The 343,121-nt window shown below is 64.5% G+C and carries 322 protein-coding genes, 3 tRNA genes, 2 pseudogenes and 1 riboswitch (1 of these 328 only partly in view); of the genes and pseudogenes, 171 read left to right on the top strand and 156 right to left on the bottom strand.

Going from position 1 to position 343,121, the window contains the following annotated elements:
* The 23 genes and pseudogenes from JQ621_RS16520 to JQ621_RS16410 form a co-directional block, all read right to left on the bottom strand.
* Positions 1-1,094, bottom strand: a 1,094-nt coding sequence (locus tag JQ621_RS16520) for a replication initiator protein A (protein ID WP_249125320.1), incomplete at its 3' end; no start/stop codon positions are given.
* 18 nt (positions 1,095-1,112) lie between these two features.
* Complete coding sequence (locus JQ621_RS16515) at positions 1,113-1,394, bottom strand: helix-turn-helix transcriptional regulator (protein WP_006022608.1); 282 nt, start codon at positions 1,392-1,394, stop codon at positions 1,113-1,115.
* Positions 1,395-1,533: 139 nt separating this feature from the next.
* Positions 1,534-2,076 carry a DUF2285 domain-containing protein gene (locus JQ621_RS16510; protein ID WP_223806899.1) on the bottom strand — a complete coding sequence of 181 codons (543 nt, stop codon included), beginning with the start codon at positions 2,074-2,076 and terminating at the stop codon, positions 1,534-1,536.
* Positions 2,000-2,308 carry a transcriptional regulator domain-containing protein gene (locus JQ621_RS16505; RefSeq protein WP_006022609.1) on the bottom strand — a complete coding sequence of 103 codons (309 nt, stop codon included), beginning with the start codon at positions 2,306-2,308 and terminating at the stop codon, positions 2,000-2,002. Before JQ621_RS16505 ends, JQ621_RS16510 begins: the two co-directional genes overlap by 77 nt.
* A gap of 111 nt (positions 2,309-2,419) precedes the next feature.
* On the bottom strand, positions 2,420-2,686 hold the full coding sequence (locus JQ621_RS16500) for a DNA -binding domain-containing protein (protein ID WP_024343455.1): 267 nt from the start codon (positions 2,684-2,686) through the stop codon (positions 2,420-2,422).
* A gap of 101 nt (positions 2,687-2,787) precedes the next feature.
* Entirely contained in the window at positions 2,788-3,042 is a 255-nt protein-coding gene (locus JQ621_RS16495; protein ID WP_006022611.1) for a helix-turn-helix domain-containing protein, read from the bottom strand.
* 184 nt (positions 3,043-3,226) lie between these two features.
* Entirely contained in the window at positions 3,227-3,550 is a 324-nt protein-coding gene (locus tag JQ621_RS16490; protein ID WP_006022612.1) for a DUF736 domain-containing protein, read from the bottom strand.
* Between the two features lie 581 nt (positions 3,551-4,131).
* The gene (locus tag JQ621_RS16485; protein WP_006022613.1) at positions 4,132-4,572 is read right to left on the bottom strand and encodes a hypothetical protein; all 441 of its coding nucleotides are present in this window, start codon (positions 4,570-4,572) and stop codon (positions 4,132-4,134) included.
* A 142-nt stretch (positions 4,573-4,714) separates the two neighbouring features.
* Positions 4,715-4,882: a hypothetical protein gene (locus JQ621_RS16480; RefSeq protein ID WP_006022614.1), complete on the bottom strand. Its 168-nt coding sequence runs from the start codon at positions 4,880-4,882 to the stop codon at positions 4,715-4,717.
* A 178-nt stretch (positions 4,883-5,060) separates the two neighbouring features.
* Positions 5,061-5,465: a hypothetical protein gene (locus JQ621_RS16475; RefSeq protein ID WP_137903083.1), complete on the bottom strand. Its 405-nt coding sequence runs from the start codon at positions 5,463-5,465 to the stop codon at positions 5,061-5,063.
* 133 nt (positions 5,466-5,598) lie between these two features.
* Positions 5,599-6,522, bottom strand: a complete 924-nt coding sequence (locus JQ621_RS16470) for a DUF2493 domain-containing protein (RefSeq protein WP_006022616.1) — start codon at positions 6,520-6,522, stop codon at positions 5,599-5,601.
* 308 nt (positions 6,523-6,830) lie between these two features.
* Positions 6,831-7,868, bottom strand: coding sequence for a DUF7146 domain-containing protein (locus JQ621_RS16465; RefSeq protein ID WP_006022617.1), 1,038 nt, complete (start codon positions 7,866-7,868; stop codon positions 6,831-6,833).
* Positions 7,868-12,181: a strawberry notch family protein gene (locus JQ621_RS16460; protein WP_006022618.1), complete on the bottom strand. Its 4,314-nt coding sequence runs from the start codon at positions 12,179-12,181 to the stop codon at positions 7,868-7,870. Before JQ621_RS16460 ends, JQ621_RS16465 begins: the two co-directional genes overlap by 1 nt.
* A gap of 149 nt (positions 12,182-12,330) precedes the next feature.
* Positions 12,331-12,744, bottom strand: a complete 414-nt coding sequence (locus tag JQ621_RS16455; protein ID WP_006022619.1) for a hypothetical protein — start codon at positions 12,742-12,744, stop codon at positions 12,331-12,333.
* Between the two features lie 166 nt (positions 12,745-12,910).
* Complete coding sequence (locus JQ621_RS16450) at positions 12,911-14,683, bottom strand: ParB/RepB/Spo0J family partition protein (RefSeq protein ID WP_249125319.1); 1,773 nt, start codon at positions 14,681-14,683, stop codon at positions 12,911-12,913.
* Positions 14,684-14,798: 115 nt separating this feature from the next.
* A complete protein-coding gene (locus JQ621_RS16445; protein WP_041751295.1) occupies positions 14,799-15,449 on the bottom strand; it encodes a plasmid pRiA4b ORF-3 family protein in 651 nt (216 codons plus the stop codon).
* An 87-nt stretch (positions 15,450-15,536) separates the two neighbouring features.
* Positions 15,537-16,019: a hypothetical protein gene (locus JQ621_RS16440; protein ID WP_011931090.1), complete on the bottom strand. Its 483-nt coding sequence runs from the start codon at positions 16,017-16,019 to the stop codon at positions 15,537-15,539.
* The gene (locus JQ621_RS16435; protein ID WP_011931089.1) at positions 16,009-17,883 is read right to left on the bottom strand and encodes a site-specific integrase; all 1,875 of its coding nucleotides are present in this window, start codon (positions 17,881-17,883) and stop codon (positions 16,009-16,011) included. Before JQ621_RS16435 ends, JQ621_RS16440 begins: the two co-directional genes overlap by 11 nt.
* A 3-nt stretch (positions 17,884-17,886) precedes the next feature.
* Complete coding sequence (locus tag JQ621_RS16430) at positions 17,887-19,698, bottom strand: hypothetical protein (protein ID WP_011931088.1); 1,812 nt, start codon at positions 19,696-19,698, stop codon at positions 17,887-17,889.
* Entirely contained in the window at positions 19,688-20,845 is a 1,158-nt protein-coding gene (locus JQ621_RS16425; RefSeq protein ID WP_011931087.1) for a tyrosine-type recombinase/integrase, read from the bottom strand. Before JQ621_RS16425 ends, JQ621_RS16430 begins: the two co-directional genes overlap by 11 nt.
* 375 nt (positions 20,846-21,220) lie before the next feature.
* Positions 21,221-21,589: pseudogene (locus JQ621_RS16420) on the bottom strand (ParB/Srx family N-terminal domain-containing protein); the annotation flags it as partial.
* Between the two features lie 187 nt (positions 21,590-21,776).
* Positions 21,777-22,895 carry a DUF3800 domain-containing protein gene (locus JQ621_RS16415; RefSeq protein ID WP_006022621.1) on the bottom strand — a complete coding sequence of 373 codons (1,119 nt, stop codon included), beginning with the start codon at positions 22,893-22,895 and terminating at the stop codon, positions 21,777-21,779.
* A gap of 151 nt (positions 22,896-23,046) precedes the next feature.
* Positions 23,047-24,240: a hypothetical protein gene (locus JQ621_RS16410; protein ID WP_024338475.1), complete on the bottom strand. Its 1,194-nt coding sequence runs from the start codon at positions 24,238-24,240 to the stop codon at positions 23,047-23,049.
* 256 nt (positions 24,241-24,496) lie between these two features.
* On the opposite strand from JQ621_RS16410, the gene JQ621_RS16405 reads away from it, so the two are divergent.
* From JQ621_RS16405 to JQ621_RS16355, 11 genes are all read left to right on the top strand, one after another.
* A complete protein-coding gene (locus tag JQ621_RS16405) occupies positions 24,497-25,126 on the top strand; it encodes a DUF6088 family protein (protein ID WP_006023614.1) in 630 nt (209 codons plus the stop codon).
* A 75-nt stretch (positions 25,127-25,201) separates the two neighbouring features.
* Positions 25,202-26,032, top strand: a complete 831-nt coding sequence (locus JQ621_RS16400; RefSeq protein ID WP_006023613.1) for a DUF6088 family protein — start codon at positions 25,202-25,204, stop codon at positions 26,030-26,032.
* Positions 26,029-27,108, top strand: coding sequence for a nucleotidyl transferase AbiEii/AbiGii toxin family protein (locus tag JQ621_RS16395; RefSeq protein ID WP_006023612.1), 1,080 nt, complete (start codon positions 26,029-26,031; stop codon positions 27,106-27,108). Before JQ621_RS16400 ends, JQ621_RS16395 begins: the two co-directional genes overlap by 4 nt.
* A complete protein-coding gene (locus tag JQ621_RS16390) occupies positions 27,105-27,962 on the top strand; it encodes a response regulator transcription factor (protein ID WP_006023611.1) in 858 nt (285 codons plus the stop codon). Before JQ621_RS16395 ends, JQ621_RS16390 begins: the two co-directional genes overlap by 4 nt.
* The gene (locus JQ621_RS16385) at positions 27,959-28,537 is read left to right on the top strand and encodes a hypothetical protein (protein WP_006023610.1); all 579 of its coding nucleotides are present in this window, start codon (positions 27,959-27,961) and stop codon (positions 28,535-28,537) included. The genes JQ621_RS16390 and JQ621_RS16385 overlap by 4 nt, the downstream gene beginning before the upstream one ends.
* A 1-nt stretch (position 28,538) precedes the next feature.
* On the top strand, positions 28,539-31,940 hold the full coding sequence (locus JQ621_RS16380; protein WP_006023609.1) for a UvrD-helicase domain-containing protein: 3,402 nt from the start codon (positions 28,539-28,541) through the stop codon (positions 31,938-31,940).
* 81 nt (positions 31,941-32,021) lie between these two features.
* Positions 32,022-32,768, top strand: a complete 747-nt coding sequence (locus JQ621_RS16375) for a multiubiquitin domain-containing protein (RefSeq protein WP_006023608.1) — start codon at positions 32,022-32,024, stop codon at positions 32,766-32,768.
* A complete protein-coding gene (locus JQ621_RS16370) occupies positions 32,743-33,915 on the top strand; it encodes a ThiF family adenylyltransferase (RefSeq protein WP_006023607.1) in 1,173 nt (390 codons plus the stop codon). The genes JQ621_RS16375 and JQ621_RS16370 overlap by 26 nt, the downstream gene beginning before the upstream one ends.
* Positions 33,912-34,352, top strand: coding sequence for a ubiquitination-like system serine protease family protein (locus JQ621_RS16365; RefSeq protein ID WP_006023606.1), 441 nt, complete (start codon positions 33,912-33,914; stop codon positions 34,350-34,352). The genes JQ621_RS16370 and JQ621_RS16365 overlap by 4 nt, the downstream gene beginning before the upstream one ends.
* 277 nt (positions 34,353-34,629) lie before the next feature.
* On the top strand, positions 34,630-34,866 hold the full coding sequence (locus JQ621_RS16360) for a DUF2158 domain-containing protein (protein WP_006023605.1): 237 nt from the start codon (positions 34,630-34,632) through the stop codon (positions 34,864-34,866).
* Between the two features lie 11 nt (positions 34,867-34,877).
* Entirely contained in the window at positions 34,878-37,982 is a 3,105-nt protein-coding gene (locus JQ621_RS16355) for a DEAD/DEAH box helicase (protein WP_006023604.1), read from the top strand.
* 306 nt (positions 37,983-38,288) lie between these two features.
* On the opposite strand, the gene JQ621_RS16350 is transcribed toward JQ621_RS16355, so the two are convergent.
* Positions 38,289-39,650 carry a tyrosine-type recombinase/integrase gene (locus JQ621_RS16350; RefSeq protein ID WP_006023603.1) on the bottom strand — a complete coding sequence of 454 codons (1,362 nt, stop codon included), beginning with the start codon at positions 39,648-39,650 and terminating at the stop codon, positions 38,289-38,291.
* A gap of 298 nt (positions 39,651-39,948) precedes the next feature.
* Positions 39,949-40,878: a GlxA family transcriptional regulator gene (locus tag JQ621_RS16345; RefSeq protein WP_212235735.1), complete on the bottom strand. Its 930-nt coding sequence runs from the start codon at positions 40,876-40,878 to the stop codon at positions 39,949-39,951.
* Here JQ621_RS16345 and JQ621_RS16340 point away from each other — a divergent pair.
* Positions 40,823-41,890: a dienelactone hydrolase family protein gene (locus tag JQ621_RS16340; protein ID WP_249125318.1), complete on the top strand. Its 1,068-nt coding sequence runs from the start codon at positions 40,823-40,825 to the stop codon at positions 41,888-41,890. The genes JQ621_RS16345 and JQ621_RS16340 overlap by 56 nt on opposite strands.
* A 9-nt stretch (positions 41,891-41,899) precedes the next feature.
* A complete protein-coding gene (locus JQ621_RS16335) occupies positions 41,900-42,424 on the top strand; it encodes a tautomerase family protein (protein WP_212235734.1) in 525 nt (174 codons plus the stop codon).
* 14 nt (positions 42,425-42,438) lie between these two features.
* Here JQ621_RS16335 and JQ621_RS16330 read toward each other — a convergent pair whose 3' ends face one another.
* Positions 42,439-43,128: a DNA-3-methyladenine glycosylase I gene (locus JQ621_RS16330; RefSeq protein WP_212235733.1), complete on the bottom strand. Its 690-nt coding sequence runs from the start codon at positions 43,126-43,128 to the stop codon at positions 42,439-42,441.
* A 202-nt stretch (positions 43,129-43,330) separates the two neighbouring features.
* On the opposite strand from JQ621_RS16330, the gene JQ621_RS16325 reads away from it, so the two are divergent.
* Positions 43,331-44,158, top strand: a complete 828-nt coding sequence (locus tag JQ621_RS16325) for a metallophosphoesterase family protein (RefSeq protein WP_212235732.1) — start codon at positions 43,331-43,333, stop codon at positions 44,156-44,158.
* Here the strand turns inward: JQ621_RS16325 and JQ621_RS16320 are convergent.
* The 4 genes from JQ621_RS16320 to JQ621_RS16305 form a co-directional block, all read right to left on the bottom strand.
* Entirely contained in the window at positions 44,097-44,582 is a 486-nt protein-coding gene (locus tag JQ621_RS16320; protein ID WP_212235731.1) for a Crp/Fnr family transcriptional regulator, read from the bottom strand. The two genes, JQ621_RS16325 and JQ621_RS16320, sit on opposite strands and share 62 nt — an antisense overlap.
* 87 nt (positions 44,583-44,669) lie before the next feature.
* On the bottom strand, positions 44,670-45,410 hold the full coding sequence (locus JQ621_RS16315; RefSeq protein WP_212235730.1) for a di-trans,poly-cis-decaprenylcistransferase: 741 nt from the start codon (positions 45,408-45,410) through the stop codon (positions 44,670-44,672).
* Positions 45,411-45,440: 30 nt separating this feature from the next.
* Complete coding sequence (locus tag JQ621_RS16310) at positions 45,441-45,815, bottom strand: transcriptional regulator (RefSeq protein ID WP_212235729.1); 375 nt, start codon at positions 45,813-45,815, stop codon at positions 45,441-45,443.
* Positions 45,802-46,419: a hypothetical protein gene (locus JQ621_RS16305; protein WP_212235728.1), complete on the bottom strand. Its 618-nt coding sequence runs from the start codon at positions 46,417-46,419 to the stop codon at positions 45,802-45,804. The genes JQ621_RS16310 and JQ621_RS16305 overlap by 14 nt, the downstream gene beginning before the upstream one ends.
* 198 nt (positions 46,420-46,617) lie before the next feature.
* Between JQ621_RS16305 and JQ621_RS16300 the strand changes: the two genes are divergently transcribed.
* On the top strand, positions 46,618-47,874 hold the full coding sequence (locus JQ621_RS16300) for a S1C family serine protease (protein ID WP_212235727.1): 1,257 nt from the start codon (positions 46,618-46,620) through the stop codon (positions 47,872-47,874).
* A 224-nt stretch (positions 47,875-48,098) separates the two neighbouring features.
* On the opposite strand, the gene JQ621_RS16295 is transcribed toward JQ621_RS16300, so the two are convergent.
* The 4 genes from JQ621_RS16295 to JQ621_RS16280 all read right to left on the bottom strand — a co-directional run bounded on the left by JQ621_RS16295 (position 48,099) and on the right by JQ621_RS16280 (position 50,725).
* Entirely contained in the window at positions 48,099-48,830 is a 732-nt protein-coding gene (locus JQ621_RS16295; protein WP_212235726.1) for a DUF899 domain-containing protein, read from the bottom strand.
* Positions 48,831-48,851: 21 nt separating this feature from the next.
* Positions 48,852-49,196 (bottom strand): SRPBCC family protein, encoded by a 345-nt coding sequence (locus JQ621_RS16290; protein WP_312015421.1) that lies wholly within the window; start codon positions 49,194-49,196, stop codon positions 48,852-48,854.
* On the bottom strand, positions 49,196-49,648 hold the full coding sequence (locus JQ621_RS16285; protein WP_212235725.1) for an ArsR/SmtB family transcription factor: 453 nt from the start codon (positions 49,646-49,648) through the stop codon (positions 49,196-49,198). Before JQ621_RS16285 ends, JQ621_RS16290 begins: the two co-directional genes overlap by 1 nt.
* Positions 49,649-49,750: 102 nt before the next feature.
* Entirely contained in the window at positions 49,751-50,725 is a 975-nt protein-coding gene (locus JQ621_RS16280) for a Bug family tripartite tricarboxylate transporter substrate binding protein (protein ID WP_212235724.1), read from the bottom strand.
* A 133-nt stretch (positions 50,726-50,858) separates the two neighbouring features.
* On the opposite strand from JQ621_RS16280, the gene JQ621_RS16275 reads away from it, so the two are divergent.
* Positions 50,859-51,278 carry a VOC family protein gene (locus JQ621_RS16275; RefSeq protein WP_212235723.1) on the top strand — a complete coding sequence of 140 codons (420 nt, stop codon included), beginning with the start codon at positions 50,859-50,861 and terminating at the stop codon, positions 51,276-51,278.
* 209 nt (positions 51,279-51,487) lie between these two features.
* Positions 51,488-53,068 carry an AMP-binding protein gene (locus JQ621_RS16270; RefSeq protein WP_212235722.1) on the top strand — a complete coding sequence of 527 codons (1,581 nt, stop codon included), beginning with the start codon at positions 51,488-51,490 and terminating at the stop codon, positions 53,066-53,068.
* Positions 53,069-53,218: 150 nt separating this feature from the next.
* Here the strand turns inward: JQ621_RS16270 and JQ621_RS16265 are convergent, their stop codons facing one another.
* The 3 genes from JQ621_RS16265 to JQ621_RS16255 form a co-directional block, all read right to left on the bottom strand.
* Positions 53,219-54,313 (bottom strand): HD-GYP domain-containing protein, encoded by a 1,095-nt coding sequence (locus JQ621_RS16265; RefSeq protein ID WP_212235721.1) that lies wholly within the window; start codon positions 54,311-54,313, stop codon positions 53,219-53,221.
* Between the two features lie 388 nt (positions 54,314-54,701).
* A complete protein-coding gene (locus tag JQ621_RS16260) occupies positions 54,702-56,996 on the bottom strand; it encodes a xanthine dehydrogenase family protein molybdopterin-binding subunit (protein WP_212235720.1) in 2,295 nt (764 codons plus the stop codon).
* On the bottom strand, positions 56,993-57,484 hold the full coding sequence (locus JQ621_RS16255) for a (2Fe-2S)-binding protein (RefSeq protein WP_212235719.1): 492 nt from the start codon (positions 57,482-57,484) through the stop codon (positions 56,993-56,995). The genes JQ621_RS16260 and JQ621_RS16255 overlap by 4 nt, the downstream gene beginning before the upstream one ends.
* Before the next feature lie 513 nt (positions 57,485-57,997).
* Here JQ621_RS16255 and JQ621_RS16250 point away from each other — a divergent pair.
* From JQ621_RS16250 to JQ621_RS16240, 3 genes are all read left to right on the top strand, one after another.
* On the top strand, positions 57,998-58,762 hold the full coding sequence (locus tag JQ621_RS16250) for an alpha/beta fold hydrolase (RefSeq protein WP_212235718.1): 765 nt from the start codon (positions 57,998-58,000) through the stop codon (positions 58,760-58,762).
* A 24-nt stretch (positions 58,763-58,786) separates the two neighbouring features.
* A complete protein-coding gene (locus JQ621_RS16245; RefSeq protein ID WP_212235717.1) occupies positions 58,787-59,122 on the top strand; it encodes a hypothetical protein in 336 nt (111 codons plus the stop codon).
* Positions 59,123-59,230: 108 nt separating this feature from the next.
* Complete coding sequence (locus JQ621_RS16240; RefSeq protein WP_212235716.1) at positions 59,231-59,905, top strand: dienelactone hydrolase family protein; 675 nt, start codon at positions 59,231-59,233, stop codon at positions 59,903-59,905.
* Between the two features lie 131 nt (positions 59,906-60,036).
* Here the strand turns inward: JQ621_RS16240 and JQ621_RS16235 are convergent, their stop codons facing one another.
* The 3 genes from JQ621_RS16235 to JQ621_RS16225 form a co-directional block, all read right to left on the bottom strand.
* Positions 60,037-60,789, bottom strand: a complete 753-nt coding sequence (locus tag JQ621_RS16235) for a polysaccharide biosynthesis/export family protein (protein WP_212235715.1) — start codon at positions 60,787-60,789, stop codon at positions 60,037-60,039.
* A gap of 121 nt (positions 60,790-60,910) precedes the next feature.
* Positions 60,911-61,567 (bottom strand): peptide-methionine (S)-S-oxide reductase MsrA, encoded by a 657-nt coding sequence (msrA, locus tag JQ621_RS16230; protein ID WP_212235714.1) that lies wholly within the window; start codon positions 61,565-61,567, stop codon positions 60,911-60,913.
* Between the two features lie 162 nt (positions 61,568-61,729).
* Positions 61,730-62,047, bottom strand: coding sequence for a hypothetical protein (locus tag JQ621_RS16225; protein WP_212235713.1), 318 nt, complete (start codon positions 62,045-62,047; stop codon positions 61,730-61,732).
* A 387-nt stretch (positions 62,048-62,434) separates the two neighbouring features.
* Here JQ621_RS16225 and rpsT point away from each other — a divergent pair, with 387 nt between their 5' ends.
* The 15 genes from rpsT to JQ621_RS16150 all read left to right on the top strand — a co-directional run bounded on the left by rpsT (position 62,435) and on the right by JQ621_RS16150 (position 82,033).
* Entirely contained in the window at positions 62,435-62,701 is a 267-nt protein-coding gene (gene rpsT, locus JQ621_RS16220) for a 30S ribosomal protein S20 (RefSeq protein ID WP_188099530.1), read from the top strand.
* 1,317 nt (positions 62,702-64,018) lie between these two features.
* The gene (gene dnaA, locus JQ621_RS16215; RefSeq protein ID WP_249125336.1) at positions 64,019-65,431 is read left to right on the top strand and encodes a chromosomal replication initiator protein DnaA; all 1,413 of its coding nucleotides are present in this window, start codon (positions 64,019-64,021) and stop codon (positions 65,429-65,431) included.
* A gap of 415 nt (positions 65,432-65,846) precedes the next feature.
* The gene (gene dnaN, locus JQ621_RS16210; protein WP_212235711.1) at positions 65,847-66,965 is read left to right on the top strand and encodes a DNA polymerase III subunit beta; all 1,119 of its coding nucleotides are present in this window, start codon (positions 65,847-65,849) and stop codon (positions 66,963-66,965) included.
* A gap of 200 nt (positions 66,966-67,165) precedes the next feature.
* Positions 67,166-68,302 carry a DNA replication/repair protein RecF gene (gene recF / locus JQ621_RS16205; RefSeq protein ID WP_212235710.1) on the top strand — a complete coding sequence of 379 codons (1,137 nt, stop codon included), beginning with the start codon at positions 67,166-67,168 and terminating at the stop codon, positions 68,300-68,302.
* 119 nt (positions 68,303-68,421) lie between these two features.
* On the top strand, positions 68,422-69,180 hold the full coding sequence (locus JQ621_RS16200; RefSeq protein WP_212235709.1) for a hypothetical protein: 759 nt from the start codon (positions 68,422-68,424) through the stop codon (positions 69,178-69,180).
* 112 nt (positions 69,181-69,292) lie between these two features.
* Positions 69,293-71,470: a hypothetical protein gene (locus JQ621_RS16195; protein WP_212235708.1), complete on the top strand. Its 2,178-nt coding sequence runs from the start codon at positions 69,293-69,295 to the stop codon at positions 71,468-71,470.
* Between the two features lie 137 nt (positions 71,471-71,607).
* A complete protein-coding gene (locus tag JQ621_RS16190) occupies positions 71,608-72,300 on the top strand; it encodes a hypothetical protein (protein ID WP_212235707.1) in 693 nt (230 codons plus the stop codon).
* 280 nt (positions 72,301-72,580) lie between these two features.
* Positions 72,581-75,016: a DNA topoisomerase (ATP-hydrolyzing) subunit B gene (gene gyrB / locus JQ621_RS16185; RefSeq protein ID WP_212235706.1), complete on the top strand. Its 2,436-nt coding sequence runs from the start codon at positions 72,581-72,583 to the stop codon at positions 75,014-75,016.
* A gap of 126 nt (positions 75,017-75,142) precedes the next feature.
* Positions 75,143-75,781, top strand: coding sequence for a phospholipid scramblase-related protein (locus JQ621_RS16180; RefSeq protein ID WP_283813197.1), 639 nt, complete (start codon positions 75,143-75,145; stop codon positions 75,779-75,781).
* Positions 75,782-75,882: 101 nt separating this feature from the next.
* Entirely contained in the window at positions 75,883-76,278 is a 396-nt protein-coding gene (locus JQ621_RS16175; protein WP_249125335.1) for a hypothetical protein, read from the top strand.
* 120 nt (positions 76,279-76,398) lie between these two features.
* Positions 76,399-77,694, top strand: a complete 1,296-nt coding sequence (gene murA, locus JQ621_RS16170) for a UDP-N-acetylglucosamine 1-carboxyvinyltransferase (protein ID WP_212235703.1) — start codon at positions 76,399-76,401, stop codon at positions 77,692-77,694.
* A 350-nt stretch (positions 77,695-78,044) separates the two neighbouring features.
* Positions 78,045-79,436 (top strand): MATE family efflux transporter, encoded by a 1,392-nt coding sequence (locus JQ621_RS16165; protein ID WP_212235702.1) that lies wholly within the window; start codon positions 78,045-78,047, stop codon positions 79,434-79,436.
* Positions 79,433-79,921: a DUF2867 domain-containing protein gene (locus tag JQ621_RS16160; RefSeq protein WP_212235701.1), complete on the top strand. Its 489-nt coding sequence runs from the start codon at positions 79,433-79,435 to the stop codon at positions 79,919-79,921. Before JQ621_RS16165 ends, JQ621_RS16160 begins: the two co-directional genes overlap by 4 nt.
* Positions 79,918-80,568 carry a 2-hydroxychromene-2-carboxylate isomerase gene (locus JQ621_RS16155; protein WP_212235700.1) on the top strand — a complete coding sequence of 217 codons (651 nt, stop codon included), beginning with the start codon at positions 79,918-79,920 and terminating at the stop codon, positions 80,566-80,568. Before JQ621_RS16160 ends, JQ621_RS16155 begins: the two co-directional genes overlap by 4 nt.
* Before the next feature lie 148 nt (positions 80,569-80,716).
* Positions 80,717-82,033, top strand: coding sequence for an SMI1/KNR4 family protein (locus tag JQ621_RS16150; RefSeq protein WP_212235699.1), 1,317 nt, complete (start codon positions 80,717-80,719; stop codon positions 82,031-82,033).
* 3 nt (positions 82,034-82,036) lie between these two features.
* On the opposite strand, the gene JQ621_RS16145 is transcribed toward JQ621_RS16150, so the two are convergent.
* A complete protein-coding gene (locus JQ621_RS16145) occupies positions 82,037-83,152 on the bottom strand; it encodes an FUSC family protein (protein WP_212235698.1) in 1,116 nt (371 codons plus the stop codon).
* A 121-nt stretch (positions 83,153-83,273) separates the two neighbouring features.
* Between JQ621_RS16145 and JQ621_RS16140 the strand changes: the two genes are divergently transcribed.
* Positions 83,274-84,644 carry an MmgE/PrpD family protein gene (locus tag JQ621_RS16140; protein WP_212235697.1) on the top strand — a complete coding sequence of 457 codons (1,371 nt, stop codon included), beginning with the start codon at positions 83,274-83,276 and terminating at the stop codon, positions 84,642-84,644.
* Positions 84,645-84,737: 93 nt separating this feature from the next.
* Here JQ621_RS16140 and JQ621_RS16135 read toward each other — a convergent pair whose 3' ends face one another.
* Both JQ621_RS16135 and JQ621_RS16130 read right to left on the bottom strand, forming a co-directional pair.
* The gene (locus tag JQ621_RS16135) at positions 84,738-86,207 is read right to left on the bottom strand and encodes a serine hydrolase domain-containing protein (RefSeq protein WP_212235696.1); all 1,470 of its coding nucleotides are present in this window, start codon (positions 86,205-86,207) and stop codon (positions 84,738-84,740) included.
* 145 nt (positions 86,208-86,352) lie between these two features.
* A complete protein-coding gene (locus JQ621_RS16130; protein WP_212235695.1) occupies positions 86,353-87,414 on the bottom strand; it encodes an AraC family transcriptional regulator in 1,062 nt (353 codons plus the stop codon).
* 275 nt (positions 87,415-87,689) lie between these two features.
* On the opposite strand from JQ621_RS16130, the gene JQ621_RS16125 reads away from it, so the two are divergent.
* From JQ621_RS16125 to JQ621_RS16115, 3 genes are all read left to right on the top strand, one after another.
* Positions 87,690-88,607, top strand: a complete 918-nt coding sequence (locus JQ621_RS16125; RefSeq protein ID WP_212235694.1) for a pirin family protein — start codon at positions 87,690-87,692, stop codon at positions 88,605-88,607.
* 198 nt (positions 88,608-88,805) lie between these two features.
* Positions 88,806-89,720: a phosphoribosylaminoimidazolesuccinocarboxamide synthase gene (locus JQ621_RS16120; protein ID WP_212235693.1), complete on the top strand. Its 915-nt coding sequence runs from the start codon at positions 88,806-88,808 to the stop codon at positions 89,718-89,720.
* A gap of 299 nt (positions 89,721-90,019) precedes the next feature.
* Entirely contained in the window at positions 90,020-92,236 is a 2,217-nt protein-coding gene (locus tag JQ621_RS16115) for a SulP family inorganic anion transporter (protein ID WP_212235749.1), read from the top strand.
* A gap of 168 nt (positions 92,237-92,404) precedes the next feature.
* On the opposite strand, the gene JQ621_RS16110 is transcribed toward JQ621_RS16115, so the two are convergent.
* On the bottom strand, positions 92,405-93,898 hold the full coding sequence (locus JQ621_RS16110) for an NAD-dependent succinate-semialdehyde dehydrogenase (protein ID WP_212235692.1): 1,494 nt from the start codon (positions 93,896-93,898) through the stop codon (positions 92,405-92,407).
* Positions 93,899-94,020: 122 nt separating this feature from the next.
* Positions 94,021-94,341, bottom strand: a complete 321-nt coding sequence (locus tag JQ621_RS16105; RefSeq protein WP_212235691.1) for a hypothetical protein — start codon at positions 94,339-94,341, stop codon at positions 94,021-94,023.
* A 337-nt stretch (positions 94,342-94,678) separates the two neighbouring features.
* Here JQ621_RS16105 and JQ621_RS16100 point away from each other — a divergent pair, with 337 nt between their 5' ends.
* Positions 94,679-95,872: a serine hydrolase domain-containing protein gene (locus tag JQ621_RS16100; RefSeq protein ID WP_212235690.1), complete on the top strand. Its 1,194-nt coding sequence runs from the start codon at positions 94,679-94,681 to the stop codon at positions 95,870-95,872.
* Positions 95,873-95,997: 125 nt separating this feature from the next.
* Here the strand turns inward: JQ621_RS16100 and JQ621_RS16095 are convergent, their stop codons facing one another.
* On the bottom strand, positions 95,998-96,999 hold the full coding sequence (locus tag JQ621_RS16095) for an adenosine kinase (protein ID WP_212235689.1): 1,002 nt from the start codon (positions 96,997-96,999) through the stop codon (positions 95,998-96,000).
* Between the two features lie 126 nt (positions 97,000-97,125).
* Here JQ621_RS16095 and murJ point away from each other — a divergent pair, with 126 nt between their 5' ends.
* The 15 genes from murJ (at position 97,126) to trmB (ending at position 112,002) form a co-directional block, all read left to right on the top strand.
* On the top strand, positions 97,126-98,661 hold the full coding sequence (gene murJ / locus JQ621_RS16090) for a murein biosynthesis integral membrane protein MurJ (protein ID WP_212235688.1): 1,536 nt from the start codon (positions 97,126-97,128) through the stop codon (positions 98,659-98,661).
* 220 nt (positions 98,662-98,881) lie between these two features.
* The gene (gene trpS, locus JQ621_RS16085; protein ID WP_212235687.1) at positions 98,882-99,934 is read left to right on the top strand and encodes a tryptophan--tRNA ligase; all 1,053 of its coding nucleotides are present in this window, start codon (positions 98,882-98,884) and stop codon (positions 99,932-99,934) included.
* A gap of 256 nt (positions 99,935-100,190) precedes the next feature.
* Positions 100,191-100,760 (top strand): NifU family protein, encoded by a 570-nt coding sequence (locus tag JQ621_RS16080; protein WP_212235686.1) that lies wholly within the window; start codon positions 100,191-100,193, stop codon positions 100,758-100,760.
* Between the two features lie 153 nt (positions 100,761-100,913).
* Positions 100,914-101,609, top strand: a complete 696-nt coding sequence (gene tsaB, locus JQ621_RS16075) for a tRNA (adenosine(37)-N6)-threonylcarbamoyltransferase complex dimerization subunit type 1 TsaB (RefSeq protein WP_212235685.1) — start codon at positions 100,914-100,916, stop codon at positions 101,607-101,609.
* Entirely contained in the window at positions 101,606-102,091 is a 486-nt protein-coding gene (gene rimI, locus JQ621_RS16070; protein ID WP_212235684.1) for a ribosomal protein S18-alanine N-acetyltransferase, read from the top strand. The genes tsaB and rimI overlap by 4 nt, the downstream gene beginning before the upstream one ends.
* 38 nt (positions 102,092-102,129) lie before the next feature.
* Positions 102,130-102,585: a Fur family transcriptional regulator gene (locus JQ621_RS16065; RefSeq protein WP_212235683.1), complete on the top strand. Its 456-nt coding sequence runs from the start codon at positions 102,130-102,132 to the stop codon at positions 102,583-102,585.
* 173 nt (positions 102,586-102,758) lie between these two features.
* Positions 102,759-103,439, top strand: a complete 681-nt coding sequence (locus JQ621_RS16060; RefSeq protein WP_212235682.1) for an HAD family hydrolase — start codon at positions 102,759-102,761, stop codon at positions 103,437-103,439.
* 208 nt (positions 103,440-103,647) lie between these two features.
* Positions 103,648-105,045 carry a tRNA (N6-isopentenyl adenosine(37)-C2)-methylthiotransferase MiaB gene (gene miaB / locus JQ621_RS16055; RefSeq protein ID WP_212235681.1) on the top strand — a complete coding sequence of 466 codons (1,398 nt, stop codon included), beginning with the start codon at positions 103,648-103,650 and terminating at the stop codon, positions 105,043-105,045.
* A gap of 64 nt (positions 105,046-105,109) precedes the next feature.
* A complete protein-coding gene (locus JQ621_RS16050) occupies positions 105,110-106,108 on the top strand; it encodes a PhoH family protein (RefSeq protein ID WP_212235680.1) in 999 nt (332 codons plus the stop codon).
* Positions 106,109-106,168: 60 nt separating this feature from the next.
* On the top strand, positions 106,169-106,678 hold the full coding sequence (gene ybeY / locus JQ621_RS16045; protein ID WP_212235679.1) for an rRNA maturation RNase YbeY: 510 nt from the start codon (positions 106,169-106,171) through the stop codon (positions 106,676-106,678).
* 1 nt (position 106,679) lies between these two features.
* The gene (locus tag JQ621_RS16040; RefSeq protein WP_249125316.1) at positions 106,680-107,798 is read left to right on the top strand and encodes a hemolysin family protein; all 1,119 of its coding nucleotides are present in this window, start codon (positions 106,680-106,682) and stop codon (positions 107,796-107,798) included.
* Complete coding sequence (lnt, locus tag JQ621_RS16035; protein ID WP_212235677.1) at positions 107,795-109,408, top strand: apolipoprotein N-acyltransferase; 1,614 nt, start codon at positions 107,795-107,797, stop codon at positions 109,406-109,408. The genes JQ621_RS16040 and lnt overlap by 4 nt, the downstream gene beginning before the upstream one ends.
* A gap of 231 nt (positions 109,409-109,639) precedes the next feature.
* Positions 109,640-110,053, top strand: coding sequence for a helix-turn-helix domain-containing protein (locus JQ621_RS16030; RefSeq protein ID WP_148750925.1), 414 nt, complete (start codon positions 109,640-109,642; stop codon positions 110,051-110,053).
* Positions 110,054-110,137: 84 nt separating this feature from the next.
* Positions 110,138-111,295, top strand: coding sequence for a M20 family metallopeptidase (locus JQ621_RS16025; RefSeq protein WP_212235676.1), 1,158 nt, complete (start codon positions 110,138-110,140; stop codon positions 111,293-111,295).
* On the top strand, positions 111,292-112,002 hold the full coding sequence (trmB, locus tag JQ621_RS16020) for a tRNA (guanosine(46)-N7)-methyltransferase TrmB (RefSeq protein ID WP_212235675.1): 711 nt from the start codon (positions 111,292-111,294) through the stop codon (positions 112,000-112,002). Before JQ621_RS16025 ends, trmB begins: the two co-directional genes overlap by 4 nt.
* Here trmB and JQ621_RS16015 read toward each other — a convergent pair.
* A complete protein-coding gene (locus JQ621_RS16015) occupies positions 111,999-113,081 on the bottom strand; it encodes a DUF2336 domain-containing protein (protein ID WP_212235674.1) in 1,083 nt (360 codons plus the stop codon). The genes trmB and JQ621_RS16015 overlap by 4 nt on opposite strands.
* A gap of 392 nt (positions 113,082-113,473) precedes the next feature.
* On the opposite strand from JQ621_RS16015, the gene rimP reads away from it, so the two are divergent.
* From rimP to pnp, 8 genes are all read left to right on the top strand, one after another.
* Complete coding sequence (rimP, locus tag JQ621_RS16010; RefSeq protein ID WP_212235673.1) at positions 113,474-114,229, top strand: ribosome maturation factor RimP; 756 nt, start codon at positions 113,474-113,476, stop codon at positions 114,227-114,229.
* A 2-nt stretch (positions 114,230-114,231) separates the two neighbouring features.
* Positions 114,232-115,842 (top strand): transcription termination factor NusA, encoded by a 1,611-nt coding sequence (gene nusA, locus JQ621_RS16005; protein WP_212235672.1) that lies wholly within the window; start codon positions 114,232-114,234, stop codon positions 115,840-115,842.
* 23 nt (positions 115,843-115,865) lie between these two features.
* Entirely contained in the window at positions 115,866-116,549 is a 684-nt protein-coding gene (locus tag JQ621_RS16000; RefSeq protein ID WP_212235671.1) for an RNA-binding protein, read from the top strand.
* A 70-nt stretch (positions 116,550-116,619) separates the two neighbouring features.
* Entirely contained in the window at positions 116,620-119,304 is a 2,685-nt protein-coding gene (gene infB, locus JQ621_RS15995; RefSeq protein WP_212235670.1) for a translation initiation factor IF-2, read from the top strand.
* Positions 119,305-119,461: 157 nt separating this feature from the next.
* A complete protein-coding gene (gene rbfA, locus JQ621_RS15990; protein WP_212235748.1) occupies positions 119,462-119,905 on the top strand; it encodes a 30S ribosome-binding factor RbfA in 444 nt (147 codons plus the stop codon).
* Positions 119,902-121,020 carry a tRNA pseudouridine(55) synthase TruB gene (gene truB, locus JQ621_RS15985; RefSeq protein WP_212235669.1) on the top strand — a complete coding sequence of 373 codons (1,119 nt, stop codon included), beginning with the start codon at positions 119,902-119,904 and terminating at the stop codon, positions 121,018-121,020. Before rbfA ends, truB begins: the two co-directional genes overlap by 4 nt.
* Positions 121,021-121,022: 2 nt before the next feature.
* Positions 121,023-121,292 (top strand): 30S ribosomal protein S15, encoded by a 270-nt coding sequence (rpsO, locus tag JQ621_RS15980; protein WP_018644188.1) that lies wholly within the window; start codon positions 121,023-121,025, stop codon positions 121,290-121,292.
* 379 nt (positions 121,293-121,671) lie between these two features.
* A complete protein-coding gene (gene pnp / locus JQ621_RS15975; protein WP_212235668.1) occupies positions 121,672-123,828 on the top strand; it encodes a polyribonucleotide nucleotidyltransferase in 2,157 nt (718 codons plus the stop codon).
* 113 nt (positions 123,829-123,941) lie between these two features.
* On the opposite strand, the gene katG is transcribed toward pnp, so the two are convergent.
* A complete protein-coding gene (gene katG, locus JQ621_RS15970; protein WP_212235667.1) occupies positions 123,942-126,107 on the bottom strand; it encodes a catalase/peroxidase HPI in 2,166 nt (721 codons plus the stop codon).
* Between the two features lie 117 nt (positions 126,108-126,224).
* Here katG and JQ621_RS15965 point away from each other — a divergent pair, with 117 nt between their 5' ends.
* The 4 genes from JQ621_RS15965 to JQ621_RS15950 all read left to right on the top strand — a co-directional run bounded on the left by JQ621_RS15965 (position 126,225) and on the right by JQ621_RS15950 (position 129,339).
* Positions 126,225-127,151 carry a hydrogen peroxide-inducible genes activator gene (locus tag JQ621_RS15965; protein WP_212235666.1) on the top strand — a complete coding sequence of 309 codons (927 nt, stop codon included), beginning with the start codon at positions 126,225-126,227 and terminating at the stop codon, positions 127,149-127,151.
* Positions 127,152-127,158: 7 nt separating this feature from the next.
* Positions 127,159-127,617 carry a GNAT family N-acetyltransferase gene (locus JQ621_RS15960; RefSeq protein ID WP_212235665.1) on the top strand — a complete coding sequence of 153 codons (459 nt, stop codon included), beginning with the start codon at positions 127,159-127,161 and terminating at the stop codon, positions 127,615-127,617.
* An 83-nt stretch (positions 127,618-127,700) separates the two neighbouring features.
* On the top strand, positions 127,701-128,516 hold the full coding sequence (locus tag JQ621_RS15955; protein WP_212235664.1) for a hypothetical protein: 816 nt from the start codon (positions 127,701-127,703) through the stop codon (positions 128,514-128,516).
* Positions 128,517-128,595: 79 nt separating this feature from the next.
* Entirely contained in the window at positions 128,596-129,339 is a 744-nt protein-coding gene (locus JQ621_RS15950) for a hypothetical protein (protein ID WP_212235663.1), read from the top strand.
* Between the two features lie 2 nt (positions 129,340-129,341).
* On the opposite strand, the gene fabI is transcribed toward JQ621_RS15950, so the two are convergent.
* From fabI to fabA, 3 genes are all read right to left on the bottom strand, one after another.
* Positions 129,342-130,142 (bottom strand): enoyl-ACP reductase FabI, encoded by an 801-nt coding sequence (gene fabI / locus JQ621_RS15945; protein WP_212235662.1) that lies wholly within the window; start codon positions 130,140-130,142, stop codon positions 129,342-129,344.
* Between the two features lie 142 nt (positions 130,143-130,284).
* On the bottom strand, positions 130,285-131,508 hold the full coding sequence (gene fabB, locus JQ621_RS15940; protein WP_212235661.1) for a beta-ketoacyl-ACP synthase I: 1,224 nt from the start codon (positions 131,506-131,508) through the stop codon (positions 130,285-130,287).
* Positions 131,509-131,547: 39 nt separating this feature from the next.
* Positions 131,548-132,069, bottom strand: coding sequence for a bifunctional 3-hydroxydecanoyl-ACP dehydratase/trans-2-decenoyl-ACP isomerase (gene fabA / locus JQ621_RS15935; protein ID WP_212235747.1), 522 nt, complete (start codon positions 132,067-132,069; stop codon positions 131,548-131,550).
* A gap of 351 nt (positions 132,070-132,420) precedes the next feature.
* On the opposite strand from fabA, the gene irrA reads away from it, so the two are divergent.
* Entirely contained in the window at positions 132,421-132,909 is a 489-nt protein-coding gene (gene irrA / locus JQ621_RS15930) for an iron response transcriptional regulator IrrA (protein WP_212235660.1), read from the top strand.
* 144 nt (positions 132,910-133,053) lie between these two features.
* On the opposite strand, the gene JQ621_RS15925 is transcribed toward irrA, so the two are convergent.
* Positions 133,054-133,584 (bottom strand): SH3 domain-containing protein, encoded by a 531-nt coding sequence (locus JQ621_RS15925; protein WP_212235659.1) that lies wholly within the window; start codon positions 133,582-133,584, stop codon positions 133,054-133,056.
* 315 nt (positions 133,585-133,899) lie between these two features.
* Between JQ621_RS15925 and JQ621_RS15920 the strand changes: the two genes are divergently transcribed.
* Positions 133,900-134,901, top strand: coding sequence for a 2-hydroxyacid dehydrogenase (locus tag JQ621_RS15920; RefSeq protein WP_212235658.1), 1,002 nt, complete (start codon positions 133,900-133,902; stop codon positions 134,899-134,901).
* 202 nt (positions 134,902-135,103) lie between these two features.
* The gene (locus JQ621_RS15915; protein ID WP_212235657.1) at positions 135,104-135,457 is read left to right on the top strand and encodes a DUF805 domain-containing protein; all 354 of its coding nucleotides are present in this window, start codon (positions 135,104-135,106) and stop codon (positions 135,455-135,457) included.
* A 108-nt stretch (positions 135,458-135,565) separates the two neighbouring features.
* On the opposite strand, the gene JQ621_RS15910 is transcribed toward JQ621_RS15915, so the two are convergent.
* A complete protein-coding gene (locus tag JQ621_RS15910) occupies positions 135,566-136,369 on the bottom strand; it encodes a HesA/MoeB/ThiF family protein (protein WP_212235746.1) in 804 nt (267 codons plus the stop codon).
* Positions 136,370-136,460: 91 nt separating this feature from the next.
* Here JQ621_RS15910 and JQ621_RS15905 point away from each other — a divergent pair, with 91 nt between their 5' ends.
* Positions 136,461-137,822, top strand: a complete 1,362-nt coding sequence (locus tag JQ621_RS15905; RefSeq protein ID WP_212235656.1) for a serine protease — start codon at positions 136,461-136,463, stop codon at positions 137,820-137,822.
* Between the two features lie 104 nt (positions 137,823-137,926).
* Here JQ621_RS15905 and ggt (JQ621_RS15900) read toward each other — a convergent pair whose 3' ends face one another.
* A complete protein-coding gene (gene ggt / locus JQ621_RS15900; RefSeq protein WP_212235655.1) occupies positions 137,927-139,606 on the bottom strand; it encodes a gamma-glutamyltransferase in 1,680 nt (559 codons plus the stop codon).
* A 243-nt stretch (positions 139,607-139,849) separates the two neighbouring features.
* Between ggt (JQ621_RS15900) and JQ621_RS15895 the strand changes: the two genes are divergently transcribed.
* Positions 139,850-140,590 (top strand): ParA family protein, encoded by a 741-nt coding sequence (locus JQ621_RS15895; protein ID WP_212235654.1) that lies wholly within the window; start codon positions 139,850-139,852, stop codon positions 140,588-140,590.
* 208 nt (positions 140,591-140,798) lie between these two features.
* Positions 140,799-141,509: a ParA family protein gene (locus tag JQ621_RS15890; RefSeq protein WP_212235653.1), complete on the top strand. Its 711-nt coding sequence runs from the start codon at positions 140,799-140,801 to the stop codon at positions 141,507-141,509.
* Here the strand turns inward: JQ621_RS15890 and JQ621_RS15885 are convergent.
* Both JQ621_RS15885 and mutM read right to left on the bottom strand, forming a co-directional pair.
* Positions 141,498-142,067 (bottom strand): GNAT family N-acetyltransferase, encoded by a 570-nt coding sequence (locus tag JQ621_RS15885; RefSeq protein ID WP_212235652.1) that lies wholly within the window; start codon positions 142,065-142,067, stop codon positions 141,498-141,500. The two genes, JQ621_RS15890 and JQ621_RS15885, sit on opposite strands and share 12 nt — an antisense overlap.
* A 6-nt stretch (positions 142,068-142,073) precedes the next feature.
* Positions 142,074-142,955 carry a bifunctional DNA-formamidopyrimidine glycosylase/DNA-(apurinic or apyrimidinic site) lyase gene (gene mutM, locus JQ621_RS15880; RefSeq protein WP_212235651.1) on the bottom strand — a complete coding sequence of 294 codons (882 nt, stop codon included), beginning with the start codon at positions 142,953-142,955 and terminating at the stop codon, positions 142,074-142,076.
* A gap of 81 nt (positions 142,956-143,036) precedes the next feature.
* Between mutM and ubiE the strand changes: the two genes are divergently transcribed.
* The 11 genes from ubiE (at position 143,037) to trxA (JQ621_RS15825) (ending at position 160,259) form a co-directional block, all read left to right on the top strand.
* Positions 143,037-143,798, top strand: coding sequence for a bifunctional demethylmenaquinone methyltransferase/2-methoxy-6-polyprenyl-1,4-benzoquinol methylase UbiE (gene ubiE / locus JQ621_RS15875; RefSeq protein WP_212235650.1), 762 nt, complete (start codon positions 143,037-143,039; stop codon positions 143,796-143,798).
* Positions 143,795-145,369, top strand: a complete 1,575-nt coding sequence (ubiB, locus tag JQ621_RS15870) for a 2-polyprenylphenol 6-hydroxylase (protein WP_212235649.1) — start codon at positions 143,795-143,797, stop codon at positions 145,367-145,369. Before ubiE ends, ubiB begins: the two co-directional genes overlap by 4 nt.
* A 71-nt stretch (positions 145,370-145,440) precedes the next feature.
* Positions 145,441-146,910 carry a bifunctional phosphopantothenoylcysteine decarboxylase/phosphopantothenate--cysteine ligase CoaBC gene (coaBC, locus tag JQ621_RS15865; RefSeq protein ID WP_212235648.1) on the top strand — a complete coding sequence of 490 codons (1,470 nt, stop codon included), beginning with the start codon at positions 145,441-145,443 and terminating at the stop codon, positions 146,908-146,910.
* A complete protein-coding gene (gene dut, locus JQ621_RS15860) occupies positions 146,907-147,365 on the top strand; it encodes a dUTP diphosphatase (RefSeq protein WP_212235647.1) in 459 nt (152 codons plus the stop codon). The genes coaBC and dut overlap by 4 nt, the downstream gene beginning before the upstream one ends.
* A 448-nt stretch (positions 147,366-147,813) precedes the next feature.
* Positions 147,814-150,318 (top strand): PAS domain-containing sensor histidine kinase, encoded by a 2,505-nt coding sequence (locus JQ621_RS15855; protein WP_212235646.1) that lies wholly within the window; start codon positions 147,814-147,816, stop codon positions 150,316-150,318.
* Positions 150,315-151,835 (top strand): tRNA (adenosine(37)-N6)-threonylcarbamoyltransferase complex ATPase subunit type 1 TsaE, encoded by a 1,521-nt coding sequence (tsaE, locus tag JQ621_RS15850; RefSeq protein WP_212235645.1) that lies wholly within the window; start codon positions 150,315-150,317, stop codon positions 151,833-151,835. The genes JQ621_RS15855 and tsaE overlap by 4 nt, the downstream gene beginning before the upstream one ends.
* 88 nt (positions 151,836-151,923) lie before the next feature.
* Positions 151,924-152,241: a PilZ domain-containing protein gene (locus JQ621_RS15845; protein ID WP_212235644.1), complete on the top strand. Its 318-nt coding sequence runs from the start codon at positions 151,924-151,926 to the stop codon at positions 152,239-152,241.
* Positions 152,242-152,366: 125 nt separating this feature from the next.
* Positions 152,367-153,089 (top strand): nucleotidyltransferase family protein, encoded by a 723-nt coding sequence (locus tag JQ621_RS15840; RefSeq protein WP_212235643.1) that lies wholly within the window; start codon positions 152,367-152,369, stop codon positions 153,087-153,089.
* A 130-nt stretch (positions 153,090-153,219) separates the two neighbouring features.
* Positions 153,220-156,366: a double-strand break repair protein AddB gene (gene addB / locus JQ621_RS15835; protein WP_212235642.1), complete on the top strand. Its 3,147-nt coding sequence runs from the start codon at positions 153,220-153,222 to the stop codon at positions 156,364-156,366.
* The gene (gene addA, locus JQ621_RS15830; protein WP_212235641.1) at positions 156,360-159,869 is read left to right on the top strand and encodes a double-strand break repair helicase AddA; all 3,510 of its coding nucleotides are present in this window, start codon (positions 156,360-156,362) and stop codon (positions 159,867-159,869) included. Before addB ends, addA begins: the two co-directional genes overlap by 7 nt.
* A 69-nt stretch (positions 159,870-159,938) precedes the next feature.
* On the top strand, positions 159,939-160,259 hold the full coding sequence (trxA, locus tag JQ621_RS15825; protein ID WP_212235640.1) for a thioredoxin: 321 nt from the start codon (positions 159,939-159,941) through the stop codon (positions 160,257-160,259).
* 54 nt (positions 160,260-160,313) lie between these two features.
* Here the strand turns inward: trxA (JQ621_RS15825) and JQ621_RS15820 are convergent, their stop codons facing one another.
* From JQ621_RS15820 to trpA, 6 genes are all read right to left on the bottom strand, one after another.
* Entirely contained in the window at positions 160,314-160,790 is a 477-nt protein-coding gene (locus tag JQ621_RS15820; protein ID WP_212235639.1) for a MarR family winged helix-turn-helix transcriptional regulator, read from the bottom strand.
* Positions 160,787-161,212, bottom strand: a complete 426-nt coding sequence (locus tag JQ621_RS15815) for an SRPBCC family protein (RefSeq protein WP_212235638.1) — start codon at positions 161,210-161,212, stop codon at positions 160,787-160,789. Before JQ621_RS15815 ends, JQ621_RS15820 begins: the two co-directional genes overlap by 4 nt.
* Before the next feature lie 127 nt (positions 161,213-161,339).
* A complete protein-coding gene (locus JQ621_RS15810) occupies positions 161,340-162,080 on the bottom strand; it encodes a metallophosphoesterase family protein (protein WP_212235637.1) in 741 nt (246 codons plus the stop codon).
* A 102-nt stretch (positions 162,081-162,182) separates the two neighbouring features.
* Entirely contained in the window at positions 162,183-163,526 is a 1,344-nt protein-coding gene (locus tag JQ621_RS15805) for a bifunctional folylpolyglutamate synthase/dihydrofolate synthase (protein WP_212235636.1), read from the bottom strand.
* The gene (gene accD / locus JQ621_RS15800) at positions 163,523-164,464 is read right to left on the bottom strand and encodes an acetyl-CoA carboxylase, carboxyltransferase subunit beta (protein WP_212235635.1); all 942 of its coding nucleotides are present in this window, start codon (positions 164,462-164,464) and stop codon (positions 163,523-163,525) included. Before accD ends, JQ621_RS15805 begins: the two co-directional genes overlap by 4 nt.
* A gap of 175 nt (positions 164,465-164,639) precedes the next feature.
* Positions 164,640-165,476, bottom strand: a complete 837-nt coding sequence (trpA, locus tag JQ621_RS15795) for a tryptophan synthase subunit alpha (protein ID WP_212235634.1) — start codon at positions 165,474-165,476, stop codon at positions 164,640-164,642.
* Positions 165,477-165,548: 72 nt separating this feature from the next.
* Between trpA and JQ621_RS15790 the strand changes: the two genes are divergently transcribed.
* Positions 165,549-165,893, top strand: coding sequence for an endonuclease domain-containing protein (locus JQ621_RS15790; protein WP_212235633.1), 345 nt, complete (start codon positions 165,549-165,551; stop codon positions 165,891-165,893).
* 79 nt (positions 165,894-165,972) lie between these two features.
* Here the strand turns inward: JQ621_RS15790 and trpB are convergent, their stop codons facing one another.
* From trpB to aroA, 8 genes are all read right to left on the bottom strand, one after another.
* Positions 165,973-167,190 (bottom strand): tryptophan synthase subunit beta, encoded by a 1,218-nt coding sequence (trpB, locus tag JQ621_RS15785; protein WP_212235632.1) that lies wholly within the window; start codon positions 167,188-167,190, stop codon positions 165,973-165,975.
* Positions 167,187-167,846: a phosphoribosylanthranilate isomerase gene (locus JQ621_RS15780; RefSeq protein ID WP_212235631.1), complete on the bottom strand. Its 660-nt coding sequence runs from the start codon at positions 167,844-167,846 to the stop codon at positions 167,187-167,189. The genes trpB and JQ621_RS15780 overlap by 4 nt, the downstream gene beginning before the upstream one ends.
* Before the next feature lie 63 nt (positions 167,847-167,909).
* A complete protein-coding gene (locus tag JQ621_RS15775) occupies positions 167,910-168,302 on the bottom strand; it encodes a lipopolysaccharide assembly protein LapA domain-containing protein (protein ID WP_212235630.1) in 393 nt (130 codons plus the stop codon).
* Between the two features lie 71 nt (positions 168,303-168,373).
* Positions 168,374-168,679, bottom strand: a complete 306-nt coding sequence (locus JQ621_RS15770; RefSeq protein ID WP_007598410.1) for an integration host factor subunit beta — start codon at positions 168,677-168,679, stop codon at positions 168,374-168,376.
* A 182-nt stretch (positions 168,680-168,861) separates the two neighbouring features.
* A complete protein-coding gene (gene sppA / locus JQ621_RS15765; RefSeq protein ID WP_212235629.1) occupies positions 168,862-169,842 on the bottom strand; it encodes a signal peptide peptidase SppA in 981 nt (326 codons plus the stop codon).
* Positions 169,843-170,141: 299 nt separating this feature from the next.
* On the bottom strand, positions 170,142-171,848 hold the full coding sequence (rpsA, locus tag JQ621_RS15760) for a 30S ribosomal protein S1 (protein ID WP_212235628.1): 1,707 nt from the start codon (positions 171,846-171,848) through the stop codon (positions 170,142-170,144).
* Between the two features lie 265 nt (positions 171,849-172,113).
* Positions 172,114-172,752, bottom strand: coding sequence for a (d)CMP kinase (gene cmk, locus JQ621_RS15755; RefSeq protein WP_212235627.1), 639 nt, complete (start codon positions 172,750-172,752; stop codon positions 172,114-172,116).
* The gene (aroA, locus tag JQ621_RS15750; protein WP_212235626.1) at positions 172,749-174,086 is read right to left on the bottom strand and encodes a 3-phosphoshikimate 1-carboxyvinyltransferase; all 1,338 of its coding nucleotides are present in this window, start codon (positions 174,084-174,086) and stop codon (positions 172,749-172,751) included. The genes cmk and aroA overlap by 4 nt, the downstream gene beginning before the upstream one ends.
* A gap of 159 nt (positions 174,087-174,245) precedes the next feature.
* On the opposite strand from aroA, the gene JQ621_RS15745 reads away from it, so the two are divergent.
* The 3 genes from JQ621_RS15745 (at position 174,246) to JQ621_RS35875 (ending at position 175,215) form a co-directional block, all read left to right on the top strand.
* The gene (locus tag JQ621_RS15745) at positions 174,246-174,653 is read left to right on the top strand and encodes a TIGR02300 family protein (RefSeq protein ID WP_212235625.1); all 408 of its coding nucleotides are present in this window, start codon (positions 174,246-174,248) and stop codon (positions 174,651-174,653) included.
* A 91-nt stretch (positions 174,654-174,744) separates the two neighbouring features.
* Positions 174,745-174,820 (top strand) — tRNA-Ala (locus JQ621_RS15740).
* Positions 174,821-174,978: 158 nt separating this feature from the next.
* A complete protein-coding gene (locus JQ621_RS35875) occupies positions 174,979-175,215 on the top strand; it encodes a GIY-YIG nuclease family protein (protein WP_212235624.1) in 237 nt (78 codons plus the stop codon).
* Between the two features lie 2 nt (positions 175,216-175,217).
* On the opposite strand, the gene JQ621_RS15730 is transcribed toward JQ621_RS35875, so the two are convergent.
* The gene (locus tag JQ621_RS15730) at positions 175,218-175,676 is read right to left on the bottom strand and encodes a MarR family winged helix-turn-helix transcriptional regulator (RefSeq protein WP_212235623.1); all 459 of its coding nucleotides are present in this window, start codon (positions 175,674-175,676) and stop codon (positions 175,218-175,220) included.
* A 157-nt stretch (positions 175,677-175,833) separates the two neighbouring features.
* On the opposite strand from JQ621_RS15730, the gene JQ621_RS15725 reads away from it, so the two are divergent.
* The 13 genes from JQ621_RS15725 (at position 175,834) to JQ621_RS15665 (ending at position 188,527) form a co-directional block, all read left to right on the top strand.
* Complete coding sequence (locus JQ621_RS15725; RefSeq protein ID WP_212235622.1) at positions 175,834-176,259, top strand: organic hydroperoxide resistance protein; 426 nt, start codon at positions 175,834-175,836, stop codon at positions 176,257-176,259.
* 174 nt (positions 176,260-176,433) lie between these two features.
* Positions 176,434-177,636, top strand: coding sequence for a CaiB/BaiF CoA transferase family protein (locus JQ621_RS15720; RefSeq protein WP_212235621.1), 1,203 nt, complete (start codon positions 176,434-176,436; stop codon positions 177,634-177,636).
* Between the two features lie 183 nt (positions 177,637-177,819).
* Positions 177,820-179,136: a sn-glycerol-3-phosphate ABC transporter substrate-binding protein UgpB gene (gene ugpB, locus JQ621_RS15715; protein WP_212235620.1), complete on the top strand. Its 1,317-nt coding sequence runs from the start codon at positions 177,820-177,822 to the stop codon at positions 179,134-179,136.
* 53 nt (positions 179,137-179,189) lie between these two features.
* Complete coding sequence (gene ugpA, locus JQ621_RS15710; RefSeq protein ID WP_212235619.1) at positions 179,190-180,071, top strand: sn-glycerol-3-phosphate ABC transporter permease UgpA; 882 nt, start codon at positions 179,190-179,192, stop codon at positions 180,069-180,071.
* Positions 180,071-180,919 carry a sn-glycerol-3-phosphate ABC transporter permease UgpE gene (ugpE, locus tag JQ621_RS15705; protein WP_212235618.1) on the top strand — a complete coding sequence of 283 codons (849 nt, stop codon included), beginning with the start codon at positions 180,071-180,073 and terminating at the stop codon, positions 180,917-180,919. The genes ugpA and ugpE overlap by 1 nt, the downstream gene beginning before the upstream one ends.
* Before the next feature lie 6 nt (positions 180,920-180,925).
* On the top strand, positions 180,926-182,011 hold the full coding sequence (locus JQ621_RS15700) for a sn-glycerol-3-phosphate import ATP-binding protein UgpC (RefSeq protein WP_212235617.1): 1,086 nt from the start codon (positions 180,926-180,928) through the stop codon (positions 182,009-182,011).
* Between the two features lie 229 nt (positions 182,012-182,240).
* Positions 182,241-182,666, top strand: coding sequence for an Hsp20 family protein (locus tag JQ621_RS15695; protein ID WP_212235616.1), 426 nt, complete (start codon positions 182,241-182,243; stop codon positions 182,664-182,666).
* Positions 182,667-182,717: 51 nt separating this feature from the next.
* Positions 182,718-182,981 (top strand): BQ00720 family protein, encoded by a 264-nt coding sequence (locus JQ621_RS15690; RefSeq protein ID WP_212235615.1) that lies wholly within the window; start codon positions 182,718-182,720, stop codon positions 182,979-182,981.
* 123 nt (positions 182,982-183,104) lie between these two features.
* A complete protein-coding gene (locus JQ621_RS15685; RefSeq protein ID WP_212235614.1) occupies positions 183,105-183,398 on the top strand; it encodes a type II toxin-antitoxin system Phd/YefM family antitoxin in 294 nt (97 codons plus the stop codon).
* Entirely contained in the window at positions 183,395-183,889 is a 495-nt protein-coding gene (locus JQ621_RS15680; RefSeq protein WP_212235613.1) for a type II toxin-antitoxin system VapC family toxin, read from the top strand. Before JQ621_RS15685 ends, JQ621_RS15680 begins: the two co-directional genes overlap by 4 nt.
* A gap of 383 nt (positions 183,890-184,272) precedes the next feature.
* Complete coding sequence (locus tag JQ621_RS15675) at positions 184,273-184,914, top strand: TetR/AcrR family transcriptional regulator (protein WP_212235612.1); 642 nt, start codon at positions 184,273-184,275, stop codon at positions 184,912-184,914.
* Positions 184,911-187,598: a molybdopterin-dependent oxidoreductase gene (locus JQ621_RS15670; RefSeq protein ID WP_212235611.1), complete on the top strand. Its 2,688-nt coding sequence runs from the start codon at positions 184,911-184,913 to the stop codon at positions 187,596-187,598. Before JQ621_RS15675 ends, JQ621_RS15670 begins: the two co-directional genes overlap by 4 nt.
* Positions 187,595-188,527, top strand: coding sequence for an FAD binding domain-containing protein (locus tag JQ621_RS15665; RefSeq protein WP_212235610.1), 933 nt, complete (start codon positions 187,595-187,597; stop codon positions 188,525-188,527). Before JQ621_RS15670 ends, JQ621_RS15665 begins: the two co-directional genes overlap by 4 nt.
* A 51-nt stretch (positions 188,528-188,578) precedes the next feature.
* Here the strand turns inward: JQ621_RS15665 and ptsN are convergent, their stop codons facing one another.
* The 9 genes from ptsN to JQ621_RS15620 all read right to left on the bottom strand — a co-directional run bounded on the left by ptsN (position 188,579) and on the right by JQ621_RS15620 (position 197,440).
* The gene (gene ptsN, locus JQ621_RS15660; protein WP_212235609.1) at positions 188,579-189,040 is read right to left on the bottom strand and encodes a PTS IIA-like nitrogen regulatory protein PtsN; all 462 of its coding nucleotides are present in this window, start codon (positions 189,038-189,040) and stop codon (positions 188,579-188,581) included.
* Positions 189,041-189,265: 225 nt separating this feature from the next.
* Positions 189,266-189,865: a ribosome hibernation-promoting factor, HPF/YfiA family gene (hpf, locus tag JQ621_RS15655; RefSeq protein ID WP_212235608.1), complete on the bottom strand. Its 600-nt coding sequence runs from the start codon at positions 189,863-189,865 to the stop codon at positions 189,266-189,268.
* Between the two features lie 84 nt (positions 189,866-189,949).
* Entirely contained in the window at positions 189,950-191,587 is a 1,638-nt protein-coding gene (gene rpoN / locus JQ621_RS15650) for an RNA polymerase factor sigma-54 (RefSeq protein ID WP_212235607.1), read from the bottom strand.
* 90 nt (positions 191,588-191,677) lie between these two features.
* The gene (gene lptB, locus JQ621_RS15645) at positions 191,678-192,679 is read right to left on the bottom strand and encodes an LPS export ABC transporter ATP-binding protein (RefSeq protein WP_212235606.1); all 1,002 of its coding nucleotides are present in this window, start codon (positions 192,677-192,679) and stop codon (positions 191,678-191,680) included.
* A 210-nt stretch (positions 192,680-192,889) separates the two neighbouring features.
* Positions 192,890-193,600 carry an LptA/OstA family protein gene (locus JQ621_RS15640; protein WP_212235605.1) on the bottom strand — a complete coding sequence of 237 codons (711 nt, stop codon included), beginning with the start codon at positions 193,598-193,600 and terminating at the stop codon, positions 192,890-192,892.
* 174 nt (positions 193,601-193,774) lie between these two features.
* Positions 193,775-194,518, bottom strand: coding sequence for an LptA/OstA family protein (locus JQ621_RS15635; protein ID WP_212235604.1), 744 nt, complete (start codon positions 194,516-194,518; stop codon positions 193,775-193,777).
* A 5-nt stretch (positions 194,519-194,523) separates the two neighbouring features.
* A complete protein-coding gene (gene lptC / locus JQ621_RS15630) occupies positions 194,524-195,240 on the bottom strand; it encodes an LPS export ABC transporter periplasmic protein LptC (RefSeq protein ID WP_212235603.1) in 717 nt (238 codons plus the stop codon).
* A 152-nt stretch (positions 195,241-195,392) separates the two neighbouring features.
* Positions 195,393-196,007, bottom strand: a complete 615-nt coding sequence (locus JQ621_RS15625) for a ribonuclease D (RefSeq protein ID WP_212235602.1) — start codon at positions 196,005-196,007, stop codon at positions 195,393-195,395.
* Positions 196,008-196,114: 107 nt separating this feature from the next.
* Entirely contained in the window at positions 196,115-197,440 is a 1,326-nt protein-coding gene (locus JQ621_RS15620; protein ID WP_212235601.1) for a UbiA family prenyltransferase, read from the bottom strand.
* Between the two features lie 264 nt (positions 197,441-197,704).
* Between JQ621_RS15620 and JQ621_RS15615 the strand changes: the two genes are divergently transcribed.
* The 3 genes and pseudogenes from JQ621_RS15615 to JQ621_RS15605 all read left to right on the top strand — a co-directional run bounded on the left by JQ621_RS15615 (position 197,705) and on the right by JQ621_RS15605 (position 199,615).
* Positions 197,705-198,976 carry an MFS transporter gene (locus tag JQ621_RS15615; RefSeq protein WP_212235600.1) on the top strand — a complete coding sequence of 424 codons (1,272 nt, stop codon included), beginning with the start codon at positions 197,705-197,707 and terminating at the stop codon, positions 198,974-198,976.
* A gap of 93 nt (positions 198,977-199,069) precedes the next feature.
* Positions 199,070-199,327, top strand: coding sequence for a type II toxin-antitoxin system ParD family antitoxin (locus JQ621_RS15610; RefSeq protein ID WP_212235599.1), 258 nt, complete (start codon positions 199,070-199,072; stop codon positions 199,325-199,327).
* Positions 199,324-199,615, top strand: a pseudogene (locus tag JQ621_RS15605) (type II toxin-antitoxin system RelE/ParE family toxin). Before JQ621_RS15610 ends, JQ621_RS15605 begins: the two are co-directional and overlap by 4 nt.
* Before the next feature lie 50 nt (positions 199,616-199,665).
* Here JQ621_RS15605 and JQ621_RS15600 read toward each other — a convergent pair.
* Positions 199,666-199,752, bottom strand: a tRNA-Leu gene (locus JQ621_RS15600).
* A gap of 150 nt (positions 199,753-199,902) precedes the next feature.
* On the opposite strand from JQ621_RS15600, the gene JQ621_RS15595 reads away from it, so the two are divergent.
* Positions 199,903-200,868 (top strand): complex I NDUFA9 subunit family protein, encoded by a 966-nt coding sequence (locus JQ621_RS15595; RefSeq protein ID WP_212235598.1) that lies wholly within the window; start codon positions 199,903-199,905, stop codon positions 200,866-200,868.
* A 152-nt stretch (positions 200,869-201,020) separates the two neighbouring features.
* Here JQ621_RS15595 and JQ621_RS15590 read toward each other — a convergent pair whose 3' ends face one another.
* The 3 genes from JQ621_RS15590 to JQ621_RS15580 all read right to left on the bottom strand — a co-directional run bounded on the left by JQ621_RS15590 (position 201,021) and on the right by JQ621_RS15580 (position 204,064).
* Complete coding sequence (locus JQ621_RS15590; RefSeq protein WP_212235597.1) at positions 201,021-201,761, bottom strand: SDR family oxidoreductase; 741 nt, start codon at positions 201,759-201,761, stop codon at positions 201,021-201,023.
* 3 nt (positions 201,762-201,764) lie between these two features.
* On the bottom strand, positions 201,765-203,090 hold the full coding sequence (locus JQ621_RS15585) for an FAD-binding oxidoreductase (protein WP_212235596.1): 1,326 nt from the start codon (positions 203,088-203,090) through the stop codon (positions 201,765-201,767).
* Positions 203,091-203,257: 167 nt separating this feature from the next.
* On the bottom strand, positions 203,258-204,064 hold the full coding sequence (locus JQ621_RS15580) for an undecaprenyl-diphosphate phosphatase (RefSeq protein WP_212235595.1): 807 nt from the start codon (positions 204,062-204,064) through the stop codon (positions 203,258-203,260).
* 169 nt (positions 204,065-204,233) lie between these two features.
* Between JQ621_RS15580 and JQ621_RS15575 the strand changes: the two genes are divergently transcribed.
* The 3 genes from JQ621_RS15575 (at position 204,234) to JQ621_RS15565 (ending at position 207,210) form a co-directional block, all read left to right on the top strand.
* Positions 204,234-204,926 (top strand): glutathione S-transferase family protein, encoded by a 693-nt coding sequence (locus JQ621_RS15575; RefSeq protein ID WP_212235594.1) that lies wholly within the window; start codon positions 204,234-204,236, stop codon positions 204,924-204,926.
* A gap of 96 nt (positions 204,927-205,022) precedes the next feature.
* Positions 205,023-206,180, top strand: coding sequence for a tRNA epoxyqueuosine(34) reductase QueG (gene queG / locus JQ621_RS15570; RefSeq protein ID WP_249125313.1), 1,158 nt, complete (start codon positions 205,023-205,025; stop codon positions 206,178-206,180).
* Positions 206,181-206,409: 229 nt separating this feature from the next.
* Positions 206,410-207,210 (top strand): acyl-CoA thioesterase domain-containing protein, encoded by an 801-nt coding sequence (locus JQ621_RS15565; RefSeq protein ID WP_212235592.1) that lies wholly within the window; start codon positions 206,410-206,412, stop codon positions 207,208-207,210.
* A gap of 123 nt (positions 207,211-207,333) precedes the next feature.
* Here JQ621_RS15565 and JQ621_RS15560 read toward each other — a convergent pair whose 3' ends face one another.
* Both JQ621_RS15560 and JQ621_RS15555 read right to left on the bottom strand, forming a co-directional pair.
* On the bottom strand, positions 207,334-207,801 hold the full coding sequence (locus tag JQ621_RS15560; RefSeq protein ID WP_212235591.1) for a nuclear transport factor 2 family protein: 468 nt from the start codon (positions 207,799-207,801) through the stop codon (positions 207,334-207,336).
* 147 nt (positions 207,802-207,948) lie between these two features.
* Complete coding sequence (locus JQ621_RS15555) at positions 207,949-208,749, bottom strand: alpha/beta hydrolase (protein WP_212235590.1); 801 nt, start codon at positions 208,747-208,749, stop codon at positions 207,949-207,951.
* A gap of 251 nt (positions 208,750-209,000) precedes the next feature.
* On the opposite strand from JQ621_RS15555, the gene infC reads away from it, so the two are divergent.
* Positions 209,001-209,540: a translation initiation factor IF-3 gene (gene infC / locus JQ621_RS15550; RefSeq protein ID WP_212235745.1), complete on the top strand. Its 540-nt coding sequence runs from the start codon at positions 209,001-209,003 to the stop codon at positions 209,538-209,540.
* 98 nt (positions 209,541-209,638) lie between these two features.
* Here infC and JQ621_RS15545 read toward each other — a convergent pair whose 3' ends face one another.
* Positions 209,639-210,034 carry a hypothetical protein gene (locus JQ621_RS15545; protein WP_212235589.1) on the bottom strand — a complete coding sequence of 132 codons (396 nt, stop codon included), beginning with the start codon at positions 210,032-210,034 and terminating at the stop codon, positions 209,639-209,641.
* A gap of 273 nt (positions 210,035-210,307) precedes the next feature.
* Between JQ621_RS15545 and rpmI the strand changes: the two genes are divergently transcribed.
* Both rpmI and rplT read left to right on the top strand, forming a co-directional pair.
* Positions 210,308-210,508, top strand: coding sequence for a 50S ribosomal protein L35 (gene rpmI / locus JQ621_RS15540; RefSeq protein WP_007598540.1), 201 nt, complete (start codon positions 210,308-210,310; stop codon positions 210,506-210,508).
* Between the two features lie 81 nt (positions 210,509-210,589).
* Complete coding sequence (gene rplT, locus JQ621_RS15535) at positions 210,590-210,949, top strand: 50S ribosomal protein L20 (protein ID WP_027561620.1); 360 nt, start codon at positions 210,590-210,592, stop codon at positions 210,947-210,949.
* An 8-nt stretch (positions 210,950-210,957) separates the two neighbouring features.
* Here rplT and JQ621_RS15530 read toward each other — a convergent pair whose 3' ends face one another.
* The gene (locus JQ621_RS15530) at positions 210,958-211,383 is read right to left on the bottom strand and encodes a hypothetical protein (protein WP_212235588.1); all 426 of its coding nucleotides are present in this window, start codon (positions 211,381-211,383) and stop codon (positions 210,958-210,960) included.
* A 152-nt stretch (positions 211,384-211,535) separates the two neighbouring features.
* On the opposite strand from JQ621_RS15530, the gene pheS reads away from it, so the two are divergent.
* From pheS to JQ621_RS15510, 4 genes are all read left to right on the top strand, one after another.
* On the top strand, positions 211,536-212,618 hold the full coding sequence (gene pheS / locus JQ621_RS15525) for a phenylalanine--tRNA ligase subunit alpha (protein ID WP_212235587.1): 1,083 nt from the start codon (positions 211,536-211,538) through the stop codon (positions 212,616-212,618).
* Between the two features lie 215 nt (positions 212,619-212,833).
* Positions 212,834-213,280: an endonuclease domain-containing protein gene (locus JQ621_RS15520; protein ID WP_212235586.1), complete on the top strand. Its 447-nt coding sequence runs from the start codon at positions 212,834-212,836 to the stop codon at positions 213,278-213,280.
* Positions 213,277-215,685, top strand: coding sequence for a phenylalanine--tRNA ligase subunit beta (gene pheT / locus JQ621_RS15515; protein WP_212235585.1), 2,409 nt, complete (start codon positions 213,277-213,279; stop codon positions 215,683-215,685). The genes JQ621_RS15520 and pheT overlap by 4 nt, the downstream gene beginning before the upstream one ends.
* 55 nt (positions 215,686-215,740) lie before the next feature.
* Complete coding sequence (locus JQ621_RS15510; RefSeq protein ID WP_212235584.1) at positions 215,741-216,511, top strand: sulfite exporter TauE/SafE family protein; 771 nt, start codon at positions 215,741-215,743, stop codon at positions 216,509-216,511.
* A 160-nt stretch (positions 216,512-216,671) separates the two neighbouring features.
* Here JQ621_RS15510 and JQ621_RS15505 read toward each other — a convergent pair whose 3' ends face one another.
* Positions 216,672-218,060, bottom strand: coding sequence for a flavin monoamine oxidase family protein (locus JQ621_RS15505; RefSeq protein ID WP_212235583.1), 1,389 nt, complete (start codon positions 218,058-218,060; stop codon positions 216,672-216,674).
* 186 nt (positions 218,061-218,246) lie between these two features.
* On the opposite strand from JQ621_RS15505, the gene JQ621_RS15500 reads away from it, so the two are divergent.
* Positions 218,247-219,224, top strand: a complete 978-nt coding sequence (locus JQ621_RS15500) for a YiiX/YebB-like N1pC/P60 family cysteine hydrolase (RefSeq protein WP_212235582.1) — start codon at positions 218,247-218,249, stop codon at positions 219,222-219,224.
* A gap of 171 nt (positions 219,225-219,395) precedes the next feature.
* Here the strand turns inward: JQ621_RS15500 and JQ621_RS15495 are convergent, their stop codons facing one another.
* Positions 219,396-219,671, bottom strand: coding sequence for a metal-sensitive transcriptional regulator (locus JQ621_RS15495; RefSeq protein WP_212235581.1), 276 nt, complete (start codon positions 219,669-219,671; stop codon positions 219,396-219,398).
* A 50-nt stretch (positions 219,672-219,721) separates the two neighbouring features.
* Here JQ621_RS15495 and JQ621_RS15490 point away from each other — a divergent pair, with 50 nt between their 5' ends.
* Both JQ621_RS15490 and nikR read left to right on the top strand, forming a co-directional pair.
* Positions 219,722-222,184 carry a heavy metal translocating P-type ATPase gene (locus JQ621_RS15490; RefSeq protein ID WP_212235580.1) on the top strand — a complete coding sequence of 821 codons (2,463 nt, stop codon included), beginning with the start codon at positions 219,722-219,724 and terminating at the stop codon, positions 222,182-222,184.
* 52 nt (positions 222,185-222,236) lie between these two features.
* The gene (gene nikR, locus JQ621_RS15485; RefSeq protein WP_212235579.1) at positions 222,237-222,683 is read left to right on the top strand and encodes a nickel-responsive transcriptional regulator NikR; all 447 of its coding nucleotides are present in this window, start codon (positions 222,237-222,239) and stop codon (positions 222,681-222,683) included.
* A 177-nt stretch (positions 222,684-222,860) separates the two neighbouring features.
* On the opposite strand, the gene JQ621_RS15480 is transcribed toward nikR, so the two are convergent.
* Together JQ621_RS15480 and JQ621_RS15475 are read right to left on the bottom strand one after the other, a co-directional pair.
* Positions 222,861-223,808, bottom strand: coding sequence for a hydroxymethylglutaryl-CoA lyase (locus JQ621_RS15480; protein WP_212235578.1), 948 nt, complete (start codon positions 223,806-223,808; stop codon positions 222,861-222,863).
* Complete coding sequence (locus tag JQ621_RS15475; RefSeq protein WP_212235577.1) at positions 223,805-224,983, bottom strand: CoA transferase; 1,179 nt, start codon at positions 224,981-224,983, stop codon at positions 223,805-223,807. Before JQ621_RS15475 ends, JQ621_RS15480 begins: the two co-directional genes overlap by 4 nt.
* Positions 224,984-225,089: 106 nt before the next feature.
* Here JQ621_RS15475 and JQ621_RS15470 point away from each other — a divergent pair, with 106 nt between their 5' ends.
* The 3 genes from JQ621_RS15470 to JQ621_RS15460 all read left to right on the top strand — a co-directional run bounded on the left by JQ621_RS15470 (position 225,090) and on the right by JQ621_RS15460 (position 228,508).
* Positions 225,090-226,022 carry a LysR family transcriptional regulator gene (locus JQ621_RS15470; RefSeq protein WP_212235576.1) on the top strand — a complete coding sequence of 311 codons (933 nt, stop codon included), beginning with the start codon at positions 225,090-225,092 and terminating at the stop codon, positions 226,020-226,022.
* A gap of 236 nt (positions 226,023-226,258) precedes the next feature.
* Complete coding sequence (locus tag JQ621_RS15465) at positions 226,259-227,677, top strand: MFS transporter (RefSeq protein WP_212235575.1); 1,419 nt, start codon at positions 226,259-226,261, stop codon at positions 227,675-227,677.
* A gap of 90 nt (positions 227,678-227,767) precedes the next feature.
* Positions 227,768-228,508 carry a sulfate transporter family protein gene (locus JQ621_RS15460; protein WP_212235574.1) on the top strand — a complete coding sequence of 247 codons (741 nt, stop codon included), beginning with the start codon at positions 227,768-227,770 and terminating at the stop codon, positions 228,506-228,508.
* A gap of 76 nt (positions 228,509-228,584) precedes the next feature.
* Here the strand turns inward: JQ621_RS15460 and JQ621_RS15455 are convergent, their stop codons facing one another.
* From JQ621_RS15455 to nth, 3 genes are read right to left on the bottom strand one after another with little or no spacing between them, the layout of a single operon-like run.
* On the bottom strand, positions 228,585-230,213 hold the full coding sequence (locus tag JQ621_RS15455) for an MFS transporter (protein ID WP_212235573.1): 1,629 nt from the start codon (positions 230,211-230,213) through the stop codon (positions 228,585-228,587).
* Complete coding sequence (locus JQ621_RS15450; protein ID WP_212235572.1) at positions 230,200-231,324, bottom strand: HlyD family secretion protein; 1,125 nt, start codon at positions 231,322-231,324, stop codon at positions 230,200-230,202. The genes JQ621_RS15455 and JQ621_RS15450 overlap by 14 nt, the downstream gene beginning before the upstream one ends.
* A 54-nt stretch (positions 231,325-231,378) precedes the next feature.
* Entirely contained in the window at positions 231,379-232,146 is a 768-nt protein-coding gene (gene nth / locus JQ621_RS15445; RefSeq protein ID WP_212235571.1) for an endonuclease III, read from the bottom strand.
* Positions 232,147-232,168: 22 nt separating this feature from the next.
* Between nth and JQ621_RS15440 the strand changes: the two genes are divergently transcribed.
* Together JQ621_RS15440 and JQ621_RS15435 are read left to right on the top strand one after the other, a co-directional pair.
* Complete coding sequence (locus JQ621_RS15440) at positions 232,169-232,687, top strand: DUF2244 domain-containing protein (RefSeq protein ID WP_212235570.1); 519 nt, start codon at positions 232,169-232,171, stop codon at positions 232,685-232,687.
* Between the two features lie 55 nt (positions 232,688-232,742).
* Positions 232,743-233,636 carry a methylated-DNA--[protein]-cysteine S-methyltransferase gene (locus JQ621_RS15435; RefSeq protein ID WP_212235569.1) on the top strand — a complete coding sequence of 298 codons (894 nt, stop codon included), beginning with the start codon at positions 232,743-232,745 and terminating at the stop codon, positions 233,634-233,636.
* 9 nt (positions 233,637-233,645) lie between these two features.
* Here JQ621_RS15435 and JQ621_RS15430 read toward each other — a convergent pair whose 3' ends face one another.
* The 9 genes from JQ621_RS15430 to dnaK form a co-directional block, all read right to left on the bottom strand.
* Entirely contained in the window at positions 233,646-235,604 is a 1,959-nt protein-coding gene (locus JQ621_RS15430; RefSeq protein WP_249125310.1) for a CocE/NonD family hydrolase, read from the bottom strand.
* 46 nt (positions 235,605-235,650) lie between these two features.
* The gene (locus JQ621_RS15425; RefSeq protein WP_212235568.1) at positions 235,651-236,274 is read right to left on the bottom strand and encodes a 2,3-bisphosphoglycerate-dependent phosphoglycerate mutase; all 624 of its coding nucleotides are present in this window, start codon (positions 236,272-236,274) and stop codon (positions 235,651-235,653) included.
* A gap of 17 nt (positions 236,275-236,291) precedes the next feature.
* Positions 236,292-237,110, bottom strand: a complete 819-nt coding sequence (gene dapB / locus JQ621_RS15420) for a 4-hydroxy-tetrahydrodipicolinate reductase (protein WP_212235567.1) — start codon at positions 237,108-237,110, stop codon at positions 236,292-236,294.
* A gap of 199 nt (positions 237,111-237,309) precedes the next feature.
* On the bottom strand, positions 237,310-237,621 hold the full coding sequence (locus JQ621_RS15415; protein ID WP_212235566.1) for a DUF1330 domain-containing protein: 312 nt from the start codon (positions 237,619-237,621) through the stop codon (positions 237,310-237,312).
* A gap of 22 nt (positions 237,622-237,643) precedes the next feature.
* Entirely contained in the window at positions 237,644-238,354 is a 711-nt protein-coding gene (gene pyrF / locus JQ621_RS15410) for an orotidine-5'-phosphate decarboxylase (protein ID WP_212235565.1), read from the bottom strand.
* Between the two features lie 6 nt (positions 238,355-238,360).
* Positions 238,361-238,939 (bottom strand): NADPH-dependent FMN reductase, encoded by a 579-nt coding sequence (locus JQ621_RS15405; RefSeq protein ID WP_212235564.1) that lies wholly within the window; start codon positions 238,937-238,939, stop codon positions 238,361-238,363.
* A 57-nt stretch (positions 238,940-238,996) separates the two neighbouring features.
* Positions 238,997-239,596 (bottom strand): class I SAM-dependent methyltransferase, encoded by a 600-nt coding sequence (locus tag JQ621_RS15400; protein WP_212235563.1) that lies wholly within the window; start codon positions 239,594-239,596, stop codon positions 238,997-238,999.
* 93 nt (positions 239,597-239,689) lie between these two features.
* Positions 239,690-240,826: a molecular chaperone DnaJ gene (gene dnaJ, locus JQ621_RS15395; protein WP_212235562.1), complete on the bottom strand. Its 1,137-nt coding sequence runs from the start codon at positions 240,824-240,826 to the stop codon at positions 239,690-239,692.
* A gap of 250 nt (positions 240,827-241,076) precedes the next feature.
* Complete coding sequence (dnaK, locus tag JQ621_RS15390) at positions 241,077-242,978, bottom strand: molecular chaperone DnaK (protein ID WP_212235561.1); 1,902 nt, start codon at positions 242,976-242,978, stop codon at positions 241,077-241,079.
* A 397-nt stretch (positions 242,979-243,375) separates the two neighbouring features.
* Here dnaK and JQ621_RS15385 point away from each other — a divergent pair, with 397 nt between their 5' ends.
* Both JQ621_RS15385 and pncA read left to right on the top strand, forming a co-directional pair.
* Entirely contained in the window at positions 243,376-244,314 is a 939-nt protein-coding gene (locus JQ621_RS15385; protein WP_212235560.1) for a hypothetical protein, read from the top strand.
* Between the two features lie 100 nt (positions 244,315-244,414).
* A complete protein-coding gene (pncA, locus tag JQ621_RS15380) occupies positions 244,415-245,134 on the top strand; it encodes a bifunctional nicotinamidase/pyrazinamidase (RefSeq protein ID WP_212235559.1) in 720 nt (239 codons plus the stop codon).
* 63 nt (positions 245,135-245,197) lie between these two features.
* On the opposite strand, the gene grpE is transcribed toward pncA, so the two are convergent.
* Both grpE and hrcA read right to left on the bottom strand, forming a co-directional pair.
* Positions 245,198-245,803: a nucleotide exchange factor GrpE gene (gene grpE / locus JQ621_RS15375; protein ID WP_212235558.1), complete on the bottom strand. Its 606-nt coding sequence runs from the start codon at positions 245,801-245,803 to the stop codon at positions 245,198-245,200.
* Positions 245,804-245,916: 113 nt separating this feature from the next.
* Positions 245,917-247,005: a heat-inducible transcriptional repressor HrcA gene (gene hrcA / locus JQ621_RS15370; RefSeq protein WP_212235557.1), complete on the bottom strand. Its 1,089-nt coding sequence runs from the start codon at positions 247,003-247,005 to the stop codon at positions 245,917-245,919.
* A gap of 170 nt (positions 247,006-247,175) precedes the next feature.
* Here hrcA and rph point away from each other — a divergent pair, with 170 nt between their 5' ends.
* Genes rph through hemW form a run of 3 tightly spaced genes read left to right on the top strand, consistent with a single transcriptional unit; the run spans position 247,176 to position 249,680 of the window.
* Entirely contained in the window at positions 247,176-247,889 is a 714-nt protein-coding gene (gene rph, locus JQ621_RS15365) for a ribonuclease PH (RefSeq protein ID WP_212235556.1), read from the top strand.
* A gap of 11 nt (positions 247,890-247,900) precedes the next feature.
* The gene (gene rdgB, locus JQ621_RS15360; RefSeq protein WP_212235555.1) at positions 247,901-248,536 is read left to right on the top strand and encodes an RdgB/HAM1 family non-canonical purine NTP pyrophosphatase; all 636 of its coding nucleotides are present in this window, start codon (positions 247,901-247,903) and stop codon (positions 248,534-248,536) included.
* Positions 248,523-249,680 (top strand): radical SAM family heme chaperone HemW, encoded by a 1,158-nt coding sequence (hemW, locus tag JQ621_RS15355; protein ID WP_212235554.1) that lies wholly within the window; start codon positions 248,523-248,525, stop codon positions 249,678-249,680. The genes rdgB and hemW overlap by 14 nt, the downstream gene beginning before the upstream one ends.
* Positions 249,681-249,831: 151 nt before the next feature.
* On the opposite strand, the gene JQ621_RS15350 is transcribed toward hemW, so the two are convergent.
* Positions 249,832-251,067, bottom strand: coding sequence for a penicillin-binding protein activator (locus JQ621_RS15350; protein ID WP_212235553.1), 1,236 nt, complete (start codon positions 251,065-251,067; stop codon positions 249,832-249,834).
* A gap of 341 nt (positions 251,068-251,408) precedes the next feature.
* Here JQ621_RS15350 and rsmI point away from each other — a divergent pair, with 341 nt between their 5' ends.
* From rsmI to JQ621_RS15315, 7 genes are all read left to right on the top strand, one after another.
* Positions 251,409-252,371 carry a 16S rRNA (cytidine(1402)-2'-O)-methyltransferase gene (rsmI, locus tag JQ621_RS15345; protein WP_212235552.1) on the top strand — a complete coding sequence of 321 codons (963 nt, stop codon included), beginning with the start codon at positions 251,409-251,411 and terminating at the stop codon, positions 252,369-252,371.
* The gene (locus tag JQ621_RS15340; RefSeq protein WP_212235551.1) at positions 252,358-252,759 is read left to right on the top strand and encodes a YraN family protein; all 402 of its coding nucleotides are present in this window, start codon (positions 252,358-252,360) and stop codon (positions 252,757-252,759) included. The genes rsmI and JQ621_RS15340 overlap by 14 nt, the downstream gene beginning before the upstream one ends.
* A 10-nt stretch (positions 252,760-252,769) precedes the next feature.
* Complete coding sequence (gshB, locus tag JQ621_RS15335; RefSeq protein ID WP_212235550.1) at positions 252,770-253,714, top strand: glutathione synthase; 945 nt, start codon at positions 252,770-252,772, stop codon at positions 253,712-253,714.
* A 443-nt stretch (positions 253,715-254,157) separates the two neighbouring features.
* Positions 254,158-254,973: a Flp pilus assembly protein CpaB gene (gene cpaB / locus JQ621_RS15330; protein ID WP_212235549.1), complete on the top strand. Its 816-nt coding sequence runs from the start codon at positions 254,158-254,160 to the stop codon at positions 254,971-254,973.
* A gap of 10 nt (positions 254,974-254,983) precedes the next feature.
* Positions 254,984-256,501, top strand: a complete 1,518-nt coding sequence (locus JQ621_RS15325) for a type II and III secretion system protein family protein (RefSeq protein WP_212235548.1) — start codon at positions 254,984-254,986, stop codon at positions 256,499-256,501.
* 52 nt (positions 256,502-256,553) lie between these two features.
* Positions 256,554-257,288 carry a CpaD family pilus assembly protein gene (locus JQ621_RS15320; RefSeq protein WP_212235547.1) on the top strand — a complete coding sequence of 245 codons (735 nt, stop codon included), beginning with the start codon at positions 256,554-256,556 and terminating at the stop codon, positions 257,286-257,288.
* Positions 257,285-258,574 (top strand): AAA family ATPase, encoded by a 1,290-nt coding sequence (locus JQ621_RS15315; protein ID WP_212235546.1) that lies wholly within the window; start codon positions 257,285-257,287, stop codon positions 258,572-258,574. The genes JQ621_RS15320 and JQ621_RS15315 overlap by 4 nt, the downstream gene beginning before the upstream one ends.
* Positions 258,575-258,687: 113 nt before the next feature.
* On the opposite strand, the gene JQ621_RS15310 is transcribed toward JQ621_RS15315, so the two are convergent.
* Both JQ621_RS15310 and JQ621_RS15305 read right to left on the bottom strand, forming a co-directional pair.
* Positions 258,688-259,464 (bottom strand): tetratricopeptide repeat protein, encoded by a 777-nt coding sequence (locus tag JQ621_RS15310; protein ID WP_212235545.1) that lies wholly within the window; start codon positions 259,462-259,464, stop codon positions 258,688-258,690.
* 162 nt (positions 259,465-259,626) lie between these two features.
* The gene (locus JQ621_RS15305) at positions 259,627-259,872 is read right to left on the bottom strand and encodes a PilZ domain-containing protein (protein ID WP_011083489.1); all 246 of its coding nucleotides are present in this window, start codon (positions 259,870-259,872) and stop codon (positions 259,627-259,629) included.
* Between the two features lie 227 nt (positions 259,873-260,099).
* Between JQ621_RS15305 and JQ621_RS15300 the strand changes: the two genes are divergently transcribed.
* The 3 genes from JQ621_RS15300 to JQ621_RS15290 all read left to right on the top strand — a co-directional run bounded on the left by JQ621_RS15300 (position 260,100) and on the right by JQ621_RS15290 (position 264,563).
* Positions 260,100-261,638: a YifB family Mg chelatase-like AAA ATPase gene (locus JQ621_RS15300; RefSeq protein WP_212235544.1), complete on the top strand. Its 1,539-nt coding sequence runs from the start codon at positions 260,100-260,102 to the stop codon at positions 261,636-261,638.
* Positions 261,639-261,747: 109 nt separating this feature from the next.
* The gene (locus tag JQ621_RS15295) at positions 261,748-262,218 is read left to right on the top strand and encodes a hypothetical protein (protein ID WP_212235543.1); all 471 of its coding nucleotides are present in this window, start codon (positions 261,748-261,750) and stop codon (positions 262,216-262,218) included.
* 119 nt (positions 262,219-262,337) lie between these two features.
* Positions 262,338-264,563 (top strand): PAS domain-containing hybrid sensor histidine kinase/response regulator, encoded by a 2,226-nt coding sequence (locus JQ621_RS15290; RefSeq protein WP_212235542.1) that lies wholly within the window; start codon positions 262,338-262,340, stop codon positions 264,561-264,563.
* Positions 264,564-264,686: 123 nt separating this feature from the next.
* Here JQ621_RS15290 and coaA read toward each other — a convergent pair whose 3' ends face one another.
* The 7 genes from coaA to hisB all read right to left on the bottom strand — a co-directional run bounded on the left by coaA (position 264,687) and on the right by hisB (position 269,478).
* Positions 264,687-265,643, bottom strand: coding sequence for a type I pantothenate kinase (gene coaA, locus JQ621_RS15285; RefSeq protein WP_212235541.1), 957 nt, complete (start codon positions 265,641-265,643; stop codon positions 264,687-264,689).
* A gap of 23 nt (positions 265,644-265,666) precedes the next feature.
* A complete protein-coding gene (locus tag JQ621_RS15280) occupies positions 265,667-265,987 on the bottom strand; it encodes a phosphoribosyl-ATP diphosphatase (protein ID WP_212235540.1) in 321 nt (106 codons plus the stop codon).
* Positions 265,988-266,063: 76 nt separating this feature from the next.
* Positions 266,064-266,840, bottom strand: coding sequence for an imidazole glycerol phosphate synthase subunit HisF (hisF, locus tag JQ621_RS15275; RefSeq protein WP_212235539.1), 777 nt, complete (start codon positions 266,838-266,840; stop codon positions 266,064-266,066).
* Between the two features lie 67 nt (positions 266,841-266,907).
* Positions 266,908-267,651, bottom strand: a complete 744-nt coding sequence (gene hisA / locus JQ621_RS15270) for a 1-(5-phosphoribosyl)-5-[(5-phosphoribosylamino)methylideneamino]imidazole-4-carboxamide isomerase (RefSeq protein WP_212235538.1) — start codon at positions 267,649-267,651, stop codon at positions 266,908-266,910.
* Positions 267,639-268,289 (bottom strand): imidazole glycerol phosphate synthase subunit HisH, encoded by a 651-nt coding sequence (gene hisH / locus JQ621_RS15265; protein WP_212235537.1) that lies wholly within the window; start codon positions 268,287-268,289, stop codon positions 267,639-267,641. The genes hisA and hisH overlap by 13 nt, the downstream gene beginning before the upstream one ends.
* Positions 268,286-268,816, bottom strand: a complete 531-nt coding sequence (locus JQ621_RS15260; protein WP_212235536.1) for a DUF2628 domain-containing protein — start codon at positions 268,814-268,816, stop codon at positions 268,286-268,288. Before JQ621_RS15260 ends, hisH begins: the two co-directional genes overlap by 4 nt.
* 68 nt (positions 268,817-268,884) lie before the next feature.
* A complete protein-coding gene (hisB, locus tag JQ621_RS15255) occupies positions 268,885-269,478 on the bottom strand; it encodes an imidazoleglycerol-phosphate dehydratase HisB (RefSeq protein WP_212235535.1) in 594 nt (197 codons plus the stop codon).
* A 184-nt stretch (positions 269,479-269,662) separates the two neighbouring features.
* On the opposite strand from hisB, the gene hslV reads away from it, so the two are divergent.
* From hslV to JQ621_RS15235, 4 genes are all read left to right on the top strand, one after another.
* Complete coding sequence (hslV, locus tag JQ621_RS15250; RefSeq protein WP_212235534.1) at positions 269,663-270,223, top strand: ATP-dependent protease subunit HslV; 561 nt, start codon at positions 269,663-269,665, stop codon at positions 270,221-270,223.
* On the top strand, positions 270,223-270,831 hold the full coding sequence (locus JQ621_RS15245) for a DUF2585 domain-containing protein (RefSeq protein ID WP_212235533.1): 609 nt from the start codon (positions 270,223-270,225) through the stop codon (positions 270,829-270,831). The genes hslV and JQ621_RS15245 overlap by 1 nt, the downstream gene beginning before the upstream one ends.
* A gap of 52 nt (positions 270,832-270,883) precedes the next feature.
* Positions 270,884-272,188, top strand: a complete 1,305-nt coding sequence (hslU, locus tag JQ621_RS15240; RefSeq protein ID WP_212235532.1) for an ATP-dependent protease ATPase subunit HslU — start codon at positions 270,884-270,886, stop codon at positions 272,186-272,188.
* Positions 272,189-272,368: 180 nt separating this feature from the next.
* The gene (locus tag JQ621_RS15235; protein ID WP_212235531.1) at positions 272,369-273,493 is read left to right on the top strand and encodes a hypothetical protein; all 1,125 of its coding nucleotides are present in this window, start codon (positions 272,369-272,371) and stop codon (positions 273,491-273,493) included.
* A gap of 112 nt (positions 273,494-273,605) precedes the next feature.
* On the opposite strand, the gene JQ621_RS15230 is transcribed toward JQ621_RS15235, so the two are convergent.
* From JQ621_RS15230 to JQ621_RS15220, 3 genes are read right to left on the bottom strand one after another with little or no spacing between them, the layout of a single operon-like run.
* On the bottom strand, positions 273,606-274,196 hold the full coding sequence (locus JQ621_RS15230; protein ID WP_212235530.1) for a Smr/MutS family protein: 591 nt from the start codon (positions 274,194-274,196) through the stop codon (positions 273,606-273,608).
* Positions 274,193-275,731 carry an MltA domain-containing protein gene (gene mltA / locus JQ621_RS15225; RefSeq protein ID WP_212235529.1) on the bottom strand — a complete coding sequence of 513 codons (1,539 nt, stop codon included), beginning with the start codon at positions 275,729-275,731 and terminating at the stop codon, positions 274,193-274,195. Before mltA ends, JQ621_RS15230 begins: the two co-directional genes overlap by 4 nt.
* The gene (locus JQ621_RS15220; protein WP_212235528.1) at positions 275,709-276,413 is read right to left on the bottom strand and encodes a Tim44/TimA family putative adaptor protein; all 705 of its coding nucleotides are present in this window, start codon (positions 276,411-276,413) and stop codon (positions 275,709-275,711) included. Before JQ621_RS15220 ends, mltA begins: the two co-directional genes overlap by 23 nt.
* A 410-nt stretch (positions 276,414-276,823) precedes the next feature.
* Here JQ621_RS15220 and secB point away from each other — a divergent pair, with 410 nt between their 5' ends.
* The gene (secB, locus tag JQ621_RS15215; protein ID WP_212235527.1) at positions 276,824-277,309 is read left to right on the top strand and encodes a protein-export chaperone SecB; all 486 of its coding nucleotides are present in this window, start codon (positions 276,824-276,826) and stop codon (positions 277,307-277,309) included.
* Here secB and dnaQ read toward each other — a convergent pair.
* Genes dnaQ through JQ621_RS15195 form a run of 4 tightly spaced genes read right to left on the bottom strand, consistent with a single transcriptional unit; the run spans position 277,300 to position 280,143 of the window.
* Positions 277,300-278,022: a DNA polymerase III subunit epsilon gene (gene dnaQ / locus JQ621_RS15210; RefSeq protein ID WP_212235526.1), complete on the bottom strand. Its 723-nt coding sequence runs from the start codon at positions 278,020-278,022 to the stop codon at positions 277,300-277,302. The genes secB and dnaQ overlap by 10 nt on opposite strands.
* A 41-nt stretch (positions 278,023-278,063) precedes the next feature.
* Complete coding sequence (coaE, locus tag JQ621_RS15205) at positions 278,064-278,663, bottom strand: dephospho-CoA kinase (protein ID WP_212235525.1); 600 nt, start codon at positions 278,661-278,663, stop codon at positions 278,064-278,066.
* 23 nt (positions 278,664-278,686) lie between these two features.
* Positions 278,687-279,295: a Maf family nucleotide pyrophosphatase gene (locus tag JQ621_RS15200; RefSeq protein ID WP_212235524.1), complete on the bottom strand. Its 609-nt coding sequence runs from the start codon at positions 279,293-279,295 to the stop codon at positions 278,687-278,689.
* On the bottom strand, positions 279,295-280,143 hold the full coding sequence (locus JQ621_RS15195) for a pyruvate, water dikinase regulatory protein (RefSeq protein ID WP_212235523.1): 849 nt from the start codon (positions 280,141-280,143) through the stop codon (positions 279,295-279,297). Before JQ621_RS15195 ends, JQ621_RS15200 begins: the two co-directional genes overlap by 1 nt.
* A gap of 460 nt (positions 280,144-280,603) precedes the next feature.
* Here JQ621_RS15195 and hemJ point away from each other — a divergent pair, with 460 nt between their 5' ends.
* The 7 genes from hemJ (at position 280,604) to JQ621_RS15160 (ending at position 289,146) form a co-directional block, all read left to right on the top strand.
* A complete protein-coding gene (gene hemJ, locus JQ621_RS15190) occupies positions 280,604-281,038 on the top strand; it encodes a protoporphyrinogen oxidase HemJ (protein WP_212235522.1) in 435 nt (144 codons plus the stop codon).
* A gap of 261 nt (positions 281,039-281,299) precedes the next feature.
* A complete protein-coding gene (rho, locus tag JQ621_RS15185; RefSeq protein WP_008133567.1) occupies positions 281,300-282,565 on the top strand; it encodes a transcription termination factor Rho in 1,266 nt (421 codons plus the stop codon).
* 314 nt (positions 282,566-282,879) lie between these two features.
* Positions 282,880-284,217 (top strand): tRNA uridine-5-carboxymethylaminomethyl(34) synthesis GTPase MnmE, encoded by a 1,338-nt coding sequence (gene mnmE, locus JQ621_RS15180; RefSeq protein ID WP_212235521.1) that lies wholly within the window; start codon positions 282,880-282,882, stop codon positions 284,215-284,217.
* A gap of 332 nt (positions 284,218-284,549) precedes the next feature.
* Complete coding sequence (mnmG, locus tag JQ621_RS15175; protein WP_212235520.1) at positions 284,550-286,430, top strand: tRNA uridine-5-carboxymethylaminomethyl(34) synthesis enzyme MnmG; 1,881 nt, start codon at positions 284,550-284,552, stop codon at positions 286,428-286,430.
* Positions 286,431-286,439: 9 nt separating this feature from the next.
* On the top strand, positions 286,440-287,213 hold the full coding sequence (gene rsmG / locus JQ621_RS15170) for a 16S rRNA (guanine(527)-N(7))-methyltransferase RsmG (protein WP_409334230.1): 774 nt from the start codon (positions 286,440-286,442) through the stop codon (positions 287,211-287,213).
* Between the two features lie 29 nt (positions 287,214-287,242).
* Positions 287,243-288,109, top strand: coding sequence for a ParA family protein (locus JQ621_RS15165; RefSeq protein WP_212235519.1), 867 nt, complete (start codon positions 287,243-287,245; stop codon positions 288,107-288,109).
* A gap of 149 nt (positions 288,110-288,258) precedes the next feature.
* Positions 288,259-289,146 (top strand): ParB/RepB/Spo0J family partition protein, encoded by an 888-nt coding sequence (locus tag JQ621_RS15160; protein WP_212235518.1) that lies wholly within the window; start codon positions 288,259-288,261, stop codon positions 289,144-289,146.
* A 151-nt stretch (positions 289,147-289,297) separates the two neighbouring features.
* Here JQ621_RS15160 and holA read toward each other — a convergent pair whose 3' ends face one another.
* The 3 genes from holA to leuS form a co-directional block, all read right to left on the bottom strand.
* Positions 289,298-290,326 (bottom strand): DNA polymerase III subunit delta, encoded by a 1,029-nt coding sequence (gene holA / locus JQ621_RS15155; RefSeq protein WP_212235517.1) that lies wholly within the window; start codon positions 290,324-290,326, stop codon positions 289,298-289,300.
* Positions 290,327-290,435: 109 nt separating this feature from the next.
* Positions 290,436-290,987 (bottom strand): LPS assembly lipoprotein LptE, encoded by a 552-nt coding sequence (lptE, locus tag JQ621_RS15150; protein WP_212235516.1) that lies wholly within the window; start codon positions 290,985-290,987, stop codon positions 290,436-290,438.
* On the bottom strand, positions 290,974-293,625 hold the full coding sequence (leuS, locus tag JQ621_RS15145; protein WP_212235515.1) for a leucine--tRNA ligase: 2,652 nt from the start codon (positions 293,623-293,625) through the stop codon (positions 290,974-290,976). Before leuS ends, lptE begins: the two co-directional genes overlap by 14 nt.
* A gap of 194 nt (positions 293,626-293,819) precedes the next feature.
* Between leuS and JQ621_RS15140 the strand changes: the two genes are divergently transcribed.
* Entirely contained in the window at positions 293,820-294,866 is a 1,047-nt protein-coding gene (locus tag JQ621_RS15140) for a GGDEF domain-containing protein (RefSeq protein WP_212235514.1), read from the top strand.
* Positions 294,867-294,883: 17 nt separating this feature from the next.
* Here the strand turns inward: JQ621_RS15140 and JQ621_RS15135 are convergent, their stop codons facing one another.
* Positions 294,884-296,581 carry a diguanylate cyclase domain-containing protein gene (locus JQ621_RS15135; RefSeq protein WP_212235513.1) on the bottom strand — a complete coding sequence of 566 codons (1,698 nt, stop codon included), beginning with the start codon at positions 296,579-296,581 and terminating at the stop codon, positions 294,884-294,886.
* A gap of 110 nt (positions 296,582-296,691) precedes the next feature.
* Here JQ621_RS15135 and JQ621_RS15130 point away from each other — a divergent pair, with 110 nt between their 5' ends.
* On the top strand, positions 296,692-297,381 hold the full coding sequence (locus tag JQ621_RS15130) for a YggS family pyridoxal phosphate-dependent enzyme (protein WP_212235742.1): 690 nt from the start codon (positions 296,692-296,694) through the stop codon (positions 297,379-297,381).
* A 162-nt stretch (positions 297,382-297,543) separates the two neighbouring features.
* On the opposite strand, the gene JQ621_RS15125 is transcribed toward JQ621_RS15130, so the two are convergent.
* Together JQ621_RS15125 and JQ621_RS15120 are read right to left on the bottom strand one after the other, a co-directional pair.
* Entirely contained in the window at positions 297,544-298,329 is a 786-nt protein-coding gene (locus JQ621_RS15125) for a 2-keto-4-pentenoate hydratase (RefSeq protein WP_212235512.1), read from the bottom strand.
* 5 nt (positions 298,330-298,334) lie between these two features.
* Positions 298,335-298,904, bottom strand: coding sequence for a L,D-transpeptidase family protein (locus JQ621_RS15120; protein ID WP_212235511.1), 570 nt, complete (start codon positions 298,902-298,904; stop codon positions 298,335-298,337).
* A 204-nt stretch (positions 298,905-299,108) separates the two neighbouring features.
* Here JQ621_RS15120 and JQ621_RS15115 point away from each other — a divergent pair, with 204 nt between their 5' ends.
* Together JQ621_RS15115 and JQ621_RS15110 are read left to right on the top strand one after the other, a co-directional pair.
* Positions 299,109-299,795: a response regulator transcription factor gene (locus JQ621_RS15115; RefSeq protein WP_007598630.1), complete on the top strand. Its 687-nt coding sequence runs from the start codon at positions 299,109-299,111 to the stop codon at positions 299,793-299,795.
* A gap of 60 nt (positions 299,796-299,855) precedes the next feature.
* A complete protein-coding gene (locus JQ621_RS15110) occupies positions 299,856-300,299 on the top strand; it encodes a cyclic nucleotide-binding domain-containing protein (RefSeq protein ID WP_212235510.1) in 444 nt (147 codons plus the stop codon).
* 135 nt (positions 300,300-300,434) lie between these two features.
* Here JQ621_RS15110 and xth read toward each other — a convergent pair whose 3' ends face one another.
* The 11 genes from xth to JQ621_RS15055 all read right to left on the bottom strand — a co-directional run bounded on the left by xth (position 300,435) and on the right by JQ621_RS15055 (position 311,609).
* On the bottom strand, positions 300,435-301,250 hold the full coding sequence (gene xth, locus JQ621_RS15105; RefSeq protein WP_212235509.1) for an exodeoxyribonuclease III: 816 nt from the start codon (positions 301,248-301,250) through the stop codon (positions 300,435-300,437).
* A gap of 128 nt (positions 301,251-301,378) precedes the next feature.
* On the bottom strand, positions 301,379-302,137 hold the full coding sequence (locus JQ621_RS15100) for an outer membrane lipoprotein carrier protein LolA (RefSeq protein WP_212235741.1): 759 nt from the start codon (positions 302,135-302,137) through the stop codon (positions 301,379-301,381).
* Between the two features lie 164 nt (positions 302,138-302,301).
* Positions 302,302-304,773, bottom strand: a complete 2,472-nt coding sequence (locus JQ621_RS15095) for a DNA translocase FtsK (RefSeq protein ID WP_212235508.1) — start codon at positions 304,771-304,773, stop codon at positions 302,302-302,304.
* Positions 304,774-304,782: 9 nt separating this feature from the next.
* The gene (locus JQ621_RS15090) at positions 304,783-305,997 is read right to left on the bottom strand and encodes an aminotransferase class I/II-fold pyridoxal phosphate-dependent enzyme (protein ID WP_212235507.1); all 1,215 of its coding nucleotides are present in this window, start codon (positions 305,995-305,997) and stop codon (positions 304,783-304,785) included.
* Positions 305,998-306,318: 321 nt separating this feature from the next.
* Positions 306,319-307,767, bottom strand: a complete 1,449-nt coding sequence (locus JQ621_RS15085; protein ID WP_212235506.1) for an ammonium transporter — start codon at positions 307,765-307,767, stop codon at positions 306,319-306,321.
* A 38-nt stretch (positions 307,768-307,805) separates the two neighbouring features.
* Complete coding sequence (locus JQ621_RS15080; RefSeq protein ID WP_027535364.1) at positions 307,806-308,144, bottom strand: P-II family nitrogen regulator; 339 nt, start codon at positions 308,142-308,144, stop codon at positions 307,806-307,808.
* A gap of 391 nt (positions 308,145-308,535) precedes the next feature.
* A complete protein-coding gene (locus JQ621_RS15075) occupies positions 308,536-309,138 on the bottom strand; it encodes an ATP-dependent Clp protease proteolytic subunit (RefSeq protein WP_212235505.1) in 603 nt (200 codons plus the stop codon).
* 41 nt (positions 309,139-309,179) lie between these two features.
* Positions 309,180-309,545 (bottom strand): SRPBCC family protein, encoded by a 366-nt coding sequence (locus tag JQ621_RS15070; protein WP_212235504.1) that lies wholly within the window; start codon positions 309,543-309,545, stop codon positions 309,180-309,182.
* Positions 309,542-309,856, bottom strand: a complete 315-nt coding sequence (locus tag JQ621_RS15065; protein ID WP_212235503.1) for an ArsR/SmtB family transcription factor — start codon at positions 309,854-309,856, stop codon at positions 309,542-309,544. The genes JQ621_RS15070 and JQ621_RS15065 overlap by 4 nt, the downstream gene beginning before the upstream one ends.
* A gap of 39 nt (positions 309,857-309,895) precedes the next feature.
* Positions 309,896-311,197, bottom strand: coding sequence for an ammonium transporter (locus tag JQ621_RS15060; RefSeq protein ID WP_212235502.1), 1,302 nt, complete (start codon positions 311,195-311,197; stop codon positions 309,896-309,898).
* A gap of 73 nt (positions 311,198-311,270) precedes the next feature.
* Positions 311,271-311,609, bottom strand: coding sequence for a P-II family nitrogen regulator (locus JQ621_RS15055; protein ID WP_212235501.1), 339 nt, complete (start codon positions 311,607-311,609; stop codon positions 311,271-311,273).
* A gap of 269 nt (positions 311,610-311,878) precedes the next feature.
* On the opposite strand from JQ621_RS15055, the gene JQ621_RS15050 reads away from it, so the two are divergent.
* The gene (locus JQ621_RS15050; RefSeq protein WP_212235500.1) at positions 311,879-312,769 is read left to right on the top strand and encodes a DUF4339 domain-containing protein; all 891 of its coding nucleotides are present in this window, start codon (positions 311,879-311,881) and stop codon (positions 312,767-312,769) included.
* A gap of 44 nt (positions 312,770-312,813) precedes the next feature.
* On the opposite strand, the gene tesB is transcribed toward JQ621_RS15050, so the two are convergent.
* Complete coding sequence (tesB, locus tag JQ621_RS15045; protein WP_212235499.1) at positions 312,814-313,677, bottom strand: acyl-CoA thioesterase II; 864 nt, start codon at positions 313,675-313,677, stop codon at positions 312,814-312,816.
* A 205-nt stretch (positions 313,678-313,882) separates the two neighbouring features.
* Between tesB and JQ621_RS15040 the strand changes: the two genes are divergently transcribed.
* Positions 313,883-315,103, top strand: a complete 1,221-nt coding sequence (locus tag JQ621_RS15040) for a ubiquinone biosynthesis hydroxylase (RefSeq protein WP_212235498.1) — start codon at positions 313,883-313,885, stop codon at positions 315,101-315,103.
* A 69-nt stretch (positions 315,104-315,172) separates the two neighbouring features.
* Here the strand turns inward: JQ621_RS15040 and JQ621_RS15035 are convergent, their stop codons facing one another.
* Both JQ621_RS15035 and JQ621_RS15030 read right to left on the bottom strand, forming a co-directional pair.
* Complete coding sequence (locus JQ621_RS15035; RefSeq protein WP_212235497.1) at positions 315,173-315,370, bottom strand: Trm112 family protein; 198 nt, start codon at positions 315,368-315,370, stop codon at positions 315,173-315,175.
* Between the two features lie 160 nt (positions 315,371-315,530).
* Positions 315,531-316,061: a TetR/AcrR family transcriptional regulator gene (locus JQ621_RS15030; protein ID WP_212235496.1), complete on the bottom strand. Its 531-nt coding sequence runs from the start codon at positions 316,059-316,061 to the stop codon at positions 315,531-315,533.
* A 105-nt stretch (positions 316,062-316,166) separates the two neighbouring features.
* Here JQ621_RS15030 and JQ621_RS15025 point away from each other — a divergent pair, with 105 nt between their 5' ends.
* The 7 genes from JQ621_RS15025 (at position 316,167) to JQ621_RS14995 (ending at position 321,350) form a co-directional block, all read left to right on the top strand.
* The gene (locus tag JQ621_RS15025) at positions 316,167-316,517 is read left to right on the top strand and encodes a hypothetical protein (protein WP_212235495.1); all 351 of its coding nucleotides are present in this window, start codon (positions 316,167-316,169) and stop codon (positions 316,515-316,517) included.
* Between the two features lie 214 nt (positions 316,518-316,731).
* On the top strand, positions 316,732-317,010 hold the full coding sequence (locus JQ621_RS15020) for a PepSY domain-containing protein (protein WP_212235494.1): 279 nt from the start codon (positions 316,732-316,734) through the stop codon (positions 317,008-317,010).
* A 38-nt stretch (positions 317,011-317,048) separates the two neighbouring features.
* Complete coding sequence (locus JQ621_RS15015; RefSeq protein WP_212235493.1) at positions 317,049-317,627, top strand: cytochrome b/b6 domain-containing protein; 579 nt, start codon at positions 317,049-317,051, stop codon at positions 317,625-317,627.
* 351 nt (positions 317,628-317,978) lie between these two features.
* Positions 317,979-319,478, top strand: a complete 1,500-nt coding sequence (locus tag JQ621_RS15010) for a hypothetical protein (RefSeq protein WP_249125307.1) — start codon at positions 317,979-317,981, stop codon at positions 319,476-319,478.
* 64 nt (positions 319,479-319,542) lie between these two features.
* Complete coding sequence (locus JQ621_RS15005) at positions 319,543-320,013, top strand: FMN-binding protein (RefSeq protein ID WP_212235492.1); 471 nt, start codon at positions 319,543-319,545, stop codon at positions 320,011-320,013.
* Between the two features lies 1 nt (position 320,014).
* Positions 320,015-320,905, top strand: coding sequence for an FAD:protein FMN transferase (locus JQ621_RS15000; RefSeq protein WP_249125306.1), 891 nt, complete (start codon positions 320,015-320,017; stop codon positions 320,903-320,905).
* A complete protein-coding gene (locus JQ621_RS14995) occupies positions 320,895-321,350 on the top strand; it encodes a hypothetical protein (RefSeq protein WP_212235490.1) in 456 nt (151 codons plus the stop codon). Before JQ621_RS15000 ends, JQ621_RS14995 begins: the two co-directional genes overlap by 11 nt.
* Positions 321,351-321,426: 76 nt before the next feature.
* Here the strand turns inward: JQ621_RS14995 and JQ621_RS14990 are convergent, their stop codons facing one another.
* Together JQ621_RS14990 and trxA (JQ621_RS14985) are read right to left on the bottom strand one after the other, a co-directional pair.
* Positions 321,427-322,104: an LON peptidase substrate-binding domain-containing protein gene (locus tag JQ621_RS14990; RefSeq protein WP_212235489.1), complete on the bottom strand. Its 678-nt coding sequence runs from the start codon at positions 322,102-322,104 to the stop codon at positions 321,427-321,429.
* Between the two features lie 100 nt (positions 322,105-322,204).
* A complete protein-coding gene (gene trxA, locus JQ621_RS14985; protein WP_212235488.1) occupies positions 322,205-323,125 on the bottom strand; it encodes a thioredoxin in 921 nt (306 codons plus the stop codon).
* A gap of 274 nt (positions 323,126-323,399) precedes the next feature.
* Here trxA (JQ621_RS14985) and JQ621_RS14980 point away from each other — a divergent pair.
* Positions 323,400-323,474: transfer RNA gene (locus JQ621_RS14980), tRNA-Gly, on the top strand.
* A 170-nt stretch (positions 323,475-323,644) separates the two neighbouring features.
* On the opposite strand, the gene JQ621_RS14975 is transcribed toward JQ621_RS14980, so the two are convergent.
* From JQ621_RS14975 to JQ621_RS14965, 3 genes are all read right to left on the bottom strand, one after another.
* Positions 323,645-324,484 carry a dCTP deaminase domain-containing protein gene (locus JQ621_RS14975; RefSeq protein WP_212235487.1) on the bottom strand — a complete coding sequence of 280 codons (840 nt, stop codon included), beginning with the start codon at positions 324,482-324,484 and terminating at the stop codon, positions 323,645-323,647.
* Between the two features lie 9 nt (positions 324,485-324,493).
* Positions 324,494-324,994: a hypothetical protein gene (locus tag JQ621_RS14970; RefSeq protein ID WP_212235486.1), complete on the bottom strand. Its 501-nt coding sequence runs from the start codon at positions 324,992-324,994 to the stop codon at positions 324,494-324,496.
* A gap of 94 nt (positions 324,995-325,088) precedes the next feature.
* On the bottom strand, positions 325,089-325,607 hold the full coding sequence (locus tag JQ621_RS14965; RefSeq protein ID WP_283813198.1) for a DUF1643 domain-containing protein: 519 nt from the start codon (positions 325,605-325,607) through the stop codon (positions 325,089-325,091).
* Positions 325,608-325,818: 211 nt separating this feature from the next.
* Between JQ621_RS14965 and JQ621_RS14960 the strand changes: the two genes are divergently transcribed.
* The 3 genes from JQ621_RS14960 to JQ621_RS14950 all read left to right on the top strand — a co-directional run bounded on the left by JQ621_RS14960 (position 325,819) and on the right by JQ621_RS14950 (position 329,238).
* The gene (locus JQ621_RS14960) at positions 325,819-326,805 is read left to right on the top strand and encodes an NAD-dependent epimerase/dehydratase family protein (RefSeq protein ID WP_212235484.1); all 987 of its coding nucleotides are present in this window, start codon (positions 325,819-325,821) and stop codon (positions 326,803-326,805) included.
* A gap of 379 nt (positions 326,806-327,184) precedes the next feature.
* Positions 327,185-328,459, top strand: a complete 1,275-nt coding sequence (locus JQ621_RS14955) for a PQQ-dependent sugar dehydrogenase (RefSeq protein ID WP_212235483.1) — start codon at positions 327,185-327,187, stop codon at positions 328,457-328,459.
* Between the two features lie 185 nt (positions 328,460-328,644).
* On the top strand, positions 328,645-329,238 hold the full coding sequence (locus JQ621_RS14950) for a c-type cytochrome (protein ID WP_212235482.1): 594 nt from the start codon (positions 328,645-328,647) through the stop codon (positions 329,236-329,238).
* Between the two features lie 202 nt (positions 329,239-329,440).
* Here the strand turns inward: JQ621_RS14950 and panE are convergent, their stop codons facing one another.
* The 4 genes from panE to JQ621_RS14930 form a co-directional block, all read right to left on the bottom strand.
* Entirely contained in the window at positions 329,441-330,364 is a 924-nt protein-coding gene (panE, locus tag JQ621_RS14945; protein ID WP_212235481.1) for a 2-dehydropantoate 2-reductase, read from the bottom strand.
* A 185-nt stretch (positions 330,365-330,549) separates the two neighbouring features.
* Positions 330,550-331,158 (bottom strand): 2-hydroxychromene-2-carboxylate isomerase, encoded by a 609-nt coding sequence (locus JQ621_RS14940; protein WP_212235480.1) that lies wholly within the window; start codon positions 331,156-331,158, stop codon positions 330,550-330,552.
* 91 nt (positions 331,159-331,249) lie between these two features.
* Positions 331,250-332,584 (bottom strand): MATE family efflux transporter, encoded by a 1,335-nt coding sequence (locus JQ621_RS14935; RefSeq protein ID WP_212235479.1) that lies wholly within the window; start codon positions 332,582-332,584, stop codon positions 331,250-331,252.
* An 87-nt stretch (positions 332,585-332,671) separates the two neighbouring features.
* A complete protein-coding gene (locus JQ621_RS14930; protein WP_212235478.1) occupies positions 332,672-333,268 on the bottom strand; it encodes a DUF2239 family protein in 597 nt (198 codons plus the stop codon).
* 144 nt (positions 333,269-333,412) lie between these two features.
* On the opposite strand from JQ621_RS14930, the gene JQ621_RS14925 reads away from it, so the two are divergent.
* Positions 333,413-334,078, top strand: coding sequence for a glutathione S-transferase family protein (locus JQ621_RS14925; RefSeq protein ID WP_212235477.1), 666 nt, complete (start codon positions 333,413-333,415; stop codon positions 334,076-334,078).
* A 37-nt stretch (positions 334,079-334,115) separates the two neighbouring features.
* Here the strand turns inward: JQ621_RS14925 and ggt (JQ621_RS14920) are convergent, their stop codons facing one another.
* On the bottom strand, positions 334,116-335,858 hold the full coding sequence (gene ggt / locus JQ621_RS14920; protein WP_409334229.1) for a gamma-glutamyltransferase: 1,743 nt from the start codon (positions 335,856-335,858) through the stop codon (positions 334,116-334,118).
* A gap of 103 nt (positions 335,859-335,961) precedes the next feature.
* On the opposite strand from ggt (JQ621_RS14920), the gene JQ621_RS14915 reads away from it, so the two are divergent.
* Positions 335,962-337,347 (top strand): MFS transporter, encoded by a 1,386-nt coding sequence (locus JQ621_RS14915; RefSeq protein WP_212235475.1) that lies wholly within the window; start codon positions 335,962-335,964, stop codon positions 337,345-337,347.
* 100 nt (positions 337,348-337,447) lie between these two features.
* Here the strand turns inward: JQ621_RS14915 and purH are convergent, their stop codons facing one another.
* From purH to JQ621_RS14900, 3 genes are all read right to left on the bottom strand, one after another.
* Entirely contained in the window at positions 337,448-339,040 is a 1,593-nt protein-coding gene (gene purH / locus JQ621_RS14910; RefSeq protein WP_212235474.1) for a bifunctional phosphoribosylaminoimidazolecarboxamide formyltransferase/IMP cyclohydrolase, read from the bottom strand.
* Between the two features lie 25 nt (positions 339,041-339,065).
* Positions 339,066-339,147: riboswitch (ZMP/ZTP riboswitch) on the bottom strand.
* Between the two features lie 59 nt (positions 339,148-339,206).
* Complete coding sequence (locus JQ621_RS14905; protein ID WP_212235739.1) at positions 339,207-340,925, bottom strand: heparinase II/III family protein; 1,719 nt, start codon at positions 340,923-340,925, stop codon at positions 339,207-339,209.
* 157 nt (positions 340,926-341,082) lie between these two features.
* Positions 341,083-342,429 carry an RsmB/NOP family class I SAM-dependent RNA methyltransferase gene (locus JQ621_RS14900; RefSeq protein ID WP_212235473.1) on the bottom strand — a complete coding sequence of 449 codons (1,347 nt, stop codon included), beginning with the start codon at positions 342,427-342,429 and terminating at the stop codon, positions 341,083-341,085.
* 187 nt (positions 342,430-342,616) lie between these two features.
* Between JQ621_RS14900 and JQ621_RS14895 the strand changes: the two genes are divergently transcribed.
* Entirely contained in the window at positions 342,617-342,823 is a 207-nt protein-coding gene (locus tag JQ621_RS14895; protein ID WP_212235472.1) for a DUF1674 domain-containing protein, read from the top strand.
* Positions 342,824-342,866: 43 nt separating this feature from the next.
* Positions 342,867-343,121, top strand: the 5' portion of a protein-coding gene (locus JQ621_RS14890; protein ID WP_212235471.1) for a thermonuclease family protein. The gene runs 336 nt beyond the window's last position; 255 of the gene's 591 nt are visible here — the first part of the coding sequence; the start codon lies at positions 342,867-342,869; its stop codon lies off the right edge, out of view.

Below are 343,121 nucleotides of genomic sequence, written 5' to 3'. Positions count from 1 at the left end.
GTTCGTGAACTGAGTTCGCTCTCTTGGCACACAGTTCGCTGACTCGGCACCGGTTCGCTGAACACGGCACATCGACAGAGGTTTTCCACCTCTCGCGCGCGCTCTTCAAAGTTAGATTCTCTGTTAGATTCTAAGTTAGCGAGGCGATTTTCGGTTCTGCTGTCGTGGGTTAGGCCGTGTTTCGGTTCCCGTTGGCACGAGGGGCCGGTTCCTGATGGCACGCGCTTTCGGGTTCCCGATGGCACGAAGCCTTTCACAGCTTTTCCACAGGGCGGCGTCCGCTCGAAAGCGAGCAACGTTCGGCCGCCGGCCTCGATCTCGAGGAACAGCGTGTAGCCGGGAAGCGGCTGGCGACGGATGATGTCGCGCAGCTCGAAGGCGAAGCGTTTGTACGGTGACAACGCGCCGGATTTCTGGTGGAGGTGGCGAAAGTCGAATCGCCAGCCATTGCGCTGGCGCCCGCCGTGCTTGCGCACCAGGCGATAGAGCCAGCGATCGAGCCCGCCTGTGAGATCGAAATAGGCCCGGTCGATCGTCAGCACGAGCGCATCGTCGAGAACGGCCTGATAAAACCAGTCCGGGACGATCATCTCGATCCCGTCCGGCTTGCCGTTGCGGTTGGTGCGCTCCTTCCACTCGTTGATCCACGAGAAGCGATGACGCCGGCCCTCGGCGGATTGGCGGATCGAGGTGCAGACCGTCGTGGATTGCAGACGATCGAGCGCGGCCTTCAAGCGCTGATAGTCGCGTAAGGACGTGCCGCGGCCGATGAATTTGAGAATTTCATAGGGCGTGGCGACCATCAGGCGCGACGTGCGCAGGCCGGCGTCACGCGCCTCGACGATCTGGCTCGCCGCCCAGATCAGGATGTCGGCGTCCCAAATGGTCGCCATGCCGTGATCGGGCACGGCCTCGACGCGGATCGACACATTGCCGGCGGCGAAGTCGATCGGCGCGACGCGGTGCGATTTGGAGAGGGAGAAAAACGGATAGGCCATGAGATCCTGTGCGTCTCGTGCTGCGAACTCGCCGGGGAGCGCACGGAACAGATCGAGCTGCCCGCGCTCCGAGAGGGACTGGTGTCGCGCCGCCATTCGGGAATCCGGGGGCGATCAGCGCGCGTATCGTCCGGCATGTGCCGGCGGCGCAGGCGTATGGCGCTTGGCCGGAAGCACGCTGCCGCGCGGATCGGAGGTGGAGGTGACGGCGCCGCGCTCGGCCCAGGCCTCAAGATCGTCGACCGCATAAACGACGCGACCGCCGAGCTTGCGATAGGCCGGACCCGTTCCGTAAGTCCGATGCTTTTCGAGGGTGCGGGCCGATAGGCTGAGGAATTCGGCGGCTTCCTTGGTGCGCAGGTAGCGCGGCGGGAGAACGGCGAGATCAGGTCGCATGGGAGGGCCTCCGTGGGTTCGTTGGGGCCGCCGGGAAGCGGCGGGTAACGAAGGCCACGTTGGCGAAGCAGGGCCGGCGAGATGCAGGGCGAATTCAGGGGGGCCTAAATTCGCCCACCAAGAGTCGGATGGAGATCGGCTAAAGTTGCCGCCGATGACGAAGCAACGTGCGATACCCACCCACCATCATCGCGCGGGCATCTCGAAGCAGGGCTTTGGTGGCGTGGCGGGCGGAAGATGCCTGCCAGTCGTCGCGACCGAGAGCGCCGATCCGAAATATGACCTGCGCAATTTCTTGCTGGGTCGCGCCCGCGCGATGACCGTCGAAGGCCTGCAGCATCCGGCACAGCCGAGCACGTTGCTGCCGTGTCAGTCGGGTGTCGGGCGGTATGGCGCGGCCATGGAGGGCGGAGAGCAAGCGGGCGACCGATTGGAGCCGGTCGAAGCCTTCCAGGCCGAGCGGGATGAAGGCGCCAAGAGATTTGGCGGGTCGTGTCTCGGACGGATGAACAAGCGCTACGCGCTGACCGTTTCCGAGATCGAGAACCAGATGGGTCTCGCTGCCGACATCGACGCTTACGGCGGCGTCGATCGTCGGTTGGGGATCAGCGCTTGCGGACGGAATATCCGGAGGTGGGCCAAGAACGATGGCGCTTGTGTCTTCCTGGGGAAGCCAGATCACCTGCGCTTCGGGAGGTGCCTGCATCGGGTCTACGGGGAAATCGCAACCCCCACCGCTGCCCGATCCCGTCGGTCAGCGTGCGCAGATCACTTTCGCTGTCGCCGAGCGCTTGAAAATCCCTGTCGTAGGTTTCGTTGCGGCGCAGCCATTCCCACGCGACGTCGGACGCGGTCATGTCGGCGACGTGCGCATAGCGTTCCGATGAACGCCAGCCGGAAGCATCTGGTGTCATCGCGATCCTCCCTAGTCTTTGAATTTGTGGGAGAGTCAGGATTCCCGGCTGGGTTGTTCAGTGGAAGTCAGAGGGCCGGCAAAGGGTGGTGCCGAAACGGCATCGCGGCGATCACTGTGCGGAGCGGACCAAGTCTCGATAGCCGTGCTCGGTCATCCACTGCGCGCGGGCGAGATGCGTGTCATGGACCTGGCGGCACCGCTGCGGCTCACGTGCCGTATCGAGGCCAAAGAGAATCTGGACGGCTTCGCGCCAATCAGCTCCGTCGCGCGAGGAATCGAGCAGGCGCAGATAGAGAACCATATGCTCGCGGTCATAGGCCGTGAGGGTCTGGCTGATCGGAGGCGCATCGAGAAACGGCGGCATCGCGGATTCCATCAGGCGACTATATTCGCGCGGAAAGCATTCGTTAACACTCGTGCCCGGCATTACTGTGACAACGTGCGATGGATGGTGTGCGCCACGCGATCACGGCGCTGCTAACGCCTCGTCGGCCGGTCGTCCCGCTCATGGAGCAGCAGCACTCCTTCGCCCTTGTCGGTGGAAAGCAGGACGATACCGGCTGTTTCAAGCGCCCTTCGCACCTGATCGCGCGTCGACTCGTACACCTCTAATCCACTTTCGGACTCAAGGCGCTTGAGCGCGGTTAGCGATGTCCGGGCCTTGTCAGCGAGCGTCTCCTGTGTCCACCCCAGCAACGCGCGTGCGGCCCGCGATTGTCGGGCGGTGATCATGCATGATCACCTCCCACCGACGGACACACGCTTGCCAGAACTACGACTATAATAGTCGTTCTTTGCGCCCATTGCGAGGGTAATCGGCGTCTCAGGGCTGGCGGTGCCCTCGCCGGGCGGCCGAAGTGATTCGCGCTAGCAGTGGAAAGGCCCCGGCCTGTTCGGCCGGGGCCTTGCTCGGGGCTCAGTCGCCGCGGCGGGTCGGGCGGGACCAGATCAGCGAGTGGGTGTCGCCGTCCTCGTCGTCGAAGAGGTTGGCGTAGATGGGGGCGTTGAAGCTCGGATCGTCGAGCTTGAGGCCCAGATAGTCGCGGCCCTCGTTGGAGCGCTTGGACCAGGCGGCGCCGATTTCCGCGCGGCCGACCAGAACCCGGTGGCTGGGGGCGTTCTCGCCGGTGGCGCGGGTGTCGGGGACGATGCGCACGCCCTTGGCTTGGACGCTGAGGGTTACGATTTCGCCGGTGAACTCGTTCGAGCCGGTCTTCTTGAAGGTGCCGATGGTCGCCATTGTAAGTCTCCGTTTCGTTTTCGGGACCGCTCCATTGCGGCCTCGATGGCGATCGACAGGCCGGAGGCGACCGACGCCGCATCGCTTGCGACCGGAGCAACGCGGAGGATGGCAGGAACGACTTTGTTGTTTCGCGAGGAATGACGGCCTTGGCCGGCAGGGGAAGAAAGTCGGGACGCGCCGTTGCGGCATAGGCGGTCGAGGCGCAGCCGTCCTTCGGTCAGATCAGGCCATTGGAGAGGCCGTTCGGAGCGGTCTGGAGACAATCAGGAACGGAAGATCATGGCGACCCGGTCGCAACCAGCAGACGGCGCAAGCTGAAGATCATCTGCGACCCGTCCTCCCCTTGTACAGGCGAGGGTCGAGCTTTCGTTTCGAAGTCGGCCAGTGGAGATGACGCCCTCGACTTCGTGTTGCACCGTTCCCGCGCACAGAGGCGCCGAGCAGAAATCCGGGCGCTGTTGAGGCGGCCGCACGATGGGCTTCAGTCAGGTTCCGGTGACGCGGCTCCCTCTCCAACTGCACAACGCTGAGGGCTGAAACCCCCGACTGGTCGTCCCGGCGACGGTTCCGTCGTGGTGTCAGGCTGGTGCAATGCCCTGGCTGGACGGGCCGGTGCTTGCCATCCCAGCGACGCGCGCGAACGCGGTGACGCCGACCGCGACCGCACCGATGACGGAGAACACGAGCTGCCAGGTCTCCGACGGCATGGTGTGTTTCACGATGCCATGCGTGGCGTGGAAGCCGGCGATCGCCGCGGGTGCGACAAATGCCAGCGCGATCAGCAGGCGTGCCCAGAGCGGGCGGACAATTCCAAGCAAGAGCTGCCCCACGCCCAACGTCAGGCCGGCGCCGAGCATGCCGATAAGGATGGCGCCGAGCCAGCCCGCGCCAGTGTCATAGGCCCAGGTGCCGGCGGTCACGCCCGCGAAGAATGGCAGTGCGAACACCGCGAGCGTGAACAGCAACCAGCACAAGATGCCGATGGCTGCGAAGGATAGGACAATGCCGAGGATAATCATGGTGGTGTCTCCGAAAGAGCAAATTCTGACGGTCGCGCCTTCCACCACCACCACGGCGCATTCGGGAGCATAGCAAAAGCTGTGCTCCGTCGGGAGCGGAAACCGCAGGGGTCTCCGCGTCGCCTGGAAGGGTGGCGCGCCGTCATGGCGCGAAGGGATCGACCTCGTGGACGATCTCCGAGACGTCGCCGTCGTATTCGTTTGCGGGTGTCACCGAGAGAGTGCCGTCGCCCGCGCGGAAGATGACGATGACGGCCATCAGCGTGGTGGCGAGGCTGAAGGCGAAGGCGTGTGCGTCGGGGAAGGACATCGATCCGGCTCCTGTTTCGAGCGGAGGACCATCCCCCCGCTGACAGGCGCCCGATGTGTTCGGCCGATGGCCGCAATCACCGCGCAGGCAACGCCGGCGCGGCGGCACGCTATGCGTAGTCCGACCCTTTACGGGTTGATGGCGTCAGGCCATCGGCTGGACCAAGGACCAGCGCCATTCAGCGGGGAGTGGTCTTCTCCGGGCTGGAAGCCGAGTCGATGTGGCCGTGACGTTGGTGAAGCCGTACTGTCTGCGCGAGCTGCCGTGCGACCTCACCTGCGTCATCCGCAAAGCCTGGTGGCCATTTCCTCGACGGCTCGCGCTGAAACCCGCCACGCTGAAAATGCGGATGGAGGTGGCTGATAATCCACTCGATGCGTGAAGGAGGCACCAAGCCGGCTTGAGCCGAATAATGGAGTGCCTTGGCGAGATCGTGCCCGATGTTCGCGCGGTTCCAAACATCATCGGTCGCGACGTTAAGCAGATAGGATTTGAGGAGGAGTTCGATGGCAATTGCAATCGCATGAAGGGCTTGATTGTCGAATCCTTGATCCGCCGCCCATTCGGCGGCTGCAGCCTTCACGGTGGCATTCTCCAGGAAAACCGCAGCGAGAACGGCGTCCGAACGTGCCGGTTTCGGGAGTGGCTTCAGTCGCTGCATTCGTTGCGTTATGCCATAGGCTTGGCCGTTTAGCAGGTGCCCGATGCGGCGGCGCTTACGCGCCGCCGAATTTCCACACCGGGATGCCGAGCTTCTTGGCTTTGTCGGCGAGGTTGTCATTGATGCCGGTGCCGGGGAAGTGCAGCACGCCCTTCGGCAGGATTTGCAGCATCTCGTCATTGCGTTTGAAGGGTGCTGCCCGGCCGTGCTTCGTCCAGTCGGGTGCAAAGCCGATCTGTGGGACATTGCGATTCCTGGCCCAGAGAGAAGCGATCTTCTCGGCACCCTTCGGCGACTTGCCGTGGATCAGCACCATGTCGGGGTGCTTCTCGTGAACCTGGTCGAGCTTGGCCCAGATGAGGTGATGGTTGTCGAAATCGAGCCCGCCGGTGACGGCGATCTTCGGTCCAGGCGGCAGGAGCACTTCCTGCTCGGCACGCTTCTTCGCCATGATGAAGTCGCGGCTGTCGATCATCGCCGAGGTGAGGTTGCGATGATTGACCTTCGATCCTGACCGCGGGAGCCAGGCTTTGCCGACCTGGCGTTCGTAGTGCTCGGCGGCCTGGTCGCGCATCAGTTCGAAGGCGGTCTGGCGTTCGACCTGTGTCTTGCCCTCGGCGATCAGGCGCTCGAGATCGACCGACTTCACCTCGCTGCCGTCCTGTTCGCGTTGGGAGCGCTTTTGGGCCTGCTCGTTGTCGTCGAGCTCGCGGTTGATCCGTTCGGCGGCGCGATGAAAGACGTTCACGGTCGACCAGAGGAGATCGTCGAGGTCGGGTTCGAGGCGCGTGTCCTCCAGGGTCACGATCAGGGCGTCGAAGATGTCGGCGACCGCGCCCGCGACCGCGTTGCCGTCCGGCAGAAGCCGCTGATCGGGTTCGTCGGCGAAAGGCCGGTAGCCGTGGAGCTGCAATTCGTTGAGGACGTGGTCAGTCGGTGAGGATTCGTGGTGCGGTTCGTAGTCGTCGAGATCGCGCATCGGATGCTCCGTCGGATGGACCGCGACCGTCGCGGCCTTCATGGCGACGAAGCACACCGGCGGGGCGGCCCTGCACCCGGAGCGCGAGCGAGGGCCGGAGCGTCAGCGGAGGATGGCGGAGGCCGGCTATTTTGTTTCGCGATGGAAAGCGGCCCCTTGGGGCCGCGCCGGAAAATAGTCGGCCGCAGCCATTGCCGGGCCGGCCTGCCTGTGGGCCGATCGCCCTCTCGAAGGCCGAGGCGCGGTCCTCTCCGATCCGCTGCGTCTGAGCGAGTACGGCGGCGGGGCCGCTGCCGCTTCCTTACCGGCTATGCCGCCAGCGCCATGAAGCGTGCGACGTCCTGCGGCCCGAGCTGTACCCGAGTCTGACTGCGCAATGTCGCGATGCCGAGGGTGCGGAGATCCTCGTTGAAGTCCCCGAGCTGTGGAGAGATCACGATCGCCTCGATCCCGGCCGCGTTCGCCCGTTCGATCAGGCTGTCACGCGCACCATCGCCTGCCGGATCGTCATCGCGCAGGATGTAGAGCCGCCGCAGCGTGTCCGGGAACAGGATGGCGGCGAGATGTGCCGCGGAGAGCGCCGCCACCATCGGCATGTTGGGCACGACCTGGCGGATTGAAAGGACCGTCTCGATGCCTTCGCCGGCTGCCATCACTTCGCCACCAGCGCCAAAGCGGACCGCGTTGCCGAGGAGATCGCCCATCGCCCGGCGCGGGGTTTCGAATGGCGCCTTGTCGTGGCGTCGTGAGTCGAGCCAGGTGCGATGCGCCCCGGTGATCATGCCGTCGAGGTCAGTGACAGCGGCGATCATGGCCGGCCAAGTCTCGGTCGGCGCATGCTCGTCCGGGCGATAATAGCAGTGCGGGTGGAAATACAGATTTCCGGCTCCACGGAGATCCGTAATGCCGCGTTGCCGGAGATACGCCGCGACGATTGTGCCCGCAATCGGCTGCGACATGCGGATGAGGCGCCGTGCGGCTTCGGGCGATCCATGTGGTGCGGGCGCCAGCGGCTGGAAGGCGGAGGGTTCCGGCGCTGGTGGTGGCATGCTGAGGAAGAGCCGAGCCTCGTCGGCGACATCCTTGAAGTCGATGAGGCCGCAGCTCTCGCGGATGACGTCGAGGAGGTCTCCATGCTCGCCGGTAGCGGCGTCAGTCCATTTCCCGGCGGGGCCTTTGGGCGAGTCCTTGAGCCGGACGTACATCGAGCGGCCCTTAGTGTTACGGGCGTCGCCCACCTGCCAGTAGTTGCCCTGACGGTGGCCATTGCTGAGATAATGGCGGCACACCGCCTCGGCCTGTCGGCCGAGACGTTGCGCGAGATCGGATGCGTCGAGACGGGCCATCACGCTGCCTCCCGCTCGCCGACGCGCTGGATCGGGTAGGTGCCGATCAGCTTGCCGATGATGGTCGCGCCGTCCGCGCCGACGGGCACGAAGAAGCGGAGCTTCCACGAGATGATCTCGCTGAAGAGGCCAAAGGCGCGCAGGCGCTCGCGCATCGCGTCGGTGAAGCCGGAGAGTTCGATGCGATCGGCGCCCATGACGCGCACGCGACGGAGTTGGAGGCCTTCGGCGAGATCGAGGATTGTCTTGCCCTCGATGAGCGCGGCATAGGCATGGTCGGCGGACAGGTTCGTCGTTCCGACTGTCGTGGCGTTGGCGACCCATGCGGGCGACACGCGGCGGCCGATGATCCGTTCCCCGTCATCGGTCTGGAGCCGATAGACACGGCTCGACTCGTTGGGCAGCCGCTTCCAGATCGGCAGCAGCAGGCCAGCGACGATGTGGATCGTGGAATCGGAATAGGCTGGCACCTCCGCGATCTCGGCGTTCCAGGCGGCGGTGAACTCGGCGCGACTGGCGGCGATCCAATGGCTTTCGTCCATCATGCGGATGGAGGCGTGATGCTGCTCCATCGGCCGGATCAGCCGCACGCGGCGTTCGATCTCCCCGTCGTCGAGCATCAGCGAAGGCGCTGGAAGCTGAACCGCGGCGCGGTGGGAGCGCTCGTTGACCAGCAACTTGGCGACCGGATCGTCGAGCCAAGCCATCGCCTCCTCGGCGGTCATCGGCCGGTTGCGCTCGCGCTGTTGGATGGTCAGCAGGCTGGTTTCCGCGCCGGTGCCGGGATGGGTGTAGATGGTCTGGCGATCGGTGACGACGAAGCTCTCCGCGCGCAGCGTCTCCAGTCCGATGTCGTAGATGCCGGCGGCGATCGCGCCCTCGACCTTGGCGGTCAGAAGCTGCTCGAAGGCGGCGAACAGGACGTCCTGCAGGTCGATGGTGAGCGCGAGCAGGCGGTTGAGAAAGGTTGTGATCGGCGGGAGCTCGTCCTTGATGCCGTTGTCGTCCATCAGCTTCAGGCCGGTCGTGTCCTCGAACCGCTGGAGCGAGCACCCTTCGATCTTGCCGCGGACGATCAGGATGTAGAGCTGGCGAAGCGCATCGCGCGCATAGTGGCTCTCCAGATTGTCCTCGGGTCGGAACAGGCCCTGGCCGCCGGTCTGGCGCTGTCCGCGCGTGATCGCGCCCAGCGTGTCGAGCCGGCGCGCGATGGTCGATAGGAAGCGCTTCTCCGCCTTCACATTGGTCGCGATCGGACGGAAGAGCGGCGGCTGCGCCTGGTTGGTGCGGTGGGTGCGGCCGAGGCCTTGGATCGCGGCGTCGGCTTTCCAGCCCGGCTCAAGCAGATAGTGGACGCGAAGCCGCGTGTTCCGTGCCGACAGCTCCGCATGGTAGCTGCGGCCCGTACCGCCGGCATCGCTGAACACGAGCACGCGCTTCATGTCGTCCATGAAGGCCTGGGTCTCGGCGAGATTGGCGGACGCCGCGCGGGTCTCGACCACAAGGCGCTGTCCCTTGCGCACGATACGACGCGAGCGGCCGGTGACTTCGGCCACCACGTCCGCGCCGAAATGCTGGACGATCTGGTCGAGCGCGCCCGGCACCGGCGGAAGGCTCGCGAGTTTCTCGATCAGCTCGGTGCGGCGGGCGACCGCCTCGCGGCTCTCGACCGGCTGGCCGTCGCGAAAGACCGGACGCGAGGACATATTGCCCTCGCCGTCGCTGAAGGGCTCGTAGAGCTGCACCGGGAAGGAATGGGCGAGATAATCGAGGACATATTCGCGGGGCGTGATGTCGACGCGAATGTCATTCCACTCCTCGGTCGGAACTTCGGCCAAGCGCCGTTCCATCAGCGCCTCGCCGGTCGAGACGATCTGGATGACCGCGGAATGCCCGGCCTCCAGGTCCGCCGCGATCGAGCGGATCAACGTCGGCGTCTTCATCGATGTTAGCAGATGACCGAAGAAACGCTGCTTGGCGCTTTCGAAGGCGGAGCGCGCGGCGGATTTGGCCTGGCGGTTCAACGTCCCGGTCGAGCCGGTGATGTTGGCCGCCTGCATGGCCGCATCGAGATGGTTGTGGATGATGGCGAAGGCGCCGGCATAAGCATCGTAGATGCGCCGCTGCTCGGCGGTCAGCTCGTGCTCGACCAGCTCATATTCGACGCCGTCGAACGACAGCGATCGGGCGGTGTAGAGGCCGAGCGCGCGAAGGTCGCGGGCAAGCACCTCCATCGCCGCGACGCCGCCGGCCTCGATCGCCTCGACAAACTCGGCGCGGGTCGAGAAGGGAAAATCGTCGCCACCCCACAGACCGAGGCGCTGCGCGTAGGCAAGGTTCTGGACCGTGGTGGCGCCGGTGGCGGAGACATAGACGACGCGGGCATTGGGCAAGGCGTGCTGCAGGCGAAGCCCCGCGCGCCCTTGCTGCGAGGGCGTGACATCGCCCCGTTCTCCCTTGCCGCCGCCAGCGTTCTGCATCGCGTGCGCCTCGTCGAAAATGATCACTCCGTCGAAATCGGAGCCCAACCATTCGACGATCTGCTTGACCCGCGAAACCTTCTCGCCGCGGTCGTCGGAACGCAGCGTGGCATAGGTTGTAAATAGGACGCCTTCCGGCAGAGCGATCGGCTTGCCCCGCGGGAAGCGCGAGAGCGGCGTGACCAGCAGGCGCTCCATGCCGAGTGCGGACCAGTCGCGCTGCGCATCCTCAATCAGCTTGTCGGATTTGGAGATCCAGACCGCCTTGCGCCGGCCCTGCATCCAGTTGTCGAGCACGATGCTGGCCGACTCGCGCCCCTTTCCGACGCCGGTGCCGTCGCCGATGAAGAAGCCGCGGCGGAAGCGGACGACGCCGTTTGCATCATCGGCGGCGGCCGCCACGACATCGAAAGTGTCGTCGATGGTCCAGGAACCTGCGAGAAAATCGGAATGGGCTTCGCCCGCGAAGATCAGGGTTTCGAGCTGGGAGTCTGAGAGCGAGTCCATGATGGTCGCTGGCAGCGTCGGCCGATAGCTCGGCTTGGGCGGGGCGACCGAGGCCATGGCGGCGGATTGCACGAGCTTGGTGGGATGGGCCTGAGAGCCGGGAATACGGATCGTCTGCAATCCGTATTGCTCGTAGATCGCGTCGCTGAGGCGGGCGCCCTCGGCCGGGGTCCAGTCGACGGTCTCATAGGCGAGCGGCACGCCCTCGGGATCGGCGAGGCCCACGCGGGTCGCCGATGTCGCCGCGGTGCGCGCGAGATAGCCGCGAACGGTGCGCGGCGTGGCGCCGGTCGGCATGACCTGAACAGCAGGCGCGACAGCCAGGCGCGGCGGCACATGCTCGGCGATCCACGTCATCAGCGTGGCGATGTCGGGAGCGGTGCCGGGGGACGCCGGAAATGCGGATGGCTCGTCGGCCGGGATCTTGTCGATCACGGTCAGCCGGGTTTCGACGGTCGTGCCGTGCTTGGCATAGACTGAGCCATGGACGGCGGCGGTGAACACGACGCGGCCCCTCTCCTGCAGGCGGACGAAGGCGTCGCGCCAGGCCGGTATGTCGGGGCCGAAATTCGCGCCGGTGATCGCGACCAGGCGCCCGCCATCGGCGAGCCGCGCGAGCGCGGATGCGAGATGGCGATAGGCTGCGTCGGCGACACGCCCCTCGACATTGGCGAGGACCGAGAATGGCGGGTTCATCACCACGATTGTTGGGACGGTCGCCGGGTCGAGATGATCGTCGATCTGGGCTGCGTCGAAGCGGGTCACGGGAATGGCCGGAAAGAGGGAGGAGATGAGTGCGGCCCGGGTTTCGGCGAGTTCGTTGAGGACAAGCGTGCCGCCGGCGATCTCGGCGAGGATGGCGAGCAGGCCGGTGCCGGCCGATGGTTCGAGCACGCGATCGGCGGGTGTGATGGCGGCCGCAGTGATCGCGGCCAGGCCGAGCGGGATCGGCGTCGAGAATTGCTGGAAGGCCTGCGCCTCCTCGGAGCGGCGCGTGTGGGTGGGCAGAAGTCCCGCGATCTTGCCGAACAGAGGAACCGCCGCAGCCGGAGACCCGGCTTTGCGCAAAAGCGCCTTTCCGTATTTGCGGAGCATGAGGACGGTTGCGGCTTCGCAGGCGTCATAGGCGTCCTTCCAGTCCCAGGCGCCGGCAGTATCGGACGCGCCGAAGGCGGTCTCCATGGCGGTGCGCAAGACCGCGGCGTCGATGCGCTCGCCGCGCTCGATGTGAGGAAGGAGGAGAAGTGCCGCGGCATGGATGGCGGCAGCGTCGGTCGGCTGATCGGCGGCGGTCGGCAGCGCCGCCGCAAGGGTGTGAGCATTCATGGGAGACGTCCTCGGGAGAGCGGAGCGGGAAAGCCCGCCGGCGCTCTCTCTCGGACCGGACGGGCTCAAACCCGTCCCGGCCTTCCTCTCGCTCTCAAGGGGCGCGGCCCGGCCGCGCCATCAAGCGACAGACAATGGTCTCGATGATGTCAGGCACCATCGCCGCCATCGATCACCTCGGCGAGCCAACCGTTGGTATAGATCCACGCCACAGTTTCGCCGGTCGCGAGATCGAGGACATGCGCGCCGCCACCGAAGCCATCGAGACGCGGCCGGGAGCAGGTGTTGGCGTACTGAAAGCCCCATCGGCCGGTGAGGTGGAATTCGGCGGCGCAGCGTATGACGAACTGGATCAGCCGTTCGGGATCGCCGGTGACATCGTCGCGCATCCAGAGTTTGGAGCCGCCATGCTCGGGCTGGATGGACAGGAGGAAGCCATCGGACGGCGGTTCCTCGGATGCTCCGTCCTCGGACAGTTGGTTGTAGAGATCGAGCGCGCGGGCTGCGGTCTCGGGCGTGCCGACATCGAGCAGGCATGAGAAATGGGTGAAATAGTCGGCCATGAGGCCACTCCCGGAGAGCAGGGAACGGGAGAGCCGGCAGGCGCTCTCTCCTCCATGTCCGGCTCGCCACGTCCGGGCCAAACTCTCCCTCTCGATCGGCGCGCATGAAAAAAGCCCGACGCCCCCGAAGGGACGCCGGGCTCGTCAAGTCAGATGAGGACCGCCGTCACTCCGCGGCGGCGAGGTGCCGTTCCTCCTCATCATCGGTGTTGGTCTCCTCGTCATCGCCGTCGAGGAAGTCCGGCAACGCCTCGTCGCCCTCGCCAGAGTCCGCCTCGGTGCTTTCGGCATCGGCGCCGGAATTGCGCAGCGGTTCGGGCAGCCAGCCCGTCTCGGCGAGGAGACGTTCGGCTTCGGTCGCCATGTCGCCCTTCTTCAGATGTGCGATGAGTTGGGCGGCGCGCTCGCCGGCGCCTTCACGCACCGCTTCGAGGATGCGGGGCTTGGTGACGCGGCCGAGATAGTTGGCGACGGTCGGCCGCCACCCGGCTTCGGCCATGTCGAGCCCGACCGCCAGCGACAGGCGATCGGCTTCGGCGATGCGCTGTTCGACACTATGCGCCGAGACACGGCCACCGTAGCGATCGGCCCGCTCATAAAGCGCATTGACGCCGAACGAAGCGCAATGGGCGAAGAGTTCGGCCTGTTCGGGGCCAGTCAGTGCGGCCAGCCCATCCCAGAGATCAGCGACTTTGGCCGGGAGCCGTTTGCGCCAGCTATCGTGCCGGGCCTCGATCGCCTTGGCATAGACGCTGTCACGAAGCCCTTCGGGCTGCGAATGGAAGGTCGTGCCCCGCACGCTGACCTCCATCGCGAAGCCGTACTGGCTGCCGCCGTAGAACACGTCCTGGCAGAACTTGTGCAGGACGGCGACGAAGGCGACCGAGGGATCGGTGGCGAGCTTGTCGCGGAGCGCGAGGGTGCGATCGGCGGTCAGCTCCGTGATCAGTCGATCGGGGAGCGGCTTGATCGTGTCGTCCTCGTCCTCCTCCTCGGGCTCGGCAGGTTTGCCGCAGATGGTGATGACCGCGCGCTGGACCGAAGGCGACGCCGGATAGTCAGCGTCATCGTCGCCGCCATCCTGCTCTTCACCCTCGCCATCGCCCGCCTGGTTGGCGATCTCGTCCTCGGGTCGGACATAGCCGCGGTCGATCGACAGCGTGCCGTCGGCGTCCAGGCTGACGAAGACCCCGGCGATCGCGATGTCGGCGGGTTCGTAGTGGACCGGCCGCTCGTCGAAGCTGGCGAGCGCGGTTTCGATTTCGCCAAGGCGCTGATCGATCTCGTCCGGCAACTCGTCGGCGTTCTCATATTCGGCCTCCAGCTTGGCGCACTCGGCGTTGAGCGCCTCGATGGTCGCCTGTTCGTCAGCCGTCAGGTCGAGCGGCGTGCCCACGATCTCGCGCAGGCCGTGGGTGGCGCCATAGGGGAAGCTCATCGCCACCTCGATCCATTTCCAGCCTTCGCCGGCGATCGCTTCGGCGGAGGCTTTCAGCTTGTCGGCGACCAGGCGATCGAGCAGCGCAGGATCCTGCAGCCAGCCGCCGTCGTCATCCTGGAAGAGATCGCGCAGCACGCAGCCGCCGTTGGTTTCATAGGCATCGATGCCGACGAATACGGCCCGCTTGTCGGATGCGCGGACGGCGGTCTCGGTCAGCATGCGCCGGATCTGGTAGGGTTCCCTCTGCCAGCTATTGCGAACCGACTCCCAGACCTGCTCCTGACGCGCATGATCGTTGGTGACGGTGAAGGCCATGAGCTGTTCGAGCGTGATGCCGTCCTCGGCATAGATATCGAGCAATGACGGCGAGACGGCCGCGAGGCGAAGCCGCTGCTTCACGACCTGGACGGACGCGAAGAATGCAGCCGCAATCGCCTCCTCGGTCATGCCCTTCTCGCGCATCGCCTGGAACGCGCGGAACTGGTCGAGAGGATGCATGCTTTAGGTTATGCGTCAAGTGTCCTGTTAGCTGGATGACGTTGATTCTTTAGTCTTCTTGGCTGCGCCTTGCGTTTTGGGTGTCTCTTTGGCACTGAAGCGCAGCCGGTTGGTGTCAATCACGATGGCTTTCTCGACGGAAGCGATAGTCGTCCTTTGATGCGTGTAGTGCTTTGGCGATAGCCTTGTTGATGTCGTCGAGATTGCAGGACTCCGGGTGGAACTTGCGGCCAGCCCATCGTTGCATCGCTTTATGTTCTTCATGGTCGGGGTCGAGCCAGGCCTCGAGGAAGTCGGCATAGCCTGAAGGCCCACCAGCGTCTTCGGGGGGTCCTGAGCGTGCGGCGGCGATACAGCGAGGATATTGGGCACTCTCCTCGCGCGCGACGCGCTCCAAGCGCAGCAGATGACGCCAATTGTCGCCGAAGTCGTATTCGTAGAGGATCGCGAGAGGGTTTTCGCTGGGATCGTCGGGAAAGTGAAGGTCGATCATCCTGACCTCGGTCGCCTCGAAGATCCTGCTGTCGGACAGACCGTCGTCATCGAACTCTGGAGCTCCGTAGATGAGACCGCCAATATTGAACTGATGCAGATGGCTGTCGGTCCAGCCAAAGGCGGCCTGCAGCACCTCGTGGAGTTGGGCTAGGTTGAGAGTGATTGGCAGTTCGAGGATGCGGCTGATCTTGGGCTCGATGCCGAGGATATGAACCTCGGCGCGCACAATGAAGCTGTCTGGATCGAAGGGGTCAAGCATGCCGCAGATCATGCCGCGCATGATTGTCGCAGGCAATAGATGGGGCGACGATTGTCCTTCGGCGACCGCACCGACACAAACCGGCAGTCGTAGACGACGTCAGGATTTTGGCCCGCGAGTGAGCGGCACTGGTTTCACGGCGCGATCGCGTTCGGCGATCAGGCGGGCATTATGACGCTTCTGCCGCTCAACCTCCGTTTCGGCGTCGAGGATGCGCTTCAGCAGGACGGCATTTTCCGTCACCATACGCCGCTCCTCGATCTGCAAGACCTGGATCAGAGCGCGCTGCTGGGCGAGTTTGTCTTCCCAGGCTGCGAGCTTCTCGGGAACGACCTTGCGATCACTGGCGCGGCGTAATTCGTCGATGATCGATCGATGATTGGCGTAGATCGCATTGCGGCCGACGCGCGCTTCGCGTGCGAGCGTCGCGACGGTCAGGCGGTAGGATCGCTTTTGCAGGTCCGGGTGTGTGGGCAGCCCCTTCACCAGCCGCTCCAGAGCATCCCGCAGCTTGCAGTGGGTGTTGCGCAGGCGCTTTTCGGCAGGCGTGAGGGCCGGCATTTTGCTGGTCTTACGCGCCATGGCGAACATCCTTTGCATGGTCGAGTTCACCAAGGATGCGATCGCATTCGGCAATCCGGGTTTCGGCGAGTTGCCGGCTGACCGGGTCCAGGCCGGGATGGCCGAGAAGATCCGTATTGCGATCGCGGCGGGCCTGCCAGACAGGCCTGTGCCTGGCGGTGACGGCGAAGTTGGCGCAGGCGAGACACGTACTTTCGGTCCTCAGAACGGGGTTGGGGCCTTTCTCATCGCCGAAGCAGGCAGCCGTTTCGACGCGGTAGACGCAATAGCCCCAATCGCAGACGCCGAGCCGCAGATCAGTCTCCTCCATCAGGAAGGAGACATAGGCCTGGACATCGCCGTCGCGCGTGCGCCCGCGGAACTGGGAGCGGGCGGCGATCATCCGTCCGCCCTTGCCCGCGAGGGCGGTTGCCGTCAGCACTTCTTCGAGAGCGGCGCGGGTTTCTTCCCGGGCATGCCGGTCGATCAGGTCGTCGAGCGCGAAGTCGGTCCCGACGTAGCCGCGATCAGTCATGGCCCGGGTCACATGACCGAAGTGGGCCTGAAGCGCATACAGGCCGGTCCGGTCGCGTTTGCCGACGAAGCGGGCAAACGTCTTGCGGCCCTGATGCGTGTTCAGATGCCAGGGCTCGCCCTCGTGGTCCGGCAGGCCGATGAACAGCGCAAACAGATCATTCAGCCGCCTTATGATCGTGGAGCCGACGGGGAGGTTGATGCGGGCCGCAGGACCAATAAGGCCGTTGCTAGCCATCGCCAGAAAGAGATCGTCTCGTCCGCTTTGGGCCCGAAGACGGGCGGTCAGCCGCTCCATGACTACGACAGCCCGCTCGACGGGTGCCGGCGCAACCCAGCGATGGGCTTCGCCATCGATGCCACGCGCCGTCTTGTAAATCCGCCCGACGAGATAGGCGAAGCTCTCGCTGCCGTCGTCGGCAGGATGCTGCTCGATGCAGCCGACCTGAAGGCCGAGGATCTCCGAGATCCGGGCGCCGACCAGATAGCTGACCACCACAAAGCAGGCGTCGTAAATGCGATCGGCGAGATTGCGCACCTGCTTGGTGCTGGTGACGGGCGCTTCATGCCAGGCAGTTTCCTCACCAGGCAGTGTCGCGAAGGTGAACGGCGCGATCGCGTCAGTCACGATGAAGCCGGCCTTGGTCTGGCTGATCCCGTTAGCGAGCGCATGGTCATAGACGGACTGCGCCTGGGCCTGCAGAGCGATGACGTCGTCGGCCGGCGTCCCGATCAGCCGCAGCGCCGCCGAGACCAGGGGCACGGCGATCGCGTCCGGCGTATAAGGCAGCCACCCCCGGTCGCGGCGAACGAACGGCGGCGCGATCCCCGGGAATGGATCGGCGATTGCGATCTCCGGGAACTTTGCTCCCTGCAGATAAAGGCGCGTCAGCAGATTGGCATGGTTTCCCAGTGTCGTGCTCTTCAGCGTACTGCCAGGCTTGTGGCCCGGACGCTGCGCCATCACCGTCATGAACCGGTCGCAGGCGTCGCGGTCGAGATCGGCAAAGCACCGATATCCCTGCGCCGCCATCCAGCGGATCAGCATCCGCAACCTATTGAAGACGGAGACGATCGTCGATTCATGAGCGTTGCGGTACCCAGGAGGCGGATCGAGCTTCAGACTCCATAGGAACAGCTTCGCCGCCTCTCGCCAGTCAGCCCATCGCGGATCACTGAACCGGCTGTCGTCAGCAAGAACAAAACCCCAGTCGAGCGAGAAGTCGCTGCGGTTGCTGCCAGGACGATGACCGTCGAGATGCCAGACCTGATCGGACCATACGGACCGCGCCGATATCCGAAGCGCCGGCCTGACGGCGGCGACAAGATTGCGCGCCGTGGAAGCCGTCATCGCTCACTCCAGCGCCGGAAGCCGTGCGAGAGCCAGCATTCGTTGTTCGGCATCACCTCGCAGTGTTTGCGGGAAGTCCGGCAGGATGTCGTCGACCAAGATGCGCAGGCTCGGCGCATACAGGAGCTCGAAGCGGCGCGGATCAATGCGTTCACGCGCGCGCTCCAGTTCGCCGATCGCCTGAAGGATGCGCGCCATGTGCTCCGCATCGATCGGGATGACCAGTCCCGGGCAGCGCAGGCATCCGCCGAAGTGCCGGCAGACCCGACCTGCTATCGAGTCTGGTGCTGTGCCCGCGAGCGGGTTGAGGCAATCATGACTGAACGGAACCGTCGCATTGCTCGCCAGCGCAATCCGGTCGCGCTGCGCCCGATTCTCGCAGTTCGCCTTCGCGCCGACGATCCAGCCGAGCATCAGCTCCTGCAATCGGGCGATTGTCTCGCGCTGGATGCGGCGCGTCTGCGGCCCCTTGATGTAAAGCTCGGTCGTGTCGGCGCGGGCATGGTTGAGCACATCCTGTGTCGCGACGATGTCGCCGCCAGACGCCTTGTAATATTCGGTGGCGACGCTGCCGCGCAGCAGAACGGCGGCAAAGTCCGGCAAGAGCTGACGTGCCCGCTCCGGTGCAGCCTTGTTCCAGATGGCGATCCGGGCATTGGAGCGTTTGATGAACGGCTTCAGGGCGTGCGACAAGGTCGCCTCCGCAATGAGCGTGACCGCGTCCTTCTTCTCGCTCTTGACCAGGAACAGGCGATTGCGGTCCTGCCGGCTGGCCCGGGAGACGAGCGGCGCCGTCATCGCCAGCAACCGGTCGATCAGGTTCGGCGCAGCATGTCGCCGACGGCGATCGAAGGACCGCCGCTGCGCTCGCTTCACCTTGGCACCGGCCCGGGGCTTGGCCCATTCGACGATGATGCGATGCTCGTCGAGCGGATGCGCCACTTGGCAATCGCGCGTTATCAGCCGCAGCGCATCCGGATTGCCCGCCGTTTGGATCGCAATGGCGATGAAGAACGCGACGACCGTTTCGCCGGTCAAGTGAAGATAACCGCCAAGATGACGAAGCCCGCCATGGCGGCTGACCGCCGATATGTTGACCTGGCTGCGGATCGCAAGCGTCCGCGATGGAAGCACCCCGTCATTCACCCGAGCAAGCGCCCGGACCATGTCGCAAAGCTCGGGATCGACGCCATCAGCCGGGCCGCTCGTCGCGAGGATGGTCCGCCCCGTGTCGAAGCGATCCCACGCCTCGTCGAGTTCTTCATAGCACGCGCGTAGGATCGCCTTGAGATCCTCCCCGCCAAGACGCGGTCGGGTGTCGGCAGTCCGGTTCGGCCAGACCCGCCAGGGGAAGTCGATCCGGGACGGCAGCCGCGACGGATGCCGGCGCTTCGTCCAGTCGATCATCTGGCGAAGCTGCATCAGCACATTCGCCCGCGCCCCCTTTGACCAGGGCTTGTTCGTCTGTCCCGCGATCTGTCGATCCAGCCAGGCGATATAGCGCCCGACCATTGCGGTGGTCAGATCCCCGGCAGAAAGAACATGCCCGTCCTCGACCGCAAAACGGGCGAAGACACGCAGTGCCATCCAGCAATGACGGTGCGTTTCGGAGCTCGATGCGGCATGATGATTGCGGAAGGCGTCCGCCAGAAGCATCGTAACGTCTGTCGGCAACCCAAGCTTGCCGAGATCGTAGCGCTTTGCGACCTCGCCCCAACCGTCGCGGAAGACGGCAATGGCATCGGCCGGCTGCTCCAGCACCTTCGCTGACGCAGCCGATAGACGCCGGTCGATACGCTCACGCTTACCGGCCATCGGGGATCAACTCGCCATAGAGATAGTCGATGCTGTCGGCGAGTTCCCGGGCATTGAGCTCGACGCAGCGCAGGTAGATCGCCGTGCTCTGGATCGAACTGTGCCCCAGCAAGACCTGGACGATCTTCAGCGGATTGAGGTCAGGCGTGATCGATGCCTGTCGCTGTAATCGCACCAGCATCGTCATCGCAAAGGTATGGCGCAACCAATGCAATGAACCCGCCACACCGGCAGCCCGGAAGGCTTCCGCAAACACCGCAGTCAATCGCGTCTTGCTGACGGCATTCCCCTGAAGATTGAGGAAGAGCGCCGATGGCGACCGATAATTTGACCGTTGGCGACGCAACGCCCGTACCTGCGGCGTGCGCACTTCGTCGATATAGCGCTGCGTGCGGTCAACCAAGCGGATCGGCGGGTAGATCGTGCGAGGCTTGTCGCCCTTGGTGATCGTCAAGGGCACGCCGACTAGCGGATGATCCTCGTCATCAAGATGTGCTGTCTCCGGGACCTGGAAGACAGCCAAGCCGCAAAGCTCCTTGCGCCGCAATCCCGTCGCCAGCGCCCATTCCGCCATCAGGCGGTAGGGCATCTCCAACAGGGCGAAGACCCGACGCAACTGATCGACCCGCAACGGTCGCGGCAAGCGCTCATGCTCGGCAACAGTCAGGATGTTTGCCGCCACGACACCGGGACGCGCATCGACATGCGCAAGGAACGCTTGTCGCCGACCAGAGCCCACCCGCACGTCGACAAAGTGGAACGGCAAGGCCTCGATCCAGCCGCGTCCCTGCGCCCAGGCATAAAACCGGCAGACCGTGCGAACCCGATCATTCACCGTCGACCGCGCGTATGGCCGCTTCGTATGCGGGCTCGGCTGTGAGAGCATGCGGTTGCGCCAGGCCGCAATCTCCGCCTCGCCGACCCCGCGCCAATTGAGCCCGGATTGCTCCAGGCTGTCGAACCAGTCATGCAGGTGCTCGCCGTAGGTCCGAATCGTTTCAGCCGCATGGCTGCGGCCCGGTATGGTCGCCAACTCCATCAGCCAGGCAAACGCCGGCTCGATGATCGCCATCCGCTCCGACACCAGAATCGGAAAGCCTGCCGGGATTGCGGCATAGCCCATCGCCGCCTTGATGATCCGCGCCATACTGTCCTCTTTGGTCCTCGCCGTCCGAAACGGCAAAAGACGCCGAGCTCGGCGCAACTCCCTGTACAGCAACAAAGAAGACAGCTTCCCGAACCAGCTGTTATTAAGCGGAGCGCCTGCGGCGCACTCTTTTGTTTAGAATGCGAGGGGTTCCCCTCGCGCTCTCCCGTTCGCCACGTGGCAGGGTTGCAGGACTTCGCCTGCAACCATTTGACTAGTTTGTGGTGTCGCCGCCGCGTCAAGCATTGTCCTCGCTACGCTGCGGGAACGCTTGACTCGGACGTCTACGTGCCCTCCTCAAAATGCCCCACGCATATGAACCATAACGATGACAGCCACACGACTCTAACAGGACAGTTCGAGCACAGAACCTAACAGCGGGGCGCGTTCGATATTCTCGGCCAGCGACACCTCGTCGACGAGGATGTCGGCATTGGCGTCCGACACCACGCACGGCACCTTGGAGGTCTTGGTGAGGCGCTTCTGCTTGACGAGGAGCTGCAGCGCGCGGAAGCGACGCCCGCCCGCCGGCACTTCGTACATGCCGGTTTCCTGGCCGTCGGCATCGAGCACCGGCCGGACGTGGAGGGACTGGATGAGACCGCGCCGGGTGATCGACTCGGCCAGCTCGTCGATCGAGACGCCAGCCTTGACGCGGCGGACGTTCGACTGGCTCAGCACCAGCTTGTTGAAGGGGATGTCCTGCGCCGACGACAGGGTGATCTTCTGAATGGCAGTTGCCATGAGACTTACTCCGCGACGGGCGCCGAAAGCCTCTCTCTCGACCCTAAACCCGTCACGAAGCGAAGCACCGCCCTCTCACTCTAGGAGGGCAGCGACACCATCAAACGCCATCGGTAAGGTCACTGCCAGAACCGGCGATGATCCCGCGCCAGTCCTTCGTATTCGCCCATGACGGCTTGATGCCGCCCTAGAAATTCGAGCGCGGTTCGATGCCGAGGAAGCGGATCATGTTGTCGGGCGCGACGAAGTTGACACCCGAACCCAAGCTGCGGTCGCCTGTTGCGACGAGGCGGCGGAAAATCGCTACCTTGTCAGGATGCATGGGGGCGCCGCCCCACACAGCGTCCTGTACATATCGCGCGATGAAACCGGCGAGGACGTCGGCGACCTGAATGCCGATAGAATCGTGCGATCGCTGGAATTGCAGGTCGGCCGCCTGCGAGAATTCGAAGTCGGCCGTCTGCAGGGGCAATTTCACGCCAAGCTGCGCCAGGTCCTCTGCGAGCTTCTTGTTGTGCAGAAGAATGTCTCCGAACTGCAATTGCTCGTCGTGGAACAGCGTCACGCCGGAAACCTGCTTTCGCGCGAAGCGATTGATCCGGGCGTAGATGTTGGTGAACGATGTCAGGTTCGGCAGAACCCAGAGCAGCTTCCCGGCGGGATTCTTGTCGGGAATCGGTAATGCCCGCTCGACGGCCTTGGCTTTCGGCAGCTTGCGGAAGTCCTTCAAGCTGTCGCGCGCAAAACGGATGATCCCCGCCGCCACGTCAGTAGGCGGAACTCCGCTTCCCTGCGCCCACCGAATTATTTGCTTGTAAAGTTCGCGTATTTCCGCGTGGTCTCTGCTTTGGCAACATGCGGCAAAGGCGTGAGCCAGCTCGGGAGGTGCATATAGCGCCATGTAGTTCGCCATAACGCCCTTCATCCAAAGGGCGCCAGGTTGAGTGTCGCATTCCCCCACATAGGGCACCACCATTCGCTCGATGATGTTCACGACAACGAAGAAGTGCTTGTCGACAAGCTCGATAAAGATTGGGGCGCGGCGCGTCTCAAGGAGGTCCAGAAGATCAAAGATGAAGCGCGGCTTGTCATAAGCCTGTTTTGATTTGAGCTCCGACGACTGGATGCGGTGCGCCTTTTTTAGTGCGCCCAATTTATCGGTGAAGTCCTGGTCGAGCGTGCAGCCGAATGCAGCCAAGGCGAACATGCGCTGTTCGACGAAGTAGGAGTCGATTTTGACCGTGCTCAGGTCGCCGGTATTGCCGCTTTCATCGATGTAATATTCCGCAGGCGCCTGCTCTAGCATTCTGTATCCAGTCGCTCGTTTGGCGATTGTGCTCCATGCCGCACCACTGAATAGGTGACCTGGATCTGGGCCACAAGACAGCCCGGAAACAGTATGGCTAGGGGACGCAAAGCCGGAGACACGGACAACCGCATCTCCGGCATTGCGGGGATCAGGCGGCGCGATCGAGCAGCTTCTTGGCCTTGCCTTCGAGCTCGAGCCGCGCGTCCTGGTGGGGCTTGTCGCGCGCGACGGCGGTGATGCCCTGGACGAAATCGAAGATGCTTTCCGGCGGGCGGCCTTCCTCGGCCAGCACCGCGTCGATGATTTTGCCCGTCTCGGCTTTCGAGAAGCCGCGGCGGCGCAGGAATTCGGTGCGCTCTTCGTCCTTGTGCGCGACGATGCGTTCGCGCGCCGCCTTGATGCCGGTGATGAACGGCTGCGGTGAGGAGTCCGCGAAGCTGAGCAAGGCCGGCGCCGCCTCATGGGCGAAGCGCGAAGCGGCGTATTTGGAATGGCGGATGGAGATCTCCTCGAAATCTTCGACGCCCCACAAATTGCGATTCTGGCACACGGCCCTGAGATAGAAGGACGCGATACCAAGGGTCTTGGCGCCCACTTCGCTGTTCCAGGCATAGAAGCCCCTGAAATAGAGATCGGGCGATCCATCCGCGAGCTTGCCGGCTTCGATCGGATTCAGATCGTCGACGAGGAAAAGGAAGACGTCGCGATCGGAAGCGTAGAGCGTCGTGGTGTCCTTGGTGATGTCGACGCGCGGATTATAGACGCCGGTCGACCAGTCGAGGACACCGGGCACTTTCCAACGGGTGTCGCCGGTGCCGTTGCCGGCGATGCGCTGCACGGCTTCGACCAGCTCGTGGTCGTAGATCCGGCCGTAGTCGGGGCCGGTCACGGCGCGCAGCTCGACGCGGCCGTCGTCGGTCTCGAGGGTCTTGATCTGCTCGGCGCGGTGGGCGGTCAGCCCATATTGCAGGTTGATGCCGGCGAGCGCGGCGGGGAGCTGCCGCAGATAGGCGGCCGGCGCGCCGACCTGGCTCGCGAGCTGACCGAAACTCCAGTGCGTCGGAGCGATGGGCTTGTCGGCGCCTGGTAGGATCAGGGCAAGCCGTTCGGGATCGGTGCGGCTGGCTTCGACATGGATAAGCGCGGATTCGACAACGCGCGTTCGGCTGCGCTCGGTGCGCTCGCGGACGGTCCGGCCGAGTTCGGCGAGCGAGAGATAGCGCTCGTCGTCGGGTCGCGAGAACCACTCCGAGGAAACCCGACCGATGCGCTCGCCGCGGTTGATGTCCACCTTCCAGCCGCCACTCACGTCGCGCCGGGCATCGAGAACCTGCATGTTCATGGGATCAAACTCCATGACGGGCGCCGGAAGACTCTCTCCCGACCCTCAACCCGTCACGGAAATCCGGTCCACACTCTCACTCTAATGAGGGCGTTGCGGGGTCTCCCCGCAGAAGGGGTCGGCCGAGACCCTGGGCTCGGCCGCAGGGGAAGGCTTTCCCCTCCAGGCCCCCTCTCAATCGCTGGCCCTTCCAGTCGGTTTGGGGGAGATTGAAAACTGTCAGAAAACCGCATATATTTCTGACAGGAGAAGTGCCGTGCAACGACTGACCGAACAGATTCTGGCGCACACCGAGGGCTTGCCCGAGGGCGCTCCGATCGCGGCGAAGAGCCTGCTCCATCTCGGCAATCGCGCCGCGGTGGATCAAGCCTTGTCGCGACTGGCTGAACGTGGCCGGCTGATGCGTGCCGGGCGCGGCGTCTATCTGCGCCCGGTTTCGAGTCGGTTCGGCGTCCGCGCGCCCTCCGTCGAGAAGGCCGTCGAAGCCCTCGCGCTCCAGCGCGGCGAAACCATCGTGTCGAACGGTGCCGCGGCCGCTAACGCGCTCGGCCTCACGACACAGGTGCCGGTCCGGTCGGTCTATCTGACATCGGGCCGTAGCCGGACGATGAATCTGGGCCAGCAGGTCGTCGAGCTGCGGCATGCGCCGCGCTGGCAGTTGGCGCTGGCCGATCGGCCCGCCGGACAGGCGGTGCGAGCGCTCGCCTGGCTGGGGCCGGAAAAGGCAGAAGCCGCCTTGATGACGTTGAAGCGCAAGTTGCCGTCTTCCACGTTCGGCGAACTCGTCGCGGTCGCGCCCCAGCTACCGAGCTGGCTCGCCAGGACGGTCGGCAAAGTTGCATACGGCCGAAGGAGCCATTCTCAGGTGGGCGGCCTACCTATTTAGATTGTCCGAAATTTGTATATTTATTTCGGACAATCCACTTGGTTCGCGTCCGAAAAAGGACTACAATTTTCGGACATGAACACCGACTCGCCCGATCTGAAGAAAGCCATGCTCGAGCGCATCCGTGCGGATGCGCCACGCAAGGTCTGGACGCCCAGTGACTTCGTCGATCTCGCCTCGCGGGACGCGGTCGATAAGGCGTTGCAGCGGCTGACGAAGGTCGAAATCCTTAGGCGGATTGATCGTGGGCTCTACGATCAGCCTGGCTTCAACAAACTCACCCAGAAACCCAATCCGCCTGATCCGCGCTCAGTCATCGACGCCGTCGGGCGACGTGACCAAACCCGGATGCTTGTCGACGGCATGACCGCGGCGAACGATCTGGGCCTAACTGACGCCGTCCCCGCCAAAATCGTGGTGCACACCGACGCTCGGCGCCGCGCGATCAAGCTCGGCAACGTAACGATCACCTTCCGTCCAACCGCGGCCAGCAAGCTATTCTGGGCCGGACGACCAGCGATGCGCGTCGTCCAAGCGCTTCACTGGCTGCGCGATCTCCTGGTTCGTGAAGGAGAAAGTGATCAGGTTAGGCGCAAGCTCGCCAATCTTTTCGAAGATCCCACGGTGGGACCGCCCCTCAAAGCGGATCTCACTGCCGGTATGACAGCTCTTCCGACATGGATGTGGGTGTTTCTCAAGCCGCTCGTTGAAAGCGACGCCGGCGTTCGTCGTCGGCACGTCGATGATGATCGTGATGATGCTGATCATGATCGTCATCAACAAAGAACGGCGGACGATGCCGATGATCAGCGTCATGCTGCCGTCGCCCGGCCCAAGCGAAAGCCGCTCTCCCCGCAGAAGGCACAAACTGCCAAGCGCGGTGCAGCCCGGGCGGTGAAGACATGAATCCGGCTTTCGACGAGGTTCTCGCGGCCGGGTCGGACGCGATGTTGAGCGCCTTCGATACGACGGCGCTACGCCTCGGCACGGCGTCTCAGAATATCGAGAAGGACTTCTGGGTCTGCTGGACGCTGGATGCCTTGTTCAATGGCTTGAAAGAGGGCGGACCCCGCCTCCTCTTCAAAGGTGGAACCTCCCTGTCCAAAGGGTTTGGTTTGATCAATCGCTTCTCCGAAGACATTGATGTCACGGTGTTTCGGGACGACATCGGCGAGCCGGCGACCATCGAGGAGCTCGAAGCGCTGAGTAGCAAAAAGCGCCGGGCGCGCCTCGATGCGATCAAGGACGCCTGCCAAGCCTACATCAACGGCCCGCTGCGGGCTGAGTTGACGCAGATCCTGCAGGACCGGCTTCAGGCTGCCGGCCTCGATGCCGGCGCGGCCCGAGTGGAAGCCGATGACGCTGATCCCGACGGGCAGACGCTTCTGATCTGGTATCCCGCGGCGACGCCGCGATCGGATTATGTGCGGGCAGCGATCAAGATCGAGTCGGGCGCGAAATCCGCGCTCGATCCGAACAGCGAAGTGCCGATCAAACCCTATGTCGATGATGATCTGCCGGCGCTCGACCTGACCGTGCCGGCCGTCCGCACGGTCGATCCGGAACGTACCTTCTGGGACAAGGTTGTCATCCTCCATGGGCTGCGGCGCTGGTTCGACAAGCGCGGCGAGCTGCGCGGGGGCGGCCAACGCGTTTCCCGTCACTATTATGACCTGCACCAGCTCGCCGCGGCCCGCGTCGGCGCCGCCGCCATCGCTGATCCGGCGCTCGGTGCGGATTGCGTCGCGCACGCCCGGATGTTCTTCAATCGACCGGACTTCGATCTCGCGAGCGCTGCGCCTGGCTCGTTTGCACTCGCCCCGCATGACGCGATGATCGAGCAACTGCGCGTCGACTACAGGGCCATGCAGGGCATGATCTTTGGCGATCCACCGGATTTCGAGGCGGTGCTCGACAGCATCGGCTCGCTCGAGACGCGTCTCAACAAGAAGGGCGATACGGGAGGCGGGGCCGCGCGATGAACCAGTTGGAGGGAGCTTTCGACACCGGGCAAAAGGCAGACGCGCGTGGCGCGGGCGAAGCGATCGTAACCCCGCTGCGCAAACGCCGCCTCAGCGGCGAACTCTACGAGCGCGACCCGAAGATAGAAGCCCTCATCGCCGAATTGGCAGTCCTGCCGCGTGATGGCTTGATCGCCAGGGCGGAAATCACCAAGCGCTCGGACCCGGGCTACGTCCCGAGCGAATGTCTCGTTTACTTCATTCGCGCGAGCCGTCGCGACAACAACGAGGTGTGGTTCGAGCGCCTCTATCGGATCTTGACCGAACGGGTGCTGCGCAGTTTGCCCAGGGCGGAAAGCTCCGATGGAAAGACGGAATCGCTGACGCGCGGGGTCGTGCGCGACAAGGTGTTCGGCCGGTTCGTCGAGCTCTTTTCGGCGGACCGCGCCGCCTACGACGAAAAGGTCGACTACTTCGAGGTGCGCTTCGATGGCGCGCTAGCGAGCCTGCGGCGCGATGCGCAGGAAAAGGCCTGGCGCGACGAAAACCGTTCCCAGCCCCTCGAATATGACGAGGAGAGCGGAGAACTGTCACCGGAGGTCGAGGCGGCCGCAGGGACCCACGATCCCTTCGCCGTGTCGGATTTCGACGACCCGTCTTACCGGTCGCGCCTGGATGCAGCGATTGAAGCTCTACCGACAGAACAAAGCAGGATCATTCACATGTTGAGACAGGGCTTCCCCATCGACTCCAAGGAGCCGGACGTCATGACCATCGCCAAGGCTTTGGGCCGCTCCGAAAAGACCGTCCGAACCTACCGCGACAAGGCCTTCGCCGCCCTGCGAGCTGCCATGGCCGACGGAGACGAGCGGTGAGCCCCGGCGGCGGACGTCCATCCCGCGAGGCCGTGCTCGACGCGTTCGCGGTCGAGAGCGAGCCTGGCCGGTCGACCTTGGAACGCTATCTGCGGCTATACCCGGAATATGCCGGGGAGCTCATCGACCTCTCGCGCGAACTCAGCCGCGAGGCTTATGAAGATGCCGCACCCCTCTCTGCTACCGATCGGGCGCTGATCGACGCTGCCTGGTCGCAACACGCGAAGGTTATGCCGGCGGCAGCAGCCGACCCTTTCGCGGCGCTGACGGTCGATGACTGGCGCGCCGTCGCGCAGCGTCTGGACGTGCCCCGGCAGGTCGTGACCGCACTGCGCGAACGGCGGGTCTCTCTCGTCAGTATCCCGCGACGCTTCCTGGCGATATTGGCGGATGCGATGCGCAGCTCTGTCGCACAGTTGGAGTCGTCCTGGGGGCCAGCGCACCTGATTGTCGCGCGCAGCTATAAGGCCGACAGCAAACCGGTGGCCGGCGAGCAGGTCACCTTCGAGCAAGTGCTGATCGATGCCGGCGTCCCGGCCGAGAAGCGCGCCCGGCTGTTGGCGGAGGCGGACTGACATGGACAGTGTGGAGCTCGCCAGGCAAGTCGCCGCCGAGCTTCACGCTCGCCTCGTTGCATCCGGCGCCGATCCCTGGTCGCCCTATGACTTTGCTGTCGCCGAGGCCAAGCGGCGGGGGATTGATGTCGAACGGACTGCCGCCGGCGCAGCCGTCCTCAATGGCGGCCGCGCGACTTTCGTCGCCGCCGACGATCTGATTCTTCACGAGAATATGGGCTCTCCGTTCGAGCAAGCTTTCCTCGTGGCGCATGAGATCGGCCATGTCGAGCTGGGCGACGATCCTGGTGGCGAAGCGGCGCCGATGATTGATCCGGCACGCCCGGCCGAGCCCTCACCAGTCGGAATGGATCGGGTTGTCGATTATGGACGCCGGCAACGCCGCGAAGTCCAGATGGACCTGTTCGCGCGCGAACTGCTGCTTCCGCGCACCGTCGCGCGGGCGCTCCATGTCGACCAAGGGCTCGCCGCGTCCGCCATCGCCGCGAAGCTCGGCGCGCCGTTCGAGGTCGTCGCGCAGCAGTTGTTCGATGCTTTGCTGCTGCCGCCCGTGCCTCCCGCCGCGACTGCGGCGCATGTCGAACGGCCGCTCAATCCGCTGCAAGCGGCCGCTGCGGCGCATCGCGGCGAAGCCTATCTGCTTGAGGCGGGGCCTGGCACCGGCAAGACGCAGACGCTGATCGCGCGCGTCGAGGGCCTTCTAGGCGAGGGCGTCGATCCACGGCGCATACTGCTGTTGACCTTTTCGAACAAGGCAGCGGGCGAGATGGCCGAGCGGATCGCGCGCAAGCGGCCCGAGGCTGCGGCCGCGATGTGGATCGGCACGTTCCATGCCTTCGGCCTCGATATCATCCGTCGTTTCCATGCGGAGCTCGGCCTGCCGAAGGACCCGCGGATGATGGACCGGACCGAAGCGGTCGAACTCCTCGAGGGGGAGTTCCCGCGGCTTAGGCTCGCGTACTACCGCAATCTTTACGATCCGACCCAGATCATTGCCGACATGTTGGCCGCCGTATCGCGGGCGAAGGATGAGGTGGTCGACGCCGAAACCTACGCCGCGCTCGCCGACGCCATGCAGGCGAAAGCCCAGGACTCGGATGCGCGCGAGGCGGCGGAACGCGCCGGCGAGGTTGCCCGCGTCTACGCGGCCTACGAACAGCTCAAGCGCAACGCGCATTGCATCGACTTCGGCGATCTTGTCGCCTTGCCGGTGCAACTGCTCGAAAAGGAGGCGGCCATCTGCGCGGCGCTGCAGGCGCAATATGATCATGTCCTGGTGGATGAGTATCAGGACGTGAACCGCAGCAGCGTGCGGCTGCTGAGCGCACTGCGGCCCGACGGCCGCAATCTCTGGATGGTCGGCGACGCCAAGCAGTCGATCTACCGGTTTCGCGGTGCCTCATCCTTCAACATAACCCGGTTCGGCAAGGAGGACTTCGCCGGTGGCAATCGCGGTCGATTGAAGCGTAATTATCGTTCGGTGCCGGAGATTGTCGCCAGCTTCTCCAGTTTCGCGATCACGATGCGCGCCGGCGATGCGGATAGTGGCCTCGACGCGGACCGCGACGCCAATGGACATAGGCCCGAGTTGCGCACGGTCCAGCGCGCCGAGCAGCAGCAGGTCGCCCTGGCCGACGCTATCGAGGAGCTGCGGCGTGACGGCTACGCCTATCGTGACCAGGCGGTCCTGTGCACCGGCAACGAAAAGCTGTCGACGATCGGGCAGGACCTGGAACGGCTCGGCGTGCCGGTCCTCTTCCTGGGAAGTCTGTTCGAGCGGGGTGAGGTCAAGGATCTCCTGGCTCTCCTCTCGATCCTGGTCGATCGGCGCGCCATGGGCCTGGTGCGCATTGCCTGCTGGCGAGACTTCGCCACCTCCTTTGCCGATGTGGTCGCGGTCTTCGACCATCTGCGGGCGGCCGAGCACGCGCCGGCGGGCTGGCTGCGGCATGGCGAGGCGATCCCCGGTTTGAGCGACAGGGGGCGGCAGACCGTTGCCAAGCTCGCGACTGCGCTCGATGGTTTCGATCAGACGGCCTCGCCCTGGACCGTGCTCGCGACGCTGTTGCTCGATCGCACACGCATCGCCGCGCGCCTGGGCGCGTCGGAGGATCTCGCCGACCGCACACGGGGCATCGCGATCTGGCAATTCCTCAACTTTGTGCGGGTACAACCGGCCGGACGCGGGCTGCCCATCACGCGCCTGCTCGATCGTGTGCGCAGGCTCGTGCGGCTCGGCGACGACCGCGACCTGCGCCAATTGCCGGCGGCCGCCCAGCATCTCGACGCCGTGCGGCTGATGACCATCCATGGCGCCAAGGGCCTAGAGTTCGGTGGCGTCCATATTCCTGGGCTTAACAGCGACACGATCCCACGCACGCCGCCGGCGCCGCCCTGTCCGGCGCCCGACGGGATGATCGCGGGGGCGGAGGGCAGTGCGCTGGAGGCGTTCCGCGCAGGTCAGGCCGAGGAGCAGGAGTGCCTATTTTACGTGGCGCAGTCGCGCGCCCGCGATCGCCTGATCCTTTATGCGCCGACCGAGAAGAGTAACGGCCACAACCGACCGCTTTCGCCATTCCTCGACCGTCTCGGGGCGACCTTAACACGCCGTTCGCTCGTGCCGGCACGGCCGCTTCCCGTGGCCGCGGAAGCTCGGGATATCGATTTGGTGGTCGACGGACGGCTGCGGTTAGGCGCCCCGCAGATCGCTCTTTATGAATCCTGCCCGCGTCGCTTCTTCTACACGCATGTCCTGCAGGTCGGCGGCCGGCGAACCGCGACCGCCTTCATGCATCTGCATGAGGCGGTTCGCGTGGTGGTCGAGGCGGTGATCGCGTCGGATGGACCCGTGTCCGAGCAGGCGCTGCAAGATCGCATCGATGCGGCGCTCGCCGGCGAGGGGCTCGGCGAGCACGGCTATCGCGCGGAATTCCGCGATCTGGCGCTGGCAATGCTGCGCTTCTTCCTGGCGAACCGCGCCGAAGCAGTCCCCGAAGCGCCGGTCGCGCTCAGCCTCAGTTTCGGCGGCGAGGAGATCATCGTTCGGCCGGACGAGGTGCTGGTGCGGCCGGACGGCATCCGCGCCGTGCGCCGCATTCGCACGGGTCACATGCGGTCGGCCGAGGGCAAGGATGTCGGCGCGGCGGCGCTGATGCTGGCGGTCAGGCAGTCCTTTCCCGGCGCGGTCGCAGAGCTCGTCCATCTTTCCGACGGCGAGGCACATGCGCTTGCCTTGTCCGATCGGGAGCTGAAGGGGCGCAAGGACAAGCTCGCAAAGTTTCTCGGCGACATCCGCGCCGGACGGTTTCCGGCCGAGGTTTCGTCGCGCACCTGCCCGAACTGCCCGGCCTTCTTCATCTGCGGGCAGACCCCCGACGGCCCCTTGCAAAAAAAGTTCGTCTGACCTTACCGGTCGGCCTCCCTCGCTCCGATTGGACCCTTAGAGCCGCGGCGCTGCCTCGGCCGAACCTAAGGACCCAATCTTATGAACACCGAAGAACTTCTTGATTACGACGATCTCGGCAACGCCCTGCGCGAAGGCCGGGCGTTGCGTCCGGCGCGGGGGTATCGCTTTCTCCTCGCGCAGGGCGATCTCAACTTCCAGTCCCGTGTGGTGAGCGATCCCGTGCCGCTCGGCCGCCAGTTGCTGGAAGCCGCGGCACTCGACCCGCGGGACGGTTACAGCCTCATCGCGATCCTGCCCTCGGGCGATTTCGAGGATGTGAGGCTCAACGAGCCGTTCGACCTGCGTGAGCGCGGCGCCGAGCGGTTCATCGCCTTCCAGACCGACCGCGACTTCAAGCTGACCCTCAACGACCACGAGCTGCTCTGGGGCAAGCCGGTCATCAGCGGCACGGTGCTCTACGGCCTCGCCAAGCCCGGCGAGGGGGAGGCCGTCTTCCTCGAGGTTCCCGGCGGTGAAGATCGCCTGATCGAGCATGGCGAGCTGATCGATCTGGTCCAGCCCGGCATCGAGCGGTTCATCACCGCGCGGCTGACGTTCGAGATCATCGTCAATTCGCGGCCGCGCACGGTGAACGCCCGCACGGTGACGTTCGAACAGATCGTCCAGCTCGCCTTCCCGGGCCAGCACGAACCCAACGTCGTCTTCTCGATGACCTATCGGCACGCGGCGTCGACGCCGCCCGCCGGTGAGCTCGGGGTTGGCGGCTCCGTCGACGTCAAGAAGAAGGGCACGGTGTTCAATGTCACGCGCACTGTTCAGTCGTAATCCGGACCTCAAGCGGCTGCGGGACGAAGGCTACTTCGTCCAGCAGCAGGGCGGGTATCTCGTTATGCGCGAGGTGCCGTATGTCGATGCGCGCCGGGAGGTGCGCATCGGCACCCTCATCTCCAGCCTCACGCTGGCCGGAGATCAGACGCGCCCGCCCGACACCCATGTCATCCACTGGGACGGCGATTTCCCGTGCCACGCCGACGGCAGGCCCATCCAGGGCATCTCGCATGCGGCCGGCGCCTTCGATCTCGGCCACGGCCTGAAGGCGACGCACAGCTTCTCCAGCAAGCCAGACGGCGGCTACTCGGACTACCACCACAAGATGACGAGCTACGCGAATATCCTCGCGGGCCCGGCCGCAGTGCTGAAGTCCGGCGCGACGCCTCGCACCTTCCGCGAACCGGAAGAGGAGGAGGACAGCGTCTTCAACTATGTCGAGACCGCCTCCGACCGTGTCGGGATCGGCGTCCTGACCGAGCGACTCGTCAACGAGCGGGTCGCCATCATCGGCGTCGGGGGGACCGGCGGCTACATCCTGGATTTCGTCGCCAAGACGCCTGTCCGGGAAATCCGGCTGTTCGACAGCGACGAGTTCCTGACCCATAACGCGTTTCGCGCGCCGGGCGCTCCGAGCCTGGAGGAATTGCGGGAAGCGCCCAAGAAGGTCGAATACCTGAAGCGCATCTACAGCCGGATGCACCGGAACATCGTGGCGCACGATGTCGCGCTCGGCGTCGACAACATTCACCTTCTCGACGGCGTCACCTTCGCGTTCCTGTCCCTCGATGCGGGTGACGCTAAGCGGCTGATCGTAGAGAAGCTCGAGGCGATCGGCGCCGCGTTCGTCGATGTTGGCATGGGGCTCGAGCTCGACGAGGGGTCGCTGGGCGGCATCCTGCGCGTCACCGCCAGTACGCCGGAGAAGCGCGATCACGCGCGGCAGCGCATTTCCTTCGTCGGCGGCGGCGCCAAGGACATCTACGCCTCCAACATCCAGGTCGCGGATCTCAACGCCCTGAATGCTGTCCTCGCGGTCGTCAAGTGGAAGAAGATTCGCGGCTTCTACCGCGACCTCGAGCGCGAGCATCACTGCACCTACACCACCGACGGCAACATGCTGATCAACGGGGATCTCGCGTGATACGGCACAAGCGACTCGAACATCGTTTCGTCGAACACATCCCTGAGCGCCTTGAGGCAGGCATTCTCTATGTTTCGATGGAATATGCCACATCAGCCCACAGCTGCTGCTGCGGTTGCGGCGAGGAGGTCGTCGCCCCCTTCACGCCGACGGACTGGAAGATGACGTTCGATGGCGAGACCGTCTCCCTTCGGCCGTCGATCGGCAATTGGACGCTGAAATGCCGGTCACACTATGTGATCGACCGCAGCAAGGTGATCGAGGCCGGCCCCTGGAGTGACGAGCAGGTCGAAGCCGAGCGTCGTCGTGACCGCGCTGCCAAAGCGCGCTTCTACGGGCAGACGCCAGCGATCGAACTTGCCGTTCAGCCCGCTCCCGTCAAGGCGGCTCCCGGCTTCTGGCGCCGCGCCTGGCGTTGGCTATCTGGCAGATCGTGACGATAGGCCCGACGGCAGGTTGCCGTCGGGCTATCCCGCTTCGGAACGCAGCGCAGCCCTAAGAGACAAATCAAGAACATCTATCAGGAGCTTACACGGTCTTCGCCGAAATCCTTGTGCAAGGAATGACCGACACACCATATATTGATGTTAGGCATGGGGCGATCTCCTAGCACGTGCGCGTCTCCACTCATGGTGGTGGGGACGTGGGCGAGCTTCTTGCGACCTCCTCCGGTGCCTGGCGAGGACAGATAGGCATCGAGAAGGAGCGTGGAGAATGGATGCTACCGAATTCAAGCCCGGCGATCTTGTGCGGGTGAAGTCAGGCGGGCCGATCATGACGGTCGAGCAGGTCGGGAAGACGGCCATGCTGGAGGAGGATGCCGTCTGGTGTGTCTGGTTCGAGAAGGTGGGCAACAAGCAGGTCGCGCGGAAAGACACGTTCGCGCCGGTCGTGCTGGAGAAGGCTGAGAAGCCACGAGCCGCGTTCTCCGTCGGCGTCGTTCGGGCGTAGCGTGGTGCCTCATGCCGTTTCGCGGCCTGTTCATCGGCATCGACCGTTATAGCTCGACCGGCATTGATGAGCTGACCTGCGCGCGTCGCGACGCGACGGCGCTGGAGGCACTGTTCTTCGACACGCTGGGCGGCAGCACAGTCTTGCTGGCAGATGCGGAGGCCACGCGGCAGCGGATTGAGGACGCATTTGCCGACCTGGCCGGCTGCGGCCCCGAGGATACGGTGGTGATCGCGTTCTCCGGCCATGGGTCGGAGACACATGAGCTCGTCACCCACGACGCGAATCCAGATGATCTCGCCGGCTCCGCGATCCCGCTCGAGCTGTTGCAGGAATGGTTCTCGCGGATACCGGCAAAGCGCCTGATCCTGTTCCTCGACTGTTGTTTTTCCGGCGGCATTGGGGCGAAGGTTCTGCACGTCGATGCGAAGCCGCGCAGCCTTTTGTCCGCCGAAGCGCGCCTGGCTCAGCTTGGCGGCGCTGGTCGGATCATCTTCACCGCCTCCGCGGCGACCGAGCCCGCCTATGAGCACCGCCGGTTCGGGCACGGCTTTCTGACCCACTTTCTGCTTGAGGCGCTATGTGGCGCCGAGGAAGTCGTGAGCGGCGGCAAGCTCTCGCTCTACCGCCTCCTCGAGCATGTCACGAGCCGCGTCCGGGCGGCCGCGCTGCAGGGCGGCAAAGAGCAGAACCCGACCATGCGCGGGAGCATCGACGGCGATGTCGCGTGGCCCGTGTTCGTGCCGGGCGCTAAGTATCGGGCGGCCTTCCCGGCGCGTCTGCCTGCCAAGGTGACGTCCGATCTTGCCAGCCTCTCGTCGGCCGGTTTCCCCGACGCGCTTGTCACCGCCTGGGCTGGAGCGATCCCGTCCTTGAATGCGCTTCAGATCTCCGCCATCACCGACTTCGGCGTGCTGGACGGCGAGAACCTGGTGGTGTCGGCCCCGACATCCTCGGGCAAGACGATGGTGGGCGAGCTCGCGGCGCTCCGGAACGTGCTGGATCGCAAACGGGCTTTGTTTCTGCTGCCGCTTAAGGCCCTTGTGGCAGACAAGCGGCGGCACTTCGAGAGCGTCTATGGCGGTTTCGGGGTCCGCACGGTGGAAGCGACGGGCGAGACGGACGACATCGCGCCTCTGCTGCGGGGCCAATACGATGTCGGTCTCCTGACCTATGAGAAGTTCGCCGCGATCGCGCTGACATTCCCTCATGTGCTGGCGCAGGTCGGCGCGATCGTGATCGACGAAGCGCAGATGATCGCCGACCGTGGCCGCGGCGCGAATCTGGAGTTCATTTTGACGCTCATCCGGATGCGCCGGCGTGAGGGGATCGAGCCCCAACTGATCGCGCTTTCGGCTGTGATCGGGGACACGAACGGCCTTGAGCAATGGCTCGGCGCGCGGCTCTTGCGGCGCACGGAGCGGCCCGTTCCGCTTGAGGAGGGCTTGTTGCTCGGCACCGGGCATTTCCGCTTTCTTGACCCGGAGAATGGCAATGAGCAGGTTGAGGGGCCGCTCGTTCGGCGTCTTGTCGGCGGCAAAGGATCCAGCCAGGATTGGATCATCCCGCTGGTGCGCAAGCTTGTCGCCGAAGGCCAGCAGGTGATCGTGTTTCGCGAAACCAAGGGCGAAGCCCGCGGCTGCGCCAACTATCTCGCAGAGTCGCTCGGATTGCCTCCGGCTGCCGAGGCGCTGACGCAGATGCCCGGCGGCGATCCCTCGCAGGCCAGCGCCGACTTGCGGAGCGCGCTGGGGCGCGGCGTCGCTTTCCACAACTCGGATCTCGACCGCGAAGAGCGGCGCGTCATCGAGGAAGAATTTCGCCGTAGCGGCTCGGGCCTGCGCGTCATCGCAGCCACGACGACGCTGGCGATGGGCGTGAACACGCCCGCGTCATCGGTCATCATCGCCGGCTTGAATCATCCCGGCGACGAGCCCTATTCGGTAGCCGAATACAAGAACCTAGTCGGTCGCGCGGGAAGGCTTGGCTTCGCCGAGAAGGGAGCTTCGTATCTGCTGGCGCTCGATCCGCGCGCCGAGCATGATCTGTGGTCGCGATACGTGACCGCGGAGCCGGAAGACTTGGTGTCCCGCTTCCTCGACGGTACAACCGACCCACGCTCCCTGATTATCCGCGTCCTAGTCGCGGCACAACGAGCGGCCGGCGAAGGCGTGCCGAGCGAGGAGATTGTCGAATTTCTGGAATCGAGCTTCGGCGCGTTCCAAGCCCGGCGCGCCCATAGCGCGTGGCAGTGGAGCCGGCCGGATCTGCTTTCGGCCCTAGCGGATTTGGAACGCCACGGCCTGGTGCAGAAGAACGCTACAGGCGCGTATGAATTGACCAAGCTGGGCCGTCTCGCTGGCGAAAGCGCGGCAGAGGTCGGGTCCATCGTCGCGCTCGTAGATTGCCTCGGCTCGCTTCAGCCCCAAGAAATCAGCGATCCCGTCCTGATTGCCGCAGCTCAAACGACGGTCGAGGTCGATCAACTCCTTTTTCCGATCAACCGAAAAAGCACGCAGAAAGAGCCTCAGCTATGGCCCAACGAGCTGCAGAGGCAGAATGTGCCGTGGCACGTCCTGAACGCGCTTCAGCGCGGGACAACAGAAGATCATCAGGCGACCCTGCGTGCGAAGAAGGCGGTCGCTTGTCTTTTGTTCGTGTCCGGTCGTGCCATGAGCGAGATCGAGCGCGTGCTGACGCAGTTCGGTGGTGCGTTTGGCGGCGCCGCCGGCCCCATACGCGCGGTCGCAGCGCGGACTTGCGATCTGATGCCGGTCGCGGCTCGCGTCGCCGAGATCCTGCACCCCACGCTCGATCTCGGTGACCGTGTGAGACGTCTGGCGATCCGGTTGACATATGGCGTGCCCAGCGCCGCCGTCGACCTCGCCCAATTCGCTGGAGCCGATTTGCTGCGGGGCGACTATTGCCGCTTGGCCGCCGCGCAGCTCTGTGAGCCCGAACAGATCGACGCCGCAACTGATGACCAAATTCTGGCATGCGTGGACAAGGACAGGCGCAAGCTTGCACTTGTCCGCGATGCGGCGAAGCGCGTTGCCAAGCGTCGGGCCGAAGCGGTGGCGCCTTCCGCCCCGATCCTTGAAGTATATGTGCCCTAAATTGCGCGCAACGGGGGCGTGAGGCGATTGCGTCAGATGCCCCCTCTGCGAGACGTTCCTGCCTCAGAAAGTCTCCAATGCTGGCGGAGCCAATGCGGCAGCGGGCGATCAAGCGGTCGAACGAGACAACGCGCCGCTACGGCTGCGCTCGGTGTGCAGGAGTGTCAGGATGGTCTGCCGGTTCGGAGCAAATGACCTGGTCGCCGATGGCGCCAAACCGAAGATCGTCGATTTCTTCAAAAAGCTTTTTCGACTGCATCGTGGGCGGCGATGAATTGCTCGCCGACCAGTGGCTGATCGCAAGCCTCAAGCTGCCAAGCGACGCTCCTCGTCCTCGGCTTCGTTCCCCGGCTCTCCAACCGCTTTGGTCAGGAAGAGGTCAAGCGCAGCTCGACGAGAATCACGATCCAATGCGTAGGCCGTCTGTTTGAATTCGATCCCCTCGAGTAGCCCTTGGATGTAACCGGAGATCGTGTCGGCGGCCATGATGAGCGCAGTGTCGAGCGTGTGAATGTATTTGCTCGTCACCGAGCCCTTGGAGTGGCCGACGAGCGCCGCGATGGTCACCTCGGTGAAACCGAGATCGTTGGCGATGCTGGCAAAGCTGTGACGCAGGACATGCGGGGTGACGCCGGCGAGCGGACTGTCGCTGAAAATCTGTTCCCAATGGTTCGGGAAGCTGCCGAACGCATGGTCCTCGCCCTGACCTGGGAAGACATAGGTGCCCGCTGCGGTCTTGCGCCGTTCCTCCAGATACTCGACGACGGGCAATCCGATTGGACGAATGGACTCACCTTCCTTGCTGTCCACCAGGCGCATGCAGCTCGCGTCGGTGTCAGCTTCGATCCACATTAGCGAGATCATTTCCGAGCGGCGGCAGCCGGTGAGCGCGATCTGCCGGATGATGTCCACGGTCATGGCGTATTTTTCGTTCGCCGCGGCATCGCGAAGCATTTGCCCGAGGGTGCGATACTCCGCCTCGGTCAGCCTACGATTCCGAACATTGTCCTTGGGCTTCTTGATGCCGTGCGCCGGATTGACCTCTATAATCCCAGCATCGACAGCGTAGGTGAGGATTCCGCCCAATAGGCCGACGGTGCGCGTGGCGGTGCCCGCGCCACCACGAACAATGGCCTTTCCTCGCAGCTTTTTCGTCTTGACGGCGACGCGCGTCTTGCCGGCCATGATGTCCTTCAAGACCTTGTTGATGTCGGCCTTGGTGAGATCCTTGACCCGGCGCGCGCCGATCAGCGGGATGATGTGCCGCTCGATACGGCCAGTGTCGGTGACGATGGTGGTGGGCTTTTTCGGTCGCCCGCCCTTACCCAGAATGAGGCCCGCGTTCAGATCAGCGGTATAGAGGGCGCAAAGCTCCTTGACCGTGATGGCCTTGTGATCGAGCTGACGTTCTTCGGAAGGGTTGTCGCCGCGCGCGACGCGCCCGAGTTGGACCTTCGCTTCTTGCCGGGCTGTCTCCGGCGTCCACACGCCATGCAGGCCGATGGTGTAGCGTCGCGTGCGTCCAACAGCGCGATATTGGATGAGGTAGCTGCGCTTGCCGGAGGCGAACACGCGGAGGCCGAAACCGGGCAGTTCGTCGTCCCAGATAAAATAGTCCTTCTCGCGAACATCGGCAGCGTCCACGATCCGCTTGGTCAGCTTTGCCATGAGGTGTTCCCCTCGCTAGTGAGGGGCTGCTTCCGCGGAAGCACCACGGAAGCAACCGGATGGATATCGGAGCGAAATTCTGGATAGACAGTTCGGCGCGGAAATACGAATTGTCTAGTATCTTCAGTTACATATCGCATTGTAGCGTGCCCTGTCGTGCATTTAGGATAGGCAGGCTAAATTGCTCCGAAGGCAAAGGTCACACGTTCGAATCGTGTCGGGTGCGCCATTTCTTCCGATATCCCTGCCCGCCGCGATTGAGCACGGCAGACGTCTGAAGGCTTCATTCATTTTGGCATCACGCGACCGGGCGAAAGTGTCCCGGCGGACGCTTGGTGTCGCGACGGATCAGGCGGCGCAGCGTGGAAGGCTCCGCATATCCCACCCGAAGGGCGATCTGTTCCACCGGAAGCCGCGTGGTCTCGAGCAGAAATCGCGCGGTCTCCAGTCTGATCCGCTGGACGAACTGGATCGGTGAAAGGCCGCAGGTCGCCGCCATTCGCCGCGCGAATGTTCGGGGCGCCAGCGCGACCGATGCGGCAAGTTCATCGATCGCAAAATCGCGCGCGATGTTGGCGCGCACCCATTTCTCGGCCTTCGCGATCTTCGGGTCCTGCCCTGCCAGAAACGTGACTGCCATGAAAGGAGCTTGCGAACGCCGCGCGTCCAGCAACAGATAACGTGCACACGCCTTTGCGAGACTTGGACCTGCGAACCTTTCGACGACCGCCAGCATCAGGTCCATCTGCGCCATCGCAGCCCCTCCAGTCGCAACTGGCCAGTCGGCAACCACGATCTGCTCGGCTTCGAGCGCAACCTTGGGATAGCGCTGGCGGAACATCGGCGCATACCACCAGGTCGTCGTCGCACGTCTTCCGTCGAGCGCGCCGGTCTCGGCAAGCAGGAAGGTACTCGCGCAGGACGCGCCAAGCATTGCGCCGCCTGCGAAGGCAGCGGCAACCATATCCTCGGCACGCCTGCATGCGGGACTGAGCAATCTGCGCTCCAACTCGACCGCCGTCGTCGTCCCGAGCCCGGGAACGATGACGAGATCGGCGCCGCGAATGTCGCCGTTGCTGCGTCGCGCGCCGCAGCGAATTGTCGCGACCTCGAACGGCACGACACGCTTTGCACCGCTGATCCGGTTGGCGGTTGCCATCACGTCGTGGGTGATGGCGGCGCTCGAGGCAAGGCATCCTTCGATCTCGATGACAGCGACTTTGATCATGTCAAAAAATGCCCGCTTAATGTCATTTTTGACACTAGCCCGACATTGCCGGAAGCGCAACGATCTCCGCGAAGATGGTCCCGCCGCAGGACAAGGCCAATCGCCGCGCCCATGCCCGTCCTCCATCTTCAACGAGGAGATTGACACGATGCCGAACCGCTCCATGAAACAGGACGACCCACTGGACGATTTCACGCGCCGTGAGATTACGCTCGATGGCATCGCCAAGGCCGTTTTCGTGACCGGTGCGGGGCCCGCGGTGATCGTCATGGCGGAGATGCCGGGAATCAGTCCGCATGTCGCGCGCTTTGCCCGCTGGGTGCGCGACGCCGGTTTCGCCGTCTACATGCCCTCGTTGTTCGGGCGCGACGGCGCGGTTCCGGGCGCCGAGGAAGGCGCCGCCGTTTTCCAGCGTGCGTGCGTCAGCGCCGAGTTTCGAGCCATGACGTCGAACGAATCCAGCCCGGTGACCAAGTGGCTGCGCGCGCTCGCGCGGCTTGCGCACGCGGAGTGCGGCGGCCCCGGTGTTGGCGCGATCGGGATGTGCTTCACCGGCAATTTCGCGCTCACCATGATGCTCGAGCCCGCCATGCTGGCGCCGGTGTTGTCGCAGCCGTCGTTGCCGCTGAACAATCCAGCCGGCCTCGAGATCGCGTCCGACGAGATCAAGGCCGTGCGCGAGCGGCTGGATCGCGAAAACCTCACCGTGATGGGCTATCGTTTTGCCGGCGACAAATTCTGCATGGCCCAGCGCTTTGCCGCCTATTCGCAAGCACTCGGCGATCGCTTCGTCGGTCGCGTTCTGCCGGACAGTGCCGCCAACGCCGATCTCGCGCCGTTTTTCGCTCGACATGTCCCGACACCGCACAGTGTCGTGACAGCGCACCTGATCGACGAAGCCGGCCAGCCGACGATCGTCGCCCGCGACGAAATTCTCGCTTTCTTTCGCTGGCGGCTGGCAGGCGGCCGCAAAATCGGCGGACCCGACGTGGCGGCCGGCGCCACGCGGTGAAGCCGGCGCGTGGTCGGTTCGGATTACTCTCACACACCAGGCTCTCACGGAGGCATTATCCCGAACATTATCGTCAAGGTACCGGAAGGCGCATTCGATGACGGCGCTCGCGCGGCGCTGGGCAAAGGGATCCACACAGCGGTCAAGGCCGTCGAAGGTTGGGGTGACGATCCGCGGCAAGAGGTCCTCACCTGGGTGCTTGTCGAGGAAGTGAAACAAGGGTGCTTCTTCGCAGGCGGCACGGACCAGACCTCGCGCATCATCCCGGTCATCGTCTTTCTTTATCCGCCCGCCGGCGTGATCGACGAGGCGGGACGCGCCGAGGCCGTGCGACGTATCCATCAGGTGGTTGCAGGCGCGAAGCCGCCAAATGATCCGCGGCGGGTCGCGACCTCCATCATGGTTTGGGACGTCACCGACGGCACCTGGGGTGCCAATGGAGAACTGTGGCGGCTGACTGATTTCGCGCGCGCCGCCGGATATAAACACCTCCAGCATCTCTGCGAGCCGGGTGCCACGCGCATTGCGCCGTAGCCGATTGTCGTGAGCTAATGTTCGCTGGTGTTTTCACCGACCGACAGCGCGCAGATGCGTGACAGATAGGCGTAGGGCAGACCCGTCTCTTCGGCCCAGGCGTTGAACTGCGCCTGCACCTTGGCGAGATCGCCCTTCGACTTGACCTCTTCGGCGATGTCGAGACCGGCATCGCGCAGGCACGCGACGACGTCCTTCGAGGTGACGAAGCCGTCCCAGCCGACGAAGCGCAGCAGCATCTGGCCGGTGTTGCCGCCCAGCCGGGAGCCGCGCCTGGTGAGGAGATCGAGCAGGCCGATCTCGTTGGACGGCGGCCATTTCGCCAGAAACCTGCCGAAGCTGCCGTGCTCCCTGGCGATCTCCTGCACGAAGGCCGCGTTCGCGCGCACCGACATGATCTTGGCGCCATTGCGCACGATCCGCGCATCGCGCAGCAGGCCCTCCCAATAATCCTCGGGCTGGAAGGACAGCTTCGCCGGCTGGAAGCGCAGAAAGGCGTCTTCGAACCCGTCCCACTTCGCATCGATGACGCTCCAGGCAAAGCCGGCGCAAAATACGCGCCTGGTCATCTCGGCGAGGATGCGATCGTCGCCGAGCTTGGCCAGACGCTTCAGGTCCGGTTTGTCAGGCATCAGCTTTTCGAGCGCCTTGGGGCCGCCCTTGCGCTTCTCGGCGCGGGCACGGATGGTCTTGAAGGACGTCATGCGATCACCGGCGTTGAAGGCATACCACGACACCAGAATTCGGCGATCCGGTCCAGCCCTGCGACGCCGCTGCACTTGCGCGGACCCGCGCGCCGCAGCATGCTCGCGCCGGCCGATCATTCTGCCGCAATGCTGGTCTGCTTTTTGCTTGGCAAGTTTTGGAATTCCCTGACATTTTTATTCCCCCTTCGACGGATTCTCGATGCGCTGCCTGGTCGTGGCCGATCTGCACTACTCGCTGCCGCAGCTCGACTGGCTGGTCAGCGCGGCGCCCCAATTCGACCTCGTGATCTTCGCCGGCGATGCGCTGGACATCGGCTCGATGGTGGATTTCCGGGCGCAGATCGTGGTGGTGAAGAAATATCTTGCGCTGATCGCAGCAAAGACCAGGGTCATTCTCTGCTCCGGCAATCACGATCTCGACGAGCGCAATGCGGAGGGCGAGAAAATATCGCGCTGGATTTCCGAGGTGCGCGAGCTTGGCATCGCCTGCGACGGCGACGATCTCACCATTGGCGACACGCTGTTCACGGTATGCCCATGGTGGGACGGACCGCTCGTCAAGCAGCGCCTCGCCAACCAGCTGCGCGATGCTTCGCTCAACCGTCCGCAGCGCTGGATCTGGGCACACCATGCGCCGCCGGCCAACTCACCGACCAGCTGGGGCGGCAAGCGCTTCTTCGGCGACGTCGAGCTGGTGCAGTGGATCATGCAGTTTCAGCCGTCGATGGTGATCTCGGGCCATGTGCATCAATCGCCCTTCATCAAGGACGGCTCATGGCACGACCGGATAGGCCAGACCTGGGTGTTCAACGCCGGCCTGCAACCCGGACGGCCGCCGACGCACATCGTGCTGGACCTCGACGAGAACAAGGCATTCTGGCTGGCGGCCGGCGAAGCGCAGTGGATCGATCTCGACGCGCCGCTGAAGCGGCCCGCATCCCATATCGAGGAGCCGCCGGACTGGCTCACATCCTTGGGTCGGATTGCCGATCCGAGCCTGGCGAGACCTCGAGCGGCGGCAGGTTGATCATGCTCTGCAGCACCTCGCCGACCATGGCGAGATGGGTGCCGTGGCCGGCATATTGCCGCTTGAGATCGGCGAGATAGGTGTTGGCGGCATTGAGCCGCTGCGCCAGCATGCGCGCGAGCAGCAGCGTAACGTCGGGCTCGCGCTTGAGCAGCGCGGCGGCATCCTGGAATTCGTAGACCACGGCATCGGAACACGCCCGCACGGTTGCGGTGTACGGTTGGCCCAACAGAACGGACATTTCGCCTAGCACCGCACCGGGCTCGGTGACGGTGGCGACCACCATCTCGCCCTTGAGCACTTCGAGCTTGCCCTGCTTCAGCACATAGAGTGGCCCGGAGGCGCCGCCCTCTGTCAAAAGTTGCGTGCCGGCCGCAAGCTGCCGCTCCGTTCCGCCGGTGCAATAGTCCAGTACCGCGCGCATCGCCGCATACTCCCGTCACGGGAGGCAGTAGAGCACGATCCGGAGCGGCTTGCAGCGGTTTTTGCACCCACCGCTCCGTGCCGGATGTCACGCGCGCGACAGCGCGGGCACCTCTTCGGGCATGATCGCCTGGAGGCCGCCGAAGCGCCGTTCGCGGCCATGGAAGGAGGCGAGCGCGGCGGCGAGATCGCCGGCGTCGAATTCGGGCCACATCCGCTCGGTGAAATGCAGCTCGGCATAAGCGCCTTCCCAGAGCAGGAAGTCCGACAGCCGCTTTTCGCCCGAGGTGCGGATGATGAGATCGACGTCGCGCAAGCCGGCCTCGCCGGTGACGAGCTGCGAGAAGGCTTCGCGGGTGAGGCTGGTCAGCGCAGCGGCCTTGCCCGCGGCGTTCAGAATCGCGTCGCGCGCGGAATAGTCGACCGCAATGCGCAGGTGCAGCGTGCCGCCGTGGGCGGTGGCCTCCTCGGCACGGGCGATGGCATTGGCGATGCCGTCCGGCAGGCGGTCGCGGCGGCCGATCACGTTGAGCCGGACGCCGTTCTTCACGAGGCTCTGCACTTCATTGGCGAGATAAAAGCGGAGCAGCGTCATCAGTGCGGCGACCTCAGCCTTGGGCCGGCGCCAATTGTCGGTCGAAAACGCGTAGAGCGTCAGCGTGCCGATGCCCTGCTTGGGTGCGGCCTCGACGATGCGGCGGATGGTCTCGACGCCGGCCTCGTGGCCGCGGACGCGCGACAGGCCGCGCCGTGTCGCCCATCGTCCGTTGCCGTCCATGATGATTCCGACATGAAGCTTCTCGTTGTGGGACGTGACGTCACTTTGCATCGCAAAGTCTCCAGGCAAAAAGGGGGACGATCAGGTCGAGAGAATGCCGAGACGGCCGAGCGCCGGCGCCTCGCGGCCGGCGGCTTTGGCGGCGTCGCGCACCAGCCGTTCGAGCACGGCGAGATAATCGAGAAAGCGGCGGCGACCCGTCCTGGTCAGGCGGCAAGTCGTGTGCGGGCGATTGCCCTCATAACCCTTGGTCACCTCGACGAGGCCCGCTTCCTGAAGGACGGCGAGGTGCCGGCTGAGATTCCCGTCGGTGAGGCCGCAGAGCTGCTTGAGATCGGCGAACGCAAGCCCCTTCGGGTGCGCCATCAGCGACGTCAGCAACCCGAGCCTCGCCTTCTCGTGGATCACTCGGTCGAGCCCTTCATAGGAGAAAGGCGCGCTGTCAGTCTTCGACATCATTGTCTCCGGACGCGAGATACAGAATGGCCGCCATCACCGACTGGCCGATGACGAAGGGCAGTCCCATGGTCCATGGCGAGAGCATGTGGGAGCGGCTCGCCAGCACCACCACGGCAAAGCCCGAGATGAAGTACCAGGCCCCGGCGAACGCGACGCTGCGCGGCAGCGAGCGGGCCGACGCGAAGATGCCGAGCGACACCAGGATCTGCCACAGCCCCGGCAACAGCCACAGCGTCTCGGACGCGAACTTCCACATCACCACCGCGAGCAGAACGCCGGCGACGCCCGCGGGCAGGAACTGCTCGACCGCCTGATGGATCATGGCGTCGGCTAGACCCGAATGATGGCGGCGCGAACGCGCACGCATCTCGATCCAGATCATCAGGCCGGACACCGTCGCCGCCGCGAACCAGCCCAGAAAAAAGCCGAGCGGCTCGCTCGTGGGATCGCCCAGCAGCCAGAATTGCAGGATCGCAGTCATCAGCGCGACCGCGCCGGTCGCAGCCATCGTCGCCGGACCGTAGCCGCGGAACGCCGTGCCGGCCGCAATCTGACTGCGGATCGCCACGATGTCGGCCAGTGCCTTGTCGAGATCGCGCATCGGCAACGCCAAAGCTCCGCTCCACCCACGCTCACGGACCGGCTTTACCAGTCACTTTGTATCGCAAAGTATACCGCGTTACAAAGCAAAGGCAAGCCGGGAAATCGCCCATCGGGACGAGACGGCCGCAGACAACTGCCGGTTGCGTGGCGGCCGCCAGCCCCGCTAAGATGCGGCCAAAATGCTCTGGGGGACGTCATGTGGTTAAAGTCGTTCGTCGCCGCAGCCCTGCTGCAGGTATGTCTCGTCGGATCGGCGCACGCGAAAGGACCGTTCGGCAGCGTCAATGTCGGCGGCTGGACCGGCGGCGCCTTCAGCGACGACGAGACGGGCGCCTTCTCCCATTGCGCGGTGACGGCGGCTTACGCGAACGGCGTCATCCTCGTCGTGAGCCAGAATGCCTCCGGCATATGGTCGCTCGCCTTTGCGAGTCCCAACTACCACTTCAACAAGGGCGAGAACGCCGCGATCGACGTGACCTTCGACGGGCAGGAGCAAGCCAGGCTGTTCGCCACGGCGTACCGGCCCGACATGCTCACGGCCGTGATGCCGCTCAACGTCGTGCGCACGTTCCAGAAGGCGAGCCTGATGGTGGCGACGGCCGGCCACGCTGTCCTGAACTTCGACCTGAGGTCGACCGGGCCAGTGATCGCCGCACTGGCCAATTGCGTGACCAAGGTGAAGGCCGACGGGCTCGACAAGGCCGGCGATTTCACCAAGGGCACCGCGAAGCCGGCAGCCACGGCAGACAAGCAAGGCGCGCCGCCAGCCGGCAAACCCGGCAAAGGGGCCAGGAGCGCTTCCGGTTTCGGCACCGGCTTCGTGGTCAGCGCTGCCGGACACATCGTCACCAACAACCACGTGATCGACGGTTGCACCGAGCTCAAGGGCAATCTCACCGGCGAAGCCGCGATGGTGCTGCGCGTGGTGTCTGCCGATGCGAGCAACGATCTGGCTTTGCTGCAACCTTCGTCGACGGCGACATTCAAGGACTTTGCCCGGATCCGCGATCGCTCGTTCCACTCCGGCGATTCCGTCGTCGCGATCGGCTTTCCCTACCACGGCTTGCTCACGTCTGACTTCACCGTGACGACCGGGATCGTCAGTTCGCTCAGCGGCATGCGCAACGACACGCGCTTCCTGCAGATCAGTGCCCCGGTGCAGCCGGGCAATAGCGGCGGCCCGCTGTTCGACACCAGCGGTCAGATCGTCGGCGTGGTCACGGCAAAGCTCCCTGGATTGCGCATTGCCGCGCTGACCGGCGACATCCCCGAAAACATCAATTTCGCCATCAAGACTGGCGCGCTGCGCGACTTCCTCGACAATTCCGTGGTGCCGTACCAGACGGCCGAGCCGAAGGGCGAGCTCAAGACCACCGAGATCGCCGGCAACGCCCGCGCCTATACGATGCTGATCTCGTGCAAAGGCACGGAAGAGGCCGACGCGAAGAAGTAGCTAAGCCGGATTGAGGCACGCTATCGCCCCTGTTATTCCCCGCGACCCGGCTACGCCAAGGCTTCGCCGGGGTTGAGGTCCAGGCGCGCCGAAGCTTTGGCGAAGGCGGCAAGCGGGAATCCAGTACGCCGCAGCTTCTCGATTCAGACACTTCCCTCTCGGAGTACTGGATCGCCCGGTCAAGCCGGGCGATGACACCTTTGATGTAGGCCGAAAGCGCCCCATCACCCGTGGCAGCACGCGCCTTTCGCCTGCGGCTCGTACTGGTCGCGCAGGCGCACCCAGTCCATCGGATAGGGCAAACCGTCCTCGTGACGGCCGAGCGGGGTGAGGTCGAGATATTGGTAGGCCGCGTTCATCATGTCGAGGCCGCGCGCGAAACATGAATAGGTGTGGAAGATCTCGCCGGCATCATTGCGATAGAACACGCTGATGCCGGGAAGCTCCGGGCCGTAGAATCCCGTGGTGCCGAAATTGTACTTTGGCACCCCGCTCTCGATCTCTTCACGCGTGAACGAGACCCCGGTGTCGCGGTTGAAGTCGTTGTCGCCCGACGACACCCAGTCGAAGGTCCAGCCCATGCGCTTCTTGAAGGCCTCGAGCTTTTCGCTAGGGGCCAGCGAGATCGCGACCATGGTGGTGTCGCGCGCCGCCAGATGCGGCACCATGCGCTCGAAGCCGTCGGCCCAGAACGAGCAGCTCTTGCAGGCCGCATCCCAGTCCGGCGCGAACATCACGTGCTGGATCACGAGCTGCGGACGGCCCCTGAAGAGTTCGCCGAGCGTCACCTTGCCGGCCGGCCCCTCGAACACGTAGTTCCTGTCGACTTTCACCCAGGGCAATGCCCGGCGTTCCTCGGCCAGGCGCTCGCGGGCCTGCGTGAACGCCTTCTCATGCGCCAGATGGGCTTTGCGGGCGGCGAGCCATTGCTCGCGCGAGACGATCTGATGTTGCATGATATCCTCCTCTGGCTGGGATCAGGCGACGAAGCCCTCGAGTTTGTCGAAGAACGAGCTCCAGCCGCGCTGATGGTTGTCGCGCGCGGTTTCGTCGAAGAACTGGGCATGATGAAAGATCATCAGCGTTCCGGAATCCTCGGGCTTCAACGTGATCGTCACCAGCGATTCGCGCTCCGGCGTCGAATGCCACGCCCAGGTGAACACCAGCCGCTCGTTCGGCACGACCTCGCGATAGATGCCGCCGGCTTCGAAATATTCGCCGTCGTCGCGGGTAAAGGAGATGCGGTAGCGGCCGCCGCTGCGGACATCGAGCTCCGCATTCAACGTCGCCGGCTTCATGCTCGGCGGCCCGAACCATTGCACTAGCTGCTCGGCCTGCGTCCAGGCGGCGAAGACTTTTTCCGGCCGCGCCCGGAGCCGGCGCGTGAGCGTGAGGCTCGGACCTTCGATTGTCCGTTCGGCGGCGTCGGCGACTGCGCTGACCATGGTTTGTCCTCCACAAAGGCGGCAAGGCGGTCGAAACTCTCGGACCAGAATTGCGCGTAGCGATTGAGCCAGTTCATCGCCTGCTCCATCGGCTGCGCGGTGAGCCGGCAGGCCACGGTGCGCCCGGTCTTCTCGCGCACGATCAGGCCCGCATCCGAGAGCACGTCGAGATGCTTCATGATGGCCGGGAGCGAGATCGCGAACGGCGCTGCCAGCTCGCTGACCGACAAATGATCGTTCTCGACGAGCCGCGCGAGCAGCGCACGCCGCGTCGGATCGGACAGCGCCGCAAAGGTACGATCGAGCGTCTCGTCTAGATACTTAACCATAAGGTTTAGTATATACGCGAACGAAAAACCGTCAAGCAGGAACCCTCCCACAAAAAACCCCGCCTTTCGGCGGGGCTCCATTTCCGGTCGATCACGAGATCGCTACTCGACCTTGAGGCCGGCGAACTCGACGACCTTCTTCCACTTGGCGGTCTCGGCCTCGATCTCCTGACCGAACGCTTCCGGCGTCTCGACCAGCGGATCGCCGCCGAGCTCGACCAGGCGCTTGGTCATCTCGGGCTCCTTCATGAGCGTGTTGACCTCGTTGCTGAGCTTGGCGATCAGGTCCTTGGGCATGTTCTTCGGCGCGCCCATGCCGAACAGCGCGCTCGCCTCGTAGTCTTTCACGGTCTCGCCGATCGCAGGCACGTCAGGCAGCTGCGGCGAGCGCTGCGCCGTGGTGACGCCGAGCGCGCGAAGCGAGCCGGAGCGGATGTGCTGGATGATCGAGGGCATGTTGTCGAAGATCACCTGCACCTGGCCGCCGAGCATGTCGGTGATCGCAGGCGCCGCACCGCGATAGGGCACGTGCTGCATCTTGCAGCCCGTCATCGCCATGAACATTTCGCCGGACAGATGGACCGAAGTGCCGTTGCCGGAGGAGGCCATGTTCACCTTGCCGGGATTGGCCTTCACGTAGTCGATGAACTCGGCGACGGTCTTGGCCGGCACGTCCTTGTTGACGGTCATCACGTTCGGCGTGCGCTGGAAGGCGGCGATCGGCGCGATGTCGCGAACGAAGTTGAACTTGAGGTTGGCGTAGAGCGTCGTGTTGATGTAGTTGGCCGGATTGACCAGCAGCACGGTGTAGCCGTCGGGCTCGGCATTGACGACGGATTCGGTGCCGATGTTGTTGCCGGCGCCCGGCTTGTTCTCGATCACGAATTGCTGGCCGAGCCGCTCGGACAGGCGCTGGCCGATCAGGCGCGCCAGAATGTCGGTGGCGCCGCCCGGCGGGTAACCCACCACGAACTTCACCGGCCGGGACGGATAATCCGCGGCAAGAGCCTTCGACAGCGGGCTGGCCGCAAGAGGCGTGGCCGCCAGCAAGCCCAGCGCGGTACGGCGAGTGATCATGTCAAGGGTTCTCCCGATGTTGTTCTTGAAAGCGTGAAAGCCGGTCGTCTTGAAAACGGCGGCGGCGGCGTTGTAACAAGGCCCGCCGCGCCCGAACAGTGCGCTGGCTTCATGGCGACGAAAGGATTACGGCATGCCGGTCAAGGTTCAGGCCCTCGATCACCTCGTCATCAACGTCACCGACGTCGCTGTCACCACCGAGTGGTATCGCAAGATCCTCGGCATGGAAGTCAAGGTGTTCGAGCCCGGCGGCGGCAAAGCGCCGCGGACCTCGCTGCAATTTGGTCAACAGAAGATCAATGTCCGCCCGCGCGACGCCGACAAGGTGGACTGGTTCACCGCGGACCATCAGACCGCCGGCAGCGAGGATCTGTGCTTCCTGACGTCCTCGACGCCCGAGGAGGTGGTGGCGCATTTGCAGGCCCATGGCGTCGCGATCGAAGAAGGCCCGGTTCGCAAGCAAGGCGCCCGCGGTACGCTGCGCTCGGTCTATTGCCGGGATCCGGATGGCAGCCTGATCGAGATTTCGTCGTACGAGGATGGTGATCGATAGGATAGTCTCGATCGTCATGCCCGGGCTCGTCCCGCCTGCGCGGACGAAGCCGCTTCGGCGCGGCGAAGGCCCGGGCATCCACGTTCTTAGTCGCGCGTGGCAAGGCGTGGATGGCCGGGTCAAGCCCAGCCATGACGAGTGGAGATGGCAGGAAGACGCAATCATCAAAAGGCAGCCGCCATCAAGATGCAGGCTGCACGGGAGGACGCATGGCCATTCAACAAACCGCCGCGGGGATCGTTGGCCCGTTTGACGGGCTCGATGTGCCCTGGCTGCTGAAGATGCGCGCCGAAGTGCGCCGCGATCATCCGTTCCTGATCTGGGCACCTTTCGACGCGCCAGCGCGACACTGGAGCTATGGCGAGTTTCACGAGCGGGTCGGTGCGCTCGCGGCGGGGCTCGCCAGACGCGGCGTGAAGCCGGGCGAGTATGTGCTCATTCACCTGGACAATTGCATCGAGGCATTGCTGGCCTGGTTCGCCTGCGTCGAGCTGGGGGCCATCGCCGTGACCACCAACACCCGCTCGGCGCCGGCCGAGATGGAGTATTTTGCCGACCATTGCGGCGCGGTCGCCGCGATCACGCAGCCGGCCTATGCGGAAATCGTCGCACAGAACTGCCGCAACGTCAGCTGGATGGCGGTGACGTCACACGATGCAGGCGCTGCGCCCGCGCAAGCGGTCGCGCGCGGCGACAGCTTCGAATCCCTGTTCGCCGACAGCGCCGATCGTCCCAGGCGCACCACCGATCCGCTCGCACCATGCAGCGTGCAATACACGTCCGGCACGACATCGCGCCCGAAGGCGGTGCTCTGGACCCATGCCAACGCGCTGTGGGGTGCCAAGATCAATGCCGCGCATGAGGATTTGCATGCGAGCGACGTGCACCAGACCTATCTGCCGCTGTTTCACACCAATGCGCTGGCCTATTCGATGCTCGCAACGCTCTGGGTCGGCGGATCTTGCGTGATCCAGCCGCGCTTTTCCGCGAGCCGGTTCTGGGGCGTGGCGCGCGAGCACGGCTCGACCTGGACCTCGACGATCCCGTTCTGCATGAAGGCGCTGCTCGAGCAGGAGATCCCTAAGGATCACAAATTCCGTCTATGGGGCACCGCGGTGAACGAGCCGCCGCCCTTCGCCGCGTTCGGCGTCAAGATCATCGGCTGGTGGGGCATGACCGAGACCATCACCCACGGCATCATCGGCGAGGTCGATCAGCCCAACATCCCGATGTCGATCGGCCGCGCCGCGGGCGAATATCAGATCCGCATCACCGACGATGACGGGCGGCCGACCGCGGTCGGCGACACCGGCAATCTCGCGATCAAGGGCATCCCCGGGCTCTCGCTGTTCGCCGAATATCTCCACAACGAGAAGGCGACGCGCGAGAGTTTTGACGAGCACGGTTTCTTCCTCACCGGCGACCGCGTCGAGCGGCTGACGAACGGTTTCATCAAGTTCGGTGACCGCGCCAAGGACATGCTGAAGGTGGGCGGCGAGAACGTCGCGGCCTCCGAGATCGAGCAGGTGATCGCCGTCGTTGCCGGCGTCCGCGAAGCGGCCGTGGTGGCGAAGAAGCATCCGATGCTGGACGAGGTGCCTGTCGTCTTCATCATCCCGCATGGCGGTGTCGCGGGCGCGCCACCTGATTTGCAGGACCGCGTGATGGCCGCCTGCCGCAAGGGCCTTGCCGACTTCAAGGTGCCGCGCGAGATCAGGCTTGTCGACGACATGCCGCGCTCGACCTTGGAGAAGGTGGCGAAGGCCGAGTTGCGGAAGATGGTGGGGTAGTGATGTCGTAGGGTGGGCAAAGCCATCGGGGCGCGCGAACGCGCGCCCCGATGGTGTGCCCACCGCGTCTGTTGCAGTCGTTGAAAGATGGTGGGCACGGCGCGCGAAGAGCGCGCCCTTGCCCACCCTACAGCAGCGGAGTTTGCTGCGTCAGAAAGATCCCAGCGCCACCGGCCGGAACGCCTGCAGCAGCTGCTGGTCCAGCTTGCCGCCCATGCCTTCCATCATCGTGAAGGCGCGCTCGTGCGTGAAGGGCATGCGATAGGCGCGCTTCTCGACCAAGGCGGCATAGATATCGACGATCGTCGTCAGGCGCACGATGTCGCTGATCTGGTTCGACGACAGGCTGTTCGGATAGCCGCTGCCATCGAGGAATTCGTGGTGATGCAGCACGACGTCGAGCATCTCCGGCGGGAAACCGCCTTGGGCGGCGAGCGCGTCATAGCCGCGGCGCGGATGCTGGCGGACTTCGGCCATTTCCTCGTCGGTGAGCTTGCCGGCCTTGTCGAGCAGGCTCGAGGAAACGAAGGCCTTGCCGACATCGTGCAGCAGGGCGGCGCGGGTCAGGCGGCGCTGATCGTCCTCGCGCATGCCCAGATGCTGGGCGAACGCAACGGCGAAACCGGTGACGAACAGGCAATGCCGATAGCTGCCGACATGGTGGCAGCCGACGGTGGTGAGCCATTCGCGCAGCGAAGAGTGCTTGATGGCCTTCAGGATCTTGTTCTCGGCAGCGACGACATCGTCGAACGTCAAGGGCACGCCGAGCGGCAGCTTCTCGAACATCTTGCTCAGGACCGCATGCGCCGCCTCGACGCCGCGGTTGAGCGTCTTGCCGCGATCGGTCGCGTCATAGGTCGCGGTGTCTGGAAACGCAGCGCGAATGCGCTGCAGGATCGCCTCGGGCTGCAGCGGGCGCGAGATGGTGTCGGTGGCGCCAAGCGCCCAGGCCTGCATGGTGCCATGATGCAGCGCATCGGCCAGCACGAACAGCCGCGGCATCGCGCGATAGCCTTCGCCGCGCAGCTTGTTGCGCACCCGCTGCACGCTTTCGGGCGAGCGCAGGTTGATGTCGACGACGAGGCCGGAGAGATCGCGCGACGGCTGCTCCGGGATCTCCTGCGTCGTCACGGTCGAGACTTCGCCGACCACCTTCAGGATGCTGGCGAGCTCCGTGCTCGCATCGCTCCGGTCGGAGGCGAGCAGAAGCCGACGTTTGGCGGCGGATTTGGCTGGCGCGTTCATGGCTTCCCCAAAAGCACGGGAGTGTCTTTGGCGTCAGCCTAGGCCGGATCAGGTTCTCCGGCCCTTAAGAGGCGTGCTCAACGGAACCTGCCGGAATTGCACGCAATTTTACGGATCGGGATTCCCAGCAGGGGCGAAAACAACCCCATGCACAGTAGGAGGGCCGTTGATGGAAAACGGGAATTTTTGGCCCCACTGTCGTCGCCCGGCTTGACCGGGCGACCCAGTACGCCGAGGCGGCGCGGCCGGAACCGAGAAGCCGCGGCGTACTGGATGCCCCGCTTTCGCGGAGCATGACAGCGAGTGCTGGTGTGCAGGATCACACCAAAACAAATCCGCCGGAGGCTGCCCTCCGGCGGATCGTCTCGCATCACATCTGCGGCCCGGCTTAAGCCTTCATGGCACCCTTCACGGCTTCCGCCGTGATCGGCAGCGCGCGGACGCGGGCGCCGGAGGCGTTGAAGATGGCGTTGCCGATGGCGGGGGCGACGACCGTCACGGCAGGCTCGCCGACGCCGGTGGCCTTCTCGCCATTGGCGATCACGGCGACCGCGACCTCCGGCATCTGGCTCATGCGGAGCGGCGTGTAGCCATCGAAGTTGGTCTGTTCGATGCCACCGTCCTTCAGCGTCGCCTTCTCGTACATCGCAAGCGACAGGCCCCACAGCGCCGCACCCTCGACCTGGGCGCGGATGTTGTCGGGATGCACCTGCGTGCCGACGTCGGTTGCGACCGTGAGCTTCTTCACGGTCACCTCGCCCGAGGGCGCGACGGCCACATGCGCGACGCAAGCGGTCCAGCTTGCGGTCGCACGTTCCTGCGACGACACGCAGGCGACGCCCATGCCCTCGCCCTTCGGCAGCTTCTTGGTGCCGTAGCCGGCAAGGCCCATCGCGGCGAGCAGCGTGTTGCGCAGCCGCTGCGCGCCGCCGTCGTTCTTGCCGGCGCCGTCGAGCAGCGAGATGCGGAATTGCGCCGGATCCTTGCCGGTCGCAGCCGCGATCTCGTCGATCATGCTTTCGACCGCCCAGAAGGTCCAACCCGGCGCCACCGAGCGGAGCTGGCCCGACGGGGTGGCGTTGTGCGCCATCTCGTTCTTGATCGCGCGCACATTGTGGTTCGGCACGGTGTAGAAGAAGTCCGAACCGTTCACCGTGAACGCGTCGAGCGGGCCCTTCTTGTCGACCGAGGGCGACAGGAAGTCGGGGATGCCCCAGCGCTGGGTCGGCCAGGCCGAGACCACGTCGTGGCTGAGCGCGACGAGCTTGCCGTCGCCGTCCACGCCGGCCTTCACTTTTTGATAGGTGAGCGGACGCGAGAAATCCATCGTCATGTCGTTCTCGCGCGTGTAGATCACCTTCACCGGCTTGCCCACGGCCTTCGCCGCCTGCACCGCCGGCACCATCATGTCGGCGTCCAGCCTGCGGCCGAAGCCGCCACCGAGCCACATCTGGTGCATCACCACGAACTTCGGATCGATCCCGGCAGCGCCCGCCGCAATCGCGCCGGAGCGCGTCGCGAACTGGTTGCCGGAATAGATGTGCAGGATGTCGCCCTTGAACTCCGCAGTGGCGTTCATCGGCTCCATCGGCGCGTGGATGTTGATGCTGGTGGTGTATTCCGCCTCCAGCACCTTCGCCGCCGAACCGAGCGCGGCTCCGACATCGCCGTCCTTGACGAAGAACTGGCCGGAATCGTCGAGCTTCTGAAGCCGCTTGGCCTCATCGAGCAACGACTGACTGGACAGTTTTGCATTCGGCCCGCCGTCATAGCTGACCTTCAGCGCCGCTGCCGCCTTCTTGGCGTTGGCATAGGTGCTCGCGACCGCGACCACCCAACCGGTCGTCGTCTGGGTCTTGTCGTCGAGGATGACGGCCTTGATGAAGCCCGGCACGGACTTCGCGGCCGAGTCGTCGACTGATTTCACCGTGGCGCCGTAGCGGACCGGCGGTGTGACGATCGCGCCATAGACCATGCCCGGCAACATCACGTCGATGCCGTATTTGGCCGTGCCGTTGGTCTTGGAGGGGATGTCGATCTGCGGCACCGACACACCGATCATGGTGTATTGATCCGGGCTCTTCAGCTTGATCGCCTTCAGCTCGTCGGGCGTGAAGGTCTTGGTCGCCTTGCCGCTCTTGACGATGTCGGCGAACGACATCTGCTTCTTCGACTTCGGATGCAAAACCATGGAGTCGCGCACCACGAGTTCGTCCTTGAAGTAGGGGGGCAGGCCCATGGCCGCGGCGGCGGCCTCCGTCAAGGCGATGCGTCCGGCGGCACCCGCCCGGCTCATCGCCTCGAAGTTCATCATGGTCGACCAGCTGCCGCCGGTGATCTGCGCACCGAGCACCGGATCGTTGAACTTCGGATCATTGGAGGCGAGGTTGACCCGCATGTCGCTCCACTTCGCGCCCAGCTCCTCGCAGACGATCTGCGCCATGGTGGAGGCGATGTGCTGGCCCATGTCGGCCTTGCCGCAGGTCACGGTGACCAAGCCATCCGGCGAGATCGCGTACCAGACGCTCGGCTCGAAATTGGCGGGAGCCGCAGCGAGCGCGTCACCGATGCCGGGGACACCGGCATAGCCGAGCACGAGGCCGGTGGCGGCGGTGCCGACCAGGAAGGAGCGGCGGCTGAGATCCGTCGTCTCGGGTGCGATGGTCTTCACGTGCTTGTTCATGTGGGCCTCCGGTCGTTGCCGGCGGCGGATGCGGTGCGCATCTCGGTGGCGGCGCGCATGATTGCCTTCTGGATCCGCGAATAGGTCATGCAACGGCAGAGATTGCCGTCCATATGCGCCACGACCTCTTCCTTGGTCGGATTGGAATTTTTCGCGAGCAGCGACGCTGCCTGCATGATCTGCCCCGACTGGCAGTAACCGCATTGCGGCACCTGCTCGGCAATCCACGCCTTCTGCAAGGGGTGGTCACCCTTGGCGGAGAGGCCTTCGATGGTGGTGATCTTCTTGCCGGCGACATCGCCGACCATGGTCTGGCACGACCGTACGGCTTCGCCGTTGACGTGCACGGTGCAGGCACCGCACAGGCCGGCACCGCAGCCGAATTTCGTGCCGGTCATCTGCAATTGTTCGCGGATGGCCCAAAGGAGCGGCGTGTCGTTTGCCGCATCCACGGACATACTCCGCCCGTTGATCGTGAGCGTTGGCATAGGCGTCTTCCCCTGCCGGTGCATGAAGCCGCTTACGGCGGCGACTTGATTGACGGACGCCCACCGGGCTGGCCTCCGCCTTGCGCGCAAGAATGATCGCGTTCGCGCGCAGAGGCAATTGCAATTTGGAATCGGTCGAAACAATCGCGGCGTCTGCTTGTTGTGCGTTGCGACAACAGCGCTGACGTTAGCGACTGGACACAACTAGCGGCGCGCGAAGCACGCGCGCCATCGCGCGCAGGCAGTTTCTTCGAAGTAACTTGGCGGGCTAAGGTGCAAGCGCGCCGACGTGGTGTCTTACCCTCCCCTGGAGGGGTCCGGGACGAGCGGAGCTCGCCCGTGGGTCGATCGCGCGAAGCGCGACCGGGGTGGGGTGATCTCTCAACACGGGCAGCGCTTGCTGGGAGAGACTGTCACCCCACCTCGGTTCGCATTTCATGCGAACCGATCCTCCCCCTCCAGGGGAGGATGGGCACCGCTGCCGGTAGAACGAAAAAGAGAGGGCCGGAAACAATGCCAGGGATCAATCGAGACGGCGTCAACATCTATTACGAGGTTCATGGCGACGGGCCGCCGCTGCTGCTGACGCACGGCTATTCCTCGACCTCGGCAATGTGGCACGGGCAAGTTGACGCGCTCGCGAAGGACCACAAGCTCGTGCTGTGGGACATGCGCGGCCACGGTCAGTCCGACTACCCTGACGATCCCGACGCCTATAGTGAGGCGCTGACCGTCGGCGACATGGCGGCGATCCTCGATGCGGTTGGCGCGCAGCGCGCCATCATCGGGGGGTTGTCGCTCGGCGGCTACATGTCGCTGGCGTTCTACCGCGCCCATCCAACGCGCGCACGGGCGCTGCTGATCATCGACACCGGTCCGGGCTTCAAGAAGGACGATGCCCGCGAGGCCTGGAACGCGCGGGCGCTCGCCACCGCCGAAAAGCTCGATCGAGAAGGTCTCGCTGTGCTGACATCGGCGACCCGCGAGCGCGCCACCGCCAGCCATCGCAATGCCAAGGGATTGGCGCACGCGGCGCGGGGGATGCTGACCCAGCGCGATGCCGCGGTGATGGAACTGCTGCCCAATATCAAGGTGCCGTCCCTGATCGTGGTCGGCGCTGACGACACACCGTTTCTGGCAGCGTCCGACTACATGGCCGCAAAAATCCCCGGCGCACAAAAGGTCGTGATCCCCGCGGCCGGACATGCCGTCAACATCGATCAACCCAAGGCTTTTGTTGACGCCGTGGTGCCTTTCCTGAAGAACTTGCCGGCATAGACGGTCGAACAGGAATCCACGGCAATGAAGCGGGCAATCTTGGCTGCGGGCGCAGCGCTTCTCATGATGACGGCGTCCGCGCAGGCCGAGCCGTTCGGCACGGCGCGCCGTCCCTTCGTCGAGACCTCCTCGAACAACACGCCTTTGGCATTCGGGATGAATCCGGACCAGACCGCGCAGGCGCTCGGACAGCCGCTGCAATATGTCAAGGGACGGCCCGGCAACGAGATCTATCTCGCCCTTCGCGACCTCGGCGGCAGCGGCCTCGTGCCGTCCCGCCATCGCCTGTTCCTGCAATTCCGGCATGGACGGCTGGCAGGATGGAAAGAGGATTACGGCAACAACTGGATGTGGGAGTGAGGGCGTTGTGCGCCGACATTTCCGGATCGTCATGGCCGGGCTCGGGCATGACGAATTTGTGGAACGAGCGAATTCTCGATCGATGACCAACCAAGAAGGACAACCCGCGTGGGACAAGACATCAAACTGACGGCGTCGGACAATTTCCAGCTGGGCGCCTATCGCGCCGATCCCGCTGGCGCGCCGAAGGGCGCGGCCGTGGTGATCCAGGAGATCTTTGGCGTCAATCACCACATCCGTTCGGTCTGCGATCGCCTCACCGGCGAAGGCTACGTCGCGATCGCCCCGTCGATCTTCGACCGGACCACGCCGAACTTCCAGTCGGGCTACACGCCCGATGAGATCGCGCAAGCGCGCAAATTCGTTGCCAATCCCGATTGGGAGGCGATGCTGCGCGACACGCAGGCGGCGATCGACGCGGTCCAAAGCGTCGGGCCGGTCGGCGTTATCGGCTTCTGTCTCGGCGGCAGCATCGCCTATCTCGCGGCAACGCGGCTGAGCGGCCTCAAGGCGGCGATCGGCTATTACGGCGGCGCAGTCGTGCGCTTTGCCGACGAGACGCCGAAGGTGCCGACGCAACTGCATTTCGGTGAGAAGGATGCCGGCATTCCCCTCACCGATGTCGAGACCGTCAAGGCGAAGCGGCCTGACGTCGAGGTCTTCGTCTATCCCGGCGCGCAGCACGGCTTCCATTGCGACGAGCGGCCCAGCTACGACAAGGCCAGCGCCGAGATCGCCTGGCCGCGCAGCATGGCGTTTTTCGCCAAGCATCTGACGAAGTAGCAGGCGACTCTCGCCTCCGTCATTCCGGGATGCGCCGCGGAGCGGTGCAGACCCGGAATCCATCGGGCGTCAGCGTTGGTGGAGAAATGGATTCCGGGCTCGCGCTGCGCGCGCCCCGGAATGACGAGAAACTAGAACCAGCGCTCGCCGACGAACACGGTGTCGCCGGGGCTGACGGGCGTGCCCAGCGGCACGACGGCGCGCATGGAGCCGCCACCGTCGGTGTGGGTCACGGTGACCATGTCGCGCTTGGCACGCGGCGAGAAACCGCCGGCGATGGCGACCGCGCTCTCGACCGTCATGTTCGGCACGTAGGGATATTGGCCGGGCGCGGCGACTTCGCCGAGAATGAAGAACGGGCGGTAGGATTCGATTTCCACGGCGACCGAAGGCTCGCGGATATAGCCGTTGCGCAGTCGCGCGGCGATTTCGCCGGCAAGACCTGCCGTGGTGCGGCCACGCGCCGGCACCGCGCCGATCAGCGGCATCGTGATGGAACCACCGGCATCGATGGCGTAGCTGTTGGTCAGACCTTCCTGGCCATAGACCACGACGCGCAGCTTGTCGCCGGCATCGAGGTGATAGGAGGCATCGTAGCGGACGGGCGCGGCCATCACCGGTCCGCCATAGGCGACCGGCAAGGGAGCGGGACCGGATGCAAAGGAATTGCTGAGCGCGTCAATGGCACCGCCGCCGCTGCTGGCAACGACGACCGGGCGCGGCGTGCCATAGGGCTGGCCATAGGCCATGGCGTCGAGATCGGGGCGCGGCTGCACATAGGCAACGGGGCCGGTCGTCTGCATGCAGCCGCCCAGGGTCAGCGCGGCGGACGCTGCCAAGGAGACTGTCAGGATCGACCATCGAAACGCGCGTGCAACCGGCACCTGAGTCACCCTCAGAACGAGACAGGTCCAGTGATGCACCGGTTATGGTTAACAAAGGGTTGAGGGGGGCTCAACCCTCCCCTGGAGGGGATCCCTGGAGGGGAGGGTAAGAAAGAACAGCTCAGACGCTCACACCGACGCCGATCGGACACGACACGCCGGTGCCCCCCAAGCCGCAATAGCCGGCGGGGTTCTTGGCCAGATATTGCTGATGATAGTCTTCGGCGAAGTAGAACGGGCCGGCAGGTGCGATCTCGGTGGTGATCGCCCCCAAGCGCTTTGCGCTGAGCGCCTTCTGATAGAGCGCCTTCGACTCGAAGGCGGCCTTCTTCTGCGCATCGGAATAGGTATAGATCGCACTCCGATATTGCGTGCCGACATCGTTGCCCTGGCGCATGCCCTGCGTCGGGTCGTGGTTCTCCCAGAACGTCTTCAGCAGCTTCTCGTAAGAGATCTTCTTCGGATCGAACACGACCAGCACCACTTCGGTGTGGCCGGTGCGTCCCGAGCAGGTCTCTTCATAGGTCGGGTTCGGCGTATGGCCGCCGGCATAGCCGACAGCGGTGGAATAGATGCCGTCGCCGAGCTCCCAGAATTTGCGCTCGGCGCCCCAGAAGCAGCCGAGCCCGAACACGGCCTGCTCGAGGCCATCAGGATAAGGCGGCTGCAACTTCGCGCCGTTGACGAAATGGATGCGCGCGGTGGGAATGGCTTGCGCACGCCCGGGCAGCGCGGCGGCTGCACCAGGCAATGCGGTGGACTTGCGCATGAACAGCATGATCGGACCTCCGCAAATCGAGCTGTCGCCCGCCTGAGCCAGGTGCTCAGGTGGCATGCTCGCGATCAGGTGGGAATATAGGTCTCTACGCGGCAGGCGGCCGTCTTGTTACGCCGCCGCTCCCGCGCGGCTCAGTCGCGGGAGCGGCGGGAATTGACAGGGTCAATCCCGGGCATAACCGATCAGCGGCTTGCGCGGCCGGAACACGATCATCAGCAAAATGCCGAGGATGCCGAGCACGGCGAAAACCGGCTGGTCGAGCACCAGGCGGATCACCGAGGTCCAAAGCCAGGGCGCTTTGGCCTCGACCCAGGTCCGGAAAGCCGACTGGCTGGCCTGGTTGATGTCGTTCCAGAACTGGCCAAACCGGGTGAAGCGCAGGGTCTGGTCGGCCACCCAGCGGGCGCCGTCATAGACCATGAAGAAGAACCCGCCGGCCAGGAGCAACAAGCCAATCAGTCGGAAAAAGCCGCGGATCATAACCCACCCAATCTGGTCACCCGATCGGACGACCCCGATAACGCAGTCAGCCAATAACCAAGAGATGGCAGAAATTCAACCTCATCAGGGCGTTACGGCCCCTCCTGGCGCGCCATCGGCCGGCTTTTCCAGCCCCTAGAGCGTTGACGGTGCCAAAGACCCCCTCTATAAGGGCGCCAACTGGCGGCAGGCGCAATCCTGCCGCCGCTGTTCTTTGAGCAGTTGCAGGCTCTTTTGGGGCCTCAGAGATAGCCGAAAGGCTCATCGCTCATGCTCCGGGAACGGCCCAGCAACCGAACACCCTAAATCCGAGCGTCGATTCCGCGGTCAAGCTGCCGGCGCTATCAGACCAAGACGCGACCGGTACCCGCAAAGGACATTGAGACCATGGCCAACACCACCTCCGCCAAGAAAGCGACGCGCAAGATCGCCCGCCGCACCGCCGTCAACAAGTCGCGCCGCACCCAGATGCGTGGTGCCGTGCGCACCGTCGAAGAAGCCATCAAGAGCGGCGACCGCGCCGCCGCCGTCAAGGCGCTGGCCAGTGCCGAGCCCGCGCTGATGCGCGCCGCCCAGCGCAACATCATTCACAAGAACAACGCCAGCCGCAAAGTCTCGCGCCTCACCGCGCAGATCGCCAAGCTCGCCAAGTAAGCGCGCCAAGTAAGCGCTCAAGTCAGCGCCAAGCAGGATCGCGACCAAAGTCGCGTCGCGCCGATCGCTTCATAGGATCGGTTGAGGCGAACATCGCAAGTCTCGATCAGCCCGGCTTTCACGCCGGGCTTTTTGTTGCCTGTCACAATTCACCCTTGCGGTCTCTTCACGCTTGCAGCCTTTGGCCCACCGCCGCTGGAAGCGTCTTGCCGTCTTCGCGACGCTGCATCCGTAATTTTACCGGCCGTTGTTCTTGCAACAGCGGAAACCTTCATCTGCGCTGCGCTGCGAAAAACCCCTGCGGCATGGGCTCAAGTTGAATTCGCAAGCACTTGAGTTCTGCACACCGTAGTTTCCACGGAACATGTTGCGCAGTGGAGTTACCCTGCGAAACGCGACTCGAAAAACGATGACTCGCTAATCACTTATCGACATAGCGGCGCAAAGCATTTGGAAAAATCGCCTGTGCAGCGCGCGCGTGACGCTTTTGTAAAAATTTTTTGGCGGTAGCGGACTCGTTGTCACATGACATGCCGCATCTTCGAATCTGTGCACGAATCCAAAAACTTGGTCTCAAGCCTGTGAACAACCCGCGCGCGGCGTTAACGCTGGTCAAGTTTTTTGATGCCTCAAGTGTGAATCAATTTCGTTGCGAGTCTTTCCGCTTAGTGTATTCCTTAAGTCGTTCGCGGCGCCCACGATCTTGAGACCAGCGCGGTTTAGGAAACGGGGCGAGCGTGCAAATCGGCGGCGGTGTGCACGTAGGCGACGCTTCAACAAGTGATTGTCGGATCAAACCCACAGCAATGTGGGAACGGTAGCTCTTTGTCTTGATGTCTCCAAGCGAGATCTTCGCGATCTCGCCGGCACCAGGCGCATGAGGGACACCGACGCGACCCCGACACACGATGGCGAAGCCGAGCGAACGACACGAGCAGACGGGCAGAACATCCGCAACTGAACTAACGGCGCGGACGTTCTTTTACGCAGGACCTTGCCGTGAGCAATCACGGCAGGACGGGGAGGTATCATGTCCTACGGATTAAACGCGGTATTGACTGAAGTTTCATTGTCCAACGATGCCGTTTCCAATCCGTCCTGCGACCAGCCTCCCACGTGTGACGGCGCGTCGAGTACGCGCTGACCTCGCGAACCCTCCATCTCCGACATCGCTGATCTGACCGCGGCGTTCGCGCCGAGCGGTCGAGCTGTGCCCGAAGATGGACTCGCTCGAGGTCGCGCCATCCGGAAGTTCTGGCAGGAACTTGGCATGGCGCCCACCACGCAACCTTATCTCTCAAGAAAAGTTTTCAAATGATGACGACATCGGAACAGGATCGCTGGTCACGCGTGAAGAATCGCCTGCGCTCGAACGTTGGCGAGGACGTCTATACGAGCTGGTTTGCGAGGATGGATCTCGAAGGCGTGCAGGACGAGAGCGTGCGGCTCTCGGTCCCGACGCGCTTCCTGAAGAGCTGGATCCAGGCCCATTATGCCGAGCGCGTGCTGTCGTGCTGGCAGGCCGAAATGCCGGAAGTGCATCGCATCGATCTCACCGTTCGCTCCGCCGTGCGCCCCGCGGTGCAGCCGAAGGAAGCCCCCGCGCCGGTCGAGACGCGCCGCGCCCCTGCGCCCGAGCTGCGCTCCACCGCGACCGCGCCGGTCTCCGCCAATCACGATGCGCTCGGCGGCTCGCCGCTCGATCCGCGCCTGACCTTTGCAAGCTTCGTCGTCGGCCGCTCCAACACGCTGGCCCATGCCGCCGCGCGCCAGGTTGCCGAAGGTCGCCGCGGCGATGCCGTGATGTTCAACCCGCTCTACATCCATGCCGGCGTTGGCCTCGGCAAGACGCATCTGCTGCAGGCGGTGACCTGGGCCGGCAATTCCGGCAACGAGCGCAAGGTGCTGTATCTCACCGCGGAAAAATTCATGTACGGCTTCGTCGCCGCGCTGAAGACGCAGACGGCGCTCGCGTTCAAGGAAGCGCTGCGCGGCATCGACGTGCTCGTGATCGACGACCTGCAGTTCCTGCAGGGCAAGTCGACGCAGGCCGAATTCTGCCACACGCTGAACGCGCTGATCGACGCCGGCCGCCAGGTCGTGATCGCCGCCGACCGCCCGCCGTCGGATCTCGAAAGCCTCGACGACCGCGTCCGCTCGCGCCTCGCCGGCGGTCTCGTGGTCGAGATGGGCTCGCTCGGCGAGGAGCTGCGCCACGGCATTCTCAAGTCGCGCGTCGCGGCCGCCCGCACCCATCACGCGACCTTCGACGTGCCCGAGGACGTCCTGACCTATCTGGCGCGCGCCATCACCCATAACGGCAGGGATCTCGAAGGCGCGATCAACCGCCTGCTGGCGCACTCCAAGCTCAACAACCGGCCGGTGACGCTGGAAATGGCGGAGCACGAGGTGCGCGATCTGATCCGCCCCTCGGAGCCGAAGCGGATCAAGATCGAGGACATCCAGCGCGTGGTGGCGCGGCAGTATAATGTCAGCCGCTCCGACCTGTTGTCCTCGCGCCGGACCGCCAATGTGGTGCGTCCGCGCCAGGTGGCGATGTACCTCGCCAAGACGCTGACCCTGCGCTCGCTGCCCGAGATCGGCCGCCGCTTCGGCGGACGCGACCACACCACGGTGCTGCACGCGGTGCGCAAGATCGAGGCACTGGTCTCCAAGGACAATGCGCTGTCGGAAGAAGTCGAGTCGCTCAAGCGCCAGCTGCAGGAATAAACGCCTATTTCTTCTTTTCACCTCTCCCCGCTTGCGGGGAGAGGTCGGAATGCGCGCGGTACGCGCGGATTCCAGGTGAGGGGGACTCTCCGTAAGTCCAACTCACACCTCCCCTGCGGCGACTCCCCCTCACCCCAACCCTCTCAGCGCGAGCGAAGCTCGTCGCGGCCCCGCAAGAGGGGCGAGGGGGCCACTTGCGCCCGGGGCGCGCTTTATTTCTGCCGGTAAATCGTGGGGAACCACCCCGCAATCCCTTGAAACGGATGGCTTTACGCGCCACCTTGCGCGACCCTGACGGCTTTGGTCATATCGGCTGGATGATCCGGCTTTCAGGGGTCTTCGGTGCCGTGGTGCGCGTCCCGCCGCCCGGCCTCTCCAACGCTTTAGTTTTCTCGGGGATCGGGCGAGTAGTGCAATGAAGGTTACGGTCGAACGCGCGCAACTCCTGAAGTCGCTGGGCCATGTCCACCGCGTGGTCGAGCGCCGCAACACGATTCCGATCCTGGGCAACGTGCTGGTCCGCGCCGAGAACGCGAAATTGTCGCTGAAGGCGACCGACCTCGATCTCGAGGTGACCGAGACGCTGCCGGCGGAAACCGCAACGGCCGGCTCGACCACGGTGCCGGCCCACATGTTCTACGACATCGTGCGCAAGCTGCCAGACGGTTCGCAGATCGTGCTGGAAGCCGACGGCGACCGCGCGGTGCTGGCGATCCGCGCCGGCCGCTCGCGCTTCACGCTGCAGACGCTGCCGGAGAACGATTTCCCGGACCTTGCCGCCGGCGACCTCTCGCACTCGTTCAATCTCGCGGCCAAGGACGTCAAGCGGCTGATCGACCGCACCCAGTTCGCGATCTCGACGGAAGAGACGCGCTATTATCTCAACGGCATCTATCTGCACGCCGCCGGCACCGCGAAGGCGGCCACCTTGCGCGGCGTCGCCACCGACGGCCACCGCCTTGCCCAGCTCGACCTGGTCCAGCCCAAGGGCGCCGAGGGCATGCCTGGCGTGATCGTGCCGCGCAAGACCGTCGGCGAGGTGCAGCGCCTGATCGAGGACACCGACGCCGAGATGACGATCGAGCTGTCGCAGGCCAAGATCCGCTTCACCATCGGCAACGTCGTGCTGACCTCGAAGCTGATCGACGGCACCTTCCCCGACTACGGCCGCGTGATTCCGCAAGGCAATGACAAGGAGCTCGTGGTCGACAAGAAGGATTTCGAGAACGCTGTCGATCGCGTCTCGACGATTTCGAGCGAGAGAGGTCGCGCGGTCAAACTGTCGCTGTCGCCGGGCAAGCTGGTGCTGTCGGTGACCAATCCGGATTCGGGCAGCGCGACCGAAGAGCTCGAGGTCGAATACGCCTCCGACGCCCTCGATATCGGTTTCAACTCCCGCTACCTGCTCGACATCGCCGCCCAGATCGAAGGCGACGTCGCCACCCTCCGGCTCGCCGATCCCGGCTCGCCCACCCTGGTGCAGGACAAGGACGACAAGAGCGCGCTGTACGTGCTGATGCCGATGCGGGTGTGAGGGCGCTCTCTCGGCCATCCATCGAAGCCGTAGGGTGGGCAAAGATTGCGCCGTCGCTCGAAGAGCGAAGGCGAAAGCGTGCCCACCATGCAGCGGCGCTTACCAGAGGCGAGACGTGGGCACGGCGCGCGCAGCGCGCCTTTGCCCACCCTACGGCACGCTCCCGCGAAGGGAGAGCATACGCCCATGACGAATAGAACATGACCCCCTCCCGCATTCATCGCCTGACGCTGACGCATTTTCGGAACTATCGGGCGTCGGGGCTCGAGACGGCGGCTGACATGGTGGCGCTGATCGGGCCGAACGGGGCGGGCAAGACCAATTGCATCGAGGCGATCTCGTTTCTCTCGCCGGGACGCGGCCTGCGGCGTGCCACGCTGGAGGATGTCGCCGACAACCAGGGCGACGGGTCCTGGGCGGTCTCGGCGCAGGTCGAGGGCGCGCTGGGACTCGCCACGCTCGGCTCCGGGATCGAGCCGCCGCGCGCGGACGCGGCCGTCGTCAGGCGCTGCCGCATCGACCGCGAGCCGGTGAATTCCGCGGCCGCCTTCGGCGACCATATCCGCATGGTGTGGCTGACGCCGGCGATGGACGGGCTGTTCATGGGCGCTGCGTCCGAACGGCGGCGCTTTTTCGACCGCCTGGTGCTCGCGATCGATAGCGAGCATTCCGGCCGCATCAACGCGCTGGAGCGATCGCTGCGTTCGCGCAACCGCCTGCTCGAGACGCGCAATTACGACGACCATTGGTGCGACGCGATCGAGCGCGAGACGGCCGAGCTTGCAGTCGCCGTGGCTGCGACGCGCGGCCAGACCGCCGCGCGGCTGACCGGAATGCTGAATGCACGCGCGCAGGCTTCCGCGTTTCCGTCGGCACAGATCGCACTCGATGGCTGGATGGAGAACGCGCTGCTGACCGAAACCGCAACGTCGGTCGAGGATCGCTACCGCCAAATCCTGCGCGACAATCGCCCGCGCGATGCCATTGCAGGCCGCACCACCGATGGTCCGCATCTCACCGATCTCCAGGTGATCTACGCGCCGAAAAGCATGCCCGCGCGCGACGCCTCCACCGGCGAGCAGAAGGCGCTGCTGATCGGCCTCGTGCTGGCGCACGCGACGCTGGTTGCCGAAATGACCGGCATCGTGCCGCTGTTGCTGCTCGACGAGGTCGTCGCGCATCTCGATCCGAACCGCCGCGCTGCGCTGTTCGACGAGCTGCGCAAGCTCGGCGCGCAGGTGTGGCTGACCGGCGCGGATCCGGCGGCATTCGCGGATCTCGGCGCGGGCGGCGAAGTATTTGACGTCGAGAGCGGACGCGTTTCCGCGCGGCGATAGAAGCTATCGTTGAACCCGGCTTATTCGGGCCGCGACTAGGGCTGTGAGGCCGCAGCTTGCGGTGTCGCAGCCGTTGCAATCGCGCGATCGAACCCGCGCGATACCCCTGGAGAGAGACGATGATGACGGTAAGGCGAGGGGCGAAAGTCCCGGCACGATGGCGGCTGTTCGTGTGCGGCCTCGCTCTGCTCGCAAGTGGCATCGCCGCGGCGGGCGCCACCGGCTGGGCGCCGCATCTGCCACTTCTGCTTTCGTCCGCGCTCACGCCGGATCCTGACGTCGCCCTGCCCGCGCCGACCCGGACCAGCTACCGCGAGATCGGCACCACCAGGATGCTCGGCGTCGACGCCCCGCTGCGGACCAGGCTCACGGCCCGCATCCCCGCGGAGCTCGGCGACGTTCTCGTGTTCTACCGTACCGAGCTCGGCAAGCTCGGCTGGCAGGAACAGCGCGATGGTGCTGACATCGCCAGCGATCACGTAAGGCTTGCCTACACGACCCCGCTGGGACCGGCGGCGCTGGAGCTCGAGCGCAAGGACAAGAGCACCTCGGTCAATCTGGTGCAGCGAAACCGTGAGGCCGCGACCACGGCGCATGTCATGCCGAGGCCAGGCCGGGCAGCGCTGATGCTCACCAATCTCAGCGACAAGGAAGCCGTGCTGACGCTCGACAACCACACCGTCACGCTCCCGGGGCGCGCCGGCAAGGAACGCCCGGAGTCGCCGCTGTTCAACATTCCGCCCGGCAAATACTCATACGCGTTGAAGGTCGACGGCGGCCCGGACCGCACCACAACGATCGACCTCGTGGCAGGCGATGCCTGGGACGTTACGATCGGCCCCGAAGGTGATCTGTGGTCGCCGCTGCAGCTGTATTGAGCCGGGCGCCGCCGGATACCGCCGTTGAACCTGCCTGGCGCCATCGGCGACTAGCTCTCTGGGCCGCGCCGATTCCCGCGAAATCCAGGATCGAATGTCAGGAGATGTGCCGATGTCGATGATCAAGCGCGGGATGCAGGTCCCGGCACGTGGGCTGCTGATTGCATGCGGCCTTCTGCTGATGGCAGACACCGCGCATGCGGCGCAATTCGACGCCGGCTATGTCGACCCTCATACAGTGCCGATGCTGCCGGGCGCGATCGAGGACACCTCGCGGCCCGATCCGTCCCGGGTGCAATATATCACCCCGACCGTCGTCGCCGTGACGACGGCGGCCGTGAAGAAGATGCTCGGCGCCGACGGCTGGATCCCCTATGTACGCCCGCTCGACGAAACCAACCCCAATCTCGCCTTCAAGAAGGGTCGGCAGGGATTGTCCGTTTCCTTCACGCAAGCGCTCGGCCACCCCGACCAATCCGCCGTCACCTATTCCCCCAACCGCATCTATGCGAATGTGCCCTTCCCCGAGGGCGCCGTCGATCTCGTGTTCGACGAGACGCGGCCCTATCTCGGCTGCATCGCGCCGGCCACGTTCGAGGCGACGCAAGACTACTTTGCCAGGGAAATGGCCGCGATCGGCTGGCGCAAGCTGACGGCGGAGACGGCCGCAAGCTGGCCGAACGTGGACCTCTCCGTGTCAGTCCCGAACGGCGTGCGCGTCTTCTACGATCATCCCGACAGCGATTCGACCGGGTTCTACAAGCAGAAGCCGGTGATGCTGACGCTGACCCGCCGTGACGACGGCCGGACCAATGTCGACATCAGGATCGCACCATTCGCGCTGCCCACCGATCTCGAGGCCGGCGATGCCGCCGGCCTGCCCGAGCCGAAGCCGTACAAATCATCCTCGGGCAGGGGCAACGCCCAAACCGCCACGCGCGAGCTGATCGTCGCAGCTCTTGCCGATCTGCCGGCGGTGCTTGCTTTCTACCACCGCGAATTTGCCGCGCGCGGCTGGACCGAACAGGGAAGCGCACCTCTTGCCGCCGGCGATGAGGTCGCGCTGAAATTCTCCTCGCCCGAGGAAAACGGCGTGCTGCATCTCGGTCGCAAATACGATTTCACGATGGTCCGCTTGACCGCACAGGTGAAGGAGAGCGTGCTGGCCGCCCGCGCCAAGGCCAAGAAAGATGCCGACGACCAGTTCATGAAGGATGCGGAGGCGATGACGAAACAGGTCCTCGCCGACGATGCCATCAGGCGCAAGACGCAGGCCGCCGCGCTCTCCGATGCGCCATTGCAGGCGCAGGCCGGCAGCGCCACGCCGGTGCCGCTGCCGGAGACCGCGCAGGAGGTGGATTTCGACGGCGACGGCGGCCGGCTCGAATTCAACACCACATCCAGCGTCAAGGCTCTCGCCACCTTCTACCGTGCCTCACTGAAGCAGGTGGGCTGGAAGGAGCAGCCGTCGGTGATCAACCAGCCGAACATGGCCGTGCTGGAGTTCGCCAAGGGCGGCAAGTCGATCTCGTTCACGATGATGCAGATGGGACCGAAGGTGAATGTCAGCGCCGATGGTTCGGGCCTCAAGATGGCCGCAGCCAATCCTGCACCCAGGGGGAAACCGGCGAGCAGCGATACGGATAGCGCGCAGGCCAAAGCCTCCGGCCCGCTGGAGGCCGACGCCGACTCGGCGCTGCCCGTGCCGAAGCAGCACAGTTCGACGTCACTCGGCACGGCAAGACTGCCCGGCATCGAAGTGCCGTTCCGCCGCCAACTCGACGCCAGCGTGCCCGCCGACATCGGCGACGTGCTCGCGTTCTATCGCAGCGAGCTGACGAAGCTCGGCTGGCAGGAGAAGGCGGATGGCGCAGTCACGACCGCCGATCGGGTGCAGCTCGCCTTCGCATCACCGCAGGGACCGGCCGTATTGAAGCTTGGCCGCGCCAATGGCGAGACATCGGTCAATCTGGTGCAGAAGAACCCTGAAGCCGCGACCAAGGCGGACATCATGCCAAAGCCAGGTCAGGCCAGGCTGCTGCTTGGCAATATGGGCAACCAGGAAGCCGTCCTCACCATCAACAAGCAGACCATCAAGGTGGCAGCCGGCGCCGGCGGCCCTCAATCGCCGAAGGGCCCGATGCTCGACCTGCCGCCCGGCAAGTATCCGTATTCGCTGAAGATGGCAGGCCGCCCCGCCCGCAACGACACGATCGAGATCGCCGCAGGCGATGCCTGGGGCCTCATGGTGGGGCCGACCGGCGAGGTGCTGCCACTCCAGATGTATTGATCCCGCCTGCGCCTGCAGCGGCCGGGTTGAACCCATCAGGTTCGCGGGGCGACTAGTCGTCGAGAGGCGGCGGCGACTGAGTCGCAGCCGCTGTCCCGCGTGAAGATCACGACGCGCGACATCGCCGGAGAGTGGGCATGACGACGATAGGGCGCGGGACCAAGGTCCCGGCACGGTGGCGGCTGCTGGTGTGCGGTCTCACGCTGCTTGCGGGCTGTTCGCAGGCGCCGCTGACCGCAGCAGATCCCCACGCCGACCTGCCCGTGCCGACGCGAGCCAGCCAATCAAGCCACATCAGCTCGCGCGCGTCCGGAATCGAAACCCCGTTCCGGGTCGAGCTCAAAGCCCAGGTGCCCGCCGAGCTCGGCGACGTCATGGCGTTCTACCGCACAGAGCTCGGCAAGCGCGGCTGGCGGGAGAACCCCGATGGCGCGATGGTCGCCGCCGATCACGCGCTGCTCGTCTTCGCCTCGCCGAAGGGGCCGGGCACGCTGACACTCGACCGTGTCAAGGGCGAAACCACAGTCGATCTGGTGCAGCGAAATACGGAGGTCGCGGCCAAGGCCAATTTCCTGCCGATGTCGGGACAAGCGCGGCTGATATTCGGCTATCTGAGGCCAGACGTGGCTTCGCTGGTGATCAACGATCAAACCATCAAGATCCCTGGCGGCGAAAATCATCCCCAAGTGCTGGATCTGCCGCCCGGCACATATCCCTACGCGCTGCTTGTGTCGGGCCTTCGGCGACGCACCGATACCATCACCGTGGCCGCGGGCGAGGCTTGGTCCCTCAACCTCGACGACGACAAGAAGCCGGATCAGATCTACTGAACTCGGGCCTCTCCGGGGGCGCCCAGCGCCTCGAAACAGGGCTTTGCGCCCCCGCAAAATCCACGCCTCCGAGGACCAAAAACGGGCTGTCGAATCGGGCTTTTCGCGAGCCCCGGAATCGACCTTCGGACGCCTTGAAAACCGGCAAAAAATCCCTATTTCATCAATGGGTTGCCGGAGGATACTTTGCGCTAGGCGCTAGGCGTCTTTCATGGCACAAATAGCCTGCAAATCAGCGCCTTTTGCGCGGCTGATTCGGGCGACATCTCGAAGGCCTCTCATGACAGAACCTGCTCGGCAGACGCCTGCCGAAAACGAGCCCTCAAATCCAAGCGATTACGGGGCGGAATCGATCCGCGTGCTCAAGGGTCTCGATGCCGTCCGCAAGCGTCCCGGCATGTATATCGGCGACACCGATGACGGCTCGGGCCTGCACCACATGGTCTACGAAGTCGTCGACAACGCGATCGACGAAGCGCTGGCGGGCCACGCCACGCGCGTCGACGTCATCCTCAATGCCGACAATTCGGTCACCGTGCGCGACGACGGCCGCGGCATTCCGGTCGACATCCACAAGGGCGAAGGCATCTCGGCAGCCGAGGTCATCATGACCCAGCTGCACGCCGGCGGAAAGTTCGACCAGAACTCCTACAAGGTTTCCGGCGGCCTGCACGGCGTCGGCGTCTCCGTCGTCAACGCGCTGTCGAGCAAGCTCGGCTTGCGCATCTGGCGCGACGACAAGGAACACTACATCGAGTTCGCCCATGGCGATGCGGTCGCACCGCTCAAGGTCGTCGGCGATGCGCCCGGCCGGCGCGGCACCGAGGTGACGTTCCTGGCCTCGGGCGAGACCTTCAAGAACATCGAATACGATTTCGCCACGCTCGAGCATCGCCTGCGCGAGCTCGCCTTCCTCAATTCCGGCGTCAACATCGCACTGTCAGACATGCGTCACGCGGTCGAGAAGCGCGAGGAAATGTATTATTCCGGCGGCGTCGAGGAATTCGTCAAATATCTCGACCGCAACAAGAAGGCCCTGGTGCCCGCACCGATCATGGTGCGCGCGGAAGCCAACGGCATCGGCGTCGAGGCCGCCTTGTGGTGGAACGACAGCTACCACGAGAACGTGCTGTGCTTCACCAACAACATCCCGCAGCGTGACGGCGGCACCCATTTGGCCGGTTTCCGCGGCGCGCTGACGCGCCAGGTCAACGGCTATGCCGAGGCCAATGCGAAGAAGGAAAAGATCGCACTCACGGGCGATGATTGCCGCGAAGGCCTCACCGCCGTGCTCTCGGTGAAAGTGCCGGACCCGAAATTTTCGTCGCAGACCAAGGACAAGCTGGTGTCCTCGGAAGTGCGCCCCGTGGTCGAGAACGTCCTCAACGAGGCGCTCCAGGCCTGGTTCGAGGAGCACCCGTCCGAGGCCAAGATGATCGTCGGCAAGGTGATCCAGGCCGCCGCCGCCCGCGAAGCCGCGCGAAAGGCGCGGGAACTGACGCGCAAGAGTCCGCTCTCGGTCTCCTCGCTGCCCGGCAAGCTTGCCGACTGCCAGGAAAAGGATCCGGCCAAGTCCGAGCTCTTCATCGTCGAGGGCGATTCGGCAGGCGGCAGCGCCAAGCAGGGCCGCAACCGCGAATTCCAGGCCGTGCTGCCGCTGCGCGGCAAGATCCTCAACGTGGAGCGCGTGCGCCCCGACAAGATGCTGCATAGCGAGCAGATCGGCACGCTGATCACCGCACTCGGCACCGGCATCAGCGACGAGTTCTCGATCGAGAAGCTGCGCTATCACAAGATCATCGTGATGACGGACGCCGACGTCGACGGCGCCCACATCCGAACGCTGCTGCTGACGTTCTTTTACCGCCAGATGCGCGAGATCATCGACGGCGGCTATCTCTATATCGCCCAGCCGCCGCTTTATAAGGTCAACCGCGGCAAGTCGGAGCAGTACCTGAAGGACGAGCGGGCGCTGGAAGATTATCTGATCGACACCGGGCTCGACGACTGCGTCTATATTCCCGGCACCGGCGGCGATCGCACCGGGCGCGACCTGCGTTCGCTGATCGACGACGCCCGAATCGTCCGCGGCATCCTGCGCAGCCTGCATACCCGCTACAATCGCAAGGTGATCGAGCAGGCCGCTATCACCGGCGTGCTCAACAAGGCGATCTACGGCGACCCGGAGAAAGCCGCCGCGGCCGCGCAATACATCGCCGCCCGCCTCGACACGCTCGCCGACGAGGTCGAACGTGGCTGGGTCGGACAATATGTCGAAGGCCAGGGCTTCCAGTTCGAGCGCACGGTGCGCGGCGTCAAGGAAACCTCCCTGATCGACGACGCCTTCCTAGGCTCGGTCGAAGCCCGCAAGCTCGACGAGTACACGGTGAAGCTCCAGGACGTTTACGCCCGCCCCGGCAAGCTGCGCCGCAAGGACGTCGAGCACATGGTCTACGGCCCGGTCGACCTGTTCGAAGCGGTCACCGACGCCGGCCGCAAGGGCGTCACGCTGCAGCGCTACAAAGGTCTCGGCGAGATGAACCCGGAACAGCTCTGGGAAACGACGCTGGACGTCAACGCGCGCTCGCTGCTGCAGGTGAAGGTCAAGGAGGTCGACGAGGCCGACGACATCTTCACCAAGCTGATGGGCGACGTGGTCGAGCCGCGCCGCGACTTCATCCAGGAGCATTCGCTCAGCGCGACAATCGATATTTGAGGCTGCCTTGCCTCTCCCGCTTGCAGGCGGGAGAGGGGGTGCACCGCCTTCGTGGTGCCCCCCTGAACCTCACCCCCGGCCATCGCGACGAAATGGCGTAGGCCGCCCTGGGAGAGGTTCGAACGAATGTTGCCGACGTTAGCTGGACAGAGCCGAATGTACGTGCAGCAGGTCTTCGAAATGGCCGAACTCTTCGGCTTCGAAACCCGCAACAAGTACCGTATTCGTGATGAAAATGGCCGCGATCTGCTCTATGCGGCTGAACAGCAAAAGGGACTTCTCGGCTTCCTGGGGCGTCAGGCCTTCGGGCATTGGCGCTCCTTCGAGGTTCATTTTTTCGACAATGCCCGACAGCCGGTCATGGTGGGGAGACATCCCTTCCGCTGGTTCTTTCAGTGTCTGGAGCTGCGTTCGCGCGACGGCCGCCTCGTTGGAACCATCGAGCGTCAGTTCTCGATTCTCACCAAGAGCTTCCATGTGCACGATGCGCAGGGACGAGTGGTGCTCGAAGTCAGTTCGCCATGGTGGCGCGTCTGGACCTTTCCATTCATGCGCGGAGGGCAAGAGCGGGCGCGCGTTGCAAAAAAATGGTCCGGCCTCGGCTCCGAACTGTTCACCGACCGCGACAATTTTCTGGTGGAGTATCTGGAGCGCGGTCTGACAGAAGATGAGCGAGCGCTGGTTCTCGCAGCCGCGATCTACATCGATCTCATGTATTTTGAAGAAAAAGGCGAAGGCGGCGTGATCAATCTACTACGCAGCTGAATCGGCCCGTTCCCGCCCGAAAACGTGATTTCATGAGTGCTCCCGCATTGAAGCCAGTTGTCCCGTCGCGCCGGCTTGGCGTGATCGGGAGCCTCGTTGGCATGCTGGCGCTGATCGCGGCCGTTCTGCCGCATTGGATCTTGCCGGTGATCTATCCTCCGCCGCCCGCGGATCAGGTCATCGTCGACACCGGTCACCGCCTCAAGGATCGCCTGATCGCGCGGATGAAAGGCGTCGAGTATCAGGCGCCGCCGCGCGAGACATCGACGCGGAGCCAACTGGGCGACGCATCCTCGATCGCTGCGATCTCCTTCGGCCTGCTCGCGATCCTGCTCTCGGTGCTCGCGCTGGTGTTTCGCGAGGAGAGGCTGCTTGCCGGCGTGGCAGCGGCGCTCGGGACGGGCGCCATCGCCATCGAGATATCCTTCCTCTTCATGGGCGTGCTGATCCTGATCGCGGTCCTCTATGTGGTGGGAAATATCATCGGGATGTTCTAGGGGACGCCTGGCTGGCAGACCGCCTCGAACCACGGCCTGCACAATTGCTACCGCGCTCAATTCCCTATAGTTTCCGCCTCCGAAGCCGCCCGCCCCACCAACAGGACAACGAGAACTCATTTGGCGCCCATTCAGTACATCGTCGAGGGCGGTCACCGGCTCTCGGGCTCGATCGAGCCGGCCGGCAACAAGAATTCGGCGCTGCCGATCATCGCCGCCGCACTGCTCACCGAGCATCCGGTCATCCTGGAGAACGTGCCGCGGATCCGCGACACCGAGACGCTGGTCGAGCTGATTCGCTCGGTCGGTGCATCGGCGGAATGGACCGCCCGCAACACGCTTCACATTCACGCCAAGAGCATCCGTGCTGCCGATCTGGATCCCGAGCTCTGCGTCCGCATCCGCGCCTCGATCCTGCTCGCAGGTCCCCTGCTGGCGCGCTGCGGCGAGGTGATGTTGCCGCCGCCGGGCGGCGACGTCATCGGCCGGCGCCGGCTCGACACCCATGTGCTCGCGCTCGAACAACTTGGCGCCAAGGTTACCGCGACCGACCGGCTGGAATTCCGCTGTCCCAAGCTCACCGGCGCCGACGTGTTCCTGGACGAGCCGAGCGTCACCGCGACCGAGAACGCGCTGGTCGCCGCGGTCGCGGCCGACGGCGTCACTTATCTGCGCAATGCAGCCTCCGAGCCGCATGTGCAGGACCTCGCCAATTTCCTGGTCGCACTCGGCGCGAGGATCGAGGGTGTCGGCACCAACACCATGGTCATCCATGGTCCGGCAACGCTGGGCGAGGCGACCTATCGGATCCAGCCCGACCATATCGAGGTCGGCTCGCTGATCGGGCTTGCGGCCGTGACGCGCTCGCCGCTGCGTATCGTCCGCGCCGGCGTCGAGCATCTGCGCTCGATCCGCATGGGCTTCGAGCGGCTCGGCATCGTCTGCCGCGTCGAGGGCGACGATCTCATCGTGCCGTCGAACCAGACGCTGAAGATCCAGGACGATTTCGGCGGCCATGTGCCGAAGCTGGAAGACCAGCCCTGGCCGGCCTTCCCGGCCGATCTGATGTCGATCGCGATCGTCACCGCCACGCAGTGCGAAGGCGTGATCCTGATGTTCGAGAAGATGTTCGAGTCGCGGATGTTCTTCGTCGACAAGCTGATCGGGATGGGCGCGCGCATCGTGCTGTGCGATCCGCATCGCGCGATCATCGCCGGCCCCAGCCGGCTGCACGGCGCGACGCTGAGCTCGCCCGATATTCGCGCCGGCATGGCGATGCTGCTCGCCGCCGTCTGCGCCGAGGGCACCTCCACCATCAACAATGCCGACCAGATCGAGCGCGGCTATGAGCGCATCGACGAACGCCTGAACGCCTTGGGCGCGAAGATCCGCCGCGTGCCGGAACGGAAGGGCTGAGGGGCTTTCTTCTTCGCCTCGCCCCGCTTGCGGGGAGAGGCAACTGCATATGGCTTTTACGGGGATCGTCGCGGGCTTGCTCCGCCTCTCCCGCTTGCGGGAGAGGCCGACGCGCTCGCAGAGCGCGGCGGGTGAGGGTTCTCACCACTCGGGGACATCCTCCGCAATTCTCGACAATCCCAATGCGGAGACAGCCCCCACCCCAGCCCTCCCCCGCAAGCGGGAGAGGGAGCCGACTGCCAATGCCGCCGCATCGTACACACCATATGCGATTGCCCTGCCGCAAGCGGGGCGAGGGAGAAGAAACCCGGGCCATGTTTTCGTCGCCGGCCCGTGCTATTGACGCCGCCATGCTCGACACCGTCCAACCACGACAGCCGCGGCAAACCGGCGTGAAAAGCCATCTCGCAATCGAATTCGTCGAGACGCTGCGACTGGCTGTGCCGATGATGCTGACGCAGCTCGGGCAGATCGCGATGATCACGAGCGATCTCGCGCTGATCGGGCGGCTTGGCGAGGATTCGGTCGCGGCCGCGGCACTTGCGCACACCGTCTACTTCGTCAGCTTCACCTTCGGGCTCGGATTGATGGCGGCGGTGTCGCCGCTGGCGGCCCAGGCATTCGGCGCGGGCGACGTCAGGCGCATCCGCCTCTCCTTGCGCGTCGGACTCTGGGCTGCACTGCTGATCTCGCTGCCGATGATGGCCTCGCCGCTTTATGGCGAGCACATCCTGATTGCGCTCGGTCAGGCACCGCATTCGGCCGCACTCGCGCAGCGCTATCTGAATGGCCTCGCCTGGGGCATCGCGCCGGCGCTCGGCTTCATTGCGATCCGCAGCATGATGAGCGCGGTGAACCGGCCGCAGGCGCCGCTGTGGATCACACTCGCCGCGATCCCCGCGAATTTCGCGCTGGTCTATTGCCTGATCCATGGCCTGTTCGGCCTGCCGGAGCTCGGCCTGTTCGGCGCGGGATTGGCGACCACGCTGGTCAATCTCGGCACCTTCGTCGCCGCGCTCGCGATTGCGGCGTTGCGCAAGCCGTTCGCCGACTACCATCCGCTCGCGCGTCTCTGGCGGATCGACTGGCCCTTGATGCGCCAGCTGATCGCAATCGGGGCGCCGATCTCGTTCTCGCTGCTGCTGGAGTACGGCCTGTTCTCCTCGGCGGCGCTGCTGATGGGGCTGATCTCGACCACGGCGCTCGCCGCGCACCAGATCGCGCTTCAGGTCACCGCGGTACTGTTCATGGTCCCGCTCGGCATCGGCATGGCCGCGACGGTGCGGGTCGGCCACGCCTTCGGCCGCAACGAGCCGGCCGGCGTCCGGCGTGCGGGTCTCGTCGCAGCCGTGCTCGGAATTGCGTTCGTCGCAGGCCTGACCGTCGCGATCATCCTCGGCCGCTATGAGCTGGGGCGGCTGTTCTTCGGCAGCAGCGATGCCAGCGCGCCAACGGTCGAGCTCACTGCGACGCTGCTCCTGGTCGGCGCGACCTTCTTCATCGCCGATGCGCTGCAGACCATCATGGGCGGCGCGCTGCGCGGCATCAATGACACAAAGATGACGCTGGTGTTCGCAGCAACAGGCTATTGGTGCGTCGGCTTCCCCGTCGCCTGGGCGCTTGCCTTTCACGCCGATCTCGGCGCGGTCGGCGTCTGGATCGGGCTGTCGATCGGATCGTTCGTTTATGCCGGCCTGTTGATCTTGCGCTTTGGCTTGCTGACGCGCAAAATCGCGGGATGACAGGATCGGTCCACGAGATCACCCCCGATGTCGACGCCGGCACGGTGCTATCGGGCGCGCAATTCATCGACGCCTTTCGTGCCGAGGTCGGCGCGGCGCAATTGAGCGCCCGCGAGGCCTGCACCCGCATGGTGTTGCACGGGCCGCGCTGGATCGATGCGCTGACCCGCTTGCGCAACATTCTGGTGACACCCTTCGGCCTGAAAAAATCGGGTGAAGGCGCCTACGCGCCCGGCGGCCTGATTGGCCTGTTTCCGGTGCTGAGCGAGACGCCGGAGCGGCTGGTCGCCGGCTTCGACGACTATCATCTCGATTTCCGTATCGTGGTCGATGTCGCCGGCGAAGCTGCGCTTCGCCACGTCACCGTGACCACGCTGGTGAAAACGAACAATATCCTCGGACGGACCTACCTCGCGCTCATCACGCCGTTCCACAAGCTCGTGGCCCGCAGCATGGTGGGATGCATCGTGGAGCCGGCGCGATGACGCTGTCTGTCGACCTCTTCTTTTCCTTTCGCAGCCCCTACAGCTATCTGGCGCTGCCGAGGACGCTGAAGCTGGTGGAGGAATACGATCTCGCCGTGAACCTGCGGCCGGTCTATCCGATCGCGGTCCGCGTGCCCGGCTTCTTCAAGAAGGCCAGCCCGCAATTCGCGCGCTACATCGTGCTGGACAGCCGCCGCGTCGCCGAGCACGCCGGCATTCCGTTCCGCTTTCCGCGGCCTGATCCGATCGTGCAGGACATGTCGACGCTCGAGGTCGCATCGGAGCAGCCCTACATCCATCGCCTGACACGCTTGGGCGCCATGGCGCAGCTCGACGGCCGCTCGCTCGCCTTCACCGCGGCGATCGCGCCAGTGCTCTGGGACGGCTCGGTTGCCGGCTGGAACGAGGGCGATCACCTCGCCCGCGCCGCCCGGAAGGCCGGGTTCGATCTCGCAGCGATGGATGCCGCGATCAGCGCCGATCCGGATCGCTACGAGCAGGTGATCACGGAGAACGAGAAGGACCACGCGGCCTCGGGCCATTGGGGCGTGCCAACCTTCGTGTTCGAGAACGAGCCTTTTTTCGGCCAGGACCGCATCGATCTCTTGGTCTGGCGCTTGCAAAGCAAGGGGCTGACGAAGCGCTAGATTATTGGATCGGACGCGTTTCCTTGGCGCGACCCGGCATCCGCGTCGCTCGAAAACGCTCTTGCCTGTCGGCATGAACCGGCTTCCCTGAGACAGCGACTGAGACGTGGCGCCCCTGTTCCAATACCGGCGGCGCAGCGGAGATCGGATGTATCTAGCAAAATTCTTCCATCGCGCGCCCGGCGACGACGACCGCGAGTTGATGCTGATTCCGGGCGGCGATCCCACGGTGATGGGCATTCGCATGAACTGGAAGGGCGAGCCGGGGTCGGAGGAATATTTGAACGAGGAGTTCTCCGGCATCGCCGACGCCGTCGCGGCCTTCCGGCGCCAGGCCGCCGAACTCGTGGCCGCCGGCTATGTCGAGACCAGCCACACCAGATACACGCTGCGCGAGCTGCCGCCCGATCCGCCGGCGAAGCCGGACTGGCAGAAGGGCCTGGATGAACTGATGATGGCGGCTCTCAGCGCGCCACGCGCCGAGCAGGCGAGCCATCTGGAGGCGCTCAGTGGTACGCTGGCCGAGCATGAACCCCTCTATCTCTGGCACGCCGCACGACTGAGTTCCGCCGACGGCAGGGACACGGCGCAAACGGTGCGCTTGGCCGAACAGGCGCGCGATACGCTCCGCGCCCGGCGATCCGCCCGACAGCCGCATTATGCATGGTCCATATCGGAGAGCGACCTCGAAGGCCGCATTCTCGAATTGCTCAGCGACGCTTATGTGCAGGCCGGCGATTCGGACGGCGCATTGGCCACGATCGAACATCTCTGCAGGACCGCCCCGAACCATGAACGCATCCTCCAGCGCGCCGAGCTCATCCTCGCCTGTTTTCCCGAGCGGCGGGAAGAGGCTTTCGACGATGCCTATCAATGGTCGCAGTTCGGCGGCTACGACGACATCATGGCGTCTGACGGCTACGCCGAGTACGAAGCAAAGCGCAAGGCGGGAACGTCGGCCAAGGGCTGGCGCTGGAAGCCCGGCATACCGGCAAGCGAATCGGCTGTGCGCGCGGCGGAGCAGGCCCTCGGCACCCGACTGCCGGACGCTTATCGAAATTTCCTGCTGACCCGCGGCGAGACCGAGCTGCTGGTGCGGCTGCCCGAATCGTCTTCCGAGCTACGCTTCTACGGACCTGACAAGCTGGCCACGCAGCAGCGCAATCTGCTCGATTTCATTGCGAGTTCCGAGGACGAGCTGGAGGACGCCTGCGCCTATTTCCGCAAAACCTACGGCGTTTCGCTCAAGCACCTGATACCGGTCGCAGAGCCGTCGCAGCTCAGCCGCTGCCTGCTGATCCATGTCGAGCCCGGCGAGCGCTATGGGTGGTGCTTCGAGTGGGACCATGACGGTTCATGGGAGCTGGAGCAGAAGCAGCCGGGGTTTGACGTTGCGTTGAAGGCGCTGACCGACGGCATCGAGAGCCGCAACGAGACGCAGCTCAGGTTCTTCGAACTCGGATAAGACTCATTCCGCCACCTTCACCGGCCCATCCACCGCAGCCTCCGACCATTCGCCGACGACGCGGTCGAGGTCGCAGAGATTCTGGTGCATCTGCTCCAGCGAGAAGCCGAGCGCGAAGAAGCGCTCCGCGGTATCGCTCGCGTGGCCGCGGATCAACCCATCTTGGCGCACGGCCGCGACTGCCTCGGCGTAATGCTGAAGCGCGACGTGCACGGGATGGATCGGCGGCGCGCCGGCGCCCTCGCGCAAGGCTTCGGCCGCCGATTTCAAAAACCGCTGGATCGCTGCGGCGACTTCCGCGAGCGGGCCTGCGAGCCTCACCTGCACCTCGACGGGCAGCGGCACCACGGTGGCGCGGCCGATCATCACGACATCGTGGCGCAGCCGCAGGATCGTGCGCAACAGCGGACCGGTGTCGGGACCGCTCGACAGCCGCGCCGAACGCTCGCGCTCGGCTTCCGCACCGATGGTATTCATGCCCACCATGGCGGTGCCGATGCCGTCCTGGATCCGATGCAGCGCGTCGTTGTCGCGGCCGCGCGTGAGGCCTGCGAGCAATTCGCTGAAGGCCTCCGCGATCAAATCCAGCAACTTGGCCGCGCTGGCGCGAATCTGCCGTACCGCGCGCGAGGGCAGCACCAGAAAAGAGACGAGCAGCCCGGTCACCGCGCCGACGGAAACCTCGCTGACGCGATCAATCGCCGAGGCCATGGGATCGGCATGATGCATGGTCGGAAGCACAAGCACGATCACGGCCGTCACCGTTGCCGAGCTCAGGTTCGGATAGATCGAAGCGATAAAGGCAAGCGGCGCGACGGCCAGCACCAGCAAACACAGCAGGCCCAGTTCGCCCGAATAGGGGATCAGGATTGCGATCGCGCCGCCATAGATGGCGCCGCCGATCGTGCCGAGCATGTAGTCGCGCGTCGCCTTCAGCGATCGGCCGACGCTCATCTGGGTCACGATGATCGAGGTCAGCACGGCCCAGAGCGGCAACAACAGATGCAGCGCGGTGGCGAGTGCGTAAGCGCCGGCCGCCGCGACCGTGACCCGGACCGCCAGCCCCAATTGCGTCCTGCGCGCCCAGATGCGGTCGAACAGCTGTCTTGCGAGTGTCATCGTCTGATATCCGGACCCGTCCTCTAAACCGGCCAAAAGCATGGCTGATGCCCGCGGCCCCCTGGCCGCTTGAAAGGCAAAATCAGCCCGCCTAACTTGCCGGCCAAAACGAGGAAACACGATGGCCCACGAAACCGCAACGCTCGCTGCCTATGTCGCCAACCTGAAATTCGCCGATATTCCGGCAGCGGTGCTGGATCGGGCCAAGGTGCTGACGCTGGATTTCCTTGGCAGCGCCATCCGGGCGCGGAGCGAGGCTGAATCGACCCCGTCGCTGCTGAAGATGCTGGAAGCGCTGTCGCTCGACACCAGGGGCGAGTCCACCGTGTTCGGCGATTCCAAGACCTGGACACCGGCGGTCGCGGCTCTCCTCAACGGCGCCCTCGGCCATTCCCTCGATTTCGACGATACGCACGCGGATTCCTCGCTGCATCCGAGCGCGCCGGTGGTTCCGGCCGCGTTTGCCGTCGGCGAGATGGTTGGCGCTTCGGGGCGCGACGTGCTGACCGCGATCGTTGCGGGTTACGAGGTCTGCTGCCGGCTCGGCAACGCGCTCGATCCGACCTCGCATTATGCGCGGGGCTTCCATCCGACCGCGACCGCCGGCACTTACGGCGCGGCCGCAGCTGCGGCAAAACTGTTCGGCCTCTCCGAGCCGCAGATCGTTGCCGCCTTCGGCGTCGCCGGCAGCCAGGCCGCGGGCTCGCTGCAATTCCTTGTCAACGGTGCCTGGAACAAGCGCTACCAGGTTGGCGCCGCCGCCATGAACGGCGTGATCGCCGCAACGCTGGCGCGCAACGATTTCGTCGGCGCGACGGAATCGGTCGAAGGCAAGCACGGCCTGCTCGCCGGCTACACCGACGACGCGCATCCGGACAAGGCCGTGGCCGGGCTCGGCAAAACCTACGAGACCATGAAGATCGGCGTAAAGCCCTATCCGAGCTGCCGCTACACCCATGCCGCGATCGACGCGCTGATCGCGATGCGCCGCGAGCACAATCTCACCCCCGACCAGGTCAAGCGCGTCGAGATCGGCCTGCACCGCAACGGCATCACGCTGACAGGCGATGCCGCCACCAAGCGGCATCCGACCTCGATCGTCGGCGGCCAGTTCTCGATGTTCTTCACCGGCGCGCTCGCGCTCGACCAGGGCTCATTCGGCTGGGACGACTACAATCGTCTGGGGGATGCCGCGATCGATGCGCTCGCCAACAAGTTCGACGTGGTGCAGGACGACCGGCTCGAGGTCGGCCGCTCCCATCCGTTCGGCGCGCGCGTCAGCATCACGACTGAAGATGGCGTTCATGAGCGGCTCTACGCCGATCCCTCCGGCGAGCCGACCTCGTTCCCGGACGCGCAGGCGATGCAACAGAAGTTTCTGACGCTGGCACGGCCCGTGCTGAATGCGCGGGCCGACAAATTCGCCGACGCGATCATGACGCTGGAGCTGTTCGATCGCGTGGCGGCGGCGACGGAGCTCGGACGGCAGTAGAGGTCTCTTCGCCTCGCCCCGCTTGCGGGGAGAGGCCGGAATCCAAGCGCAGCTTGGATTCCGGGTGAGGGGGACTCTCCGCGAGTCCAGCTCTCACCTCCCTTGCGGAGACTCCCCCTCACCCCAACCCTCTCCCCGCAAGCGGGGCGAGGGAGAAGAGGCGGAGCGCGTCACCGCAACGACATCCCGCACGAGATCGAACACGCCATCCACTTCCGGTGGCCAGTTCGGCGAGCGGCCGAGCCGCACGATCACCAGCTTCTCGGACGGGATCACGATCGTGTACTGCCCGATCGTGCCCTTGGCGAAGAAGGCATCGCGCGGCCAGCCGTGCTCGACGCGAAACTTCGCGCCAAAGCTGTCGCCCTGATTGGTCCAGAAGCCAGCGCCGATGCCGACCCAGGCGTTCGGCGTGGCCGACGCGGAGTAGTTCACCCAGCCCTCCGGGAGAATGCGTTTGCCGCCGGCGATGCCGTCGTTGAGATAGAGCTGACCGAGCCGCGCCCAGTCGCGCGCGGAAGCCAGCATCGAGCCCGAACCCTCGATCGTGCCTGACGCGTCGAGCTGGAGCGTGACGTGACGCATGCCGAGCGGCGCAAACAATTCGCGGCGCGCGAACGCAAGCGCATCGGCGGGCTTGCCGCCGGCCCTCTCGCGCAATAGATGCGCAAGAATGACGGAGTTGCCGTCATGATAGTTCCAAGCCGTGCCCGGCGCGGTCGCAAGCGGCGCGCGCTCAGCAACGCTCGCCATGTCGTCCGAGGCATATTTCATGGTGTTGACCGGCTCGAGCGCGGAGCCGAGCGAGGCCTCCAGCGAGCTCCCGAGCGCGATGCCGGCGGTGTGACGCAGCAATTGGTCGACGGTGATGGCATGGCGCGGATCATCGGGATTGTGCCAGGCGGCGATTGGCGCGGGGCCGTCGAGCTTCAACTTGCCTTGGCGGACGAGAATGCCCGTCAGCGCCGACATCACCGATTTCGTCATGGAGAAGCCGAGCAGCTGCGTCTCCGGCGAGATGCCGTCGGCATAGCGCTCGGCAATGATGCGGCCATTCTTCATGACGACGATGGCGCGGGTGCGGCGGTAAGGCGGCTGCGCGGGTTCGGCGAAGGCGCGGTCGAGCGCGGCTGACAGGCCCTCGCTCTGCGGGGCGACGATATCCGGGCCGGCGATCTCGGGCAGCAACGCCGGCTGCTTGTCATCCCGCGGCAACGCCACATCGGCGAGCCCCAGGCCATGCTCGAGCGTGCAGCCCAGGCCCTCGCGATAGACGGCGTGGCTGCGGCCGATCCCGAACAGGGACACCGTGACATCCTTGCGGACGCGATCGACCTGGAAATTCATCGCCCAGGTCAGCAGACCCGCGCCCGGCATCGCGTCGGTGGTCTCGACGAGGTCGCGCTGGGGGTCGAGGCCGGAAACGAAGATCTCCGAGCAGAGCGTGTCGGCGATGAAGCCGGTGGCAACCTTGGGCACGTCGCGCGCCCGGGCCGCGCCGAGCGCGAGGCCGGCACAAGCGATGGCGGCGGTGGCGAGGATGATCTTACGGCGACGGGTCACGGGCTTTCTCCGGCTGGGGGGCGTGCGCGGAGAAGAAGCCGGATGCGGGCGAAGCACGCTCGCCCGATTTGAAATACGACCTTGTCAAAACTGATCGCGGCTGGCCGAATTTGAAATTATGATGCGAATTCAATGAATTAATGATCTAGACCGCATCGGCCTTGAGCCGCCGGTATTCGGTCGGCGTCACGCCCGTCACGGCCTTGAAGGCGCGATTGAAGGGGCCCAGCGACTGGAAGCCGGCGTCCATCGCGATGGTGATGACGGGGACTTCGACCTGGGCGGGATCGGCCAGCGCAGCCTTGGCTTCCTCGATGCGGTGGTTGTTCAGGAACACATTGAAGTTGCGATAGCCGAGCCGCTGGTTGATCAGCCGCCGCAGCCGGTATTCCGGGATCTTCAGCCGGCCCGCCAGCACGCCGATGGTGATGTTCTCCTGGCGGTAGATCCGCTCATCCGCCATCAGCCGCATCAGGGCGTCGATCAGCTTTTGGTCGGCGGCGGCATCGACCGCGGGCTGGCTGAAAATAACAGGTGGTGCGGGCTCCAAAGCCGCCGGAAACAGATCCGCCGCATCGACGCGCATCATGGCATAGACGATCGCCGCGACGGTGCAGGCGAACACGCCGGCATTGATGGTTTCGGCGACATCGCCAACGTGGTGGCCGGCGACGGTGATCTGCAGCATCGCGTTCAGCCCGCCATAGAGCGCGGTTGCGCAGACGATGAAGACACGAACGCGGCGGCGACGTTCGACAAGGTCGGCCGGCCAGGAGGCGATCATCTGCCAGACCGCAAGCGCGATGAAGCCGAGCACGATCAGATTGACCACCGTCACCGAGAGCCGCAAATGGCCGCTGGGCGCAATCCAGACGCAACCTGCGAAGCTGAAGGCCGCCACCAGCGCCCAGATCAAACCGTGCCACCAGCGCAAACGAAACTCGTCGTCGAACAGGGCGCGTGTAAACAGCCAGAACACCACGATATCGCCGGTCGACACCGCGATCAGCGGTGCATGCCAGAGCGGGATCCGCGACGTCACATCCAGCGAATAGCTCACCGCATGCACGGCCGAGCCCAGCGCGAAGGCTGCACCGAGCCGTCCCGCCTGCACATTGCGATAATCGGCGAGCAATGACACCGCCAGCACCAGCAACAGCGCGACGCTGGCGGCGCGGAAGGCGAGGTCGAGATTGGCTGTTGTCATCGTGCGATGCGATCGGGCGTGGTTGCGGTGGGTCGAACATCGTTCGTTGCGCCCATTTTTTCAAGAACCCATCCTCACGCTCACATCCTCACGCCCAGCTGTCATCGCCCGGCTCGACCGGGCGATCCAGTACTCCGAGGCAGCCGTGATTGAACCGATGGGCCGCGGCGTACTGGATCGCCCGCCTTCGCGGGCGACGACAGCCGGGCTTGGCCGCGACGGCCGTGCGAAATCCTGCTACGATCGGCCGCGCAAGAATAAGGAAGGAGTCCACCATGAGCTGGCAACCCTCGAACGATCCCGTGCTCGGCGATCCCATGTCCTGCGACGCGCTCGATCTCGTCATCGTGCCGCGCACCCGCGATCTCGGCGACGGTTTCGAGGTGCGGCGCGCGCTGCCGCATGGCAAGCGGCAGATGGTCGGGCCCTTCATCTTCTTCGATCATTTCGGCCCGGTGCAGTTCGTCTCCGGCAAGGGCATGGACGTGCGCCCGCATCCGCATATCGGCCTTGCCACCGTCACCTATCTGTTTGACGGATCCATCATGCATCGCGACAGTGAGGGCAACGTGCAGGAGATCGCGCCGGGCGCGATGAATCTGATGACCGCAGGCCGCGGCATCGCGCATTCCGAGCGCACGCCGGATACGCAGCGCGCCTCGGGGCAAAAGATGCTCGGCCTGCAAAGCTGGATTGCGCTGCCCGAAGGCTCCGAAGAGATCGAACCCTCCTTCCAGCATTATGCGGCCGGCGACCTGCCGATGATCTCCGAGCACGATTTCACCGCGCGGGTGATCGCCGGCTCCGCCTTCGGCGTCGCTTCGCCGGTGAAGATGGTTTCGCCCTGGTTCTACACCGAGGTCACGGCGGTCGCAGGCGCGATCGTGCCGCTCGACCCGGATCAGGAGGAGCGCGCGATCTACGTCGTCGACGGTGAGGTCGAGATCGCGAACGCGCGTTACGAGGGGCCACGGCTGCTGATCTTCCGCCCCGGCGACCGCATCACCGTGAAGGCGCTGAAGCCGACGCGCATGATGTTTCTCGGTGGCGATGCATTAGAAGGCCCGCGCCACATCTGGTGGAATTTCGTCTCCTCCAGCAAGGAGCGGATCGAGCAGGCCAAGCAGGACTGGAAAACCGGCCGCTTCGCCGCGGTTCCGCAGGAACATGAGTTCATTCCGCTGCCGGAATAGGCTAATCCGGCTTTCGGCCGCGCCACCAGGTGGGGGCCGAAAGCCCCGACTTCAAGCCTTCTGTCCGAAAGCCAAGTCTTCGAAAGCCAAGTCTACGAACGTCAAGTCTACGAACGTCAAGCCTACGAACGTCAAGCCTACGAACGTCAAGCCTACGAACGTCAAGCCTACGAACGTCAAGTCCACGAAAGTCTTGCGATGACCGCCATGCTCTCCAGCGACCTGCCCCTGACCAAGATCGGCCGCGGCAAGGTGCGCGATATCTACGCCGTCGACGACGACCGCCTGCTGCTGCTCACCACCGACCGCATCAGCGCCTTCGACGTCGTGATGAGCGAGACCATCCCGATGAAGGGCGCAGTCCTCACGCAGATCAGCGCGTACTGGTTTGGCAAGCTCGAAGGCATCGTGCCGCATCACATGATCAGCGCCGACACCGACGAGATCATCGCCGCCGTGCCGGCGTTGAAGCCGCATCGCGCCGAGATCCTCGGCCGCGCCATGCTGTGCAAGCGCACCACCGTGTTTCCGATCGAATGCGTGATCCGCGGCTATATCTCCGGGTCGGCCTGGAAGGAATATGCCGCGAGCGGAACGCTTGCAGGCGAGAAACTGGAGGCGGGCCTCGTCGAGAGCGAGAAGCTCGAGCCGTCGATCTTCAGCCCGGCCACCAAGGCCGAGACCGGCCATGACGAGAACATCACGATTGCAAAGATGCGCGAAATCGTCGGCGACGACGTCGCCTACACGCTCGAAAGCATGACGCGCGCGATCTACACGCTCGGCGAAGAGCTGGCGCGCGAGCAGGGCATCATCATCGCCGACACCAAGTTCGAATTCGGCCGCGACAAGGACGGCCGCATCATCCTGATCGACGAGGTGATGACGCCGGATTCGTCACGCTTCTGGGCGGTGGATGCCTACAAGCCGGGCCAGCCGCAGGCGAGCTTCGACAAGCAACCCTTGCGCGACTATCTCGACGCCGAGCGCCGCGCCGGCCGCTGGAACGGCGACGCCCCGCCGCCGCCGCTGCCCGCCAGCGTGGTGGATGCCACCAGCAAGCGGTATCTGGAAGCGTATCGGCGGGTGACGGGGAAAGAGCTCAAGATTTAGGCTCTCACCGTCGTCCTGGCGAAAGCCAGGACCCACCGCAGATCGATTGCGGACGGCACTAATCCCAAACGACCAATCTTCGCCAAACTCCTCCCTGGGGTGATGGGTCCTGGCTTTCGCCAGGACGACGGCCGAGCGCGCCGACCGAATTTCGGCTTTTCCCTCCCCCTATGATTGACCGTTCACACGCAGATCGCGGCGGAACTGTCGGATGCCTCATATTTGCAAGAATCCTGTTGCGCTAGGCTCGCACTCGGCTACCTCTCCGGACGGGAATTTTCATGAGCGAGTTTCAGGACGTGACAGATCCGGCAATTGGCTTTGGTCCGGTCGCGGGGATCAACCCGTCCGTCAAGCGTGCGCTGAATGATATGCTGGGAGGAGGTGCGGCGAGCGTCCTCACCGTGACGTTCGGTCTGTCCTATGCGCTGCTGATCTTTGCCGGCCCGCTTTCGCCCTATCTCTCCTACGGCATCGCTGCGACCTTCATCAGCTCGGCGGTGCTTGCCGCCGTGATCGGGCTCGGCAGCTCCCTGCCCTTCGCGATCGCCGCCCCCGACAGCTCGACCGCTGCCGTCACCGCAATTCTGGCGGCCTCGCTGGTCGAGCACATCGAAGCGGTCAACCCGTCGGCCCCCCTGCTCTCCCCGGTCCTGATCACGCTCGGCCTGTCGACCGTGCTGACCGGGGTGGTGCTGTGCGGGCTGGGCCTGACGCGGATGGGCCGCGCCATCCGCTACGTGCCCTATCCCGTGGTCGGCGGCTTCCTCGGCGCCACCGGGCTCCTGATCGTGGTGGGCGCGATCCGGGTGATCACCGGACATCCCGTGCAATTTACCACGCTCTTGCGCTTCACCAACGGCGTTACGCTGTCGGAGCTCGGCGCGGCCTGCGCGATGGCGCTGGTGCTGTATCTGACCTGGCACCGCTCGCGCAGCCCGTTCGGATTGCCGATCATCCTGATCGGCGGCATGCTGACGGCGCACCTGGCATTCTTGGTTACGGGCGTCTCGCTCGACCAGGCTCGCGCCATGGGCTGGATCTTCCAGCCCCCGCCGGCGGCAACCTTCATGGTGCCCTGGCACTTGGACGGTTTCATCCACTATCCCTGGTTCGCGGTGCCCGACCTGCTCGGCAATCTCGTCGCCGTCATTTTCGTCACCGCATCGAGCACGCTGTTCAACACCACCGGCATCGAGGTCGCGGTGCACCGCGAGGCCAATCTGGAACGCGAGCTGAACATGACCGGCGCCGCCAACATGCTGACCGGCGTACTCGGCGGCTATGCCGGCTGCATCTCGGTCAGCCGCTCGATCCTCAATTTCTCCAGCGGCGGCCGCGGCCGCCTGTCCGGCCTCACGGTCGCGGCCATCTCGCTGCTGATGCTCGCGGTCGCGCCGGAGCTGCTCGGCTTCATTCCGAAATTCGTGCTCGGCGGCTTGCTGCTCTATCTCGGCGCCGACCAGCTGCACAAATGGATCATCGAATCGCGCAAGCGGCTCTCCAAGCTGGAATATCTGTCGCTGGTCGCCATCATCGCGATCATCGTCATCTGGGGTTTCGTGCCGGGAATCCTGATCGGCATCATCATCGGCTGCGCGACCTTTGCCTTCAGCGCCGCTCGCGTCGAATCGATCAAGTACAGTTTTGACGGCTCCGAATACCGCTCCTCGCTCGATCGCTCGCGCGACGACCAGGAGGTGCTGCTCGCCCATGGCGGCAAGATCCAGGGCCTCAACCTGCAGAGCTACCTGTTCTTCGGCTCCGCCAACCGGCTCTACCAGCACGTCAAGCAGCTGCTGCACGAACGTCCGGAATGCCGCTATCTCCTGTTCGACTTCAAGCTCGTCACCGGCGTCGATTCCTCCGCCGCCTACAGCTTCGCCCAGATCAAACGCAGCGCGGCCGATCTCGGCGTCGAGCTGATCCTGGTGCATCTGTCGGCGGCCGCGGAGAAGGTGCTGCGCTCCAGCGACTTCGTCGGCGAAGGCGTCAGCATCATTCCCGAGCTCGATCGCGCGCTGGAATGGTGCGAGAACGAGCTGATCGCGCAGCACCAGGGCCTCGCCCAGGAACAAGCGAGCCTGCGCGACTGGTTCGCGAGCATTCTCGACAGCGAGGACGATGCCGACGAGCTGATCCGCCGCTGCCAGCGCATCGAGGTCGGGGCCGGCGAGGTGATCGTGCAGGCCGGCGATCCCGCCGATTCCATGCACTTCATCCTCGACGGCCGTGTCGGCATCATGGTTCCCGCCGACGACGACCGCACCACGCGCGTGCGCAGCCTCGGCCGTTACACCACCATCGGCGAGATGGGCCTCGTCTCGCAGGCCCCGCGCAGCGCCACCATCCAGGCTGAGGTCGACAGCGTGCTCTACGTGCTCAACAAACACCAGTTCGCCGCGATCAGGGAGGAAGACCCCGCGCTCAGCCACAAGCTGCTCACCTATTTCGTCTCGGTGATGGCGGAGCGGCTGACTTTCGCGAACCGGACGATCGCGGTGCTGCGGCGGTGATCGTCACTTCTGACGGAAGCAGCCCGCCACAACCTGGGTGTCGTCCTGGCGAATGCCAGGACCCATAGCCACCGGCCGCGCTGATGCGAAGACTCGTTGTGACCTGCTTCGCGTCAAACTACTCCCTGGGGTAATGGGTCCTGGCTTTCGCCAGGACGACGAGAGCCCTCACACCCCCGCCATCATCACGTATTTGATCTCGACATATTCTTCCATGCCGTGACGCGAGCCTTCGCGGCCCAGTCCGCTTTCCTTGACGCCGCCAAAGGGCGCGACTTCCGTGGTGATGAGGCCGGTGTTGACGCCAACCATGCCCGACTCCAGCGCTTCGGCGACGCGCCAGACGCGGCCGAGATCGCGGGAGTAGAAGTAGGACGCAAGACCAAACGGCGAGGCGTTGCACATCGCGATGACGTCGGCCTCATCCTTGAAGCGGATGACGGGCGCGACCGGTCCGAAGGTTTCTTCCTGAGACACCAGCGAGTCCGGCTTGACGTCGGCGAGCACGGTCGGCTCGAAGAAAGAGCGCCCGAGCTCGCTGCGCTTGCCGCCCGTCACGACCTTGGCGCCGCGCTTGACGGCATCGGCGATGTGACGCTCGACCTTGTCGATCGCCTTCATGTTGATCAGCGGGCCCTGCGTGACGCCGGCTTCCGTGCCGTCGCCGAGCTTCATCGCGGCGACCTTCGCCGCGAGCTTCTTGACGAACTCCTCGTAGATCTTGTCCTGGGCGTAGAGACGGTTGGCGCAGACGCAGGTCTGGCCCATGTTGCGATATTTCGAGACGATCGCGCCCTCGACCGCGGCGTCGAGGTCGGCATCGTCGAACACCACGAAGGGCGCGTTGCCGCCGAGTTCGAGGCCCAGTCGCTTCACGCCGACGGAGGCCTGCTGGTAGAGGATCTTGCCGACCGGGGTCGAGCCGGTGAAGCCGACGAAACGCACGGCCGGATGCTCGCACAGCACCTTGCCGATCGGCGGCGCATCGCCGGTGACGATGTTGAGCACGCCCTTGGGGATGCCCGCCTTCTCGGCGAGCACGGCCAGCGCCAGCGCCGACAGCGGCGTCTCGTTGGCGGGCTTGAGCACCACAGTGCAGCCTGCGGCCAGCGCCGGCGAGACCTTTCGCGTGATCATGGAGTTCGGGAAATTCCACGGCGTGATGGCGCCACAGACGCCGATCGGCTGCTTGATCGCGAGCAGGCGCGCATCGGGCCGCTGCGAGGGGATGGTCTCGCCATAAACGCGGCGGGCTTCCTCCGCGAAGAACTCGATATAGGCGGCGCCGATATCGACCTCGCCGAGCGCTTCCGAAAGCGGCTTGCCCTGTTCGGAGGTCAGGATCAGCGCGAGGTCCTCGCGGTTGGCAATGATCAGTTCGAACCATTTGCGCAAGATGTTGGAGCGCTGCTTGGCGGTGTGCTTGGCCCAGGCCGGGAAGGCGCGCTGGGCGGCCTCGACAGCCTTGGTGGTGTCGTCCGCGCCGAGCTGCGGCACCTTTGCGATCTCGACACCGGTCGCGGGATTGTTCACCGCGAAGACCGGCGTGCCGACCCAGGCGCCGTCGATGTAGCAGGCCTCCTTCAGCAGCGAGGGGTCCTTCAACCGGTCACGCAGGGCGGCGGTTGCGTGTTGGGCGCGTGCGGAGGCGGTCGGCGTCATGGCGTTACTCCCAAGGCGATCATTGCGGGGCGATCGGATCGGCCGGAATATAGGGACATCAGGTGCGCAATGCACGGTCCCGCAACGCACATCTGATGGGAGTTAGGTTCGGAGCGGCAGGATTACGCCGCGCCGCTCAGATAGGTCTCGCGCCGGCCGATCATGCGTTCGGCGGCCGCCTTGGCGTCGGCCTTCGAAGAGGTCGCGCAGGTCCGGTATTCGAGATCGGGCGCGTCGGAGGTGTCGCGGCGGCCGAACCAGGATTTCGAGCCGACCGGCAGCAGCGCCAGCGCCTGCGCCAGATTGTCGACCGCGCCGAACGAATAGAGCGCGCCTGATCCGGCGATCCGCACCTCATAAATGCCAGGCGAGATCGGCGCTTCGAGATTGTCACCCCGTCCGGGACGGGGATAGCGCTTCCATTCGCTCCAGGTCGAAATCATCTCAGGTCCCCTCGCGGCCGATGGAAGCCGCAAATCTGCATCAAGTCCCAACGCCAGCCGCCAATCGGCCCATAAGCTGAACGCCGCAACGCACAAAATGTTTCAAGTGCTTCAAACAGCCCAAAGATACCGCCTGAGCCCATCCATGGTCACGGCTGGTTGCGGCCATCCACCGCAGATTGTGCTGATGTGTTGCAAATCAGTCGTCCCGCGCGGAACGCAGACCGTCAAGTCACGACATCGCGACCGAAGGGTGCATATCGCCACGCTTGCCGCGCAGTGAATGCGGGAGGACAATCGATTGCTTCCAACAATAATCAAACCGGAGGAAACGCGGATGCAAAGCAAAGCCGAGATCGACGAGATTCTGCGCAAGGCAAGCGACGCCAAGGACATTCCCGGCGTTGTTGCGATCGCCGCCAGCGGCAACGAAGTCCTGTATCGGGGCGCGTTCGGCGTGCGCGACCTGTCCAAACCCGATGCGATGACCATCGATAGCGTGTTCTGGATCGCCTCGATGACGAAGGCGGTCACATCGGCCGGCGCGATGCAGCTGGTCGAGCAAGGCAAGCTGTCGCTCGATGCGCCGATCGGATCGCTGCTGCCCGATCTCGCCAAGCCGCAGGTGCTCGAAGGTTTTGACGCCAAGGGCGAACCGAAATTGCGACCGGCGAAAGGCGCGATCACGCTGCGCCAGCTGATGACCCACACCGCCGGCTTCTGCTACGACATGTGGAATGGCGACTTCGCGCGCTACATGGAGAAAGCAGGCACGCCGGGAATCATCACCTGCCAGAACGCGGCGCTGAAGACGCCCATCATGACTGATCCCGGCACGCGCTGGGAATACGGCACCAATATCGATTTCGTCGGCAAGGCGGTGGAAGCCGTCAGCGGCAAGCGGCTCGATGCATATCTGCGCGACAATCTGTTTGCGCCGCTTGGGATGTCCGACACCGGCTTCAAGATCAGCGACGATATGCGGAAACGCCTCGTTGGCATGCATGCGCGCGGCGAGGACGGCCAGCTCGCCGCGATCCCGTTCGAGCTCGAGCAGAATCCGGAATTCCACATGGGTGGCGGCGGCCTCTATTCGACGGCCGGCGACTACATCAAGTTCACCCAGATGATCCTGAACAAGGGGCGCGGCAACGGCAATCAAGTGCTGAAATCAGAGACGATCGCCATGATGGGGCAAAACCAGATGGGCGATCTCAACATGACCAAGATGACGACGGCGGCACCGCCCTACACCAATGACGTCGATCTCTATCCCGAGCAGATGAAAAAGTGGGGCCTCAGCTTCATGATCAACACCGCCAAGACTGCGGAAGGCCGCAGCGCCGGCAGCCTCGCCTGGGCGGGCCTTGCCAACACCTATTACTGGATCGACCCGGCACGCGACGTCACCGGCGTGATCCTGATGCAGCTGTTGCCGTTCGCGGATGCAAAGTGTCTGCAGACATTCGCGGGATTCGAGCGTGGCGTCTATGCCGGGCTCGATGCGGGCAGCGGACAGAAGGCGGCGTAGGGGAGCGCATAGGCCTTACCATCCGTCGTGGCCGGGCTTGTCCCGGCCATCCACGCGTCGCCGCGAAGAACGTGGATGCCCGGGACAAGCCCGGGCATGACGACTGCGGGAGAGGCGCGCGGGCCTTAAACCGTCAGCCCACGCTGCTGCGCCAGCTCCTTCAGCGACACCTGCGGGCGCGCGCCGATGTGCTGGATGACTTCGGCGGCGGCGAGCGCACCGAGTTCGCCGCACTGCTTGTGCGACAGGCCGCGCGAGAGACCATAGAGGAAGCCGGCGGCGAACAGATCGCCGGCGCCGGTGGTGTCGACCAGTTGCGAGATCGGCGAGGCCGGAGCGGCGACGGCGTCGGTCGGCGTCACCACGACGCAGCCCTTTTCGCTGCGGGTCACCACGCCGAGCTTGACGTCGTTGCGAAGTTGCTTGAGCGCGGTGTCGAAGTCGGAGGTCTCGTAGAGCGAGTGCAACTCGGACTCGTTGGCGAACACGATGTCGGCGGTGCCGCCCCGCATCAGCCCCAGGAACTCGTCGCGATAGCGGCTGACGCAGAAGGAGTCCGACAAGGTCAGCGCCACCTGGCGGCCGGCCTCGTGGGCGATCTTGGAGGCCTTGAGGAAGGCCTCCTTGGCACCCGGAGGATCCCAGAGATAGCCTTCGAGATAGACAATCTTGGCGGCCGCGATCTCGGCCGGATCGATATCGGCCGGCGACAGATCCTGCGCAGCTCCGAGATAGGTGTTCATGGTGCGCTCGCCGTCACCTGTCACCAGGATGTAGGAGCAGCCGGTGGCGGGGCCGTCCTTCGCAGGCGTCGTGTTGAAGGCAACGCCGGAGGCGCGGATGTCGTGGACGTAGAGCTTGCCGATCTGGTCGTCCTTGACCTTGCCGACATAGGCGGCGCGCGCGCCGAGGCTGCCGATGCCGACGATGGTGTTGGCGGCCGAGCCGCCCGACACTTCCGTCGCCGGACCCATGTCGGCATAGATCGCAGCAGCCCGCGCCTCGTCGATCAGGGACATGCTGCCCTTGGTCATGCCGTGCTTGACCAAAAAGGCTTCATCGGTCCGGACCAGCACGTCGAACAGCGCATTGCCGATGCCGAGAACGTCATATTTCACGTCAGCCATTCACCTTGATCCTGTTTGGCGGATTGCGGACCCTGCAGAAATCCGCTTCCTGTCAGCCTGAAATCTGGCTCGCGGCCTATCACGACCGGCCCCGAGCGGGCAAGCAACGGTATTGTAACAAGCCCGATGATCCGCTCCTTCCTGACCGTCTCGACGGGAACACTGGCCTCGCGGCTGCTCGGCTTTGGCCGCGATTCCCTGATCGCGGCGCTGCTCGGCACTGGCGGGGTGGCCGACGCCTTTCTGGCCGCCTTCCAGCTCGTCAACGTGGCGCGGCGGCTGCTCAGCGAAGGCGCGCTGAACGCCGCCCTGATCCCGGCCTGGCTGCGCGTTCGCGACCGCGACGGCGAAGAGGCCGCTTCCGCCTTTGCGGGACGCGTGCTCGGCACCGTCAGCGCGGGCCTGATCGTGATCTCGATCGGCATTGCCCTCGCCATGCCGCTGATCGTCATGATCATCGCGCCGGGCTTCGTCGGCAGCGCCACGCTCGATCTCGCCGTCGCGCACACGCGGCTGATGCTGCCTTATCTGGCCTTCGCCGGGCCGGTCACGGTGCTGATGGGATTGCTCAACGCGCAAGGGAAATTTGCGCTCACGGCATTCACGCCGCTGCTGTTCAACATCGCCCTGATCGCAGCGATCGCACTACTGCTCGCCGGGCATGCCGATGCGCCGCTCGCCGCATGGATGCTGGCCGCGACCGTCGGGGTCGCCGGCCTGCTGCAACTCGTGATGCTGGCCTCGCAGCGAAGCGCGCGCCTGGCGACGCCGCTGCGCGTGAGCTTCGACAAGGAGATGCGCGGCTTCTTCGCCAAGGCGATCCCCGGCATGATCGCAAGCTCGGGGCCGCAATGGTTGATGATCGCGGGCGCGATCATCGCCTCGGGGACTCCGTCCGCCGTGTCCTGGCTCTATTTCGCCAACCGCCTAGTCGAGCTGCCGCTCGGCATTGTCGGCGTCGCCATGGGCGCGGTGCTGGTGCCGGAATTGACCCGCGCGGTGGGGAGCGGCGATCGCGAGGCCGTCGCGCACGCTGAATCGCGCGCGCTGGAACTGGCAACCGGACTGGCGTTGCCGGCCACGCTTGGCCTCGCCGTTCTCGCCGAGCCGATCGTGCGATTGTTGTTCGAGCACGGTGCCTTCGGCGCCGAAGACAGCATCGCCACCGCGCATGCATTGATGTGGCTGGCGCTGGGCCTGCCGGCGCATGTGCTGAGCAAGGCGCTGTCGCCGGCCTTCTATGCGCGCGGCGACACGATGACGCCGCTGCTTGCAACGGCCAAGGGCTTTATGGTCGCCGTGGCGCTTGCGGTCGTGCTCGGCCATGTCTTCGGCGCGAGCGGGATTGCCGCGAGCATCGCCGTCGGGGCGTGGAGCAGCGCGGCCTCGCTGCTTCGGAAAGGCACCAGCGCATTCGGCTTCTCGGTCGACGCCGACGCCCGTAAACGGCTGCCGCGGATCGTGCTTGCCGCCGCCGCCATGGGCGCCCTGCTTTGGCTGACGACCGGGCTGATGCCCTTGGAAGCCCATGACCTGATCCGCTTGATCGGGCTGGGCCTGCAGATCGCGGCGGGAATGGCCGTTTACGGTCTGCTCCTGCAAATCCTCGGCGCAGCCTCCTGGCGCGAGGCGGTGAACGCCCTGAAGCGGCCGGCTCGTTAGAGCGCTCGCCGACGGGCCTTCACCTCTCCCATCGGGAGAGGTCGATTTGCGCAGCAAATCGGGTGAGGGGACCTGGTCCCACGATAGAGACTAACCCCTCACCCGCGCCTTCGGCGCGACCTCTCCCGATGGGAGAGGTGGAATTGCCCTTGACGGAGCAGCGCTGCTGTTGGAAACGACAGCCGACCACCTATGGGAAGGCGTGCCAGGAAGACTAACCATGCCATTCGTTGAACGGGTTTTTTCGGGCGTCCAGCCGACGGGCAATCTGCACCTCGGCAACTACCTCGGCGCGATCGTCAACTTCGTGAAAATGCAGGAAACTCACAACTGCATCTATTGCGTCGTCGACATGCACGCGATCACGCAGGGCGTGGACGTCTGGGGCGGACCGGCCGAGCTCGCGCGCAACACCCGTGAGGTGACTGCGGCCTTCATCGCCGCCGGCATCGATCCCAGGAAGCACATCGTGTTCAACCAGAGCCAGGTCTCCGGCCATGCCGAGCTCGCCTGGATCTTCAACTGCGTCGCGCGCATGGGCTGGCTCGGACGCATGACCCAATTCAAGGAGAAGGCCGGCAAGGATCGAGAGAACGCCTCCGTCGGGCTGTTCGACTATCCCGTGCTGATGGCCGCCGACATCCTGCTGTACCGCGCCACCCACGTGCCGGTCGGCGAGGACCAGAAGCAGCATCTAGAGCTCTCGCGCGACATCGCCCAGAAGTTCAACAATGACTTCGGCGATTCCATCCGCGCGCAGGGCGCCAATGACGGCCTGTTCTTCCCGCTGCCTGAACCCTTGATCACGGGCCCTGCGACGCGCGTGATGTCCTTGCGCGACGGCACCAAGAAAATGTCGAAGTCGGATGCGTCGGACAATTCGCGCATCAATCTGACCGACGATGCTGACACCATCGCGCAGAAGATCCGCAAGGCAAAGACCGATCCGGAGCCGCTGCCGAGCGAAGAGAAAGGCCTGGAAGCGCGCCCCGAAGCGGACAATCTCGTCGGCATTTTCGCGGCGCTCGCCGAACGTTCCAAGGCCGAGGTGCTGCGCGAATTTGGCGGCGGCCAGTTCTCCAGCTTCAAGAACGCGCTGGCGGAGCTGTGTGTCACCAAACTCGCGCCGATCGCCGGTGAGATGAAGCGCCTGGTCTCGGACCCCGGCCATATCGACAGCATCCTGAACGATGGCTCCGATCGGGCACGCGCGCTTGCCCAGGAGACCATGAACCTGTCGAAAGACATCGTCGGCTTCATCAGACGGCGCTGAAGTCCAGCAGCATCGGCGCGGCGAAGTAGACGACCGTCATGCCCGGGCTTGTCCCGGGCATCCACGTTCTTGGCGTATCCAGAAGCAGGATGGCCGGGACAGGCCCGGCCATGACGACGCAGATATTCTCCGTTCACTAACCCACTGATATAACAGCGAAACGGCGTCACCTCCCCTTGACCGTGCGTTCTCCGTCGCCATCTGCTAGTGGATAGGGTACGCGCCGGCCTTGAACCGGCGACGTCTGGAGAAAACCATGTTCATTCAAACCGAAGCCACCCCCAATCCCGCCACGCTGAAGTTCATTCCCGGCCGCGTCGTGTCCGACGGCGGCCCGATAGAGTTTGCCAGCCGCGAGTCCGCAACGCGCTCGCCGCTCGCGGAAAAGCTGTTCGAGGTGCCCGGCGTCACCGGCGTGTTCTATGGGTCGGATTTCATCACCGTCACCAAGGCGGACGGCGAATGGCAGCAGCTCAAGCCTGCGATCCTCGGCGCCATCATGGAGCACTACATGTCCGGCGCGCCGCTGCTCGCCGATGGCGTGGTCCAGAGCGATGTCGATCTCGACGACGAGGACGAGTTTTTCGACGAGTCCGATGCCGAGACCGTCGACATGATCAAGGATCTGATCGAGACGCGCGTGCGGCCGGCCGTCGCCAATGACGGCGGCGACATCACCTTCCGCGGCTTCAAGGACGGGATCGTCTATCTCAACATGAAGGGCTCGTGCGCCGGCTGCCCGTCATCGACCGCAACGCTCCAGCACGGCATTCAGAATCTGCTGAAGCATTTTGTGCCCGACGTGGTTGAAGTCCGGCCGATGTAGCGCCCTCGACGCACCGATTTGATTCCGTCATGCCCGGGCTTGTCCCGGGCATCCACGTTCTTGGGGCTGCAAAGTCGTGGATGGCCGGGTCAAGCCCGGCCATGACGCGAAGAAGCTTGGGCATCATCCGGCTGGCGATGCTATGATCGCGCCATGCTGATCCTCGCCATCGATACGGCGCTCGACGCCTGCTCCGCCGCCGTTCTCGACACCGACGCCGGCGTGCTCCTTGCACAGGAGCAATTGCTCATGAAGCGCGGCCACGCCGAGGCTTTGATGCCGATGATCGCGCGCGTGATGCAATCGGCCGATTGCGCTTTCACCGCGCTCGACCGCATCGCTGTCACGGTCGGCCCCGGCAGCTTCACCGGCTTGCGCGTCGGTATTTCGGCGGCACGCGGCCTTGCCCTGGCGGCCGGGCGGCCGGCCGTGGGGCTCACGACGCTGTCGGCCTATGCGGCGGCCATCGTCGGCCAGAGCGGACCTGCACCGGTGATCTCGGCCATCGATGCGCGGCATGATCACGTCTACTTCCAGATCGTCGGTGGCGACGGCGGCCAGCTGGTGCGGCCGAAGATCGCCTCCATCGACGAGGCTATCGCCGCCTCGCAATTCGGCGCGCCGCATCTGGTCGGCAACGCCGCAAAAATCCTTGCCGAGCGCTGGCCGGCGGATGCGCCACCGCCAGCAACGGTCGATGCGCAGCCCGCGCCCGATATCGGCTGGGTCGCATGGCTGGGAGCCGCCGCCGATCCCGACACCAATCCCCCGCGGCCGTTCTACCTGAAAGCACCCGACGCAAAGCCGGCGGCACAACCGCTGTTCGCAGCTCAAGCCGCAAGCTCATGATGAAGTGGATTTCGCAATGGTGGCGCGGCGGCACCGCGGCCGTCGAGCCGGCGTCGACGCGCGACGCGGCGCGTCTGGCGCAGCTGCACGGTGCTTCCTTTGCACATGGCTGGGGCGAAGCGGAATTCGAAACCATGCTCAGCGAGCGTAATACACTCGTGCATCGCTTGCGCCTGGGTCGCAAGACGATCGGCTTTGCGGTGTCGCGGATCGGCGCGGACGAAGCGGAAATCCTCTCCGTCGCGGTGGACCAGTCTTACCGCGGCCGCGGCCTCTCCCGCACGCTGCTGATGACCCATCTCGGTCACCTCGCAGGGCGCGGCGTACGCACGATATTTCTGGAAGTCGAAGAGAACAACCAGCCTGCGCGACGGCTCTATGAGAGGGGCGGATTCGTAGTGGTCGGGCGCCGCGAACGCTACTATAAGCATCCGAGCGGGGAACAACTGAACGCACTTCTGATGCGACGTGATTTGACGTAACATTGATGGCAGAAAGCGCCACGTCAGACGGACACGATATGACCGGACTTAAACCTTCTTCCGCATCCAAGGCGACCGGCATCGAGGCGCGCTGTGCCGCCACCGGCATGCGTATGACCGAGCAGCGCCGCGTCATCGCGCGCGTACTTGCGGAAGCCGTCGATCACCCTGATGTCGAGGAATTGTACCGGCGCTGTGTCGCCGTCGACGACAAGATCTCGATCTCGACCGTCTATCGCACCGTCAAGCTGTTCGAGGATGCCGGCATCATCGAGCGCCACGATTTCCGCGAGGGCCGAGCGCGTTACGAGACGATGCGCGACAGCCACCACGACCATCTCATCAATCTGCGCGACGGCAAGGTGATCGAGTTTACCTCCGAAGAGATCGAGAAGCTGCAGGCGGAGATCGCCCGCAAGCTCGGCTACAAGCTGGTCGATCACCGGCTCGAGCTCTACTGCGTCCCGCTCGACGACGACAAGCCGACCAATTGATGAACATGTCTTTCGGCGAGATCTCTTCACCTCTCCCCGACGGGGAGAGGTCGATTTGCGGAGCAAATCGGGTGAGGGGTCTCAGGTCCCACGAGAGAGTTGTTTCCCTCACCCGGCGCTTCGCGCCGACCTCTCCCTCCGGGAGAGGTGGCACCGCCCCCGCCACGAGCTGAATGTCCATCGATCTCATCATCTTCGATTGCGACGGCGTGCTCGTGGACAGCGAGGTGATCTCCTGCCGCGCCCATGCCGACGTGCTGACGCGCCACGGCTATCCGATCACGCCGGAGCAGGTGTCCGAGCGCTTCCTTGGCCGCTCCACAAAGCAGGCCAATCTCGAAATCGAAACCGAGCTCGGCCGCAAGCTGCCTGAGGCCTATCATGGCGATCTCCAGGACCAGCTGTTCCGCGCGTTCGAAGCCGACCTCGAGGCGATCCGCGGCATCCACGATGTCCTCGACGTCGTGACCCAACGCGTCTGCGTCGCCTCGAGCGGCTCACACCAGCGTATGCAAGTGAGCCTCGGAAGCACGGGGCTCTATGAACGCCTCGCGCCAAATATCTTCTCGTCGTCGCAGGTGACGAACGGCAAACCCGCACCGGACCTCTTCCTGTTCGCGGCCAGGGAAATGGGCGTTCCGCCCAAACGCTGTGTGGTGATCGAGGACAGCCTGGCCGGCATCGCCGGCGCGCGGGCGGCCGGAATGAAAGTCTTTGGCTTTTTCGGCGGCAGCCATTGCGGGGCCGGCCATGCCGAGACCCTGCGCCGGGCCGGCGCCGATCTCACCTTTTCGGACATGCATCAATTGCCGGAGCTGGTCCGGGGGGTCACGGCGGACGTCCTGACGGGATAGCTTCTTGGCGTCATTCCGGGGCGATGCGCCGGGACCGCGAAGCGCGGCCCGGAGCATCGAACCCGGAATCTCGCGCCAAAACCTCTGGATTTCGGGTTCGCCCGCTTGGCGGGCGCCCCGGAAAGACGAGTCTTGGTCCCCCAATCGCTGGCTTTTCGGCCCCCCAGCCTATATCTGAGGGCCGTCCTCCACCTCAATCCCGGGTTCCATGACGCCGCCGCGCAAGCTGCACATCAAATCATATGGCTGCCAGATGAACGTCTACGATGCCCAGCGCATGGTGGACACGCTGGCTCCGGAAGGATTCGTGGAGACTGATAACGCCGAGGACGCCGACCTCGTCATTCTCAACACCTGCCATATCCGCGAGAAGGCCTCTGAAAAGGTCTTTTCCGAGCTCGGCCGGCTGCGCGTCGCCAAGAACGAGGCTGCGCGCGCGGGACGCGCCATCCAGATCGCCGTCGCCGGCTGCGTCGCGCAGGCAGAAGGCGAGGAGATCGTGCGCCGCGCGCCCACGGTCGATGTCGTGGTCGGGCCGCAGAGCTATCATCATCTGCCCGAACTGCTGAAGCGCGCCGGCAAAGAGGGCCGGGCGATCGAGACGGAGTTTCCGGCAGCCGACAAGTTCGGCTTCCTCGCCCAGCCCAGGCCCGCTGCGATCCGCGCACGCGGCATCTCGGCGTTTGTCACGGTGCAGGAAGGTTGCGACAAGTTCTGCACCTTCTGCGTCGTGCCGTACACGCGCGGCGCAGAAGTCTCGCGCCCCGTCGCGAAGATCGTCGACGACGTCAAGCGGCTCGCCGACAACGGCGTGCGCGAGCTCACGCTGATCGGACAGAACGTCAACGCCTATCATGGCGAGGGACCGGACGGAAAAACCTGGCCGCTGGGCAGGCTGCTCGAGCATTTGGCGACAATTCCCGGCATCGCGCGGCTGCGCTATTCGACCAGCCATCCCCGCGACGTCGATGACAGTTTGATCGCAGCCCATCGCGATCTCGATTCGCTCATGCCGTTCGTACACCTGCCGGTGCAGTCGGGTTCGGACCGGATTCTCGCCGCCATGAACCGGAAACATACCGCCGATGATTATCGAGAGGTCATCGACCGTTTCCGCACCGCGCGCCAAGACATTGCTTTTTCATCAGATTTTATCGTCGGCTTTCCGGGTGAGAGCGAGCAGGATTTTCTCGCCACACTCGCGCTTGTCACGCAAATCGGCTACGCTGCGGCGTATTCGTTCAAATACTCCGCCCGGCCGGGAACCCCGGCCGCGGATATGCAGGAGACGGTGTCCCCCGCCGAGATGGACCAGCGATTGGAGCGGCTCCAGGAATTGATCGACAGCCAGCAATCGGCCTTCAACAAGGCTGCGATTGGCTCAACGGTCGACGTGCTGTTCGAACGTCCGGCGCGCAAGGACGGCCAGATCGTCGGCCGCACCGCTTTCCTCCAGCCTGCACATGTGATGGCCTCGCCCGATATCATCGGACAAATCCTGCCGGTCAGGATCGACAGCCTCGAGCGTTACAGTTTCCTCGGCGAGCTCGCGACGCCACGCAATGCCCGCGAGCCCGCTTTATCATCCATCGCCACTGGAGCCTGAACCCTTGCCCAAAAGCGCATCGGATTCGCCTGCCCTCGCTCCCAGCCGCAAGTTTGACCGCGACATGCAAGTTCCGCCCGAGACCCAGGTCGTCATCGACTTCGACGACAACCGCGCCGCGTCTGCGCTGGTCGGGCCCTATGGCCAGAACCTGGCGCAGATCGAGCGGCGGCTCGGCGTCGTCGTGGATTCGAAGGGCAACCACATCACCATCGGCGGAACGCGCGACGGCTGCGATGCCGCGCGGCGCGTGCTGGAGACGCTCTATGCACATGCCGTGAAGGGCCAGGATGTTGACCAGGGCGAGGTCGAAGGTGCAATCCGCGCTGTGATCGCGCAAGGATCTCTGTTCGAGTTCGACGCCAAATCGGCCAAGTCGGCCTTCGACAGCATCAACTTACGAAAACGCCCGGTGCGCGCGCGCACGGCCGCGCAGGATTCCTACATCCGCGCGCTGAAGCGCCATGAACTCGTGTTCGGCATCGGTCCCGCCGGCACCGGCAAGACCTGGCTCGCGGTCGCGCATGCCGCGCAATTGTTCGAGCGCAAGGAGGTCGACAAGATCATCCTGTCGCGTCCGGCGGTGGAAGCCGGCGAGCGGCTCGGCTTCCTGCCGGGCGACCTCCGCGAGAAAGTCGATCCTTATCTGCGTCCGATCTACGACGCGCTTTACGACCTCATGGACGCGCGCATCGTCGAGCGTGCACTGCAGACCGGCGAGATCGAGATCGCGCCGCTCGCGTTCATGCGCGGCCGCACGCTGACCAACGCCGCAATCATCCTAGACGAAGCCCAGAACACGACATCGATGCAGATGAAGATGTTCCTCACCCGTTTGGGCGAGAACAGCCGCATGATCGTGACGGGCGATCCCTCGCAGATCGATTTGCCGAATGGCCAGACCTCCGGCCTCGCCGAGGCGACCAGATTGCTGGGCGGCGTCGAGGGCATTGCGCAAGTTCATTTCAAGGCCGAGGACGTGATCCGCCACGAGCTCGTGGCACGAATCGTCGCCGCTTATGAAGGGTCGCCGCAGCGGCCACCCGCCGGCAACAAATCCTGACGGGACAACAACCGGACCCTGCGGGCGCGACTCCAGCGCCTTATCGTTCCGAACAAAGCCATGTCGCATCCCAATCTTCCCATCACCGAGGTCCTCGTCGTCGCCGATTGCTGGCAGAGCGAGCCTGACGCCGAAGCCGTGATCCAGCGCGCCATCGCGGCCGCCGCCGAATCCGTCGACGAAGACGTCGCGGATGCCGAAGTGGCCGTAATGCTGACCGATGATGCCGGCATCCGCACGCTCAACAGCAACTGGCGCGGTATGGACAAGCCGACCAATGTACTCTCGTTTCCCGCGCTCCAGGGCGAAGGCGAATGGAAGCCGGGCGATGCACCGCGCATGCTCGGCGACATCGCGATCGCCTTCGAGACCATGCGGCGCGAGGCGAACGAGGAACACAAGCCGTTCGATCATCATTTGAGCCATCTCGCCGTGCATGGTTTCCTGCACCTGATCGGCTACGATCACGAGAACGACGACGACGCGGAAGACATGGAAGCGCTCGAAACCGAGATCCTGGCTCATCTCGGCATTCCCGATCCCTATGCAGACCGCGCGGGGACACACTGAGATGCCGGACTCGGAGCCTGTTCACGACAACCCGCGCAACACGGCCAATCTGCCGGTGGTGGTGACGCCCGGCGAGGTCATGCGGCCGACCGCTGATGGCTGGCTGCTGCGCGCCATCCGCACGCTGTTCGGCTGGAAGGCCGGATCGGTGCGCGACGACCTGCAGGTCGTGCTCGATGCGACGACGCCCGACGACACCGGCTTCTCCGCGGTCGAGCGCACCATGCTGCGCAACATCCTCGGCCTGCACGAGCGCCGCATCGCCGACGTCATGGTGCATCGTGCCGACATCATCGCGGTGAGGCGCGACATCCCGCTCGGCGAATTGATGGACCGTTTCGAGAGCGCGGGCCATTCGCGCCTCGTGGTCTACAACGAGACCCTGGACGATCCCGTTGGCATCGTTCACATCCGCGACCTGCTCGCCTTCATGACCGCGCGTGCGCGGGTGTCGGAGGCGACCAAGACCAAACGCAAGAAGCCGCTGCCGGCCGGGCTGGATTTGAAGACCGTGGACCTCGCGCTACCGCTGCACGACGCGCGCATCATCCGCAAGCTGCTCTATGTGCCGCCGTCGATGCGCGCGATCGACCTGTTGGCGCAGATGCAGGCAACGCGCATTCACCTCGCCCTGGTCGTCGACGAATATGGCGGCAGCGACGGCCTTGTTTCGCTCGAGGATATCGTCGAGCAGATCGTCGGCGAGATTGACGACGAGCACGACAGCGACGAGCCGCCGTCGATCGTGCGCCTGCCCGACAACGCCTTCATCGCCGACGCCCGCGCCAGCCTCGACGACGTCCGCACCGTGATCGGCGCGGACTTCGTCACCGGCGAGGCCGGCGAGGAGGTGGAGACGCTGGGCGGCTATCTCGTCAGCTTCGTCGGGCGCCTGCCCGTGCGCGGCGAGGTGATCTCGGGTCCCGGCCATTACGAGGTCGAAGTGCTCGATGCCGATCCGCGCCGCGTCAAGCGGTTGCGCATCTCGACCCGGAAGGAGCGCCCCGCGCCGCGCACCCAGCGCGAGAGAAGCCGCCGCGAGGCCGCGCCCGAGAGCGGCCAGCCACCGGCCGGCGACACGCCGACCCCGCCGCCCGGCGAGGGGACCGGCCCGCAGTGACCGCGTTCCAGCGTTTCAGGCAGATTGCGCTCGCCATCATCCTGACCTGGGGATGGAAACGCGCGCTGCTCGCGATGGCGTGCGGCGCACTCTCGGTGCTGGCGCTGGCCCCGTTCAACATCTTTCCGGTGCTGTTCATCACCTTCCCTGTCATGGTCTGGCTGATCGACGGTGCCGGCGCCGGACGGTATGGCGGCGTTCCGGCCGCGGCGCTGACGGGCTACTGGTTCGGGCTCGGTTATTTCGTCCCGGGGCTTTACTGGATCGGCATCGCTTTCTTCGTCGACGCCGACGTGTTCGCCTGGCTGACGCCGTTCGCCGTGCTGGGCCTGCCGGCCTATCTCTCGATTTTCACGGCCATCGGTTTTGCGCTGGCCCGACTGCTCTGGACCAAGGACGCCACCCGCATCCTCGCGCTCGCGGCAAGCCTCACCATTGGTGAATGGCTGCGCGGGCACGTCCTCACGGGCTTTCCCTGGAACGCATTCGGCTATGCACTGTCGGAGCCGCTGCCGCTGGCCCAGACGGCCTCGTTGATCGGCCAATGGGGCATGACGTTCCTCGCGATCGCGATCTTCGCTAGCCCGGCCGTGCTGATCGACCGCACGCGCGATCGCAGGGCGGCGTGGCGCGTGCCGGCTGCTGCGCTTGCGCTGCTGGTCGTCATGGGCATTTTCGGCGCCATCCGCCTGTCGCTGCATCCGACCACGATGGTCGCGGGTGCAAAGCTGCGACTGATGCAGCCGAACCTGCAGCAGGACCTGAAATTCAACTATTCCGCCAAGGCGGAGGTGATGAAGAAATATCTGGCGCTGTCGGATCGCGCCTCCGGTCCGCAAGCGACCGGCGTGGGCGCTGCGACCATCCTGATCTGGCCGGAATCCGCCTTTCCGTTCTTCCTCACCCGCGAAGCCGACGTGATGGCCCAGATTGCCGAGCTGTTACCCAGGGGCACGGTGCTGATCACCGGCTCGGTGCGCGCTCCCGATCTGCCGCCTGGCACCCCGATCACGCGGGCCTATAATTCGATCTATGTCATCGACCACGACGCCAGCGTGCTCGCGATCTACGACAAGCTCCATCTGGTTCCATTCGGTGAATATCTTCCCTACCAGGATCTGATGGAGAAGCTCGGCCTCGAGCAGCTGACACGGATGCGTGGCGGCTTCATTCCCGGCACGGTGCGGCACGTGCTGCCGGTACCGGGCGCCCCGCCCGCGCTGCCGCTGATCTGCTACGAAGCAATCTTCCCCGGCGAAGTCGGAACGCGCGATGAGCGCCCGGGCTGGATGGTGAACCTTACCAATGACGGCTGGTTCGGCATCTCGACCGGCCCGCACCAGCATCTGGAGCAGGCGCGGATGCGCGCCATCGAGCTCGGACTGCCGCTGGTCCGCTCGGCCAATACCGGCATCTCGGCGGTGATCGATCCGGTAGGACGCACGGTGGCCAGCCTCGGCCTCGGGATCGAAGGCATCCTGGACGCAAGCCTGCCCGCCGCCATCCCACCCACGGTCTATGCGAGAGTCGGAGACATCCCCGCGGCAATGCTCGTCGCGCTGGCGATCGTTCTGGCGGTGCGACGACGTGTCGCGAAGCGGCACCCCTGATCGCGCGGTCGCCAGCGATTTCCGGCAGACGGGCGGAAACTTTTGACAACCGTAGTCCCACGGTTGACAGACCGTACGCGGGCTCCTCATTCTGCGCTGGCTGCACAAGACAGCGGTGCATTGCTAAATTTCTCCGCAATGTCTCCCCAATCAGAATGAAGTTTTGACGTCGCTGTCACCTGAGGCAATTTATCCTATTGCGCCGACGGTGGTGTTTGGAGGGCTGAGGAAATGTCGAAAGCGCCCAACCCTGTTGACAAATATGTCGGCAGTCGCGTGCGTATGCGCCGCATCATGTTGGGCATGAGTCAGGAAAAGCTCGGTGAAGCTTTGGGCCTGACATTCCAGCAGGTCCAGAAGTACGAGAAGGGCACGAACCGGGTCGGCGCAAGCCGCATCCAGCAGATCGCGGAGATTCTGCAGGTGCCGGTGTCGTTCCTGTTCGAGGGCGGACCGAGCGGCGTGGCGGGTCCGGATGGCTTCGCCGAAGGTGCGTCGCCCTCCTATGTCTCCGACTTCCTCGCCACCTCCGAAGGGCTGGCGCTGACCAAGGCGTTCACCCGGATCACCGATTCGAAGCTGCGCCGCTCCATCGTCGATCTCGTCGAGCAGATCGCCGCCCGCGAAGGCCCGGACAAGCGCTAAGGCGCTTTTTCATCCGATTTGAGACTGCGCCAATTCTGGCCTATGTCGTCATCTGCGGGCGCGCCTTGCGCCACTTCCGCTGAGATGATGCGATTCGAAGGCACAGATACGTCCATGGCGAACTCCAATTCATTCGATTCCCAAACTATTCTCGCTGGTATACGCCGCTGGGTGGAGATCGAGACGCCGACGGAAGTGCCCGAGCAGGTCAACAAGCTGACCTCGATGGTCGCCGATCATTATCGCGATCTCCCCGTCACGCTCGAGCGCGTCGCCGGTGTCGATGGCTGCGGCGATCATCTCGTGGTGCGCTCGAGCTGGGGCCAGGACCGGCCTGGTATCCTGGTGCTTAGCCATCTCGATACCGTTCATCCGATGGGCTTCATCGAGCGCCTGCCGTTCAAGGTCGAAGGCGACAGCGCCTTCGGTCCCGGCATCTACGACATGAAGGGCGGGGCCTATATCGCCTATCACGCCTTTCGCGAGCTTTGCACCGCGCCCGAATTTCCGCCGCTCGGCATCACCCACATGTTCACCTCCGACGAGGAGATCGGCAGCCCGACCTCGCGTGCGCTCATCGAGCAGGAAGGGCGCAAGGCCAAATACGTGCTGGTGACAGAACCCGCGCGCGACGGCGGCAAGATCGTCACCGGGCGCAAGGGCGTCGGACGGTTCCAGGTTTTCATCAAGGGTGTGCCCGCACATGCCGGCTCGCGCCCTGAAGACGGCCGCAGCGCGGTGCGCGAGCTCGCCAACGTCATCCAGACGCTGGAAGGGATGAACGATCTGAAGCGCGGCGTGACCGTCAATGTCGGCGTGGTGCGCGGCGGAACACGCCCCAACGTCACGCCGGAAGAGGCCTATGCCGAAGTCGATTTGCGCGTGCCCAGCGTCGCCGACGCAGAAGAGTTCGTCGGCAAGATCCTCGGGCTGACGTCAAAGACCGAGGGCGTGACCGTGACCGTCACCGGCGAGCTCAATCGCCCGCCCTATGAGAAGGGCAATGCGGGCGCCTCGCTGTACGAGCATGCGAAGTCGCTGGCGGCGGAACTCGGCTTCGAGCTGATCGATACCCACACCGGCGGCGGCTCGGATGGCAATTTCACGGCGCCGTACACCGGCACGCTCGATGGGCTCGGCGTCGACGGCAAGGGCGCGCACACCCATTATGAGCAGATCTACGTGTCCTCGCTCGAGCCGCGCGCGCGGCTGCTCCATCGGCTGTACCAGACGCTGCGATGAGCGAACGCAAATCAGAGCCCGATCGCGACGATCGCGAGCGCGCCTTCTTCGGACGTCGCAAGGGCCACAAGCTCAGGCAGCACCAGGCCGAGCTGGTCGATCATCTGCTGCCGCATCTGTCGCTCGACATCACGGGCGAGAAGCCGGCGAACGCTGCCGAGATCTTCGATCCCGCGGCGGAGGACGTACGGCTTGAGATCGGCTTCGGCGGCGGCGAACATCTCGCGGCGGAAGCGCAGGCCTTTCCGACGACCGGCTTCATCGGCTGCGAGCCCTATGTCAACGGCATGGCGAAGATCCTCGCTCAAATCGAAGTCGCCAACATTGCCAACATCCGCCTGTTCGCAGGCGACGCCGCCGAACTGCTGGCCTGGCTGCCTGATGCCTCGCTGTCGCGGATCGATCTGATCCATCCCGATCCCTGGCCGAAACGGCGGCACTGGAAGCGGCGCTTCGTCCAGGATCGCACGATCCTCGCGATGGCGCGCGTCCTCAAGCCGGGCGGCGAATTTCGCTTCGTCTGCGATATCGATGACTACTGTGCCTGGACGCTGTCACATCTTGCGCGCGCGCCGGATTTTCGTTGGCTCGCGGAACGCGCCGATGATTTTCGCGAGCCCTGGGCCGGCTACACGATGACGCGCTATGGACGAAAGGCCGCGCGCGAAGGGCGCAAGGCGGCTTACCTGCGTTTCAAGCGAAGCTAGATCGCCGGCCGATTACGCCAGAAATTGACGACGCGCTCCGCCGTCGACGGCATCAGGCGGGTGAAATTTACCCGTGCCTGCTCGAGATCGGCATCGGCCGGCGTGCGATGCGGCCCGTACCACATCAGGATCAGCGCGCGCACCGTGGGCCAACCGAGATTCAGGACACGTCCGAGGATCAGGATCGGATCGTGGCGATCGCCGGAGATCAGGCGATCGAGGATCGGAAGCCTGACGCCGGCCATCGCCGAGAGCGTGGCGACCGATTCCTCGTATTTGTGCGCCTTGGCGAAACCGAGCAGCGCGCTCTCGCCGAGATGGCCGCCGCGATGCAGGCCGAGCACCGTGCGTTGCGCATCCGCGAAATCGCGCCGCGGGCCCGCGGGCCTGGCCGCTTCCTCGATCGCGGCCATGGCACGCTTGATCTCGACCTGGCGCGCCGGATTGACCACGGTGGAAAGCCGCCGCCTGATGACGTCGAGGGTGCCGTTGAGAAGTTCTTTGAGATGATCGCTGGAGAGATCCTCGCGCTGACCGATCCTGAGCGTCAATACGCCATCCTGGCTCGCGCGCTTGATCAGCTCCGTATAGCCCCCCGGAGAGAACATCGCGCCGGCATTGCCGGCGGCGCGGCGCACCACGTCACGATCCCCGCGCTCGACCAGCACATCGGTGATCGCGGTCGACAGAATCGGCCGCTCCGTCATCGCGAGCAGATGGCCCTGGCCCTTCAGCCGGGCGATCTCGACGAGTGCGGCGTCATCGAGCACGGGCGAGCGGCTCAGCACCGGGCCCGCGACCAGGATCTCGTTTTCGCGCGCGAGCTGGCCGACCAGATGCGGCGGCGCATTGTCCAGCCGCGAGAAGCGCTCGGCGAGATCGACGCGTGCGGCAAGCTCGGCATGCGGGACAAGATCGATCAGCAGGTCGTCGAAGAGGTCGACGAGTTCGGAACTGAGCTTCGAGGCGTCCTGAAAGAACAGCGCGGAAATGGCGCTCGCGATCTCGCCACGACGGCGGGGATCGCCGCGTTTGACGATATCGTCCAGTCCGGGAATGAGCGACGTGGCAACGGTCATGAAAACGCAACTCGGATCTGGCACGCCGTGGGCGCGCCATAGCTCAAGCCGCCCCACAATCAGGGAATTTAGGCCCGCTTCGTGAAAGAAGCGTTGCTCCCCGGGGTGCCTGTCGGCGCTCCCAGGGGGCGCCGCCAGAGGCGCAAAAAGCCCCCGTCCGCCCGTGATGGCCCTTGTCCGGGCCGGCGGAACGGGCTATATCAGCGCCAATTCATCTTCTCATACGATCCGCGTAGTGAGAGTGGGCCCGAAAGGACCCGCTCTTTTTTATTACCTGAACGCGGCTTGGTGGAAGATGCGACCCGACAGGCTGTCGGGAGAGTTCCGAAGCGGGCCTGATCGTTTTAACCAGGTCCTAACCATCGAGACTATCGAGCGCCTTGACCCCTGATATGACCGAACCGACCGCTGGTTCCAGAGATGCCGACTTGCTGGCCGAGCCGAGGCTCGTGGTCGAGCCGGGCGTCGCGGCACGGGTGTCTGCGGTCGCGTCTCCCGTGCTCGAGGGCATGGGTTACCGCCTGGTGCGGATCCGAATTTCGGGAGAATCCGGCTGCACCGTGCAGATCATGGCCGAAAGGCCTGACGGTTCGATGCAGCTCGAAGATTGCGAGGCGATCTCGCGAGCGCTGTCGCCTGTGCTTGATGTCGCCGACCCCATCGACCGCGCCTATCGACTTGAAATTTCCTCGCCCGGGATCGACCGTCCGCTGGTGCGCCGTTCCGATTTCGAGCGCTATTGCGGCCATCTGGTGAAGATCGAGATGGCCGTCGCCCATGAGGGGCGCAAGCGGTTCCGCGGCACGCTTGGTGCCGTCGAAGGCGACCGCGTGCACCTGCATCGCGACGACGCCAAGCCCAACGACGATGCCAACGTGCTCCTGACGATGGAAGATATCGGCGAGGCACGTCTGGTGCTGACCGACGAGCTGATCGCGGAATCGATGCGCCGAGGCAAGGCCGAGGAGCGCAAGATGCGCAGGGATCTCGGCCTCGAGCCGCCGCAGGCGCCGCACGCCGAGATCAGCGCGAAAATCACCAAGAACACCAAGCCGAAAAAGAAACCGGCCCCGACCAATACAAAGAAACATCGTCTTGCCGCCGAACGCGCGCGGCGCGGCGAGATCGAGCCTGACGAAGGAGACTAGCCATGGCAGTCAGCGCCAATCGACTTGAATTGCTCCAGATCGCCGACGCCGTCGCCCGCGAGAAATCGATCGACCGCGGCATCGTCATTGCAGCGATGGAAGATGCCATCGCCAAGGCGGCGCGGGCCCGCTACGGCAGCGAGACCGACGTTCACGCCGAGATCGACCCGAAAAAGGGCGAACTGCGGCTGTCGCGCCACATGCTGGTGGTCGACAAGGTCGAGAACCACTCCAACCAGATCTCGCTGGTCGATGCGCAGCGCGCCAATCCGGGCGCCCAGGTCGGCGACACCATCGCCGACACCCTGCCGCCGCTCGAATACGGCCGCATCGCCGCGCAGTCGGCCAAGCAGGTGATCGTGCAGAAGGTGCGCGAGGCCGAGCGCGACCGGCAATATCAGGAATTCAAGGACCGCATCGGCGACATCGTCAACGGCGTCGTCAAGCGGGTCGAATATGGCAGCGTGATTGTCGATCTCGGCCGCGGCGAAGCCATCATCCGCCGCGACGAGATGCTGCCGCGCGAAGTGTTCCGCAACGGCGACCGCGTCCGCGCCTACATCTTCGATGTCCGCCGCGAGACCCGCGGCCCGCAGATCTTCCTCTCCCGCACCCATCCGCAGTTCATGGCGAAGCTGTTCGCGCAGGAAGTGCCCGAGATCTACGACGGCATCGTCGAGATCAAGGCGGTCGCCCGCGATCCGGGCTCGCGCGCGAAAATCGGCGTGATTTCCCGCGATTCCTCGGTCGATCCGGTCGGCGCCTGCGTCGGCATGCGCGGCTCGCGCGTGCAGGCCGTGGTGAACGAACTGCAGGGCGAGAAGATCGACATCATTCCCTGGTCGCCCGACATCGCGACCTTCGTGGTCAACGCGCTGGCGCCGGCGGAAGTCTCCAAGGTCGTCATCGACGAGGACCGCGAGCGCATCGAGGTCGTGGTGCCCGATACCAACAACCAGCTCTCGCTGGCGATCGGCCGCCGCGGCCAGAACGTCCGTCTCGCCTCGCAGCTCACCGGCTGGGACATCGACATCCTGACCGAGCAAGAGGAATCGGAGCGCCGCCAGGCCGACTTCGAGAACTCCACCCGCGTCTTCATGGAATCGCTCAATGTCGACGAGGTGGTCGGCCAGCTGCTGGCGTCCGAGGGCTTCACCTCGGTCGAGGAACTCGCGATGGTGGACCTCAAGGAACTCGCCGGTATCGAGGGTTTTGACGAGGAAACCGCGCAGGAACTGCAGAACCGCGCCCGCGAATATCTCGATCAGCAGGAAGCCGAGATCGAGGCCCGCCGCAAGGAACTCGGCGTCGAGGACGCCGTGAAGGACGTGCCGGGCGTGACCTCGAAGATGCTGGTGAAGTTCGGCGAGAACGACATCAAGTCGGTCGAGGACCTCGCCGGCTGCGCCACCGACGATCTGGTCGGCTGGACCGAACGGAAGGAAGGCGGCGAGCAGACCAAGTTCGCCGGCGTGCTCGACGGCCTCGGCGTCTCCCGGGACGATGCGGAAGCCATGATCATGCAGGCCCGCGTCAAGGCCGGCTGGATCACCGAGGCTGACCTCGCCAAGCCGGCCGAAGAGGCTGACGCGGCCGAAGATCAGCCCGCTTAAGGGCGAAGGAGAATGTCGCCCGGATGCTTGCCAGCGCTGACAGCGAACTTGACCATGGACCGCGGGCCGAAAGGTCCGCGACCATGCGCATGTGCGCGGTCAGCCGCGAGGTCCGGCCGATCAACGAACTGATCCGCTTCGTCATATCGCCCCAGGGCGACATCGTTCCCGATCTCAAGCGCAAGCTGCCCGGACGCGGCATGTGGGTCACCGCCTCGCGCCAGGTGGTTGCGGAAGCCGTGCGGCGTCACCAATTTAGCAAAGCCTTCAAGCGCGAGCTGCGCACCCCCCAGACGCTTCCTTCCGACATCGAAGCGCTCCTGGTCCGGAGCGTGACGGAAGCCCTTGGGATTGCCGCCAAGGCGGGCCAGATCGTTGCCGGCTTCGGCAAGGTCGAGAGCGCGCTGAGGGAAGGCACGGTCGAGGTCCTGATCCACGCCAGTGACGGGGCAGCGGACGGAATCCATAAACTGGACACTCTGGCGCGTCAAAATGTCGGAAATCGCGGTATCAGGCCGCCGATTCCCGTCGTCACCGCACTGAAATCGATAGAATTGGATTTGGCACTTACCCGGTCAAATGTGATACATGCTGCCCTGCTCGCGGGCCCGGCGAGCAAGTCATTCCTGTCACGTAGCCAGATGCTGGTCCGATACCGGATGGCGGACGCTGACAAGACTGCCGAAAAGCCCGGCCAGGATTTCTGAGAGACACGACGACCCGATAGGACTGTGCGGCAACGCACAACACTGAATAAATCAGGATTAGGACTGCTGAATGGTTGATACCAAGACCCCTGACGACAAGAAGCTGAGCGTTCCGAGCAAGACGCTATCGCTCAAGCCGCGCGTCGAAACGGGCACTGTCCGCCAGAGCTTCAGCCATGGCCGCAGCAAGCAGGTCGTGGTCGAGAAGCGCGGCAAGCGCCGCATCGACGGCAGCCCCGAGCCGCAGGCACCGGCGGTTGTTGCGAAGCCGGCGCCGGCCGCGCCGGCGCCCGCTCCGTCTCGCCCGGCCCCGCCGCGCAACTCCGGTTCCGGCGTGGTGCTGCGCACCCTGACCGAGGACGAACGCTCCGCCCGCGCCAGCGCGCTCGCCGACGCCAAGGTTCGCGAAGTCGAAGAGCGCCGCCAGGCCGAGGAAGAGGCGCAGCGCCGCGCCGTCCGCGAGGCCGCCGAACGCGCCGAGCGCGAAGCCGCCGAATCGCGCCGCAAGGCCGAGGAAGAACGCCACCGCCATGAGGACGAGGCCAAGCGCAAGGCCGAGACCGAAGCCAAGAAGCGTTTTGGCGAAGGCGAGCAGCCGGCGTCGGCCGCACGTCCCGCCGCCGCAGCAGCCGCAGCCCCGGCGACCAGCACGCCCCGCTCCGCGCCGACCACGACGCGCCCTGCGGCGACCACGACCGCTCGCCCGGCATCGCGCCCCGGCGGTGGCCCGCTGGGTCGCGCGCCCGCAGTCGCGGCCGGACCGGACGAGGACGATGGTCCGCGTCAGATCCGTCGCGGTCCAGGCGGTGCCGCGCGTCCCGTGGTTGCGCCCAAACCCACCCACAAGCCTGGTCCGCAGAAGGAGCGCGGCCGCCTGACCGTCGTCACCGCGCTCAACGCCGACGAAGTGCGCGAGCGTTCGATCGCCTCGTTCCGTCGCCGCACCCAGCGCCTGAAGGGTCACGTCTCGAACGAGCCGAAGGAAAAGCTGATCCGCGAGGTGATCATTCCCGAGGCGATCACCATCCAGGAACTCGCCAACCGCATGGCCGAGCGCGCGGTCGACGTCATCCGCATGCTGATGAAGCAGGGCGCGATGCACAAGATCACCGACGTGATCGACGCCGACACCGCGCAGCTGATCGCCGAAGAGCTCGGCCACACCGTCAAGCGCGTTGCTGCGTCGGACGTGGAAGAAGGCCTGTTCGACCAGGTCGACGATTCCAGCGACACCGAGACCCGCTCTCCGGTCGTGACCGTGATGGGCCACGTCGACCACGGCAAGACCTCGCTGCTCGACGCGCTCCGCCATGCCAACGTGGTCTCCGGCGAAGCCGGCGGCATCACCCAGCATATCGGCGCCTATCAGGTGCTGTCGCCCGAAAGCGGCAAGAAGATCACCTTCATCGACACGCCCGGCCACGCCGCGTTCACCGCGATGCGTGCCCGTGGCGCCAAGGTCACGGACATCGTCGTTCTGGTGGTCGCGGCCGATGACGGCGTCATGCCGCAGACGATCGAGGCCATCAACCACGCCAAGGCGGCGCGCGTGCCGATCATTGTTGCCATCAACAAGATCGACAAGCCCGATGCCAAGCCCGAGCGCGTCCGCACCGAGCTGCTGCAGCACGAGGTGCAGGTGGAATCCTTCGGCGGCGACGTCGTCGACGTCGAAGTGTCCGCCAAGAACAAGACCAATCTCGACAAACTGCTCGAGATGATCGCGCTCCAGGCCGACATCCTCGACCTGAAGACCAATTCGGAGCGTCCGGCCGAAGGCACCGTGATCGAAGCCAAGCTCGATCGCGGCCGTGGTCCGGTCGCGACCGTGCTGGTCCAGCGCGGCACGCTCCGTGTCGGCGACATCATCGTCGCCGGCGCCGAGATGGGCCGTGTCCGCGCGCTGATTTCGGATCAGGGCGAGACGGTGCAAGAGGCTGGTCCGTCGGTTCCGGTCGAGGTGCTGGGCTTCAATGGTCCGCCGGAAGCCGGCGACCGTCTCGCGGTGGTCGAGAACGAAGCCCGCGCCCGTCAGGTCACCAGCTATCGCGCGCATCAGAAGCGCGAGAATGCTGCGGCCTCGATCTCCGGCATGCGCGGCTCGCTCGAACAGATGATGTCGCAGCTGAAGACAGCGGGCCGCAAGGAATTCCCGCTGATCATCAAAGCCGACGTGCAGGGCTCGCTGGAAGCGATTCTCGGCTCGCTGGAGAAGCTCGGCACCGACGAAGTCGCCGCCCGCATCCTGCATGCCGGCGTCGGCGGCATCTCGGAATCGGACGTGACGCTCGCGGAGGGCTTCAACGCCGCGATCATCGGCTTCTCGGTTCGCGCCAACAAGGAGGCGGCCGCGGCCGCCAAGCGCAACGGCATCGAGATCCGCTACTACAACATCATCTACGACCTCGTCGACGACGTGAAGAAGGCGATGAGCGGTCTGCTCGCGCCGACCTTGCGCGAAACCATGCTCGGCAATGCCTCGATCCTGGAGATCTTCAACATCTCCAAGGTCGGCAAGGTTGCCGGTTGCCGCGTGACCGACGGCACCGTGGAACGCGGCGCCAATGTGCGCCTGATCCGCGACAACGTCGTCGTGCACGAAGGCAAGCTGTCGACGCTGAAGCGCTTCAAGGACGAAGTGAAGGAAGTCCAGGCCGGTCAGGAATGCGGCATGGCTTTCGAAAACTATCACGACATGCGTGCCGGTGACGTGATCGAGTGTTATCGCGTAGAGACGATCCAGCGCTCCCTGTAAGTCCAAATCTTACCGAAGCGTCCGGATCTTTTTGAGCTGAAATTGCGGGAGTGCGATGGCCGGATTTTATTCCGGCCATCCACGCTCCATTCGTTTCAACAGGACAAATGACAACGCTCGTGTCCCAACGCGGGCACGTCGAGGTGATTTTTCGATTATGCCGCGCCATCATCAGAAGAAGAGTTCCGCGCCCGGCGGCTCGCAGCGTCAGTTGCGTGTCGGCGAGCAGGTCCGCCACGCGATAGCCGATATTCTGGCGCAAGGCAGCGTGCATGATGCGGACCTTGAAGGTCACATCATCACCGTGCCGGAGGTGCGGATGTCGCCCGACCTGAAGCTCGCGACAGTCTACGTGATGCCGCTCGGTGGTCGCGACACCGAGATCATCATCACTGCGCTCGATCGCAACAAGAAATTCCTGCGCGGCGAAGTCGCGCGGCGCGTTAACCTGAAATTTGCACCTGACCTTCGCTTCCGCGTCGACGAACGATTCGACGAAGCGGAACGGATCGAGAAGCTTTTGCGAACACCTGCGGTGCAGAAGGATTTGGACAAGAATCCGGAACAGGATCCGGATTCGGATCGGGAAGAACAACAATGATGATGGACCCGGCTCACGGCACGATCGCCAGCGACGAGGCCAATGCGCGCGAGACGCAGCAGAATGACTTTGCGGATGTCGGCGGCAATGCGCAGCCGCATCAGGAGGCGCGTCGCGTCAACAACGATCCGCGGGCGAACAAGCAGAAGGGCAATCAGGTGCGCCGCGACCGGCGCGACGTGCACGGCTGGGTCGTGCTCGACAAGCCGATCGGGATGACCTCGACGCAGGCTGTTGCCGTGCTCAAGCGCCTGTTCAACGCCAAGCGCGCGGGCCATGCCGGCACGCTCGATCCGCTCGCCTCCGGCGGCCTGCCGATCGCGCTGGGCGAAGCCACCAAGACGGTCCCCTTCGTCATGGACGGCCGCAAGCGCTACCGTTTCACCGTGTGCTGGGGCGAGGAGCGCGACACCGACGACATCGAGGGCCAGGTCACCGCAACATCCGACCAGCGTCCGACCCGTGAGGCCATCCTGGCCCTGCTGCCCCGTTTCACCGGGGTGATCGAGCAGGTTCCGCCGCGCTATTCGGCGATCAAGGTCCAGGGCGAGCGAGCCTACGACCTCGCCCGCGACGGCGAGGTCGTGGAACTGGCCGCGCGCCCGGTCGAGATTCACCATTTAACCCTTGTGGATCAACCGGATAACGACCGGGCCGTGTTCGAGGCCGAGTGCGGCAAGGGCACCTATGTCCGGGCCCTTGCCCGCGACATGGGCCGGATTCTCGGCACTTTCGGCCATATCTGCGCGCTGCGCCGGACCCTGGTCGGCCCCTTCAGCGAAAATGACATGATTCCGCTGGATCAACTGGAGGCTTTGTGCGATAGAGCCGCGTCCGGCGAGGGAAGCCTCGCCGACGCGCTGATGCCCGTTGAGACCGCGCTGGACGACATCCCGGCACTGGCCGTCACTCGGGCTGATGCGGCAAGGCTCCATCGGGGCCAAGCCGTTTTGTTGCGCGGACGGGATGCGCCCACAAGTAGCGGCACAGTCTATGTCACGGTGGCAGGCCGTCTTTTGGCGCTTGCTGAAGTTGGCAATGGCGAAATCATCCCCAAGCGTGTGTTCAACCTGACCGGCTTGACTGCCTCAACCGGTCGCAACGAGAGAAATTGACGATGTCGATTGCCGCAGAACGCAAAGCGGAAGTCATCAAGACGAATGCCACCAAGGCCGGTGATACCGGCTCGCCCGAGGTCCAGGTCGCGATCCTGTCGGAACGCATCAACAACCTGACCAACCACTTCAAGACCCACGTGAAGGACAACCATTCGCGTCGTGGCCTCTTGAAGCTGGTCTCGACCCGCCGCTCGCTCCTCGACTATCTGAAGAAGCGGGACGAAGCGCGTTACAAGGCGCTGCTCGAGAAGCACAACATTCGTCGCTAAGAGTTCTTGCGCGCGCCCCCGGCGCGCGTTTTTGCGCGTGATTTCGAGCGAAAGCGCTTATTTCAAGGTTTTTGATCGAGGCTCACGCGTGCGTCCGGTGCGGGCCAATGAGGTTTCGCATCCGGGGCATGAAGAGCGAAGGCCAAAGGTTCGGTGTTCGCAAACGTGCCGACTGACAGTCCAGCAGCAATCCGGCGGCTGGGCGCAACGGGCAAGGTGCCCGTATGACCCCGAAAGGATGGACGCCATCCGACATCCAAAAACCATGGCAGGATCGCAGGACGCTGATCGACCGCTCCGATCAGCGTCCTGCAATCTTGACATGGTTTTTGTTTTTCGAGCCGTCCCTTCTTTCGAGAACCCATGAAAGAAGACCTCTATGTTCAATAAGCATTCAGTCGAGATCGACTGGGGCGGACGCCCTCTCAAGCTCGAAACCGGCAAGATCGCACGCCAGGCCGACGGCGCCGTCGTCGCCACCTATGGCGAGACCGTGGTGCTCGCCACCGTCGTCGCGGCGAAGTCGCCGCGTGAAGGCGTCGACTTCCTGCCGCTGACCGTCGACTACCAGGAGAAGACCTACGCAGCCGGCCGCATTCCCGGCGGCTATTTCAAGCGCGAGGGCCGTCCGACCGAGAAGGAGACGCTGGTCTCCCGTCTGATCGACCGTCCGATTCGTCCGCTGTTCGTCGACGGCTGGCGCAACGAGACCCAGGTGATCGCCACCGTGCTGTCGCACGACATGGAGAACGATCCTGATATCGTTGCCCTGGTGGCCTCCTCGGCCGCGCTGACGCTATCAGGCGCACCGTTCAAGGGCCCGATCGGCGCTGCCCGTGTCGGCTTTGCCAATGACGAGTTCATCCTCAACCCGACGCTCGACGAGATGGTCGACACCCAGCTCGACCTCGTCGTCGCCGGCACCGCCGACGCCGTGCTGATGGTGGAATCGGAAGCCAAGGAGCTGAACGAAGACATCATGCTCGGCGCCGTGATGTTCGGTCACCGCCACTTCCAGCCGGTGATCAACGCGATCATCGAGCTCGCCGAGAAGGCCGCCAAGGAGCCGCGCGAAGTCACCGTTATCGACAACGCCGCGCTCGAGAAGGAAATGCTCGGCCTCGTCGAGCAGGAGCTGCGCGCCGCCTACGCCATTCCGGTCAAGCAGGATCGCTATGCCGCGGTCGGCAAGGTCAAGGAAAAGGTGATCGCCCACTACTTCCCCGAAGGGCAGGAGCCGAAATACGACAAGCTGCGCATCGGGGCCGTGTTCAAGGAGCTCGAGGCCAAGATCGTTCGCTGGAACATCCTCGACACCGGCAAGCGCATCGACGGCCGTGACAGCAAGACCGTGCGCAACATCATCGCCGAAGTCGGCGTGCTGCCGCGCGCCCACGGCTCGGCGCTGTTCACCCGCGGCGAGACCCAGGGCCTGGTTGTGACCACGCTCGGCACCGGCGAGGACGAGCAGTACATCGACGCGCTGTCGGGAACGTACAAGGAGACGTTCCTGCTGCACTACAACTTCCCCCCCTACTCGGTCGGTGAGACCGGTCGCCTCGGCGGCACCAAGCGCCGCGAGATCGGCCACGGCAAGCTCGCCTGGCGCGCGATCCACCCGGTGCTGCCGCCGCATCACGAGTTCCCGTACACGATCCGCGTGGTCTCCGAGATCACCGAATCCAACGGCTCCTCGTCGATGGCTTCGGTGTGCGGCGCCTCGCTCGCGCTGATGGACGCCGGCGTGCCGTTGAAGCGGCCGACCGCGGGCATCGCGATGGGCCTGATCCTCGAAGACAAGCGCTTTGCGGTTCTCTCGGACATCCTCGGTGACGAGGACCATCTCGGCGACATGGACTTCAAGGTCGCCGGCACGGAAGCGGGCATCACCTCGCTCCAGATGGACATCAAGATCGAGGGCATCACCGAGGAGATCATGAAGGTCGCCCTCGGCCAGGCCAAGGAAGGTCGCATCCACATCCTCGGCGAGATGGCGAAGGCACTCACCAACGCCCGCGCCGAGCTCGGCGAATACGCGCCGCGCATCGAGACCTTCAAGATCGCCACCGACAAGATCCGTGAAGTGATCGGCACCGGCGGCAAGGTGATCCGCGAGATCGTCGAGAAGACCGGCGCCAAGGTCAACATCGAGGACGACGGCACCGTGAAGGTGGCCTCCTCGGACGGCGAGGCGATGAAGGCCGCGATCAAGTGGATCAAGTCGATCGCGTCCGATCCGGAAGTCGGCCAGATCTATGACGGTACCGTCGTCAAGGTGATGGAATTCGGCGCCTTCGTGAACTTCTTCGGTTCGAAGGACGGCCTCGTCCATATCAGCCAGCTCGCGGCCAACCGCGTGCAGAAGACCTCCGACGTCGTCAAGGAAGGCGACAAGGTCAAGGTCAAGCTGCTCGGCTTCGACGACCGCGGCAAGACCCGCCTGTCGATGAAGGTCGTCGACCAGACCACCGGCGAAGACCTCGAGGGCAAGGTCGGCGACGGCGAGAAGGCTCCGCGCGAAGCGGCCGGCGAGTAAGCCTCGCGACCTGCTGGAAACACGAAGGGCGGCCTCTCGGCCGCCCTTTTTGTTTGTCGCCTGCCTTGGGGAGCTGTACGCCCTCTCCCGCGAGCGGAAGAGGGCGTCCCAACTCACGCAACGATGTCGTAGCGGTCGAGGTTCATCACCTTGGTCCAGGCCTTGGCGAAGTCCTTGACGAACTGCTCCTTGGCGTCCGAGGTGGCATAGACCTCGGCATAGGCGCGAAGCTGCGAGTGCGCGCCGAAGATGAGATCGACGCGCGTGCCGGTCCACTTGACCGCATGGGTCTTGCGGTCGCGCCCCTCATAGGTGCCGTCGGCGGCCGGCGTCCACTGCGTGCTCATGTCGAGCAGGTTGACGAAGAAGTCGTTGGAGAGCGTTCCCACCTTCGAAGTGAGGACGCCGTGCTTCGAACCATTCGCATTGGCTCCGATCACGCGCAGGCCGCCGAGAAGCGCCGTCATCTCCGGGCCGGTGAGACGGAGCAGTTGCGCGCGATCGACCAGGGCTTCTTCCTGCTGCATGAACTGATGCCGCTTGCCGACATAGTTGCGGAAACCGTCGGCGCGCGGCTCCAGCGGAGCAAACGACGCAGCGTCCGTCTGCTCCTGCGAGGCGTCCATGCGGCCGGGTGTGAAGCCGACCTTCACGTCGACGCCGGCGTCCTTGGCGGCCTTCTCCACCGCGGCGGTGCCGCCGAGCACGATCAGGTCAGCCAGAGAGACCTTCTTCGCACCCGACGATGCGTTGAACTCCTTCTGGATCGCTTCGAGCTTGCTCAGCACCTTCGAGAGCTGGGCCGGCTCATTCACCTCCCAGTCCTTCTGCGGAGCCAGACGGATGCGCGCGCCGTTGGCGCCGCCGCGCTTGTCCGAACCGCGGAACGTCGAGGCCGACGCCCAGGCGGTCGAGACCAGCTCGGACACCGACAGACCCGACGCCAGGATCTTGGTCTTCAGCGCAGCGATGTCCTGATCGGAGACGAGCTCGTGATTCACCGCCGGGATCGGGTCCTGCCAGATCAGCGTCTCCTTCGGCACCAGCGGGCCGAGATAGCGCTGGATCGGGCCCATGTCGCGATGGGTGAGCTTGAACCAAGCGCGGGCGAAGGCGTCCGCGAACTGATCGGGGTGTTCCAGGAAGCGGCGTGAGATCTTCTCATAGGCCGGATCGAAGCGCAGCGAGAGGTCGGTCGTCAGCATCGTCGGCCGGTGCTTTTTCGACTTGTCGAACGCGTCAGGAATGATCGCGTCGGCACCCTTGGCCGTCCATTGATGTGCGCCGCCCGGGCTCTTCGTCAGCTCCCATTCGAAGTTGAACAGGTTCTCGAAGAAGTTGTTGCTCCACTTCGTCGGCGTCGTGGTCCAGGTCACTTCGAGACCGCTGGTGATGGCATCGCCGGCGAGTCCCGAGGCGTGCCTGCTCTTCCAGCCGAGGCCCTGATCTTCCAGCGCGCCGGCTTCGGGTTCTGGACCGACCAGCGACGGATCGCCGGCGCCATGGGTCTTGCCGAACGTGTGACCGCCGGCGATCAGCGCGACGGTCTCTTCGTCGTTCATCGCCATGCGCGCGAAGGTCTCGCGGATATCCTTGGCCGCGGCAACCGGATCCGGCTTGCCGTTCGGGCCTTCCGGGTTGACGTAGATGAGGCCCATCTGCACCGCGCCGAGCGGCTCGGCGAGTTCGCGTTCCCCGCTATAGCGCTCATCGCCGAGCCAGGTGCCTTCGGGACCCCAATAGAGCTCTTCAGGCTCCCAGACGTCGGCGCGACCACCGGCGAAGCCGAACGTCTTGAAGCCCATCGACTCCAGCGCGACATTGCCGGCGAGCACCATCAGGTCAGCCCAGGAAATCTTGCGGCCGTACTTCTGCTTGATCGGCCAAAGCAGCCGGCGCGCCTTGTCGAGGTTGGCGTTGTCGGGCCACGAGTTCAGCGGAGCGAAACGCTGCTGACCGGCACCGGCGCCGCCGCGGCCGTCGGTGATGCGGTAGGTGCCGGCGCTGTGCCAGGCCATGCGGATCATCAGGCCGCCGTAGTGACCGAAGTCCGCCGGCCACCATTCCTGCGAATCCGTCATCAGGGCGGTCAGGTCCTTGATGACCGCATTCAGATCGAGCGTCTTGAACTCCTTGGCGTAGTCGAAAGCCTCGCCCATCGGGTCGGACAGGCCGGAATTCCTGTGCAGCATGTCGATGCTGAGATTAGTGGGCCACCAGTCGCGGTTCGCTGGCACGCGTTTGCCGCCCGAAAACGGGCACTTCGAAGAATCGTCCATGAATTACCTCTCCTCTGGTGGCGTCGCAGTCGCGCCATTGACCAGGTGGAATCACTCTAAGCGCCGCGATCGATCAGGGGAAGTTGACTTTAATGATCGCTGCGATAGGATTTTCTGATGATAAATCTGACGCTGCGCCAGCTGCGGTATTTCGACGCATTGGCGCGCCATGGTCATTTCGGCCGTGCTGCGGAGTCCTGTTCCATCTCACAGCCGGCGCTGTCGATGCAGATCAAGGAGCTCGAGGAGGCGCTCGGCGGGCTGCTGCTGGAGCGGAGCGCACGCCAGGTGGCACTGACCCGGTTCGGCGAGGAACTCGCACAACGCGTCCGCGACATCCTGCGCTCGGTCGATGAGCTCGGCGATTTCGCCCGCGCCTCGCAGGACCGTTTTGCCGGGCGCTTGCGGATCGGCATGATCCCGACGATCGCCCCGTATCTCTTGCCCAAGATCACCAAGAACCTCACGCGCATGCATCCGGAGCTCGACATCCGCGTGCGAGAGACGATGACACCGCGGCTGATCCAGGAACTGGTCGAGGGCCGGCTCGATACCGCGATCGTCGCGCTGCCGGTGTCCGAGCCCTCGCTCACCGAGGTTGCCCTGTTCGAGGAGAAATTCCTGCTGGTGCGACCGGGCACGGATGCTGGCACACCGGCGCCGTCGCGAGAGATGATGCGCGAGATGCGCTTGTTGCTGCTCGAAGAAGGCCATTGTTTCCGCGACCAGGCGCTGTCGTTCTGCAACATGCAATCGGCGCCGCCGCGCGAGATGCTGGATGCGAACTCGCTGTCGACGCTGGTCCAGATGGTGAGCGCCGGCATCGGTGTTACGCTGATTCCGGAGATGGCGGTCTCGGTCGAGACGCGATCGGCCTCGGTCTCGCTGTCGCGCTTCCGCGACCCCGAGCCTTCACGCACCATCGGCATGGTCTGGCGCAAGACCAGCCCGCTGGCGCGGCAACTGCTCCAGATCTCCGAAGTGGTGTGCCTGTCGGCCGGCAAGGCACGACCGCGGCAGGCCGCGCGCAGCCCACGGGGTTGAAGCCTCGATGTCAAATCCGATCATTCGCCCCGCAAGCGCCGACGAATATGACGAGATCGGCCGGGTCTGGATGGAGAGCTGGGTCTCGACCGGGCTTGAGGACGCGAGCGCATTCCTGCTGGCGAATTTGCGCGCGCGGATCCGCCGCGAGATCGAGGACGGCTGGACCCTGTATGTCGCCGACGACAACGACACGATCGCCGCCATGCTGGCGCTGCATCTGCCAAAGCTCTATCTCGACATGCTGTTCGTCGGGCCCGCCTATCAGGGGCAATCACTCGGGCGGAAGCTGCTTGCGTTCACGCGCACGCAGATGCCGGATGAAATCCACCTGCGCTGCGTGCGCGAGAACGAGAAGGCCTGGCGCTGGTACGAGCGCGAGGGATTTGTGTGCAAGGGGGAAGAGATCTCGCCGGTCACAGGCTTCGTGATGAAGTGCTATCGGTGGAAGCGGACGACTGGGTAGGCACCGAGCTCCGGACGCAGCTTGCGGTTGTCACAATCCTAACTTAGTGTGGCGTGTCTTCCGCATCCGATCTCCTGGAATCCATGGTTCGCATTGCTGTCTACTTCATCGCCCTGCTGGCCCTTGTAACTTCGGCAGCCGCGCAGACCTCACCCTCGCCGCCATCCGCCCCCGCCAAGTCCGCGGCAAAGAAGCAGGCACCGAAAACGACCGCCAATGTGCGGGCGCCGGTATCGGCGGAGACCGGTCCCTGTCAGATCGGCGTCATTTCCGCGATCGGAGACCGGTTCTCGGTCCAGCATGTCGGCCTCACGGTGCTCGGCAACGAGTATATGGAGGCGCCAATCGACGCGTGGGGTCTGGATGATCTCGTGGTCGCGAGGGTTCGCGCTGCAGCGCCCGGCACCGCTGTCCGAAAGATCTCTTACGCCAGCGGAGCATTCAGACCGTATGACCATCCCGAAGCAAAGCTGTTCCGAAACAGTCGTGACGATCTGACGGCGCTGGTCCGTCAGATCGCCGGCAATGCCAATTGCGAGCGCTACATCATTGCCACGAAATCCCGCATTTCGGTGGACGGCACCAACCAGTCAATCGCAGGCATGGGCGTTTACAAAAACTGGGCCAGTCCGTCCGGGCGAGGCGTCGTGGTTGCCCATTTTCTTTTGACCGTCTTCGATGGACGGACTTTTGAGATCCACCGTGCCCCGTCCCGGGATTTCGGAGATGTGCTTGCGTCGAGTTTTTCAAACAAGAATGATGATATTCGCATCCTCAACGATCTCGACTTTCCCAAAACGCCGGAACAGGCAACCAACAACGCGACGCTGCGCGACAGCGCACGCAACCTGATCACGGCAAAGCTGGAAAAGATCTTGCCGCCCTATTTGGCGCCGTGAAGCGCGGGCGCATCTGATGACGAACGTACTCGCTGCCGCATTGGTATCGTATACGCTGCTGTCGCCGACAGGCGCGCAGGTGCAACCGGCGCCGAAAATAGAACTCGCCAGGCCTGCGGTCAGGAAACCGGCAATCGTCACGCCAAGCGCACCCGTTGAGAGCGGTCCGTGCCAGATCGGCGTAATTCCGATCGTCGGCATTGTGTTCATGGTCGAGAAATTCGGGCCCGTCACTTTCCTGGATAGATATTCACGGGTGTCGGTTGCGGCATGGGGGCTCGACGACCTCGTCGTCTCGCGTGTTCGCGCCGCTTCGCCGGGCAGTCCCGTGAGGAGAATTCCGTTCACGAGGGAAGAGCTGAAGTCCGGTGGACGCGACCAGCCGCGTCTATTTGCGTCTTATCGTATGGCGTCCGATATCGAGAATTTCGTTCGGCTTCTCGCAACAAAGGTCCGGTGTGAGCGCTATGTCGTCGTGCACAGGCATGGCGGAAGCCAGCGCGAATTCGGTATTGGAATCTCGCAATACCCTCTCAACGGGCCCACGCATCTTTTCGCTATGACGTACATCCGCGTCTATGACGGCGCGACGTTCTCGTTGATCGGGGAGGCTGCGGCCTTGACGACCGAGGACACGTTTGCAGAGCGCCTGATGCACAACTCGCTTGGTGGCCCGTCAATGCAGGTAGACCAAGCGGCGTTTCCGGAGAAGCCTGCTGACGTACCCAACAATCCGCTATTGCGCGACGGCGTGCGCACGATGCTGACGAAGAGCCTCGACAAGACGCTGCCAGGTCTGCTGCAACGCGCATCACAGCGCTGACATTACTCCGTCGTCTTCAAATCATCCGGCCGTGGCATCAGGATCGTGTTGTAGCCGGAATCGACATAGTGAATCTCGCCGGTCACGCCGCCAGAGAGATCCGACAGCAGATACAGCGCCGAGCCGCCGAGCTCATCGAGCGTGACGCCGCGGCGCAGCGGCGAATGTTTCTGCATGAAGGCGAACATCGCGCGCGCCTCGCCGATGCCGGAGCCTGCGAGCGTGCGGATGGGTCCGGCCGAGATCGCGTTGACGCGGATGCCGCGCGGTCCGAAATCGGACGCAAGATAGCGCACCGAGGCTTCCAGCGCCGCCTTGGCGACACCCATCACGTTGTAATTGGGCATCGATCGCTCGGAGGCGCCGAAGGTCAGCGTGATCATGCTGCCGCCGTCCATCATCAACTCAGCGGCGCGTTTTGCGACCTCGGTGAACGAGAAGCAGGAGATCACCATGGTGCGCGAGAAATTCTCGCGGCTGGTGTCGGCGTAGCGGCCCTTCAGCTCGTTCTTGTCGGCAAAGCCGATCGCGTGGATCACGAAGTCGAGCTTGCCCCACTTTTCACGGAGCACGTCGAAGGTGGCGTCGACGCTGGCGATGTCCTCGACGTCACAGGGGAGCACGAGTTCGACGCCGAGAGATTCCGCCAGCGGCTTGACGCGCTTGCCCAAAGCTTCGCCCTGGAAGGTGAAGGCGAGCTCGGCGCCATGGGCATGCAGCGTCTTCGCCATGCCCCAGGCGATCGAATGATCATTGGCGATGCCCATGATCAGACCGCGCTTGCCTTTCATCAAACCTTCCATTGCACAGCGGCTCCCATGATTTCGATGTCATCGCCCGGCTTGACCGGGCGATCCAGTATTCCAGAGACAGCAGTGAGTGAATCGAGAAGCCACGGCGTACTGGATGCCCCGGTCAAGCCGGGGCATAACAGCGAGCTGACCGTCACACATCCATCCGGCTGAACACCAGCGTGGCGTTGGTGCCGCCGAAGCCGAACGAGTTCGAGAGCACGGTGCCGATCTTGACGTTGTCGATGCGCTTGCGCACGATCGGCATGTCGGCGAAGACAGGATCGAGCTCGTGGATGTGCGCGCTCTCGCAGATGAAGCCGTTGTTCATCATCAGCAGCGAATAGATCGCCTCCTGCACGCCGGTCGCGCCGAGTGAGTGGCCGGTCAGCGCCTTGGTCGCCGAGATCGGCGGGCATTTCTCGCCGGCGCCGAACACGCGGCGGAGCGCGTCGATCTCAGGCGGATCGCCTGCCGGCGTCGAGGTCGCGTGCGGATTGATATAGTCGACCTTGGTCTTCACCGTCGACATCGCCATCCGCATGCAGCGCTCGGCGCCTTCACCCGACGGAGCGACCATGTCGTAACCGTCCGACGTCGCGCCATAGCCGACGATCTCGCCGTAGATGCGCGCGCCGCGCGCCTTGGCGTGTTCGAGCTCTTCCAGCACCAGCACTCCCGCGCCGCCGGCAATGACGAAACCGTCGCGGTTGACGTCGTAGGGACGCGAGGCGGTGGCGGGCGTGTCGTTGTACTTCGACGACATCGCGCCCATCGCGTCGAACAGCACCGACAGCGACCAGTCCAGCTCCTCGCAACCGCCGGCGAAGACGATGTCCTGCTTGCCGATCTGGATCGTCTCATAGGCGTTGCCGACACAATGGTTCGACGTCGCGCAGGCCGAGGAGATCGAATAGTTCACGCCCTTGATCTTGAACCAGGTCGCGAGCGTCGCAGATGCCGTCGACGACATCGCCTTCGGCACGGCAAACGGACCGACGCGCTTCGGTCCCTTGGTGCGGGTGATGTCAGCCGACTCGACGATCGTGCGAGCTGACGGGCCACCGGAGCCCATGATGATACCGGTGCGGATGTTGGAGACTTCCTCCGGGCCGAGGCCGGAGTCCTGAATTGCCTGCTCCATCGCGACGTGATTCCAAGCCGCGCCCTGACCGAGAAAGCGCATTGCACGACGATCGACGACCGTCGCGGGATCGAGCGTCGGCGCACCCTGCACCTGCGACCGGAAGCCGAGCTCGGCATATTTCTCGGCCCGCGAAATGCCCGACTTCGCCTCGTGGAGGCTCGCAAGCACTTCCTGGGTGTTGTTTCCGATCGACGAGACGATACCCATCCCGGTAACCACAACCCGCCTCATGACACCCTCGCCTAAATCGTTGTCTTCTTGATGATGCGCTCAGCCCAGGCTCGTGCCCTGCTTAAACAGGCCGACCTTCAGATCCTTGGCGCGATAAATAATCTGGTCGTCGACCGAAAGCCATCCGTCGGCAATGCCGAGCACCAGCTTTGAACGCATCACGCGCTTGATATCGACGTTGTACACAACCTTGCGGGCCTCGGGCAGCACCTGTCCGCCGAACTTCAGTTCGCTGAGGCCGAGTGCACGACCGCGACCTTCGCCACCGCTCCAGCCCAGGTAAAAGCCGACCATTTGCCAGAGCGCATCGAGGCCAAGGCAGCCCGGCATCACCGGGTCGTTCTTGAAGTGGCAGCCGAAGAACCAGAGATCGGATTTGACGTCGAGCTCGGCGCGCACCAGGCCCTTGCCGAATTCGCCGCCATGATCGTTAATTTCCGTGATGCGGTCGAACATGAGCATCGGCGGCAGAGGCAATTGCGCGTTGCCGGGACCGAACATCTCGCCGCGGGCACAAGCCAGCAAATCCTCGTACTCGTAACCGTTGCGCCTGTTCAGCATGCGGAAGCCTCTGTTTGAACCCCGATTGAGCGGCGTTTCTGGCAAAAATGGGCCCCGTCCTGCTCGGAAGGCAACACACATTGCCGTCGTCAGGCGCCAATAACCGAGAGCTGGATCGGCCGCAGACCGGGCCCCAATGCCCGGCCACGCCTGAATCGGTTGAGCGGAACCGCGCGCTCTCTAACACAGGCCTTTTCGGGTAGCAAAGTGGTCCCATGAAGGTAGAATGACGGGCTCCCGAGCCTGTTCCTCTGCTGATTAGAACCCCTCTAGTTGCGAGAAACTTGCATCTGCATCTATCTGTCCATATATTGCAGATAGATATTGTTCACGCGTGCCCGAATTCAGGAAATGAGCGACAACAACGCAATCCGTAACGACGAAGATGCCCATGCGGCCCTTCTGTCAGGCCGCCAGCCGGCCCTGACCGGGTGCCCTTGGCACGACGTCAACGAAATGCTCCAGTCAGCCGGCCTGCGCCCGACGCGGCAGCGCATGGCGCTCGGCTGGCTCCTGTTCGGCAAGGGCGCACGCCACCTCACGGCTGAAATGCTCTATGAGGAAGCAACCCTGGCCAAAGTGCCGGTGTCGCTCGCGACCGTCTACAACACGCTGAACCAGCTGACCGATGCCGGCCTGCTGCGCCAGGTCAGCGTCGACGGCACCAAGACTTATTTCGACACCAACGTCACCACCCACCATCACTACTATCTCGAGAACAGCCACGAGCTGGTCGATATCGAGGATCCGCATCTGGCGCTGTCCAAGATGCCGGAAGTGCCTGAAGGTTACGAGATCGCGCGCATCGACATGGTCGTGCGCCTGCGCAAGAAGCGCTGAGATCGTCCTACACCGTTGATTTAGTCGTCATGGCCGGGCTTGTCCCGGCCATCCACGTTTTTGGGCCAGGTGCAGAAGTCCGTGGATGCCCGGGACAAGCCCGGGCATGACGTTGGCTTACAGCTTGTTCTTCCGCCCGCGGCGTCAGTTCACCTGCTCGTCCGCATAGACGCCCCAAAGGCGCTCCTGCTGGATCCAGCCGTCAAAGCCATTGCCGGTGACGTGGCACCAGCTGGTGGTGCACTTTTTCACTGTCGTCACGACGCCGGCCTGGAGTTTCGCGGCCACCGCGCTGTCGGGGTCGGCGCGCTCGTAGATCGGCGCGAGGTCGTCCTTGTTCTTCATGGTGACCACCGCAGTGCGGCGTCCCGACAACAGCGAGTGATAGACCCAGCCCTCGGCACCCTCGGAATCGCGCACGCGACGCCAATTCTCGAACTCGGCGGTAATTTCGACCGGAAGGCCGGCACGGGTGTAGACCCAGGCGACGTCATTGTCCTTGGTCGGGCCGGCGCGGACGTTCACGTGATCCGATTTGAGACTGACATAGCGCGGCACCGGAAGGCCGCTGGCGGTCTGCGGTGTAGTGTCCTTGGCCGAGTGCGAGGGGCCGACCGAGGCGCTCCACCAGGTGCAAACGAGCGCCATCACCGAACAAAACCGCCCCAACGCCATTAACCCGTCTCCCGTCGAAGACCTCGGCTCAAAGCCAGGGCCCTCACCCCACATTCCAAACCCTGCCGCATCATTCCCTGTCCCGCCCCACGCGGGTTCCCGAAGCCAACTTGTCTTGGCCCGGCCTTCTGCTAGAGAGGACGGACATCTGAACAACCAGTTTGCCCCGATTTTCCGGCCGGAAAGCTGGGGACAGCTTGAAGGAAACGCCGGGGACGACGCGGCAAGGCCAGTGTCGAACAACCGGGTTAATGAGGCCTCAACGGCCGGCCTTTGGCGACAGAGGCGGCCCGCAACGTCTCATGAGGGCAGGACATGTCAGTGAAGAAAAAGCCCCTCGTCGTTGTAACGCGCAAGTTGCCGGACTCGATCGAGACCCGGATGCGCGAGCTGTTCGACGCGCGTATCAATCTCGACGACACGCCGATGTCGGCCGAGCAGATCGCCGAGGCCGCGCGCACCGCCGACATCCTGGTTCCAACGGTCACCGATCACATCAGCGCCGACATCGTCAACCAGCCCGACTGCAAGCTGAAGCTGATCGCCAATTTCGGCAACGGCGTCGACAATATCGACGTGGAGGCCGCGCATGCCCGCGGCATCACCGTCACCAACACGCCAAAAGTTCTGACCGAAGACACCGCCGACATGACCATGGCGCTGATCCTGGCCGTGCCGCGCCGGATGATCGAAGGTGCTTCCGTGCTGACGGAAGGAAAACCCTGGGCCGGCTGGTCGCCGACCTGGATGCTCGGCCACCGCATCGGCGGCAAGCGCCTCGGCATCATCGGCATGGGCCGCATCGGCCAGGCCGTCGCGCGCCGCGCCCGCGCCTTCGGCTTGCAGATCCACTATCACAACCGCCGTCCCGTCGCGCCGAAGATCGCCGAAGAATTGGGGGCGACCTATTGGGAAAGCCTCGACCAGATGCTGGCGCGAATGGACATCATCTCGGTGAACTGTCCGCACACACCGGCGACGTATCACCTGCTGTCGGCGCGCCGGCTGAAGCTGATCCGCAAGGACGCCTACATCGTCAACACCGCGCGCGGTGAGGTGACGGACGAGGACACGTTGATCAAGCTGATCGAAGGCGGCGAGATCGGCGGCGCCGCCCTCGACGTCTATGAGCACGAGCCGGCGGTGAACCCGAAGCTGGTGCGGCTCGCCAGAGCCGGCAAGGTCATTCTCATGCCGCATATGGGCTCGGCCACGATCGAGGGCCGCGTCGAGATGGGCGAGAAGGTCATCATCAACATCCGCACCTTCCTCGACGCGCACAAGCCGCCGGATCGCGTGCTGCCGAGCATGCTCTGAGGATGCTGCGGCCGAGGGCCGCGCTCGCCACCGTTCGCTTCCAAGGATAACCGAAAGTCAGTGCCGCGTGGTCGTCATCGACGGCCCATGACAGTCGGCCAGTTGAGTCTGCAAAGCAGCTCTTGACCGCGCAAAGACACAGCGTAGGGTTGTAATTGAGCGTTTTGGCATCGAAGGAAACGGCACGTCCGTTGCGAATGCAATGAAATACTTACGCGCATTCTTTGGTTTCTACGGCCGTATGAATAGATTTCAGTACGCGATGGTGATGATAATTGGATACACGGGACCGATTGTCATTTTCGCCCTAACATGGCCTAGTCTTCGCGAAATGGGCGAGCTCGGTATATTCACCGGCATGACGCCGCTAATCATCATGATCTGGGTTCTATTTGCAGCCACGGCAAAGCGGTTTCGTGATATTAACAAATCTGGCTTCGCCTGTTTATACCTCTTCATTCCCGTCGTGGGGCTCATCACGCCTCTCGTTTTGTTGTTTTATCCCGGTGACCTCTCTGACAACAGATTCGGGCCTCCACCGCTTGAGTTTAATTGATCGGCTTCAAACCGTCTGCTTGTGAGCCGAAGGCCGACATTCAGCCGTTCAAAGCTCCCTTTTTGAAGAACAAAGCGGACGAGACAAATTCATTTGTCGACGCGCCACTCAGGTGCGATGGGCGCTGAGGTCGGTGACCACTGGCCCATCGCCATTGAGCGGATTGGCGGGATCGCGCGCATAGCGCAGCGTCTCGAAGCGCATCGCGCGTGCGTCGATCATCAGGAGACGGCCGACCAGGCCATCGCCGAAACCGACGATCTCGCGGATCGCCTCCAGCGCCATCATCGAGCCCATGACGCCCGCAAGCGCGCCCATCACGCCGGCCTCCGCGCAGGCCGGCACGGTGCCCGGCGGCGGCGCTTCCGGAAACAGGCAGCGATAGGTCGGATTGAATTCGCCTTGCTCGTTCTTCTCGTGCGCGCGGATGGTGGTGAGCGAGCCGTCAAACGTGCCGAGCGCCGCCGTGATCAGCGGCCGCTTCGCGAAGAAGCAGGCATCCGAGACCAGGTAGCGCGTCGCGAAATTGTCGGAACCGTCGAGCACGAGGTCGTAATCGCCGATCAGGCTGAGCGCATTATCGGCGTTGAGCCAGGTCGCGTGACCGACGAAATGCACATGGGGATTGAGCTCTGCGATCCGCTCGGCCGCGCTCTCGACCTTGTGCCGGCCGATGTCGGGCGTCGTATGGATCACCTGGCGCTGCAGGTTCGACAGCGACACGAGGTCGTCATCGACCACGCCCAACGTTCCGATGCCGGCGGCCGCCAGATACATCAGCGCAGGCGCGCCGAGCCCGCCGGCGCCAATCACCAGCGCAGAGGCCCGCTTCAGCGCAGCCTGACCGGGGCCGCCGACATCGCGCAGCACGATATGGCGGGCATAGCGTTCGAGTTCGTCCGGGTTGAGCAAGCTCTTTGACTCCTGAACCACCGCAACATTGTTCGCGACCAACGAGATGTGCTTCAATGGCAGCGCGTTCAATGGGCTGGCTGGATTTGTCATGAGATCGATGCTTGCGGCAACACTGATGTTGGCGTCTGCCACAGGCGCTGGCGCCCAGATGACGGCGCCGCAGGTCCCCGGCGCCAGGCCGAAGGCGGTCCAGACCGCACCAATCAAGCCACCCGCCCTGCAAACCCCGTCGGAAACAGCCGACGCGATGGCGCAGGCCGAGCGGCTGGCGCTGCAATCCGACCTCGCCTGGGTCGGCGAATACAATGGCGCCATCACCGGCGACGTCAGCTCGCGCATGGTTGACGCCATCAAGGAATACCAGAAGGCCAAGGGCGGCAAGCCGACCGGCGTGCTGAATCCGCAGGAACGCGCCGCGCTCGCCGAAACCGCTCGGCGCAAGCAGGACAACGTCGGCTGGAAGATCGTGACGGAGATGACCAGCGGCGCGCGGCTTGGCATTCCCGGTAAGCTCGTGCCGCAGCAGACGACCGACGCCAACGGCTCGAAATGGAGCTCGCCAACGGGCACGGTGCAGGTGCAGCTCAGCCGCCGCAAGGAGGCGAACCCGACCACCGCAAAGCTCGCGGAGGCCGAGAAGAAGGAGCCGGCCGGACGCAAGGTCGATTACACCGTGGTGAAGCCTGATTTCTTCGTGCTGTCGGGATTGCAGGGCCTTAAGAAATTTTACGTGCGTGGCACCTTCAAGGGCGACGAAGTCCGCATCATGACAATCCTGTACGATCAGGCGACCGAGAACACGGTCGAGCCGGTCGTGATCGCGATGTCGAGCGCGTTCAACGCGTTCCCGACGGGACCGCAGGCCGGACCGCCACCGCGCAAGACCGTCGAATATGGCACCGGCATCGTCGTCAGCGACGACGGCGCGATTCTGGCGGATCGTCTCGTCACCGATTCCTGTCTCGCGATCACCATCGGTGGCTTCGGCAATGCCGATCGTCTCGCCGAGGACAAGGAGCACGATCTTGCGCTCTTGCACATCTATGGCGCGCGCGGCCTGAAGCCGCTGATCCTGACAGGCGGCGCAGCGAAGACGAGCGTCGATGTCGTCGGCATCGCCGATCCCCAAAGCCAGGGCGGTGCGGCCGTCGTGTCGAGCGTCAAGGGCGCGCTGGCGCCGGTCGGCAGCGGCGATGCCGCACTGTCGCCGCCGCCGGCGGTTGGATTTTCCGGCGGCCCCGCTATTGACGGCGATGGAAAGTTCGCCGGCTTGGCATTGTTGAAGCCGGCCGTCATCGCGGGACCCGCGACGGCGGCACCGGCGTCGCAGGCCGTGATGGTCCCGGCGGAGACGGTGCGCGACTTCCTGAAGGCGAACGGCGTTACAGCGAACGGCACGTCGACAGATGCGAAGGCCAGCGTCGTGCGCGTGATCTGCGTGCGAAAGTAGGGGCCGCGTGGACGGTGCGCTCCTTCTCCCGCGAGCTTGCGGGAAAGGGTTGGGGTGAGGGTGCTTCGGGAGCTCGCGGTTAGTTAAGCGAACTCCATCAGGACCTAACCCAACCTGAACCGCACGCCGCTCTTCGCAAGCCCACCTGAAATTCCAACCGGCGTGCCGTCCGCGCGCCAGCAGGCGGCGCCGGTCATCGTGCCGTCGTCGTGGAAGGCGATGCCGTTCATGCCGCCGGCGACAGTCGCGACCGGCTGGACCTTGTGGCCGAGCGCGGTGAGCTTTGTCCGCACGCTCTCCGGCACCTGTTGCTCGACCTCGAGCGCATTGCCTTCGGTCCAGACCCGCGGCGCCTCGACCGCTTCCTGCAAGCTCATGCCGTGGTCGATGAGATTGATCAGCGCCTGCATCGCGCTGGGGAAGATGCGCTTGCCACCGGGCAGGCCCAGCGCGTAGCGCAGCTTGCCGTCGCGGAGCGCCATCATCGGCGACATCGAGGTCGTGACGCGCTTGCCCGGCGCCAGCGACAGCGCATGGCCCGGCCGCGGATCGAACAGGTTCATGTAGTTGTTGGCGATGGCGCCAAGACCCGGGATCATGATCTTCGCGCCGAACAGATTGTTGATGGTCTGCGTGGTCGCGACCACGTTGCCGAAACTATCCGCCGCCGTCATATGCGTGGTGTGCGCGCTTTCGAGCTGCGTCACACCCGCGCCAAAGGCCTGCGCACGGGCTGGGTCGATCGTGCGGCGGCGCTCGTCGGCGTAGGCTTTCGAGGTCAGCTTCTCCACGGGCACGCCGACATAATCTGGGTCGCCGCTGGCTGCGGCGCGATCGGCGAAGGCGATTTTGAGGACCTCGGCGAGATAGTGGATGGTCTCTGATGTGCCGAAGCCGAAGGCGCCGATGTCGTAGCCCTCCAGGATGTTCAGCATCTGCGCGATGTGCACACCGGAGGCCGCGGGTGGCGGCGGGCCAAGGATGGTCCAGCCGCGATAATCAGCACGGATCGGCTGCCGCTCGACCGTCTTGTAGCCGGTCAGATCGTTGCGGCGGATGAAGCCGCCTGCCTTTTCCATATAATCGGCGAGGATATCGCCGAGCGGCCCCTCGTACAGCGCGTTCTCGCCGTGATCGGCGATGGTGCGCAGCGTCTCGGCATACTCGGCCTGCACCACGCGCTCACCGACCTTGAGCGGCGCGCCATTGGGCAAGAAGATCGCCGCGATCGGCTTGTCCTTGCGCATCGTGGCGGCGCACTCGCCGATGCATTCGTGCAAGTAAGGTGTCACCGCATAGCCGCGCTCGGCATGCTTGATCGCGGGCTGCATGACGTCGGCAAGGCTCATGGTGCCGAACCGGCTCAACGTCTCGCACCAGGCTTTCAGCGAGCCCGGCGTGGCGACGGCCTTTGGCCCGTTGAGGTTCTCATTGCCGACGGTGTCGAACACGTCATGCGCCGAGCCCGGCCTGGAGGTGTAGGTGGTGTCGCGGACCGACGCGGGCACCGTGCTCTGGCCATCGACGATGCGGTGGCTGCCGTCGGCCAGGCGAATATGCGCCATGCCGCCGCCGATGATGCCGACCATCATCGGCTCGACCACGGTCAGCGTGAACAGGGTCGCGATTGCAGCATCGATGGCGTTGCCGCCGGCGGCCAGCATCTCGGCGCCGGCGCTGGAGGCCAGCGGGTGGTTGCTGACCACCATGCCGCGGCTCGAGACCGCCGGCATCTTCTGGCATTCAAAGCTCGTCGCCGTCCGGTCGCGCCAGTTTCCACCCATGCCGCTTGTCCTTTTTGTTCACGACGGCAAGCACATCACAGGCACTTCTACGGGTCCAGTACTGGTACGGATTAACTGGCATTCCCGATTCTGCCATCATCGTTACTGTTGATTCGGACATCCGCGGTCCCCCTTTGGATCGGGCAGGGCACGTCCTGAGCGAGAAGAGCTCAGCATCGCAATTCGATGCACGTTCGCGTGGCGTTACCTCAGACCCAAGCACTCCAAAGGATTGATCTTCCAATGCACACGATCGTACTGGCCACCCAAAAGGGTGGCAGCGGCAAGAGCACGCTCGCCATCGGCCTCGCGCTGGCTGCCAAGCAGGCCGGCTTCACCGTCCGCCTGATCGAGACCGACCCGCAGGGCACGCTGTCCAACTGGGCACGCCGCCGCAACAATGACGACGTCGTCGTCGAGCCGATCTATCACGCTGCCGATTTCGCGCCACGGCTGAAGATGCTGGCCGACAGCGGTCTCCAGCTCGCGATCGTCGACACCGCGGCCGGCCTGTCCGCCACGACCACCGCCGCGATCCGCCATTCCGATCTCTGCCTGATCCCGGCCCGCCCGAGCGTCGCCGACATCGAGGCGACTGTCTCCACCGTCAGCGTCGCACGCGCCTGGAAGCGTCCCTACAGCTTCGTTCTGAACCAGACGCCGATCCGCGGCCAGCGCATCGACAACGCGGCCAATACCCTCGCCGAGGAAGCCGCGCTCGATCTCACCGAGGTGCTCGCACGTCCGCTGATCGCGATGCGCAACGACCACCAGGACTCGCTGGCCGTCGGCCTCGCCGTCAGCGAATTCGCACCGAACGGCAAGTCGACCGAGGAAATCCGCGGCCTCTGGCGCTGGATCGAGACCCGTCTCGAACTCTCCGCCGGCAATCTCTTGATCGACCAGGTCATGTCGGCCGCCGACGGGGTGCTGCACGCCGCTGCCGAGCTTTCGGCCGACGAGACGACTGTTCTGGCGTCCTGAGCGGGGCGATCGCTCAAGGCCCAGGCGGGCTCTTCGCAATCCGGTTGCAAGAGCCCGAGCGACGAAGCAATCCGGCCACCAGCCCGGCCGGATTGCTTCGCTCGCGCCCGTAGTTCTACAGTATTCACAATAATGTCATATCGCGGCAATGTCGAAAGCGATTCGCGATCCCTTCGGGATACGCCTCGTTGTCGGCTAGGACCGCTCGATGCGCACACTGGTCTTCGCTACGCAGAAAGGCGGTTGCGGCAAGAGCACGCTCGCTGCCTGCATAGCGGTTGCGGCGAGGAACGACGGCCATCTGGTTCGCCTGATCGACACCGATCCGCAGGCCACGTTGTCGAACTGGCAAAGCCGCCGGCCCGCGCATGACGTCGTCGTAGACGCCGTTCGGGAAGCCGGCGAGATCGAGCCAGAGCTGCGGAAGCTGCGCCGCGAGGGTACTGACCTCGTGATCATCGATACCTCGGCCGGCATGAATGCGACGACGCGGACCGCAATTCTTTGCGCCGACCTTTGTCTGCTGCCGACGCGGCCAAGCATCGCCGACCTCGAATCGACCGTCACGACATTGCGCGTCGTCAGAGCCGCGCGGCGACCCTTTGCCTTCATCCTCAACCAGGCCGCGATCCGCGGCGAACGCGGCAACCTCGCCGCATCGGCACTGAGCCGCGAACCCGAGCATGGTCTTGCCAGCGTCGTCGCACTGCCGTTCATCGCCAGCCGTAACGATCATCAGGACGCACTCGCTGCCGGACTCACCGCCGTCGAATACGCGCCTGACGGCAAAGCCGCCGACGAAATCCGCCGACTCTGGGAGTGGATCGAGATGCGCTTGAATGGCAGATCCCAACGATCGGGGCCGGCCGATATGCTGGATGACGACGACGCTAACGTACCGTGGGACTCATGCCTGTGATTGCGCACCTCTGCTGCGCAGCCAGGTCTCACGCCGCACGATCCATCGCTCGGATTTCGACTGCCCGCCATGGTGCGGCAGCTCGATAAAGCCGACGAACTCTGCGCCGGTCTTCTGCTTGACCCTGCGCGAGGCCTCGTTGGTGGCGGCGTTGCAGACGTAGAAATGATCGAGGCCAAGCGTGAGGAAGGCAAAGTCGTTCACCGCGGTGATGGCCTCCGTCATCAAGCCGCGCCCCCAATAAGGCTCAGCCAGCCAGAAGCCTCGATTGCCTTTGGCACCGTCGGCACCGGGACGGAAATGAATGTTACCGATCGCCTCGCCGTCGCCGCCCCTCGGCACCAGCACCCAATGGTTGATCTCCTCGCCGGCCGAGATCTTGCTGAGCTCCGAGCGCACGAAGGTTTCCGCACCATCAGCCGGATACGGCCAGGGCACGACGGCAGCCAGATGCCGGATGATGTTCCAATTGTCGAAATGGCGCTGGATCGCCGGCGCATCGGACAGCGCGAGCGGGCGCAGGATCAGTCGTTCGGTATCAAGCTGCGGCGTCTGCATGGTCTTCTACTTCTGACACTTCGAACACCAGAAGGTCGACCGTCCATTCTGGGTAAAGCGCTTCACGGTGCCGCCGCAGCGCGGGGTCTTGCAGGTCTCGCCTTCGCGGTCGTAGACCTTGAACGAATGCTGGAAATAGCCGAGCTCGCCCGATGTCTGGCGATGGTCGCGCAATGATGAGCCGCCGGCCTTGATCGCATCGTTCAGCACGGTGTGTATCGCAGCGACCAATCGCTTCGCGTGATCGGTCGGCTCGCCCTTCCTGGTCGAGAGCGTCGCAGCGATCCGGCGCGGCGACAGGTGCGAGCGGTGCAAGGCTTCGCAGACATAGATGTTGCCGAGCCCTGCGACCACGCGCTGGTCGAGCAGAGCGGCCTTCAGGCTCGTCGTCTTGCCTGCGCAGGAATGCGCCAGCATCGCCGCGTCGAACTCATTGCCAAGCGGCTCGGGGCCGAGGTCGCGCAGCAAGGGCTCATCCTCGAGCGCGTTGCGCGCGATCACTTTCATGTAACCGAAACGCCTGGGATCGTTGAAGACGATGTCGGCGCCGGAGGACATACGAAACAGCACGTGGTCGTGCGCGGAGTCCTTGCCCCGTGGATAGTGAAACTCACCCGGCGCGGCCTCGTTGGCCGGCTTGATGACGCGGAATGAGCCCGACATGCCCAGATGCATCAGCAGCACGTCGCCGGAACCGAGATCGGCCATGAGATATTTTGCACGGCGGCCGAGGCCCGTGACGATCTGCCCCTGGAGCCGGGCCACAAAGTCCGGCTGGAACGGAAAGCGCAAATCGGGCCTTCGGGCCTCCGCAACGACGATTTTTGCGCCCTCCATGACGGGCTGAAGGCCGCGACGGACGGTCTCGACTTCGGGCAATTCAGGCATGGTCAGGCATTCACCTTATGAGAGCGGTGTGATAGCGCCATTGCGGCGGTCGCGCTATGGTCCGCCGGTTGGAGTAGAGTCATGGATCGGCCGGGCGAAACCACGCATTTTGGCTTCAGGGACGTTCCCCTGGAGGACAAGCAGACGCTGGTGAACGATGTGTTTCACAGCGTGGCGTCGCGCTATGACCTGATGAACGATTTGATGTCCGGTGGCCTGCACCGGGTCTGGAAGGACATCATGATCGGCGCCCTCAACCCGCCCAGGAGCGACCGGCCGTTCGCCTTGCTCGACGTTGCCGGCGGCACCGGCGACATCTCGTTCCGCGCCGCCAAGGCGGCAGGCCCGGGCTTCCACGCCACCGTCTGCGACATCAATTCCGACATGCTTGCCGTTGGCCGCGAGCGTGCCGCCAAGCGCCACCTCGACACCCAGGTCGATTTCGTCGAGGGCAACGCCGAAGCCCTCGCCTTCGCCGACCGCAGCTTTGACGCATATACGATCGCGTTCGGCATTCGCAACGTACCGCAAATCGACAAGGCGCTGCGCGAAGCCTATCGCGTGCTCAAGCCCGGCAGCCGCTTCCTGTGCCTGGAATTCTCCACCGTCGAGATGCCCGGCCTCGACAAGCTCTACGACCTGTTCTCGTTCAGGGTGATCCCACCGCTCGGGCGCATGGTCACGGGCGATGCGGAATCCTACCGGTACCTCGTCGAATCGATCCGCAAATTTCCGAAGCCGAACGCGTTCGCCGACATGATCCGCGACGCCGGCTTTTCCCGCGTGAGCTGGCAAACCCTGACCGGCGGCATCGTCGCACTGCATTCGGGCTGGCGTTTGTGATCTCTGCCATCACCCACATGACGCGCCTGATCCGCGCCGCGTTCGTGTTTGCCCGCGAGGGCGTGTTCGGCGCCGTCGACCCGAGCCTGGTGCCACCGCCCGGACAGCTCGCGCTGAAGCTTGCGCGCCTGGTCGAACGCCGTGGCGACAAGCACGGACCACGAATCTCGCGCGCGCTGACGCGAATGGGTCCGGCCTATCTCAAGCTCGGCCAATTCCTGGCGACGCGCCCCGATGTCGTCGGCTTCAACATGGCGCGGGACCTCGAAAGCCTGCAGGATCGTCTGCCGCCGTTTCCGCAAGCCGAGGCTGAAGCTGCGATCTCGACCTCGCTGGAACGGCCGCTGAAGGATGTGTTTGCAAGCTTCGGCCCACCGGTGGCGGCCGCCTCGATCGCACAGGTGCATCGCGGCGAAGTGGAACGCGACGGCATCCGCAAGGCTGTCGCGGTCAAGGTGCTCAGGCCGAACGTGGCCGCGCGCTTCCGCCGCGACCTCTCGGATTTCTTCTTTGTTGCCCACAAGGCCGAGGCTTATTCCGCCGAGGCGCGGCGCCTGCGCCTGGTCGAGGTCATCAACACCATGTCGCGGTCGGTCGCGATGGAGATGGACCTGCGGCTGGAAGCGGCGGCGCTGTCGGAGATGGCGGAGAACACGCGCGACGATCCTGATTTCCGCGTACCAACCGTCGACTGGGACCGCACCACGCACAACGTGCTGACGATGGAGTGGATCGACGGCATCGCGCTGAACGACCACAAGCGGCTGGCAGAGGCACAGGTCGATCTGCCCGATCTCGGCCGCAAGGTGATCCAGAGCTTTCTGCGCCACGCGCTGCGCGACGGCTTCTTCCACGCCGATATGCATCCCGGAAACCTGTTCCTCGACGACGCCGGCCGTCTGGTCGCGGTCGATTTCGGCATCATGGGCCGGCTCGGCATGAAGGAGCGGCGCTTCCTCGCCGAAATCCTGCTCGGCTTCATCACCCGCGACTATCGCCGTGTCGCCGAGGTGCATTTCGAAGCGGGCTACGTCCCCTCGCATCATTCGGTCGAGAATTTCGCGCAGGCCATCCGCGCCATCGGCGAGCCCATTCACAACCGCACCGCCGAGGAGATCTCGATGGCGCGGCTGCTCACGCTGCTGCTCGAGGTCACAGGCCTGTTCGACATGACGACGCGGCCCGAGTTGATCCTGCTTCAGAAGACCATGGTGGTGGTCGAGGGCGTGGCGCGCGGCTTCGATCCCAAGCTCGACATCTGGAAAGTCGCCGATCCTGTCGTCCGCGAATGGATCGAGCGCAATCTTGGCCCGATCGGCCGCGTGCAGGGCGCGCTGGCCGGCGGCGGCGACATCGCCAAGGTGCTGATGCGACTGCCTGATATCGTGCAGCGCTCGGTCACGGTGCTCGAGCAGCTCGAAACCATGACCCGCGAAGGCATCAGGCTGTCGCCCGAGAGCATCGCCGCGATGGGGCGCAGCGAGGGTCGCAAGACCCGCTGGCGCACCGTGGCGCTCTGGATCATCGCCGCGACCTTCATCGGCATCCTGATCGCCGTCCGGAATCTATGATTGCCAAAAACGTGATTGCACTGCAATCACGAGAGTGATAGCATCGCTATCATTTCGTGCTGGAGGGCGTCATGGCCAGCCTGACCATCCGCAAGCTCGACGAGGGCGTCAAAACCTATCTGCGCCTGCGCTCGGCCCGGAACCGCAGGTCGGTCGAGGAAGAGGTGCGGGTCATCCTCGGGGAGCTGATCGAGGGCCGCGAGGAACCGCTGACGCCGTTTTCAGCGCCGCCCGAAGCTTCCCCCGCGCCTGCGTCCTTGCGCTCCAGCGCCGTCCCTGAGGCCAGCGTCACCCTGATCATCGGCGGCGGGATCGCGGCGTTCAAATCACTCGACCTGATCCGCCGGCTGAAGGAACGGCGCATCGAGGTTCGCTGCGTGCTGACCAAGGCCGCGGAGCAATTCGTCACCCCGCTCTCGGTGAGCGCTCTCTCCCATGAGCGCGTCCATACCGATCTGTTCGATCCCCAGAGCGAGTTCGACGCCGGCCATATCCGCCTCGCGCGCGACTGCGATCTGATCGTGGTGGCGCCGGCGACTGCCGATCTGATGGCGAAGATGGCCAATGGCCATGCCGACGATCTCGCCAGCGCGATCCTGCTTGCAACCAACCGAAAGATCCTGCTGGCGCCGGCGATGAATCCGCTGATGTGGAACAACGCGGCGACCCGCCGCAATGTCGCGCAGCTTCAACGCGACGGCGTGCTGCTGATCGGACCGAACTCCGGCGAGATGGCCGAGGCGGGCGAAGCCGGAGTCGGCCGCATGTCCGAAGCAATCGAGATCGCCACCGCTGCCGAGAAATTGCTGCGGCCCCCGGTGCCGCGGCCGCTCGCCGGCAAGCGTGTCTTGATCACGGCGGGTCCGACGCACGAGCCGATCGATCCGGTGCGCTACATCGCCAATCGCTCTTCCGGCAAGCAGGGCTTTGCGATTGCGGCCGCTGCGCAGGCCGCGGGTGCCGAGGTGATCCTGGTCAGTGGCCCGGTCGATCTCGATGATCCCGCTGGCGTCACCGTCAAGCACGTCGAATCGGCGCGGCAGATGCTGGAGCAGGTGCAATCAGCGCTTCCCGCCGACATCGCGATCTTCGCCGCCGCCGTCGCCGACTGGCGCGTTGCCAATGAAGGCGAGCAGAAGCTGAAGAAGACTTCGGCCGGCATGCCCCCGCTTCAACTGGTCGAAAACCCCGACATTCTCGCCACGATCTCCAAGCTCGCCGACAAGCGTCCGCCGCTGGTGATCGGCTTTGCAGCCGAGACCGAGCACCTCATCGACAACGCGAAGTCAAAACTCGCCCGCAAGGGCTGCGACTGGATCGTCGCCAACGACGTCTCGCCCGCAACAGGCGTGATGGGCGGCGACCGCAACACGGTGCACCTGATCAGCAAGAATGCTGCGAACAGCGAGATCACAGTTGATTCCTGGCCTGTCATGACCAAGGAACAGGTCGCGATCGAACTGGTCGCGCATATCGTGAAAAGCGTGACCCACACATCCGTCGACAAATCCGCCAACAAATTCTCGGAGCCGGCCTCTTGAGCGCGAAGGTCACCGTCGAACTGCAGCAACTGGCCCACGCCGAAGGCCTGCCGCTGCCCGCCTATCAGACCGCTGATGCCGCAGGCCTCGACCTGATGGCGGCGGTGGCTGACAGCGAGCCGATGACGCTCGCGCCGGGCCAATATGCGTTGGTGCCGACGGGACTCGCGATCGCCCTGCCATCAGGCTTTGAGGCCCAGGTGCGGCCGCGCTCGGGACTCGCCGCCAAGCACGGCGTCACCGTGCTGAACGCGCCCGGCACTGTTGACGCCGACTACCGCGGCGAGATCAAGGTGATCCTGATCAACCACGGCCAGGCGCCGTTCGTGATCAAGCGCGGCGAGCGCATTGCGCAGTTGGTGATCGCGGCCGTGGTCCAGGCAGCGCTGGTTCCGGTCGCGACGTTGTCCGCGACCGACCGCGGCGCCGGCGGATTTGGCTCGACGGGGCGGTAGAGCCTGATGCGCTGAAGTCGGAGTCGTGTTGAGCCCACAGCGGCACTCTCTCCGTTCCCTCCCCCCTTGTGGGGGAGGGTCAGGGAGGGGGGTGTCACACGGGGATTCAATCGATCGCGCACCAGTCCTGTTTGCATTGCCGACAACTGCACCTCTTCCTGGGCTACCCCTCTCCCTAGCCCTCCCCCCCAAGGGCCCCCAAGGGGGAGGGAACGCACCTTTGCTGGAGCGCGATCGAGTCTCATCCATTCGACTACGCGCGGCATCTCCACCCGAATCACCCGCGGAACTACGTGTAACCGGAACCTCGCGCCCGGCATTTTTTTGGGGCCACCTTTGCGTTCACGGTCTGGACTCTTACCGGTGGAGTCTCGGTGAGGGTATTGTCGTTTGATTCGCGCGCGACGGGGGTCGCAGTGCGGTCAATTCGTGCGGTCTTGGGGCAACTATGTCAGGCGTGATCGTGTCGATGCGTCGGACGCTGCTGTCGTGCACATCGTTGGTGCGCAACGGCCTGCTGGGAGGCGCTCTCGCAGCGCTGCTGCCGGCTGAGTCGGCGAAGGCCGCCGATCTCGTCGATACACTCTCGAATTTGCTGGATTTCAACCGGCAGGAACTCGCTGTGCTCGCCACCGCGCTGGCTCTGCTCGGTTTCACGGTGGTGGCCGCGATCCTCCTGATGCGCACGCGCGTGCGCACCGCCAGGAACGAGGCGGCGTTGCGCGGGCGGATCAGGGAACTCCAGCTGCAGACCGACCGCTTCGGCGCTCTGCTGTTCGCCGAGCCGCAGGTCCTGATCTCCTGGCCGGCAGGCGATGATCGCGCGCAGATTTCGGGCGACATCTCCCTGGTGCTGCCGCGCGACTCCTCGCCGCAGCGCGTGCTCGCCTTCGGAACCTGGCTGCCGCCGGAACCGGCGCTGCAGATGGATCACGCCGTCGACGGCTTGCGCGAACGCGGCGACGGCTTCCAGCTCACGCTGACCACCGCCAACGGCCACACGCTGGAAGCGCTCGGCCGCGCCATCGGAGGCCAGGCCATCGTCCGTATTCGTGAATTGTCCGGCTTGCGGCGCGAACTTGCCGAAACCAATCTGCGCTACAAGGCGCTCGCCGACGAAACCGAGATGCTGCGGGGCTTCGCCGCGGCGGCGCCATGGCCGATCTGGGCCAAGGGCGAGAACGGCGCGCTGAACTTCGCCAATCCGGCCTATGTGCGTGCGACGGAAGCGACCAGCATCAGCGACGCCCAGGAGCGCAATCTCGAGCTGCTCGACAGCGCCGACCGCACCGCCATGGAGCGCAGCCTGAAGGAGGCGGCTCACTTCTCCTCGCGGCTGCCGATCGTGACCGGCGGCGAGCGGCGCATGTACGACGTGCGCGCCGTCAATGTCGGCAATGGCAGTGTCGGCGTCGCGATCGACGCCAGCGAAGCCGATGCGCTGAGTGCCGCGCTGGTGCGGATGGCGGAGGCGCATCGCCGCACGCTCGACCAGCTCTCCTCCGGCGTTGCCGTGTTCGACGGCCAGCGCCGTCTCGCCTTCTACAACGATTCCTATCGGCGGCTCTGGGACCTCGATCGTACCTTCCTGGATGCCAATCCTGATGATTCCAGCGTGCTCGACAAGCTCAGGGCCGCGCGAAAACTGCCGGAGCAGCCGGACTTCCGCGCCTGGAAAGCCAAGCTGCACGAGGCCTATCGCGCGGTCGAGGCCGCCAAGGACACCTGGTACCTGCCGGACGGCCGCGCACTCTCCGTCGTCACCACGCCGAATCCGGAAGGCGGCGTCACCTATCTGTTCGACGACGTCACCGAGAGCCTCGAGCTCGCCCGCCGCTTCGACGGCATGATCAGGGTCCAGCGCGAGACCCTCGACAGTCTCGCCGAAGGCGTCGCGGTGTTCGGCAGCAACGGCAAGGCGCAGCTGTTCAATCCGGCCTTCCTGCGGATGTGGAAGCTCTCCAACGACGCCATGCGGGAGGAGCCGCATATCCAGACCGTCGAAGGCTGGTGCCATCAATTGTTCGACGATCCCGTGGTCTGGCGCCAGATCCGCGAGGCCATCACCTCGATCGAGAACCGCGCCGACGTGCCGCTGAAACTGGAGCGCAAGGACGGCAGCGTGCTCGACGGCATGATCCGTCCGCTGCCGGACGGCGCGACCATGCTGACATTCCTCGACATCACCGACACCGAAAACGTCGAGCGCGCGCTGCGCGAGCGCAACGAGGCGTTGGAGACCGCCGACCAGATGAAGGTGGATTTCGTCCACCATGTCTCCTACGAGCTGCGCTCGCCGCTGACCACCATCATCGGCTTCGCGCATTTCCTCAGCGACCCCTCGACCGGGCCGCTGACGCCGAAGCAGGCTGAATATCTCGACTACGTCACCAAATCGACCAACGCGCTGCTGGCGCTCACCAACAACATTCTCGACCTCGCCACGATCGACGCCGGCGCCATGAAGCTGGAGCTCGGCCCGGTCGACGTCAGCAAGACCATCGAGCTTGCCGCCGAAGGCATCCAGGACCGGCTCGCCACCGACCGCATCCGCCTCAAGGTCGAGATCGCGCCCGATGTCGGCAGCTTCATCGGCGACGAAAAACGCGTGGTGCAGGTGCTCTATAACCTGCTCGCCAACGCCGTCGGCTTCTCACCGCAGGATTCCACCGTCGGCATCAGCGCGCGCCGCACCGAGCGCAGCGTCGTCTTCATTGTGACAGATTCCGGACCTGGAATACCTGCCGACATGAAGGACAAGGTGTTCAACTGGTTCGAAAGCCGCTCACAGGGCTCGCGTCACCGCGGCGCCGGGCTAGGGCTGTCGCTGGTGCGCTCCTTCGTCGAACTGCATGGCGGCAGGGTGCAGGTGGATTCGGTCGTCGGCAAAGGCACGGTCGTGATCTGCGACTTCCCGACCGACCAGGCGGCGCATCGCGACGCCGCCGAATGACCGCGCCGACCACATTCTCCGTCGCGCTTCACAACGAGACGGCTACCGCGCAATTGATGGCCGACCTCGCGTTGCTGGTCGGCCCTGGCGATACCATCACGCTGACGGGCGATCTCGGTGCCGGCAAGACCGCCGCGGCGCGCAGCCTGATCCGCTACCTCGCCGGCGACGACGAGCTGGAAGTGCCGAGCCCCACCTTCACGCTGGTGCAGGGCTACGAGCTACCAGCCTTTGCCGTGATGCACGCCGATCTCTATCGCGTCGAGGACGAAAGCGAGCTCGAGGAGATCGGGCTGTCGCCCTTGCCCGATGCCACGCTGGTGCTGATTGAATGGCCGGAGCGCGCGCCATTGGCGATGCCCGAGGATCGCATCGACATCGCGCTGACGCATCGCCCGGCGCTGGGCTCCAATGCGCGCGCCGCCGACATCACCGGTTACGGCAAGAGCGCGGCCGTCGTGGCGCGGCTGAAGACGCTGCGCGAATTTCTCGACAGATCCGGTTACATCGGCGCGACACGCAAGCGCATGCCTGGCGATGCCTCGACGCGCTCCTATGCGCGTCTGATCCGCGACGATGGCGTCGTCATCCTCATGAACTCGCCGCAGCGTCCCGATGGCGCCGCGATCTATCATGGAAAGTCCTACAGCGCCGCTGTGTATCTCGCCGAAAACATCAAACCCTTCGTCGCCATCGACGAGGGCTTGCGCGCGGCGGGGATCTCGGCGCCGAAAATTCACCATTTCGATCTCGACCACGGTTTTCTGATCTCGGAGGATTTCGGCAGCGAAGGCGTGATCGAAGGCGATCCGCCCCGCCCGATCACGGAGCGTTATGAAGCCGCGACCGACGTGCTGGCTGCGCTGCACGGCAAGACGCTGCCGGAGACGCTGCCGCTGGACGGGCAGACCTATGCCATTCCGGCGTGGGACACCGAGGCATTGCTGATCGAGATCGGCTTGATGCCGGAATGGTATCTGCCCGATCGCAACGCGCCGCTGAGCGATGCGAAGCGCGCGGAGTTCTTTGCGATGTGGCGCGAGCTGCTGAAGAAGCCGCTGGCCGCGCCAAAAACCTGGATCATCCGCGACTACCACTCGCCGAATCTGATCTGGCTTGCGGACCGCACCGGCATGGCGCGCGTCGGCGTGATCGACTTCCAGGACACCGTGCTCGGACCGCACTCCTATGACGTGGTGTCGCTGTTGCAGGACGCCCGCATCGACGTGCCCGAAGCGCTCGAGCTGACGCTGCTGTCGCGCTACATCAAGGCGCGCCGCGCCGCCGATGCGAACTTCGATGCGGCCGGATTCGCCGAGCTCTATGCCATCATGTCGGCGCAGCGCAACACGCGCCTGCTCGGCACCTTCGCCCGGCTCAACCGCCGCGACGGCAAGCCGCACTATCTGCGCCACCAGCCGCGGATCTGGACCTATCTCCAGCGATCCCTGGCACATCCGTCGCTTGAGCATCTGCGCGACTGGTATCTTGCCAACGTCCCGCCGCCGCGACCCTGAGCCGGAACCGGTTTACCACCTGTTAGCCATCGCATCGGTATTATCGCCCGTGGGCACCCGGACAAGTACGGGGCTGGAGCAAGGGCAGATGGCGGTCAAGACGGACCATCGCGGAAACGGCAGGGTTGTTTTCGAACGTGGGGTTCCGGCCCAGATGATGGGGATCGACGGCACCTGGCGGCGCGAATGCACCATGGAGGACGTCTCCGAGGGCGGCGCCAAACTGACCATCGACGGCTCGGTCGAGGGTCTGCATCTGAAGGAATTCTTTCTGGTCCTGTCGTCGACCGGACTCGCTTACCGGCGCTGCGAACTGGCCTGGGTGAATGGCGACCAGATCGGCGTCAATTTCCTCAAGCCCGGCGACAGGAAGAAAAAGGCGCGTTCCACAACCGTTGGGGCGTGAGCGCAACACACGTCGTACAACCGTCACGGCGGCTGGTTAAGGCGGTCCAGTTGCGGTGCGGCCTGGTCCGGTCCGTGCTAGCATTGCCGCAAACGCGAATTTCGGAAGGTTCGAGAAAGCCAAGCATGCCCGTCAAACCGACCAAGGCCATGGTGCTAGCCGCAGGGTTCGGCCTGCGCATGCGTCCACTGACGGACAAGATGCCGAAGCCGATGGTGCCGGTGGCTGGCCAGCCGCTTCTCGACCATGTGCTCGACAAGCTCGGCCGGGCCGGCGTCACCGAAGCGGTGGTCAACGTGCACTATCTGCCCGACCAGATCATCGACCACACCGCGTCGCGCCAGCATCCGCGGGTGATCATCTCGGACGAGCGCGATCAGGTGCTCGGCACCGGCGGCGGCGTGGTCAAGGCATTGCCGCTGCTCGGCGATGCGCCATTCTTCCACGTCAATTCCGATACGCTGTGGATCGACGGCGTGCGCTCCAACCTGACGCGGCTTGCGGAAAATTTCGACCCTGCAAGCATGGACATTCTGCTGCTGATGGCGCCGACCGCGACCAGCATCGGCTATAACGGTCGCGGCGATTACGGCATGCTGCCCGACGGCGCGCTGCGCAAGCGCAAGGAAAAGGAGATCGTCCCGTTCGTCTATGCGGGCGCGGCCATCCTGTCGCCGAAGATCTTCGAAGGTGCGCCGCAGGGCGAATTCTCGCTGACGAAAATGTTCGACCGCGCCAACGAGCAGGAGCGCCTGTTCGGCCTCCGCCTCGACGGCGTCTGGATGCATGTCGGAACGCCCGATGCGGTGCACGCTGCGGAAGAGGCGTTCCTGGAAAGCGTGGCGTAGGGCCGCTCCGGAGAGGGTGCCGTAGGGTGCCTGCGAAGTCCCACGAACAGCGGGGACTATCTCCCCTCGCCCCATATCCATTTGAGTCCACCTGCCTATATTGGCGCCTGATCTTCGAATCAGGCAGCTCATGCGCGTTTTCAGCGTCCCCCTCTCGGTTCCGTTCCTGCGCACGATCGTCTCGGCTCTGCTCGATGGCCGGCTGGTCGAGGGATTCGAGGCGCGCAAGGAACCGGCGCGACTCGCGGACGCCACATTGTATCTGCCGACGAGGCGCGCCATGCGCGTCGTCCGCGAGATCTTCCTCGACGAGATGAAGGCCGACGCCGTGGTGCTGCCGCGCATCGTCGCACTCGGCGATATCGACGAGGATGAGCTCGCCTTCGCCGACGAGGGCGAGGAGTTTTCCGGCGCAACGCCGCTCGACATTCCACCGCGGCTTGGTGAACTCGAACGGCGACTGACGCTGGCGCAACTCGTTGCCGCCTGGGCCAAGGGCCCGGTGCTGGCACCGCTGGTGGTCGGCGGTCCCGCCTCGACGCTGGCGCTCGCCGGAGATCTCGCGCGCCTGATCGACGACATGGTCACGCGCGGCGTCGACTGGGGCAAGCTCCGGGACCTGGTGCCGGATCAGCTTGATCAATACTGGCAGCATTCTCTCCAGTTCTTGAATATTGCCAGCGAGACGTGGCCGAACCATCTCGCCGAGATCAACCGCATCGAGCCCGCGGCGCGGCGCGACCTGCTGATCGCGGCCGAAGCCAGACGCCTGACCGCACATCCGCACGGGCCCGTGATCGCGGCCGGCTCGACCGGCTCGATGCCGGCCACCGCGAAATTCCTGCATGCGGTCGCCGCGCTGCCGCACGGCGCCGTGGTGCTGCCGGGCCTCGACACCGATCTCGATGACGACGCCTGGCGCACGATCGGTGGCGTGCGCGATTCGCTCGGCAAGTTCGCCGAGCATCCGGCCCCGAACCACCCGCAATATGCGATGCATGCGCTGCTGGATCGCTTCGGCATCAAGCGCAGCGATGTCGAGATCCTTCAGCCACCATCAGACGGCGGTCGCGATCTTCTCGCATCGGAATCGATGCGGCCGTCGGCCAAGACGGAAGTCTGGCATGACCGGCTGAAACAGCCTGAGGTCGCTGCGAAGATCGCTGGCGGCATGGCAAATCTCGCCGTGGTCGAAGCGCCCAACACGGAAATGGAAGCGCTCGCGATCGCCATCGCGATGCGCGAGGCGCGTCATCTCGACAAATCGGCGGCACTGGTGACGCCCGATCGTGCGCTGGCGCGGCGGGTGATGGCGGCGCTGACGCGGTGGGATCTCGCCTTCGATGATTCCGGCGGTGATGTGCTGATGGAAACCTCCGCGGGCGTCTTCGCGCGGCTCGCCGCAGAGGCGGCGACCAAGGGCCTGGAGCCGGCGACACTGCTGGCAATGCTGAAACATCCACTGTGCCGGCTCGGCCGCCTACCCGGCGCATGGAAGGCATCGATCGAAGGGCTCGAGCTGGCGGTCCTGCGCGGCACGCGCCCGCCCGCGTCTACGCGCGGCCTGCTGCGCGAATTCAACCGCTTCCGCGAGGAGCTGGCGAAGCTGTGGCGCAGCGAATTTTCCGCGCTGCATGCGGCCGAGCCGCGTGCGCGGCTCAAGGCGGAAGATCTCGATCGTATCCAGGCGCTGATCGACACGCTCCGACAAGCGTTGGCGCCGATCGAAAGCCTTGCGTCATCCAAGCCAATCGACTTCGCCGAACTCGCGCATCGCCATCGCGAGATCCTGATCGACCTGTCGCGCGACGAGCAGGGCGTTGCGCTCGCCTTCGAGGAACGCGAAGGCCTCGCGCTCGCAAGCGCCTTCGACGATCTGCTGCGCGGCGGCACGACCAGCGGGCTCATGGTCACGCTGCCCGACTATGCCGACGTCTTCCAGACCGCATTCGGCGATCGTGCGGTGCGGCGACGGGACAAGCCCGGCGCGCGCCTGCAGATCTACGGTCCGCTGGAATCACGCCTGATGCAGGCCGACCGCGTCATCGTCGGCGGCCTGATCGAAGGCGTCTGGCCGCCGGCGCCGCGGATCGACCCCTGGCTCAGCCGGCCGATGCGGCACGAACTTGGCCTCGATCTGCCGGAGCGGCGCATCGGCCTCTCCGCGCATGACTTCGCGCAGCTGCTCGGCGGCGACGAGGTGATCCTTACTCATTCCGCCAAGGCCGGTGGCGCGCCAGCCGTCGCCTCACGGTTCCTGCACCGGCTGGAGGCCGTCGCGGGCGACGATCTCTGGAAGACGGCGATTCGCGCCGGCGAAAAATACGTGCAATTCGCGGGCGCGCTGGATCAGCCCACCGAGGTTATGCCGGTCAAGCAGCCGGAGCCACGGCCGCCGCGCGCGACGCGGCCGCTGAAAATGTCGGTCACCGCGATCGAGGACTGGCTGCGGGATCCTTACACGATCTACGCCAAACTCATTCTGCGCCTGGATGCGCTCGATCCCGTCGACATGCCGCTCTCGGCCGCCGACCGCGGCTCGGCGATCCACGATGCACTCGGCGAATTCACCGAGACGTTCGCCGTACAGCTGCCCGACGATCCCGCAAATGTGCTGCGCGCAATCGGTGAAAAACATTTTGCGCCGCTGATGGAGCGGCCCGAGGCACGGGCGCTATGGTGGCCACGCTTCCAGCGCATCGCGCGCTGGTTCGGCGAATGGGAGACGGCGCGCCGCGACGCGATCGAGGCGATCACAGCGGAGACGCGCGGCGAGATCTCGATCAGGCTCGACAACGAGCGCAGCTTCAGGCTTTCCGCCCGCGCTGACCGCATCGAGCGGCGCCGGGGCGGCAGCTATGCCATCCTCGACTACAAGACCGGCCAGCCGCCGACCGGCAAGCAGGTCCGCATGGGCCTGTCGCCGCAACTCACGCTGGAGGCCGCGATCCTGCGCGAGGGCGGCTTCCCCGGCATCGACGCCGGCGCGTCGGTGAGCCAGCTCGTCTATGTCCGCCTCAGCGGTAACAACCCGCCGGGCGAAGAGCGCATCCTCGAGCTCAAATACAAGCCGGGCGACGAGCCGCAACCGCCGGACACCGCGGCAACGGAGGCGCGCGCCAAACTCGAAGCGCTGATCCGCGCCTTCGACGACGAAAGCCAGCCCTATACCTCGCTGAACCTGCCGATGTGGACCAACCGCTACGGCACCTATGACAATCTCGCCCGGATCAAGGAATGGTCCGCGGCCGGCGGATTGGGAATCGAGGAATGGTGAAAGCGCTACGCCCCATCCCGGATGCCGTGCGCGACACTCAGAGGCGCGCGTCGGACCCGACGGCGTCGGCCTTCGTGTCGGCCAATGCCGGCTCGGGCAAGACGCATGTGCTGGTGCAGCGCGTCATCCGCCTGCTGCTGTCGGGCGTCCCGCCGGAAAAAATCCTCTGCATCACCTTTACCAAGGCCGCCGCCGCCAACATGGCCGAACGTGTGTTCGACATGCTTGGCCACTGGGTGACGCTGGACGATGCCGCGCTCGACGCCGCGATCCGCGACGTCGGCATCCCCCACTCCAACGCAAAGCTGCGGCGCGAGGCGCGAAAGCTCTTCGCCTGCGCGCTTGAGACGCCCGGCGGATTAAAGGTGCAGACCATCCACGCTCTGTGCACCCGCCTGCTCCAGCAGTTCCCGTTCGAGGCCAACGTTCCCGCGCGCTTCTCCGTCATCGACGAGCGTGACCAGGCCGACATGATGGAGCGCGCCAATCTGAAGGTGTTCTTGGAGGCTGCGCGCGATCCGGAGACCGTCACCGGCCGCGCGCTGCTGACAGCGATGGCGAGCGCTGCAGACATCACGTTCAAGGAGGTCGTCCGCGAGGCGTGCCTCAGTCGCGATCATTTCATGGCGTGGACCGACGAGGCCGGCAACGCCGACGCGGCGGCTGAGCAGTTGGCGGCCGTACTGGGTGTCGATGCGAGCGACCGCATCGAGGATGTCGAGACGGAGATTCTCGACGGCCCGTTCCTGCCGCGATCGCGCTGGGACGACATCGCGTTCGCGCTGGAAGACGGCAGCAAGTCCGACAACGATCAGGCGAGCCGGCTCCGCGAAGCAAAGGTGTTTTCAGGCGCCGCGCAGGTCGATGCCTATCTGTCCGTCTTCCTCACCGACGAAAAGCTGCCCCGCAAGGCGTTGCTGACCAAAGGGTTCGGCGAGCGCAATCCATCCGTCGCGCGCCTGTTCGAGAACGAAGCATCTCGCCTGTGTGGACTTATCGAGAAGCGCCGCGCCGCGACCATGCGCGACCGCACCGCGGCCCTGCTTCATATCGCCACTGCGGCCGCCGCGAACTACCGCCGCGAAAAGCAGGAGCGCGGCCTGCTCGACTACGACGACCTCATCGACAAGACGCTGGCGATGCTCAACCGCATCTCCTCCGGCTGGGTGCATTACAAGCTGGACCGCGGCGTCGATCACGTGCTGATCGACGAGGCCCAGGACACCAGCCCGCGGCAATGGGACATCGTCGCACACATCATCTCCGAATTCACGGCCGGCGAAGGCGCGCGCGAGGGGCTGAGCCGCACGGTCTTTGCTGTCGGCGACGAGAAGCAGTCGATATTCTCGTTTCAGGGCGCAGCGCCGCACGAGTTCGACGCGCGCCGTCGCGAACTGCACCGCAAGTTCACCGCGGCCGGGCTGAAATTCGATCCGGTCGCCTTCACTTATTCGTTCCGCTCGGGCGCGGCGATCCTGCATTCGGTCGATCGCGTCTTCCGCGATCCCGAGATCTACAAGAGCATCCATTCGATCGAGATCGGCCATCCCCTGCACAACGCGCTCGCCGATGCCGGTCCCAGCGTGATCGAGCTGTGGGACCTTGCCGAAGCCGACGAGCGGCAGGAAATCGAGGGCTGGCGCGCGCCGTTCGATGGCGTCGCTGCCACCAGCCCCGAGGTCAAGCTCGCCCGCCGTATCCAGGCTGAAATCAGGCGGCTGGTGGAGAGCGGCACACTGACCGGGCACGAAGGCGAGCGGCGGCCACTGCGCTACGGCGACGTGCTGATCCTGGTGCGTCGGCGCGGCAACGCGTTCGATGCGGTGATCCAGGCGCTGAAACACGCCAATGTTCCGGTCGCCGGCGCCGACCGGCTGAAGCTGACCGAGCACATCGCGATCATCGACCTGATGCACCTCGCGGACGCGCTGCTGCTGCCGCAGGACGACCTCGCGCTGGCGGTAGCGCTGAAGAGCCCGCTGTTCGGCCTCGATGACGACGATCTTTTTCAGCTGGCCCATGGCCGCAAGGGTTCGCTCCGCCGCGCGCTCGGCGAACATGCGACTGAAAGCGAGAAATTCGCCAATGTGCTGCGTCGCCTTGAAGCCTGCGAGATGCGCGCGCGCGAGGAAACGCCGTTCGCTTTCTATGCCTGGCTGCTCGGCGGTGATGGCGGACGCGCACGGATCCTGCGTCGCCTCGGCCACGAGGCCAATGACGCGCTCGACGAGTTTCTGGAGCTGGCCCTGAATTTCGAGCGCAAGGCGCCCGCCTCGCTGCAGGGTTTCATGGCCTGGCTGCGCTCGGCCGACACCGAGGTGAAGCGCGACATGGAGATCACGCGCGACGAGGTACGCGTGATGACGGTGCATGGCGCCAAGGGCCTGGAGGCTTCCGTCGTGTTCATGGTCGACACGACGTCGTCTCCCGCAGATTCGCAGCGCGTCCGGCTGATCAACGTGCCGCGCGGCAATGGCGGCGAGGTCGTGGTATGGGCCGGGCGCAAGGCAGACGATCCGAAGCCGGTCGCCGACGCTCGCAAGGCTATGCTGGAGGAGACCGAGGACGAATATCGCCGCCTGCTCTATGTCGCGATGACGCGCGCGGCCGATCGGCTGATCGTCGGCGGTTGCCTGCCCGGCAATATGAGGACGGTGCGCAAGCTGAGCTGGTACGACCTCATCGACACCGGTCTATCAGGCTCGGGCCTGGACAAGCAGACCATCGAGACGCCGCTCGGCAAGGTGACGCGATTTGCCCGCCCCGAGGATGTCCCGGCGCTGGGCACGCCAGCGGCCTCCGTGGACCACACGATCACGCTGCCGGATTGGCTGCGGACGCCGGCGGCGCGAGAGGCCATCGACGACGATCCGGTGCGCCCTTCCGGCCAGTCGACCGCGGAAGGCCGCAGCGTAAGATTGGACGAATCAGTGCAGTCACGCGCACTGGCGCTCCAGCGCGGCACGCTGGTGCACCGGCTGCTGCAATCCCTCCCCGATATCGCCGTCGAGCGCCGGCGTGAGGCCGCGCTCGGCTTCATGACCCGCAATGCCGCCGACTGGACGGAGGCCGACTGCGCCGCGCTGGTGGAAAAGGTGCTCGCCTTGATCGCGGAACCGCGCTTTGCGCCGGTCTTTGCCGCGGGCAGCCGGGCAGAGGTCGCCATTGTCGGCAGGCTCGAGCGGCCGGGCCGACCGCCGGCGCTGGTGTCGGGACAGATCGACCGGCTGGTGGTGACGCCGGACGAGGTCCTGATCGTCGACTTCAAGACCAACCAGACGGCGCCCAAAAGCGCCGGCGAGGCGCCCGCTGGCTATGTCCGGCAGCTGGCGCTGTACCGGGCAGTGCTTTCAAGGCTTTATCCCCAGAAGCCCGTCAGGGCAGTCCTGCTCTGGACCGAGGCCCTTGAATATATGGAGATTTCAGCCCCCGCGCTGGACGCGGCGCTGGCATCCCTTCATGTCGGCGTGAGCATCCTTGACCCGGCAAGGGGCCGTTCATAGGTTGACGCCATGATCCCCGGCGCGATTCCAGGTCGCGCCGATTCTCTTTCAACCGTGTGAGGTACTCCAATGGCCGTTAGCAAGGTTTCCGATAGCGATTTCGAAGCCGAAGTGCTCAAGGCGAACGGCCCCGTGGTCGTCGATTTCTGGGCCGAATGGTGCGGCCCCTGCCGCATGATCGCGCCCGCCCTCGACGAGATCGCCGGCGCGATGGGCGACAAGGTCAAGATCGTGAAGCTCAACGTCGACGAGAGCCCGAAGACTGCGTCCAAGTACGGCGTGATGTCGATCCCGACCCTGATGATCTTCAAGGGCGGCGAGATGGCCTCCCGCCAAGTCGGCGCGGCGCCGAAGGCGAAGCTTCAGCAGTGGATCACGTCGGCGGTCTGATCCACGTCGCAAGCACTGGCGAATTCTGTAACGGCCGGCTCATCACCGGCCGTTTTATTTGTCGCCTGCTTCAGTGCGCTCATTGCCTTCGACGAGCGCCTGAAACATCGCAACCAACCGCTTGGTGTCGGACGCCAACGGCTTGAAGAACGCAGCGTCGGCGTCTTCGACGGCCACGACAGCCTTCCGTGCGAGATCGCGGCCCGTCTTGGTGACCGTAATCGCTTTGGCGCGCGGGTCATGAGGATGATCGATCCGCTCGATCAACCCAGCTGCTTCCAGCGCGCGCAACACTTGCGACGTGGTCATTGGGTCGATGCCGCTGAGCTGAGAGAGCCGGGCCTGGGTCAGCGTTTCCTGAGCGCCGAACCAGGTCGCGGTCGCCAGCAGCACGAATTGGGAATGGGTGAGCTCGTAGGGCTGAAGGGCCACCCGCAACCGGCGCTGCCAAGCGTTCGAGATCTTCCAAAGCAGGAAGCCCGGGCTTTCGGCCGGCCCGGAAAGGCGGGTCGGCAGGGGTGGCTTCGTCATCGCGCCCCCTCAGCCAGTTTGACAAGGCTCGCCAGCACTTCGGGGAAATCGGCGGAAACTGCTGGGCCAATCTCGGCGGCCTGCGGGCCGCTTGCATCGACCGCGTAGACGATGCGCGTCCGCTGCGGGCCAAGCGGTTCGATCCGATGGGCAACGAGGATGGCGAGATCACCCACCCGCGTTTCATCGACGAAGCAGACGTTCTCGCGCACGTCGACGAGTTGCGAGCGCAGCGGATTCTCGCCGGGCGGCTTCATCGTGAACCAGGTGCCGGTCACGAAAGGGCCGTCGATGTCAATCTGCTCGATGCCCGCGTTCCAGTTTTTCCAGGCAGCGACATCGCGAAAAATACGCCAGATCGTCTCCGGGCTTGCCGACGTCTCGGTCGCGTATTCGCACCGCCAGGTGTTTTCGTCGTTCATGGCATGACCTCCCTTTCATATGCGTGCTTATACTAAGCGTGCATATTATCTGAGTCAAGCCGGTAGCCCGGATGGAGCGAAGCGTAATCCGGGGCCGTCCTCCTTGCGGCAATATTCCCGGATACGTCTATCTGATCCACCCCGTCGCCAATGCGTGCGCCAGCTCCGGCTGATTGTTGCGGCGGGCGAGCGCGGCCATCGTTTCATGGTCGTAGGCGATCTGGCGGAACGTCGCTTGCCAGGCACCGTCAACGCGTTCGAGGATCGCGTAGCGCGCATGCGGCGTGCCGGCTTCGACGAGATGTGGGAATGGATGCACGTCGCGATAGCCGGGGCTGCCGACGCTGCCGGGATTGACGATCAGCCTGCCATCGCGAAGTCGTACGGCGCGGGCGAGATGAGTGTGGGCGCAGAGGATCAGCGACTGCGTGATGCCTTGCGCGAACTTCTCAATGCGATCGAGCGGCGATAGCGCGACCGTGCCGTCGGGATGCACGGTATCGAGCCAATAGATCTCGTCATTTCCGGGCGTCGCATGACAGAGAAAGACCTGATCCCGAAACACGCGCGTCATCGGCTGCGCGCGCAGCCAGTCGAGTTGCGCCGCATTGAGCTGTGCATGCGCGGGGCGATCCCACGAGCCCATCTTCTCCGGCGGACGATCGAGCAGATAGCGGTCGTGATTGCCGAGCACATGCACGGCGTCGAGCGGCATCAGCATCTCGATGGTCCTGACAGCATCGAGCGGGCCGCTCAGCATGTCGCCGAGATTGACGATGTCGGTGATCCCAAGGGCACGGATGTCGTTGAGCACCGCCCCCAGGGCGAGATAGTTTCCATGCACGTCGGCGATCGCGGCAAAACGCATTGGGGTCACCGTAGCCTGGATTGAGCGCAGCGTAATCCGGGACTCTAACTTCTTGGCGACACGTCCCGGATTGCGCTGCGCTCCATCCGGGCTACGTGGCTCTCATGCAGGAGGCGTGCCGTTGAGGCCGAGCACATGGCCTGCAAGATAGAGCGAACCGGTGATCAGGATGCGCGGCGGCACCTCGTAGGCGAGCTTCGACAAAGCCCGCAGCGCCGCCTCGATGCCGGGCGCGATTTCGACGCGCATGCCGAGGCTGCGGACGGCATCGGCAAGGCGACCCACCGGCATCGCGTTGTCGGTGTCGGGAATCGGCACTGCAATGACGTGACGGGTCAAGCCGGCAAAATTGGCCAGAAACGCCTGCGCGTCCTTGTTGGCCATCATGCCCGCGATCACCACCAGCGGCCGCGACACCCGCTCTTCGAGATCGCCAAGCGCAGCGGCTGCGACCCGGCCGCCTTCGGCATTGTGCCCGCCGTCGAGCCAGATCTCCGAGCCCTGCGGTCCCCAGGCGAGCAGCTCACCCGCGGTCAGACGCTGCATCCGTGCCGGCCATTCGGCACCGACGATGCCGGCCTCGAACGCTGTCTGGTTGACCTTGAACGTCGGGATGGCGCGCAACGTCGCAATCGCAAGGCCCGCGTTGTCGAACTGATGACGGCCGAACAGGCGCGGCGCGGCGAGATCCATCAGGCCACGCTCGTCGGAATAGACCAGGCGGCCGTGCTCGACATTGACGTGCCAGCTTTCGTTGGCCGCGAACAACGGCGCACGCATGCGCTTGGCCTGCGCCTCGATCACGACCATCGCGTCAGGCGCCTGCTCGGCGCAGATCACGGGCACACCGCGCTTGATGATCGCGGCCTTCTCGCCGGCGATCGACGCCAGCGTGTCGCCGAGAAAATCCATGTGGTCCATGCTGACGGGCGTGACCACGCAGGCTGCAGGCGTATCGACCACATTCGTGGAATCGAGCCGGCCGCCGAGGCCGACTTCGAGCAGCACCGCATCGGCAGGATTTTGCGCGAACAGGAGGAACGCGGCCGCGGTTTTCAGCTCGAACACCGTCGCAGGCTCGCCGGCATTGACGCGCTCGACCTCTTCCAGAGCCGCGCGCAATTCGTCGTTGGAGACCAGCGCGCCTCCGCCGACACGGCCAAGCCGAAAGCATTCGTTGATGCGCACGAGATAGGGCGAGGTGTAGGCGTGGACGCGCAGGCCCGCGGCCTCCAGCGTCGCGCGCAGATAGGCCACCGTCGAGCCCTTGCCGTTGGTGCCGGCAACGTGGATCACCGGCGGCAGCTTGAGCTCGGGGTGACCGAGCCGCTCGAGCAACCGGTGCATCCGCTCGAGGCCGAGATCGATGCGTTTCTGATGCAGGGCCGACAGCCGCCCAATCAGTTCATCGAGCGGCGGTTTTGCGCTGTCCGCGGAGGCGTTCACGCGTGGGGCGCAGCCGGCGCCGTCTCGGGAGCCGAGACGATCTGCGCCGGGGTTGTGACCGGCTGGACCGATTTCGAGGCACCATCAAGCGCCGGCGCCTTGGTCAGCAGGCGGCACAACCGCGCCAGGGTCGGACGCAGCTCATGGCGATGCACGACCATGTCGACCATGCCGTGCTCTTTCAGATACTCCGCGCGCTGGAAACCTTCCGGCAGCTTTTCGCGAATGGTCTGCTCGATCACGCGCGCGCCGGCAAAGCCGATCAGGGCGCCGGGCTCGGCGATCTGCACGTCGCCGAGCATCGCATAGGATGCGGTGACACCGCCGGTGGTCGGGTTGGTCAGCACGACGATGTAGGGCAGCTTGGCTTCGCGCAGCATCTGGACGGCGACCGTGGTGCGCGGCATCTGCATCAGCGACAGGATGCCTTCCTGCATGCGCGCGCCGCCGGAAGCCGCGAAAACGATGAACGGCGACTTCTTCTCGACCGCGAGCTCGAGCCCGCGCACGATGGCTTCGCCTGCGGCCATGCCAAGCGAGCCGCCCATGAAATCGAAATCCTGCACGGCGACGACGACGCCGGCGCCTTCGAGCTTGCCGTAGCCGACCTTGATCGCGTCATTCAGATTGGTGCGCGCGCGCGCATCCTTGATGCGGTCGACATATTTCTTCTCGTCGCGAAACTTCAGCGGATCGGGCGTGACCTCGGGCAGCGCGACGTCGAACCAGGTCTCGTTGTCGAAGATCGACTTCAACCGAGCCACAGCGCCCATGCGCATGTGGTAGTTCGAGCCGGGGATGACGAACTGGTTGGCCTCGACATCCTTGTAGAACACGAGCTGTCCGGAATCCGGGCACTTGATCCAGAGATTCTCCGGCGTCTCCCGCCGCAGCATGTTGCGGATCTTCGGCCGGACCACATTGGTAAGCCAGTTCATGGTTTGCTCCGATGCGCTGGCCCCTGCGCGAGGGCCGCCTGAAGAACTATATGGCGGCCGGGCCGTTGCCCGGCAAGCCACCGTGTCGCCCGCCTTAGAGCATGATCCGGAAAAGTGTGAAGCGGCTTTCCGACCAGATCATGCTCAAACTCAAGAGCTAGAGCGGAATTATGGCCTATTCGGCCACTTGTTTTGCTGCCCTGACGCCCTGGGCCAGGGCGGCGGTCAGCTCGGCCACCGCGTTAACGGTTTTGGCGGTGGCCCGTCCCTCGGAGTCGAGGCTGTTCTTGAGCGCATCGACCAGCGCGGTGCCGACCACCGAACCATCGGCCTTTTCGGCGAGGGCGCGCGCCGCCTCCGGCGTACGAATGCCAAAACCAACGCAGATCGGCAGCGTGGTGTGCCGCTTGATGCGCGCGACGGCTTCACCGACGACATTCGCGTCGGCCGCCGCCGCACCGGTGATGCCGGCGATGGAAACGTAATAGACAAAGCCCGACGTGTTCGCGAGCACCGCAGGCAGGCGCTTGTCGTCGGTCGTTGGGGTCGCGAGGCGAATGAAGTTCAGCCCCGCCTTCAGCGCGGGAATGCAGAGCTCGTCGTCTTCCTCCGGCGGCAAATCGACGATGATCAGGCCGTCAACGCCCGACGACTTGGCATCAGCCAAAAACTTGTCGACGCCGTAGATGTAGATCGGATTGTAATAACCCATCAGCACCAGCGGCGTGACATTGTCGTCCTTGCGGAAGTCGCGCACGAGATCGAGCGTCTTCCTCAAGGTCATGCCACCCTTGAGCGCGCGCAGACCCGCCGCCTGGATCGAAGGACCATCCGCCATCGGATCGGTGAAGGGAATGCCGAGCTCGATGACGTCGGAGCCTGCCTTGGGCAGCGCCTTGACGATCTCGAGCGAGGTCGCAAGATCGGGATCGCCGGCCATCACATAGGTGACGAAGGCCGGGCGGCCCTGCTTCTTCAGCTCGGCAAAACGGGTGTCGATACGCGTGGTCATGATTCGGCGGCCGCTGTGCTATACCTCTCCCCGCCGGGGAGAGGTCGGCTGCGAAGCAGCCGGGTGAGGGGGATGGAGAGGTTCAAGTCGAGAGCGCGGCGGCTCCGCGAGTCGCAGACGAGCGCGGAAGCCAGGCTTTGGCAGGCGTTGCGCAACCGGCAGCTTGCCCGCTGGAAGTTTCGCCGCCAGCATCCCGTTGACCGGTACGTCGTCGATTTCGTGACGCTGGACGGAAAGCTCATCGTTGAAGTCGATGGCGTCACGCATTCCAGCCCGACCGAGATTGAACGTGATGACGCCAGGACCAAAGTGCTCGAAGCCTGCGGCTTCCTCGTCCTTCGTGTCTCGAACACAGACGTGTTCGAAAATCTTGAGGGTGTTCTCGAACTGGTCCGGACATCACTAAAGTTCGAGTGAGTGGAGAGCCCCCTCACCCGGCCGCTGCGCAGCCGACCTCTCCCCAACGGGGAGAGGTGAAGAGAGTGCGACACACGCCTCACTTGCTCTTGCCCTTCAGGATGTCGCCAACTTGCGGGACATCCTTGTCGCCGCGGCCGGAGAGATTGACGACCATCAGGTGATCTTTTGGCCGCTTCGGCGCGAGCTCCAACACCTTGGCGATGGCGTGTGCAGGTTCGAGCGCGGGGATGATGCCTTCCAGCTTCGACAGCAGCTGGAAGGCGGAGAGCGCCTCGTCGTCGGTCGCGGAAAGATAGTTGACGCGGCCGATCTCGTGCAGCCAGGAATGCTCGGGGCCGATGCCGGGATAATCGAGGCCGGCCGAGATCGAATGCGCGTCCGTGATCTGGCCGTCCGCGTCCATCAACAGATAAGTGCGGTTGCCATGCAGCACGCCGGGACGGCCGCCGGCGATCGACGCCGCATGCAGCTGCGTGAGCCCGTGGCCCGCGGCTTCGACGCCGAAGATCTCGACGGTGGAATCGTCGAGGAAGGGATGGAACAGGCCCATCGCGTTCGAGCCGCCGCCGATGCAGGCGACCAGCGAATCCGGCAGGCGGCCTTCGATCTCCTGCATCTGCGCCTTGGTCTCAATACCGATGATCGATTGGAAATCGCGCACCAGGGTCGGATAGGGATGCGGGCCCGCAACCGTACCGATGCAGTAGAAGGTGTTGTGCACGTTGGTCACCCAGTCGCGCAGCGCCTCGTTCATGGCGTCCTTCAGCGTGCGCGTGCCCGACTGCACCGGCATCACGGTGGCGCCCAGCATCTCCATGCGGATGACGTTCTGCTGCTGCCGCGCGACGTCGACCGCGCCCATATAGACGATGCATTCGAGCCCGAAGCGCGCGCACAGCGTCGCGGTGGCAACGCCGTGCTGGCCGGCGCCGGTCTCGGCGATGATGCGCTTCTTGCCCATGCGCCGCGCCAGCATGATCTGGCCGAGCACGTTGTTCACCTTGTGCGAACCGGTGTGGTTGAGCTCTTCGCGCTTGAGGTAGATCTTGGCGCCGCCGAGATGCTCGGTCAGGCGCTCGGCGAAATACAGCGGCGAGGGACGGCCGACATAGTTCTTGAGATAGCCGTCCATCTCGGCCTGGAAGGCCGGATCGGCCTTGGCCGCGGTGTAGGCCTTCTCCAGATCGAGGATCAGCGGCATCAGGGTTTCGGCGACGAAACGTCCGCCGAAAATGCCGAAATGGCCTCGCTCGTCGGGGCCGCTGCGGTAGGAGTTTGGTTTGGCGATGTTCATCGGACGCTCAATTCTTGGGTGGCGCGCGCGGCGCGAATGAAGGCCTTGATCAGCTCCGGATCCTTGACGCCGGAAGCGCTCTCGACACTGGAGGAGACGTCGACGCCGCCGGCGCGGGTGACGCGCACGGCTTCAGCGACGTTCCCCGCATGCAGACCGCCCGAAACCATATACGGCACTTTCAGCTCAAGGTTTTCGAGCAGATGCCAATCGAAGGGCGCACCCAACCCGCCCGGCCGCGTGGCGTCCTTGGGCGGCCGGGCATCGAACAGGATGCGGTCGGCGACCGCGGCGTAGCCGGGCAACACGGCGAGATCAGCCGATGCCGCGACCGCCACGGCCTTCATCACGGGACGGCCGAACTTTTGGCTGATGTCGCGCAACCGCGCCACGCTCTCCCTGCCGTGCAGCTGGAAGATATCCGGCGACAGCGCGTCCATGATGTTGTCGAGCGTGGCGTCGTCGGCATCGACGGTGAGCGCCACTTTAAGCGCGCGCCGTTTCACCTGGCGGCCGAGATCCCGCGCCGCTTCCAGCGAGACATGCCGGGGCGACGGCGGAAAGAACACGAACCCCACCATTTCGGCGCCCGCATCGAGCGCCGTTTCGAGCGTCTCGCCCGTGGACAGGCCGCAGATTTTGACGAGCAGGGACATGGTCTCAAAGCGCGTGAAGGCCGCAAGCGGCGGCCGGGAAACGGGTTTCAGGTCGGGCCGCTTCTACAACGTCGCGCGCTGCTTGTCTTGCCCGATGGGCCCGTAAAGCCCCATCCCGGAGGGAACGGGCAGGCGCTGGGCCTCGGGCTTTGCCGGGGCCGTCTGGGCCCGCAGATCGGCCAGCTCGACCCGGGCGGCCCGGGCATCCGCCTCATGCCGGCGTGCAGCCCGCCGCCAGCGCCGCTGGCCGAACCAGACGGCGCATCCGCCGACGATGACACCGAGGGCCGCCACCAGGATCAGCAGCATGAATAGCGGCAGCGTGACCGACAGGGCCGGATCGGCAGCCATGAAGGGATCGAAAGAGACCGTGACGAAATGCCGGTTGGACACCGCAAAAGTCACCAGGACCAGAGCCAGCGGAATCACGATCAGCGCGGTCAGGAATTTTCGCATCGCGATCGCTCGTCTTGAATCAAGCTTGCTGCCGCATCATGCGGCCATCAGGTTAAGTCCGGACGACAGCGTCAGTCCGGGGCGCCAGGATCCGGATGATCGCGGTTCAGCCGCTCGCGCATTTCCTTGCCGGTCTTGAAGAACGGAACGCTCTTCTGATCGACGGGGACATGAGCGCCGGTGCGCGGATTGCGGCCGGCGCGCGCGGGGCGATGCTTGACCGAGAAAGCGCCGAAGCCGCGCAGCTCGACGCGGTCACCGCGCGCGAGTGCCGCTACGATCTCTTCGAGAATCGCATTCACAATGTTCTCGACATCCCGCTGGTACAGATGCGGGTTGTGCTCGGCGATACGCTGAACAAGTTCGGATTTGATCATCGAGAGATAGGACCCGGAAGCGTGCGGATGACCATTTCCGTGAAAATACCTTGATCTGTCAAGACGCTAAATGAAGATTGGGCGTCGTGAAAATGCGTGACAAATGCCGAAAAAGCGGGCTGCGCGACTACTCGCCAGACGGGAAAAAGGTCTTGACCTCGCGTTGTCCCGGCAATTTCCGGTCAATTCGACCCCGCCGGCTGCCACAGGGCCAGCATCCCGTCGAGTCCGGCGCGATCGACCGCCTGCGCAACGCCTGACTGCTCGATCTGATGCGCAATCGCGCTGAATCCAAGCGCTTCCAGCGTCACTGAGGCTGCGGTCCTGAGGAACGGCAGGTCGCTGAAGCGGGGCTCGAGCTTGTAATCGCGCACCGAAAGCCCCTTCTTGACGCCCTTCTGCTCCTCGAGCCAGGTCACCGCGGTTTTCTCGTCGCCGAGCTGATCGATCAGCTTGAGGTCGATCGCCTGGCGCCCGGTGAAGACGCGGCCATCGACGACTTTTTCGAGCTGCGTGTCATCCATGCCACGGCGCTGCTTCACCAGATCCTTGAACCAGGCATAGGAGTCCTTCACCAGCGCATCGAGCGCGGCGCGCGCTTCCGGGCTGGTCGGCTCAAAGCCGTTGGGCGCGGCCTTCAGCGGCGTGGACTTCACTTCCTCGACCTTGACGCCGATCGTCTTCAACAGCTCGCTGAAATTGGGAAACTGGAACAGCACGCCGATCGAGCCGACAAGCGAGCTCTGCTGGGCGATGATGTGGTCGCTCGCGATCGCGGTGATGTAGCCGCCCGAGGCGGCAAGACCTTCGACGACGACGACCAGCGGCTTCTTCGCCTTCAGGCGCGTCAGTGAATCAAACAGCTGCTCGGAGCCGGCGGTGGTGCCGCCCGGCGAGTTGACGTGGACGATGACGGCTGCGGCCTGCGAATTCTCCAGCCGCTCCAGCGCGCGCGTGCGCTCGGCATCGCTGCGGATCAGGCCGTCGATCTGCACACGCGCGATTGCGCCGGCGGAAGCAAACGTGCCTCGTGCACCAGGCGTCATGACCAGCGCAAAGCCCGCGATCGCCGCGATCGCGATCAGCGCGGCCATCACGCGCCAGAACGTCAGCTTTCGGCGGATCCTGCGGCGATCGACGATGATGTCCGAATCGAGTGACATCGGGATATCTCCAAATGAAAGGCCGCTGGCGTTGTGCCGTCACATTGTGACGATCAGCTTGTCTGGATACATCAATTGCGGCGCAATTTGAAGAAAACAAGGCCTGCGGCAATTCCCTCGACTGCCGCCGTCATTCCGGGGCGATGCGCAGCATCGAACCCGGAATCCATCGGGCTTGAAAACGTGTGACGAAATGGATTCCGGGCTCGGGCTTCGCGCGCCCCCCGAATGACGGCGGTAAAACAAAAAAAGCCCCGGCCAGAGCCGGGGCCTTGATGTCAGCAAAACTTCCGTATCGCTTACTTGCTGTCGCGGTTCTTGAGCGCGGTGCCCAGGATGTCGCCGAGCGTTGCGCCCGAATCCGAGGAGCCGTACTGCGCGATGGCTTCCTTCTCTTCGGCGACTTCGAGCGCCTTGATCGACACCTGGACCTTGCGGGCCTTCTTGTCGAACTGGATCACGCGGGCATCGACCTTCTCGCCGACGGCGAAGCGTTCGGCACGCTGGTCGTTGCGGTCACGCGCGAGCTCCGAGCGCTTGATGAAGGTCGAGAAGTCGGTCCCGGCGATCTTCACCTCGATACCGCTTTCCTTCACTTCGAGCACTTCGCAGGTCACGACCGCGCCCTTCTTGACATCGCCCGGCTCGGCGAACGGGTCGCCTTCGAGCTGCTTGATGCCGAGCGAGATACGCTCCTTCTCGACGTCCACATCGAGCACCACGGCCTTGACCATGTCGCCCTTCTTGTAGTTGTCGATCACCTGCTCGCCCGGAAGCTTCCAGTCGAGGTCGGAGAGATGGACCATGCCGTCGACGTCGCCCTCGAGGCCCAGGAACAGACCGAACTCGGTCTTGTTCTTGACTTCGCCCTCGACCACCGAACCGGTCGGATGGCCTTCGACGAAGACCTCCCACGGGTTGCGCATGGTCTGCTTGAGGCCGAGCGAGATGCGGCGCTTGACGGAATCGACTTCCAGCACCTGCACGTCGACTTCCTGCGAGGTCGACACGATCTTGCCGGGGTGCATGTTCTTCTTGGTCCACGACATCTCGGAGACGTGGATCAGGCCTTCGATGCCCGGCTCGAGCTCGACGAACGCACCGTAGTCGGTGATGTTGGTGACGCGGCCGGTGAAGCGAGCACCCAGCGGGTACTTGGCTTCGATGCCCTGCCACGGATCGTCCAGCAGCTGCTTCATGCCCAGCGAGATGCGGTGCGTCTCGTGGTTGATCTTGATGATCTTGACCTTCACGGTCTGGCCGATCGAGAGCACCTCGGTCGGATGGTTGACGCGGCGCCACGCGATGTCGGTGACGTGCAGCAGGCCGTCGATGCCGCCGAGGTCAACGAACGCACCGTAATCGGTGATGTTCTTGACCACGCCGTCGATGACCTGACCTTCTTCGAGGTTCTGCACCAGCTCCTGACGCTGCTCGGCGCGGGTCTCTTCGAGCACCGTGCGGCGGGACACGACGATATTGCCGCGGCGGCGGTCCATCTTGAGGATCTGGAACGGCTGCGCGTTGTTCATCAGCGGCGCAACGTCGCGGATCGGACGGATGTCGACCTGCGAACGCGGCAGGAAGGCAACGGCACCGTCGAGGTCGACGGTGAAGCCGCCCTTGACCTGGTTGAAGATGACGCCCGTGACCTTCTCGTTGTTCTGGAACGCCTTCTCCAGCTTGCCCCAGCTCTCTTCGCGGCGCGCCTTGTCGCGCGACAGCACGGCTTCGCCGAGGGCGTTTTCGATCCGATCGAGGAACACTTCGACCTCGTCGCCCACCTTGATCTCGCTCTCACGGCCGGGGCCGGAGAATTCCCGCAGGGCAACGCGGCCCTCGGTCTTCAGGCCGACGTCGATGACGGCCATGTCCTTTTCAATTGCAACCACCTTGCCCTTGACGACCGAGCTCTCCTGCAGGTTGCCACCTGCGAAGGACTCATCGAGCATCGCGGCGAAATCGTCGCGCGACGGGCTATAGGTATCAGCGGAAGTCGAAACCATTTGTTCTCCAGTTGCGGATGTCTTGCCGGCCGTTGGGTTTTGGGGCGCATCGGATGTGCAGTGTCGGAAGGTCCACAAAACCTTCGAGCGACCGCTCGCTGCTCAGTCCAAAGACCGAAACAGCGGAAGCGGGCCGGCTGGGCCCGCACGTTCGATACGTTGAAATCTTTGTCCGTAGCCGGGATCGCGTCGGTCCCAGAGCGGGGACCGAGAGTATCGACCTCAAAGAGCGGGAGCGGGCGCTTCCTCCATTGACGGCAGCGGCTTAACCCCGCGACCGGCCCGCTCGGACGGCCTCGATAATGTCGATGGCGGCCCGGACGCCGCCTTCTATATCCAGTTGGGAGTTATCAAGCAAGTAAGCATCCGCGGCTGGTTTCAAAGGCGCAATCGGCCGGTTCTTGTCCCGTTCGTCGCGCTGGAGGATGTCCGCGAGCACGGCTGCCTCGTCCGCCTCCTCGCCCCGCGCCCGCGCCTCCATGGTGCGGCGGCGGGCCCGGACCCTGGGGTCGGCGACGACGAATATCTTCACGTCGGCATCGGGGCAGATCACGGTTCCAATGTCCCGGCCGTCCAGCACGGCGCCGGGCGGACCGGCGGCGAATTGCCGCTGGAAGTTCAGCAGGACCTCGCGAACCCTGGGGATCGCCGAGACAATCGAGGCGCCCTCCCCGGCGATTTGAGTCTTCAACGCGGGATTGCCGAACTTTTCCGGATCGAGTTCCAGGGCGGCCTGCACCGCCGCGGCCTCGTCCCGGAGATCATGGCCGGACTGCATCAGGGCGTAGGCGACCGCGCGATAGATGACGCCGGTATCGAGATGACGATAGCCGTAATGATGGGCGAGGCGCTTGCCGAGCGTGCCCTTGCCGGAGGCCGCGGGTCCATCGATGGCGATGATCATGAAAACTCGGCCCCAAGCGAACGCATCATCGGAATGAAGTCCGGGAAACTGGTGGCGATGAAGGCGGTGTCGTCGACGGTGACGGGCTGGTCGGACGCACAGCCCATCACCAGCGCCGACATCGCGATACGGTGGTCCATATGGGTGGTGACAGTGCCGCCGCCGGGGACATGGCCACGACCTTCGACGATCAGATCGTCGCCGGAGACCGAGACCTTCACGCCGTTGACGCGGAGCATGTCCGCGGTGGCCTCGAGCCGATCGGATTCCTTGACGCGCAGCTCCTGCAGGCCGCGCATGATGGTGGTGCCTTCGGCGAAGGAGGCCGCCACCGCCAGCACCAGATATTCGTCGATCATCGAGGGCGCGCGCTCCGGCGGCACCTCGACGCCGCGCAGCTTCGAGGCGCGTACGCGCAAGCGCGCCATCGGCTCGCCGGCATCGCCGCGCACTTCGCTCTCTTCGATCGAGGCGCCCATTTCGCGCAGCGTCGTGAACAGGCCGGTGCGCAGCGGGTTGGTCATGACATCGGAGAGAACGACGTCGGAGCCTTCGACGATCAAGGCGGCGACGACCGGAAAGGCCGCCGACGAGGGATCGGCCGGCACGATGACGTCGGCGCCATGCAGCTCGGGCTGGCCGATCAGCGTGATGCGGCGGCCGTGCGCGCCCTCGGCGACCGAGGTGATGTCGGCGCCAAAATGCTTCAGCATCAGCTCGGTGTGGTCGCGGCTGGCTTCATTCTCGATGACGGTGGTGGTGCCCGGCGCGGCGAGGCCCGCCAGCAGCACCGCCGATTTGATCTGGGCCGAGGCGACCGGGGTCTTGTAAGTGATCGGCAACGGATCGCGCGCACCCTGGACGGTCAACGGCAGGCGGCCGCCTTCGCCGCCGGAGATGACCCTCGCGCCCATCCTTTCCAGCGGATCGAGGATCCGGCGCATCGGGCGGCTGCGCAGCGAGGCATCGCCATCGAACACCGCCGAGATCGGGCAGCCGGCGACGGCGCCCATGACCAGCCGGCAACCGGTACCGGAATTGCCGAAATCCAGCGCTGCCTTGGGCTGGGCAAAGCCGCCGACGCCGACGCCGTTCACCTTCCAGGCGAAGTCGCCGGTGCGCTCGACCTTGGCGCCGAGGGCCTGCATGGATTTGGCGGTGTTGAGAACGTCCTCGCCCTCGAGGAGGCCCGAAATCCGGGTTTCGCCGACCGCGAGCGCGCCCAGGATCAGGGCCCGGTGGGAGATCGACTTGTCCCCGGGCACCCGTACCTTTCCGGTCAGGGGGCCGCTTGAGCGCGCCGTCAGCGGCGTCGGCTTGTCGGAATGGGTCAAGATTGTGTCCTTGGATGCGCCTCAGAGGCTGGCCGGCACCTACCACAAGGTCTCCCCGCCGTCACGAGCATGTCTTTCTCTCGTAATGCGCTATTGACAGAGGGCCGCCAACTAGCCAAGTGAAGCACCGCTTTTCAGACATCCCAGGATTCCTCTGCCGTGGCCAAGTCAGAACTCGGAACCAAACGCATTTGCCCGACCACGGGCAAGAAGTTCTATGACCTCAACAAGAATCCGGTGATCTCGCCCTACACCGGCGAAGTCGTGCCGATCGCGCCCGTGGCGCCGGCCCGCATGCCTCGCGGCGCCGAGGCCCGCCATGCGGCAGCCGCCGATGCCACGCCGGAGCCGGCTGAGGTCGAGGAGGTCTCGCTCGAGGAGGCCGATGCCGAGGAGAACACCGGCAAGGTCAAGGCCGTGGTCCCTGAATCCGAGGACGATATCGAGGTCGACGAGACCCTCGACGACGACGATGACGATGATTCGACCTTCATTCCCGACGAGGAAGAGGGCGATGAGGACGTGACCGACATCATTGGTGATGTCGGAGGCGATGAAGAGACTTGAGATCAGCCCTGATCTGTGAAAAAGGGTGCACCGCGCGAGTCGGAAGGCTCGCCGGTCGGGAGTGATCCCCCAGGATCATCCCAGAAGTTCAGGGGCCATAGCTCAGCTGGGAGAGCGCTTGCATGGCATGCAAGAGGTCGGCGGTTCGATCCCGCCTGGCTCCACCAGCCTTCGCTCGCTTCGCGAGCTACGGCTCGGCAAGCCAGCTCCGCTCCATCGTAGCGAAGCTAGCGAAGGCTGCCGCGGCGTAGCCCCAAGGGCGAAGCCGGGCTTCAGCAGATCGAAAGCGGATGTAAGCTCTCCCTCGACAACTGGGGAGTGTGCTGTGAAGTACGTCTACATTCTTGAAAGCCTTGACTCGCTCCACTTCTACGTCGGGATCACCGACGACCTGCGCGCCCGACTCACAAAGCACAATACTGGCGAGGTGCCCCACACCTCGAAATACGGGCCTTGGCGGCTCAAGACTTACGTCGCGTTCAGCAACGAGAAGCAAGCCGTAGCATTCGAGAAGTATCTGAAGTCAGCGTCCGGCCGAGCCTTCGCCAAGAAGCGGCTCTAGCCCTACTCCCCGATCACCGCATTCAACCGATCCCGTAGCGCCACGATCTCGTCCTTCATCGCGACCAGCTCGGACACCGAGCAATCCGACGCCGCCAGGATCGATTGCGGCACGCTGCGCGCTTTATCCTTGAGCGCGTGCCCCTGCGCCGTCAGCGCGATCAGCACCTGGCGCTCGTCCTCGCTGCTTCGCGTCCGCTTGACGAGATGCGCGGCTTCCAGCCGCTTCAGCAGCGGCGTCAGCGTGCCTGAATCGAGGAACAGCTTCTCGCCGATGTCCTTTACCGGGACATCGTCGCGCTCCCACAGCACGAGCATCACCAGATATTGCGGATAGGTCAGGCCGAGCCGGTCGAGCAGCGGCTTGTAGACGCGGTTGAAGGCGTGCGCGGCCGAATAGACGGCAAAGCAGATCTGGTTGTCGAGGCGTTGCGAATCGAGGGTCGATAGTTTCCGGGCCATGGAGAATCTCAGGACATTGACCCGCATTGTGGGACCGGGCGGGCCGACATTCAATTGCGAACAATTAAATGTGAGGCAGGCAAATTTCAATTGCACGCAATATAATTGTTTGCGATATATCGGTCACCCCAACCCGACGCCCCCAAAGGAGACGAAAATGTCCGTGAACGTCCTTTACAAGACCAGCGCAAAAGCCACCGGCGGCCGCGACGGCCATGCTGCGACCCTCGACGGCGCGCTCGACGTCAAGCTCACCACGCCCAAGGAGCTCGGCGGTGGCGGCGGCGCAGGCAACAATCCCGAGCAGCTGTTTGCGGCCGGCTATGCCGCCTGCTTCATCGGCGCGATGAAATTCGTGTCCTCGCAGGGCGGCCCGAAGGTTCCCGCCGACGCCTCCGTGACCTCGACCGTCGGCATCGGCCCGCGCTCGGCTGGCGGCTTTGGTCTCGACATTGATCTCGCGGTCTCGCTGCCGGGCCTGTCACGCAGTGACGCCGAGGCGCTGGTCGAGAAGGCGCACCAGGTGTGCCCGTACTCCAATGCCACGCGTGGCAATGTCGACGTGCGCCTGACGGTCGTCTGATCCAAAGTGCGGATTGGCTGGCCTGAGATCCCCCTCGGGCCGGCCGCTTCCGCTTGAATTCCCACGCCGCGGGATAGCGCGGCAACGCATACGCCTCCACGCGGCGAGCCATTGCTGGGGCGTTCGAACCTCGCTAGGCCTGTGGTCAAAGTTCGACACAGGGGAAGCGAAGGCATGAGTGAAGCCGTTTTGGGCGCAATGAACGGGCTGCGCGTCATCGATCTCACGCGCGTGCTTGGCGGTCCCTACTGCACCCAGATCCTCGCCGACCACGGCGCCGACGTCATCAAGGTCGAGCCGCCAGCAGGCGACGAGGTGCGCGACTGGGGCCCTCCCTTCCACGACGACGACGCGGCCTATTTCGTCGGCATTAACAGAAACAAACGATCGATCGGCCTCGACCTCGCCTCCGAGGGTGGCCGTGCCGTGCTGCTGAAGATGCTGGAGACGGCCGACGTCCTGATCGAGAATTTCAAGCCGGGCACGCTGGAGAAATGGGGCATCGGCAACGATGTGCTTGCCCAAAAATTTCCGCGCCTCGTGCATTGCCGGATCTGCGGCTTCGGCGCGGACGGTCCGCGCGGCGGCAATCCCGGCTATGACGCCATCATCCAGGCCATGACCGGCATGATCGCGGCGACCGGCTCGGTCGAGAGCGGGCCGATGCGGATCGGCGTGCCGCTGGTGGACATCACCACCGGACTTTACGCGGCGATCGGCATCCTGATGGCGCTGTCGGAACGCCAGCGTTCGGGCAAAGGCCAGTTCCTGGAGACGACGCTGTACGAAACCGGCCTTGCCATCATGCATCCGCACACCGCGAATTATTTCATGCACGGCAAGCCGCCCGGCCTCACCGGCAACGAGCATCCTAACCTCGTGCCCTATGCGATCTTCCCGACCAAGACCGACGACATCTTCATCGGCGTCGGCAATGACGGCACCTTCCGCAAGCTCGCCAAGGAGATCGGCAAGCCCGAGCTCGGCACCGACCCGCGCTTTGCCAGCAACAAGGACCGCATCGCCAATCGCGAGGCGCTGCGCGCCGAGCTTGCCGCCGTGTTCAGCCAGCACGAGGCCGAGCCGTTGTGCAATCGGCTGCTTGCGGCAGGTCTGCCCGCGGGTCCGGTGCAGAAGATCGACCAGGCGCTGACCAATCCTCACACCATCGCCCGCGGCGATATCATCGAGCAGGATTGGTACAAGGGCGTGGCCTCGCCGATCCGGCTCGATCGCAGCAAGCCGAGCCTGCGCCGCCTGCCGCCGAAGTTCAGCCAGCACTCCCAGGAGGTGCTGGGCGAGTTCGGCTACTCCAAGTCGGAGATCGACGCGATGGTCGAGAAGGGCGTGGTCTGCGGGCCCGAGCGCAAGCGCTAGGGCCCCGGCCTCCCGCACCTGAATGGCGATGCCGCACTGCGGTGCGGCGGCGCGTTCGCCTATTTGACGGCTTCCCTTTTCCGGCGCTTGCCGCTTTCGTTTCGGCCGCTTACACAGTCATGTGAACGTCATACGGCGCTGCTAGCGCAAGCGATCTTTTTGACGGCCAAGGGAGGTTACTTGATGGCTCTTCGACATATTGGAGCGGCTGCCGCATTTGCTGTTGCGGTTGGCATGACGGCTTCGCCGGCGCTGGCTACGACTGAAATCCAGTGGTGGCACGCGATGACGGGCGCGAACAACGACGTCATCGTCAAGCTCGCCAACGACTTCAATGCCTCGCAGAGCGACTACAAGGTCGTCCCGACCTACAAGGGCAGCTATCCCGACACCATGAACGCCGGCATCGCGGCCTTCCGCGCCGGCAACGCGCCGCACATCATGCAGGTGTTCGAAGTCGGCACCGCGACCATGATGGCCGCGACCGGCGCCGTGAAGCCGGTCTACAAGCTGATGGCCGACGCCGGCGAGAAGTTCGATCCGAAGGCCTATCTGTCCGCGATCACAGGCTATTACTCGACCTCCAAGGGCGAGATGCTGTCGTTCCCCTTCAACTCGTCGTCGACCGTCATGTGGGTCAATCTCGACGAGCTGAAGAAGGTTGGCGCCGAGATCCCGAAGACATGGCCCGACGTGTTCGAGGTCGCCAAGAAGCTGCACGACAACGGTCACCCGACCTGCGGCTTCTCCGGCTCCTGGGTCACCTGGGTCAATCTCGAGCAGCTCTCCGCCTGGCACAACGTGCCGCTCGCGACCAAGGCCAACGGCCTCGACGGCTTCGACACCGTGCTCGAGTTCAACGGACCGCTCCAGGTCAAGCATCTCGAGAAGCTCGTCGAGCTCCAGAAGGACAAGACCTACGACTATGCCGGCCGCACCAACCAGGGCGAAGGCCGCTTCACCTCGGGTGAGTGCGCGATCTACCTGACCTCGTCGGCCTTCTTCGGCAACGTCAAGGCGCAGGCCAAGTTCAACTTCAACGCCGTGCCGATGCCGTACTATCCTGATGTCAAGGGCGCGCCGCAGAACTCGATCATCGGCGGAGCCTCGCTCTGGGTCATGGGCGGCAAGTCGGCTGACGAGTACAAGGGCGTCGCGAAATTCCTGACCTTCCTCTCGGACACCGATCGTCAGGTCTACATCCACAAGGCCTCGGGCTATCTGCCGATCACCAAGGCCGCCTACGACAAGGCCAAGGCCGAGGGCTTCTACAAGGATCAGCCCTATCTCGAGACCCCTCTGCTCGAGCTGACCAACAAGGAGCCGACCGAGAACTCGCGCGGCCTGCGCCTCGGCAACATGGTTCAGCTGCGTGACGTCTGGTCGGAAGAGATCGAGCAGGCGCTGGCCGGCAAGAAGACCGCCAAGCAGGCGCTGGATACGGCCGTCGAGCGCGGCAACACGATGCTGCGCCAGTTCGAAAAGACCGCCGTGAAATAAGGCGACGGCGCCGGCAGGCCGCACGATCGGCGGCCTGCCGGCGCCACCCCCACATGCAAAAGCAAGCCATTTTCCAGTCAAAGCTGTTGCCGTACTTGCTGGTTGCTCCGCAGCTGGCCGTCGTTCTGATTTTCTTCTATTGGCCGGCCTTGCAGGCGGTGATCCAGTCGTTTCTGCTGCAGGACGCTTTCGGCCTTTCGTCGAATTTCGTCTGGTTCGATAATTACATCGAGCTGTTCAAGGACCCCGCTTATTTCGAATCGATCGTTCGGACCTTCTTCTTCTCGTTCGCGATCGCCGTCTCTTCGCTGTCCTTTGCACTGCTGCTCGCCGTGATGGCGGACAAGCCTCTGCGCGGCTCGATGCTCTACCGCACGCTTTTGATCTGGCCCTACGCCGTCGCGCCGCCCGTGGTCGGCGTGCTCTGGATCTTCATGCTGCATCCCTCGCTCGGCGTACTGGCGCGATACTTGCGCGCCGCCGGCATCGACTGGAATCCGCTGCTCGACAGCAACCAGGCCGCGACGCTGATCATCCTCGCCGCCGCCTGGAAGCAGATCTCCTACAATTTCCTGTTCTTCCTCGCCGGCCTGCAGGCGATTCCGAAGAGCGTGTTCGAAGCCGCCGCGATCGACGGCGCGCGCCCGATGCGGCGGTTCTGGACCGTGACCTTCCCGCTGCTGTCGCCGACCATCTTCTTCCTGCTGGTCGTCAACATCGTCTACGCCTTCTTCGACACGTTCGGCATCATCGACACCATGACCCGTGGCGGCCCCGGCACGTCGACGGTGACGCTGGTCTACAAGGTCTATACCGACGGCCTGCTTGGCGGAAATCTCGGCAGCTCCGCTGCGCAATCGGTGATCCTGATGATCCTCGTCATCGTGCTCACGGGAATCCAATTCCGCTTCGTCGAACGCAAGGTGACCTACTGATGGTCGAGCAGGAGGGCTTCAGGCGCTACGTCGCCCACATCATTCTCTGGATCGGGATCGCGATCGTCGCGTTCCCGGTCTACATCGCGATCGTCGCCTCGACCCAGGACAACGCGCTGATCGCCAACGGGCAGATGTCGCTGCTGCCGGGCGGGCATTTCTTCGAGGTCTACTACCAGACCATCTTCGTCGGCACGAGCGGCTCGACCCGCGAGCCGGTCGGCAACATGATGCTGAACTCGCTGATCATGGCGCTGCTGATCGCGGTCGGCAAGATCGCGATCTCGATCATCTCGGCCTACGCCATCGTGTATTTCCGCTTTCCGTTCCGGATGCCGATCTTCTGGATCATCTTCATCACCCTGATGCTGCCGGTCGAGGTGCGCATCTATCCGACCTACAAGATCGTCGCCGACCTGCACATGTTGGACAGCTATGCGGGCCTGGCGCTGCCGCTGATCGCATCGGCCACCGCGACGCTGCTGTTCCGGCAGTTCTTCATGACCGTGCCGGACGAGCTGCTGGAAGCCTCGCGGATCGACGGCGCAGGCCCCTTGCGCTTCTTCTGGGACACGCTGCTGCCGCTGTCGCGCACCAACATGGCGGCGCTGTTCGTGATCCTCTTCATCCTCGGCTGGAATCAATATCTCTGGCCGCTCCTGATCACCACGCGCGACGACATGCAGACCATCCAGGTCGGCATCCGCAAGATGATCACCACCACCGACGCGCTGACCGAATGGCCGGTCGTGATGGCGACCGCGGTGCTGGCCATGCTGCCGCCGGTGTTCGTCGTCGTCGCCATGCAGAAACTGTTCGTGCGCGGCCTGGTCGAGACGGAGAAGTAGAGAGACATGGCTAACGTCACCCTGCGCAACGTCCGCAAGACCTACACTGGCGGCTTCGAGGCAATCAAAGGCGTCAACGTCGATGTCGGCGACGGTCAGTTCTGCGTGCTGGTCGGCCCCTCCGGCTGCGGCAAGTCGACGCTGCTCCGCATGGTCGCAGGGCTCGAGACCGTCACCGGCGGCGAGATCGACATCGGCGGCAAGGTCGTCAACCAGGTCGAGCCCGCCGATCGCGACATCGCGATGGTGTTCCAGAACTACGCGCTCTATCCGCACATGAGCGTGTTCAACAACATGGCCTACGGCCTGCGCAATCGCCGCATGCCGGAAGCCGAGATCAAGACCCGCGTCGAGGAAGCCGCGCGCGTGCTCGAGCTGACCTCGATGCTGGAGCGCAAGCCGCGCCAGCTCTCCGGCGGCCAGCGCCAGCGCGTCGCCATGGGCCGCGCCATCGTGCGCCAGCCAAAGGTGTTCCTGTTCGACGAGCCGCTGTCGAATCTCGACGCAAAGCTGCGCATCTCGATGCGCGTCGAAATCCGCAAATTGCAGCGCCGGCTCAACGTCACCTCGATCTACGTCACCCACGACCAGCTCGAGGCGATGACGCTCGCCGACATCCTCGTGGTGATGAACGGCGGCCAGGTCGAGCAGGTCGGCAACCCCCTGGCGATCTACGAGAAGCCGGCGACGACCTTCGTCGCCTCCTTCATCGGTGCGCCGCCGATGAATCTGATGTCGACGCACCCGGACGAGATCAAATCGCAGCTCGGCGGCGCCGCAAGCCAAGCCGGCATCCTCGGCATCCGCCCGGAGGATTTCGTCATGACCGACCAGACGCCATCGGGCGGCGTTGCGCTCTCACTGACGGTGGAGGCGGTCGAGCGCGTGGGCGCCGAAACCTTCGTGTACGGCTCGCGCGCCCAGGACGCGCAGCGCATCGCGGCCACGCCAGGTGAGCTGCCGCCAGGCGAGGTCATCGTTCGCATTCCCGGAACCGAGGCGCCTGCCATTGGCGCAAAAATCCGCGTCGCCGCGGTCCGCAACAAGCTGCATTTGTTCAGCAGCGACGGGCGGACGCGGCTCGAAGCGTGACGGGTTCCGGCCAAAGACGCGAAAACAACCCCATGCACAGTAGGAAGGGGCACTGTTTTCGTTAGGATAAATCGCGCCCCCGGATTCGCCATCGGCGGGTGACCGCGAATCCCCAGGCCCCCCCTGCTACGTCCTTGAACCGTCACGAGGATATGACCATATTGCTGACCAAGGGGCGCCATTCCGGGCCCTGAAATGCCAAAGTCGCTTCGAGAGGACTTTGTAAACTATGTCTCGTGTTCCCACGCTTTCCAGTCCGTTCCTTCTGGGCTTCGACGAAATCGAGCGCGTGCTCGATCGCGTCGTCAAAGGCGCCGACGGTTACCCGCCCTACAATATCGAGCGGTGCGGCGGCGCGGACAACCAGCCCGAGCGCTTGCGCATCACGCTGGCGGTCGCCGGATTCACCCGCGACCAACTCGATGTAACCATTGAGGAAAACCAGCTCGTGATTCGCGGGCGGCAGCAGGACGATAAGACCCGGCAATACATCCATCGCGGCATCGCCGCGCGCCACTTCCAGCGCACCTTCGTGCTGGCGGAGGGGATGCTGGTGCTGGGTGCGGATCTGAAGAACGGGCTGTTGTCGATCGATCTTGCCCGGCCGGAACCGGAGAGGATCGTTAAGACAATCGCTATCAATGAGCACGAATAATGGAACGAGTAGCGGACTCGACCGCTTAGTTTCGAGAGAGGAGTCGAGACCATGAGTGAAGGTCACGTTGTATTCGAACACGAAGCCAGGAACGCCTCGCTGGCGAACCTCGGCGAAGGCCACATCGCCTATGTGAAGCAGATCCGCTCCGAGGATGTGCCCGGCCTGTTCCCCGAAGCCCCGAAGATTGCGCCCGGCCTCAAGCTGTTCGCGCTCCACTCGGCCGACGGCACGCCGATCATGCTGACCGACAGCCGCGAAGCCGCGGTGGCGAATGCCTGGAGCAACGAGCTGCAAGCGGTGAGCGTGCACTGAGCGCGTACTTTCGCGCGAATAGATTTTTGAACGGGCATGCCTTCGAAGGAAGGCGTGCCCGTTTTGCTTTTGTCAGCGAATTCGGATACTCTAAATTCTGGTTGATCCGACCAGAAGGTAGACATGACCGCAAAGCGTCCCTCTTCGAATAAGGGCTCCCAATCCAAACGATGGAGTCTTCAGGATGCGAAGACGCATCTGAGCCAGATTGTCAGAGAGGCCCAGCGTAACGGACCGCAGCGCGTTACGCTGCACGGGAAAGACGCCGCTGTTATCATCTCGGCGGACGAGTTCGACCGCCTACAGCGGCCCGTGACCGGCCGCGACATCGTGACGGTCCTTGCCAGATCCCCGTTGGGCGACGTGGAATTTGAGCGGCTAACAGTCAAATCCAAGGTTCGGGATGTCGAGCTTTGAGAGGTTGGCTGCTCGATACCAAAGTGGTTTCAGAACTGCGCCGGCCCAAGCCGAATCCTGACGTTGCGAATTTTGTCGCGGGCCAAAGCGGCGACGATCTCTATGTCACCGAGGTTACATTCGCGGAGATCGTCTATGGCATCGAACAGCTGTCCGATGCCGCCAGGCGCGCAGACCTTCAATCGTGGCTCGACAATATGCTCCGGCCGCTCTTCGCGGGTCGAGTTCTTGCCATCACAGAAGATGTGATCGTGCGATGGAAAACCATGATCTTTGAAGGCCGCAAGCGTCGCCACACGTTCGGACAGCCAGACTTGTTCATCGCAGCCATCGCCGCCCTGCAGGATCTGGTTGTGGTTACACGCGACATCGACGAATTCGTCGAAGCTCGCGTACCGGTGTTTGATCCATGGACGAACAAATTCTACCGTCGCGGCGGCGAAACGCTCGTGCGACGACCCGTGTCACTCGAGGCAATCTCTAAACTCTAATGCGCGATGGAGTCAGGTTGGATCGGCGTCCGGGGTCACCTCTCCCCGACGGGGAGAGGTCGGATTGCTATGGCGCGCAATTGCGCGCCTGAGCAATCCGGGTGAGGGGCCGCGGCACCCAGTGAGACCGAAACCCCTCACCCGGATCGCATCTTCGATGCGATCCGACCTCTCCCTGCGGGAGAGGTGAACCGAGTTCGCGGCTCGCATCGATTCAGCCAAAACACATCACGCTTTGGCGGAAACGGTCGCTTTGCGCAGCGGTCGCTGGCGGCAGTGCCGCTCCACGCCGCCGATGGCGCGGCGGCCCCGGCTCATGCGCGCACGAGACCGTCATGAATCCGTGATTTGACATTTCATCCGTAACTGTCAAATCTGACAAAATGCAGGCCAAGGCCCCTCCGCAGGACCGGATCCTCGACGCCGCCATGCGCGTGTTCCGGCGCCACGGCTTCCGCCGCTCCTCGATCGAGCAGGCGGCCGAAGAAGCCGGGCTGACGCGGCAGGCGCTCTATCATCACTTCGCCTCCAAGGAGGCGCTGTTTCGCGCCGTGATCGAGCGGCTCTACGAGCAGGGGCTCGCTGCCGAAATCGCGGCGGCGAAGGCGGCGGAAGAAGCGGGCCTCGAGCTTGCCGACATCCTGGTCGCCGAGATCGGCGCGCGGATGCAGGCGTTGCTGGCCTCGCTCAAGGACTCGCCGCATACCGAGGAGCTGTTTTCCGAGCACCTCGCGCAGGCGCGCGACCTCTATCAGAGTTATTCGAACCGCTTCGCCGAGGAGATCGCGACCACGATCGCGCGGGTCTGCCGCAAGCGAAAACTTAACCTCGCAAGCGGCGTCAGCGTGCGCGAGCTCGCGCGCTGCGTCGAGATGGCGGTCCACGGCACCAAATCCGCTTTCCCGTCCATGCAGCCGGTCGACGCGTTCCTGAAACAGCTCAAGACCATGCTGCGCATGCTGATCGCCGGCGCGATGGCGCCTGCTGCGAAGAAATCCCCACGCAAAACGGGAGTTCGAAAATGACCGTCACGACCGTCAATGGAAAACCTCTGGCGCTCCCCGACGATCCGGATGCGCTCCTGATCGACGTGATCCGCGACGGTGGCCTCACCGGCACCAAGCTCGTCTGCGGCTCCGGCGTCTGCGGCGCCTGCACCGTGCTGCTCCACGGTGTGCCCGTCGTGAGCTGCCTGTTGCCTGCGCAGGCGGCCGCCGGCAAGTCGCTGACGACCATCGAGGGCATAGGAGCTGCCGGATTGCATCCGGTGCAGAAGGCGTTCATGGCGCACGACGCCCTGCAATGCGGCTTCTGCACGCCCGGCTTCGTCGTCGAAGCCGCCGCCTTTCATGACGGCTGGCGTGCGACCAGGGGCACGGCGACACCCTCGCGCGACGACATCGCCGCCGCGCTGTCGGGGCATCTCTGCCGCTGCGGCGCCTATGAAGGCATTTTTCGCGCGGTGGCGGAGGCTTGTTCGGGCCGCTTCGACGGCAACGATCCGATCGCGCCGCGGCTGGAAGCCCGCGACAAGGTGACGGGACTGGCGCGCTACACCGTCGACATCCGCCATGACGGCCAGCTCGAAGGCGTCATCCTGCGCGCGCACGTCGCGCATGCGAGGATCACCGGGCTCGATCTGGCGCCGGCGCGCACTATTCCCGGTGTCGCCGCGGTCGTTCCGCTGCTCGACGACGACAACATCATCCGCTTCGTCGGCGCGCCGATCGCAGCCGTCGCGGCCAGGGATCGCCGCACCGCACTGAAGGCAATTGCGGCGATCACCTTCAAGCCCGAACCCTTACCCGCGGTGATCGGGCTCGATGCGGCGCGGCGCGACGATGCGCCTGTCGTGTTCGACAAGAAGGACCGCAAGCGTGCCGGAAACGTGTCCGAGGGCGCCGGCGGCGCTCCCGTGTCTTGGAACGGCAATGTGCGGGGGCCTTCGGCGCCGTTCTCGCAGAAGGCGAAGCAGGCCAAAGGCTGGCTGGAGGAGGCGCGCCGGAAACGCGATCCCCTGCTGGTTGAAGAAACCTTCCGCGTCTCGACGCAACAGCACGCAAGCCTGGAACCACATGCCGCCGTGGCCAAATTCGATGGCGATCAGCTCACCCTGCACATCTCGACCCAGGCCATTCACGAGAGCATGGAGAAGATCGCCAAGCGTTATGGCCTTGCGCACGACAAGGTCCGCGTGATCGCCGATCATGTCGGCGGCGGGTTCGGCTCCAAGGGCAGCCTTGGCCTGGAGACCATCGCCGCGATCGAGCTTGCGCGCGCCGCCAAGGCGCCGGTGCGGGTCGCCTTCGATCGTGAAGAGGAGCTTTCCGTCACCGGCTATCGTCCGGCCGCCGAGCTGAAGATGTCCTTGCTGCCTTCGACGGACGGCCGCCTCAAGGCGCTGTCGCTGACCGCGCATGCCGACACCGGCGCCGCCGTGAACTCGCTGATCGCCGGCCTGGCGCGATTGATCTATCCGGCCGAAGCCAAAGAGCTCGTCGACTTCGACGTGCTCAGCAATCTGCCGCCGGGCGCGCCGTTCCGCGGCCCCGGCGGTCCGCCGATGTCGTTTGCGCTGGAGCAGGCGGTCGACGAGGCGGCGCTGCGCATGAAGGTCGATCCGATCCAGCTGCGCAAGCGCTGGGATCCCGATCCCAACCGACAGCGATTGTACGATTGGGCCGCCGGCCTCGACGTCTGGAAGAACCGCAAGCCGGCCGGCTCGCAAGAAGGCCGCTACCGGCGCGGCGTCGGGGTCGCCACCGGCTACTGGCTCTATCTCTGGCAGACCGGCTCGTCGGTCGAGCTCGCGGTCAAGGGCGGCCGCATCGTCGCAAGCTGCGCGGTCCAGGATATCGGCACGGGCACGCGCAGCGTGATCGCGAACACCGTCGCCAAGGCGTTCGATCTCGAGCCGCAGGATGTGGACGTTCGCATCGGCCGCTCCGACCTGCCGCCCGGACCGGGCTCCGGCGGCAGCCGCGTCACCGCCTCGGTGGTGCCGCCGACCCTGCTCGCCATCGACAAGCTGAAGGCGGAAATCAGGCGCACCGCGTCTCGCACGCCTGCGCCTGGCTCGAACGCGCCGTGGCGCGAGATGATCGCGGCTTCTCCTGATATCACCGTATCGGCGAAGCGCCCGGAGGACGGCAGGCCGCCGCCCGGCGTCAGGCCCGCGCTGCACGAGGCGGGCCTGATGGGCCGGGTGTTCGGTTGGGTGCTGCGTCTGATGAACCACATGGTGGTCGGCGCCGGCGTGCCGAGCTCGGTGCAGGTGATGGAAGTCGAGGTCGATACCTGGCTCGGCCATGTGCGCGTGCTCAATGCCTATACGGGCCTGGCGATCGGCAAGCTCGCCGCGCCGGTGCTGGCGCGAAGCCAGGCCGCAGGCGCGGTGATCCAGGGCATCGGCTACGCACTCTATGAGACGCGGGAGATCGATCCTTCGAGCGGGCACATCCTGAGCGGCAACATGGAGGATTACCGCATTCCGGGGATCGCCGACATGCCGAAACTGGACGTGCATTTCGACGAGGCCGGTTTCGAGCATGTGCCGGGCGGCAGCGTCGGCATCGGCGAAGTCGCCACCGTGCCGACCTCGCCCGCGATCGCCAACGCCATCCGCGATGCAATCGGCGTGAGACTGATCGAAATTCCGTTCCGGCCCGATCGACTATTGGCCGCTCTCAAAGGGAGGGATGCAGCATGAGCGTCGCCGTCACGACTGCCAAGCCCACGCCCGAATTCCGCGCCGGAGGCACCGACATCAGCGAACGCCGCCGCAGCGGCGTGTCGCAGGGAATGCTGATCGATATCTCGGCCTCCGGAGACAAGGCGATCGACAAGGCGATCACCTGGGACGCCGACGGAGCAGCCCGGATCGGCGCGCTGACCACCATCGCCACGATCGCGACGGACACGCGCATCGCCGCTGCCTATCCCGGCATTGCGGCGAGCGCGCAAGGCCTCGCCACGCCACAGGTGCGCCAGGTTGCAACGCTCGGCGGCAATCTCGCGCAGCGATCGCGCTGCTGGTATTTCCGCAAGGCGGACATCGATTGCCTGAAGAAAGGCGGCAGCACCTGCCCTGCCCGGTCTGGCAATCATCTCTACGGCGTTGCCTTCGATCTCGGGCCTTGCGTCGCGCCGCATCCCTCGACCATGGCGGCTGCCTTGCTCGCCTATGATGCGACCATCACCACGGACCAGCGCAGCGGATTGACCATTGCCGACCTGCTCGGCGATGACTCGGTCGCGCACGCCGACCACACACTTGCGGCGGGCGAGATGATCAAGAGCATTGCGCTTCCCGCTCCGCTTCAAGGCGAGCGCGCGTCCTACAAGCGCGCGATCAGCCGGACCCACGCGGAATGGCCGCTGGCGGAGCTCTGCGCCCGCGTCGTGATCGCCGACGGCAAATTCCAGCTCGTGCGTCTCGCCGCCGGCGGCGTCGCGCCCGTGCCGCTTCGCCTCACCGCCGCGGAAGTCGCGCTTCATGGCAAGATTGCTGACGCGGCATCGATCGCAGAAGCGGCGAAAGCGGCGAGCTCAGGCGCAAAGCCATTGCCGATGACGGCCTACAAGCTCGATCTTCTGCAAGGGCTGGTGCGCGACGTGCTGGAGCGGCTTTTGGATTAGCTGGCCGCGCACGCGGCGGAGACCTCGCGCACGACGGCGAATTGTTGCCGACTACGCCGCGGTCGCCGGCGGCAGGGCCAGCACCGAATAGATCGCCTGGGCATCGCGCGAGGCGCGGAGCTTCTTGGCGATGTCCTGGTCGCGCAGCAGGCGGGCGATGCGGGCGAGCGCCTTCAGATGATCGGCGCCGGCGCCCTCGGGGGCGAGCAGCAGGAAGACGAGATCGACCGGCTGGGCATCCATCGCCTCGAAATCGATCGGGCGATCGAGCCGGGCGAACAGGCCGAAAATCTTCTCCAGCTTGGGCAGCTTGCCGTGGGGAATGGCGACGCCGTAGCCGACCGCGGTGGTGCCGAGCTTCTCGCGCTGGAGCAGCACCTCGAACACCGCGCGTTCGTTCTGGCCGGTCAGCTCGGCGGCCTTGGCTGCGAGCTCCTGGAGCGCCTGCTTCTTGCTGTTGACCTTCAATGCCGGGAGAATCGCCTCGGGTGCGACCAGATCGGTAATCGGCATGGAAGTGGTTCCGAGGTGAATTAAACCGTCAGGTTCCGAATTGGCCGTCTCGCTAGAAGCGAGCCCGGCCGGCGTCAAGAAGGTCAGGCAGAAAGGGCACTTAGCCCCGGTCCTGATGTGGGGCGCTTCTACTCCAACGCAATCCCGGTGCCAACTCCCGCGTGCGGCTTTGCCACGGTCATTGTTAAGAGCTGCGGTTGATACGGGAATCGCCCTGACATCGGCCTAACCACCCGTTTTGGCGCCCGGCGGGTCGATCCAGCCGACATTGCCGTCGGCCCGGCGGTAGATGATGTTCACCCGGCCCGAGGAGCCATGCTGGAATACCAGGCAGGGTGCCCCGCTGAGGTCCAGTTCCATGACGGCCTCGCTGACCGACATCTGCTTCAGCGACGTCGTCGCCTCGGCAATGATCACGGGGCTGTAGCCGGTGACCTCCTCCTCCTCGTCCCCCTCGCCGGGGGCCTCGAGAACGTAAGACGTGGCATCCATCGCGGCCAGCGCCGCGGAGGCGACATGAGCCTTGCGGGCCGAGCGGTCCTTGAGCCGGCTCTTGTAGCGCTTGAGCCGCTTCTCGATCATGATCAGCGCCTGGTCGGCGCTGGCATAGGCGTCCTGCGCGTTCGAATCGGCTTCCAGCGTGATTCCGGAATCAAGGTGCAGCGCACAGTCGGTGCGGAAGCCAAGGCCGTCCTTGCTCAGCGTGATGTGGCCGGAATAATTGCCGTCGAAATATTTACGAAGGACCTCTTCGGTCCGGTCGGTCACGCGGCCGCGAAGGGCCTCACCGACGCTAACGCTCTTGCCCGATATCCGAAGAGTCATGTGATGCCTCGCTTGGTTCAATCGGCCTAGCTTGGATCGATCGCAAAGGGGGGATGAGAGTAGCGCGATTTCGCGCCAGCGCAATCACGCCGGTTCGGTGTTGCGGGAGCGATCGGGCATTGCGGTGGAGAGGACGTTACCAAGAGCGCTCTGCTTGTCGCGACGGCGTTGCACCGAGGACGGAATGCGCATGGCTTCGCGGTACTTCGCGACCGTGCGGCGGGCAATGTCAATGCCCGAGGCGCGCAAGCGTTCCACGATGGTATCATCCGACAGGATCGCGGAGGGCGCTTCCGAATCGATCAGCTGCTTGATGTGGTGACGCACCGCTTCGGCTGAATGCGCCTCGCCGCCGTCGGCGGACGCGATCGACGCGGTGAAGAAATATTTCAACTCGAATGTGCCGCGATTTGTCGCCATGTATTTGTTGGCGGTGACGCGCGACACCGTGGATTCATGCATCTGGATGGCATCGGCGACGGCCTTCAGATTCAGCGGCCTCAAATGCGCGACGCCATGGGTGAAGAAGCCGTCCTGCTGCCGCACGATCTCGGTTGCGACCTTCAGGATGGTGCGGGCGCGCTGGTCGAGCGCGCGCACCAGCCAGGTGGCGTTCTGCAACGCGTCGGTGAAATAGGATTTGTCGCCGTCCTTGCCGATCTTCTTCGACAGCTCGGAATAATAGGTCTGGTTCACCAGCACGCGCGGCAAGGTGTCGCTGTTGAGCTCGACATGCCAGCCGCCATCCGGACCCGGGCGGACATAGACGTCGGGCACCATGGTCTGCAGCCGCGCCGAGCCGAACTTCATGCCGGGCTTGGGATTGAGCCGCCTGATCTCGCCGATCATGTCGGCGATGTCCTCGTCGTCGACGCCGCAGAGCTTGCGCAGCGCGGCGATGTCGCGCTTGGCGAGGAGATCGAGATGCTCGACGAGGGCCTGCATCGCGGGATCGTAGCGATCGAGCTCGCGGAGCTGGATCGCGAGGCATTCGCTCAAACTGCGCGCGCAGACGCCGGGCGGATCGAATTTCTGCAGCACGGCGAGAACGTCCTCGACGTCCTTTTGCGTTGCGCCCAGCCGCTCGGCGGCCTGGCCGAGATCGGGCGGCAGGTAGCCGGCTTCGTCGACGAGGTCGATCAGGTACTTCCCGATCATGCGCTGCGCCGCGCCGGTGAAGGCGACCGAGAGCTGTTCGGCGAGGTGATCGCCGAGCGTGGTCTCCGCGGCGACGAAGGCTTCGAGATTGTAGTCCTCGTCACCGGAGGCGCCGCCGCCCCATTCGGTGTAGGTGGTCGGCGCCGCATCCTGGGCGTTGCGCGCGGCCGCCTCGGCGGGCTCCTCGGAGAAGACGTTGTCCAGGCCCGTGTCCAGGGTCTGCTCGATCTCGGCGCGGGTGCCGAGATCCTTGCTCATCCATTCTTCCTGGCCGGGCTCGAAGGCGTTCCCGCTGCCAAAGCCGTCAGAGTCGCCTTGGGCGTCGCCCAGACTGCCTGAATCTTCGCCATCATGGCCGCTGAACTGACCGGCCTCGGCCGGGGCCTCGCCGCCGGGGGCCTCGTCACTGGCCCGCTCCAGCAGCGGATTGCGCTCGAGTTCCTCCTCCACGAAGGTCGTGAGATCGAGATTGGACAATTGCAGCAGCTTGATCGCCTGCATCAACTGCGGCGTCATGACCAGCGACTGCGATTGCCGGAACTCTAATCTCTGCGAAAGCGCCATCTAACAAGAACCGTTCCCGAAAATTGGTCCGATTCTTGCTTATCTTAGTCCTGGCCCGATGTACACGCCTTGACGAATTGGAAAAAAGGGCTAGAGGCGGAATTCCTCGCCAAGGTAAAGCCTGCGGACATCCGGATCCGCGACGATCTCGTCCGGGCTCCCCTCTGTCAAGATTTCACCCGCGTAGACGATGTAAGCACGGTCAGTCAGGCCGAGCGTCTCGCGGACATTGTGGTCCGTGATCAAGACGCCGATGCCGCGGTTGGTGAGGTGGCGGACGAGATCCTGAATGTCGCCCACCGCGATCGGATCGATGCCGGCGAAGGGCTCGTCGAGCAGCATGTAGTTCGGACGCGTCGCCAGCGCGCGCGCGATCTCGACGCGGCGGCGTTCGCCACCCGACAGCGCGATCGACGGCGATTTCCGCAGCCGCGTGATGTTGAATTCGTCGAGCAGCGAGTCGAGTTGCTGCTCGCGCTTCTTGCGCGAGGGTTCCACCACTTCGAGCACGGCGCGGATGTTCTGCTCGACGGTGAGGCCGCGGAAGATCGAGGCTTCCTGCGGCAGATAGCCGATGCCGAGCCGCGCGCGCTGATACATCGGCAGCTTCGTGACATCGTGGCCGTCCAGCTCGATCGCGCCGCGATCGGCCTTGATCAGGCCTGTTATCATGTAGAACACGGTGGTCTTGCCGGCGCCGTTCGGACCGAGCAGGCCGACGGCTTCGCCGCGCCGCACATAGATGCTGACGCCGCGCACGACCTGGCGGCTGCCAAAACTTTTTTCCACGCTATGCACAGCCAGGAAGCCCGGCCGCCGCAACAGCTGCGGTCCGCCCGTACCGTTGGGCTTTGCAGCGGGCCTGGCTTTGGGAGGCTGTGCCGCGGCTGGCCGTGCCCGCGGTGGCGCCTCGAGCCCATAGGGGTCCGAGGTCTGCATCGGCTGGTCACGGGCAATCGGCGGCGCGTCCCGCACCGGGCTCGCCACCAGGCCGCCGACGCTGTCGCCGAGCGCGGTGATGTCCTGACGGGCAAATCCTGGCCGGCCGCGCTTGGCGGGGCGCCGTCGGAACATGCTGAAAAGATCGACCATCCCCGCCTTCTAGCTTTGCGCGGCGCTCGCGCGGTCTGCAGTGCCGGCCTCTCGATTCGCCGGCACAGCATGAATGAAGGGATGTCTCATGCCCAGTGAAACACGCCCGAAAAGCGGCGGACCCCGCTCCGAAAGCCCTGCGCGCTAGATACAGTCTCACCCCGCAAGCTTCAACCTCGGATCGGCGAGAGCAAGATCAAGCCATTGAATTCACTTCTGTAATTTACTTTTGCGGCCGCCGGACATTTGGGGAGGCGCGACCGCTTCGGGCATGGCCGGACTGCCAGATCCGCAATCATGGCCGGCACCCTGTGGCAAGAGCACCTGCACACGACCGGTATCGGATTCCACACGCGACACACCAGTGGTCATGTCGACCTTCAGTCGATCGCCGCGCATCACGTTCTTGCACTGTGTCAAAACCACATAACCTGAGCCGCCGCCCAACATGGTGATGAGGTTGGCTTTGGTGTCAAACACCGCGGTCTCGCCCGTCACCACCTGATCCTTCTGAGTGACCACGACATGCCCCCGAGCCTCCAGCCGCCTGATCGAGGAGCTGCCGCCCGGGCCCGGCGTCACTGACTGCATCGAAGAGACCTTCGCTCCTTTGGCCCCAGGCGGCGGCGACTTATCGCCGCCGGACTCATAGAAAACCGCCAATGTCTGCGAAGTCATGGCGGTGTCGCCCTGGATGACCTTCACACCACCGGAGAAGGTCGCCTCCTTCTTCTTCTGACGCACCTCGAGTAGGTCAGCCTCAATCTTGATCGGCTGATCGCGATTCTGCGAAAATCCCTGCATTGCGTTATTGGGCACGTTGGCTGAACCCTGCGCATGGCATTCACCGGATGCCAGCAACATACCAAGCGCTAGCGCGGTGGCGCTGATGATGCCGCTGCCTCTGTATTGGTTGCTCATGACGGACCCGATGATGACAACAGTTCGAATTGGCCGATTGCTGACGGCAGGGCGGGCTGAGCCGCGGCTCCAGATGAACCACAATATCTGCCGCAGTGAATGACCTCGCGGCCCGCGGCAGCACAACCAGTGTGCGATGAGTGCGACCGAGCCGTTCAGCGCACTTCCCCAAATTTACTTTTGTTTGGTCGAACCGGGCAATTGCAGAGGCGAGCCCGCGCCCGGAGCGACGGGCGTTCCGCATTTGCCGTTTGCGCCGCCCTGGGACTGGATGAACAGACCCTGCACGCCCTTGCCGCTATCGGATTCCACCCGGGAGACGCCGGTGGTCATGTCGACCATGAGGCGGTCGCCGCGCAGCACGTTCTGGCACTGGGTCAGGACCACCTGTCCCCCGGGTCCGCCGAGCATGGTGATGAGGTTGGTCTTGGTGTCGAACACCGCGGTCTCGCCCGTCACCACCTGGTCCTTCTGGGTGACGACGACATTGCCGCGCGCTTCCAGCCGCTTGATCGATGAGGCGCCGCCGGGCCCCGGTGTCGCCGACTGTATCGGCGCTCCTTTTTGTCCCTTGGCGGGCGCAGCCTGCGGCGCGGCCTGCTTGTCGCCACTGGATTCGTAGAACACCACCAGCGTCTTCGAGGTCATGGTGGTGTCGCCCTGCACGACCTTCACATTGCTCTTCGCATCACCGGCAAAGGTCGCCTCCTTCTTCTTGTCGCGCATCTCGAGCGAGGCGGCCTCGATCTGGATCGGCTGATCGCGGTTCTGCGAAAAGCCCTGCATCGCGTTGGGCACGCCTTGCATCGCGCTCTGCGCGACGGCCGCATCGGCCGCGATCAGCGCGACGCCGGCCAGCGCTGCCGCCGCGACGAGGACGCGACGCCTGGCGACATTGCGCAAAAAAAACTGGGCCATGACAATCACTTTGAGTTTGCAGATTTCTTCGACTTCGCCGGCGGCGGTGCGGGCTCGACCGGCGCGGGCGCCGCGTCATCCGTGCCGAGCTTGTCCAGATGCATCACCACATTGCCTTCGAAACGAATGACGTCACCGCCTTCCGTGATGCGCAACTTGTCCGCGGTCAATGTACCGTTGGTCAATTTGACGTCGACACGCTCGTCCGAGGAGACGGTGCCCTTGTTCATGTCGACGAAGGCCGAGTTCAGCCGCGCCTCGTAGCCGGTCGAGGTGCGCAGGAAGATGTCCTTGTGCAGATCGAGCTGCTGCTGCTTGTTGTCGAAGCGGCCGTTGCGGGCATCGAGGAATATCGTCGACTGGTCTTCCATCAGCACCTTGGCGCGCAGATCGGCGAGATCGACGTGGTCGGGGTCGGTGATGTCCTGCGTCGCGGTCTTGGCCCAGAGCTCATAGGGCCGCTGATCCGGCGTGAAGCCGGACAAATGCGGCGACTCCATCGTGATCTTGGTGCCGCTCACCGCGACGTTCTCGACCGAGACAGGCAGATTTGGAATCCGGTATTTGTTGAAGAACGCGATGTAGATGATCACCGCCATGGCCACGACGACCGTCGCTGGCACTCCGATGCGCAGAATCCGCACCAGGCGGCTGTGGCGCGCCGCGCTGGCAAACTTCGCCGCTAGCGCGGCGTCGTAGGTGGGAAACTGGGCCGAATTCACCGCTGCTCCTGGGGCATCGCTTGCCTGGTCAGTCGAGGGCTCCAATCGAGAAGCCCCATTGTACCCGCGACCTCAGGAATATGCAGCCCGCGACTGGCCGCAGGAAAGTGTCCGAAACGGGGCGCGCCCGACCCTGGCCGCCTCTTGAGGGCTCAGGAATGCGCGAAAATGTCCTCTTCCGCCCAGCCCTGCAGGTCGAGCAGGGCGCGGGTCGGCAGGAAGTCGAAACAGGCCTTGGCGAGCGCCGTGCGGCCCTCCCGGACCAGCATGGCGTCCAGCCGCTCGCGTAAGCCGTGCAGGTGCAGCACATCGGAGGCGGCGTAGGCGAGCTGCGGCTCGGTCAGGCTGTCGGAACCCCAGTCGCTGGATTGCTGCTGCTTGGAGAGGTCGACATTGAGCACCTCGCGCACGAGGTCTTTCAGGCCATGGCGGTCGGTATAGGTGCGGGTCAGGCGGGAGGCGATCTTGGTGCAGTAGATCGGCCCGGTCATCACGCCGAAGGTCTGGTACAGCACCGCGACGTCGAACCGGGCGAAATGGAAGATCTTGGTGATGGCAGGATCGGCCAGCAACGCCTTCAGGTTCGGCGCGTCGGTGTGACCCTTGGGGATCTGCACCACGTCGGCGCTGCCATCGCCGGGCGAGAGCTGGACCACGCAGAGCCGGTCGCGGTGCGGGTTGAGACCCATGGTCTCGGTGTCGATCGCCACCGCGCCGGTATAGCGGGAGAGGTCAGGCAGGTCACCGCGATGCAGGCGTACGGTCATGGCGTTTCAAACCCTTTGGTCGAATCGATCGCGTCGTCATCATAAGTCAATCGGATCGCCCGCGATGTATCCACTGCGGACGGCCCGTGCAAGCGCGGATGTCCCGGTCAGATCGCCGCCAGCATGATGCAGACCATGGCCGCCACGGTGGTGCGGCTGGCGCTGTCGCGGAAGGCGTAGATGATGGGATCATCGGGCATCTCGCGGCGATGCGCGATCATCAGGGCCCGGCCAAACCAATAGAGCAGCAGCGGCGCGAGCAGCCAGAGCATCCAGGGCCGGCTGTAGAGCGGCGTCACCGCGGAGGACGAGACGTAGAGCGCAAACACCGTCACCGCATTCATGGCGCTCGCGGCCGCCATCGCGGCGATGATGTTGAGATCGCTGATGCGGTAGTCGCGGTTGGAGGGATCGGCGAGCCCTGCGCCCTCGCGCATGCTGAGCTCGCTGAAGCGCTTGATCAGCGCCAGCGACGTGAACACGAACAGCGAGAACACCATCAGCCATTCCGACAGCACCACGCCGGCGGCGACGGCACCGGCGACGATGCGCAGGCAGTAGAGGCCGGCGAGCGTGACGACGTCGACCAGCATCTTGCGCTTGAGCACCAGCGAATAGGCGATGGTGGTGGCGAGATAGGCGGCGAGCACGCCGAGGAACGTGACAGATATGCAGAGGCTGGCGGCGAATGCGAACAGCCACAGCGCAGGGATTGCCGACAGCGCCGAGGAGATCTTCAGATCACCCGCGGCCAGCGCGCGGTGGCGCTTGGTCGGATGCTGGCGATCGGCGGCAAGATCCAGCAGATCGTTCATCAGGTAGGCACCCGACGCACAGGCCGAGAACGCCAGGAAGGCCAGCAGCGCAGAGCCGAGGGTGGCGATATTGACCTGATGCGCGGTGAGAACGGGGACGAACACCAGCGTGTTCTTGGCGTATTGATAGATCCGCAGCGCCTTCGCCCATGTCGCGAGGCTCACCCCCTTTTCGCTGCGCGCCTCGATGCGATCGATCGCGTCGCGATCGAACGGCAACCTGTCGCCGGCAGCGAGATCGGCCGGCGTCACGACGCCGTCAAAGCCGAGATGCGCCGCGATGCCGGCGGCATGATCATGGAAGCGGCCGGCGACCAGAAAGATCTTGGCGCCGTGCGCCCGCGCCGCCAGCGCCCGGTTCAGCACGCCGGCATCGTAAGGAAGGTGGGCATAGTCGAGCTCGGCGCGCGCCAGGATGTCCGTGAGGGCCGCCATGCCTGCGCGCCCACCCGCGCCGAAGCGGGCCAGCATGCGGGCGGGCGCCGAGAACAGCGCCTCCATCAGCAGCTCCGAGCGCAGCAGCGCGCCTTCCAGATCGACCACGAGGGCACGGGCGGGCGCCGCCGCTGCCTGCGGCGCGGCCTCACTCCGTTCGACCTGCCAGACGGGCTGCTCCATCCGAAAAACGCTCTGACTGACCGCGACACGGCCGGCCCAAGAGCTGAGAGGCGCTGGGAGGCCGGGGGAAGCGGGAAAATGGACGGCCGCGAGCCTAGGTGGCATTGGCTAAGGGCGGCTTAATTCGTCAGCAGAACGGCAGCTGTTGCAAGGATCCCACAATCCGGCGCGCGGTGGATATACCAGCGGAACCAGAGGCCCGCGCCGGTGGTATTCGGCCGCGTCCACCCCATCTGAGACGCTTCTCACAACGCCCCAGGTGCCATGACAGACCAGACGCTCGCCGCGCCGATCGACGATCCGCAGGAACGCCAGCGCGGATTTTCGCGCTACCAGTCACTCCTGGTGGCGCTGCTCGCCTTCGCACAGTTCACGATCATTCTCGACTTCATCATCATGTCGCCGCTCGGCGCCATCATGATGCCCTCGCTCAACATCACGGCGGGGCAATTCGGCGTCGCGGTGTCGGCCTATGCGTTCAGCGCCGGATTGTCGGGCATTCTTGCCGCCGGCTTTGCCGATCGGTTCGACCGCAAACGGTTGCTGCTGTTCTTCTATGCCGGCTTCACGCTCGGCACGCTGCTCTGCGCCGTCGCGCAGAATTATCACTTGCTGCTCGTTGGCCGAATCGTGACCGGATTGTTCGGCGGCGTGATCGGCTCGATCGTGCTCGCGATCGTCACCGATTTGTTTCCGCTGCATTTGCGCGGGCGCGTGATGGGATTCGTCCAGACCGCGTTTGCCGCAAGCCAGGTGCTCGGCGTTCCCGCCGGTCTGTTTCTCGCCAGTCGCTGGGACTGGCATGTCTGCTTCCTTGCGATCGTCGGGCTGTCGATCCTGGCGATCGCCGTCATCGCCTTCGCGATGGCGCCGGTCGACGCGCATCTCAAACTGAAGCAGGACAGGAACCCGTTCCATCATCTGGTCGCGACCGTGTTCGAACCGCGCTACACGCTGGCCTTCGCAGTCACGACCCTGCTGGCGACCGGCGGCTACATGATCATGCCATACTCCAGCGCCTTCACCGTCAACAATGTCGGTATCGACATCGCGCACCTGCCGACGATCTATCTGGTCTCCGGCCTGTTCAGCATCGTCACCGGACCGCTGGTCGGCCGCGCCAGCGACACCTTCGGCAAATATCCGACCTTCGTGTTCGGTTGCGTGATGACCATCATCATGGTGCTGATCTACACCCATCTCGGCCACGTCTCGCTGGCCACCGCGATCACCGTCAACGTGCTGATGTTTGTCGGCATCTTCTCGCGCATGATCCCGTCGCAGGCGCTGATCTCGGCGATCCCCGATCAGAGCCAGCGCGGCTCCTTCAGCGCGGTCAGCGCCTCGCTGCAGCAGCTCTCCGGCGGCCTCGGCTCGGTGCTCGCGGCCGCGATCATCTCGCAACAGGCGGATGGCTCGCTGATGCATTTCGAGCGGATCGGCTATGTCGTCGTGACCACGACGATCATCACGCTGGTCGCGATGTATTTCGTGCAGAAGGGAGTGGCGGCGCGGGCGGGGAGGAGCGTGGTGTGAGGAGTACGATGGGCGGGGCCGACGCCAATTCCACTTGATGGAGAGAGCATCCAATAATGGTTATTGGATGCTCGACCGAGGGGAGAAGGTTGCATGGCGGTAAGTGCGGACTTGGGCGAAGCCCTTGAAAACTTTGTAACAAAGCTAGTCGCCTCGGGGCGATACCACTCCAAAAGCGAGGTTTTGCGCGAGGGCGTGCGACTGATTCAGGAGCGCGAAGCGCGGCTGGCCGTGCTGGACGCGGCGATCGCTCGCGGGCTCGATGATGCCGATGCGGGCCGGGTCAAAGCGAGTTCCGAGGTTTTTGCCCGGCTGGAAGCGAGGTTGGCCAGCAAGGCCGACCGCACGTGATCGTCCTCACCGCGGAGGCAGAAGCCGACCTCGAGGACATCTTACGTCGCCGAGCAAAGCCCGCGAAGCGCTCTCGCGCTCATCCGCGCATTACGGGAAAAGTGTGAATCCCTCGCCGACGCGCCGCGGGGCTATCCGCTGGTGCCGCGCTACGAGCACAAGGGCATTCGCAGACGTCCATTCGGCAGCTATTTGATCTTCTATCGGATCGGCCACGATACGATAGAAGTGATTCATATCCTCCACGGCGCGCGAGACTACGAGACGCTGCTATTTCCGGAGGACTAGGTTTTCTTCGAGGGAGGCGTCCGCCGAACAACGGCCACACCAACCTAAAATGGTGCCCAGGAAAGGACTCGAACCTTCACGGCCGTTAAGCCACTGGCACCTGAAGCCAGCGCGTCTACCAATTCCACCACCTGGGCATGCCGTTTGGGGCACGGAGGCGGTTACTACGGTTCGGTGACGCCGTTGTCAATTCATGGTTCTGGATGCCGATTGCGCATTGCACACCGGCCCGGTAGAAGCCTGATAACACGTACTCTTCCCGCAGGAACCGACCCAGGATCGCTCCCATGGCATCGAATTCGGAAACTCTCGTCACGGTTTTCGGCGGATCGGGGTTTTTGGGCCGGAACGTCGTCCGCGCGCTGTGCCGGCGGGACTACCGTATCCGGGCCGCGGTGCGGCGGCCGGAGCTCGCCGGATACCTGCAGCCCTCGGGCAAGGTCGGGCAGGTCCACGCCGTCCAGGCCAATCTGCGCTACCCAGCCTCGGTCGAGGCGGCGGTGCGTGATTCGGACGTCGTGATCAACCTGGTCGGCATCCTCACCGAGGGCGGCGCGCAGACCTTCGACTCCGTCCAGGCCAAGGGCGCCGAGGCCGTCGCAAAGGCGGCGGCCGCCGCAGGCGCGCGCCTGATCCATGTCTCTGCGATCGGCGCCGACGCCGAATCAGCCTCGCACTATGCCAAGGCGAAGGCGGCCGGCGAGGCGGCCGCGCTGGCCGCGGTACCGTCGGCCACGATCTTCCGCCCCTCGGTGATCTTCGGGCCCGAGGACCAGTTCACCAACCGCTTCGCGGCGCTGGCGCGGATGTCGCCGGTGCTGCCGCTGATCGGCGGCGAGACCAAAATGCAGCCGGTCTATGTCGGCGACGTCGCGACCGCGATCGCGGACGCCGTCGACGGCAAGGCCAAGGCCGGCGCGACCTATGAGCTCGGCGGGCCGGAGGTGCTGACCATGCGCGAGATCATCGAGGCGATTCTCGCTATCACCGACCGCAAGCGCGCGCTGGTGCCGCTGTCGTTCGGGCTTGCCCGTCTCCAGGCCGCGTTCCTGCAATTCGCCCCGGGCGCGTTCAAGCTGACGCCGGACCAGGTGACGCTGCTCGCGCGCGACAATGTCGTGTCGGATGCGGCGAAGGCGGCCGGGCTGACGTTTGAAGGTCTCGGCATCGCGGCTGATTCGCTGGAAGCGATCGCGCCGCAATATCTCTGGCGCTTCCGCCCGCAGGGGCAATTCCAGCGCATGGGCGTGTGAGTTGATCTCACCTCTCCCGCTTGCGGGAGAGGTCGCCGCGTAAGCGGCGGGTGAGGGCTTTTTCCTCTGGGAGAGTCTTTCTGCGGAGACACCCTCTCCCCCGCCCTCTCCCGCAAGCGGGCGAGGGAGCGCACCTCAATGTCGCGGGAACGTCAAAACTTCAGCTTCTTGAACACCGCCTCCGGCAGCATCTTGATGATGAGCATCACGAGGCGCCAGACGCCGCTGACATAGACGACATCCGTCTTCTTCTCCACCGCCCGAAGGATCGCATCGCCGACGACCGGCGCGTCGACGGTGAGCGGGCCGATCAGCTTCATGCCCTCGGTCATTTTCGTGCGCACGAAGCCCGGCTTCACCGTGACGACGTGCACGCCGCCGCGGCTGGCGCGGGCGCGCAGGCCCGACAGGAAGGCGGAGAAGCCTGATTTCGCCGAGCCATAGACATAGTTCGAGGCGCGACCGCGATCGCCGGCGACCGACGATACGCCGACAAGCGTGCCGCTGCCGCGGCCCAGGAACTTCTCCGCGAACAGGCCGAGGATCAGCGACGGGCCCTCGTAGTTCGAACGCATGATGGTCGTGGCGTGCGCGAGATCGCTCTCGGCGTGTTGCTGCACGCCCAGCAGGCCGACGATCGAGATGACGACGTCGGGCAAGACAGGAAGGCCGGCGACGAAGCCCTCGAAGGAGGCGGTGTCGAGCACGTCGAACCTCCACGTGCTCGCTTCGACATCGTAGCGCGCGCGCAGATCGGCTGCATCAGGCTCGAGCGCGGCGACATCGCGGCCTGCAAGGCCGACATTGTATCCAGCTTTGGCAAAGGCGCGCGCTGCGGCGCGGCCGATATCGGAGGAGCCACCGAGCACCAGAACTGACATGCGTGACGTCACGGCTTAAACCTCATCGAGCAGGCGTTGTGACAGCTTGGAGCGGATGCTGCCCTTGGGATCGAGCGATTTGCGGATCGCCTTGAAACGGGACAACAAGGGATAGCCGGCCTCGAAGGTCGCGCGCGACTGGCGCGCGTCCTTGGCGAGATAGAGCCGGCCGCCGGCGGCGACGACGATGCGATCGAGCTCGTCGAGGAAATTCAGGATGTCGCCCCTCACCGGAAAATCCAGCGCCAGCGTGTAGCCCGGCAGCGGAAACGACAGCAGGCCGTCGCCATGGCCGAGCTTCTTGAGCACTGCGAGAAACGAGGCATCGCCGCGCCGCGAGACGCGCTCGAGGATCTCGCCGAGAACCTCGCGCGCGCCGGCTTGCGGGATCACGCATTGATGCTGGAGAAAACCGCGCCGGCCATAGATGCGATTCCAGTCGGCGATGCTGTCGAGCGGGAAGAAGTATGGATAGAGCGAGACCACACGGTCGGCGCCGGCGCGCCGTGCACCCATGCGGTAATAGAGCGCGTTGAAGGCGCGGATGCTGATGCGATTGAGCGCCATCGACGGCAGGTCGATCGGCACGGCGAGGCCTGGATTCTTGCCGACGGGAAAGCGATCGGCGGCCTCGGCAAGCTCATCGGCGCCGGCGTGTTCGCCGAGATAGATCAGCGAGCGGCCGAGGTCGCGGCCGCGCGCCGCGCAATCGATCCACGCCACCGAATAGGTGGCCGAACCGCTCGCCTCGAGCGCACGCATCGCGGCGTCGAGATCGGACGCGGAAATCACCCGCTCGCGGATCCAGCCTGATGCGACCGGGCGCAGCCGCATGGTGGCTTCGAGGATCACGCCGGTGAGGCCCATGCCGCCGACGGTCGCGAAGAAGGCATCGGAATTCTGCTCGCGCGAGGCTTCGATCGTCTCGCCCTGCCCGGTGCGCAGCAGGATGCTGTCGACATAGCGGCCGAACCCGCCCTCGCCATGATGGTTCTTGCCGTGCACGTCGGCCGCGATCGCGCCGCCGACCGAAACGAAGCGCGTGCCCGGCACCACGAAGGGCAAGAAGCCGCGCGGGCCGAAGGTGTCGATCAGATCGGACAGCAGCACGCCGGCTTCGAGGCGGATGCCGCCGGTCGCGGGATCGAACCAGCGGACCCGATCAAACCCGGTCATGCCGATGGTCCTGACGGCGCCGATCGCGGCATCGCCATAGGCGCGGCCGTTACCCCTCGCCACCGAGCCGTCGATGACGGCCTCGGCCACCGCCGCGAACGAGCGCGGCCGCAGCACTTCGCTACTGACGGCCGGGAAGCGCCCCCAGCCGCTGAGGAGGGTCATCGTTCAGCTCCGTCCGCGGACCACCCCGCTCCAGAGACTGCCTAGCGGTCAAAAGCTGATATTGGGTTGAAGTCTGTCAGTGGGTTCGCGGCAGTTAGCGCCGCTTTCCACCTCTCCCAAACGGGGAGAGGTGAAACGGAGCGCTCCATCCGGGCTACGGGATATAGTTAACGGCCGAGCGCCAGCGCGATCAGGCCGAGGGTGCCGACGATGACGCGCCACCAGGCGAACACCACGAAACCGTGGCGGGTGACATATTCGAGGAACGATTTCACCACGATGATCGCGGTGATGAACGACACCACGAAACCGATCGCAACGATGCCCATGTGGTCCATCGTCATCTCGGAACGGTTCTTGTAGAAGTCGTAGGCGAACGCGCCGATCATGGTGGGAATGGCGAGGAAGAACGAGAACTCCGCCGCCGCCCGCTTGTCCGCGCCCAGCAACATCGCCGCAACGATGCTGGCGCCGGAGCGCGACACGCCCGGGATCATCGCGACGCACTGCGCGATGCCGATATAGAGATACATCAGCAGCGGAAACCTGGTGGCGTCATGCTCGCGCGGCTTGAGATCGAGCCGATCGACCCAGAGCAGGATGGCGCCGCCGACGATCAGCGAGAAGCAGACGACCCACGGATTGAACAACATGCTCTTGATGTATTTGCCGGCAACGAGGCCGACGACCACCGCGGGCAGGAACGCCACCAGCACACCGATCACGAAGCGGCGCGCATAGGCATCGCCCGTGAACATGCCGATCGCAACGTCCCACAGCTTCTTGAAATAGAGCCCGACGATCGCAAGGATCGCACCAAGCTGGATCAGGACGGTGAACGAATCCCAGAACGCGCCCTCGCCGAGGCCGAAGAAGCGCTCGGCAAGCAGCAGGTGGCCGGTCGAGGAGACAGGAAGGAACTCGGTCACACCCTCGATGATGCCGAGGATCACTGCCCGTATTGCATCTGACATATTTACGGTCCATTTCCGCTGGAAAAGCGGGGTTCTTCTCGCCCATTCGCCCCTCGCTCGCAATCGCAAAATGCGCTATCGCGCCCTTGCCTCGCGGTTTTGAAGGACTAGTGTGGCGCCGCACAATCATTGATGGATTCTTAAGCACCATCAAATAGTCAAAGGCTTCATGTTCACGCTGTTTCATCATCCGTTCTGCCCGCATTCGCGCTTCATCCGCCTGATCGCGGGCGAATACGGGCTCGAGCTGAAGCTCGCCGAGGAGCGCAGCTGGGAACGGCGCGAGGCATTTCTGCTGCTCAATGCGGCCGGTACGACGCCCGTCCTGGTGGACGACGAACAGCCGCCGATCCCGGGCGCGGCCATCATCGCGGAGTATCTCGACGAGGCCTATGGCGCCGAGATGGGTCCCAAGCGCCTGATGCCGGAGACGATTGCCGAGCGCGTCGAGGTGCGCCGGCTGATGGCCTGGTTCAACGAGAAATTCTTCGAGGAAGTCTCGCACCCGCTCGTCACCGAGCGCATCTACAAGCGCTTCATGAGCGAGGACAATGGCGGGGGTGCGCCCTCCGCCGACGTGATGCGCGCCGCCAAGGCCAACGTGCGCTATCATCTGGCCTATATCGGCTGGCTGGCGCAGAGGCGCAACTTCCTCGCCGGCGACCGTCTGACCTACGCGGATCTCGCCGCCGCGGCGCATCTGTCGGCGATCGACTATCTGGGCGACGTTCCATGGAGCGAGGACGACGCGGCAAAGGCGTGGTACGCGCGGGTGAAGTCCCGCCCCTCGTTCCGTCCGCTGCTGAGCGAATGGCTGGCCGGCGTGCCGGCGTCGCGCACCTATGTGGACCTGGATTTCTGATGGAGATCGTCATGCCCGGGCTCGTCCCGGGCATCCACGTTCTTCCTGCCTATGTGAATGCGCCGCAAGACGTGGATGGCCGGGACAAGCCCGGCCATGACGAACTTGGATGCAGCAGTGATCAGATCCAACTCCGGGACCGTTGAGCTACGTGCGGCGCTGGCGCGCGAGGCGCGCGCGCTCGGCTTCGACTGCATCGGCGTCACCGTATCAGGCACGATCGAGAAGGCCGGCGCGCATTTCCTCGAATTCATCGCATCGGGCGGACATGGCGACATGGACTGGCTCGCCAGCCAGCCGGAGCGCCGCGTCGATCCACGCGGGCTGTGGGCCGATGTGCGCTCGGTCATCATGCTCGGCGTCAATTACGGCCCCGATTCCGATCCGCTCGCGATCCTGAAGCAGCGCACGCGCGCCGCGATCTCGGTCTACGCACAGGGCGACGATTATCACGACGTCATCAAGAAACGACTGAAGGCACTGGCGCGCTGGCTGGTCGCGACTGCGCCGAGCGAAGTCAAGGTGTTCGTCGACACCGCAGCGGTGATGGAGAAGCCGCTCGCGCAGGCCGCACATCTCGGCTGGCAGGGCAAGCACACCAACCTCGTCTCGCGCGAGTTCGGCTCCTGGCTGTTTCTCGGCGCGATCTACACCACGCTCGACCTGCCGCGCGACGTTGCCGAGATCGACCATTGCGGTTCGTGCCGGGCCTGCCTCGACATCTGCCCGACCTCGGCGTTTCCCGCGCCCTACAGGCTCGATGCGCGGCGCTGCATCTCGTATCTCACGATCGAGAACAAGGGTCCGATCCCGCAGGAATTCCGCAAGGCCATCGGCAACCGCATCTACGGCTGCGATGACTGTCTGGCGGCATGCCCCTGGAACAAGTTTGCGCAGCAGGGACGTGAAGCAAAGCTTGCCGCGCGCGATGAATTGCGCGGCCCTGAGCTGGCCGAGCTCGCGCGGCTGGATGATGCGGCATTCCGCGCGCTGTTCACGAAGTCTCCGGTGAAGCGAATCGGCCGCGACCGCTTCTTGCGGAATGTGCTGATTGCGATCGGCAACTCCGGTGAGGCGACGCTGGCCGAGGAAGCGCGGCGGTTGCTCGATGATGCGAGCCCGCTGGTGCGTGGAGCCGCGGTGTGGGCGTTGGGGCAGTTGGTGCCGCGGGATGAGTTTGAGGCGATGAAGAGCGCCGCGATCTGCAACGAGCGTGACGTGAGCGTGCGCGAGGAGTGGCAAACCGTCTCCTGACCCTCGGTGTCATTCCCAGCGACCTGGCTACGCCAAGGCTTCGCCGAGGTTAAGGTCTGGGAGCGCCGAAGCTTTAGCGAGGCGGCAAGCGGAGGATCCAGTACGCCGCGGCGCTTCGATTCGATCACTGCTGCCTCGGAGTACTGGATCGCCCGGTCAAGCCGGGCGATGACAGCGGTTGTTGTGGCGACACTTGATTTCCCTGCGCGTTCCCGCAAAGTCGCGCGCCATGACAAACATGATGCCTTTCTTCACCCGCGACGGCGATACATTCCATCCGACGGAAGTGGCCAACGGCCCCTGGGATCCGAAATCGCTGCACGGACGCGTCATCGTCGGCCTGCTCGGCTTCGCCATCGAGGAGCGCCATTCCGGTCCCGAGTTCGTGCCGGCACGGTTGACGGTCGACATGTTTCGGCTGCCGACCATCGACAAGCCGATCGAGGTCAGGACGCGGCTGGTACGCGACGGCCTGCGCATCCGCGTGGTCGAGGCAGAGTTTCTCTCCGGTGGCGTCAGCATGGCGCGCGCCTCCTGCCAGCTGTTGCGGCGAACGCAAAACCCTGACGGCAATGTCTGGTCGCCACCGAACTGGGACGTGCCGAAGCCATCGGACATTCCAAAGCCGACCGACCCCAGACTCGGCATGAACGGCAAATGGACGACGCGCCCCATCGTCGGCCATATGGGCTCGCTCGGTCCGCGCCGACTCTGGATGAGCGAGGTGCGCGAGCTCGTCGCCGATGTCCCGATGACGCCGTTTGTGCATGTCGCAGTTGGTGCCGACTTCGCCAGCCCGTTCGCCAATGCCGGCGACAAGGGGCTCGGCTACATCAACAGCGACGTGACGATCTATCTGCATCGTTTGCCGGTGACGAACTGGATCGGGTTCGACGTGGTGAACCACCAGGCCACCGACGGCGTCGCCATCGGCGAATGCTGGCTCTACGACGAGCAGGGCCCGATCGGCACCGCGACGGTCGCCGCGCTGGCACAGCGCAAGCCGATGGCGAAGCCGGCGGCGCCGTAGCCCCCCCGACATTCCGGGGCGTGCGTAGCACGAGCCCGGAATCCATGCTGCCTCTCGTTCTGACGCCCGATGGATTCCGGGCTCGCGCCAAGCGGCGCGCCCCGGAATGACGAGAGGAGAGACCTACACCAGATGCCGCTGCATCTCCGGCCGCGCCTTCAACTCCGCGCCCTGCTTGCCGACGATCTTCGCGATGCGCTCCGGCGCGAACTTCAGATCGACGAACGCGGGCGCGGTGTTGGCAACCTCGCGATAGCTGACGATCTTGCCATCGCGCAGCGTCATGATCGCAACGCCTTCGAACATCGCCCGGGCGCCGTTCGCTTCGGGCAGGGTTGACGTGTAGCTGAAGGTGTAGCGCGCGTAGAGCGTGGTGCCGTCGGTGACGGGATCGTGCATGTCCCAGCGGAAATCGGTCGCTGTGCGATAGAACCAGTCGTCGACCATCGCTGCTATTCTTTCGCGTCCCTCGAACGCCCCATAGAACACGTCGTGATAAATGCCGTCTTCCGTGAAGAGACCAGCAAAGGCGCGGCCGTTGCGCTGCTCGACGGCATCGCAGAAGGCACGCAGCATGGCGGTGGTGGTCATTGGCGTTTCTCCTTCCCCGTTCTCCGTCATGCCCCGGCTTGACCGGGGCATCCAGTACGCCGCGGCTTCCCGGCTCAAACACGGCTGCCTCTGAATGCTGAAACGCCCGATCAAGTCGGGCGATGACGGCGAGTGCTAGGCAACACGTCACCCGATCTCCGCCACCGCTGCAAGAATGCGCGCGATGTCCTGCGGGCGGGACAGTCGATGGTCGCCGTCCTGGATCAGGGTGAGCACGACGTCGTCGGCCGGCAGGCGATGCGTCAGCGCAAACGCATGCTGCCAGGGCACGTCGGGATCCTGCGCGCCTTGCAGAATGCGGACGGGGCAGCCAAGATCGATGGCGTTGCCGAGCACGAGATGGTTGCGTCCTTCCTCGATCAGCTTGCGCGTGATCGGATACGGCGAGCCGTCGCCATATTCGGACGGCCGCAGCCAAAAGCCCTTGGTCTCGATCTCCTGCTTCACTTCGGGCGAGAACCTCTTCCACATCAGCTCTTCGGTGAAGTCGGGCGCCGGCGCGATCAGCACCAGGCCCGCGAGCGACGCCTTCCCGGAACGCTTCTTGATCTCGCGCGCGAGCAGCAGCGCCATCCAGCCGCCCATCGAGGAGCCGATCAAAATCTGCGGACCGCTGCAAAACCGCTCGAACACCGCGACGCTATCCTCGAGCCAGCGGCCGATGGTTCCGTCGGCAAATTCGCCGCTGGATTCACCATGGCCGGAATAGTCGAACCGGACCACGGCGCGGCCATGTTCGCCGCCCCAGCCGTCCAGCGCCACCGCCTTGCCACCCTGCATGTCCGACTTGAAGCCCCCGAGCCAGACAAGCCCGGGCTCTTGACCCGATCCTTGGCCGCCACGGTGACGCACCGCGATCCTGCGTGCCGATGGCCCCTCGCCAACATCGATGAAATCGAGCACGGCATCGGGAATTGCTGAGGTCATGGAACGTTTACTCTTGCTGTGGGGTTTGATGGTCGCAGCATGTCCCGCGAAGCAACCCTATATCGGTATTGGCCCTTTGGGACGCTTGCGGAACACGGGCAAGGTGTCTATGTCGAGCACCGTGCCGATGGGCGTGACCAAAATGTCTCGCATTTGAGGGTTTTTCGCTTCTCGCACGAGCGACTTGCTTGCCGGCATCGGCATCTTCCTGCAAAATAGCTGCTTGCTTTCACAACTTTGGAGAACCACCCATTCGCCGTCCCAATAGAGCCCCGGCCCCTTCCGCCAAAGACGGGCCGCGCATCAATGATGATATTCGCAACGCGCAGATCCAGCTGATCGATCAGACCGGTGACAACAAGGGCACGGTCGAGACGATGCTCGCCATCAAGATGGCCCAGGAAGCCGGCATGGATCTCGTCGAGATCTCGCCAAATGTCAGCCCTCCCGTCTGCAAGATCATGGACTACGGGAAATATAAGTATTCCGCCCAGAAGAAAGCCGCCGAAGCCCGCAAGCGGCAGAAGACCGTCGAGATCAAGGAGATCAAGCTCCGTCCGATGATCGACGACCACGATTACGACGTGAAGATGCGTGCGATGCTGCGGTTCTTCGAAGAAGGCGACAAGGTCAAGATCACCCTGCGCTACCGCGGCCGCGAAATGGCGCACCAGGAGATCGGCACCAAGCTGCTGGACAAGATCAAGACCGACGTCGCCGAGCTCGCCAAGGTCGAGCAGGACGCCCGTTTCGAGGGCCGCCAGGTCGTCATGGTCCTGGCACCGCGCTGACGCCTGCCCGCCAAAGCTGAAATTTCAACGGCCCGTCTGGATCTCCGGCGGGCCGTTTTGTTGAGATGCAGCCAAAGGCACCGCCGTCCTGGCGACAACTAGCTCCTCGTCGCCTGCCAGGTGCCGCTGCAGCGGTCGCCGGAAATGATGCCTCTCCAGGAACCGGCACCTGCCGCGCCGCCGAGACGGCCGCCGCCGCTGGCGTGGGAGGCGCCGACTGACACTTCGACTGCGACGGCCCCAGCACGATTGACGGTCCCGGACACACGGCCACCGCCGGCGGACGAGACCCGGTTACCGGTGACGGTGAAGGGAACGCTATAGCCCGAGCTGCAATTGCCGCGGGTGGTGGCAAAGGTGACATTCCAGACGCCGTCATAACTGCCGATACGGGCATCGGCGGTCGAAGGGATAGCGGCGGCAAGCACGGCAAGCAGCGCCAGATGGCGCGGACGGGTGAAGACGGACAAAAGAGATCGAGGAAAATGGGCCATTTTGGTCCTGCTCCGAACGGGACGACGTGACGAGGATGCTAGCAACTCCGAATAGTCGGGGACCAGGTTCCGCCGGTTCATCGTTGCCAATTCGCCCGTTCTCTGTCATAAGCCCGGCCTTCATCGCCCGGCTGATTAAGGGCTGCCGTGGCGGTGTTCCGTGCGGGTTTCGCGCTTGTTCGTAAAACCTGAGCACAATCAACGCTCTAACGAGCATTTTTGACGGCCACGCCGCCTTCGCGGGCGGATTTCGTTGGCCATTAGGAGAGCCAAATGCCCAAGCTGAAGACCAAATCGGGCGCTAAAAAGCGCTTCAAGGTGACTGCCACCGGCAAAGTGATGTTCGCTCATCGCAGCAAGCGTCACGGCATGATCAAGCGGACGAAGAAGCAGATCCGTCAGCTGCGCGGCACGGCCGTGCTGTTCAAGACCGACGGCGACAACGTCAAGAAGTACTTCTTGCCGAACGCCTGATCGCGTCGAAAATCATCGCCATACGCGCCGCGTCGTTCGCGGCGATCCGAAAACAAAGTCATCTTTCGAAGGATTTCTGTCATGTCTCGCGTCAAACGCGGTGTGACCGCCCACGCCAAGCACAAGAAAGTCTACAAGGCCGCCAAGGGTTTCTACGGCCGCCGCAAGAACACCATCCGCGCCGCCAAGCCGGCCGTGGAAAAGGCCCAGCAATACGCCTTCCGCGACCGCAAGCGTAAGAAGCGCACCTTCCGCGCTCTCTGGATCCAGCGCATCAATGCTGCCGTTCGTCCGTTCGGCCTGACCTACAGCCGATTTATCGACGGCATGGCCAAGTCCGGGATCACGGTGGACCGCAAGGTCCTGTCGGATCTCGCGATCAGCGAGCCCGCGGCATTCCAGGCGATCGCCGAGAAGGCCAAGGCCGCTCTGGCTGCCTGAGGCTCGCGCTAGCGGGCCTTATGGCCCGCGGCCTTCAGCGCGCGCTCAGAATAACGCTGGGCGACCTCCGCCCGGCAGAATGCCGCGAACGACAGATACATGGTGCCGGACTTGTTCCGGTACTTGATGTCGCATGCGTGCATCTCACGCTTGTAGGCCTGGTTCTGCGACGCGTTGAGGCCGGGCTTGAAGTCGGCCTCGCATTTCTTTTCGACCGCGGCACCGAGTTCGACGTCTCCGCTCGCCGTCAGTGCGCAATCCTTGAAGACCTTCATCGCGCTGTCGCAGCTCTTCTGGGCGCTGATGGTGTCAACGACCTCGTCCAGCGTCATGGATGTGTCCATGCAGACCATGGCGCGCGCCGGCGTCGTGGCGAGCGACAGGACGATGGAAGCAGCGGCCAGGGAAGCAGCACGGTAGCATCTCGAAAGCATCGCAAGGGTCTCCTCGTATCCTGTCTTGGTGCCCGGCCCCCGCGCGAGGTTCAACCCAGCCGCTCGGAGGCGCGAAATGACCGGCTTTTTGCTTGACGTTACGCCCTTCTGGCGGCGACAACCCAGCCGAATTTAGAGCCAAGGATTTGACCGTGTCCGACCTCGCAACGCTCGAAACATCCATCCTCGACCAGATCGCCGCCGCCGGCGATGAAGCCGCGCTCGAAGCCGTGCGCGTCGCGGCCCTCGGCAAGAAGGGCTCGATCTCGGCGCTGCTCGCCACGCTCGGCAAGATGTCGCCCGACGAGCGCAAGACGCAGGGCGCGGCGATCAACCAGGCCAAGGACAAGGTCACCGAGGCCCTCGCCGCACGGCGCGAGGTGTTGAAGTCTGCCGCGCTCGATGCGCGGCTCGCGGCCGAAACCGTCGACGTCACGCTGCCTCTGCGCGATACCGCGACCGATGCCGGCCGCATCCATCCGCTGAGCCAGGTCTGGGACGAGCTGACCACGATCTTCGCCGACATGGGTTTCTCCGTCGCCGAAGGTCCTGACATCGAGACCGACGACTACAACTTCACCAAGCTGAATTTCCCGGAAGGCCATCCGGCGCGCGAGATGCACGACACGTTCTTCTTCCATCCGAAGGAGGACGGCTCGCGCATGCTGCTCCGGACCCACACCTCGCCGGTGCAGGTGCGCACGATGCTGAGCCAGAAGCCGCCGATCCGCGTGATCTGTCCGGGCCGCACCTACCGCATCGATTCGGATGCAACCCACACGCCGCAATTCCACCAGGTCGAAGGCCTCGTCATCGACAAGCATTCGCATCTCGGCCACCTCAAATGGATCCTGCACGAGTTCTGCAAGGCGTTCTTCGAGGTCGACCACATCAACATGCGCTTCCGCCCGTCGTTCTTCCCGTTCACGGAGCCGTCGCTGGAAGTCGACATCCAGTGCCGCCGCGACAAGGGCGAGATCCGCTTCGGCGAGGGCGAGGACTGGCTCGAGATTCTCGGCTGCGGCATGGTGCATCCGAACGTGCTGCGCGCCTGCGGCATCGATCCCGACGAGTACCAGGGCTTTGCCTGGGGCATGGGCATCGACCGCATCGCCATGCTGAAATACGGCATCGCCGACCTGCGCCAGCTGTTCGACAGCGACGTCCGCTGGCTGAGCCATTACGGCTTCAAGCCGCTCGAAGTGCCGACCCTGGCGGGCGGGCTGAGCTCGTGATGGCAGTGATCGGCCATACGGAGACTCTCTCCGTTCCCTTTGCGGAGACAACCCTCTCCCTGCCCCTCCCCCGCAAGCGGGGCAGGGAATGGATAGAGCGAGCGTGTGGCGCTCTCCGTGTGGATCCGCACCCTTTGTCCGCACGACAGGTCGGACCCCCTCCCCCGCTTGCGGGGGAGGGTTGGGGTGAGAGTGTCTCCTCAATGGGATTACCAATGGTCGATCCTGAACATCCGGGCTGGAAAGTGCCCGCCAAGCTGCGAGCCAACGCGCGCACACTCAGACGCAATTCGACCGACGCAGAGCGTATCCTCTGGTCGGAGCTCCGTGCCGGCCGATTGAACGATGTGATTTTTCGCCGCCAAGTGCCGATCGAACGCTACGTCGCCGATTTCATCTGCCACGCGGCGAAGCTCGTCATCGAACTTGATGGCGGCCAGCATTTTTCTGATGAGGGCGAGCGCGCAGATGCACGGCGATCCGCTGCGATTGAAGCGAAGGGCTTCAAGGTCCTTCGCTTCAGCAATATCGATGTCATGACCAACCGTGCCGGCGTTCTCGAAACAATCGCGACCACCGTCGCGGAGAGAGCCCCCACCCCAACCCTCCCCCGCAAGCGGGAGAGGGAGCAGACCGTCTCCGTGGAGAAAAAGCAGCCATGAAATTCACCCTCTCCTGGCTGAAGGATCATCTCGACACCGACGAGCCGCTGGAAAGGCTCGCCGACAAGCTCACCATGATCGGGCTCGAGGTCGAGACCATCGAGGACAAGGCGAAGGCGCTCAAGCCCTTCACGATCGCAAGGGTGATCTCGGCCGAGCAGCATCCGAATGCCGATCGCCTGCGCGTCTGCATGGTCGACACCGGCGACGGCGGCGCGCCGGTGCAGGTCGTGTGCGGCGCGCCGAATGCGCGCGCCGGGCTCGTCAGCGTGTTCTCCCCGCCCGGCACCTACATTCCAGGCAAGGACATCACGCTGGGCGTCGGCACCATCCGCGGCGTCGAGAGCCGCGGCATGCTGTGCTCGGCAGCGGAGCTGCAGATCTCCAACGACCATGACGGGATCATGGAGTTGCCGGCGGATGCGCCTGTTGGCACCGCTTACGCCGAATGGGCCGCGCTCGGCGATCCCGTGATCGAGATCAATCTGACGCCGAACCGCCAGGACTGCACCGGCGTGCACGGCATCGCACGCGATCTCGCCGCTGCGGACATGGGCAAGTTCAAGGACCCGGCCATCAAGCCGATCAAGGGTGAATTCCCCTGCCCGGTGAAGGTCACGGTCGAGGACCCCGCGCTGTGTCCGGGCTTCGCCCTGCGCCTCGTGCGCGGCGTGAAGAACGGCCCGTCGCCGGAATGGCTGCAGAAGCGGCTGACCGCGATCGGACTGCGCCCGATCAACGCGCTGGTCGACATCACCAACTTCATGACCTACAACCGCGCACGCCCGCTGCACGTGTTCGACGCCGGCAAGGTGAAGGGCAATCTGGTCGTGCGCCGAGCCCGCGAAGGCGAGGCACTGCTCGCGCTCGACGGCCGCGCCTACAATCTCGATCCCTCGATCTGCGTGATCGCCGACGAGGACGGCGTCGAATCGCTCGCCGGCATCATGGGCGGCGAGGCCTCGGGCTGCGACGAGAACACCACCGACGTGCTGATCGAATCGGCGTTGTGGAACGAGATCAATATCGCCCAGACCGGCCGCAAGCTCGGCATCAACTCCGATGCGCGCTACCGCTTCGAGCGCGGCGTCGATCCGGCCTTCATGGTACCGGGCCTCGAGCTCGCGACCAGGCTGGTGATGGAGATGTGCGGCGGCACCCCGTCCGAGAACGTCGTCGTCGGCAACGCGTTCGGCGACGACCGCATCATCGATTTCCCGCTCACCGAGGTGAAGCGTCTCTCCGGCATCGAGGTGCCGCAGGTCGAGATGAAGCTCATCCTAACCCGTCTCGGCTTCATGATGGCGGGTCCTGGCCCGGTGGTGAAGGTCGCGGTGCCGTCGTGGCGCTCGGACGTGCATGGCAAGGCCGACATCGTCGAGGAAGTCGTCCGCATCTACGGCGTCGACAAGGTGCCGATGACGCCATTCGAGCGCGGCGAGGATGCGCGCAAGTCGGTGCTGACACCGCTGCAGCTGCGAACCCGCCGTGCGCGGCGCGCGCTCGCGAGCCGCGGCATGGTCGAGGCCGTGACGTGGTCGTTCATCACGAAGCCTGCCGCCCAACTGTTCGGCGGCGGCCAGCGCGAACTCGAAGTCGCCAACCCGATCGCCGCCGATCTCTCCGACATGCGGCCGAGCCTGCTGCCGGGCCTCGTCGCAGCCGCGCAGGCCAATGCCGATCGTGGCTATGGGGACGTCGCGTTGTTCGAGGTCGGCCAGGTCTTCAAGGGCGATCGTCCGCAGGATCAGTTCATGGCCGCGAGCGGCGTGCGCCGCGGCCTTGCGTCGGGCGAAGGATTGGGGCGGCATTGGTCGGGCTCGGCGCAGGCCGACGTGTTTGACGCGAAGGCCGATGCGCTCGCGGTGCTGGCTGCGGCGGGCGCGCCGATGCAGGCGCTGCAGATCGTCGCCGGCGGTCCCGCCTGGCTGCATCCGGGTCGCTCCGGCACGATCCAGATCGGGCCACAGAACGTGCTCGGCACTTTCGGCGAGATGCATCCGCGCGCGCTCGAGGCCCTCGGCGCCGATGGCCCGCTTGTCGTGTTCGAGGTGACACTCGATCGCATTCCGGAGGCGAAGAAGAAGCCGACGCGCGCCAAGCCGTTGATCGAACTCTCCGCGTTCCAGCCGGTGTCGCGCGACTTCGCCTTCATCGTCGACCGTGGCGTCAAGGCGGGCGAGATCGTGCGTGCCGCGCAGGGCGTCGACAAGAAGCTGATCACCGGCGTCAACGTGTTCGACGTCTATGAGGGCAAGGGCATCGACGACGGCAAGAAGTCTGTTGGCATCGCGGTGACGATCCAGCCGCGCGAGAAGACGCTGACCGATCAGGAGATCGAGGCCGTGGCCGCGAAGATCGTGGCCGAGGTCACGAAGAAGACTGGCGGCACGTTGCGAGCATGACGCCGAAAGGTGTGAAGCGGTTTTCGGACCACGTCATGCTCACGAGACATAGAGCATGACGCTCACAGACTCCCTCCCCAAGGATGTCAGCCTCACCATTGCGATGGCGCTCTGCGCCATCGCTTTCGTTTCGGGCACCGCGCGCGGCTTCTCGGGCTTCGGCGCGGCACTGATCTTCATGCCGCTCGCGAGCAGCGTCGCGGGTCCGCGGCTGGTCGCCGCCCTGCTGCTTGTCATCGATTTCGTCGCCGCCGCGCCGCTGCTCCCCGACGCGTGGCGTAAGGCCGATCGCAAGGCGACCGCCGTGATCGTGCTGGGCGCGCTGGTCGGCGTGCCCGTCGGCACCTATTTCCTCAGCGTGCTCGATCCCGTCACCACGCGCTGGATCATCTCCTGCTTCGTCGCCGCGCTGCTTCTGTTGCTGCTATCGGGCTGGCGCTATCGCGGCAAGGATCACGTTTGGCTCTCGGTCGGCATCGGCGGCCTCTCTGGCTTCTGCAGCGGACTGGCGCAGACCGGCGGGCCGCCGATCGTCGGCTACTGGCTCGGCCGTCCCATCGCCCCTATCGTGGCGCGCGCCAACATCGTGCTGTTCTTCGGCGCTTCCGATCTGTTCTCGATGGTCAGCTACACCACCACAGGCCTGATCAGCCGCGAATCGCTGGCGCTTTCGCTGATAGTCGGTCCGGTCTACGCGCTTGGCGTCGCCTTCGGCGCATCGTTGTTCGGCCGCGCCAGCGAAACGATCTTCCGCAGGATCTGCTATGCCCTGATCGCGATCGCTGTGATCACCGGGCTGCCGGTGCTGGACGCGGTGTTGCGCTGACTCGCTCCACGAGTCGTCCCGGCGAAGGCCGGGACCTATAACCCCGGTCGGCTCTTGTTGAGCGACCCGGCAACTCCGAGTCCTCGCAAAACTATTGCTGCGGAGTATGGGTCCCGGCCTTCGCCGGGACGACAGCGGAGTTTGTCGCGGCTCGTTCGCCTCACTGCCGCGGCGCACGCCGCCGCTTCGTCGATTGCGTCGGCACGTCGGCCGGCTCGTCCTTCAGCGCACCGATCTTGCGGAGCGCGGCGTCAGCGGCGCGCTCGCCGCTGTCCCAGGCGCCATCGACCGTGCCCCACAACGTCTCATGCGTGGCTTCGCCGGCGAGGAACACATTGCCAATCGGTTCGGTCAGGATTTTCCGCGAGAGCTGTCCGCCGGGCGAGGCCGCCGACATCGCACCCATCACGAAGGGCGAGGCGTTCCAGCGCGTCACGGCGGTCTTCTTCACGACGGCCGCCGCTTCGCTGCCGAACAGCTTCGAGATCCATTCCTTCGCAAAGGCCGTCATCGCAGCCTCGCCCTGCGCCGAGAGGTCGCGGCCGAACGAGCCGCCGACGTCGATCGAGCACAGCGAGGATCCGCCGATGTTGGCGTACATCAGCGCGGTGCGCGTCGAATTGCTCTGCTCGATCAGGATGTCGTCGCGCGACAGGCCGAGCGGATTGCCCGGCAGCTGCAGCACGATGTGATCGTAGCTGCCGAGCGTGAGCTTTGAGGCCGCATCGAGCGTGCGCTTGGGGATATCGGGCGCGAACTTGATCGCGCCGCTCATGAGCACATTGGTCGAGACCGTGACGATGGCGGCGCGCGCGGCGATCTTGCCGGCTTGTGTCTCCACGCTGACATCGCGATTGCTCCAGACAATCCGGCTTGCCGGCGTCGAAAGCACTGTTGGCGCCTGCTCGCCGAGCTTGGCGATCAGCGTGCCGAGACCCTGGCGGCAGGCGATCGGAGAATTGCGATCCTGCGCGCGCGACTTGTCGATCGCCGACAGCTCCTTCAGATCCTTGCCCGCAAAGCTCGCACCGAGCACGAACTCGGCCGCGCCCGCCCAATCGCCGAGCTCTTTCGGCAGGACCGACGCACAGGACGTATCGAGCTTGCCGCGCGAAGCCTCGTCGATGGCCCGGTTGGCGCGTACCAGAGCCGCGAGAAATTCTTCGGTCTCGCCCGCGCGCGCATTGCGGCGGCCGATGCGCATCTTTTGGCCCGAGGGCGCGGGCGCCACATCGAGCCCGGCGTTGCGCGCGAGCCGGATCATCGGGTTGGTGTCGGGATTGTGCATCCAGCGTGCGCCGCGATCGAACGGCACGTCGAAGGTGGTGCTATCAGTGATGCAGCGCCCGCCGATCTGCGACGCCGCCTCCACAACCACCACCTTGCGATTGGCCGCCATGACGCGCCGCGCTGCAGCGATGCCGGCCGCTCCCGCACCGATCACGACAATGTCAGCCTCACGTGGCAAGGGCGCGGCCGTTGCTCGCAGCACCGGCGCTGCAGCAAGGGCCGCCGACGCCGATAGGAAGCTGCGGCGCGTGATTGTCATGTCATGGTTTCCGGGGACTTGCGACGAAAGGGAACGGCCGGTGAACCTTGCCGCATCTGATGTTGCGCAGCAACCATCATGGTGAATCAATCGTGCTTGAAGTCACAGGGCCATGAACCGAATTGCAACGGCTTTCGACCATGATACAGATGGAAAAAAGACGGCCAGAAAGGCCCGGGGGAGTTCATGGGGACAGTCCTAGATTCAGTTGGCAAGGTGATAGCCGCGTACCTCTCGAAAGAGGTGCCGGGCTACGAGCCGTTCACGCCGAGCGACCCCGAGCACCTCCGCGGCGTGATCCAGCCCGGCGACGTCATGCTGGTCGAGGGCAACAACCGCATCTCCGGCATCATCAAATATCTGACGCAGTCGACCTGGTCGCATGCCGCGCTCTATGTCGGTCCGGTCGAAGGTGCGGTCGAGCCCGACGGCGAGCCGCATGTGCTGATCGAAGCCAATATCGGCGAGGGCGTCACCTCCGCGCCGCTGTCGAAATATTTCCCCTATCACACCCGCATCTGCCGTCCGGTCGGGCTATCCTACGAGGACCGCATCACGGTATGCCGATATGCGATCAACCGCATCGGCTTCGGCTACGACACCAAGAACATCATCGACCTGATGCGCTTCCTGGTCCCGTTGCCGGTGCCGCAGCGCTGGCGGCGGCGCATGATCGCGCTCGGCTCGGGCGATCCAACCAAGATCATCTGCTCGGCGCTGATTGCGCAGGCCTTCGACGCCGTGCGCTACCCGATCCTGCCGAAGATCACCAAGGCCGGCAGCCGCGCCGCGCGCCGCGAGATCCTGCACATTCGCGACTCCTCGCTCTACATGCCCCGCGACTTCGACATCTCGCCCTATTTCGAAGTCGTCAAACCCACCATCGTGCACGGGTTCGACTACACAGCCTTGCACTGGGCCGACAAGCAAAAGCCGCTCGAGGAGGTAGCGGGCTCATTCGGTGTGTTTCCAGAAACGCTCCGTTCGCCGCCGCTCGTTCCTGAAGCGGCTGACGAAGAAGCGCCGGCTGAAGTTCCGACTGAACAAATGATGCGTGAGGCGGCTCAAGAGATGTGCGCCACCTTCTCCGAGCATTTCGTGCTGCTGAATGAACTCGCGGCATACCGCGCGCGCCGCGGAGACGCGTGCGAGGTCGCCGCGTAGCCCCGCTAACCACCAGCGTCGTCCTGGCGAAAGCCAGGACCCATTCCCCCAAGACTTGGTTTGCCCCCAAGACTTGGTTTGGCGAAGACTTGTCGTTCGGTACAACTATCGAGCGCCATCGATAGATTCCGCGGTATGGGTCCTGGCCTTCGCCAGGACGACAAAGAACCTCTACCGCTCCGCCCGCCCGATCACCGCCATCAGCTCCGCGATCTTCTCACGCTGATCCGCCTTGTCGCCGCTCGCAATGGCGTGCTCGACGCAATGGGCGACGTGATCCTTCAAGACCTCTTCCTCGACCCGGCGCAGCGCGGCGCGCACCGCCGAGATCTGCGTGACGATGTCGATGCAGTAACGGTCCTCCTCGACCATCTTCGAGAGGCCACGAACCTGGCCCTCGATCCGGCCGAGACGTTTTCCGACGGATGCCTTGATGTCCCTGCGCATGGGGTCTATATACCCCTACCGGGTATAGGTTTCAAGGCCGGAGTGCAGCAATGGGCGACGCGGACCACAGCCATCATCATCACGGGGACACGCAGTCCGGCTGCGGCTGCTCGGCCGAGGCCACAGCACCTGCTCCCAAGCCTGCAGCCTCGTCCTGCTGCGGCGGACACGGCGACGATGCCGGTCACGCGCACCATCCCAGTCATGACCATGGCGCAGCAGACGCGAAGGTTCTCGACCCCGTCTGCGGCATGACGGTCGATGCAGCGACCTCGAAACATCGCTTCGACCATCACGGCAAGACCTTCCATTTCTGCTCGGCCGGCTGCCGCACCAAATTCGCTGCCGACCCCGCAAAGTACCTCACCAAGGAGAAGGCGCCCGAGCCGGAAATGCCTGCGGGCACGATCTACACCTGCCCGATGCATCCGCAGATCCGCCAGGTCGGACCCGGCAGCTGCCCGATCTGCGGCATGGCGCTGGAGCCGGAGGTCGCGAGCCTGGAGAGCGGCCCCAATCCGGAGCTCGCGGACATGACGCGGCGATTCTGGATCGGCGGCGCGCTGGCGCTGCCGGCAGTGGTGCTGGAGATGGGCGGCCATCTCGCCGGCCCCCACAACTGGATCGACCCGACATTGTCCAACTGGATCCAGCTCGTCGTTGCGACACCCGTCGTGTTCTGGGCCGGTTGGCCGTTTTTGGTCCGCGGCTGGCAGTCGCTGCTGACGCGCAACCTCAACATGTTCACGCTGATCGCGATGGGCACGGGGGTTGCCTATGTCTACAGCCTGATCGGCACCGTCGCGCCGCAGATTTTCCCTGCGGCCTTCCGGGGCCATGACGGCGCGGTCGCCGTTTATTTCGAAGCGGCCGCCGTGATCACCGTCCTGGTTCTGCTCGGTCAGGTGCTGGAGCTGCGTGCACGCGAGGCGACCTCGGGCGCGATCAAGGCGCTGCTTCAGCTCGCCCCAAAGACAGCGCGCCGCGTCGACGCCGATGGCAACGAGCATGAGGTCGAGATCGACACGCTTCATGCCGGCGACAGCCTTCGGGTTCGTCCCGGCGAGAAGGTGCCGGTTGACGGCGTGATCACCGAGGGGCGCTCCTCGCTCGACGAATCCCTCGTGACAGGCGAATCCATGCCCGTGACCAGGGACGTCGGCGGAAAAGTCATCGCCGGCACGCTCAACCAGTCCGGCAGCTTCATCATGCGCGCCGACAAGGTCGGGCGCGAGACGTTGTTGTCGCAGATCGTGCAGATGGTCGCGGACGCGCAGCGCTCGCGCGCGCCGATCCAGCGACTGGCCGACCAGGTCGCCGGCTGGTTCGTGCCGACGGTGATCGCCGTCGCCATCGCAGCCTTTGCTGCATGGACCTGGTTCGGGCCGGAGCCCCGCCTGGCCTTCGGCCTCGTCGCCGCTGTCAGCGTGCTGATCATCGCCTGCCCGTGCGCGCTGGGCCTCGCGACCCCGATGTCGATCATGGTCGGCATCGGTCGCGGCGCGCAGGCCGGGGTTCTGATCAAGAATGCCGAAGCGCTGGAGCGGATGGAGGCAATCGACACGCTGGTGGTCGACAAGACCGGTACGCTGACCGAGGGGAAGCCCAAGGTGGTCGCGATCGTGCCGACGGCTGGTCTGGCCGAGGATGACATTCTCAGGCTTGCCGCCAGCGTCGAGCGCGCCAGCGAGCATCCGCTCGCCGACGCGATCGTGCGCGCCGCCAAGGAGAAGCAGCTCGCCCTCGGCCGGGTCGAGGCGTTCGATTCGCCGACCGGCAAGGGCGCTTCCGGCAAGGTCGATGGCAAGAGCATCGTGCTTGGAAATGCCAGATATTTCGCTTCGAACGGAATCGACACCACGGTGCTCGATGCCGAGGCCGAACGCCTGCGCGGCGATGGCGCAACCGTCATCAACATGGCCGTTGACGGTAGCTTGGCCGGTCTGTTCGCGATCGCCGATCCGGTCAAGGCCTCGACCCCGGAGGCGCTGAAGGCGCTCGCCGCCGAGGGCATCAAAGTCATCATGCTGACCGGCGACAACCGCACCACGGCGGAAGCCGTGGCGCGCAGGCTCGGTATCGCCGATGTCGAGGCCGAAGTGCTGCCCGACCAGAAGAGCGCAGTGGTGATGAAGCTGCAAAAGGCCGGCCGTAGCGTCGCGATGGCCGGCGACGGCGTCAACGATGCGCCGGCGCTGGCGGCGGCCGAGGTCGGCATCGCCATGGGCACCGGCACGGATGTGGCGATGGAAAGCGCCGGCATTACGCTGCTGAAGGGCGACCTCACCGGCATCGTACGTGCGCGAAAACTGTCGCAGGCGACGATGAACAATATCAGGCAAAACCTGTTCTTCGCCTTCATCTACAACGCCGCCGGCATTCCGATCGCCGCCGGCATCCTCTATCCCGCCTTCGGCGTACTGCTGTCGCCGATCATCGCGGCGGCCGCGATGGCGCTGTCCTCGGTGAGCGTGGTCGGCAACGCGCTGCGGCTGCGCGCGACGCGGCTGTAAGGACGGCGAAATCTGTGTAGAACAGGTCCACGACACCCGCGGAGAGAACCTGATGCAGCGGATTACGATCACGATCGAGGACGATCTTTTGGCGGAGATCGATGCCGCGGCCGAAGCACGCGGATACCAGAACCGAAGCGAGATCATCCGCGATCTCGCGCGGGCCGGATTGCAGCAATCGAGCGAGGATACGGCGCAAAGCGGCCCCTGCGTCGCCGGCCTCGTCTATGTCTACGACCACGCCGCGCGCGATCTCTCAAAACGGCTGGTGCAGGAATTCCACGGCCATCACGACCTCGCGCTCGCAACCCTGCATGTCCATCTCGACGACAACAATTGCATGGAGATGACGGCGCTGCGCGGTGACGCGGAGGAGGTCAGACATTTTGCCGATCACATCATCGCGGAGCGCGGCGTGCGTTATGGGCGCGTGGTGATGATTCCGACGGGGGAGAGCAAGCCGGCGAAGGCGCGGAAGCATGGGCATCGGCATGAGTAGGCACAGTCTTGCCCTCCCCTGGAGGGGGAGGGTCGATCGCGCGAAGCGCGAACGGGGTGGGGTGACGGTCCCTCCGCGACGAACAGTGCCCGTGTTGAGAGATCACCCCACCCCGTCTCATATTTCGCTGCGCTCAATGTGAGCCGACCTTCCCCCTCCAGGGGAGGGTAAGAGACCTCACGCCGCCTTCGCGGCGCTCCCACCTGGAAGCCCTGCCCGCGCGAGACCGCCATAGAGCTGCTCGTTCGGCATCTCCTCGCGCAGAATCTTCCGCACCGCGATCAGGCGATCGAGATCGATGCCGGTCGCAAAGCCCTTGCTCTCACACAGGAACACGAGATCCTCGAACACAACATTGCCGGTCGCGCCGGGTGCGAAGGGGCAGCCGCCGAGGCCGCCGAGCGAGCCGTCGAGGATGCGGACGCCTTCGTCGAGCGCGGCGGCGGCATTGGCGATACCCATGCCGCGGGTGTCGTGCAGATGGATGCAGATCGGCTTCGCACCTGAGAGCTTCACTGCAGCGCGGGTCAGTTCGGCCACCTGCTTCGGCCCGGCGTAACCGACGGTGTCGGCGATCGCGACGAAATCGACACCGGCCTCGAGGCATTTATCGACGAGGCGCAGCACCTCCTTGGGGTCCACCGCGCCGGTGATGGAGCAGCCCAGCGCCATCGAGATCGCGGCATTCACCAGTGGCTTGTGGGCGCTGGCATCGCGCATCTCGCAGAGGCGCTGGATGTTGGCAATGGCGGAATCGCGCGAACGGTGCGCGTTGGCCTGGCTGTGCTCCTCCGTGGCCGAAACCACCGAAGCGATCTCGCCGACGCCCGATTCCAGCGCCTCGTTCACCCCGCGCTCGTTGAGCGCAAGCGCGATGCCATGTGCCCCACGCAGGCCTGCCACCGTCGCGATGACATCGCGGACATCGACGAACTGCGGAAAGGTCTTTGCCGGCAGGAACGAGCCAACCTCGAAATGCCGCACGCCAGCGGCGTATTCCTCGCGCACCCAGCGCTGCTTGGCCTCAGTGGAGGGAAACTTTTTCACGAGCTGGAGCCCGTCGCGCAGGCCGACCTCGCGCAAGGCGACGCGATCGGCGGGGTAGATGGTCTCGATCCGGCTCATGCGCGCCTCCCAGCGGCTCTTGACGTTGCATCGGTAGTGCCGTCGATCTCGGCGCGAATAGCCGATGTGTCAGCGCCAAGTGGCGCGACCTTCAGGCCCTCACCGAAATGGCGGCCGTTCCATTCGAGCGGCAGCGTCGGCACATGGAACAGTTTGCCGTCGGCGGTGATGTTGGTGACGAGGCCGCCGGGCCGCAGCACATGCGGGTCGGTCAGGAGATCCTCGGGCCGGTTGATCGGCGAGAAGCAGATGTTGAGCGCATCGAGCTTTTGCGACAGCTCCGCCACATCCTGCTGCCGGATGATCTCCGCCACGCGCGGCAGGATCCGCGGCCGCGCCAGGATCCGATCGGTCGTGGTGCGCAAAGTGGGATCATCGAGAAATTCGGTTAGCCCGAACTCGCGGCAAAAGCTCTGCCAATGCCCTTCGGTCACGACCCCAATGAAAATGCGCCCCTCGCCGGCGGCGTCGAAAATGTCGTAGATCGGCCAGGCATGCTCGCGCTCCGGCATCGAACGCGGCTTGTTGCCGGTCATCTCGTATTCGACCATGTGCTGGGCGACCAGGAACAGGCAGTTCTCGAACAGGCCTATCCTGATGTCGGTGCCGTCGCGCTGGCCGCCACGCTTCTGATAGAGCGCGGCGAGGATCGCGATCACGCCGAACATGCCGCCCATGATGTCGTTGGCGGATGAGCCGACGCGCTGCGGCTTCTCCTTGGTGCCGGTCATGGCAGCGAGCCCCGACATCATCTGCACGACCTCGTCGAGCGCCGGGCGATGCTCATAGGGGCCGGACAGAAAGCCCTTGTGGCCGGCAATGATCAGATGCGGATGCAGACGGCGCAGTTCCTCGGCACCCAACCCCTGCTTCTCGAGCAGGCCGTCGCGAAAATTCTCCAGGAACACATCGGCCGTCTCCAGCAGACGGTGCATGGTGTCGCGATCCTCCGGCTTCTCGAAGTCGAGCACGATGCTGCGCTTGCCGCGGTTGAACAGTGGGAAGAACGCCGTGCCCATGCCGCCGAGGATGCGGGTCTTGTCGCCGGCGGGCGGCTCGACCTTGATCACCTCGGCGCCCAACTGCGCGAGGATCATGCCGCAGGTCGGGCCCATGACCATGTGGGTCATCTCGACCACGCGCACGCCTTCAAGCGGCAATCCGGTCTCAGCCATCCGTCACTCCCTGTCCGTTCGGGGTCGAAGACTAGGTCTTCACAAGCCTTCTTAAAAATATAATCTGTCGAAGAATGCCTTCGCGCTTATAGAACGCTTCACGCTCATGGATTCGCGCCAGCTCCGCTATTTCATTGCCGTCTACGAGCAGCGGAACCTGTCGCGGGCGGCCGACCAGGTGAATGTCGCCCAGTCGGCGCTCAGCCATCATATCTCGAATCTGGAAGCCGAGTTCGCAACGCCGCTATTTGAACGCAAGTCGCGCGGCATGGACCCGACGGCGGCCGGCGAGCGGCTCTACGAGCATGCCCGCATCATCCTGCGCGCGATGGCGGAGGCCGAGACCGAGGTGCGCGAGGGCGCCCGCGTCATCGCCGGCGAGATCTCGATCGGCATGGCCAATTCCGGCGTCAAGGCGATCGGCGTCGCGTTGATGCGCACGGTGCTGACCAACTACCCCAAGCTCAAGCTGTCGCTCACCGAGAGCCTGTCGGGCGCCACGCTGATGCATCTGATGATCTCGAATGTCGATCTGGCGCTGGTCTACAATCCGCCGTCGGAGAAGGAGCTGATCACGGAGGCCGTGCTCGAAGAGGAGATGTTCCTGGTCGGCATTCCCAAGCTGGTCGGCAAGGCCAAAACGCCCATCCGCTTCGAGGAGCTGAGCCGGCTGCCGCTGATCCTGCTGCGCTATGGCCTCGGCCTGTCCTCGCGCGCGCTGCTCGATGATCCCGTGCTGCTCAAGCGGCTCGAAGGTAGCGCGATCCTGCACGCCAATTCGATCACCGGCATGACCGGCGCGCTGGTGGAAGGGCTCGGCTGCACCATCGCAACGAAGCTGTTCGCGCGGGAGGAGCTGGCGGCCGGGCGCCTGGTCGCACGTCGGGTGGTCGAGCCGAAGCTGACCCGGACGCTCTACCTCTGCCGCCTGCGCAATCGCCCGATGACCTACGCGATGGAGGAGATGCGGCGGCTGATGCTGGCGCTGATCGCCGAGCAGGTCCGCAGCGGCGGCTGGCAGGCGACGCTGGTGGGGTGAAGAGCGACCAATACCTTCGGCGTCATGGCCGGGCTTGACGCTGCGGAGGCCTCATCGCCCGAGCTTTCACATTCAGACCCGCGCCTTCGAAAATCTCGAACGCTCCCATCGATATGTTCTTCTGGATTTCCGGCTGCCGGCGGCCAACATGGCCCGGCTCCGGCAAAGTTCGCGAAAAACCACAGAGATGAGCCGCCGGGAACCGCGCGCGACCAGCGCGCCACGGGGAGGACACCATGAGCGCTGTCGGCATCGACACGAGCATCGGGCTCGGCACACCATCAGCATCCGGACCGGACGAGATCTCGCGGCGGCTCGAAACCATGCCTGCGACGGGCTTTGTCTGGCGGCTCGTCATCCTGCTTTCGCTCGGCGGCTGTTTCGAGATCTACGACCTGTTCCTGACCGGCTACATCGCACCGGGCCTCAGCCGTAGCGGATTGCTGAGCACGACGACGCAGGCCTTCTTCGGCTTCTCCGGCATTGGCGCCTTCGTCGCCGCGACCTTCGCCGGCCTGTTTGTCGGCACCTTCTTCCTCGGCTTCCTCGCCGATCGTTTCGGTCGCCGCCCGATCTTCACCTACGCCCTGCTTGGCTACACCGCAGCATCAGTGATCATGGCCTGCCAGACGTCTTCGGGCGGCCTGTTGCTCTGGCGCTTCCTCGCCGGGATCGGAATCGGCATCGAGGTCATCACCATCGATGCCTACATCACCGAGCTGGTGCCGAGCCGCATGCGTGGACGCGCCTTTGCGGTGAACCAGTCGATCATGTTCGTCGCCGTGCCCATCGTCGCCTTCCTCGCCTGGTGGCTGGTGCCGCAAGCCCCTTACGGCGTCGAGGGCTGGCGCTGGGTGGTGCTGATCGGTGCCGCCGCCAGCATGATCATCTGGGTGCTGCGGCTGTTCCTGCCCGAAAGCCCGCTCTGGCTGGCGCGCCACGGCCGCACGGACGAGGCGTTCCGGATTCTCGCGACTCTGGAAGCCAAAGGCGGAAGCGCAGCGACGACAGCTTCCGCTCCGCTCGCGCGGCCGGCGGCGGAGACGGTCGCACGCGTCGGCTTCGCCGATCTGTTCCGGCCGCCCTATCTCTCGCTTGTCGTGCTGTTCATGGTGTTCAACCTCTGCCAATCCTTCGGCTTCTACGGTTTCGCCAATTGGGTGCCGACGCTGCTGGTGGAAAAGGGCATCACCGTCACCAAGAGCCTGCAATATTCCTTCATCGTGGCCTTCGCCTATCCGATCTCGCCGCTGCTCGCCGCGAGCTTCGCCGACAAGTTCGAGCGTCGCTGGATCATCGCCGGGGCTTGCATCGCCATCATCGTGTTCGGCATGGCCTTCGCGCAGCTGACCGAACCTGTTCTGCTGATCATCTGCGGCGTGCTGCTGACCGCCTGCAACACCACGATGTCCTACGCCTATCACGCCTACCAGACCGAGGTGTTCCCGACCCAGATCCGGGCGCAGGCCTCCGGCCTCGTCTATTCGGTGAGCCGGCTCTCCGCGACGTTTTCCGGGTTCATCGTCGCCTACATGCTGAAGGAAGCCGGCGTCATCGGCGTATTCGGCCTGATTACCGTGGCCATGCTGATTGTGGTGATCGCCATGGCGCTGTTCGGCCCTGATGTCCGCGGCAAGGCGCTTGATACGGTCTAGCACGGACGCCGCATGTCCCTTGTCGACAGGTCCCTTGCCGAACCGGCTCGGGGTGTCTACCTCTCGCGGGTGATTTCGTGAGAGGTTCCCATGCTGGATGCCGCCGCCAAGGCGCTGTCGCAAATGATGTCGCCGCCGATGCGCTCGATCCTGTGGCGGTCGATCGGGCTGGCGCTGGTGCTGATCGTGGTTCTCGCGATCGGGCTGCAGCGGCTGTTGAGCTGGTTCGCCACTCATGGCGAGGTCTGGCTCGAGGGCTTGCTCGGGCCGGGCTGGCATTCGTCGCTGGAGGTGCTGTCCTGGATCATCTCGATTGCGGCCGGCTTCGGCGTCGTGTTCGGCAGTGTGTTCCTGATGCCCGCGATCACCTCGCTGGTGGCGAGCTTCTTTGTCGACGACGTCGCCGACATCGTCGAGCGCGAACATTATCCGGCTGAGCGGCCGGGCACGGCCCTGCCGTTCAATCAGGCGATCCTCGAGGGCGTCAAGACGGCGCTGCTGACGGTCCTGGTCTATCTGATCGCACTGCCGCTGGTGCTTTTCGCCGGGGCCGGGTTCCTGATCTTCTTCCTCGCCGCCGCCTGGCTGCTGGGCCGTGAATATTTCGAGCTCGCCGCGATGCGTTTCCGCTCGCCGGAGGATGCCAAGGCAATGCGGCGCGACAATGCGGCGACGATCTTCACGGCGGGCCTGTTCATCGCGGCCTTCGTCTCGATCCCGGTCGTGAACCTGGCGACGCCGATCTTCGCCATGGCCTTCATGGTCCACATGCACAAGCGGCTCTCGGGACCGCGGCCCGAGCTGATCGAGCCGGCCCGGCAGATGCGGTGACGCTGTCCACCTCTCCCAGCGGGAGAGGTGAAGCGAGGCCCGCGGACCGATCTACAGAACCAACGGCCACCGCACTCTAGGTTACTTGCACCCCGCATTTGCGAAGCACCGTCTTGGCAAAGCCGAATGGCGCCGGCGTGAACGGCCCGGCCGGGGCGCGGGTGATCAAAGCGATGAAGCCGAGCCCTGATATCGCCAGCCAGAAGCAGAGCCAGAAGGCGTCGATATAGGCGAGCACATTGGCCTCGCGCGCGACGAAACTCGCGAGCGTGCCGACGGCACGCGCCTGCGCCGAGCCTGTGCCATGGGCCGCAAAATGATCGGCGAGCTGCTTCAGCGCACGCACCACGTTGACGTCGCCGACTTCGAGATTCTGACCGATATAGAAGGAATGGACCTGCTCGCGGACGCGCAGCCACGTTCCCATCAGCGCCACGCCGATCTCGGCGCCACCGAGGCGCATGATCTGGATGTAGGCGGCAAACGATGTCGCGCGGCTCGGATCGGAATTGGACAGCGCGATGATGATGAGCGGCAGCAGCGTCAGCGACTGGCCGATCGCTTGCAGCAGCACGATGCCGATAAAGTCCTCGCGTGCCCAATCATGGGTGAGCTGGGTGCCCCAGAGATTGGCAGCGGCAAAGCAGGCAAATCCGAGCACCACGACCAGCCGCGGATCGAAGTGGCGGAGCAGCCAGATCGAAACGGGCACCAGCACGACCATCGGCAGCGCGCCATAAGTGAGCAGCAACAGCCCGCTTTGTTCCGGCCGCAGCAGGCCGATATTGCCGAGGAAGTTCGGCACCAGCGACGAGTTGGAGAGCGACGTCAGCGTGTAGAGCAGGATGACCACCAGCGCCAGGCCGATATTGCGCGAGAACAGCACGTTCACATGCGCCCAGGGTTGCGCTGACAGCGATTCGTTGATCAGAAAGGCAACGAACAGCACGCCGCCGACGACGAGCAGCGCCATCACCGTGCCGGAACCCAGCCAATCCAGCCGATTGCCCTGGTCGAGGCCGGCATAGATCATGCCAACCGAGGCTCCGAGCAGCAGCATGCCGCCCCAATCGGCATCCCGCAGCAGCACGCGATTGACGGGATCACTGGGCGTCCCGAGATACACCATCAATCCCATCAGCGGCGCGATCACGACGCCCTGCCAGTACAGCCATTGCCAGCCAAGATGATCGACATAGAAGCCGACCAGTGAGCTCGACGTATCAAGGGCGAAGCCGACGCGGATCGAATAGAGCGCGATTGCCGGCAACCACCAGCGGATCGGGAGGTTGCGGAACACGATCATCAGCGTCGCCGGCACGAAGGTGCCGAGCAACAGGCCATGCACGACGCTCAGCGCAATCAGGGTCGGATAGTCCTGGACGAAAGGAATGATCAGCGAGACGAGCGCGTAGACGAGGCTGGGAATGCCGAGCACGCGTCGCAGGCCGAACACGGTCGCGAGCCACGCCACGGCGGGCGCGATGAAGATCTGCGAGCCGATGCCGGCTGTCGAGAGCCAGGCGCCTTCGTCGAAGGAGAGAGAGAACGCGCCGCGCAGATCGGGCAAGCCGACCGTGGTCAGCCGGCTATCGAAATTGGCGAGGTACGAGCCGAGCAGCACGGCGGCAACCGCAAACAGGGGCTGTCGCGCGACGCCGCCGCGCGAGACAGGCCCGAGGTCGGCAGCGTCATTTGCCGCCATCGGTGCCCCTCGTGTCGATTCGGGTGACGACCGACATGCCCGGCACAAGCCGCGCCAGCAACGGCTGGTTATCGTCAAACTGGATGCGGACGGGGATGCGCTGCACGACCTTGGTGAAATTGCCGGTCGCATTGTCGGGCGGCAGCAGCGCGACCTGCGCACCGGTCGCGGGCGCGATGCGCTCGACCTTGCCGCGCAGCCGCTCGCGCGGAAAACTGTCGACTGTGATCTCGACGGGCTGGCCCGGCGCGACATGCGTCAGCTGGGTCTCCTTGTAGTTCGCGATCACATAGACCTTCGGCAGCGGCACGACGTTGATGAGGTTGGTGCCGATATTGACGTAGTCGCCAGGCTGCACCTGCCGCTCACCGACGACGCCGTCGAACGGAGCCGTGATCCTGGCGTAGCCGAGCTTGAGTTTTGCGCTCGCGAGCGTTGCCTTGGCGGCATCGAGATCGGCGGCGCGCTGCTTCCTGGTGCCTTGCAAGACTTCGAGCTGATGCTGCTGGGCGGCGATCACCGCGCGGCTGGCGCGCACATCGGCCTGCGCCTTGGCAAGACCCGCGACCGCCTGCTCGAGCCGCTGCCGCGTGCCGGCCTCGGTCTGTGTCAGCGATTGCTGACGCTCCTGCTCCTGCTTGGCTTCGACTTCCAGCGCTTCCGCCGACAGCCTCGCGGCTTCGGCTTGCGCGATCGTCGCATATTGGAGTTCGATCTGGTTGGCGAGATTGTCCAGCACGGCTTGCGCGGCGGCCACCGCGGCCTCCGACTGCGCGACCTGGGCTTCGTAATCGGCGGGATCGATCTGGATCAGGAGATCGCCTGATTTGACGCGCTGGAAGTCGGTCACGGCGACCGTCAGCACCTCGCCGGAAACGCGGCTCGCGAGCCGCGTCAGCTCGGAGCGCACATAGGCGTCGTTGGTGGTCTGGACCGCTTCATTGCCGACCCATTCGTCGAACCGCAGTGTCGCCAGCGCAACGAAGGCGAGCGCAACGATCACCGCGAACAGCGGGATCGCAAGCCGGCCCCACAGCGGGCTGGCCAGCGGCTGCGGTGGCTTGGGTCCGGCGGGTGGTTGCGGCGACGAGACTTGTTCCTGTTGACTCACGATAACCCCAAAACGGCTTGCTTCACGTTGTCCCGAAACGACGGCGATACTGCCTCACACTGTCTTCTCCGGCCACCGGCAGAGATCGTTGATCAGGCATACCTCGCAGCGCGGCTTGCGCGCGAGGCAGGTGTAGCGGCCGTGCAGGATCAGCCAATGATGGGCATGCAGCATGAATTCGGACGGGATCACCTTTTCGAGACCGAGCTCGACTTCGAGCGGCGTCTTGCCGGGCGCGAGCCCGGTGCGGTTGCCGACGCGGAAGACATGCGTGTCGACCGCCATGGTGTGCTCGCCAAAGGCCATGTTGAGCACGACGTTGGCGGTCTTGCGGCCCGCACCCGGCAGCGACTCGATTTCGGCGCGCGTGCGCGGCACCTCGCCGCCGAAATCGCTCAGCAGTTTTGCCGACAGTGCGATCACGTTCTTCGCCTTGGTGCGGTAGAGGCCGATGGTCTTGATGTATTCCCGCAGGCGTTCTTCGCCGAGGTCGAGCATCTTCTGCGGTGTATCGGCAATCTCGAACAATGCGCGCGTCGCCTTGTTGACGCCGGCATCGGTCGCCTGCGCCGACAGCACCACGGCGACCAGCAGCGTGAACGGATTGACGTGCTCGAGCTCGCCCCTCGGCTCGGGATTGGCCTGTTGGAAACGGCTGAAGGCTTCGCGAATTTCGGCCGGCGTCCACGGTCTGGGCGCTTTGAGCGATGGCTTCGCCGGCACCGCTTTCTTCGCGGGCTTCCGCTTCGCGGCGGCTGCCTTTGCCTTTTTCTTCGGCACCGCAGCTTTGCGCGGGGCCGGGTTGCGGGTGATTTTCGCCATGATCGGGATATACTGAGGGACGATGAACACAGGCAACGAAATTGAGCGGGAGAGCGAGCAGCAGATTTTCTCCGCGCTGCTGACGCCACATCGCTCGCTGAACCGCACCGGCTTCCTCGCCGTGATGCTGTTCCTGAGCGCCGTCAGCTTCGTCACCGGCATCGTCTTCCTGATGAAGGGCGCCTGGCCGGTGTTCGGCTTTTTCGGCCTCGACGTGCTGGTCGTCTGGTGGGCCTTCAAGGTCAATTTCCGCACCGCTCGGGCGCGCGAGGAGATCATCGTCACGACGTCGGAATTGCGCGTCCGGCGCATCAGTCATCACGGCCAAGTCGCCGAATGGACCTTCAATCCGCTCTGGGTGCGCGTCGACATGGAGGTCGACGAGGACTTTGGCATCGAGCATCTCTATCTGATCTCGCGCGGCCACCAGATCCAGATCGCAAGATTCCTGGGGCCTCACGAAAAAGCTAGTTTTTACAAAGGCTTGCTAGAGGCGCTGAACGCCGCCAGGCGCGGCCCGACCTACAATCCGATCGCCTGAGTCCCAGTCGGAAATCGGGTGGCTTCGAAGCCGGCCCTCTCCTACATTTCCGATCATGATGACACTCGCCATACACGACCAGCGCCTGACCAAGCCGGGCCCCCAGAACGCCGCACTGCGCGACTATGATTCGGTGCGCCGGGCGATCGCCTTCATCTCGGAGAACTGGCGCGCGCAGCCGACCATCGAGGCGATGGCGGATGCGGCCGGCGTCACCCCGGATGAGCTGCATCATCTGTTCCGCCGCTGGGCCTCAATCACGCCGAAGGCCTTCATGCAGGCGCTGACCCTCGACCACGCCAAGGGGCTGCTGCGGGACTCCGCGAGCATCCTCGACGCCGCGCTCGATTCGGGCCTCTCGGGTCCCGGCCGGCTGCACGATCTCTTCGTCACGCACGAGGCGATGTCGCCCGGTGAATGGAAGAACGGCGGTGCGGGCCTCATCTTGCGCTACGGCTTCCATCCCTCCCCCTTCGGCACGGCGATCGTGATCGCGACCGATCGTGGCCTCTCGGGCCTCGCTTTCGCCGATCCCGGCGAGGAGAAGGCCGCCCTCGCCGACATGACGCGGCGCTGGCCGAACGCCACTTACGTGGAAGACCACGAGGGCACCGCGCCGCTCGCGGCGCGCATCTTCGACACGAAACTGTGGCGACCGGACCAGCCGCTGCGTGTGGTGATGATCGGCACCGATTTCGAGGTGCGCGTGTGGGAGACGCTGTTGAAGATCCCGATGGGACGCGCGGTGTCCTATTCCGACATCGCCTGCAACATCAACAAGCCGAAGGCGTCACGCGCCGTCGGTGCGGCCGTCGGCAAGAACCCGATCTCCTTCGTCGTGCCCTGCCACCGCGCACTCGGCAAGAGCGGCACGCTCACCGGCTATCACTGGGGCATCACCCGCAAGCAGGCGATGCTTGGCTGGGAAGCCGGCCAAATCGCGCAGTAACCGCCGCGATCACGAGCGCTCCGGGATGACCGGCAGCACCACGTGCGACGGGCGATCGCGATCCAGATAGATGCTGTTGCGCGCCACGCGCCGCGACAGGCCCTTGCCTTCGGGGGCGCCGGTGTTCGGGTTGACGTCGAAATGCGGAAAATTGCTCGACGAGACGTCGAGCCGTATGCGGTGCCCGCGCTTGAAGAGATTGGAGGTGGGGAAAGCCTCAACCGTCACGGCAACGGGTTCGCCCGGCCGCAGCATCTCGGGCTTCTCCCAGGAATTGCGATAGCGCAGCCGGAGGATACCGTCGGTCAGGTTCATGGCGAAGCCCTGCGGATAATCCTCTGACGGCGGATAAACATCGATCAGCTTGATGGTGATGTCGGTATCGGGCTGATCGGACGAAACCCAGAGATGAGCCGCGATCGGCCCGGTGATCTCGACGTCCCTATCGAGCACCGGCGTCTCGAATACCAGCACGTCGGGGCGCGCGGCCAGCGGAAGATAAGGCTCGCGCGAGCCGAAGAAGCGCGGTCCCTCGGTCTGGTCGAATGCCCCGCCAACCATCACGGGAGCGCCCGACGTGACCGTGCCGCCGATCGTCGGCACCGGATGCGCCGGATCGAAATCGAACGTGATCGGCTCGGCTCCAGGCGCAGGCAGCTCCGGCGCCAGCCGTCCGTTCTCATGCAGATGATAGGGCGTGTTGCGCGCGTCCGGGATCGGCCAGTCCTTTTCGGTGCGCCAGCGCCCGCCGTGGTCGAGCCGGCCTGCGGCATTGCGGCGGCCGGAGCCGCCTCCCATGACGAAGATTCGCACCGGTGGTTCTTCGGCGACGCCGTTGGGCTCGCCTTTCAGCCAGGCGTCGAACCAGCGCAATCTCAGGCTCAGATAGTCCTGCGCCAGACTGCCATCGAGCGTGGCGGCAGATCCGAAATCGACGTCGCCTGCATAGGTCAGCGAGCGGTCGCCATGCGTCCAGGGGCCCAGGATCAACCTGACCGGACCCTTCTTGCGGGCCTTCAGACCGATGTAATTTTCGCTCGCCGTGCGCGGATAGGGATCATACCAGGCCGACATGTGCACCATCGGCGCGTCGCTGAACTGGCCGTAATAGCCGACGGCATAAATGCCGATCTGCTTCCAGTATCCGTCGAAATTGCCGTGTTCCCACTGGTCGTAGACGTAGTTCTCGTATTCGGGAGCGGGCGTCAGTGGAGAGTGGCCGCGCTTCCATGGCATGCGCGCGAACCAGGCCTTCAGGCCGATCGCCTTCATTTCGGCGAGCCGGACCGGATCGTCCTGGACCGCGGGGCTGACGATCCCGTTGTTGAAACCCCAGGTCACCTGCTTCAGCTCGAAGGCGCCGCCCTGGCGAATTCCGCCCTGGTAGGAATTGGAGAAGCCGCCGCTGTCGAGGAACATCGCGGCAATGCCCGGTGGATTGGTGCAGCCGAGCGCGCCCTGCGTGTGGGCCGCGTAGGACAGCCCCATGGTGCCGACCTTGCCGTTGCACCATGGCTGGGCCACGATCCATTTGCAGCAATCGTAGCCGTCGTTTCCATCGCTCAGATATTTGACGAACTCGCCTTCGGAATCATAGCGCCCACGGCAGTCCTGATAGATCACGACATAGCCGTTTCTTGCGAAGTACGCCGCGACCTCGGCCCGCGATTTCGGTTTCGGCTCCGCGACGGACAATTCGGATCGGCTGACGATGTTGCGGCCGTAGGGAGTCCGCTCGAGAATGACCGGAAACGGGCCTGGCAGCGCCTTCCCGTTCAGCGCGGGGCGGTAGACATCGGTGGCGAGCCTGATGCCATCGCGCATCGGCACCATGATTTTGGCTTCGAGGACCGTCTCGTAAGGTTCGGCCGCCTTTGCGGCACCGGCGACCGACAACAAACCAAGGCCAAGGCCGAGCTTGGCGGCTTCACGTCGGGAGATTCCGTTGCGTGCCGAACCGTCCTTCATGGAAGCCCGCCCTTTCGGCGCCGCTCCGCGCCAGCTCCGCAAACGACTACGACGCCAGGTCCAGCTTCGACGCCACCGTCGAATCCGCATTGAGCCGATAGATGATCGGCACACCGGTCGCGAGCTCGCGCTTCAAAATCCCTTCGGGCGACAGCTTCTCCAGCACCATGATCAGCGCGCGCAGCGAGTTGCCGTGGGCGGCGACCAGCGTGCGCTTGCCGTTGAGCACTCCGGGCAGGATTTCCTGCACGTAATAGGGCAGCGCGCGCGCGAGCGTGTCCTTCAGGCTTTCGCCGCCGGGCGGCGGCACGTCATAGGAGCGGCGCCAGATCAGCACCTGGTCCTCGCCCCACTTCTTGCGCGCATCGTCCTTGTTGAGGCCGGAGAGATCGCCATAGTCGCGCTCGTTCAGCGCGAGGTTCTTGAAAGTTGGCAGATCCTTCTGGCCGAGCTCGCCCAGGATCAGATTGAGTGTGTGCTGCGCGCGCGTCAGCACCGAGGTGTAGGCGACGTCGAACACGAGGCCCTGCGCCTTCAGCTTGCGGCCGGCTTCGGTTGCTTCCTTCACGCCGAGCTCGGTGAGATCAGGATCCTTCCAGCCGGTGAACAGGTTCTTCAGATTCCATTCGCTCTGGCCATGACGCACGAGCACGAGAAGACGTTCGCTCATTCTTTCCAATCCGTTCTCTAGATATCCGCGAGGCCGAGCACGTCGGCCATGGAGTAATGCCCCGGCTTCTTGCCATGCGCCCACAGCGCCGCCTTGAGCGCGCCGTGTGCGAACAGCATGCGATCTTCGGCGAGATGCGACAATGTCAGACGCTCGAACGGGCCGAGGAAGGTGACGCTGTGCTCGCCCGCGACGGTGCCACCGCGCAAGGAGGCAAAGCCGATCGCGCCGGGCTTGCGCGCACCGGTGATGCCATCGCGGCCGCGTTCCGAATGCTCGTCGTCGAGCGGGATGCCGCGACCGCTCGCTGCCGCCTGTCCCAGCATCAGCGCCGTGCCGGAGGGCGCATCGACCTTCATGCGGTGATGGGCTTCGACGATTTCGATGTCGAAGCTTTCGTCCAGCGCCTTGGCGACGCGCTTGACCACAGCGGCGAGCAGATTGACGCCCAGGCTCATATTGCCTGACTGCACCACGACCGCGCGGTTGGTGACGCTCTTGATGACGGCGTTATCCGAGGCCGACAACCCGGTGGTGCCGATGACGTGCACGATGCCGCGCTCGGCCGCGATCGCGACATTGGCAATGGTCGCGGCCGGCACGGTGAAATCCAGAATCCCGTCGGCATCCTTCGACATCGCCCAGAGGTCGGCGGACAGCTTGATGCCGTTGGCGGGAAGGCCCGCGAGCACGCCGGCATCCTTGCCGAGCAGCTCCGAGCCCGGCGCCTCGAGGGCGCCAGCCAGCACCGCGCCCTTGCTGTCGGCAATCGCCCGCGTCAGGGCGCGGCCCATCCGGCCGCCGGCTCCAGCAACAATCAAGCGCATGTCTGACATGGTGTGATCCTCTCAAGTCGCCGTTGTAGCGGCGGGACGCAGTTCCGGCAACCGAGGGGGATCAGGCGTAAATGACGCCACGTTCACCGTCATTCCGGGATGGTCCGAAGGACCAGACCTCAGGTGCGCGATTGCGCACCGGGGAATCTCGAGATTCCGGGTTCGGCTCTGCGAGCCGCCCCGGAACGACGGCGTGTCTTTATCCGTCTGCCGGCTGCGGGCCGTCATAGCCTTCGATGATGATGAGATCGGCGATCGAGTGCGGTTGGCGCACCTTGATGTTGGCCTGGTATTCCGGCGAGTTGTAGCAGGCGATCGCGGTCGCATAGTCGGGGAATTCGATCACCACGTTACGGGTGCGGCTGGCGCCTTCGACGGTGGTGAACTTGCCGGCGCGAACGACGAAGCGGCCACCCCATTTCTTGAAGATGGGACCATTGGCGACGGCATAGGGCTTGTAGCCCTCGTCATTGCTCACATCGACGCGTCCGATCCAGTAGCCTTTTGCCATTGTTCTTCTCCCTGGTTGTTCGTCAGCCGAGCGCCTGCGCGATCTCGGCGTGGATGGCGTCTGCCGTCGCCTTGGGGTCGGCGGCTTCGACCACCGGCCGACCGACGACGAGATAATCCGCGCCCGCGACAATCGCGCGACCGGGCGTCATGATGCGCTTCTGGTCGCCGGTTGCCGAGCCCGCCGGGCGAATGCCGGGTGTGACGAGATGCATCTGGTGGCCGATGATCCTGCGCAGGCTTCCTGCTTCCTCGGGCGAGGACACGAGGCCATCGACGCCAACCACCTGCGCCTGCTGCGCGCGCGCTTCGACAAGCTCGGAGACGCCGAGCCGGTAGCCGGCCGCGTGCAGGTCATCATCATTGTAGGACGTCAGCACCGTCACGGCGAGGATCTTCAGCTTCGAAGAGCCCCGTCCCTCGACGGCGCCCTTCATGGTCTGCGGATAGGCGTGCACGGTGAGGAAGGTGGCGCCCAGCCTGGTGATGCTCTCGACGCCTTGTGACACGGTGTTGCCGATGTCGTGCAGCTTGAGATCGAGAAAGACCTTCTTGCCGCTGTCGGCGAGCCTGGCGACCAGCGGAAGACCGCCGGCGTAAGCGAGACGATAGCCGATCTTGTAGAAGGTGACGCTGTCGCCAAGCTTTGCGATCATCGCCTCCGCGGCGTCCACGCTGGGCAAGTCGAGCGCAACGATCAGGCGGTCTTTCGGGGCGATTTCGGCTGGCGTCATGTCACCTCACATCATGCGTTGGGAAAGGTCGACCAATTGCCGCACCATCTCGTTCAGCCCGTCGCGATCGGCCTGGCTCTTGAGCCTGTCCATATCGTCATAGGCTTCTGCCGCAAAGGCGAGCGTGAACTGGCTGGCGATCACATTGGCGTGGCACGACGTCAAAATCAGCCGCAGCGCCTGCAGCGCGCGCGCTGCGCCAAGCCGGCTCTGCGACGCGCCGGCGAGCGCGAAGGCGCGGTTGCGGAAGACGTCGCCGCGTGCCTCGTGCGGATCCTGCACGCGGCTGACCCAGTCGATGGCATTCTTCAGCAGCGGTGGCACCGAGGCGTTGTATTCGGGCGAGACGATCAGCACGCCGTGATGCGCGCCGATCATGCGTTTGAGATTGATCGCGTGCTTGGGCACGCCGGATTTGGCCTGGAGATCGCCGTCGTAGATCGGCAGCGGAAAATCGGCGAGCGAGATGCGGGTGACGTCGACGCCGGCCCGGGCGAATTCATAAGCGGCGACCGCCGCCAGCTTCGCGTTGTGCGAGCCGGTGCGCAGCGAGCCGGGAATGACCAGGATCTTCGGGGCTGACATCCTCTTCCATACGTTCGGCGAAACGAGCCCGCCGCGCATGAAAGGAAGGCGGCGGAATTAATCCTTGCGATACACCCAGACGCGGGCCGGCGGAAGGTTCATCCAGATCCGTTCCGAGGCCTCTGTGGACACGCCGGGCAGCGATTTCGGGATCGGGGGCACCACAGCATAGGTGAACTGGACGAAGGGCGCGCCGGGTGCCAGCGCCAGGAAGGCGTCGCGAATGAGCCGCAGCCGCGTCAGCATCGGTTTCGTCACCAGCGGCAGGCCGGAGACGACGGCGGACGCCGGTGCGCTCAGCACATTCCAGAGCGTGTCGCGCAGGCGATAGGCATCGCCCTGCACCACGGTCGCCTGCGGATAGCGGTCGCGCAAGAGCGCGCAAAAGCCGGGATTGTACTCGACGAGGACGAGCCGCTTCTGATCAACGCCGCGCTCGATCAGCGCCGAAGTGATGGCGCCTGTACCAGGCCCGAGCTCGACCACCGGCGCGTCGGAATCGACATCGACGTAATGGGCCATGGTCCGGGCCAGCAACTTGCCCGACGGCATCACCGCGCCCATGTGCAGCGGCTTTTCGATCCATGATCTGAGAAAGCGCACCTCGTCGTCGAGACGGGGCTTCTTCAACGCACGCGCGGACGACGGCAATGGCATGTCTGGACCCGACGGGACGAGACCGCGTGACCGCGGCGTGTCAGAAAATGGTCATAAACAGGTATAGGCCGAATTGGATACGGTCAAGCCGGGTCAGTTCGCCCGATTACCGAAGAAATCCTTGACCTTGGCGAAGAAGCCCTCGGATTCCGGCTGGGTGTTGCCGGAGGAGAGTTTCTCGAACTCGGCCAGCAATTCCTGCTGCTTCTTGGTGAGATTCTGCGGGGTCTCGACCACGACCTGGACGTACATGTCGCCCATCTGGCGGGAGCGCAACACCGGCATACCCTTTGATGCGATGCGGAATCGGCGGGCCGACTGGGTTCCGGCGGGCACCTTCACCTTGGCCTTGCCCTTGTCGATGGTCGGCACCTCGAATTCACCACCGAGTGCGGCTGTGACCATCGAGATCGGCACACGGCAATGCAGGTCGGCGCCATCGCGCTGGAAGAATTGGTGCTGGGCCAGCGACAGGAAGATGTAGAGGTCGCCGGGCGGGCCGCCACGGACGCCGGCCTCGCCTTCGCCGGCGAGCCTGATCCTGGTGCCGTCCTCGACGCCTTGCGGGATGTTGACCGACAGCGTCCGCTCGCGCGTGACACGGCCCTGGCCCGAGCAGGACGGACAGGCATCCTCGATCATCTGGCCGCGGCCCTGACAGCCGGGGCAGGTGCGCTCGAGGGTGAAGAAGCCCTGCGACTGCCGCACACGGCCGGCGCCAGCGCAGGTCGAGCAGGTCTTCGGCTTGGTACCGGCCTTGGCGCCAATGCCGGAGCAGGCCTCGCAGGTGACCGAGACCGGAATCTCGATCTGCGCGGTCTTGCCGCCAAAGGCTTCCTCGAGGGTGATTTCCATGTTGTAGCGCAGATCGGCGCCACGCTCGCGGCCGCCTCGGCCGCGCTGCCCGGCCATGCCGAACAGGTCTTCGAAAATGTCGGAGAAGGAGGAGGCGAAGCCTGCGCCGAAGCCGGCACCGCCGCCGCCGGGACCACCCTGCTCGAACGCAGCATGGCCGAAACGGTCATAGGCCGCGCGCTTGTCCTTGTCTTTCAGGACTTCGTAGGCCTCGTTGATTTCCTTGAACTTGATCTCGCTGGTGTCGTCCCCGGGATTGCGGTCGGGGTGAAACTTCATCGCAAGCTTGCGGAAGGACGATTTAAGGGCGGACTCGTCGGCCGTGCGTTCGACTTCGAGGGTTTCGTAATAGCAGCGCTTGGTGGACGTGGACATGTTCAACTCGGTCTATCCAATCGCGATTCAAGTCGGGGCGAAACAGCGTTGCCATGCCGGGATATAGGCGCGCCTCCGCCTCGCGGCAGAGGGCTGCATGGCAGCGTTGAGAATAACGGCTGGAAATTGATCGATCGTAACGGGGAGGTGCCCCGCCGTATCGGACCAGACACGACGGCCTCCCCCTGAAAAGGGGGAGGCCAGAGAAGCGTGTGGGGTCCAAGCCGTCCGCATCATGACCCTCTCGGGCTTATGCGGACTTCTTGTTGTTCTTGTCGTCGTCGACCTCGGTGAATTCCGCGTCGACGACGTCGTCCTTGGCCGCATCCTTCTTGGCGTCGGCCTCGGCCTGCTGCTTGTACATGGCCTCGCCGAGCTTCATCGACGCCTGGGCCAGCGTGTTGGTCTTGGCCTTGATCGCCTCGGCATCGCTGCCCTTCAGCGCTTCCTTGAGGTCGCTGACGGCGTCCTCGATGGCGCGGCGCTCGGACTCGGCGACCTTCGAACCGTGCTCGGCCAGTGCCTTCTCGGTGGAGTGCACCAGCGCGTCGGCGTGGTTCTTGGCATCGACCGCCTCGCGGCGCTGCTTGTCGGCCGCAGCATTCGCTTCGGCGTCCTTGACCATCTTGTCGATGTCGGCTTCCGACAGGCCGCCCGAGGCCTGGATGCGGATCTGCTGCTCCTTGCCGGTGGCCTTGTCCTTGGCCGAGACGTTGACGATGCCGTTGGCGTCGATGTCGAAGGTCACCTCGATCTGCGGCATGCCGCGCGGAGCCGGCGGAATGCCCATCAGGTCGAACTGGCCGAGCATCTTGTTGTCGGCCGCCATTTCACGCTCGCCCTGGAAGACGCGGATGGTGACCGCGTTCTGGTTGTCCTCGGCGGTCGAGAACACCTGGCTCTTCTTGGTCGGGATCGTGGTGTTGCGGTCGATGATGCGGGTGAACACGCCGCCCAGCGTCTCGATGCCCAGCGACAGCGGGGTCACGTCGAGCAGCAGCACGTCCTTGACGTCGCCCTGGAGCACGCCGGCCTGGATCGCGGCACCGATCGCCACGACTTCGTCCGGGTTGACGCCCTTGTGCGGCTCCTTGCCGAACAGCTGCTTCACGACTTCCTGGACCTTCGGCATACGCGACATGCCGCCGACCAGAACGACTTCGCCGATCTCGCCGGCGGTGACGCCGGCGTCCTTCAGCGCCTTGCGGCAGGGCTCGACGGTCTTCTGCACGAGGTCGTCGACCAGCGCCTCGAACTTGGCGCGGGTGAGCTTCATCGTCAGATGCTTCGGGCCGGTCTGGTCCGCGGTGATGAAGGGCAGGTTGATCTCGGTCTGCGTCGTCGACGACAGCTCGATCTTGGCCTTTTCAGCGGCTTCCTTCAGGCGCTGCAACGCGAGCTTGTCGTTGCGCAGGTTGATGCCCTGCTCCTTCTGGAACTCGTCGGCGAGGTAGCCCACGAGGCGCATGTCGAAATCTTCGCCGCCGAGGAAGGTATCGCCGTTGGTCGACTTCACCTCGAACACGCCGTCGCCGATTTCGAGAATGGAAATATCGAACGTGCCGCCGCCAAGGTCGTAAACGGCGATCGTGCCGGCCTTGGTCTTGTCGAGGCCATAGGCGAGCGCGGCCGCAGTCGGCTCATTGATGATGCGCAGCACTTCGAGGCCCGCGATCTTGCCGGCATCCTTGGTGGCCTGGCGCTGGGCGTCGTTGAAGTAGGCCGGGACGGTGATGACCGCCTGGTCGACCTTCTGGCCGAGATGAGCTTCCGCGGTCTCCTTCATCTTCTGCAAGATGAACGCAGAGACCTGCGAGGGCGAATAGGTCTGGCCGTCGGCCTCGACCCAGGCGTCGCCGTTGGAAGCCTTCACGATCTTGTACGGAACGAGCTTCTTGTCCTTCTCGACCATCGGGTCGTCGTAGCGGCGGCCGATGAGGCGCTTCACTGCGAAGAACGTACGCTCCGGATTGGTCACGGCCTGACGCTTGGCAGGCTGACCGACGAGGCGCTCACCGTCATCAGTTACGGCGACGATCGAAGGCGTCGTGCGCATGCCTTCGGAATTTTCAATGACTTTGGCGTTCTTGCCATCCATCACGGCGACGCACGAATTCGTGGTGCCGAGGTCGATCCCAATGACCTTTCCCATGGTCCCGATATCCTTCTTTTTGCGGCAGGTTGGCTGGGCCCAGAAGGCACCCGAACCGAAACCCCCTAAGATCAAACATTCGCGATATTGCGATGGTTGAGGCTCATATAGGAGGGGGGGAGGGGGCCGCAAGGACCGAGCGCAAGTTTCGGCCGTGAAAACATTGGGTTTTGGAAGATCGTATCCGGGCTTCACCGTACTTGCAGGTGAGGAATTATTAACAGGGTCAGACCTCAGCCCGTCCCCGCCTCCGCGGCCCGCCCGGCCCTGTTACCGGAGCGTCAAACCCGCTACAAGGCGGCCAGCCGGGCAGCTTCGTCATCGGGCTGCTTCGCGCGACAAAGCGGCCCAATGACCGACCATCGTACGGCCTCAATGTGAACCAATCAGAGTGCCCATGAAGCTGACCCGCCCCCTCGCTGCGCTCGCCCTCCTCATTGCCACGGCATTTCCGGCGCTCGCTGCCGACGTCACCTACCCGCCCGGCTTGCGCCTCGGCATGGTGCCTCTGGTCGGCCTCAGCAAGGCAAAGACCTTCCCGGGCTTTGAGAACGAGGACGGCAGCGTCAAGGTGCTGATCACCGAGCTGCCGCCGGCGGCCTATAACGAGGTCGTCAGTGCCTTCAACGCCAACCCGGCCGGCAACAACGGCGTCAAGCCGGACAAGATCGAGACATCGGCAGGCCTTGCCTATTTTACCACCGAAAGCGGCAAGGCCGGCGACACGCTGGTGAAGCGCTATTCGATGATCGTGCCGGGCACCGGCTTCTCCGGCTATGTCGCGGTGCAGGTCCCCGAGAACGCCTCGAAGATCTACACCGACGAGGCGGTAAGGCAGATGTTTGCGACCGCCACCATCCGCAAGGAGGTGTCGGCTGACGAGCAGATCGGGCTGTTGCCGTTCAAGGTCACCGACCTCGCCGGCTTCAAGGACATCCGTACGCTGGTGCCGGGCTCGAGCATCATCCTGGCCGACGGCAATGAGAGCTCGGGCTATGAATCGAAGCCGTTCATGATCCTCGGCCTGATCGGCGCCACCCCGCAAGCCGCCGACGACCGCGCCCGTTTCGCCCAGGAGGCGGCGCTCCAGATCCCGGGCCTGCGCGAAACCAGGATCACCATGTCGGAGCCGATCCGCATCAACAGCCAGCCGGGCTTCGAGACCCGGATCGACGGCGTCAGCGGCAAGGACAAGACACCGGTGACGGTGGTGCAGTGGATCCGCTTCGGCGGCGGCACCTCGCTGCGGATCATCGCCAGCGCCCCGCGCGACCAGTGGTCCGACGCCTTCACCCGCTTCCGCGCCGTGCGCGACGGCATCCAGCCCAAGGGTTAGGCGAAGGCTCACCAGCGGCGGCTGCATTTTCGGGCTTTCGTTCGTACACGAACGGAATTAGGCTTCCCCTCACCGGATCAACCTTGAGGGGAGGCGGACGATGCTTAATCGACGACAGATCTTGGCGGCGTTGGGGACCACGGCGCTCGCGACCCTTGCTCCATCGGCGCTGCTTGCGGCGGCTCCGATCAAGCCGGACGATGCCTCTGCGTTGCTCGTGATCGACGTGCAGAACTGCTTCCTGCCGGGCGGCAGCCTCGCCGTGAAGGAAGGCGAGCAGGTCGTCCCTGTGATCAACAGAATCGCGAAAGCGTTTTCGAACGTGGTGATGACGCAGGATTGGCACACGCCCGGCCACGTCTCGTTCGCCTCCGTGCATTCCGGCAAGAAGCCGTTCGAGACGATCGACCTGCCCTACGGCAAGCAGGTGCTGTGGCCCGACCATTGCGTGCAGGGCACCGACGGCGCATCGCTGTCGAAGGATCTCTCGATCCCGCAGGCCGAGCTCATCATCCGCAAGGGCTTCCACAAGGACGTCGACAGCTATTCGGCGTTCCTCGAAGCCGACGGCAAGACATCCACGGGCCTTGCCGCCTACCTGAAATCGCGCCAGATCAAGCGCGTCTTCGTTGCCGGTCTGGCGACGGATTTCTGCGTCGCCTGGACCGCGCTCGATGCGCGCAAGGCCGGCTTCGAAGTCTATGTCGTGGAAGACGCCTGTCGCGGCATTGATACGCAGGGCTCGCTGGCCAAGGCCTGGGCCGATATGGCCAAGGCCGGCGTGAAGCGGATCCAGTCTGCGGATATTGCGAGCGCGTAAGGTTTTTGCGCCGTCATTCCGGTTCGATGCGAAGCATCGAACCGGAATGACACTCCTAATTTATCAATTCGCTTCGTTGCTGTTCGCCGCAGGTGCAGCCTTCGCCCCACCCTTGGCGACGCCGACCAGCGCGGGGCGCAGCACGCGCTCGCCGATGGTGTAGCCGGCCTGCATGACCTGCACGACGGTGCCCGCGGGCACCGAGGCATCCGGCACCTCGTACATCGCCTGCTGGAAGTTCGGATCGAACTTCTGGCCCGAGGGGTCGAATTTCTTCACGCCGTGTTTTTCCAGCGCGCTGAGAAGCGAACGCTCGGTGAGCTCGACGCCCTCGATCAAGGCGGTCATACCGGGATCGGCCGCAGCGCGGGTCTCGGGTGGAATGGCATCGAGCGCGCGCTGGAGATTGTCGGCGATGTCGAGCACGTCGCGGGCAAAACCGGTGACGCCATAGAGCTTGGAATCGGCGACTTCCTTGGCCGTGCGTTTGCGCAGGTTTTCCATCTCGGCCAGCGTCCGCAGCATGCGGTCGCGCGCCTCGGCGGCTTCCTTCTGCAGCAACTCCACCGAACCCGGCTCGGGATCATCAGGCATGATGTAGGGTTTTGACACCACGGGCTCGCCGGTCGCGGCAGTCGTGTCTTCGGGTTGCCGGTCTCGATCGGTCATCGGCTCTCTTCTCGAACTGGTCTGGGATAAAAGTTTGCCTGGGGATTTTGCTGGCCCGGATATCGTGCTTCGGGCGCTGAAAATCAAGCGCCCGTGATCGGCTGAAATGCCGGTCAGCCCCCCAGCAGGCGACTGACGATGCGCGCGGCGTAGTCCACGGTCGGGATCACGCGGGCATAATTCAGCCGGGTCGGCCCGATCACGCCCAAAACGCCGACGATACGGCCAGCGGCATCCCGATAGGGCGAGATGATGGTGGAGGAGCCCGACAGGGAGAACAACTTGTTCTCGCTGCCGATGAAAATACGCACGCCTTCAGCGGTTTCCGCGCGGCCGAGCAGGTCGATCACGCCGCGCTTGGTCTCGAGATCGTCGAACAGCAGCCGGACCCGCTCGAGATCCTCCAGCGCGTGCAGATCTTCCAGCAGATTGGCGTGGCCGCGAACGATGAGCTGGCGGTCCTCGTTCTCGCCGCCCGACCAGCTCGCGATCCCGGCCGCGATGACCTTCTGCGTCAATTGATCGAGCTCGGCGCGGGCCTCGGCGAGGGCGGTCTCCAGCTCCAGTCGCGCTTCGGCGAGCGTCCGGCCGCGAATGCGGGCGTTGAGGAAATTGCCGGCTTCGGTGATGGCCGAGGAGGGAACTCCCGGCGGCAGCGTCAGGACACGGTTTTCGACCTGGCCGTCCTCGCCGACCAGGATCACCAGCGCCTTCTCGGGTTCCAGCCGCACGAATTCGATGTGCTTGAGCCGGGTATTCGATTTCGGCGTCAGGACGACCGCCGCGGTACGGGTGAGCCCCGACAGCCGCGTCAGCGCCTGATCGAGCGCCGCTTCGACCGACTGGACCTGGCCGACAGAGGTCAGCTCGCTCTGGATCGACTGCCGCTCGGCCTCGTTGAGATCGCCGACCTGCATCAGGGCGTCGACAAAAAAGCGCAGGCCGAGTTCCGTCGGTAGCCGCCCGGCCGAGGTATGTGGCGCATAGATCAGGCCGAGCTGCTCCAGATCCGCCATGACATTGCGGACCGAGGCCGGCGACAGCGGCATCGCGATCAGGCGCGAAATATTGCGCGAACCGACCGGCTCGCCGGTCGCGAGGTAACTTTCGACAATTTGACGGAAGATGTCGCGGGAACGCTCGTTGAGCTGGGCTAGGCCTGCGCGCGGCGCGATCAGATGGATCGGATCGTGATGGGCCACTGACGGGTAACTCCTCTCAGATACTTGTAATTTGTCTATCCGAGGGGGTTCTGACAAGCGCGGCGTTTGCGGGGCGGATATCAGGGGGTGAAAAAGCCTTGCTGCTCACCCTTACCCCACCTACAAGCACCGCGAATAGCCAGACCCCGTTGAGTTTTGGAGGATTTCCCATGCGGCCAAGCCGCCGTGCGCCCGACGAATTGCGCCCCGTGACGCTGGAGCGTGGCGTGGTCAAATATGCGGAAGGCTCCTGCCTCGTGAAATTCGGCGACACCCATGTGCTGGTCACCGCCACGCTGGAAGACCGCCTGCCGCCGTGGCTGAAGGGCCAGGGCCGCGGCTGGGTCACCGCCGAATACGGCATGTTGCCGCGCGCGACCTCCGAACGCACCCGCCGCGAAGCGGCCGCTGGCAAGCAGAGCGGCCGCACCGTCGAGATCCAGCGCCTGATCGGCCGCTCGCTTCGCACCATCGTCGATCTCGAAGCGCTTGGCGAGCGCCAGATCACGGTCGATTGCGACGTGCTTCAGGCCGACGGCGGCACCCGCACCGCCTCGATCACCGGCGCCTGGGTCGCGCTCGCCGACTGCATCAACTGGATGAAGGCGCGCAACATGATCAAGGCCAACGTGATGCGCGACAACGTCGCCGCGATCTCCTGCGGCATCTACAACGGCACGCCGGTGCTTGATCTCGACTATGCCGAGGATTCGGAAGCCGAGACAGACGCCAATTTCGTCATGACCGGCGATGGCCGCATCATCGAGGTGCAGGGAACCGCGGAACGCGAGCCGTTCACGCAGGACGAGCTCCTGAAGCTGATCGGCCTGGCGCAGAAGGGCATCGCGCGCCTGGTGGACTTGCAGAAACTGGCCGTCGCGTAGTCAATAGGCCCATGCATCGCCGAATCACCGGAAAGCTCGTCATCGCGACCCACAATCCCGGCAAGCTCGCCGAGATGAAGGAGCTGCTTGCGCCTCACGGCATCGAGGCGGTGTCGGCCGGTGAGCTCGGACTGCCCGAGCCTGATGAAACAGGCAACGATTTCCGCAGCAACGCCGCGATCAAGGCGATCGCGGCGGCGCAGGCGACCGGGCTTGCGTCCTTCGCCGACGATTCCGGCATCGTGGTCGACGCGCTCGACGGCGCCCCCGGCATCTACAGCGCGCGCTGGGCAGGTCCCTCCAAGGATTTCGCCGCCGCGATGGCGCAGATCGAGCGCCTGTTGCAGGAACGCGGCGCCACCACGCCGGACAAGCGCAAGGCCCATTTCGTCTCCGCGCTCTGCGTCGCCTGGCCCGATCATCATCTTGAAGAGGTCGAGGCGCGCGTCGACGGGACGCTGGTCTGGCCGCCGCGCGGCACCGCCGGTTTTGGTTACGATCCGATGTTCTTGCCCGAGGGGCACACCCGCACCTTCGGCGAGATGGAAAGCATCGAGAAGCACGGCCTGCCGCCGCTCGGCCTCGGCCTGTCGCACCGCGCCCGCGCCTTCGTGAAACTGGCGGAGATCTGCCTTGAGCCGCGCTAACAGGGATGCGTTCGGCGTCTACGTGCACTGGCCGTTCTGCCTGTCGAAGTGTCCCTATTGCGACTTCAACAGCCACGTCCGCCACGCCGCGATCGACGAGGCACGTTTTGCATCAGCCTTCGCGCGCGAGATCGCGACGACGGCCGAGCGCGCGCCCGGCCGCGAGGTCACCTCGATCTTTCTTGGCGGCGGCACGCCGTCATTGATGCAGCCGGCAACCGTCGGCGCCGTGCTCGATGCCATCGGCAAGAACTGGAAAGTTGCCAACGACGTCGAAGTGACACTGGAAGCGAACCCGACCAGCGTCGAAGCCACCCGCTTTGCAGGCTATCGCGCCGCCGGCGTCAACCGCGTCTCGCTTGGCGTGCAGGCGCTCGATGATGCCTCGCTGAAAGCGCTCGGCCGCATGCACAGCGCGCGCGAGGCGCTCGATGCCGTCGCCATCGCGCGCCGCTCGTTCGACCGCTACTCGTTCGATCTGATCTACGCCCGTCCCGACCAGACGCCGGCGATGTGGGCCGATGAACTGCGTCTCGCCATCGATGAAGCGGCCGAGCACCTGTCGCTCTATCAATTGACGATCGAGGAAGGCACGCCGTTCTTCGGGCTGCACCAGGCCGGCAAATTGAAGACGCCGGACGAAGCGATTGCACGCGCACTTTATGACGTGACGCAGGAAACCTGCGACAGGCTCGGCCTGCCCGCTTACGAGATTTCCAATCACGCGCGCCGCGGCGCCGAGTGCCGGCACAATCTGGTGTACTGGCGCGGCGAAGAATATGCCGGCATCGGTCCGGGTGCGCATGGCCGCCTGGACATCGACGGCGTGCGCCATGCAACCGCAACCGAGAAGCGGCCCGAAGCCTGGCTGATGCGGGTCGAGAGCAGCGGCCACGGTGTCGTCACCGACGACCTGCTCAACAGCGAAGAACGCGCCGACGAATTCCTGCTGATGGGATTGCGTTTGGCCGAGGGCATCGATCCCGAGCGTTACAAAGCGCTGTCCGGCCGCCCGCTCGACCCCAAGCGCATCGCGCTGCTGCGCGAGGAGGGCGCGATCACGGTCGATGCGACGGGCCGGTTGCGCGTGACGAGCAGCGGTTTTCCGGTGCTGGATGCGGTGGTCGCGGATCTCGCGGCGTAGGCATTAACGACATCGGCGGTGCGCTCCCTCGCCCGCTTGCGGGAGAGGGTTGGGGAGAGGGTGTCTCTGCAACGGGACAATCCCCAAGAGGAAAGAACCCTCACCCGGCGCTACGCGCCGACCTCTCCCGCAAGCGGGAGAGGTGAGCCACCTACGCCCCAAAACTCTTCGGCGAGCCCGCGACCGCAACACCGCCGCCGGTCGTCACCTTCATCACCGCGAGGCCACGCTCATTGGTGCCGTCGGCACGGAAGCGGAACAGGCCGTCGATGCCGGCAAAGCCCGAGGGGTTGGTGAGCACGTCGGACGAGAAGCGCGTGGTGCCCTGCGTGCGCGCGAGGGCTGCGACGAGGGCAACCGCGTCATAGGCGAGCGTCGCCGTGCGGATCGGCTCGGCGCCGTATTTGGTGCGGTAGCGGCCGGAGAAGCCGCGGAAGCCGGCGGGATCGGGCGCGGCGTAGAGACCGCCCTGCAGGTTCGAGCTCGCATAGACGCGCGGACTGTCCCACAGGCCGGTACCGAGCAGCTGGATGTTGCGCAAATTGGCGCCCGCCGCGGTCATCGCGTCCGCGACCGCGACGACGTTATCGCCGTCGTCGGCCATGAACAGCGCATCCGCGCTGCCGAGCTGCTGCGCCACGGTGCGCGCCGGCGTCGCGCGATCAGCGCCGTATTTCTCGAATGCGACGACGCGCCCGCCGCGCCTGGGCACCGCGGCCTTCACGGCGGCCTCGACCACATTGCCGTAGGCATTATCAGGCACGAGCACCGCGACCGAGCGTTTTCCAATGCTCGCGGAATATTCGATGATGCGGTTGACGTCGGACTCCGGCAGGAAGCTCAGCAGATACACGCCGCGGCCGGCGATGCTCGAATCGGTCGAGAACGCGATCACCGAGATGCCGCGCGTACGCGCGACCTGCGCCACCGCGGGGACAGACTGCGCGAACAGCGGCCCCAGAATGATCTCGGCGCCTTCGTCGACGGCCTGCTGTGCGCCGGCCTGCGCGCCCTGCGGGCTGCCATTGTCGTCCTTGATCAGGAGCTGGATGTTGGGGTTCTGGAACTCGGCCAGCGCCATCTCGGCGGCATTGCGCATGGATTGCGCGGCGAGCCCGGCATTGCCCGCGGCGGAGAGCGGCAGGATCACCGCAACCTTCACACCGCCAGTGCCGGCGGTGGTCGCCTGTTGCGGCGGACCGGCCGGCTGGGCCGGTGGCGGCGAGGAACTCGAGAACGGATTGGAGAACTGGCTGAGGCTCTGCTGTACACCGGCGCAGGCCGAGAGCAGGGGCGTGCCGAGCAGCAGGCCAAGCGCACTCCGCCGGGTCGCCCCTGACATCAGGGGTCCCTGGACGGGAGACTTCAGATCACGCGGGCCCACCATCTCAACTTCTCTTCTGACCGGCCGCAGGCGGCCAATCACGACACTCTTGCCACGACACGAGCCGCGGATTCAGGCATATTGTCGGCAAATAGTTAACCAAAACAAAAGGATAATGACCGCTTAACGCGGTCGCGCCTTAAATCCTGACCAGCTGTCCGCCGTCCGTCACATCAGCATCAAGGCGGCGTTTCCGCCGTGAATATGACGCTGGTGCTCCACTCCCTCCGAAATGTGATGCCTCAGGGATCACATTCCAGTCTGCCCCACCTGTTACCCACGGCAGGATCTTTTTCGGGGGACAGGTTCCCAGCCTCTGACATCATGCCTAAGTTCGATTCATTATGCGCGCAAAGCCGGCCCCGATAAATACGACTGAAGCTGCGGACGCCACCCCGCGCGGTTTCTCGATTGACGCCGTCAGGCTCACAGCGCCGAAGGCGGCGGCCGGGCTCCATCTGGTCGCGACGCCGATCGGCAATCTCGGCGACATCACGTTGCGCGCGCTGCAGACGCTCGCCGGGGTCGACGTCATCGCCTGCGAGGACACCAGGATCACGCGGCGCCTGACGGAGCGTTACGATATCTCGGCGCAGCTCAAGCAATATCATGAGCACAATGCCGAAGCCGCGCGGCCCAGGATCCTGGAAGCGCTGGCGGCCGGCGGCTCGATCGCGCTGGTATCGGACGCCGGCACACCCCTGATCTCCGATCCCGGCTACAAGCTGGTGCGTGAAGCCTGCGCTGCCGGCCATGCCGTCTACGCGCTGCCCGGCCCGTCCTCGGTGCTGGCGGCGCTGTCGGTCGCGGCCCTGCCGACCGACCGCTTCTTCTTCGAGGGCTTTTTGCCGGCGAAATCCGCCGCCCGGCGGTCGCGCCTCACTGAACTTGCCCGTATCGATGCGACGCTGGTGATGTTCGAATCCGGCAATCGCGTGCAGGACACGCTTGCCGAGCTTGCCGAGATCATGGGGGCCCGCGACGCTGCGATCTGCCGCGAGCTGACCAAGCTGCACGAGGAGGTTTCGCGCGCAACGCTGAGCGAACTCGCGCGGAAGGCCGATGGCCTGGAGACGCGCGGCGAATTCGTGCTGGTGATCGCCCCGCCTGCTGCGGACGCCGACGTGCTGACATCGGACGCGCTCGACGATCTGCTGCGCGCGCAGCTCGCCACAAACAGCGTGAAGGACGCCGTCGCGCATGCGGTCGCGCTCTCGGGCCGGCCGCGCCGCGAGGTCTATGCCCGCGCGCTCGAGCTCGCCAAGAATTCGCGCAAGGATCTGCGGGGTGACGATGGCGAAGATTAAGGACATCGCGGAGCCGAAAGTCGCCTCGCCCGAACGCGTCGCCGCGTTCCGCACCGGCATCTCGGCCGAGAGCCGCGCCGCGGCCTATCTGATGGCGAAGGGCTACCGCATCCTGGCAAAGCGCTACCGCACACCCCATGGCGAGATCGACCTCGTGGCGCGCCGCCGCAACCTGATCGCCTTCGTCGAGGTCAAGGCGCGCGCCAGCCTCGATGAGGCCGCCTATGCGGTGACGCCGCGCCAGCAGCAGCGCATCATCGATGCCGCGCAGGGCTGGCTTGCAGCGCATCCCGAGCATGCGGAATTCGAATTGCGATTCGACGCCATGCTGATTGCGCCGCGGTCACTTCCGCGCCATGTGTTGGCGGCATTCGACGCCTCGACCTGAAAGGCAGACCATGAAACTGAACGTCGCCGTCCAGATGGATCCCATCGCCCGCATCAACATCAAGGGCGATTCCACCTTTGCGCTGCTTCTGGAGGCGCAGAAGCGCGGCCATGGCCTGTCCTATTACACCCCCGACAAGCTTTCGATGGTCGGCGAGGAGATCGTGGCGCCGGTGCAGCTCCTGACCGTGCGCGACGAGCCCGGCGATCATTTCACCCTCGGCGAGCCCAAGCGCGAGGCGCTGAACGGGTTTGACGTGGTGCTGCTGCGCCAGGATCCGCCGTTCGATCTCGCCTACATCACCTCGACACATCTGCTCGAGCGCATCCATCCGAAGACGCTGGTCGTCAACGATCCGGCCTCGGTGCGCAATGCGCCCGAAAAGCTGTTCGTGATGAATTTTCCGCAGCTGATGCCGCCGACCCTGATCTCGCGCGACCTCGACGAGATCAATGCCTTCCGCGACAAATATGGTGCCGTGGTGATGAAGCCGCTGCACGGCCATGGCGGCGCCGCGGTGTTCCGCGTGATGCCTCAGGACATGAATTTCGGCTCGCTGTACGACATGTTCTCGGTGACGTTCAAGGAAGCCTGGGTGATCCAGCAGTTCATCCCCGAGGTGAAGCTCGGCGACAAGCGCATCATCCTGGTCAATGGCGAGTTCGCCGGCGCCGTGAACCGCGTCCCGGCCGCCGACGACCTCCGCTCCAACATGGTGCGCGGCGGCGCTGCCAAGGAGACCGAGCTCACGCCACGCGAGCGCGAGATCTGCGCCACCGTCGGCCCGGCGCTGCGCGAGCGCGGCCTGCTGTTCGTCGGCATTGACGTCATCAACGGCAACCTCACCGAGATCAACGTGACCTCACCGACCGGCATCCGCGCCATCGCGCGGCTCGGCGGTCCTGACGTTGCGGCGAAGGTCTGGGACGTGATTGAACAGAAGCGGGCGAAGTAGTTCTCGTACCCCGAGGCGCCAAACCGTCACCCTGAGGTGGCCGCTTCTTCAGCGGCCCACGAAGGGCGACTGCCCGGCTGCATCGGGGCCGCGCATCCTTCGAGGCTCACCTTGCGATGCGTTGCATCGCAAGCCTCGCACCTCAGGATGACGGATCGCTGATCGTACGCTGTGATAGCGCAGAGCCATCGATCTACCCTTCACTAACCACCCGTTCACCATGACGCCCCGCGTTCTCGTCCGAACGCAGGAGGCCGCTTGCGTGAATTTACGGGGCCACTGGCCGAGCGGCTAACGCGGCGTTCACCATCTGCCCAAAACCCGCGCCGTCACGGACCATCACACTCGACCTCGCAACACCCCTTATACTTTTACTCCCTACTCATCGATACGGGGGAACCCGCCAGGTGCGGTTCGAGTGCCCCGCGTAAGAGTAGAAGCGTATGAACACCGCACGCATTGTCGTTCTCGTCATCGCGCTGGGCGCCGGCGGCGTCGCTGCGTATCTGGCGAGCAGCTACGACAACAAGCCCGCAGCCCCTGTCCCGGTGGCCGAGAAGCTGCCGACGGTCGAGGTGCTCGTCGCCAAATCCGACATTCAGCTCGGCCAGGCCGTGAAGGCCGATGATCTGCTCTGGCAGACCTGGCCGCAGACAACCGCAAGCAGCGCCTTCATCCGCCGCGACAGCAGGCCCAACGCACAAAACGAGATCGGCGGTTCGATCGCGCGCGTGCCGCTGATGCAGGGTGAACCGATCCGCGAGCAGAAGCTGGTGAAGGCCGACGGCTCCGGCTTCATGGCCGCGATCCTGCCGTCGGGAATGCGCGCCGTGTCCACCGAGATCTCGGCAGAGACCGGCGCCGGCGGCTTCATCCTGCCGAACGACCGCGTCGACATCGTGCTGACGCGGCGGCTGAAGAATCCCGATCCCAGCGGCCCGGCCGGCGGCAACGACCTGATCCTGTCCGAGGTCGTCCTCACCAATATACGCGTGCTCGCGATAGACCAGGCGCCGAAGGAAAAGGACGGTCAGACCACCGTGCTCGGCAAGACCGTCACGCTCGAGCTGAAGCCCGAGCAGGTCGCCACGCTCTCGACCGCGCGCCAGGGCGGCACGCTCACACTTGCCCTGCGCAGCATCGCCGATGCCAGCGCCGCCGACGGCTCGGCCGAGGAGGCGCTCAAGCAGCGTCAGAGCGCCGGCGTGAACGTGATCCGCTACGGCGTGCAGACACGACAACTAACGTCACAGAAGTGATGGAGACATCATGAATTACGGGGACTATCGGATGGGCCTGCGCATTCGGGGGAAGCGCGCCGGCTCGTTCTGGGCAGGGGCCATGTTGATGCTGGGGCTGGTCGCGGCTCCTGATGTCGTCCGCGCCGCGGATGCGCCGGTCGGAGACCAGGCGCCGATGCAGGCGCCGGACCTCGGCGTATCGCCGGTCGCGACCATCGCGGCGGCGCGGTCACGTTCGCTGTCGCTCGGCATCGGCAAATCGATCGTCGTCGACCTGCCGCGCGAGGTCAAGGACGTGCTGGTGGCCGATCCCAAGATCGCCAATGCAGTGATCCGCTCGGCGCAGCGCGCCTACATCATCGGCGGACAGGTCGGCCAGACCAACGTGGTGTTCTTCAGCGCCGACGGCCAGCAGGTCGCCTCCTACGACATCGCGGTGAAGCGCGACCTCAACGGCATGCGCACGGCGCTGCGGCAGTTGCTGCCGGGCGTGCAGATCGAGGGCGTCGGCGACAGCGTGATGCTGACCGGCTCGGTGGCGAGCCCGGTCGAGGCCCAGCAGGCCGGCGACATCGCCGCCAAGCTCGTCGGCGGCAATGACAAGGTCGTCAACAACATCGTCGTGCGCGGCCGTGACCAGGTCATGCTGAAAGTCGTCGTCGGCGAAGTCCGCCGCGACATCATCAAGCAATTGGGCGTCGATCTCAGCGCCAGCCTGAATGCCGGCACTGCGGTGGTCAACTTCAACAATTCCAACCCGTTCACGGCCAGTAGCGGACCGCTGGTCGGCAATAACGGGCTTGGCGTGACCGGCCTCGCCAAGGGCGTCGCCACAGTCAACGCCACCATGCGCGCGATGGAAAGCGCGGGCGTGATGCGGACATTGGCCGAACCGAGCCTGACCGCAATCTCGGGTGAATCGGCGACCTTCATCGCAGGCGGCGAATTTCCAATTCCCGGCGGCTACGCCTGCGACCCGGTAACCCATGTCTGTACGACCCAGATCACCTACAAGAAGTTCGGCATCTCCTTGAACTTCACCCCGGTCGTGCTCAGCGAAGGCCGCATCAGCCTGCGCGTGATGACCGAAGTGTCGGAGCTGTCGAACCAGAACTCCATCACGGTGTCGCAGGCGCTGTCCTCGGGCACGACCAACTCCGTCACGATTCCCTCCGTGCAGACCCGCCGCGCCGAGACCACGCTGGAAATCCCGTCAGGCGGCTCGATGGCGATGGCCGGCCTGATCCAGCAGCAGACCAAGCAGGCCGTCAACGGCCTGCCCGGTGTCGACCAGATCCCGATCCTCGGCGCGCTGTTCCGCAGCCAGGACTTCGTCAACAACGAGACCGAGCTGATGGTGATCGTGACGCCCTATGTGGTGCGCGCGGTCGCGCAGAAGGAATTGTCGCGCCCCGATGACGGCTTCGCGCCGTCCTCGGATGCGCAATCAGCGCTGCTCGGCCGCATGAACCGCCTCTATGGCATCGCGCGCCGCGTCGATCCGATCGACGGCAACAGCGGCGATTTCGGCTTCATCATCGACTGACACGAACGGTTTGGGGACCGGGGCGAGACACGGGGCAAGAGGGGACTAGGCGATGACGAAGACATCGGATCGACGTCGCAATTTGCGCATCGCGCTCGCGCTGACGGGGCTCTCCGTCATGCTCGGAGCCTGCAACACCACCGGCGACGTCGTCACCACCCAGACGGTGCCGATCGACTACCGCATGCGTCACCCGATCGCGGTGCAGGACGGCAAGCGCTCCATCGTGATCTTCGTCGGCAAGGCGCGCGGCGGTCTCTCGGCGCCGCAGCAGGCCGACGTGATGGGCATTGCCCGGGACTGGGTCCGCGAAGGCACCGGCTCGGTCGTCGTCGATGTCCCGATCGACGCCGCGAATTCGCGCGCGGCCGCTGCGACCTATCACGAGATCCGCGCCGTGCTCGGCAGCGGCGGCGTGCCCGCGCGCGCCATCGTCCAGCATTCCTACCGCCCCGATGATCCCGGCCTGCTGCCGACCATCCGGCTGAGCTATTCCAGGATGACGGCGGTCGCCGGCCCTTGCGGGCTGTGGCCCGAGGACATAGGCCCGTCCATCGTCGATCCCGGCTACAACGAGAACCAGCCTTATTTCAATTTCGGTTGCGCCACCCAGCGCAATCTCGCGGCCATGGTCGACAACCCCGCCGACCTCGAGCAGCCGCGCGCGGAAACGCCGGCCTATACCGCGCGGCGTGACATCGCCTTCGACCGCTACCGCAAGGGTAACGCGACCACGACCACCTATCCCGAGGCCGAAAAGGCCAAACTGAGCGATACAGGCAAATGACGGGCATCCAGGACGAAGAGGCGGACGATCCGCAGCACCCCGGGGAACACATCGCGCCGGTTCCGCGTATCTCGGTGCAGGCCTTTTGCGAGACCGAGAAGACGCTCGCCGCGGTGACCGCGGCGGGGCAGGATCGCCGTCTCGCCAAGGCCCATCTCACCGCCAGGAGCGGCGGCCTTGCCGCGGCGATCGAAGTCTATGACACGATGCCGACGCCGAACGTCATCGTGATCGAGTCCGACGGCACGCGCGACATTCTCGAGGGCCTCGACGACCTCGCCGGCGTCTGCGACCCCGGCACCCGCGTCGTCGTGATCGGCAATCCCGGCGACACCGCGCCCTATCGCGAGCTGGTACGCCGCGGCGTCAATGACTACGTGATCGGACCGGTCGAGACCATCGACGTGGTGCGTTCGATCTGCAGCCTGTTTTCGGCGTCCGAAGCCATCATCACCGGCCGCATCATCGCGGTGGTCGGCGCCAAGGGCGGTGTCGGCGCGTCAACGGTCGCGCACAATGTCGCCTGGACCATTGCGCGCGACCTCGCGCTCGATTCCGTCGTGATCGATCTCGACCTCGCCTTCGGCACCGCGGGCCTGGACTACAATCAGGACCCGGCGCAGGGCATTGCGAACGCGGTGCTCTCGCCGGACAGGCCCGACACGGCGCTGATGGAGCGCCTGCTGTCCAAATGCACCGAGCATCTCAGCCTGCTTGCTGCGCCTGCCACACTCGACCGCGTCTATGATTTCGGCGCCGAAGCGTTCGACGCGATCTTCGACACGCTGCGCATGACCACCCCCTGCATCGTGCTCGACGTGCCGCATCAATGGTCGGCCTGGACCAAGCGCGCGCTGGTCAACGCCGACGACATCGTGATCGTTGCCGAGCCTGATCTCGCCAATCTGCGCAACACCAAGAACATGCTGTCGGTGCTCAAGGCGGCGCGCCCGAACGACCGGCCGCCGCTCTATTGCATCAACCAGGTCGGCATGCACAAGCGTGCCGAGATCGACGTCAAGTCGTTCGCCAAGACGATGGAGAGCCAGCCGCTCGCGGTGATCCCGTTCGATTCGAAGCTGTTCTCGACCGCGGCCAATAACGGCCAGATGATCGCGGAGGTCTCCAAGAGCCACCGCACCACCGAGCTGTTCCAGAACATGGCCAACCGCCTCGCCGGGCGCGGCGAGGTGAGGAAGCCGAAGCGTTCGCTGCTCGGACCGCTCTTGAAGAAGCTGAAGGGCAAAGCGGGACGCGGATCGGCGCCGCATCGCAAGGCGTCTTAAGCGCGAGACCGTGGTCTCTCCATTCCCTCCACCCGTTGTGGGACCCACAAGGGGGAGGGAACGCACCTCCGTCGGCGCGTCCAGCGAGTCTCACTTCACTGACCTCAGAGGAACTACTTCTCCGCCCGCTGCTGCTGTTTCTTGGCCAGCACCTGGCGCAGCGCCGCGACCTTGGCCGCGGCCTGGTCCGGCGGCAAATCTGCCTTCACGAGGATTTCAGCCTCGCCCTCGCGGCCCTGCAATCCGAGCACGAGCGCGAGATTGGCGCGGACCCGCACATCGCGCTGGTTGCGCTGATAGGCGCGGCCGAGCACCTGTTCGGCCTTCGGCAGATTGTTTTGCAGCATGTAGGACAGGCCGAGATTGGACAGCACGGTGGGCTCGTCGGGCACGATCTTCAGCGCTGCGGCGTAATATTGCTGCGCCTCCTCGTTGCGGCCGAGCTGATCGAGCGCCGCGCCCTGTGCCGACAGGATGCGCCAGTCGGGATCCTCGGGCGTATGCGCGCGGCTCAGCACGTCGAAGGCCTGCTGGAAATTGCCGTTGTCGGCGAGCGCGCGGCCATAGCCGGCGAGCAGCGCCCTGTTGTTGGGGTGGGCGAGCACCGCCTGCTCCATCACGGCGACCGCCTGGGCGCGCTGGCCGGTCTCGCGCAGCGCCTTGCCGTAGTCGAGCGCGATATTGGGGTCGCCGGGCTTGGCGCGGTAGCGTTCGCGCAGGGCGTCCAAATCCGACCTGGCGTCGGCCTTGGCGACAGGTTCCGACTTGCCACCGAGCGCACCGGTTACGTCGTCCAGGCTCGTGGTCTGGCAACCGGCGAGGGTTAGCACCGCGAGCGCGGAAAGCAGGACTCTCGCCGGGGACGAGGCAGGGAACGAACGCTTCGACATACTCTGATCACCGCCGGCGGACTGATCAGAGATGCTTTGCCGATTAACGCTAAAGTCAGGTTAAGAACGTGAGCTTGTGTGACCCATAGTTTGCGCACGCGCTTTCCGCAAAACCGCGTCACGCTTTGCGCTAACGCGGCACCCCGGGTCCGGATCATGCGCTCAGTCGGTAAATTCCGCACCGAACTCGCAGCCGATGCGCCAGCGCAGGCGGCACTGGCGGGAATAATCCGGCGCGAAGATGATGGTGAATTGCGGCGGCACTTCCAGAAATTCCGCCACCACTTTCACGCCACCATCCGAGATATCGGTGATCGTGCAGTCCCTCGGCAGCGAGCCCGCGCCAAAATGAATCTTGGCAAGTCGGCTGCACACCCGTCGTTCGCTTCTGCGGCGATTTGCAAGCATTTGAATTGTTCACCCGTTAGATCACGGCCCATCCCGCACCTCTAGGAGTAGCGGACATGTGTTGGGATGTGCTGAGCGCAGCCGCTCGCATTCGAGGCGTAGTCGAAGCTTAGTGTCTCCGTCCGGTTTACGGATCGTTAGGGGATTGCGGCGCGCCGACCTTCGTTCTTGTTTTGTTCTTGTCAAAACCGTCCTGATCTGCTACCCCTAATTGTACTGGGGGCAACATGGTTCAGCGGGTTTCGACAGTCGCCTTTGAAGGGATCGAGGCCCGCGCGGTCGACGTCCAGGTGCAGGTCGCGCCGGGGCTGCCGGCCTTTGCCATCGTCGGCCTGCCGGATAAGGCCGTCTCGGAGGCGCGTGAGCGGGTCCGTTCGGCGCTGATCGCCTCGGGGTTGGCGTTGCCGGCGCGGCGGATCACGGTCAATCTGGCGCCCGCCGATTTGCCCAAGGAAGGAAGCCATTACGACTTGCCGATCGCGCTGGGGCTGATGGCCGCGATCGGCGCGATCCCGCCGGATGCGCTGACCGGTTTCACCGTGCTCGGCGAACTCGGCCTCGACGGATCGATCGCGCCGGTGGCCGGCGTTCTGCCCGCTGCGATCGGCGCAAATGTGCGCGAGGAGGGCTTGATCTGTCCGGCGGCCTGCGGCTCGGAGGCGGCGTGGGCGAGCCCTGATATCCAGATCGTCGCCGCGCATTCGCTGATTCAGATCGCCAACCATTTCAAGGGCACGCAAGTGCTGTCGCGGCCGGTGCCGAAGGTGCATGAAGCGGCCGCATCGCCGCTCGACTTGCGCGATATCAAGGGCCAGGAGAGCGCCAAGCGCGCGCTGGAGATCGCGGCCGCCGGAGGCCACCACCTGCTGATGATCGGCGCGCCCGGTGCCGGCAAATCGATGCTGGCGGCGCGCCTGCCCTCGATCCTGCCGCCGCTATCGCCGGGCGAATTGCTCGAGGTCTCGATGATCGCCTCCGTCGCCGGCGAGATCGAGGGCGGTGCGCTGACATCGCGGCGGCCGTTTCGCTCGCCACACCATTCCGCCAGCATGGCCGCGCTCACCGGTGGCGGCGCACGCGCAAAACCCGGCGAGATCTCGCTGGCGCACCAGGGCGTGCTGTTCCTGGACGAACTGCCCGAGTTCGATCCGCGCGTGCTGGATTCGCTGCGCCAGCCGCTGGAGAACGGCGAGGTCTCGGTGTCGCGCGCCAACCACCGCGTCACCTACCCTGCCCGCTTCATGCTGGTTGCGGCAATGAACCCCTGCCGCTGCGGCAATGCATTCGAGCCCGGCTATGCCTGCAAACGCGGGCGCATCGACCGCTGCACCGGCGATTACCAGGCACGCATCTCCGGCCCCTTGATGGACCGCATCGATCTGCGGATCGAGGTTCCCGCAGTCACAGCGGCCGACCTGATCCTGCCGCCGCCGACAGAAGGCTCCGCCGAGGTCGCGGCACGCGTCGCAGCCGCGCGCGACATCCAGCTCGCACGCTACGCCAAGGCGGGCCTGCCGCGGGTCCGCACCAATGCCGAAGCGCCTGCGGCGGTGCTCGAAGACATCGCCAGGCCTGATACCCAGGGACAGAAATTGCTGCGCGATGCCGCCGAGACCATGCGGCTGTCGGCGCGCGGCTATCACAGGGTGCTGCGGGTGGCGCGCACGCTCGCCGACCTCGACGGCACCGAGAAGATCGGCCGGCTGCATCTCGCCGAAGCCTTGTCCTATCGCGCACTCGCGGAGGATGTGCGGCAGCTCGCCTGATCATCCCGCGCGTCAACCCCGCGGTAACGAGTTTCCTTTACGCTCTGCAAACCATAAGGCCCACAAGTTCCATTCACGGATGTCCCGCGGGCCCGGCGAGTAGAGTGTCATGTTGCGTTTCAAGATCCTGGCCTCAGTGGTTCCCCTGTTGGCGGCTGCGGTTTTCGCCCGCAGCGAGATCGGATCGGTCTCGCAGCCCTGTATCGCCCTCGGCGACACCTCGGTCGAACTGACGGCCCTGGTCTGGCAGGCGGGCGTCCACGTCGCCTTCACCGACGATCTGTCGCGGGCCACGGTCCGGGTCCAGATCACCGATGATGCGGATGCCGCGGACTTCGCGGTCGTCGACGACGGTCTCGGCTCCGAGACCGAATCCTGTCGGGCCAACCCGGCGACGCGCCTCATCACGATCGCCGCGCAGCCGGTCGACGGCGGCCCGGTCATTTATCTCTCCACCGAAGGACCGGCTGACTACCGAATCTATGTGCGCTCGAAGACGTTCTCGCAGCAGGAAGCCGCAGCGCTGATCGTCGGCGCTCATGGCGGCCAGCCGCTGCCCGTCCAGGCCGCCTCGCTCTGATCGGTTAACACCTCGTCAACCCTGTTTGGAGGCGGCGTCGAAGCCTCAAGCTGTTCGCAAGGTCGGCGAGACATCGTCGCGCACGGCGGGGGCGGGTTTACGAATCGGGGTCGGTAGCGATGGATCGGACGTTCCGGATCAAGGTGCGCATGCGCCGCTTCAGGCGGGCGCATCCGCGCATCGCCTTTGCGATCCGCTCCTTCATGATCTTCTCGGCGACCTTCGGCGGCGCCTATGGCTTCGTCACCGGCAGTCGTTCGGAAAATTCCGGTTACGATCCCAACACCTTTGCGATCGGCGCGAGCTTCCTGTTCGCGCTGGCCTGCCTCGGCCTTGCCACGCTCAGCATGCGGCTGCGTTTCGTCGCCAGGCGGATGCGCAAGCTCGCCGCCCACAACGAGGCACTGATCGACCGCAATTGGGAACTGAAGGAAGCCGAGGAGCGCGCCCGCAGCCTGTTCGAGCAGCAGGGCGATCTGATCGTGCTGCGCGACCATCAGGGCCGCATCACCTTCGCCAACGACGCCTATTGCGCGCTCGCCGGACAGCAGCGCAGCGCGCTGGTCGGCACGCGATTTGACTTCGACGTGCTGGAGCAGGGCGACAGCGCGCGCGAAAGCAATGGCACGCGCATCCACGACCAGAAGATCGCAACGCCGCTCGGTGCGCGCTGGATCGCCTGGCGCGAGGGCTTCGTGCGGCACGATGCGGGCCAGCCCGCCGAATTGCAGAGCGTCGGCCGCGACGTCACCGACCGCACCGAGAGCGAGCGCGCCTTGTCCGACGCGCGTGACCAGGCCGACGCCGCCAACCGCGCCAAATCGCGCTTCCTCGCGATGGCCTCGCACGAGATCCGTAACCCGCTGAACGGCATCATCGGCATGGGCGGGCTCTTGCTCGACACCACGCTGACGCCGGAACAGACCACTTATGCCCGGGCCGTGAAAGCATCGGGCGAAGCGCTGATGGCGCTGATCGAGGAATTGCTCGATTACTCCAAGATCGAAGCCGGCAAGCTCGATCTCGACCAACGTCCCTTTGCGCTCTCGACCCTGATCGAGGAGGTTACCGAACTGCTGGCGCCGCGCGCACAGGCCAAGAGCCTCGAGATCGCGGCTTACGTCGACGAGCGCTTGCCGCTCGAGGTCGTCGGCGACGCCGCGCGGTTGCGGCAGGTGCTGCTCAATCTCGCCGGCAATGCCATCAAGTTCACCGCATCAGGCGGCGTCGCCCTGATCGTCGAGCCCGGGATCTGGCCGAACGAGATCAGCTTCCTGGTCCGCGACACCGGCATCGGCATCGCGCCCGAAGCGCAGTCGCGCATCTTCCGCGAGTTCGAGCAGGCCGACGACCGCGTCGCCCGCACCTATGGCGGCACCGGGCTCGGCCTTGCCATCAGCGAGCGCATCGTCAAGCGCATGGGCGGCCGCATCACGCTGGAAAGCGAGCCGGGCAAAGGCTCGACCTTCGAGGTCGCGATCCCGCTCGCGCCCTCGCAAGGCGACGCCGGACACACCGCGTTCCCGAGCCCCGACCTCACCGGCAAATCCATCCTGCTGGTGGCCGACGGAATCGAAGCGTCCCTGATCGCGCGGCGGCTGGAGCGCTGGGGCGGCCAGACATGCCTGGTCGCAGATGCAGCGGTCGCCGAAGCGTTGCTGCCGGAACGCTCATGGCACGCGATGCTGGTCGACCGGGCGCTGGGCGCGGTCGCCGCCGATCGCCTGGGCGATGCCGCCCGCGCCTATGCGACGCAGCGGCTCGTGTTACTGACGCCGAGCTCGCGTCACGACAAGCTTTCGCCTGCTTTCACCGGCTTCCTGGTCAAGCCGCTGCGTGCAGCTTCCCTTGCCGCGCGTCTTGCGCTGACACCGGAGGTCGCCTCGCCGGACCTCGCGCCCGAGCCTCTCGAGCCGGCGCCGATCAGGACGCCCGCCGGCGGGCTCTCGATCCTCGTCGCCGAAGACAACGAGATCAACGCGCTCTTGATGCGGTCGCTGCTCACAAAGCTCGGCCACCGCGTCGTCATCGCGGTCCAAGGCGAGGCTGCGCTGGAATCCTGGCTTGCGGCAAGCTCGGCCGGCACGCCCTATGATCTGGTGTTGATGGACATCCAGATGCCGCAGCTCGACGGCATCGAAGCGACCAAGCGCATCCGCGCGCATGAAGCCGCCACCGGCGGCCGCCACACGCCGATCCTCGCGCTCACCGCGAACACGCTGGTGGAAGATCGCTACGCCTGCTTCGAGGCGGGCATGAATGGATTCTTGATCAAGCCGCTTGATCGCGAGAAGCTGGACGAAGCGCTGGCGGGGCTTGCCGCGGCAAGGCAGTTGGCGGTGTAGCGGCAATTGACGTTGCCGTAGGGTGGGCAAAGCGTAGCGTGCCCACCAATTGCGTCGGATAACACCGAGTGGTGGGCACGGCGCGCGAAGAGCGCGCCTTTGCCCACCCTACGGCACCATTGCCTACAACCTTCGCAGCGCCACGCTCTCCACCGCGTGATCCGCACCCTTCTTCAGGATCAGCGTCGCGCGGGGGCGGGTCGGCAGAATGTTGTCCTCGAGATTGGCGAGGTTGGTACGCTCCCAGATCGCGGTGGCGGTGGCGGTTGCCTCCTCGTCCGACAACAGCGCGTAGCGGTTGAAATAGGACTTCGGATCGGTGAACGCGGTATCGCGCAGCGCCAGGAAGCGCTTGATGTACCAGCTCCGCAGCGCCGCCTCGTCCGCATCGATGTAGACCGAGAAGTCGAAGAAGTCGGAAACGACAGGCACCGCCTTGCCGTCACGCGGCAGCTTGCCGGTCTGCAACACGTTGACGCCCTCGACGATCAGAATGTCGGGCTGATCGACCTCCGCCCACTCGTTCGGCACGATGTCGTAGGTCAAATGCGAATAGACCGGCGAGCGCACATGGCGGCGTCCCGCCTTGATGTCGGACAGGAAGCTGAGCAGCAGCGGCAGGTCGTAGCTCTCCGGAAAGCCCTTCTTCTGCAAGATGCCTTGCTGTTCGAGCAGGGCCTTCGGATACAGGAACCCGTCGGTTGTAATCAGCTCGACCTTCGGCCGCGGCGACCAGCGCGCCAGCAATGCCTGAAGCACGCGGGCCGTGGTGGATTTTCCGACCGCGACCGAGCCGGCAACTCCGATGATGTAGGGCACCTTGCGGTCGCGGATGTTGAGGAACTGGCGTTCGGCGTAATACAGGCGCTGCATCGCATCGACATAGATCGAGAGCAGGCGCGACAGCGGCAGGTAAATGTCCTCGACCTCCTTGAGATCGAGGCGATCGTGCAGCGAACGCAGCCGGTCGAACTCGCCCGGCTCCAGCGTCATCGGCGTATCGTCGCGCAGACGCGCCCACTCTTCGCGCGTGTAAACGCGGTATGGATTGTATTGCTGCTCGGGTGCGCGGATATCCATGACGCCACCTTCTCCGTGGGTAACTAGCCCTTACGCGACGCTTTCTCTTCCAGCCCTGACATATTCGTACGCTTGTCCAGCGCCGCTTCCACTTCTTCCAGCTTTACGCCGCGTGCCTTGAGCAGCACAAGGAAATGGTAGAGCAGGTCGGCGCCTTCGGCGATCAGATGCGCGCGATCGTTTTCGACTGCCGCGATTACGGTTTCGACTGCTTCCTCACCGAACTTCTTGGCGCAATGTTCGGCGCCCTTGTCGAGGAGCTTGCGGGTATAGGAGGCCTCGCCACCGGAGGCCGCGCGGGCGTCGATGGTGTCGGCGAGGTCGTGGATCGTGAAACGCGCCATCGGAATTACTCGGAAACACATCCGGTCAGAGGCCAATCCCCGGCGACCTGTGTAGCAGTTTTAAGAACGGGAGTCGTCAGGCATCCATGCGCATGGGCAGCCCGCGCCGGGCCATGTGCTCCTTGGCTTCACGTATGGTGAATTCCCCGAAGTGGAAGATCGAGGCGGCCAGCACGGCGGTGGCGTGCCCGTCGCGGATACCGTCAACGAGGTGGTCGAGATTGCCGACGCCGCCGGAGGCGATCACGGGAACGGGAACGCTGTCGGCGATCGCCCGGGTCAGCGGGATGTCAAAACCCTGCCTTGTGCCGTCGCGGTCCATCGAGGTGAGCAAAATTTCACCAGCGCCGAGCGAGACCACTTCCTGGGCATATTCGATGGCGTCGATGCCGGTCGAGTTGCGGCCGCCATGGGTGAAGATCTCCCAGCGCTCGCCGCCGCCGGCGCGCTTGACCCGCTTGGCGTCGATCGCGACCACGACGCACTGCTCGCCGAACTTTTCGGCGGCCTCCTTCACGAACTCGCGCCGCGACACCGCGGCGCTGTTGATCGAGACCTTGTCGGCGCCGGCACGCAGCAGCGTCTTGATGTCGTCCACCTGGCGCACGCCGCCGCCGACGGTCACAGGCATGAAGCAGGCTTCCGCCGTGCGCCGGACCACATCCAGCATGATGCCGCGGTTCTCATGGGTCGCCGTGATGTCGAGGAAGGTCAGTTCGTCGGCACCGGCGGCGTCATAGGCGATCGCGGCTTCGACGGGATCGCCGGCATCGCGCAGATCGACGAAATTGACGCCCTTGACGACGCGGCCGTCCTTGACGTCGAGGCAGGGGATCACGCGCACCTTGAACATGGGTCAGCTCCTAAAGCATGATCCGGAAAAGTGCGAAGCGGTTTTCCGGAAGATCATGCGTAAACCATTACGCACTCGCGTCGCGGATCAAGGTCAGGGCGGCGGCGGGATCGAGCCGGCCGTCATAGAGCGCGCGGCCGGCGATGGCGCCGGCGAGCTTCCTGGCGCGCGGCGTCAGCATCGCCTTGACGTCCTCGATCGAGGCGAGGCCGCCCGACGCAATCACCGGGATCGAGATGGCATCCGCCAGCGCAATGGTCGCGTCCAGGTTCAGGCCCTTGAGCAGGCCATCGCGTGCGATGTCGGTGAAGATGATGGCGGCGACGCCGGCATCCTCGAACCGCTGCGCGATCTCCAGCACCGTGACCTCAGAGGTCTCGGCCCAGCCCTCGACCGCGACCTTGCCGTCGCGCGCGTCGAGGCCGACAGCGACGCGGCCGGGGAATTTCTTCGCCGCCGCCTTCACGAGCTCCGGATCGCGCACCGCAGCGGTGCCGATGATGACGCGGGTGATGCCCTTGTCGAGCCAAGCTTCGACGGTCTTGAGATCGCGAATGCCGCCGCCGAGTTGCACCGGGATCGGAATCGTCTTCAGCATCGCCTCGACGGCCTGCGCGTTCACCGGCTTGCCGGCAAAGGCGCCGTCGAGATCGACGACGTGAAGATATTCAAAACCCTGCGCGACAAAGCTCCGCGCTTGCGCCGCGGGATCGAGATTGAACACGGTTGCGCGCGCCATGTCGCCTTGCTCGAGGCGCACGCACTGGCCGTTCTTGAGGTCGATGGCAGGAAAGAGAATCACGGCTTCCATCGCAAAAAGTTCGAGATCAGGGCCAGGCCGAAACGCTGGCTCTTCTCGGGGTGAAACTGCGTGCCGATAGCGGTGTCCTTCGCGACGATCGCGGTGACAGGCCCGCCGTAGTCGGCGCGCGCGAGCACGTCCGCCTCGTTGGCAGCGTTGAGGTGGTAGGAGTGCACGAAATAAGCGTGCTGGCCCTTCTCGCCGAGCGGCAGCTTGTTCAGCACCGGATGCTCGCGCAGGACCTCGAGCGTGTTCCAGCCCATGTGCGGGATCTTCAGGCTCTCATCGCGCGGCGTGATCTTCTCGACGTCACCGCCGATCCAGTTCAGGCCTTCGGTGATGACATGCTCCTTGCCGCGGCTCGCCATCAGCTGCATGCCGACGCAGATGCCGAAGAACGGCCGCGCCTTGACGCGCACCGCCTCGGTGATCGCCTCGACCATGCCGTTGACGGCATCGAGACCCCTACGGCAATCGGCGAAGGCGCCAACGCCCGGCAGCACGATACGATCCGCCTCATAGGCCCGATCGGGATCGTTGGTCACGAAGACCTTTTGCGGATTTTCCAGGCCGCGCGCGGCGCGCTCGAAGGCCTTGGCGGCGGAATGCAGATTCCCGGAACCGTAATCAATGATGGCGATGCTCATCGTGACCCTCCCGGTTCTGGAAACAATCCAATGATGCCGCCGGCCGGAAGCGGCGGCGGGTTCGAAAATGGCTGACCCGGCGTATGGCGAGTCGGCGGCGGGCCGCCGCGATCGACGGCCCATTGATCGTTGACGACGCCGCGCTGCGCCTTGCTCCAGCGCTCGAAGAAGCGCCGCTCGGCGGTGTCCTCGTCATCGGCAACGACGACATCGAGCTGGCGCCAGCTGCCACGTGAAAGAGTCCAGCGGCGCAGGCTGGAAGCCTCGAAACCCATCAGCAGCGCAACGATGCAGTTGGCGAGGAAGATGGAGCTGCGACCGACACCGAGGCTGTGCAGCCCGGCATCGAACGCCGCGAGAAAAACGATCCAGCCGATCAGGGCCAGCCACAGCCTGTTCCAGGCCAGCCAGACCGGGCCGAGCAGCATCGCCCAGACATGGAAGCCGTCGCGCACGAACACGAACTTGTCGGTCGCGCGCAGATCGGCGCCGCCTGGGGAGGGAGCATGAACTGTGTAGACAGGCATTTTCGATGCCCCGTTCTCGAGAATTGGATCAATGCCGCCGATAGCGCCTGGCCACCAAGACGGAGAGGTCAGCCGCCGAGCGAGCCCTTGGTGGACGGGATTTCGCCCGCTGCCTTGGGATCGATCGCGACCGCGATGCGCAGCGCCCGCGCCAGGCCCTTGAAGCAGGACTCGGCGATATGGTGGCTGTTATCGCCATATAGGGTCTCGACGTGGAGAGTCACGCCGGCGTTGATGGCGAAGGCCTGGAACCATTCGCGCACCAGCTCGGTGTCGAACTCGCCGATCTTGTCGCGGGGGAAGTCGGCCTTGAACACCAGGAACGGGCGGCCCGAAATGTCGATGACCACGCGCGACAGCGTCTCGTCCATGGGCAGGTGCACGCCGGCATAGCGGGTGATGCCCGCCATGTTGCCGAGCGCCTGCCTGACCGCCTGGCCGAGCGCGATGCCGGTGTCTTCGGTGGTATGGTGATAATCAATGTGCAAATCGCCTACCGCCTTGACCGTGAGGTCGATACGGGAATGGCGGGCGAGGAGATCGAGCATATGGTCGAAAAAGCCGATGCCGGTCGCGATATTGGCCACGCCCGTGCCATCGAGGTTCACGGAGACCTCGATGTCGGTTTCCTTGGTCTTGCGCTTGATCGTCGCGGTGCGCATTGAAGGCTTTCGCTGGGGTTTGGTCCGAAAACGCCAGTCTCTTAACAGCCAAATGACGCCTTCGCTACTGCGGGAACGGTTGGCGGGGCTCTACTTCTGCCTATGGTGAGCGAATTGGGCCCGGAGCGGCCCGTTGTGCCCGCGCTCCCGACGGCCTAAATCAGGCCGGATAACGAGGTATTTCATGCAGGATTCCCAGAACAGCTCGCCGGTCTGGCACGGCACCACGATTTTGACGGTCCGCAAGGGCGGCAAGGTGGTGATCGGCGGCGACGGCCAGGTCTCGATCGGCCAGACCGTGATCAAGTCCAATGCCAAAAAGGTCCGTAAACTCGGCAAAGGCGACGTCATCGGCGGCTTCGCCGGCGCCACCGCCGACGCCTTCACCCTGTTTGAGCGGCTGGAAAGCAAGCTCGAGCAATATCCGGGGCAGCTGACCCGGGCCGCGGTGGAGCTGGCCAAGGACTGGCGCACCGACCGCTACTTGCGGCGGCTGGAAGCCATGATGATCGTGGCCGACAAGGACGTCTCCCTGGTGCTGACGGGCACCGGCGACGTGCTCGAGCCCGAGGCCGGCGTCATGGCGATCGGCTCCGGCGGCAATTACGCGCTGGCCGCGGCCCGCGCCCTTGTCGACACCGACAAGGACGCCGAGACCATCGTCCGCCGCGCGCTCGACATCGCCGCGGACATCTGCGTCTACACCAACCGCAACGTCACCATCGAAGCGCTGACGGCGGGCTGATGAATTCAGCCCGCAGCGTCAGCCCGACCCAGCCCGCAATACCGCCGCTCGCCTTCCTCGGCATCGCGCTGCTGCTATTGGCGCTGCAGGCCTCGATCCTGTTGGCGATGGGGCGGGTGCCGATCTGCACCTGCGGCTACGTCAAGCTGTGGCATGGCGAGGTGAACAGCTCGGAGAATTCGCAGCACATCGCCGACTGGTACAGCTTTTCGCACGTGCTGCACGGTTTCCTGTTCTACGGACTGACCTGGCTGCTGTTCTCGCGGCGGCTTGACTGGCCCGCCCGGCTGATCATCGCGATGTTGATCGAGGGCGCCTGGGAGATCGTCGAGAACTCGCCGTTCATCATCGAACGCTACCGCGCCGGCACGATCTCGCTCGACTATTACGGCGACAGCATCGTCAATTCGGTGTCGGACACCCTGTTCATGATGCTGGGGTTCCTCGTGGCGCGCACGTTGCCGATCAAGGCCACTGTCGGGCTCGGGCTTGCCTTCGAGATCATGCTGGCGCTGCACATCAGAGACAATCTGACGCTCAATGTCCTGATGCTGATCCATCCGATCGAGGCCGTGAAGCAATGGCAATCCGGTCCGCCGATCATCTGACGGCCAAAAAAGCGGCTTGTCCCCGCCAGCTTCTGATCCTAGCTAAGGTGCCATGACAGATTTTTCTCCCCGCGAAATCGTTTCCGAACTCGACCGCTTCATCGTCGGCCAGGCTGACGCCAAGCGCGCCGTCTCGATCGCGCTGCGCAATCGCTGGCGCCGGCAGCAACTCGAAGGCTCCTTGCGCGAAGAGGTGCTGCCGAAGAACATCCTGATGATCGGGCCGACCGGCGTCGGCAAAACCGAGATTGCGCGGCGATTGGCAAAGCTCGCGAACGCGCCGTTCCTGAAGGTGGAAGCGACCAAATTCACCGAGGTCGGCTATGTCGGCCGCGACGTCGAGCAGATCGTGCGCGATCTCGTCGAGGTCGCCATCGCGCAGGTGCGGGAGCGCAAGCGCAAGGACGTGCAGGCGCGGGCCCAGCTCGCGGCCGAGGAGCGCGTGCTCGATGCGCTGGTCGGCGCCAATTCCAGCGCCGCGACGCGGGAATCCTTCCGCAAGAAGCTGCGCGCTGGCGAGCTCAACGACAAGGAAATCGAGATCGAGACGCAGTCGTCCGGCGGCGGCATGCCGATGTTCGAGATCCCGGGCATGCCGGGTGCGCAGATGGGCGCGATCTCGATCGGCGACATCTTCGGCAAGCTCGGCGGCCGCAGCAAGACGCGGCGGCTGACGGTGGAAAGCTCGCACGAGATCCTCGTCAACGAGGAATCCGACAAGCTCTTGGACACCGAGCAGCTGACGCTGGAGGCGATCAGCGCGGTCGAGAACAACGGTATCGTCTTCCTCGATGAGATCGACAAGATCTGCGCCCGTGACGGCCGCGTCGGCGGCGACGTCTCGCGCGAAGGCGTGCAGCGCGACCTGCTGCCGCTGATCGAGGGCACGACGGTCTCGACCAAGCACGGCGCGGTCAAGACCGACCATATCCTGTTCATCGCCTCCGGTGCCTTCCACGTCGCAAAGCCGTCGGACCTCTTGCCGGAATTGCAGGGCCGCCTGCCGATCCGCGTCGAGCTGCAGGCGCTGACCCGGGACGACATGCGCCGCATCCTGACCGAGCCAGAGGCCTCGCTGATCAAGCAATATGTCGCGTTGATGCAGACCGAGGGCGTCACGCTCGACATCACCGACAGCGCGGTCGACGCGCTCGCCGATGTCGCGGTCGCCGTCAATTCCACCGTCGAGAACATCGGCGCCCGGCGGCTCCAGACCGTGATGGAGCGGGTGCTGGACGAGATCTCCTTCACCGCCCCCGACCGCAGCGGCGAGACCGTCAAGGTCGATGCTGATTTCGTGCAGAAGCACGTCGGCGACCTCGCCAAGAACGCTGACCTCAGCCGGTTCATTTTGTAATTCGGCCGGGCTCAGCTATCTATCCCGCTGTCGTCCTGGCGAAAGCCAGGACCCATAACCACCACCGGTTATTGTTGGAAAAGATAGCGGCCCCGGCTTTGACTCAAAACGAACATTCGTGGCTATGGGTCCCGGCCTTCGCCGGGACGACGGTGGAGTGTGGAGTGCGGCGGGTGCCACGTGCCTGCTAGCATCCTCCAAAACCCCTGGCGCGTTCTGCTCGCGATCAACGCGGCCGTCATCGTCGGCGTGTTCGTTCACAAGATCCAGCTGCCGCCTTACGTCCCCTACATCCATCTCCTGGTCGATTACCATCTCGGCTTCATCAAGCGCGCGCTGATCGGGGCGATCGTTGCGCTGTTCACCGACAAGGTGCCGGTGTGGCTGGTGTTCGCGCTCGGCGGAGTGACGTGGCTGGTGACAGCGGCCCTTTACGCAAGACTGTTCCAGAGGACGTTCGGTTTCAGCGCGAAGACGCTGCCTTTGTTCGTCTTCATCGCGGGCTCGCCGTTCTTCCTGAAGAACTTCATGCACACGCTCGGCCATTTCGACATCTATGGCTGTGCGTTCGCGATCATCCTGCTGCTGATGCCGGCGCGCTCCTTGCTGTTCGTGGCGATCGCGGCGCTGTTCTCGATCATCCTCGTCCTGATCCACCACATTCATCTCTTGATGTATGTGCCGACGATCATCGCCATCGTCGTGACGAGGCACTATCTCGCCTGCGGCTGCAACCGCGGCAATGTCGCGTTCGGCATCATTGCCCTCGCGGTCGTCTCGGCACTGTTCTTCGCGGCGCAGTTCCTGGGAACGATGCCGATCCCGGAAGCGGATTTCGTCGCCTACCTGAAAACGCGGATGGCCGATCCATCCCGCACCGATCTGCTGCAATTCGCCTACATCTGGTACCAGCCGCTTGCGAAGGAGATTTCGGATACCTGGGGCCGCCTGCCGCACAACAGCCTCGGCATTCCCGTGTTCGCCCTGCTGATCTGGCTGCACACGCCGCTGTGGCGCTATTTTGCCGGTCTGATCGGCGCGCTCGCGAACGAGACGCACCGCCGCCTCGTGATCGCAGCCTTGATCGGCGTCAGTCTCGCCTATCTCGTGATGTTCGCGATGGTGTTCGACTATTCGCGCTGGATCTCGAACTGGGCAGTCTGCATGTTCCTGTTCCTGCATGCCGTGAAGATGCTGCCGGCAAAGCAGGAGACGCCGCTGATTCCGGCGGAGGACCAGACGACCAACATCTTCGGCCTGATCATCACGCTGATCCCGCGCGTCGGAATCGTCCGGCCGTTTTAAGATTCAAAATCGAGTTCGCTCAGCAGCAATGGTCTTTCCGTTCCCTCCCCCCTTGTGGGGGGAGGGAACGCACCGCCGTCGGGAAACGCGTCGGGTCTCATCGCATCAAATCTTAAAACCGCGCCCGCCGGATCCGCACGTACAGCGCGCCCTCGCCACCGTGGCCGATGGCAGCCTCCTCGAAGCCGACCACGAAGGCGCGAAATTCCGGCAGGCTGAGCCATTCCGGCACCTGCCGACGCAGCACGCCGCTTTCGCCGCCGCTGCGACCCTTGCCGGTGATGACGAGGACAAAGGTCAGGCCCTCGTGGTGGGCCCGGTGCAGGAAGCCGGTCAAAGCGCGATGCGCGCGCATCTGGGTCATGCCATGCAGATCGAGCCGCGCGTCGATCTCGCTGCGGCCGCGCGACAGCTTTGTGCGCTCGCGCTTGCCGAGCGGGGCGAGCGGCGGCATCGACGGTTTTGGCGGACGTGGGGCTGGGGCCGCAGCCAGGGGTCGCGGCGATGGTGCGGGTTTGGCGATGGGCGCCGAGGGCACGGGCTCGGTGCGCGGCGTGCTGTGCGGCTTTGCCGCGCGATGCTTCCGCAGCGGCTTGACCTGCTTTGCGACCAGATCCCACAGCTCGCGGTCTTCCTCGCTGAGCCCACGACGGCGCGGCGTGGGACGCGGATCCAGCAGGGGCGGACGGGACGATCGCTTCATTGCTGGTGGGAGCGGGTTTTCATGTGCCTGCGCGGTTCAGGGGCGGGCTCTATCACAGGACGCGGCGCCGGAAGCGGCACCGGGCTCGCGACCGCAGCAGCCTCGTCCTTGCCTGACATCGCGGCCGAGGCGACAGGCTTCGCCGCGGGTGCTTGCGGAAACAGTCTTGCGATCTTCTCCGATGGCCGCGGGTCCGGCACCGGCAGCCTGGCTGCGCGCACGTTTGGATCGAGGCTCTTCGGCACCAGCATGACGAAATGCATGGGGTGGCGCAGCCGGCCCGAAACGCGGCCGGCCTCGGCGCCCGCGCCAAAATAGAGATCGGCGCGTGCGGGACCGACGATGGCCGAGCCGGTGTCCTGCGCGATCATCAGCCGGTGGAATGGCGTCTTGGCGCGGTCGGATTCGATCGGCAGTTCGCCCTCGATGAAGAACGGTGTGCCGTAGACATGCAGCGATTTGTCGACCGCGATCGAACGGCCGGCGGTGAGCGGAATGCCTTGCGCGCCGACCGCCTCGTCTTTGTCGGACAGATTGACCTCGTGGAAGAAGATGTAGGACCGGTTCTGCCGTCGCAACTCCCTGGCGCCGTCGGGGTTTTGGGCCATCCACTCCCTGATCTTCTGCATCGACATCTCCTCCTTCGGAATGATGCCGCGCTCGATCAGGATGCGCCCGACCGCCGTATAGGGATAGCCGTTGTAGGAATCGTAGTTGAGCCTGATCGTGCTGCCGTCGTCGAACTTGATCCGCGCCGAGCCTTGGATCTGGGCGAACAGCAAATCGGTCGGATCCTTCAGCCAGGCGATCTCCAGCCCGCGTCCGGCGATCTTGCCATCCTCGATCTCGCCGCGGTCGTAATACGGCACGAGCTTGCGGCGGCCGATCTTGCGATAGACCGGTCCCTTGTTGGGCAGGCTGACCGAGGCCTGGTTGAAGCCGCGCACGAACAGGTTCGAGGGGCGGCGATAGACCGGGACGTTGTAGACATCCGTCTGCGTGCGCGATCCCTCCAGCACCGGCTCGTAATAGCCGGTGACGAAGCCATCGGGCTCGCCGAGGCGCGAGATGCGCAGCGGCGAAAAGTTCGCCTCGAAGAAGCTCTTTGCGGTCGCGTCGTCAGTCGGCTCGAGCGATTTGGCGGCGCGGCAGGGTTCGCTCAGCGAGCCGCCCAGTGCCTTTGATTCGGGCGTCTTTTGTTCAACTGCACCGGTCTGCGCGTTGATCGAACGGCAGCTGGCGCGAAAAGTCTTGTAGGCGGCGAGATGATCGTCGTCGTTCCAGCCTTTCACGTCCGCCCAGGCCAGCGGCAGATATTGGGCGCCGGGCATTTCGAAGGGAAGAGGGAGCTGCGGATAGGGCAGCGCGCGGGGCCGGATCGCGGCGACTTCGGGGGCCGCGTGACGATGGTGGCTGCGGGAGTGGCGCCGCGCAGCCTCGGCGCCAAGCGAAAACGAAGCCAGCACGACGAGGCCTGCGCAAAGCGCGGTCGCGCTGTTCCTCAGGAAACTCTTAATTCGCGCTTCCGGTGCCAACCAGCTTCCAGTTCGGATCGCGAGAGGTGGTGTCGCGGGCGAAAGTCCAGATGTCGGTGATGTCGGCGACCTTGTCGGCGTTGCCGTCGACGATGTTGCCGGCCTTGTCGCGGGTGACCGAGATCATCTGGGAAACGAAACGGATCGTGAGCTGCGCCGTGCGATCGCGCAGCTCGGCGCCGACCAGCTCGGCCTTGTCGATCGAGACGAAGCGCGTCTCCGTCTTCTGCTCGTTCTTCTCGCGGTCCTTGATCGCGGCGTCAAAACTCTCATAGACCTCCGACGACAGCAGGTCGCGCAGCGAGCGGCGATCGCCATTGGCAAAGGCCAGCACGATCATTTCATAGGCGCCACGGGCGCCCGAGATGAAGTGGCGCGGATCGAAGGTGGAGTCCTTGTCGGCGATGGCGTCGAGACCCTGGGCCAGCGCAGTGCCGGGCTCGGCCAGGCCCTTCCAGCGATCGGAAGGCGGGGTGGGCTCTGCGGTCGGCGCCGCCGGCGGCTGGTCGATCACCTTGCCCGGCATGGTCACGACGTTCTTGTCCGGAGCACCCCCCAAGGCATTGCGCGCCGTACGGTCGAACGGCGGCCGTTCATTGCCGGTCCGCTGCCCCAGGACGCTCCGCAGCCGCAGGAAAATAAAGACCGCCAGCGCAAGGAAGATAATGGTGTAGATGTCCACGTCGTATCGCTTTCTGGTCTTTGCTCAGGTCTTCTTTTGGGGCCGCTACCGGGAAAATCAATCCGGCCAGTAGACCGTTCCGGACCGGAACGGCAAGACTCCATCACCATTTCAGGTCCGCGCGTCACGTCCGCCGGATGTAGGCACGAAATCTGGCCCGGCCAATGGCGCCTTTTGGCACATCGTGAAGTGTAGCGCGTTTTATGCTTAAGGGGAAACCCGATCCTGCCCGGAAATCGCGCATCTTCAAGCGTTTAACAAGCGATTTCGTGTCCGGGGCGGGAGAACCGTCACAGTTGTGGGCGTGGCCCGGATCGACCCTCCGGAGCCGTTCGTCCTTGTGGAATGAGGCGGCCCTATGTTAGCCAACCGCCGCGAAATTCAGCCCAATCGGGTAAGGAGATACTTCGATGACCAACGGTAACGGCACCCCTCCCGAGGCGGCCCAGGCTCCCCAGCTCAACGTGCTGGCGCAATATACCAAGGACCTGTCGTTCGAAAATCCGAACGCACCGAGTTCGCTCCAGGCGCAGAGCCAGCCGCCCCAGATCAACATCCAGATCAATGTCGGCGCCAACAACCTCAGCGAAACCGAGTTCGAGGTGACGCTGTCGGTCGAGGGCAAGGCCGAGACCGCGGGCAAGGTGATGTTCTCGTTCGAGCTGGCCTATGCCGGCGTGTTCCGCATCGCCAATGTTCCCAAGGAGAACCTGCATCCGCTGGTCATGATCGAATGCCCGCGGCTGCTGTTCCCGTTCGCCCGCGAGATCATCGCAACAGCCGTGCGTGACGGCGGCTTCCCGCCGCTGATGCTGGATCCGGTCGACTTCGTCGGTCTCTATCGCCAGAATATGGAGCGGCAGATGGCCGCCGGCGGTCAAACCGGTCAGGCCTGACCAGCCGGAGGAGCGGCTGGAGCGGGCAGGTACTCGTTCCAGATCGCCTTCTCGCCCATCGTTGCGATGAAGGCCCGATGGGCCTCTCGCTCGGCCTCTGACACCCGCGGCGCGAGCGGCACCAGCCGCTGCCGCCGCGGCGCATCGCCCACATTATTGAGGCGGATCTCCTGGCTCTCCGAAGCCAGCAGCAGTTGCGACTGCCGCGCCCCGACCAGATCGACGTAGACTTCAGCCAGCAGCTCGGAATCGAGCAAGGCGCCGTGCTTGGTGCGGTGGGAATTGTCGATCGAATAGCGCGAGCAGAGATCGTCGAGCCGGTTCGAGACGCCTGGATGCTTGCGCCGCGCCAGCAGCAGCGTATCGACCAGCCGTTCCCGCGGGATCGGCGCACGCTTGATCCGGTCGAGCTCGGCATTGATGAAGCTGATGTCGAACGAGGCGTTGTGGATCACCAGCGGCGCATCGCCGATGAATTCCAGAAATTCGTCGACCACCTCGTGGAACAGCGGCTTGGTCGCGAGAAACTCGGACGACAGCCCGTGCACCGCAAAGGCTTCCGCCGGCATGTCGCGTTCGGGATTGATGTAGACGTGATAGGTCTGTCCCGTCGGCATGCGGTTGAACATCTCGACGCAGCCGATCTCGACCAGGCGATCGCCGCGCAAGGGATCGAGGCCGGTGGTTTCGGTATCGAGAACGATTTCACGCATGATTTTGAGACGCCGTGCAGAAAGCCGTGAAAGTCGGCGAATCAGCTCCGCCGCTGCGGCATCTTAACGACCTCGGCCAGGATGTGCGCGATTTGCGCCCGCACCGGTTCAAGTCCGTGCGAGGTATCCACGACGAAATCAGCCCGCTTGCGCTTTTCGGCATCGGGCATCTGCTTGGCGATGATGGCCTCGAGCTTGGCCTCGTCCATGGTGCCGCGTGCCAGAACCCGCTCGCGCTGAAGGTCCGGCGAGGTCGACACCACGACCACCGCATCGACGCGCTTCTCGCCGCCGGTCTCGAACAGCAGCGGGATATCCAGCACCACGACCGGCGCCTTGGCGGCCTCCGCGTCGCTGAAGAATTTCTGCCGGGAGGCGCCGAGCATCGGGTGAACGATCTGCTCGAGCCGCTTGATGGCGGCAGGATCGTGCACGACGCGCGCGGACAGCTTGGGACGATCGACCTTGCCGTTGTCAGTGGTGCCGGGAAAGGCGGCTTCGATGGCGGGTGCGGCCTCGCCTTCATAGAGCTGATGGACGGCGGCATCGGCGTCGTAGACGGGCACACCGGCCTCCGCGAACAATTTCGCGGTGGTGGATTTTCCCATACCGATCGAGCCGGTCAGTCCGAGAATTCGCATCCGCGCAAATCCATCCTTGTCGATCACACCGCAATTAGCTGTTCGCGGCGGAGGAACGCAAGCAGCGGCAGCAGCGGCAGGCCGAGAATGGTGAAATGGTCGCCCTCGATGCGCTCGAACAGATGGATGCCGAGGCCTTCGAGCTGGTAGGCGCCGACGCTCGTGGTCACCGCGTCGCCGGCGGCATCGAGATAGGTGGACAGCCCGGCCTCGGACATCGGCCGCATCGTCATGCGGGCGACCGACACATCCTCAAAGACGATCTTGCCGTCATGCGCCACAGCGACAGCGGAATTCAGCTCGTGGCTGTGGCCGGCGAGGTCGCGCAATTGCGCCAGCGCCTGGTCGCGCCCGGCGGGTTTGTTGAAAAGACGGTTCCCGAGCGCCAGGGTCTGGTCGGCGCCAATCACGTAGCTTCCGGGGCGATTGGCAGAAACCGCTTTCGCCTTCTCGCGCGCCAGGAGCAGGCCAATCTCACGTGGGTTCGAAAGTTTCGACGCGGCCTGAATGCCGCGCTCGTCGATGTCGGCGGTCACCGCCTCGAATGCGAGCCCGGCATTTTTCAGCAGCATTTTTCGGGCGCCGCTCTGCGAAGCCAGGATCAGCTGACTTTTGCCGCGCCAGAGGGCCATTACGATTCCGAGGGCCGGTTGCGCTGGCGATCGCTGTAGAGCTTCATGATCGCGGCCGCAGTTTCCTCGATCGAGCGCCGCGTGACGTCGAGCAGCGGCCAGTCGTGCTTGGCGCTCAGCTTGCGCGCAAACGCGACCTCCTCGGTGACCGACTGCTTGTCGGTATAGGTGTCGCTGCCGGATCCGGATTCGGCGCCCATGGACAGCAGTCGGTTCTGGCGAATCTGGATCAGACGTTCGGGCGTCGCATGCAGGCTCACCACCAGCGGCCGTGTCAGCGTCTCAAGTTGCGCCGGCACGGGAATGCCCGGAACCAGCGGGACGTTGGCGGTGCGAATGCCGCGGTTGGCAAGATAGATCGACGTCGGCGTTTTCGACGTGCGGGATACGCCGACGAGGACGACATCGGCGTCCTCGAGCCCTTCGACGTGCTGGCCGTCGTCATGGATCATCGTGTAGTTCAGCGCGTCGATACGCTTGAAATATTCGGCGTTGAGCACGTGCTGTGCGCCGACGCGACCCGTCGTCGCAGCACCGAGATAGGCTTCGAACAATTGCATGACCGGACCGATGATCGACAGGCTCGGAACATTGATGTTCTTGCACTTGTCCTCAAGCCGGGAGACCAGATCCTTCTCCAGCAGCGTGAACAGCACGATGCCAGGCGCTTCCTCGATCTCGTCGAGCACGCGATCGAGCTGCTTCTGGCTGCGCACCAGCGGATAGACATGCTCGACCGGAGTCACGGCCGCGTATTGCGCGGCGACGGCGCGCGCGACGGTAATCAGGGTCTCGCCGGTGGAGTCGGAGACGAGGTGCAGATGGAAATAATTGCTCGAGGTCGGCACAAAAGCTCTTTGTATGAAGTCGGTGTAGTCAGTGGATTTCTGTGGACCTTAACCCCTCGGAAAGGGTTGCGCGACACCGGGGGCGGGACAAGTGCCAATTTTCTTCACACCACTGCCCATCGGAACAACTCTGAAGCCCCAGGAAGAGGGAAACGGGATTGCGCGGATAAGCCTCTTGATAGACTGCGGATCAAAACGCGCAAGCCCTTGCGCCCGGCTGACTTATCCTGTCAGGCCGGAGCAGCATTGGACATGTTGATGGATGTGAACAAGCGTCTGCGAAACGGCGGACGGCATTGTGTGAGTCCAATCCACCGTCACTTAGACTCAAACCTTAAGAATCTAAGATTCTTTATTGGAGAAGGGCGCTCCAGAGAGATATGTGTGCAGGTGAGACCTTAACGAGGTCTTACTATCCCCAGATCGCCTGATGGCCTGGGCGCAAAGGCGGACGCGGGACATGTTCGAGGACGTCTATCTCTGGATCAAGGCGCTGCACGTGATCGCGGTCATCGCCTGGATGGCCGGCATGCTCTATCTGCCGCGGCTGTTCGTCTATCATTCGGAGGCTGAGATCGGCTCAAGGCAGTCCGAAACCTTCAAGGTGATGGAACGCCGGCTGTTCAAGGCGATCATCAACCCCGCAATGATCGTCACCTGGATTGCCGGGCTCTATCTCGCCTGGGCCGGCCATTGGTTCAGCTTCGGCTGGTTGCACGTAAAACTGGCAATGGTCCTGGCGATGTCCGCGGTCCACGGCTTTTTTTCCCGGTGGCTCAAGGACTTCGCGGCCGACCGGCGGCCGCACAGCCAGAAATTCTTCCGGATTATCAATGAGGTGCCGACCGTCCTGATGATCATCATCGTCGTCATGGTGATCGTGAAGCCGTTCTAGGCAGGATTTGAGGCAGGAAACGAGAACGATCGCTCATCGCTTCGGCTTGCGGAGTGGAAAGCGATTTTCTATATTGGCGTTATCCCACCCAACGCAGGCGGATGTGGTTGTGTCTGAGCTTTTCAGAGGCCGGACACCGCATCAGGTTTGAAGCCTCTTCGGCACTTAACCTTGCCAGACCTGCGGACCTTACCTTCTCACGTCCGCATTTCAGAGCCTCCTCGCACCCCCCTCCCAAGGTTACCCCACAGGACCACCCCAATGCGGGAAATCAAACTCGAAGACCTCAAATCCAAAACGCCGGCCGAGCTCGTCTCGTTCGCGGAGGAGAATGGGGTCGAGAACGCCAGCACCATGCGCAAGCAGGAGCTGCTGTTCGCCATCCTCAAGCAGCTCGCGCTCGCCGAGACCGACATTGTCGGCCAGGGCGTCGTCGAGGTTCTCTCCGACGGCTTCGGCTTTCTCCGCTCGCCCGATGCGAATTATCTGCCGGGCCCGGATGACATCTACGTTTCGCCCTCGCAGATCCGCCGTTTCGGTCTGCGTACGGGTGACACCATCGAAGGCCATATTCGCAGTCCGAAAGAGGGCGAGCGCTATTTCGCGCTGCTAAAGGTCAACACGCTCAATTTCGAGGACCCGGAAAAGGCCAAGCACAAGGTCAATTTCGACAACCTCACGCCGCTGTTTCCGAATCAGCGCTTCCGCATGGAAATCGACGATCCGACGCGGAAAGACCTGTCTGCGCGCGTGATCGACATCGTCGCGCCGATCGGCAAGGGCCAGCGCGCGCTGATCGTCGCACCGCCGCGCACGGGTAAGACCGTGCTGATGCAGAACATCGCGCATTCGATCACGCACAACCATCCCGAATGCTATCTGATCGTGCTTCTGATCGACGAGCGTCCGGAAGAAGTCACGGACATGCAGCGCTCGGTGAAGGGCGAGGTCGTGTCGTCGACTTTCGACGAGCCGGCGGTGCGTCACGTCCAGGTCGCCGAGATGGTGATCGAGAAGGCCAAGCGCCTCGTCGAGCATGGCCGCGACGTCGTCATCCTGCTCGATTCGATCACGCGCCTGGGACGCGCCTACAACACCGTGGTGCCGTCGTCAGGCAAGGTGCTGACCGGCGGCGTGGACGCCAACGCGCTGCAGCGCCCGAAGCGCTTCTTCGGTGCCGCCCGCAACATCGAGGAGGGCGGCTCGCTGACCATCATCGCGACCGCCCTGGTCGACACGGGCAGCCGTATGGACGAAGTCATCTTCGAAGAGTTCAAGGGCACCGGTAACTCCGAACTGATCCTCGATCGCAAGGTCTCGGACAAGCGCACCTTCCCGGCCATCGACATCTCGCGCTCCGGCACCCGTAAGGAAGAGCTCATCACGGATCCGCAGGTGCTCAAGAAGATGTACGTGCTCCGCCGCATCCTCAACCCGATGGGCACCATGGACGCGATCGACTTCCTGCTCGACAAGCTGCGCTCGACCAAGAGCAATTCGGAGTTCTTCGACTCCATGAACACCTAGTGTGCGGTGCAGTATGAGATCAAAGGGCGCCTTCGGGCGCCCTTTTTGTTGTGCGGTCATGCTGCGGGAAAAGCGCAGCATGGGAGACGGCCGGTCGCAGAATTTCAAATACTCTCCAACCTTTTGATATTTATTGATAATACTTGAATTTCGATACGACTATTGAAGCGTCGGAAAGAGTTTTGTGCAGCAACCGGGTGATTATGCTGCATCGCAATATATGCCATTGCTGCAGGATTTGGTGCAGCAAAGCGGCGCCGCTTGCGACCCAAAACGGGTGTTTGCCTTTTCGCCGCCAGCCGGACAAATAGGCCATGCACCCGAAAGACCAGACCATCTTTGCGCTATCCTCCGGCCGTCCGCCGAGCGCGATCGCGGTGGTGCGGGTTTCAGGCTCGCAGGCCGGCCCGGTGCTGACGACCCTCGCGGGCAAGCTGCCGGCGCCGCGCCAGGCGAGCAGGCGGTTGCTTCGCGACGGCGCTGGCCAGCCGATCGACGATGCGGTCGTGCTCTGGTTCCCGGGACCGGCGAGCGCGACCGGCGAGGACGTTGCCGAATTTCATGTCCATGGCGGCCGCGCGGTGCTGGCGGCGCTGCTGGACGCCATTTCAAAAATTCCGAATTTACGTGCGGCCGAGCCCGGGGAGTTCACGCGGCGCGCCTTCGAGAACGGCAAGCTTGATCTCACCGAAGCCGAGGGCCTCGACGACCTGATCCACGCCGACACCGATCGCCAGCGCCGCCAGGCGCTGCGCCAGTTGCAAGGCCTGCTTGGCAACCGCGCGCGCGACTGGCGTGAGCGAATCATCGAGGCCTCGGCTCTGATCGAGGCCGGAATCGATTTCTCCGACGAGGGCGACGTGCCGGCGGAGCTGCGGGCGCCGGCGGTGAAGGCGATCGAGGCGCTTCACGATGAAATTGCAGAGGTGCTTGCGGCACAGGCACATTCTGAACGGCTGCGCGACGGCATGGTGGTTGCGATCGCCGGCGCGCCGAATGTGGGGAAGTCGACGCTGATGAATCAGCTCGCGCGCCGCGAGGTGGCGATCGTGTCGCCACACGCCGGCACCACGCGCGACGTGATCGAGGTGCAGCTCGACCTCGACGGCTATCCCGTCACGGTGATCGATACCGCCGGGATTCGCGAGACGGAGGATCCGGTCGAGCAGGAGGGGGTGCGTCGGGCGCGGGCAAGGGCCGAAGCTGCCGATCTCGTGCTGTGGTTGGTGGAGGGGGAGCGTGGTGTAGATCCTGACGTGGTGGCGTCGGTCGGTCGGTCGGCCGGGGCGGTCTGGATCGTGCGCAACAAGATCGATCTGGACGGCGCCGCGGTCGCCCGGCCGCGGGGCGAGCTCGGAATCTCGGCGAGCCGGGCCGACGGCATTCCGGAGCTGGTCGACGCGTTGGTCAAGTTCGCCGCCGATTTCTTCGGCACCGGCGAGGGCGCATTGGTGACACGGGCCCGCCAGCGGGATCTGTTGACCCGAGCATCAGAGAGCTTGCACCGGAGCCTCGGGCTTGTAGAAGAGGGCGAAGAGCTGGCCGCCGAGGAATTGCGTGCCGCCGCTTATGCGTTGGGCCGCTTGCTCGGTCGGGTGGACGTCGAGGACGTCCTCGGAGCCATCTTTCAGAAATTCTGTATCGGAAAGTAGTGCTAGTTCTTCAATGTAGAACTAGCGCTTGTTCCGCTGCTTGTGTTTCACGTGAAACGAGAGTCCACGGGAACCGCCGCTTCGTAGCCCGGATGAAGCGAAGCATAATCCGGATTGTCGATCCGGAGCGTGAGGCCCCGGATTTCACTGCGCTCCATCCGGGCTTCGGGCTTGTTTCACGTGAAACAGCAACCTGTGCAACGCCTCCTCTACTGTGCATGGGGTTGTTTTCAGGAAGATGCTTTCGGCCCCGCAGCCCCGTTTCACGTGAAACACCTGCCTCACCCAGTTTCCACTTCCGACCTTTCCCGCTCTGAGCTAGAAGTCCGCCCATGCGACCAGAGCAAGCGAGTTTCGACGTCATCGTCATCGGCGGCGGTCATGCCGGCTGTGAGGCCGCGGCTGCGGCCGCTCGCATGGGTGCGACGACTGCTCTGGTCACGCACCGTTTCTCGACCGTCGGCGCGATGTCATGCAACCCCGCCATAGGCGGCCTCGGCAAGGGCCATCTGGTCCGCGAGGTCGATGCTCTCGATGGTCTGATGGGTCGGGTCGGCGATGCCGGCGGCATCCAGTTTCGCGTTCTCAACCGTCGGAAGGGCCCGGCTGTCCGCGGTCCGCGCGCCCAGGCTGACCGGAAGCTCTATGCCGCCGCCATGCAGGCCGCGATTCGCCAGACTGAGGGTCTCTCTGTCATCGAAGGCGAGGCCGACGAGCTCATCGTGGTCGATGGCCGGGTGACGGGACTGCGCCTGGCCGACGGCCGCACGCTGCGGGCAGGGGCCGTGGTCGTCACCACCGGTACCTTCCTGCGGGGCCTGATCCACCTCGGAGAGAAGAATTGGCCCGCCGGGCGTGTTGGTGAGGCGCCGGCAATGGGCCTTTCGGCCTCATTTGAGCGCGCCGGCTTCACGCTTGGGCGGCTCAAGACCGGCACGCCGCCGCGTCTGGATGGTTCGACCATCGACTGGTCCGCGGTCGAGATGCAGCCCGGAGACGAGCCGCCGGAGCCGTTTTCGGTGATGACCGAGCGGATCACCACCCCGCAGATCCAGTGCGGGATCACCCGGACAACGTCCGCCACCCATGAGGTGATCCGGGCCAATGTGCATCGCTCCCCGATGTACTCCGGCCAGATCAAGAGCTCCGGACCGCGCTATTGCCCCTCGATCGAGGACAAGATCGTCCGCTTTGGCGACCGGGACGGCCACCAGATCTTCCTGGAGCCGGAAGGGCTCGACGATACGACCGTCTATCCCAACGGCATCTCGACCTCCCTCCCGGAGGAGGTCCAGCTCGCGATCCTGGCCAGCATCCCCGGCCTGGAACGGGTGAAAATGGTCCGTCCGGGCTATGCCATCGAATACGACCATATCGATCCCCGCGAGCTCGATCCGACCCTGCAGACCAAGCGTCTGCGCGGTCTCTTTTTGGCCGGGCAGATCAACGGCACCACCGGATATGAGGAAGCTGCCGGCCAAGGCATCGTGGCCGGCTTGAACGCGGCGCTCTCCGCCAGCGGGACGGCGCTGACGGTGTTCGACCGTGCCGATGGTTATCTTGGGGTGATGATCGACGATCTCGTCACCCGCGGGATCAGCGAACCCTATCGGATGTTCACCTCGCGGGCCGAGTACCGGCTCACGCTGCGGGCGGACAACGCCGATCAACGCCTGACCGAGAAAGGGATCGCGCTCGGCTGCGTCGGACCTGCCCGGACCCAATTCCACCGGACCAAGATGGACGCGCTGAATGCCGCCCGGGCGCTCTCAAAATCCCTTACCATCACCCCGAACGAGGCGATCAAGCACGGGCTGTCCCTGAACCGGGATGGTCAGCGCCGGTCGGCGTTCGAGTTGATGGCCTATCCCGATATCGGTTGGAGCCAGGTCCGGGCGATCTGGCCGGAGCTCTCGGCAGTCGATCCCATCATCGCCACGCACCTCGAGATCGACGCCAAGTACGATGTCTATCTGGAGCGCCAGAGCGCCGACGTCGAAGCCTTCCGGCGCGACGAGGGGATGGTGCTGTCGGAGGTCGACTACAGTCTCGTCCCGGGGCTCTCCAACGAGGTTCGCGCCAAGCTGGAGAAGGCGCGGCCGTTCACCGTCGGCCAGGCCGGCCGGATCGATGGTATGACACCGGCAGCGCTCGGCATCCTCGCGGCCTATCTCCGTCGTGAAGCGCGAAAATCGTCCAAAGCAATCGCATAGGCGTTTCACGTGAAACAGCGCGGACCGGGCGGCGACAGACCGCTAACGCGACGACCCGAAGCAGGTGAGGGCATCGCGCGCCGCTCTGAGCCGGCGCCGGTCAAACCAAAGATCGACAAGGCCAGCGCCAACGACCAGGCCCTCGACTCCGTCATCGCCGCCGACAAGCGCGCGGCCTTGAAGCTTGCGCCCGTGTCACACGAAACGGAGGCGCGGCTCGATCGCTACATCGCTTTGCTCCGGGAGTGGCAGGCCAAGACCAACCTGGTCGCGCCCTCGACTTTGCCAAACCTTTGGACCCGTCACATCGCCGACTCGCTTCAGCTCGTCGACCTCGCGCCATCAGCCAAACGCTGGGCCGACCTCGGCAGTGGCGGCGGCTTTCCGGGTGTGGTCCTCGCCTGCGCGATGGCCGGGACGCCTGGTGCCATCGTCCATCTCGTCGAGCGAATCGCGAAGAAGGCCGCCTTTTTGCGCGAAGCCATTCGCGTCACCACATCTCCTGGAGTCGTACATCTCGCTGAGATCGGGGATAATGTGGATAGAATCACCGGCCCGGTCGATTGCGTCACCGCGCGAGCGCTGGCTCCGCTACATCAACTCATCGGCTTTGCGGAGCCGCTGATGCGCCAGGGCGCAAAAGCGCTGTTTCTCAAGGGTCAAGATGTAGAGGCTGAATTGACCGAAGCCGCTAAATATTGGAATATTCAGCCGCAACTCCACCAAAGCCGGACGGGCGATGGTTGGATCGTCGAGCTGACTTCAGTTGAACGGCGCGGGTAAGCTTTCAGGGGTTGAGTTGGGGAATTTCGATGACCGTGATTGACGAGCCGCAGCAAGACCAGACCGGCCAGGAAAAGGCCGATGTGCCGCATGGCCACCCGCGCATCCTGGCGCTGGCGAATCAAAAGGGTGGTGTGGGAAAAACAACCACAGCGATCAATCTCGGCACGGCGCTCGCCGCAATCGGCGAGCGTGTCCTGATCGTCGATCTCGATCCGCAGGGCAACGCCTCGACCGGCCTCGGCATCGATCGTCGTAATCGTTCCTGTTCGACCTATGACGTGCTGATCGGTGAAGCGCCTCTGCGCGAGGCGGTTGTCTCGACCGCGGTGCCGCGGCTCCATATCGCGCCCTCGACCATGGACCTCTCCGGTCTCGAGCTCGAGCTTGGCACCACGCCCGGCCGCGCCTTCAAGCTGCGCGACGCGATCTCCTCGCTCAACAACAACGTCTCGCCGGACGCCGACTACACCTACGTGCTGATCGACTGCCCGCCGTCGCTGAACCTGCTTACCGTGAATGCGATGGCCGCGTCGGACGCGATCCTGGTGCCGCTGCAGTGCGAGTTCTTCGCGCTCGAAGGTCTGTCGCAATTGCTCCAGACGGTGGAGCAGGTGCGCTCGACGCTCAACCCGAACCTGTCGATCCACGGCATCGTGCTGACCATGTTCGACTCGCGCAACAACCTCTCGAACCAGGTCGTTGCCGACGTCCGCCAGTTCATGGGCGAGAAGGTCTACAAGACCATGATCCCGCGCAACGTGCGCATCTCGGAAGCGCCGTCCTACGGCAAGCCCGTGCTGGTCTACGATCTCAAATGCGTCGGCAGCGAAGCCTATCTGCGGCTCGCCACCGAAGTGATCCAGCGCGAGCGCGAGCTGCGCGTCACGCATTGAATGTGATGCCGTAGGGTGGGCAAAGGCGTCTTCGCCGTGCCCACCATCTTCCGCACATAGCGAATTGGTGGGCACGCTCCGCTTTGCCCACCCTACGATTTCGATATTCAGTTCTGGAGTGCTGCAGCGTGAATCCAAGGGAGTTGGCAATGGCCGACGAAGCGCGTTCGCGATTGGGCCGGGGTCTTGCGAGTCTGATCGGTGATGTCGGTGGCGAGGCTCAGCACGTCGATCGTCCGCGCGCGCAGCGCAAGGTGCCGATCGAATTCATCAAGGCCAATCCGCGCAACCCGCGCCGGACCTTTTCGGACACCGAGCTCAAGGAGCTCTCGGAGTCGATCAAGCAGCACGGCGTGATCCAGCCGATCGTGGTGCGTCCCGTGAAGGGCGCGCAGGACCGCTTCGAGATCATTGCGGGCGAACGGCGCTGGCGCGCCTCGCAGATGGCGGGGCTACACGAAGTGCCGATCGTGCCGGTCGACATCAGCGACAGCGATGCGCTGGAATTCGCGATTGTCGAGAACGTACAGCGCGAAGACCTCAACCCGATGGAAGAGGCGCAGGGCTATCACGCGCTCGCCAACGAGTTCAAACGCAGCCAGGACGACATTGCCAGGGTGGTCGGCAAGAGCCGCAGCCACGTCGCCAACATGATGCGGCTGACCAAGCTGCCGGCCGAGGTGCAGGCGTTCATCGCGACCGGTGAGCTGACCGCCGGTCACGCCCGTGCGCTGATCGGCGTGCCCGATCCGCTCGCCGCCGCCAAGCGCATCGTCGCCGAGGGCCTCAACGTCCGTCAGGCCGAAGCGCTCGCGCATGAAGAGGGCGTGCCGGAACGCAAGCCGCAGAAGGCGCGTGGCCCCGCCGGGAAGGAAAAGGACCCTGACACGATCGATCTCGAGAAGCGCGTCAGCGACGCCCTCGGCCTCAAGGTAACAGTCACTCACCGCGATCCCGGCGGCTCGGTCCAGATCAACTACCGCAACCTCGATCAGCTCGACGAGGTGATGAAGCGGCTGGCGAAGGGCGCGCTGTAGTGTAGCCCACCCTCGGTGTCGTCCTGGCGAAAGCCAGGACCCATACCGCGTGATCTCTCGATTGGAGCCGGTCGCAGTACCGGACTACGAATCTTCGCCAAACCTTTCCTTGGGGTAATGGGTCCTGGCCTTCGCCAGGACGACATTGAGCTTACCCCCGCCTTCTCGCATTCGCAGCGATCGCCATCAGCGTGCGCTGGGCGATGGCGGCGGCGAGCGTCGATTGCTTGCGGGTGTCGAGCGCGGTCGTCGCAAGCTGCTCGATGATGCCGGCGAGGCGCGCCACACTGAAATTGCGCAACGCCGTTTCGACCATTGGCTTTCGCGAAAAATGCAAGCGCGGGAATCCGCCGTCGATCACGGTGGAGGCCGGCGTGCCGTCGGCAATCGCAAGCGCGGACTTGTGCAGCCAGGCGGCCTGGCGCTGCGCGGCGGAGATGATCACGCCAGGATAGGTACCGGCGACCATCGCCTTTGCAAATTCGGTCTCGACGATGTCGGGCCGGCCGGCGAAGGCGCCGTCGACGATCGGATCGAGCTTCAGCTCGGAGGCATCTGCGACGACGGCCATCACGTCGTCCAGCGTGATCTCGCCCTTGCCGTGGGCATAGAGCGTGAGCTTGCGCAGCTCGTTGCGCGAGGCCTGGCGATCGCCGCCGAGGAACGACATCAGCGCGGCGCGGGCGTCTTGCGCCATGCGCAAATTGGCGATGCGGAGCTCGTCCTCCATCAGCCTGGCGAGGTCGCGCTCGGTGTCGGGATAGCAGCCGATCGCAACGGCGGTCTTGGCCTTCTCGCAGGCCTTGCGCAGCGGCGATTCCGGACGCAGTTCGCCGGCTTCGATCACGATGCGGCAATCCTTGACACTCATCTCGGCCAGCGTGTCGACGCCGGCGGCGAAGCTGCGCGATCCCGCGCGGATGCGGATGGCGCGGCGTCCGCCGAACAGCGGCACGGTCATGGCTTCGTCGACCAGGCGCGACGGCTCGGCCGAAAGCTCGTCGCCGTCGAGTTTCACCAGCGAGAAGGGATCATTGGGATCGTCGACGGCGGACGCGATCAACGCGTCGGCGCGCTCGCGCACGAGGCCCGCGTCGGGGCCATAGAGCAGGATGATCGGACGGCCCGCGTCAGGACGGGCGAGGAAGGCGTCGATCTCTTTTCCGCGCAGCGCGACCATGACGCCTCAAAGTCGTCATTCCTGGGCGCCCGAAGGGCGAACCCGGAATCTCGATCTACAAACTCGGGATTCCGGTTTCTCGCTTCGCGAGCCCCGGAATGACAGCAAACTAGCTACCCGCGGTAAAGAACGCGGCGAGCCTCGTGTTGATGTTCTCGGCGATCTCGTTGGCGGCCCGATCCTCGGCGTCACGTACCGCGCGGTTGCGGGCGAAGCGCTGATAGGAGCCGGGCAGATCATAGGACACCCGCGAGAACGTGGTGCCGGTCATCACCGATTTCCCGGTCACAACCTCGATCAGATTGTACTGGCAGTCGATGCCGTAGTTCTCGGTGTTCGGCAGGCCGGTCGTGGGATCGACGATAAGGGACGTCTTGCTGGTATTGAAACGGATCACCAGTCGGTGCGTCGGCGGCATGCCTGTGGCCGAGCCATAGAGCTTGAACGCCAGCGCGTTGCGGACTTCGACGCCGATCCGGGCTTCGCGCGAGGCGTTGGGCTTGTCGATTGGCGGCAGATCGACCCCCATCAGCTTTTCGCGCAGGCCGGGGGTGCCGTCGGTATGCTCGGCATACATCGGCTGGAAGCAACCGGCCGTCAGCGCCGCCAATGCGGCAACCGCCAGCAAGCGGGCTGCGATACGGATCCTAGCCGACAACATTCACGATCCTCTTGGGAACGATGATGACCTTGCGGACGGGCTTGCCGTCCAGGGCCAGTTTTACAGCATCGAGGGCCAAAGCGGCAGCCTCGATTTCCGGATTCTGGGCCGCTGTTGCAACCGTGACCTCGCCGCGCTTCTTGCCGTTGACCTGAACCACCAGGGTCACGCTGTCTTCAACCAGCAAATCGCGTTCGATTTGCGGCCAACTGGCCTCGGAAACCAGCCCGCGCTGACCCAGACCATTTTGAAACAGGACCTGCCAGCATTCCTCGGCCAGATGCGGCATCATCGGGGAGAACAGCTGGACCAGGATCTGGCTGGCCTCGCGGATCGCCCAAGCCAAATCTGGAGCGAGGTCGAACGGCGGCTGGCCGGCGCGCTGCAGCACCTCCGAGAACGTATTGGTGAATTCGCGGATATGGGCGAGGCAGACGTTGAAGTGCAGCCGCTCGACGCCCGTCGTGACCTTGTCGAGCGCGCCATGAGCGGCCTTGCGCAAGAGGAGCGCGTCGTCCCCGAACGAGGCCGGGCGGGCCGCCGGGGCGGCCTTGCCGAGTTCCACCGCGTCGTTCACCAGCCGCCACAGCCGCTGCACGAAGCGCGAGGCGCCCTGGACGCGCTCATCGCTCCAGATCACGTCGCGGTCGGGCGGGGAGTCCGACAGCATGAACCAGCGGGCCACGTCGGCGCCGTAGGTTGCGATGATGTCGTCGGGGTCGACCGTGTTCTTCTTCGACTTCGACATCTTCTCGATCGCGCCGATCGCGACCTCTTCGCCTGTCGCCAGCAGCGTCGCGCGGCGCCCGTTGCCGCCAACCTCGATCTGCACCTCGGCCGGTTGCACCCAGGTGCCGTCGGCCTTCTGGTAGGTCTCGTGCACCACCATGCCCTGCGTGAACATGCCTGCGAACGGCTCGTCCAGCGCGATGTGCCCGGTCGCCTTCATCGCGCGAGTGAAGAAGCGGCTGTAGAGCAGATGCAGGATCGCGTGCTCGACGCCGCCGATATATTGGTCAACCGGCAGCATCCGGTTGGCGACCGCGGGCGTCGTCGGCGCAGTCTCGTTCCAGGGATCGGTGAAGCGCGCAAAATACCAGGACGAATCCACGAAGGTGTCCATGGTGTCGGTTTCGCGCTGGGCCTTGCCGCCGCACTTGGGGCAGGTGACGTGCTTCCAGGTCGGGTGATGGTCGAGCGCGTTGCCCGGCTTGTCGAAGCTGACATCCTCCGGCAGCACCACCGGCAACTGGTCGTCCGGCACCGGCACCACGTCGCATGTCGGACAATGGATGACGGGAATCGGGCAGCCCCAATAGCGCTGGCGCGAAATACCCCAGTCACGCAGGCGGAAATTGACCTGACGCTCAGCGACCGGCGCATTGCCGCGCAGTTCGCCTTCCAGCCGCCTTGCGACTTCGTCCTTGGCCTGCTCGATGGTCATGCCGTCGAGAAAGCGCGAATTGATCATGCGGCCGTCACCGTCATAGGCGGTGTCGGTGATGACGAAAGATTTCGGATCCTGGCCCTCGGGACACACGACAGGCGTGTTGCCGAGAGCGTATTTGTTGACGAAGTCGAGGTCGCGCTGGTCGTGCGCGGGGCAGCCGAAGATCGCGCCCGTGCCGTATTCCATCAGCACGAAATTGGCGACATAGACCGGCAGCGTCCAGCTCGGGTCGAACGGGTGCACCGCCCTGATGCCGGTGTCGAAACCCTGCTTCTCCGCGGTGTCGATGATCGACTGCGCCGTGCCGATCTTCTTGATGTCGGCGATGAACTCCGAAAGTTTCGGGTTCTTGGCGGCAGCTGCCTGCGCCAGCGGATGATCGGCCGAGATCGCCATGAACTTCGCGCCGAACAGCGTGTCGGGGCGCGTCGTGAAGATCTTCAGCTCGTTCTCGCCGGCGGGCGTGGTGGCAGCATCCAGCGCGAAGCGGATCAACAGGCCCTCCGAGCGGCCGATCCAGTTGCGCTGCATCAGCCGCACCTTGTCCGGCCAGCGGTCGAGGCCGTCGAGCGCGGACAGCAATTCCTGCGCGTACTTCGTGATCTTGAAGACCCACTGGCTCATTTCCCGTTGCTCGACAACGGCACCCGAACGCCAGCCGCGGCCGTCGATCACCTGCTCGTTGGCGAGCACGGTCATGTCGACCGGATCCCAGTTGAGCTTGCGCTTCTCGCGCTCGGCGAGGCCGGCGGCGAGCATGTCCAGGAACATCTTCTGCTGGTGCTTGTAATAGGTGGGATCGCAGGTCGCGAATTCGCGGGACCAATCCAGCGACAGCCCGATCGAGCGCAGCTGCTTCTTCATCGCGGCGATGTTGTCGTAGGTCCAGGCCTTGGGCGCGACCTTGCGCTCGATCGCAGCGTTCTCGGCCGGCAGACCGAAGGCGTCCCAGCCCATCGGGTGCAGTACGTTGAAGCCCTTGGCGCGCATGAAGCGGGCCAGCACGTCGCCGAGGGTGTAATTGCGGACATGGCCGATATGGATGCGCCCCGACGGGTAGGGGAACATCTCGAGCACATAATATTTCGGCCGCGAATCATCGTTCTTCGAGACGAAGATTTGCTGTTCGTCCCATTGGCGTTGCCAGCGCGGTTCGGCGTCGCGGGCGTTATAGCGTTCGGAGGTCATGGAATCGTTGCGTTTTCGTGGTTTCGGCGGCCTGAAGAGGCGGGACTAGGCCATAAAAGTCCTCGGGGGGTCAATGGGTTGCCGCCGGGACCGGCGCTCCGCATTGCTGCTCCGCAAAAGTACGTATGAGGGCATTGGGATCGGATTAAGGGGTCGGTGCTTATTTCGATCGCAACAGGTACCCGCGTCAGACGATGGACCGAGATTTCGACGATCCCGATTACGACTACGCCGCGTCCATCGCCGGACGGGCGGTGCGGAGCATGGCCGAACAGCGGATCGCGCCGACGCCGACCAATTTCGCCATCTGGTACCAGTACTATGCAGGCAGCCAGGATGACCTGCGCAACGCCATCGATCTTCTGATCGACCACAACCGCCCCTTCGACGCCAGGACCAATCAGGACCTGTTCGAGACCTATATCGCGCCCCAAGTGAGCGCTTCCGTCGTCGATACGTCCGAGCGGCTGCATGCGCTGATGGGCGCGGCCAAGGAATTTCTGGCAACCGCGATCGCCGACAACCATTCCCAGATGCAGGCGATCAGCCAGGTTGCCGACCAGGGCAAGGCCGGCGTCGATCCGAAGGCGCTGGTCGCCCAGCTCATGAACGAACTGGCGCGGGCGGCCACGCGCGCGACCCGGCTCGAGGCAGGGTTTGAGGAAAAGACCCGCGAACTCGACGTTATCAGAGATTCGCTCTCCAAGTCCGAAGAACGCGCCCGGACCGACACGCTGACGGGCCTTGCGAACCGGCGGGCGCTCGACGAATTCCTGCGCAAGGCGCAGACCACGGCGGAATGGGGCGAGCCGCTCAGCGTGCTCCTGCTCGACATCGACCACTTCAAGACGTTCAACGACAATTTCGGCCACGGTGTCGGCGACCAGGTGTTGCGGCTGATGGCGAAGGTGTTGCGCGAAAAGGTCCGCCAGCAGGATCTGCCGGCCCGCTATGGCGGCGAGGAGCTGATCGCGGTGCTGCCGGATGCCGATCTGCCGGCGTGCGCAGAGACGGCCGAACGCATCAGGCGGGCGCTCGCGGAGTGCAAGATCACGCGCCGCTCGACCGGCGAGGTCTTGCCGAGCATCACGGTTTCGATCGGCGTGGCGCAGTATCGCCCCGGCGAAACCATCGCCGACCTGATCGAGCGCTGCGATCGCGCGCTTTATCTCGCCAAGGGCGGCGGTCGCAATCGCGTGGTGACGGAGAGGGAGCTCGATCGCGCCGAGGCTGCGGGTTAGAGACCTGGGGCTGGATGCTAGCCCACCATCGCGATTTCGGTTGTGACGCCCTCGATACGCAAGATGCCGTGCTCGACGACATTGTTGCGGCCGCGATGTTTTGCAGCGTAGAGCGCCGCATCGGCGGCTTCGATCAGATCGCCCGGACGCAAGGTCTCGTTCGGCTTCGTCGCCGCAACGCCGATCGACACCGTGACCACCATATGAGCCGAGGTGATGTGCGGCAGGCAGAGCCTCAGCACAGCCGAACGCACCTGCTCGCCGATCTCGACGGCGCGGTTCACGTCGGTGTTCGGCAGCAGCAGGCAGAATTCCTCGCCGCCATAGCGCGCGGCAAAGCCCATCGTGTCGGCGGCGATGCCGGACAGCGATTCGCCGAGGCGTGTCAGGCAGGAATCGCCTTCGAGATGGCCGTAGGTGTCGTTGAACAGCTTGAAATGGTCGACGTCGATCATCAGCAGCGCGAGCTCGCTGCCATATTGCTGCGCGCGCATCCATTCGAAGTCGAGACGGCTCTGGAAGCCGCGGCGGTTGGCAAGCCCCGACAGCATGTCGATCGAGGCCATCACCGTCAGCCGGTCGTTGGTCGCGATCAGCTCGCGTTCGCGCTGGCTGAGCTGGGCGGCCATGGCGTTGAAGGCGCGCGCCAGCGGCACGAATTCGGAAGGAAGCCGGTTGCGCGCCGCGCGAGCCGACAGGTCGCCCTCGCCGAGACGCTTGGCCATGTCGGCGAGCATTTCGATCGGCTTGATCACCAGCTTCTCGGCGGCGATCAGCGCGCCGAGCAACACGAACAAGACGACGAAGGCGAGCTGCAGATAGGCGGTGCGGATGTCGCGGCTGACCGCCGCGGACACCTTGTCCTCGTCGATGCTGGCGATCAGGCGGGCATTGGTGCCGGCAATGCGCGTGTAACTGACGGCCCGGCGCGAGCCGTCGGCGGCAAGGAACGACAGCGAGCCTTCGTCCTGGTCCGAGCGCAGGGCCATGTCGGCGATGGCCGACATCAGCGGCATGTCATCGAGCGGACGTCCGACCGCGCCGCGCTGATCGGCGGGCGCGGCCAGCACGGTGCCGGCGCTATCGACCAGCACCGCCGTGATGCCCTCGCGGCCGCCCAGATTGTTCATCACCTTCGACATCCAGTCGAGGTTCACCGTCGCCAGCACGACGGCGTCAGCGACACCGCTGAACGCGGACACCGGATAGACCGCCATCACGGTCGGCGATTGCACCGGACGCGACAGGATGAAGTCGGACAGCACGAAGCGGCCGGTCTGCTGCGCCTGCTGGAAATAAGGCCGGTCCGAGAGATCGAGGCCGACATACATGTTGTTGGTCGCGCACTGGATGCGGCCGTCCTGGCCGGCGATCAGCAGCGTGCGGATCCAGGGCAGGCTGGTCGGCAGGCTGGCGCGCAGCACGTCGCAGCTCTTGCTGACGCCGCCGGCGGAGGCACGGATGAAGGCCTCGGATTTCAGGATGGTCTCGACCGACGAGATCACCTCGCGCTGTGCATCGGCGCCGTGTTTTGCCACGGTGGTGAATTCGGTCGTCGCTTGCGCGATCTGCTTGGCGCGGGTGTCCTCGAGCGAACGGATGCGCTCGAGCATGAGAGGCGCAACGAGAATGACAGCGAGCAACGCAAGCCGGGCCCTGATGCCGAGGACCTGCTTGAGTTTTGCTCGTTTGCGGTTGAAACTGACGTTTGCCATCTTCGCGACCCACCCCGAGGGGCAAGGTAAAGCGAAGGGTTCAAAAACTCTTTCTTGAACTGGGTAAAATTGGAACTACCTCCGTTACCCCTCACAAGCCGATCGACGTCATGACAGATGCCCATGCCGCGCCGGTAACCGGCGATTCACCAAATGCGCTTGCCGCGGTCGAGGCCGAAATCGCGCGCGCCTGCAAGGACGCGCGGCGCGAACGAAGTGCGGTGACGCTGATCGCGGTGTCCAAAACCTTCGCGGCGGATGCAATTGTCCCGGTTATCGGCGCCGGACAGCGCGTGTTCGGCGAGAATCGCGTGCAGGAGGCCAAAGGCAAGTGGCCTGAGTTAATCGCTGCTTACCCCGGGATCGCGCTGCATCTGATCGGACCGCTGCAATCCAACAAGGCGAAAGAGGCGGTGGCGCTGTTCGATGCCATTCATTCCGTCGACCGTCCCAGCATTTGCCAGGCGTTAGCCAAGGAAATCGAATCCCAGAACAAGCACCCGCAACTCTTCGTCCAGATCAACACCGGTGAGGAGCCGCAGAAGGCCGGTGTCGCGCCCGGCGAGGCAGATGCCTTCCTCGCGAGCTGCCGCGGCACCTATGGTCTGACGATCTCCGGCCTCATGTGCATCCCGCCGGTGGACGAGCCGCCGGCCGCGCATTTCGCGCTGACCGCCAAGATCGCCGCGCGCAACGGATTGCAGAATCTGTCGATGGGCATGAGCGCGGACTATGCGACCGCCATCATGCTGGGCGCCACCCATGTGCGGGTGGGGAGTGCGATCTTCGGGCACCGGTAGTTGTCGGCGAATTGGTTTTTCGTCATCCTGGCGAAAGCCAGGATCCATTGCCCCGATCGCCTGTTTTGCGAAGACTCCGCCAACGACGGTCGTGCCTCTTGCATAGATCACGCGGTATGGGTCCTGGCCTGCGCCAGGACGACAGCGGAGGACGCGGCGAGATTATTCAAACCTCACCGACACCTTCCCCAGCACGCCGAAATCCGCCGCGAAATGATCGCCGGCCTGGATCGGCAGCGGCGGATGGCAGGTGCCTGTCGTCACCACCTGCCCTGCCCGCAAGGTGATTCCGAGGCCGCGGAGCTCGTTGGCGAGCCAGGCGAGCGCCACGCGGGGGTCGCCGAGCACGTTCTTGCCGTGACCGACATAGCGCTCACCGCGCAGTGTGATCACGGGCCGTTCCTCGACGAGGTCCATTGCGCGCCAAACGGCTGATGTCGCCTTGCCCAGCACGAACAGATGCGCGCAGGCATTGTCGGCGATGAGCTGTGCTTCGCCGGCGCTGGCAAAGTCGGCGAAGCGCGAATCCGGAATTTCAATGGCGGGATGCAACGTATCGACGGCGGCCAGCACCTCGTCGACCGCATAGGGCATCGGCCGCGGCGGCAAATCGTGCCCCATGCGGAAGCAGAATTCCGGCTCGCCAACGCGCATCTCGTTGCCCTTCATCGGCGCAGTGCCCCCGTCGACGATGACGGTGTCGCTCATGATGCGGCCAGCCAGCGGTCCTGCGACATTGATGTGCTTCTGTCCGGCTTCGCTCGTTGCCGCGATCTTCCAGCCAAACAATTTTCCGAGCGGTTGACTTTCGAGCATGGCTTGCACCGCGTATCCGTCCGCCCGACTTTGCGGCCGCAGCCGCGTCTCCAACGCGTCGAGCTTGGTGCCGTCGCGCCAGTGTCGAACCAGAACCTGCGAAGCGGCGGCGATCTGATCCTTGTCGAGCATTGTTCTCACCCGATGATGATTCTCGTCTTGGGGCCCAGCCGCCGCAGCAATTGCAGCATCGCCGATTTCGTCATGGAGACGCAGCCCGCAGTCGGACCGAAATTGTCGCGCGCCAGATGTAAAAACACCGCGCTGCCGCGGCCGGCGATTCGGGGCCTGGTGTTGTGGTCGATCTCGATGATGAAGTCATAGAGCTGGTCGGCGCGCTTGAGCCGGTCGCCGCCCTCGCTTTGCCCGCGCCGGATCCACTGGTTGTAGTGACGATCGCCGGGGTCCTCGCACCAGGCGTCCGCGTCGGTGATGGCGCGCGCCGGCAGCAGCGTTCTGGGACGGCTGTGCCGGTCGCCCCGCCACCACAATTGCCTGGGCCGAAAGCTGCCCCGGGGCGTGCCGCCATCGCCCTCGCGCTTGTTGGCCAGAATGCCGCCGCGCCCCAGCGCCACCGGAATTGTCAGGCTGCCAGCCGTCAGCCAGCCCCGGCGTGGATTCCCGGCGGCAGGCTTAACGCGGATCGCGGAAAGCGGTCCTGAGCCCGCATTTCTGGTGTAACTGCCTGACATAGCTTTGTTTTTCATGTGAAATCGCGATGTCGAATTCATTACAGGACATTCATCAAAACGCCCTGCTATTCTGGGTTACAGTGCTTCCGGCTTGTGAATCGGTAACAGCCCACTACTTCAACACGAAGAACAATAAAAACAGCGACCCCTTAAACTTTCCATCGCGGCTGGGTGCGGCATGCATGCGCGCCCGGTCGGACTCCAAAAGGATGACCCCCTATGGCCAATGCCCGCAAGATCCTGATCGTGGATGACGATACCGATCTGCGCGACACGTTGGTGGAGCAATTATCGCTACACGAAGAATTCGAAGCCTCCGCCGTCGATACCGGCGCCAAGGGCGCAAGCGCTGCGAAGGCCAATGCCCCCGATCTCGTGCTGATGGATGTCGGCCTTCCCGACACCGACGGCCGCGAGGTGGTCCGCTCCCTGCGCAAGGGCGGCTTCAAGGCGCCGATCATCATGCTGACGGGGCATGACACCGATTCCGACACGATATTGGGCCTGGAATCCGGTGCCAACGACTATGTGGCAAAGCCCTTCCGTTTCGCTGTGCTGCTGGCCCGCATCCGTGCCCAGCTGCGTCAGCACGAGGCCAGCGAGGACGCGGTGTTCTCGGTCGGCCCCTACTCCTTCCGTCCCGGCTCCAAGATGCTGACCGCGGCCAATGCCCGCAAGGTTCGCCTCACCGAGAAGGAAACGGCGATCCTGCGCTTCCTCTACCGGGCCGGCCAGATGCCGGTGTCGCGCGAGACCCTGCTCCAGGAGGTCTGGGGCTATAATTCCGGCGTCACCACGCACACGCTGGAAACCCACATCTACCGTCTTCGCCAGAAGATCGAGAAGGATGCCGCCAACCCGGAAATCCTGGTGACGGAAGCCGGTGGCTACAAGCTGGTGCCGTGATACGTTCCGGAAGCGCGCGATTCGTCGTAAATTCGCGTGTTCCTCGAGCCTCGGACCGGAATGTCAATCGACGACGACGTAGCGCTGCTTGAGCGTGTCCCGACACTGCGCTTGTTGGGAGAGGCCTCGCTGCGCATGCTGGCGATCGGCTCCGAGCAACGTGATTTCGTCCGCGGCGACATCCTGTTCAATCTCGGTGACGATGCCGATGCCGGCTTCGTGGTCCAGCGCGGCGCCTTTCGCGTCGATGACGGGGCCGGTGCCGAGATGATCGCGGGGCCCGGCACACTGATCGGCGAGCTCGCGCTGGTCGTGCCGATGAAACGGCCCTCCAGTGCGATCGCGCTGGAGCATTCGTCCGTCATCCGTGTCGCCCGCAGCCTGTTTCAGCGCGTGCTCGAAAGCGACCCCGCCGCGGCGGTGCGGCTGCGCGATGAATTTGCCATCCGCTCCAGCCAGATCGCCAGCGACATCCTGATGGCGGGTTCGAAGCTCAGCACGTGAGGAGCCGTCGTCCTGGCGAAGGCCAGGACCCATTACCCCGAATGCTCGTGGCTTGGCGCGATCACCCACACGTCTCGTGCAACAACGAAGTCTGCTGGTAATGGGCCCTGGCTTTCGCCAGGGCGACGAAGCAGATCAAACTTCCAGCGTCACCGTGACAGGCACGTGATCCGACGGCCGTTCCCAGCTCCGCGCATCGCGCAGGATGCTGAAATCCTGCACCGCGTCCTTCAGCGCGCGCGAGACCCAGATGTGATCGAGCCGTCGGCCGCGGTCACCGACGGTCCAGTCGGCGGAGCGGTAGCTCCACCACGTGTAGACCTTTTCCGACATCGCGATGCGGTCGCGCGCAACGTCGACCCACTCGCCCGCTTCAAGCGCGGCCTTCAGCTTTTCGGTTTCGATTGGCGTGTGCGAGACCACTTTCAACAGCTGCCTGTGCGACCACACGTCGTTCTCGTGCGGCGCGACGTTGAGGTCGCCGACCAGGATGTGCCTGTCATCGCCGCGTGGATGCAGCGGCTCGCAGGCTTTCATCTCGTCGAGGAAGCGAAGCTTGTGGTCGAACTTTTCGTTCAGCGCGGGATCGGGAATGTCGCCGCCCGCAGGCACGTAGAAATTATGCAGCACCAGCGGCTTTGCGATGTTGGCCTTGTCGCCGAACGACACCGAGATATGCCGTGAATCCACTTTCTCGCAGAAGGTGCGGATGTCGGTGGACTCGAATGGAATCTTGGAGACGATGGCGACGCCGTGATAGCCCTTCTGCCCGTTCAGTGCGACGTGCTCGTAGCCGAGCCGCCTGAAGCGCTTCAGGGGAAACGCGTCGTCGATGCACTTGGTCTCCTGCAGACACAGCACGTCCGGCCGCGCGCTCCTGAGAAACTTCGCGACAAGGTCGATGCGCAAGCGCACCGAATTGATGTTCCAGGTTGTCAGGGAAAGACGCATGGGAATTGCGTCTTAGCAAGCTCTCGTAGGGTGGGCAAAGGCGCAAAGCGCCGAACCCAAGATCTTTTCTGGGTTTGTGTCGGGAGGTGGGCACGCGTCGCTTTGCCCACCCTACGGGAGCGGAGTGCCTATCCCGGCGACGGCACGCTGTAATTGGTGAAATCGATCTTGAACATGTTCGGATCGAGCTTCTTGCCCGCATCGAGATTGTAGACCGCGACCGTGGTGTCGTAGCCCTGCGGGTCGGTGACGGTCCATTGCTTCAGCTGGCCGTCCTTGGCGCCGATCATGAGCAAGAGACGGCTGGTGCCGACCAGCGCCTGCTTCTCCTCGATGGTCACGCTGATGAAGAGATCGTCCGCAGTGACGTTGACGACGTTGGTGTCCTTCATCAGGTCGATGCGGTCGGACAACAGGAAGCGCAGCGGCGTCTGTGACAGCGGATAGACGTCCTGCGTCGCGAGCTTGCGGTCGCGCACCACGACTGACGATCCGTCGGCGATGATGTCGATCGGGCTCGGCGGATCGTATTCGAAGCGGACCTTGCCCGGCTTCTGAATGTAGAAATCGCCCTGCGTCTTGCTGCCGTCGGGGCCGACCTGGACGAAATTCCCGACCAGTGTCGACAGCGACGACAGATAGGCGCTGACCTTCGCCGCCTGCGCCTTCTGCTTGTCGTCGAAGGTCTGGAAGATGCTGCTGGGCACGTTGCGGCGCGGATCGGGAATGACCGGATTCGGCGGTGCCTGCGTTGCGCCCGTGATGGCCGGTCCACCCGACGGCGGAGCGGCATCGCGCGCCTTCGGCGCAGGTTTCGGCACGGGCACGGTCTGCGCAAACGATGCCGCGGTCACCATCATGGCGGTGACGAGAAGCACGGCTGCCACGCGCGCGCTGCGCGCGGCGAGAGAGGCAGCGAATCCAATGTCGGGATGTCTGGTCAACGCGTCGTCCTAACGTGGCTGGCGCCGTTTTAGCGTGATTTCGGGCAAAAGCAGAGATCGATTTTGCGTGAAAATGTCATTCCGAGGCGGGTCAGTAGCTGCTTGCCTCACATATGGCTGTCTTCTTCTTCGACCAGAATCTCGCGCTTGCCGGCGTGATTGGCGGGTCCGACAATGCCTTCCAGTTCCATGCGCTCCATCAGCGACGCCGCGCGGTTGTAGCCGATCTGCAGCCGGCGCTGAATGTAGCTGGTCGAGGCCTTGCGGTCGCGCTTGACGATCGCGACGGCCTGCTGGAACAGGTCGCCGCCGCCATCCGCGCCCATGCCGCTGGCGTCGAACACCGCGCCGCCGTCCTCGTCCTCGGTGGGCTCTTCGGCCGTGACCGCTTCGAGATATTCCGGCTGGCCCTGCGTCTTGAGGTGGCGCACCACCTTCTCGACTTCCTCGTCGGACGCGAACGGTCCGTGCACGCGACTGATGCGGCCGCCGCCGGCCATGTACAGCATGTCGCCCTGACCGAGCAGCTGCTCGGCGCCCATCTCGCCAAGGATCGTGCGGCTGTCGATCTTCGAGGTGACCTGGAAGGCGATGCGGGTCGGGAAGTTCGCCTTGATCGTACCGGTGATGACGTCGACCGACGGACGCTGCGTCGCCAGGATCACATGCAGCCCCGCGGCGCGCGCCATCTGCGCGAGGCGCTGCACCGCGCCTTCGATGTCCTTGCCGGCGACCATCATCAGGTCGGCCATTTCGTCGACGATGATGACGATGTAGGGCAGCGGATCGAGCGAGAGCTTTTCTTCCTCGTAGATCGCCTTGCCGGTTTCCTTGTCGAAACCGGTATGCACCGTGCGCGTCGGCTCTTCGCCCTTGGCTTTCAATTCGAGCAGGCGCGTGTTGTAGCCGTCGATGTTGCGCACACCGAGCTTGGCCATGTTCTTGTAGCGCTCTTCCATCTCGCGCACGGCCCATTTCAGCGCGACCACCGCCTTCTTCGGGTCGGTCACGACGGGGGTGAGCAGATGGGGAATGCCGTCATAGACGGAGAGTTCGAGCATCTTCGGATCGACCATGATCAAGCGGCACTGGTCCGGGCGCAGCCTGTAGACCAGGCTGAGGATCATGGTGTTGATCGCGACCGACTTGCCGGAGCCGGTGGTGCCGGCGATCAGCATGTGCGGCGTGCGCGCGAGGTCGATGATGACGGGATCGCCGCCGATGGTCTTGCCGAGACAGAGCGGCAGTTTGGCGACGGTGTCGACGGTCTCCTTGGCGACCAGCAGCTCGCGCAGATAGACCTTCTCGCGATGCGCGTTCGGCAGCTCGATGCCGATGGCATTGCGGCCGGGGACCACGGCGACGCGCGCCGACAGCGCGCTCATCGAGCGGGCGATGTCGTCGGAAAGGCCGATCACGCGCGACGATTTGATGCCGGGCGCCGGCTCCAGCTCGTACAGCGTGACGACGGGACCCGGATGGGCCTTCACGATCTCGCCGCGCACGCCGAAATCCTGGAGCACGCCTTCGAGCGAACGCGAATTGGCTTCCAGCTCCGCCTTGCTGAGCGGCTGACGATCGCCGGCCTTCGGCGCGGCCAGCACGGACACCGACGGAAGCTCGAACTTGTCGGAGGATTTCTTCGAGGCGGCTTTCGGTGCGGCCTTCTTGCGCGGAGCACGAGCGGCCGGCTCCTCTTCCTCCTCCTCGTCTTCCTCTTCTTCCTCGTGCTCGTAATCCTCGTCCTCGGACTGAGGCGAGATCGGGGGCGCGGCGCGGCCGCCGAGATTGGGTTCCTGCCGGCTGAACGAAACGGCCTTGGCCTTCGGTCCGCTCGAGACCAGCGAGCGATAGGCCGTGCCGAGCAGCCAGATCAGCCGCGCCTTGGTGCTCATCAGTGCATGGAACAGCCAGCCCAGCGACACCGAGCCGCGATCGCTGTCTTCGTCGTCGTCGAGCGGCTTGTCGTCGTCTTCGAGCTCCGCGAGCTCGTCGTCATGCTCGCGGGCGCCGAGGCCGCAGGCGATCAGGAAGGTCGCGGCCAGCGCCACGAACAGGATGGCACCGAGCACCATGCGATAGATCGCGCCTGATGGCCCGAAGATCACCGCGGGCGCACGCACCAGCGCATCGCCGACGACGCCGCCGAGCCCGGTCGGCAGCGGCCAGGCGCCGCCATGCGGCCAGCAGCTGACAAAGCCCGCCGCGATCACCGTGCAGAGAATCCAGCAACCGAGCCGCAACGCCTCGCGGTCGAACGGGCGATGGGTCATCATGCGCCAGCCCCACACCGCGACGGTGAGGATCAGCATGATCGCGCCGAGCCCGAGGATCTGCATCGCAAGATCGGCGCCGATGGCGCCGGCATAGCCGAGGATATTGTGGATCGGGCCCGAGGTCGCGTGGCTGAGGCTTGGGTCCTGCACCGACCAGGTCATCAGGGCGGCGGACGCCACGCCCGAGAGCGTGACAAGGCCAAAGCCAGCCAGCTCGCGCACGCGTCGGCTCAGCGCTTCGCGAATTGAGGGCGGCAGATGACCAACCAGGGGAATGACACGTTCGATTGCCGACATGCTCATGGGCCCCGCCTAACCCAGAGTTTCGACCAACCGGTGCAGCGCTTGCGCCGTGGTCTCGCTATCCTGCACCAGCGCCAGCCTGATATAGCCGGCACCGGGGTTGAAGCCGTCGGGCTGAAGCCGCGCCAGATAGGAGCCGGGCACCACGCGCACGCCGGCGTCCTTGAAGAGTTTCAGACACACCGAGACGTCATCGCCGATCTCCGACGTATTGAGCCAGACGCAGAAGCCGGCATCGGGCCGACGATAGCCGTAACGATTGCCGATGATCTGGTCGGCGAGGTCGAACTTGATCCGGTAGAGCCTGCGGTTCTCCTCGACATGCGCTTCGTCGCCATAGGCAACGGTCGCGACATGCTGGAGCGGCACTGGAACCTGGGGCGCGGCGATGTTGCGCAGCTCCAGGAACATGCCGATGAATTTTTTGTCGCCGGCGGCGAAGCCGACGCGCAGGCCCGGCAGGTTGGAGCGCTTCGACAGCGACTGGAATGCAGCCACGCGGGCGAAATCGGCACCCGCGCATTCGAGCGCGCTGCCCGGCGCCTCGCGGGTGTAGATCTCCGAATAGCACTCGTCGCTGAGGATCATGAAATTGTAGCGATCGGCGAGTTGCTTCAGGCGCGTGAAATATTCGCGCGAGGCGACCGAGCCCTGCGGATTGGCGGGCGAGGCCAGATAGAACGCCACCGTGCGCGCCAGCGTCGCCTCGTCGATGGCGTCGAGATCGGGCAGGAAGCCGTTTTCGACAGTGGTCGGCAGATAGACCTGTTCACAGCTAGCTGCGCCGGCGCCGGCGCCATAGACCGGATAGAACGGGTTCGGCATCAGGATGGCGGGCTTGCCGGGCTTCGGTCCGACGTAGCGGGCGGCCGCGATCGCCGCGAGGAACAGCCCCTCGCGGCTGCCATTGAGCACGAGAATCTCGTTTCGGGGGTCGAGCGCTCGCGGCAGCTTGAAGCGCGAGGACAGCCAGGCGCTCGCAGCGTTGCGGAACGGCTCCATCCCCTGGTTCATCGGATAACGGCCGAAATCGGCGATGTGCTTGGCCAGCACCGGCCCGACGAAATCAGGCACCGGATGCTGCGGCTCCCCAACCGCAAGCGAAATCAAGGGCTTGCCGGGTTGATGCGGCGCCAGCAGCTCGTTCAGCCGGACAAAGGGCGAGCGTTCGTTGTTGGAGCTTGCACTGGCCTGCGGCGCACGGGTTGAAGCGGTCATGACCATTCTGGGCGCCAGTACTCTTCGAACGGCCGGTCGCGCGCTGCGCGCCGGCGGGAAAGCGGTTCATTTCACCATAGATAGGGCGAGGTTAAGACGCGATTAACCATCGGCAAGCCGGTCCGTCCAGAGCCGGAAAAAGAGGGCAGGATAACAACGGGATGCGGGGTGGTTCGCCCCTCTCCCGATTGCGGGAGCTCGCGCGGGCCAAAAGAAAGGGGCTCCAACTTGCGCTGGAGCCCCTCAACGGTCGGGGCATTGCCGGGTATGTGCCCGAACCGTAGTTCTGGGCGCGATCCCCGAGGAGATCGCGTCCCGGGAGAACACTTACATGTTGTAGGCGCGCTCGGTGTGCTCGGTGATGTCGAGGCCTTCACGCTCGGTCTCGACATTGGCGCGGAGGCCGACGATCACATCGACGACCTTGTAGAGGATCGCCGATCCGATGCCCGACCACACCAGCGTGGTGGCGACGGCCTCGATCTGCGAGATCATCTGCGCGGCGAAGTCGTAATCGGCAACCTTGGGCGGGATCGCGGTGTAGTCGATGATGCCCGCACCACCGAGAGCCGGATTGACCAGGATGCCGGTGCCGAGGGCGCCGACGATGCCGCCGATGCAGTGCACGCCGAACACGTCGAGCGAGTCGTCGTAGCCGAGCGCGTTCTTCACGACGGTGCAGAAGAACAGGCAGACCACGCCGACCACGAGACCGAGGACGATCGCACCCATCACGCCGGAGAAACCGGCGGCAGGCGTGACGGCCACGAGGCCCGCGACAGCGCCGGAGATGACGCCGAGCACCGACGGATGACCCTTCACGATCCACTCCGCGAACATCCACGACAGCGCAGCGGCCGCGGTGGCGACGAAGGAGTTGGTCATGGCGAGCGCAGCGCCGCCATTGGCTTCCAGGTTGGAGCCGGCGTTGAAGCCGAACCAGCCGACCCAGAGCAGCGAGGCGCCGATCATCGACATGGTCAGCGAGTGCGGCGCCATCAGCTCCTTGCCGTAGCCGACGCGCTTGCCGATCAGCAGAGCGCCGACGAGGCCTGCGATGCCGGCGTTGATGTGCACCACGGTGCCGCCGGCGAAGTCGATCGCGCCCTTCTTGAAGATCCAGCCGGCGTCGGCATTGATCTCGTCGAGCTTGGCCTGAGCCGCGGTCTTCGCAGCTCCGTCAGCCGCAGCAGCCAGAGCCTTGGCCGCGTCCTGGATCGCGTCCGGGCCGGGCCAGTACCAGACCATGTGCGCGATCGGGAAGTAGATCAGCGTGACCCAGAGCGGGATGAAGAGCGCGATGGCCGCGAACTTCATGCGCTCGGCGAAGGCGCCGACGATGAGGGCGGGGGTGATCGCCGCGAAGGTCATCTGGAAGCACATATAGATGAGCTCCGAGATGTTGGCGTCGACCGAGAAGGTCGCCGCCTTCGAGTCGGTGGTGACGCCCATCATGAAGGCCTTGGAAAAGCCGCCGATGAAGTCGGAACCGCCGGTGAAGGCAAGGCTGTAGCCGTACACGGCCCAGATCACGGTGACGACGCAGACGGTGTAGAACACCTGCATCAGGACCGAGAGCATGTTCTTGGAACGAACGAGGCCGCCGTAGAACAGCGCAAGACCCGGGATCGTCATCAACAGCACGAGGACCGTCGATGTCAGCATCCAGGCGTTATCCCCCTTGTTGACCGTTGGCTCGGCATAGGCTGCGGTTGCAGCGAACAGGCCGACTGCGAGAGCCGCCAACCCCGCGCCATAGGGACGCTTAAACGTCATTTCATTTACTCCTGATTGGATTTTGGTTGAGCGCGAAATCAAAGGGCCGCGGCGTCGGCCTCGCCGGTGCGGATGCGGACCGCATGATCGAGGTTGATGACGAAGATCTTGCCGTCGCCGATCTGTCCGGTTTTCGCAGCCGACGTGATGGCGTCGATCGTCTTGTCCACCTGCTCGGAGGCGACAGCGACTTCGATCTTGATCTTGGGCAGGAAGCTCACGGCATATTCGGCGCCGCGATAGATTTCCGTATGGCCTTTCTGACGGCCATATCCCTTGACTTCCGTCACCGTGAGACCGTGAACGCCAATGGCGGTCAGGGCGTCACGGACTTCTTCCAGCTTGAATGGCTTGATAATCGCCATAACAATTTTCATGGGTCCTATCCCCGCTTGGGCCCGGTCCGGACGTGGCCGGGCGTTTCTCGACTGGTTCGCCACGAGGGAGAAGTTTCACTACGCGGGCACAGCCACACCCCCTAGAATCAAATGCCGTGCCAGATCGGGCGGCTTGCCTAACGGACTATGAAAGCGGGGGTTTTCGCGTTCAGCTTGTATCGCGCTGCAGTGCGCTAATACGTCGCGCTCAAAACGTGATCAGGTCTGATTAAAATGCAGGCAGGACAGGCCGCCGACACAATGTTGCTCATGTGTCGGGCAGCCAAAAGGTATTCTGGTGTAGGGAAAGCATCCCAACGGCCTCACCGCACTGCGAAATAGTGGGCTCGGTGCCGGCCTGCTTACAGGATGGTCGCAACCGACCGCGGTCTCAGACCGGCTCCCGCTCCACGAACACCCGGTCGACCAGGCCCCATTCGACCCCCTGCTGCGCGGTCATGAAGTGGTCGCGATCCAGGGTCCGCTCGACCTCTTCTACAGTCCGCCCGCAATGCTGCGCATAGAGCCGGATAATGCGCCGCTTGGTTTCCTGCATCTCGTTGGCATGGATCAGGATGTCGGAGGCCTGCCCCTGAAACCCGCCGAGCGGCTGATGGACGTGAAGGCTGGCATTGGGCAAGGCGGCGCGGTGGCCGGGCTCACCGGCCATCAGCAGGAACGAGCCCATCGAGCGCGCGGTGCCCATGCACAGCGTGTGCACCGGCGCCTTGATGAATTGCATGGTGTCGTTCATCGCAAGGCCGGAGGTGACCACGCCGCCATAGGAGTTGATGTAGAGATTGATCGGCCGGTTCGGGTTCTCCGCTTCCAGGAACAGCAGCTGCGCGCAGACGAGGCCCGACATCGCGTCGTTGACCTCGCCGTTGAGGAAGATGATGCGCTCGCGCAGGAGGCGTGAGTAGATGTCAAAGGATCGCTCGCCGCGCGCGGATTGTTCGACGACCATCGGGACGAGCTGAAGCATGTCGCGCATCGGCGACCTCCATGTCTGCGGGTAATGAGGTTTTGTTGCTGTTAGGCCGCCGCGCGCATCACGCAGCAATTGCTGTTGGCTGGCTTTGGCAGCTTCGTGCAGGCGTGCTGGATGATACGAAAGCGCGTGCCGCCCGACACGTTCGGTTCGATCCTGAAGATGACCTGGCTTTCGCGGAACGGCGGTTCGGAATCGCGCAGGCGGTAGCGCACCTCTTCGCCGGGAATCGACGATTCCGGCTCGGCGCCCACGAGGTCGCAATCCGGCAGCCAGCGCTCGCGCAATTCGGGAATGGTCACCGCGCGCCAGACTTTTGCCGGCGGGGCATCGAATTCATATTCGAGCACCAGGGGTTCTTCGACCGCCGGGGCTTCGTCGGAGGGATCGGGCTTTGTGGCATCGCTCATTGATCCATCTCCTTCAGGAGGTCAGCGAGGGCGTCCATGCGCTTCGGCCAATAGGCGCGGTAGCGCGCAAGCCATGCCCCGATGGCGACGAGGCCGTCCGGGTCGACTTCGTAATTCACGAAGCGGCCCTGGCGCTGTTCCCGCACGAGGCCTGCCGCGCGCAGCACCGCAAGATGCTGCGACATCGCGGGCTGGCTGATCTCCAATCCGTTACGCAAGGCGCTCGCATTCAGGCTGCCGCCAGCGAGCTTCTCGAAGACCTTGCGGCGGGTCGGGTCGGCCAGCGCCTTGAAGATATCGGCTTCGATCATGCAAACACATAAGCACGTGCTTATGTGTTGCGCAAGCCCTTACTGCAGCGCCTCGCCATGCTGCGAGATGTCGAGCCCTTCGAGCTCGTGCTCGCGCGAGACGCGGAGCGGCACGAACAGCCCGACCAGCTTGAGCAGGATGAAGCTGACGCCTGCCGCCCAGACGAAGGTGACAGCGACGCCGTAAAGCTGGATCAGCAGCTGCTGCGGATGACCTTCGAGCAGACCGGCCGTGCCGCCGATGGCGCTGGTTGCGAACACGCCGGCGAGCAGCGTGCCGGTCAGTCCGCCGATGCCGTGGACGCCGAACACGTCGAGCGAATCGTCATAGTTGAAGCGGTGCTTCAGCCAGGTGCAGGCCCAGTAGCAGATGGCCCCGGCCACGACACCGATGACAATGCCGTGCCACGGCGCGACGAAGCCCGAGGCCGGCGTGATGGTGCCAAGTCCGGCCACCGCACCCGAGATCATGCCGAGCACGGAGGGCTTGCGCCGTGCATACCATTCGATCGCGCCCCAGGTCAGCGCGCCGGAGCACGCCGCCAGATGCGTCGCGATGATCGCCATCACCGCGCGCGAATTGGCCGCACCCGCCGAGCCGCCGTTGAAGCCGAACCAGCCGACCCAGAGCAGGCCGGTGCCCATCACCGCGAGCGACAGATCGAACGGCGAGAGATTTTCGGTGCCGTAGCCGTGACGACGTCCCATCACCTTGGCGGCAACGAGACCGCCGGTGCCGGCCGACAGATGCACGACGAGACCACCGGCGAAATCCATCACACCCATGCTGTTGAGGAAGCCGCCGCCCCACACCCAATGCGCCAGCGGAATGTAGACGAAGATGAACCAGGCGACGGAGAACAACAGATACGCAGAGAACCGCATCCGATCGGCAACGGAGCCCGCGACCAGGGCCACCGTGATGATCGCGAACGTCATCTGGTAGAGCATGAACAGCGCCTCCGGGATCGTCTTCGCCGCCGAGTTGACGCTGTCCATGGTCATGCCGGCGAGGAACCAGCGGTCGAGCGAACCGATCCACGGGCCATCGCCGACGAAGCACAGCGAATAGCCGAACGCGACCCAGAGAATGGAGATCATCGTCACCGCGGCAAGGCTCTGCGCCATGGTCGCTAGCACGTTCTTCTTGCGCACCATGCCGGAATAGAACAGCGCCAGTCCGGGGATCGTCATCATCAGCACCAGCGCGGTGGCGACGATCATCCAGGCGGTGTCGGCGGTGTTGATCTCGTTCGCCGCGGCGCGCGCCGGCGAGGCCATGACCAAAGCACACCAGATCGGCGCAGCCATAGCGGCTACGCGGCGCAACAATCCCGCCATGTCATTTCCCCCCGGCATAGTGATGGCGTCGCACGTGACGGCGTCGTTGCCGGTGCGATCGAAGACGTAGAGTTCAGAGCGCGTCGCTGTCGGTCTCGCCGGTGCGGATGCGCACGGCGTTGTCGATCGGCGTGACGAAGATCTTGCCGTCGCCGATCTGCCCGGTGCGCGCGGTCGCGGTGATGACGCTCACCGCCTTCTCGGCGACGTCGGAGGCGACCGCGATCTCGATCCGCAGCTTCGGCAGGAAGTTCACGACATATTCCGCGCCGCGATAGATTTCGGTGTGACCCTTCTGGCGGCCGTAGCCCTTCACCTCGGTCACGGTCATGCCATGGACGCCGATCTCCGTCAGGGCCTGACGGACCTCATCGAGCTTGAAGGGTTTGATGATCGCGACGACGAGTTTCATGGATTAGGCCCTATTTCCCCGGGATGCACCGCCGTATGTCCCCGGCGCTGCGTCAATCTGGCATCTTTCCGGGCAAATGGCACAAAAAACTTGCAGATTGAAGCGGAAAAACGTTTGGCCAGGGAAGGTCAAAAGGGCGGTCAAAGGGCGGCCGTGTGAACGGCCGCCTCTGTACAGGGCATCAGTTCATCGCCCACAATGCATTTTTGGCCTGGATGCGGTGAACCCGCGCCGAGCGAGCGGTACATAAGTATTTTGGGGGACGCGTCATGGCGAGCTGGTTTTATGCATCCGAGGGCAAGCAGCAGGGGCCCTATCCGGAGGGGCAATTCCGCGACCTGATCGCGCAGGGCGTCGTGCGGCCGGATACGCTGGTGTGGTCCGAGGGCATGGCCGGCTGGCAGAAAGCCGCCGAAATTCCCGGTCTGATCTCGGGCGGCGGCGCGCCGCCGATCATTCCGGCCGCGGGCCCGCCGATGATGGGCGGCGGCGCCTATACCGGTGCGGGCAGCGCTGCCGGCGGATCGCTGTCGGTTGATTTCAGCATTCTCGAGTTCACCTGGCGCACGCTGGTGATGCTGATCGGCTCGTGCTTCATCATCCCGATCCCGTGGCTGTTCGTCTGGTACACGAAATGGCTCGTGTCCTGCGTCAACGTTCCAGGCCGGCCGAACCTGACCTTCACCGGGAGCGCGATGACTGTCGTGCCTTGGTTCTTCGGCTTCATCGTTCTGGCTGCTGTGTTCGGCTACTCCGGATACCAGGTGCTGAACCTCGTGCTCTTTCTCGTCGAGCTCGTGCTCTACTGGATGCTGATCAAGTGGATCGTCGCGAACGTCGCCTCCAACGGGCAGCCGCTCGGCCTCAGCTTCACCGGCTCGATCGTCGGATATATCGGCTGGAACCTGCTGTTCACGATCTCCATGATCACCATCATCGGATGGGCCTGGGTCGCGGCCGCCCAGCTGCGCTGGATGTACAGCAACGTTCAGGGCACACGGCGTGAGATCATCTTCAGGGGCAGCGGCCTCGGGATTCTCTGGCGCGGAATCGTGGCTGCGATCCTGTGCAGCCTGATCATCCCGATCCCATGGGTCTATCGCTGGATCATGAACTGGTTCGCCTCGCAGACCGAGCTCGTGCCGCGTGGTTCGATGTAAGCACGAGCCAAAGGCCCTGAGCGCGTTCGTCGCGCTCGGGGCGATCAGCTCCTCCGCTCGCGCACGGAGCCTTCCTGCGCGACGGATGCCACCAGAGTCCCGTCGGGCTTGAAGATCGAACCACGCGTCAGGCCCCGGCCTCCCTGGGCGCTCGGCGAATCCTGCGCGTAGAGCAGCCATTCGTCGGCACGGAACGGGCGGTGAAACCACATCGCGTGGTCGAGGCTCGCCGGCATCATGCGCTTGTCGAACAGCGTGCGGCCATAGCGCGCCATGATCGCATCCAGCAGCGAGAAATCCGACGCATACGCCAATGCGCACATGTGCAGCGCCGGATCGTCGGGCAGCGTCGCCGCGGTCTTGATCCAGACGTGGATGCGGCCGTCCTCGATCTTCTGGCCGAAATAGCGGCCGAGCTCGACCGGGCGCAGCTCGATCGGCCGATCGGATTCGTAGTAGCGGCGGATGAACTCGGGCATTTCGCGGAACATCGGCTGCTTCGCCACCTCCTCCGCCGTGAGCTTTTCCGGCGGCGGCACGTCAGGCATCTTGTCCTGGTGGTCGAACGCGCTCTCTTCCTCGGCGTGGAACGACACCATGATCGAGAAGATCGCGTTGCCGTGCTGGATCGCGGTGACGCGGCGCGTCGAATAGCTCTTGCCGTCGCGCAGGCGCTCGACCTGGTAGATGATCGGGATCTGGGGATCGCCCGGCAGGATGAAATAGCAATGCAGCGAATGCGGCAGCCGGCCCTCGACGGTGCGGCAGGCCGCTACCATCGCCTGTCCGATCACCTGCCCGCCGAACACGCGCTGCCAGCTCGTCTTCGGGCTGTTGCCGCGGAACAAGTTCACCTCGAGCTGTTCGAGGTCGAGGATCGAAATCAGGTCGATCAGGCTTTTGGACATGGTGGTGCTTTCAAATGCCTCGTCATTCCGGGGCGCACGGAGTGCGAACCCGGAATCTCGAGCCGATAACCTCTGGATTCCGGGTTCGCGCTTGCGCGCGCCCCGGAATGACGGAATGAGACCGTTCCGCCCTTGTTTCACCGCACTGTTTCGCCCACCTCAAGTCTGCTAGCAAGACCAAGAATTTTTGCGGGAAAGTCCGGATATGGCGGTACAGGGTCAAATTGTCATTGGCGGCGGCGCGTTCGCGGGCCTCGCGCTCGCACTTGCCTTGCGCCAGGGCCTCGGCCCCGAGATTCCCGTCATCGTCGCAGACCCCGCGTTCGGCACACGGCCGAGCCGCGATCCCCGTGCGACCGCGATCGTCGCGGCCTGCCGCCGCCTGTTCGAGGCGCTCGGCGCCTGGGACGACGTGAAGGCCGAGGCCCAGCCGATCCTCGACATGGTCGTCACCGACTCCAAGCTCGAGGACGCCACGCGCCCGACATTTCTGAATTTCGCCGGCGATGTCGCGCCGGGCGAGCCCTTCGCGCACATGGTCGAGAACCGCAAGCTGATCGATGCGCTGGTGATGCGCGCCGAAGCCGAAGGCATCGATCTGCGCGCCACCACCGTGTCGTCTTACGACGCGCGCGCCGAGGGGATCGACGTGACGCTCGGCGATGGCAGCGTCATCGCGGCAAGCCTGCTGGTTGCCGCCGACGGTGCCAAGTCGAAATTGCGCGAGCGCGCCGGCATCGCCACCCATGGCTGGGACTACGATCAATCCGGCATCGTCGTCACCGTCGGCCACGAGCGCGATCATCAGGGGCGCGCCGAGGAGCACTTCCTGCCTGCGGGTCCGTTTGCGATTCTGCCGCTGTCAGGCAAGCGATCCTCGCTGGTATGGACCGAGCGCCGTAGCGAGGCTGCGCGCATCATCGCGCTCAGCGACGAAGAGTTTCATGCCGAGCTCGAGCAGCGTTTTGGTTTGCATCTCGGCGAGGTCAAGGCGCTCGACAAGCCGCGCGCGTTCCCGCTGTCCTATTTCGTCGCGCGTTCGTTCATCGCCGAGCGCCTCGCGCTGGTCGGTGATTCCGCTCACGTCATCCACCCCATCGCCGGCCAAGGCCTCAATTTGGGCCTGAAGGATGTCGCCGCTCTGGCCGAGGTCGTGGTCGATGCCGCGCGGCTCGGCATGGATCTCGGCGGCACTGAGGTGCTCGAGCGCTACCAGCGCTGGCGCCGCTTCGACACCATGGCGATGGGCGTCGCCACCAACTCGCTGAACTTCCTGTTCTCGAACGAGTCGACGCTCTTGCGCACGTTGCGCGACATCGGCCTCGGCATCGTCGACCGCACCCCGCCGCTGAAGAATCTCTTCATCCGCCAGGCCGCGGGCCTGACCGGCGAGATCCCGAAGTTGCTGAAGGGCGAGGCGCTGTAGGGCGCGAATCGTGAGTAGCGAATAGCGAGTGGATCCATTCGCTACTCGCCACTCTCTATTCGCCAAGTCTCAATCGATCTTCCGCGCCTCTTCCGGCAGCATGATCGGGATGCCGTCGCGGATCGGATAAGCGAGCTTGGCGCTGCGCGAGATCAGCTCCTGCCGCGTGGAATCGAATTCCAGCGCGCCCTTGGTCAGCGGGCACACCAGGATCTCCAGCAGTTTTGGATCGACGCTGTTTTCGGGGCGTTCGGTCGGCGCGTTCATGAATGTCTCCGGCGATTGGCTGCCCTCTAGCACAGAAATTCGCGCCCGCCCATCGTGAGCTAAAGCATGATCCGGAAAAGTGTGAAGCGGTTTTCCGGAAAGATCATGCGCAAACAACAATCTAAAGCGCGATGATGATTCATCCAAATCTCATCGCGCTTTAGTCGGACACCATCCGCAGGATCTCATCGAGCAAGCCCTGCAGCCGCGCGGCCGGCACCGGCGTGCTGGAGAGTGCGTAGCCCAGAAACGTCCAGTACAGGATCTGCGCGCGGGCCTGCGCGGTTGCGGCGGCGAGTCCACGTCGTTCCAGCAGCGTCTCGATATAATCGAGCCTGCGGCGGTCGATGGCGCGGACGGCGGCTTGTGCCGCCGGATCGAACGCCGCCCAGTTCCGTACCGCGCGTTCCAGCTCGAGCCGGGCGCCGAAGGTCCTGCGCAGCAGCGACGTCAGCGGCTCGTCGCTGTCGGCTTCGACGCCGGCAATGATCTCTTCAGCCGCGATCTCGCGCCAGCGTTTCAGCACGGCCGCGTGGAACGCGCCGAGATCGGCGAAATGCCAGTAGAAACTGCCCCGCGAGACGCCCATTGCCTTTGCGAGCGGATCGGCTTTCAGCGCCGTGAAACCGCCCTTGATGAGGGCCCTGATGCCCTGGCTGATCCAGTCGTCGGCGGAGAGCTGCTCGGTCATGTCAGGTTCCGATGTCGCACCATACACTAGTGTATCGACAGGCGGCGCGCCAGCGCCTATCCCACCATACAGAGATGTATGGATAGGGATTGAGGAGCCTTGCCGATGCGTGATCTCCTGCTCCAGTGCGCAGGCCTCCTTGCCATTGTCGTGGCGCTCATCCACGGCATTCTCGGCGAGACCAAGGTCTTTGCCCGCGCCACCATCGAGCCGCCGCGGCTACGCACCCTGATCCGCCTGGTCTGGCAGGCCTCGACGGTGGCCTGGATCGGCTGCGGGGTACTTCTGTTCGTGACACCCTGGATGGATTCGGCGCTGGCGCGCCGCTGGATCGTCATCACCATGGTCTGCGTGTTCGGCTTCTCTGCCTGCGCCAACGCCTGGGCGACGCGAGGCCGGCATTTCGGCTGGATGGCGCTCAGCGTGGTGGTCGTGATGGCGGCGGCCGGTTACTGAACCTGACCGGACAAAACGCGCTGCCGAACCCGTGAGGCTTAAGGCCGCAGCGCGCGGCAAAACACCCATTGCGCGCGGAGCGCGCTGATCTTTTGGCGACGGCTGGAATATCTCTAAGACGTCGCGGCTCCGAACGGCAATTGACTTCACCCTCCCCTTCGCGTCCTTCGGGCGCGCTTCGCGCAAGATCTTGCGCACACAGGAGGAGATATCAGTGAGAGTCATTCGTGTTCTTGCCATCGCGCTGACGGTCGGGATCGGCATGGGATCGACGGCGATGGCCGACGGCTTCAAGGACTGCACCAAGCTCGACAAGGCGTCGTGGAAGCCGGCCACGGAGGCCGAAGCCAAGGCCAAGGCGCTGGGTTACGAAGTGCGGCGCTCCAAGATCGAAGGCTCGTGCTATGAGGTCTACGGCGTCAAGGAAGGCAAGCTCTACGAGCTGTTCTACAGCCCCGAAGATCTCAGCCTGAAGCACACGATCGCCAAGTAGACTTCGTTCTATGACCTGGGTCCGAGGCTCGTCGCGACTTGGCTGAAGAAGCGGTGCCAGACAGGCGCGGGGTGTCCGACGGACGCCCCGCCGAGAGGAGCGTCGCGGTCTGGGACCTTCCGCTGCGACTCTGGCACTGGGCCCTCGCGGCCTGCGTCGCGGCCGCGTGGTTCACGCCGACCGTCTACGACAGTCTGCATCGTCTCGTCGGCTATGCGGTGATCGGACTTCTGGCCTTCCGCCTGGTCTGGGGCTTCCGCGGCAGCCGCTATTCGCGCTTTCGCACGATCGGCGCCAGGCTTCGGGCCGCGCCGGGCTATCTCTGGAATCTGCGCCGCGGCATCACCGGTCGCTATCTCGGGCTCAATCCCGCCGGAACCTTGATGCTGGTGGCGCTGCTGCTGTCGCTCACGGTCTCGGCGGTGACGGGCGCGCTGTCGGTGACCGTCACCTTCTTCGGCGTCTGGTGGATCGAGGATACGCACGCCGTCGCGTCCGACGCCGTCATGGTCCTCGTCGTGCTGCATATCGTCGGCGTGGTGCTGATGGGAACGCTTCAGCGCGAGAACCTGACCCGCGCCATGATCACCGGCCGCAAACGCATCCGCCGTCATTGAGTTGGGATGATCGTGCCGCGGGCTCGTCTCTTCCGCTTGCGCGCGGCACAGGCTGGCGCAGGGGCGGAGTTGTCGCTTTGATTTATTCTAATTCTAATGTGGAGAGATTCTAGTTTCGACACCAGGTGTTTCCGACCGTTTCTGCTTCCCAAGAGCGGCGCTGCCTGTTTTCCCTGCGACTGGATGACGCAATGTTTGGGGGCACGCATGTCGCGGCACGTTTCCATTGGTTCGCTTGGATGTCTGTTCGAACGCCGTCGATGCTCCCGCCGATCGGTTTTGCTCGCGGCAACAGCGATCTCGATCCTGAATTCCGGTAGCGCTTTTGCAGCCGACGGTGACGCGAACGCGATGTTGCTGAAGAAGCTGGAGAAGATGGAGCAGCGCATCCAGCAGCTCGAATCCGAGCTCAAGCAGAAGCAGGATCGACCAGTAGCCGATGCGAACGCCAAGCGGACGGCAAGAACGGCATCGCTGACGAGCGCGAATGCGGCCGCTTCTTCCACTGATGCGAAGGACGCGACCGCAAAGCCCGAGGATCAAAAAACGGAAGCCCAATCGTCCAGCCCATCGGCCAAGCCGAAATCGAAAGACTTCATGGCATTGCCGCCGCTCCCCACAGCGTCGGACAAACCGATCCTTGGCGTTGCGGATTCTCCAGTCCCTGGTCTCAGCCTCGGGGCATATGGCGAGATCAAGTTCGGCAGCGTGCAAAATCCTGCCGCCGGCGGCCAGTGGCAGAAGGGATTTGACGCAGCCAGATTCGTTCTCCTGCCCACCTATGCGATCACCCCGAACATCATCTTCAACGCGGAAATCGAGTTCGAGCACGCGGGCGCGGGTTTCGACAACGACGACAAGTTGCACGGCACGGCCGAGATCGAGCAGGTCTGGATCGATTTCAAGATCATGGATCAGTTCAACTGGCGCTCGCCGGGCGTGGATCTCGTCCCGATCGGCTACATCAACCAGCATCACGAGCCGACGCAATTCTACAGCGTCGGCCGGCCCGAGCTTTACAACGGTCTGATTCCGTCGACCTGGAAGGTCCCCTCAAGCAGCGTCTATGGAACCATCAGCGAAGACGTCAAATATCAGGTGATGGTCAGCACCAGCAACGAGGATTTCGGCGACTCGTTCGACAACCGCACCGCCGCGAAGACCGTTCCTCTTCCCGGGACCCCATATGCCGCGGGCATCGATGGCGTCAACGCGCTCGGGTTTTCGAGACCCCCGCTCGGCGACTTCCAACAGCTCAACAATGCGGTTGCGGTGTCCGGCCGGCTCGACGTCACGCCGACGTTCTTGCCGGGCTTTGCAGCCAGCGTCAGCGCCTATTTTTCGCCGAACACGACCCCGCGCGGTGCGCATGACGATCTCGGCAACTTCCTCGGCAAGTCGAGCCTCGCATTGTTCGACGCCGAGTTCCGTTACCGCGTGCCAGACACAGGTCTCGAGCTTCGCGGCGAATATGTCCGCGCGGACTTCGGGCATCCGGAGAATCTGCGCGCCAACAACGACTCCGATCCGACCAACAATGTCGGCAAGTCGATGTATGGCTATTCCGGCGAGATTGCCTACCATGTTCCGCTCGGCACTGTTCTCAACAGCGAGTGGGAGGCTGTGCCGTTTTACCGCTACACCTATCAGAACCTTCAGACGGCTGGCTTCGCGGGCACCGATGCCAATCTGCCAACCGGTCAGGGTCAGAGGCAGTATCACACGGCCGGCTTTGCGGTGTATCCATCCCCGAAACTCGTGCTCAAGGCGACCTATCAGCGCGTGATCGACAAGAGCGCGACCGGCGCCCTCTCGGATTCGTTCCTCGGCGGCGTCGGGTTCTTCTTCTGATGCGTACCGGGTTGCTTTGGGGCGATTTTGCACGATTGATGACAGGACCAGGCGCGAGGTGACCATGACTTGGGTTCGATACACCCTTCCGGCTGCGGCCATTGCGGCCGTCGCCTCTCCGGCCTACGCCGTTCGGTATCTGTCGATCGAGGAGGCCCAGAAAGAGGCGTTTCCGTCGGCGACGCATTTTTCCGAGGTCCAGGCAGGCCGGGTCTGGAAGGCGGAAGCCGGCGGCAAGGTCGTCGGCTTCTTCGTGTTCGACCGGGTGGTCGGCAAACATCTTTTCATCGACTATGCCGTCTCCCTGACCCCGGCCGGGGCCGTGCACAAGGTCGACATCCTGGAGTATCGGGAATCCTATGGCGGCGAAGTCAGGGGCGCGAGCTGGCTGGCGCAGTTTGTGGGCAAGACCAGCGGGAGTGCGTTGAAGATCAACGGCGACATCAAGAATATCTCCGGCGCGACCCTGTCGTCGACTCATGTCACCGAAGGCGTGAAAAGAATATTGGCGGCTTATGGCAATCGCCTCCGATAGCATGCGTCGCGCGAGGCCGCTTCTCGGCACGTTCGTCGAGATCGAGGTTTCCGGCGCTTCCGGATACGATACCGACTGCGCCGTCGCAGCAGCATTCGATGCCGTCGCCGAGGTCCATCGGCTGATGAGTTTTCATGAGACCGACAGCGATGTCAGCCGGCTCAACCGGGAAGCCGGCGTTCGTCCCGTGAGGGTTCATGACTGGACGTTCCAGGTTCTCGAAACGGCAGTCGGATTGTATCGACAGTCCGGCGGCTGTTTCGACGTCACGATTGCCCCCGCATTGCAGGCCATGGGGTTGCTGCCTCCACGGAAACATAAGCAGCCGGCGGCATCGATCGCGCGGATTTCCGACGCGATCTCGTTGCTTCCGGACCGGAAGGTCTGCTTTCAATCGACCGATGTGACCATCGACCTCGGCGGAATTGCCAAGGGATTCGCTGTCGACCGAGCGGTGGACACGCTGCGCGATTTCGGCATGGCGAGTGGAATGGTCAACGCGGGCGGCGATCTCAGGGCATTCGGGAAAGAGGCGCGCACGGTGCACGTCCGTGATCCACGCGATCCCAGCCGACCGATCTGTCGCATCGATGTCACAAACGAAGCGCTGGCCTCCACAGCGCGTCGCATGGGCCCGAGCAGCGGCCCCGTATCGGCTGGCTCGGCGGTGATTGATCCGGCAACTCGGAGGCCGGCAGGCCCGATCAGCGGTGTCACGGTTCGCGCGCCAACCTGCATGATTGCCGATGCCCTGACGAAGATCGTCATGATCGCCGGGAGCGATGCTGCTCAACTGCTGACGGACTACGAGGCGAGCGCCCTGATGATCTCGGCCGACCACGACATTCACATCACCTCCGACTGGCATCACGCGGTGCATCTTGCGGCTTAAATCATCGTTTCGCTATTCGCTCTACGCAGCATTTTCGGTCCTGTCTCTGACAGGCGCCGGCTGGCTCGTGGCTGATTGGCAGAAGGACGTCGCCGGCGATGAGATCTGGCAAATGACTGCCGCCAACATGCTGATGGTCCATGGCGGGGTCGCGATGCTGTCGCTGCTGTTGGTCGGAGCGCTCATTCCCGTGCACGTGCTGCGATCATGGCGCAGTGGCGGAAATCGCGTGTCGGGATCGGTCATGGCGGCGTTCAACGCCGTGCTGGTCGTCACGGCCTTCGGACTCTATTACCTCGGTTCGGAAATAGTCAGGCCCTGGATGAGCTGGATCCATCTCGGTGCCGGCTTTGCCCTGGCCGCGATGTTTCCGTTTCACATCTGGCTGGGACGGCGGCACCGCGGTCGCGAACAGCTGAGGTCGAGATCTGAAACCAAGAGCTGAGGTCACCAGCTGAAGCCAAGAGGTGAAGCCAAGAGGTGAGGCCAGGAGCTGAAGCTGGCAGCAGGGCCGGCGCCCCTCACTGCAGCGGCGGATCGCCGCTGGTGCGCTTCTTGGCGAGCTCCATCTCGGTGATCGCGACCAGGATCTCGGCGCGGGTCTTCAGGTCAGGCGCTTCCAGCATGGCCTGCTTCTCGGCCGGGCCATAGGGCGACATCATCGCCAGCGCATTGACCAGCGCCTCGTTGGGCGCGCTCTCGACGCCCTCCCAGTCGACCTTGAGGTTGTTGGCCTTCAGGAAATCCGCGAGCGCCACCAGCAGCGCCTCGCGGTTGACCGCCTCCTCGCCCAGGCGCGCCTTGAAATCGTCGGCGAAGGCGAAGAAGTCGACCTTGCACTGCCGGTAGGCGGTCAGCACGTCGAGCTCCTCGACCACCCTGAAGCGCGCGACGCCGGTGAGCTCGAGGAGATAGCGGCCGTCGCCGGATTCGGCGAGCTGGGTGATGCGGCCGACACAGCCGACGCGAAACAGCGCCGGCTTGTCCGCGTTCTTGGGCGAATGGGCCACATCAGGCTGGATCATGCCGATCAGGCGATGACCGTCGCGGAAGCAATCGTCGACCATCGCCAGATAACGCGGTTCGAAGATGTTGAGCGGCATCTGGCCGCGCGGCAAGAGCAGCGCACCCGGCAGCGGAAACACCGGAACGATCTCAGGAAGGTCGCCAGGCCCGCGATATTCGATGTTGATCGGCATCTGTTGCGCGGTCCTCGGTTGACGTGATCAGCCCCTGCCAGATGAGGTACGGAAAAATCCGCGGTGGTTTCCCGAAAAGATCGTGTTCAAGCAGACACCCCTACGAAAACAGGATCGTCGACAAACGCTTGCGTCCCTCGACGGTTGCCTCGTCCGTCCCGCCCCAGGCCTCGAAGAACTGCACCAGCTGCTTGCGGGCGCCGTCGTCGTTCCATTTGCGGTCGCGCTTGACGATCGCGAGCAGCTGCTCGGTGGCCGCGGCGCGGTCGCCCTTCGCATTCAGCGCGGTGGCGAGGTCGAAGCGCGCCTGATGATCGAGCGGGTTTGCGGCGACTTTCTGCTCCAGCTCGGCAATGGGCCCCAGCGATTCGGCCTGTTCGGCGAGATCGATTGCGGTCTGCACGGCCTTCACGGCCGGGTCGTTGCGCTTGGATCCCGGCACCATGGCCAGTGTCTGCTTGGCCTGCTCCATCGCACCCGACGTGACGTAGCATTTGGCGAGGCCGGCAAGCGCAGCGATGTTGGTCGCATCGTACTGCAGCACTTCGGCATAGATCTGCGCGGCCGCGGCGGCATCGCCCTCGGCGAGCACGGCCTCGGCCTCCTGGAGGATCTCGGCGATGTTGGGCTCACCGGGTGCCGTGACGCCCTTGGTGACCTTTTCGATGAAGGCGTTGACCTGGCTCTCCGGCACCGCACCCATGAAACCGTCGGCCGGCTGGCCGTTCACGAACGCGATCACGGCCGGGATCGACTGGATGCCCATCTGGCCCGGGATCGCCGGATGCTGGTCGATGTTCATCTTGACCAGCTTGACCTTGCCCTTGGCCGCCTTGACCGCCTTTTCCAGCACGGGGGTGAGCTGCTTGCAGGGGCCGCACCATTCCGCCCAGAAGTCGATCAGCACCGGCTGGCGCTTCGATTCCTCGATGACGTCCTTCACGAAGGTCTGGGTGGTGGTGTCCTTGATCAGATCGGCCGCAGCCGAGCCCGCTCCGTTACCCTGGTCGATGATCGTCACGGGATCCCCTCGTCTGATGTCCGGAATGGCGGGTCTTTAGCACGTCGCCATCACATATGCTTCGGTGTCGGCTCCTAGATTGGGCCGAATGGGCCGAATTTCAATCCATCAGGGCCGATTCGGCGGTTTCGGGCCATTTTCGGACGATTTGGCCGTTTCAGGGCTCATATTGGGGCTCCGAAAGCGCGATGATGCTGCCGGTAGCTGTTGCATTCGCCTCCCGCTTTTGGCATACGACAGCCGTTGCCGGCGCGTCACGCGACCGACACAGGATGCGGGTGTAGCTCAGTGGTAGAGCACGACCTTGCCAAGGTCGGGGTCGAGGGTTCGAGCCCCTTCGCCCGCTCCAGTTTTTCCCCAGCGTCCAAATGAGGAACTTGTCCCGCCGGCGCGAGCCGCTGAGCCGGTCCTCCGTGCGGTAATGCGGTGGGGTTATCGGTGGACACCCGTTTTGACATAAGAGACGAGTTGTAATCCGTCCATCGAACCCCGCATTGGCTAGGCGCATGACGCGCACGGCTAAGGAGATTTGGTTGGTGGGCCTTTTGGGACGGGACTAGGTGTTGAGCCCGGAGCGGTTGGAACGGCACTTGGGGATGCCGTCGGCGTCGGGACTGGCGCAAGAGCGCCAGCGGAAGCCGGTTGGGCTGGTGGATTGGCCGCCCCTCCGGTTGCCGTTGGGCTCGTCGTGCTCGGAGTTTGAAAGACCTTGCTGACCGAATCCTTGAAGAGCGGAATCATCAGCGCCGCTGCGATGGTTAATACGATGACAGCTTGGGTCTTAAATGCTTTCAGGTCGTTTATCTCTTCTCGCAATTCTTCAATATGCTTTTCGACCTGATAGGCCGTAGTGAATTTCCCTGAAATTTGGTTGATGTTCTTAGATGGAAGGTCGATGTAGCCCTTCTTCATCTCTTTCCGCGATATCGCTTCATTCAAGTCGGCCAGCCAGATTGGAAATATCGGCTCACCACGCTTGAGATGTATTGGGGACGGCCCCGCATTGAATACGGAGAACAGAAGTTTCCCACTGTATCCCGGATCGACGTGAAAGCCCGAGATATTGACCAACCCGGAGAACTTGATTGAAGCTCGGATCGATATAAAGCCAAGGACGCCGATAGGTATGTTGACAGCCTGTTCCGTTAGCAGAAAAGCGAACTGACCCGGGTCGATAACGAAGCTTTCGTTGTCTTTCAGTTGTCGTGCCGTTTTTCCGCTTGCTTCGTCGGAGACGTAAACCTCACTGCCGATGGATAGGAGATAGTTCGCGTCTTCAACGCGCGAAATGTCCCAAGGCTCAACTATCTTTTGAGCGGGACCTTCAGTTCGCCACTTGTTGTCATTCCAGAAGGGCATGAGGCCCGCCTATTCGGCGATGTAGAATTGGCGTGCCGCCAATTCTTTTCTCCTGGCCCTCAGCGCGGGCTCAATGTCGATGGCCCGCTCGGTCGCGATGCTTACCACCCAACGGATCACATCGGCGTTCGCCTGCCTGGCAATAGGAAGAAACTCTTCCAAATGATCGATCTTTTCGCAAGCATCCGCAAACCTTCCGGCGGCATCTGCTAGAACGTATACTGGATCGTTAGTCGTCTTATGCGAAAGCTGACAAGTTGAGACCGCATTTAATTCTTGTTGGAGCGTGTTGGCCGCGCTCAAACAAACCAAAAATGTATCCACTACCGTTCGTTCAATGGACTTAGGTTCGTCAGCACCGCGCGCCAGCCTGCCGACGTATTTTGCGAAGTGGAGGCCGTAGTGCTTCAAGCGATCATTCTTGGATAGGTGTAGAATGTCAGCATGATTTCGTTGGTCGTGCGCATGCTGTTCGCGCTGAAGGCGCAACAGATCGTCCGCCTGATACATCCCAAATTCTCCCCGCACGCCGTGATTTCACGTGATACCATAAAAATACAGTATTTTCAAGGGGATAGAGTGACTCTTAAGTGATTCTTTCGATTCACCTTTCTGGTTTTTCCACACGGCATAGCTTCCAGCGAACAGGCTGCTCGCTATACCCTACATAGAGGGGATGCTTCGGTTGACCATCCTTCGTGACACCAAGACAGTGCAATATAACGCCGACCTCGTTTGCAATTGCTATCGCAATTTCGGCGCAGCCCATATGAGAACCGTGTGCACCCCACCCGACCAGTGCTAGCCCTTTTCGTTCGCGACATTCGACCAATATTCGCCGAATGTGCATGCTGTTCTGAGGCCCAATTGGATCCCTCATCTGCTTCCAGACTTTCGGGTCGGTCGCGCGCCCGGCACCCAAATTCCAAACGATCAACGATCCAAAGCCGCTCGCAGCCGCCCGTCGCACGCACCGAGTGATCGTCGGGTCGTCTATTTCGGCGTCGGCAGTTGACGGGTTGAGCATCCCCAGAACACACGGTGGCTTGCTGTCGTTCCATATTCGCCGCAGCTCGTATCGATAAGTGCCACACGCTGAGATTATCGCGCTTCCTCTTGTCAAGAAGTTCAACTGTGTCAACTCTGACAATCCTCGCTAGGCTGGTCTGCACGAAAGAAGCGATTCGCTGGCGCGATTGTAGTCGGCCACGACCGACGAGGGCATAGGTGCGTTTGGTGCAAACTGCGGCCCGCTCCAATTTTTCCCAGAGCGTCCAGCCAAACCGGGTCGGGCCGTGGTTTCCCACGCCGCTGAGGGCTGGCTTGGGTTTCATATGACAATTCTGGTCACCGGCAGTGCCGGCCATCTCGGCGAGGCCATTCTCCGGACGCTCCGGCGTCGCGGGTCCCCTGCGCATGGGGTCGATCTGAAGCCATCGCCCTTTACCGATGCGGTGGGCTCGATCGTCGATCCCGGCTTTGTCCGGGCGCAGATGGACGGCGTTACTGCCGTGATCCACGCGGCGACGCTGCACAAGCCGCATGTGGCGACCCACAGCAAGCAGGCCTTTGTCGACACCAACGTCAGCGGGACGCTTAACCTGCTCGAGGCGGCCGCGGCGGCGGGCGTGAAGAGCTTTGTCTTCACCAGCACCACCAGCGCGTTCGGCTCCCAGCTCCGGCCCGAGGCCGGGCAGGCGGCGGTGTGGGTCACCGAGGAGCTGCCGTCGGTGCCGAAGAACATCTACGGCGCCACCAAGCTGATGGCGGAAAATCTGTGCGAGCTGTTCTTTCGCGAGAAGGGCTTGCCGGTCGTCGTGTTGCGGACCTCGCGGTTCTTTCCCGAGGACGACGACGATGCCGCGATGCGGTCGGCCTATCCGCTGGACAACGCCCAGGCCAACGAGCTGCTCTATCGCCGGCTCGATATCGCGGACGCCGTGAGTGCCCATCTGCTCGCCGTGACGCGTGCGCCGGAGATCGGATTCGCCCGTTATATTGCCTCGGCGACGACCCCGTTTGGGCCACAGCATCTTGCGGCGCTGGCGCGCGATGCTGCCGGTGTCGTGCGCGAGCTCTATCCGGATTGCGCGCAGCTCTACGCGGAGCGCGGCTGGCGGCTGTTCCCCCGGATCGACCGGGTCTACGTCAACGCACAGGCGCGGCGTGAACTCGGATGGCATCCGGAATGCGATTTCGCTCACGTGCTGCGCAGCCTGCGCGCCGGCTCCGATTTCCGCAGCACGCTGGCGCGCGAGGTGGGCGTGAAGTTCTATCACGATACGCTATTTGACGACGGACCCTACCCCGTCGCCAAATAGTCGCCGCTTTTGTCAAATCGTACGATGTTTCAGATGCGTGGCCGGTGTCACCGCGCACCGTCCGGCCCCCGCCGTTCTACTGTGCATGGGGTTGTTTTCGCGGCTTTGTATTGGCTGCGTCCTGTCCTGCTCGCAAAAGAGGCGATCGCCATTGCATTTTCGCGGTGCAGCGAGGCGTCGTCGCCGCTGCATGCGACGATGTGAGACGATCCGTCTCAATTCTTACTGAGCGCGACAGCCGCGCGAGCGACGCGCTTCTCACCGCTCGCAGATGTGCTAACCTTTTTGCGTCTGCCTCTCGACAGACCAAGAACTTCGCCGACTCACACAGCAAAACAATAACGTGCAGCCCTGACGGCTGCCTTAGGGGAGTGACGCGATGACATCGATAATCAATCGATCCGTGTTGGCGCTTGCAGCGGTTGCCCTGCTCGCAGGGACAAGCGTCGCCAGTGCGCAGCAGCAGGACAGCAACCGGGCGCTGAAGAAGTACGAGTCCGGCACCAAGGAATTCTGGACCCATCCGCCGGATGACTGGTTCCTCGGCGACGAGACCGAGGCGCAGAAGGGCCTCGCTCCGCCCTCGGGTCCGCCGACCGGTGCCTCCGAATCCGAACTCGCCAACATCATCAAGAAGGTGAAGCTGCCGCCGGGCTTCAAGATGGAGGTCTATGCCTCCGGCGTGCTGGCCGCGCGGCAGATGGCCTGGGGTGACAAGGGCACGTTGTTCGTCGGCTCGTTCGGCCTCGGCAACGTCTATGCCATCAAGGACGCCGGCGGAAAGAAAGAGGTCAAGACCATCCTCAAGGGGCTGAACATGCCTACCGGTCTGGCCGTCAAGGACGGTGCGCTCTACGTCATCGCGGTCGACAAGCTGATCCGCTACGACGACATCGAGAACAAGCTCGACAATCCCGGCGAGGGCAAGGTCGTCTATGACGACATGCCGTCCTATGCCGCGCATGGCTGGAAGTACCTCGCGGCCGACAAGGACGGCTGGTTCTACATTCCGTTCGGACCGCCCTTCAACGTCGGCATTCCCCCGACCAGCGTCTCGCAGATCCGGCGCGTCGATCCCAAGACCGGCAACGCCGAAGTCTATGCGCTCGGCGTTCGCAACTCGGTCGGCGGCGACGTCGATCCGCGCACCGGCAAATACTGGTTCACCGAGAATGCGCGTGACTGGGTCAGCGATGATCTTCCGTCAGACAAGCTGAACATGATCTCCAAGCTCGGCGAGCATTTCGGCTATCCCTACTGCCACCAGGGCGACCTTCCCGATCCGAAGTTCGCCATGGGCCACAAATGCTCCGAGTTCACGCCGCCCGTGCTGAATCTCGGCGCCCACGTCGCTCCGCTCGGCATGAAGTTCTATACCGGCGACCAGTTTCCGCCTGAGTACAAGAACAACATCCTGATCGCCGAGCACGGCTCCTGGAATCGCCACAAGTACCAGGGTGGCCGTATCGTACGCGTGATCGTCGGGCCCGACGGCAAGAACGCCAAGCAGGAGGTGTTCGCCTCCGGCTGGATCGAAGGCGACCAGGGCTATCTCGGCCGGCCCGACGACATCGTTCTCGCCAAGGACGGATCGATTCTCGTCGCCGACGATTGGGCCGGCGCGATCTATCGCATCAGCTACAGCAAGAAGTAGCGCACGACGACACGAGGCTGCGGTTGCCGCAAGGCGCCGCAGCCTTTTGCGTCTAATTTCGATTGTCGTTCCGGATTGCGCGCCAGCGCAAGTCCGGAACCCATACCCACGAGCGGGGGTTATGGATTCCGGGCTCGTGCTTCGCACGCCCCGGAATGACGCATTCGATAACTTGGAATTTCATCATGCGCCGGCACTTAATCTCGCACGCCATCTACGCGGCTGCGCTCCTCACCCTTGGCGCCGTCTCCGCAGGCGCCGCAGACACAACGGCTGTGCAGGAGAAGGCTGCCGTTTGCTCCGGCTGTCACGGCGAGAACGGTATCTCGCAGACCGAGAACATTCCCTCGCTCGCCGGCCAGCCCGATCAATTCCTGCAATGGCAGCTCGTGTTCTTCCGCGCCGGCTCGCGCAAGAACGAGCAGATGCAGCCGATCGCCCAGGACATCGCCAATGAGGACATTCGCAGCCTGGGCGCCTATTTCGCCGCGATGACGCCGCCGAAGGCCGCCGAAGACGGGGATCCGGACCTGTCGAAAAAGGGCGCGCAAGTTGCTGCCGGCCGTCGCTGCGCCTCATGCCATACGGACAGCTTTGCCGGCACCAAGGCCGTCGCGCGGCTTGCGGGTCAGCGCGAGGAGTACCTGGTCAAGGCGCTGCAAGACTACAAGAGCAGCCGGCGCGTTGGTGGCGGGGGCGCCGCAATGGCCGATGTCGCCTATCACATGAGCGAAGAGGAAATCACGGCCGTCGCGCACTATCTGGCATATTTCAAGTAAGCGCGAGATATAGCTGCAAGCACCACTGTCGTCCCGGACAAGCGCGCCTCAAGCGTGCGCAGATTCGGGACCCATAACCACAGGATCGCGTTTGGCGAAGACTCGTAGTGACCAGTTCGCGCCATAACCACTCCCTGGGGTTATGGATCCCGGATCTGCGCTTACGCTTGTCCGGGACGACGGCGGTGGGTGAGGCTGCTATCTACCCTGCCCGCTGCTTCTCATACGCCTTCAGATGCGTGTACGCGATGCGCAGCTTCGGCACCGGCACCTTGGCCGCATCGGCGCGCACAATGAGGTCGCCGATCACGTGATCGGCCTCGACCGGGAGGCCCGCCTTGATGTCGCGGAACATCGAGGCTGTCATCGGCGAGCCCTCGGTGGTGAGGTTGCCCTTCACACGCTCGAAGAACGGCCCGCCCGGCGTGTAACCCGACGCGGCGGCGATCGAGCTGGTCTCATCCAGCATGCCGAGCAGGAAGTCCCGGCCTCCAGGAGCAGCGAGGATGTTGCCGACGGAGGTGCGCATCAGACTGGTGCTTGCGGCGAGTGAGGACAGGAACACCCACTTCTCCCACATGTCCTGCATGATGTTCTGGCTGGCGGTGGCGCCATTGATGCCGCTCTTGAAGGCCTCGTCGATCGCCTTGACACGGTCCGACAGTTTGCCGTCCCGCTCGCCATAATTGATCGACTGCATCGGCTGCAGCTGCACCACCTCCCGCTTTTCGTTCAAGGTGGCGGCGATGGCGCAGAGTCCGCCGAGCACGCGCTCCCTGCCGAACTTCGCATCGAGCGTGTCGAGATGCTTCATGCCGTTGAGCATCGGAATGATCGCGGTATCAGGGCCGACGGCGGCGGCGAACGAGGCGATGGCGTCGTCGAGGTCGAACGCCTTGCAGCTCAGCAGCACGACGTCGAACTTGTCCTTGATCGCGCCGGCCTGCACGGTCGGCGGATTCTTCAAGGTCACGTCGCCATTCGGGCTCTTGATGACCAGACCGTCGCTCGCGAGTTCGCTGGCGCGTTTGGGACGGACCAGGAAGGTGACGTCGCGGCCGGCCTGCAACAGCCTGCCACCAAAATAGCCGCCGATGGCGCCGGCGCCGACCACGAGGATACGCATGGGAGATTGTCCTTTTTGCTTTTTCTTCCGTCGTCCTGGCGAAAGCCAGGACCCATTACCCCAACTGCTCGTTATCGGACATGTTGGAGCCCCAGCTCGCCATACAATAACCCTGGGTGGTTACGGGTCCTGGCTTTCGCCAGGACGACACTGGAGAGTTAGCTCGTTTATCTCGGATACGAAAATCACTTCTCCAGCACCATCTCCTCGACCTCGCGCAGTTGCTCCTTGCCGAAGAACATCTCGTTGCCGACGAAGAAGGTCGGCGAGCCGAACGCACCTCGCGCGACCGCTTCCTCGGTGTTCTTGATCAGCTTGCCCTTCACCTCGGGTTCCTGGGCGCGGGCGAACAGCTTTTGCGCGTCGAGACCCGATGACGCCAGCGCCTTGGCCGCGATTTCAGGATCGTCCATCTTCTTCGGCTCGCGCCACATGTGATGGAAGGCGGCGTCGACATACGGCTCGAACACGCCGTCGAGCTGCGCGGCGATCGCGGCGCGCATCAGGTTCAGCGTGTTGACGGGGAAGTGGGGATTGAAGACGTAGGGCTGGACCTTGAAGCGCTTGAGGAAGCGTTCGGTTTCGACCTGCTGGAATTCGCGCTTGTTCTTGATGCCGGCCAGCGTCTCCGCCGGCGACTTGTTGTTGGTCGACTTGAAGATGCCGCCGAGCAGGATCGGCACATATTCGAATTTGACGCCGATGCGTTGCTCGATCGCGGGGATCGCCAGATGGCTGAGATAGGCGTTCGGGCTGCCGAAATCGAACAGGAATTGCGGGGCTGGGCGGGTCAAAATTCGTTCTCCCTGGGGTCGCTTTTCATCCATTGTGGCGCAGGGCGCGCCACAGGTCCACCGTTTAATGACGGTCATAATATCTTGACGGTCAGACCAGGCGCTTGATCGCCTTCTTGCGCCACACCAGAAGGTAATAGCCCATCTGCAGGAGGAACATGGCGCAGAACACGATTGGGTACGCGGCCCATACGCCTTTGAGCCCGATCGCGCGGCTGAGGATCACCGCCGATGGCAGCTCGATTCCGACGATGGCCGATATCGACAGCAGCATCGGCGTCACCGCCACGCCGGCGGCGCGCATTGCGCCGGAGAACGTGGTCGCAAGGCCGAACGGCACTGAGCTCCACAAGGCGATGAAGAGCAGTCCCTTCGCCAGATCGAGCACGGCGCCATCGGTGATGAAGATGCCGAGCACGGCGCGCGGCGCGAGATAAATCAACGCGACCAGCCCGCCGGTCAGGACGAGGTTGAACGCAAGACCCGTGCGGACGATGCCGTCGAGCCGCGCCCGGTCGCTGCCGCCGATGGCTTGCGCGCCGAGGATGGAGACCGCGATCGAAATCGACATCGCCGTGAACTGCGTGTAGCCCATCACTTGATTGACCGCGCCGTAAGCCGCCGTGGCTTCGGAGCCATAGCCGTTGACGAGGCCGAGCAGCACGAGCTCGGCGACCGCCATCACGACCATGCCGACCGCACTCGGCAAGCCGATGCCGAGGACTTGTCCGAGCACCGCGCGATCGGGCCGCAGATGACGAAGCAATGCCGCATCCGGCGCGAGCGCGTGCGTCTTGCGCAGCAAATAGACTGCGAGAACGATCAACGTCACTGCGTTGGACGCCGCAGCCGCCCAAGCCGGGCTGGTGATGCCGCCGCCGGAGTGGATCAGGATCGGCGTCAGGATCAGGCCGATCGCAGTCGAAAGCGCCAACGCCAGCAGTGGCGTGACGGCGTCGCCGACGCCCCGGATCATCGCCGTCATCAGCAGGAAGGTGAAGCCAAGCGGCATCGTCAGCAGCATGGTGCGCGCATAACGGGAAGCCTGGTCGAGAATGTCCGCGGGCGTTGCGAGGAGCATCATCAGTTGCCGGCTGAACAGGCCGCCGATCGATCCGACGGTGATGGAGAGCAGCAAGCCAACGCCAAGCGTCGTGCCGGCGACGATCTTGATCCTGTCGTGCTTGCCCGCGCCGAAGGCCTGACCGATCAGCACGGTGGCGCCGGTGCTCAGACCCATGACGAAAGCGAACAGGAAGAAGAACACCGGGAAGAAAGTCGAGACCGCCGCGAGTGCGTTCACCCCGATCATCTGGCCGAGATAGACATTGCTCACGGTGCCGAACAGCGATTGCAATGCGTTGCTCAGCATCAACGGCGCGAGGAAGCGCAAAAAAGTTTGCCAGAGTGGCTTTGGCGCAGACATGGATTTGCCTTTCATCGGGGCGTGCGAAGCCGCTGCCGCGCGATGCGCGCGCGGCCTGGCCGTTGATCGAATCGTTGGAGATCGCGCCTAGGCGCGGTCGCTATAGGCGAGCTTGACGATGTGGTCGCGGATGTCGGCCGGCCAGTCGGCAATCAGTCCGGTGAAGCGGCGCCGGTCGTCTGCGAACAGGGCACGCGACGCTTCCTCGAACTGTGCGAGATTGCCGGCCATCGTCGACATGAAGTGATAGGCCGCATCGCGCGCCTGTCGCTCGCGGTCCTTGTCGCCGCTCGCGCGCCGGGCTTCGTCGACGAGTTTCCGCAGCGCGACCGAGGCACCGCCGGGCTGGGCATTGAGCCACTCCCAGTGCCGCGGCAGCAGCGTCACCTCGCGCGCGACCACGCCGAGCTTCGGCCGGCCGCGCCCGCGCGGCTCGGTCGGTGGCGCAGCCTCCTCGACCGGCGGCGGCATCAGCTTCGCCAGACGCGCCAGCACCTCGCGGTCGCCGCCGCGCAGATCGAAGTCGATCGATCGGCCCGTGGCGTCCTCGAAGATGATGATCGGCTCGTCCGGCCGAGCCGCCACCCGCTTGACGACGAGTGCGACCTCTCCGGCCGACCCGGACACCAACCGGCGACGCCCCTGGAATGCGGTGAAAACCTTCTGCATTGGAATCATTGCCATATTGACGACGCTGGGCGCTTTAATACCCGGGTAAATAACCATCGTCAATATACCCGGATGAAAATATCCATCCGGACGGCTCGACATTACGTTCCCGGGCTGGCACCTACGCGACCGACCAAGCCTGAGCCCGGGGATCTCGCGATGCTGACCGTCCACCACCTCAACAATTCGCGTTCGCAGCGTGTCCTGTGGCTGCTCGAGGAACTGGGCGTTCCCTACGAGGTCGTGCGCTATGAGCGTCAGCCCGACATGCGCGCGCCGAAAGAGCTGCGCGCGATCCATCCGCTCGGCAAGTCGCCTGTCATCACCGACAACGGCAACACCATCGCCGAATCCGGCGCGATCATCGAATATCTCATCGCGACCTACGGCAATGGCCGATTGATCCCGCCGCCCGATACGCCGGAGCGGCTGCGTTTCACCTATTGGCTGCACTACGCCGAAGGCTCCGCGATGTCGCCGCTCCTGCTGAAGCTGCTGTTCACGCTGATGCCCAAGCGCGCGCCGGCCTTGCTGCGCCCGCTGGTGCGCAAAGTCTCGAATCAGGCGCTCACTGCGTTGGTCAACCCGCAGCTCAAGCAGCACATGGATTATTGGGAAGGCGAGCTCGGCAAAACCGAATGGTTCGCCGGCAACGAGTTCACCGCCGCCGACATCCAGATGAGCTTTCCGCTTGAAGCAGCCCAGGCACGCGGCGGCCTCGAGCAGGGCCATCCCAAGGCGATGGCGTTCCTGGAGCGCATCCACGCGCGGCCGGCCTATGCGCGCGCGCTGGAGAAGGGCGGGCCGTACATGGTGGGGCGGTAAGCTTCCTGACCGCCCCGCGATGAGCTGCCGGTCCGCGTTACTGTCCGGCTGCTTCGGCGCCGCGCGTGCGCGGGTCGGGTGCGCCGAGAGGGCCGTTCGGCGTCACGGCAATCGAATTGGCTGACGTCTGGCCCATCGGCTCGACGATGAGATGGTCCATCGCCTTCAGCTCGAACAGCACGTCGTCGGGAAAGCCGCGTTCGACGCGCACCTCGTCCGGCAGCCATTGGTGATGCAGCCGCGGCGCGGCGACGGCGGCCGCGACGTCCATGTTGTAGTCGAGCACGTTCACGATCACCTGGAGCACGGTCGAGATGATGCGGCTGCCGCCGGGCGAGCCCGTCACCAGCACCGGCTTGCCGTCCTTCAGCACGATGGTCGGCGACATCGAGGACAGCGGCCGCTTGCCCGGCCCGGGCAAATTGGGCTCGTAGCCGACCAGACCATAGGCGTTGGAGGCACCGACCGCGGCGGTGAAATCATCGAGCTCGTTGTTGAGCAGCACGCCGGTGCCATCGGCGACGAGGCCGACGCCGTAGCTGAAATTGAGCGTATAGGTGTTGCTGACGGCATTGCCGCTGCTGTCGACGACGGAATAGTGCGTTGTGTTGCTGCCTTCGCGCGGTGCGGGGGGACTGGAAACGATGTCTTTCGACGGTGTTGCGCGGTCGGTGGCGATACTGTTGCGCAGCCTGGCTGCATAGTCCTTCGAGGTGAGCGTCTCGATCGGTGCGTTGACGAAGGCGGGATCGCCGAGATAGCGCGCGCGATCGGCGTAAGCGCGCTTCATCGCCTCGATCAGCAGATGCAGAGAGGCTGGTGAGCCCTGCTTCAAATCGGCGAGCTGAAAGCCTTCGAGAACGTTGAGCGATTCCACCAGCACCACGCCGCCGGAGGACGGTAGCGGCATCGAAACGATGTCGTAGCCCCGGTAAGTGCCGCGCACCGGCGCACGGATCACAGGCTGATAGGCCTTCAGATCTGCCGGAGTCATGATGCCGCCGGCGTCGGACACGGCCTTGGCGATCTTCTCCGCCACCGGGCCTTCATAGAACCCGCGCGGTCCTTGCGCTGCGACGCTCGCCAGCGTGTCGGCGAGATCGCCCTGCACCAGCCTGTCGCCTTCGCCCAGCGGCGCGCCGTCGGGCCTTGCGAAAATCCTGGCTGAAGATGGAAAGCGTGCCAATCGCGGGTACCAGCCCGGCAGCGTGTCGGCGATGTCGTCCGTGACGATGAATCCGTCCCGGGCGAGCACGATCGCAGGCTCCAGCAATTGCGCCAGGGTGAACTTGCCCGATCCGTATTTCTCCAGCGCCATAGCAAGGCCGGCGACCGTGCCGGGCACACCGATGCCCAATCCGGAATCGCGCGATTTGGCCGGATCGGGCTTGCCGTCGGGCCCGAGGAAAACTTGCGCCGTCGTCGCCGCAGGCGCGGTCTCGCGATAGTCGATCGCAATATCCTCGTTGCGTTCGGCCGAGTGGATCACCATGAAGCCGCCGCCGCCGATATTGCCCGCGCGCGGATATGTCACCGCCATCGCAAAGCCGGTCGCGACGGCCGCGTCGACGGCATTGCCGCCGCGCCGCAAGATCTCAGCTCCGACCTGTGCAGATATCTTTTCCTGCGCCACGACCATGCCGTGTTCGGCGGGGACAGCATGCACCGTGTCGAGCGCGGGCGGAACATAGACCCGCCGCGCATCCTGCGCGGTTGCGGGTGCAAGACCAAACGCCAGAGTGGCGATGAGTACGACAAATGTCCGACGTGTCGACGCCATCATCAAATTTCCGCCAAGCCGCCACGCCAATTCAAACGCGTCGCTGTAATGCTATACGGATTGCGCTAAGAGGGGCAAAACTGTTTGTGATGAGGACTGCGTGATGACGACGATCGCCCCCGAGGCGCGCCTGGCTAGCGCCCCGCGGACCTATCCGCCGCGCGCCGCCGTCATCAGCTGGATCTTCTTCGATTGGGCTGCGCAGCCCTATTTTACGCTGATCACGACCTTCGTGTTCGCGCCCTATTTTGCCACCAGCGTTGCGCCGGATCCTGCCACCGGCCAATCGCTCTGGGGATTTGCGATGGCAGCAGCTGGCATGGCGATTGCGCTGTTGTCCCCCGTGCTCGGTGCGATCGCCGACGCCTCGGGTCGCCGCAAGCCGTGGATCGCCGCGTTTGGCGCGGTCCTGGTGCTGGCCTCCTGCACGCTGTGGATCGGCAGGCCCGGCAATCACGCCATCATTCCGCCGTTGCTGATGGCAGTTGCGCTTGCCAGCGTCGGCGCGGAATTCGCCACCGTCTTCAACAATGCGATGATGCCGACCCTGGTGCCGCCGGAGCGCATCGGCCGGCTCTCGGGCACCGGCTGGGCCACGGGTTACATCGGCGGCATCGTCAGCCTGGTCATCGTGCTCGGCTTCCTCGCCGCCAATCCCGAGACCGGTCGCACAATGCTCGGCTTCACGCCGTTGTTTGGGCTCGATCCCGTCACCCACGAAGGCGATCGTGCCGCGGGACCGTTGACGGGGCTGTGGTTCATCGTCTTCGTCGCGCCGATGTTCCTGTTCACGCCGGATTATCCGGCGAAGCGCCCGGTGCGCGAGGCACTGCACGAAGGCCTTGCTGATCTCAAGCAATCGCTGAAGGATCTGCCCCAGCAGAAATCGCTCGCCGCGTTTCTGCTTGCCAACATGATTTACACTGACGGCCTGGTGTCGCTGTTCGCGTTCGGCGGCATCTATGCAGCCGGCACCTTCGGCTGGCGCACGATCCAGATCGGCTCGTTCGGCATCATTCTCGCCATTGCCGGCACCTTCGGCGCCTGGCTCGGCGGCAAGCTCGACGATTCCCTTGGTCCGAAGCGCGTCATCGCCGGCAGCATGCTGATCCTGCTGCTGTCGGTCGCAGCAATTCTGCTCGTCGACAAGGACAGCGTGCTGTTCGTCAAGGTCGCGCCGCCGGTGCCGGGCGGCCCGCTGTTCGCTGCAGCCGCCGAGCGTGCTTACATCGTGCTGGGCTGCCTGATCGGCGCGGCCGGTGGCCCGCTTCAGGCCGCCTCGCGCACGCTCCTGATCCGCCTCGCGCCGAAGGATCGGATCGCGCAGTATTTTGGTCTGTTCGCGCTGACCGGGAAGGTCACGTCCTTCATTGGCCCGCTGCTGATCGGCCTGATCACGGCGGCAACCGCGAGCCAGAAGGCCGGCATGGCCGTTCTGGTGGTGTTTTTCGTGACGGGGTTCGTGCTGCTGATGCGGGTGCGGGAGTAATTCGTGGCCCGGATGGAGCGAAGCGCAATCCGGGACCTGTTGCCAAGCTGCGAGGACCCGGATTTCGCTTCGCTCCATCCGGGCTACGGTTGCGGTGGCCTCAGTGCCTGAAGTGCCTTGTCCCCGTGAACACCATGGCGATGCCGTGCTCGTCGGCAGCCTTGATCACCTCGTCATCGCGCATAGAACCGCCAGGCTGCACCACGGCGGTGGCGCCGGCTTCGATGCAGGCGAGCATGCCGTCGGCGAAGGGGAAGAACGCATCCGACGCCACGACCGAGCCCTTGGTGAGCGGCTCGGCGAGCTTCAGCTCGCTTGCCGCATCCTGCGCCTTGCGGGCGGCGATACGCGCTGAATCCACGCGGCTCATCTGCCCGGCGCCGATGCCGACGGTGGCGAGATCCTTGGCGTAGATGATGGTGTTGGACTTGACGTGCTTGGCCACACGGAAAGCGAACTTCAGGTCGCGCATTTCGGCCTCGGTCGGCGCACGCTTGGTCACGACCTTGAACGTCATGTCGTCAACCACGGCATTGTCACGGCTCTGCACCAGGAGGCCACCTGCGACCGTCTTGGCGGTGAGGCCGGGCGCACGCGGATCGGGCAGGCTGCCGGCGAGCAGCAGCCGCAGATTCTTCTTCCCGCCGATGATGGCAATCGCCTCTTCGCTGGCGTCAGGGGCGATGATCACCTCGGTGAAGATCTTTGTGATCTCGCGCGCGGTGTCGGCGTCGAGCGCGCGGTTCATCGCGATGATGCCGCCGAACGCCGAGGTGGAGTCGCAAGCCAGCGCCTTGCGATAGGCGTCGACGAGGTTCGAACCCTCGGCCACGCCGCAGGGATTGGCATGCTTGACGATGACGCAGGCCGCGGTGCGCTTGGTGTCGAATTCGCCGATGCATTCATAGGCCGCATCGGTGTCGTTGATATTGTTGTAGGACAGCTCCTTGCCCTGCAGCTGCCGCGCGGTCGAGACGCCCGGGCGTTTGTCGGGCGTGGCGTAGAACGCCGCGGTTTGGTGCGGGTTCTCGCCGTAGCGCAGCGACTGAATCAGCCTGCCGCCGAAGGCGCGGAAATCGGGCGCGTCGATCTCGAGCTGGCGGTTGAACCAGTTCGAGATGGCGGCGTCATAGGCCGCGGTCCGGGCATAGGCCTTCGCAGCGAGGCGCCGACGCAGTTTCAGCGTGGTCGCACCCTCGTTGGCGGCGAGCTCGTCCAGCACGGCCTTGTAGTCGTCGGCTTCGACCACGACGGCGACGTCGTCATGGTTTTTGGCGGCGGCGCGGATCATCGCGGGGCCGCCGATGTCGATATTCTCGATGCAGTCCTCGAAGCCCGCGCCTTTGTCGACGGTCGCCTCGAACGGATAGAGATTGACGACGAGGAGATCGATCGGCGCGATGCCGTGCGCCTTCATCGCCTCGGCATGCTCCTTGTTGTCGCGGATCGCGAGCAGGCCGCCATGGACCTTCGGATGCAGCGTCTTGACGCGGCCGTCCATCATCTCGGGGAAGCCGGTGAGGTCGGAGACGTCCTTCACCTTGAGGCCGGCGGCGGCGATCGCTTTCGCGGTACCGCCGGTCGAGACCAGCTCGACATCATGCGCGGCGAGCGCCTTGGCGAACTCGATCAGGCCTGATTTGTCGGAGACGGAGAGAAGGGCGCGGGTCACGCGGCGGGGATGGTCAGTCATGAGCAAGATCCTCTGTCTTAAGGAGTGTCTATGCCCAGGCGCGCGGCGGGTATGTGTCGCGCTTCCCGATGGTGCTCCATCCAAGGTCGCCAGTCGCGCGAACGAGCGCTCGATAGCAGCTTTTGGCATGCCTCTCAACCGGTAGATGGGACCGGATCGCGCCTGTTTACAGCGGAAGTTCCGGTTCGCGCCGCGCATTGCGGCGGGCGTTGGTCACCGACGGCGAGGCCGTGGAACGCACAAAACTCCAGCGGATCGAGGGCGCCTGACGGGCATCCTGGCGGATCACGATCTGGGCGGTGCGGCGGGGGCCGTCATTGCCGGCCAGGAACACGCTGTCCTCGAGGTCGACCTTGTCGTCGAGAGCCTCGAAGGTCCAGACGTCGCGGTTCGGCAAGACCAGCATGACGCCGCGGGCATCCGACAGACGGCTCGCCTTCACCGCCGGATGCAGATGGAAGCGCAGCGCGAAATCGGCATCCGTGCCCTTGAGCCGCGCGCCCTGCGGCGGCGACAGCGAATCCTCGCCGTCGATGCGCGCCCCGTCATTGGCGACCATCAGCACGCGGCGATGGATCACGCCGAACTTGGCGAGATAGCCGTCATGCGAGGTCGTCAGCAGCGTGCCGCCCTCGACGACCTCCCGATAGCTCTCGACCTCCTGTGGGCCGCTGATGATCGGCGCGCCGCGCAACAGCCGCTTCATCGCCGACATCTCGACGAACTGGCACGAGGACGTCTCGTGATAGGTCAGCGTCGAATGCGCCGCGGTGCCGCGCGCGAACGGCCGCCAATTGTCACGGCCCGTGGTCGGCATGCCGCAATTGGTGACGATGCGGCTGATGCCGGAGGACAGTTCGAACGACAGGCAACCGGCGTGCGCGTCGTGGCTGACGCCGGGGGGCGGTGGTGGGCCGGTGTCGATGATCAGCGTGGTCGGACCGGCATCAAGGCGCTGGAATCCGGTATGCGGCATGTTCGCCATCGGCGCGCCATGGGCGTCATCATAGGCGAGCAGCGTGGCCAGCAGGTCGGACGGTGTCGCGCTCATGCCGTTGAACAGCGCGAAATTGCCGTCGCCATGCCGGAAGAAGCGCAGCATCGGCATCATGCGGTCGATCGCATTGAGCAGCGCAGGCGGTGGCGCGATATTGCGCGCGGCAAAGGTCTGCCGCAGCGGCAACAGGTCGATCAAGAGTTCGATCAGGGCGCCCGGATTGCGGGAGATGTGCCCGCCGTCGGGGAGGATCTGCCGCTGCAATTCGTCGGAGAGTTTTTTCGACGCGCTGCGGATGTGACGGGCCTGGTTGGCGAGGCACAGTGTCGTGTAGCACAACGCGATCTGCACCTGCAGTTTTGGCACCCCGTCGGGGATGTTGACCATGGTGTAGCGCAGGAAGCGGATCTCGCGTGCCAGCGCGCGCAGGTAACGGCGATAGAATTTGTTGTCGGTGTCGCCCAGCACCAGCGGCGCCTGCGACAGCAGGGAGATCACGCGCCGCGCCAGCACGTCGGCGCGGCGGGCCACGGGCCGGCGCTTGTTCGCGGGGTTGCTGATCCAGTCTTCGACCAGCGCGCGCGCATTCGCCCGCGTCAGCGCCGTGTCGGCGGCGCGCAAATGGCGTAGCCAGCCAAAGCCGAGCAGCGCGACCTCCCAATCCTCCGACGGCGGGTCGAGATCGAAGATCGAGCGGCCGTGGCAATTGACGATCTTGCCGGCGAAGACGAAGCGCCCGGCATAGATCTCGGCGGCGCGCGTCGCATCGGCGGTACGCAGGTCATGCGGCGCGATGATCAGCCGGTCGGTGCGGCCGGGCCAGACCCGCGACAGCGCAACGGAACCGCCGCTCGCGCGCGCGAGCATGTTCCGCGCGAAGCGGTTCATCACCAGCGTCGAGATACGTCTGCGTTGAGCGACCGACACGCCTTGCCTTGAAGGGGGAGAGGATTCCGACGAATCCTTATTAATCCCAAAATCGGCCGGCTGACACCACCTTGAAAGGTCTCGAATCAGTCCAGTGGTCGCAAAATCCGGTGCAAAATCAGGATTTAACGAGCCGGGCCGCAAAAAATCCGTCGAGCCCGCCGAGCTTCGGGTCGGCGTGCGGCAGGTGGCTCGGCAGGGTCCGGAGATCGCCGTCCGCGGTAATGATCTCGCCGAGCCCGGAGACCTCGCCGGCCTCGACCGGTACGCGGCGAAGCGAGGGTTCCGCGGCCAGCAATGTGGCGACAGCCTGCTCGCCCTCTTCGGGTTCCAGCGAACACGTGCAGTAGACCAGCGTTCCACCCGATTTGAGCAGCGAGACGGATTTCTTCAGCAGCCGTTGTTGGAGGACGGTCATCGAGGCGATGTCGGTCTCCTGCCGCAGCCAGGCAACGTCGGGGTGCCGGCGGATCGTCCCGGTCGAGGTGCAGGGCGCATCGACCAGGATTCCATCGAAGCCGTCTGCCGGTCCCGTCCATTCCACCGCGTCGGCGACGACAGTCTCCGCCTGGAGCGACAGCCGGTTCAGGTTTTCGCGCAGGCGTGCGACGCGGGCGGGCGAACGGTCGAGCGCCGTGACACGCGCGCCAGCCTGCGCCAGCTGTGCGGTCTTGCCGCCGGGTGCGGCGCAGAGATCGGCGATGGATTTACCGGCAAGGTCGCCAAACAGCCGGACGGGCAGCGCGGCGGCGGCGTCCTGCACCCACCACTGTCCTTCCGAAAAGCCGGGCAACATCGTCACGACGCCGTGCAGCACTGTGCGCACCGATCCAGTCGGCAGCACTTCGCCGTGCAATCGGCTCGCCCATTGCGCGGCATCGGACTTCACAGTGAGATCGAGCGAAGGTTCGTGACCGAGCGCCAGCGCCATATCTCGCGCAGTCGCCTCGCCGTAATGCGCGCTCCAGCGCGCCAGCAGCCAGGGCGGCAGGTCCAGCGATTGCGCTGCGACTTCCTCGACCAGCGCCTGGCCCTCGCGCGCGCAACGGCGCAGCACGGCGTTGACGAGGCCGGCATAGCGCGCAGCACGCCGGTCGGACTGTACTAGCCGAACCGAGAGATCGACCGCGGCGTGATCGGGCACGTCCATCCAGAGAATCTGGGCGGCACCGATGAGAAGCGCGCTCTGCGCGCGCGGCGCGTCGGAGGGAATGCCCTTGTCGAGCAGCCGCGACAGCACATGGCCGAGCGTGCCAAGGCGACGCAGGATGGTCGCGACCAGACGCCGCATCAGCGCGCGGTCGCGATCGGCGAGTGTCTTCAGGCCGGGATGGGCGCCGGAGCCGTCGAGCTGGTCGTCAAGCGTGCGGTGCTTGTGCAGGACGCCGTCGACGATGTCGGCAGCGATCCGTCGCGCCGCGAGACCGGGCACTTCGGACGGTGGGGCGAAACGTTGAGATGGCATGCGGCAGTAAGGTTCTGAGCGAGCGGCAGTTCCGCCAAGATGGGCGCATGCCTTGAGAACTGCACAAATGGCATGCGAATATGCCAAATGTAAGAATGGCCTCTGGCGATTTGAGGCCTTGGCTGCCATTTCAGCAATGCGTTATTGGACGTCGCGCCTGCCGCGATCCTGCGCTAGGACCCAAACGATGAACGACCAAGCCCCCGCCTCCAATCGTAAGCCGTTGCCGCCGGCCGCCCAGCGCGCGCTGGCTGAAGCGGAGGAGCGTCGGCGGGCCGCGGCGGCGCGTGCCAAGGCCGATGCGGCGGCACCAAAGGAATTGCAGGGGCCGAAGGGGCCTGAGCCCACCCGCTACGGCGATTGGGAGCGCAAGGGTATCGCTTCGGATTTCTGACGCCGGCTTGCCGGTCCGGCCGACTCAGCCCTAGCGTGCGCGAATGTCGCGTTTTGATCCGGATAGCTCCTATCGCCCGTCCTACGGCGGCTCGCCATTCGGCCGTCGCTTCTCCGGACTGTTGCCGTGGATGTTCGTGGTCGGCATCGTCACCGCAATCGTGCTGGTCTCTCGGCATGGCACCAACTGGCCGGTTCCACATCCGGCCGACGATCGCACGCAGGATGCCGAGATCATCCTCCAGCACGCGGGCAATCCGGAGGACCGCCTGCCGATCGACGTCATCCGCACCATCGAC

Origin of the sequence: Bradyrhizobium manausense (genome assembly GCF_018129685.1) — a bacterium.
Lineage (GTDB): Bacteria > Pseudomonadota > Alphaproteobacteria > Rhizobiales > Xanthobacteraceae > Bradyrhizobium > Bradyrhizobium manausense_D.
This window is presented reverse-complemented; position numbering and strand designations above follow the sequence as displayed.

What these genes read in the sequence shown, in the direction of transcription:
- JQ621_RS16515 (WP_006022608.1), bottom strand. Translation starts at nt 1,394, where the DNA reads ATGCGACCTGATCTCGCCGTTCTCCCGCCGCGCTACCTGCGCACCAAG.
- JQ621_RS16505 (WP_006022609.1), bottom strand. Translation starts at nt 2,308, where the DNA reads ATGACACCAGATGCTTCCGGCTGGCGTTCATCGGAACGCTATGCGCAC.
- JQ621_RS16500 (WP_024343455.1), bottom strand. Translation starts at nt 2,686, where the DNA reads ATGGAATCCGCGATGCCGCCGTTTCTCGATGCGCCTCCGATCAGCCAG.
- JQ621_RS16495 (WP_006022611.1), bottom strand. Translation starts at nt 3,042, where the DNA reads ATGATCACCGCCCGACAATCGCGGGCCGCACGCGCGTTGCTGGGGTGG.
- JQ621_RS16490 (WP_006022612.1), bottom strand. Translation starts at nt 3,550, where the DNA reads ATGGCGACCATCGGCACCTTCAAGAAGACCGGCTCGAACGAGTTCACC.
- JQ621_RS16485 (WP_006022613.1), bottom strand. Translation starts at nt 4,572, where the DNA reads ATGATTATCCTCGGCATTGTCCTATCCTTCGCAGCCATCGGCATCTTG.
- JQ621_RS16480 (WP_006022614.1), bottom strand. Translation starts at nt 4,882, where the DNA reads ATGTCCTTCCCCGACGCACACGCCTTCGCCTTCAGCCTCGCCACCACG.
- JQ621_RS16470 (WP_006022616.1), bottom strand. Translation starts at nt 6,522, where the DNA reads ATGCGCGATCTCGACGACTACGAACCGCACCACGAATCCTCACCGACT.
- JQ621_RS16465 (WP_006022617.1), bottom strand. Translation starts at nt 7,868, where the DNA reads ATGGCCCGTCTCGACGCATCCGATCTCGCGCAACGTCTCGGCCGACAG.
- JQ621_RS16460 (WP_006022618.1), bottom strand. Translation starts at nt 12,181, where the DNA reads ATGAATGCTCACACCCTTGCGGCGGCGCTGCCGACCGCCGCCGATCAG.
- JQ621_RS16455 (WP_006022619.1), bottom strand. Translation starts at nt 12,744, where the DNA reads ATGGCCGACTATTTCACCCATTTCTCATGCCTGCTCGATGTCGGCACG.
- JQ621_RS16450 (WP_249125319.1), bottom strand. Translation starts at nt 14,683, where the DNA reads ATGCATCCTCTCGACCAGTTCCGCGCGTTCCAGGCGATGCGCGAGAAG.
- JQ621_RS16445 (WP_041751295.1), bottom strand. Translation starts at nt 15,449, where the DNA reads ATGATCTGCGGCATGCTTGACCCCTTCGATCCAGACAGCTTCATTGTG.
- JQ621_RS16440 (WP_011931090.1), bottom strand. Translation starts at nt 16,019, where the DNA reads ATGGCGCGTAAGACCAGCAAAATGCCGGCCCTCACGCCTGCCGAAAAG.
- JQ621_RS16435 (WP_011931089.1), bottom strand. Translation starts at nt 17,883, where the DNA reads ATGACGGCTTCCACGGCGCGCAATCTTGTCGCCGCCGTCAGGCCGGCG.
- JQ621_RS16430 (WP_011931088.1), bottom strand. Translation starts at nt 19,698, where the DNA reads ATGGCCGGTAAGCGTGAGCGTATCGACCGGCGTCTATCGGCTGCGTCA.
- JQ621_RS16425 (WP_011931087.1), bottom strand. Translation starts at nt 20,845, where the DNA reads ATGGCGCGGATCATCAAGGCGGCGATGGGCTATGCCGCAATCCCGGCA.
- JQ621_RS16415 (WP_006022621.1), bottom strand. Translation starts at nt 22,895, where the DNA reads ATGCTAGAGCAGGCGCCTGCGGAATATTACATCGATGAAAGCGGCAAT.
- JQ621_RS16410 (WP_024338475.1), bottom strand. Translation starts at nt 24,240, where the DNA reads ATGAACATGCAGGTTCTCGATGCCCGGCGCGACGTGAGTGGCGGCTGG.
- JQ621_RS16400 (WP_006023613.1), top strand. Translation starts at nt 25,202, where the DNA reads ATGAACACCGACTCGCCCGATCTGAAGAAAGCCATGCTCGAGCGCATC.
- JQ621_RS16395 (WP_006023612.1), top strand. Translation starts at nt 26,029, where the DNA reads ATGAATCCGGCTTTCGACGAGGTTCTCGCGGCCGGGTCGGACGCGATG.
- JQ621_RS16390 (WP_006023611.1), top strand. Translation starts at nt 27,105, where the DNA reads ATGAACCAGTTGGAGGGAGCTTTCGACACCGGGCAAAAGGCAGACGCG.
- JQ621_RS16380 (WP_006023609.1), top strand. Translation starts at nt 28,539, where the DNA reads ATGGACAGTGTGGAGCTCGCCAGGCAAGTCGCCGCCGAGCTTCACGCT.
- JQ621_RS16375 (WP_006023608.1), top strand. Translation starts at nt 32,022, where the DNA reads ATGAACACCGAAGAACTTCTTGATTACGACGATCTCGGCAACGCCCTG.
- JQ621_RS16370 (WP_006023607.1), top strand. Translation starts at nt 32,743, where the DNA reads ATGTCACGCGCACTGTTCAGTCGTAATCCGGACCTCAAGCGGCTGCGG.
- JQ621_RS16360 (WP_006023605.1), top strand. Translation starts at nt 34,630, where the DNA reads ATGGATGCTACCGAATTCAAGCCCGGCGATCTTGTGCGGGTGAAGTCA.
- JQ621_RS16355 (WP_006023604.1), top strand. Translation starts at nt 34,878, where the DNA reads ATGCCGTTTCGCGGCCTGTTCATCGGCATCGACCGTTATAGCTCGACC.
- JQ621_RS16350 (WP_006023603.1), bottom strand. Translation starts at nt 39,650, where the DNA reads ATGGCAAAGCTGACCAAGCGGATCGTGGACGCTGCCGATGTTCGCGAG.
- JQ621_RS16340 (WP_249125318.1), top strand. Translation starts at nt 40,823, where the DNA reads ATGGCGGCGCTCGAGGCAAGGCATCCTTCGATCTCGATGACAGCGACT.
- JQ621_RS16345 (WP_212235735.1), bottom strand. Translation starts at nt 40,878, where the DNA reads ATGATCAAAGTCGCTGTCATCGAGATCGAAGGATGCCTTGCCTCGAGC.
- JQ621_RS16330 (WP_212235733.1), bottom strand. Translation starts at nt 43,128, where the DNA reads ATGACGTCCTTCAAGACCATCCGTGCCCGCGCCGAGAAGCGCAAGGGC.
- JQ621_RS16325 (WP_212235732.1), top strand. Translation starts at nt 43,331, where the DNA reads ATGCGCTGCCTGGTCGTGGCCGATCTGCACTACTCGCTGCCGCAGCTC.
- JQ621_RS16320 (WP_212235731.1), bottom strand. Translation starts at nt 44,582, where the DNA reads ATGCGCGCGGTACTGGACTATTGCACCGGCGGAACGGAGCGGCAGCTT.
- JQ621_RS16315 (WP_212235730.1), bottom strand. Translation starts at nt 45,410, where the DNA reads ATGCAAAGTGACGTCACGTCCCACAACGAGAAGCTTCATGTCGGAATC.
- JQ621_RS16310 (WP_212235729.1), bottom strand. Translation starts at nt 45,815, where the DNA reads ATGTCGAAGACTGACAGCGCGCCTTTCTCCTATGAAGGGCTCGACCGA.
- JQ621_RS16305 (WP_212235728.1), bottom strand. Translation starts at nt 46,419, where the DNA reads ATGCGCGATCTCGACAAGGCACTGGCCGACATCGTGGCGATCCGCAGT.
- JQ621_RS16300 (WP_212235727.1), top strand. Translation starts at nt 46,618, where the DNA reads ATGTGGTTAAAGTCGTTCGTCGCCGCAGCCCTGCTGCAGGTATGTCTC.
- JQ621_RS16295 (WP_212235726.1), bottom strand. Translation starts at nt 48,830, where the DNA reads ATGCAACATCAGATCGTCTCGCGCGAGCAATGGCTCGCCGCCCGCAAA.
- JQ621_RS16285 (WP_212235725.1), bottom strand. Translation starts at nt 49,648, where the DNA reads ATGGTTAAGTATCTAGACGAGACGCTCGATCGTACCTTTGCGGCGCTG.
- JQ621_RS16280 (WP_212235724.1), bottom strand. Translation starts at nt 50,725, where the DNA reads ATGATCACTCGCCGTACCGCGCTGGGCTTGCTGGCGGCCACGCCTCTT.
- JQ621_RS16275 (WP_212235723.1), top strand. Translation starts at nt 50,859, where the DNA reads ATGCCGGTCAAGGTTCAGGCCCTCGATCACCTCGTCATCAACGTCACC.
- JQ621_RS16270 (WP_212235722.1), top strand. Translation starts at nt 51,488, where the DNA reads ATGGCCATTCAACAAACCGCCGCGGGGATCGTTGGCCCGTTTGACGGG.
- JQ621_RS16265 (WP_212235721.1), bottom strand. Translation starts at nt 54,313, where the DNA reads ATGAACGCGCCAGCCAAATCCGCCGCCAAACGTCGGCTTCTGCTCGCC.
- JQ621_RS16260 (WP_212235720.1), bottom strand. Translation starts at nt 56,996, where the DNA reads ATGAACAAGCACGTGAAGACCATCGCACCCGAGACGACGGATCTCAGC.
- JQ621_RS16255 (WP_212235719.1), bottom strand. Translation starts at nt 57,484, where the DNA reads ATGCCAACGCTCACGATCAACGGGCGGAGTATGTCCGTGGATGCGGCA.
- JQ621_RS16250 (WP_212235718.1), top strand. Translation starts at nt 57,998, where the DNA reads ATGCCAGGGATCAATCGAGACGGCGTCAACATCTATTACGAGGTTCAT.
- JQ621_RS16245 (WP_212235717.1), top strand. Translation starts at nt 58,787, where the DNA reads ATGAAGCGGGCAATCTTGGCTGCGGGCGCAGCGCTTCTCATGATGACG.
- msrA (WP_212235714.1), bottom strand. Translation starts at nt 61,567, where the DNA reads ATGCTGTTCATGCGCAAGTCCACCGCATTGCCTGGTGCAGCCGCCGCG.
- JQ621_RS16225 (WP_212235713.1), bottom strand. Translation starts at nt 62,047, where the DNA reads ATGATCCGCGGCTTTTTCCGACTGATTGGCTTGTTGCTCCTGGCCGGC.
- rpsT (WP_188099530.1), top strand. Translation starts at nt 62,435, where the DNA reads ATGGCCAACACCACCTCCGCCAAGAAAGCGACGCGCAAGATCGCCCGC.
- dnaA (WP_249125336.1), top strand. Translation starts at nt 64,019, where the DNA reads ATGACGACATCGGAACAGGATCGCTGGTCACGCGTGAAGAATCGCCTG.
- dnaN (WP_212235711.1), top strand. Translation starts at nt 65,847, where the DNA reads ATGAAGGTTACGGTCGAACGCGCGCAACTCCTGAAGTCGCTGGGCCAT.
- recF (WP_212235710.1), top strand. Translation starts at nt 67,166, where the DNA reads ATGACCCCCTCCCGCATTCATCGCCTGACGCTGACGCATTTTCGGAAC.
- JQ621_RS16200 (WP_212235709.1), top strand. Translation starts at nt 68,422, where the DNA reads ATGATGACGGTAAGGCGAGGGGCGAAAGTCCCGGCACGATGGCGGCTG.
- JQ621_RS16195 (WP_212235708.1), top strand. Translation starts at nt 69,293, where the DNA reads ATGTCGATGATCAAGCGCGGGATGCAGGTCCCGGCACGTGGGCTGCTG.
- JQ621_RS16190 (WP_212235707.1), top strand. Translation starts at nt 71,608, where the DNA reads ATGACGACGATAGGGCGCGGGACCAAGGTCCCGGCACGGTGGCGGCTG.
- gyrB (WP_212235706.1), top strand. Translation starts at nt 72,581, where the DNA reads ATGACAGAACCTGCTCGGCAGACGCCTGCCGAAAACGAGCCCTCAAAT.
- JQ621_RS16180 (WP_283813197.1), top strand. Translation starts at nt 75,143, where the DNA reads ATGTTGCCGACGTTAGCTGGACAGAGCCGAATGTACGTGCAGCAGGTC.
- JQ621_RS16175 (WP_249125335.1), top strand. Translation starts at nt 75,883, where the DNA reads ATGCTGGCGCTGATCGCGGCCGTTCTGCCGCATTGGATCTTGCCGGTG.
- JQ621_RS16165 (WP_212235702.1), top strand. Translation starts at nt 78,045, where the DNA reads ATGCTCGACACCGTCCAACCACGACAGCCGCGGCAAACCGGCGTGAAA.
- JQ621_RS16160 (WP_212235701.1), top strand. Translation starts at nt 79,433, where the DNA reads ATGACAGGATCGGTCCACGAGATCACCCCCGATGTCGACGCCGGCACG.
- JQ621_RS16155 (WP_212235700.1), top strand. Translation starts at nt 79,918, where the DNA reads ATGACGCTGTCTGTCGACCTCTTCTTTTCCTTTCGCAGCCCCTACAGC.
- JQ621_RS16150 (WP_212235699.1), top strand. Translation starts at nt 80,717, where the DNA reads ATGTATCTAGCAAAATTCTTCCATCGCGCGCCCGGCGACGACGACCGC.
- JQ621_RS16145 (WP_212235698.1), bottom strand. Translation starts at nt 83,152, where the DNA reads ATGACACTCGCAAGACAGCTGTTCGACCGCATCTGGGCGCGCAGGACG.
- JQ621_RS16140 (WP_212235697.1), top strand. Translation starts at nt 83,274, where the DNA reads ATGGCCCACGAAACCGCAACGCTCGCTGCCTATGTCGCCAACCTGAAA.
- JQ621_RS16130 (WP_212235695.1), bottom strand. Translation starts at nt 87,414, where the DNA reads ATGACAACAGCCAATCTCGACCTCGCCTTCCGCGCCGCCAGCGTCGCG.
- JQ621_RS16125 (WP_212235694.1), top strand. Translation starts at nt 87,690, where the DNA reads ATGAGCTGGCAACCCTCGAACGATCCCGTGCTCGGCGATCCCATGTCC.
- JQ621_RS16120 (WP_212235693.1), top strand. Translation starts at nt 88,806, where the DNA reads ATGACCGCCATGCTCTCCAGCGACCTGCCCCTGACCAAGATCGGCCGC.
- JQ621_RS16110 (WP_212235692.1), bottom strand. Translation starts at nt 93,898, where the DNA reads ATGACGCCGACCGCCTCCGCACGCGCCCAACACGCAACCGCCGCCCTG.
- JQ621_RS16105 (WP_212235691.1), bottom strand. Translation starts at nt 94,341, where the DNA reads ATGATTTCGACCTGGAGCGAATGGAAGCGCTATCCCCGTCCCGGACGG.
- JQ621_RS16100 (WP_212235690.1), top strand. Translation starts at nt 94,679, where the DNA reads ATGCAAAGCAAAGCCGAGATCGACGAGATTCTGCGCAAGGCAAGCGAC.
- JQ621_RS16095 (WP_212235689.1), bottom strand. Translation starts at nt 96,999, where the DNA reads ATGGCTGACGTGAAATATGACGTTCTCGGCATCGGCAATGCGCTGTTC.
- murJ (WP_212235688.1), top strand. Translation starts at nt 97,126, where the DNA reads ATGATCCGCTCCTTCCTGACCGTCTCGACGGGAACACTGGCCTCGCGG.
- trpS (WP_212235687.1), top strand. Translation starts at nt 98,882, where the DNA reads ATGCCATTCGTTGAACGGGTTTTTTCGGGCGTCCAGCCGACGGGCAAT.
- JQ621_RS16080 (WP_212235686.1), top strand. Translation starts at nt 100,191, where the DNA reads ATGTTCATTCAAACCGAAGCCACCCCCAATCCCGCCACGCTGAAGTTC.
- tsaB (WP_212235685.1), top strand. Translation starts at nt 100,914, where the DNA reads ATGCTGATCCTCGCCATCGATACGGCGCTCGACGCCTGCTCCGCCGCC.
- rimI (WP_212235684.1), top strand. Translation starts at nt 101,606, where the DNA reads ATGATGAAGTGGATTTCGCAATGGTGGCGCGGCGGCACCGCGGCCGTC.
- JQ621_RS16065 (WP_212235683.1), top strand. Translation starts at nt 102,130, where the DNA reads ATGACCGGACTTAAACCTTCTTCCGCATCCAAGGCGACCGGCATCGAG.
- JQ621_RS16060 (WP_212235682.1), top strand. Translation starts at nt 102,759, where the DNA reads ATGTCCATCGATCTCATCATCTTCGATTGCGACGGCGTGCTCGTGGAC.
- miaB (WP_212235681.1), top strand. Translation starts at nt 103,648, where the DNA reads ATGACGCCGCCGCGCAAGCTGCACATCAAATCATATGGCTGCCAGATG.
- JQ621_RS16050 (WP_212235680.1), top strand. Translation starts at nt 105,110, where the DNA reads ATGCAAGTTCCGCCCGAGACCCAGGTCGTCATCGACTTCGACGACAAC.
- ybeY (WP_212235679.1), top strand. Translation starts at nt 106,169, where the DNA reads ATGTCGCATCCCAATCTTCCCATCACCGAGGTCCTCGTCGTCGCCGAT.
- JQ621_RS16040 (WP_249125316.1), top strand. Translation starts at nt 106,680, where the DNA reads ATGCCGGACTCGGAGCCTGTTCACGACAACCCGCGCAACACGGCCAAT.
- JQ621_RS16030 (WP_148750925.1), top strand. Translation starts at nt 109,640, where the DNA reads ATGTCGAAAGCGCCCAACCCTGTTGACAAATATGTCGGCAGTCGCGTG.
- JQ621_RS16025 (WP_212235676.1), top strand. Translation starts at nt 110,138, where the DNA reads ATGATGCGATTCGAAGGCACAGATACGTCCATGGCGAACTCCAATTCA.
- trmB (WP_212235675.1), top strand. Translation starts at nt 111,292, where the DNA reads ATGAGCGAACGCAAATCAGAGCCCGATCGCGACGATCGCGAGCGCGCC.
- JQ621_RS16015 (WP_212235674.1), bottom strand. Translation starts at nt 113,081, where the DNA reads ATGACCGTTGCCACGTCGCTCATTCCCGGACTGGACGATATCGTCAAA.
- rimP (WP_212235673.1), top strand. Translation starts at nt 113,474, where the DNA reads ATGACCGAACCGACCGCTGGTTCCAGAGATGCCGACTTGCTGGCCGAG.
- nusA (WP_212235672.1), top strand. Translation starts at nt 114,232, where the DNA reads ATGGCAGTCAGCGCCAATCGACTTGAATTGCTCCAGATCGCCGACGCC.
- JQ621_RS16000 (WP_212235671.1), top strand. Translation starts at nt 115,866, where the DNA reads ATGCTTGCCAGCGCTGACAGCGAACTTGACCATGGACCGCGGGCCGAA.
- infB (WP_212235670.1), top strand. Translation starts at nt 116,620, where the DNA reads ATGGTTGATACCAAGACCCCTGACGACAAGAAGCTGAGCGTTCCGAGC.
- rbfA (WP_212235748.1), top strand. Translation starts at nt 119,462, where the DNA reads ATGCCGCGCCATCATCAGAAGAAGAGTTCCGCGCCCGGCGGCTCGCAG.
- truB (WP_212235669.1), top strand. Translation starts at nt 119,902, where the DNA reads ATGATGATGGACCCGGCTCACGGCACGATCGCCAGCGACGAGGCCAAT.
- rpsO (WP_018644188.1), top strand. Translation starts at nt 121,023, where the DNA reads ATGTCGATTGCCGCAGAACGCAAAGCGGAAGTCATCAAGACGAATGCC.
- pnp (WP_212235668.1), top strand. Translation starts at nt 121,672, where the DNA reads ATGTTCAATAAGCATTCAGTCGAGATCGACTGGGGCGGACGCCCTCTC.
- katG (WP_212235667.1), bottom strand. Translation starts at nt 126,107, where the DNA reads ATGGACGATTCTTCGAAGTGCCCGTTTTCGGGCGGCAAACGCGTGCCA.
- JQ621_RS15965 (WP_212235666.1), top strand. Translation starts at nt 126,225, where the DNA reads ATGATAAATCTGACGCTGCGCCAGCTGCGGTATTTCGACGCATTGGCG.
- JQ621_RS15960 (WP_212235665.1), top strand. Translation starts at nt 127,159, where the DNA reads ATGTCAAATCCGATCATTCGCCCCGCAAGCGCCGACGAATATGACGAG.
- JQ621_RS15955 (WP_212235664.1), top strand. Translation starts at nt 127,701, where the DNA reads ATGGTTCGCATTGCTGTCTACTTCATCGCCCTGCTGGCCCTTGTAACT.
- fabI (WP_212235662.1), bottom strand. Translation starts at nt 130,142, where the DNA reads ATGGAAGGTTTGATGAAAGGCAAGCGCGGTCTGATCATGGGCATCGCC.
- fabB (WP_212235661.1), bottom strand. Translation starts at nt 131,508, where the DNA reads ATGAGGCGGGTTGTGGTTACCGGGATGGGTATCGTCTCGTCGATCGGA.
- fabA (WP_212235747.1), bottom strand. Translation starts at nt 132,069, where the DNA reads ATGCTGAACAGGCGCAACGGTTACGAGTACGAGGATTTGCTGGCTTGT.
- irrA (WP_212235660.1), top strand. Translation starts at nt 132,421, where the DNA reads ATGAGCGACAACAACGCAATCCGTAACGACGAAGATGCCCATGCGGCC.
- JQ621_RS15925 (WP_212235659.1), bottom strand. Translation starts at nt 133,584, where the DNA reads ATGGCGTTGGGGCGGTTTTGTTCGGTGATGGCGCTCGTTTGCACCTGG.
- JQ621_RS15920 (WP_212235658.1), top strand. Translation starts at nt 133,900, where the DNA reads ATGTCAGTGAAGAAAAAGCCCCTCGTCGTTGTAACGCGCAAGTTGCCG.
- JQ621_RS15915 (WP_212235657.1), top strand. Translation starts at nt 135,104, where the DNA reads ATGAAATACTTACGCGCATTCTTTGGTTTCTACGGCCGTATGAATAGA.
- JQ621_RS15905 (WP_212235656.1), top strand. Translation starts at nt 136,461, where the DNA reads ATGAGATCGATGCTTGCGGCAACACTGATGTTGGCGTCTGCCACAGGC.
- ggt (WP_212235655.1), bottom strand. Translation starts at nt 139,606, where the DNA reads ATGGGTGGAAACTGGCGCGACCGGACGGCGACGAGCTTTGAATGCCAG.
- JQ621_RS15895 (WP_212235654.1), top strand. Translation starts at nt 139,850, where the DNA reads ATGCACACGATCGTACTGGCCACCCAAAAGGGTGGCAGCGGCAAGAGC.
- JQ621_RS15890 (WP_212235653.1), top strand. Translation starts at nt 140,799, where the DNA reads ATGCGCACACTGGTCTTCGCTACGCAGAAAGGCGGTTGCGGCAAGAGC.
- JQ621_RS15885 (WP_212235652.1), bottom strand. Translation starts at nt 142,067, where the DNA reads ATGCAGACGCCGCAGCTTGATACCGAACGACTGATCCTGCGCCCGCTC.
- mutM (WP_212235651.1), bottom strand. Translation starts at nt 142,955, where the DNA reads ATGCCTGAATTGCCCGAAGTCGAGACCGTCCGTCGCGGCCTTCAGCCC.
- ubiE (WP_212235650.1), top strand. Translation starts at nt 143,037, where the DNA reads ATGGATCGGCCGGGCGAAACCACGCATTTTGGCTTCAGGGACGTTCCC.
- coaBC (WP_212235648.1), top strand. Translation starts at nt 145,441, where the DNA reads ATGGCCAGCCTGACCATCCGCAAGCTCGACGAGGGCGTCAAAACCTAT.
- JQ621_RS15855 (WP_212235646.1), top strand. Translation starts at nt 147,814, where the DNA reads ATGTCAGGCGTGATCGTGTCGATGCGTCGGACGCTGCTGTCGTGCACA.
- tsaE (WP_212235645.1), top strand. Translation starts at nt 150,315, where the DNA reads ATGACCGCGCCGACCACATTCTCCGTCGCGCTTCACAACGAGACGGCT.
- JQ621_RS15845 (WP_212235644.1), top strand. Translation starts at nt 151,924, where the DNA reads ATGGCGGTCAAGACGGACCATCGCGGAAACGGCAGGGTTGTTTTCGAA.
- JQ621_RS15840 (WP_212235643.1), top strand. Translation starts at nt 152,367, where the DNA reads ATGCCCGTCAAACCGACCAAGGCCATGGTGCTAGCCGCAGGGTTCGGC.
- addB (WP_212235642.1), top strand. Translation starts at nt 153,220, where the DNA reads ATGCGCGTTTTCAGCGTCCCCCTCTCGGTTCCGTTCCTGCGCACGATC.
- addA (WP_212235641.1), top strand. Translation starts at nt 156,360, where the DNA reads ATGGTGAAAGCGCTACGCCCCATCCCGGATGCCGTGCGCGACACTCAG.
- trxA (WP_212235640.1), top strand. Translation starts at nt 159,939, where the DNA reads ATGGCCGTTAGCAAGGTTTCCGATAGCGATTTCGAAGCCGAAGTGCTC.
- JQ621_RS15820 (WP_212235639.1), bottom strand. Translation starts at nt 160,790, where the DNA reads ATGACGAAGCCACCCCTGCCGACCCGCCTTTCCGGGCCGGCCGAAAGC.
- JQ621_RS15815 (WP_212235638.1), bottom strand. Translation starts at nt 161,212, where the DNA reads ATGAACGACGAAAACACCTGGCGGTGCGAATACGCGACCGAGACGTCG.
- JQ621_RS15810 (WP_212235637.1), bottom strand. Translation starts at nt 162,080, where the DNA reads ATGCGTTTTGCCGCGATCGCCGACGTGCATGGAAACTATCTCGCCCTG.
- accD (WP_212235635.1), bottom strand. Translation starts at nt 164,464, where the DNA reads ATGAACTGGCTTACCAATGTGGTCCGGCCGAAGATCCGCAACATGCTG.
- trpA (WP_212235634.1), bottom strand. Translation starts at nt 165,476, where the DNA reads ATGACCACGCGTATCGACACCCGTTTTGCCGAGCTGAAGAAGCAGGGC.
- JQ621_RS15790 (WP_212235633.1), top strand. Translation starts at nt 165,549, where the DNA reads ATGGAGAGGTTCAAGTCGAGAGCGCGGCGGCTCCGCGAGTCGCAGACG.
- trpB (WP_212235632.1), bottom strand. Translation starts at nt 167,190, where the DNA reads ATGAACATCGCCAAACCAAACTCCTACCGCAGCGGCCCCGACGAGCGA.
- JQ621_RS15780 (WP_212235631.1), bottom strand. Translation starts at nt 167,846, where the DNA reads ATGTCCCTGCTCGTCAAAATCTGCGGCCTGTCCACGGGCGAGACGCTC.
- JQ621_RS15775 (WP_212235630.1), bottom strand. Translation starts at nt 168,302, where the DNA reads ATGCGAAAATTCCTGACCGCGCTGATCGTGATTCCGCTGGCTCTGGTC.
- JQ621_RS15770 (WP_007598410.1), bottom strand. Translation starts at nt 168,679, where the DNA reads ATGATCAAATCCGAACTTGTTCAGCGTATCGCCGAGCACAACCCGCAT.
- sppA (WP_212235629.1), bottom strand. Translation starts at nt 169,842, where the DNA reads ATGTCACTCGATTCGGACATCATCGTCGATCGCCGCAGGATCCGCCGA.
- rpsA (WP_212235628.1), bottom strand. Translation starts at nt 171,848, where the DNA reads ATGGTTTCGACTTCCGCTGATACCTATAGCCCGTCGCGCGACGATTTC.
- cmk (WP_212235627.1), bottom strand. Translation starts at nt 172,752, where the DNA reads ATGATCATCGCCATCGATGGACCCGCGGCCTCCGGCAAGGGCACGCTC.
- JQ621_RS15730 (WP_212235623.1), bottom strand. Translation starts at nt 175,676, where the DNA reads ATGGCCCGGAAACTATCGACCCTCGATTCGCAACGCCTCGACAACCAG.
- JQ621_RS15725 (WP_212235622.1), top strand. Translation starts at nt 175,834, where the DNA reads ATGTCCGTGAACGTCCTTTACAAGACCAGCGCAAAAGCCACCGGCGGC.
- JQ621_RS15720 (WP_212235621.1), top strand. Translation starts at nt 176,434, where the DNA reads ATGAGTGAAGCCGTTTTGGGCGCAATGAACGGGCTGCGCGTCATCGAT.
- ugpB (WP_212235620.1), top strand. Translation starts at nt 177,820, where the DNA reads ATGGCTCTTCGACATATTGGAGCGGCTGCCGCATTTGCTGTTGCGGTT.
- ugpA (WP_212235619.1), top strand. Translation starts at nt 179,190, where the DNA reads ATGCAAAAGCAAGCCATTTTCCAGTCAAAGCTGTTGCCGTACTTGCTG.
- ugpE (WP_212235618.1), top strand. Translation starts at nt 180,071, where the DNA reads ATGGTCGAGCAGGAGGGCTTCAGGCGCTACGTCGCCCACATCATTCTC.
- JQ621_RS15700 (WP_212235617.1), top strand. Translation starts at nt 180,926, where the DNA reads ATGGCTAACGTCACCCTGCGCAACGTCCGCAAGACCTACACTGGCGGC.
- JQ621_RS15695 (WP_212235616.1), top strand. Translation starts at nt 182,241, where the DNA reads ATGTCTCGTGTTCCCACGCTTTCCAGTCCGTTCCTTCTGGGCTTCGAC.
- JQ621_RS15690 (WP_212235615.1), top strand. Translation starts at nt 182,718, where the DNA reads ATGAGTGAAGGTCACGTTGTATTCGAACACGAAGCCAGGAACGCCTCG.
- JQ621_RS15685 (WP_212235614.1), top strand. Translation starts at nt 183,105, where the DNA reads ATGACCGCAAAGCGTCCCTCTTCGAATAAGGGCTCCCAATCCAAACGA.
- JQ621_RS15675 (WP_212235612.1), top strand. Translation starts at nt 184,273, where the DNA reads ATGCAGGCCAAGGCCCCTCCGCAGGACCGGATCCTCGACGCCGCCATG.
- JQ621_RS15670 (WP_212235611.1), top strand. Translation starts at nt 184,911, where the DNA reads ATGACCGTCACGACCGTCAATGGAAAACCTCTGGCGCTCCCCGACGAT.
- JQ621_RS15665 (WP_212235610.1), top strand. Translation starts at nt 187,595, where the DNA reads ATGAGCGTCGCCGTCACGACTGCCAAGCCCACGCCCGAATTCCGCGCC.
- ptsN (WP_212235609.1), bottom strand. Translation starts at nt 189,040, where the DNA reads ATGCCGATTACCGATCTGGTCGCACCCGAGGCGATTCTCCCGGCATTG.
- hpf (WP_212235608.1), bottom strand. Translation starts at nt 189,865, where the DNA reads ATGACTCTTCGGATATCGGGCAAGAGCGTTAGCGTCGGTGAGGCCCTT.
- rpoN (WP_212235607.1), bottom strand. Translation starts at nt 191,587, where the DNA reads ATGGCGCTTTCGCAGAGATTAGAGTTCCGGCAATCGCAGTCGCTGGTC.
- lptB (WP_212235606.1), bottom strand. Translation starts at nt 192,679, where the DNA reads ATGGTCGATCTTTTCAGCATGTTCCGACGGCGCCCCGCCAAGCGCGGC.
- JQ621_RS15640 (WP_212235605.1), bottom strand. Translation starts at nt 193,600, where the DNA reads ATGAGCAACCAATACAGAGGCAGCGGCATCATCAGCGCCACCGCGCTA.
- JQ621_RS15635 (WP_212235604.1), bottom strand. Translation starts at nt 194,518, where the DNA reads ATGGCCCAGTTTTTTTTGCGCAATGTCGCCAGGCGTCGCGTCCTCGTC.
- JQ621_RS15625 (WP_212235602.1), bottom strand. Translation starts at nt 196,007, where the DNA reads ATGACCGTACGCCTGCATCGCGGTGACCTGCCTGACCTCTCCCGCTAT.
- JQ621_RS15620 (WP_212235601.1), bottom strand. Translation starts at nt 197,440, where the DNA reads ATGGAGCAGCCCGTCTGGCAGGTCGAACGGAGTGAGGCCGCGCCGCAG.
- JQ621_RS15615 (WP_212235600.1), top strand. Translation starts at nt 197,705, where the DNA reads ATGACAGACCAGACGCTCGCCGCGCCGATCGACGATCCGCAGGAACGC.
- JQ621_RS15610 (WP_212235599.1), top strand. Translation starts at nt 199,070, where the DNA reads ATGGCGGTAAGTGCGGACTTGGGCGAAGCCCTTGAAAACTTTGTAACA.
- JQ621_RS15595 (WP_212235598.1), top strand. Translation starts at nt 199,903, where the DNA reads ATGGCATCGAATTCGGAAACTCTCGTCACGGTTTTCGGCGGATCGGGG.
- JQ621_RS15585 (WP_212235596.1), bottom strand. Translation starts at nt 203,090, where the DNA reads ATGACCCTCCTCAGCGGCTGGGGGCGCTTCCCGGCCGTCAGTAGCGAA.
- JQ621_RS15580 (WP_212235595.1), bottom strand. Translation starts at nt 204,064, where the DNA reads ATGTCAGATGCAATACGGGCAGTGATCCTCGGCATCATCGAGGGTGTG.
- JQ621_RS15575 (WP_212235594.1), top strand. Translation starts at nt 204,234, where the DNA reads ATGTTCACGCTGTTTCATCATCCGTTCTGCCCGCATTCGCGCTTCATC.
- queG (WP_249125313.1), top strand. Translation starts at nt 205,023, where the DNA reads ATGACGAACTTGGATGCAGCAGTGATCAGATCCAACTCCGGGACCGTT.
- JQ621_RS15565 (WP_212235592.1), top strand. Translation starts at nt 206,410, where the DNA reads ATGACAAACATGATGCCTTTCTTCACCCGCGACGGCGATACATTCCAT.
- JQ621_RS15560 (WP_212235591.1), bottom strand. Translation starts at nt 207,801, where the DNA reads ATGACCACCACCGCCATGCTGCGTGCCTTCTGCGATGCCGTCGAGCAG.
- JQ621_RS15555 (WP_212235590.1), bottom strand. Translation starts at nt 208,749, where the DNA reads ATGACCTCAGCAATTCCCGATGCCGTGCTCGATTTCATCGATGTTGGC.
- JQ621_RS15545 (WP_212235589.1), bottom strand. Translation starts at nt 210,034, where the DNA reads ATGGCCCATTTTCCTCGATCTCTTTTGTCCGTCTTCACCCGTCCGCGC.
- rpmI (WP_007598540.1), top strand. Translation starts at nt 210,308, where the DNA reads ATGCCCAAGCTGAAGACCAAATCGGGCGCTAAAAAGCGCTTCAAGGTG.
- rplT (WP_027561620.1), top strand. Translation starts at nt 210,590, where the DNA reads ATGTCTCGCGTCAAACGCGGTGTGACCGCCCACGCCAAGCACAAGAAA.
- JQ621_RS15530 (WP_212235588.1), bottom strand. Translation starts at nt 211,383, where the DNA reads ATGCTTTCGAGATGCTACCGTGCTGCTTCCCTGGCCGCTGCTTCCATC.
- JQ621_RS15520 (WP_212235586.1), top strand. Translation starts at nt 212,834, where the DNA reads ATGGTCGATCCTGAACATCCGGGCTGGAAAGTGCCCGCCAAGCTGCGA.
- pheT (WP_212235585.1), top strand. Translation starts at nt 213,277, where the DNA reads ATGAAATTCACCCTCTCCTGGCTGAAGGATCATCTCGACACCGACGAG.
- JQ621_RS15510 (WP_212235584.1), top strand. Translation starts at nt 215,741, where the DNA reads ATGACGCTCACAGACTCCCTCCCCAAGGATGTCAGCCTCACCATTGCG.
- JQ621_RS15505 (WP_212235583.1), bottom strand. Translation starts at nt 218,060, where the DNA reads ATGACAATCACGCGCCGCAGCTTCCTATCGGCGTCGGCGGCCCTTGCT.
- JQ621_RS15500 (WP_212235582.1), top strand. Translation starts at nt 218,247, where the DNA reads ATGGGGACAGTCCTAGATTCAGTTGGCAAGGTGATAGCCGCGTACCTC.
- JQ621_RS15495 (WP_212235581.1), bottom strand. Translation starts at nt 219,671, where the DNA reads ATGCGCAGGGACATCAAGGCATCCGTCGGAAAACGTCTCGGCCGGATC.
- JQ621_RS15490 (WP_212235580.1), top strand. Translation starts at nt 219,722, where the DNA reads ATGGGCGACGCGGACCACAGCCATCATCATCACGGGGACACGCAGTCC.
- nikR (WP_212235579.1), top strand. Translation starts at nt 222,237, where the DNA reads ATGCAGCGGATTACGATCACGATCGAGGACGATCTTTTGGCGGAGATC.
- JQ621_RS15480 (WP_212235578.1), bottom strand. Translation starts at nt 223,808, where the DNA reads ATGAGCCGGATCGAGACCATCTACCCCGCCGATCGCGTCGCCTTGCGC.
- JQ621_RS15475 (WP_212235577.1), bottom strand. Translation starts at nt 224,983, where the DNA reads ATGGCTGAGACCGGATTGCCGCTTGAAGGCGTGCGCGTGGTCGAGATG.
- JQ621_RS15470 (WP_212235576.1), top strand. Translation starts at nt 225,090, where the DNA reads ATGGATTCGCGCCAGCTCCGCTATTTCATTGCCGTCTACGAGCAGCGG.
- JQ621_RS15465 (WP_212235575.1), top strand. Translation starts at nt 226,259, where the DNA reads ATGAGCGCTGTCGGCATCGACACGAGCATCGGGCTCGGCACACCATCA.
- JQ621_RS15460 (WP_212235574.1), top strand. Translation starts at nt 227,768, where the DNA reads ATGCTGGATGCCGCCGCCAAGGCGCTGTCGCAAATGATGTCGCCGCCG.
- JQ621_RS15455 (WP_212235573.1), bottom strand. Translation starts at nt 230,213, where the DNA reads ATGGCGGCAAATGACGCTGCCGACCTCGGGCCTGTCTCGCGCGGCGGC.
- nth (WP_212235571.1), bottom strand. Translation starts at nt 232,146, where the DNA reads ATGGCGAAAATCACCCGCAACCCGGCCCCGCGCAAAGCTGCGGTGCCG.
- JQ621_RS15440 (WP_212235570.1), top strand. Translation starts at nt 232,169, where the DNA reads ATGAACACAGGCAACGAAATTGAGCGGGAGAGCGAGCAGCAGATTTTC.
- JQ621_RS15435 (WP_212235569.1), top strand. Translation starts at nt 232,743, where the DNA reads ATGATGACACTCGCCATACACGACCAGCGCCTGACCAAGCCGGGCCCC.
- JQ621_RS15430 (WP_249125310.1), bottom strand. Translation starts at nt 235,604, where the DNA reads ATGAAGGACGGTTCGGCACGCAACGGAATCTCCCGACGTGAAGCCGCC.
- JQ621_RS15425 (WP_212235568.1), bottom strand. Translation starts at nt 236,274, where the DNA reads ATGAGCGAACGTCTTCTCGTGCTCGTGCGTCATGGCCAGAGCGAATGG.
- dapB (WP_212235567.1), bottom strand. Translation starts at nt 237,110, where the DNA reads ATGTCAGACATGCGCTTGATTGTTGCTGGAGCCGGCGGCCGGATGGGC.
- JQ621_RS15415 (WP_212235566.1), bottom strand. Translation starts at nt 237,621, where the DNA reads ATGGCAAAAGGCTACTGGATCGGACGCGTCGATGTGAGCAATGACGAG.
- pyrF (WP_212235565.1), bottom strand. Translation starts at nt 238,354, where the DNA reads ATGACGCCAGCCGAAATCGCCCCGAAAGACCGCCTGATCGTTGCGCTC.
- JQ621_RS15405 (WP_212235564.1), bottom strand. Translation starts at nt 238,939, where the DNA reads ATGTCAGCCCCGAAGATCCTGGTCATTCCCGGCTCGCTGCGCACCGGC.
- JQ621_RS15400 (WP_212235563.1), bottom strand. Translation starts at nt 239,596, where the DNA reads ATGCCATTGCCGTCGTCCGCGCGTGCGTTGAAGAAGCCCCGTCTCGAC.
- dnaJ (WP_212235562.1), bottom strand. Translation starts at nt 240,826, where the DNA reads ATGTCCACGTCCACCAAGCGCTGCTATTACGAAACCCTCGAAGTCGAA.
- dnaK (WP_212235561.1), bottom strand. Translation starts at nt 242,978, where the DNA reads ATGGGAAAGGTCATTGGGATCGACCTCGGCACCACGAATTCGTGCGTC.
- JQ621_RS15385 (WP_212235560.1), top strand. Translation starts at nt 243,376, where the DNA reads ATGAAGCTGACCCGCCCCCTCGCTGCGCTCGCCCTCCTCATTGCCACG.
- pncA (WP_212235559.1), top strand. Translation starts at nt 244,415, where the DNA reads ATGCTTAATCGACGACAGATCTTGGCGGCGTTGGGGACCACGGCGCTC.
- grpE (WP_212235558.1), bottom strand. Translation starts at nt 245,803, where the DNA reads ATGACCGATCGAGACCGGCAACCCGAAGACACGACTGCCGCGACCGGC.
- rph (WP_212235556.1), top strand. Translation starts at nt 247,176, where the DNA reads ATGCGGCCAAGCCGCCGTGCGCCCGACGAATTGCGCCCCGTGACGCTG.
- rdgB (WP_212235555.1), top strand. Translation starts at nt 247,901, where the DNA reads ATGCATCGCCGAATCACCGGAAAGCTCGTCATCGCGACCCACAATCCC.
- JQ621_RS15350 (WP_212235553.1), bottom strand. Translation starts at nt 251,067, where the DNA reads ATGGTGGGCCCGCGTGATCTGAAGTCTCCCGTCCAGGGACCCCTGATG.
- rsmI (WP_212235552.1), top strand. Translation starts at nt 251,409, where the DNA reads ATGCGCGCAAAGCCGGCCCCGATAAATACGACTGAAGCTGCGGACGCC.
- JQ621_RS15340 (WP_212235551.1), top strand. Translation starts at nt 252,358, where the DNA reads ATGGCGAAGATTAAGGACATCGCGGAGCCGAAAGTCGCCTCGCCCGAA.
- gshB (WP_212235550.1), top strand. Translation starts at nt 252,770, where the DNA reads ATGAAACTGAACGTCGCCGTCCAGATGGATCCCATCGCCCGCATCAAC.
- cpaB (WP_212235549.1), top strand. Translation starts at nt 254,158, where the DNA reads ATGAACACCGCACGCATTGTCGTTCTCGTCATCGCGCTGGGCGCCGGC.
- JQ621_RS15325 (WP_212235548.1), top strand. Translation starts at nt 254,984, where the DNA reads ATGAATTACGGGGACTATCGGATGGGCCTGCGCATTCGGGGGAAGCGC.
- JQ621_RS15320 (WP_212235547.1), top strand. Translation starts at nt 256,554, where the DNA reads ATGACGAAGACATCGGATCGACGTCGCAATTTGCGCATCGCGCTCGCG.
- JQ621_RS15315 (WP_212235546.1), top strand. Translation starts at nt 257,285, where the DNA reads ATGACGGGCATCCAGGACGAAGAGGCGGACGATCCGCAGCACCCCGGG.
- JQ621_RS15310 (WP_212235545.1), bottom strand. Translation starts at nt 259,464, where the DNA reads ATGTCGAAGCGTTCGTTCCCTGCCTCGTCCCCGGCGAGAGTCCTGCTT.
- JQ621_RS15305 (WP_011083489.1), bottom strand. Translation starts at nt 259,872, where the DNA reads ATGCTTGCAAATCGCCGCAGAAGCGAACGACGGGTGTGCAGCCGACTT.
- JQ621_RS15300 (WP_212235544.1), top strand. Translation starts at nt 260,100, where the DNA reads ATGGTTCAGCGGGTTTCGACAGTCGCCTTTGAAGGGATCGAGGCCCGC.
- JQ621_RS15295 (WP_212235543.1), top strand. Translation starts at nt 261,748, where the DNA reads ATGTTGCGTTTCAAGATCCTGGCCTCAGTGGTTCCCCTGTTGGCGGCT.
- JQ621_RS15290 (WP_212235542.1), top strand. Translation starts at nt 262,338, where the DNA reads ATGGATCGGACGTTCCGGATCAAGGTGCGCATGCGCCGCTTCAGGCGG.
- coaA (WP_212235541.1), bottom strand. Translation starts at nt 265,643, where the DNA reads ATGGATATCCGCGCACCCGAGCAGCAATACAATCCATACCGCGTTTAC.
- JQ621_RS15280 (WP_212235540.1), bottom strand. Translation starts at nt 265,987, where the DNA reads ATGGCGCGTTTCACGATCCACGACCTCGCCGACACCATCGACGCCCGC.
- hisF (WP_212235539.1), bottom strand. Translation starts at nt 266,840, where the DNA reads ATGTTCAAGGTGCGCGTGATCCCCTGCCTCGACGTCAAGGACGGCCGC.
- hisA (WP_212235538.1), bottom strand. Translation starts at nt 267,651, where the DNA reads ATGGAAGCCGTGATTCTCTTTCCTGCCATCGACCTCAAGAACGGCCAG.
- hisH (WP_212235537.1), bottom strand. Translation starts at nt 268,289, where the DNA reads ATGAGCATCGCCATCATTGATTACGGTTCCGGGAATCTGCATTCCGCC.
- JQ621_RS15260 (WP_212235536.1), bottom strand. Translation starts at nt 268,816, where the DNA reads ATGCCTGTCTACACAGTTCATGCTCCCTCCCCAGGCGGCGCCGATCTG.
- hisB (WP_212235535.1), bottom strand. Translation starts at nt 269,478, where the DNA reads ATGCGCACCGCGACGATCAAGCGCAAGACCAAGGAAACCGACATCGAG.
- hslV (WP_212235534.1), top strand. Translation starts at nt 269,663, where the DNA reads ATGCAGGATTCCCAGAACAGCTCGCCGGTCTGGCACGGCACCACGATT.
- JQ621_RS15245 (WP_212235533.1), top strand. Translation starts at nt 270,223, where the DNA reads ATGAATTCAGCCCGCAGCGTCAGCCCGACCCAGCCCGCAATACCGCCG.
- hslU (WP_212235532.1), top strand. Translation starts at nt 270,884, where the DNA reads ATGACAGATTTTTCTCCCCGCGAAATCGTTTCCGAACTCGACCGCTTC.
- JQ621_RS15230 (WP_212235530.1), bottom strand. Translation starts at nt 274,196, where the DNA reads ATGAAGCGATCGTCCCGTCCGCCCCTGCTGGATCCGCGTCCCACGCCG.
- secB (WP_212235527.1), top strand. Translation starts at nt 276,824, where the DNA reads ATGACCAACGGTAACGGCACCCCTCCCGAGGCGGCCCAGGCTCCCCAG.
- dnaQ (WP_212235526.1), bottom strand. Translation starts at nt 278,022, where the DNA reads ATGCGTGAAATCGTTCTCGATACCGAAACCACCGGCCTCGATCCCTTG.
- coaE (WP_212235525.1), bottom strand. Translation starts at nt 278,663, where the DNA reads ATGCGAATTCTCGGACTGACCGGCTCGATCGGTATGGGAAAATCCACC.
- JQ621_RS15200 (WP_212235524.1), bottom strand. Translation starts at nt 279,295, where the DNA reads ATGGCCCTCTGGCGCGGCAAAAGTCAGCTGATCCTGGCTTCGCAGAGC.
- hemJ (WP_212235522.1), top strand. Translation starts at nt 280,604, where the DNA reads ATGTTCGAGGACGTCTATCTCTGGATCAAGGCGCTGCACGTGATCGCG.
- rho (WP_008133567.1), top strand. Translation starts at nt 281,300, where the DNA reads ATGCGGGAAATCAAACTCGAAGACCTCAAATCCAAAACGCCGGCCGAG.
- mnmE (WP_212235521.1), top strand. Translation starts at nt 282,880, where the DNA reads ATGCACCCGAAAGACCAGACCATCTTTGCGCTATCCTCCGGCCGTCCG.
- mnmG (WP_212235520.1), top strand. Translation starts at nt 284,550, where the DNA reads ATGCGACCAGAGCAAGCGAGTTTCGACGTCATCGTCATCGGCGGCGGT.
- JQ621_RS15165 (WP_212235519.1), top strand. Translation starts at nt 287,243, where the DNA reads ATGACCGTGATTGACGAGCCGCAGCAAGACCAGACCGGCCAGGAAAAG.
- JQ621_RS15160 (WP_212235518.1), top strand. Translation starts at nt 288,259, where the DNA reads ATGGCCGACGAAGCGCGTTCGCGATTGGGCCGGGGTCTTGCGAGTCTG.
- holA (WP_212235517.1), bottom strand. Translation starts at nt 290,326, where the DNA reads ATGGTCGCGCTGCGCGGAAAAGAGATCGACGCCTTCCTCGCCCGTCCT.
- lptE (WP_212235516.1), bottom strand. Translation starts at nt 290,987, where the DNA reads ATGTTGTCGGCTAGGATCCGTATCGCAGCCCGCTTGCTGGCGGTTGCC.
- leuS (WP_212235515.1), bottom strand. Translation starts at nt 293,625, where the DNA reads ATGACCTCCGAACGCTATAACGCCCGCGACGCCGAACCGCGCTGGCAA.
- JQ621_RS15140 (WP_212235514.1), top strand. Translation starts at nt 293,820, where the DNA reads ATGGACCGAGATTTCGACGATCCCGATTACGACTACGCCGCGTCCATC.
- JQ621_RS15135 (WP_212235513.1), bottom strand. Translation starts at nt 296,581, where the DNA reads ATGGCAAACGTCAGTTTCAACCGCAAACGAGCAAAACTCAAGCAGGTC.
- JQ621_RS15130 (WP_212235742.1), top strand. Translation starts at nt 296,692, where the DNA reads ATGACAGATGCCCATGCCGCGCCGGTAACCGGCGATTCACCAAATGCG.
- JQ621_RS15125 (WP_212235512.1), bottom strand. Translation starts at nt 298,329, where the DNA reads ATGCTCGACAAGGATCAGATCGCCGCCGCTTCGCAGGTTCTGGTTCGA.
- JQ621_RS15120 (WP_212235511.1), bottom strand. Translation starts at nt 298,904, where the DNA reads ATGAAAAACAAAGCTATGTCAGGCAGTTACACCAGAAATGCGGGCTCA.
- JQ621_RS15115 (WP_007598630.1), top strand. Translation starts at nt 299,109, where the DNA reads ATGGCCAATGCCCGCAAGATCCTGATCGTGGATGACGATACCGATCTG.
- JQ621_RS15110 (WP_212235510.1), top strand. Translation starts at nt 299,856, where the DNA reads ATGTCAATCGACGACGACGTAGCGCTGCTTGAGCGTGTCCCGACACTG.
- xth (WP_212235509.1), bottom strand. Translation starts at nt 301,250, where the DNA reads ATGCGTCTTTCCCTGACAACCTGGAACATCAATTCGGTGCGCTTGCGC.
- JQ621_RS15095 (WP_212235508.1), bottom strand. Translation starts at nt 304,773, where the DNA reads ATGAGCATGTCGGCAATCGAACGTGTCATTCCCCTGGTTGGTCATCTG.
- JQ621_RS15090 (WP_212235507.1), bottom strand. Translation starts at nt 305,997, where the DNA reads ATGGTCATGACCGCTTCAACCCGTGCGCCGCAGGCCAGTGCAAGCTCC.
- JQ621_RS15085 (WP_212235506.1), bottom strand. Translation starts at nt 307,767, where the DNA reads ATGACGTTTAAGCGTCCCTATGGCGCGGGGTTGGCGGCTCTCGCAGTC.
- JQ621_RS15080 (WP_027535364.1), bottom strand. Translation starts at nt 308,144, where the DNA reads ATGAAAATTGTTATGGCGATTATCAAGCCATTCAAGCTGGAAGAAGTC.
- JQ621_RS15075 (WP_212235505.1), bottom strand. Translation starts at nt 309,138, where the DNA reads ATGCGCGACATGCTTCAGCTCGTCCCGATGGTCGTCGAACAATCCGCG.
- JQ621_RS15070 (WP_212235504.1), bottom strand. Translation starts at nt 309,545, where the DNA reads ATGAGCGATGCCACAAAGCCCGATCCCTCCGACGAAGCCCCGGCGGTC.
- JQ621_RS15065 (WP_212235503.1), bottom strand. Translation starts at nt 309,856, where the DNA reads ATGATCGAAGCCGATATCTTCAAGGCGCTGGCCGACCCGACCCGCCGC.
- JQ621_RS15060 (WP_212235502.1), bottom strand. Translation starts at nt 311,197, where the DNA reads ATGGCGGGATTGTTGCGCCGCGTAGCCGCTATGGCTGCGCCGATCTGG.
- JQ621_RS15055 (WP_212235501.1), bottom strand. Translation starts at nt 311,609, where the DNA reads ATGAAACTCGTCGTCGCGATCATCAAACCCTTCAAGCTCGATGAGGTC.
- JQ621_RS15050 (WP_212235500.1), top strand. Translation starts at nt 311,879, where the DNA reads ATGGCGAGCTGGTTTTATGCATCCGAGGGCAAGCAGCAGGGGCCCTAT.
- tesB (WP_212235499.1), bottom strand. Translation starts at nt 313,677, where the DNA reads ATGTCCAAAAGCCTGATCGACCTGATTTCGATCCTCGACCTCGAACAG.
- JQ621_RS15040 (WP_212235498.1), top strand. Translation starts at nt 313,883, where the DNA reads ATGGCGGTACAGGGTCAAATTGTCATTGGCGGCGGCGCGTTCGCGGGC.
- JQ621_RS15035 (WP_212235497.1), bottom strand. Translation starts at nt 315,370, where the DNA reads ATGAACGCGCCGACCGAACGCCCCGAAAACAGCGTCGATCCAAAACTG.
- JQ621_RS15030 (WP_212235496.1), bottom strand. Translation starts at nt 316,061, where the DNA reads ATGACCGAGCAGCTCTCCGCCGACGACTGGATCAGCCAGGGCATCAGG.
- JQ621_RS15025 (WP_212235495.1), top strand. Translation starts at nt 316,167, where the DNA reads ATGCGTGATCTCCTGCTCCAGTGCGCAGGCCTCCTTGCCATTGTCGTG.
- JQ621_RS15010 (WP_249125307.1), top strand. Translation starts at nt 317,979, where the DNA reads ATGTTGCTGAAGAAGCTGGAGAAGATGGAGCAGCGCATCCAGCAGCTC.
- JQ621_RS15005 (WP_212235492.1), top strand. Translation starts at nt 319,543, where the DNA reads ATGACTTGGGTTCGATACACCCTTCCGGCTGCGGCCATTGCGGCCGTC.
- JQ621_RS15000 (WP_249125306.1), top strand. Translation starts at nt 320,015, where the DNA reads ATGCGTCGCGCGAGGCCGCTTCTCGGCACGTTCGTCGAGATCGAGGTT.
- JQ621_RS14990 (WP_212235489.1), bottom strand. Translation starts at nt 322,104, where the DNA reads ATGCCGATCAACATCGAATATCGCGGGCCTGGCGACCTTCCTGAGATC.
- JQ621_RS14975 (WP_212235487.1), bottom strand. Translation starts at nt 324,484, where the DNA reads ATGCCCTTCTGGAATGACAACAAGTGGCGAACTGAAGGTCCCGCTCAA.
- JQ621_RS14970 (WP_212235486.1), bottom strand. Translation starts at nt 324,994, where the DNA reads ATGTATCAGGCGGACGATCTGTTGCGCCTTCAGCGCGAACAGCATGCG.
- JQ621_RS14960 (WP_212235484.1), top strand. Translation starts at nt 325,819, where the DNA reads ATGACAATTCTGGTCACCGGCAGTGCCGGCCATCTCGGCGAGGCCATT.
- JQ621_RS14955 (WP_212235483.1), top strand. Translation starts at nt 327,185, where the DNA reads ATGACATCGATAATCAATCGATCCGTGTTGGCGCTTGCAGCGGTTGCC.
- JQ621_RS14950 (WP_212235482.1), top strand. Translation starts at nt 328,645, where the DNA reads ATGCGCCGGCACTTAATCTCGCACGCCATCTACGCGGCTGCGCTCCTC.
- panE (WP_212235481.1), bottom strand. Translation starts at nt 330,364, where the DNA reads ATGCGTATCCTCGTGGTCGGCGCCGGCGCCATCGGCGGCTATTTTGGT.
- JQ621_RS14935 (WP_212235479.1), bottom strand. Translation starts at nt 332,584, where the DNA reads ATGTCTGCGCCAAAGCCACTCTGGCAAACTTTTTTGCGCTTCCTCGCG.
- JQ621_RS14930 (WP_212235478.1), bottom strand. Translation starts at nt 333,268, where the DNA reads ATGGCAATGATTCCAATGCAGAAGGTTTTCACCGCATTCCAGGGGCGT.
- JQ621_RS14925 (WP_212235477.1), top strand. Translation starts at nt 333,413, where the DNA reads ATGCTGACCGTCCACCACCTCAACAATTCGCGTTCGCAGCGTGTCCTG.
- ggt (WP_409334229.1), bottom strand. Translation starts at nt 335,858, where the DNA reads ATGGCGTCGACACGTCGGACATTTGTCGTACTCATCGCCACTCTGGCG.
- JQ621_RS14915 (WP_212235475.1), top strand. Translation starts at nt 335,962, where the DNA reads ATGACGACGATCGCCCCCGAGGCGCGCCTGGCTAGCGCCCCGCGGACC.
- purH (WP_212235474.1), bottom strand. Translation starts at nt 339,040, where the DNA reads ATGACTGACCATCCCCGCCGCGTGACCCGCGCCCTTCTCTCCGTCTCC.
- JQ621_RS14905 (WP_212235739.1), bottom strand. Translation starts at nt 340,925, where the DNA reads ATGAACCGCTTCGCGCGGAACATGCTCGCGCGCGCGAGCGGCGGTTCC.
- JQ621_RS14900 (WP_212235473.1), bottom strand. Translation starts at nt 342,429, where the DNA reads ATGCCATCTCAACGTTTCGCCCCACCGTCCGAAGTGCCCGGTCTCGCG.
- JQ621_RS14895 (WP_212235472.1), top strand. Translation starts at nt 342,617, where the DNA reads ATGAACGACCAAGCCCCCGCCTCCAATCGTAAGCCGTTGCCGCCGGCC.